Origin of the sequence: Ethanoligenens harbinense YUAN-3 (assembly GCF_000178115.2) — a bacterium.
GTDB classification, from domain to species: domain Bacteria; phylum Bacillota; class Clostridia; order Oscillospirales; family Ethanoligenentaceae; genus Ethanoligenens; species Ethanoligenens harbinense.
On sequence record NC_014828.1, the window covers coordinates 1029051 to 1490423 of the forward strand.

Below are 461373 nucleotides of genomic sequence, written 5' to 3' on the forward strand. Positions count from 1 at the left end.
GACCCTGTAAGGCAATACCTTGCTATCCAGACATGGCGAGAATATTTGAAGTGCTATTTTCAAGATCACAGTGCCGATAAACTGGCCCACCAAACCAATCTGTTATATCGCCCCTTATATTCATATGATGAACGTCAAATCTGGGACGAACCCGTTGACCGGCTGCATAGCAGGATAAGTTTGCGCGCGGAATCCAGCATCCAGCTTTGGTATCCCAACCGAAAAACACGTTTAGAGTGTGCCCTTACAACCTATTCGCTTCAGCCAATTATTCTTTATTACCTTCAGCGCCTGCATGATTGGAAGCTGCATATTCAGGAATGCAAAGTGTGCGGAAAATTCTTTTTGGCCAAAAGCAGGCGGTACGCGCTTTGCAGTCCAAAGTGCCGTACGGCACAGGCTACAGAGAATAAGCGTCAATTTGATCAGCGCGCAAAAGATATGCCATTTGAGCAGGCTTATGAATCTGCATATGCCTATTGGTATAACCGCATCAAACGTCTGCGCAAACAAAATGCCGACCATCCGGAACGGATAGCGGCACTGGAAGAAGCGTTCTCCAATTTTAAAGCAGAAAGCGTCCATAGAAAAGATGCGGTAAAGAAAGATCAAATCACCTCGCAGGGGTTCATTGCCTGGCTTCTGGAACAGCGCAATGTGATTGATCGTCTAATTGAAGAATTGTAGAGCACAGCCGCCCCGGAATGGGGCGCTCGGCAAAACAGCCGAAAGGCCGATTTGTCCCGGGGGTTTGGGGGACGGATTCCACCAACAAGCACGGGTGTGGCCACACACCCATTGCTTGCCGCGATCCCGTATAGGCTATTTGTTTTAACATAGCATAGCCGAATGGAAGGCTTGTCCGCAGCCATTGCAATGACCAAAATGCTGATGGTGGCCGCGTAAGATTTTTCAAAAGTCATTGACAATGATTTGATGTCAAACTATACTGTAAGCATGAAAACAGATAACACCATCTTCCTCATGGGAAGAATTGGGGAAAAAGCGAATAAGTTTTTGGTAAAGGAGTTGGCCAAGATTGGTTTGTCCGGTTTGGCTCCCTCCCATGGTGACGTAATCGCCAATTTGTTCAAATACAAGGAAATCACCATGAGCCAACTTTCCGATGCGATTTACCGCGACCCATCCACCGTTACGGCGCTGGTTAGCAAACTGAAGCGAATGGGCTATGTGCGAACCCGCAAGGACAGCGCCGATACGCGCGTCACTTATGTTTCGTTAACGGATGAAGGAAAAGCGTTGGAACCGCATTTTCAAAGAATCTCTCTGGAACTGTACCAACTTGAATATCAAGGGGTCACACAGGAAGAAAAGGAAACATTGCATACCCTGCTTTCAAAAATCAACACCAACTTTTAAATTTTTTGTCCGTATACTTTGATGTCAAACTATCATATTGCCTTTTGTGTCACAAAGGAGACTCTGATGAAAAAGAAACTGCCAATCATCGCGCTGCTGTTTCTTGTGTTTTTCCTCGTCGGGTGCGATACGTTTATTATCTCCCCCCTCATCCCCGGCATTACGGCCCGATTCCATGTTGCAGTCGGCAGCGGCGGCTACATGGTTTCATTTTACTCGCTTTTTTATGTGCTGTTGACCTTTGCGTTAGGCCCGCTTTCCGACCGCATTGGGCGGAAACGGATGATTTTCACCGGCATGATGATCTTTTCCGCTGCCTCTTTGGCGACGGCTCTCGCCCCCAACTTTCCAATCATCCTGATTGCCCGCAGCGCCACTGGAATCGGCGCCGCGTTTGCCGCCCCGAATATTTGGGCGTTTATCGGTGATTACTTTGGGCCGCGTATCCGTGGAAAAGTGACTGCTGCCGTTGCTTCTGCCCTGTCGCTGGGACTGGTGATCGGCGTCCCCATCGGAACGGCTGTCGAACAAGTCGCAAGCTGGAAAATCTGCTTCTACCTATTGGCGGCTCTGGCTTTCCTGCTTGCATTCCTGATCTTCGCCTTTCTTCCCCAAAGCGGCAATACACAGCAGGCGGCACCCGCCGCAAAGAAAGGATACCGGGATGTTTTGCTTCAACCGCAGGTTCTCTACAGCTTTTTGGCAACCTTTATGGTAAACTTCTCAAATTTTGGGTTGTATACGTTCTTGGGCTATTGGCTGAAATCGCAGATGCATCTCTCTTCGGCTATTTCCGGTTTTATTTTCCTGTTGGCCGGGGTCGGCAATCTGACCGGCGTTTTTCTTAGCGGTATTTTGAGCGGTAAAATCGCGCCGCGAAAACTGGTTGCCTTTTTGAGCCTGATTCTGGCAGCGGCATTTCTGTTGCTGCCTGTCTGGCGCTGGAACGCTGCTTTAACTGCGGCAGCCATTATCCTATGGATGATGGCAGGCGGGGCCGTGTTCTCAGTGATACAGGCTTTCGTGACGCAAATCAGCGCCAAGGCGCGCGGAACGGTTCTCGCTATGAACAACGGATTTATGTGGATGGGCACGGCATTGGGCTCAGCCATGCTGTCTCTTATGATCGACCGTTGGAATTTTTCTGTGGCAGCCGTTGTTTGCGCCTGCCTGACCGGCGTGGTAGCGACCATTTTCTTATTCAGATTGAAAGACAATCAGGAAGAACGATAGATCTGTTGTACTCATTTGGATTTCGGGTAGCGCTGGCGCTCATCGGTTCGCCCGACCAGATAGTCCACACTGGTATCGAACAGATCCGCTATTTTCATTAACACCGGGATCGGAATATTCAGATTGCCAATTTCATAATCCGAATACGTGGTCTGATGAATATTCAAATAAGACGCCATTTGCGTTTGTGTTAAATCCCGATCTTCCCGCATGTTACGAATTCGCTCAAACATCACAAATCCCCTCCATGCTTATTATGCAATAAGGGAATATCCCCTATTGACTTTTAAGGTATATTCCCTTAAAATGATGTAAGACAAGTTACATAGCATGGGGAGAGATGGCCTTGGATTCTGGAATCATCAATATTCAACAAAAACGTATCGAATGCTTGCTATGCCATATCAGCGCAGAAATTGCTGATACCATTGAATCTTTACAGCAAATGAAAGCACAAGAATGCGTCATAAAGAACAAGCTCGTTCAATCGCAAAAAGATTTAGAAGAACTTTATTTGACATTAACGGAGCCTAATCTGTAATATGTGGCTCGCAATGGGGTAATCCATTCTCAATAGGTGTAAGGATATAATTGACCGAATTTCACTACTATGCTATATTTATTTATAGTTTATGGAATAAATGGAGATGTCAGAATGGATAAATATATTGAACCTGACTTTAATTATGCCGCTCTAATTACTATAGATATGCAAAATGATTTCGTTTTGCCCGGTGCAGTTTCCCAAGTGCCAGGCACAGACAAAATTCTGCCCAATATGACAAAATTGCTGAGATTGGCGAGAGACAAAAGTCTCACCATTGTACACGTGATACGCCTTTACAGCGCCGACGGATCGGACGCAGACCTTTGCCGAAGAAATATAATTGAAAGTGGAAGAAAAATTGCCTGCCCTGAGACACATGGAGCAGAAATCGTATCTGTATTAAAGCCTAACAGCACTTTCCTCGATTATGCGAATCTCCAAAAAGGATACATACAGGAAATATCAAAGAATGAATGGGTGATTTATAAATCGCGTTGGGGGGCATTCTATAAAACCAATCTTGAAAAATTCTTATCTAACAGAAGAATTACCACTTTAATTTTTTCTGGTTGCAATTTCCCGAATTGCCCCAGAACAAGTATTTATGAAGCAAGTGAACGAGATTTCAAAATTGTACTCGTTATGGATGCAATTTCGCAAATTTATCCGAAAGGGTTAGAAGAAATGAACGGGATAGGGGTATCTTTACTGACGACAGATCAAATTGAAAAACAACTGATCAATAAAAAATAAAGCTATCAAAATATATCCCCTTGATTTTGTGCAAGCAATGTGTCCGGGTACCCGGACACCGCTTGTTGGTGGCTCTCCGCCCCCAATCCCCCGGGCAAAATGTGCCTGCGGCTCATTGTTGCGAACGCCCCGTTCCGGGGCGAACTGTGCACACTCGTGCAGGAAGAATTGCTCTATTGAATATACGATAAATGTATTATATAATTGTATTGACATATGGGTTTAAGCCGCATATAATGGACTTACCGAGAGGGGGGTTCGTCCATGAAGGAAATCGGCAACCGGCTGCGTGCGCTGCGTGAGGGCGTGAAGCTGTCCCAAGCGAAGATTGCCAATCTGGTAGGCACCACGCAGGCCACCATCAACCGCTATGAGACCGGCGTTTCCTCGCCGCCCTTGAATGTGCTGATCTGGTATGCAGACCATTTTGACGTTTCGATGGATTACATCTTTGCCCGCACGGAGAAACCGCAGGGAAAGCTATACGATTACCGTCCTAAGTTTATTGAGAGCAATGAAGAATTCAAACAGTTCCTTGAAATGTGTTTTGACCCCACTTCGCCTATGAACGACCGGCTGAAACAGGCCCTTTTTGAAATGATGCAGGAGGCGAAAAAGTGAACGGCGTCATCTACGCCCGCTATTCGTCAGATAACCAGCGGGAAGAATCCATCGAGGGGCAGATTCGTGAGTGCAAGGAATATGCGGAGAAAAACGATATTACGATTCTGAACTGCTATATCGACCGCGCGCTCTCCGCCAAAACCGACCACCGGCCTGAATTTCAGCACATGATTAAGGACGGCACCAAGCAGCTTTTTGAGGCTGTGATTGTCTGGAAACTTGACCGTTTTGCCCGTAACCGATACGATTCTGCTCACTATAAGATGGTGCTGCGGAAGAATGGCATTCGGGTGTTATCCGCCAAGGAGAACATCTCCGAAGGTGCGGAGGGCATCATTCTGGAATCCATGCTGGAAGGGTATGCCGAATACTACTCCGCCGAGCTTTCAGAAAAGGTGGTCCGCGGTCTGACGGAGAATGCCCTTAAAGCCCGGTACAACGGCGGCGGGCTGCCCATCGGCTACACCATCGACCAGGAGCAGCACTTCCAGATCGACCCGCTGACCGCCCCGGTGGTGCAGGAAACATTCCGGCGCTATGCCGAGGGCGATACCATCGTGGATATCGTAAAGTGGCTGAATGAAAAGGGCATCCACTCTTACCGCAACCGCCCGATGCGGATCGACTGCGTGGATCGTCTGCTGAAGAATCGCCGCTACATAGGAGAATATCGCTATCGGAATATTGTGCAGCCGGGTGGTATCCCCGCTATCGTTCCCCAAGAGCTGTTTGACCGGGTGCAGGAACGGCTGGCAAAGAACAAAAAAGCCCCGGCCCGCCACAAGGCCGAGGATGCGTATCTTTTGACCACCAAGCTGCATTGCGGGCACTGCGGGGCCTTTATGGTTGGCGAGAGTGGGACAAGCCATACCAGCGAGGTTCACCACTACTACAAGTGCGTAACCGCCAAAAGGCGCAAAGGCTGCCCCAAGAAGACCGTCCGCAAGGAGTGGATCGAAAATCTGGTGGTTGAGCAAACTATGAAAATGCTGTTCGACGATGCAGTGATCGAGCGCATCACGGATATGGTAATGGGTTTGCAGCGCCGGGAGAATACGGCGCTCCCGCTTTTGAAGCAGCAGCTTGCGGAAGCGGAGCGCGGCATCCAAAACATGCTTAACGCTATCCAGCAGGGCATTCTGACGCCCTCCACCAAGAAGCGGTTGGATGAGCTGGAGGAAGCCAAGGGCAAGCTGGAAGTCAGCATCCTACAGGAAGAAATGCAGAAACCGGTTCTGACCCGGGACCAGATCACATTCTGGCTCCATAAATTTCGAGAGATGGACGTAACCAAGCAGGCACAGCGCCAGCGCCTGATCGACAGTTTTATCAACGCCATTTACCTGTACGATGATAAAATCGTCTTGACGTTCAACTACAAGGACGGTGCAAAGACGCTTACCTATGCGGAAGTACAGGGTTCGGATTTGGTCGCACAAGCTGCACCATGCCGAGTGTTCTTATAGCATTTGAAAGTGCTGTAAGAACACTCGCTTTTTATACGGCTTTTTGAGTTGAGGGGTAGCTTACGGCTACCCCTTTTCGCGTGTTGATCAGCACGTCCGGTTCGGGTAAAGGCATAATGTCTGGAATCTCAATGGAGCCGACGCAGTTATAGTGAATCGTAAGTTTTTGAACGTAAACGCCGTCCACCTTTTCCGCCTGATGCACCTCGATATGGTCGATCAGCTCGTTCAGCATACGCGGCGTGAGTTTTCTGGCGCGGGTGTATTTGCGGACGGTGGAGATGAACATATCCGCTGTCACCGTTTTGCCGCTGGCTTTTTCCAACTCGGTTTTCAGCTTTTTGATTTTTTCTTGAACCTCATGCTGTTCCTCGTCGTACTTGACCGACATGCGGCCGAAACGGTCGTCCGAGAGCTTGCCGGAAACATTGTCCTCGTAAATGCTCTCAAACAGGCTATCCAGCTCCGCGTCGCGGGCAAGCAGCTTTTTGAGCTCCTTTTGCTTCATCTGCTGCTCTTGCGCCAGCGCCTGCTGGGAGTGGCCCATGACCGCCTGCGCGAATTCCTTTTCATATCGGCTGGCGAAACGGGTCAGACGATGGATTTCACCCAAAACCACCTGTTCCAGAAAATCCACCCGGATATAATGCGTAGAGGAGCAAGTGCCCCGGTTGCCCTTATAGTTGGAGCAGTTGAAATACTTGATGTCCGGGTTGCCCTGATTGAAATGATAGTGTAGGTTGTGCCCACAATCCGCACAGACCAGTAGGCCGGAAAACATGTTTTTCTCTCCGTCCTGGGTTCTGCGTTTGCGGGTCTTGCCGCGCTTCTCCTGAATGCGCTCCCACGTCGCCCGGTCGATCACCGGCTCGTGCACATCCCGAAACACCAGCCAGTTGTCCCGGTCGTTTTCAAGGCGCTCCTTATGCTTATAGGAAATAGAGTACGTCTTGAAATTGAGCACATCCCCGCAGTATTCCTGAAGGGACAGGATTTTCGTGATGGTGGAGCTGTTCCAGTGGTACGGGTCGGTTTGGGTGCCTCTCCCGCCGCGACGGATGCCCTTGCTTTTCAGATAGAACGTAGGGGTAAGGATGTGCTCGTCCGACAGGGCGGCGGCAACCTGCTCCGTGCCCATGCCCTCCAGCGTCATGCGGTAAATGCGGCGCACCACGGCAGCAGGTTCATCGTCGATAATCCAACGCTTGGAGCTGCTCGGGTCCTTCTGATACCCGTAGGGCGGTTGGCCCAGCGGCTCCCCGTTACTGCCCTTGATCTTATTGCTGATGCGCCGCTTTTTGCTGATGTCGCGTGCATACCACTCGTTCAAGTGGCTCTCATAAAGAATGGTCTTACTTGATCTTGCCCACAAAGTTATAGTGAATGGTGATCTTGCGATATTTCTGGTTGCCCTTGATGAACCGTTCGCCGATTTCAATGTAATTGATCAGCTCCAGCAGCATTTCCCGGTCGAGCTGTTCCACGGCCACGTATTTCTTAATGGCGGCGAGAAAGCTGTCCACTTCCCGTTCATCCTGAGCCGATGCGGCAATCTTTTCTTCCAGCCCATGCGCCTGCGCGGTCTTTTCCTTGCGCTCGGCCTCGTACTTCTGCATCAGGCCAGCGCATACGCTCTCCGGGATGGCCCCGCGCACCTTATCCTCATATAAGCTGGAAATGAGGCGGTCAAGCTCCTTCAGACGCTTGCCGGTCGTTTTGAGGGCCTTGTGATCGGCGGCAAGCTGCTGCTCTGATTGCTTGGATTTCTGCCGGAGCAACTCCTGTCGCACCTTGTTCTCGTCCTGCAAAACGCCGCTGGCCTGCCTGTGAATATCGTCAATCACTAATTCCGTTAATGGCTGAAGATAAATCATGTGCGCCGAGCAGGCGGTCTTGCCACTGCGACCGTAATTGCCGCACATGTAGCTGACGTATTTAACCTTGCGACCACTCTTGCGCACATGGTTCTCTTCAGCGTAACGCATGGCGAAACCGCAATCCGCACAACGCAGCAATCCGCCGAACAAACTGATTTCACCGTTTTTGTGGGTACGGGGCTTATACTGCTTGCGGTCAATTTCCGCACACAATTCCCATGTTTCACGGTCGATGATCGGTTCATGGGTGCCTTTCACGCAAATCCAGTTATCTTTCGGTTTGGAAATCATTTTGTGGTTCTTGTAGGAAACGGTGCCAGTTTTCATTTGTACCATATCCCCAACATACACCTCTCGGGATTTTTCAAGCACCCATAAGGTGGATAAGTTACAATATATTTCCTGGATCTTGCGCAAGCGGTACGAACAGCTTTGATCTTTTTGCTGGTATCTTTGCTTTGAAATTCGTTGAACAAATTTCGAAAGGGCATCATGTCGTTGTCGTTATGAAGCGTATCCACGCCGTCATTTACGGCAATGAACCTGCACCCAATCATCGGAAAAACATAATCCGTAAATTGCCCAACCTGTATGTAGTTGCGTCCAAAGCGGGATAAATCCTTCACCAGAATGAGATTGATTTTGCCATCTTTCGCGTCCTCAATCAGCCGTTCCACCCCGGGCCGCTGGAAACTGGTGCCGCTGTAACCATCGTCGCAATAGATGCTGTAATCGAACCAACCCTGCTGTTCGGCGTAGTGCGTGAGCATCAGCTTTTGATTCTCAATGCTCACGGATTCTCCGATCCGTTCATCGTCTTTACTTAACCGAACGTAGATGCCGACTTTAATGGCGTCCTGGTTTGTCATGTCAGACCTCGCTTTCCCAAATCAAACGCGCCGCCGGCTGTATTACCTGCTGTTATCATACCGCAGGCCAGCACGGACGGCAACCCTTATCCCTGAAAAAGCAGGGCCTACTGATGATAATGGGTCACTTGGGCATGAGAACGGCCCCGCGCCTTCTTGAACGCCAGTCGTTCAAGGGTCTTGTCATGTCCTTGAAGCCCTCATATCGGCTGGTGAGGCAGTAGCAGGTATCGCCGATCCGCACTTCCCGACATGTACTCTGAAACCGATCCCCGGGTGTACCGCCGCCGCTTCGGTCATGAAACAGCTCTTTCAGCCAATGGAGCAGGTACCGAATGAAAAATAAAAATCGTCTAAAAATCATAAGCCCTCCATTTCAAAATGTCCTTTACTATACATGAGATTTTCTCTACAAAAAGCAGCCCCCTTTTTTCTGCGCTCCTAGATAACACGCCTCATGGAAAAGGGCATCCCACGAGGATGAGCCTTGCCGTGAGGCACGCAAGAGGTTTGGAGGGTGCAGCCCTCCATCGCGCCCGACAGGGCGCAACGGCCTCGCAGAGCGCACGGCACCCGTCAGGGTGTATAAGTGCGCCATGGGAGAGGCTTAGTATTGAAACGGGCTATCTGCTTGTACTGATAGGATGATCTTGCCATTCAAAAGCAGCCTGCACCGTTGGTTAAATGATAGAAACATCCCTATATATGCAGTGCTGATTTATTAGGAACGCTGAAAAATAAATGTAAAAAAATCACTCTGCTGTACGACGGATTTTTTCTGTTTCGTCGTATAGCAGAGTAAGTCATTCGATTTTATTTTTTAATTTTTATGAATTTCATTAAAAAAAGTAATGCTTTCTATTGGAAGTCTCACGGTTGGATACCCAGCTTTGGCAGATTCTCCAAGGGCGATAAGCAAAACAGGAGTGTAGCGATCGCCAATATTGAACGCTTTCATTAGCTGTTCCTTGCTAAATCCCCTCATTGGACCGGTATCATATCCTTTAGCGCGGGCAACAAGCATGAACTGCATAGACACCAATCCACATTCGAGGCTAACGTTTTGGAGGACATCTTCCTGTGACATGTTGGAATATAAATCAGTATAGCGTCCGATTGAAAATTTTGCTACATCCTCTGGCATTACCCCCGCTTCAACTGCTTGATTGTAAATTTTTTTGGCCATTTTATAGCATTCCAGATCACCAAGCACAACGATTACAGCAGATGCTTCCACAACTTGTTTTTGATTATATGCAATGGAAAATAACTTTTGTTTTTGCTCCAGTGAATCAAGAACTAAAAAGCGCCAAGATTGCAGATTTCCACCCGACGGTGCCCGTGTGGCTTCCTGCAACATTTCTGCTATCTCATTTTCTGGGATTTTGACATTCGGTTTATAGTTTCGCACGGCGCGGCGTCCATGGATGATCTCGAACAGCGACGAATCAAACATAATATCTCCTTGTTCAGTTCTTGATTTTTATTGATACTTTAATTATACTTAGTCTTGATTATATTTCAAACACGCAGATTATTATTACTATGTACAATCAACAATACCAGGGGGAAAGCAATGGATACAAATGAATATGAGGATTTCTTGTCTAATTTAAAAAGCTATCAAGGAAATCCAAAATGTTTTTTATTACAATCGTTAGAAATTTTGCATGGAAAATGGACGGCAAAAATTATATTCCATTTATTGAAAAGCGAAAGTATGCGCTTTGGTGATTTAAAAAAAGCGATTCCCGCTATCACAAACACAATGCTTACAACTACATTAAGAGCACTGGAACAGCAAGAAATATTGAACCGCAGGCAATACAATGAAATTCCTCCACATGTTGAATATTTCCTCACTGAAAAAGGAAGTGCTCTTTTGCCTATCTTTTATGAATTGTGGCATTGGGGTAAAATATATCCGATTGAGAATGGGATCTCTGAATAAGACTCAAATTTAGTCTGGCATAGGGCAACACAAACTGGACGCGTGCCTTTCCGAAGCTCCAGTCTCGTAGACTTATAATGGTAGGCAGCACTACCCTTGTTCCCCTTGTCGCTCACTTTCTACTTTTCACCTATCCCTTATATTTCCGCTGTTTACCATGGCTTTTCTCGATAGCGGCAGGGTACGGTGCGGAGTAGGTCCGCCGGTCAAATGCCTTTTTCAAAGGCATTTGACCCACTATGACACTTTCATCCCTGCGGGCTGCAAAGATGTCAAGTGGGCTCTCCGAGGGGGATTCCGCCGTCTGCGGGCGGCGGAATGGCTACGGCACTGCCCTACATAAAAAGCCCGGAGTGCCTCTCACAAACGTGATGGGTTCCGGGCTTCCTATGGTAATACAGCCATGCCGTGCGCGTTATTTCGTTTTCCCTTCTTAATGAGACCGTCTCATTCATTATATTTCTGAAAGGGGTGAAATCGTCCTCATTTCGGGCGCTGTCCACGCCGTCGTTGAGAGCAATCAGCCGGACGTTCTTCTGCCGCAGAATTTCCATGATCTGTCAACGCCGATTTGAATTTGCAGGTTTTCGCCAGTTAAAAAATGCATGAAAACAGCGGTAAGGAAATGTTGAAAAATTAGTTTTGGCCCTGCTCGAAAAGGGTGTTGACGATGTGCTGCTTCTGCTTCATGTACTCCTTTCGCTCTTTAAGGCGATAGCTCTCACCCTTGATATTGACAACGGTGCAGTGGTGCAAAACACGGTCTAGGATTGCAGAGGCGATAGTGACGTCGGCGAAGATCTCATTCCATTGGGAAAAGGTCTTATTGGAGGTAAAGATCGTGGAGACTCTCTCATAACGTCTCGCAATCAGTTGAAAAAACAGATTCGCCCCCTGAATATCCATCGGGAGATAGCCAATTTCGTCAATAATGAGCATTTTGTACTTGCCCAGAGTTTTGAGCTTGTCCGGTAGTCTATTCTCAAAATGAGCCTTTTTGAGCTGCTCAATTAGGGTGTGGCAGTTGATGTAATAGGTGGAGAATCGATGCTTGGCGGCAACCAGCCCCAGTGCTGAGGCCAAATGGGTCTTGCCCACACCGGGCAGGCCGAGGAAGACGATATTCTCTCCGTTTTCAAGGAAACGCATGGTAGCCAGTTCTTCAATCTGGCGCTTGTCAATGGAGGGCTGGAAACTGAAATCAAAATCCTCCAACGTTTTTTTGATGGGAAATCCGGACATTTGCACCTGCTTTTCATAGGCGCGTCGCCGTTTTGACAATGCTTCCTCGGCAAAGATATGGTCGAGCACATCTACAACGTTGAGTTCGTCCTTTACAGCTCTTTCAAGATAATTGTCCAATATCTCCAGCGTGTTTTTCATCTTAAGGCTTTCGAGGTTTTCCCTGAGACGTTCCATCGTCAGTTCCGTCATAGCAGCACCTCGTCATACCGGTTCAAATCGTGTTGTTGGATAGGAAAGTCGATGACACTGTCGCCGTCCAGCAGGGTGTTTTCTGTATCAAAGGATTGCTTGACGGTCAGCCTGCGATAATGATGGGCATTGACGACCATGTCTTTTTTCTGGTAGGATATTCGGTGCAGGGCAATTTGCTTTCCTTCATAGTAGACAGCAAGCACGTTGTCCAATGCTACGACTGCCACATCTTCGCCGGCGTATTCCGATGGCACGGAATACTGATTACCGCCGTACGAGATGAGGCAGTCTTTTTGTACCCGGCGCAGATTGATTTTGTCGATGATATATTCACGTTTAAGAGGGTTAAGGCCCTCTTTTTTTAGTCTCTCGAAGGGAATTTCATTTGTTGTGGCGTGGACTTTCCCATTGACCTTATTACACCATGCGAGAGCCTGGCCATTGAGGTCGTCAAGTGAAGAGTACTTGATGCCAATCATGAAATTATCCCGTACGAACTGTACCGTGCGCTCTATTTTACCCTTTGTCTGGCCTCGGTATGGCCGGCACAGCACAGGCTTGAACCCATAGAATCCGGCGAAATCCTCAAACTGCCGGTTGAGGGTACTGTCTTCCTGCTTCAGCAGCCGTTTGATGACGACCTGCTTCATGTTGTCATACAGAATTTCCTCCGGGTAACCGCCTAAATACCGGAACGCGTTGGCATGGCAGCGGATCAGAGTGTTGGTACTCATGTTGGTCACAAACTCTATGTACCGTGTCCGCGAGTACCCCAAAATGAACAGAAAACAGTACAGCTTTTTCAGCTTCCCATCCTCCGGCACGGTGTGATCCTCAAAAAACGCCCAGTCCATCTGCCCTTGAAGTCCCGGCATCGTTTCAAACCGCACCGTTGCTTTCTCGTCCAACTGTTCCTTCTTGTTTCGCACGTATTCCCGCACGATGCTGTGCCCACCCTCGAAGCCCTGCTCCTGAATTTTCTCCAGTATCCGCTCCGCTGAGTACGGCGCTTCCTCCAGCCATACCGTTATCTGCTCCTTGTAGGGGTCCAGCTTCGACGGCTTCGTTGCGCTCAGGCTGTATACCGGTCGCGCCTCGCTCTCGGCGTATTTCTTCGCCGTCCTCGGGTCAATGTTGTACTTGCGCGCTATCTCTGTGTAGCTCAGTCCTTTTTGCCGGTCGCTTCGGATATCCATCCGGTTTGCTCCTTCCATTTTGACACCCTTTCCGCCTGCTGCTTAACAGACAGATTTGAGTGTACCATATTGCATCCCTTTCCGCTGCAAACTTACATTTTTTGACCGGCGTTTTTCTTCATTTTATCACTGGCGCTGACATGCCTGCCGAGGAGATCGCGTTCATTCACGACGCGAACAGCGAGACGCAGAAAGCCGAACTTTTTGCAAAAGTCCGCAAAGGGCAGGTGCGGATTTTGCTCGGCTCCACCTCTAAAATGGGCGCGGGTACGAACGTGCAGGAGCGCCTCGCGGTGATTCATCACGCCGATTGCCCGTGGCGGCCCCGCGACCTGACACAGCGCGACGGGAGCGGGATCAGGCAGGGCAATCTGTTTGAAACCATCAAAATTTTCCGATATGTCACGAAAGGGACATTTGACGCCTACAATTGGAGCCTCGTTGAATCGAAGCAGAAATTTATTTCGCAGGTAGTGACGGGAAAAAGCCCGGCCCGGAGCTGCGAGGATGTGGACGATACCGCGCTTTCCTATGCGGAGGTCAAGGCCCTTGCGACCGGTGACGAGCGCACCAAGGAGAAAATGACGCTGGATATTGAAGTTGCCAAACTGCGCGTGTATCAGACGGACTTCAACAGCCAGCACTATGAAATGGAGGACAATGTTCTGCGGTATTTTCCGGGTCAGATCAAGGAAAAGGAGGCCAAAATCGCCGGTCTGGAGCAGGATATTGCCCTTTACGGGGAACAAAAACCGCAGAACCCGGAGGCGTTTTCCATGACGGTGCGGGACGCTGTATTTCACGAGCGAAAGGCGGCTGGCGAGGCGATCATCGAAGCCTGCAAGACGGTGGACTGCACCGACGAGGCGGCGGAGATCGGAAAGTATTGCGGCTTTTCCATTCTCATCCGCTGGGATGCATTCAGCAAATTGTTTCATCTGTCTTTGAAGAATGTGCTCTCCCACACGGTGGACGTGGGGATGGACGCTGCCGGCAACGTGGCGCGCATCCACAATGAGCTGGAGCGCATGCCGGAGGAACTGCGCGCCGCGCAAGACACGCTGGATACCCTGCACCAGCAGATGGAAACCGCGCGGGAGGAACTGCAAAAGCCGTTCCCGCAGGAGGCGGATCTGGCCGCAAAGGAAAAGCGCCTGAACGCGCTCAACGCCCTGTTGGCGGCTGAAAGCCGGAAGCCGCGTGACGGACAGGCGCACGCCGAAAGCGCGCCGGAACCGGTGCTGCGGCCCGCAGAAAAACCGTGCGTCCACGCGCTGCTTTCCGAGCTGGTGAAGAAGGCGGCGGAGGCTCCGCACTCCACCCACGACAAGCCCATTCGGGAACCGGCGAGGTGATGGGAATGCCAAAGGAGAACCGGCAGCGGGCCGTCCAGATCCATTTCCGCGTGAGCGAAAAAGAGCGCGACCTGATCTATAAAAAGATGGAGCAGGCCGGTATCCATGATACCAACGCCTACCTGCGCAAGATGGCGATTGACGGCTATGTGGTGTACGCGGATATGTCCGATGTAAAAGAGCTGGTGGCGCTCTTGCGGCGCAGCGGCGCGAATGTCAACCAGATCGCCCGGCGCGCCAATGAAACGAACAACCTGTACGCCGAGGATGTGGCCGATCTGGAGCGCCATTACGGCACCCTGCTCGATAGCCTGAACAAGCTGCTGGAAAAATGGAATGAACTATAGAAACAGGGCGCGATTGTGAATTTCGCGCCCTGTTTCTATTGCTGATTCTTGTCGAAGCGCGTATAATTATGAAAAAGATGGAACTGAATCCGCACAATGACCTTACAACCTGGCACACTAGAAACCCGCGATTCAACGGACGCAGTTTAGCAATAATACGCAGTTCGTCAAACAGTGCATATGTACTATGCTGTGAACTAGAAACCGATAAATACATCGAGGAGAGGGATCGTCCTTTATGAACGCTTTACCTGACTATAGAATAATCGAATTTTTAAATTGGATAAAGAAAAACGAAAGTAGCCGCCTGAATATAGGTTATGTTCGAGAATGCGTTATGCGGGATAAGCATACACAGAGTGCATTAGAGAATTTAACCCCCTATGCTGAGACGTTCATTCGTCAAAAGAATCTCAACATTGAGCCGTACAAATTAATAGACAGTATACGGTTCTATTTGATTTATCGCTGTGGTCCTGAAAAAGCAACTGAAAAAATTGAAAAGTCTTTGTGGGGCAAATCAAAAATCAACAAATTTTCTGTTGATGAAAGCCCCTACCTTATGCACAATTTAGTTGGTGTCCCGACTACCTTGCAATTAGAAATTGAGTTCTTAGAATGGTTATTGAAACAAAAATTGAATGCGAATGATATATCGAAAATGCCTATGTCCGTATTTGAAAAATTAGCAAAGGAGTTTTCAATTGAAAAAAGCGGAATAGTGGATAACAGCTTATTGTCTGATCTACTCAACGCATTCAAAGAAAAAAATCCTCATAGCTTTTTTGAAAAAATCAAACGATTTGCTTCTATGAATACGTTTGGACGTGACACCGAACAATATAAGAGTATTACCGAGTTGTTTTGTAGATATTCAGACCCTAAAATAGTAAAATGCTTTTTTCTTCCGCTCACTCAAGATAAAGCATTTGAAACTTTTATCAATGATTCGTGGTGTGACTTAAATGCATTATCGAAAGACTATTTAGATATTTACTATAGCATTCCCGAATTATCTGCTTCAGGATATGACATAAAAGATAAGTTCGATTCATTGGAAATCGCAGAAGATGCATTACCCTGTCTAGTTTTATGGGACAATTCGCTCGATGATGTACAGGTTGTTGAACTACGTGATTTACAATACAACGAAATATTTCAATTAATTCAATCTATCGTTCAGAATGTGAAATGTGGAAACGACTTTAAAAAAGTCTATGCAGAGGCAGTGAAAAAGGCAGACGAAAAGCGCGAAAGTCACCGCCCTATTTCAATTATTGAGCAAAGATTTAATATATCCAATTCGGAAATCCAAAATACCAAACTTGGCACTTTTGAAAGCAAATTGACCGTTAAAGACGGACTTAAAAAGTAAGGGCGATATTCGATGAATAATGATATTAGTTTTGTTGCCAAACAAATTATGAAATGGTTTGAGTTTTGCAATTCATCGGTTGGCGATATAATGTCATCCTCTCACTTGCTTTCATTGTCATGTAAAACGCCGATATGGACAAGTCAACAACGGAAAGCTATCCCTGCGGCGATTGAACATCTAGTTGAACAGGGCTATATTACAGCGACCGAAAATGACTATATTCGGCTTGCGCAGAAAGGATATGACACACTACATATGATGAACTCATCAGAAATTATCAAGTTGCTATTAGAAAAATATCAATCTGGTGATGCTTCAAATATCGACCCGGCAGAGTATGGTGTTGACAGGATTAGACTTCTGGAAATAGTTGATATTATGGAGAAGGGCAACCTGATTAAAGGAGCTTCTATTACGCGAGCTGGGCAGGGGAACAAAATAGTTTACGGGTGGCCGGAGCAAGCTCGGATTACACTACAAGGTATCAATTATCTACAAGGACGGAGTGCAACTATGACAAATCAAACAACTTACAACATTAGTGATTCTTCTCTAATTGGCTCTCAGATTGGAACATTAAATAGCCAACTCAATTTCAATCAAACTTCTTTTTCTGATGAAATTACTCAAGCTATTTCGGGAATAAAAGCTATACCAGAATTATCACAAGAAAACATGGAGACGATAATCGACTTGTTGGGTCAAATAAGTATTGCAGTACAATCTGATAACAAAGAAGAACAAACAGAAGCAAAATTCACGCTAAAAGGGGTGATTAAGGGTATGGGTAATGCTGGAATTAAAGTCATTGGTGTGCTGTCCGGATTGGCAAACTTAGCAAAGTTTTTAGGTTTCCCTGCACCATGATTATTTCATTACGGATAATTCACTCCATTACAATAAGTCCCTCATTATGTTTACTTAGTTCCCTATTGTAAAAATAGAGAATTATACATAAGCGGAATAATGGATTTAAAAATAATATAAAAGAAAAAAATTTAAAATGAGTGGATTTTTTCAAAACACCAACAAGCCGGAGGGCTTGGGCGGGAAAATCATGGTGACAAGTATGAACATTGGCCATACCCCGGTTGCCACATGGGGTCTTACGCACATTACCCCAAGTAAAGCGGACAGCGTGTTGGAAATTGGTTGCGGCGGCGGAGCGAATATTACGCGACTGCTGGCGCTTTGCCCGGAAGGACACGTGACTGGAGTGGATTATTCGCCTGTCAGCGTGAAAGCGTCGCGTAAAAATAACGCGGCGGCGATCAGTAAAGGCAAGTGCACCGTCGTGCAAGCGAATGTATCCGCTCTGCCCTTTGAACCGGAACAATTCGATCTTGTGACTGCCTTTGAGACGGTTTATTTCTGGCCGGATATCGAAAACGCTTTCCGACAGGTACTGAGTGTACTAAAGCCCGGAGGCAACTTTTTTATCTGCAACGAAGCCGACGGTTTGAACCCTGCCAACGAGAAGTGGACGAGTAAGATTGAAGGAATGACCATTTACAACGCAGAGCAGCTTTCCACACTGTTGAAAAGCGCAGGATTTACGGATATTCAAACAGACGGAGACGCAAAACGCCATTGGCTTTGCGTGAAAGCCAAGAAAAGAGAATCAAAAAATGTCTAAGAAGGCTTCAAAATTACAGGAAAAATATATGGCTATGATATATCGAGGTAAGGAAATTTTCAAACCGCTCAATACCGGTGTAATCGATGAACACGTGAAGTGTGTCAGAGAGTTTGTTGCCAACATCTTCTTCTATACGAAAAATGAACAGACAATTATGATTGATGCTGGATATAATTATGAGCGGCTGGAAGAGAAGATGGAATGGCTGGATCTGGATCCGGATAATATTAAAGATATTCTGGTGACTCACCAGGACACCGATCACGTTGGCGCGATCGAAGCTGACAGTAATCAGTTGTTTAAGGATGCAACGATCTATATTGGAGAAATCGAAAATAAATATTTGACCGGTGAAGTGCGCCGCAAAGTGATTTTTCACTTGTATAAGCTTCCGCAGGTAACAATTAATAACAAAAAGATTCTTCTAAAGGACGGACAGGTATTTACCATCGGAGACATTAAGGTAGAAGCTTTTCTGATCCCGGGGCATACATGGGGTCACATGGTCTATCTCATCGATGATACATATCTTTTTACCGGCGATGCCATTTGGTTCGGTGCAGACGGAGGATATAGCTTTATTAATGCTCTTGCTGAGGATATCGAATTGGAAAAGAGATCTCTGGCGATGCTTGAGAAAAAGCTGAGGGAAAGGCATTTGAACCCTATCATCATCACAGGACACACCGGATATTCGGATGATATCAATTTTTCTTTTGCCCATCGTGATGAGGTATGCAATAGCATGAAAAAACAGAAGCCGCATGATCCGGATGCACCATATGATGGGTACGACGAGAGTGATGATACGGAAGAGAAGGCAAGGACGATCCGATTAAAAAAAGCCAACCGCGTAAAAGTAATACAGGGAACCGAGATTTGAAAGGAAGGAACCGGATGAAGAAGATTTAGCCTTTGATTGGAAAAGCTCATTTTGTATTCTGATGAATATAAGGCGGCTGTCCTTAACTAATGAGCACAATGTGTTTGTTTATCCTTCCATTCAAACTGCGCATTAGCGGAAAAATGTGTATTTTAGCGTTATATGTTGAGTAAAAGCGCATCGTCGCCAAGCTGGAAGAAATCCTACCATTGTGCGATGATCTGAAATAAGGTGGATTATTATGGCCCACAAAAAGATTGAAACCATTATAAACGATAAAATAGCGCCATATTCACTTAACGAGAGAGGCAAAGCAGAATTAGCGCAAACCATTAGGAAGTATCCATATGAGCTTTTGATAGAGTGCATTGATATTGGCATAGAACGATATTTTTGCTATGACGAAAAGGGAACCTTAACTCAAGAATCAGTTGGCAAATTTTTAGACAAGCTTGGGGGTATAGCTTATAACAAATCAAAAAACCCTATTGATCAGGAAATATCTCATATTAAAAACAAGTGCAAAAAAATATATGCATATTGGAATGATTTTAAGGCTGAAGATATTCTTGCCAAATACATATTAGCTCTAAGAAAATCCGACTGGACAGATAATCAGATTCTGAACGATTTAAAAACTGAAGTAAACAGGCTTAGCAATTCATCCACCAGTTGGTCGCAATGGTTTGCCACTATGGAAAAATGGATTGAAGATATAAATCACTGGGGTGACGAAGACAGCATCAGTATTGAACAAGATGGTACAGTTCTTCCATCTTCGATTTTTGAAAATCTATCACAAAACATACAGTCTTTATGTAAACAGATTAACGCCAGTTATGAAAACAATCTATTTGACTGTACTGCAGTTATGATGCGGAGGCTATTGGAAGGGCTATTGGTATTATCTTACCAAAATCTTGGTGTTGAAAAAGAAATCACTGAAAAAAATGGACGACACTTAACTCTCGATAAAATAATAAAAAATGCAGAGCAAAATACTGAATTGGCTCTATCCGCAAATACGCGTAAAGATATGGCAATATTTAAGGACCTTGGCAATTATTCTGCCCATAAAATTTGGTATAACTCCACCCAGCAAGATATAAAACCTCATATCCTAAAATATAGAGTTATTATTGAAGAGTTGATGTATAAAGCTGGGCTGAAATAAACAGTTCGGAATTTTCTTTGAACTTCGTATAAGCGGAATAATGAGAAGAAAACAAGTAATAGTTACTCTATCAAACGGCGAAAAAAAGTGCTTTGATAATGTTTGGGTTGGGTGATTTTGCAAGACTGTGACTATTTCTTATTGCCCATTCTCTGTTCACAAGATTAATTATATAGGAAGAAGGATTAATAATGAGAACCTGTCCACGATGCCATGCTATCACAAATGACACTGATAATCTTTGCCCGCAATGCGGCTATATTTACAATCAGGAGATGGCCTTGGAAAAAGACATGGACCAGGAATACCGGAAGGCTGTGAAAAAAAGCAAGTTTTATTATACGCTGATGAAATTTCTGCTAATCCTATTTTTGTTGCTGCTGTTGATTCTCTTTGTCGGTATGTCTTTCGAACCGTGGTTTGATGTTCCGATTGGATTGTTGTTAATCTGCGGCATTTACGAGTTTTGTTTTTATATAAAAAACTCCTCTTTTCTGCATGAAAAGATCAAATCATACACTCCGGAGAAACATTTCAAATATTACCGAAGAACGACAGAGCAGCGCAAACAGCCGTATAAAGGAAAACGTAACTTCTTCTGGATTTTGATTGCATGTACTGCTATCTACTGCATCCTTTCGTTGATTTTAAGGCCCAATCCGTCGGAATTATGGATGGAAGTGATGTTTTCAATCCTGTTGCTCATTATTCTGTTTTATTTTGCCACAATCAATCAAGGCAAATATCTGGGTATCAAATACCATCAGACAATCGATGACGCCTCCTACTTTGAGTTGGAAGAACTGCAGCTAATTAAGGAGACGGATGTTATCATTGCCCTTTATAAGGACTTTCAGTCGTGGAAAGACGTGAAAGCAGGCAGCAAAATTCTGATTCTGACGCAGGATTCACTCGTGTGTTTGGTATTCAACGACCGTACCCATGCACAAAAAATGGCCGTAGCACTAAGCAAAATTGATGAACTTGGAATTTATAAAGCTTTTATTGCCTCATCGTTCACCAAAGGAACTGCAAATGGTATGATTATTACGATCGGATGGCAAAAAAAGTTGCTTCGGATTTTATTAAAAGGTCTCACCATACAGGATTCAGCGGAAGAGTTTGTCTCTCGGTTTCTGAAACAATTGGATAACGCCATCCTCAACCGTCCGCACGATGAAGTCAAGACTTATCAGCACACGGAAACTACCACATCGGAGAATATGGAGCAAATCCGGCAGATCGAAATCGCCGATATACCTGAGACTCCATCACCGAATGAAGCCGTTGCATCCGGGACCTCTAGTCAGCCATCCAGAACGATTGACTTATAAGTGCAGTGAGAATTACGTCATGAATAATCAGTCCTTATGGCTGGCCTGTATCGATAAAGAAAGCGATGTGAATGGCACAGGCAGGCGCTGTGTCATCTGGACACAGGGTTGTTCCTTGCATTGCGCAGGTTGCTTTAATCCCGGGCTACATGTTTTTCACAAGGGTGCTGCTTATAACCCAAAGTCCCTAGCCCAGTGGCTTGCAGGGCTGGAAAACAATGGTGTCACCATTTCCGGCGGGGAACCGCTGGATCAGAACGCAGCGGTGTATCAATTCATTCGTACATACAGAAATTTTTGCAACCACACCGTTTTTTTGTTCACCGGCTACAGCCTGGAGGAAATCAAACGATCGCCCAAACGGCTGCGTACGGTCTTAGCGACCGATGCGGTGCTATGCGGCAGGTACCGACCAGGTCCTAAGTGGAGTAATAAGCAACTGCTGCTAATAACAAACCGCATTTCCGCAGATGATTTGAAACCGGTAAATGATATTGAACTATCCATCTCGGATGGCGTTGTTTTTATGACCGGATATCCGAATCTATAAAAAGGAGCTACTGAAAATGTCCGAATTTTTGACCGAACTGGAGTGCTTGATTCGCGCACGATACACCGCGATCCATATCCCCACCTTTGAAGAGGAAAGATGCATTCAGTTAACGCAGGGCTTAGCGCAGAAGCTGAATAAACGCGTGATTATCTGGACGGCGACCAACGGCTTCATTCTTAACGGAAGCCCGATGGATGCGAAAAGCATCGATTTTAAAGCCGCCTCAATCATGGCACGTGAACTGGGCAAGGAACCGAGCCTGTTCATCTGGTGTGATATCCATAATTTTTTCAAAAACCAACCGACCTTTGTCCGCTGTTTCCGTGAGCTTTGTCAGTTTTTGCGTATGAACTGCCCATCAAACAGTATGTTAATATCCCCGGCATTGGATATCCCCATCGAATTGCAAAAGGAAATTACGATTCTTGATCTGCCGCTGCCTGAACTGGAAGAAACCAGACAGATCATCAAAAATTTTGCTGACAGTTATGTCGGCAAGCAGGGCGTAACCGTACATAACGATGCGGACACGATTGATGGGCTTTCGCAGGCCGGCGTGGGGCTGACGCAGACGGAAATTGAAAACACTCTGGCCAAATCTCTTGTTCAAGATCATTCACTCGACTCTGACGACATCAATCGTATTTTGCAGGAGAAAAAGCAAATCATCCGCAAGACCGGCATTCTGGAATATGTCGATACCAGCCATTTCGATATGACAAAAGTCGGCGGGCTCCAAAACCTGAAAAACTGGCTGGAAAGAAGGAAAACGGCATTTACGCAGGAAGCCAGGGATTTTGGACTGGAGTACCCCAAAGGAGTTCTGCTGGTGGGTATTCCAGGTTGCGGAAAAAGCCTATCCGCTAAATGCGTTGCTTCCGCATGGAAGATGCCACTCCTGAAACTGGATATGGGTAAAATTTTCGCCGGCATTGTCGGGTCATCCGAAGCCAACATGCGTTCCGCTTTGCAGCTCAGCGAAGCGATTGCGCCATCCATCCTATGGATTGACGAAATTGAAAAAGGGTTAGCTGGAAGCTCCAATGGAAGCTCGGACGGTGGTACCTCCACCCGCGTATTCGGCAACCTGCTAACCTGGATGCAAGAGAAGCAAAGCCCTGTCTTTGTGTTTGCCACGGCTAACAATATCCAGAGCCTTCCGCCGGAACTTCTCCGCAAGGGGCGTTTCGATGAAATCTTTTTCATTGATCTCCCGTCGGCCGATGAACGAAAAGAGATATTTTCAATTATGCTTCATGGCTGTCGTCACAATCCTCAGGATTTCGACCTGGAGACGCTGGTGAACCTTTCCGGAGAACAGACATGGGAAGAGGGTGTCCGGCTCACCGGTTCCGAAATTGAAGCGGTGGTCAAAGATGCGCTGCTGGAAGCTTTCTATCGAAAATCGGTCAAGAAAGACAATACTGATCTGAATACGCAAGATATTGCATCCGCCATCCATCATCTGGTTCCATTGGCGAAATCACGTGAAGATGATATTAAATTTATTCGGAACTGGGCACAGGAAAACGCCGTTCGCGCGAGCATGATTGCCGCTGATTCAGCTTCTGCCGCCGAAGTTTCCATGGGTAGAAATATTGAATTTTAGGAGGATATTATGAGCCATTGTTCCACTTTTGACATCAAGTTCCGGGATAAACACATTCTATTCAAGGCTATGCGGAATCTGAACCTTCAACCGGAAAACCGGGTTTGGGAGCAATACCGAACCATTTTAGGAAAACTAGTACTCGGCAGGCTTGGCATTGAAGAAAAAAGCCTTGGAGTGCTTCTGACTGGATATTGCGACAAGATCAATATTTTCTTTCTTCCACAGGAAAACGGAGAGCTGAAACTCAGTATGGAATCCCATGTTTTTTCACCTGATCAGATCCAGCTGAAGGGCCAGAATCTTGCTCATGCGCTGCAGAAGGAATATGTAAAATCCGCGCTATACCAATTGCAAAAGTCCCTCATTGAATCTGGGCAAAGCGTGCGGCTTGAGACCGAAGAAAAATCAGAGGAAATCATTCATACGCTTTTTATTGGAGATCAGGGCAAAAAGTTGGTAGTTAAACTGCATCCTGAGGGAGTCGTTTCCGAACAAGTGGAAGGCTATGTCGGAAAATCCTGCGCCGATCTGACAGCCGTATTGGAAAACAGCATGACCACTGAGGCACAGCGGGAATGGGCGTCTGAACAGACTGAGGTGATGAATAATCAGGAAGTACAGGTTCTGAGGCTTAATAATATAGATTTATAAAAATTGTTGTAATAAATAAACTTATAAGACCTGTGCGTTGAGAGTATACCAGAAGTTAATTCGAGCTATATGAACTTCGTTTAATTGTTTATGATATGCCAAGTTCAATAATTAAGGATGATTAGAATGGCGATACCAGCGTATGATGATCTATATAATCCATTTCTTGAAAGTATAAAAGACAGCCAGCCCCATAGCATGAAGGAAATAAAAGGCTATATTATCAAGTCACGCAAGCTTTCAGAGAGTGACTTGGAAGAAATGACGCCGAGCGGAAAAGTGACTCTGCTTGCAAACAGAGTTGGGTGGTGTTGTACTTATCTGAAAAAAGCCGGATTGATTGCGAGTGGCAAAAGGGGAATTTACAATATAACTGTTTCCGGCCTGAAAGCACTTGCCGAGAAACCTGTTCAGATCGACAACGAATACCTAATGCAATTCGAAAGTTTCCAAAAATTTGTTCATTCAAATTCCAATAACAAATTAGAATCAGATATAGTGCCTACAGCAAAATTAGTACCTCTTCCATTCTCAGATACGCCGCAGGATGCTTTTGAACGTGCTTATGAACAGATTAACAATAAACTTGCGGACGATATTATGGATGAAATTATGCAGCAGTCATCAGAATTCTTTGAAGAAACTGTTGTGCAACTTTTGCAGTCTATGGGTTATGGCGGATCTATTGATAATTCTGGTATGGTCGTAGGAAAAAGCGGTGACGAAGGAATTGACGGCATTGTCAAAGAGGATAAACTTGGATTTAATGTAATTTACATACAGGCTAAACGTTGGAATCCGGATGTTATTGTTGGCCGCCCCGAAGTGCAAAAGTTCGTCGGTGCTCTTTCTGGGCAAGGAGCAAGCAAGGGCCTGTTTATTACTACCGCAAGATTTTCAAAAGATGCCAAAGATTATGTTAGCAAACAGCACACAGCCAAAGTGATTCTGGTCGATGGTGAGATGCTGACTAAGCTGATGATCGACTACAATCTTGGGGTATCTCCCATTGAGACTTATCAGCTGAAGCGGGTTGATACAGATTTCTTCTCTAATGAAGACAATGCATAGATTAAATGAAACCCTTGTTTTTTAAACGTAGAATCAACCAGCGCTGTGCGTGCTAAAAGCGAAAAGAAACTTCGCTTAATGTTTATTTTTCAATCATTTAGCTTAATGCTTAATTCTGTTCATCTGGAGGAACCGCGTGAATGCACGATACCATCTTATCTTGGCAAACGGTCAAAATAAGACAAGCGATATCCAATATTGCAAATACAACCCAAACACAAGAAAATATGAGGTAACCTATCAAGGCGGAAAAACGTATTCTTACAACTATAATTCCATTGAATGGGTAAAGGATCCTGAAACTCTGAATCCGGCTCTTGCGCATGTTTCCCATGAAGGACGGGAGTTTTTCAATGTCCATGGTATTTTCGTTTTCCACGCCCGCAGAGAGGACTATTGGCACATTTGCTTTGGCGACGGCAGCGAACGCACCTATGAAAAGCGTAATTTGAAAATCACCATGTCTTGTCTGCGCGAAGCGGAAGCACAAAACCGCCTGGATTATCTGCGTCAGCTTGCTGGCATCAATGAATTAAAAAGCGATGACGGAGAGGTCCTTCTGCAAAAGCAATATGAAAAGATAAAGTTTGTCGATCAAGAAAGCGCTATGGCCGTTTACTTGAATCCTAGCGTCCATCACACCCAAGCTTATCCTAAAAGCAACCTGATCTTTCCGTTTGGTGGTAACGCAAGCCAGTTCAAAGCGGTAGAGGCCGCACTTGAAAATCAGATCAGTATGATTCAGGGGCCTCCCGGAACAGGAAAAACGCAGACTATTCTGAATATTATTGCAAATTTGCTTGCCGCAAACAAAAGAGTCCTAGTTGTTTCCAATAATAATTCTGCTACTGCAAACGTTTTGGAGAAACTCACCTCGCCAAAGTACGCCATGGATTTTCTGGTAGCGCCACTGGGCAACTCGGCAAACAAAAGGGCTTTTGTAGCAAACCAGACCGGCAACTATCCGGATTTGTCTGGGTGGGCGATGGATGCGCAGCGCCAGACAGAGTCTCGGAATAGAATCCAGACCTTGTCCTCAGAGTTATCCGCGACATTTTCCAAGCAGGAACGGCTTTCAAAAGCGCGGATAGAGCTTGCATCCCTTTTCACAGAAATGCATTATTTTGAGGAATTCTGTAAAGAAACCGGTCGGAGCAATTTGCCAATTAAACCAAGACGTCAATTGAAATCGGATAGACTGATGCAGTTATGGCAGGAATGCTATGCATTTTCAGAGAAGGAGCGCAGCATTTCCCTATGGTTTAAGTTAAAAAGCGTTTTTTTCTATGGGATTTCCGATTGGGACTTTTTCAGCAGTGGCTTACCTTCCATTATTTCACTTTTACAGGGGTTGTTCTATCAGTCCAGAAAAGAAGAACTGAGCAGTGAAATTGCTGCGCTGGAGGCGCATCTTGCTCAGGTCCATGTGCGTGAAAAGATGGATGAACTCACGCGGCTCTCAATGGATTACTTGCGCGCCAAGCTGTTTAAGCGTTATGGAACCCATGCTGCGCGCGAGCAATTCTCGGATAAGGATCTCTGGAAGCGCGCTTCGGACGTTTCGGCGGAATATCCAATTGTGCTGAGTACAACATTTTCCTCCCGCAGCTGTTTAAAAAATGTAGTCTATGATTATTTGATTATGGACGAAGCTTCTCAGGTGGATGTTGCCACTGGGGCGATGGCTCTCTCCTGCGCCAGGAACGCCGTCATCGTCGGGGATCTGAAGCAGTTGCCGAATATCGTAACCAGTGAAATGAAGGCCCGTAGCGATGCGGTTTTTACTTCCTTTCATTTGCCGCGAGGTTATTCTTTTTCAGAAAACAGCTTTTTAAACTCCATCTGTAGCATCTTACAGGATGTCCCGCAAACACTGCTTCGTGAGCATTACCGTTGCCATCCCAAAATCATCGGCTTTTGCAATGAAAAGTTCTACGGCAACGAACTGATCATCATGACACAGGATCACGGCGAGCAGGATACGTTGGCACTAATTGAAACCAACGCCGGAAATCACCGGAGAGATCATATCAATCAACGCCAAATCGACGTGATGGTGGAAGATGCGCTTCCCCTACTGGAGGGCACTCCGGACGAGGAGGTGGGCATTGTCGCACCTTATAAGGATCAGGTCGCGGAAATTGAAAAGCAGCTGGGCAGCAGCAAAATGGAAGTACATACGGTTCATAAATTTCAGGGCCGCGAAAAGGATACCATCGTGCTGACGACTGTTGACGATGTGGCAACTGATTTTTCCGACAATCCGTACCTGCTGAATGTCGCCGTCTCCCGGGCCAGAAAACGGCTATTTCTCGTCGTGTCTGGTAATGAGCAGCCAGCCGACAGCAACATCGGTGACTTGATCTCCTATATTCGCTACAACAACTATCAGGTCATCCAAAGCGAGGTTTATTCCGTATTCGACCTATTATATCAACAATATACTCAGACGCGCATTGCATTCCTCAAGAAGCATACGCATGTTTCGCAATATGATTCGGAAAATCTGATGTACGGGGCTATCTGTGATTTGCTGCAAAAGCGTCCGCATCTTTCCTTGAATGTAATTTTCTATTACTCCCTCAACATGCTCATTCGTGACCCGCACCTGTTGAATGACGAAGAATGCCGTTATGCGATGAACACCGCCACACATGTTGACTTTCTGATTTATAATCGCATCAGTAAAGTACCCGTCCTTGCAATCGAGGTGGATGGGTTTCATTTTCACAAACCCGGCACCGCACAGTATGAGCGTGACCGCATGAAGGACAATATTCTGAAACTCTACGACATTCCACTGTTGCGCTTTGCAACTAATGGGAGCGGTGAAATTGAAAAAATTGCGGCGGCTCTGGACAATTATTGCACTCTGAAAAAAGGGGCGGAGCGCTGAACTTCATGAAAAGGAAGCCCCCCCGATCTTCTAAACCCACAAGATGCTGGGCTGTACGAATAAGGCGACGGGGATCGGCCATTCCGCTAAATCAACGCTTATCTGCGCAAGATGGCGATTGACGGGCTATGTGGTGTATGCGAATATGTCCGATGCAAAGGAACTGGTTGCGCTCCTGCACCAAAACGGCGCGAATGTCAACCGGATTGCCCGACGCGCCAATGAAACGAACAGCCTGTACGCCGAGAATGTAGCCGATCTGGAGCGCCGCTACGGCACCCTACTCGCCGGATTAAACAGGCTGCTCGCCAAATGGAAAAATCTCTAAACCACCGTGGCGGCGGTGTAAAACAAACATTAAGCCGCCAGCGTCCCGGAACAAGGCATTTTCCGATTCTCCGGGGGTTGCAGTTTAATGCCCGCAGCGCGGTTATACGGCGGCTTCAAGCGCCTTTTGCTATACTCGTTCGGTGTTGTAATACCGCCGTTTGCCCTTGGAATGGTTTTTATATTCGATGGCTCCGACCGGACAGGCACCAATACAGGCCATGCAGTGGGTGCAATTTTTTCCCCAGCGCGGGCGGCGATTTTCGAGAATAATATAGTGTCAGCGCCAGTGATAAAATGAAGAAAAACGCCGGTCAAAAAATGTAGGTTTGCAGCGGAAAGGGATGCAATATGGTACACTCAAATCTGTCTGTTAAGCAGCAGGCGGAAAGGGTGTCAAAATGGAAGGAGCAAACCGGATGGATATCCGAAGCGACCGGCAAAAAGGACTGAGCTACACAGAGATAGCGCGCAAGTACAACATTGACCCGAGGACGGCGAAGAAATACGCCGAGAGCGAGGCGCGACCGGTATACAGCCTGAGCGCAACGAAGCCGTCGAAGCTGGACCCCTACAAGGAGCAGATAACGGTATGGCTGGAGGAAGCGCCGTACTCAGCGGAGCGGATACTGGAGAAAATTCAGGAGCAGGGCTTCGAGGGTGGGCACAGCATCGTGCGGGAATACGTGCGAAACAAGAAGGAACAGTTGGACGAGAAAGCAACGGTGCGGTTTGAAACGATGCCGGGACTTCAAGGGCAGATGGACTGGGCGTTTTTTGAGGATCACACCGTGCCGGAGGATGGGAAGCTGAAAAAGCTGTACTGTTTTCTGTTCATTTTGGGGTACTCGCGGACACGGTACATAGAGTTTGTGACCAACATGAGTACCAACACTCTGATCCGCTGCCATGCCAACGCGTTCCGGTATTTAGGCGGTTACCCGGAGGAAATTCTGTATGACAACATGAAGCAGGTCGTCATCAAACGGCTGCTGAAGCAGGAAGACAGTACCCTCAACCGGCAGTTTGAGGATTTCGCCGGATTCTATGGGTTCAAGCCATGTGCTGTGCCGGCCATACCGAGGCCAGACAAAGGGTAAAATAGAGCGCACGGTACAGTTCGTACGGGATAATTTCATGATTGGCATCAAGTACTCTTCACTTGACGACCTCAATGGCCAGGCCCTCGCATGGTGTAATAAGGTCAATGGGAAAGTCCACGCCACAACAAATGAAATTCCCTTCGAGAGACTAAAAAAAGAGGGCCTTAACCCTCTTAAACGTGAATATATCATCGACAAAATCAATCTGCGCCGGGTACAAAAAGACTGCCTCATCTCGTACGGCGGTAATCAGTATTCCGTGCCATCGGAATACGCCGGCGAAGATGTGGCAGTCGTAGCATTGGACAACGTGCTTGCTGTCTACTATGAAGGAAAGCAAATTGCCCTGCACCGAATATCCTACCAGAAAAAAGACATGGTCGTCAATGCCCATCATTATCGCAGGCTGACCGTCAAGCAATCCTTTGATACAGAAAACACCCTGCTGGACGGCGACAGTGTCATCGACTTTCCTATCCAACAACACGATTTGAACCGGTATGACGAGGTGCTGCTATGACGGAACTGACGATGGAACGTCTCAGGGAAAACCTCGAAAGCCTTAAGATGAAAAACACGCTGGAGATATTGGACAATTATCTTGAAAGAGCTGTAAAGGACGAACTCAACGTTGTAGATGTGCTCGACCATATCTTTGCCGAGGAAGCATTGTCAAAACGGCGACGCGCCTATGAAAAGCAGGTGCAAATGTCCGGATTTCCCATCAAAAAAACGTTGGAGGATTTTGATTTCAGTTTCCAGCCCTCCATTGACAAGCGCCAGATTGAAGAACTGGCTACCATGCGTTTCCTTGAAAACGGAGAGAATATCGTCTTCCTCGGCCCGCCCGGTGTGGGCAAGACCCATCTGGCCTCAGCACTGGGGCTGGTTGCCGCCAAGCATCGATTCTCCACCTATTACATCAACTGCCACACCCTAATTGAGCAGCTCAAAAAGGCTCATTTTGAGAATAGACTACCGGACAAGCTCAAAACTCTGGGCAAGTACAAAATGCTCATCATTGACGAAATTGGCTATCTCCCGATGGATATTCAGGGGGCGAATCTGTTTTTTCAACTGATTGCGAGACGTTATGAGAGAGTCTCCACGATCTTTACCTCCAATAAGACCTTTTCCCAATGGAATGAGATCTTCGCCGACGTCACTATCGCCTCTGCAATCCTAGACCGTGTTTTGCACCACTGCACCGTTGTCAATATCAAGGGTGAGAGCTATCGCCTTAAAGAGCGAAAGGAGTACATGAAGCAGAAGCAGCACATCGTCAACACCCTTTTCGAGCAGGGCCAAAACTAATTTTTCAACATTTCCTTACCGCTGTTTTCATGCATTTTTTAACTGGCGAAAACCTGCAAATTCAAATCGGCGTTGACACGCCGATCTGCGACAAAACAGGCATAATAGAGTAAGAATTTGTGGAAGGAACGTCCACTCGCTGTTCTATAATTGGCTTATTTATTAAATAAACATCCAGCTTGTCGAATTGTAGGTTTAACCAGAGATCAACTGGACCATAGGCGGGTAACATGTTCAACAGTTTCTGTGCACCGACTTTTGAGAGAACATAGCCAGAGGCTTGCCAAATTCCGCAATTTGGTTTATGTACTAGTCCATCTTCATGTATCCTAGTTTTTGGCTTTATGCCTACTTCTTGAAATGATAGAAATAGTATGTCAAAGGTAAACGGTTGCGACGATTTATTTATGATATCCGTCCACGCAGCGTCAAGGTTATTGGCGAACCCGCGCTCGAAATATACATCGTCCTCTAGAATGAGGGTATATGGAATATTATCGGAAGCGATTTTCTTCCATAGTTCTATGTGGGAAAGGGCTATCGCAATTTCTTGCGGCGTCATCTTTATTTTGTATGCTTTGGAGCTCTCGTCGATTTGAATGAGTGGATTAGGTTCAACCTGTAATTGATCGGCTAGAGTAAAATACGGACACAGCATCTTACTGTCAATTTTTTCATCAAGATATCGTGCATCAATAGCCGAAAATCTCCTGCTAAGTTCAAACAAAGAAGTGTCAGAACGGCTTTTTATCCTTTTCAGCTTATTACTTACTTGGCTCCATCTTTTTGGCTTTCGGTCAAGGTTTATGGCGTAAATCCTTTGAATTGAGTCTCTTGAGTCTTTGGAAAATGAATTGGATTGTCTGCAAACATCTAATAATCTTCGATGGAATAATAGTCTATATCGTATCCTATTGAGCGCTCCGGTATAATTTCTCATGTTCATAGTCAGTATTCTTTCTCGTATATATTTTATTGAAGTAGCTAAATATTACTGCCATCCCAAATCCTCCAATTCCGCTTATCTTTTCGATAATCTAATGGCCATTGGGGTACAGCGATATCGTCCCAGTTATCAAGAAACCTAAAATCATAATTTTTCTTTATAGCCTTTAATTCAATAATATGCCTCACTAAACTTGCAGTTGAGTTCCCGGGGCCAGTTGTTGATTGGACATCTTTTATGTCTCCATTAGATAATAATATTTGCGTAGAGCGTTCAAGAGCAAGCTGAATTAGTGGGTGATTGGGTGGCGAAATAATAGGGTCGTTATTGATGTAATAGATCTTATCAGAACGATATTCGTTCTTTAATATAAAGTCGACTGCCTTTACCATTGAATCTGTCGGCATATCGTAACATAGTGGCTGAATTTTTAGCCTACTATCGACGAATAATTCTTCAATAAGAATATTCCTATAAACATCATCTGCGTCGACATAGAATCTGCCATTTTTACTAAATAGCAAAGTCTAAAATAGTCTGATCTCATTGCAGGGTGTAGACAACGATGAAACGCGTTTAAATATCGATTTCCAAAATGATTTTTAATGAAGTTGTTTGCGGTTATGTCATCAAACAAGAGACGCTTAAAGCCTTGTTCTTCTAGCGGATGCCAACTTTCAATGCACTCCTGTACGTCCAAAGGTATCGATTCGCTGTCGTTCCAAAACTGGAATAATACATGCGGAATATTTTGGTCAGCACATTGTGGAGAAAAATTATCCTTATCGTTAATTAAGCCCCAAACAAATTTGGATCTCAATTCATGGTCTTCTGAAATATTTGCAGCTGATGGCATTATCATGAAAACACCTCAAAATTTTTATGTCTACTTTCTAAGTTGTAATAGCTGGAAAATAAAAGCATATCATATTTAATCCAAATGTTTAGTCTTAGAAATAAATACATATCTATTTTAACATAATAACAGTTCTATTGCAGTTTAACATTCACCGTATTCCTGTATTTTTTGAAGAGTGTAACGCAATCTGAAGAAAGAGCTTGAAATATAACTATTTAATAGTGTAGCAAATATAATGATCGTGATATAATAATTACACGATATACACGTTTTAAGTAATCGTGTGCAATCGTGTAAAACGTGTAAAAACGTGTTACTTTTGTTGAAATCGTCTCAAAAGCTAGATCTATACACATGTCGAGTGTTCATAACGACACTGAACATTCCGCGAATAGGAGTAACCGAAAGGTTGCTCCTATTTTCGTTGTTGCTGAACAGGTAAGACAAAACCCCCAGTTGAACTGGGGGTGGATAAAAAACCTTATAGGACACAAAGACAACCTCCGATGCTACACTAACGAAGGTCTGGCAGCCAACGGAAGATAGCATAGGAGGTTTCTGTCAAATGGATGACGTAAAAAGTCTATCACAATAAAGAGTTCGTAGACCCGTTCACAGGTGGCAAGAATCGGGAGGCATAAAAAAGCCCCCGAATAGGGGGCAACCCGTAATAAAAGTGTGATCGCCAGGCCGATTCGGTGCGCCTTTTAAGGCGCTACCACAGGAGATATGCCTTTATAGGGCTTGTTCAAACCACCGGTTTAACCGGTGATTTTGATCTCTGTGCAGGAAACTGCCAGTATGCAAATGGGGTTTGGGGTGTCCCCAACAAGCGAAGTTCTTGAATTTTTCTGATACAGGAAAAGTGCAAAAACGGGGAAAAACATATACTTTTCTATCGCTTGCCATTTTTATCAGGAATTCGATCCGCGCCGCGATCAGAAAGCTAAATGCCCGAACGCGGTTTCCAGCCCTTTTTATCGGAAATTTTTTACCCTTAAACCGGCCCGGAGCATTGCTTTTCCGGGCCGGTTCTTGATAGCACGGATTATCAACAATGAGTGATAACCTCTTAACCTTGAAATACAACAAGATGCGATCAATAAACAGATTTTCGCAATAATAAAGTCATTTAGTACTGCCCGACAACTATTTCCGAGGTTTTAGCTAATATGTGGTTTTCAATTTTTTCATATAGCTCGTTTAAATAGAACCCATCTTTTAGATCAATCACCTCGCAGTCTAGAGCATAGACGTCAATGGTGTATTTATGATCTTTATCTGGCGGAGTGGGACCGGCATAGTGGCATGTGATATTGGAGTCAATTTCCGCAATGAGGTGTGATGAAAAACTGTTTTTTCCTTGAGTTATTTTTAGAATATTGTTAACACTTGCGTTTTCAGGCAATTCTGATATGTTTCCTGGAATATTACACACGACCCAATGAATCCATGGGAAACCACAAACAGAAACGGCATCATAATCTATCATTGAAATTGCAAAAGACTTTGTGCCTGCAGGTTTTTCCTTAAAGGTAATGGGAAACGATATAACCGGAATATCCTTTAACTTATATATGTCTTCTGCATGTTTGGAGTACTTCCTGGGTAAATATCCATTTTCCTTATTAATTAAAATTTTCATATCGCCACTCCTTTTAATATAATAGATATATAATAAAATATACAAACCAAACATTAATAATAGCAAAGTCTGAAAAACACGAAATCCATAATATTGGTACAATATCCCTCCCGTTATAAGCAATGTAATATTTATAATGGAATAGATGCTTTCCATTATATTTGACATTCTGGGTATATTTGACCCGGCGTTTCGTAATCCAGTCATGCATACCGGACGTGTTGCACCGGATGATAAGCCGAGTAATATCGTTGCAACAATAATCAACAACAAATCATTTGAAAAATACATTGCAACTGAAGCGAGGAGGCATATATTCATTGAATTCATAGCGTATCCAGGTTTTAGTTTTCCTGCAATGAAATTTGACGATATATTACCTAAAAACGTATAGCTTGTCAATATTGCTATAAATCCATATATTGGAATCTTTAAGTCAATAAACAAGTGATAAGGAAGAAATCCCGTGAAGAATGTCAATATTATACCACGGGTAAGGCAGTATACAGTAATATACTTTTTTTCAGTTGATGTCAATTGGACATTGCTCTTTCGATTACTAATTAAATCGACTTTCCCGGGTTCTTTTGGAAGATTTAAGCATACAATTCCTGTTATTACATCAGCTATTATACTTGCTGCGAAAGGAATCCGTGTATCAATATTAAACAAGAAACTTCCAGTTAGACCTGCTATGAGAAGGGAGGCAAACATAAAACTGTTACTTTTTGCTTGAAATTTTCCTCCATCATCAATATAGTAATTGATCAATCTTGTATCACTGCCAGCAGAAATCCCATATCCCAACCCTAGAAATACTTGAGCACAGCAGATTATAAAGACATCTTGGACTAAAATCATTAATAATAGTCCGATGCATTTTGACCCTTCACTTAATAATAGAATTTTTTTGCAGGAGAGATGAGATGAAAGCCGATATTTAATTGGAAGAACTCTTGTGTACATAAATATTGCCAATCCATAGACAGCCATAATACATTCAATTGTAATCAAATTGAATCCTAATTTGTAAAAATAGATAACCAAAAAAGGAAGGTGAAAATAAGCTCTTGAAAAAATGCGATACAAAGATATTTGAATTTTGATTTGCTTATTCAACAGTAATTTCCTCCACATGTAGCGCATTGTCCAGTGCTTTTTTGTCAATATCTCCTTCTCTGATCAGTTTCACAGTATTATCTATTACTGAAACAATAGTACTAGATTTTGATGTTGAGATAGCATTGCTGGATTCGATAAAAAAATCAACACAGTTTTTCATTTGAGAAATTGCAATTTCTTTTGTGACTAATGTATTATCTACGGTCCCAGATATGTTAGCTGAAGTAATTGCGATAGGTTCACCATTTAAGTGGCTCATAAACTCTCTCCATGTTGGGTTTGAGACACTTCCCAATGCAATTGTACTTTTGTTATTTAACATATAGTCATAATCTGAATTCCTTTTGTTAATAATGATATTCAACGGACCGGGCCAAAAAGTTTCAGCTAATCTCTCGATTATTCTTTCATTATCGCATATCCCATATTTATTCCAATCGCTTGGATCAAGGAAAAACAAGGAAAGTGCTTTGTTTTTAGGACGTTTCTTATATTTAAATATCTTATCGATTGCTTCTGCGGAATTTGCGAGGCAGGCTAGATTATAATTAGTGTCTGTAGGAATAATGATTGGATTGCCTTTTTGCATATGCTCTAATATTTCATCAATGCAAGTGTTAATATTGGTAACAATGTTCATTTTGCACCCTCCCATAGAAATTGTTATTAGAAATAGTGTTGTATTGAAAGTCATATGTGCTGTAATAGGTGGATAAACGTAACCGTCAAGACCGCGCGCACCTTGTAAGCATGGTGTCGGGGAAGGTACAATGAACTTCAAAAGGGTTCAAAACATGTAATGGAGTGTTTTGGACCAAATTGGAGTGAATAAAATGGATACGCAAAAAATCGCGAGGGAGTTCCGGCTATCAGAGTGGGGCGAGGCGGTAAAGGAGCGAATAGCTGGCGGGCAGAGCGTGGACGCATTTTGCGAAGAAAAAAACATCAGCAAGGCCACCTATTACTACAGGCAGAAAAAAGTACGGGAAGCTGCCTGCATGGAGCTTATGGAGAAACAAAAGCGCGGAACCGGGCTTGTGCCGGACGGCTGGACGCAGCTTACGGAAGCAAAATCTGTTACTGCCGGCGAAGGCACCCTAGACATTGAAATCGCCGGCTGCCATATCCTTGCAAATGCCCAAACCGACCTGGAATTGCTGGCGAGAGTCTGCCGCATCCTGAGATCGCTGTGATGCAGTTCGGAGAAAAACCTGTGTATCTTTGCTGTGGGTGCACGGATATGAGGAAATCGATCAACGGGCTAATGACGCTTGTGCAGCACAGTTTTTCTCTCGACCCTTTTGTCGACGCGCTGTTCGTGTTCTGCAACCGAAGCCGTGACCGCCTGAAAATACTGGAGTGGGACGGCGATGGCTTTTGGCTGTATTTCAAACGGCTGGAACGCGGACATTTCCGCTGGCCGTCGTCAGACGAGGAAACCACAATGACGCTGAACAGTGAGGAACTGTCTTGTCTGATCGATGGCGCAAGGCTGGAGAAAAAGCTTCGCCGCAGCGAAGTTCTTGAACACAATATTTCGTAACACATCGGGATACGAAAATGCCGTTTTTCTTGATTCTATGCGGTTTTTCCGGTATAATTAGAGAATGGAAAAACAAGAAAAACAATTGAAATACCGCTTTCTGTTTACGAGAATTTTCTCAAACAGGCGGAGCAGATTGCCGAGCTAAAACAGCAGATTCAGTGGCTGATGGAGCAATTCCGCCTGGCCAAACGTAAGCAATTCGGCGCGTCCAGTGAACAGACGGACAACGAACAATTATGTCTGTTTAACGAAGCAGAGCAAACCGCCGATTTGACCGTGCCAGAGCCGGAAACCACCGAGGTCAAGGCGCATTACCGCAGAAAGACGCGCCTGACCACCGACAAGTTGCCGGAAGATTTACCTGTTGAGACCATTGAACACGAGCTGCCGATCGAGGCGCGTATCTGTCCGGACTGCGGTTGTCCTCTGCACAAAATGGGGGAAGACATCCGTGAGGAACTGAAAATCATCCCGGCAAAAGCCGTGATTGTACGCCATGTACGGCACGTCTATGCCTGCCGCCACTGCGAGGAGTCCTCTGATCGTGTGCCGATTGTCAAGGCGGAGATGCCAAAACCCGTCATCAAGGGAGGGTTCGCATCACCCGAATCCGTCGCCCATATCGCCGTGCAAAAATTTGTGATGGGCAGCCCGCTTTATCGGCAAGAGCAGGAGTGGGCGCAAAGCGGCATTCTGCTCTCACGTCAAACCATGTCCAACTGGCTCATCAGAGCCTGTGAAGATTGGCTGGAGCCAATTTATCAGGAAATGAAGCGACAGCTATGCAATCATCAAGTCCTTCACGCAGACGAAACCACCCTTCAGGTGCTGCATGAGGACGGCAAGCCCGCCCAGAGTAAAAGTTACATGTGGCTTTATCGTACAAGCGGCGAGGCTAAGCGCCAGATTGTGCTGTATGACTACCAGCGGGATCGAAAGCATATCCGTCCGAAAGACTTCTTAGAGGATTTTTCAGGTTTTCTCCATGCAGATGGTTATGACGGATACCACAAGCTGCCTGACCGAATCACCGTGGTGGGCTGTTGGGCGCATCTGCGTCGGAAATTTGACGAAGCGCTGCAAACACTGCCGAAGGATAAACGGAAATCGTCTGACGCCGCAAAGGGGATTGCTTACTGTGACAGGCTGTTTCATTTGGAGAAACAGTTCACTTTGCTGACCCCGGAAGATCGTTTGAAGGAACGCGAACAGCAAAGTAAACCGGTGGTTGAGGCGTTCTACGCCTGGGTCGGATCGCTCCGGGAACTGCCTAAAACCCTGATGGGTAAAGCAATCCATTATGCACAGTCACAGCGCATGTATCTTGTGCGGTATCTGTTGGACGGACGGCTGGAAATCAGTAACAATCGCGCGGAAAACGCCATTCGACCTTTTGTAATGGGACGGAAGAACTGGCTGTTTTCCAACACGCCAAACGGTGCAAAAGCCAGCGCAATCTATTACAGCTTGATCGTCTCTGCCAGGGAGAATGGTCTTGTGCCTTTTGAGTACCTCACAAAGATTTTCACCGAAGCGCCCAATGGCGCGGATGTTGAAAACCTCATGCCTTGGGGGGCGTGCCCGTTGATTTGACGGTTACGGATAAACTTGTATAAATCACAGGCTTCTTCTATTGTAATGTGATTTACAATTTTTGCTGCTTTTCTATAAAAACCAATAACATCTTTCATGTCTTCCAAATTTCCAAATTCCTTTGAAGCTCTGCTTAATATTAACTTCGAGCTTGAAATTCCGCTAATGGTAGCATCCAATGGATCAACTTTGATTCCAAATTCTTCTGGAAATGCGAATTGGTACATATTGCTATCCTTCATCATTCCATCTTGATGTATTCCAGACTCATGAACAAAAACATTATCACCGAGCATAGGCTTTGTTTCGGAAATTGATACTCCCAATACTTCAGCAATTTTTTTAGAAATTGAATAAATTCGGGGTGTATCAATACTTGTTTTTATACCATATTTTTTACTCAATATATAGTTGATTTCCTCAATAGAGGTATTCCCGGCTCTTTCCCCAATTCCAAGAAATGTAGTTTCAACTTGGACCGCACCGTTTAACACGCCCGCGATGGAATTGGCGGTTGCTAATCCCAGATCATTATGGCAATGTACGCTTATGCCATAACGATGGTTTTCCGCTTTTATTTCATGTATTAATGCTCCAAATTCTTCTGGAACCATGCAACCCACGGTATCTGCGATTGTTACCATATGTATGGGAAATTGATCGCACATTTGCAGTATTTCCATAAGATACAACTTGTCTGACCGTGTAGCATCTTCGAAGCATAGATCAATCGTTATTCCAAGGTCGCTAATGTAGCTAAGGCATTTTTTGATTTTGTATCGCATGCCTTCCCTGGTAAGTCCCAACTTTTTTTCAATATGTAGATCAGAAATTGGGATCAATAATTTTATTACAAGGCGAGGTATCTTTTTGATAAGTCTCGCTGTAATATCGATATCCTGTTTAACAAGCCTTGTTAGAACAACTACTTCTTGCTGAGGGTCTAATTTTTTCGCTTCCTCAGAGATCATTGCATAGTCATCAGCAGATGCACACATTCCAATTTCAACAGACTCAATATTAGACACTCCAATTAGTTCAAAAACTTTCAGCTTTGTTCTAAAACTTTTGTTTATATTGCGTTGCTGCATTCCATCTCTAGCTGTGCTGTCTTGAATTCTTATCATATATTTAACCTCCTTGCTATATTATGTAAATATTATATTTCAAAATACGACAATATAAAATTTCAAATTACTAAACAAATCATTTAGTAATGCTTTACAATTCATTGGAAGTGATGCTAAATACACTGCTGTTTTTTGAAACAATAGAATTGCAGATTGATTTGTGTTATACTATTTATAATCATATAAAGGACATATATTTTGGTCTTTGTGCGAATCAAAGGGGGGCCAGACATGAATTTGGAATGGTATTACACATTTTTAGTAGTAGCTAAATATCAGAATTACAGAAAAGCGGCAGACGAACTATTTATAACGCAAACGTCAGTTTACAATCATGTAAAAAATCTTGAAGCACTACTAGGGGTCGATCTAGTAGAACAATCTGGTCGAAATATAATATTAACAAAAGCAGGGCAATATTTTTGCGGCATTGCCAAAGAGACAATTAACACTTATGAAAAAGGTATTTATTCTATAAAGAACATGGAATCAAATTACAAAGCGACATTAAAAATTGTTGTAACCACTTATATTGACAATTATTTGCTCACAAAATTTCTGCCCCTATTTTTCAAGAGAGAACCCAATATCAATGTCTCTACTACTGTGTTAGAAGAATACATTCCACAGGCCATTGCAGAGGGTGATTACGATATTGGCATAGACCGAAAAGAACCAAATATGAAAAGTATACACTATAAAAATATATGTGAGGGTAGGATCCAACTAATTGTACCCAATATAATTGAAAACTCAAATTTGAATTCTGAAAGAGAGTATTTTGAAAAATATAGAGTTTTGTCGGATAATCATCCGACCTATTGGGATGAACTTAAGGATACAATTATAAAAATCTATCCCAAAACAAACTTTGTAAGCATATCATCAGTGCGCTCTACAGAAGACCTGATTATTGCTAATCAAGGTGTTTCATATTTGCCAGTATACATAATAGCAGATGTTGAACAATCAAAGATTAAACTAGTAGAGCCGAAGAATATTTCCGCCCCTATATCCTTTACGTATTTGATTTGGAAGAAAGAAACACCTGAGATAAATTCATTCAATCTGCTGTTTGAGCATTTTGTCGCTGAAGAAAATAAAAAAATAAGTAAAGTTGAGCAATAAAATTCAGACAAGGCTTACACTTTAGTAAATCAATGTGGTACAATGAATACTAAAGAATCCTATAAAGCAAGTCCGACATTCATATGATAAGGATCACTATCAACGCAAATTGAAAATAATCAATATATGATATTTTCATAACTGTAAGTCCGCAATGAAGTGGCTGTAAGCCGTTCTTTTCGTAGGCAAAGGAGCAGTGCAATTAACTGCAGTCAAGCAACGTTGCCAGATGGCAGCATGCTACATGGCATTGATAAAAGCGCTTTCTGTATTTCACCGGAATTATGTTGCAGATGGCGGTGTCGCTGGGATATGATACAATCAATATTGCAACTGAACCACTACCGGCTAAAGCCGGTAGGTTCGACTTGCGGTTAAAGCCACCTGAAGCCCACTGATTTAAAAATTACCACTTTTCATTTTTTTCCATATAATTCCCGAACGCAGCAGGGAGCATTCTGTGAAGAAGATGTGCCGAGTTTTGGAAGTCTCCCAAATATGTAGATGCCCCCAAAACGCAGGTCACCCCACCGTCGAAATATCTGCCGGCGGAACGGTTTGAGCGCCAGCTTTGAGTCGATCTTGGCCGCAAAGGCAGACCTCGGGCCAAGTTGGCCCGGGGCAGCTTTGAAATTCTAAAATTTTGATTGACAAATGCTGTGAGTACGCATATCATATAGACATAAATAAATATCATTTACGATCATCTATATACAGGGAGCAAATATGGAAAATAATTACGCCGATGTCGCGCTGCTTTTTAAGGCGCTATCGGATGAAACCCGGTTGAAAATCATTGACAGGTTATCCTGCGGGGAGCTCTGCGCCTGCGATATTTTGAAGCATCTCAACATCACACAACCGACGCTTTCCTACCACATGAAAATGCTGTCCGAGTGCGGCATTGTCAATGCCAACCGGCAAGGCGCATGGATGCACTATACGCTCAATGTCGAGACAATGAAGCAGATTGCGGATTACTGGAGCCGCATTACGAGCGATAAGTCTGATTACATCTGCTACCAGTGTTGCGATGACTCGGAAGAAACCTGCAAATGTGCGAAATAGTGAGAGGTATCAGGATGGAATCCATAGTGGATGAAACAACCGCCGAGTGCTCTTGTTCCTCCGGTTGCTGCGGCAGTGCCCCAATCCCCAATGCGCCATATATCGCCGGATTGAACGAGACGCTCGTCGGGGCCGTTCCCCGCGTTTCCACCGAGCTTAGCCTTAGGGATATTCTCGGGGCATGGCAGGTACGCTGGGGTTTTGGGCGCATGAGCTACAAAGTTGTTCCCGGCCTTTACAGTGTCGGAAAACCGGCGGAAAATTCACCGGTGCTGGTCACTGCCAACTATAAGCTGACTTTTGACAGCCTGCGCAAAGAGCTGGCGGGCCTGAGCCTTTGGATTTTAGTCCTCGATACAAATGGTGTGAATGTCTGGTGCGCAGCCGGAAAAGGTACATTTGGCACTGACGAACTGGTGCGACGTATTGAAGCCGCAGGGCTTGAAAAAGTTATCAAACATCGGACACTCATTCTCCCGCAGCTCGGTGCAACCGGCGTGGCGGCCTATGAGGTTGCAAAGAAAAGCGGTTTTCATGTCCGATACGGCCCGGTTCGGGCTCACGACATTAAAGCGTTCCTTGATAACGAAATGAAAGTGACGCCGGAAATGCGCGAAGTGCGGTTTACAATGAGAAACAGAGCCGTTCTCACTCCCGTCGACCTGATCCGGTGGGTAAAGCCTCTGGCAATCTTTTTCGGTATCCTGTTCATTTTAAACACCTTTGGCCTTGGAAATTTCGGCTGGACGGAGCTTGTGGCATTTTTCGGGGCCGTGGTGACAGGCTGTGTCCTGACACCTGTTTTGCTCCCGTGGATACCGGGCCGGGCCTTTGCGTTCAAAGGCGCTCTGCTCGGCCTTATCTGGACTGTGGTGGTCCTTCTTTTATGTGGTGGGCTGCCGCAGCTCGGAATTATACGAACACTGTCGTTCATTCTATTGTTGCCGGCTGTTTCCGCATATACAGCTATGAACTTTACCGGAAGCTCAACCTATACGTCTCCATCCGGTGTCAACAAGGAGATGCGCGTTGCCATCCCCGCCATGCTGGTTTCTTCCATTCTGGGTATTATCCTTTTGGTAGTCAGCTTGGTAGTCAGCGGTTTAGTAGAAACGATTTTATGAGGTGACAGATGATGAAACACCGGTATCTTCAAGATGTCGTGACGCTGAAGCTCGATGCCGATAAATGCACGGGCTGCGGAATGTGCGTAAATGTCTGCCCGCACAGCGTGTTTGAGCTTGACGACGGAAAGGCAAAAATCATAGACATCAATAGCTGCATGGAGTGCGGGGCCTGCGCAAAAAACTGTGCGTTTTCGGCCATTACCGTATCACCCGGCGTAGGATGCGCCGCTGCCATTATCAAAGGGATGTTGACCGGTTCCAAGCCGTCCTGTGACTGTTCCAGCGACGGAAACTGCTGCTAAACGAATCGTTCTATGCGCTTGTCCATATTTGAGACATAGAAAAGCGTCTATTATATCGGGCTCTTTCGATTTATTTTAAGGAGGATTAGAGAAATGGAAAAAGCGGGTGGTAGGCTTTCTTTTTTAGACCGCTTTCTGACACTGTGGATATTTTTAGCTATGGCAATCGGTGTGGCGGCGGGCAATTTTTTCCCCGGCGCGGCGGATGCCATCAATCAATTAAGCACCGGTACGACTTCATGGCCCATCGCAGTAGGGCTGATTCTAATGATGTACCCACCGCTGATTCGAGTAAAATACGAGGAAATCGGCAAGGTGGCAAACAACAAAAAGGTGTTCGGCTTTTCTCTTTTGCAGAATTGGATTATCGGGCCAATCCTGATGTTCATTTTGGCTCTGATTTTCTTGCCGGATAAGCCGGAGTATGCCGTTGGCATCATTGTCATTGGACTTGCCCGCTGCATTGCAATGGTGATTATCTGGAACACGCTCGCGAAAGGCGATAATGAGTATGGCGCTGCCCTGGTGGCACTCAACGCCATCTTTCAAATCCTTCTTTACTCGGTCTACATCTGGCTGTTTATCACAGTGCTGCCGGGAATCCTTCATCTTTCATGGGGCGGGAAATCGGTGCATGTTTCGATTCTGGAAGTTGCCCGCAGCGTATTGACTTATCTCGGCATCCCGTTTGTTGCGGGTATTGTCACCCGCTTTGCCGTTATGCGCGCCAAAGGGAAGGAATGGCTGACCAAGACCTTTATTCCGAAAATCTCACCGCTCGCTCTGCTTGCGCTGCTCTATACCATCGTCATCATGTTTATGCTCAAAGGGCGTATGATTGTTGCCCTGCCGCTTGATGTGGTACGGATTGCGATTCCTCTGCTGATCTACTTCGTCCTGATGTTTTCCATCAGCTTCTTTATTTCGTATAAGCGCGGTTTCAAATACGATCAGACAACGACGCTTTCCTTTACCGCTGCAAGCAACAACTTTGAGCTTGCCATCGCCGTATCGGTCGCGGTGTTTGGTATCAGCTCCGGTCAGGCGTTCGCCGCCGTCATCGGCCCACTGATCGAGGTGCCGGTCATGATCCTGCTTGTGCGGCTCGCGCTCTATTTGAAAGGCAAATGCTTTGATGAAAACGGACTGCCGAAAAAAGATGGGGGATCAAAATGAAAATCGTAATCGTCGGTTCCGTCGCGGCGGGAACATCGGCGGCGGCCAAGGCCAGAAGAAATACCGAGGACGCACAAATCACCATCTATGAAAAAGACAGCTACATATCCTATTCGGGGTGCGGGCTGCCGTACTTTGTGGGTGGGGAAACTTCCGACATCGGCAAGCTGACGCCTAGGGATGCGCGATGGTTTAAGGAACGGTACAACGTCGAGATAAAGACGGGCTGCGAGGTATTGACGGTTGACTCCGCTCAGAAAACCCTATGTGTGCGAAACCTTATATCGGGTGAAGAATTTACGGATACGTACGACAGGCTGGTTTGGGCGACGGGTTCAAAGCCCTTCAAGCCGCAGCTTGACGGTATCGGCAGCAGGAACGTCTTTACCGTCAAGAATCCGCAAAACGCGGTGGATGTGGACGCCTGCATTGCCGAGCATCCGGCAAAAAAAGCCCTCATCATCGGTGGCGGATATATCGGCCTTGAAATGGCAGTGGCCTTGAAAGAGCGGCAGATGGGGGTAACCATCCTTGAATTGAGCAGTCATGTCATGCCGCTGATGGACGACGAAATGGCCGCGATTCTGCAAAAATACATGACCGGGAAGGGCATTGACGTTCTGACATCGGCTAAAGTCACCGGTTTTCAGCATAGTAACGGGATGGCCCGGACGGTAATGGTCGAGGGGCATGAGCCTATCCCGGCAGACTTGTTTATATGGTCTGCCGGCATTAAACCCGAAGTAGAACTCGCAAAAACAATGGGCGTGAAGCTGGGCATTACCGGAGCCATTGAGGTTGATAACCGGATGCAGACCAACCTTCCCGATGTTTATGCCGTGGGCGATTGCGCACAGGTCTATTCTCTTGTGACAGGCAGCCCCATGTACCGTCCGATGGGTTCCACGGCCAACAAGATGGGACGTATCGCCGGGGACGTCATCACCGGCGGCAGCCTGAAATTCAGAGGTGTGCTTGGAACGGGCATTTTCAAAGTATTCGGTCTTTCCGTTGCCATGACCGGCCTGACGGAAAAAGAGGCCCGGAAGTTCGGTTATGACATTGAAGTCATCCATAATATCAAGCCAAACGTGCCCGATTATTACCCCGGTTCCGCCGAAATGACCATCAAGGCGGTTGCAGACCGGAAGACCGAGAAACTGCTGGGCGTTCAAATCGTGGGCGGCGAAGGGGTTGACAAGCGGATCGACGTTTTTGTGACGGCGATCACCTACGGCGCAAGGGCTGGCGATCTCTTTCATCTTGACCTTGCCTATGCACCACCGTTTGCGACCACTAAAGACCCTGTGCTTTATACCGGCATGATACTGGATAACGCACTGAATCGCGGGCGCAGGATTATGACGACACATGAGCTGATTGAAAGAGAACAGGCCGGGGAAAAGATCACGATTATCGATGTCAGAAATAAAAAGGACAGAGACAGGGGGTTTATAGAGGGCTCGCTTCATATCCCGCTGCAAAAGATACGTTCCGAACTTGCCGGCTTTCACAAGGATGATCTGATCGTTGTCCACTGCAACAAAGGTGTATCGGGTAATGCAGCGCAGAACATTCTAATCAATAACGGGTTCAGGAACGTGTATAACCTGTCGGGTGGATATAAGCAGTACATCATCGAAAAGAATCGTGAACGTAAATGAAGGAGAATATTTGTTATCCAGCGAACCTTCTGACGCAAAATATGGATGTTCTGAAAGAAAGCTGCCAGAAAATTTTTGACCGGTGAAGGCATGCCTGACCGGCGCAGGATTTTTTATACAAATAGCATGCGCGGAGCGATCCTGTCAAACAATATCTTGCTACCCAAACACGGAAAGAATAGTGGAGTGTTCTTAGCAGGATTACAGTGCGGACAAGCTGATTCGCCGGGTCAATTTGGTGTATCGCCTTTGATATGCATATGCTGAATATAAAATCTGGAATGAGTGCATTGACCGGCTACATAATGGGATAAATCTGCGCGACTGAAAACTGTATATTCAGCAATGCAAAGTATGCGGAAAATGCTTTTTGCTCGCGCGCGTGCGACGCACGCCTAAACATACTTGCAAATCCGGTGAAAGAGTAAAAACAGAACCACCGCCGAAAAAACCGGCGGTGATCCAATTGGCGGATATCTCTTATCAGCGGTGCGTGAGTATATCATCCACGATGCCGTAATCCTTGGCGCCTTCGGCCGTCATATAATGGTCACGTTCCATATCGTGTTCGATTGTTTCCAAGGGCTGCCCTGTGAGATCGCTGAATATCCGATTGAGTTTCTGTTTGGTTTTGTCCATCCAGTCACTGTGAATTTTGATTTCCGTCGCCTGTCCCTGCAGTCCGCCGGAGATAGACGGCTGATGGATCAGGACTTCACTGTTGCACAGGGCAAATCGTTTGCCTTTTGTGCCCGCAACAAGCAGTAAAGATGCCGCGCTCGCCGCCATACCGATGCAGATCGTGGAAACGTCGCATTTGATATAATTCATCGTATCGAGGATCGCAAACGCATCCGTAACGGAACCTCCGGGACTATTGATATAAAACTGGATATCTTTGTCGCAGTCGGCTGATTCCAGAAACAGCATCTGCGCAACGATCAGACTGGCTGACTCACTTGAAACAGGTTCATTCAACATCACGATGCGATCATTCAGTAAACGCGAAAAAATATCGTAAGATCGTTCCCCATGGTTCGTTTGTTCAATCACAACAGGTATCAGATTGCTCATCGTTTCCTCCATCAACATGTTCAGGCAGCCATCCGGGCCGACCTGCGCGTGTGCGTGCACAGGTGGATAACAGTCCGATTTTTGGTTGCGAACAGCCGCCGGTATTTTCCCGGCGGAAGCGCGTAAATCCGTTGAAACGCTCGTGAAAAAGCCTCTTGCGAGGAATACCGGCAGGTTAACGCGATTTCTATGATTGGCTGGTTTGTCTGAATCAGCCGGTCAGCCGCGCATTCCATCCGACGCCTGCGGACGTATTGATAGACCGGTTCACCCACCGTTTGATGAAACAGCCTGTGAAAAGAGGATTTTGACATGCAGACATACCGTGCAAGTTCGTCCAGCCCGATGTTTTCTGACAAATGGTTTTCAATATAATCCAGTGCCTGTTGAATCATAGACTCTGGTTTCATCCGCTGACACCTCCGATGCAATTCGATGATTTCATTATATCCCGATGGGATGGCGCTGTCTTGATCATTTTTGCAAATCTATGAAAAATGGGGACTGTTCAATCAAGCAAGACGACTGATCTTGCAAAATCGGTTTGCGGTCATCTTCAAAGGCGACTATAATACAAAGTAGAATTCGCGGGAAAACGGACATCTCCGCAAATTTCAAGTATATTCGCACACAAGCGGGGGAGAGGCTCTATGAATCGCCAGACCGTTTGCGCTACAACGACTAAAGCATAGAACACCCTATATGCCTGACCGGGGCGGCCGCAATCATTTTTTTGTTTAAACTGAAAGACAATCAGGAAGAACGGTAAACCCGTCGGGTTCATTTGGATTTGGGGTAGAGTTTCCGTTCATCGGTTTTTCCGACCAGATAATCAATGCTGGTATCAAATAGACCTGCTATTTTCATCAACACAGGAGTGGAATGTTCAAATTTCCGATTTCGCAGTCGGAATATGCGGTTTGATGGATATTCAGATAAGAAGACCTCTGTGTTTGTGTCAAATCCCGATCCTCTTGCATGTTACGAATCTGTTCAAACATTGTAAACACCTCTATGCTTATGATGTAATAAGGGAATAGCCTATATTGATTTTAAGGTATATTTCCTTAATGTGGAAATTACAAGGGAGGGAGCATATATCTTAAACCGATATGGAACGGCTTTCCCGACAGTCGGATAAAGTCGCAGACCGGAACAGACGGCAGGAGCCGGAACGGCGAACATGGTGCGAAAGGCCGAAAAAGACGTTTATCCTGTATCTTTCGTTTTTATCTTTTGATGGAGGCGGAATAGTCAATGGTGTACCGTCGTTGTCAATCTACCTTATCCCTTCTTTTGGGCATCCTGGAGCTGGTCAATGGGTGATTGCGACGGCGTTGAAAAGTGCAAAATACATCTGCTTGTAGGCGGGCATAGGATGCATATGGCCGCGCGAAACAAATCGGAAATTTTCATTGTGTGGCAGATCTTGTGCCATACTGTATATATACAGAAACGGGCGCATTCATATGGATGCTGTGATTGCTGTATAGAGCGCACATTTGGGTGGATGGACAACGGTCGTGGGTTTTCCAAGATTATGAAACCTGATCTTATTCTTCTGTTTCTATAAGTTGTTATCGGCTCTATTTCCATTATCTTAAAACGCTTTGCGCACAGATTTTAATCCATAAATCAAAACCACCAGTTTATAAACTGGTGGTTTTGATTTGCGAAGCATTTTCTTTTGCTACAGAGTGTGGCAAAAATCCCAAACCATGCAAGGCACCGGAGACGTATCGTATGAAGATGCGGCTGTGTTTTGACCCGATGTCCGGCAAATGTTTCGTCCAAACAAAATACGAACATCTTTACGAATCCGATGGCAGGCGGCTTGTTCGAAAACCGGTATGTCCGCTTTTTCACGCGACGGACATTACGGAAAATCCTTTGTCTTCAATTGCCACTTTCATTACATCGGGCGTCACCAGAGAGGAGTCATATTCAACAGAAGCCTTACCGTTCGATAGGTCAACCGTGTAGGTATGAACGCCTTTCAGACCTTCCAGTGCTTTTTCCACTTTACCCTTACATCCCATACACATCATGCCATCAATGGTCAGTGTAACTTTATTCATTTTATCCTCCTTTGAACAGCATCGCGCTGATTTTAACACAATTATAGCATGCCAGCATATTCCTGTCACTTTGACTGTAGCTGGGCTGTTGATTTTTTGTAATCGAAAAGGAAAACGGGAAAAAGATTCAAGCTGTTTGCGAAAACCTAAAACGACGTTCTTTCTTTGCTCAGGCGGTGCATCAAACGTTTAGGTGGGCTGTTGCAATGGCTTCCGTTCCACAATCAGACAAAAAGGCCGCAGACCAAAGCAAAACAGTGTCTGTGGCCTTTTGTGCTCTGCTAAAACGAAATTTGCAAAACGTTTCTGAGATCAACCGTGCCGGCGGCGGAAGAATGCCACAGACGCAGTTCCGATTGCGCTCATACCAAGCAGGCCAAGCAGAATGCACAGCGCCGGGTTAGCCTGTGCGTTTGCTGTGTGACAGCCCACGCCACCGTCTGGATCACCAGTTTTCGGATTGCTGACAATGGAAGGAGTAGAGGCGGCGGAGGATGTGCTGGCCGTCGTTGTTCCGGTTGTGCCGGTGCTGCCGGTAGTACCGGAGCCGCCAGTGGAGCCATTATTAGCCGTATCTGCTGTCTGCACGACCGCATAGGAGGAACAGTGGCTGGTCAAGAACGTGACGGTCAGCGAACCGTCCGCGTTTTTTGTAAAGGTCGCGCCCGTGATTGGTTCCCGCGTGCCATCGGGTTTGATATGGTAGAGCGTCGTGACTTTATCCGAATTAAAATTGGAGGCTTCCGAAGCCGGAAAGGTGAATGATACCTGCACATTGCCGCCGAAGTCGTCGTTCGTCAGGGCGTTGCCCGCGCTGTCTGTCATGGATAATTCAAACGAGCCGATAAGCGTTTCGTCGTCCTGGAGAGAAACGGAGGCGTCGGATAGTTTGGCGCCGAGGGTTACGCTGCTGACGCCGTTGTTCCGCATCAGATAGCTCAAAAGCCCGGCCGGCACGTTGAATGTGGCACCGGAGATCCTGAGTGCGATGTTCTGGTTCGCGGTCAACTGCGCGCCGTTGTCGCCCGTAAGCAGCGAGTCGGCGGAGGCGGAAACCGTATTCGTGCTGCCGTCGCCGATCGTTTTGGCAGCCGTGGAGGCGGGGTCGAGCGCTCCCGCCGGGGGAAGGCTCTTTGTGGCGTCGTTGGGGTAATAGTCCAGATTGTTGGGCACGCCGTCGCCATCATAGTCATAGTTTAGAAACATGAGAGCGGCGTCGTCGACACCTTCATTTTTAGTAAAAAGGCCGTCCGCCGAAGAGGTCATCCCCACCGCCATATACTGCGTACCGGTGTCGATCAGGGCATTCGCTCCGTCCGAATTCTTTACTTGTTCATCTACCGAGCCGCCCAGGAGAGCGCTCTTTTCCAGCGCACCGGAAGGCGAAATGGAAAGAAACCAGAAATCCTTGCCGCCGTTCGGGGAGGTATCCGCGCTTGCGATATCCGCGCCGGTGGAAGCGGAGGTGCCTCCATAAACCAGATAACTGCCGTCGTTATTCTGCACGGCGGAATAGAACGCGTTAAACCAGGCGGTGCCGGCATAGTTTTTGAACCACTCCCGGGTGCCGTCCGCGGCGTATTTGGCGATAATGGCATCCTGCCCGGGAAAGCTGCTTTCGCCTATTGATTTTTTCAGGCTGTTGCCCGCGCTGTCGGCCATGTCGTGGTCGTCGGATTGGGAAACCCCCACGGCAAGGCAACCGCCGTCGCTGGTGGGGATGGTGTTGTTGAAGTAGTCGGCAGCGGTTCCGCCCGCGTGCGCGATCCAGTCCAGATTTCCTTTCGCGTCGGCCTTGCAGACGACGGCGTCACCTTTGGTATCGTACATTGTGGTTGCATGCCCGCTCGTGTCCGTCAGGCTGGCCGTGCCATAGCTGGAATCTCCCGAGAGGACGTAGCCGCCGCCCACGGCCGGTCTGGCGCTGTTGATCTCCATCCCGTCATAGCATTTTACCCAGTCTTTGGACAGGTCGGAGCCGAATTTGCCGACAAAAGATTCTTTGGTGGACGCGGTATTGACACCGGTAAAATCGCCGTCCGTGGAGGTGGTGGCGCCCGAAACGACAAAGCCGCCGTCGCTGGTGGCGGAAACGGTCTTGATCTGGTCGTCCCCCGAACCGCCAACCGCCTGAATGTCCAGAATCTTGCCGGAAGCGTCGAGATGGAGGAGAACACCCTCATTCCCATCGACGCTTGCGTCATGGTAGTTGCGAATGGTGTAGCTGTTGCCGGTGTTGTCGGTGGTGGTGTAAGTGGTTTGCCTTTTGAGCGATGTGGTTGTGCTTGTGGAATCGGAAATGGAAGGGGCCATGTCGTCTCCAACGACGATATAACTGCCGTCTGCGAGCCGGCAGATGTCGTTAAAGTTGAAAAGATAGTTGGTGGTGATTGTGCGTACTGCCCCTGTGCTAAATTTGGTTGTGGTAAAAGTTTCGGTAGTAACAAGCGACTTGACCCATGAGACCTTGGCGGAACTGCCACTGCCCGTATAGCCCACGATCACGCCGCCTCCCGCGAGGTTGTACGACGCCCAGTCGCCGTCGCTTGCCGATTCAAATCCCACGGCAATGCAGCCGCCGGGAGCGGGGGCGACGGCGTTGTAGAAGTCTGTGTTCGAGCTGCCCATTGTGGTCGCGCTGGTAAGCAGCGGCCAGTTGCTTCCATAGCCGCCGGAGCTGTCCGCCAGAGCGGTCATGGGCAGCAGGCCGATCATGGACGCGGCCAGTGTGCCCGCCAGCGCTTTTTTTAAGATGCCGCAGTGCGCCTTTTTCATTCTGACAATCCCTCCTGATTTCATTACGCTTTGTAATGTAACGATTCTTTTCGAATATGCTAAAGCAGATCTTGCAAATAGCCGCTGATTTTACAGCATTATAGCATCTTCATCATAAAAATTCAAGGAATGTAAATATACATTTTACAATATAATGTTATATTATTTATAATAATAAAAATTTATAATATTTTTTATCAAGTTATATTGACTTGTGGATATTTTTGGATTAGAATGATGTGGGAATAAAATACATAAAAGACCATATTATTCATCTTTCTCCCATAATCGCGGCTAAGAGGCCTGCCGCCCGGCGGTCGGCCCTTGCCATATTCAAGCAGCTTCCCGATACAACCCAAACGCCGTTGAAAACGCCGTCGATGGGTGAAGGCTCATCAGAGAAAGGAGATTCCCATGGAAATCGCAAAAACCAGAAAACCGCTTTCCGCCGCCCTCTCCGTTTGCATTGTCGCCTTGGTGTTTGCCTCGGGCAGTGCGCTGAAGGCCAGCGCGGCCAGTTACGCCGTGACCACCGGATCGTACACCATCACGCCCGCCTCCACTTACAACAGCAACATGAATACTTACGACAATTCCCAGACCGAGACCATCGCCGTTACGTTCGATCAGGCGGTAACAGTAGACACAACTTATGCCAATTCGGATTTTACAGTTGCGCTCAACGGTGCCACGCTTGCCAATAACACAGCGAGCGACCCGGTGCTCTACAAAGTCGTCGCGGACCCGTCGTCTTCCTCCAAGGCGGACATCGTCCTGTACGCGAATGCGTCGATCGATGTCTATCCCGGCAGCAGCATGAGCGGCAATTTCTTTGCCATCAAGACCGGCAAGGTCAGCATCACACCGGTCAACAGCGATAAGACGCTGGACGGTATCACTACTACCTCGAATGGTGAATCAGCCTATTGGGGCCTTGACCTTTCCAATCTTGTTGTGAAAACCGGCTTTGAACTGAACACGGTCAGCTCATCGTCCGCAACGTCCTCGACTCCGGCCTCCGTCAGTTACAACTGCGGCAGTTACGCCGCCGTGCGCGGCATCAGCTGGCTGCGCCTTGCGGTGGCCAACGGCGGTACGACCACGTATGTTCCCGTTACCTCTACCAACCCGGCTATGAATGCATGGCCGGTGCTTAGCGGGGTGACCGGAAGCTTTGCCCTTCATTGCCACGATTTTGAAAACAGCACCAACGATTACTATATGTCCAAAATCTACAGCGCCATGACGAGCGGATACACCGGCTTTGGCAACTACACCATCAGCTATACAGGCGGTGTGCTGACCGTCACGCAGAACGCAGGCACCTATACATCGGGCGATACTTTGTCGCTTCAGGTCTATTACAGCCCCAACGTGTGATATGCTTTTCCCGCCAAGGACCTGTCCGCAGATGCTGTCTCGGATCGTTTGTGGACAGGCTCTAAATAACAGAGACAACCTTCGCGGTGGATTTTCCGGTGCCCTCTCCGCCGGAGGAAGCGGGCAGCCTGCTTTCAGCCCCGTTCTTGCGGGATGAAAACTTCCTTGTGGGTCTGGTTTCCTTTTTTATGGGAGAACGGTATAAGGTACGGGACTGCCTGTTGGGAAGGGCGTCATGTGCTGGGACTCCCAATTTTGTCTGCATGTGGTTTTCGTGCTTCGCTGAAAAATTATTGTCACAACATTTGCCGCCGGTGTCATACCGGCGGCAAATGTTGTTGCGGAAATTTCATGAAACGTTTCGAAAACGACCATATGTTTAAATGCTAAAATCAACATAATTAATTATAATTTGATAATTGTATTGAAATTTCTAATGATTTGTATTATGATAAATGACAAAATATATGAATATCCGTTTTGTTATGAACAAATCCAAACAAAACCGCTTCGTTTTTACGGCGGCTGTTACGCATCCATGTAAAACAGATCAGCAAGTGGGGGGATTGACATGAAAACAAGCATGAAGAATAAGCGGGCTGCCAAGCTCGTTTCCATGGCTGTTATCGGATTGTTTCTGTGCGCGTTTGCCGGTCTTCCGGCCCTGGCCTATTATAATCAGGGAACCGTGTCGCTTTCGCTGGGAGAGACGAACGTTACCGTTGCACCCGGCGATAACTGTTCGGTCTCTGCGACCATGAGCCCCGCCTCGGCCAATGAAACGCAAGGCTGCGGTATGGCGCAGTGCCCACAGACATGCGGCCCTACCTGCGCGGATGCAAACGGTCAGTGCATCTGTATGGGGGCTGATTACCACAATTATCCCGCCACGGTCACATTGACTTCCGCGAATGCCTCCATTGCGATGGCGAAATATACAAACGGCGTCATTTCCGTCACCGGTGTTTCGCCGGGTACGACCACCATTTACGCACAAGGCAGTCTGCGGGAATACACCAGTTCCGACAGGCAGGCGATTCGGGTAACCGTTACGGCGGCGGGTGATTCGAACGGCGGGTCCGCGGGCGGTTCAACGGGCGCCTCGACCGGAGGATCGTCAGGTGGCTCCGCAGGCGGCTCCACAGTTGGTTCTGCCGGAAGTTCCACAGGGACAAGTGGCAGTCCGGCAAGCACGACTGCGGGCAGCGGCAGTAAAACCGGCGGTTCGACGGGCGCTTCGGCTGGTTCCTCCTCTGCGGGCGTGTCCGGTTCATCCGCGGCAAGCTCCGGTGCGGCTTCTTCTTTGACCGCGAGCTCCGCGGTCTCGTCTTCGTCGGATGTTTCGGGCGCTTGCCAGATCTCTGCGGACGGTGGTTTGGGCTCTTTTGACATTATCCAGCTTCCGGAAAACAACATCACCGGAAAAGCGGAACTGGAAAAGATCATGGGTACCGATAAAAGCGTAACGTTTCAGAAAAAGGATGCCGCGGGTAATGTGCAGTATTCGTGGTCGTTTAAGGGCACCGACATAAAAAATCCGGCCGATCTCAATATGGGCATTTCTTTTTCCAGCAAAGAGAAGACGGCGATTGAAAAGCAAAGCGGCCTGGGTGACCTGTTTGATCTTTCCTTTGCGTATCATGGTGAGCTGCCCGGCAAAGCAGAGTTGAACATCTGTGTCAGCAGCATGTTCCGGGATGGCCAGACGCTGTATTTTTATTACTACGACCCGGCCAAGCATGCGTTTTCGCTTATTTCCAAAGACGTAAAGGTCGTCAACGGCTATGCCACAGTGGATATTACCCATTGCTCGACGTATTTCTTCTCCGCACGGGCGGTTGGCTCGTCATCGGGCTTTCCGGTCTGGCTGACGGTTCTGCTGATCGTTTTAGCGGTGCTGGCAGCCGGCGCTTTGCTTTTGTATGTTCACGTCCGCCGCGGCGGCGTGCTGCCTGAGACGGTAGCGCATCTGCTGCACAGACCGATGGACAGGCCGTCGGCATCCAAGGCCGCGGCAGAGGGTAGCGGACATGAAAAGGACAAGCTTTTTTAATGCGTATCTACAAATGAGACGAGAGGCAAGTTGCGCGTAAATTTGTTGTCAGACAAAGCGGATGAGGAAGGACTGTTTGCTGTATTCCGACCGAAGACAACGCTGTATTGTGGCGAATTTGCCGAAAATGCTGCCTCGAATCATGTACGGTTAAGGCTGGCTTGTAGCAGGTGGTGCGTTGACCTAAAGTCTGTCGAGTTCGATTTTGCGGCGTGTGGTGCCGTCTTTCACGGACGCTGCGCCGGGCGGCCAAACCGCGCCGCGGCAAACGAGCTTCCCGCATCGGAACAGGAGCGGATTGTTTATGACAATGCGGCGCGCAGTGACAAGTTTTTTCATCATTTGTTCCAATTTACATCTGCATTCTGTTAAGGGGGAAGCACATGGTCACGCTTGAGCACCTGACGAAAAAATACGCGGATTTCACTGCGGTCAAAAATTTAGACGGTACCATCGAAGACGGATGCATCTATGGGCTGGTGGGTTTCAACGGGGCGGGTAAGACCACTCTCCTCAAAACCATCGCGGGCGTTTACCGGGCCGATGCCGGTCGCGTATTGGTGAACGGCGAGAATATTTACGAAAATGAACGTCTAAAAAGTGGAGTGTTTCTGCTGTCCGACGATATGTACTTCCTGCCGCAGTCCACGCTGAAAGAGATGGCGAAGTTCTATCGCGGCTATTATCCCGCCTGGAGCGAAAAAACGTTCGAGAAGATCACCGCACTGTTTGAGCTGGACCCTGCCGCGCGCATAAACGGGTATTCGAAGGGCATGCATCGGCAGGCCGGCATGGTGCTGGCGCTGGCCGCGCATCCGCACACTTTGCTGCTCGACGAAGCATTCGACGGGCTCGACCTTGCCAAACGCCGCCTGCTTGCGCGCATTTTAAAGGAATATGCGCGGGAGAAGGGGGCGGTTGTCATCGTCGCATCGCATAATCTGCGCGAACTGGAGAACCTTGTCGACCATCTTGGCATCATCAAAGACCATGTGTTTTATTTCAACGATTCCATCGAGGCCATGAAACGCAGCCGCAGTAAATACCGCGCGCAGTTTGGCCCTGACGTTACACTGGAAGCGCTGGGGGCGCTGCACCTTTCCCTGCTGGCGAAGGAGGACGACGGGTTCTCGTTTTTATGTGAGGGGAACGAGGCCGCTGTTCATAAAACGCTCGACCCGCTGGGACTGACGGTATTGGAACGGATGCCCATGACATTGGAAGAATTTTTTATGGAACAACGGGAGGGGCAGGAAGATGCTTTCACCGACCTCTTTTGACCGCCGGCCCATTCTGCGGCATGCGTGGCGCGAGACCTGGACGCGCAACTTGCTTCTGCCGATCATAGGACTGGTGGTTTTCATCATCCTGTTCCCGGTTTCCACGGCGGGTATGCCGAGCAGCTCCATTTTCAACGTGGACTATACACACGACCAGCTCAAATATCGTTTTTTCGATGCGTCCTTCGGCCCGGTGATTACCGGCGCGGTGCTGGTGTATGGCCTGCTGCTCGGCATAGCGCTGCTGCGCTTTCTGCACGACAGGCGGCAGACGGTTGCCTATTTTTCACTGGGCATCACCCGTATGCGCCTGCTGGCGGCGCGGCTGGGCGCGGGCTGTCTGATGCTGCTCATCGGCGTGGGCGTGCCGTTAGCCGTCTCACTGTTGCTCAACCTGGCGGCGCTGGGATACACGACCTCTATCTTCGGGTCGTTTTTCTATCTGCTGTGCGGTTACCTCGTGCTGGGACTGGTGTCGCTGTTCGTGGCAGGTATCGGGTGCGTGCTGGCGGGCACGCTGCTTGAAGCGGCCGTGTTTTCCGCCTGCCTGCTTGCCATCCCGTCGGCGGCATTGTACGGCGTGGGCGCGCTGATGCGTCACCTGCTGTTTGGCAGCGCGTCGGGCGTGCTGCTGCGCACCGGTACCGGGTTGGCCGCATCCAGCCTGCTGACACAGTTTGCGGCATTCAACCCCGCGCTGTTTTTCTATCACAATTCGATGACCTATTCCGCTTTTTATGCCACCACGACCGGGGAGACGCTGCCGGCCATCCGGCCGCTGGCGGTGGTGCTGTGGTTTATCGGTGCGGTCATACTGGCGGAATTGGCTGCGTTCGCGCTGCAACGGCGTAAAAACGAGATTGCCGGCGTCAGGGGCATGTCGCACGGCATGAACATTGTGCTGACGCTTACGCTGGCTTTCTTCCTGTATACACTGCTGTTCGACGTGCTGGCGGCGCTGAATGTGTTCGTTGCGTTTATCGCGGCCACGGCGGGATTTGTTGCGGTGTGGCTCGCGTTTGCCGTGCTGACCTCGCGCGGAAAGAAGGCGGGCCGACAGAACATCACAGTGCTGGCGGCAGGGCTTGCGGCGACTTATGCCGGCGTTGCGCTGCTCGGCACCGGTTTTCTGGGCTACAGCGCGCGTGTGCCGAACGCAGACGACATCGCCAGCGCGACCATCAGCTATGTCGGATCGCCCAATTACATCACAGGCGACGGCACGCAGGGCAGCAGTGGTGCGAACGGCTACTACATTGCTCAACAGGTAAAACTGACCGATGCGTCCGACCTTTCGCTGCTCGTTTTGTTGCACAAAACGCTCATAGCGGCAGGGAAACCCGCGCTGGAACTGAATCAGAATGACTTTGAAAAAACCGCTGTGCCGTACGATATTATGGTGCAATATACACTGAAAAGCGGCTCTACGCTGGTGCGCTACTACGATCGTTCCACCTTTTCCACACTTGAATCTATGCTGACGCTGGAGAACACGCAGGCTGTGAAGCGTCTGGAGCAGAACATCATCACCGGAAACACCGGGGACGCCTATTGGGCGGCGGGTGCTTACCGCGGCGGTTCCATATATCTCAGCAACAACTGGTACACCAACCCGCAGCTTTTGACGCTCAGTGCGGATAAACGTACAGCGCTGCTGCAAGCGCTCGCGGCCGATGTAGCTGCGCAGCCGCTCAATGACCGGTATTTCCCGTCCAAACCGGCGCTGGGGGTACTGATGTTTTCGCAGACGGGCAACAGCGACACGAAAACCTATGCATATAATCTGGAAAATGCCGAGGTCTATCTTACCAGTGCGTTTACGAATACGCTGAAATTTCTGAACGATAACGGCCTTACTAAGGCGCTTTCTTTTGACGGTGCGGCCGAGAGCATCACGTTGATGAAGTATAACCCTTATGTGAGCAAGGACCGTGCCGCCGCGCCGGAGGGTCAGTATTTTATGGCTTACACGGCGGACAACGCCGGAAGTTTTATTCTGCAAAAAGACTTCGGTAAAAACTATGTCGTGGACGCCCCTGATCAGATTGGAGAACTGATACCGCTGCTACAGAACGATTATTACATGAGCCGCGGCGGCTACCTCGCGGCGGTCAAACTCCAGGGCAGCGACACATATGTATACAAATTTCTGCCTTTGGCGGGTGCACCGAAAAAAATCCGGAGCGTTGTAATAAACTGAATGCGCACGGGTCGGTTACAAAAATGTACAGGCCTCCCGGCAACAGTTTATACGCAGATCGTTGTTTGCCGGTTCCCGCTTTAAGCGCCGCCGCTTCTTTCTCGTTGTTTTCGGATCAATCGTCCATGTGATTGAAGATTTGCAGCGAGAGCGTCTGGCCGTCTGTTTGAGTGTTAGCTCTGATGGTCACGGTGTCTTTACTTGATGAAAAAATAAATCGGCCTGCTGTTGGTGTGCCTTTGCCGAAATAGCTTTCGAGGCTCTCAGCGATTTCTTTGGCATAATCTTCAGCGTCCATTTGGAACAGTTCGTGGTCGTGGACGGGAAACGAGCCGTCGTTGATATAGGAAAAACCGCCCTTTTTGTATCCCTTCTGCATGACCGGCTGCCCGTTTTCCAGAAACTGCACCCAGGTCATGGCGCGTATCACTCCAATGGAGGTAACACGCACAGCCGTCTGCGCGGATGCTGTGGCGCTGCCTTTTACAGCGGCAACCTGCGTGAGCGCTACGCCGGATGGAATCTGCACGTGGATGTTCGGCCATTTTGCGGCGTATTTCCCTTTAAGATCGGTAACGGCTGGAACGGATGCACCGCTTTTTGCCGCGATCACAAGATTCCCCTCGTATACGGCAAAATATGCTCCTTTGGTTGGGTCGGTATCGCCGGAGAGAGCGGACAGGGTAAAGATCAACCGTCTGTTGTCCGACTTGTCCGCCGCCACCGTACATTGCATGGTCTTGGAATCGGGCGCTTTGCCGTTGAGGGTGACGGAAAGCTGACGGTTCACGTCTTGGTTGACGCAAATGGCTCGGTCAAAAGTAAGGGTGATTGTGACTTTTTGCGATGCTTCTCTGCCGTTGCCGCTTGATACGGAAACATGCCGGCTGATGATGTTTGGAGAATCGGAACCTGTTTTCGCCATCGGTCCGCAAGCGGTCAGCGTAAAGGGAAGAAGAAAAACAAAAAGCACCGTAAGGATACGGCGCAGTGTCCGGTGAACGGTATGGGGGGGCATTTTAGAGACACCTGCCTTTTCAATTTTTCATTTTCCGTTTTTTCTGCAGCCGCAGGAAGAAAAACGCCGCGGCTGCCGCGACTACAACGCCGGGAATCAGCCAGAACAGGTAATAGGGCGGCTGCACGGTAACGCGCACGGTCTGCACGGCATCCGCATAATGTTTCAAACGCGCTGTGACGCGCACATCCGTATGCCCTGCGGAAAGGCCTTTCACGATCAGGGTGCCGTTTGCTACCGAAACACGGGCCACAGACGGATTGCTGACCGTAATCAGATAGGAGACCGGTGTCTTTTTGGTGCCGTTGCAGGCACAGTGGCCCCACGCATCCGGGCTGCCGCAGGTGCAGGGGTCGATGCCGCACATATCCGCCATGCCGCAGTCAACGCCAAGCGCGGCAGAGGACGGCGAGGCCCGCAGCGCCTCCGTCTGGGAAAGACCTGCGTCCACGGTGATGCTCTTTTTCACGGGAAGGACAATCGGTGTTTCCGCGCTCGCCCTGCCTGAAAAAAGGAAAAGGAAAGCAGCTGCCAGTATGCAGCAGCCACGCAGCCGGTAATTACGCATTCAAAACCCTCGTCCTGTCTGAAATTTGTCAAAACGGTATATCTTTTTGACATTATACTACATATTGATGTGTTTTGACAGGACATAAATCGAATTTATTTCATGATTTATGTCGGATGATTGCATCTAAACGAATTGTTTGTTAAAATGGTGTTATTTCCTGTATGCGTTATGGCTGAATCTTCCGCGGCCAGATGGAAAGGAGGGGGCAAATTGAAGTGTGGTGAGTCCCGCGGATGGTGTCATGCGGGAAAAAAGTCCCCTCTGTTTTGGATGGTCGGGCTGGGCGTGGCGGTGGCCGTCTTGCTTGCCGTCTCTCTTTGCATGGGTCGGTTTTCCATCTGGCCGGGCGATTTCGTTTGGCTGTTGCGGGAGCGGCTGGCAGGTGCCGCCAGCGACGCGGGGTATGTGTTTTTCGACGTGCGTCTGCCGCGCATTCTGGCCGCGCTGTTTATCGGTGCGGGGCTTTCGATGGCCGGTGGAGCGTATCAGGGCATTTTCAACAACCCTATGGTATCGCCCGATCTGCTCGGCGCGTCTTCCGGCGCCGCGTTCGGAGCGGTTCTTGGCATCCTGTTGTCTTTCAGCGCGCTGGGGATGGAGCTTTCTGCTTTTTTGATGGGCATTGCGGCGGTTGTCATCACCTACGTCATTTCGCTGGCGGCCGGAGGCCGGGGTGATCTGCTTTCCGTCCTGCTGACCGGCAGTGTCGTCGGAAGTCTGTTTGCTGCCTTTACCGCCGGAGCAACCTATCTGTCCGATCCCAACAGCAAAATGCCGGAGATCGCGTTCTGGCTGATGGGCGGGCTGGCAAATGTATCGTTCCGTGAAGTCTGGCTGCTGTTCCTGCCGTTTTGCCTTGGCGGGGGCATCCTGTTTTTGCAGCGGTGGCAGCTCAACCTTTTGACGTTTGGGGATGAGGAAGCAATGGCGCTGGGGGTGAATGCGGCGCGCGTACGGCTGTGCGTGACCGTGGGGGCCACGCTGCTGACGGCTTCGTCGGTCGCCGTGGCGGGGATGGTCGGCTGGGTCGGTCTGATTATCCCCCACATGGGCCGTGCGCTGGTAGGGCCGGATTATAGGGCGCTTCTTCCGGTTTCCGCCCTGATGGGCGCGGGATTTCTGCTGCTGGTGGACGATGTGGCACGCAATGTTAATACCACGGAAATTCCATTGAGCATCCTGACGGCCATCGTCGGAGCGCCGTTTTTTATTTTACTGCTTGCACGCAGGATACGTACGCAGCAGGAACTATGAAGTTCATCTGTTCCTACATATCCATAGGAAGGGGCCTCTGTTTTGCTTACTCTCCAAAAGCGCGTTGCGCTTTGTCTGCTGGCATTTGTTCTGGCACTGTCCATGACCGGATGCTCCCACCATTATACCGCGCAGGACACTGCGACCCACGTGGTCACGGATATGGGCGGACGGCGGGTGCGCATTCCCAAGACCATCAGAAAAGTGTTCTGTTCCAACCCCATCGGCACCGTGGACGTTTACACGCTGGCCCCGAAGAAGCTGGCGGGCTGGAACTTCAGACTGACGTCCGAAGATCTGCAATACATTAGCACAAAATACCGCAATCTGCCCGCGCTGGGTGTCTGGATGGGTACCGGCGCAACGCCGAATATCGAGGAAATCACAAAAGTTCATCCGGATGTGATTCTTTGCTTCTGGTCTATTGACGAGAACGGCAGGCAGATGGCCGACCAGATTCAGAAACAGACGCATCTGCCCGTCCTGCTGATGGATTACAACATCGACTTGGTTGATAAAGTGTACCGCTATCTGGGTGATCTGCTGGGCGTTTCGAAGCGGGCGGAAACGCTGGCTCAGGACAGCCGCAGCCGGCTGGACAAAATCACGGCGGCCATCGGAGACGTGCCGGAGGCGCAGCAGCCGAAAATTTTTGTTTCCGAAGGCGTAGGCGGTTTGCAGACCGACCCGGTCGGCTCCCTGCACATTCAGGATGTAGCCGATCTGCTTCATCTGAACAACGTGGTAAACCTGACGGGCGCAGCCGGGCAGGGCATGGGGATGCCCACTGTTTCCATCGAGCAGCTGATGAACTGGGACCCGCATTTTATTTTTGTGAACGAATACAATCTCAACAGCACGGAGAAATCGGATATTTACAGCCGGATTTTGCAGAATACCCAGTGGAGCGGCATCACCGCCGTGCGCGACAAAAAAGTCTATGATATTCCACAGACACCGTTTTCGTGGTTTGGAAAACCGCCCTCCGTCATGCGTGTGCTTGGCTCGGCCTGGGCGTCCAGTCTGCTTTTTCCCGATAAAGTAAAGCTCGACATCCGGCAGGAAGCCAAGGATTTTTATAAGCTCTATTTGAACTATAACCTGACCGATGCGCAGCTTGACGCCATGCTTGCCCACGCTGAGTAAATGCAGCAAAAAAACCGCCGGAACCTTTTGCGGGCCCGGCGGTTTTTCTGTTGCTCTTATTTCATTTGCATGGAAGTGGCAGACATGGAGGGCATTGCGTTTTTATCCATGCCGGACATGGAGGACACGTTCGACATGCTTTTGGAAGACATGGAGGTTCCGAACGGATTGGTAATGCCGTTGAGCGACAGGCCGCGCCCGACCATGAAAACGCCCAGAAACACGATAACCACTGCGCTCAGTTTCACCATCACGGCCCTGAACCGGCGGTTAGCAAAAGAGCTGAGCGAACCCAGCGCGAACAGCCCTGGCACGGTGCCCACCGCGAAGACCAGCATAACGAGGGCGCCCATCCCGGCGCTGCGCGTGGACAGTGCAAAGGCCTGTGCCATCTGCAGCGGCATACAGGGCATCAGACCGGTCAGCAGGCCCAGCACCAGTGGGCCGCGCGTGCGCACATGCTCGCCGTTCTGCGCATTGTTGCCCACCAGTTTTTTCACAGCCCGGTTTGGCAGGCCGAAATGGATGTGGCGCAGAACCGGGAAAATCCCCAAAGTGTTGAGCGCCAGCAGGATCATGAAAACGCCGCCTACAATGGGGATCAGGCCCTTGAGAAAACCGGAAAGACTGAGTGCTTGCCCGATTCCGCCGACGGCCGCGCCAATGGCGGTATACGAAATGATGCGCCCGACGTTATAGAACAGCGGCGGTGCAATGACGGCGCGTGCCCGTGGTTTGTTTTTACTCGTTTCCGTGCTCACGCATTGGCTCAGCATCAGGCCGCCGCACATGCCCACACAGTGAATAGAGGTAAGCAGCCCGAACACCAGTACAATGCCAAGTCCCACGCCCGTTTCCAGCTTGGGCAGCATGGTTTTGACGGTCATGGTGCTGCGCAGCAGCCACACAATGACCACCGCCGCGGCCAGCAGGCCGATTCCCTCGAACACCTGCACACCCGTCGATCTTTTTTTGATCTGCATTGTTTTCATCCTTCCTGTTGTCAAATCGGTAAATGATCGGCAATCTATCTCAAATCTCCCCGTGCCTGAGACTAAGGGAGTTGAGCAGCACGGAAACAGAGCTGCATGCCATTGCCAGCGCGCTCGCCTCCGGGCTCAGGTGCCCTGTGGCGGCAACGGAAATGGCTACGGTGTTGTAGAGCAGCGCCCAAAGCAGATTCTGTCGGATTTTGCGCATGGTCTTGCGCGCCAGGCGCACCGCAGCCGGCAGCGCAGTCAGATCATTCTGCATCAGCACAACGCCGCCGGCTTCAACCGCAATGTCGGTGCCGCCGCCCATGGCGATGCCTACATCCGCGGTGGCCAGCGCCGGGGCGTCGTTGATGCCGTCGCCCACCATTGCCGTCCAGCCATCCGCTTTCAGACGGCGCAGCGCTTCCAGTTTATCCTCGGGCAGCAGACGCGCCCGGCAGTCGTCGATGCGCAGTTCAGAGGCGACGGCGCGCGCCGCGCCTTCGCCGTCTCCGGTGAGCAGATGGAGCGAAAGCCCCTGCTTGCGCAGTTCCTCCAATGCGAATCCCGCATGTTTACGGATGCGGTCGCGGAACGCCAGCGCAGCGCGGGCCCTGCCTTCCACCGCCAAAAAGACCACGCTTTTTCCATCCGCCTTGAAACGCGCTTCCCATCCGGAGGTGTCCGGCACCGGCGCGCCGTTCTGTTCCAGAAAGCGGGCGGTGCCGAGGCAAATATGCTTGCTTTCCACTGTGGCCGTCACGCCCCCGCCGGGGACGGCGGTGCAGTTTTCCGCCTGTGGAATATCCGAACGGTCTTCCAGAAATACCGTCGCGCCTGCGACTATTGCTATGCCAAGCGGATGCTCGGAACCTTTTTCCGAGGCGACGGCAAGGCGCATCAGCGCGCTTTGCTCCCCCTCTTTCCATGCGCCCGCAAGAGAGAAAAAATCGGTCAATTCGGGCTTGCCTTCCGTCAGAGTGCCGGTCTTGTCAAAAACCATCTGCGTAATCTGCGCGAGGTTTTCCATTGCTTCGCCGCTGCGGATGAGGATGCCTTTGCGCGCGCCGCGCCCCAGCCCCACCACCATGGCGGCGGGCGTTGCCAATCCCAGCGCGCACGGGCAGGAAATAACCAGCACCGCAATGGCGTTGAGAAGGGGCTGGTCGAGCGCGGCCATGTGGTCGATCCCGAAATACCAGACGGCAAAGGTAGCGGTGGCTACCGCGATGACGGTGGGTACGAACCATGCCGACACGCGATCCACCATTTGCTGCACGGGCGCTTTGCTGGCCTGCGCATTTTCCACAAACTGCAGGATGCCGGCAAATTTTGTATCCTTTCCGGCTTGTTCCACCCGGTAGCGGAAGGTGCCGTACTGGTTGAGTGTGGCGGCGCACACGGCGGAACCGGCGGCCTTTTCCACCGGCAGACTTTCTCCCGTCAGGGCGGATTCATCCACAGAAGACGCACCCCAGACCAGCACGCCATCGGCGGGCAGCTGTTCACCCGGGTGCACTTCCACGATTTCGCCGTGCATCAGTTCATCCACCGGCACAAACACGCCTTCGCCGTTCCGCAGGACGCGCGCCGTTTTTGGCCTTAGAGCCAGCAGTGCGCGCACCGAGGCGGTCACGCGGTTTTTCGCCAATGCTTCCAGATAGCGCCCGAGCAGCACCAACGTGATGATGGTGGCCGATGCGTCCAGATAAGCATATTCATCACAGTATGTATAGGAATGAAAGCGGAACGCCACGATATAAACACTGTAAAAATACGCTGCGGACGAACCAAACACAACCAGCACATCCATGGTCGGCACGCCGTTTTTTAAGGAAAAAAACGCGCTCTTATAAAACCGCGCACCGATGATGAACTGTACCGGTGTCGCTACTGCGAACTGAAGCCGCCAATCATGCAGGTAATAGAAGAAATAATCGATCCACGAGGGATGTATCCCCGGCGTGATGGCGACCACACAGGCTTTATTAAAACAGCCGACCATACAGACCAGTGTCGGCGCTGTTAAAACCGCCGAAAGAATCAGCACGGCCAGTTGACGGTGCAGGCGAACCTGTTCCGCATCGGGTGGTTCCTCGTCACCTTCCACCCAGAAACCAAGCCGTTCCACTTCTTTCCCAAGCCGTTCCTCATTGACGAGATTGTCGTCGTACTCCACCTGCGCGGATTCGGAAGCAAAGCTGACGGACGCTTTATCGACACCGTCCAACCGTTCCAACCCCGCCTCAATCGCCGCGCTGCAAAGCGTACAGGTCATACCGCCGATGCGCAAAGTTGTGGTCGCCAAATCTCGCTCTCCGTTTCTTTCGGCCCGTGCTTATCGAACTTTTTTGTGATGGAGCAGAAAAAAGCCAATGACGGCGGCCGCCGCGACGCCAATGGCGGCGGCGAGCCCGACCGCCGCCATGCTATCGTTTTTGGAAGCGGTGTTTGCCGTCGTGCAGGAGACGGTTGCCTCACCGTTACAGCATCCGGCCTGACAGGTACTGCCGTCGCAGGCCCCGTTGCTGTTGACTTCTGCATTGCAGACGGCGGAAGAACTGTCGCCTGTGCCAGCCGCCAGGACGGACGACGATACCGAAAACAAAATGCCCGCCGCCAATCCACACAGCACTGTGAAAAATATGTAGAAAAATTTCCGTTTTTGCCTCACGGTGCAATCTCCCTGTCAACCGCATTTTGTCCTTTTGACACGATCCGTATTGTTTTATAGTATACATGGTCGATTATCAAAATTCAATGGTATATTTACTTTTGCATATGATGTTATGGATTGAATTGTATCATTTTAATTGTTTTTGACCGTGAAAGGACCACCCTTTATGTGCTTTTCTGGTGATCTTTGAAAATAGGAATTGTATCAGGTGGCAATGATGCGGTATAATCAAGATACATTTTGTTTTATAATGGTATATGTTGTTGGAACAGGGCGAAACCGGAGGGTGTTATGACCGGCTTGCTGACGTTTTTGGAAGGGATCGTGACCTTTTTGTCCCCTTGCATCCTGCCGATGCTGCCCGTGTATGTTTTCTATTTTGCAGGCGGCGAGGCAACGGAGGCACGCGCGGGGAAAAAACAGGTGGCTTTTCGTGCGCTGGGATTTGTGCTGGGCTTTACGACGGTTTTTCTGTTGATGGGGCTGGCGGCAGGTGTGTTTGGTCATTTCCTGCGCGGGTATGCCTTTTGGGTGCATATGACCGGAGGCGCCGTTTGGGTTTTATTCGGGCTGGATTACATCGGCGCGTTTGCAAAAATGCGCCGTCCGGCAGGAATACATTCCCAGCAGCGTTTGTGGGAGGGTGGAACAGCGTATCTGTTCGGCCTGATTTTTGCTGTGAGCTGGATGCCGTGCGTGGGGGTGTTTCTTGGCTCCGCACTCGTTCTGGCTGCAAGCGCGGGAGGAGCCGCCAAAGGGACGCTGCTGCTGCTGCTTTATTCAGCCGGGTTGGGCATACCGTTTGTGCTGTGCGCGGTTTTGATAGACAGCCTGCGCGGCGCGTTGACGGCCATCCGCAAACATCTGCGGAAAATTCAACTTGTATGCGGCTTTGCATTGATGATAGTGGGTGTGCTGATGGCGTTCGGTCTGCTTGACCGGGCGCTTGGCTTGCTCAGCGTTTTATAACATGGGAGGGAACCGATGAAGAGCAAAAGAAAAGGAATCGTTAGCGCTTTACTTCTAGCGGGCGTTCTGTTGGGCGCAGTGTTTGCCTATCGCCAACTGGTGAACCGGACAAACCGGGACATGCCCGCGGGTGAGAGCGGAGCGTCTTCGCAGAAACAGACTGCGCCGGATATGACTGTGACGGACGGAGATGGCAAAACGATCAGACTTTCTTCCTTGCGTGGCAAGCCGGTGGTGCTCAATTTTTGGGCGAGCTGGTGCCCGCCCTGCCAGTCTGAAATGCCGGATTACCAGAGCCTGTATCAGCAGTTTGGAGATAAGGTAGCGTTTGTTATGGTGGATATGGTGGGCACGCGCGATGAAACGGTCAACACGGCCAAAGCGTTTCTTGCACAGCATGCATATACCTTTCCCGCTTATTTTGATACGATCGGGTCTGCGGCGAATATCTATGGCGTTCAATCCATTCCACAGTCTTATTACATCGACAAAAGCGGTGTGGTTCGCAGCAAATATGAAGGAATGATGCAGAAGACCCAGATGGAAACGGCTATTCGGAGCATTCTGTGAAAGAGCTGAACAAATCTGCCGGGTCAACAAAAAGCCGACCGTCAGATTCGCGGCCGGTTGAACCAGTCTGCGGGGAGGTTGACATGCAGATCACGCAAATGCAGAAAAAGCGAAATGAAGATACGAAGCAAACGAGGAAAAAGGCCCCGCTGCTTGTGATACTTTTTCTTGTGGGATTGATGGCTGCTGTTTTCCTTCTTTCCTTTACGGTCGGACGGTATGCAACCCTTTTGTCCCAGTTGCTGCAAATCGTTTGCGGTAAGTTGTTTGGATGTCCCCGGACGTGGTCGAAACCGGTGGAAACGGTATTGCTTGACGTGCGGCTGCCGCGCGTTCTCTGCGCGCTATTGGTCGGAGCGGCACTTTCCGCTTCCGGCGCTACCTATCAGGGGGTTTTTAAAAATCCGATGGCGTCTCCTGACTTGCTCGGCGCTTCGGCGGGCGCGGGATTCGGCGCGGCTATTGCGATTCTGACCGGCATGAGCGCGGGCGGCATGACGATGTTCGCCTTCCTTTTCGGTATCGGCGCTGTGCTGGTCACCTTTTTGACCAGCCGCTTTATTGGAAGAGGCCGCTCTGGGGTCATCGTGCTGGTGCTGACCGGCATGGTTGTGCAAAGCCTGTTTCTTGCCTTTACGTCCATGATCAAATATGTTGCCGACCCCAATAACAAGCTGCCTGCCATAACGTTCTGGCTGATGGGCGGCCTGTCGTCCGTCACAAAGGATCAGGTGGGCATGCTGTTGGTTCCTTTTATCATCGGGATTATTCCGATCTATTTGCTGCGATGGCGCATGAATGCGCTTTCCTTTGGGGAAGAGGAAGCACAGGCGATGGGGATAAATGTCCAAGTGCTCCGGTTTGTGTTTCTTTTCTGCGCGACGTTGCTCGCGACTTCTTCGATTGCGGTCGCCGGTCTGGTCGGATGGGTGGGGCTGATTATTCCCCATCTGGCAAGGCTTTTGGTCGGCCCGGATTTCCGCCTGCTTTTACCGGTGTCTTTACTGGCGGGAGGAACGTTCCTGCTGGCGGTGGACGACGTTGCCCGAACCGTTTTTCCCGTTGAAATCCCGCTGGGCATCCTAACGGCGATTGTCGGCGCGCCCTTTTTTCTCTCCTTATTGCTTAGACGAAGGAGGAATCAAAGAAGCTGAAAAAGAGAATCTCCCTGTGCGAAGAGGCCTTGATCGTGAAAGGGGTATAGAACGTCAACGTGTCTGCAAACAAACGGGACCCGCGGGCGGCTTTTCATATTGCCCGCGGGTCCTGTTTGTTGTATTCCTGTTTACGTTATGTGGATAAATGGTCCAAAAACATCAACTACGCCGCTTTTTAGATCCGGCCACAAGCAGCATCAGTGTCACGCCCGTGAAAACCGCGGCAGGCACAAATGCGGTCGTTCCTTCGCCTGTGTTGGGGTTGGAAACAACCAGAGAAGATGCATTGGAGGAAGTAGAGGAAGAGGAAGAAGAAACGGCCGAACTTGCCGACGGGTTTTCGAGCGCTTGTATCTGGGACTGCGCGGTTTGCAGAGCCTGCAGTGTGGCGGAAGGCACCAGCGTCTTTTGCGCATTGGTAAATCCGGCATATGTGGCTGCAAGGCTGGAAACCAATGTGGCATCCTGCAGTGTAATGGTTGCAGGCAGGGCGGACACTGTGGCGATGAAGTCATCCACGGCCTGCTGCTGCGCAATGGTAACCAGATTGTCTGTGGCTGTGTAAAGCGCGGCGGTTTGCGCATCCACTTCAGACTGCAGGTAGTAGATGCTGTTGTTCATTGCGGATGCAATGGAAAGCTGTTTTTCCACCGGTGCATAGGAAGCGGCCGTATAGTTTGCGGCCGTCAACGCGTCGGCTTTGGCAATGGCGGCGTTCAAGGCCGTTTTGTCTGAATTTGTATTGCGGTCGCGCGGGTAGGCATATACCAGCACATCCAGCACGTCTCCGGTGGTGTCCGCAACAGTCCCGTCTGCGTTCTTGTTGGACGTGATGGTGAATGTGTCGCCGTTGGTGGTCATGGTATACTGGCTTCCATATTTTGCATTGAAACTGCTTGGAAATTCAGATGTATAAGTGGGAGCGTCCATTGTCAAATACAGGTGATAGTGCGCCACAAAGCTGCCCATCATGGGGCTGAATGTTCCTACCGGCTGGCCGTTTTTCAGAAAAACGTAAAACACCATGGCGCGTGTGGCGCTTGTGGGAGTGATGACCTTCTTGGTTACACTTGCGGGTGCGTCTGCCGTTGGGTCGGCCGGCGTCTGGCTGACAGTGGAGAGTTGGACGCCGTTGGGCGCGATGCAGGAAATATTTGTCCATTGTACGGGCGTGCCGTCGGTGCCGGTAATTTTGGTGATGCTGCCATCGGTGGCTGCCGGTTTTACCGTTAATTGCCCGTTATACTGTGCAAAGCCGTAGTGGAACACAATGTGCAGCGTGTTGCCGTTCGCGGTGGCGGTTATGTGATTTGAAAACGAGTCGGTTATATCCTGATTTGAATCATCAGGAGCCGCCGGATTGATGTAGCTGCCGGTCGTGCCGCCTGCGAGTGTGACGGCAAGGTCGCTTGCGGCATCCGCAGCGGCTTGAATGGGCTTGCTGAATGTTACATCAATGTCTATGTACTGGTCATCTGTTACGGGCGTGATCTGACCTGTCGTGGGGTCCGTGCTGTGCTGGACAAGGTCGCTGCTGTGGTTGGTGGATACCGTGTAGCCGGTCATCACGGGCGCGCTGGCACTGATTGCGAGAGCCGGCAATTGTGTCGCAAACAATGTTGCTGCAATCGCCAGTGCGGAAAGTGGCTTTCTGAGATGAAATAATCTGATTCTTGAGCATGTTGTTTCTTTTGGCATTGGTATCATCCTCCTCGTTGCTGAAAATTCATTTATTTTGTCACATCTTAATTGATTTAAATATTGTATATCATATTATAATTTGTAATTTCAGAAATAACAATATAAAAAGAAATATTATTATATCGTATTATAAAGTTTTGTAATGTTCTGTTGTAATGCCACATTGACTATCGCAATAAAAAGAAAAATATGGATATATTGTAAATCAGAAACACATGGCAATGCGGTTTTATCGGAGTTTTGGAATAAACTTGGCACGGCAGAGGCGACATGGAGAAAAAATTGCTGCAGTGTGCCAATGCAAAAATGTAATCATAGGTTACAGCGGAAGTTGTCGTGGAAATAAAAAAGTACCGCTTGTAATATTGATGCTTCGTGTAGAATGATGCTTTAAAACGTCATTCACCGGTCATTTTGGCATTTGCTTGGCGCTTGTTTGGTGTTCATTCTCGCTGAAAACCGCCGATAAGCACCATGGTTGGCAGTGCAAAAAGCTGCTCGACCTCGCATTACAACAGCGTTTGTGGAATCATACTGAATTTTACCAAACTTGAATTATTTGGATCAAGTCCCATTTCCCGTACCGCTTTAGAAAAGTCGATTTGTGTAAAAAGAAATCGACTTTTCTCTATTTATGTGCTATTATTTCAATATAATGGTAAGGGGGTTCCAGATGACTCGATATGATTTACCAGATATTCTTTATAAGGCTATAAAAGACATGGGAGGGCAAACAAACATCATTGATGTTTGCAAGTACGTTTGGGAAAAATACAAAACCGACCTTCAACATTCTGGAGATTTGTTTTATAGCTGGCAATATGATATTAGATGGGCTGCAACAGAGTTAAGAAAATCAGGACGGATGAAAGCTGCTGAGATAAGCCCGCGTGGGATTTGGGAAATTGTATGATATTCGAAGATAATGGATTTAATGGCCTTTTAGATTAATTGTTTGTAAATACTGCCTGTGATTGCTCACAAACCATTGATATTACTGGGTTTCTCCAAGTCCTGTAAATTTCACTCCGACCAGCTTGAAATCCCCACGGATTGGCTTTACAAGCCAATCCGTGGGGATTTCGCATACCAACAGGCCATTTCAGCGGCGGCCTGCTGATGTGCGATAGGTAAATTATGTCGATCTGCCTTCAGACGCATGTCGGCAAGATGCCTTTCGGGGTTTGCGCGCCCCTCAAGTTCAGCCGGTGGGTTTAATGGCCTCGGCCGGTTTCGCCCGGGCGGAGAATTCAGCGCGGGAGCCGGGCGGTATCTTTTTTCAGACTGACTTTTTGCCCGGTGGCATAGATCTTTCCAACCTCCCTGCCGGCGGCGACTTCAAATGCAAGGGCTGGGTCCTTGACGATGAAGCCGGCAAGGTCATTCACTCCATACTCGAAAAGTACCGGTGCCATCGGGGTGGACGGTCCCACCACGACGACATAGGCGTTTTGGGCCAGAGCGAGGAATCGGGGCAGCGATTTGTCTGTGACCGCCCCGCAGGAAATGAACACAAAATCGCAGTCGGGCAGCAGATATTCCGCGGCTGTGCAGGGATAATCCCCATCCTCGGTGGGCTCGTCCTCCATCACATAGAGTTCGCAAACCGGGGCAAACAGCTCCTCCAGCAGATGGAAATGCCCGATCACCACGACCTTCTTGTCGCGGATGGCCTGTTGGTAGGCGATGAACGGGTCGTTTTTCCGGTCTTCGGCAAAGCGGGCTTCGGAAAGCTCTACGCCGTTCCGCACGGCAACAGCTGGTGTGTTGTAATAGGAGTTGATTGCCGCAAGCCCCAAGCTGGCTTCGGCATAATTCCATGATTTGACCAGAGCGGCAAGCGCCCGCAGGGGCATGCTCGCCCGCCTGTGCGGAAAAAGCGGCGGGCGTGTGTCCAGTTCGGTCAGATAGCACAGCCCGACGTTCTCGCCGCTGCGCACCAGTGCCTCCGTTGCACCGCAAAAAAGATCGTCTGCGGTATAGGCGGAAGGAATCCCGTCGATCAGTGCGTCATATAAGTCCCACCACATGGTACGTTCTCCTTTTTCGTTCCGTTTGGATACTCGGGCGGCTGTCCGGACGTCTTTTTTCTATTTTTCTAAAATCCGTTCCCCGCGGCGCAGGCGGTTACGCACATCCTGCAGGGCGTTGTCCATCACTTCGATGCGCGCAAGGCTTTCTTTTTCCTCGGGCGTCGTGTACAGCACTTTGTCAATCCCGCCGTTTTTGATGGCGATGCGCAGGTCCGCACTGAGCGCCAGAATGGGGTCGTGTGTCGAGATGAGTACGATTTTTTCACGGCGCGCCAGCAGCCGGATGGCGCGTTTGCGGTCCACGCCCGCGTTTTCGATCTCGTCGATGAGCACGATGGGGGAGGCGCTCATAAATGCCGTGTCCGCGATCATCAGCGCGCGCGACTGGCCGCCCGAGAGCTGCGTGACTTTGGTCGTTTCCAAAAACGGCTCGCCCGCCAGGTCGTTGGCTGTCTCGAAGCATTGGCGGCACACAGCCTGCGGTGCGGCGCAAAACCGGCTTTTGGCGTGCATGGCCAGGAATTCCGCTACCGTCAGGTCCATGATGAAATTCATGTTTTGTGAAAGCTGGGCCACCAGCACGCCGTCCATCTCAAAACGGGTCTCGTCGTCCATCGGGTTCCCGTTCACCAGCACCTGGCGGCCGGTGGGTGTGTCTCGCTGGGCAATGCATTCGATATCGCCCAGCAGGCGGCTCTTGCCGGAGCCGGTGGGTCCGACGATGCTGACCGTCTGGCCTGCCTGGATGGTCAGTTCCACCTGCTCGGGCATGCCGCTTTTGTTTCGGCCGCCCAAAATGGTGAGCGTGTGCACTGTCACGGGTGGCGTGTCGGTGCGGGCCATGCTTTCCAGAAAAGACAGAAACTGTGTCTGCAATGCGGCGGGTGTCATGCCGAATTCGGTCAGACGCTCCGTGGGCAGAGCGGCGACGGCGGCGGCAAACGGCCGGTTCCAGGCCAGGTCGGGCAGATTGTAGTTGACGAAAAAATCCCGCGCCACCGGATACAGCGTGAGGATTTCGGAAAGCTTTTCTTGCGCCACCAGTGTGCTGAATTCCATGTGTTACTCCTCAAATTCCATCTTCTTGAGCATGCCCATCTGATAATTTTCACCGATCTTGATTTCTCCCGTGCAGTAGGAGCAGACGGAAGCCGGTGTGGTAAACCGTAGCTGTTTTTCGCGCAGCGTGCCGATCTGCGGCGCTCCGCTCACATGCTTGGCAAGCATGAACGCCCCCTGCCCCGTGATCCCGTTTACAAAGAGAATGTGTGCCCGGCTGTTTACCTGCCGTACATTGAAGCGGAAAACCTCACGTTCCGCCTGGGAAACGATGTCGCCTTTGGTAATGACCACCACGTCGGCAAATTTCAGCATCGGCCCGATCTTGCGCGGCGTCTGCACCCCGGACAGGCAGTCGATGACGCAAACCGCCAAGACACCGCGAATATGCGGCGAGCAGCGGTTGCACAGGCCCGCGCTTTCGGTCACCAGCAGATCGAGCCCTTTGCGGGTGCCCCAGTCCGCCGCGTCCAGTACGTTGCTGATGAAAAAATGATCCGGGCATACTTTCCCGGAAAGCCCTACCGTCACGGGAATGCCCGCTTCCGCATAGCGGTCGCGGTCAAACGAGAGCAGGCAGTCGAATTTCACCACGCCCATACGTGTTCCGCGAGGGCGCAGGCATTCTGCGAGCTGGAGGATCACGGCCGTTTTCCCCGACGAGGGCGGTCCTGCCACCGTAACCATCTGCATGCAATATCCCTCCTGTTCATACAAAAACGTTTTGATGTAATTCGGTGTATTTCTTATCAATTTATCACAATGACCGACAAAATTCAATCGATTTTGCACATTATCAAAATGTTTCGCAAAAAAACGAGAATATTTGACCGTTTCAAACAATTACCACAGGATTCGCATTTGCGTATTGCAATCTAAGTGAAAAACGTGTATGATATACGCAATATAACGTTACAAATCGTGTATTTTAATTTTAATTCAGCACGGTTTGTGGTCTGGTGGTTCGGGTGTGAACAAGAGTCGCGGCATGATCGGCCGGTTTTCCGGGCTGACAGCGGTATTCATTGGCATCATCGTACTTTCTTTCCTGCTCGGGCGTTATCCCATTTATCCGGATCAGCTGGTCCGGATTCTGTTTTCCAAAGTGCTGCCCATTCCCCAGACATGGGATCCGCAGATGTCCACCATCCTGTTTGAAGTGCGTCTGCCGCGCGTGGTGATGGCCAGTCTCATCGGCGCGGCGCTGTCCTGCGCGGGTGCGGCGTATCAGGGCGTGTTCCAGAACCCCATGGTTTCGCCGGACGTGCTGGGCGCTTCGCAGGGGGCGGGTTTTGGTGCGGCGCTTTCCATTTTTCTCTCGGTGGGCTATTTCGGCATTACGCTCTGTTCGTTTGTGTTTGGCATTCTGGCGGTGGCGCTGGTGTATTTCATCGGGCGGCGTGTCAAAGGTAACCCGACGCTGGGGCTGGTGTTGGCCGGTATCATGATTGGGTCGCTGTTTTCCGCATCCACCTCGTTCATCAAGCTGATGGCCGACCCCAACAATGTGTTGCCAGCCATCACCTACTGGCTGATGGGAAGCCTTGCGTCCATCCGCATCCGTGATGTGGCCTTTGCCGCGCCGCTGATTTTGGCAGGCATGTGCCCGCTTTTTCTCCTGAGATGGAAACTGAACGTTTTAACGATGGGCGAAGAGGAGTCCCGTGCGATGGGTATCCGTACCGGGCATGTGCGCGCAGCGCTGATTTTCGGTGCGACGCTTATCACGGCAGCCTGTGTGTCTGTCAGCGGGATGATCGGCTGGGTGGGGTTGGTGGTTCCGCATTTTGCCCGTATGCTGGTGGGCTGTGACTATCGCCGTCTGCTTCCGGCTTCCGCCTTGATGGGTGGCGGGTTCCTCCTGCTGGTCGATGATGCCGCGCGGATGGTATGCACCTCCGAGATACCCATCGGTATTCTTACGGCATTTATCGGCGCCCCGTTTTTCCTCTATCTCATTCTGCGCAAGGCAGAGTTTTAAAAGAAAGCAGATATTATGGCAAAGGAGCCGGTGTTGTTTCCTTTGCTTTTTTTATGCGGTCAAATTGTATTGGAAGGAAGAAGTTATATGTGGGAATTGTATGATGCATTGCTGGATGCCATGCCGGAGGGCATGACGGTGGACGAGGTCGTCTGCGGGAAGGGATGGACCATGGTGCGCAGCGGCGAAAATGTGGGGTTGGCCATGACCATCCATGAAACGGCCCGCCCCCGTATATTCACACGGCCGTGGGAAGGCGCGGATCTGAAAGAAGTGGCTGCCTGCGTAAAATCGTGGAATTTTGAGGAGGCGGCTGTGGGGATGGCCGCCATCAATGCGTATCACAATGCGCCTGCGCAGGCTGTAAAAAACGGCATCGCACTTGTTACGGACGGCTCGGCACCTGAAAAAGACGCATTTTTTTCCAATATAGATGCGTTTCGGGATAAGCGGGTCTGCGTGGTGGGGCATTTCCCTTATCTGGAGAAGCGCGTCGCTCCGTATGCCCGGCTTTCCATCCTGGAGCGTATGCCGTGTCCGGGAGATTTTCCGGATTCCGCATGCGAATATATCCTGCCGGAGCAGGATTTTGTTTTCATTACCGGCTGCACGCTGGTGAACAAGACCATGCCGCGGCTGCTTGAGCTTTCCCGTCAGGCGCATGTCGTGCTGGTCGGGCCGAGCGTGCCGCTCTCCACTCTCCTGTTTGACTTCGGTGCGGACGAGCTTTCCGGTACGGTGATCACCGATCCGGCTCTTTGTGCGCAGTTGGCGGCAGCAGAAGGAGGACCTTCGATTTTTCAGGCCGGCCAAATGGTCCGGTTTGTAAAATAAGAGTCTGGACAGGCTCTCAATAGAAAGAGTCCGCAACTTGCAGAGAAGCTGCGGACACAAAAGAAAGGGAGAAATGTCTATGCAGTTCAAAAAAGCATTGGCCGTTGTGGTGGCGCTTGCCATTGCGACCGTCATGGCGGGCTGTTCTAAGAACAGCACGTCTGCAACATCTTCCAGCAGTGCGTCGTCATCCGTTTCCGTCACATCCGGCACCCGCACGTTCACTGACTCGGCCGGCCGCGTGGTGGAGATTCCCGCGAATATCACACGCGTTGCGCCGTCCGGTTCCCTCGCACAACTGTTTCTGTATTCGCTCTGCCCGGACAAGCTGGTCGGCCTTTCCGGCAAGTTTGCGGATTCTGCCAAGCCCTACATCGATTCCAAGTATTACAACCTGCCGGTGTTCGGGCAGTTCTACGGCAAAAATGTCAACCTGAACATTGAAGCGCTGGCTGCCGCCAAGCCGCAAATCATCATCGACATCGGCGAAAAGAAAGCAACCGAAAAAGAAGATATGGACGGCGTTCAGAAGCAGACTGGCATCCCGGTCATCTTTGTGGAAGCTACGCTGGATTCCATGGCCAAGGCATATGTGACGCTGGGTAATATCCTCGGGGAGCAGGCGCAGGCCAAAAAACTTTCGGATTATATCAGCTCCACGTTGTCGGATGCAAAAACGAAAAGCGCTACCATTTCCGCAAGCAAAAAGGTGAAGGTCTACTATGGCTTGGGCAGCAATGGCCTGCAGACCAACCCGAAGGGCTCCATCCACGCGGATGAGATCAAGAAGATCGGGGCCGTCAACGTGGCCGATGTGACCGACAGCACCGGTGCGGGCGGCGTGAACGTTTCCATGGAGCAAGTGGTGCAGTGGGCGCCGGATGTCATGATCTTTGATCCGCAGAGCGTCTACTCCACCGTTGCCACCGACCCGCTGTGGAACGGGTTTGCCGCAGTCAAGAACAAAAAGGTCTACGAGGTGCCTATCGGGCCATATAACTGGATGGGCCGCCCGCCGTCTGTCAACCAGATTCTGGGTATCAAGTGGCTGGGCAACTTGATCTATCCGAATGTTTATAAGTACAACATGGTGCAGGAAGCGGAAAAATACTACCAGTTGTTCTACAACTATAAACTGACGGATGACCAGGCAAAAAAACTGATGGCCAACTCCACTTACAAGCAATAATTCCGTATCGGCCCGCCCGGCGGGCGCCGGGCGGAAGATAATACCGAAAAACCGCCGTGATGTCCATGGACATCGCGGCGGTTTTTGGATGCGTTCACGAGCTTTGGTGGAAGGACTGTTTGCACAATCCTTCCATATAGAACGAGGCCCCCGTCAGATTCTGTATCAAGGCATTGCCCAGACTCTGTTTTTGGTGTCGGGCGCGTTTATTCCTTGACGGTGAACAGCAATTCACCGGCTTCCACCGATTTGCCTTCGGTGATGAAGACCTTGTCGATCAGACCGTCGATGTTTGAAACGATGCTGGTCTCCATTTTCATCGCTTCGATGATGGCGAGCACTTGGTTCTTTTTGACTTCCTCGCCCGATTTGACCAGCACCTTGCTGACCGCACCGGGAATGCTGGCGCCGATCTGGGTGTTGTCGTCCATATCGGCCATCAGCACGCTCGACTCGGCCACTTTGGCATCGTTGCGCACCGCCACTTCACGGCGTGCGCCGTTCAGCTCAAAGACCACGTTCTGCGTACCGTCGCTGTTCATTTCGCCCAGCCCGACGTATTTGATGATGAGCGTCTTACCTTCCTCAATGGAGAGTTCGGTCATTTCGCCCTGCTCCATGCCCAGAAAGAAAACGTGGCTGTCCATCCGGCTGATATCGCCGTATTCCTGGCGGCGCTTGCAGTAATCCTCCAGCACTTTCGGATACAGGCACCAGCTCACCAGATCCTGCATGGACGGGTTCTTCTCATATTTGGTGATCTTTGCTTTCACCTGTTCGAAATCAATCGGTTCCAACAGTTCGCCCGGGCGGCAGGTGATCGGCTTTTCGCCTTTCAGCACCACTTCCTGAAGATCTTCGGGGAAGCCCCATGCCGGTTGCCCGATCATGCCTTTAAAATAGGAAACAACTGAATCGGGGAAGGTGAGGCGTTTGCCGCGCTCCACGATGTTTTCGGCCGTCAGGTCGTTCTGCGTCATAAAGATGGCCAGATCGCCCACGACTTTGGAAGACGGCGTGACCTTGACAATGTCGCCGAGGATACTGTTGGCTTCCTTGTATTTCTCCTTGACTTCTTCAAAACGATGCCCCAGCCCGAGGCTTTCGATCTGCCGCTTGAGATTGGTCAACTGTCCGCCGGGAATCTGGTATTTGTAGATCTCCACGTCGGGGTAGTTGCGGTTGGCTTCAAACTGGTAGTAGGTCTTGCGTACGTCCGCCCAGTAATCCGTGAGCGGGGTGAGGCTGTAGGGGTCGATTCCGGTGTCGCGTTCCTGTCCCTGGAGCGCCGCGACGATGGAGTTCAGCGACGGGTGGCTGATGAGGGAGGACATGCTGGCGATGGCCGTGTCCACCACATCCACTCCGGTTTCGGCGGCCAGCAGCAGGGCAGCCATCTGATTGCCGCTGGTGTCGTGCGTGTGCAGGTGCACCGGGATGCCGATCTCCTGTTTCAGAGCGGTGACCAGCTGTTTGGCGGCATAGGGCTTGAGCACACCGGACATATCCTTGATGCAGAGGATGTGCGCGCCGCGCCGTTCCAGTTCTTTGGCCATATCCACATAATATTGGAGTGTGTATTTGGTCTGGTGCGGGTCCAGAATGTCACCGGTATAGCAGATGGTGGCTTCGGCTACCTTGCCGCATTTGATGACCTCGTCAAGCGCGACTTCCATGCCGGGAATCCAGTTGAGCGAGTCGAAGATGCGGAAGATGTCGATACCGCCGGCCGCCGCTTCCCGGATGAACGCACGGATGAGGTTATCCGGGTAGTTGGTATAGCCCACGGCGTTGGCACCGCGCAGCAGCATCTGAAACGGGATGTTCGGGATGAGCGCGCGCAGCTGGCTCAGGCGATCCCAGGGTGACTCATGCAGGAAGCGGTAGGCAACGTCGAACGTGGCGCCGCCCCACATTTCGACGGAATAGAGATCGGGGAGGAGGTGAGCTGTCGGCTCTGCGATGCTGACCAGGTCTTTGGTGCGCACACGAGTGGCCAGCAGCGACTGGTGCGCGTCGCGCATAGTGGTGTCGCAGAGCAGCAGCTTTTTCTGCTCCAGGACATATTTCTGAAAACCTGCCGGGCCCTCACTGTCCAGCAGTTGTTTGAGACCTTTGGGCGGCTCGGCGTTCGGGGCGGACGGGATGCGTGGCTTTTCCAGCGGGATTTTTGGTTTTTCCTTTTCGTTGACGATCAGATCGCCGATGTATTTGAGAATTTTGGTCGCCCGGTTGCGCGGGTCTTCAAATTCAAACAGTTCAGGGGTTTCGTCGATGAACTTGGTGTGGCAGACGCCCGCTTGAAACGCGGGATGGGCCAGAATGTTGCACAGGAAGGCCATGTTGGTCTTCACGCCATGGATATGGATCTCGGTGATGGCGCGCAGCGCCTTGCGGATGGTATTTTCAAAGGTGCGGTCGTAGGTCGTGATCTTGACGAGCAGGCTGTCGTAATAGGGTGAGACCTCCGCGCCCGCGTAAGCGTTGCCGGCGTCCAGGCGCACGCCAAAGCCGCCGCCGCTGCGGTAGGTGGTGATCTTCCCGCAGTCGGGGGCGAAATTGTTGCGCGGGTCCTCGGTCGTCACGCGGCTCTGGATGGCAAAGCCGCTCTTTTTCACCGAATCCTGAGACTGGATGTCGATGCCCGGGGCGGAGAGCGGCAGGCCCTGCGCGATCAGGATCTGCGCGCGCACAAGGTCGATACCCGTGATCATTTCCGTTACCGTGTGCTCGACCTGGATGCGCGGGTTCATTTCAATGAAATAGTGGTTGCCGTTCTGATCGACCAGAAACTCCACGGTGCCCGCGTTGACATAATGGACGCACTTGGCGATCTTGACGGCATCGTCATAGAGTTTTCGGCGGGTGGCTTCCGGAATGGAGAAGGCCGGGGCAAACTCCACAACTTTCTGGTAGCGCCGCTGCAGCGAGCAATCGCGCTCGAACAGATGTACGGTATTGCCCTGCTCGTCGGCGAGGATCTGAACCTCGATGTGCTTGGGATTGACAAGGAATTTTTCCATAAAAATGGAGTCGTCCCCAAATGCTTTTTTCGCTTCGCCACGCACCAAGTCGAGTGCGATCCCCATTTCCTCCGGGCTGTCCACACGGCGCATACCGCGGCCGCCGCCGCCGGCGGCCGCTTTAAGAAGCACCGGGTAGCCATAGCTGTCCGCGCGCTCCAGGGCGTCGTCGAGATCTTTGATCTGGTCGGTGCTGCCGGGGATGACGGGAACGTTGCAGCTGTTGGCGATGGCCTTCGCGTTAAGCTTGCTGCCCATTTTCTCCAGCACGTCGGACGGCGGGCCGATGAAGATGATGCCGTTTTCCTCGCAGGCGCGGGCGAAATCCGCGTTTTCCGACAAAAAGCCGTAACCGGGATGGACGGCGTCCACCCCTTTGCGCTTGGCGAGGTCTATAATGTAGTTGATGTCCAGATAGGCGGCGAGAGGGCTTTTGTTTTCATCCAGCATATAAGCCTCGTCCGCCTTGGTGCGGAACAGATTGAAAACGTCCTCTTTCGAGTAGATGGCCACCGTCCTCAGACTCATGTCATAGCACGCCCGGAAAATGCGGATGGCAATTTCGCCGCGGTTTGCGACCAAAACCTTTTCAATTTTTCTTTGCATCATCGTACGCTCCATTCTGGCTGATACAACCATGTGATTTCGTGTTTGCGCCAATACCGGGAGGCCGCCCGCGTCCCGCTGCGGAAGAAGGGAAGGCGGTTTCCGCAGATCCGGCATCCTCCCTCGAACCATCGGTTTCGCAATCCGTCTTTTTTGAAGTTGTTGCATGATAAATCATGCTGTATTGCATTTTTGCGTTTGCCTGGGCAGGGAAATCCATACGACAGAGCAGAAGCGGTTATCGGATGGTTTCAGTCCGTTCCTGCTTTTAACAGGCAGCCTATTGCCTATTATACCCTTGCGGGCACGTGCTGTCAATGATGTGTGAGATTTTGCAGAAATGCAATAAAATAAAACAGAAAATGCATTTTGCCGGTCGCTTCGGCAGCAAGCGGTTGACCATGCGGCGGTCCGGCCGCAGCCGCAGCCCCCTGATGTTGACGAAAAACGAGAGCATGTCCCGTCCGTTTGAGGGGATTCTGAAAAAATTCGTAAAATTTTCTCGGATTGTGCCGTGTTTTTTAATAAATGAAGCACTTTTTTAGTAAAATCTGTTATAATGAAATTATGCGCGAAGAAAAAGCGTACACTCATAAAAGGCGGCATGCCGCGGTTGCGTTGCGGTCCGCAATGTGGGGGAAACCGTGTGAAAAAGAAGAGATTTTTGAATCGACATGCAGCTTTGTTTGTCATATATGGCTTGCTGACTGTGGAGTCCATTTACCGAATCGCCATTGCAGGCGGTGCGCCCGGTTCTTTGTGGGTGGAGTTCCTGATAGGGGCGGGCATAGCCGGAGTCTATTTCATGGCCGTCCATATCTACGAAAACTGGCTGACCCATTCCCAATTCCGTGTACTGGTTGACCGTATCCACTGCGGCATTGCCATCATCCGGATGGACGAAGGGTTCAGCTTATTGCGCGCCAATCCCGCTTTTTTCCGTATCAGCGGCTATACGCCGGATGAATTTCTCGAAAAATTCGATAATAAGGCCATTTATATGCTCTGTATGGAAGACCACGCCGCCGTATACGAGGAAATCAAAAAGATGGACACCAAGCAGCGGGTGCATGTTCATGTGGATTTCCGAATCCAAAGCAAAGATGGCCGCATCAAATGGATTCACATGGACTCTTTTTTGTTCCACGCGGAAGGGAGAGAGCCGGTTTTTCAATGCATTTTTACCGATATCACGGCGCTCCGGTCCTCCGTGGAACAGGCGGAAATGGAGGCCAAGCGGTATCATATCATCGCACAGCTTTCGGACGATATCCTGTTTGATTACGATATTGCCAGCAAGACCATGACGGCGACGCAGCCAATCAGTGATTTGTATGCAGGGAAAACGTCGATTTCCGATTTTTATAACGATATCGTTGAAAATCTCGTCGTACATAAAGATGATGTGGATGCCCTTGCCGATTTCGCCGGCGAACCCGGCGGTATCCAGGAAAAAATACGCACAGAGCTGCGCATCCGATCGGCCAACAACGGGTTTGCGTGGTATCGCATGGAAGGTGCCGTTTTGCGGGACAAATATGCGAAGCCGCTGAAAATTGTTGGAAAATTTACAAATATCGACCGGCAAAAACGCGAAAAAGAATACCTGACACAGAAATTGCAGCGTGACCCCATGACCGGCGTTTTCAATAAAGTGGTGACCGAAAAGCTGATCGACCGGTATCTGCATAAGGCGGACGAGGATGATGTGAGCGCCCTGTTCGTTATGGATCTGGACAATTTCAAAAACATCAACGATGCACTGGGGCATCTGTCGGGCGACCGGGTGCTCACGCATGTCGCAGAGGGAATCAAGCAGATTCTGCGTTCGTCCGACATATTCGGGCGTATCGGCGGGGATGAATTCGTGGTGTTCATCAAAAATATCCGCTCGTGCACCTTTGCCGCTCAGAAAGCCAGGCAGCTTTGCCAGATCTTCCGCAGCCCTGTTTTGGAACAGGAACTGCGCTATGCCGTTTCCGGCAGCGTTGGGATCGCCATGTCTCCAACCGACGGGAAGTCTTATCACGAATTGTTCGAAAAGGCGGACCGCGCGCTCTATGTTGCCAAAGGGCAAGGAAAAGACGGCTTCGCGTTTTATCAGAACAACCTGCCCGGCGAACACGGGGCCTCGGGATGCGAGCCTTGCAAAGAGGATGCACTGTCCTCCAGAGGCCCGTCGCTGTCGTTTTCCGGACGTGGAGGAATAGTGGAAGGCCTGCTTGCATTTATGAACGAACATTGCCTGGACCATAACGCAACCGAGCAGATGCTCGGACTGGTCTGCCGGTATTATCAGGTAAAACGCGGGCGCATTCTGGAGTTTTCGGAAAGCGGAGAGCGGATCGAACACGTGTACGAATGGCATGCGCCAGGCTTCGCCTCAAATCCCTATCGACTGCTGACGCATCCCCCGGTGTTTTGGAAGGAGTATTTGCAGCAGTTTGACCAGACTGCTGTTTTCCAGTGCGCATCGCTGCAAAAGGCCGGAATCACGCCCGGCGGGGAGCAGGACCTCTTGTCGTTGCAGCACCTGCTGTTTTCCAGCGGGCAGCCCTTCAGCATTTTGATGCTGGACAATGATGTTCCGCAGAACCAATTAACGTTTTATGAGCTGAATGTTCTGGAAATCGTGCATCATTTGTTGCAGTACCATCTGTATCTGCTGCAAAACCTGCGTGTATCGCAGGAGCTGATCAATATCGATTCGTTGACCGGCGTGCATACGTACGAATATTTCCATACGCTGCTGAAAAAGGCGCTCTTGATTTCTGAGGATATGCCGTATGTGCTCATCAGCTGCGATATCAACCGTTTCTCCGAGATCAATGATCTCATCGGGCACGACCAGGCGGATCAGGTTCTGGTCACCTTTGCTTCGGTCATCCGGCGCTGCCTGCAGCCGGATGAGTATATCGGGCGCGTATCGGTGGATATTTTCTGCATTCTGGCGCATGCTGAAAACAAAGAGAACTTAACTGCCCGTATGGACTTGTGGGATCAGGCGTTCCAGCAAGAAGTGGAGGCATTCCATATTCCCAGCAACGTCCAGGTCGCGGTGGGCATCTATGAAATCAATGCCGAGGCTGATACACCCTCGATCATGTTTGACAGAGCCAATGCCGCGCGCAAGCTTGCCAAAACCGCGCATGAGCGGATGGTCTGTTTTTATGATGAGAAGCTGCATGAAAAAATCCTGTTTGAAAAAGATATGGAATCCCATATGGTTTCTTCACTGGAGAAGAACGAATTTGTGATCTATCTGCAGCCGAAATACGGCCTGGTTGACCGCAAGATTGCGGGGGCAGAGGCGCTGGTGCGCTGGAATCATCCCACGCGCGGGTTTCTTGGCCCGAATGATTTTATTCCGCTGTTTGAGAAAAACCATTTTATTTTGGAACTGGATTTCTTCGTGTTTGAGTCCGTTTGCCGGATGCTGCGCCGATGGATGGATGAGGGGCGCCCGGTCGTGCCGGTGGCCGTCAATTTTTCACGCGTGCACCTGCTTACCAATGATTTTGTGGAACAACTGATTGCATTGGTGGACAAGTATCAGATTCCCCCCCATTATCTGGAGATCGAGTTAACGGAAAGCGCATATATTTCCCGTTTCCATAATGCGCTGCAGATTGCGCAGAGGCTGCGGCAGCACGGATTTTTGATGGCGATGGATGACTTCGGCGCGGGTTATTCCTCCCTGAATTCTCTCAAAAGTCTGCCGCTCGATATTTTGAAACTGGACAAAAACTTCTTTCAGGAGAAAGAGCCGACCCCGAAAGAGACCATCATCATTGAGAACATCGTCCGCTTGGCAAAACAACTGAATCTCTGCGTGGTATCCGAAGGGGTCGAGTTGGAATGGCAGGCGGAATTTCTTTGCAGCGTGGACTGTGACCTTGTGCAGGGATATCTGTTCTCGCGCCCCATCCCCGTGACGACATTTGAAAAAATCCTGATGGAGCATGCGCAGCCGCTGCTGCATTGTCCGCCGGAACGTTGACAGCCGCATCACAAGAAGCCCCGCCGCATATTTGCGGCGGGGCTTCTTGTGATGCGGAAACGAAAAGGTTCAGATCGTAACCAGTTCGTATTCTTTGCGGCCGATGCCCAGGGAAACCGCGTGGTCAATGGCGGATTTCCAGTTGGTGTCTGGGCTGACATCCGTGAAATGGTCATGGTGCTGATGACCGTGTTTTTCCAGAAGGCTGCCAGCCACCGCGGGCTGGCGGTTGACCGCGTCTGCGCAGGCCACATCCAGCGCCACAGGGTCGAACGATGCGAACATCCCCACGTCCGGCACGATGGGGATGTCGTTTTCGGCGTGGCAGTCACAGAATGGGGAAACATCCACAACCAGGCTGATGTGGAAATGTGGGCGCCCGTGCAGCACAGCCCATGTGTATTCCGCCATTTTGCAGTTGAGGATGTCGTTGGCCTCGTCAATCGGAGCTTCCACGGCATCGGTGGGGCAGGCCCCGATGCAGCGGCCGCAGCCCACGCACCTGTTGTGGTCGATGGAGGCTTTGCCGCCCGTAAGGGTGATGGCGTCGTGGGCGCACTGCTTGCGGCAGGTGCCGCAGCCTACGCATTTTTCGGTATGGACATGCGGCTTGCCGCTGCTGTGCATCTCCATTTTGCCCGCTCGGGAGCCGCATCCCATCCCGATGTTTTTGATTGCACCGCCAAACCCGGTCATTTCATGTCCTTTGAAGTGGTTCAGGGATATGAAAATATCGGCGTCCATGATGGCATGGCCGATCTTGGCTTCCTTGACATAGGTGCCGTTTTCCACCGGGACAAGCACTTCGTCGGTGCCTTTCAGCCCGTCCCCGATGAGGATCTGGCAGCCGGTGGAGAGATAAGAGAAGCCGTTGAGTGCTGCGGACCCCAGATGGTCGAGTGCGTTTTTCCGACCGCCGACATACAGCGTGTTGCAATCTGTCAGAAAGGGCTTGCCGCCGTGTTCCTTTACAATGTCCGCCACGGTTTTGGCAAAGTTGGGGCGGAGGAAAGCAAGGTTGCCCGGTTCGCCGAAGTGCATTTTGATGGCGGCATATTTTCGCTGAAAGTCGATTTGATCCATGCCGGATTTTTTGATGAGGCGGGTGAGTTTCTGCTGTAAGTTTTCCCGTAGGGTCACATGCATATCTGTAAAATAGACTGTGGATTTTTCCATATGTATTTCCTCCTTTATAAAAGGCGGCGGGCCGGGTGTTTTGCCGCGTCGGTTCCATCATAGCACACACTCTCCAAAAGTCAACAAGCGGGCATGGCAGGCCGTCCGCTCCATTGTGCTCGGCGGGATATTGGAGTATAATGGTCTATATTGCAGAACGGACAGGGGGCCGTTTCGCGGCAGCGCGATGGTTTACTCTGGGTTTTTCTGCGCAGAATAGGAAATGTCGGCCGAAGGGCGCGGCAGGAATGGAGGACAAAATGTCGGAATGCAAAAACTGTCCCTCGGCGGAAGGCTGCGAAAGCAAGGAGAAAGGCGGCTGTTCATTCGAGGCGTTAAATACATTCAGCAGCATCAGGCATGTCGTTGCCGTGATGAGTGGCAAAGGCGGCGTGGGCAAATCCAGTGTGTCGGTACTGCTGGCGCGCGAAATGCTGCGACGGGGTAAAAAAGTGGGTATACTGGACGCGGATATCACCGGTCCGAGCATCCCGCGCCTGGTGGGCATCCCGGCAGGCAGCCATTGCCAGCAGAACGACAAGGGCATCTTACCCATCTTGAGCGGGGATGGTATTGCCGTGGTTTCGCTCAACTTTTTTCTGGCCAATGAGAACGATCCCGTCATCTGGCGCGGGCCGATGCTCTCGGGCGCGGTCAAGCAGTTCTGGACGGATGTCTATTGGGGCGATCTGGATTATCTGTTTATTGATATGCCGCCGGGCACGGGCGATGTGGTTCTGACCGTAATGCAGTCGATGCCGCTTTCGGGCGCGGTGGTGGTGTCCACCCCGCATGACGTGGCTTCGATGGTGGTGGCAAAATCCGTGCATATGGCACATAAAATGGGCATCCATGTGCTGGGTGTGGTAGAGAACATGGCATATATCCGTTGCCCGGATTGCGGCAAGCAGATTCGGCTGTTTGACGAGGCGCCTCTGCATGCCCTGTTGGCTGAGACCCATTTGCCGCTGCTTGGCAGCTTACCCATGCTGCCTGAGGTGGCAGCCCTTTCGCGTGGGGACGGGGAGCCGTTGGACAAAGATACGGCTGCAACGCTCGCGGACATCGGCGGACTTTTGGAGAAGGCGCTGGATGTGCCTGCCTGCCCGTAACAACACAGGCGACGATGGATGTCATGCATAAGGCGCAGGCGCCCAGCAGAAAAGCGGCCGTTTTTACGGCCGCTTTTCTTTATGTGGGAGATGCTTACGCACGCGTGTCCAGCGAACGGCGGGCCTTTGCGCGGGCATCATCATCTTCGAGACGTACGGCCTGCGCCTGCTGTACCTGCCGGGCTTCGGCAGACTGCTGTTTCTCTTTGTTTGAGGCTTCGCGCAGCTTATGCTGCCGCTGCTGTTCCGTTGTGTGGATCTGATCGCCGATGGAGGCGGAGATACGTTCCTTTTCTCCCGCGGGCAGGGCGCTTTGCTGCAAGGTCTGGAGCCGCTGGTTCAGTTCTGCCTTGCGCTCTGTTAGCACCTGCGCCTGCGATTTGTCGGATGCGGGAGCCGGATAATCCGAAATAGGCAGGATTGCCATGCATTCTCCTCCTTTCCGTCACAAATGGGCCGGCCGTTCTAAGCGGCGCTGTTAGTTGTTATATTCTATATCGGCAGAATGGATGGAATCTGAAGCGCCGGACGAAATCATATGCTCCCAAAGATTGCGGCTTCATTCCGTTTTGATCGATATATCGGCCGGTTTACCGGCATGTTCCGGGTGATCGGGATCGCGTCCATGCCGGTAATGTGTCACTTCCCACGGTGGTACGGATGTTTTGCCGTTTCGGAAATGCGGGCTGTGGTTTCATGGCGTGTTACAGTGCGCCGTAGAGAAGGCATGCCGTTCGGTGAATAGAACAGGGGAATGAAACGGATGGATCGGCCCGGAACCTGCCCACACGCATATACTGCGAATAGCTGAATACAGGCAGGGGGGATCAGGTTGCAGCAGAGCAGTCCCGTTGCAAGTGAAGCAAGCATATTAGCCAATGCCATTGCGACCATATTATGCGAGCATTTGAGTGTGCAGGATCAGAATATTTTGGGCAATCTGCTAAGCCTTGTTGCGACCTCCATGCTGTCGATTGCCGCAATCAACCAGTCCATTCTGGAAGCACAATCGTCTTTGGAGAAAACAGACGCCGCCAAAGCAGGATCGGACCCGGCGTGACCCGCTCAGGTTGAAGCGGAGCGGGTCATATTCTGTCGTGTTCAATTTTACCGATCTATTCCTGCCCGCTGCCTGGAAATGTACAGCCCCACAGGATTTTCCCTCTTGTCGTATTGGAAAAAATGTCTGGTAAAAAAGAACACCGCAAAAGCGCGGACGCAAAGAACAGCGTTCTCCACTCAGGCGGAGGGCGTGCTTTGCATGCAGGCGTAGCCTGCTGGCGCGGGGGACCTTGAACCTTTCGCGCTTTTTCGGAGACAAAGAAGTAATGCAAACGGCTGAAATGAAAGGATATCGCAGGGTCGCAGGATATGCCGCCTGTTGTTGATAAAAGCGCCTTCAGGATTCCGTAGGCGGGATGTTGCAACTGTCAGTGGTTTCCGTTTTGGCATGGAAGGGCTTGCTCTCAATGCCTTTGCAAGAATTCTTTCAACACAACCGTGGTATAGATTTGACTTCGTCGAAATCTTGCGATTCACTCCGTTTCTCGACCGCATTTTGTCCATTAAACCGAGAGGGCTTACAGCAAAAAAGTCAATATTATTTCCTTGCTGACTTTTCATAATTAGCAGTATTCGCCAATGTAGAAAGATATGCCGGTTTCTCATTAATATACATGTCTTCCGCCATTTGCTGCACACCCTCAAGTTCCTCTAGCACATCTGTAATTTTATTGAAAAGTGTTAAGTACATTTCTTTATAGTCAGCCATTTTCAGATCTTCTTGCTAAACCAGCAGTAAGTCAATCAAACGACTTAATCAAGTCGTCCAAGGCACAAATATTCGCTCCATAAACCTCTTTCAGATACTTTAATCCATAGTCATAATCTTCTTCTGTAAAGGAATTGGTTGTTTCCTTTGGAACAACAATGTTATATCCCAGATAATAGGCATCTGCACTTGTATGTCGGCAACACATGTGCGTATGCAATCCGGTAATAATGACGCTGTCTACATGGAGCTCGCTTAAAAGCAATTGCATATCTGTCTGATAAAATCCGCTATACCGTCTTTTCGGGATCACATAATCAGTCTCTTGAGGGGTAAGTTCCGGAATTACCTCCGCGCCTTTTGTGCCACGAATTGCATGGTCGCCCCAAAGTTTCAGTTCATGGTCGATTCCTTTTAAGTGACTGTCATTTGAATAAATGACCGGTATACCGTGCTCTCTTGCCGCATTTGTCAGCTTGATCAGATCGGGGACAATTACGCGTCCCCTGTCACAACCTAACGCACCTGTCACAAAATCATTGAGCATATCCACCAAAATCAGCGCATAATTTGCCATTTAAATTTCCTCCGTTACATCATTTTTGTTGACTATGTTGTCTATATAGTAAACCTTCCCCCTAGGGCAAAGTCAATACATTTTTATCATATATTTACTTTTTGTGTAATATGATGTATTATATTGTAAAATGATACTGCACAAATATATAAATTTTTGATATTTTAGGTGGTGTAACCAATGTATACAATTAAAGAACTTGCTGATTTGGCAGGCGTCACCCCCAAAGCACTGCGCGTCTATGAAGAAAAAAAACTGTTATTCCCTGTTAAGCGCTCCGAAGCTGGTTATAGGCTGTATGATGCATCCAGTCTACACACCTTAAGCAAAATATGTATGTTAAAGCAATATCAGTTTAGTCTATCAAAAATAGTGGAATTGCTGCAACTCGCCGATGACGCGTTAAATCAAGAACTAAAGCTGCAAGTTGGCAAAATGCTAAATGACGCAGGCCACTATCAAACAATGGCAGCAAAGTTAAATGCCAATATGCTATCCAGCCAAAATACTGATACTAAATTTGCTTTGCTTGTCGTCAACATGCAGAATGATTTCACTTATGGAAGTCTGGGGTTTGCGGCAGCGAAATCTTTGATAACTCCCATTTCCCAATTTATCGATCATGCACATTCTAAGGATATTCCCGTTATCTTTTTGAATGATTGCCATGATGAGAACGATCAAAGAGAATTTTACATTTGGGGTAAACACGCTGTAAAGGGAAGCGAGGGAGCGAAAATATGCAGCGATTTTAAAATTCGTTCAACGGATTATTTTATAGACAAGCATTATTACAGCGGTTTTGTTGATACGGATTTGCTGATTTTGCTTAATCGTTTACAAGTAAACCACCTTTTTGTATTGGGCTTAGATAGTAATATTTGTATTTATCACACGATTGCAGATGCGTTTAATTATGGATTTGAAACCACTTTGTTGGCCGATTTGACGGCAGCGGAATATACAACAGATTACCAATCTTCCTTGTCTTTTATTCGCGGAAACTTCAAAACCGAATTGAAAGATTCTATGAAAGAGCAATTTGAAACGCAGCAATATTGAAAGGACAAAATTTCATATTTACAAGAAAACACCATGACTTTCGGAGTAGCGTTGAATGATGCGGAAAACGGGATACCGCTTTCACTCGTCACACGGCTGCCGCTGGAATCTTTTACGATCTCCACGGATTATTCTAAACTTACCCTCTTATATGTTCGTTGCAATTTTCCCGCGGCAGGCCCAATATCTACCGCTGATTTCCACAGAATGGACTGCAAGCCCTGAAGTGATGGTGAATGAATTGCTCGGCTTCATTTTGAAAGCTCTGGGGCGTTCACATATCTGACGAACGAAAACGCAAATGGGAGGTTGATTTGTCATGAAGGAAATTCGCACAGAAATACGAATCGAAGCAGGTGCGGAAAAGGTGTGGAAAATCCTCACCGATTTTGATCGTTTCCCCGAGTGGAACCCATTTATGCGCTATTTGAAGGGGGCCCCGACGGAGGGCACACAGATTGAAGTGAAATTGGTTCCTCCCGGTTCGAAAGGGGTCATTTTTAAACCGAAGGTACTGCGCTTTGAAAAAAAGCAGGAATTCCGCTGGCTGGGACATACTGGGTTGCCCGGGCTGTTCGACGGAGAATATATCATGGAATTGGCTGAAAATCCCGATGGCTCCACGCAGTTTGTCCAACGGGAAAAATTCACCGGTGTTTTGGTGCCGTTTCTATCAAGCTCGCTGGATGGCAGCACTAAAACAGGCTTTGAGTTAATGAATCAAAAACTCAAGCAGCTTTGCGAAGGATAGCCCCAAAATGCGGGATTAGTCGGTTCAGTTTTTGGTGGCATCCAACTGAAACAGGATAACACTTCTGCCTAAAAAAGCCGGATACCCAAAAGGGTATCCGGCTTTTAGCGATATTTGTAACAGGTGTCTTTAAGCAATCATCATGGAATCAATGTTTCCGTTTACATGGCTGCCGCCCACATCCTTATAAATTTCCGCCGGTTGTGGTAACCGTGCCTTCATGGCAGGATCATGCGCGATTATAGCCGGCAGAAATCCTCTCTGTTGAGCAAACAGATCCTGCGTGAAAAATTATTCAAGTTGGAGCAAAACGATCGCTCCACGTGGAATACCGTGGAGATCAGCGGCAGATCCATCCGTATAAACATTTCCCGGTCTGATCAGCACCATTTACGAATAATCCCGCCACCGTTGATTCTGAAATTCTGCCATGCAATGATTCCAAAGAATTGGACTGTAAAAATCGCTGTTTTCGGAGTTAAAATCATGGGATTTTAGCAGCAACTATTAGGCCGATTAAGCAAGCGAAAAGCCCACTGTACGGTGGGCTTTAGGGTGGCAGGTGTGGTCAAAAAGGATATAACGTAATCGCAGGCACAAAGCAAAACGCCCTCCACATAAGTGAAGGGCGCATCTTGTCCGCGGGCACTGCCCACTGGTGCGGGAGATGGGACTTGAACCCACACACCGAAGTACCGGCTCCTAAGACCGGCGCGTCTGCCGTTCCGCCACTCCCGCATAAGCACGAAAGCTATGATAGCACATCTTTTCAGGGAATGTCAACAGAATGCGAACAGGCAAAATGGGGCGGGCAGGGTAAATACGCCCTGCCCGCCGGTATGAGAGAGCCATACGGCTCGCGGTTATATAGCTGTAGCGGTGATGCTGTCGTTTTCGGCGGAAAAACTAAACGTTTTGATCTGCCGGTCGCAGAATGTGACCAGCAGTTCGGCCACCTTGTCTTCGATTTCTCGGCGGACATTACGGCGCAGGTCACGTGCGCCGAATTTACCGCCGACCGATTTCTTGACCAGTGCGGCGATCAGCGCATCGTCCCAAAGCAGCTCCATGTTTTTCTGTGCGAGCGAGGTTTTCAGTTCGTTCAACATCAGGCCGGCGATCTTGCCGAAATCCTCCTCGGTGAGCGGGCGGAACACCACGATTTCATCAATACGGCTCAGGAATTCGGGGCGCAGGAAATCAGCCAGCGCTTTCTGTGCGCGTTCTTTCGCGACCACGACCGGTTCGCGGTTAAAGCCAAGTGAATTCGTCCGTTTATCCGAACCGGCGTTGGACGTCATCACGATGACGGTGTTTTCAAAGTTGACCTTGCGTCCGTGCGAGTCGGTCACATGTCCGTCGTCCAGAATCTGCAGCAGAACATTGAGCACATCGGGATGCGCTTTTTCAATTTCGTCCATCAGAATGACCGAATACGGCTTGCGGCGTACTTTTTCGGTAAGCTGGCCGGCTTCGTCATAGCCGACATATCCCGGAGGCGCCCCGATGATACGGGAAACCGAGTGCTTTTCCATGAACTCCGACATATCCAGCCGAATGAGCGAGTCGGGCTGGTCGAACAGCTCGGCCGACAGAACCTTAACCAGTTCTGTTTTGCCCACGCCGGTGGGGCCGACGAAGATGAACGAGGCCGGGCGGCGGCGGGGGCTGATCTGGACACGGCTGCGGCGGATGGCCAGCGAAACGGCCTCCACCGCTTCGTCCTGCCCGATGATCTTTTTCTTGAGCGTTTCCTGCAGAGTCGCCAGACGTTTGAATTCCTGCTCCTGTACACGTGAGGCCGGTATCCCGGTCCAGAGTTCGATGACGTGGGCTAGATCGTCCTCCGTCACGGCGATATCACCGGCGGCATCGCGCAGGCCCTGCGCTTTGGCCAGCAGGCGGCATTCCTCGCTTTTTACGTCGGCCAGTTGTTTGTAGATATCCTGCCCTTCGGTCTGGATGAGCTGTTCTTCCTGCGTTTTCAGGTTGGTGAGCTCGCGTTCCACCCCCGCCAGCTCCGAGGCGGCTTTGTTGCGCAGAGCCGCGCAGGAGCACGATTCATCCAGCAGGTCGATGGCTTTGTCCGGCAGGAAGCGGTCGGTGATATACCGCTCCGAATAAATCACAATGTGCTCCAGGAGTTCTTCCGGAATGCGTACGCCGTGGAAACGTTCATAATAATCCCGGATGCCCTTGAGGACTTCCAGAGTCTCATCCAGCGAAGGCTCCTGTACTTTCACCGGTTGGAAGCGGCGTTCAAGCGCTGCATCCTTTTCGATATACTTCCGGTATTCTTCAAAGGTGGTGGCGCCGATGACCTGGATTTCCCCGCGGGAAAGCGCCGGCTTGAGGATATTGGCGGCATTCATGGAACCTTCGGCATCGCCCGTGCCGACCAGGTTGTGCACTTCGTCAATAAAGAGGATGATGTTGCCGGCTTTTTTCACTTCATCCACCAGGCCCTTGATGCGGCCTTCGAACTGCCCGCGGAACTGTGTACCCGCCACAAGAGCGGTCAGGTCCAGCAGGTAGATTTCCCGGTCGGCCAGCCTGGGTGGGATGTCGCCCGAAGCGATTTTCAGTGCCAGGCCTTCGGCAATGGCGGTTTTGCCCACGCCCGGCTCACCGATGAGGCAGGGGTTGTTTTTGGTGCGTCGGCACAGGATCTGCTCCACGCGGTAGATCTCGCGTTCGCGGCCGACGATGCGGTCGATCTTGCCGTCTTCAGCCTTGCCGGTCAGGTTGATGCAGTAACTGTCCAGATATTTGTGCTTAACGGTTTTGGTGTCGCGGGTTTTGGGCTCGCGTGTTTTTTCATTGCCCGAACCGCCGTTTCCCGTGTTGGCTCCCTGAAACAGGTTTTCCAGGAACGGAAATGGGGAAGCCGCGGAGCCGCCCGCGTTTTCACCCTCGGCGCTGCTGCCTGCGATCAGGTTTTCGAGTTCGTTGCCCATATTTTCGAGGTCTTCATCCGATACACCCATTTTTTCCACCAAATCATTCACGGGTTTAATGCCAAGTTCACGAGCACACTGGATACAAAGGCCATCGTTGATGGTCTTGCCATTTTCCACGCGGGTAATGAACACAACGGCGATACGTTTTTTGCAACGGGAACAATACATAGGCTTACTCCTTTTCATCCCACGGGGAATAATGGCCGGCAACCGGCCGCGCTGTCGGCTCATCCAAAAGTCAGCCTTTGCGGCCGTTTTTTGATGCAAGCCTTATAAATACAGGTATATACATAATAAATGAAAAAAGCATGAACAAAAGGCTGATGCCGATCAAAATATCGGTCATGCTCCGCGCGGGCCGGAAAACGATGATGGAGACCATCACGAAGTAGAAAACGACGGTAGCCGTCTTTCCGAACCATTTGGCGCCGGAGATTGCCCTGCCGGCATGCAGCATCCGTGCTCCGGCCACGATCATCAGCATCTCGGCGATGAAGATCACAAACAGCCACCACGGCGCCACCCGTCCGATCACCAGACAAACGCAGACGGTGCCTTGTGTCAGCTTGTCGGCAAACGGGTCCAGAATCTTTCCCAGTTCCGTCGTCATGTGAAAACGGCGGGCGATGATGCCGTCCAGCACGTCCGTCAGGCCGGAGATGCCGAGGATGATCGCGGCGGCCAGTCCGGCATGCGGGTGCGATGAAAAAAAGACGACGATGAAAACAGGGATGAGCGCAAGGCGGAGAACAGACAGCCAGTTTGGTATGCCAAACGATTTGAACGAAACGTGTTTTGTCATCCTGTGCACTCTGCCCCCTATGTTCCGGTATGGCTTCGCCCGCGCTGTTTCATGGCTGAAAAAGCACGGGCGCCGCATTGTAGCGTTGGATTTAACCTATCATATCACACTCTTGGCGTTTTCACAATATTTTTGCAAATGGATTCATCTGATAGAAAAATTTGAATACGGTCGTATGGTCAATCACGGAAGAGGTGAGCGGAAAACTGGAAAAAGCCAGCGCAGGCAGCAGCGCCGAGATCAGCGTGCAGAGCACGAACAGCACCAGCACGGCTTTGACAAAACCGAGCAGGGCGCCTCCGATGCGGTTGAGCGTGCCGAGGATGGGCACATGAGAGATCGCCAGCGACAGGTTTTCAAAGATATGCACGGCCGCGATGAACAGAAAAAACAGTACGATGAACGCGATGCCGCGCCCGATGGTCATCCCGATCGGCTGCACCACCGCCTGGATGGCGGCGTTGGCCAACTGCCCGGCCCCCTGCTGAAACAGAGTGGAGAGATTCAGCCCCGGTGCGAACTGCCGCACAGACTGCCCGAATGTTTCCGTGAAAGACGACAGCGTCTGCCCCGCAATATAGTTTTTGGCGTTTGCAAGCAGCAGGTTTTGCAGCAGGTGGGTGTAGATCCATGCGCCCAGCGGCACGCTGAGAGCCAGCGCCGCCAGCACGGACAGAACGTATCCCACCAGACCGATGATGGTATAAAGAAAGCCTCGTCTGTAGGATAGCCAGATGGTGGCAAGGATAATCAAAACAGTCAGGGCGTCAAGCAAAACGCTCATAGGTTCTCCTTTCACGTCGGGACGATGCGGCTTATTTTTTCAGCGGGTAGCGGAGGATGCTCTGCGATCCGAATACGAAACAGACATTGCTCTGCATCACGGCGGCGAGCTTATCGCCGTTGGCGCTGATTGTGGCCAGAGGATTGCCGCTCTGATCGCCCCGCCAGATCATGCCGGGGGAAAGGCATGTAATGCCGGACGAACCCGCATAGACCGAGTCTATCCGTCCGTTTATGCTGACGGATTTTGCGGAAAGGAGCTTGTCGCCCGCAACGAGCGGCACCAGCAGCGAAGCGGCCGTTTGGTTTTCATAATGGTCGAACACCAGTACGGTGGAGCCATCCTGGTTGCTGTAGCAGGCAAGCTGCTTGGTGCCGTAGGGATAGGCGCCGGTCTGCTTGCCGCTGCCGTCAAAATACAGGGCCTGGTTGTCGCCCACAGCGGTGATGCGGCCGTTGCTGTTGTATTGTATGGAAAACAGCAGCGTGCCGTCCACCTGTTTTTTGGCGATGGGCTTGGTGCTGTCCAGCCGGAAAACGACCACGGTGGAGGAGATGCTGCCGTTCTGCGCACCGATCTCGATGGCGGCGACCGAGGAGCCGTCCGGGCTGAGGGCCGCGGCAAGGATGCGCCCCGCCGTATCGTACCAGTGAAAGATGGTCTTGCCTTGCGCGTCATACACGATCAGCTCGCCCAGATACGCGTTTGATTCGGTCGCAAGGGCAAAATTGCCGGATGCGCCCATCTCGCCGGAAACAATGGGCGACGCGGCGTTTGCAGATACCGGTTCGTCGAACCGCCGCTCCACCCGGTACTGCTTGCCGCCCCGGTCATAGAGCAGTGCGCGCCCGCCCGCGGCCGAAATCTGCGGGTCGTTCATGCCGTGCTGCCGCCACACCAGTTGGGTGCCCGCGCTGGAATAGAGGAAAAACGAGGTGTCGGTCAGTACGCCGAGATTGCCGCCCATGGCGGCCGCGCCTTTGAAATCCCCGCTCGACAGGCTGATGGGGAAATGATTGGCGGAAGAATTGGTGAAAAAGTTCTGGATGGCCTCGGTGGCTTCCGGCGGGACGAAATTGTCCCAGTTGACAAAGAGCAGCAGCGCCACGATGAAGGCGGCGGCCAATGCGATGATTCGCTGCCGCCTGCGTGAGATCTGGCGCCGTCTGGCCTCGCGCAGGTCTTTATAGAAAATCAGACGGTCTTCCGCCATATGCCCGGTATCGCCGCCTGTTGTCGTTTTCACGTCCTTGTCCTCCCGGTGTATGTTTCGATGCCAAACGGGGTTTCCGCCGCCGCGCAGGCTGATCCCCTATCTGTATTATACCATGGATGCGCCGGATTTGCGCGCCCCGCCTGTCGTTATTCCGCAGGCCAGCCGGTTTCGTCGTAAAACACGCGATTCAAGTAGAGCCCGTGGGCGGGCGCGGTGGGGCCGGCAGCCGTGCGGTCGCGCGAGTCGATTACGGCGAGAATGTCTGCCGGCTGCAGTTTGTCCTGCGCCGTATAGAGCAGCGTGCCGACCATGATGCGCACCATATTATACAAAAAACCGTCCGCCCGCACGCGAAACAGCACCAGGTCGCCATCCCGCTGTACGCCGGAGTGGAAAACGGTGCGCACGGTGTCTTTTACGTCGCTGCCGGCCGCGCGGAACCCGGCAAAGTCGTGCGTGCCCAGGAAGCCGCGCGCGGCCTTGTCCATCACCGCTTCGTCAAGCGGGTAGGGGACGTGCAGTGCCCGCCCGCGCCAAAACGGGTCGCGCGCCGGTGCGTTGAGGATGCGGTAGACGTATTCCTTTTCGTGTGCGGAATAGCGGGCGTGAAAATCGGGTGGTACCTCACGGCAGGCAAACACCGCAATATCGTCCGGCAGGCAGGCGTTGAGTGCGCGAACAAGATTTTGGCATGGAATGGTGTGTTCCGTACGGAAATTGCAGGCATAGGCGAGCGCATGCACGCCCGCGTCGGTGCGGCTGCATCCCGTCACCGGTGGGCGATGACGCAGCACGGTTTCCAGTGCGTTCTGCAAGACTTCCTGTACGGTCACGCCGTTTTTCTGCACCTGCCAGCCGTGATAGGCTGCGCCGTCGAAGCGCAGGAGCAGCAGAATGTTGCGCATCTCAGCGCCCCCCTTCTTACATATGCCGCGCGTCGGCTGTCAGATGACATGCGGCAGCACGAAATTCAGCGCCAGCACAAACGCAAACAGCAGGACGACCGAGGCGGCGGCCAGATAATCCCGCGGCGCAAAGCGCAGCACATGCAGCCGGGTGCGTCCCTGCCCGCCCTGATAGCAGCGGCAGTCCATGGCCAGAGCCAGTTCATCCGCCCGCCGGAATGCCGAGACGAACAGCGGGATGAGAATGGGCAGCAGCGCCTTCACGCGGCGCAGCAGGTTGCCGCTTTCGAAATCTGCGCCGCGCGCCTTCTGTGCTTGCATGATCTTGTCGGTTTCCTCCGTCAGCGTGGGAATGAAGCGCAGGGCGATGGTCATCATCATGGAAAGTTCATGCACCGGCAGTTTCAGTTTGGCGAGCGGGGAGAGTAGCACGTCCAGTCCGTCCGTCAGCATAATGGGGGAGGTGGTGTAGGTGAGCATGGAGGCCCCGATGATGAGGAAGATAACCCGCACCGACATAAACACCGCCGTGGCGATGCCCTCACGCGTGATGGTGAAGATCCAGACATGCGCCAGCGCATGGCCGGGCACGTAGAAGATGTTGACCACCCCGGCCAGCAGGATGACGAACAGTAGCGGCCTGATGCCGGAAAGCAGCATGCGCATCGGGATATGCGCCAGCACCGCTACCAGCAGGATGAACGCCGCGGCGACCGCCAGCCCGGCGGGAGTCGCCGCGGTGAACAGCGCAGCCATATACAGCAGCGCGAGCAGGGTTTTCATGCGCGGGTCCATTCGGTGTACGACGGACTCGCCGGGGAAAAACTGCCCGATGGTGATATCCCGTATCATCGGCCCGCCTCCTTCAACACCCGCAAAATTTCATCTTTGCCCTGCTCGATGGTATAGACCGTGTCGTGTACGGAAAAGCCCATCTCTTTCAAGCGCAGAAACACCCGCGTAATCTGCGGCACGTCCAGCCCCATCTCCAGCAGCTCGCGGGAGCGGGCAAAGGTGGCGGGCACCGTGTCATACAGCAAGGCCTTGCCCTTGTCCATCACCAGCACGCGGGTGGCCAGCCGGGCGATGTCCTCCATGCTGTGGGAGACGAGCAGCACCGTGTTGCCCTGCGTGCGCTGATAGTCGCGGATGCGGGCGAGGATGGATTCGCGGCCGCGCGGGTCCAGCCCGGCGGCAGGCTCGTCCAATATCAGCACCTTCGGGCGCATGGCGAGCACGCCCGCGATGGCCACCCGACGCTTCTGCCCGCCTGAGAGCGCAAACGGGGATTTATCGAGCCAGTCCGGCTCCACGCCTACGAAATCGGCGGCCTCGCGCACCCGCTCGTCGATCTCCGTGTCGCTAAGCCCCATGTTGTGCGGGCCGAACGCGATGTCCTTATAAACCGTTTCCTCAAAGAGCTGGTATTCGGGATACTGGAACACCAGCCCGACGAGAAAACGCAAGGCGCGTTTGTCGGCGTTTTTTGCCCAGATATCGTTGCCGTCGATGAGCACGCGGCCGCTGCCGGGCTTGAGCAGGCCGTTGAAATGCTGGAGCAGCGTGGATTTGCCGGAGCCGGTGTGGCCGATGACCCCGACGAATTCCCCTTCCTCAATGGAGAGATCCACATGATCCAGCGCGATCTGCTCAAACGGGGTGCCCGCGCCGTATTTGTAAGTCAGTTGTTGGGTTTGGATGATGGGCAACGCGATCCCTCCAGCAGGCCGGCGAGCGCGTCGGCCAGTTCGTTGACGGTGAGGATGCCATCGGGCAGACGCAGCCCGCATTTGTCGAGCTCCCAGGCGAGCTCGGCGGCCTGCGGCACGTCCAGCCCGATGGACTTGAGCAGTGTGACGTTGCCGAACACCTCTTTGGGCGTTCCGGAAAGCAAAATGCCGCCGTGTTCCATCACCACCACGCGGTCTGCCTGCACGGCTTCGTCCATGAAATGGGTAATGAGCACCACCGTTACGCCGCGGGCGTGCAGGTCCAGTAACGTGGAGAGCACCTCTTTGCGGCCGCGCGGGTCGAGCATGGCGGTGGGTTCGTCGAGCACGATGCAGTCGGGCCGCATGGCCAGTACGCCCGCGATGGCTACCCGCTGCTTCTGCCCGCCGGAAAGGCGGTGCGGTGCGTGCTTGCGGTAGTCGTACATCCCCACGGTTTTGAGCGCATCATCTACCCGGCGGCGGATCTCCGGCGTGGGTATGCCCATGTTTTCCAGCGCAAAGGCCACGTCTTCTTCCACAATGGTGGCCACGATCTGGTTATCCGGGTTCTGGAACACCATGCCCACATGCCGGCGGATGTCGTACAGGCGGTCTTCGTCCCGCGTGTCGATGCCCATGGCGCGCACGGCGCCGCTCTCGGGCAGCAAAATGGCGTTGAAATGCTTGGCAAGGGTGGATTTTCCAGACCCGTTGTGTCCCAGTATCGCCAGGAATTCGCCCTTAGGCACCCGCAGGCTGACGTCGCGCAGCGCCTGCACGCGGGTGACTTCGTCTATCGGATAGGAATAGGAAATGTGTTCGATATCAAGAATGTGTTCCACGCGGTTTCACCGCCTTTCCGCCGGATCGCAGGTCATTTACGCAAAAGAGAGCAGCGCGGTGGCGCCGCAGGGAAGCGCCAGCCCGGTTTCCTTGACCGGCAGGCCGATCTCATCGGCCTCCAGCCGCCCGCCGCGTCCCTTGGCGGCCGTGACGCCCAACATGTAGGCCATCACCGAGGGGGACAACCCGGTTGTGTAGGAGTTGAGCAGAAAAAAGAGGGGCTTGTCCGAAAGCAGGCCCGCCGCCTGTTCCAGCAGGTCGAACAGCGTTTCTTCCAGCTTCCACACCTCGCCGCCCGGTCCGCGTCCGTAGGAGGGCGGGTCCATCAGGATGGCGTCGTACCGGTTGCCGCGCCGCAACTCGCGCGCCACGAATTTGCCGCAGTCATCCACCAGATAGCGGATGGGTTTGTCCGCCAGGTCGGAGAGCGCGGCGTTTTCCTTGGCCCAGGCCACCATGCCTTTGGCCGCGTCCACATGCGTCACCTGCGCGCCCGCGGCGGCGCAGGCCACCGTGGCCCCGCCGGTGTAGGCAAACAGGTTGAGCACCTTGATGGGCCGCCCTGCGTTTCGGATGGTGTTTTGCATCCAGTCCCAGTTCACCGCCTGCTCCGGGAACAGGCCGGTGTGCTTGAAGCCCATCGGCTTGAGCAGGAAACGCAGGCTGCCATAAGCGATCTGCCACTGGTCGGGCAGCTTGGCCTCCCAGTGCCCGCCTCCCGCCTTGGAGCGGAAATAGTGCCCGTCGGCGTGGCGCCATGCCTCGCCGCGCGGCGTCTGCCAGATCACCTGCGGGTCGGGGCGGATGAGGGTATACTTCCCCCAGCGTTCCAGCTTTTCCCCGTCCGAGGCGTCGAGCACCGTATAGTCTTTCCAGCCGTCGGCCAGCCGCATGCCACTCAGGCCCCCATCCGGGTTTTGACCACGTCGGCGATGCCACCGGCCAGTTTTTCGATGGTGGTGATGTCTTTGCCTTCCACCATCACGCGGATGAGCGGCTCGGTGCCGGAGGCGCGCACCAGCACGCGGCCGTCGCCCGCCAGCATTTCCTCCGCCTGTTTCACCGCCGCGCAGATGGCCGTGTCCCCGGGCAGGCGGGTCTTGCCTTCCGAGCAGACACGCACGTTCACCATCACCTGCGGATAGGTTTGCATGACGGACGCCAGTTCGGACGCCCTGCATCCCGCGCTCTTGAGCGCGCTGATGAGCCGGACGGCGGTCAGCTCGCCGTCGCCGGTGGTGGCGTCGTGCAGGAAAATGATGTGGCCGGACTGTTCGCCGCCCACGGCGTAGCCGTTCTGCCGCATGGCTTCCAGCACATAGCGGTCGCCCACCTTGGTGGTCTGGACATGGATGCCGTTGGTTTCCGCAAACCGGAAAAAGCCGAGATTGGAGAGCACGGTGACTACCGCCGTGTTTTCCGGCAAAATGCCGCGCAGCTTCATGTCGTTGGCAAAGATGGCGATGAGCTTGTCGCCGTCGATGACCGCGCCGGTCTCATCCACCGCCAGGCAGCGGTCGGCGTCGCCGTCGAACGCCACGCCGAGGTCGCAGCGGTTTTCCACCACAAAGCCCCGCAGTTGTTCCAGATGAGTGGAGCCGCAGTGGTCGTTGATATTTGTTCCGTCCGGATTGGCGCTGAGAATATCGCATTCCGCGCCCAGCGCCGCAAACAGCAGCGGGGCGGTCACGCTGGCGGCGCCGTTGGCGCAGTCCACCGCGATGCGCAGGCCGGAAAAATCGGTTTCCGCCAGCCCGAGCAGATGGCGCACGTAATCTCCGACCGCTTCCTTGGAGCGGGAGAGCCGCCCGATGTCGTTGCCGGTCTTCACGGGCGGCTTTGCGGCGCCGTCGAGCAAAATGGCCTCGATTTTTTCTTCCAGCGCGTCCGAAAGTTTATAGCCTTCGCCGTTGAACAGCTTGATGCCGTTATATTCCATGGGATTGTGCGAAGCGGAGATCACAGCGCCCGCGTCGGCGCCGTATTGCTGCACCAGATAGGCCACGGCGGGGGTAGGCACCACGCCGAGCAGCACCACGTCCGCCCCAACGGAGCAGAAGCCAGCCGCCAGCGCGCTTTCAAGCATGTCGGCGGAAACGCGCGTGTCGGTGCCGATGAGGATGCGCGGCCGATGCTGCACGGCCTCGGTGAGCACCATGGCCGCCGCGCGCCCGAGGTTCATGGCAAGCGCGCAGTCCAGTTCCGTGCCCGCAACGCCGCGCACGCCGTCTGTCCCAAAAAGTCTGCCCATGTATTCTGTACCGCCTTTCAAGCAATCAGAAGGATGCGGGAACCAGCGCCCGCATGTCGTGTTTGTTTTTTCTGTTTTGTATGCATCTGTCTGTGTTATGGGAAAATGGATCGAAAAAATCCGGTATATAAGTGCTTTTTTATAAAAAAGACTGCTGTTCGCATTCCGGCGGCGGGGACTGCGGCGGCGTAAGGCCCAGATGGGCATAGGCCGCGGCGGTGGCCATCCGCCCGCGCGGGGTGCGCATGAGGAAACCGACCTGCATCAGGTAGGGCTCGCAGACGTCTTCGAGCGTGACGGCTTCTTCGCCCATGGCGGCCGCCAGCGTTTCGATGCCGGCGGGTCCGCCTCCGTAATGGCGGATGAGCATGCCGAGCATCCGGCGGTCGGTCGCGTCCAGCCCCAGCTTGTCGATCTCCAGCCGGTCGAGCGCGCGCCCGGCCGTTTCCTGTGTGATGACCCCGCTGCCTATCACCTGCGCGAAGTCGCGCACACGGCGCAGCAGGCGGTTGGCCACGCGCGGCGTGCCGCGCGCCCGCCCGGCGATCTCCATTGCGCCGCCCGGCTCGCAGTCGATCTGCAAAATGCCCGCGCTGCGGGTGATGATGCCGCAGAGTTCTTCTTTGGTGTAGAGTTCCAGCCGCATCAGCACGCCGAACCGGTCGCGCAGCGGGGAAGTGAGCTGCCCCGCGCGGGTGGTCGCGCCGATGAGGGTGAAGCGCGGCAGATCGAGCCGGATGGAACGCGCGCTCGGCCCCTTGCCCAGGATGATGTCCAGCGCGTAATCCTCCATGGCGGGGTAGAGAACTTCCTCCACGCTGCGCGAGAGGCGGTGCACTTCGTCGATGAAGAGGATGTCGTGTGGGGCGAGGTTGGTGAGCAGCGCCGCCAGATCGCCCTGCTTTTCAATGGCCGGGCCGGAGGTGACGCGCAGGTTCACGCCCATCTCGTTGGCGATCACGCCCGCAAGGGTGGTCTTGCCCAGACCGGGCGGGCCGTAGAGCAGCACGTGGTCGAGCGCCTCGCCGCGCTTTTTGGCCGCCTCGATGAAGATTTTCAGGTTTTCCTTTACCTTTTCCTGCCCGGTGTATTCCGCCAGCGTGCGGGGGCGCAGACTCTGTTCGGCATCGACGTCCTCGGCGGTGTAGTCCGGTGTGACGATGCGGTTTTCAAAATCCGATTCCATGTTTTATCCTTTATGGTTCTGGGGCCGGGCGGTGGTCATCTGCTTGCGAGCAGGCGCAACGCCTGGCGGATGATGTCCTCGACGGACTGTGCGGGGTCGCAGCGGTTCACCGCGCCCTGCGCTTCGGTACCGGAATAGCCAAGCACCACCAGCGCGCTTACGGCTTCCGCCGCGCTGCCGCCGGAAACGGCGGGCACGGGTGTGCCGCCGGTAAAGTTCGCCGCGGCCTGTTCGCCGTTGATTTTATCTTTCAGTTCCAGCACGATGCGTTGCGCGATTTTGCTGCCGATGCCGGGCGCGCGCGTGAGCGCCTTGGCGTCGCCCGACGCGACGGAAAAGGCGAACTGCGCGGGTGTCGTCCCGGAGAGGATGGAGAGCGCCGCCTTCGGGCCCACGCCGGAGACCCCGATGAGCATGCGGAAGCAGTGCAGTTCTTCCTCGCTGCCAAACCCGTAAAGGTCGAGCGCATCCTCCCGCACGTTCAGGTGGGTGTAGAGGAAAGCTTCCTCGCCCGGCGGCGGCAGCGCACCGAGCGTGTTGGCGGTGGTCAGGCATTTAAAGCCCACCCCGCCGCAGCTGATGACGGCCATGCCCGGTCCGGTATGGGTGAGCGTGCCTTTGAGGCTGTATATCATGTGGTTTTCACCGTCCCTGCCGATAGAGTGCGCCCAGGCGCGAACCGGCGCTGTTGGCGTGGCAGATGGCGATGGCCAGTGCGTCGGCGGTGTCGTCGGGCTTTGGCACCTCGCGCAGCCCGAGCAGCATGCGCGTCAGCTCCATCACCTGCGCTTTTTCCGCACGGCCATAGCCCACCACCGCCTGCTTCACCTGCGAGGGCGTGTATTCCGCCACCCGCACGCCGGCCTGCTCGGCCGCGAGCAGGATCACGCCGCGCGCCTCCGCCACCGCGATGCCCGTGGTGGTGTTGGTGTTGAAAAACAGTTCTTCCACGGCTACCGCGTCCGGTCGGCAAACGCGGAAGAGCTCCCGCATGCCGTCGTAGATCTGCGCCAGCCGCGCGGGAAAGGGGGTGTTCGCTTCGGTGCGGATGGCGCCGTATTCCAACACCGTATAGCGGTTCTGCGCATAGCGCACCGCGCCGTAGCCTATAATGGCATAACCGGGGTCTATCCCCAAAACGACCATATCGACCTCCGCGCCATTTTTGCCCGGAATCCGGGCCGTCTTTTGTGATATTCGCGCTTATTATAGCATATGCCGCGCGGCCGGGCAAGCGCAACCGCGATTTCCGGCAGCATCGTCTTGCAGAACAGCAGTTGAAAGCGCCCGTGTGTTGGGCTATAATACAACAGGCAACAGGAGCACTGTTCTCCGCTAAATGGACGATCCGTTTTCTGTCCTGCTGCGTTTTCGTCGTCGTCGGGCAGCAGCCCGCTCTTCGCATCATCCTTGCAGGGCGCAAAATTTGCTTGCAAATCGTATCGTCTCTTCAATGGGAGAACAGTATAAACGGTTGCCGTAGGATTTGTTCACAGCGAAAGGCGGGAGTCAGAGTATGGAAAAAGCGCAGATCGAAGCGTACTTCGCGGCCCACAAACAGGAGCTGCTTGACGATATCTGCCGCGTGGTGCGGATCAAGAGCGACAAAGGCGAGTCCGAACCCGGCAAACCGTTTGGCGCGGGGCCGGCGGCGGCGCTGGCGGAAGTGCTCCGTATAGCGGAGAACATGGGCTTTCGCACCCAAAACTACGACAACTATGTTGGCACGGTGGATGCAAACGACAAGGAGCCCCAGCTCAACATCCTCGCGCACCTCGACGTGGTGCCTGCCGGGAACGGCTGGACGGTGACGCAGCCGTTCGAGCCGGTGGAGCGGGACGGTCGGCTCTACGGGCGCGGCACGGCGGACGACAAAGGCCCGGCCATCGCGGCGCTCTATGCGCTCAAGGCGGTCAAGGATCTCGGCGTGCCTTTGCAAAAAAACGTGCGGCTCATCGTCGGCACCGATGAAGAGTGCGGCAGCTCGGACATCGCGTATTATTATAGTAAGGAAAAAGAAAGCCCCATGACCTTTTCGCCGGATGCGTCCTTTCCGGTCATCAATGTGGAAAAGGCGCGGCTGGAAGGGGAACTGACCGCGCGGTTCACACCGTCGGAAATGCTGCCGCGCGTAAGGCGGGCGGATGCGGGCGTCAAAGCAAACGTGGTGCATGACGCCGCCTGTGCGCTGGTGGAGGGTCTTACGGCGGAGGCGCTGGCACCCTACCTGCAGCAGGCGGAGGAACGCACCGGTGCGCATTTTGCCGCCGCCCCGGCCGAAAACGGCGCGGAGATCACGGCAAAAGGCAAGGCCGCGCATGCCTCCACGCCGGAGCAGGGCAACAATGCCCTCACCGCGCTGCTCACCCTGCTGGCCGCTCTGCCGCTGGCACAGAGCGACGGCGCGGCCAAATTGCGCGCGCTGGCACGGCTTTTCCCGCACGGTGACACGACGGGCAGCGCGGCGGGCGTGGCCATGCGGGACGATGTTTCCGGTCCGCTCACCATCAGTTTGAACATGCTGCATGTGGATGAAACGGGTATCTCCGGCGTGTTCGACTGCCGGGCGCCTGTCTGCGCCACCGAAGACAATCTGCAAAACGTGCTGGCACGCCGGTTGGAAGAAGCCGGGTTTGCGCTGGAACCGCACTTCAGCCCCGCGCACCATGTGCCGGGGGACACGCCGTTCGTGCGCACGCTGCTCAAATGCTACGAGCAGTATACCGGCCGCAAAGGGGAATGCCTGTATACCGGTGGAGGCACCTATGTGCATTCTTTGAAAAACGGCGTGGCGTTCGGCTGTTCCCTGCCCGAAACAGACAACCGCATGCACGGCGCGGACGAATTCGCCGTGGTGGACGAGCTGCTTCTTGCGGGGCAGATATTCACGCAGGCCATCATCGACCTTTGCGGGGCGTGACGGTTACTCTTTTTCGGGATACCGCCGCTGCACACCGTACTGATAAGGAACCAAACAAACGATGGAGTTTTACGAACAGGTCGAACAAAGCATCCGGAAGAAATACCGCAGGGAGATCTGGCTGCGGTTCATTCAGAGCATCAAGGACTACGAGTTGATCAAAGCAGGGGACCGCATTGCCGTCTGTATTTCGGGCGGTAAGGATTCGATGTGCATGGCCAAATGCTTTCAGCAGCTTGTGCCGCACAGCGAGGTGCCGTTCACCGCGGAGTATCTGGTGATGGACCCCGGCTACAACGCCGCCAACCGCCGGCGTATCCTGGATAACGCCGAGGCGCTGCATGTCCCCATTCATCTTTTTGAAACGAAGATTTTCGATATCGTGGCGGATGTGGAGCATTCGCCCTGTTATCTCTGCGCGCGGATGCGGCGCGGCTATCTGTACAAAAAGGCGCAGGAGCTGGGCTGCAATAAGATTGCACTGGCGCACCATTTTGACGACGCCATTGAAACGGTGCTGCTGAGCATGCTCTACAGCGGCGAGATCAAGACCATGATGCCCAAGCTGCACAGCGCGCATTATCCGGGCATGGAGCTCATCCGGCCGATGTATCTGGTGCGGGAAGCCGACATCATCGCATGGCGGCAGTACAATGGGCTGCAATTCATTCAGTGTGCCTGCCGCTTCACCGAAAACTGCGCGCTGAGCGACGGCGGCGGTTCCAAACGGCTGGAGATGAAGAAACTTATCCGGACATTCCGGCAGGCCAGCCCGCCCATCGACATGAATATTTTCCGCAGTGTGCACAATGTGGATCTGGGCGCGGTGATTGGCTGGCGGAAGCACGGGGAGCGGCACAGCTTTCTGGACGATTACGACGCATGAGCGTTTCCGGGCAAGAACAAGCGGCATCCGAACCAAAACGGATGCCGCTGTTTGTTTTTCGTATATCAAATACAGATAAAATCAAATATCCGCATCGTCGTCGATCGAGATGCATCCTTGCGGGAACTCCGGCGAGCAACAGACCTCGTTGGGGATGATATAGTCCTCGTCGGAACCCTCTGCCGTGTTGATCTCGAACCTAATGCCTTTCGCGTTTTCGCTCATGTCCATGCACCTCCTTTAAACTATCTATACTATACCATATCGGTCAAGTTTCGTCAATGCCTTTCACATAAAAAGTTTGAAAATTCTAAATGTGATGAGCCGCCGAAAGAATCGCGCATGCGGTCAGGCCGGGCGGGCATATAGTAGGGGCGAAGGTTCCGTTTGGCCCGCGTTGCCGTGGGCACATCTGCGTGGGAGGGTTTTATGCCGCGGTTCAAGCGCAAGTACAAGATGTCGCGCCGGCAGCGCTTTATTGTGCGAATGGTCTGCGCGTTGCTGGTGGTCCTGCTTGCCTACACGCTGTTCAACTGGAAGATCATGCCGGCTTTCAGCACTTATGCGACTTATGCCGCCCGCAGTATCGCTGTGCGCAGAATCAACGACGCGGTCGGGCAAGTGCTCAAAGCCGATCCCGTCAGTTATGATACACTGATGATCTATCAGAAAAATAACGACGGCCAGATTGTGGCGGTGCAGGCCAACACCCCTCAGATCAACGCCCTGAAATATGAGATTATCCGGCAGGCGTCGGACGCGCTCAACGCCCTGCCCGAAAGCACGATCAACATTCCTCTGGGAAACGTCATGGGCGGGCCGTTGTTTTCCGGGCGAGGGCCGAACATCCCGCTGCGGTTTTCTCCGACGGAGGATGTGGACTGTGATATCACCAGCAAGTTCTCGGCCGCCGGCATCAACCAGACCAAGCAGGATATTTACCTGACCGTGCGCGCGGATATGACCGCTATGCTTTCGGACAGCGAGGCCACCATCCATGTGCAGAACGTGTTCATGGTCGGCGAGAGTGTGATCGTCGGCACGGTGCCGGGGCAGTATTTCAATGTGACGGGGTCGGGCAGTTCCATAAACGGGGCGGACGCTTTTGCGTTTGGTTCCTATAACAGCAGTACTTCCTCATCGGGCAGCAGTGCCGCCAGGGCGGGAAAATAGCCGCCGTCGGCGAGCGGCACAGGGAGAAAGGCGCCGCGTTCGGCAGGTGGACAATCTGCCTGGCAAAGACCTTGACATGCGGCGGAAATTTCCTTACAATAAATTTGAACGTTGTTCAAATTCAAAGGAGCCCATATGGAGCATTCTCCCGACATCAAGGAAAAAATCATTCAAACGTCCACCGCGCTCCTGCTGGAAAGCGGCGGCAAACCCGAACACATTACCATCCGTGCCATCGCCGCGCGGGCCGGAATCGGCGTCGGTCTGGTCCACTACCATTTCGGGTCGAAAGAAAAGTTGATCGAAACGTGCGTGCAGCGCATCATTCAGGACGTCATCCTGCGCTTCCGCCCGCCGGACATTCCCGGTGCGGGCAGGCTGTCTCGGCTTCAGGCAGTGGCGAAACAGGTGGCGGATTTTCTGGTGGAAAACCCGCAGATCTCCCGCATCTCCATTCTGGGCGACATGGGCGACCCCGCGGTGCCGGACAATACCATGAAGACAGTGGAGGGATTCCAGGGTGTGCTGGGCGTGCGGACGGAAGAAGCAAAGCGGGCGCTGTACGTTTTCACACTGGCCTTACAGGGTCTGTTTTTGCGTAAAGACGTGCCGCCCGATGCCGCAGGACTTGATCTGAACGTCAAATCCGATCGGGACAAGCTTATCGAATGGCTGCTTGAAAAGCTGCTGAAAGGAATCGTGTATGAAGATCCTGCTGCTGAACGCGACGCCCCATAAAGGGAATACCTGGCGGGTCATGTGCGCGCTTCGGGACGAGATCGCACAGGCCGACCCGGCGGTAGAGTTTGAAGAAATTCATCTTGCCGGGTTGGGGCTGCCTTTTTGCACCGGGTGCAGCCTGTGTTTTCGCCAGGGACACCGTTTTTGCCCGCATGCGGACATCCTGTTGCCGCTGCTTGCGAAAATGGAAGCAGGCGACGGGTTGATTTTCGGGACTACCACCTTCAATATGGCCCCCAACGCGCTGGCCAAAAACCTGATGGACCATTGGTGTTTTTTGCTGCACCGGCCGCATTTTTTCCGAAACAAAGCCATGGTGGTTTCCACCACCGGTGGTGTCGGCGCGGGGAAAACGGTGGATTATACGGCCGGTACGCTGCGGGCCATCGGATACAACCGGTGCTATAAGCTTCCGCTCGCCTCGGCCAGTTGGAACGATTACCGCCCCTCTCCGGCGGCACAGCGGAAAATTCGTCACATGGCGTTGTGCTTTTATAAAGACTGCGTGTCCGGTTGCCTGGCTCCGGCGTCCGTTTTGCAGATGATTCCGTACAATCTGTTCCGTGGGATGAGTCTTGCCTACGCCAAGGGCAGCCCGTATGAAACGGAAGACGGCAATCACTGGAGCGACCCGGTGCGCGCACACATGGCCTACGATCCTTCCGTGCCCATGCCGTTTTACAAAAAGCCGCTTGGACACTTGTTTTACCTCATTGGCCGCGCGGCAGGCAACGCTGTGACCGTTACGTACAAAAAGTAAAGCATCCGCTGCAAGGCCCGCCGTTTTCCGGCGGGCCTTGCCTTTTTTACGGCATTGGTGATACCATAGAAGCGCGATGCGGAGGAAAGGTGGAAAAGGGCATGCAGAGGCTTTTGGTAGTGGAAGACGATCCCGCGCTGGTGACGGGGCTGCGGTACAGTATGGAAAAGGACGGGTTTCAGGTGCGGACGGCCGGCAGTGTGCGGGAAGGGTGGCAGGCGTTTTCGCAGGACAGGCCCGATCTGGTGGTGCTGGATGTCGGCCTGCCGGACGGCACGGGGTTTGACCTCTGCCGGCAAATTCGGGTGGAGAACGGCACGCCCATTTTGTTCCTGACCGCGTGCGATGAGGAAACGCAGGTCGTGATGGGCCTCGATATGGGCGGCGACGATTATATAACCAAGCCGTTCCGCCTGCGGGAGCTGCTCTCGCGTGTCCGGGCCCTGCTCCGCCGCAGTGCGGACAAGCCTGTCAAAACACTGGTTTCCGGCGCCGTCACGCTCGATACGGAGGAAGCCCATGTCTGCCGCAATGGGGAAGAGATCTCGCTCACACCGGCGGAATACCGGCTGCTGCGCCTGCTGATGCAGAACGAGGGGCGAACCCTGACCCGTGAGCAGTTATTGGATACGCTGTGGGACAGCGGCGGGGATTTTGTGGATGAAAACACGCTGTCGGTCTATATTCGCCGTCTGCGGGCTAAAATAGAGGACAACCCCTCGTCCCCCGTGCACATCCATACGGTGCGGGGCGTGGGATACCGTTGGAAAGCGGAGGAGGGCGGGGAAGCATGTCGATGAAAGCGGTGCTGCGCGAAGATGTGTGGCGGGGGATTATCCGTCTGTTTCTGTTGCTGGCCGTGGGAATGGCGGTCGCATTTATGATCGGCGGGGCCGTGTCCGCAAGGCAGATGGAAGCCGGGCTGGTCGCGCGGGAGAGCGCGGTGGCGGGGCGGCTGATCGCCTCGCGCGCCGCAGATGCAGACACCGTGGCCGATGCCTTCACGGCGAAACGTATTTCGGCACAAGAGCAGGCGCTTGGCACGCAGGTGTTTGTCGCGCGCGGCTACCGTGCGGAGACAGCCGGGCTGCTCGCACCGTTTTTCAGCATGACTTACCGGCAGTTTATCGGCGCGTACGGCATCCTGTTTCTGCTGGCGCTTTTCCTGTTTGCCGGCTATGTGCTGATAAAGCTGGCGCATGTATATGCCTGTATCGACCGGCTGGCGGGGCAGGCGGCGGAAATCGGCCGGGGCAATTTCGCCCTTCGCCCGGAACGGATTCTCGAGGGCGCGCTCGGACGCATGCAGGACGCCCTGCGCGAAGTGGCGCTCGGGGTGCAGAACCGGCTGGAAAAGCTGGAGAAAAACCGCAAGTTTCTAAAAGACCTGACTTCGGACATCTCGCACCAGTTGAAAACGCCGCTGGCGGCGCTCAAAATGTATCAGGAAATTCTGACGCAGGAGCCGATGGGGGCCGACGCGCGCTCTTTTGTAACGGGCAGCGGGGAGCAGATCGAGCGTATGGAATGGCTGGTGCTCGGCCTGTTAAAGATGGCGCGGGTGGAAGCCGGGCAGCTTACGCTGCATCTGTGCCCGGAGGACCCGGATGTGCTGTGCCGGCAGGTGGCGGCGGATTTTACGCGCATGGCGTCCGAAAAAGGCGTGGATGTGGTCTGTGTCTCCGACTGTAAAGCGACGCTTCTCTGTGATGCGGCATGGCTGCGCGAAGCGGTTGGCAACGTGGTTAAAAACTGCATCGAGTGCACCCCGCCCGGCGGGCGGATCACACTGGAGACGGAGGAAACGCCGGTCGCCTGCATTCTCACGGTGCGGGATACCGGGCCCGGCATCCATCCGGCCGATCTGCCGTTTTTATTTCGGCGCTTCTATCGCGGCCATGGGCGTTCCGAGAAAGGCAGCGGCATCGGTCTGCCGCTGGCGCGCTCCATCACCGAACAGATGGGCGGCACGCTCAGCGCGGGCGGTATCTACGGGCAGGGCGCGGTGTTCACGTTCACCTTTCTGCACCAGTCTATCTGAAAGCGGACGCTTTCCTTACAAAACTGTAAGAAAGGCGGCCGCTTTATTCACCGGATTGTAAGGCTGTGGCGGTATACTGTTCTCAACATCAAAAAGGAGGACGGATTTATGCGGATATTGGAAACGCAGGGTCTATACAAAACGTATGGCAAAGGGGAAACACAGGTGCAGGCGCTTCGGTCGACCAACGTCGCGGTGCAGAAGGGGGAATTCATTGCGATCATCGGGCCGTCGGGTTCCGGCAAATCCACCATGCTGCACATGCTTGGGGGACTGGATTATCCGAGCGGCGGGAAAGTGCTCATCGACGGCACCGACCTTTTTTCACTGAAAGAAAAGGAGCTTTCCATTTTCCGCCGCCGTAAGATCGGCTTCGTTTTTCAGGCGTTCAATCTGGTGCCGGTGCTCTCGGTGGTAGAGAATATCGAGTTGCCGCTTCTGCTCGACCGTGCCGTGCCGGATCGGGCCTACATCGACGAAATCATCCACGCGCTGGGGCTTTCGGACCGGAAAAACCATCTGCCCACGCAGCTTTCCGGCGGGCAGCAGCAGCGTGTGGCCATCGGCCGGGCGTTGGCGTCCAAACCGGCCATCATTCTTGCGGATGAGCCGACCGGCAATCTGGACACGCAAAACAGCAAAGAAGTACTGGCGCTGCTGCACATGAGCGTGCAGAAATATCACCAGACCCTCATTGTCATTACACACAACCCCGAGATTGCCGCGCACGCCGACCGCGTGCTGCGCATCGAGGACGGCGTGGTTACCGAACTGGAAGCGGGTGGCGGCCATGCTGAATGAAAGCGGAATCGCCCGACGTTATCTTTCCACACAGAAAAAGCGCACGGTGCTGCTTACCATGGGCGTGGCGCTGGCCATGGCGCTTATCAGCACCGTGTTTTCCATGCTCAACCTGATGCAGGCGTTTGAAGTGCGCATGACCATTGAAGACAGCGGTGTCTGGGAGGTCATGGCGGGCGCCTGTACCCCCGCACAGGCCGCCGCACTGCAAAAACGGGTCGATGTGTCGGCCTCCGGCAAGGTCGCCGTGGTCACGCAGGATGCACAGATCGGCGGAACCGATTTGCAGTCGCTGACCGGCGCGGATGCCGGCGGCTTTACACAGCGCCATTGGCTTCTCAAATCCGGCAAACTGCCGCGGGGAACGGGGGAGATCGCGCTGGAGGGCTGGGCGCTGCAAAAACTGAGCCCCGGCGCCAAGATCGGCGACACCCTGATCCTGACCATAGCCGGAAAAAAGCAGAGCTATACCGTCAGCGGCATTTTACGGGACAACGCCGTGCACCGGGACAGCAAACTGTATAAGGCGTGGATTTCGCTTGGGGAGGCGCAGCAACTCAACGGCTCGGATGACGCGGATGTCCTGATGCAGGTGGCGGGAAATGCGGATATCGGGAAGTTTGTCAAAAGCGTCGAGAGCGAACAGCACTTGAGCAAAGACCAGATGCAGACACATGGAACGCTGTTGGCCGCCACCGGCCGCTCGGACAGCCGGGAAGTGATTGCGATTTATGCGGTGGGCGCCGTGCTCGGTCTGGTGGTACTCTTTGCGGCCATCGTGATGATCTACAATGCATTCAATATGTCGGTCACCCAGCGGATGCGGCAGTTTGGGCTGTTGCGCGCCATCGGCGCGACACCGAAGCAGGTGCGTCGCATGGTGCGCGCCGAAGCCGCGCAGGTCTCGCTTCTCGGTGTTCTGCCGGGCGTGGCGCTGGGTGCGGTGGTCAGCATGCTGCTCAACCTGCTGTTGCGGAGTACGTTTCCAGCCTATTTCGGTGGGCCGGACGCTCCGGTCGTCTTTATCTCCTGGCCCTCGCTGGCAATCGGCGCGATAGTCGGCATTTTGGGAACGCTGCTTTCCGCCTTGCGCCCGGCCCGCCGTGCGGGCAAGGTCTCGCCGGTGGAAGCCATTGCGGCTATGCCCGGCGCCAATTTTAAAAAGCGCAAGACCATGGGGGTAGCGACACATCTTCTGCCGGTAGAGGCCGCTATCGCCCTGCGGCAGGTGCTCATGCGCAAGCGTGCGTTTCTGCTCACGGCGGTGTCGCTGGCATTCGGCATTCTGCTGCTGCTTGCGTTTTCCCCCGTGACCGATTTCTTCGCGCAGGGCACCCGCCACACTTACGACCTCGGCGATGTGTATGCGCTGACGACGACTCCGGGGCAGGGTTTTTCGGATGAGACCGTGCGGGACATGTCCAAGATCGACGGGGTGCAGTCCATCTCGCCCAAACGCATCGGATCGGTAGACGCAACCTTTGCCTATTCGCTTCTGGGCGAAAACTATCAGGACGGCGTGAAAAACGGTGGAGCCAAGGCATCCAAAGGTGCAGACGGCATGGTGAAAACCGACGCGAAATCCAAAATACTCGGTCTTTCCGATACGGACATCCGCGCGCTGCAAAGCGACCTTATTCTTGGAAAGATCGACCCGGCACAGCTTGATAAAGAAAACGGCGTGCTCCTCATGATTAACGAGGGGTTACCGGGGCAGCCCAATCTTGGTGACCTGCAGCCGGGGGACATCATCCGCGTGAACGGGAAGTCGTTAAAGATCTGCGGTATCGTGCAGACAAACGAAGTGATATATGAGGTCAATAACGATGAAACCGCCCATCAGGCCCCGCTGTTCGGCATGTATACGACCAACAAGGTCATGCGGCAGTTCATGGATATTCAGCCCAATCTGGTGACGATGATGCTGCGTCCTGGAACAAACGGGGATGCCGTGGCCGCCCGTGTGAAACAACTGACGGCGAATGTTCCCGGCGCGACCAGCGCAAATCAACAGGCACAGAAACAGGAGGCACAGAACGCGAACATGATCGGAAACGTGTTCGTATATGGATTTATCGGTGTGATCGCGCTGATCGGCGTGCTCAATATCATCAATACCATCGGCACCAACGTGCTGGTGCGCACGCGGGAAATCGGCCTGCTGCGCGCGGGCGGCATGACGATGGGGCAGGTGACATCAATGCTTATAAACGAGTCTGTTTTGTATGGCGTCTTTGCGCTGGCCATCGGGCTGGCGGCCGGTATTCCGCTCAATCACTGGTTCTCGCAGCAAATGGTGCAGCGCCTTTACGGTTTGCCGTGGCATTTGCCGTGGCTGTTTATCATCATCGCGTGCGCGGTTACGGTGGCGGCGATTTTCCTTTCGCTTGTTTCACCGCTGCGGCAGATCAAAAAACTGGAAATTACACGCGCCGTTACGGTCGAGTGACATTTTCCACTCATCAATAGGAATAAAACGAAACCCGCCGAGGAAAGTCAAACGGTTCCTCGGCGGGTTTTGTTTTAGGCGTGAAAAGACTGTCTTTTAAGTGGAATATGGCTTTCGGTCGGTGCGATGCGCGGGGCACCCGGGTGTCGTACCTTCATTATGCTATGCCGCCTTACCGCAGTTTGCTTTCGTCGAACCCGTCGATGAACGCTTTGGCGGAGGCCGCCACGTTTTTCAGACAGGCGGGATCAAACGGCGTTTCCAGCCCCACCTGCTTGAGCAGGCCGGTGAACGTGCCTTTGCCGCCCAGTTTGCAGAGCGCCAGATATTTCTGCCACGCGGCCCCGCGGTCTTTCTGCATCAGCGCCCAGAATTCCAGCGCGCAGGTCTGCGCCAGGCAGTAGTCGATATAGTAAAACGGCCGCTCGTAAATGTGGGCCTGCCGCTGCCAGCGCCCGCCGATGCCGAAGAACCGGTCGCCGTCATATTCGATGCCCGGCAGGTATTTCTGCTCCAGATTCAGCCAGGCATTCCGGCGCTCGTCGGGGGTCAGGCCGGGGTTGTCGTAGACGATGTGCTGGAATTCGTCCACCGCGCACCCATAGGGCAGGAACAGCAGCGCGCTGCCCAGGTGCATGTAGCGGTAGCGGTCGGCGTCCTTGCCGAAAAACAGCTCCATCCACGGCCAGGTGAAAAATTCCATCGACATGGAGTGTATTTCGCAGGCGTCGTAAGTGGGCGAGCGATATTCGGGTGGGAAGATATCGCGTGAGAGGTAGGCTTGAAATGCGTGCCCGGCCTCGTGTGTCAGAGTAGAGATATCCTCCGAAGTGCCGTTAAAGTTGGCAAAAATGAACGGCGAGCGGTAATCCGGCAGTTCGGTGCAGTAGCCGCCCGCCGCCTTGCCTTTGCGCCCGAGCGCGTCGAACAGCTCGTTTTGCAGCAGAAAATCGAAAAATTCGCCGGTTTCGGCCGAGAGCTCGCTGTACATCTTCCGTCCGTTTTCAAAAATTTCTTCCGGCGTGCCCTGCGGTGTGGGGTTGCCGCCCTTGAACTGCAGCGCTTCGTCGTAAAAATACAGCGTGTCGAGTCCGAGACGATCCTGCTGTTTGCGGTGCAGCTCCGTGGCGATGGGGACGATCTCGGTCTGTACCAGCTTGCGGAAGGCTTCCACCTGCTCACGGGTGTAGCTGTTGCGTGTCATGCGCAGGTAGCCCAGCGGCGTATGGTTGGGGAAACCAAGCGCTTTGGCCTGCTTGTCGCGTACCTTTACCAATTTGTCATAGATTTCATCCAGCTCGGTGATGTGCGCGAGGAAAAAGGCCGAGCGCTTTTCCGCGGCGGCTTTGCGCACCGCGCGGTCGGGCGAAACGAGGTACGCGCCCAACTGAGAAAGGTTGAGCGTTTTGCCATCGAACGCGATCTGCGCCGACGCGATGAGTTTCTGGTACTGCGAGCTCAGGCGGTTTTCCTCCGCCATGTCCCCGATAATCTTTTCATCAAAGCTGCGCAGTGCGATGGCGATGTTTGTAAACAGCAGCGGCCCCAGCGCCTTTTCCAGCTCGGCGCGGAACGATGAGCTGTTCAGCGCCTTGTAAAAACGGTTGTTCAGTTCCTCAAATCTGGGGTTGGTTTCGTCGTAATAATCGTTTTCAGCCGTGTAGAACGCATCCTCGGTGTTGACCGTGTGGCGGATATAGCACAGACTGGCCATGGTGATCAGCGTGTCCCGCAGCTTGAACAGAGCCTTGGCCGCGTCCAGCTGCGCTTCGGCCGAGCCGGCTTTGGAAAATGTGTTCAGTGCCTGCTCGAAATCAGCGCGGTAGGTGTCGTAATCCACTCGCTTGTATGGCATGTCTTGAAATTTCATCTGTTGTACCTCCGTGCGGGCGTATCGCCCTTTTGCCCATATTTTACCGGATATGATTGACTTTTGCAAATGCAAACCCGCCGGTGCGTATATTTGGAACTTTTCTGCCCGGCCTCTACACGTTTGGGGCAAAAAATGGTATACTATATCATCAGGGACTGATGACGAAATGCGGCCCGGACGGGGGAATGGTATGGACGCCGCCGCGCGTGCAAAGGAATTGAGAAAAGCGCTGTCCCGCCATAACTATCTCTATTATGTGCTGGACGCGCCCGAAATAGAAGATTTTGAATACGACCGCATGCTGCGGGAACTGGAAGAACTGGAAGCCGCACATCCGGAGATCGTCACGCCCGATTCGCCCACGCAGCGGGTGGGCGGCGAGGCTGTGGGGCAGTTTGAGCCCGTGCGGCACGAGGTGCCCATGGAAAGCCTGCAGGATGTGTTCTCCGTGGAAGAGGTGCGCGCGTTTGATGAGCGGATGCACGCCGCCCTGTCCACTGTGCGCTATGCGGTAGAACCGAAAATCGACGGGCTTTCGGTCGCGCTTGAATACCGAAACGGCCTGTTCGTGCGCGGCTCCACCCGCGGCGACGGCGTGACCGGTGAGGATGTGACCGCTAATCTGCGCACGGTGCGCTCCATCCCGCTGCGGCTTTCGCGTCCGCTGCCCTTTCTGGAAGTGCGCGGCGAGGTGTTCATGCCCGTGGCGAAGTTTGAGGCGTTGGTGCGTGCGCAGGAGCTGCGCGAGGAAAAGCTGTTTAAAAACCCGCGCAACGCCGCCGCCGGCTCGCTGCGGCAGAAGAACCCGAAGATCACCTCTGCCCGCGGGCTGGATATTTTCGTGTTCAATATCCAGCGCATCGAGGGCGCGACGGTGGAGAGCCACCTGGCCGGGCATGCGCTGCTCAAAGAGCTGGGCTTTAAGGTGGTGGCGCACACCGCCTGCGATACTCTCGAAAAGACGGAGACGGAGATCACCCGCATCGGGGAGAGCCGCGGCAGCCTGCCGTACGGCATTGACGGCGCGGTGGTGAAGGTAGACGATTTCACCGCACGGCGTATGCTTGGCAGCACGGCCAAATTCCCGCGCTGGGCGGTGGCGTTCAAGTTTCCGCCGGAGGAAAAGCGCACCGGATTGCTCAGCATCGACATCAACGTCGGGCGCACCGGCGCGCTCACGCCCACCGCCGTTCTGGAGCCGGTCTTGCTGGCAGGAAGCACCGTGGCTCGCGCTTCCCTGCACAACGAGGATTTCATCCGGGAGAAAGACATCCGTATCGGGGACACGGTGGTGGTGCGCAAGGCGGGGGACATTATTCCAGAGATTGTGTCCGTGGCCGAACACGGCGGGGGAAAACCCTACCGTATGCCCACGGCCTGCCCGTCCTGCGGGGCCCCGGTGGCGCGGGAGAAAGACGAGGCCGTGCTGCGCTGCCAGAACCCCGACTGCCCGGCGCAGCTGCTGCGCCACCTCATCCACTTTGCCTCGCGCGACGCGATGGATATCGAGGGGATGGGCCCGGCGCTGGTGGAATCGCTTGTGGGGGAGGGGCTGGTGCGCTCCATCGCCGATGTGTACGACCTGAATGCGGAAGCTGTTGCCAAGCTGGAACGGATGGGCAAAAAATCGGCCGAGAACCTCATTGCCGCTATTGAAACATCCAAACGGGCCGGGCTGGCGCGCCTGCTCTACGCGCTGGGCGTAAGGCAGGTGGGGCAGAAGGCCGCGGGTCTCATCGCCGCGCGCTTCGGCAGCATGGAGCGGTTGTTTTCCGCCACGGAGGACGAACTCTGCGCCATCGACGAGATCGGCGGCATCATCGCGGAAAACGTGGTGCGTTTCTTTGCGCTGGAAGATACCGCCAGACTGGTGGAACGCCTGCGCGCCGCAGGGGTGGACCTCACCGCGCGTGAGCAGGAAGTGGCGGACACCCGGCTTTCCGGGCAGATTTTTGTGCTCACCGGCACGCTGTCGAAGTATTCCCGCGAGGAAGCCAAAAAGCGCATTGAAGCGCTGGGTGGCAAGGTGACCGGCAGCGTGTCCAAAAAGACGAGCTATGTCGTCGCGGGGGAGGAAGCCGGTTCCAAGCTGGACAAGGCCCTGGCGCTGGGTGTGCCGGTGCTGGATGAAGCGGCATTTGAGCAATTATTGGGAATATCGGAAACGGAGGAATAAACGAATGGAAGAAATCGACGTGCGTCACCTGGCCAAACTCTCGCGCTTGCGCTTTGACGAGGCGGCGGCTGATAAAATGGCGCATGACATGCGGAAAATCGTGGACATGGTGGCAGAGCTGCCGGATTTTGAAGAGACAGAGACGGCGACGGCGCTGGATGTGAATGACCGCATGGAACTGCGCAAAGACGAAGTCGGTCCATCGCTCACGCGCGGGCAGGTGCTGCAAAACGCGCCCAAGACCGAGGCGGGCTGCGTGGTCGTGCCCAAGACTGTGGAATAATCGAAAGGGAGACAGCAACCGATGGAACTGTATGAAAACACGGCGTCCGGCCTGCACACGCTGTTTGTGGAAAAGAAAGCCAGCGCCGTCGAGATCGCAGAAGCGCATCTGGCACGCATCGAAGCGGTGGATGAGCGCGTGGGCGCATTCCTTACCGTTACCAAAGAGGAAGCGCTGGCCCGCGCTGCCGAGCAGGACCGGAAGCTGGCGGCGGGCGAACCGCTCGGCGCGCTCTCGGGCGTACCCGTAGCCGTGAAAGACAATATCTGCACCAAAGGCGTGCGCACGACCTGCGCGTCCAAAATGCTTCATAACTTCACACCGCCTTATGACGCGACCGTGGCGGACAAGCTGCGGGAAGCGGGCGCGGTGATGGTCGGCAAGACCAATATGGACGAGTTTGCCATGGGTTCCTCCTGTGAAACGTCCCATTTCAAGAAGACACATAACCCGCGTGATCTGGAATGCGTGCCGGGGGGGTCCTCCGGCGGCAGCGCGGCGGCGGTGGCGGCGGGCGAAGTGCCGCTTGCCCTCGGTTCGGATACCGGCGGTTCCATCCGCCAGCCCGCCGCGCTTTGCGGCGTGGTGGGGCTCAAGCCCACCTACGGCGCGGTTTCACGCTATGGGCTGGTGGCGTTTGCTTCTTCGCTTGACCAGATCGGGCCGTTCGCGCGCACGGCGGACGATACCGCGCTGCTGCTTGACGCCATCAAGGGCCGCGACACGCATGACGCGACCAGCGCGCACCGGGAGCAGGCACCTGTGGCCGGCACGCTGGACGGCAATGTGAAAGGCCTGCGCATCGGCATCCCGCAGGCGTATTACGGCGACGGCGTGGACGACGCGGTGAAGACCCAGGTGCTCGACACCGCCAGAGCGCTGGAACAGGCGGGCGCCGCGCTGGTGGATGTCTCGTTGTCCTCCACCAGATATGCGTTGCCCACTTATTACATCCTGGCCTGCGCGGAAGCGTCTTCCAACCTTGCGCGGTTCGACGGCGTGAAATACGGCTACCGCACCGAGCACTACGACGACCTGCTTTCCCTCTATGAAAATTCGCGCTCCGAGGGGTTCGGCGACGAGGTTAAGCGCCGCATCATGCTCGGTACCTTCGTGCTTAGCTCCGGCTATTACGACGCGTATTACCACAAGGCCAAGCTGACGCAGAACCTCATCCGCGGCGAGTACGACGCGGCGTTTGGCGCGTGCGACGTCATCCTCACGCCCACCTCACCGGTCACGGCGTTCAAAATCGGCGAGCGCACCGCCGACCCGCTCCAGATGTACGCGGCCGATATCTGCACCGTGCCGGTCAACATCGCGGGGCTGCCGGCCGTGTCGCTGCCCTGCGGGGAAGTGGACGGGCTGCCGGTCGGCCTGCAGTTCATCGGGCGCAAATTCGAGGAACGGACGATTCTGAACGCGGCAAAAGCCGTGGAGCAGATCTGCGGCACAGCCGTGCCGGCCGCGCTGTGAGGGGGAGAGCAAAGATGGAATATGAAATCGTCGTGGGGTTGGAAGTCCATGCGGAGCTTTCGACCAAATCCAAAATCTATTGTTCCTGCAAGAATGCGTTCGGCGCGGAAGTGAACACCGAGTGCTGCCCGGTCTGCACCGGTCTGCCGGGCGCGCTGCCCGTGCTGAACGAAAAAGTGGTGGAATCCGCCGTGCGGATGGGCTATGCATTGGGCTGCACCATCAACCCCGTGTCCAAGCAGGACCGCAAGAATTATTTCTACCCCGACCTGCCGAAAGCCTACCAGATCTCGCAGTTCGACATCCCGCTCTGCGAGCACGGGTATGTGGACGTGCTGGTAGACGGCGAGGAAAAACGCATCGGCGTCACGCGCATCCACATCGAGGAAGACGCGGGCAAGCTGCTGCACGGCGATAGTTTCTCCGGCACGCTGGTGGACTTCAACCGCTGCGGCGTGCCGCTTATTGAGATCGTCTCCGAGCCGGACATGCGCAGCGCCGCCGAAGCCAAAGCCTATATGGAAACGCTGCGCGACATCCTGCTCGCGCTGGATGTCTCCGACTGCAAGATGCAGGAAGGCTCCATGCGCGCGGACGTGAACGTGTCGGTGCGCCCGAAAGACAGCACCACGTTCGGCACGCGCGTGGAAATGAAAAACGTCAACTCGTTCAGCGCAGCGGCGCATGCCATCGAGTATGAGTCCAAACGGCAGATCGAGGTGCTGGAAAACGGCGGCGTCATTGAGCAGGAGACCCGCCGCTGGGACGATACACAGGGCAAAAACTTCGTTATGCGTTCTAAAGAGGACGCGCAGGATTACCGTTATTTTCCCGAGCCGGACCTGGGCGTCATCGTGCTGGACGAGGACTACCTCGCGTCACTCAAAGAGAGCATCCCCGAGCTGCCCAACAAGCGCCGCGTGCGGTATATGAACGACTACGGCCTGCCGGAGTTCGACGCCGGCCTGCTGGCACTCGACCCGGAACGCACGGCGTTTTTCGAGGCCGCTCTTGCCGTCGGCGGCGCAGCGCCCAAAGCGCTGGCCAACTGGCTCATCGGCGACGTGGCGCGCCTGCTCGCGGACAAGAACCAAGTCCTCTCTCAGACTTCGCTCACGCCGGAAGCGCTGGTGAAGCTTACCGCACTCATCGAAAAGGGCACCATCTCCAACACGGCGGGCAAGGCTGTGCTGGAAGAACTCTTTGCCAATGGCGGCGACCCGGAAGCCGTCGTGCGGGAAAAAGGGCTGGCGCAGGTGAGCGACACCGCCGCGCTCGAGGCCATCGTGAAAGATGTGCTGGCGCAGAACGAAAAATCGGTTGTCGACTACAAAAAAGGCAAGACCAACGCCGCGGGCTATCTGGTGGGGCAGTGCATGCGCGCCTCCAAGGGCAAAGCCAACCCGCAGATCGTGCGCGAACTGGTGCAAAACGCGCTGGACGAAGCATAATGCAGTTTTGCAGAAAAGGATTGCCGGAGACGGCGGTCCTTTTTTCGTTTATAATAAGGGTGTGTTGAAAAAGTCGCCATTTTGAAATCTTTTGATCTTTTATAGCGTTGTTTTTCAACTGCCGAATGAGACAAGCAAGGGGGCTGTGCGGATGAGCCGCTATGTGGACGCGAATCTGACCATGCTGACGGATTTTTACGAACTCACCATGGCCAATGGGTATTTTTTGGAAAGGTTTGCCGACCGTGTCGCCTATTTCGATATGTTTTTCCGGCATATTCCGGAGGACGGCGGCTTTGCCATCATGGCAGGGGTGGAGCAGGTGATCGACTACCTGCAAAACCTCTCGTTCGACGAGGACGACATCGCCTATCTGCGCGGCAAAGGCATTTTCGACGATCGGTTTCTCGACTATCTGCGGTCGTTCCGCTTCTGCTGCGACGTGTGGGCGGTGCCGGAGGGCACGCCCATCTTTCCCGGTGAGCCGATCCTCACGGTGCGCGGGCCGGTGGCGCAGGCGCAGTTCGTGGAAACGATGATTCTGCTCACCGTCAACCACCAGTCGCTTATCGCCACCAAAGCCAACCGCATCGTGCGTGCGGCGCAGGGCCGCCCGGTGATGGAATTCGGTTCCCGTCGGGCGCAGGGCGGAGACGGCGCCATCTTCGGCGCGCGCGCGGCGGTCATCGGCGGCTGCGCGGGCACGGCCTGCACCATCGCCGATCGGCAGTTCGGTATCCCGGCCATGGGCACCATGGCGCATAGCTGGGTGCAGATGTTTGATACCGAACTGGACGCATTCCGCGCCTACGCGCGTATTTATCCGCAAAACTGCGTGCTGCTGGTGGATACATACAACGTGCTGAAGTCCGGCGTGCCCAATGCCATCCGGGTCTTCCGGGAGGAATTGCTGCCGCGCGGGTTCCGCCCGGCGGGCATCCGCATCGACAGCGGCGACATTACCTACCTTTCCCGCAAAGCGCGAAAGCTGTTGGATGACGCGGGCTTTGCCGACTGCGGCATCGTGGCCTCCAACTCGCTGGATGAATACATCATCCGGGATATCCTCGTGCAGGGTGCAAACGTGGATTCCTTTGGTGTAGGCGAGCGGCTCATCACCTCACGCAGCGAGCCGGTGTTCGGCGGGGTGTATAAGCTGGCCGCTGTGGAACAGGACGGCAGGATCGTCCCAAAGATCAAGATCAGCGAAAATGTCGAAAAAATCACCACTCCCGGCTTCAAACAGGTATGGCGGCTGTATGAACGCGAAAGCGGAAAAGCCATTGCCGATGTCATCACACTCGCAGACGAAACCATCGGCGGCGGGCAGCCGTATGAACTGTTCGATCCCGAGCACACATGGAAGCGCAAGACGATAACGGATTTCACCGCACGGCCGCTGCTCACGCCGGTTTTCCGGGCGGGGGAATGTGTGTACCAAAGCCCTTCTGTCAAAGAGATCGCCGCCTATTGCCGTGCGCAGATCGACACGCTGTGGGAAGAAGTCCTGCGGTTCGAGAACCCGCACCGTTATTATGTGGATCTCTCCCGGCCGCTCTGGACGCTCAAGCAGCACATGATGGAACAGATGCAGTGACTCACACTTGCCCAAGGTGGCAGCGCGCCACCTCATGGAGCGTGAGCATGCCGTTCCGGCTATATTTGTCGAACAAGTTGTTAAGTTTTTCCACAAACGCGCCGTATGCCGCATCGCCCTTTTGCGGGAAATAGGATTTGGACAGATTGAACCCAATGAACACTTCCAGTGTGAGCGCGCGGTCGTTGGGAAATTCGCGGGTTTCAAACTTGCCGTTTTCAAAAAAGGTTTCCAGTACCGACGGCGGCGTGTGATCCGCTCCCATGCGGGCCGTTTCGGCGGATTCCGGGTGCAGTTCCCGGAAAAGCGCGCGCATTTCGTGGTTCAGTTCGTTTTCTTTGTCGCGGGTGTTCCAAATGAGCGCTACGTTTGCATCCGGTTTAAGAATGCGGCGGCATTCGGTTTTGAACGTGGCCGGGTCGAACCAGTGGAACGCCTGCGCGGCGGTGACCAGGTCGGCGGCTCCGTCCGGCAGACCGGTGTGCTCGGCCGTGCCGTTGAGAATACGGAAGCCGGGGCGGCCGTCCAGCCGCGCCCGCGCTTCACCGCGCATGTCGTCGTTTGGTTCCACGGCGGTGACGTGCAGCTTTCTGGCCAGCAGTTGTTCCGACAGTTTGCCGGTGCCGGCTCCGATGTCCGTAACCAGGGCATGTTCGGGCAGGTTTCCGGCCGCGATGAGATAGTCGAGCAGCGCGTCGGGATAACTGGGGCGGTATTTGGCGTAAACCCCCGCTTTCCCGGTGAATTTGGCGGTGTTGTCCATGGTATCCTCCGTTCTGTTGCGTGTGTCCTGATGGTTATTATAGCACGGCGAGTGGAAACGAGTAATGCAACACAACAAAAAAGCGCCGCATAAAACGGCGCGAGAAGATGTATTCAGTTGACGGCGGGGTGCTTGAACACCAGCAGCCGCTGCGCAAGATAGCTGACGAAGAACAGGATCAGCTCGGTCACGATCTTGGCCCAGAGCAGCCAGATATGCAGCGGTCCCGTCAGCACTTTTAAAATCAGATAATTGAGGAAGAGCAGCCCCGTCACCAGCAGGTAGTACTGCACCGCGCGGTGGGGCGGCTTTTTGTTTGTCAGGCGGGAATGGAAAACCAGCGAGCGGTTGAGGATATATTGTACGGCGGAGCTGGATGCACGGGCAAGGACGACGCCCAGGAACAGGCTGTGTGTGAGCCACTGAAACACGAACAGCAGCACATAGTCCGCCACAGCCGCCGCGATGCTGGACATGCAGAAACGCAGCGTGGGCAGCAGCACACGAACGGAATCGATCAGCGGGCGGAAATGCGAAGAGGTGTTGCCCGGCGTATAGACCGTGTCGATAAATACCTGCCGGATGCCGTAGCCCGCGTTGGCGAGGTCGAGCAACATGTTGATCTCGTATTCAAACCGTGCGCCGCGCACCCGCAGCAACAGCGGCAGCAGATCCATAGGGATGCCGCGCAGGCCGGTCTGCGTGTCCCACACCGAGCGCCCGCTCGCAAAGGCGAACAGGGCCCGCATCACCAGGTTGCCCACCGCGCTGCGAAACGGCACATGCCCCGAAAACCGTCTTGCGCCCAACACCACCGCGGCGTGTGTCTGCCGCAGCTTTGCGGCCACCCGCAGGATATCGGCGGGCAGATGCTGGCCGTCCGCGTCCGCAGTGATAACGCCTTCGGACTCTCCGGCGTTCTCAAGGATATAAGAAAACCCCGTCTTGAGCGCGCAGCCCTTGCCGAGGTTTGTTGGATGCGTAATGACCGTGCAGCCGATGGACCGTGCCTGCTGAAAAACGGAAGCGTATCCCGGGCCGCTGCCGTCGTCCACCACCACAACACGCAGGTTTTGTCGTACCAGCGCGTGCAACAGCGCAATCAGGCGCATATCCGGCTCGAACGCCGGAATCAGGACTGTCATCCGAACCCTCCCTGTTATGCGCGGTTTGGCATTTGGCTGCGCATGACGAGGTTAGTGTTCACAGCGGCTGGAAAATTATGCGCCGCCGGGTGAGGGAAGCATTCGGGACGACCTGGGAAAACGCCTGTTGCTGTTAATAACGCTGCTGCCGTTTCTGCGCCACCTGCACGTTGGCGGGGCGGCCGCAGAGGGTCAGGCCCGCGCAGCTGGCGATGATGGCGTCTGCCGCGCTGCTGGACACATTGGCAAACGAGAATTTATCGAAGATGTCGATATGGCCGATCTCGTTGCGGGTGAAGCCGGAATTGTCACACAAAAAGCGCAGGATGTCGCGCGGGGTAACCTTGTCCATCCGGCCGGCGTTGAGGAACAGGCGGGTCTCGCCGGCGCTCTGCCTGACTTCCCGCGCTTTTTCGCTGGAGGCGTAGTCGAAATTCAGCTCGTTCTCAAACGAGATCTTGAGCAGCGCCGCCGCGACGTCCACCAGATTGTATTCGTCGTCCAGCTCCGAGGCAAGGGGCTTGAACTTTTCAAAATCGTTTTTCTCCAGTTCTTCCTTGACCTTTGTGAGGACGTTTTTATATTTGACCTCGTAGATATCCTCGACGGTGGGGATCTCCTTGCGCTTGATGTGGCCGTGGGTGACGCGCTCAATCTGCTTGAGGATGATATATTCGCGCGGTGTCACCAGGCTGTAGGCGATGCCGGTGCGGTTGGCGCGGCCGGTGCGCCCGATGCGGTGGACGTAGGATTCGGCGTCCTCCGGCAGCTCGTAGTTGATGACGTGGCTGATGTTCTCAATGTCGATGCCGCGCGCAGCCACGTCGGTGGCCACCAGGAAATCGAGGTTGCCGTCGCGGAATTTTTTCAGGGTGTTCTGCCGCTGGTTCTGGCCCATATCGCCGTGCATGCCTTCCACGATATATCCGCGCGACTGCATGTTTTCCACCAGCTCGTCCACGCCGCGCTTGGTGCGGCAGAAGATGATGGCGCTTTCCGGTTCGTCCACATCCAGGATGCGGCAGAGGGTCTCAAACCGGTCGCGGTGCTTGACTTCAAAATAAAACTGCTCGGTGAGCGTGGCAGTCAGCGTACTCTTGGCGATGACGATGTTTTTGACGTCGGGCTTCATGTGTTGCTGCGCCAGTTTGCGAATCTGCATCGGCATGGTGGCGGAGAACAGCAGCGACTGTCGCTCGGCCGGCAGCGTGTCCAGCACGGCCTGAATGTCGTCGATGAAGCCCATGTTGAGCATTTCGTCCGATTCGTCCAGCACGAAGAAGCGCACATGGCTGAAATCCACCGTGCCGCGCCGGATATGGTCGAGGATGCGTCCCGGCGTGGCCACCACGATGTCCACGCCCTTTTGCAGCGCGCGGATCTGCCGGTCGATGGGCTGCCCGCCGTAGACCGGGATGGAGGTGAAATGAGTGAACCGGTTGATGCGCACCAGTTCGTCGTTGACCTGGATGGCCAGCTCGCGCGTGGGCACCAGAATGAGCGCCTGCACCTGGTGCGGGCCGTGCTCCATCAGGCTGATGACGGGGGCGGAATAGGCCAGCGTTTTACCGGTGCCGGTCTGGGCCTGCCCGATGACGTCGTTGCCCTCCAGAATCACGGGGATGGCCTGTGTCTGGATTTGGGACGGCTCTTCAAATCCCATGAGATCAATGGCTTTCAGAACATCTTCCGAAAGGCCGAGTTTTGCAAACAGATTTTCTTCCATAGATGCTAGACCGCCGGGTTGCAAACCGTGCAACGGGCAGCCTGTGACCTCCTTTAATCCTGCACAAAGATGTGCCTGCGGTGATAACGTACAATGCGCGGACAGAGAAAAAGAACCGTGTCGGCGCCGCGCGTGCGCCGCAACGTATGCTGTTCATAGTATGGCCGGTTTTGCGCAGTAAACCGTGCCCGGCCGGAGCAAGGCCATGAGCGCTTTTTGTAAAAATGAGCCAAAAGCGGCGCCCGTATGGCTTTCCGACCGCCCTGCTCATAACAGATCCCATGGTTGTATGATGCGGAATACCCGCGAACCGTTAAAAATGCATTTTTTCCCTGTACATCTTGTATTATGATAGCATTTTAACAGGGCGTTTGTAAAGTGCTCTGCCAAAACTGCAAAAATAATATGGAAAAAATGCAAATACATTCAGCGTTTGCTGCCCAGAAAAAACAGCGCGACGGTGCCCGGGCCGGAATGTGCGCCGATGAGCGGCCCGATGAAGTTCGTGTGGATGTCGGTTACGCCGAGGCGGGCGCGCACCTGTTCTTCCACGAACCGCGCATCTTCCGGGCAGTCGGCGTGGTTGAGAAACACGGTCTGGTGCGCGGGGTCGATGGCCGTCTCCGTCATGTGGTCCACCAGCCGTTCGAGCGCTTTGCGCCGCCCGCGCACTTTTTCCATCGGCACCAAGTGGCCTTCATCGTCCACATGTAGCACGGGTTTGATGCCCAGCATGCCGCCCACCAGCGCCGCCGCGCCCGAAATGCGGCCGCCGCGGTGGAGATGGTCGAGATCGTCCACCGTGAACCAGTGCACCAGCCGGAGCCTGTTCCCATCCAGCCAGGCAAGCACATCGTCCAGTGTTTTGCCCGCCTGCGCCAGCCTGGCCGCGTGGTAGACGAGCAGCCCTTCTCCGCCGGACGCGCAGAGCGAGTCGTAAACGATCAGGCGGCGGTCGGGATACTCCGCTTGCAGTTCTTTGGCAACCATGGAGGCGGTGCTGCAGGTGCCGCTGATGCCGCTCGAAAAGGCGATGTAGAGCACGTCTTTTCCCGTGCGCAGGCGCGACTCAAACGCCTTGCGGAACTCCTGCGGGCTGATCTGGGCGGTCTGTGGGAACAAGCCTGCCCGCAGTTTGTTGTAATACGTGTGAATATCCAGTTCATGGTTATCCACATAGTGGTAATATTCCTGTCCGTCGATCGAGTAGATCAGCGGGATGACCGTGAGGGCGAGTTCCTGCACCATCTCGGGCGCCAGATCGCAGGTCGAGTCGGTCATCAAAACAAAATCCATTCCAATTCCTCCAACGCGGGAACGGGCAAAGGGCCCGCAGATTTCCTATTGTTCTATCCGGGCTGTAACCGTGCGCGCGGCGTGTCACAGGGCGGTATAATTGCGGTCAATCTGCACGACGGCATGATAATCTGGATGCTTCTGCTGGATCAGGGCGTTGATCTCGTGCACCAGACGCGCGGTCGCCCCGTCGTCGGCGGGGAAGCCGCTGTCCACCACCGCGTCGAACACCAGGTTCAGATGCTCACCCTTGCCCACGATGCGGAAATCGTGAATGGAGTGGATGACTTCCAGCGGCGCGATGGCTTCAAGCAGTTCGTGCTGCACGCGGATGGACGTTTCGTCGTTTAGATTCAGTGGATCCATGTGGATGACGAGTTCAATGCCGTGCTTTTCCGAAAGTTCCCGTTCTGCGCGGTCAATGCTCTCATGCAGTTCCATCACCGGCACGTCCGCGGGCACTTCGGCGTGAATGCTGGCCATGAACCGGCCGGGGCCGTAATTGTGGATGACGAGGTCGTGGACGCCGGTGATGTAGGGGTAGCTCTTGACGCCCTGCACGATCTCCCGTACTACCGTCGGGTCGGGCGCCTCGCCGAGCAGGGGATTGAGCGCTTCTTTACCGATCGTAAATCCGGAATAGAGGATGAAACCGGAAACCAGCAGGCCGAGCCAGCCGTCCACCGGCAGCGTGGTGAACCGCGCGCAGAGCAGGGAAACCGACGCCACCGCCAGCACGAACACATCGCTGAGCGCGTCAAACGAGGTGGCGGCCAGTGCCTGCGACCCGATGCGGCGGCTCAGGCGGCGGTAAAACAGGCTGAGCAGCAGTTTGAGCGGGATGAACAGCAGAATCAGCACGAAAGAGAGCAATTGGAAGTGCACCGCGGCCGGGTGCAGCACCTTTTCGATGGAAGACTGCACGAATTCAAAGCCGATGACGATGATGATGACCGAGACGAGCAACCCGGAGATATACTCCATCCTTCCGTGCCCGAACGGGTGTTCCCGGTCGGCGGGCCGCCATGCCACCTTGAAGCTGATGACTGTGACAAGGGCAGAGGCCACATCGGTGAGGTTGTGGAACGCGTCCGCCGTAACGGTCACGCTGTGGGTGAGCAGCCCGATGATGATCTCCGTGATGAAGATGAACAGGTTGACGCAGATACCGGCCGCGCCGCCGATCATGCCGTACCGGACGCGGTCGGCCTCGCTGACGGGCTTTTCATTTGGTTGGGGTTGCAGCAAAACATTCACCTGCCATGATCGGTTTTGCGCCTCTTGCGTCCGGCGGTAAACGATGCCGGCGCGCCTGGCGGCCATTACCAAACAGTATAACACAAAATCCCGCCCGATGCGGTTGAATCGAACAGATCAGCGGCTTTTTGGTGCATTTTTATGAAAAAAGCTGTTCTCTCCGCGGGGTTTGTATTAAAATAAAGACAGGCGTCGGGGCAGCGGTTCCATGCGATATTTGCAGTCCTGTCACGCCTTGTTCAAATTTTATTCAACAACAGTGGACGGTTTCCGTTATAATAAAAGGAAAGACGCAGGCTGTGCCGCGCGCGGGCCTGCCGTCCAAAACAGGGGGGACTGGGTTTGGAACCGACCAAAATACTGGTTGTGGACGACGACCGGAACATCAACGAGCTTCTGAGGCTGTATCTTGAAAAAGAAGGGTATTCGGTCGCTTCGACCTATGACGGCGTGGATGCGATCAAAAAATTTGAGGATCACAAGCCCGACCTGGTGCTGCTGGATATCATGCTGCCGGGGATGGACGGCTGGCAGGTCTGCCGGGAGATCCGCAAAAAATCCGAAAAGCCCGTCATCATGATCACGGCCAAGGGCGAGACGTTCGACAAGGTGCTGGGGCTGGAGCTCGGAGCGGACGATTACATCGTCAAACCGTTTGACGCCAAGGAGGTGGTGGCACGCATCAAGGCCGTGCTGCGGCGGTATTCCGGCGCGGAGAACGACACGGTCAAGGAGGTGCGGTACGACAATCTGGTGGTCAACCTCACCAATTATGAGCTGCGCGTGGCGGGCCAGTTGGTGGACGCGCCGCCCAAAGAACTGGAACTGCTTTACCATCTGGCCAGCAACCCCAACCGCGTGTATACGCGCGACCAGCTTCTGGACGAAGTGTGGGGGTTTGAATATTACGGCGATTCGCGCACGGTGGACGTGCATATCAAGCGCCTGCGCGAAAAACTGGAAGGCAAGTCGGATCAATGGTCGCTCAAGACCGTTTGGGGCGTGGGCTATAAATTTGAAACAAAAAACTAAAAAACCGCATAAAGAGCCGGCGCGGGGTTTTCTGCGGGTGGTTTTGAACCAGTTGCGCAGCAGTCTGTTCGCCAAATTTTTTGCCGCCTGCACCATCGTGATGCTCATCAGCTTCACCATTCTGTCGGGGGCGCTGATCGTGTTCTCCATCCGCTACTCCGGCAGCCAGAAGCATCAGTTGTACAGCCAGAATGCCCATTTTATCGCCCAGCTTGCGCAGGGATACAATGCGGCGGGCCCGGCGGGCAACCGGCAGCTCGGCAATCTCATCGCACTTTCTTCCCAGATGATCGACGCGGATATCTATTTGGTGGATACAAACGGTGGCATGGTTGTCGGGCATATGAACAGCAGCGACCACAGCGATATTGCCGCCCCGGATCTGACGATTCCCTCGTCCGTGGTTCGGCAGGTCGTTTCGGGCGGCTCGGATTTCTACGAACAGAGTGGAAACCTCGGGGGCTTTTATAACCGCTCATACCTTACGGTGGGCACCCCTGTCGTAGACAGCAACGGTCAGACCATCGGCGCGGTGTTCGTTTCCTCCCGCACGGACAGCATATTGGGATATATGCGCGACATCTTCCGCGTTTTCCTGTTCTGTGTGCTGGCCGTGCTGCTGTTTGCGTTTGCCGCCATCTATTATGTAACGCGGCGGCTGGTGCGCCCGTTGCGGCAGATGGCAGGCGCTGCGCGCAGCTTTGCCCGGGGGGATTTCAATACCCGCGTGCCGGTGGGCGAGCCGGACGAGATCGGCCAGCTGGCAGTGGCGTTCAACAATATGGCGGCTTCGCTGGTATCGCTCGAGGAGATGCGCCGCAGCTTCGTGGCCAATGTGTCGCATGAGCTGCGCACGCCCATGACCAGCATCGCGGGCTTCATTGACGGCATCCTGGACGGCACCATCCCGCATGAAAAGCAGGAATATTATCTCCAGATCGTTTCGGATGAGGTCAAGCGGCTTTCCCGGTTGGTCTATTCGCTGTTGAACATTGCGCGCATCGAGGCGGGCGAGGTGCACATCCAGCAGAGCCGGTTCGATGTGGCGGAGACCATCCGCCGGGTGATCGTCGGCTTTGAATACGCCATCGACGAGAAGCACCTCACGGTGGAGGGCATGGATGATCTGGCCGATCGCCAGCTCATGGTGATGGCCGACCCGGACGTGACGCACCAGATCCTGTTCAATCTGGTGGAAAACGCCGTCAAGTTTTCCAACGAGGGCGGTACGGTTTCCATCACCACCGCTTCCCGCGGGCACCGGGTGTACGTAAGCGTGAAAAATACCGGCATGGGTATTCCCGCGCAGGATCTGCCGCATGTGTTCGAGCGGTTCTATAAAACGGACAAGTCCCGCAGCACCGATAAAAAGGGCGTGGGGCTGGGACTGTACATCGTGCGGAGTATGCTGCTGCTTCAGGGGCAGGATATTACCGTCAAAAGCTTGGAAGGGCAGTACTGCGAGTTCGTATTCACATTGGCCGGTGTGTGAGTTGACAGGCTTTCCCGCTTTCTGATACGATGGAGCGGGGCGCTTTATGAAGAAACGCAGATTCCGACCGGGAAGAAGACTCGCCGTATTTTTGGCGGCGGTTGCCGTTGTGCTCTCCGGTTATGGCGCTTATCAGGGGATTGGCGCGATACGCAACCGGCAGTATGCCGAGCAGACCCGGCATATGTCGGCGGAGCAGGTGGTGCAGTTTTATTTCACGGCCTGGCAGCATCGCAACGGGCGCGCTATGCGGGCCGTGACGCTGGACGGTACGCCCGGCATGGAAAATGAGTTTGTCATGTGGCTTTCCTCTCTGACTTTCAGCGTCAGCGAGGAAGTGCCGGCCACAGAGACGTATCTCCGGGGAAGACGGGATTATAAGGAATACGCGGATCTGAAAGTCTATGGCGTGATCTTTACGGCCAACTATCCGGGCTTTATTGAATCCGGCTTTTCGCCGGGGCAATACTGGGATTATGTCGTTGTGAAAGAAAAGCCGGATTCCCCGTGGAAAATCAGCGGAGCGGGCTTTATTTAATGAGGCGTGCATAGTCGGTGCAAAAAACACTTGCATCTCATGTGTCCTTGTGTTATAATAAACACTGCTATTTTGTCCTGTTGAAAGAGGTGACCAAGATGAAGCAAGGTATTCATCCGAAATACGAAACGACCATCATCAAATGCGCGTGCGGCAACGAGATCGAAACACGGTCCACCAAGAAGGATCTTCATATCGATATTTGCTCGAAATGCCATCCGTTCTTTACGGGCAAGCAGAAGCTGGTGGATACGGGCGGGCGCATCGACCGTTTCAAAAAAAGATACAACATGGATTGAGCGTTTTTTCCATGTGCTTTTCTGTGCAGCGCGTCGCCCTTTCCAGGGTTCGCGTGGGTTCGTGCAAGGGCGGCGTCTGAGATGGGCGGCGTCCGTTTTTTTCGTCTGCGTCCGGCAGCGGGCCCCGGCGTCGGAAACGGTGAGGTGAATGGACTACACCACGATACGGGCCGGCGTGCAGGCCGAATATGTCGAAAAAAAGTCGCGGTTTCTGGCGCTTTTGCGGCCGGTTGAAAACGAGGAAGCGGCCGAAGCTTTTTTAAAGGAAATGCGGCGCGCGCATCCGGACGCCAGACATCATGTGTCCGCTTGGGTCCTGCCGGATACCGAGCGCTGCTCGGACGACGGCGAGCCCTCCGGCACGGCGGGGCAGCCGGTGCTTTCGGTACTGCGTCGTCGCGGTTTTTCCCGTGTGGCCGCCGTGGTGGTGCGCTACTTCGGCGGCGTGCTGCTTGGAGCTCCGGGCCTGGTGCGGGCTTACGGGCATGCTGTTTCCCTCGCGGCGGACGCTGCAGAGCCCGTCCGCCTGCGGGCCTGTACGGTCTATTCGTTTTCCTGTGAGTACACGGCGCTCTCCGCTCTGGAACGGCTGGCCAGACAACGGGGGCATGTGCGGGATATCGCCTATGCCGAGGTGGTTACCTTCGAGCTTGCGGTGCCGGTGGAGGAGGCCGCGGCGTTTGAACGGGCGGTCACGGAATGTTCCTGCGGCAGGGTCATCTTGTACGAACAGGGTGAGGTTTACGAGGAAGCCTCGTTTTTTGCAGCGTGACCGGAATTTTGTGCCGCGCGAAGCGGGCGGGCCGGTTGAGTGAATAGGAGTGTGACGTATGGGGATCGTGACGTCTGTAGACGGATTGGTGGGAGGAACGCCGGTATTTTCATTTGCCGAGCGAGGCGCCGAGGTGCTGGTCAAGCTGGAAAGTTATAATCCCGGCGGCAGTGTCAAGGACCGTGCGGCGCTTGCCATCATCGAGCAGGCGGAGGCTTCGGGCGTACTCAAGCCCGGCGGCGTGATCGTGGAGCCAACGAGCGGCAACATGGGCGTGGCGCTCGCCATGCTCGGCGTTTCGCGCGGTTACCGCGTCATCATCGTCATGCCGGACACCATGACGCTGGAACGCCGCAAGCTCATCACTGCATTTGGCGGGGAACTGGTGCTCACCGAGGGTGCGCTGCGCATGACCGGCGCCATGCGGAAAGCGGAAGAGCTTGCCCGGTCCATTCCCGGCGCCTTTATGCCCGGCCAGTTTGAAAATCCAGCCAACCCTGACGCCAATGAGGCGGCCGGCCGTGAGATTTTGAAAGATACGGAAGGCCGTCTGGATGCGTTCGTCGCGGGGATCGGCACCGGAGGCAGCTTCACCGGCACGGCGCGGGTACTCAAACAAGCGCTTCCCTCCATCCTCTGCGCGGCGTTGGAGCCGGCGGAATCCGCTGTAATTTCGGGTGGACATCCCGGACCGCACGGCATCCAGGGCATCGGGTCGGGGTTCATTCCGAAAAACTTTGACCGTTCCCTTGCCGACCGCATCATTCCCGTACCCACTTCCGCGGCGATGGCCACCGCCTGCTGGTTTACCAAAACATTCGGTATCCTGGCAGGCATCTCGTCGGGCGCGGCTGTTTACGCCGCGCGCCGTCTTGCCCGGGAACTCGGGCCCGGCAAGCGGGTGCTTTGCCTGGCGCCGGACACCGGCGAACGCTATCTGAGCATACTTTACACAAAATAAGCTTTGTTTGGCTGCATATGGGCGAATTTTTTTGATTTTTTGCGTTTTTCATAGGAATACTCGCGCCGATTGCGTATACTTATTGTAGGAAGCCGATCCTGTGGGTCGGGGTGGGGAGGCGGTTCTTATGACGATCCGGGAGCAAACGGAAGCGCTGGAGGAACGCACTCTGTCGCCTTATGCCACTTTGGCGGCGCGTTCGCGCGGACGGGAACGGGAGGAAGAACTCTGCCCGCTGCGCACGGTGTTTGCCCGTGACCGCGACCGCATCATTCACTGTAAGGCGTTCCGGCGGCTGAAGTACAAAACGCAGGTGTTCCTCGCGCCGGTGGGCGACCATTACCACACGCGGATGACCCACACGCTGGAAGTGGCGCAGATCGCCCGCACCATCTCCCGCGCGCTGCGGCTCAATGAGGATCTGACCGAGGCCATTGCGCTGGGGCACGACCTGGGCCACACGCCGTTTGGACATGCGGGCGAACGCGCGCTGGACGAGATCCATCCCGACGGATTTGCACATCATGCACAGAGCCTGCGGGTGGTGAAAAAGCTCGAAAACGACGGCAAGGGGCTCAACCTCACCTGGGAGGTGCGGGACGGCATCCTCAACCATACGTCCGGCTCCATGCCGTCCACCCCGGAAGGGCGCATCGTGCGGCTGGCCGACCGCATTGCCTATCTCAACCACGACATCGACGATGCGCTGCGCGGCGGTGTGCTTACCGATGAGGAGATCCCGTGGGAAACACGGTATGTGCTGGGGCGTACGCATTCACAGCGCATCAATGCCTTGGTGGTGGACACGGTGGAGAACAGCACAGGGGAACTCATCACGATGTCACCCAGAGTGGAGCAGGCGTTTTTGGCCTTGCGGCGCTTCATGTTCGAGCAGGTTTACACCAATCCCATCGCCAAAAGCGAGGAGGGTAAAGCGGAATATATTCTCAAACGGCTCTACGATCACTTCCTGCACCACACCGATGAACTGCATGCCGAGTTTCGCCGCATCTGTGAGGAAGACGGCGCGCAGACCGCGGTCTGCGACTACATTGCGGGTATGACCGACCGCTTTGCCATTCAGGTTTATGAGGATATTTTCATCCCGCAGGCGTGGAACAAATGAGTTTCAGCCGCTTTTGCATATTTTTGGCGGTTTTTGCAAAAAATAATTCCGAATAAAGGAAGGGATGGGCGTTGATTTCGGAGGCTTTTCTGCAGGAGATGAAAGACCGCTGCGACATCGAGAGCGTGGTGTCGCGTTATGTCAACCTGCGCAAAAGCGGAAAAAGCATGGTCGGGCTGTGCCCGTTCCACAGCGAGAAAACGCCCTCCTTCCATGTTTACCCGGACGACCAGCATTTCTATTGCTTTGGCTGCGAGACCGGCGGGGATGTCATCACCTTCATACGCAAGATCGAGAATTTGGAGTACCGCGAGGCGGTGGAGTTTCTGGCCGCGCAGGCGGGCCTGACAGTGCCGGACGACGCGCCCGGCGCGCAGGCCGCTTCCAGGGAGCGGGCGCGCATTCTCGAAATGAACCGCGCCGCCGCCCGTTTTTTCCATGAATGCCTGATTTCTCCACAGGGCAAAGAGGGGCTGGCGTATTTTGAGCAGCGCGGGCTTTCCATGCACACCATCCGCTCGTTTGGGCTGGGCTATGCGCCGGATGGCTGGAATCATCTGCTCGGCTACCTGCAACAGCAGGGCTTTCGGCCGGAGGAACTGGCGGCGGGCGCGTTGGCGCTGCGGGGCCGAAACGGTGGGTATTATGACGCGTTCCGCCATCGTGTGATGTTTCCCATCATCGACCTGCGCGGCAATGTAGTGGCGTTCGGCGGCCGCGTGCTGGACGACAGCAAGCCCAAATACCTCAACAGCAACGACACGCCGGCCTTCCATAAAAGCAAATGTCTGTTTGCTCTCAATTTCGCTAAAAACAGCGGCGGCCGGTCGCTCATCCTCTGCGAGGGCTATATGGATGCCATCGCGCTGCATCAGGCGGGGTTCCGCAATGCGGTGGCGACGCTCGGCACCGCGCTCACGCCGGAGCAGGTCCGGCTGATGGCCCGCTACGCAAAGGAAGTCGTAATCTCTTACGATGCCGATAAGGCGGGACAGAACGCTTCCCAGCGCGCCATCGGTCTGCTCACGCAGGCGGGCCTTGCCGTGCGGGTGCTGCGCATTGAAGGGGGAAAAGACCCCGATGAATTCATCCGAACGCACGGCGCCGACCGGTTCCGGATGCTGCTGGAGCACAGCGGCAACCATATCGAATACCGGCTGGCGTCCGCGCTTCAAAAATACAATGTGGACATCACGGAACAGAAAGCAGCTTATTTAAAGGAGGCGGTGGAGATCCTCGCCACAGTCGAAAGCATGGTGGAACGCGATGTTTACGCCGGTAAGCTGGCGGAAACGCTGGGCGTTTCCAAGGAAAATGTACTGGCTGACGCGGCAGCCCTGCGCGCAAAACGGCAAGGCCGGGAGAAAAAAGCGCGCGTGCGTGAGGAGATCGCCGCGGCGCATGGCATGAAAGACCGCGTGAACCCTGAAAAACGGGCCAACCTGCTGGCGGCCCGCGCGGAAGAAAATCTGATCGTTCTGCTCTACCGCAATCCGGATTTTCTGAAACGGATGGACAATCTGATCCGCCCTGAGGATTTTGTTACAGCATTCAACCGCCGGGTGTATACGGCGCTGCGTGAGCAGGCGATTGCTGGCGGTGAACCCGATCTCTCGGCGCTGGGCGCGCAGTTTTCCGCCGACGAGATGGGGAAAATCACAGGGCTTTTGCATAAAACGCTGGTTTCCGACACCCTGCAGGAAGCGCATGACTGTGCCGCTGTGCTTCTGAAGGAACAGGTGAACAGGCGCGCTGCGGAACAGCAGGACGCACAGGCCGCTTATGACGCGATCCGCGTCAAAAAGCTGGAAGAACAAAGGTGAGGGATGTACTATGGGAAATGAAGGTACGAAAAAGAAGGATCGCATTGCCGAACTGATCGAAACGGGCAAGACAAAAGGGAACCTCACAATGACAGAAATTACGGATGCACTGGAAGAGATCGATTTCGACGCCGAGCAGACAGAAAAACTCTATGAGGCGCTGGAACACCATAATATCGATGTGCTGGACGACCAGGAAGAACCCACGCCCGAGGAACTGGAGGGCGATCTGGAGGAGGACGCGGAGGAAGCGTCCAAGCCCAACGTGGATCTGGAGAGCTCGCTGAGCGCCGAGGGTATCGCCATCGACGACCCCGTGAAGGTTTACCTCAAGGAGATCGGGCGCGTGCCGCTGCTCTCCGGCGAGGAAGAGATTGAGCTGGCCAAGCGTATGGGCGAGGGCGACGTTGCCGCGCGCAAGCGCCTGTCCGAAGCCAACCTGCGCCTGGTGGTGAGTATCGCCAAGCGGTATGTGGGCCGCGGCATGCAGTTTCTCGACCTCATCCAGGAAGGCAACCTGGGCCTCATCAAGGCGGTCGAAAAGTTCGATTATACCAAAGGCTACAAATTCTCGACCTATGCTACGTGGTGGATCCGGCAGGCCATCACCCGCGCCATCGCCGACCAGGCGCGCACCATCCGTATCCCGGTGCACATGGTGGAAACCATCAACAAGGTCGTGCGGGTGGAACGCCAGCTCCTGCAGGAACTGGGCCGCCAGCCACAGGCCGAGGAAATCGCCGAACTGATGGGAATGTCGGTGGACAAGGTGCGCGAGATTATGAAAGTGGCCCAGGAGCCCGTTTCGCTTGAAACGCCCATCGGCGAGGAGGAAGACAGCCATCTGGGCGACTTCATTCCCGACGACGATGCGCCCGCCCCGGCCGAAGCCGCTTCTCACACGCTGCTTAAAGAGCAGCTTGGTGACGTGCTCAAAACCCTCACCCAGCGTGAGGCCAAGGTGCTGCGCCTGCGTTTCGGATTGGACGACGGACGCCCTCGCACGCTCGAAGAGGTAGGGCGGGAGTTCAACGTCACGCGCGAGCGCATCCGCCAGATCGAGGCAAAGGCGCTGCGCAAGCTGCGCCACCCCAGCCGCAGCAAAAAGCTCAAGGATTTTCTGGATTGACAGCGGCTTCCCGGAAAAGCTCTTTGTCTTTTGCGGGCGAGATTTGACAGTGCGGCCCATGCTTACAGAGGAGTATCACCATGCGCATCACACAGGAAGCCGATTATGCCGTGCGGATCATTGATTGCCTTGCCACCGCCGGCACGCGGATGGATGCCCGCACGGTTTCCGAAAAGACCGGCGTCACGCTGCGGTTTACACTGAAAATTTTCCGCAAGCTGGGGCAGGCCGGCATTGTGCGCTCGTTCAAGGGCGTGCAGGGCGGTTATGAACTGGCGCGGGACCCTGATGAGATCAACCTGCGTCAGGTGATCGAGGCCGTGGACGGTCCCATCAACATCAACCGCTGCATGACCGGCTCGCTGCCCTGCGCGCTGCTGGAGGATACCCGATTGTGTTATTACCATACGGTATTCAACGAGCTTTCCAAAACGATTCAGGAAAAACTGGAGAGCGTCACGTTCCGCAGCCCGAACCGAGTTACATAAATCTACGTCTGGATTCCGGGGGCAACTGCGGGCATATGGTTTGCGGTTTTCTTTTTCCGCGGCGGCTGAATTTACATTTGAACTGTTTACAAACCTGTTTTACGACGGTATAATAAACTGGCAGGGATATCCTGAATATCGACTGTGAAGATTTGCGAAGGAGTTGTTTGACTTGAAGAAATATGTGTGCAGCGTTTGCGGTTTTGTGTATGATGAAGCGGAAGGCTATCCGGACGGTGGGATCAATCCCGGCACCAAATGGGAAGATGTTCCCGAAGATTTCGTCTGCCCGATGTGCGGTGTGGGCAAAGAACTGTTCGAAGAGCAATAAGCATGTTTTTTCAGCCCGTATGGCGGAAGGCGCAGGTGCCGTCCGCCATACGGGCTTTTCAGAAGAAAGTGTTCCTTATCGGGACATTTGCGCCAATGTTTGCTGAAATTCCGCTCTGCGCTTGCGCGCATGCGGCGGGTGGTATAAAATAGGAAATACAGAGGTGATTGAATTGGGTGTTGTCAAACTTACAGACGACGTATATTCCGTCGGCGTGCTCAATCCGAACATGCGCATTTTTGATGTGATCATGCGCACGGAATTCGGCACGAGTTATAACGCATATCTGATCAAGGGCGAGAAAAACGTGCTGATCGAAACCACGCATCCCCGGTATTTTGAAGAATATCTGGAAAACATATCAAGCGTGGTTGACCCGAAAACCATCGATTACGTCATTATGAACCACAACGAGCCGGATCATTCCGGTTCGCTGGCCAAACTGCTGGAAGTAGCGCCGCAGATCCAGGTGCTCACCTCGCAGGCGGGTGCCATTTATCTGCGCAACATCACCAATGAGCCCAATGCTCACATCCGTGCCGTCAAGGACGGCGAGACGCTTGATATCGGCGGCGGGAAAGAGCTGCGCTTTGTCATCGCGCCGTTTTTGCACTGGCCGGATTCCATGTTCACCTATTATGCGGCGGAAAAGATCGCGTTTACCTGTGATTTTCTCGGCGCGCATTACTGCGAGCCGCGCATGATCGACAGCCATGTGACCTACCCCCAACGCTATGAGAGTGCGTTTGAAAATTACTACACCGCCATTTTTGGGCCGTTCAAGCCCTATGTGCTCAAAGGCCTTGCCAAATTGGATGAGCTGGATGTGGATACCGTCTGCACCAGCCATGGGCCGGTTCTCACCAAAGGCGTGTATCTGGAGAAAAACAAGGAACTCTATCGCAAATGGAGTCAGCCGGCGGTACGCGAAAAGAAATATATTCCGATCTTCTATTGCAGCGCCTACGGTTATACCGGTGAGCTTGGCAAGAAGATTGCCGAGGGCATCCGGAACGTGCTGCCCGATGCGGTCGTCGAGGTGATGGATGTAAATGAGCATCCTTTTGACGAGCTGGCGCACAAAATCAATGAGAACGATGCGTTCCTGCTCGGTTCGCCGACCATCAATAAAGACGCCGTCCGCCCGATTTGGCTGCTTGCCGCCGCGATTGACCTCATCAACGCCAAAGGCCGCCCGGCCGCCGCGTTCGGTTCGTTCGGCTGGAGCGGGGAGGCCGTGCCCATGCTGGTGGAACGGCTCAAGAGCATGAAGCTCAACGTGTTCGAAAACGGGTTTACCGCCCGGTTTGTGCCTTCGGATGCGGAATTTGCCGATGCGGTGGCATTTGGCAAACGTTTCGCGGAACAGCTCAAGGCATAATCTGCACGTGTGCTTTTCTCGTTGCCGCCCGGGCTTTTTGCCCGGACGGCAACGTTTTTACAGTTTATTCATTGCATTTGCAAGGGGCATCTTGTAGAATATAAGCAGTGCAGGTCCGGTTTGTTTTGGGCAAAGCGGCCTTTTGTCTGGCGTTTATGGTGAAAGGGGCTTTTGGTTGTTCGGCTATGTAAGACCCTATAAGCCGGAATTGAAGATCCGGGAATTTGAGGCGTACCGCGCGGTCTACTGCGGCATCTGCCACACATTGGGCAAACGGTATGCCTTTGCCATGCGCTTTATTTTGAGTTATGATCTGACATTGATGGCCATCCTGCTGCTCTCTCTGCGGGACAACCCACCGGCGGTCTGCCGCTGCCGGTGCCCCGCCAAGCTTCGCAAGATGCCTGCCTGTGAGCAGAGCGCGGAACTGCGTTTCGTGGCGGATTGCGGCGTGCTGCTGCTATACCACAAGTTGCGCGACAATCTGCGTGACGGCTCCTTTTTCAAAAAACTGGCGGCGGCGTTCCTGCTGCCGTTTGCGGCGCTTATGAAACGGCGTGCCACAGCCCGCCAGCCGCAGGCGGCGGCTCATATCGCGGACGCCATGCGCGCGCAGTGCGATGCGGAACGCCGGAAAGCGGGCGTGGATGCTGCCGCGGACCCAACTGGCGGGATGATCGCCGATTTACTTTTGCTGGGGGCCGGCCAGGGTGCAGACGAACGGGTTCTGCACCGTTTCGGCTATTTCCTGGGCCGCTGGGTCTACCTGATAGATGCGGTGGACGATATGCAGGCGGACGTAAAAAGCGGCGATTACAACCCGTTCGTACTGGCGTGGCGTCTTTCGCCCGCCTCCGATTTTGCGGCGTGCAGGGCGCGTGCGGTCGGGCTGCTCAATTCCTGTGTATATGAGATGCAGGCGGCGCTTGCGCTGCTGCCGGTGCGGCAATATGCCGGTGTGCTCGAAAACACGTTTGTGCTCGGCTTGCCCCACATACAGTGTGCGGTGGTGGAAGGCCAGCCCTTGAAAGGGCGATGAGCCGGTTTCGATTTTCAACCATTGAAGAAAGCTGGAAAGAACATGACCGATCCGTATCAGGTCCTGGGCGTGTCGCCCAACGCCTCCGACGACGAAGTGAAAGCGGCTTATCGCAAACTTGTCAAAAAATATCATCCGGACAATTATGTCAACAACCCGCTGGCCGATCTCGCAACCGAAAAAATGAAAGAGATCAACGAAGCGTATAATACCGTCATGCAGCAGCGAGGCCGCGGAGGCAGCAACGGCGGCGGATACAACGCGTCTTCCGGAGGAAATCAGTCTTCCTACAGCGGCGGCTCCGCGCGGTTCATGCATGTGCGTTCCATGATCAATGCCGGCCAGATTGGGCAGGCACAAAATGTGCTCGATGCCGTACCGTTGAGCGAGCGTGATGCCGAGTGGCATTTTCTCATGGGCAGCGTCATGTACCGCAAAGGCTGGGTGAACGAGGCGTATGTCAATTTCCAGAACGCCTGCCGGCAGGACCCGGGCAACCGGGAATATCAGGAGGCGCTCAACCGTCTTTCCGGCCAGATGAACGGGATGGGATTCGGTGGTTTCGGCGGCTACAACATGGGCAATCAGGAGGGCTGTACCGGGTGCGACATCTGCACGGGGCTGATTTGCGCCGATTGCCTTTGTGGCGGATTGGGCGGCGGTTGCTGAAGGAGCGTGCACATATGGCAAACAAGCAGGCGCGCGGTGTGGCGTTGGGCGGTATGCTGACGGCACTTTCGCTGGTTCTTCTGGTGCTGGCCGGTGTATTGCCGATGATGCAGTTGGTTTTCCCCGCTGTGGCCGGCCTTCTGCTGGTTGTGGTGGTGCTGGAACTGCACATCAAATGGGCATGGGGCATTTTTGCTGCCGTCACGCTCTTGGGGTTGTTGCTGTGTCCGGACAAAAGTGTGGTCGTCTATTATGTCTTTTTCTTTGGGCACTACCCGTTGCTCAAAAATTATATCGAACGCCTGCGCAGTCGGGCCGTACAGTGGCTCGTTAAGATCCCGCTGTTCAATGCCTGCATCATTCTGGCCTATCTGGCAATCGCGAAGCTGTTCGGTGTGCCGGAGGATCTGCTGCGGTATGGGTATCCGTTCGCCCTGGCGCTGGCCAATGCGGCGTTCATTCTCTATGACATCGCGCTTTCCCGGCTGATCGTGACGTATATCTATCGTGTGCGTAAACTTCTGCATCGGAAATAGAACCGCAATGTTATCAAGTCATGCAAAAAGCCCGCCCGGCAAAGCCGGACGGGCTTTTTGGCGTGTGGTTTTACAGCACAAGCGTGGGCGGCGCATAAACGCGCGTGGCCAGTTCGGCATCGAGGTTGTATAACCCTTTGGAATCGCCGGCAAAGAGTTCAAACCTCTTGATGATGTCCTCAAAGTTCTTCTCTTCCTCGCCCTGCTCCTTGACGAACCAGTCGAAGAACTGCGTGGTGCGGAAATCCTTGGCGTCCAGCGCGGCGCCGTAAATGTTATGGATGCGCTCGGTCACGACCAATTCGTGCGCATAGGCCGCTTTCAGCGGCGCGAGGAACGACTCGTAGTCGGATTTGACTTCCGCGACGGCCGGGAAATGAACCGCTTCGCCGTTGTTGAGCAGATATTGGATCTGCAGCATGGCGTGGTCGCGCTCCTCTTGTGTCTGGATCTGGAACCAGTTGGCAAACCCGTTGAGGTTCTTGTCGGCGTAATAGGCATAAATGCCAAGATAGATATAAGCGGAGTAAAATTCATAATTGATCTGATCTTCGATCAGAGCCTTGATTTCAGGTTTCAGCATAATTGTCCGCTCCTTTTCCTTGTATGATATCCAGTATACCACATTTTCCTGGGAAATTTCAGTTATATCCTGTGTGCAAGGACGGTTTTTATTCGGTGGTGTAGCCCGCTTCTTCGATAGCGGCTTTGATGGCGTCAAGCCCGACGGTCTGGTCGTCGTATTCGACCGTTGCGCGCTTTTCGTCCAGGCTCACTTTGACTTTTTTGACACCGTCCAGCGCTTTGACCGCCTCCGTTACCGCTTTGACGCAGTGCTTGCAGCTCATGCCATTGACCGTGATGTCTTCTGCGATCTTCATAATAGAAAGCCTCCTTCTTGTCTGCCTGGATGAGCAGGCGGGTATATGTTCATTTGGCAGCGGGTTTATAGCGCCGCAGGCTGAGGGAATTGGTGACGACCGAAACGGAACTGAAGGCCATCGCCGCGCCCGCAATCATCGGGTTGAGGAACCCGGCTGCCGCAAACGGGATGCCCACCGCATTGTAAAACAGCGCCCAGAAGAGATTTTGCCGGATCTTGCGCATGGTGCGGCGGGAAAGCTCAATGGCCTGCGGGATGGATTCCAAATTGCCGCGCATCAGGGTGATGTCGGCGGCTTCGATGGCCACGTCGGCGCCGGTGCCCATGGCGATGCCGATGTCGGCGGTGGCAAGGGCGGGCGCGTCGTTGATGCCGTCGCCCGCCATGGCTACTATTTTACCCTGTTTGCGCAGTTTTTCAACCTCTGCCGCTTTGTTTTCCGGCAACACCTCGGCCACCACATGGGCGATACCGGCCTGCCGGGCGATGGCCGCGGCGGTGTGGGCGTTGTCGCCGGTGAGCATGTAGACTTCCACGCCCATTTGCCCCAATTGCTCCACCGCCCGCCGGGAGCCTTCCTTGATGGTATCCGCCACCGCAATGACGGCGAGCACACGGTCGCTGTCCGCGAGCAGCATGGCGGTCTTGCCGTCTTTTTCAAAACGTTCCATCATCGGTTCCGCCGCCGCAATGTCCAGTTCCGCTTCCCGCAGCAGCGCGCGGGTGCCTACGAGCAGTTTTTTTCCTTCCACCGTGGCGGATACGCCTTTGCCCGGTACGGCTTCGAACGCGTCGGGGTGGGGGAGCTCTTCTTTTTTGGAAGCCGCCTGGGCAATGGCCTGTCCCAGCGGGTGCTCCGAATTTTTCTCCGCGATGCCGGCCAGCCGCAGGGCCTCGGCTTCGGGGATGCCGAACGCGGCGATGTCGGTCACTTCGGGGCGGCCGTTGGTGATGGTGCCGGTTTTGTCCAACACCACGGCGCCTATTTTACCCGCAGTTTCGAGGTATTCGCCGCCTTTAAACAGGATGCCCGCGGATGCGCCGATGCCGGTGCCCACCATGATGGCGGTGGGGGTGGCAAGGCCCAGCGAGCACGGGCAGGCAATGACCAGCACGGCCACCGCGCTGATAAGGGAAGATGTGAGGTCGCGTGTGATGAGGAAATGCAGCAAAAACGAGGCCAGCGCGATGCAGAGTACCACCGGCACGAAGATGCCGGAAATCTTGTCGGCAATTTTCTGGATGGGTGCCTTAGAGCCCTGTGCATCCTCCACCAGTTTGATGATCTGCGCGAGCGCCGCGTCCTTGCCCACGCGGGTGGCTTCATATCGGAACGTGCCGAATCTGTTGATGGTCGCGCCGATGACGGTATCGCCGGGGGCCTTGTCCACCGGCAGGCTTTCGCCGGTAATCATCGATTCGTCCACTGCCGAGTCGCCTTCGAGTATCCTGCCGTCGGTCGGAATTTTTTCGCCCGGCCGGACGAGCACCGTGTCGCCTGCGGCGACCTCTTCAATAGGGATATCGGTTTCCTTGCCGCCGCGCAGCACGCGGGCGGTCTTGGCCTGCAGGCCGATCAATTTCTTGATGGCGTCGCCGGTGCGGCTCTTGGCGGAAGCCTCAAAGAATTTGCCCAGCAGCACAAGCGTGATAATGACCGCTGAGGTTTCAAAATATAGGTGGGGCATTGCCATGCCGGACATGTGGGCGGCAGGCATCGCCCAGAAGATGTTGTAAATGCTGAACAGGTAAGCCGCCGTGGTGCCCAGCGCCACCAGCACGTCCATATTTGCGCTGCCCGAACGGACGGACAGGAACGCGCCCTTATAGAACCGCCAGCCGATTCCGAACTGCACGGCCGTGCCCAGAAGGAACTGAAGCGTGGGGTCGGCCAAAACGCTTGTCCGGCCCGACAGGTCGAAGATCATGTTGATGACGAACGGAACAGTGAGCGCGATGGAGACCGCCAGCATGACCTGTAGGCTGCGCAGTTGGCGGCCGCGCGCGCGCCGTTCCTTTTCGGCCGAATCGGCGTCCTCTTTGATGGCGCCGTATCCAAGATTTTTGACGGTTTTGATGATGAGGGCGGTGTTGGCCTTTCCCGGGTCAAATTCCACCGTGGCCTTTTCGGTAGCAAGATTGACGTTGGCGGTCACACCGTCGAGCGTGTTCAGTTTTTTTTCGATGCGCGCGGAACACGCGGCGCAGCTCATGCCGGTGATGGCGTAGGTTTCCTTGACATCCGACTTCTCATCCATGATTCTTCCACCTTGCCTTTGCGATGCACCGCAAACAGGTCTTAAAAAAGTTATACCAAAACGGTGCAGATTTTGTTCTTATCATAGAGCATCTGTGCACATGCGTCAAGTATAATTGTTACAGACGGAATGGGGGCGCCGCGGTTTCTCGGGGAAAGGGGCGGCTTCCGGCAGATGCAAAAACGCCCGCGGGAAAAACGAATTCTCCCGCGGGCACACCAGTTTGATAAAATTTATACCGTTTTTACGCAGATAAGGGATTGACAGCCACCAAAAGTGGTTGTATAATATAGTACTGTATCTTAATGGCTTTTCCAACATTGCTTGTTCCAGCATCACTGCTGTTTTGATTATAGCATATGCATTTTCATTGTTCAATAGTCCTGCATACATTTGCGGGCTTTCTTTTCCGCACGGCGCCTGTTTCGGGCGATCCGATCCGGGGTGCCGCGGCGGTTTTTTGCGCGGTTTCCGCCGACTAAATGAATGGAGTGGTAGAATAAATGGTGAATGTGAAGCCTGTGCAGCTTGGCAAAAATGTGCGCATGAGCTTTGCGCATATCGACGAGGTTCTGGATATGCCCAACCTCATCGAAGTGCAAAAGAATTCCTACCAGTGGTTTCTTGACGAAGGCTTGAAGGAGGTCTTTAAAGACGTATCCGCCATCACCGATTTTACCGGCAATCTTGTGCTCGATTTTGTAGATTATACCATAGAAAATCAGCCGAAATACGGCATTGAGGAATGTAAGGAGCGCGACGCCACCTATGCCGCGCCCATGCGTGTGCTGGCCCGCCTTATCAACCGCGAAACCGGCGAGGTTAAGGAGCAGGAGATCTTCATGGGCGATTTTCCGCTCATGACCGACAGCGGCACCTTTGTCATCAACGGCGCGGAGCGCGTCATCGTGTCGCAGCTCGTGCGTTCGCCGGGCGTCTACTACGGCATGCAGCACGACAAAACCGGCAAAAAGCTCTTCACCGCCACCGTCATCCCCAACCGCGGTGCATGGCTCGAATATGAGACCGATTCCAATGATGTATTCTATGTGCGCATCGACAAAAACCGCAAAATTCCCGTCACGGTGTTCATCCGCGCGCTGGGCCTTGGTTCCGACGCCGAGATCCTCGACTTTTTCGGCGACGACGATCGCATCAAGAGCTCCATTGAGAAAGACAACACCAAATCCATCGAAGAAGGTCTGATGGAGGTCTACCGCAAACTGCGCCCCGGCGAGCCGCCGACGGTGGAGAGCGCCCAGACCCACATCAACGCGTTGTTCTTCGATCCGCGCCGCTATGATCTTTCCCGCGTGGGGCGTTACAAATACAACAAAAAACTGGCCATCGGCAACCGGCTGACGGGCTGTACCCTTTCGCGCCCGGTGGCCAACCCGCTCACCGGCGAGATCCTTGCCGACGCCGGTGAAACGCTCAGCCGCGCCCGGGCGCATGAGATCGAGCGCGCGGGCGTGGACACCGCGTTTGTGCAGGTGTTCGACCGCGAAGTTAAAGTGATTTCCAACGGCATGGTGGACGCCGACGCGTTTCTGCCGTTCGACCCGGAAGAAGTAGGCATTCGTGAAAAAGTGCGATTCTCCGTGCTGCGTGAGATTTTGGAGGCCCACGAGGGCGAGGACGATCTGAAAGCCGCCGTTGAGGAGCGCATGGATGATCTCATCCCCAAGCACATCATCATCGACGACATTTTCTCTTCCATCAATTATCTCAACAATCTCGCCAACGACATCGGGGTGATCGACGACATCGACCATCTGGGCAACCGCCGCATCCGCAGCGTGGGCGAGCTGTTGCAGAACCAGTTCCGCATCGGTTTTTCCCGCATGGAGCGCGTCATCCGTGAGCGCATGAACCTCCAGTCGCAGGATCTCGACACCATCACACCGCAGTCCATCATCAACTCCCGTCCGGTCATGGCGTCCATCAAGGAGTTCTTCGGCTCCTCGCCGCTCTCGCAGTTTATGGACCAGACCAATCCGCTGGCGGAACTCACCCATAAGCGCCGTCTCTCCGCCCTCGGTCCCGGCGGTCTCTCCCGTGACCGCGCCGGTTTCGAGGTCCGCGACGTGCACTATACGCATTACGGCCGCATGTGCCCGATCGAGACGCCGGAAGGTCCGAACATCGGCTTGATTTCCTATCTGGCTTCGTTCGCGCGCATCAACGACTACGGCTTTATCGAGGCGCCTTACCGCAAAGTGGATAAGGTCACCGGTATCGTCAGCAGCGAGGTGGTCTATATGACCGCCGATGTGGAGGACGAATACACCGTCGCGCAGGCCAACGAACCGCTCGACGAAGAAGGGCGGTTCGCGCGGCCGAAAGTCGCCGCCCGCCACCGCGACGAGATTCTGGAAATCGAGCGCGAGAAGATCGATTACATGGACGTTTCACCGAAGATGGTGGTCTCGGTCGCCACGGCCATGATCCCGTTCCTCGAAAACGACGACGCCAACCGCGCCCTCATGGGTTCGAACATGCAGCGGCAGGCCGTGCCGTTGCTGCGCACCGATTCGCCCATCGTCGGCACCGGCATGGAATACAAGGCTGCGGTGGACTCCGGCGTGTGCGTGCTCGCCAAAGAAGAAGGCGTAGTTGAGCGCGTGGCGGCCGATGAAGTCATCATCCGCACCGATTCCGGCCGGCTGGACAACTACCACCTCATCAAATTTTTACGCTCCAACCAGGGCACCTGCTTCAATCAGCACCCCATCGTGCACCACGGCGAGCGCGTGGTCAAAGGGCAGGTGCTGGCGGACGGCCCGTCCACCAGTCAGGGCGAGATCGCGCTTGGCCGCAACGTGCTCATCGGTTTCATGACGTGGGAAGGCTACAACTACGAGGACGCCGTCCTGCTCAACGAGCATCTGGTGATGGATGACGTCTATACGTCCATCCACATTGAAGAATACGAACTTGAGGCCCGCGACACCAAGCTCGGGCCGGAGGAGATTACCCGCGACATCCCCAACGTGGGCGAAGACGCGCTGCGTGATCTGGATGAGCGCGGCATCATCCGCGTGGGTGCCGAAGTGCACGCGGGCGACATTCTGGTGGGCAAGGTCACGCCGAAGGGCGAAACCGAGCTGACCGCCGAGGAACGCCTGCTGCGCGCCATCTTCGGTGAAAAGGCGCGCGAGGTGCGCGATACCTCGCTGCGCGTGCCGCACGGCGAATATGGCATCGTGGTGGACGTCAAGGTGTTCACCCGCGAGAACAGCGAGGAACTCAACCCCGGTGTCAACATGGTGGTGCGCTGCTATATCGCGCAGAAGCGCAAGATCAGCGTGGGCGACAAGATGGCCGGCCGCCACGGCAACAAGGGCGTCGTCTCCCGCGTGCTGCCGGCGGAGGATATGCCGTTCCTGCCGGACGGCACTCCGCTGGACATCGTGCTCAACCCGCTGGGCGTGCCGTCGCGCATGAACATCGGACAGGTGCTGGAAGTGCACCTCGGCTACGCGGCCAAAGCGCTGGGCTGGAAAATCATGACGCCGGTCTTCGACGGTGCGCATGAGGGCGACATCGCCGAGTGCCTGAAAGAAGCCGGGCTGCGCGAGGACGGCAAATGCTGCCTCTACGACGGCCGCACCGGCGAGCAGTTCGACAACCCCGTCACCGTGGGCTATATGTACTTCCTCAAACTGGCCCATCTGGTCGATGATAAGATTCATGCCCGCTCCACCGGCCCGTACTCGCTGGTGACGCAGCAGCCCCTCGGCGGTAAAGCGCAGTTCGGCGGCCAGCGCTTTGGTGAGATGGAGGTCTGGGCGCTGGAGGCTTATGGCGCAGCCTACACCCTTCAGGAGATCCAGACCGTCAAGTCGGATGACGTGGTCGGCCGCGTAAAGACCTACGAAGCCATCGTGAAAGGGCAGAACGTGCCGCGTCCGGGTGTGCCGGAAGCGTTCAAGGTGCTCATCAAGGAGCTCCAGTCGCTGGGCCTCGATATGAAGGTGCTTGATAAAGCGGGCGAGGAAATCGACCTCAAGGATAATTTTGACGATGACGACATCGGGCTCGGGCGCGTGGACGATCAGGCGTTCTCCGACGTTGCCGTGGACAGCGAGTTTGAGGAGAGCTTCAAGATCGGCGAGCCGGAGGCGGATGAAGCGTCCTCCGACGAAGAGACCATTGATTTCTCTTCGCTGGGCATGGATAACGACGAAGGCAACGAATAAACAGTCTTTTTACACCCGCTGCCTGACAGAAGCGGCAGGGTGAAGCATACAGGGCAGCGGTGTGCGCGGGTTTTACCCGGCGCCGCCGCGCCGGACACAGCAATCGCGTGCATGCACGGATCGGTTCAATGAGCCGGCATGAATTGGGAAGGGGACGGCGCAATTTGGAATTCAATGTTTTCGATACCATCAAGATCGGGCTTGCCTCGCCTGATAAGATTCTGGAATGGTCCCACGGGGAAGTCAAAAAGCCGGAAACCATCAACTACCGCACCCTCAAACCGGAGCGGGACGGCCTGTTCTGCGAGCGTATCTTCGGGCCGACCAAAGACTGGGAGTGCCATTGCGGTAAATACAAGCGTATCCGCTATAAAGGCAAGATCTGCGAGCGCTGCGGCGTGGAGGTCACCCGCGCCAAGGTGCGCCGCGAGCGCATGGGCCACATCGCGCTGGCAGCTCCCGTCTCCCACATCTGGTATTTTAAGGGCATCCCGTCCCGCATGGGCCTGATCCTGGATCTTTCTCCCCGTCTGCTGGAAAAAGTACTGTATTTTGCGTCTTACATCGTGGTGGACCCCGGCAATACGCCGCTTGAGAAAAAACAGCTGCTTTCCGAAAAAGAATACCGCGATATGCGGGAAAAATATGAGGACGATTTTAAGGCCGGCATGGGTGCCGAATGCATCAAGGAACTGCTGGCGGAGATCGACCTCGACCAACTGGGCGACAGCCTGAAGGCTGAGCTGAAAACCTCCTCCGGCCAGAAAAAGGTGCGCATCCTCAAGCGGCTGGAAGTGGTCGAAGCATTCCGCAGTTCCGGCAACCGTCCGGAATGGATGATCCTCGACGTGGTGCCGGTTATCCCGCCCGATCTGCGCCCCATGGTGCAGCTCGACGGCGGCCGTTTCGCTACCTCCGACCTTAACGACCTCTACCGCCGCGTCATCAACCGGAATAACCGCCTCAAACGCCTGCTGGAGCTCGGCGCACCGGACATCATCGTGCGCAACGAGAAACGCATGCTGCAGGAAGCGGTGGACGCGCTCATCGACAACGGCCGCCGCGGCCGTCCGGTCACCGGCCCGAACAACCGCCCGCTCAAGTCGCTCTCCGACATGCTCAAGGGCAAACAGGGCCGGTTCCGCCAGAACCTGCTCGGCAAGCGCGTCGATTACTCCGGCCGTTCGGTCATCGTGGTCGGGCCGGAACTGAAGCTCTACCAGTGCGGTCTGCCGAAAGAAATGGCGCTGGAACTGTTCAAACCGTTTGTGATGAAGCGCCTGGTAGAGACCGGCGCGGCCAGCAACATCAAGAGTGCCCGCAAGATGGTGGAGCGCGCTAAGAATGAAGTGTTCGACGCGCTTGAAGAGGTCATCGAAGGGCATCCCGTGCTGCTCAACCGCGCGCCGACGCTGCACCGTCTGGGTATTCAGGCATTCGAGCCGGTGCTGGTGGAAGGCCGCGCGCTTAAACTGCATCCGCTGGCCTGCACGGCCTACAATGCGGACTTCGACGGCGACCAGATGGCCGTGCACGTCCCGCTGTCCACCGAGGCGCAGGCCGAGGCACGCTTCCTCATGCTGGCGGCGAATAACCTGCTCAAACCGTCCGACGGCCGCCCGGTCACGGTGCCGACGCAGGACATGGTGCTCGGTTCCTATTACCTTACGCTTATCAAGCCGGGCGAACCGGGAGAGGGCAAGGTTTTCCGCGATAAAAATGAAGCGCTGATGGCCTACGCCGAAGGCGTGGTCGGCCTGCACGCGCCCATCAAGGTGCGGGTGAGCGGCAAGGTGAACGGCAAGTCCATGACCCGCATCATCGACGCCACGGTGGGTCGCGTCATCTTCAACACGCCCATCCCGCAGGACCTCGGCTATGTGGACCGCACGGTGGAAGGCCATGAGCTGGATCTGGAGATCACCTTCTTGGTCGGCAAAAAGGAACTGGGCAAGATCATCGAAAAGCTCATTAAGATCCACGGTACGTCCCAGACCGCTGCGGTGCTCGACCGCATCAAGGCGCAGGGATATAAATATTCCACCCGCAGCGCGCTGACCATCGCAGTCTGCGACGCCACCATTCCGCCGCAGAAAAAGGCGCTGATCGACGAGGCGGAAGCCAAGATCGAAGGCGTGCTCAAGAAATTCCGCCGCGGCTTGTATTCCGACGAGGAACGGTTCGACAACGTCATTCGTATCTGGGACGAAACCACCAAAAAAGTGGCCAACGCCCTCAACGACAACCTCGACCGCTTCAACCCGATTTATATGTTTGCCAATTCCGGCGCCCGCGGTTCGTTTAACCAGATCCGCCAGCTCGCCGGCATGCGCGGCCTGATCGCCAACACCTCCGGCCGCACCATCGAGGTGCCGATCCGCGCCAATTACCGCGAAGGTCTGAACATCCTCGAATACTTCGTTTCTTCCCGCGGCGCGCGGAAAGGTCTGGCCGATACGGCGCTGCGTACCGCCGACTCGGGTTACCTCACCCGCCGTCTGGTGGATGTTTCGCAGGAGGTCATCATCCGTGAGGAAGACTGCGGCACGCACGAGGGCATCGAGGTCTACGCCATCAAAGACGGCAACGAAATGATCGAGCCGCTCACCGACCGTCTGGTGGGCCGCTATCCCTCCGAGGACATCCTCGACCCCATCACGGGCGAGGTGCTGGCCGACCGCGACACCATGATCAACGACGCAACAGCGGCCAAGATCGTCAAATCCGGCTTGACGGAAATCAAGATTCGCTCGGTGCTCACCTGCGCCGCCAAGCACGGCGTCTGCGCCCGCTGCTACGGCGCCAACCTTGCCAATGGTCAGGCGGTCAGCGTAGGTGAAGCCGCGGGCATCATCGCCGCGCAGTCCATCGGCGAGCCGGGCACCCAGCTCACCATGCGTACGTTCCATACGGGCGGCATCGCCAGCGCCGAGGACATCACACAGGGTCTGCCCCGCGTCGAAGAACTGTTCGAGGCGCGCAAACCGAAGCATCTGGCCATCATTTCCGAAATCGACGGCGAGATCAGCCTGCATGAGGACAAACGCGGCCGTTCCGTCACCGTCACCAATGCGGAGCAGGGAGACAGCCGGTCCTACTCCGTGCCGTACGGCTCGCGCATCCATGTGGCCGAGGGCCAGCGTGTGAAAGCCGGCGATCTGCTCACCGAAGGTTCGGTCAACCCGCACGACATCCTTGCCATCAAGGGCACCAAGGGCGTGCAGGATTACCTCATCCAGGAAGTGCAGCGCGTCTACCGGATGCAGGGCGTGGATATCAACGACAAGCATATCGAGGTCATCGTGCGCCAGATGATGCGCAAGCTGAAAGTGGAGGACGAGGGCGATACCGACCTGCTGCCGGGCGTGCTGATTGACCGCGCGGAGCTGGAGACCGAAAACGCCAAGGTGCGCGCCCGTATCGAGGCCGGCGAGAAAGACCTGCGCGAAGCCACCGCGAGTGCGACACTGCTGGGCATCACCAAGGCCTCGCTGGCCACCGAGTCCTGGCTCTCCGCCGCGTCCTTCCAGGAAACGACCCGCGTGCTGACCGACGCTGCCATCAAAGGCAAGGTCGATCCGCTGCTCGGTCTGAAGGAAAACGTCATCATCGGCAAGCTGGTGCCGGCCGGCACCGGAATGAAGTGCTACCGTGATGTGGATATCGAGCCGTCCGAAGAAGCCTGATGCATGTTGGCCGGTCCGGATATTCATTAAAAGCGGTGGTTTCCTTTCGGGCAATACTTGACAGTTTCACAAAAAACATGATATAATGACTACTTGTGTGGGCAGCCATGTTGCAAAGCACGGCTGCCCCTGCACGTGTGGGGAAATCGTTTGGGTTTCCGCCACGAGCAACTATTTTTATGAGGAGGTGCAGTATGCCAACCTTTAATCAGTTGGTGCGCAAAGGCAGAGAGGTTTCCGTCAAAAAGGCGAAGGCGCCGGCGCTTTTGAAAGGTATGAACACCAAAAAGCACGTCGCCATCGATCAGGAATCGCCTCAAAAGCGTGGTGTGTGCACGGCAGTGAAGACCATGACCCCGAAAAAACCGAACTCGGCGCTCCGCAAAATCGCGAGGGTGCGTCTGACCAACGGCATCGAGGTTACGTCGTATATTCCGGGCATCGGCCATAACCTGCAGGAGCATAGTGTTGTGCTCATTCGCGGCGGTCGTGTCAAGGATCTGCCTGGTGTGCGTTACCACATCATCCGCGGCACGCTTGATGCACAGGGCGTCGCCAAACGGATGCAGGCCCGTTCCAAATACGGCGCCAAACGCCCGAAACCGGGTGCGGCGGCCGGCGCGGCCAAGAAGTAATCTTTGAACTTTACAAGTGCCAAGCAGGGCAGTTTTCATATACAGGGCGGTCTGTTCATCCCTTGTATCGAGACGCCTTTGCCGCACCGCGAAAGGGCGGTTCGTCCGTCGTTTTCGAGTACCTGTGAATTCATTATGTGAAGGAGGGAAGCGAAGTGCCAAGAAGAGGCTCCGTTTCTATGAGGGATGTCCTGCCCGACCCGCTTTATCATTCCAAGCTGGTCACCAGGCTCATCAACAACATCATGATCGATGGAAAAAAGGGCGTCGCGCAGAAAATTGTGTATGACGCTTTTGAAATCATCAAAGAAAAATCCGGGAAAGACCCGCTTGAGGTCTTTGAAGCCGCCATGGAAAACATCATGCCGGTGCTGGAAGTCAAAGCCCGCCGCGTGGGTGGCGCCACCTATCAGGTGCCGATGGAAGTGCGGCCGGAACGCCGCCAGACCTTGGGCCTGCGGTGGCTGACGACCTATTCCCGCGCCCGCAGCGAGAAAACCATGCGTGAACGTCTTGCCAACGAGATCATGGACGCCATCAACAATGTCGGCAGCTCCGTGAAGAAGAAGGAAGACACCCACAAGATGGCTGAAGCCAATAAGGCTTTCTCTCATTACAGGTGGTAAGCGCCTGTTTACAGCCTTGCATCATGGAAGGAAGAACGAAAGGAGGACGCTATGCCAAGACAAGTTTCTCTTGAAATGACCCGTAATATTGGCATAATGGCCCACATCGACGCCGGTAAAACCACCACGACCGAGCGTATCCTGTTCTACACAGGCATCACGCACAAAATCGGCGAGGTTCACGAAGGTGAGGCGACGATGGACTGGATGGAGCAGGAGCAGGAACGCGGCATCACCATTACGTCTGCCGCCACCACCTGTTTCTGGAAAGACCATCGTATCAACATCATCGACACGCCCGGCCACGTGGATTTCACTGTTGAGGTGGAACGTTCGCTGCGCGTGCTGGATGGTTCGGTGACGGTTCTGGCGGCCAAAGGCGGCGTGGAACCGCAGTCCGAAACGGTGTGGCACCAGGCAAACAAGTACAATGTTCCCCGCATGGTCTATATCAACAAGATGGATACCCTGGGCGCCGATTTCTACGGCTGTATCGATCAGATGCTCGACCGGCTCAAATGCAACGCCGTGCCCATCCAGCTTCCTATCGGTTCGGAAGATACTTTCCGGGGCATCATCGACCTGATGGAGATGAATGCCGACGTCTATTATGACGATTTGGGCAAGGACATGCGCGTGGAGGAGATCCCGGAGGATCTGAAAGAGAAAGCCGAGGAATATCACCACGCGATGGTCGAAGCCATTGTGGAGACCGACGAAGCACTCATGGAGAAATATCTGGAAAACCAGGAAATCTCCAAAGAAGAACTGAAAAAGGCACTGCGCAAAGCAACCATCAGCAATGAGATCGTTCCGGTCACCTGTGGAACTTCCTACAAAAACAAAGGCGTACAGAAATTGCTGGACGCCGTCATCGACTATATGCCCGCGCCGACCGATATCCCCGCCATCAAGGGCGTCGTGCCCGGCACGGATGAAGAGACCGATCGCCACGCTTCAGACGACGAGCCGTTCTCCGCGCTTGCGTTCAAGATCGCGACCGACCCGTTCGTGGGCAAGCTCTGCTTCTTCCGCGTCTATTCCGGTATGGTGAATGCCGGCGCTACCGTCTATAACTCCACTAAGGACAACGACGAGCGCATGGGCCGTATCCTGCAGATGCACGCGAACCATCGGCAGGATCTGGATACCGTTTACGCGGGCGACATCGCCGCTGCGGTGGGCCTGAAAAATACCACCACTGGCGACACGCTCTGCGACGAGAAGCACCCGGTCATTCTGGAGTCCATGGAGTTCCCGGAACCGGTTATCCGTGTGGCCATCGAGCCGAAAACGAAAGCCGGCCAGGAAAAAATGGGCATCGCGCTGGCCAAACTGGCGGAAGAAGACCCGACCTTTAAGACCTATACGGACGAGGAGACCGGGCAGACCATCATCGCCGGTATGGGCGAGCTCCATCTGGAAATCATCGTCGACCGTATGTTGCGTGAGTTCAAAGTTGAAGCGAATGTCGGTGCGCCGCAGGTGGCCTATAAAGAGACCATCCGTAAATCCGCCGATATTGATAACAAATACGCGCGTCAGTCGGGCGGCCGCGGCCAGTACGGTCATGTCAAGATCAAAATGGAGCCTAACGAATCCGGCAAAGGCTATGAGTTCATCAACGCCATCGTCGGCGGTGCCATTCCGAAAGAGTATATCCCGGCGGTTGATGCCGGTATTCAGGGCGCTATGCAGAGCGGTATTCTCGCCGGTTACAGCGTGGTGGACGTGAAAGTCACGCTGTATGACGGTTCCTATCATGAGGTTGACTCCTCGGAAATGGCGTTTAAAATCGCCGGTTCCATGGCGTTCAAAGAAGGCATGAAGAAAGCCGATCCCGTCCTGCTTGAACCGCTGATGAAAGTTGTAGTCGTGGTGCCGGAAGAGTATATGGGCGACGTTATCGGCGACATCAACTCCCGCCGCGGCCAGATTCAGGGTATGGAAGCCCGAAGCGGCATGCAGCAGATCACGGCGTTTGTGCCTCTGGCGGAAATGTTCGGTTACGCGACCGACCTGCGCTCCAAAACGCAGGGTCGCGGCCAGTATTCCATGGAACCCGATCATTATCAGGAAGTGCCCAAGAGCGTGCAGGAGAAGATCATCACCGCGCGCAGCAAAAAAGGCGAATGATTTTGCTTTCCGCTTGCATTTCCATGCCCGAATTGCTAGAATATTGCTATATGGATTTGGGCTGAAACGTATATAACTTGATTCGTAAGAATAAAAGGAGGACAATCCCACATGGCAAAGGCTAAATATGAGAGAACAAAACCGCATGTTAACATTGGTACCATCGGTCACGTCGACCATGGCAAAACCACGCTGACTGCTGCCATCACCAAAGTGCTGGGCTTGAAAGGCAAGGCTCAGTTCCAGGCATACGATCAGATCGATAAAGCTCCGGAAGAGCGTGAACGCGGCATCACCATCAACACCGCGCACATTGAATACGAAACCGAAAAACGTCACTATGCTCACGTTGACTGCCCCGGCCACGCCGACTATGTGAAAAACATGATTACCGGCGCCGCGCAGATGGACGGCGCCATCCTGGTTGTGTCCGCTGCCGACGGCCCTATGCCGCAGACCCGCGAGCACATTCTGCTGGCTCGTAACGTCGGCGTGCCGTATATCGTTGTGTTCCTGAACAAAGTCGACCAGGTTGATGATCCGGAACTGCTCGATCTGGTCGAGATGGAAGTGCGCGAACTGCTTTCCAACTATGACTTCCCGGGTGACGATGTGCCAATCATCAAAGGCTCCGCTCTGCAGGTTCTGGAGAGCACTTCTACCGATCCGAACGCGCCGGAATACAAATGCATTTCGGATCTCATGGATGCGGTCGACGAATATATCCCGACCCCGGAGCGCAAGAGCGATCTGCCGTTCCTGATGCCGGTTGAAGATGTCTTCACCATCACCGGTCGCGGCACCGTGGCCACCGGTCGTGTGGAACGCGGCCAGGTCAAAGTCGGCGAAGAAGTCGAGATCATCGGCTTGACCACCGAGCGTAAAAAGACCACCGTTACCGGTTTGGAAATGTTCCGCAAAACGCTTGATTTTGCTGAAGCCGGCGATAACGTGGGTGCCCTGCTCCGCGGCGTGCAGCGTGCAGACATCGAACGTGGCCAGGTTCTCTGCAAACCCGGTACGATCCATCCGTATACCAAATTCTCTGGCCAGGTCTATGTTCTGACCAAAGAAGAGGGTGGCCGTCACACCGCGTTCTTCAATAACTATCGTCCGCAGTTCTACTTCCGGACCACGGATGTGACGGGTGTTGTCACGCTGCCGGAAGGCACTGAAATGTGCATGCCTGGCGATAATGTCACCATGGACGTGGAACTGATCACGCCGATCGCCATTGAAGTGGGCCTGCGTTTCTCCATCCGTGAAGGCGGCCGTACGGTCGGTTCCGGCATGGTTACCGCAGTTAAAGACTGATTTTTGAGTTAAAGCTTAGACATAGCAACAAAATCCGCCCCTGTGTGTATCATTCGCACAGGGGCGGATTTTATTGTCTGCGGATACTTCTGAAACTTGTCCCCATCAGATCACGGTTTGTCCCAACGCTTGTTGGGTGAAAAAACAGGCACGCAGGCCAGCCAGAGTCCCAGAAACGCACCTTCCACGGCTCGTTCCACCGACTCGGCGTGTGCGGCTGGATCAATTGCGCCGAACAAACGTACCAGCAACAGGCCGATGCAGGCGAACAGAATCACCAAAGCGCCGGGAGTCCACCACTGCATTTTGGGTGCCAGGCGCTTACGCAGATGCATTTTGCTGAATAGGAGATGGAGGAAGATGCCCACGCCGGCCGTTGTGCCGAATAGATAAATTAAATTCTCCATATTGGAACAGCCTTTCTTTTGAATCACCGGCAGAACACAGCACCAGGTTCATCATCTGTCTGTGTCATCCGGCAGCTTATCTATCCTGCCTATGGTAGCATACCCTTTCCGGATTTGCAATGCCGCGATATATGTAAGCCGCCCTTAGGCGGCTTGGATGTGTAGAAAAGTGCGCTGCGGCATGCGCATTATCTGCGGTGGCAGCAATACAGGATCTTGCAGCACAGCCATCTGGGATGGGTAAACACTGGCCAGAAGCAATCGCGCCGCACCTGTGGGAAATAACGAACGCCCTTGCAGCCAGCATCCGTGCAGGCACGGCATTCCGGCACGAACGGCGGTGTAGAGAAGCAGCAGTCCAGATTGGGCATAAAATCAGCTCCCGTTGAATGTGAAATGGGAAAAATCGTTTGAGCAGGTGCGTGGGCACCTGCCATATTTTATGCCCGCTTCGGTATTTGTGCCACCGGGTGTTGTCCCACTTTGCGCACCTGCGGAATAAAATGAATGTAAAGGGCATGTGTAGATGCCCGCTTTCGTGCGCAGTGCCGTGGGTGTGCGGAAAAGCGAAGCGGCAGGATGATTAAAACGCGGGATAACGGGCAAAATAGAAGCAGATGTAAAAAAGAATGAAATCGGAGCGTGGCTACTGTGACGGTACACAGAGGTGACATTTATTATGCGGATCTCAGCCCTGTTGTTGGTTCCGAGCAAGGCGGTATCCGCCCGGTTTTGATCGTGCAGAACGATGTGGGGAACAAATACAGCCCAACGGTGATTGCCGCAGCGATCACCAGTCAGACAGGCAAGGCCAGGCTTCCCACGCACATCAACCTTCATGCGGAAACGTGCGGGTTATCCAAAGACTCGGTTGTTTTGTTGGAACAGATTCGCACACTGGACAAACGGAGGCTGAAAGAGCACATGGGAACGCTGGACTCGCCTGCTATGCAACGCATCAATCAGGCCCTTTCCATCAGTTTCGGCCTTGGCGGTTCACGCGGGAACGCGAAGACTACATAAAAGCGTCCCGCGAAAGGAAAAAATGCCCCGCCCACCAATCGGTGGGCGGGCGAATATTGAAATGATTTGATTTTCCGCTGATCCAGCGGATTTTTTTGTGTTTGGGTTACCGTATGCCATGTATATTATATCCTTGCCGCGAAAAAATAAAAAAGAGACAGCTGCCGGAAGGCCGAAAGGAGCAAAGCTATGGCGTCACTGACCGTACAGGAATTGCAGGCAATGGATCGGCATTTGGCCTCGGAGCAGATGCTGGTCAAAAAATATGTGTCCCTTTCCGTATCTTGTACAGATCCGCAGCTCAAAGCCAAATTTGAACAAATATCGGCGAGGCATCAGGACCATTTCAACCGTTTGATCAAGCATCTCGAATGAGGGAGGGTATCTGCCATGCCGTTTGGAAACAATACGAAAAACCAGTGGGGGGATAAGGAAATCCTGTATGATGCGGTGATAACGCAGAAAGCGATGGCGGATGCCTATGATACTTCCGCTGCCGAGAGCATTACACCCAACCTGCGCAATGAGTTTCTGGGCCTTATGAAAGACGAGCAGGAAATCCTGTTTGAGTTGTATACCGAGATGCAAAAGCGTAGCTGGCTCCCCGTGCAGATGGCCGATCAGGCACAGGTGACCAGTGCCCGCCAGAAATACCAGCCTGCCAATCCGTAGGCGGAGCCCCTGTGGCGCGCGCCGGCAGGGGAGTGTGCCGGTTCAGTTTTGGATGATGTCCCCAACGGTATCGAGGATATATTTGGGGCGGTAGGGAAACAGTGAGGGCGTATGGACATCGCTCACGCCGCTGAGGACCAGAACGGTGTCGATCTCGGATTCAATGCCCGCAATAATATCGGTATCCATGCGGTCGCCGATGATGGCGGTGTCTTCACTTTTGCAGTTCAGCAGTTTCAGTCCCGTGCGCATCATCAGCGGGTTGGGCTTGCCTACAAAATAGGCTTTCTTACCTGTGGTGATCTCGATGGGGGAGACAAGCGCCCCGGTCGCGGGTGCCATGCCGGTTTCCAGCGGATTAGTGCAGTCCGGATTGGTGCCAACAAGCTTGGCCCCTTTGAAAATGAAGCGAACCGCACGCTGGATATTTTCAAAATTATAATTGCGCGTATCGCCCACCACCACGTAATCGGGGTTGACGTCGTTCATGGTGATGCCGGCGTCATACAGCGCGTTGACCAGGCCCGGCTCGCCAATGACATAGGCGCTGCAGCCGGGGGATTGCAGCGAAAGAAAGGATGCAGTGGCAAGTGCGCTGGTATAAAAGTGGCTTTCTTCTACATCGATGCCCAGGCGTTGGAGTTTCTGCCGCAATTCGCGTGGAGAGCGTTCGCTGGAGTTGGTGAGAAAAAGGAATTGCTTGTCTTCTTTTTTCAGCCAGTCCACGAATGCGGCCGCTCCGTCCAGCAACTGGTTGCCGTGGTAGATGACGCCGTCCATATCGCAGATGTAGCCTTTTTTTCTGGTGATCTCTTCCATGCTTTGTTCCCTCAATTTTTTTATGATGTGAATGCCGCGGCCGGATGTCAAAATCGCCGGGGCTTCATCCGGCAGCTCTGTCAGGCCGGATATGCAAACAGTTCCAAAAGGTCTTCAGGTCGGGATAATAATTTTTTTGCACCGTTTTCCAGCAGTTCCGCGCGGTCTCGGAACCCCCAAAGAACGCCCACGCCTATCATGCCTGCCGCTGCCGCGGTCTGCATGTCCACGCCGGAATCCCCTAGGAACAGGCACTGCTCCGGGCAGACCGCCATGATTTCGGCGGCTTCCAGCGCGGCGGCCGGGTCGGGCTTGCGCGGAACATCCGGCCGGTTTCCGAAAACGGGATGGAACCGATTTCCGAACAGTGCCGTTACGATCTCTTTAGCGAACGCGTCCGGTTTATTGGAAAGCACGGCCAATTTGACGCCCCGTTTCCCCAGAATGTCAAGCAAGGGAAGGATACCGGTATATGGTCTGGTATGGTCCAGCCCGTGCGCCCGGTAATAGGCGTCAAATAAGGTGCGGGTATGCGCCAGGGTCTCCGGTGTGCGGGCATGTTCCGGCAGCACCCGTTCGAGGAGTTTCGGCACGCCGTTTCCGACAAAAAAGCGGTAACGCGGTGTTTCATGCGTGGGATAATCCTGCGCACGCAGCGCGTGGTTGGCGGCATCCGCGAGATCCTGCAGAGAATCTGCCAGCGTGCCGTCCAAATCAAATATACAGGCAAGATGCATAAAAAGGACCTCCTATCCTATCAAAACCATCCAGTGGCCGGATGGGGAAAAACGAAACAGGAAAGAAAATATGCTGCCGAAGATCATCGCCCAAACAACAGGAGAATCACGGGCAGATGAAAGGTCCATTGCAAAATCAGCAGGGCACCTGCATGCAGCAGCATGAAAACGGGCAGACCCAGCATGAATTTGACATGACGTGTCTTGTGCCGAATGATTAGCATGGTCAGAAACATGGCGGCGGCGCCGCCCGCAAAAGCGACCCAAAGCAAAGTGGCTTCCGGAATGCGGTAGCGGTGGCGAACAGCCCGGTGCTTGTCGCAAACCGTGAGCACTACCGCCAAGAGAGAAATACCGGCAAAAAAGAGCCAAAAACCTTCCGGCGCGGACATACCATCACCTCGCATTTCAGGGTCCGGATGCTATCGGTTGTCTTGCGCGCGTCATGTTGCTATTATACCGCTTTTTTGTACAAAAGAAAATGCAGCCTGCCGGGTTCTTTGCAAAAAAACAAGGAAACAGACGGGGCGGCCTGGTTCAAGGAAACGCGCTAAAATTTTGGAGGAATTCACAAAAATACGTGGTATTTTCCCGGTTATCCTTTATCAGCATGAGATGTTTTACTTGACATTTCCTGAAAAATACCGTATGATAAGAAAGGTATTGACAGGTATTGGCGCTTGCAGCGGGGGAGCCATGAAATCGAAAAATGTGCTTCCGCCTCCGGATGCCGAATTGGCGGCGCGGGCGTGCGCGGGCGACCGGGACGCAATGGCCGATCTGGTTTCGTCCTTTGTTCCGTTCATCCGCGCGCACAGTGTTCCCGTTGCAGCGGCCGGGCTTGAAGCAGATGATATGATGCAGGAGGGTATGCTGGGTCTTCTGGGTGCCGTTCGGCACTTCTGCCCACAAAACGGCGTGCCGTTCCGTGCATATGCGCATATCTGCATCAAGCGGCGTATGGCTTCCGCTGTCCGCCGTGCGACCTGCGGCAAGGCAGTTCCACTCAACTATGCACTTTCACTGGATGATCAAACCAATGCTCTATTTGCCGTTTCCCGAACAAACACTGATCCCGAAGAGGTTGTGATTTTCAAAGAGACCGTTGGCGCGCTTTCGGCGGTTGCGCGGGCTCAGCTATCATCAAAAGAACGTACGGTTTTGTGTCTGTATCTCTCGGGCGTTTCGTATGTCGGCATGGCCGACAGGCTCTGTGTGCGCGTGAAAACCATCGACAACGTGTTGCAGAAAATCAGGAAACGGCTTCGTCGATCCGTCTTGTATATAAGCGGTTAAGTGCCCCAGTAGCTCAACGGAAGAGCGTTGGTTTCTTCAAAGGTGTCGGTTCAAATCCGTCCTTGGGCAAATTCTATATTTTCCAAAGCGAGGTAAAATGCATGTACCAGGACAAAAAACTTATCTGCAAAGAGTGTGGCGAGGAATTCATTTTCACTGCCGGCGAACAGGAATTTTATGCAGAAAAAGGGTTCGTGAATGAGCCCCAGAGATGCAAATCCTGCCGCGATGCTCGGAAAAACGCGGGTAAGCCCCAGCGCGAGATGTTTACTGCTGTTTGCGCTTCGTGCGGCAAAGAATGCAAAGTTCCGTTCCAGCCCAAGGAAGATCGCCCCGTCTATTGCAGTGAGTGCTTCGCTAAAATCAAGGAGGAGCGCTAATCTCCGACACGTTTGTTTGAACTGGCTTCCTTTTGTGCCTCGGAATCTTCCGAGGTATTTTTCTGTTTTACGGCAGTTTAAAAAAATTTGCGTAACCGATTGCAAACTGGACGTTTTTTAGGTATAATAAGCGATAATAGGATAGGGTATTGTCTTTGCAGAGCTCTGCAAAGTGTTCAAGGAGGATTCTTATATGGCACAGGTCACAAAAGAGACGCTGATTGGAGAAGTGCTCGATCTCGATATGGGAACGGCGGAATTCTTCATCACCATGGGGATGCACTGCCTGGGTTGCCCGGCGTCCCGCGGCGAGAGCATTGAGGAAGCCTGTATGGTGCATGGCACCGACAGTGACGAACTGGTGAGCAAAATCAACGAATATCTTGCTTCCAGCACCAGCGACTGATGCTGCATGGGCACACAAAATGCCATCCGGTGTGCCGGATGGCATTTGTTTTTTGGAAAACAAACCGGAATGGCCGGTCTGGCGGCACGGAGGTGTGCCGGGCTGTGCCGTCACGGAGGGTTTTATGAGCGCATTGCCGCCGCTTAGCGCCCGCCTGCGTCTGGCGGCGTCGTTTGTCCGTTCGGGTGTGACGGTGGCGGATATCGGCACCGATCACGCCTATCTGCCGGTCTGGCTGGTCTGCTCCGGGCACAATCCTTCCGCGCTGGCGTGTGATGTGCGTTCCGGCCCACTTGCCCGCGCCGCGCAGACTGTGGCGCAGTACGGTGTGCAGGAGCAAGTGGTCTTGCGGCAGACCGACGGGTTGGCGGGCGTGCAGGCACAGGATATCGTGATTGCAGGAATGGGCGGGGAGTTGATTGCTGCGATCCTTTCCCGTAGCGAGTGGGTGCGCCGGCCGGATGTGCGCCTGATTCTCCAGCCGATGACCGCGCAGGAAACGCTGCGCGCCTGGCTGTGTCGGGAAGGGTTCGTGATTGATCGAGAAGATGCCGCCATGGAAGGCGACAAGCACTACCTGGTGATGTGTGTCCGGTATGGCGGGGTGCCATTTGAACCGGATGCATTTTTCTGCTTTGCGGGTCGCCTGCCTGAAACCGGAAGCCGGGCCGGGCGGGATTATCTGTGCTGGCAGGCGCGGCGTTTGCGAAAAAAGGCGGACGGTCTGGCGCGCTCCGCCGCCCGTGCCGCGCAGGCGGAAACATGGAGCGCATTGGCCGCCCGCCTGGAGCGGGCGGCGGAACAGATATGAAATGGGGGCATGGATATGACGACCGTAGGCGCTATTTTTTCCTGCTTGCAGGAATGGGCACCTCTGCGCCTGGCCGAAAGCTGGGACAATGTGGGCCTGCTGGCGGGGGATGCCGGCGCCCCGGTGCGCAAAGCGCTCGTTACGCTGGATATCACCTGTGCGGTCTGTGAGGAAGCAGCGTCAACCGGCGCAGAGCTGATCGTCAGCCATCATCCTGTCATTTTCCGGCCGCTCCCCAGCCTGCGGGCGGAGGGCGTTTCCGCACCCGTCTGGCGGCTGGCGCGGCATGGTCTGTCCGCCATTTGCATGCATACCAATCTGGATATTGCCGAGGGCGGTGTGAACGATGCCCTTTTGGCGGTGCTCGGTTTGGAGCGCACGGCCATTTTGCAGCCGCTCGGCGCGTTTTCGTATCAGAAGATCAGCGTGTTTGTGCCGAAAACCCATGCCGCGCAGGTGCGCGAGGCCATGGCGGGTGCCGGCGCGGGACGGTATGCCGGTTATGACAGTTGTGCGTTTGAAACGCCCGGTACAGGCTATTTCCGTCCGCTTGCTGGATCGAGACCGTTTATCGGTGAGCAGGGGCATTTGCAGGCGGCGGAGGAAGTGCGTATCGAGGCAATCTGCGACATGCGCGATACCGCTCGGGTGTTGGCCGCGATGAAAGCGGCGCATCCCTATGAAGTGCCCGCTTACGATCTTTTCGAGGATCAGGCGCTGCAAAAACCGTATGGACTGGGGCGCGTGGCGCGACTGCCCGTGCCGGTCGATCCGGTGGTGTTTGCGCGACAGGTCCGGGAGCGTTTGCATGCGGCGGGTGCCGCGTTTTATGACGCGGGCCGCCCGGTGCAGACTGTTGCCGTATGCAGCGGCGCATGGAGCGGAGAACTGACGGACGCGGCAGTGCGTGCGGGAGCGGACACCGTCCTGACCGGTGAGATCAAACATTCGGACATTCTGGCTGTCGCGGCTGCGGGGCTGAACCTGGTGGCGGCCGGGCATTTTGCTACCGAGCAGCCGGTCTGCCCGGTGCTTGCAAGGAGGCTGACGGAACGGTTTGCGGATGTTTCGTTCACGGTGGCGCAATCCGGTACGGAGCTGCTCACATACGCGGACTGAACGGCGGGCTTGTCCTGTGGTATCGGAATCCATATAGAGAAGGGGAAAACATCCATGGCGCTTGACGGTGCGTTTTTGTCTTTTGTCGCCGCAGAGCTTTCGGTGCTGATCGGCGCACGGGTTGACAAGGTGCAGCAACCGGAAAAAGATGAGCTGGACATTACATTCAGGCAGCGGGGCGGTGGGGCAAAGCTGTTGCTTTCCGCCAGCGCCGCGCATCCGCGTGTGCATCTGACGGCACAGAGCAAGGAAAACCCGATGACTGCCCCTATGTTCTGCATGCTGCTGCGCAAGCATTTGGGTGGCGCCAAGTTGCGTGCGGTGCGCCAGCCGGGCCTGGAGCGCCAACTGTATCTGGATTTCGACTGCCGGGACGATTTCGGCGATGAGGTGCAAAAGACGCTGTCGGTGGAGATTATGGGCCGGCACAGCAATCTGATCTTCATCGGCCCGGACGGAACCATCATCGACGCTGTCAAGCACATCGACTATACCATGTCCGCCAGGCGGCAGGTGTTGCCGGGTCTTCCCTATACGCCGCCGCCGGCACAGGACAAAGTGGATCTGTTGTTGGGTTCTCCGGTGGATGCCCTGCGGCGGGTGTTGGCGCAGCGCAGTTCGCTTGAAAAAGCCCTGCTCAAATCGGTGCAGGGCCTGTCACCGCTGGTGTGCCGGGAGCTTTGTGAAGAAGTGGCGCACGATGTTTCCGCAGACGTGGAAGCGCTGGGCGAGGCGGGACAGGGCAGGCTGCTGGCGGTTTTCACAGCGCTGACTGAACGTCTGCGCAGCCACCGCGGCGAGCCGACTCTGCTGACCGATGTGCAGACCGGCCGCCCGCTGGAATTCTCTTTTCTGCCCATCATGCAGTATGGCGACCGTGCGGCGGCGCGGCGGCTGGATTCGTTTTCTGCATTGCTCGACACGTTTTACACCGAGCGTGACCGGGTGCTGCGGGTTAGCCAGCGCGCGCACGATATGCTTCAGGTGGTGGAGCACGCCGTGCAGCGTATCAACCGCAAATTGGAGCGCCAGCGTGCGGAATTGGCGGCCAGCGAGGATCGCGAAACGCTGAAACAGCGCGGAGATTTGATCTCCGCCAATCTGTACCGGCTGCAAAAAGGAATGCCGTCCTGCACGTTGGAGGATTTTTATCACGACAACGCGCCCGTCGAGATCGCGCTGGATGTGCGCCTGACACCGGCGCAAAACGCGCAGAAATATTATAAGGAATATCATAAAGCCGCTGCCGCGGAGCGTTTTCTGACCGAACAGATCGCCGCGGGCGAGGAAGAATTGCGCTACCTGGAAACGGTACTGGACGAAATCGCCCGTGCAGGCGGGGAAAGCGAACTGGCCGAGATCCGGGACGAACTGGTCGGAAGCGGATACCTGCGCCGGCGCGGACAAAAGCGGGAAAAGCTGCGTGAAAATGCCCCCCGGCGCTTTGTTTCGGACGACGGGTTTGAGATATTGGTCGGCCGCAACAACAAACAGAACGACCGCTTGACACTCAAGACCGCCGCCAAGACCGATATGTGGTTCCATACCAAGAACATCCCGGGCGCGCATGTGATCGTGCTGGCCGGCGGGCGGGAGGTGCCGGAGCGAACCCTTACGCAGGCGGCGGTGCTGGCGGCCACGCACAGCAAAGCGAAGGATTCCGCACAGGTGCCGGTGGATTACGCGCCGGTGCGGCACGTGAAAAAACCGGCGGGTGCCAAGCCCGGCATGGTGATCTATGAGGGATACAACACCGCGTATGTAAAACCGGACGAAGCGCTTGCCGTCAGGCTGGAACAGACGGCTGCGGGACGGGGATAGGAGAGCGGGGAAAATAGGATGCTCGATGACCTTGCAAGGGAACTGCCCGCTTACAGGCTCGTAAGGATAACGGAAAACGAGTATGATGCTTTATTTTCCTTGCAGCAAAGCAACCCGCATTACTTTTCAAAAATGCAGAACCATCCCGTCACCTATCGGGAGAGTATTGCAGGAACCACGGAATTGCCACCCAATACTGCACGCGGGCAAAAAAACGATATCGGGTTTTATCGCCACAATGCAATGGTGGCAATACTCGACTATGTCGTAGATTATCCGGAAAAGCATACGATTTTTATTGGTTTCTTTATGGTCGATGGAACGAAAAGCAGAAGAGGAATCGGAAAAACCATTTTATCGAAATTCATAGAAGTGATGCAAAGGAACGGCTTTACCAAACTTCGGCTGGCCTGTATAGAAGGAAACGAGGAAAGTTATTCGTTCTGGAAAGCGATGGGTTTGCATGAGGTTTCCAAAACCATTTCCAGAGCAGCCGGCCGAAAGGATTGGCATTTGATCGTGATGGAACGTGACGTTCTATAAAACTAAAAAAGAGTCAGATTCTTAGGGCCCTCTTACAGGGCATATTCGGTATACGCGGGTTTGGAGGTTCAAATGCGGATACGACCGGTTTTGCAGAACGATTTTGAAGACCTTCATAAATTGGTTTGTCAGGTGCATTCTCTGCATGTGGAAAACAGACCGGATGTATATGCTGATATAGACCTCATGATTGGCTATGATTTTGATTCCTTATTGTGCGACGACAACGCAAAAGCGTTTGTTGCCGAGGACAATGGCCGATGTGTGGGGGTATGTAGCATAACGATTCTCCCGCCCCCAAAAAGTCCTTTGCTTAAATCGAGAACGGTGGCGCATATTGAGAAATTGTGCGTGGATGCCAACTATAGAAAACAAGGAATTGGCAACAAGCTGCTTCAAGAAGCCGAGATATGGGCAAAAGAAAAAGGTGCCGATTCTTTGGAACTGATTGTGTGGGCATTCAATCGAGACGCTCTCACGTTTTATAAAAATGCAGGCATGAAAGAACGCAGTTTTGTCATGGAACAAAAGCTGTAGATGCGTTTTGATCGTTCACAACGTCAGGAATGTCATTCATAATAGAGCAAATAACGCAAATCGAGGAAATCGGTCGCACGGTCGTAATCGCTGCCGTTTTTTACGACGTGTGAGCGGTTTTGGGCAAGAAAATTCACGATATTGTAGACGTCGATCCAGATCTCATTGTTGCTTTCCCGTTGTGAATCATTGAAGATCAGTTGCATGCCGAAATGCAGATGCGGTTTGTTCATGCCATTAACATCCTCTTTGGCGCTGTACCCCGTCATGCCCAGATAGCCGATTACTTCACCCGCCTGCACGGCTTCTCCTACGGCCAGGCCGGTGCGGTAAGGGTGCCCCTGCCGCAGATGCGCATAATAGTAATACCGCTTTTTGTCAAAGCTGCGAATGCCGATGCGCCAGCCGCCATATTTGTTCCATCCGAGTTCTTCCACATAGCCGCTTTCCACGGCGCAGATCGGCGTGCCCACTGTCCCCATCAGATCGTTACCCAAGTGCCGGCGGCTGAACCCGAAGGAACGGGACGTGCCGAAATCGTCATAGTGCCCGTAGCCGTATCCGGCCGCGATGGGGGAAAACAGCTTCAGGCCGTATTGCACGGTATAATTGCCGCCCGCGCCGGTGGCATAGTTGCCCACCGCGTTGCCCAGCACGGCGGCATATACCTGGTCGAAGTAGCTGTAATTCTTCATGCCGGCCGTGATGCTTTGCATGGTTTCGCCATTTTTGAGGCGTGCAAGCAATGCGTCGAGATCAGCGGAGCGGTAACGGTTCCAGTTTCCGCCGTATTTTGTTGCTAGAAAAGCCAGAGCATCCACAAAATGCAACGGTGTTGCCGTTGCGTGGGTCTGTATATCCAGCTTGAGCGCCCGCTGCATGGCAGCCAGCGGAACATTGAATTCCGCCCATTTGATGGTGCTGCTGCTTTCAGCGCTGGCGGTAATGACTTTCTGACCGGCCGAAACAGAGAACAGGAGCACCAGCGCGGCCAGCACGATGATGGCCACGCGTTCGGTCCAGATTTTTCGCTTCACGCTGCTTCTTCACCCGCCGCCGGTGCCAGTTTCCATAATCGGTGAGCAGGGGACGGCAGTAATATGTATATGTGCCACAGCTGGTCCACTGTACCGTATTTTGGAAGAATCTCAAGTGCGGTTGTCATGCCGCCGGTCTTGCAGCATCCAACCGCTGAAGAAATGCGTTTGCTTTCAAAAAAACAGGGGATGGCCCGCCGAAGGGCCGGAGGTCGTTAAAATGGAAAACAAATGGGATGCGTTCCGCACAGTTTTGCAGGAAGCCGCTATCATCACCGTAACGGCGCTGATGGTGCTTTTGGGCATCGCCAATCTTCTGCCTATTCATGGGATTCCTCTTTTGGAAGGCGGGTTCCTGTCACCGCACGCGGAGGCGCTGCACCGCACGCTGTCGGTCGTGGTGGGGTGCGCCATGCTGTTTTTAAGCTATCGTTTGTATAAGCGCGTGCGCATGGCGTATTACCTCACGGTCTGTTTGTTGCCGCTTTCCATCTTGCTGCATCTGTATGCTTCAATGCCCCAACGGCCGGTTCTGCCGGTGGTAGTGGTGGAACTGCTGATGGAAGTGATCCTGTTGTTTCTGCGCCGCAGGTTTACCCGCAGCGCAGACCCGATCACGCTGCGGCGCGGGCTTCTGCTGGCGCTGCTCTGTGTGGCGATTGTGCTGCTCAACACCGGTATCGGTATGTTTGTTATGCGCAGGCATTTCCAGGGCGTCACCACCATTCGCGACGCGTTTTTTCAGTCGGTCCGCCTGTTTGTGATGATGGATGTTTCCGGCGCGGCCCCTCAAAATCTGCGCGCCGTCGTGTTCATGCACTCGGCGGTGGTGCTGTATTGGGGAAGCCTGGTGGCTGCTCTGGTGTTTATCCTCAAACCGCTGGTGTATCAGCCGATTGTTTCCGGACGCGACCGCGCCCGTGTGCGGGAATTGCTGCGGCTGTATGGCTACAACAGCATTTCCTATGTGGATGTGGAGCCGGATAAAAAATATTTTTTTAGCGAGGCGGCGGACGGTTTCATTGCCTATGTCATTGAGAATGAAACGGCTGTTTGTGTGGGAGACCCGGTCTGCAGACAGGAAGACTGTGCCGTGGTGCTGATGGATTTCCGTCGGTTTTGCAGGCAGAATAATCTGGACATCTGTTTGTGTCAAGCATCGGAGAAACTGGTGAATATCTATAAAGGGCTGGGGTTCGGTGTTGCGAAATGCGGAGAGGAAGCGGCATTCGATCTGTCCGTCTACTCCATAGACGGCCCTCAAACGTCCAAGCTCCGCCGGGATGTCCGTTCTGCTGCGCGTAAGGGCATCGCCGTGAAGGAATACAAACCGCTGACGGAGCGGGACCCCGCGCTCGAGCAGCAAATACAGGAGGTGTCCCGGGAATGGCTGGCCGGTAAAAAGAGCGGCGAACTTTCGTTCCTCCTTGGCTCAGTGGGGCTGGAAAATCCGTTGGACCGCCGGTATTTCATCGCGTGCGACCGCACGGGGAATGTCTGCGCGTTTATCGTGTTTCTCCCGTTTGTGGGCGGGTATTATGCCGACGTTACCCGCCGCCGGAGGGATGCGCCGGCCGGCGTGATGGAGGGTATCACCCTCGCGGCGTTTGAGACCTTCCGTAAAGAAGGGGTGCGCTGGGGATCGATGGGCGTGGCGCCTCTGTCGAATACCAGGACCGACACGCAGTCCACGCGCGTGGCGGCCCTGCTGGCCTATGTTTTTGAGCATGCCAATGCGTTTTATGCGTTCAAATCGCTTTATCAATACAAAAGGAAATATAACCCCACCGTTTGGAAATCGCACTATTTTGTGTATTATCCGGCCAAATTCACGCCCCAGATCGCTTACGCGCTGGTGAAAGCTCACAACCGCGGCGGTGTACAGGACTTTCTGCTCAACCGTATTCGGCATCTGGCGGCCCGGATGCTGCATATGCACAGCCAATCGGCTTGAAAAAGGCGGGCGGATAGGTTTCGTTTGCCTTTTGCGTCGGCATGACCCGCCAAGCGGGGAAATGAGGAATGGTCAGACGACGGGCTTTCTTCGCACGGTGTTGCGCAGTACGCCGATGTGATCCACTTCGCATTCCACCACGTCGCCGTCTTGCAGAAAGCGCGGCGGGTCGAAGCCCGCGCCGACGCCGGCGCCGACGCCGGCGGGTGTGCCGGTGCTGATGATATCACCGGGCAGCAGGGTAAACCCTTTGGAAAGGTCGCTCAAAATGGTGGGGATGTCGAATATCAGCGAATCGGTGTTGGCGTTCTGCCGTACTTCTCCGTTCACGCGGCAGGTCACCTGCACCCGCGCCGGGAACGGGATCTCGCTCTGGTCCGCCAGCACGGGGCCCATCGGGCAAAAGGTATCCAGGTTTTTCCCGCGAAACCATTGTTCATGTCGGGCCTGCAGGTCGCGGGCGGAAATATCGTTGAGGACGGTGTAGCCGAAGATGTAGGATGCCGCGTCTTCCGCGGGGATGTTTTTGCCTGCCCGCCCGATGACAAGCGCAAGCTCCGCTTCATAATCCAGCGATTCCGTAAGTTTTTCCGGGCAGTCGATCACGCCGCCGGGAGCGAGGGCCGGCGCGGCTGTCTTGGTGAAATAAACCGGATGCTGCGGGATGCCGGTGCCGGATAGCCGCGTGCCTTGCACCTCGGTGGCGTGTGCGGCGTAATTTTTCCCCAGACAGAAAACATTGCGTCTGGGGCGCGGGATGGGGGCGCAGAGCACCGCGTTGGTGACCGGGGTGCATGCCGAAAGGTCTGTGGCGGCCAGTGCGGAAAGGATGGCGGGCGTTTCCGCCGCCGCTTCGATCAGTGCGAGCAGAGATGAAACTGGGGGCCGCCCGGCACAGGCGAGTGCATCGTTCAGGTCGTAAATGGTTTGTCCATGCAGCAAGCCGGCATGTTCCGCGCCGTTCTGCCTGTAAGTGAGATATCGCAAGGGCCGCACTTCCTTTGTTTTGAATTGTTTTCATCATAGGGAAGTTTGTTTGCTTTGTCAAGCAGACAACGCATGCGGGCGGCGCTGTTTACAGCGCAGGGCAGTTGTGCTATAATAAAACGTAAATGCTTGCGGGAGAGCAGGCGAACAGATTCCATCAGGTGCGAAAGGAGATCAAAGCATGGCTACCAAAAAAAGCGGTAAGGGCGAGCAGTTCCTGACATATAAAGGAAAACCGCTTGTGCGCAGCGGCGATACACTGTATTACGGAAACGTATATGATAAATATGTCGTGATGATGCAGATCAAGGGCAGCACGAAGATCAAGGACGCGGATGTGGCGGGAACGGTGCAGGTGCAGCTGCTGTCCACTGACAACGATATGCGTGTGCGCGATCGCGTCATTAAAAAGACTGAAAAAGAAGGTCTTTACAACGCGATTGATATCGGCAGCATCTGGCTGGAGCGTGCGCTGGGCGAGCAGTGAGCCGTTTGGCCGGACAAAATCATAAAAACCGGGGGCAGGCCGCATACAAGCGGCCTGCCCCCGGTTTTTGCCGCGGGACTCAGCGTGCGGGGTCTCCTTCAAAATTGATGCCCTGCGTGATGGCGGAAAAATCGCCGCCATCCCGACAGAGCCGCTCGGCCAGCGGGAAGAACGTTTTGTATGCTTGGCGGGCGATACCGAACAGTTCGTAGGCAGTGTGTTCCAGCGCATCGTTGCCAGGCTCATGTACCGCCCGCTTTATATTCGCGTAATCAATCTCAGTGCCCGGCTCCACCGGGTGAATCAGCGCCATCACGGCGGGATAGCTGTTTTCCGTCAGGTGTTTGGCAAATGTGACGGCGCGCCGTTTGAATCCCCGCGGGCTGTAAAAAAAGCTGTACAGCAGCTTCATGCTTAAAAAGGAATGGGAGATGGCCCGGATGGAAAAGGTCTGCTCAAACCGGCTGCGAAACAGCTCGCGGTACATCTCGCACACCGTGTTCAGTTCCGGGATGCGCCGGAGATGGCTGATAACGGAAAAATCCTGAATCGTCATGCTGCGCAGCCGCTTGAGAAACAGCACATCCAGATTGGTTTCGATTTGCCGGTGCAGGTAATTGTCGCTTGCCTTGGGCAGGATGGTTTTGAAATAGCGCTGCATACCGTAAACATACGGGTGGAACGTGCGGTCCAGGATATAATGGGAGAGGAACCCATAAAAATAAGAAAGGAGAATCTTTTTTTCCATTCCTTCGGCTTTTTTGCAACAATCGGCCATAAACGCAAAATTCTGATCCATATCCTGCTCATGCATCAAGCCGCCGATCCGGCTGAGCATACGCCAATGCGGATGCACGGGCGGTGAGAAAAAGAGGAAATCCGGCCCTTGCGACCCCCATACATACATATTGCCGCTGAGCATGTCGTCAATACATGGCGGCGCGACCATTTCGCTGAACAGATAATGTGTGAGGATGGCAGGCATCGGGTCATCTCCATTCTTTTTGGTCTGATGCGGAAATTGATGTGCGACGGCGCGGTCAAAGGCAGTCAAAACAAGCACACCTTGTCTATTTTACTCCGAAAAAGGAAAATGTGCAAGAAGCCGCGCCCGGTTTCCGGCGGACAGCACAACAGGTCGGGGGCCGTATACGGCCCCCGACCTGTTGTGAGATCCCACCTACGAAAGGAGATTATGGTTTACGGCGGCGTGACAGAAGCAGCACAGCCGCGGCAGCCAGTGAAACAGCGACCACAGCGCCTGCCGGGGCGCCGCCGCCTGTATAGGGGTTGCTTACGCCAAACCCGGTGCTGGGGGTTACCCGCTGCACGGAGGCTGACGTGTTCCGCAGGTCGAACAGCCGTTTGCCGCCATGCTCCAGCATCTGGTATGCGGTGAGGGCTTCCAGTGCCTGTTGGGTTGCAATGGTGTTCGCGCCTCCGCCGGAGACATGGGCAAAAGCGCCGCCCGAAACGGCAAACGAAAGCAGGTTGGAAAGCGGAGAGTTGCCGTTTTGCAGGAACTGCGCATCAGACGCGGGGTTGATGCCGAGCGAAGAAAGCGCGATGATGACCTGTGCGGTGGACTCGGACGCATTGGTGGAGAACCCGCCGTTTGCCCGCTGTTGCCCGGCCAGATAGGCCAGCCCTTTGGTAACGGCGGCCTGCACGCCGGTTTCGCTGATATGCGGGGCCAGAGCGGTCAGTGTCATGGCGGTGATGTCCACATCACTGTATCCGGTGACCAGGCCGAACCCGCCGTCTTTGTCTTGTGCGGCAAGAAGGGTGCTCAACAATGACGCTTTGCTGACGGTCGCGTTGGCCGGCGGCGTGTAATCCGCGCTGTCCAGCGCAAGCAGGGCGAAGATGTATCCATTCAGCCCGGTGCGGCCGACATTGGTCTGCGTATACAGCTGATTCACCAGATTGGCGCCGTTGAAATTAGTGGGGTCGGCACCCGCTGCCCGAAGCACCAGCACATATTTGGCCAACGTGATGGCATTCAGGTTGCCTTCGGCGATCGCAGCCGCAGCATCCGGCAGGTAGGCGCCCGGCACGGGGTATCCCGCCCGCGCAAGTGCGAACGCCGTCCAGTCGGAGGTATCGCTTCCCAGCGCAGCCGCCGCGCCTTTTACCGCACTGGCAACCGAGGTGTCCAGCGCGGAAGATGTAGTAGGCGTAGAGGTGGTGGAAGAGGAAACGGAAGAAGAACCGGACGGAGAACTGGAAGAAGAACCGGAACTGCTGGATGCGTCGGCGGATACCGTGAGGGGCGCGTTGTCAATCCGCACGAGCAGGGGGGCGGGGCCGCTTCCGTTTTTCTCTACCCGATAGGTGTAATTGCCGGCGGCGGGTGCAGTAAAGGTAACGTCTCCGTTCGTGTCCGTCGTCTTGCTCTGCCCGTTGAACGTGACCGTCGCACCGTCCACATTGGAGGAAGTGCCGCCATCGGAACCTGTTACATGGAATGTAAACGGTTTTCCGGCCACAGGCGTGGCGGGGGATAGGCTGACAGAAGGGTAAAGCGTGCCCGGCCAGGCAATGAACGCCATCACGATATCGTCTCCCGCGGCAGGCTTGAGGGAACTGACGCCTACCGATGCGCTGGCGCCGTTTTGATAAATACTCCAGAAATAATAGGTGCCGTTTGAGGAGCTTCCCGATTCGCCGCCAATTGAGTTAATGTAGTACCCCATGCTGTCGGAATAGGACTGATCGTATGGGATATGCTCGGCGTCCAGGGCGGCTGTATATGCCTGCTCCAGTGTTTCGTCCGATGTCAGGGGCACATCTTCGTTCAGATACGTTTGAGTGGCACCTTCGATGCGCAGGTGGAAGGTGCTTTGGGCGGCGGCTGCCGCCGACAGGGGGATGCCCGCAAGCAGCAGCGCAAACGCGCAGCAGATGCAGACCCAGTTTCGAAATGCTTTTTTCATCAAACCACTCCTTTGTTTTTTCTGGTGGTCGGGGGGCAAACGAAAACGGCCTCTTTTCCCCAAAAGGAAAAAAGACCGCAACAAGAAAACGGGTGAATACCCTGCAAGGCCGTTTCCATGTTTGTCCTCTCCCTCCGAAAGGATTACACCGCACTTTACAGGCAGGTCTTCTGGCTTGGCATCTTCCTGTTTTTCATCCTTCCCGGTTTTGCAACCAGTGGATGGGCCCGATTGGCCCCAAGGAAAAACAGTCCGCCTCACAGCAGCGGGGGCTGCACCGGTTTTGCACCGGTTTCCCTATTATCACGGCGAATAGCCGCGCACCTGCAAAGAGTTTAATTCTATTGTAACGGAAACCCGCCGCGTCGTCAAGGGAAGGGAGCGGGAACGGGTTTAGAAAGAGCGGTTTGTACGGCGTCGATCCGCGCAGAGAGTGATGAGCCAAATCTGCGGTGCCGCCCAGATGCGCACCGGTGGGCCCACCGTACCAATGCCATTTGAAACGATGACGGTGGTGCCGGCGTTTTTGATGACGCCGGTCAGATATTTCAGTTTGAACCGCGAGGGCATAAAACCGGTGGGCGCCCATTTGCCCAGCAGGCTCACCTGACCGCCGTGCGTATGCCCGCAGAGCATCAGATCAATGAGGCTGAACGGCAGTTGTTCGGCGTAATCCGGGTGATGCGAAACCAGTATCATGAAGTCGTTCGGGCGCGTTTCCGCCAGCATGGGGGAAAGGTCCTGCGTGGCGGTGGTGAGGTCGGCCACACCGCCGACCCGGATGCGCGCGCCCCCCTTTTCCAGCCAGTATCCTTGGTTGTCCAGCGAACGGATGCCCGCCTGCCGCATGCATTGTTCGGAGAGTTCCGCATCCGTATTGCGGTCGTGATTGCCCAGCACGCCGTAAACGCCAAACGGCGCGGTGAGCGCGGCGGCCTCACGGAAAAAACTGGGGATATGTGCCCGGCTGTGGCTCACATAATCGCCGCCCAGCAGGACCAGATCGGCGTGCAGGCCGTTGGTGAGCGCTACCAGTTCTTTCACACGCCCCAGAGGGAAACTCCTGCTATGGTGGATGTCGGAAAGAAAAGCAACGGTCGTGCCGTCGAATGCGGCAGGCAGATCCTGCGATACCATGCGGTATTTCCGCAGGGTTATTTTCTCCACTCTGGTCACGTTCCGGCCTCCAGATGCAAAATCATGCCGCGCATGCACGGCATGGGCTTTTTTGTGCCTTCTATTATACCATATTACGCGCGGCAGGGTATGTCTTTGCAAGGAAAAATGGATGAAATCTTTTGGCGGCATGAAAACGGCCGGCTGCACGCCTGCATTGTGTTGCAAAACAAAAAGAGGGACGATAAACGTCCCTCTTTTTTTGCAAACGTGCAGTAGAAAAATTCGCTGAAACAGATTACACTCTGAAGAGCAGGTCGGTATAGACCGGAACCGGCCAGATGTCGGCAGGAACGATGGGTTCCAGCGTGTCGATATCCGAACGCAGGTCGTTCATCGCCGAAAGGACATTTTCGCGATAGGCAAGCGCGGAATCAAAGTTGGTTTCCAGCGCGCCGGCAGCTTCGGCAGCCGCTTTGAGAGCTTCCGCCTTGGCAACGATGGATTTGGACAGGCCCAGCACTTTTTCCAGATACGCGGTGTTGCCGCTTACATCCACACCGGCTGCCTTGAAGGAAGCGATGGAATCCGAAAGGGTCTTGGCATATTTGAATGCCGCGGGTACCAGCTGACGGAACGTGATGTCCACCAGTGTGAGCGCTTCGATGTTGATGATCTTCGCATAGTTTTCGAGCAGGATCTCATAACGGGCGTCGATCTCTTTGCCGACCAGCACACCGTGTTTCTCAAGCACATTGCGGTTTTTCTCATCAAGCAGCGCCTTGATGGCCAGCACGGTGTTCTTGATGTTGGGCAGGCCGCGTTTTTCCGCTTCCGCAACCCACTCGTCGGAGTAGCCGTTGCCGTTGAAGATGACGCGTTTGTGGGCTTTGAAGATTTCGCCGGCAAGCGTGAGCGAGGCTTTTTCGATATCGCTGGTGCTTTCCAGGCGGTCGGCGATCTGGCTCAGGGCCTCGGCCACGATGGTGTTGAGGACGAAGGCCGGGCCGGCGACATTGGCGTAAGAACCGCACATGCGGAATTCGAACTTGTTGCCGGTGAATGCAAACGGCGAGGTGCGGTTGCGGTCGGTTTTATCTTCCGTGATGACAGGCAGGGAAGAAACATCCAGATTAGTCTTTTTGGCTTCCGGAGAGGTGAACTTTTTGCCTTCTTCCACCGCGTCGATCAGGCTTTCGAGTTCCTCACCGACGAACACGGAGATGATGGCGGGAGGCGCTTCGTTGGCTCCCAGACGATGGTCGTTTCCGGCGCTCGCCACAGACGAGCGGAGCAGCTCGGCGTATTCATCCACCGCTTTGATGACCGCCGCGAGGAAGATGACGAACTGCGGGTTTTTGCCCGGATCGTCCGTCGGGTCGAGGAGGTTTTCGCCTTCGTCGGTGGAGAGGGACCAGTTGATATGCTTGCCGTTGCCGTTGACGCCCGCGAACGGTTTTTCGTGGACCAGGGCGGCAAGACCATGCTGTTCAGCGGTCTTCTGGAGCAGTTCAAGCACCAGTTGGTTGTGGTCGACGGCGACATTGGCCGGGTCAAAGATCAGCGCAATCTCATGCTGGGCCGGAGCCACTTCATTGTGCTTGGTTTTGGCGGTGATGCCCAGTTCCCACAGCCGCTCGTCGAGATCGTGCATGAAATCGACGATCTTGGTGCGCAGGGTGCCGAAATACTGGTCGGCGAGCTCCTGGCCTTTCGGCGGCTGCGCGCCGAACAGGGTGCGGCCGGTGAGAACCAGGTCAAGGCGCTGGTTGTACAGGTCGCGGTTGACGATGAAATATTCCTGTTCCGGGCCGACGGTGGCGGTCACTTTTTTCACGCCGGATTTGCCGAAAGCGGCCAGCACGCGGCGGGCCTGCTTGTCAAGCGCTTCGTTTGCGCGGAGGAGCGGGGCTTTTTTATCAAGGATCTCGCCGGTGTAAGAGAAGAACGCGGTGGGTATGTAGAGCGAACCCTCTTTTACAAAAACCGGAGAGGTGGTGTCCCATGAGGTGTAGCCACGGGCGGCGGAGGTTTCACGCAGGCCGCCGGACGGGAAAGAAGACGCATCCGGCTCGCCTTTGATCAGCTCTTTGCCGGAGAACGAAAGGATGACTTTGCCGTCGCCGGTGGGAGAGATGAAGGAGTCGTGCTTTTCGGCGGTCAGGCCGGTCATCGGCAGGAACCAGTGGGTGAAGTGGGTGGCGCCCAGGTCGATGGCCCACTCTTTGATGGCGGCGGCCACTTCATCGGCAATGGATGTATCCAGCGGTTCACCGAGCTCGATGGTCTTTTTCAGACTCTTATAAGTCGCCTTAGACAAGCGTGTTTTTGCCACAGCGTCACTGAAGACGTATTTACCGAAAATTTCGGCTGGGTTTGTTTTTGCGTTTCCCATAAAAAGTAATCCTCCTTAATATTGGAACATGCAGATAAAAATAAAAAGGCGCACGGCAATAAAGCCGCGAAACGCCTTTGTTCCGCATTGGACTTTTCAAATTTTATCATACAAAGGGGGGCAATGCAAGAGGGTGGGCGCGGGCATCTTTCTCAAAACATAAAAAAAGCTGCTGAAAATCCTGGTATCCGGCGCGTCATGGCTGCAAGCGACCGGTATCACGCGGGAACAGGGAAGCCTCGCGCACGTTTTTCAGCCCCATCAGTTTCATGACCAGGCGCTCCAACCCGATGCCGAGACCGCCGTGCGGCGGCAGGCCGTATTTGTGGGCCATGAGGTATGACGCGAAATCGGCCGGATCGAGGCCCATGCGGCGCATCTTGTCAACCTGCTCGTTGTAGTCGTGGATACGCTGGCCGCCGGTGGTGATCTCCAGCCCGCGGAACAGCAGGTCGAAGCTGAGTGCAAATCGTTCGTCCGTGGGGTCGTCCATCGCATAAAAAGGCCGTTTGGCCGCTGGAAAATGCGTGATAAAAACCAGATCGCTGTCGCATTCCCGCTTGACATGGTCGCAGAGCGCCACTTCGTCATCCGGCTCCAGATCCCATTTGCCGGGTTTGCGGCCGAGCTTTTCGATGATCTCGCGCGCCTGCATGAAGGTAAAGGCCGGAATCTTGTCAACGACAGGCACATCGACCTTCCACATCGCCAATTCTTCCAGACAATGCGCCTGAACATAGGCGAACAGGTGCCGGAGCATGGCGGTTTCCATCGCCATCACGTCTTCCATGCCGCTGATGAAGCCCATTTCAAAATCCAGCCCCACATACTCGTTGAGGTGGCGGGAGGTGTGGTGCTTTTCGGCGCGAAAGACCGGCGCAATCTCAAATACGCGCTCAAACACGCCCACCATCATCTGCTTGTAGAACTGGGGACTTTGGTTCAGAAACGCCTTGGTGTCGAAATAATCCAGATGGAAGATGTTGGCGCCGCCCTCCGCGCCCGCGCTTACGATCTTGGGCGTGTGCATCTGGGTAAAGCCGTTCTGACGCATGAAATCGGCAAACCCATCGGCCACCGCTTCCTGAATTTTGAAGATGGCGCGCTGGCGCGGGTTGCGCAGCGTGAGCGGGCGATGGTCGAGGTTGGTATCGATGTTGAGGTTGAGGTATTTTTTATTGATGGCGAAGGGGTATTCCTCAGCGGGGGAGGAGATGACGGTGAAATCAACGATGTGAAGCTCGAAGCCGTTCTGCGCGCGCGGCTCGTCCACTGCCTCGCCACACACCTCGATGCAGGTGCCCTCGCGCAGCCCGTCCAGCGGAGTTTTGGAATAGGTGGGGTTATATACGCATTGCAGCGTGTAGGCGCCGGTGCGCAGGATGAGGAACGAAAATTCGCCCATATCCCGGATGTTGTGTACAAACCCCTTGATGCGCGCGTTTTTCCCTGCCTGCCGGAGGGTTTGCAGATCTACCGGCTGTTCGACACTGCCGTCAATAAAGGTCATCGTTCCCATTCTCCTTCACCAAAACGCCGTCCGGCGTTTCCGTATATGATCTTGCATTTGCAGATTTATCTGTTGTTCAAACTTTCGGTCAGCTTGGCGCGCAACGCGGCGGGGTCGGCCTTGCCGCCCAGAATGCGCATGCACTGCCCCATGAGAAAGCCGAAAGCTTTTTCCTTGCCGTTCTTGAAATCAGTGATGGATTTCGGGTTGGCGTCCAGCGCCTGCTCCACCGCCTTGCCGATGGCATCCGCGTCGCCCACCACGCGCAGGCCGTATTTTTTCACCAGAGCGGCGGGCGCAGCCTGCTCGTCAAACAGCAGGCCGAACACCTTTTTGCCGGATGCCGCCGTAATCTCGCCCTTCTGGCACAGCACGATTAGATCGGCCAGATAAGCGGGCGGGAAGGGGATGGCTTCCGGCTCGAGGCCGCGGTCCTTGAGCTGGCGCATCATCTCGCCCACGATCCATTTGGCGGCTTCTCTACCGTCACTCTGCGCGGCGGCCTGTTCATAAAAATCGGCCAGCGCACGCGACGCGGTGATGATGACGGCGTCGTCTTTGGCAACGCCGGTCCGCACGTAGTCTTCCACACGGGCGGCGGGCAGCTTGGGCAGGGTGGCACGGATGTTCTCAATGCGCGCGTCGTTCAGCTTGACGGGTACCACGTCCGGCTCGGGGAAGTAGCGGTAATCGTCCGCTTCCTCTTTGCTGCGCATCACGCGGCTGGCACCCTTGTTGTCATCCCACCGGCGGGTCTGCTGAACGATATGCCCGCCCGCTTCCAGTTCCTCGATCTGCCGTTTGCTTTCGCCGAGCACGGCGCGGTAGATGGCGCGCAGCGAGTTGATGTTTTTCATCTCGGTGCGGGTGCCGAACGCTTCCGCGCCTTTGCGCCGCACGGAGAGGTTCACGTCCGCACGCAGGGAGCCTTCTTCCATGCGGCAGTCGGACACGTCGGCATACAGCAAAATCGCGCGCACCTTTTCGACATATTCATGCACCTCTTCCGCCGAACGCATGTCCGGTTCGGAGACGATCTCGATGAGCGGTACGCCGCAGCGGTTGTAGTCTACAAACGTGCGGCGGGAGACTTTGTCGTGCACCAGCTTGCCCGCGTCCTCCTCAATGTGGATGCGGGTGATGCCGATCTTTTTGCCGCTGTCCAGCGTGACGTAGCCGCCTTTGCAGAGCGGCAGGTCAAACTGAGAGATCTGATAGGCTTTGGGCAGATCGGGATAAAAATAGTTTTTACGGTCGAGCTTGGAGAAATGCGCGATCTCGCAGTCCATGGCAAGCCCTGCGCGCACGGCGTATTCCACCACTCGCTCGTTGAGCACGGGCAATGTGCCGGGCATACCGGTGCAGACCGGGCAGCAATGGGTGTTCGGTTCGCCGCCGAACGTAGTCTCGCAGCCGCAGAAAATCTTGGTTTTGGTGGAGAGTTCGGCGTGGATCTCAAGACCCACCACGATTTCATATTCAGCCATAGTTGCCCCCCTTACGCGATGACCGGCTGTTTGTGCGCATCCGGCGTGGCTTGCTCGTACGCGTATGCCGCCTGAAGCAGCGCCGGCTCGCCGAACGCGGGCCCGATGAGCTGCATCCCGATGGGCAGGCCGTCCTCGTCGTAGCCGCAGTTGATGGAGAGCGCGGGCAGGCCGGCGATGTTCACCGGCACCGTGTAGATGTCACCGAGGTACATGCTCAGCGGGTCGCCGCTCTTTTCGCCCAGTTTGTAGGCGGTGGTGGGCGCCGTGGGGCCGAGGATCAGATCATAGTCCGCAAAGACCGAGTCGAATCCGTTTTTGATGATGCGGCGCACCTGCAGCGCTTTTTTGTAATAGGCGTCGTAGTAGCCCGCGCTCAACGCATAGGTGCCCAGAATGATGCGGCGCTTGACCTCGCGCCCGAAGCCTTCGTCCCGGGTGCGGGTGACGAGCTGCGCGAGTGTTTTGCAGCCGTCCGCCGCAAAGCCGTATTTCACACCGTCATACCGAGCCAGGTTGGAACTGGCTTCCGCGGAGGAGATGAGGTAGTAGGCGGGCACGGCGTATTCGGTGGCGGGGAGGGATACCTCCTCGCAGACCGCGCCGAGCTTTTCCAGCTCCTTCGCGGCGGCAAGAATCGCGTGTTTCACAGAAGGGGCAAGCCCGTCGCCGAGGTATTCTTTCGGCAGGGCGATCTTCATGCCTTTGATGCCCTTGCCCAGCGTGGCCGTATAGGACGGATGAGCGTAATCGGCGCTGGTGGAGTCATGCGCATCCCGTCCGCAGATGGCGTCGAGCACCACGGCGGTGTCTTCCACATTGCGCGTGATGGGGCCGATCTGGTCAAGCGAGGAAGCGAATGCGACCAGTCCGTAGCGGGAGACCGCGCCATAGGTGGGTTTGAGCCCGACGACGCCGCAGAACGCGGCGGGCTGGCGGATGGACCCGCCGGTATCCGAACCGAGTGCAAACGGGGCTTCGCCCGCCGCCACGGCTACCGCCGCGCCGCCGGAGGAGCCGCCGGGCACGCGCGTAAGGTCCCAAGGGTTAGCCGTTTTTTTGAAATAGGAAGTCTCGGTCGAACCGCCCATGGCGAACTCGTCCATATTCAGCTTGCCAAGGGTGACTGCGCCGGCCGCGCCCAGCTTCTCGACCACGGTGGCATCGTAGGGCGGGGTGAAATGCTCGAGCATTTTGGAAGAGCAGGTGGTGGTGGCTCCGCTGGTGCAGATGTTGTCCTTGATGCCGCCCGGCACGCCCAGGAGCGCGCCGCTCTCCCCGTCGTCGAGCCGTTCCTGCGCGGCGGCGGCCTGCTTTTCGGCCAGTTCCGGGCAGACGGTCACATAAGCGCCGGTTTTGCCGTCCACCCCCTCGATGCGTGTGAGCAGGGCGTCGGTCAGTTCGGGCGCGGAGATTTCACGTGCGGCCAGCAGCCTGCCGGCTTCGCGCGCGCCCAGTTTCCATAATTCCATCCGGTTCACTCCTGTTCCACCGCGAGCGGCACGTCGTAATAGCCGTCCTCGGTCTTGGGTGCGCAGCCCAGCAGCCGGGCGCGGTCATACGACGGCACGGGCTTGTCCGTGCGCAGCACGTTGGAAAGCCCCAGCACATGCTCCATGGGCTCCACGCCGGTGGTATCGATTTTGGAAAGCACGTCCATATAGCCGATGACCGCCGTCAGATCGTGTTCCAACACGGCCTTCTCTTCATCGCTGAGTTCAATCTGCGCAAGCCGCGCGATGCGCTCGATATCGGGTTTCTGATCCATTGCGTCCTCCCGTTCAGAAAATGCCGGCCGGCCTGGCGGCCGATCCAACGATTCTGCATGCAATACATACCCAATAGTATAACATATTTGTGCAGCAATTCAATAGTGCGAAAAAGCGTGGGGCTGTTTTAGACGATATGCACATCTTTTTGAGGAAATACCGGCGGATATTTGCAAAAAATGATAAAATTCTGGGATTTGACAAAAGATTGTTTGGCAAAAGACAAACGCGGATTGACAAGCTGCTCCCGGAGAGGTATGCTGAAACCATCACCATAACGGTAGAGATACGGTTTTATAACGACGAGGGGGAGACGGCATGCAGGAAACAGCGCTTGAAACGGACAGAGAAGAAGGAGAAAACCTGTTTTTGACCTTTTTGCTGGGGCGGGATGCGTTTGCCATCGCCATCGATTATGTCAGCGAGATCGTGCAGCTGCAGCCCATCGTTCCCGTGCCGCAGCAGCAGGTGTTCATGAAGGGCGTGATGAATCTGCGCGGCGACATCATCCCCGTGATCGACCTCAAGCAGCGCCTGCGCGGCGAGGAAACGCAGCCGTCCGACCGTACCTGCATCATTGTTACCAACATTGGCGGAGAGCGTGCGGGCATGATGGTGGACAATGTCTCCGAGGTGGCCAATGTCCCCCCGGCGGATATTCTGCCTGTGACGGACAGCGGCACAAATGGGGACGGCTGCATCTGCGCCATGGCCAAAAGCGGCGAAAGCGTGAAAATGGTGCTGGACTGCGGTGCGGTGCTGGGGCAGGGCGCTTTCGGAACGGGCGGCGCTTCGCCTTTGTTGACGGAATGATGTATTCTGACAGATGAAAACAGCGGCGCCCCGCATGCATCCTGCGCATGCGGGGCGCTTTTTCTCGCCGTTTGGCGGCGCATAATCTTCCAGAGCGTGCCATATGGTATAACGTTGATGCCGCGGGATGCAGCATTGTGGAAAGGGGGCGATGCGTTGACCGGACCGGAACTGTTTGTGAAAGGGATGCAGATTGTTTTCCTCAACCTGGTGCTTTCCGGCGATAACGTCGGTATGATCGCGCTGGCCATCCGCGATCTGCCGCCGCGCAGGGCAAAATGGGCCAATCTGCTTGGCGGATGTGCCGCAGTGGTGCTTCGCATCCTGTTCATCTCCATGCTGGGGGCCATCCTGTCGTTCCGCTTTCTGCATCTGCATTTTGCCGGCGGCGTGCTGCTGTTGTTTATTACATACCACATGCTGGATGGAAAGAAACCCGCGCACGGCGGTAAAGCGCCGTCGGGCAGCCTGCCCAAAGCGGTGGCGTCCATTGTGGCGGCGGATCTGAGCATGAGTTTTGACAACGCGCTCGCGGTGGCATCCGTTGCGATGGCGGGCGGAGGCAGGCTGGACGCACAGAAAATGGGCCTGATCATCATCGGCCTGATCGTCTGCCTGCCGGTGATTTTCTGGGGAGGAAAAGCGGTGGCGCAGCTGATGGATCGCCGTCCGGTCTTTATTCACCTGTGTGCCGCGGTCCTGATCTATACAGCGGTGGGCATGATCTTTGAAGACGATTTTTTTGCCGCTTCGCCCTACAGCGGCTGGAGCGGCATTGTCTGTGGGCTGGTCTGCGCGGCGCTGACGTTTTTCTACGGAGTGGTTTCCGAACGGGAAAAACGTGCCGCCGTTCCCCGTCCGCGCAGAAAACATGCCGTTTTGCGGCATTCACACACAGCAAAAGATACAGGCGGTGTGGTGCGATGACGGATGACTTTTTTGTCTTTGGGGTGTGATGAAAAAGCCGCTATTTTGAAATCTGCGAACTTTGTTTTACAAAAATCCTTGTGAATTTACCGGGGATTAGCCCCGGTCTTTGTTTGATCTGATGAGAAAATCGCGTTTGATTCCTGTATGACTTTGCTTTCCCTTTTCATACTGTGGAGATAAACAAGAGGCCGAACGCGGAAAGCGTTCGGCCTCTTTTGTTTTGGGAAGATGTTCAGCGCTTGCTCACAGCGGGCTTTACCGCAGAGGATGCGGAGCATCCGTGGCAGGAGGCGCAGCTGCCGCCGCAACTTCCCTGCATTTTGGCGGCCCTGCAGCGTTTGCTGCCGGGGCAGCCTCCGCAGGAGCCGTTTTTCACGACATAGCGGATGGCGAAAGCAAGCGCGACCACTATAGGGATCAAAACCAGCAAGGTCGATAGATTCATTGCAGACCCTCCTCAGATGGAACGGGAACAGTCTTATACGCCGGCGGCCGCATGTTTCAGGTTGGATCTCTTGTTGTGCGCCGGGCGTACCAGCAGATAGATGCCGACGATGACAACGCCGATGGCCAGCACAGTGGGGATTCCGAAGCTGCCGCCAAAGAACAGGAAGGAGCCTAATTGGTAGCAGACGAACGCCATGCTGTACCCCAGCAGCAACTGGTATCCGATTGCGGCAGCTGTCCATTTGGCACTGCCCATTTCGCGCGCGGTGGTGCTCATGGCCACGATGCAGGGTGGATTGAACAGGTTGAAGATCATATAGGAGAAAGCGGCGATGGGGGTGAACATATGCTGGATGCCGGACATCACGGCATAGGTGTTGTTGCTGTCGGCTACGCCGTTGAGCACAGCCAGTGTGCTCACAGCCGTTTCCTTGGCGGTCAGGGCGTTGATGGAAGCGACCGCCCCCTGCCAGTTGCCGAACCCGAGCGGTATGAAGAACCAGGCGACCGCGTGGCCGATGTCGGCCAGAATGCTCTGGGAGATGTTACCCACGGGCTGGAGCAGAATGCTGAAAGAGGACAGGAACCAGACGATGGCGGAAATGATGAAGATGATGGTGCCGGCCTTGACCATGAACGCGCGGGAACGCTCCCACATATGGGTGAGCACACCTTTGATGGAAGGCATATGGTAGGGCGGCAGTTCCATGACAAAGGGCGCGGGATCGCCGCTGAATGCGCGTGTCTTTTTGAGCACGATGCCGGAAAACACGATGACGCCGATGCCGAGGAAATACATGGCGGGTGCCATGATGAACGAATTTGGAAAGAACGACGCCACCATCATGCTGATGATCGTCAGTTTGGCGCTGCACGGCATGAACGTGGTGACCATGATGGTCAGGCGGCGGTCCTGCTCACTTTCGATCGTGCGGGTGCCCATGATGCCCGGCACACCGCAGCCGCTGCTGATGAGGATGGGGATGAACGATTTGCCCGAAAGCCCGAAGCGGCGGAAGATGCGGTCCATGATGAACGCAATGCGCGCCATGTAGCCGCAGTCCTCCAGAAACGAAAGAAAGAAGAACACGATGAGCATCTGCGGCACGAAGCCGAGCACGGTACCCACGCCGCCGATGATGCCGTCCACGACCAGGCTCCGGAGCCAGTCTGCGGCGCCGATGGCCTGTAGGCCTGCAGTGGCGCCGTTTGTGACCCAGTTGCCGAACACGGTGTCGTTGATGAACTTTGTTGCGATTGAACCGACGGAACTGACGGCAATATAATAGATGAGGAAGATGATGCCGGCAAAGATCGGCAGTGCCCAAATGCGGTTGGTCACCACCCGGTCGATTTTGTCCGAAACGTTGTCGCCCCGACCGCTCTTATGCAGGCATTTGGAGATGAGTTCGGCAATATAGTCATACCGCTCATTGGTGATGATGGTCTCGCTGTCGTCTTCCAGTTTTTCCTCTACAGGTTTGATAATGCGTTCAAGGTGTTCCATCTCGTCTGCTGAAAACTGCAGCGCCGCCAGGACTTTTTCGTCCCGCTCAAACAGCTTTACGGCATACCAGCGCATGCGCTGGGGTTCCACGGCTTCCTTCACGAAACCCGCAATTTCGGCAAGCGCCTGTTCCACATCCGGACTGTAGGCGTGGCGGGGGACGGCATGGGAATCGGATTTTGCGAGATGAATCGCTTTTTCGGTTGCTTCGAAGGAACCGGTGCCTTTGAGCGCGGTGGTTTCCACTACCTCGCAGCCGAGAGCGGCACCGAGTTGCTCTTTGTCGATTCGGTCGCCGGAGCGTTTGACGATGTCCATCATATTCAGCGCGAGAACGACCGGGATGCCGAGCTCCAGAAGCTGGGTGGTGAGGTAAAGGTTGCGCTCCAGATTGGTGGCGTCTACCACATCAATGATCGCGGCGGGATGGTCGTGTATCAGATAGTTGCGGGTTACCACTTCTTCCAGTGTGTAAGGAGAGAGGGAATAGATGCCCGGCAGATCGGTGATGATGATGCTTTTATGACCCTTGAGCTTCCCCTCCTTTTTTTCCACTGTAACGCCCGGCCAGTTGCCCACATACTGGGTGCTGCCGGTCAGGTCGTTGAACATGGTGGTTTTCCCGCAGTTGGGGTTGCCGGCCAGCGCGATCTTGATTTCCATTCCCACAGATCCTCTCAAAAAATTAGAGTATTATAACTTTTGTGACAAAAAATTTTTGCTTTTATCCAATGCATGGAATCAGGCAACGTCAATGTTTTGCGCTTCGTCTTTGCGGATGGACAGTTCATAGCCTCTGACGGTGATCTCAATAGGGTCGCCCAAAGGCGCTACCTTGCGGACAAACACCGTTGTGCCGCGGGTGATGCCCATATCCATGATGCGGCGCCGGAGTGCGCCGGTGCCGTTCAGTTTGGTGACGGAAACCGTTTCGCCGGGCTTGACATCTTTCAGTGTTTTCATATTGAACCCTCCCGCTCTTCTATTCTGCGGACCGCGCGGTTCAGGCGGTCAGCACACGGCTCGCCATGGCTTTGCTGATGGCGAGCCGTGTGCCTTTGATGTTGACGATCACATTGCCGCCCATTTCGGAAACGACGGACACGGTCGCGTCTTCCACGAGCCCCAGGTTGCACAGGAACCGGCGGGTATCGTCCTTGCCGGAGATGGAATGGATGGTGACGTGCTCTCCGGCGCGCACCATGCTCAGCGGGACGACGTTTTTGGCGTGGTCTCTGCGCGGACTGCATACACAAAGATTTTCATCCAACGAGACGACGGTGTTCAGTTTTTTCATAAAACAGTCACTCCTTCATGAATGCTGTGGCCGCGGCACCGTCTTTTGGGGCGGATGCGGGCGCAACGTTGGTTTATGGCAACATGCGGGGCATGTTTCACGCAGAAAAAACGGCATAATGAGAATCACTATTTCGTTCGTTCTGTCTAACATTTTATGCTTCCCACAGCCTTTTGTCAATGCCTTCTAACAAATTCATACAGAACACCAAAAAGTGCTGGAAAAACGTGCTTCTGTGTGTATAAAAAATCGGAAAGAGCAAGCGCTCTTTCCGATTTGGTGAGGTATGGCTTTGTGCGGCGGGAAGGCATTCAACTTCCGTAGATGAAATTCTGCAGCTTGGAGACCTCTGCGGGCCAGTTGAGATCCCAAAACCAGATGGGGGACGTTTCGGTGGTGTAAAGGCCGTCGTCCTCAGTGGGAATGGAAATCTGCTGAATGTTGTTCAAACTGCTTTCGAATGCGAGCAGCGTGCCGGTCAACTCCGTGGTGGGAATATTGGTTTTGAAATACCCCGTGCACTGGTTCAAAACGGATGCCTTCGTGACCAGATCGGCCGTTTTGAATTTGTTGTAAATTGCCATCATGACATTGCGCTGGCGCTGCGTGCGCATGAAATCGGTATCGATCTTGCGCGTGCGGGCGTAACCCAAAGCGTGCGCACCGTCCAATATATACGTGCCGGCTGTTTTACCCACATTGATGGAGGAATAACTGGCTTCTTCGGCCGTAAGGGTAATGGGCACGCCGCCGACCGTGTCGATGATGTGCGAAAACCCGTCAAAATCGAACAGCATGTATTTTTGAATATCCAACTTGTAGGCATAATTTACAATATCAATCTGCAGCCCGATGCCTCCATAGGAGAACGCTGCGTTCAATTTATGGTTGCTTTGCGTGTTGGGAAAATAGGTCTTTGTGTCGCGCAGGAGGGAGGCAATCTTCAGCGTATTGGTCTTTCTGTTGATGCTCAGGACCATGATGCTGTCCGCCCGGTTGGCGCCGTAACTGCCTTCGCCGCCGTTGCCCTGTGTCGCGTCGATACCCACGAGCAGGATGTTCTCAATGTTTGGATCTTTTTGTTTTACCTGAATAATGGGATAGTCTTTGGAGTTGCCGCTTGGAAAATTGCCGGCATCAATCTGGTCCAGTCCCTGTTGAGCGCTGGAGGTGTTGTCCTGCGCGGTGCTGGTGACCTGACTCCAGTTGCTCACATATTTGACGGTTTTATGTATCCGGGAGGACGTGTAGGCATAGATAGACGCTGCGGCAACTGCGAGCACCACAACGATAAGAATCGGAATAAACCACCAGTGGAACCTTCGTTTGGTCTTGACAGATGACAAATTAGCTTTCCTCCTCATTCGAACGCCGGGAACTTTTTTGAGCAATGCGTTTCTACAATACGCAATGATTATATCATTCCCTCCCTCTTTTTTCAAGTTTGGAGACGATGCCCAAGAGAATTCAACCAAAATCGACAGGGACATCATAGTAAAATAGTGGAAATCAATGCGGATGTGGATAAAACTGCATCTTGCGGCCGCCTGCGCAGTGTGGTAAAATTGTCTTTGTGTCCACACGCGGCGGCGCGTGAAGAAAAAAGTTTACAAATGACGTATTGCATTTATATACCCTCCATACTATAATAAAGCGCGTGAATGGACATAGTTGTGCATGCTGCGGCAATCGGCTCCAGCTTTTAATGAAATTGAACAGATACGGGAAGTGTTGATGTGATCGATCATTTTAACCGGACGAGCAGCGATTTTTCCGTGCTGGCCTATGATGTCCGTGAAGAAAACGAAAATGCCGGCTGGTATGCCCGATATGGCAAACGCCTGTTTGACGTATTGGTGGCTCTGGCCGGCTGTGTGCTGTTGAGCCCGCTGATGCTGATCGCGGCGGTGGGCATCCGTCTGGAATCCAAGGGCCCTGTTATTTTCAAGCAGGAGCGCCTTGGCCTCGGCGGCAAAACGTTTGTAATCTACAAGTTCCGCTCCATGCGCATTGACGCGGAAGCGAGCGGCCCCGCTTGGGCGAAAAAGAACGATATACGCATCACGCGGTTCGGCCGCTTTTTGCGCAAATACCATGTGGATGAGCTGCCGCAGCTGGTCAACATTCTGCGGGGGGATATGTCCATGGTGGGGCCCCGCCCGGAGAGAGCTTATTTTTATGCACAGTTTGAGCGGGATATCCCGGAATTCCGGGATCGTTTGGCTGTGAAGCCCGGGTTGACGGGCTGGGCGCAGGTCAACGGCGGCTACGATATCGGGCCGAAGGAAAAATGTCGGTATGACAAGACCTATATCCGCCGCCTGTCGTGGCGGATGGATCTGTTGGTCCTGTTCAAAACCGTGACGGTGGTTTTCCAGGGACTTGGGGCGCGCTGAAGATCGGCAAAAGAAAAGATGTCAAAGAGACCGGGTGACCGCGTTTGCGGGCGCCCGGTCTCTTTTGCAAACGGGACCGACCGGGCGGCCGGCAGATTACGAGCCGACGATGACGCCGCCGTTGACATGCAGAACCTGTCCGGACATAAATCCGGAATCGTCGCTGGCCAGATAGATATAGGCCGGTGCCAATTCAAACGGCTGTGCCGCACGCTTCATGGGCGCGCCGGTGCCAAACGCTTTGATCTTGGCGGGTGCGAAGCTGGCCGGAATGAGCGGCGTCCAGGTGGCTCCCGGCGCCACGGCGTTGACACGGATGCCCAGCGATGCCAGAGACAACGAGAGCGAGCGCGTGAACGAAACCACCGCGCCTTTGGTCGCGGAATAATCCAGCAGTTCCTGGTGACCCTCATACGCTGTGATGGATGCGGTGTTGATGATGGATGCTCCGTTTTTCAAAACCGGAAGCACCGCCTTGGTCAGATAAAACATGGAAAACACATTGGTTTCAAATGTGCGGTGCAGTTGGTCGGATGTGATGTCGAGGATGCTATCCTGCGGATACTGTACCCCGGCGTTGTTGATGAGGACGTCGATCTTGGAAAACTGACGGACGGTTTCCTCCGCGACAAAAACGGAAAAAGCCTCCTGCTGGACATCTCCGCGCAGCGGCAGGCATCTGCGGCCGTAATGTTCCACAAGCGATTTGGTTTCACCCGCATCTTCCTCCTCGGAGTAATAGAGGATGACGACATCCGCGCCTTCTTTGGCACAGGCGATGGCAACTGCGCGCCCGATGCCGCTGTCGCCTCCGGAGATGAGCACCACGCGGTTTTCCAGTTTTCCAGAACCCTTGTAGTCGGGGTTGTCGCTGATTGGTCTGGGGTTCATAAGGTTCTCGAGCCCGGGCTGGGTGTCCTGATGCTGCGGTTCAAATGTGACCGGCTTGTTGACGCTGATGGTTTCATGACCGACATATTGATATCCGGGATACATCCCGCACACTTCCTTCCCTTGTTCGCATGGAAAAAGGCCGCCCGCAGACCCGCTGCGGATTGGGCATATAGGACTAGTGTGCGCCGTTTTGGCCGTTTCATGCGGCAGCGTACCTTTCGCGTTCATAAAAATGTATCCGCTGTGTGGGCAAGGAAAAAACAGACGTTGACTATTTGCATCACTTGGGCTACAATAGGTGCAAATCGGATCGCAAATGGTGGTCCGACGAATAATGGAGATGGCGGTTCCGCCGTCCGCATGCCGTCCACCACGGCAAGGAGGGGTTTCTTATGCCGGAAGAACCCGAAGGAAAGCTGATCTCGCTTTTGGATGAAGAAGGCAATGCCCATGAGTTTGAGCATCTCGCCACCGTGGAGTATGCCGGTGCGTCCTATGTGGCGCTGACGCCGGTGTATGAACGGCCGGAAGACCTGCTGGAAGGCGATGCTGAGCTGGTGATCCTGAAAATCATCGAAGATGAGGAAAGCGGTGAGGAAATGCTGGCCGCCCTGGAGGATGATTCCGAGTTTGAGGCGGTTTCTCAGGAGTTTGAAAAAATTCTTGGGGAAGACTACGATTTCATCGAGGAAGAAGACCCGGGAAACCCTTAATGAACAGCCTCCGGCGATATACCATAAAATCCACTTGAAATTTGCGGCTGGTTTGTGTATAATAGTCACAGAAGCCCTGCTGCGTGCGTGATTCTCTGGCTATTATAACCCTACAAGCATATGAAAAGGGAATCTTTACTCCCGTGGAGGATTGCAGACCTCCCGGCTTTGCCGGAGGAAGGGAGCGTGAACCCACGGGGAGATGCCCACCTGCAATTACGGCAGGTTATCATGTGCCCGGAACACGGCTTGGCGGGGATTCTATTGCACATTCGTCGTATTTTTCGGTTGCGCCGTCTGCTTTTGCAGGCGGCGTTTTTTATGTGCTCTTTTTGCATATCCGTCGCCCCGGCATGGAAAGATGGACAAAGGATGCAAATCATCGGACGATGAACAGGGGGCGCAGAAATGGGAAAGAAACAGTTGACGGGCGGCGCGGCCGGTTTTATCGCCGGCGTACTCAACGGCTTGTTGGGCGCCGGGGGCGGCACGGTTATCGTGCCCATGCTGGAAAAGTGCGGGCTGCCGCCTCAACGCGCGCATGCGACATCCATTGCCGTCATTGTGCCGCTGTGCGCGCTCAGCGCTGTTTTTTACCTCAAGAACGGTAGCTTTTCCCTGCGCGATTTGTTGTATTATGTTCCGGCTGGGTTTGGCGGGGCATATGCGGCTTCTCTGGTGCTGCCGCGAATCCCGGCCAAACTTCTGCGCCGAATTTTCGGAGTGTTCCTGCTCTATGCGGCCTATCGGCTGCTCACGCGATGAGCGGGGCGCTGGTCGGCTGCCTGGCGGGATTCCTGGCCGGGTTTATCGGTGGGCTTGGCTTGGGCGGCGGTGGAGTGCTTGTGCTGTTTCTGACACTGTTTGCCGGGGTAGGGCAGCTGCGTGCTCAGGGGATTAACCTCGCGTTTTTTATCCCGGTCGGGCTGTTTGCGCTTGTTTTCCATATCCGCAACCATCTGGTGGATTTTAAGGCCGCGTGGCCCGCAATCTTGCTGGGGCTTGGCGGCGCGGCGTTGGGCAGCCTGATTGCCGGTCATATCGGTGCGCAGGCGGTGGGAAAATTATTCGGTGCGCTGCTGTTGGCGTTGGGCGGCTGGGAAGTGTTTGCGCCCCACAAGGAGAAAAAAGCCGCATCTCCGGCAGATCGGCCCGGCGCTGATGATTCCAAACGGAGAAAAAGTGTGTGAACGTGCAAATAAAGCTTGACAGCATGCTTGATTCTGCGTATACTATAAAGGTCGCTTTCAAGAAGATGTGCGATTTTGAAGCGCGCCGTATCCATGCAGACAGCAAAATTTTGTGTTCGGCATCTGTTTTTATTGACATTGCGTCGATATGGTAGTATAATGATCCAGCATGATTTCGAGATGTGGCTCAGTTTGGTAGAGCGCTGCGTTCGGGACGCAGAGGCCGCAGGTTCGACTCCTGTCATCTCGACCAGCGGGTAGTGCCCGCGGACAAGACACGCCCTTCACTTATGTGGAGGGCGCTTTGCTTTGTACCCGCGATTATGTTATATCTTTTATGACTACACCTGCCATATAAAAACCGCCGACATTTGGCTTAACAAGGTCATTTGTCGGCGGTTTCGCTTTGTTCTGAAATATTCGTTTACCCTTTACAAAGGGTAAACGAATGCTCGCGCCGCGAAGCGTGGTTTTTTTACTGCCCAGACAAAGACGGCAGGCCCTCGATGTACGCCTGTATCCGCTGGGCGCTGTCCTTCGCATCTGCTCTGTGACGTGGGCATACACGTCCATCGTGAAGGCCACGGGGGCATGCCCGAGGTTTTCCGAAATGGTCTTGATGTCGTCCCCGGCCCGGATGGACGCCACCGCATAGGTGTGCCGGAGATCGTGGAAGTGCATGTTCAGAAAGCCGACGGATTTCACAGTGCTTTTAAGAACCGGTAAAGTGTGCGCGAATACATATGGTGTTCCAGTTCATTTGTGAACGCAAAGCCGCTTTCCAGACATACCGGTCCGGCCAGTAGCTTCCATTCGTTTTGTTGCTTGCGCTGCTCTCGCAGCAGGTTCATCACGAATGAGGGCCGTTCAGTAACGGGGATGCCTCTGACGCAGATCGGCATTTTTACCAATTTCCATGTCGGAAGTACACATCTAAAAGTCAGAGAAAGTCACAATCGGTGAGCTCCTTGAAAACGTAAATCCCATGAAAATAATATGCCTTATGCGCAAGTATCCCGAATATAATCGGTAAAAGTTTGGGCGGCCAGAGATGACCGTATATTCTTCAAATGGACGATTCCGATATTTCGTTTTGGAATATCGGGATCTACTTTGATTTCAAGCAACCGTCCATCCGTTAATTGAACACTGACAAATTCTTTGATTACACAGGCAATTCCCATGCCTATTTCGGCCAGAGAAATCAAAACATCCATATCTCCGCTTTGAATGTCGGGTGTCACCTGAATATGGTGCTGGCCAAAATACTGCTCGATATACTGCCGTGAAATATTGTCGGATTCCAAAAGCATAAAGCTTCCGCTCGGAAAAACTCCATTTCCGGGGGAATATTGTATTTGGTTTAGATAGATTTGATTTGCTACAAATACATCGTGGATACTCGTTATCTTGATAAAATCGTAAGTTTCGTCCTTTGGCGGCTCACTGACCAGGCAGATATCGACAAACCCTTTTTGCAGTAACTGTAAGGTCTCCAGCGTCGTTTTATTGATAATCTGGATTTTATAATTTGGGTACGTTTTTTTAAACAGATCCAGCTTTGGGAGAAGGTAGTGCTTGCAAAGTGTGGTACTGACGCCGATCCGGATGCTTCCTTCGTCATGGTGCTTTAATTTCTCCAGCATCCCTTCGCCGGTATCAATCCAGTCAAGGGCTTTTTCAACATATGTGAATAATACGTTTCCTTCATGGGTTAAAGACATTCCATGCGGGGTTCGGTCAAACAGGACGATATCCAGCCGTTTTTCCAATTTCGCAATGGATTTGCTGAGTGCCGGTTGGCTTATATACAGCGCCTCAGCGGCTTTGGACAAACTGCCGGTGCGTGCCACATCATAGAAAACACGATATAGATTCAAATCGGTCATGCCATAACCTCTGATTATAGTATATATGAAATATAGATAATATGATTATATCACATGGTTGGGTATAATGATAGCAAACAACGTGCATGGAGGAATCGTGATGGAGCATTTTGATTTTGACGGCAGCTTATATCGACAGGCTTCGGCCCATCAGAGAAAGTGGGGGCACAAAATCATTGAGGAACTGAAAATCAAGGAAAGCGACTGGATCCTCGATCTTGGCTGCGGCGATGGGTCATTAACAAAAGAGTTTACGCGTTATCTAAAGACCGGAAAAGTAATCGGACTGGATGCGTCGCCTGGTATGCTTGAAAAAGCGAATGAATTTTCCAGTCCCAAACTTCAGTTTATTCTGAAAGACGTCGATTCCCTGCGCTATGAAAACCAATTTGACTTAATTTTTTCCAATGCAGCTCTGCATTGGGTTTTCGACCATAAACGTCTTCTGGAAAATTGCTATAAAGCGTTAAAACCTGGTGGGAAAATCCGATTCAATTTTGCATCGGAAGGAAACTGCAAAACCTTATACGCCGTGATCCGGCAGACTATACGAGAAGATGTCTTTTCCCCCTGTTTTAGTGGTTTCCGATGGCCGTGGTATATGCCATCGCTGGAAGAATACCGGCTTTTGCTGTCCCAAACGCCTTTTTTAAATATTTCCGTTTGGACAGAAGATACCAGTCGCTTTTTTCAAAGCCAGGATGAGATCACAAAATGGATTGACCAACCCTGCCTTGTTCCGTTTCTTCAGGCAATTACAAATGAAACGGAAAAGAAGAATTTCCGGGACGTAGTAGTAAAGCGCATGCTTAAGCAGTCCTTGCAACCGGACCATACTTATTTTGAGACATTTATTCGCTTGAATGTAAAAGCGGAGAAACCATCATGAAAGAAGGAAATGATATGGTGACATCCATTTCGGAGCAAGCGCGGTATAAAACCCGTGTGGAAGGAAACCACGCTCTGCAAGTATATGCGGATGTATCGGAGCAAAAAGGAGGAAAGAGTAATGGATTCCGCCCGCACGACTTGTTATGCGCCAGTTTGGCGGCTTGTTTGAATATTACGGTGCGCATGCTTTTGGAAGAGTTGGCGCTTTCATATGACTCGGTAAAAGTCGTTGTGGATTTAAAGCGCGAAAATCCCCTCAAAACTACTTTCCTTTATCATGTAGATATTGAGGGAAAAATGAGTGAAGATATGAAAGAAACCGTTATTAAAAAAGCCGCCGACTGCTCGATCCATCAGACACTGTCTGGTCCAATCTCTTTTGAGCAAGTGAGTTCTTTATAAAATTTTGTGAGGGATATTCCGATGAATACTGACAACGCAACGGCCCATGCGTCTAAAAATTACGATGTGCAGATCCGGCAAACAATTCCGTATTACAATGCATTCCATCAGCAAAGCATCGAATTGGTATCTGTTTACAATCCACATCCACATATCTGGATTGATACCGGATGCGGAACGGGCACTCTGGTTTTAAAATTTCTGCCCGTTTTTCCACATACACAGTTTGTTCTTGCTGATCCGTCCGCCCAAATGCTTGAAATCGCCAAAGAAAAATTGTCTTCGTATGCGCCGCAGGTTTCTTTATTGAGCCCGGTTAAAACGCAGAACCTTTCATTAAACCAGAAAGCGGATGTTATCACGGCAGTTCAGTCTCACCATTATCTTTCCCATGTGGAGCGCAAACAGGCCGTGGAAAATTGCTATGATTTGTTGGCAAATTCCGGAATCTTCATTGTTTTTGAAAATATTTCACCCGAATCACAAACCGGTATTCATCTTGGCAAACAGATGTGGGGGAATCATCAAATCGCCGGCGGAAAAAGCATGGAGGAAGTTCAATCCCATCTGGAACGGTTTGGCCGCAGCTATTATCCCATTTCTGTTGCAGAGCATTTAGCTTTATACAAAGAGTGCGGATTTAGGAGCGTGGAAATATTATGGTACTCCTATATGCAGGCCGGATTCTATTGCATTAAATAGGTAGGTCCGTAATAGAGACTGATGGATGGTATCGACGGCTGCTTACAAAATACGTTCCGGGCGACTCGCGTTTCTCTCAAACACGAGTGGGTTGGCAATAGAATCAATTAGATTGGATGTGGAAATGGTAGTAGCCCTCATATTCTACATATGAATGCTTTTTTGATTCTGGCTAAAAGGAAACCGCTATCATACGTTTTCAGGCACTGATTTTCCATAATCGTGGCGATTTCGGGTATGGGATAACTCAGCATATTTAGCTCTCGATGAAATTCTTTTGTGTTCCGATGAGCGCGGACCATATTTTCCATCCGTCCGGGTAACCATAGCCGCACGTCCTGTTTACACGACTCCGCATCTCGGCAGATTTTGTCTATCAGTTGCAGGAAAGAATCATTTTATGCGGCATTTCATTAACCATTGGAATGCTGCTTGTTTTCCGCGGCTTAGAGGCATTGTATGGCGCGATAATGATTTCAGCCAACAGTGCGATCATGGTCAATCCTGCCAATAAAAATCAAGGGTTTATTCAGTAGATCCGCCCTGTTTTCGTTGTGATGAACTTAACAAATGATTACTTTTTGTGTGAGTTCGCAACATCATGACCATGGTTTGCATTGCTGGTTGCTCCCGCATGATTGCCGTTTGACGCGTTGCTGGATTCTTCAGTATTTGTATCGGTATCGGTATCGCTTCCGGACCGGTTGCTTGCAATGCTTGAAGATGAGGTGCCTGCATCCGGTTTTGTCTTTGCGTTCTGATCGGATTTGCTGTTGTCCGATTGAGCATGTGACTGTGCTTCAGATGCTTTTTCGCTTTCATTTGAAGACGTCTGGGAAGCGGCTTTGGAATGTTCGCTGACAGGGGACGAAGATGAATTGTCGCCGTCATTTCCTTGATTCGATAGGGTTTCTTTTTTGAGTTCTACGAATTTCTTCGTAATATCCGTTACTTTCGCATCTTTATACGCGTCAACTGTAATGGAAGGATCAAGCACCTGAAGTTTCTGGATCAGATTGAGCTTGCCGGGTGTAATCCCCAGCTTGCGGGCTTCATCCCGCCGTTCAAGGGCAACATTTTCTTTTTGAATCGTCGCAGTATCGTCCCCCGATTCCACGGCGGAATCGGCACCCTGCTCGGCGGCGTCTTGGAGTGCATCAGCCGTTGTGTGGTTGTCGGTTTCAGAGGTGACGGCGATAACGGTTGACCCATCTTTTGCAACAAAGCCTTTTTGCATGGCCGATTTGACCAATGTGTTGACAGCGTTTTTTACATCTGAGCCCATTACATTTTGTCCATCAAGAATTGTTTTACCGTCGTTGTTATAGGCCGTTATGGAGATAACCTTACCGAAAGTATTCACGCCAAGCTCTACACTGGGGTTAATATCCAGGCTTAAGTAGGATGTGGGAGTCTTATTATAATATGCATATGCACCGATCGAAGTTGCGCACACCAAAACTGCTGCGCAGGCCACCGCGACCACTTGTTTTATCAGACGCGTCTTTATCCTGGCCGAGCCTGAAGCGGATGAGACGGTCAGTAAATGTTCCATCAGGTATTCCTCCGTTTTTCTTTTTGTGTTTTCTTTAGCTCGAATGTGACTTACAGCCGACTTAAAAATAGTTTCCATCTTCAAAACCTCTCAGTCTGTTCTTCAAAATTGCTTTCGCTCTGCGCAAATGAGCATGAACGGTGTTTTCCTTCTTGCCAAGGATTTTTGCGATTTCAGAAATCTGATAATTCTCATAATAATAGAGATAAATTGCGTTCCGATATTTCTGCGGCAGCAGCAATACCTCCCATAACACACCTTCTTCAGTTTTATCTTCTGTAGGAATTTCGAGGTCGTCAATGGAACAGACGTGTTTGCGAAAAAAAATTTTGTGGAAGTCTTTGCATTGATTAATGGTTACTCTGCAAAGCCAGGCCTTTTCATGTGCTGCATTTTCAAATGGCTCTTTATGCTGTAAAAGTTTCAGAAAAACATTCTGAAATATATCTTCGATATCCGCCTCGTTTTTCAGATACATCAAGCAGATTCTGCGGACCATATCGGAATATGTGTTGAGCGCTTTTACTACGATATCGTTGGTGCCGGACGATGTGTTTTCCATTTCGTCTGCTCCCTCCTTTTATAATACGATTATAATGGGAAAAAACTTTCAACAAATTTTAAATAGGAATCCGCAAAAACTCCGACTGATTTTACATCTGCCGGAGTTTTATCATTCAAGAACCATCACCGGCTGAAAACCGACAGTGCCTCAGCGGTATGAAGTCACATCCACGTTTGGCAGTCAAAGGAATCAAGGGCATTCGGACAGCCATGCACCAGGGGGACTTTGTGTGTCTGGAGGACATAGGGCAGGGACTTTCCCAAACGCTCGTTCATCAGATTTTAATCCGGAGATGATATGATACAATCGAAATCGTCGCATTGGTCTGCAAAAGGAAGTGTATGTATGCCGTCCTCTATCAATCGGGACATCAAGCGGGACATGCTGTGCAAAGTCCCGGAAGTTACGCTGTTTTTCTGGATCACCAAGATCCTGACCACCGGCATGGGAGAAGTCTTTTCGGATTATCTTGCCCACACGCTGGCACCGGTGAAAGCGGTTTGCCTGGGCGCACTGGGCCTGTTTGTCGCTTTGGTACTCCAGCTCGCTGTGAAAAAGTATATCGCCTGGGTGTACTGGCTGGCGGTCGTGATGGTCAGCGTGTTCGGCACCATGGCCGCCGACGTGCTGCACGTTGGATTCGGCGTGCCCTACGTGGTTTCTACGGCCGGTTTCCTGACCGCGTTGGCGATTGTTTTTATCCTTTGGTACCGATTTGAAAAGACGCTTTCCGTTCACAGCATCTTCACCCATCGGCGGGAATTTTTCTATTGGGCCGCCGTACTTGTGACGTTTGCGTTGGGCACGGCGGCCGGCGACCTGACCGCCACCACGCTGCATCTTGGCTATTTCATGTCTGGCGTGCTGTTTGCGGCAGTATTCGCTATTCCAGCCATTTGTGTGCGTTTCTTCGGCATGAACCGTATTTTTGCTTTCTGGTTCGCCTATATCTTTACCCGACCGCTCGGCGCGTCATTCGCCGACTGGATGGGTGTCTCCCGTGTGCGCGGAGGGCTGGAATGGGGTACCGGGCCGGTCAGCCTCGTGCTCACGATCCTGATCGTTACGCTGGTCGGTTACCTTTCTATTTCCAAACGGGATGTGGCCGTGGAACAGGCGACAGAATGAGCCTCTGGCGGCTCCGGTTCATTGCGGAAATACGATATGCACCGATGTGCCGTGCCCCGGCACACTCGCCATTTTGATCGTGCCATGATGCGCTTCCACAATGCCATGCACGATGGCAAGCCCCAGTCCGCTTCCCCCTTGTGCACGGGAGCGGGCTTTGTCAACTCGGTAAAAACGGTCGAACACATGCGGCAGGTCTTCCGGAGGAATACCGATGCCGGTGTCTCGTACCGTTAGAGAGACGCCGTCCGGTGATTGACACGCCTCGATGGAGACGCTGCCTTCTTCCGGCGTGTATTTAACGGCGTTGTCCGTCAGCGCGCGCAGCATTTGTTTGACAAGAGCACGATCCGCCGTCAGCATGATCGTACCCGGTATCCGGATATCCACAGAGCGCCCGAAAACAAACCGTGTTTCGTCCGCTACTTCCCGGAGGACAATTCGCAGATTGAAGCACTCCAACCGGAGCTGCATGTTTCCATCGCTGCTGCGCGCCAGAAAAAGCAAGCGTTCCACCAGCGCTTGCATGCCTTCGGTTTCGCTTTTGACGGACTCTACGGCTTCACGCAAAACGGCCGGGTCGTTTTTCCCCCAGCGTCCAATCAGATCCGTGTAGCCCTGGATGACGGCAATCGGTGTGCGCAATTCATGCGAGGCGTCCGAAACAAAGCGTTTCTGCCGTTCAAACGCACGTTGCAGCCGTTCGATCATGTGGTTGAACGTTTGCGCAAGGCGCGAAAGTTCATCGTCCGTTTCCTCAACCGTTACCCGTCTGGTCAAGTCGCTGCCGCTGATGGCCTGTGCCGCCGACGTAACGGCGTCGATAGGCCGCAGCGCACGCCGGCTGATAAACGCGCCCGCCGCCATGGAAAACAGGATACCCGCCGCATCCGCCCCCGCCATCATGAGCGAAAGCAATTTCAGAAAATGGTATTCCGCCCGCATGTTGTAGGTTACCTGCAAATAGCCGATCAACTGCCCATTCTGGATGACGCGTGCGTTTTCCAACAGAATGTGCTGGTCTTTGAGCTCCAGCACCTGTGTTTCACCAAAATGTCCATTCAGCGCCGGCAGGCCGGCAGGCGGCGTGCCTACGGAATGGACCGTTTGCCCCGTTGTGGATATGAACCGGATACCCGTCTCGAGGTAGTTCTCCGGTTCGGCGGTCAAGTCGTTATAGGCCTCATCCCATCCGCTTTTTTCCAAGTGTTCCAGCACGGCCTGTGTTGTGCCCTGCACCTGCACCCGGATCTGTCGAATGAGATAATAGCGCAAGCCGAAGAGAATGCCCGCGTTCAGCGCAATCAGTACGGCAGAAAACAGTACGGCGTAGATAAGCGTCAGCTTCCAGGACAAACGGCGCGGCCACAGTCTTCTAAGAATCGGTATTTTTTTTATCCAGTACATATCCCACTCCTCGAACTGTGTGAAGCAATTTGGGCTCGAACGCGTCGTCCATTTTACCGCGCAGATAGCGGATGTATACATCCACAATGTTTGCTTCGCCCTCATAGGTCTCGCCCCAGACATGATCCAGAATCTGCCCGCGCGTCAGGACGATACTGCGGTTGCGCATCATATATTCAAGCAGATCGAACTCACGTTTGGTAAGCTCGATTTCCGTATCATCGCGGCAGACGGTATGCTTGAACGGATCAAGGGTAAGATTCTGTACAACAAGCAGCGGCGTTTGCCCAGGCGAATCATTGCCGCGAAGAGCCGCGCGCATGCGCGCCAGAAGCTCTTCCATCTGGAATGGTTTTGTGATGTAGTCGTCGGCGCCGCTGTCCAGCCCTTCAACTTTATCGACCGTCTCTCCCTTGGCCGTCAGCATCAGGATCGGCACGGAAGAAAACAGACGTACGTTCCGGCATACTTCCACTCCGTCCATCCCCGGCAGCATACGGTCGAGCAGGATGAGATCGGGTTCCCAGAAACGAACGGAGCGTAACCCCTGCGTTCCGTCGCACTCGCAACGTGATTCATAGCCCGCGTGTTTCAGTTCCAACTCAAGCAGCCGTGCGAGACGTTTGTCATCCTCAACGACCAGCACTTTTGTTTGTCTCAAGCAGAGATCGCCTTCTTTCTATATCAAAATATAAAAACAGGATAATACCGGCAGATGAAAAATGGATGAGAGCCGTTCTTTTCTACAGCATAACGATAATCGGCGTAAAACGCAACTACCGGCTGTTGCACGCGTTTCATGTGATTTTAATCCGCCTCTGTTATGCTGGTCTGGCAAATGAATGGAGGAGGACTTGTTTTTGAATATCTTGCAGACCATCGTTCTGGCTATCATCCAGGGCATCTCGGAGCTGTTCCCGGTCAGCAGCGTTGCACATTCGGTCATCGCACCGTATGTGTTTGGCTGGAAACTGGACCCGACTTTTCTGAAGCAAAACTTTCTGGAGTTTGTCGTGATGATGCACCTTGGCACCACTGCCGCGCTGCTTGTTTATTTTCGGAAGGACTGGGCAGAGATCATACGGTCGATGTTTGTGCGAGGACAATCAAAAAAGACGCTGTTGCTGCTCGCCGCCGGCTCGGTGCCGGCTGCCGTACTGGGGTTGATTTTTGAAAAGAAGATCACCAGCGTGTTCAGCAATGTGACGGTTGCCGCCGCCTTTCTCATCGCCAACGGCGTGCTGCTGTTTCTCGGCGAGCGGCTGCGCCGGAAGGGGACCAAAACGATCGAAGACCTGACATGGAAGCAGGCGGGCGTGATCGGCCTGTTCCAGTCGCTTGCGCTTATTCCGGGGTTTTCACGCTCCGGTTCGAGCATGACGGCAGGATTTTGGGTGGGACTTTCGAATGAGGAATCCGCCAAGTTTTCCATGTTGCTGGCAGCACCGGCCATTCTGGGCGCGGGTTTGTTCGAAGTCCCCAAAATGGTGCGGGTGCATACGCCCGGCCTGTTGCAGTTATCGCTGGTCGGCGGCATCGTTGCGGGAGCTTTCGCGTTTCTCAGTGTGTTTTTGTTGATGAAGTGGTTTCACCGCAAAGAGATCAACACCATGGCACCGTTCTCCGTCTATTGTGCCGTTGTCGGCCTGCTGGTGCTCGGGTCGCGTTTCCTGTTTTGATCGGTTGCCCTTTTCGATCTTGCACGGTTCATGCGCACAAAAACAGCCTGCCCAAAGAAAGAGGGGCGGGCTGTTTTGCGGTTTGCTTCTGCCTGTTTTCATAGGTTGGATTGATATACACAGGGAATCAACTACTACGGAATAGAATAATTCCGATGTTTTTCAGTGCCGGTGACGTTGTGCCACACGGACACTGGAAAAATCTGCTCGGCTGAATTTGTAGACACAGAGCGCCAGAAACACCAGACCGATTGCAATAATGATGAAAAAGCCGAGAACCGGCGTGATGATGAACCCATGCACATTGAAGGCGACACCGAGCTTTACCAGCTTAGCGGTCGCTGTGCCGTCCAGCTTCAGGGTGATGTAACGGAAAATCGATGTGATGTAGGTCAGCGGGTTGAGGTAGATGACCGGTTTGAGGAAGGAGGGCATGACGGTTGTGGGAATATAGGCGCCGGAAAGGAAAGTGAACGGCATAACCACAATGGTAATCACGATTTGGAACGCCGAGGAATTGCGTGCGATGGTCGCCAGAAACAGCCCGATGGAGCCGAACGTGACGCCGGCCACCGCCATGACGCCGATCATGATAAGAAAATGCGCGGCGTCCAGATGCAGACCCATAAAAAGCCCCAGCACCGAGACCAGCAGCCCCTGCAATATGGCGATAACTGAGGAGGAAAGAATCTGCCCAATGGCAATCTCGACCCGGGAGATAGGCGCAACCATGATTTCTTTCATAAAGCCGCTTGCGATATCCGACAGAATGTCGTTGGAATTGTTCAGGCTTGCCTGAAACACGGTCATGATGATGACGCCGGAAATCAGATAATTCATCGGTTGTGTCAGCCCGTTTACGGCGGACTTCATCACGAATGAAAACACGAACAGAAAAAACAGGGACATCAGCAGCGTGCCGAACAGCCGCGCTTTATCCCGTGAGAAATTCAACAGGTTCCTGCTCAAAATTGCACCGATTGCACTCATACCCGGATCTCCTTCCCTGTGACCTTCAAAAAGACGTCGTTGAGCGTCCCTTTGGTCATTTCAAAATCCGTGACCTGTTCCCGGTTGTGTTCCAGCAGTTCCAGCGCCGCGCGGCTGTCCGGTACGGTCACCGTCCATTTTCCTTTTGCCGGTTCACAGGGGAACCCTTTCGCCTTGCATTCCGTCTCCAGGGCGGCAAGCCGCGTCCCATAAACGATCAGCATCGAATGGGTATACTGCTTTTTCAGGTTCTCCGGCGTATCGAATGCGATGATTTTGCCATGGTCCATGATGGCGACGTGCGCGCAGATTTCCGCCTCGTCCATATAGTGGGTGGTGAGGAATATGGTGATGTTCTTCTGTTTCTGCAGTTTTTGGATGTATTCCCAGACGTTTGCGCGTGTCTGCGGATCCAGACCCGCGGTGGGTTCGTCCAGAAACAGGACCTTTGGATAATGGATGAGCGCGCGCGCGATCTCCACGCGCCGTTTCATACCGCCGGACAGGCCGCCTACCGGCGTTTTTCGCCATTCCTGCAGGTCCACCAGGTCCAGCACGAAATCCACGCGCTCGGCTACTTCCTGCTTGGGTACCTGATAGAACCGGCAATGGAAGCGCAGGTTTTCCTCCACGGTCAGTTTGGCATCCAGTGTGGATTCCTGAAAAACAATGCCGATGTCTTTGCGTACCGCGCTTTGTTCCGCGGAAACGTCATGCCCGCCTATCCGCATGTCTCCTGCCGTTTTATCCAGAATGGTGCATAATGTGTTGATGGTGGTACTCTTGCCCGCGCCGTTTGGACCGAGGAACGCAAAGATCTCGCCTTCCTCGACACAGAACGAAATGTCATCCACCGCTTTGAAATCGCCATACGATTTGCTGAAATGGCTGACCCGGATGATTGGCTCCATGTGGATTCCCCCTTTTGTAAGTTCAGTGTCAGTATACAGGGGGTTTCTAAAAACGGAGGAAAACAATCGTAAACAGTTTATAAACGGCGGATAAAAGAAGCGGAAACCCCTATGTTTATAAAACGTTTATCTTTTTGTTAACGGTACTTGAATGTCCGGCCGTATCCTTATAGAATAAGAAAATAAAAGCCTGTGAGATTGGAGACGGCGATGGATTGGATGCGGCAATGGCGGAAACTGTGCGCGCAGCGGAAGCGTCACCTTCGGCAGGAAAGGGAAGAACGCCGGGAGGCACTGAAAACTCACCGGGAAATGACGCTGCGGCGAGAGCGCCTGCATCGGCAGCAGCAGGATCTGTCCATGCGGCTTCGCCTGCTGCGGAAAACCGAAAACGGCAACTTGTCTCCGGAGCAAAAAGAGCTGCTGGACCAGCTCGCCTCCGTCCGTTCCGAACTGCACGATATTCATATCCGACGGCACCTGCACGCCTACGGCGACGAAGACGCCATGTTCGACCGGTACTACCGTCATATCCGGCTGTCAAGGCCGTTTGTGCTTGCAATCAATGCGGCGCTCTGGATCTTACTGTTTTGGTTCGGGGGCGCTTCCGTTGGCCTGAAAATTCTGATTTCTTTTTTGGCAATTCTCGCCACCGTCGGTACGCTGTACGAGATACTTTTTCTCATGCGCATCAAAGACCGCATTCTGCTTCCGGTCGACCGCCTGCGCAAGGGCGTCCGCTCTATCACGGCGGGGCAGTATGACGTTTCGGTCGAAAACGAGAGCGCCAGTGAGGTAAGCAGCCTCATCACGGCCTTCAACCAGATGGCGCAGAAATTGCAGGAGAACGAACGGCTCAAGATCGAATACGAGAATAACCGCAAGGCACTCATCAGCAATATCTCGCATGACCTCAAAACGCCGATGACCTCCATCCAGGGGTATCTGGAGGCGATCACAGCCGATGCGGGAATGCCCGCCGACAGGCAGGCCCGTTATTTGAAGATCATCCAGAGCAACAGCGCATATATGAACCGTTTGATCGATGATCTGTTCCTGTTTTCCACGCTGGACCTGCAAAAGCTGGAATTCCATTTTGCCCCGGTCTCCATTCGGCCGTTTCTCCGCGATATGATGGAGGAATTCCGGTTGGACCTGGAAGAGCGAGGTGCCTTGTTTCGGTATGAAGACGCGCTGGACAGGGAGTACACTGTCGATCTGGACCCGAAACGGTTCCACCAGATCCTGCGGAACCTTATCGGAAATGCTGTGAAATATGGGCCGAAACAGGGGCTTGCGGTGCGTGTCAAAGCGTATGTGATCGAAGAGAATCTCCGTCTCGCGGTAAAGGACAACGGCCAGGGCATACCGGCCAAAGACCTGCCCCACCTGTTTGAACGTTTTTACCGGGCCGATCCCGAGCGCACCAAGGATTTTTCCAGTACCGGGCTCGGCCTTGCCATTGCGCAGGAGCTGGCGCAGGCGCACGGCGGAAAAATTACCGTCGCCAGCGAAATCAATGCGGGAAGCTGCTTTACCGTTTCCATCCCCTGCCGGGCACAGGCGTGACTTCGAAAGGACAGACCGGATGAAAAAGATTTTGATTGTTGAGGACGATGAAAACATAGCGGAACTCGAGCGCGATTATCTGAAGCTGAACGGATATCGAGCCGATATCGAACCCGACGGGCAGAAAGCCTGCCAGAAAGCGCTGGGCGGTGGCTATGCCGCCCTGATCATCGACCTGATGCTGCCGGGGAAAAACGGCTTCGACATCATCCGCGACGTGCGAAGCACACAGGAGGTGCCGATCATCGTAGTCTCAGCCAAGGCCGAAGATATCGACAAGATTCGCGGCCTGGATGTCGGCGCCGACGATTACCTGACGAAACCGTTCAGCCCTGCGGAATTGATTGCCCGTGTCCAGTCACATATCCGCCGTTATGAGCGCCTGAAAGGAAACAAAACACAGGAAGAAATTCTGTCTTTTCGCGGGTTGGAAATCCACCACGCCGCGCGCAGGGTCACTGTGAGCGGCCGGGAAGTGCAACTGACAGCGAAAGAATATGACCTGTTGTATTTTCTTGCGTCCAATCCCAACATCGTGTTTACCAAAGAGCACCTGTTTGATACCATCTGGGGTGTGGACGATTACGGTGATCTGGCGACGGTCCCGGTGCACATCCAGCGGATCCGGAAAAAGATCGAGAAAGACCCGTCCAACCCGGACTATATTGAAACGCTCTGGGGCACCGGCTATCGGTTCCACGGGTAAGCCGGCTGTCGGCCTGTGTACCGCCTGGCTGGCGGGGGCCTAGCCGTGCAGTGAAGAATGGGGGAGTGTCCCCCTTCCGCACGATTCTTGACTTTTCTATTTATCCGTTGTAGATTCCTTTATATTTTAATGGTATAATACTAGAAGATAACAAACGTAAATGAAAATCATGGCAATAGGGGCATATCAGATTGGAAATACGAAAACATAAGCGGCGGGATCAAGATAGAAACAGAAATGCCGAACCGAACGTCGTGCGCTATTTCTCTGATTACAAAATAGGGTTGACGGCGGAACAGGTGGCGGAACGAATGCATTCCCGCCTCCATAACAGCGCGCCCAAAACCCTGACACGATCGGTTTCTCAAATCATTCTGGGAAATATTTTCACTCTTTTTAATATTCTGAATATCGTGTTGGCTGTCTTCATCGTGGCGGTGGGGCACTGGGCCAATACCATTTTTCTGCTGGTGGTCGTCTGCAACACGGTCATTGGAATTGTTCAGGAACTGCGCGCCAAACGGACCATCGACAACCTGTCCATCATCGCCCGCACCAGAGTAACGGTGATACGGGACGGAAACGCCGTTGAGGTCGATCAAGAGGAATTGGTTCTGGACGATATCCTGCGGCTCAAAGCCGGCGATCAGGTCTGTGTGGACGGCGAAATCGTTTATTCGGAAGGATTGGAAGCGGACGAATCGCTGCTGACCGGGGAGTCCGACACCATCCAGAAGGCTGCCGGGTCGAAGGTTATGTCCGGTAGTTTTATCACAGCGGGAAACGGCTGTATGCGCGTCCTCGCAGTTGGCAGCAACGGCTATGCAGCCAAACTTGCGCTGGAGGCCAAACAGGAAAAGAAACAGAAATCCGAGCTGATCAATACCCTCAATAATATCATTCGCATCCTCACCGTCGTCATCATTCCGGTCGGCGGCATCCTGTTCTATGCTCAATTTGAAAAACACGTCGGGTTGAGCGCGGCTGTGCTGGGTACTTCCGCAGCCATGCTGGGCATGATTCCGGAGGGCCTGATCTTTTTGACCAGTATCACGCTTGCGGTGGGCGCGATGAATTTGGCGCGGCGGAAAACACTGGTGCAATCTCTGCCCTGCATCGAAACACTGGCGAGGGCCGATGTTCTTTGCCTGGACAAAACCGGTACGATCACCGATGGCAGTTTGAAAGTGGTCGATCTGCTTCCGGTCAACGGTTATCCGGGGGAGCAAGCTCCCCAGGCGATTGCGGAGCTGATGAATGCTTTGCGGGATGAGAACCCTACCGCCGAAGCACTGCGCACCGCATTTCCTGAAAAACCGACTTGGCCGTGCACGCATGCCGTCCATTTTTCTTCGCGCCGGAAATGGAGCGGCGCTTCGTTTGGGGAAAAGGGCAGCTATCTTCTTGGAGCGCCCGAGTTTCTTTCTCCGCATCTGGACCCTTCGCTTGCGAAGCGGATCGCCTTCCATACGAAACAGGGGTTTCGCGTGATTTGCCTCGCATATGCCAAAACGCCGATGGAAACGGACACGGTTCCCGCCGACACACGCCTTTGCGCGCTTATCATCCTGTCGGATACCATTCGAAAAGATGCATCCCAAACGTTTCGTTATTTTGCGGAACAGGGTGTCACAATCAAAGTGATATCCGGCGATAACGCTGCGACGGTTTCAAACATTGCTGCTCGGGCCGGCTTGAAGCACGCGGAACGCTATATCGATATGAGTCGGATCGCGGATGAAACGGACTTGTGCGGGATCGTGGAAGAGAACACCGTTTTCGGCCGTGTTTCGCCCTATCAGAAACGGAAGCTGATCCAGGCCCTCCAAAAAAACGGGCACACCGCCTGTATGACCGGTGACGGCGTAAACGACGTGCTGGCACTGAAAGAAGCGGATTGCGGCGTCGCCATGTCCGGCGGCGCGGATGCCGCGCGGAGCGCCGCCGATTTTGTTCTGCTCCAGTCCAATTTTTCCGCGATGGTCGAAGTGTTGAAAGAGGGGCGCCGTGTCATCAACAATATTGAGCAGGTGGCCTCCCTGTATTTAGTCAAAACCATCTACTCCACCATCCTGTCGATATTGTTTACCTTTTTGCCCTTTGTTTTTCCGTTTGCTCCGCTTCAGTTGACCCCGGTCAATCTGCTGGCCGTCGGCATCCCTTCGCTCGTTCTGGCGTTGCTTCCCAACTACAAACGGCCGCATGGAAAATTTGCCGCCAACATTCTGGAAAATTCCTTTCCCGCGGCCATCATTGTCGTGTGCAATATTTTAATCTCTGAGGGTTTAATTCCCCGCCGCTTGCGGCGTTAAATAAAAGGGTATAAAATTGGTATAACAAAAAACGAGAAGAGGGAAGAGATGAGTGAGTATATTCATAAATCTCACAATGTCTCAGTGCTGATGTACCATTTTGTATGCCCCGCTAAATATCGCAGAGCGATATTTAGCGAAGAAGTTACCAAAACACTCGTAGAAGTGTGCGGAGGAATAAGCGAACGATTTGAGATGTACTTTGTTGAAATAGGTACAGATAAAAATCATGTGCATTTTCTAATACAATCAGTACCCAAGTACAGCCCGACGAAAATAATCACAACAGTGAAAAGTATAACAGCACGAGAAATATTTTCTAAACATCCGGAAGTAAAAAAACAATTATGGGGTGGAGAATTATGGACGGATGGATATTTTGTGAATACGGTAAGCAAATTTGGCAGTGAAGAAGTAATAAAAAGATACTTGCAGAATCAGGGTAAGACAGAGGAGTATAAACAACTTTACAAAGTTGAAACAATAGAACAACTCACGTTGTTTTAGCAAGGGTAGGGTTAGCATTGGATACCCCGCCGCTTGCGGCGGGGTGATTCATTTATCCAGTTGGCCGGCATTTGGTTCGGGCTGCGCCATGCTGAGATCTCAACCATGAACGTATTTTTGATCGGAGTGGTGGGATTTGTACTGCTGTTCGAGATCGTGAAGCCGCTGACCTATAAAAAGGTTTTGATGCTGATCGGGCTGGCCGTTGCGTTTCTGGCGTTTTTCCTGATGCTTGGGCAGTATTTTATGCTGAGTTCTCTTTTGACCCGCAATGTTTTCTTTTATCTGCCGCTGGCACTGGCAAGCCGGCCGGTGTTCCGTATTTTGAAAACCGGCGTATTAAACGCGCAGAGGCTTTATCAAAGAATCGCCGTCAAATTTTTAAGCAGGGCGCATTCCCATTGACCGCCGTGTCGATCAGATCGGTCGATCATACCCATGATCCGTTAGGAGGGCAACCTGTGCCGTCAAATGTGCGTATTCTTATGCATACCGTCAGTTATATTGCCTTTTGCATTGCGCTGTTTGCCGCGTCGCTCCTGAACCCGCAGGCGCGTTTTCTTCTCCTCCTGCTTTCCTTTGGGTTTTTGAGCAATTACACCATCCACACCTTTTTGCTGTATGAAAAGTATACGGCTTGTTGGCTTTCTTCGTTGGTCGATTTGATTTTTATTTGTATGATCATGGGATTGGATCATTCGGGTGCGAGTTTGTTGTTGGGCCCATTTCTGATTGGAGATGCCATCCTGGATCTGCGTTCCAAGGCTGCCGCTCTGGTAATCTGTGCGGATTTTGGTCTTTGTGTCGTGATGCTGTTCCGTCTCCAGCATGGCCGGATGGCGTTGTTTCTGCCCGGCCTGCTGCTTTGTATCGCGGCTTTTTTGCTTTTTTCCGTGATCTTTATGCTCATCAAACGTCTCCGAACACAAAACACACGGCTGGAACATGCCTTACGGGAAAGCATGGTGGAAAAAGTACAGGCGCAGGCACGCAGGCGCGAACTGGAGGCGGTCTATGAACAGGCTGTCCAGGCTTCGGCGGTCAATGAACGTAACCGCATCGCCCGTGAGATACACGATACGGTGGGGCACACGCTCACCACGGTACTGGTGGAACTGGAAGCGTCCCGCCGGCTGACCGGGCGGGATCCCGCCCGCGCGGTGGAAAAACTGAAGCTGGCGCAAGAACAGGTGCGCGAGGGGCTGCAGGCTATCCGTTCCTCTGTGCGCGTGCTGGAGGACGACAAGCGGCTGCTTGATCCGTTTGACGCGATGGAAACCTTGCTGCGGGACTGCGCCGCCCATACCGGTATCGCTGTCGCCTGCCACATCGACCGCAGTGTTGCTCTTTCCCCGCAGGCAGGGGATATTCTCTATACCTGCTTGCGGGAAGGGCTGACCAACAGCCTGCGTCATGGGCACTGCACGGCGGTGGACTGCGCGCTTGCACGGAAAGACGGCAGCATCCATTTTTCCCTGCGGGACAACGGCACAGGAGCCACTGTCGTAGCGCCCGGCTTCGGTTTGCGCGCCATGCGGTCCCGGCTGGAACAGGCAAACGGCTCGTTGCACATCCAGACCGAGAAGGGAAGAGGATTTTCCATCCGGATCCGGTTGCCGGCCTGATTGGTCTATTTATGCTGTCCACATGGGAGGTTCTATGATACAGGTGCTAATCGCAGATGACCAGACGTTGATGCGAGATGGGTTGAAAACCATTCTCGAACTTGAGCCGGACATTGCCGTGACCGGACTGGCGGCAGACGGAGAGGAAGCCTGTGCCATTTGTGACACGCGAAAACCCGATGTCGTACTGATGGATATCCGCATGCCTGTCATGGATGGCGTGGCAGCCACAGCGGCTATCAAAAAACGGCATCCGTCCATCGCCGTGCTGGTTCTCACCACATTTGACGACGACGAGAGTATTGTGCAGGCACTCAAAAACGGAGCCATCGGTTATCTGCTGAAGGACATTGAGGCCGACCGGCTCATCCAAACCGTTCGTGACGCCGCACAAGGGCAGTTTACATGGCCCGCCATGCTGGCCGCCAAGCTTACGAAGCATCTGTGCGCCAACGTGCCTGCTTTGTCCGGTAGATTGGCGGCATTGACCGGGCGTGAACGCGACGTGGCAAATCTGTTGGCCGGCGGCTATACCAATCGCCGGATTGCCCAGATGCTTTACCTGTCCGAGGGCACGGTGAAAAACCATGTGAGCAGTATTTATTCCAAACTGGGTATTTACGACCGCACTGCCGCCGCGCTGGCTCTGCGGCGGGCGCTTGATAAGTAAAAGCCCCGGTTATACGGAGTGCCGTTATCCGTTTTATCCGGATACTTTGGCGCACAGGGGAACGGCTATGACCGCAGTCATGGGTAAATCATGACTGCGGTTACTGTTTTATAGGCATGTTTTCCGATAAACTGGAAGCATATCGAACGCAAGACAGACCATAACCCACGAAAGGTGTGAAACGATGCAGCCGCTCTCTCCCATCCTGTATTTTCGCCGCAACAAACGGCGATTCTTCGCTTCCGTCACGTCTATCGTCACCGCTATCTGTTTTCTGTACATCATGGAAAGCTTCGTGCACTCCATCATGCAGTCGGTATTGGCCACCGACGGCGCGTATCTGCAAGTTGCCATGGATGTTTTTCCAAGCAGCACCGTTCCGCAGGTGCCTGCCAAGACCATACGGGATCTGGAGAACAACCCACATATCGACCGGCTGATTCCGGTTTCGGAGCAGACCATCAGCTTCAACATTCCCGGTACCTCCAACGGCATCTCGGTCTACGGCGTGAGCAACAGCGATCGCGCCTATTTTCTCTCAAAGTTCGGTATCCATGTTCTGCAAGGCCGCCTACCGCAAAACGGCCGAAACGAAATCGCCGTGGATGAACGCATTGCTCTGAACAACCATCTGCATGTCGGCAGTCATGTGGGATCCGATCTGGACAAGACACAGGATCTGCAAGGCAATTACACGGTGGTTGGCATCCTGCGCGGCAACAGCAGCCTGAGCCTGATGGGTTCCCCATATCCTGAGCAACAGCAAGCCGACCGAGCCGCCCAACTGGCAAACGGTTTTCTGGTCTTTCCCAAAAGCGGACAGATGGCTAAAGCAGAAAAAGCGGTGCAGCCGCTTATCCGCCAGAACCTGATCGCCTGGACACCGTCGCGCGCGGCTGCGGAGTTCGAGGCCACAACGCAGTCGGTCAATATTCTGGACGGGTTCGCGGTGTTGTCCATTTTTGTAATGGTGGTCTGTCTGGTTTGCTCAAAATACGCACAGTATTTTGAGCGGCGCGGCGAATTCGGCGTGCTCAATGCCATGGGCTATACGCGCGGCGATTTGCTGCGCCGCGTGTTTTGGGAAATTACAATCACCAACCTGTTCAGTTTCGCGCTGGGCATGGTGTTTGCGGTCGTGCTCTGCCGCATCGTTACCTACAACGCGTTTGAGCGCATCGGTGGTGTCGGAATTTATCTGTATGGCAAAGCCGCCGTGGTGGCGCTGCTTGCGCCGCTGTTTACCACGCTGTTTACACTGATCCCGGTTTTTCGGCTTATCGGGCGTGTGGACGCAATATCCATCATCGAAAAAAATTAAGGAGGGGCAATATGACCTTTACACTGGAAAACGTCAACCTGATCTACGATATTGAAAAAGAGGTACAGACACTGGCGCTGCGCGATGTGAACCTTACACTCAGCGGCAACAAACTCATCGGCATTTTGGGCCCCTCCGGCAGCGGCAAAAGTTCGCTGCTGTATGCCATGGCCGGCTTGCGCCGCCCAACCAGCGGCAATGTGGCGTATAATGACAGAACCTATGGGTCGCTCAGTGCGCCCGCGCTGGCTACGCTGCGGCGCAAAGAATTTGGTTTTGTATTCCAGCGCCATTTTCTCATCAACTATATGACCGTGCTTGAAAACCTGCTCACACCACTGAATAAAAACACCGGGCCGGTGAGGGAAAAAGCGCTTTCGCTGCTGGAACGGCTGGGCATTGTCCACGCGGCAGGCAAACGCCCCTACCAGCTCTCGGGCGGGCAGCGTCAGCGTGCCGCCATCGCCCGCGCCCTAATGAACGACCCGCAAGTGATTTTCGGCGACGAACCCACCGCTGCCCTTGACCATCAGAGCGCTCGCGAGGTCATGTCTTTGCTGGAGGAGTACACCGCCCATGCCATGGTCATTATCGTCACGCACGACGAAAGCATCCTCGAAAACGCGGACACCATTATCCGCATCTGGGATGGTTCGATCGCCGAAATCGCTTCCCCGAAAGCGGAGGGACAGCCATGAAGCCGCTTTCCCCGCTGCTTTATCTGAAAAATAACGTCAAATCCGCACTCACCGTCTTCTTTGCGATGGTGATCGGTGTGTTTCTGTTCAGTTTCTACGGACTGTTCAGCGCCACCACCACGGAAGCATCGTTAGACGGCACGCTGAACCTGATGAAAACCGGCACGGAAGTCTATTCCACAGACAATACGGTGCTGCCAGCCGCCTTTTTGCAGAAACTGGATGAACAAAAAGACGCGGACCCTCTGCCGGTGCGCAACAACCTCAGCGGCGGCCTGCTTTACAAACGCGGCATGTCCAGCAATAGCATCACCATTTTCAATATGTACGCCGCCGATGCCGCAACGCTTCTGAACACCTATCATATGCGCATGGTTCAGGGCCGGATGCCGCGCGATAACGCACATGAGATTCTCGTTACGCGTGACTTCGCGCTGCAAAACGGCTTGAAAGTGGGCGACGCCGTGGGTACCGAGGTGGCGGACAAATACCAGTTGCCCGGGCGCTACACCATCACCGGCCTGCTGGAAGGCCCGCTCGTATTTGCGGTAGCCTGCCAGCCGGGCAATATTACGCGCGACCAGATGCGGCAGTATTCGCTCATCTACCGCATCGACCATATGTCCGTCCAGACGCAGAAAGCACTGAAAGCGCTGCTGCCCAAAAAGGTCATGGTGTTGGATTATGATACGTTTTCCAATCAGCTTTATGGGCAGTTGCAGATGATGCAGACGCTCGCCGTTATCATCACTGTGATAATGGTGGTGATCCTGTGCATCGCGCTGGGCAATCTCAATGTCATCACGTTCGCCACCCGCCAGGAGGAATTCGCCATCCTGCATGCGATAGGCTATTCCAAGCAGCGGTTGGTGCGCAAACTGTGGGAAGAGACCGTGCTGACCTGCTTCCTTGGTTACACGGCGGGGTCGTTGCTCACACCGTTGGTGGCGTGGCTGCTCAACCAGACGGTCTATGACCCGCAAGGAGCGCCATTGTTGCTTTTTAATGCGCAGGGAACCCTGGCGGCGTTGGCCATCCCTCTGTTTGTTTCGGCCTTCAGTATTTTGCCAGGCGTTTTACACAATTTTTCCAGGCACGCGGATTTCAGTGTGTGATTGCAGAACCGATTCATGTGAAACAGACGGCCGCGTGCAAATGCATGCCTTTTACCGGTTCGGCTGCTCGCTTGTCACCGTTTAGGGGCTTCTTGTCCGATACAGTATTAACAAAAAAAGAGCAGGGTACGGCTTGATACCCTGCTCTTTTGCTTTTGCTTTTGATTTTGGTTTGCTGCCGTATGGATGCGGATGCGCCAGACTCAGAGTTTTTTGAGCCTGGCAAAGTTGGCCATCAGTTTTTTTGTGCCGCAGGTGTCGAATGCAATCTCGAGCAGCGTGTCGCCGCCCATTGTTTTGGCGGAAAGCACCATCCCGCGGCCGAACGTGCCGTGTCCCACGGTATCGCCCGGAGCAAACACGGCCTTGGACTGCACCGGGCGGGATACGCCGGGGCGTTCGAGCCGGATCGGTGCGGCCGGCGCGGCGCGGCGCGGCTGGGGGCGCTCGAAATGCGGGCGCATGTCCTGCGCGTCCTTGAGATTGTTCGGGATCTCATCCAGGAAACGGGATGGGCGGTTGCGCACGGTGGCGCCAAAGAGCATGCGCGAGCCCGCGCAGGTAAGGTTCAGTTTGCGCTTGGCGCGCGTGATGCCCACATAAGCGAGGCGACGCTCCTCCTCAAGCTGCTCGGGATAGATCATAACGCTCTGGCCGGGAAAAACGCCTTCCTCCATCCCCGCAATGAATACGGCGGGGAATTCCAGCCCTTTGGCGGCATGGATGGTCATCATCACCACGGTATCCGCCTGCCCGTCGTAATTGTCGATGTCCGTCATCAGGGCCGCTTCTTCCAAAAAGCCTTCCAGGGTCGGCTCGTCGGCGTTTTTCTCATAGTCGGCGGCGTTGGAGATGAGGGTACTCAGGTTTTCCTTGCGGCTTTTGGCTTCCTCGTCGTCTCCCAATGAGGCGAGGTAGCCGCTTTCTTCCATCACGGTGCGAATGAGCTCATGCGGCAGTATCTCGGTGCGCAGCTCCCGCATGTGTTCCATGAAATGCATAAACGATTCGATGCGCGCGGTTTTTTTGGAGAAATATTCGTATTCCTGACAGTGCAGAAACACCTCGTAGAGTGTCTGCCCCGTCTGCTCGGCGATCTGCTGCACGGCGGCCATGGTTGCGCTGCCGATGCTGCGCTTGGGCGCGTTGACGATCCTCGTGAAATGCAGATTGTCTCCCGGGTTGTTGATGACACAGAGATAGGCCATCAGGTCCCGGATCTCCATGCGGTCGTAGAAACGGTGTCCGCCAATGATGCGGTAGGGGATACCCATCCGTACGAATGCCTTTTCGATGGGGCCGGACTGCGCGTTCATCCGGTAGATTACGGCCTGGTCGGCAAACTTCATGCCGTCTTTCACGTTTTCCAGAATGGTGTTGGCGATGAAGAGCGCCTCGGTGGCCTCGTCTTCAAAGCGGCGGACTTTCACCGGGTCTCCGTCGGGGTTTTCCGTCCAGAGTTTTTTGCTCTTGCGGCCGGTGTTGTTGGCGATGACGGCGTTGGCCACGCCCAGGATGGCGGAGGTGGAGCGGTAGTTCTGTTCCAGCTTGATTACCCGTGCATGCTTAAACTGCTTTTCAAAGCTGAGGATGTTTTCAATGGTGGCGCCGCGGAATTTATAGATGCTCTGGTCATCGTCGCCCACCACGCAGAGGTTCTGGTGCCCGCCGGCGAGCAGACTGATAAGCTGGTACTGCACGGGATTGGTATCCTGATATTCGTCCACCAGCACATAACGGAAGCGTCTTGCGTAATGATCGAGCACATCGGGATTTTTCTCAAAGAGCATGACGGTCAGGCGCAGCATATCGTCGAAATCGAGCGCGTTGGCCTGCCGCAGCGCCTGCTGGTATTTATAGTAGACGCTGGCGATTTTCTGAAGACGGTAATCCCCGCTCGCGGCCGCTTCGAATGCGGCGGGGCTCATGTTCTGCTCCTTGGCGCGGCTGATGGCGGGCAGCGCCGTTTTATTGGCGAAATTGCGGTCGTCCCCGGCGACGTCACGGCAGCATTCGCGCAGTACGCGCAGGCTGTCGTCGGTGTCGTAGATGGTGAACGAGCGCGAATAGCCGAGCTCCAGCTTGTCAATTTCCCGCCGCAGAATGCGGGAGCAGGCGGAGTGGAACGTGCACGCCCAGATGTCGAGCGCCTGCTCGCCCAGCATCTGCTCCAGGCGGCTTTTCATTTCGCCTGCGGCCTTGTTGGTAAACGTGATGGCCAACAGCGCCCAGGAAGGCGGCGCATCTACCGCCAGCAGTTCACGCAAACGCTCGTCGCCAAACGACCTTTGCGCCAGGCAGTTTTGCAGATAGGACAGGTCCTCTGCGGTCAAACCGGATGGGACGGCATCGCTTTCATACGCCGCGCCATATTTCAGAATGCAGGCAACGCGGTTTACCAGCACCGTGGTCTTTCCGCTGCCGGCCCCGGCCAGAACCAGAAGCGGCCCTTGTGTTGCAAGGACCGCCTGCCGCTGCCGGTCGTTCATGCGGGAAAATTCCGCCTCTATGATCTTTTTGCGTAACGCAAGGAATTCGCTGTGCATATCCATGTTTCGATTACTCCTGCCAAGCACGATCTTTTCTGCAGGCTGCGCACAGAGCCGCAACATACAATACTCTCTATTTTATGCTTTTTTCCGGTAAAAATCAAACCCGCACAGGCTCAAAAGCAAAAGATTTTCGTCTGGGTGTCCGCGCCCAAATACCGCTGCAGGATGTCCCCCACAAGATTGGCGGCGATGAGCGGCCTGCTATAAGGCGTATTTACGGCGTTTCCGCGCGCGTCGGGTTCTAATCGTCGTTTCTTGCCCCGGGGCAGGACGGAGCAAACGGGCAGTCCGCGCAGTCCGGCCGTTTCCGGCAGACGGTAGCTGCGTGGCGCACGATGAGTGCATGGTATTCGTTATAGAGTGCCGGGTCCCGGGGAAGATTTTCTTCAAAGAAGCGGCGGAACACCTCGTATTCGGACGGTACGGCGAATCCCAGACGCGCAAACACGCGCCGCGTATAGGCGTCGATGACGAAAACCGGTTTTTGGAGGGCATACAGCAGGATGGAATCGGCGGTTTCCCGTCCCACGCCTTTGAGGGCGAGCAATTCCATGCGCAAGGTATCCGTTCCCTGCGCTCTGGCGGTTTCGATGTCGTACCGGTAGCGTGCGTACCACCCGGTCAGCGTTTTCAGACGCGCGGCTTTTTGCCGGAAAAAGCCGCTGGGGCGAATGATCTCCTCCAGTTCGCCGTCGGAGATTTCCGTTACGAATGCGGGCGTGAGTTTTTCACCAAAATTTGCGATGGCTTTTTTCACATTTGCCCAGGCGGTGTTTTGGGTCAGGATAGCGCCAACCATCATTTCATAAGGCGATTCCGCGGGCCACCAGTGCTGCGGGCCATAGTGCCGGAAAAGCAGACGGTACAGTGTGTGTAATTCCATGTGATCCCCTCCCTGCCTGTCCAGTATAGCGGGGGGGCGGGGTTTCTGGCAAGCTTTTAAAAAGCGGCATGGTTGCAGATTCAACGTTTCAAGAAGCTTCACGCGCTTTTCACAGATTCTTCACAATTCTTCCATATACTAAGAATTGGTTTTGCAAGTATTTGCGCGGATTCCAGCGTAAAAAACGGGGGAGTATTACATGAAAAAACCTTGGGGCACCAAAAAAGCGCCCGGCGGCGCCGTGCCGCAGCCTGTTGTGCAGGCGGGCAGGACCAAATGGTATCGGAAGACCTGGTTCCGGATCACGGCTGTGGTGGTGGTGGTGGCCGTTGTGGGCGGCGGTTTCGCCATTTACCATGTTATGGCTTCGAACAACATGCCCACCTCCACGACGACGTTTCGACTCATGCAGGCGCGGACCGGATCGGTGGAAAAGACCGTTTCCGGTACCGGCACGGTTTCCAATTCCGCGGAGGAAACGCTCACGGCGCCGGATGCTGGCACGGTGGACAGCGTTTCCGTTAAAGACGGCGATACGGTGAAGCAGGGGCAGGTACTTGCGCACATCAACAGCCCCACGGCGCAGCAGACGCTTGAATCCAAACAGACAGCGCTGACACAGGCGCAGAACACGCTGGCGAGCGCGCAGGCTTCGTTGAGCAATCTGTACATCACCGCTCCGCTGGCAGGCCGCATCAAAGCGGTGCAGGTATCCGCCGGGGACACATCTTCGACCGTCAATGCGCTGGGTTTCCTGTGCTATCTTTCCACCAGCCGCTCCATGACGCTGACGATTTCCGGCGCGCAGACATCGGTGACCAATAACGAAGGGGTCAACGTAACGCTGAGTGACGGCAGCACGGTCGCCGGCACGGTGACCGGCGTGAGCGGCGGGCAGAGCAGTTCCAGCGTGACGGTTACCATCGGCACCGACACCCCCGCCGTGGGTTCCACTGCCACGGTAACAACGACGGACGGCAAAACGGTGGGCAGCGGCACGCTGGCGCTCGTCAACTATTATAAGATCACATCGTCCGGCGCTTCCTCCGTTTCCACGGGGTCGAGCAGCGGGTCCAGCGGCAGCTACGGCAGTGGTTCCGGCAGCACCGGGTCCAGCAGTTCGGGGACGATCACCAATGTGTATGTAGCGGAAAACCAGATGGTGAGTAAGACGCAGAACCTCTTTAAGTTGGACGGCACGTCGCTGAACAGCACAATCACTGCCGACCAGCAGGCGGTGACGAACGCGCAGAACGACCTCGCTTCGGCACAGGCCGCAGTGGATGCCAACAACATCACCAGTCCGGTCAACGGCACGGTGACGGCGGTGGATGTAAAAGTGGGCGACAGTGTGGCCAGCGGCGGCAATGTCGTGGGTGTGATCGACCCCACCCAGATGCAGACGCAGGTGACGGTGAATGAGTCCGATATCGACAGCGTGAAGACGGGGCAGACCGTGCATGTCACGCTCAGCGCCCTTTCGGGCACGGCGTATACCGGCACCGTGACGGATGTCAACACCATCGGGACCAATTCCAACGGTGTGGCCACGTTCAACGTTACGATCGGCATCAGCAACCCGACCAACATTCTGGTGGGCATGTCCACCAATGTGGAGATCGTGACCCAGAGCGTACAGAACGTCGTGACCGTGCCCGCGGCTGCCATTCTGGAAAAACGGGGCAGCACGGGCTATGTCATCCCGGCTTCGAGCGTGACGGACTCAAGCGGCAAATCCAAGACCCTGAACAACATCAACACGATGCAGTTGGTGCAGAAATACGGGAAGGAAGTTACCATTGGACTTTCTACCACCAGCACGGTGGAGATCAAGAGCGGCCTGAGTGACGGTGACCGCGTTGCGGAACCCGTTACCATCAATCTGGCGGCAATCAAGAGCCTGACCAGCGGTTCTACCTCCAGCCTGAGCACCCTGCTCGGCGGTGGCATGGGCGGATATGGCGGCGGCATGGGTGGCGGCATGGGCGGCGGCACGGGCGGCTATACACGCCGTAGCACGGGTGGCACCGGAAACACCGTCGGCGGCGGCACCACGTCCGGAGGGACAACGACCGGCGGCACCACTTCCGGCAGCACTGCCAGGACAACAACCGGCGGGGGGAACAACGGATGACAGCCTGCACGAATCATCGCGGCGTGACCGCGGATAGGGAGGGATCGCAGTGGCGGCTATCATAGAGATTGAACACCTTGTAAAATCCTATGTGATCGGCGACAATGTGGTGCATGCCCTGAACGATGTTTCCCTGTCGGTGTCGGAGCGGGAGTTTGTCGCCATCGTCGGCCCGTCCGGCTCGGGCAAATCCACGCTGATGAACATCATTGGCTGCCTGGATATTGCAACGTCTGGCAGTTATAAACTCAGGGGACAGGAGATCAGCCTGTATACGGAGGACGAACTGTCCGAATTCCGCAACCGGATGATCGGGTTCATTTTTCAGCGCTTCAATCTGCTCAACAAACTCAATGCGGTGGAAAACGTAGAACTGCCGCTGGTCTATCAGGGTATTTCGTCCAAAGAGCGGCGTGAGCGCGCGGTGGCCGCGCTGGAGAAGGTGCGCCTGGCCAACCGCATGCTGCACACCCCGATGGAACTTTCCGGCGGCCAGCAGCAGCGTGTTGCCATTGCGCGGGCACTCATCACCGATCCTCCGGTCATTCTCGCGGACGAACCCACCGGCAATCTGGACAGCACCACCGGTAAGGAAGTCATGCAGATTCTGCAGGGGCTTGGCAGCGCCGGGCACACCATCGTCCTCATCACTCATGATATGAACATTGCCAAACAGGCGCGCCGCATCGTCCGCATTTCGGATGGCCGGCTGGTTTCAGATGAGGAGGTGAGCCGGTCATGAGATTTTCACAGGCGCTGCGTATGGCGTTCAAGGCCATCGCTTCCAACAAAATGCGTTCCTTTCTCACGATGCTGGGTATTGTCATCGGTATTTCATCGGTCATCATCATGCTGGCAGTAGGCAACGGTTCCAAACAGGCGATCACCAGTTCCATCGAGGGGATGGGCACCAACTTGTTGACATTGTCGCTGACAGGGACCAAAACGACAACGCTCACAAGCAGTGATATCTCAACCCTTACCAAAAGCAAGAACATTGCCAATGTCGCATCGGACCTAACAGGGACCGCCACGGTCAAATCCGGCGATGAAAATGAGACCGCCAGCGTGGAGGGTACGGTTCCCAGTTATTCCGATGTGCGTGATGTCACGGTGGCCTACGGCCGGTTCATCACACAGGATGACGTGGATAACCACTATCAGGTTCTGGACATCGGGCCGGAAGTGATCCAAAACGTTTATCCGAATCTGAGCGTCAAACAGTATCAGTCACTGGTTGGGCAGACGATTCAGGTGAACGGCGCGAATTTCCTGATCGTCGGCATTCTGGAGAGCAAGGGAACGTCCACCACGGGGTCAAGCGACAATCGGGTCATCATGCCTGTGACGACCGCCGAGCGCCTGGAAGGCACGACGAGCGTGCGGACCTATTATGTGGAGGCCGCGTCCGCAGGCAAGATCGACGACGCGACCACCGACCTCAATAACTTGATGTATGATAAATTCTCGGGCGACACCACCCAATATCGGGTGCTGAGTGAGAGCGAACTGCTGCAGACCTCCACCCAGACCACCTCTACCATGACGAATATGCTGACGGCGGTAGCGGCCATCTCGCTGGTTGTCGGCGGTATCGGCATTATGAACATCATGCTGGTATCCGTGGTGGAGCGCACAAGGGAGATCGGCATCCGCAAAGCCATCGGCGCCAAGCGGCGGGATATCATGCTTCAGTTCCTCATTGAGGCAGTGGTGCTCAGTTGTCTCAGCGGCGCCATCGGTGTTATCATCGGCGTGGTTGCCTGCCTGATTATGCCGCAGTTTACCAAACAGGCAATGGTCATGTCCGGTGGAGTAATGCTGATTGCGTTCCTGTTTTCGGTGGCGGTGGGCATTGCCTTCGGTCTGTATCCTGCCGCAAAAGCTTCCAAGCTGCGCCCCATCGATGCGTTGCGGTATGAATGATCCGGTTTTTGCTCACCCTTCCGCGCGGTGCGCGGTGCAGATATGCTTTTTGCAAAGGAGTTATCTATGAAATCATTCCGTTTGGCTGCTGTTGTCGCTGTTACGGTCTCGACCGCCGTGCTGTTGGTCACGCTTTCCGGGTGCAGTAAAAAAGCATCGGCTTCCACAGCTTCGGGTACCGGCGCAACGTCCGGGCAAAACGCTCGCGGCAACTTTGGAAACATGGAACAGCGCGTAAAGGATGGTTTGTCCGAGTTGGTTTCCGCGGGCACCATCACGCAGGCGCAGGCTGACAAGATCCAGACCGCGCTGACCCAGAACCTTGGCCAGCGCATGCAGAATGCCAGCGGTGCAGGCGCCCCTTCGGGGAGTGGCAGCCGCCCGCAGTGGAATGGCAGCGGGCCCAGTGGTTCGGGTGAACCCAACGGCAGCGGCAGGGGCGAACGTCAGTCGCAGTTGCTGGATTCGCTGGTGTCGGATGGTACCATTACCCAAGAGCAGGCCGACGCCGTGATCCAGAAGCTGTTCAGCTTCAATCGGGGCAGCCAGTCAGGCGATCAGAGTGTCTCCTCGCAGTCCTGACAAATAGAAACGCTCTCCAATCCACCGGTATATCCGGTGGATTTTTTGTATGTACGAGATTCACCGGTTGTGCCGGTGGTACGAAAAAAGGGTTGGCGGGAAAAAGACAGAAAACTCTTTTTTATAATTGGAGCTGCGGTCTGCCAACTGCAACAGCCGATATCAAAAGTTTGACGCGTCTTCATACGTTTGTCCGCAATATGCCTTTTAGGGTTCGGGCCACCGGTTCGACCGGCGGGTTTGATTTGGAGACAAATGCCGCCAAAACGGGCTTGTTTTCCTCTTTTTCACACAATTCTTTACTGGGCATACGCTGAACAGGAAGGTGATGGATATGTGCGGTATCGCTGGATGGGTGAATTTTACCGAAGATATTGAAGAAAACAAACAGATCATCAAACAAATGACCGATACGCTCAAAGAGCGCGGGCCGGACAGTGAAGGGTATTATGAGAGCCGTCATGTCCTGTTCGGACACCGGCGGCTGATTGTTGTGGACGCCGAGGGCGGCAAGCAACCCATGCGCAAAACGATAGACGGCCGAACCTATGTGCTGATTTACAACGGCGAGCTGTATAACACCGAAGACCTGCGGCGCGAATTACTGGCAGACGGATTCACATTCGACGCATATTCCGACACCGAAGTCCTGCTGACGGCCTATATCCGTTGGGGCGCGGGCTGCCTGCAAAAATGCAATGGGATTTTCGCTTTTGCCATTTGGGACGAAGCAGCGCAGACGGTGTTCCTCGCGCGTGACCCGCTGGGTGTGAAGCCGCTGTTTTATGCATGGCGTGGCAATTCGCTGATTTTCGGGTCGGAGATCAAGACCCTGCTCGCGCATCCCGATGTCCAACCGGTAATCGACCGTGACGGGCTGACCGAACTGTTTGCCCTTGGCCCCGCTACCGCGCCGGGCAGCGGCGTATTGAAAGGCGTGCATGAAGTGCCTCCGGCGTATTTTCTGAAAGTGACGCCGGACACCTCGCTCCTGCATGAATACTGGAAACCCAAGGCCAAAGAAAATTATGAAACGGAAGCTGAAGCTGCGGAACACCTGCGCAGTCTGTTTGTCGATGCGGTGGAGCGCCAGTTGGTGGGCGATGTGCCGCTCTGCACATTTCTTTCAGGCGGACTGGATTCCTCCGGCATCACCGCCGTGGCGGCCCGCGCCTTTGAAAAGCGTGGTAAAACGCTGGAAACTTATTCGATCGATTATGCCGAGAACGATAAATATTTCAAGGCCAGCCTGTTCCAGCCCACGCCCGATCAGGTCTGGGCGGAAAAAATGGCAGCGTATGCCCGGACACGCCACCATACTTACATCACGGAACACGCCGCACTGGCCGACGCATTGGAAAACGCGGTCATTGCGCGTGATTTGCCCGGCATGGCGGATGTCGATTCATCCTTATACCTGTTCTGCAAAGAGATCCGGAAAAACTATGTCATCGCGCTTTCGGGCGAATGTGCCGATGAACTGTTTGGTGGTTACCCGTGGTATACGCATGACGAGATGATCTACGCAGACACATTCCCCTGGTCGCGTTTTGTAGGCGACCGGTGCGCGATCCTTTCTCCCGCCCTGCAAACGCTGGACATCGAAGGCTGTGTGCGCCATCAGTATCTCGACACGCTCCGGCAGGTTCCGCATCTGGACGGAGAGAGCAAACGCGACTATCGGATGCGGGAACTGTTCTATCTGAACATCAAATGGTTTATGGTCAACCTGCTCAACCGCAAGGACCGTATGAGCATGTCCAATTCTCTGGAAGTGCGGGTGCCGTTTGCCGATTACCGGCTTGTGGAATATGCGTTCAACCTGCCATCCGCTCTTAAGTTTGCTGGCGGGCGGGAAAAGGGGCTTCTGCGCCTTGCGCTGTCCGGTATCCTGCCTCAAGACATCGTTGAGCGGAAGAAAAGTCCCTATCCCAAAACGCATAATCCGGTCTATACCGATATCGTATGCAGCCGCATGGACGCCGTTTTGAAAAACACCGAATCCCCCTTGCTGGAACTCATTGACCGTAAGAAAGTGCGCGAGATCGTGGATACCCGCGGCGCGGCCTATAAGAACCCGTGGTTTGGTCAACTGATGACCGGCCCGCAGTTGCTGGCATATTTGCTCCAGGTGGATTTCTGGCTCAGGCACTATGACATCCGGCTGGAAAGGTGAAGAATTCCCGCACACACAAAGCCCGAACGTTCGTGTGAACTGCCCCGGGTCGAGCGGATGGCACAATGGCCCTCCCGGCTTCGCCGGGGGGGCCATTGTGTGGAATCTTTTACAGTGCGAAATAATCCACGCCGGCCCGGAAAATGGGCTGGTCCTTGAGGCCGTCGATGTTCTTGCTGATGTATTTGCCGCAGCGTTCGCTATGCGCCATCTTGCCGAAGACCCGTCCGTCCGGGGAAAAGATGCCTTCGACCGCATCTACCGATGCGTTGGGGTTGAACGCGATATCGCCCGACGGATGGCCGTTGAGATCGACATACTGTGTGGCTACCTGCCCGCTTTCCTCCAGTTCGGCCATCACCTCGGGCGTGGCAACAAACCGACCCTCGCCGTGGGAAACCGGGATGGTGTAGACATCGCCGATGTTGCAGTAGGTCATCCACGGAGATTTGACCGAGGAAACCCGTGTGCGCACCATGGTAGCCTGATGGCGGCCAATGGCGTTGAAGGTGAGAGTGGGGCAGTCCGCGTCCATGTCGCGGATCTCACCGTAAGGTACCAGCCCCAGTTTGATGAGCGCTTGGAACCCGTTGCAGATGCCGAGCATCAGGCCGTCACGTTGCTTCAGCAATTCTGTTACCGCTTCTTTAACGCGCGGATTGCGGAAAAACGCCGTGATGAATTTTCCGGAGCCATCCGGCTCGTCACCACCCGAAAAGCCGCCCGGAATCATGATGATCTGGCTGTTCTTGATGCTTTTTTCAAAGGCAAGCACCGATTCGGCAATGTCGTTCGCGGTTTGGTTGCGAATTACGAACGTCTCGCAGACAGCGCCGGCTTCCGTAAATTTGCGCGCCGTATCATACTCGCAGTTGGTGCCCGGAAACACCGGGATGAGCACGCGCGGCGCGGAGAGGCGCGCGGCGGGTTTTTGTTTGATGCGTGCGGGGCAGGTATAGGTCTTGGCGGTGGATTGCGTGGCTTTGACATGGGTGGGGAAGATGTTCTCCAGCGGCTCCGTCCATGCTTTTTCCAGTTTCTCCAGCGGCAGCGTGAGCCCGCCGATCTCGATGGACGGCCGATCGGTCAGATATCCGAGCAGTTTGCCGCCGATGAACGCGCGGGGCTCCGCTTCCAGCAGAAAACCGCCGTAGCACTGGTCGAACAGGGTGGAATCGTCCAGCCCATGTTCCGCGGTGAACCCGATACCGTTGCCAAGCGCCATTTTGGTGATGCCCTCTGCGATGCCGCCCGTGGAGAGCGCCCAGACGGCGCGCACCTTGCGGGCGGAGATCAGCCGTTCTACTTTGGTGAACAGGCGGCGCAGGTCGCCGAAGACGGGCAGGCCGTTGCGGTCGTATTTGGGCTTGAGCAGCACAAGTTTGTTGCCTGCCGTCTTGAATTCCGGTGAAATGACCCGCTGCGCGTTGGTCACGCCGCAGGCGAACGAGAGAATGGTGGGCGGCACATCCAGCTTTTCAAACGAGCCGGACATGGAGTCTTTGCCGCCGATGGCGGCCAGTTTCAGGCCCAGCTGTGCATCAAACGCGCCGAGCAGTGCCGCCAGCGGTTTGCCCCAGCGTGCGGGTTCGTCGCGCAGGCGCTCGAAGAATTCCTGGAAAGAGAGCCATGTCTTTTTCAGGCTGCCGCCGCTTGCAATCAGCCGCGCGACGGATTCTACCACTGCGACCACGCCGCCGTGGTAGGGGCTTTTTTCCGCGATATACGGGTTGCCGCCCCAAGCCATCAGGGAGCAGGTAGTGGTGTCTCCGTCCGGCACCGGCAGTTTCGCGGCCATGGCCTGCGCGGGGGTGAGCTGCCTCCGGCCGCCGTAGGGCAGCAGAACGGTCGCACCGCCGATGGTGGAATCGAAGCGGTCGCCCAGCCCTTTTTGCGAGCAGATGTTCAGGTCGCCCAGCATCTCATTCCACTGTCGGCCCAGGTCACGCACCGAATCGGCCAGATACAGGCCGGAAAGATCCGGTGCCTCCACCGATGCCCGCGCGTGTTTGGGCGCGCCGTTGGAGTTCAGAAATTCCCGGGAAATATCCACAATGCAGGCGTCGTTCCAGTGCATCCGCAGGCGCGGTTCTTCCGTTACGCGTGCCACAACGGAAGCCTCCAGATTTTCCGCCCGCGCCTTTTGGATGAATGCATCCACGTCTTTTTCGGCAACCACCACGGCCATGCGCTCCTGTGATTCCGAAATGGCCAGCTCGGTGCCGTCCAATCCTTCGTATTTGCGGGGCACGGCGTTGAGGTCAATGTCCAGTCCGTCGGCCAGTTCTCCGATGGCGACCGACACGCCGCCGGCGCCGAAATCGTTGCAGCGCTTGATGAGACGGGTGGCGTTCGGGTTGCGGAACAACCGCTGGATCTTACGTTCTTCGGGCGGGTTGCCCTTCTGCACTTCCGCGCCGCAGTTGGTCAGCGAACTGAGGGTATGCGATTTGGAAGAGCCGGTGGCGCCGCCCATGCCGTCTCGCCCGGTGCGCCCGCCCAGAAGGATGACCACATCGCCCGGCTGTGGGCGCTCACGCACTACATTGGCGGCGGGCGCAGCGCCCACCACCGCGCCGGTCTCCAGCCGCTTGGCCACATAGCCGGGGTGGTAGATCTCGCTCACCTGCCCGGTGGCAAGGCCGATCTGGTTGCCGTAGGAGCTGTACCCCACCGCAGCGCCCAGCGTGATCTTGCGCTGGGGGAGCTTGCCGGGCAGTGTTTTGTCCACCGGCAGACGCGGGTCCGCCGCGCCGGTCACCCGCATGGCCTGATAGACATAGGAGCGCCCCGAAAGCGGGTCGCGGATGGCGCCGCCCAGACAGGTGGCCGCGCCGCCGAACGGTTCGATCTCGGTGGGATGGTTGTGGGTCTCGTTTTTGAACATGAGCAGCCAGTCTTCTTCTTTGCCGCCCACATCCGCCTGAATCTTCACCGAGCAGGCGTTGATCTCCTCGGACTCGTCCAGGTCGGGCAGCGCGCCTTCGGCTTTGAGCTTCCGCGCTCCCATGGTGGCCACGTCCATCAGTGTGATCGGTTTGGTGCGGTTTTTATAAAGCTGCTCCCGGCAGGCCATGTACTTCTTATAGGTTTTGCGGATATAGTCCGGCTCGATCTCCACATCGTCCAGTTCGGTGAGGAAGGTGGTGTGGCGGCAGTGGTCGCTCCAATAGGTGTCGATCATCCGCAGCTCGGTAACGGTCGGGTCGCGCTTTTCCACTTCGCTGAAATAGCGGCGGCAGAACTCGATATCGTCCACATCCATGGCCAATCCAAAGTGTTTGGCAAATTCCTCCTGCTGCTCACGGTTGAGCGCACAGAAATTTTTTAAAATTTTTACCTTGCCGGGCAGCTCAAACTCGTCTTTAAGGGTCTCCGGCTTTTCCAGCGACGCTTCTCTGGATTCCACCGGGTTGATGAGATAGGCTTTGATCTTTTCGAATGCTTTGTCGGTGCACGTGCCGCCCAGAATGAAAACGTGTGCGGTCCGCACGGCGGGTTTGTCTCCCTGTGTCAGCAGCGCGATGCACTGCGCGCAGGAGTCGGCGCGCTGGTCGAACTGCCCCGGCAGATATTCCATGGCGAACATGCGCTCGTTTTCAGCGGGCTGCGCTGGTTCCAGCGAGGTTACATCCACCTGCGGTTCGGAAAATACGGTGGGGATAGCCGCCTGAAACGTTTCTTCGGAGATTCCCTCCACATCATAGCGGTTGAGGATGCGCAGGCTATCCAGGCCTTCCAGCCGCAGCGAGGTCTTCAGGTCGGCGAGCACACCGGTCGCTTCTACGGCAAACGGGGGGCGTTTTTCGACAAAGATTCTGTAAACGGGCATTTTCAACAACTCCTATATGACGCGTTCCAGCCGGCGTTTGCAGAGAAACGCCGGCCGAACGTCTAAGCTTTCTTTTTCTATCTTCAACAGCATGCGGGTGTGGGGCGGTCACAGCCGGCCCAGGCAGCCCGCCGCCTGGATTTCTTCCATGTATACGTTGCGGATAGCGCCGTGCAGGTCTTCGTCCGCCTGTACAAAAACAGGCACATACTGGGGCGTCAGCCCTTCCCACAGACCGTTTTCCGCGCGCTGCTCAAACAGCACCGGCACCCGCCGTCCCACAAACCGCTGCCGGAACGCCTGTTGTGTTCGGGTGCAAAGGGAGATGAGCGCATGCGCGCGGCGTTCCCTGATGTTTTTCGGTACCTGCCCGTCCATGGCGGCGGCGCGGGTTCCGTCCCGGCGGGAATAGGGGAAGACGTGTGCCTGCGAAAAACCGATCTGTTTCACAAAGTCCAGCGTCTGCGCAAATTCTTCCTCGGTTTCTCCGGGGAACCCGGCGATAATGTCGGTGGTGATACTGCAGTCCGGAAACGCGCTGCGCAGGCGATGAACGGTGTCGGCGAACGCATCGGGAGTGTAGCGTCGGTTCATCCGCGCCAGTGTGTCGACGCAGCCGCTTTGCAGCGACAGATGAAAATGTGGGCAGAGCGACGGACAGCGGGCGGCGCGCGTAATGAATTCGTCCGTGACGGCGAGCGGCGAGAGGGAGCCGAGACGGATGCGGGCAAGGCCGACACGTCCGGCGGCGTCCACCGCGTCGGCCAGTGTGCGACCCAGATCGCTGCCGTAGGCCGAAAGGTTGATGCCCACCAGCACGGCTTCGGCATAGCCCTGTTCGCGCAGCGTCGCCAGCTCCGCGGTGATTTCCTCCGGCGGTTTCGAGCGCACCGGCCCGCGCGAAAACGGGATGATGCAATAGGTGCAGAAATTCCGGCAGCCGTCCTCGATCTTGACGAATGCGCGCGTGTGCCCTTCCAGCCCGCGGGCCTGCATCGGCTCAAACAGTTCCCCCTGCTCAAATGAGGGAACATGCGTCAGCCGTTCTTTTTCCCGCATGGACTGCAGAATCAGTTTGGCAATGTCTCCCCGGTCGCGCACGCCAGCGATGATGTCCGCCTCCGCGATGGCGGCAGCCTTTTCGGGTGCGGCCTGCACGTAGCAGCCGCAAAGCACGGCGATGGCGGCGGGGTTGCGCTTTTTCATCCGCCGCAGCATCTGTCTGGTCTTGCGGTCGCTTTCAGCGGTCACCGTGCAGGAATTGACAATGAAGACATCCGCCGGGTCTTCTGGCGGCACAATCTCGAAGCCGGCGTCGCGCAGCGACTGCTCCATGATCTGGGTCTCGTATTGGTTGACTTTGCAGCCGAGTGTATAAAAAGCAGCCTTCATGGTCCCTCTGCGATGCCTGCGCGGACGGTATATCCGTCCGCCAATGTGGATTTTCTCAAAAACGGAATGGGTCTCTTTTGTATATTATAATAAAATTGCACACGAAATACAATTGTCTGTTGACTATCCTTTGGCGGACTGCTATATTAAACTCAGATCAAGTTTTTCTGAAATGCAGGGAGGTTTTTGCTATGGCAACTGTTAATATTTCCTTGACCACGATCGATGATGTCAAAAAATTTGTCAATGCGGTGTCCAAATACGATTTTGAGATCGATCTGACATCCGGCCGGTATGTGATCGACGCAAAATCCATCATGGGGATTTTCAGCCTGGATCTCTCCAAACCGATTAAGCTCACGGCCGGCACGGACGAAAAATCGCCGTTTTTTGAAGACATCAAACCATTTATCGTGGAATGATGCGACGGAATATCCGTTTTCAGAAGCCTGCGGCATATGCCGCAGGCTTTATCTTTGTGCATGACCGCCCCCCGTTTGTGCATATATTACACCAGCTATAGGCTGTTGTAATATATGCACGTGTGCGGTGCAGGGCTGCCTGACTGCCGCGCAGGGGCTTGCGGGGGGCTTTGTATCATGAAAAAATGGAAACACGGGGCGGTGGCTTTGCTGGCGGCGGCCGTTCTGTTTGCCTGTACGTCCGGCGCCGGTGCCGCTGCGTCTGCCGCGGTTTCTTCCGGCGGCAGTGCGTCCGGTGCCGCTTCCGGGACGGCCGGCGCAGGAAGCGGTTCCTCCGGCGGCGCACAGAGCGGCGCGTCAGGCTCCGCCGCCACGCCGCCCGCGGTGACCACTACCGCAAAATCGGCTGTACTGGCGGAGCAGTCCACCGGACGCATTTTGTATGAAAACAATCCGCACGAAAAAATGTATCCGGCAAGCATCTCCAAGATCATGACCGAGCTGCTGGTACTGGAGGCCATCGAGAACGGCAAGTTGCATTTTACCGATAAAGTGAGCGTCAGCGCGCATGCGTCGTCCATGGGCGGATCGGATATCTGGCTGGAGCCGGGTGAGGTGATGACCGTGCTGGATCTGTTTAAGGCCATGGTGGTCAACTCCGCCAACGACGCCGCCGTGGCGCTCGCGGAAAAAGTGGCGGGCTCCGAGCCGGCATTTGTCAACCTGATGAACCGTAAAGCAAAAGAACTGGGCATGAACGACACCAATTTCACCAACGCCACCGGTCTGGATGCGGACGGCAATCTCACCTCAGCGTACGATGTGATGCTGATGTCCAGAGAGCTGCTCCGTCATAAGGAAATCTTCAATTACACCACGATCTGGATGGATTCATTGCGCGGCGGCAAAACGGCGCTGTTCAACACCAACCGGCTCATCCGCTTTTATCAGGGCGCCAACGGCCTGAAGACCGGATCGACCGGCAAAGCGGGATATTGCCTGTCGGGCACCGCCCTGCGGGACGGTATGCAGCTCATTGCCGTGGTGATGAACTGCCCCACCCTGCAGGAGCGTTTCACCGCCGCCGGCACTTTGCTGGATTACGGCTTTGCCAACTGGTCGTGTGTCACGCCCAAAAAGCTTTCCAAGCCGCTGTATGTGGATGTGCTGCACGGGGCGCAGGACAAAGTGGAAGCGGTGGCGGACGGCAACCCCTCGGTTGTGATCGAAAAAGGAAAAGAGGATGGTATCCAGCAGAAAGTGAGCCTGGCGCAGAACGTGATGGCGCCGGTGGAGAAAGGGCAGGTGCTTGGGCAGATTACGTTCTGGATAGACGGGCAGAATGCCGGTAATGTTCCGCTGCGTGCCGGACAGGGCGTGGGCAGGCTGACGTTCGGCGGTGCGTTCGGACGTATTTTCTCGGCAATTTCCCACTAATTTCATGGTTGTCAGGACAAAAAAATAGCGTTTTTTCCCATTGCAGGTTGCAATACCCGGCGCTTTCCAGTACAATAAAAAAGGTGAGAAGTCCAGACCTGGGTGGCCGCAGGGAGTGCATGCCGGTCTCCTTGTGTTTTTGGTGAAAACGGCAGTTATTTGGATTCCTTGCGATCCTTTTCGCAGAACCGGTACGGCCGGTTCGCAGCCTGGCTTTTAACCGTATTTTGCTCCCGGTGTCCGGGAGTGTTAGAGCAGGGAGGACGTATTGATGTCTGTTACATTCAATGGAAAATATCTGGAACCTTTTATTGGCGCGCACGAATACGATGCTTTGCAGCCGCAGGTCACGGCCCTGCACAAAGTGTTGCATGAAGGCACCGGCCTCGGAAACAAATTTCTGGGTTGGATCAATCAGCCCGAAACATACGACCGCGAGGAGTTTGCCCGCATCAAGGCCGCGGCCGAAAAAATCAAAAAAGATACCGAAGTGTTCATTGTGATCGGCATCGGCGGCTCCTACCTCGGTTCGCGCGCGGTGGTGGAGCTTTTGCAGTCACCGTTTTACAACAATCTGAAAAAAAATACGCCCGACATTTATTTTGTGGGCAACAACATCAATTCCGGTTACCTAAACGAAGTGCTGTCCCTCTGTGAGGGAAAAGAGGTGTCGGTCAACATCATCTCCAAATCCGGCACGACCACCGAGCCGTCCATCGCGTTTCGTGTTTTCCGCGAACTGCTTGAAAAGAAATATGGCAAGGAAGGCGCCAGAGGCCGTATCTATGCGACGACCGACCGCGCCAAGGGCACACTGAAAAAACTGGCGACCGAAGAAGGCTACGAAGCCTTTGTGGTGCCGGACGATATCGGCGGGCGATATTCGGTGCTCAGCGCCGTGGGTCTGCTGCCCATCGCCGTTTCGGGTGTGGACATCGACGAGCTGATGGCCGGTGCCAAAGCCGCAAAGGATGCGTTGGCAACCGACGACCTTTCTCAAAACGACAGTTACAAATACGCCGTGGCGCGCAACATCCTGGCGCGCAAGGGGAAAGACATCGAGATCCTCGTCAGCTATGATCCAGCGTTTGCGATGATGAACGAATGGTGGAAGCAGCTCTTCGGTGAAAGCGAAGGCAAAGACGGCAAAGGACTTTATCCGGCGTCCGCCGTTTTCTCCACCGATCTGCATTCGCTGGGGCAGTTCATCCAGCAGGGAAGCCGCACGATGTTTGAGACGGTCGTGCACTTCGGCGAAGCCAAAACCCCGCTCACCATCGGGAAGCTGGACGAGGATATCGACGGGCTGAACTTCCTTGCGGGCAAAACGCTCGATTTTGTGAATGACCGTGCATTCGAGGGCACCGTGCTGGCGCATACCGACGGCAATGTGCCCAACATCGTGCTGGAAGTGCCAAAGATCAGCGCGCATGAAGTCGGTTATCTCATCTATTTCTTCTGGAAAGCCTGCGCGCTTTCCGGTTATCTGGTCGGTATCAACCCGTTCGACCAGCCCGGCGTGGAAAGCTACAAGAAGAATATGTTCGCTTTGCTTGGCAAGCCGGGCTATGAAGAGCAAAAAGCGGCGCTGGAGGCCCGTTTGGGTCGCTGAGCCGTTCAAAACATTTAGAATTTGAAAACTTTGGAGGAAAGACAATGTTGCAGTTGATTGCAGGGAGCAAAGGGACCGGGAAAACCAAAAAGATCGTGGGACAGGCCAAAGCGGCGGTTTCCCAGACCGACGGGAAAGTGGCTTTTATTGAAAAAGGCGCCGAGCTTACCTACGATCTTCCGCATGACGTGCGCCTGTTCAACACCGATGATTATGACATCGGCGGGGCTGAGGCGTTTTACGGGTTTCTGGCCGGCATTGCTGCTTCCGATTATGATGTGAAACATATTTTTGTCGATTCCGTCGTCAAGATCGTGGGAGACAATACCGCGCTGGTTACGGAATTTGTTGAAAAAGTTGATCGACTGGCCAGAAAACAGGAGATCGAGATCGTGATGACGCTTTCGCGCGATGCGAGCGAATTTTCCGAGAATATCAACCGGTTCATTGTCACCAACCTGGCCTGATTGCACGGCTCTTGCATCCCAAGCAGCAGAACGCCGCCTGAACCGGCGGATTCTGCTGCTTTTTTGTAAGATGCCGCCTTTGCATACGGTGCGCCTGCGTCAGGGCGCGTATGGGTGGAAAAACGGGCGAAATCCGGACCAATGCGCACACATTTTGGTTTCTTGCGGATTTTTTATCAGAAATGCTTGACATCCATCAGGCGATTGCCTATACTATATAGGCGGCTTATCCGCGGTGCGCCGTTTGCCTGTGGGCTTCCCCAACTCTCCCGGAATCCGAAACGCGGGAAACACAGCAACGGTCATGGATTCGCATTTGTTTTTTTGGATTCCGCCAATGAGGAAATACCATGCTGGTCAATCTGAAAGACATTTTTGTGGGCGGTGCGCCGATTACGATCGGGTATGCGATGGACCTTTCAAAGGAAGAGGTGCCGGGCGGCGGTTTTCCGTTTTCCGAGCCGGTGCGGGTGTCCGGGCGCATCGAAAACCGCGCAGGCGTCGTGCAGCTGCACGCGGCCGTGCATGCCGTTCGGCATACGGTGTGCGACCGCTGCCTGTCTCCTATCAGCCAGCCGATGCATGTGGAGTTTGAAAACGTGCTGGTGACCGAATCGCAGGGGGATGACAGCGACGAGCTGCTGGTCTGCTCTGAGCAAACGCTGGATATGGACGCGCTGGCAAAGACCAATCTGTTCCTGTCGCTGCCCATGAAAGAGTTGTGCCGGCCGAACTGCAAGGGAATCTGCCCGCAGTGCGGGAAGAATCTCAACGACGGCCCCTGCGGCTGCAAACCGCAAGGGCATCCGGCTTTTTTGAAATTGCGGGAGTTCCTGCAATAAAGGATCGGCATCTGTATGCAGGCCGCGTGTTCGCTGGGCAGACGCGGCTTCATTTTAGTTTTGACGCGGGCGACGCCCGTTAGGGAGGAAATGGATTATGGCAGTACCCAAACGCAAAGTATCGCGGGCGCGGCGTGACAAACGCCGCTCGAATGTCTGGAAGCTGGTAGCGCCGGAGCTGGTGAAATGCCCGCAGTGCGGCGAGCTGAAAATGCCCCACCGGGTTTGCGGAAATTGCGGTTATTACAACGGCAAAGAGATCGTAAAAAAAGAGGCATGAGACCGGGAGTGGGGAAGGATGTGTCCTGATGATGCATCCCTCCCCATTTTCCGCTCAGGCTTTGCGGGAGGGTGCCATGGGCGCGCAGATTACCGGTGTGGAGCCGGGCAGCCCGGCGCATCGGGCGGGTCTCCAATGCGGGGAAACGCTTTTGCGCATCGGGGCACATCCCATTACGGATGTGCTGGATTACCAGTTTTATATGACCGACAAGCGCCTCTTGCTTGAGGTGGCCGACTCAAACGGGCGGGTCAGAAAAATCCGTATCCGCAAGGAGCCGTATGAAGATCTCGGCCTGTCTTTTGAGACATATTTGATGGACAAAAAGCGCAGGTGTCAAAACCACTGCGTTTTTTGTTTTATAGATCAGCTCCCGAAAGGCCTGCGCAAAACGCTGTATTTCAAGGATGATGACGCGAGGCTCTCCTTTCTGATGGGCAACTACATCACGCTGACCAACCTGACGGAACAGGATGTAGACCGCATCATCGACATGCACATCAGCCCGATCAATGTATCGGTGCACACCACCAATCCGGCCCTGCGCGTCCGTATGATGGGCAATTCCCACGCGGGCGAGGCGCTTGTCCATTTCTATCGCCTGGCTGAGGCGGGCACCAAGCTCAATTGTCAACTGGTGCTTTGCCCCGGACTGAACGACGGTGCGGAGCTGGCGCGCTCGCTCGCCGACTTGGGGGCGCTTTTTCCGGCGGTGCAGAGCATTTCGGCAGTGCCGGTGGGTATCTCGCGCTATCGGGAAGGGCTGTATCCCCTGCGCTCGTTTACCAAAGAGGAAGCAGGGGAAGTTGTCCGGCAGATCGAGATGTTTGGAAAGGCTTTTTTCAAAAAAAACGGAACAAGGCTTGCATTTGCCGCGGATGAGTTTTATATTAAATCTGAGAACCCTTTCCCGGATGTTTCGTTTTATGAGGATTTTCCGCAGTTGGAGAACGGCGTGGGGATGGTCGCCTTGCTCACCTCACAGTTCCGGCAGGCGCTGGATGCCTATGACGGCCATCCGCTTGCCGCGCCGCGCCGCGTGGTAATTGCCACTGGCGAAGCGGCGCGGCCCTATCTGGAAGATATGGCGCACGCCGCCGAGGTGCGTATCTCCGGGCTTTCCTGTGAGGTGCGGGCGATTCGCAACGACTTTTTCGGCGCGGAGATCACCGTGGCAGGGCTGGTCACCGGTGGCGATCTGTTGGCGCAGTTGGGCTGCAATCTGGACTGTGACGAATTGCTTTTGCCGACGGCGATGCTTCGCGCCGAAGGCGATCTGTTTTTGGATGATGTGTCGCTCGCGGAGGTCCGGCGGGCACTGGGCGTAAATGTGCGTCCCGTAGAGAACGACGGATACGCCGTTCTGGATGCGTTGACGGGGGAATGAGATGGGCAGACCAATCGTAGCGATTGTAGGCAGGCCGAATGTGGGCAAGTCCACACTCTTCAATAAGCTGGTGGGCCGGCGTATCTCCATTGTGGAGGATACGCCCGGCGTGACGCGCGACCGCATTTATGCGCCCTGCGAATGGTGCGGCCATACGTTTTTGCTGGCCGACACCGGCGGTATTGAAATGAAATCGGACGATGTGTTTCTGTCCGGCATCCGCGAACAGGCAAAGGCGGCTATCGACACCGCCGATGTCATCATTTTTATGACCGACCTGCGCAGCGGCGTGACCGCGCAGGACAATGAGATTGCCGACATGCTGCGCCGCAGCCACCGGCCGGTGGTGCTCTGTGTGAACAAAGCCGACACGCTCGGCAACACGCCCTCCGAAGTTTATGAATTCTATAACCTCGGCCTGGGTGATCCGTTCCCGGTCTCTTCCGTTCACGGGCATGGCACGGGCGATTTGCTGGATCATGTGGTGGAGCTGCTGCCCGGCGAGGGTGACGGAGAAGAAGACGAAGCCGTGCGCGTGGCGGTGATCGGCAAGCCCAACGCGGGCAAATCGTCGCTGGTCAACCGGATCGCCGGAGAAGAGCGCATGCTGGTCTCGGATATTCCCGGCACCACCCGCGATGCGGTCGATACCCGCATAGAAAATGAATACGGCACATTTGTTTTTGTAGACACCGCCGGTATTCGCCGCCACAGCAAAGTGCAGGAAGCCGTGGAGCGCTACAGCGTGATGCGTGCGTTTTCCGCGGTGGAGCGCGCTGATGTCTGCGTGATGATGATCGACGCCACCACCGGCTTTACGGAGCAGGATTCTAAAATTGCAGGATATGCTCACGAACAGGGCAAGGCCTCCATCATCGCGGTGAACAAATGGGATCTGGTCGAAAAAACCGAAAAGACCATGGATGCGTTCCGCAAAAAGTTGGAGCAGGATTTCAGCTTCATGTCGTATGCGCCGATCCTGTTCCTTTCCGCCAAGACGGGAAGAAATATTGACAAACTGTTCCAAATGGTGCAGCGTGTCCGCGTGGCATACGAGCGGCGTATTCCCACAGGGCAGCTCAACGATGTGCTGGCAGATGCGGTGGCCCGCGTGCAGCCGCCGACCGACAAGGGCAAACGGCTGAAGATCCTCTATATGACCCAGCCGACGGCCTGTCCGCCGACGTTTGTGGTATTTGTCAACCGCGCGGCGCTCTTTCATTTTTCGTATCAGCGTTATCTGGAAAACCGTATCCGTGAGACGTTTGGACTGGAGGGCACACCCATCCGGTTTATCATACGTGAACGAGACAGAGAAAAAACATAAACGGGAGGACGTCCGCCGTCACCTGTGCGCCGGACGGTTTCTCCGATTTTGGGGAGGAATTTGCTTGACAACACCGGAAATACTGCTTCCGCTTTTTCTGGTCGCCATTGCTGCCTATCTGATCGGCAGCGTTAGTTTCTCCATTATTTTTACAAAGCTGTTTACCGGAAAGGACGTGCGCGACCAGGGTAGCGGCAACGCGGGCACGACCAACACGCTGCGTGCGGCCGGAAAATTGCCTGCCCTTTTGACGTTTGCCGGCGATTTTCTCAAATGTGTGGCTGCGATCTTGTTGGCACGATTCATTTTGGTCCTGTTTGGCGGTGCAGTGCTGGATACGATGTTCATCGCGTTCGTAGCCGGAATTTTCTGCATATTGGGACATATCTATCCGATCTTTTTTGGTTTCCGGGGCGGTAAGGCGGTCGCCTCCACCGGCGCGTTGGTGCTCATGGTGGACTGGCGGCTGTTCCTGGTCGCTTTTGTGGTGTTTGCCGTGGTGTTCGCCGTTACACACATCGTATCGATTTCGAGCATCATTGGCGTTTTATCGGTGCCGTTTACAACTTACGCGGTCGCCACTGCGCGGCACCAGTATTTTGTGTGGCTGGATACGCTTTTTGCCGTGATCGTGGCAGGTATCCTGATTTATAAGCACCGCGCCAACATCCAGCGGCTGCGCAACGGCACCGAGCCCAAAATCGGAGGAAAAAAATAACGGTGCGAAGGGCGGGAAAAACATTATGGCCAAAATAGCGGTTTACGGCGCGGGTGGCTGGGGTACGGCGCTGGCGATCATGCTCTGCAAAGCCGGCCATGCGGTCACGCTCTGGTCCGCGCATGCTTCCACACTTGAACGCCTGCAGCGTGACGGCCAGAACAGCCGATTGCTGCCGGGCGTTTCCCTTCCACCTGAACTTGCCTATTCTGATGCGAATGATATCGTATCCGGTGCGGATTTTGCCATCCTCGCGGTTCCGTCTGGGGCTGTGCGCGAAACGGCGCGCCGCCTTTCCGGTTTGGTACGGGAAAACACCATCGTCGTCAATGTCGCCAAAGGGTTTGAAGAACACACGCTCAAACGTCCGTCCGAAGTGATCGGCGAGGAACTGCCGGGAATCAAGGTGGCTACTCTGTCCGGTCCTTCTCATGCCGAGGAGGTGTCCCGCGGCGTCCCCACAACGGTGGTAGCGGCCTCCCAATGGCAGGATGCAGCGCTTGCGGTGCAGGATGCCTTTATGAATCCCATGTTCCGCATCTATGTCAATCCTGATATCGTTGGGGTGGAGATCGGCGGCGCGACCAAAAACGTGATCGCGCTGGCGGCGGGCATCTGTGACGGACTGCGCTTGGGCGATAATCCCAAGGCGGCGCTGATGACACGCGGCATCACGGAGATGGCGCGGCTTGGCATGCGTCTGGGAGGCAGGGCCCCCACATTTGCCGGCTTGGCGGGTATCGGTGACTTGATCGTGACCTGTTCGAGCGAACACAGCCGGAATCGCCGCGCCGGTATCTATATCGGGCAGGGAATGGCGGCGACCGAGGCGGTTGCAAAAGTGGGCATGACGGTGGAGGGGTATACAGCGGCGCATACGGTCCACTTGCTGGCCGAACGCCATGGAGTGGATATGCCGATCGTGACGGAATGCTATCGGGTGCTCTATGAGCAGAAAGACCCCTATACAGCTATCTGCGACCTGATGCAGCGGCAAAAGAAACATGAATTTGAAGACGTATGGCTGCGAGGTTCCAACTGGTGACCGCGCGAGCTTGTGAAAAAGTCCATGCCGGGGATTGAACCCGGTATGGACTTTTTTGATGCGGGCTAAGAAGAGGCATTCCCTTTGCCGGAGGAAACGCTGGATATAGAAACGGCCAACGGGTCTTTCTGTTTGTATAGGCTATATAATTCGGAGAAATCCACCAATTTAGCGTTGTATGCTTCCTCCAGCGTGTAGACCTGATTGTCCTTCACCAGATACAGCCCGGTGGGGGAAGGGCGGTAGAGACGGTCGCTTTCAAACAGGTAGCCGCCTAGGATCACATGTTGGCGAGCGGGGCCGGTCTCAATCAGGTTGGCCTGCATGCGGTAGAAATGGTATCCGTCCACGGCGCCCTCATATACGAAAGAATCCGAATCCACCGACAGCGGCAGTTTACTGCCAAAGATGGTGGTGCAATAATCCAGAAACGCCTGCTTGTCGTCATTTAGAAAATTCAGGTTTTGCGGGATGTTGATGGGCGTGTCCGCATGGTTGGAGGGCGATAGCGCGTTTTTTTTCAGCGCGGGGAAGATGTGGCTGAAATTCAACAACACCACCACAAGGATCAGCGCGGAAAGGACAGCCGACCACATCAGTTTGTAAATGGGGGCGGATTTCATCGTGTTAAAACCTGCTTTCCAACGGTTGGGAAAAATAGGGGCACAAAAGGCCGTGCAGGCAATGCGGTGCCTCAGGCGGCGCTTTGCGCAATCAGACCCGTAACCAGGATCACCAGCGTGCCGCCGGTGATGACGGTGGAGAGAATACAAAGCAAACGTGCAATATGCAGATCCTGCGTTTTGTGGGGAGCGGCGTGGGCACGCGCGGCAAAAAGCGATGCCACGATGGCCAACGGTGCACCAAGCGGATTCAGAAAGAAAAACAGCAGCAGGCTCCAGACAAAATAAGGAATGGCACGCTCCGTTGGGTCCGGCACGGGCGGATATGGCAAAGCGCCGCCGGGCATGGGGGCAGGCGGATGCGCCGCATTTTCCGTCTGCAGGCCCAGTCCGCAGGTCGTGCAGAAGTTCTGATAAGGTAATATGGGTGCGCCGCAGTGAGGACAACGGTTCATGGACATTCTCCCAACGCAAAAGGGCCTGGTCGTTTTGAAACAATCGTGCAACAAAATCTTTATACAGTTTACAGCAACCGGCCCGTTCCGTCAAGAAATACGGGTTGCCATTTGTGTGAATCAAAAAAGCCTGTCGAAATCGAACGGAATCAGTGAAAGCGGATATTGCCGGAAAGCCCCCTGCCGCAGGATACCGGACTGCGATTGGAGGCTTTGGTATGAAACCATACGGGCAGATGCGGAGCCATGGAGGAGAAAATGCCAAAAACGCGGCAACCGCAGGCACATTCGAACTGAAAAAAGTATCAATCAAGCAGGGATCAGCCGATATAACCATGAACAGGCACAGGAGCTCCGGTACACAACAGGCGGTTACTTGGACGGCCCTGTTCGGGGAGAAATATAAAAACCATGGACCGGATTGATACAAGCATAGAGAACATCCTTTTCGGAACGGATGTTCTGGCTTTTCAACTGGGCGGTGATCCATTCAATGTCATGCCCAGACTGCACCAGATTTTCGTAGATGATCTTCCCATCAATGATCAGATCAAGAGGGAGATTGATCGGGCTTATCGGGACATTCATATCCGCCGCTTTCAAGGCTTGCCTGTCCGGTTTCAAAAGAACGGAAAGCTCTCCGTCATTTTCAATGATTGCATAATAGACATCGTCCATATTGAACACATCTTTTTCTCTCAATAGCATGAGAAGTTTGTTCAGGCTGATCCGTACTTTTTTTAAATTTTTTTCATGGATGATTCCGTTTTCTACCAGAATGATGGGTTTTCCTTCTTCCAGTTTCCGAAACAGATAACTTTTCAGATTACAGACATCGATCAGCAGAACCATCAGGATGATGGTGATGCCTGCGACGATATTTCCCAAAAGGGAGTCATCCGCTCCCAAAGCGAGCCGCACCCCCAAAGAACCGAGGGTGACCCCGATGATAAAATCAAAAAATGTGATTCTGGAGATCATCTTTCTGCCAACGATTCTTCCCAGGGCAAGAAGAATAATAAAAGCAAAAATGCTTCGGAACACGATGATTGCAACTTTGGTATACAGCATGGTCTTTACTCCCGGTTCTTTTGGTATCCGTTGCATGCAAACAGGGGGAATCAAGGGGATTCATTTTGGAAAGGCGGATGCACGGCAAGCGCCATCAACAGAAAAAAAACGGCGGCGGATTGAAATCCTATGATGGGGACGTCGATCAGTCCATGAACGAATGTTGCCGCGCAAACGCCCAGACACATGGCGGAGGACGGATTTGTCCGTCTGTTTTGAATCAGCGCCCGGATCCAAAAGAACACAAAAACCGCGAGTAATGCCGTTCCGATGATTCCGTAGTTCAACAGCGTGTCCAGAATCAGGTTGTGCGCATGCGCGCGGAAAGAGCGATCCATTCCCTTACTGATAAAGAAAAAAGTGAGCATGCCGTTCCCAAAAAGAATGTGCCGGAGGAAATAATGCAGCGAGGTTTTCCATATATAGATACGGGCGGAGATATTGCGGGCCATGTCGTGAGTGGTGGGAACTGTTTTTGGAAAAAACCAGGCGATTCCCCCATATATACCGGCCGCAGACAGACAGAAAAAGGCCGAACGCTTTCTGCCCAGGCAGAAAAACAGCACAACGATGCCGACAAAGGCGGCCAGCCATGCGAAATAGCAGCCCGCCAAAAAAATGCCGGCCGCATTGACGGCAACGCCTGCGGCATGCAGTCGGCGCCATGGGCGGTCCTGCAGCCATGCATAGACCCCGGCTACGATGAGCAGTTCGCAGATATATCCATAATAGTTGGCGTTGAAAACGGTAGCGGATACCCGGCCGTGCAAGACGATTTTTTCCAAAACAGCAATGCCGGCCGCCATGATGCCGAGAAAGCTGAGCAGGCGCAAAACCGTTTTACAAAGTGCGTCCGTCATGATGAGGTGGTAATATGCGGCGAACAGGATCAGTGAGCAGAAGAACAAAGAAAACAGCAGCCCCATGAAATTCTGCGAAACGGCCGCGGCTGCCACGGCAACCGTTCCCCAGAGGATCAGCCACGCGCCGTGCGGAAATGTGGCGAGCCGTCTGCTCATGTCCCGGTGAAGCAAAATCGCGCATGCGGTTGTCCCGATTGTTGCAACACAAACAAAAAAAGGCAAAAACATGGCGCAGACATTGATAAACAGCCACTTCTCGGCTTTGCCCGCAAAGCGGAACCATTTTGTCCATCGTATGGTTTTTCTCAATTTCTGTACCTTTACAGGAGCTTTTTCGATCCGGAATTGATGAAACGGAGAACTCCGTTTGGTTTCTTGGATGTTTGACGGAGCGGACGGTGCGCTGTCCGATATGCAGTCGGGGGGTTCTCTTTATGTTTTATCCCGCGGGATGGTTTTTATGCGAATTGCCGGGGAGTGCAGAATGGTGTAAAATGAAAATCATCCGCGAACGCGCTTTCGGACGAAAAGCATAGCAGCGCAGCCCGGTGTCGTGGCGGATGCTTGCGCCGTTCACACCTTGTCCATGTTATGGGCATATACTGAAACGATACAAAAAAAGTGAGGGCGATGTTATGGATGGTACGTTTCACGTTACGCTGGGAACACCCATCGGTCCCCAGCGCGGGACGATCACGTTTGTTGACAACAACGGTTCGTTGAGCGGCACAATCCGCGCGATGGGCGAAACGAACGATTTCACCGGAAGCTCAAACGGGAATACGTTCCGGATCTCCGGCGTTCTCAACGCGGGTTTTCTCCGGATTCGGTATACCGCACAGGGCACGGTAAGCGGCAATACACTCAGGGGAACGGCCACGACAAGCGCGGGTGTTTTTCAGATGAGCGGCACGAAAACAGGATGACGTTTTACCCGCATGTGTGGCGTGGGCGGGCTGATTGGACATGAATTGACCCGACAGGGGGAAGAAAAATCAATGGATCAGAATCAAAACAACGGAAACCAGGCGTTTTTCGATCTTGGTAACAATGTGTTTATAGAGGCCGGGTTTGAAGTTTCGTACCCCAAAGCCGTTTCTATCGGGGAACTGACCTATATCCAAAAGGACTGCTTTTTCAATATCCCCAATGAACAGGATGCCGGCTTTCCCAAAATAGAGATTCAGGAAAATTGCAGCATCGGAAAACGCTGCGTTATTTCTGCCGTAAACAGGGTCATTCTTGAAGACCGGGTGATTCTAGGGGCAAATGTCCATGTTTCGGATCATGACCACGAATACCGTGAGGTCGGCGTGCCGATCATGTTTCAGGGCGCTACGGTGCTGGATGCCACCGTCACAATCGGGCGGGGAAGCTGGATCGCAAACAATGGTGTGATTATCGGGGATGTGCATATAGGCCGGGGGTGTGTGGTCGGCGCCAACAGCGTGGTCACAGGTGACATCCCCGATTACTGCGTGGCGGTGGGCAGCCCGGCGCGCGTGATAAAATGCTTCGACCCTGTGACCGGGACCTGGCTGCGCGTTCGGGATCAGGGGCATCTCACACAGGTTTTGAGGCAAAGGCAGCAGCAGAAGCCGGTCCTGTCCGTATGCGTTTTGACCGACGGAGATTTGGCCGCGTTTGAAACCTGCATGTCCGTGCTCTGCAAGGATGCCGGGAATGACCGTATGCTCGATATCGTGGTATGTGACAACGGAGCGGATAAAGCCGTGACCGGGACGGCGCAGGCATTCTGTTCTGCTTTTGATAACGTCCGGCTGGTGCAGGACACCACGGCGGAGGAGTTTGACCGTCGGTATCTGCGCGCGCTGGCGCAGGCCAAGGGAGAATTTGTCACCGTGATCGAGGACAAAGACGGTTTTGCGCACAACGGTGTGTACCATATCCTGCACGCACTGTTCGGCAATCGCACGTGCTCGGTTCTGCTTTCTCAAAACGTGAACCAGATGTTTTCTTATCAGACAGGGTCCGGCTGGGGGAATTATGCAAACCATCTGTTCCCCCATACATACGAGCCGTTCCGGGTCACCTTCCAGACCCAACTGGTGAACGGGATAGCGGATAAAGCGCGAAAAGCCGGTACAGGATGCAGCCATCTTTTCCTGCAATACCGATGTTTGTCTGCCGGGCAAGCCTATTGCATCGCAACCGGGATCATCTTTATGGATCATGGGGCAGAGACTGCCGGAACAGACCGTGGGCGCAGTATGGAGCAGTGTCGTGCTTTTGTGGAGAGCCTATCTGCCGGAGAAACGGAAAAAGCGGAATGAGATTCCGGCAGCCGGCAAGCCGGGATGCATGAATCATACGTGCAGATGCCAGACAAACAGAAATCCGGACCATTTTGAAATGGTCCGGATTTCTGTTTAGGAGGTAATGGGTGCTGATCTACAGAAAAGTGTAGGTTATGAAAAACTTTCCACGTACATCTGGTACAGGTCTTCCTCTGTGGGGACCGTCAGACATCCGGGAATGTTTTTGGCTTTGATCGCGATTCCGGAGAATTTCCGGAATTCTTCATTGGTAATGGTTTCTTTTTCACCGAGCAGTCGGTTTATCACATCGCGGAATGCGGCCGTGCTCTTCAGTCCCATGATATCCACGATGTGGTGGACGGGCTCGGGATTCTGTTTTTCCAGAAATGCCAAAAAGGAGGGGAGGAGCAGACCGTTGGCCCGGCCGTGGTCAATATGGTGGAAATAGGTGAGGGAATAGCCCATCGCATGGACTGCGGTGGTGCCGGTTTGTGCAATGACCATGCCGCCCAGCATGGAAGCGTAAATCAGGTCGGCTCGGGTGCGGGCGTCTAGGCGGTCGTGGATGAGGTCCTCAAAATAGGTGGCGATGAGGCGAATGCTTTCTTCCGCAAGCAGATCGACCAGCGCGTTGCTCCGCTTGGAAAGAGAACCCTCGATGGAATGGGAGAGCGCATCGATTGCTGTATGGATGGTGGTGCGCAGGGGGAGGTTCGGTGTGTATTTTGCGTCGATCATGGCGATCTTGGGGAAGATCAGCGGGTTGGCGATGCTGGTTTTGGATTGTGCTCTGTCATTGGTCAAAATGGAGTATTGCGTCACTTCCGATCCGGTTCCGGCGGTGGTGGGCAGCAGTAAGAGCGGAAGGATATCCTGTGTATACGGCCCGGTGAAGAGCACCTCATCCGCGAGGTCCTGGCAGGCCAGCAGCGCAATGGCTTTGGACGCATCCATCGGCGAACCGCCGCCGATGCCGATCACGAAATCCACGTGATGTTCTTTGGCAAATGCGGCGCCCTCGCGTACATTTGCAATGGAAGGATTGGTTTCGACCCGGTCGAAGACGGTATAGTCGATGCCCTGCGCAGTGAGTGTGTCCGCCACGTCCTGCAGAGAACCGTTTGCTTTCGCGGAATGCTTACCGGTTACGATCAGGGCTTTTTTCCCTAATTCTTTGAATACGGCGGCATGTTTGCGGACACAACCGTCGTCCATCAAAATGCGTGTGGGGAGAAAGAAATTTATAGGCATTCTATTACACTCCAGTTTCATTGTTTATTGTTTGTTGATAGAAATGTTCGAAAAATCACATGATTCTAAAGTATACAAGGCCGTACGCTTTGTCAAGGATTTTTCGAAATTGTTGTGAGATTGCATAACATCCGGCATCAGCGCTTGTGCGGCCGAAACATACGCTCGGGGAAATGTCCATTCGTATCGGATCTCGATAACTTTCGGCAGGTTCCGAGCTGTGTCGTTAGCCCCCGCCAAACAAAGGCTATGGTTTTCTTTTTGTGTAAACAGCACATAGACAAAGGAACGATAAATCCATATAATGAAGCTATCATATGGATAACGTTCTGGAACGTATCATAGTGGTGTACAATCGAATAGAAATCAAGCAGGAGCCTTAGGACGGCACAGGTTGTGTCAGAATTCAAGAAACCTGTTTTCATGAGCAAAGACGCTGATGGTATTTCAGCGTCTTTTTGCATTTTTTGGATGTCTTAAGGCTGCTTGTACCGGCAAAATAGAGACAGAGGGAAAGCCGGGCGCGTGATTGCAATGATGAAGTCGGGGGGTAACTGCATGAGTACAACAGATATTCAAATCCGTGATGTCAGTATGACATATACCGGAAAAAACGGAGAACCGATCTCCGCGCTGCAAAACATCAATCTGGATATTCGCGAAGGGGAATTCATTTCCTTATTAGGACCGTCCGGATGCGGGAAAACGACACTGCTTCGCCTGGTGGCGGATCTTCTCCAGCCCACCACAGGCAACATTTCCATCCGGGGGCAGTCGCCCCGGGAGATCCGCTTGCAGCAGAAATTCGGCATCGTGTTTCAGAACCCGGTTCTGTATGATTGGAGGACGGTGCGGCGGAACATTTGCCTGCCTATGGAGATTATGAAAATTCCGCGCAAGGAGCGGACGGCCCGTATCAACGATGTTCTGGAACTGGTGGGCCTGCAGAATTTCGGCTATAAATACCCGTTCGAACTCAGCGGCGGCATGCAGCAGCGGGTGGGCATCGCCCGTGCGCTGGCGCTTAAACCCGAAATTTTGCTGATGGACGAGCCGTTTTCCGCATTGGACGAGTTCACTCGGGAAAAACTGAATGAGGACCTGCTGAACATTTGGAGCAAGAACAAAAAGACCATCATCTTTGTCACCCATAACATCGCGGAGTCGGTATTCCTTTCCGACCGCGTGGTCGTTCTTTCACCCCATCCGGGCCGTCTTTCCGCCATCGTAGATATCGACTTGCCGCGGCCCCGCACAAGTGAACTGCGCGAGAAACCGGTGTTCTATGAATATGTGGCGAAGATTAGAAAATGCTTTGAGGGAGTGTAAGCGTTGGGCATCACAAAAAAAGACCGGAGGATCGTGGCTGTTGTTTGGCTGATTGGCGTTATCCTGGTCTGGGAACTGGCCGCGTTTTTCCTGCAAAATGTTATACACGACCCCATGGCGGCCAAAAAGTTGCCGTATTTTCATACCGTGATTGCCGTGCTGGCTCAAAACGGACAGGATATGGCGGGAGATGCGGCGGTCACGTTTTCCAGAGCGGCAATCGGGTTTGCGCTGGGGGCCTTGGTCGGGATTATTCTAGCCATTTTGATGAGCCTGTCCAAAATCGTGGAAAAAATCGCGTTTCCGTATCTGATTATTTCGCAGATGATCCCGGTATTGGGTCTGGCCCCCATCATTTTCAATATCGTACGCGACATGGATGTGTCCCGCATTTTTATCGCGGCATATATCACCTTCTTTCCGGTCTCGGTCAATATGCTCAGCGGACTGCGGAGCGTGGAGCAGGATAAACGGGAGCTGCTGTATTCCATCGCGACCAACAAGTTTGAAGTGTACCGCAAGCTCATGATTCCCGCATCGCTGCCGCAACTGTTCACCGGTTTGAAGATCACGGCGCCGATGGCGGTCACGGCATCCATTCTGGTGGACATGCTGGGCTCGAGCAGCGGGATCGGCGTGCGGATCTTGTACGCGCTCTATTCCAGCATGATGGATACATTCTGGGCGGCTGTGGCAATCAGCGCGCTCATGGGAATCATCAGTTATTATGTCATCGTCGTTCTGGAGCGGTTCCTGATCCCCTGGAAGCAGGAATCAGTTGGAGAGAAAGCCGGTGATGCAGCATGAAGAAGAAACAAGCAACCTGGGCTAGTTATGTGCTCCCGATCGCGTTTGGGGTTCTGTTTATTGCCTTGTGGCAGCTTAAAGTATTCCATGCCCTTTTGAATCTTGAGACCTACCAGCTTCCGCTGCCCACCGATATTATGGCTGCATTGGTGCGGAATTTTGGAAAAACGATGACGGACTGCGCAGACACCATAACCGGCGCGCTGATCGGGATGGCGCTCGGTTCGCTGATTGGGTTTATCGTTGCGGTCATCTCCGTCTGGTTCCCCAAATGGGGCTACGGCGGGATCCTGCTGGTTTCGGCCATCAACGCCATTCCCATCGTGGCGCTTTCACCTATTATGAACCTCTGGTTTAAAACCGGTATGGCACAGAAGATCGGCGTGGTCACAGTGGTGTGCATGGCGGCCATGGCGTTTAATGCCTACAGCGGACTGCGCACGGTAAAGCCGTTTTCACTCGACCTTATGCAGATGGTGGCGGCCGATAAATGGACGGTTTTCCGGAAGCTGCGTCTGCCGAACTGCCTGCCTTATGTGTTCACTGCCTTTAAGATCAATGTGGCGGCGTCCATCATCGCGGCAATCATCAGTGAATATTTCGCCACGTCCACTTCCGGGCTGGGCTTTGGCATTAAAGACAATCTGCGCAAGGCGGAAATGGCCACCGGCTGGTCTTATATTGTGGTGGCGTCCATCGCGGGAGTCGTTTTGTACAGCATCATCGTTTTGGTGGAAAAGAACGCCATTAAATGGCATTCTTCACAAAGATAAATGGTACTCATATTAAACAACAGGAGTGATCAGAATGTTGAAAAAGAAGAGAAAAAGTCTCGCAATTCTGGCGGCAGCTCTGGCGGCTGTCATGGTGGCCGGCCTGTTTTCAGGCTGTTCCTCGAGCGGTTCCGGTAAGCTGACGAAAGTTACGCTGCAGTTGAAATGGCTGCCGCAGTCCCAGTTCATGGGGTATTATGTGGCGCAGGAAAAAGGATATTATAAAGATCAGGGCCTGGATGTTACCATTCTTCCCGGCGGCAGCGACATCATCCCGGAGCAGCAGGTCAACAACGGTGTGGCCAACATCGGCGTAACCTGGACCTCCAGCCTGCTGAAATATCAGGAAAAAGGCTGGGCGCTGACCGAGATCGCGCAGGTCTTCCAGAAGAGCGCCATGCTGCTCGTTTCCAAAAAATCGAGCAATATCAACAGCGTTGCCGATCTGAAGGGCAAAAAGGTCGCATCCTGGTTTGGCGGCAACGAGTATGAACTGTATGCTCTGCTCGGCAAAAATGGCTTGAACAAAGACAAGGACGTCAGTCTGGTGCAGCAGGATTTCACCATGAACCAGCTGATCAGCGGCCAAGTGGACGCGGCTCAGGCTATGACCTACAACGAATACGGCCTGCTGTTGGAAAATGGTCTGAAAGCCTCCGACCTGAATGTGATCGATATGAACGATGCGGGCGTGGCCATGCTGGAAGACAACCTGTTTGTCAATAAAACATGGGCATCCCAAAATAAAGATGCCATCGTCAAATTCCTGAAAGCCTCCATCAAAGGCTGGCAGACCGCCTGCGCCGATCCGGATGCCGCCGGCACCTATGTCTACCAGAAGAACAAGAGCGTTTCCCTGGAGCACCAGAAATTTATGGCCGAGCAGGTTGCCAAGCTGGTTATTCCGAGCGGTTTTGACAAATCCAATGTCGGTTCTATCGACATGACATCTCTCCAGCAGACGGCCGATCTGGGCTTGAAGTATGGCCTGCTGACCAAAGCGGCGGATGTTTCCAAAGCAATCGATACGTCTTACTGGAAAGAAGCGACCGGTAAATAAATCCTCATATAATCACAGTTCATCACAGTGCGAAAGGGGGTGCATCCATGCGGAAAATTTTGGTGAGCGGTTGCCTGTATGGCTGGCTCTGCCGCTATGACGGCGAGATGCTCAACTGTGACGATCCACGGTTTTTAAAATGGAAAGAGGAGGGGCGTCTGGTTCCGGTCTGCCCGGAAGTTTTCGGCGGTCTGCCGACACCCCGGCCCGATTCCCAGCGTGTTGGCGAGAAAGTGCTCACCGGCGCAGGGAAAGACGTAACCGAACCTTACGAAACCGGCGCGCGTGAAGCCTTGCGTCTTGCCAAGGAGCACGATGTGCTGTTCGCCATCATGAAGGAAGACAGCCCTTCTTGTGGTATCCGTTTCATTTACGACGGCACGTTTACCGGCACAAAGATCGCGGGCGCGGGCCGGGCCTCGCAGCTGCTGATGGAGGCGGGTTTCCGCGTGCTGAATGAAACCATGCTCGATGAGGCGGCGGCATTGCTGGAACAGGCGGAGGATTCGCGTACCGTTTTGCATGCACAGACAGAGACTTTTTGAACAGTCCATTTTTTGCTTTTAAAAAGCTGCCGCAGTTTTTCACTGCTGCGGCGCTTTTTTGTAAGGTGGAAGGCCAAGAACCGAAAGGATCGTTTGTGCGGTGACAGAAAGGAAGTGTTGAAATGTCCATCACATGCGGATCCGTGCTGAATATGCCGGAACTCAAAAAAGATATCATTTTGCTGGCCGGATCCAGGGGATTGTCTAATGCGATCCGGTGGACACATGTGCTGGAAAGCATGGAGGCAATCCAGTTTTTGGTGGGCAACGAATTGGCGTTTCTGACGGGCATTATGTTCGGAGACGATACGGATCAGCTGGTTCCGGTGATCGAACAGCTGGCAGGCAAGCACGTGGCGGGGTTGGTTGTCAATACGGGCAAATTTATAGATAAAGTGCCGCAAAAGGCGATTGAGCGAGCCAACCAGCTGGGATTCCCTTTGTTGGAATTGCCGTGGGCCGTGCGCCTTGTGGATGTGACCAAATGGATCTGCACGGCCATTGTGGAAAGCGGGATGGAGGAATCCTCGATCTCCTACCTGTTGGAAAAGATTCTGCTTTCGGATGAAAACCATTATGCAGACTATCTGTATTCGGCCGAGTTTTACGGCTATGATCTGAGCGGCCCGATGGGCATTGTCAACATCGAATTCCCTGATCTGCAGTCTTATGCGGACAAGACTGAGCGGGTGGGTTATATCAACTGCCAGCATAAGATCCGGTATCTGATCGGCAACATCTTGGCCCAGCGTTCCCAAAAAGCCCTCACCATGTGGAAAGGAAACCATTTTGTGCTGGCTGTGCCGATGGGTGCGGCGCACGAACTGGAACAGGCTGAGGCGATTGCCGTGGCTGTCTGTAAAGAGGTCCGGCAAAAAATGGAGGGCATGGATTTTTGTATCGGCCTGGGCAGTTGCTATGGGCAGATTGAGCAGCTAAAAAAAAGCTACAGCGAGGCCCAGCTCGCGCTCAAACTGGCAAAAGACAACCCCGAAAAGCCATATATGATCTACCGTAATGCAGGGATCTTCAAGTTTTTGAACAAGGTCACCGACAAATCGGCTATGGCGGATTTTTATATGGAGACATTGGGGCCGCTTTTGCGCTATGACGAGGAGAACAACACAAAGTTTACCGAGACCCTGCAGGTGTTCCTGGAAGACGGTGAGAATACCGCAAGAACTATCCAGCGCCTGTTTATCCACCGAAACACGCTGCAATATCGGCTTCACCGCATAGAAGAGATCTTGCAGCAGAGCCTCAAGGACGCGGAAGTGAAAATCAGCCTCCAGATCGCTTTCAAAATCCAGCGGTTTTTCTCTTATGAAGGCATGCCCCTGGAGAAGAAGGACATATGACACAAAATAAACCGTGAGGAATTGGCTTCTTGGCACATATACAGATGAGAAGAAAGGCTTATAATATAAGTATGATGTTTATGCATTTAGAACAATCGCATAAATCTATATGGCCAGGAAGCAAAGACGCTTGCAAATTCCGCAGGGAATCTGTAACGGCGTCTTTTTGTTTTTTATCTCTCAGTTCCATGAATAATCACCCTCAACGTCAGAGCATGAACAACAGATAAGGAGTGAACGTTGTATGAAGATGCTGATTCAAAATGGGCTCATCGTGAATTCCGACAGTACCATCCGCGCGGATGTGCTGGTTGAGAACGGAAAGATCACGGCGGTCGGGAGCGGCCTGGATGCCGCGGGCGCGGAAATCGTGGATGCATCCGGCAAGTATGTTCTGCCGGGCGCCATCGACTCCCACACCCATCTGGAAATGCCGTTTAACGGCACGGTTTCCGCCGACAGCTATTTTGCCGGCACACGGGCGGCCGCCTGCGGGGGCGTGACCACAGTGTTCGATTTTGCCATCCAGCGCAAAGGCATGGGCATCCGGGAGATCGCGCAAGAGCGGGACGCGCTCTGCCGCCCACAGGCCTGCGTGGATTATGCTTTCCATGTGGCGCTGACCGATCTGACGGACGACGTGCTTACCGAATTCCAGGACGCGGTCGAATACGGGCTGATGAGCTACAAGCTCTTCATGGTCTACAAAAAAGACGGCCTGATGATGAGTGACGCGGATATCTACAAAGCTCTGCTGCGCTCCAGGGAGACCGGCGCGCTTATCAGCGTGCATGCGGAAAACCCCGATATCATTGACCTGAACATCGAGAATTTTCTGAAAAACGGACAGACCTCCGCATGGTACCATTATCTGAGCCGGCCGGAATTCGTGGAGGCGGAGGCAGACAAACGTGCCATCCATTGGGCCAAGTCCACGGGCGCTCCGCTCTATATCGTCCACCTGGCCAACGCCGACGGGATGAAAGCGGTGGAAGAAGCCGTGACGGAAGGGTATACCATCTATGCGGAAACCTGCCCGCAGTATCTGCACTTTACCTGCGATGTTTACAAACGCGAAGATGGGCGGAATTTTGTCTGCTCGCCGCCCATGAAGGGGCAGGCCAGTCAGGATGCTCTGTGGGAAGGCATCAAAAAAGGCTTCATTACCACCGTCGCGACCGACCACTGCCCGTTCACTACCAAGCAGAAAGACTGGGGCAAGGACGATTTCACCAAGATCCCGAACGGCTGCATGGGTATTGAGAATCTCTATCCTTACATGCTCAGCGAGGCAAACAAAGGCCGTTTGACATTCAATCGGGCGGTGCAGCTCTGCTCCAAAAATCCGGCGGATATCTTCGGCTGCACGGAAAAAGGTGCGGTCTTGCCCGGCAAGGATGCGGACATCGTCCTGTATGACCCGGCAATCGACTTTACCATTACCAATGAAAACATGCATTCCGACTGCGACTATACCATCTGGGAAGGCGTCCGGCTCAAAGGCTATGTGACCCGCACCTATTCCCGCGGGCGGCTGGTCTTCCAAGACGGCACATTCTGCGGGGAAGCAGGCTGGGGGAAATTTCTCAAACGCGCAGGCCGCAGCGCGGAAAGCAAGGCATGATATTCGCAACCCACACGGTACGATGAGAGGCAACGACGATTATGAAACCGTATGAGATCACCATCCTGCAGGAGGCGGAGCGCTGTCTGCTCTGCTATGACGCGCCGTGTACCAAAATCTGCCCGGCAAAATCCGACCCCGCCGCGTTCATCCAGGCAATTCGTCTGGATAATCGCCGGGCCGGCGCCAGACAGGCGCTGGAAAACAATCCGCTCGGCAGTGTGTGCGCCATGCTCTGCACGGCTGACCGCTATTGTGAAAAGGTCTGCATACGCGGCAAAATCGACCGCCCGGTCAATATCTCCATGCTGCACACCTATATCGCGCATCAGGCCTGCGTGGAGGGAGCCTTTCCAAAGCCACGGCGGGAACCGACCGGTGTGAAGATTGCGGTGCTTGGAGCCAATATCGCGGCACTTTCCGCCGCCGCCGCGCTTGCGCTGGATGGCGTGCAGGTCACGATTTTTGCCAGCGGCTTTCTGTGGAGCGCGGACATTCTCCGGCAGTTGATGGAAAAGGGCGGCGACCGCGATGTGCTGGGCGACGGCATGAATATGCTGGTGGAACTGGGTATCCATCTGTTGTCTGTGGAAGATGCCAGAGCACAGATCAAAGCCGGCGCATTGTCTAAATTCGGCGCCGTGGTCGTCGCCTCCAAAGAGGCGGCGCAGGAGTTTGGGGTGGCGCCGGATGCGCCCGGTGTGTTTCCGAGCGGTGATCTGGCGGACGGTCCGGACGACGCAGCGTTCAGCGTGCGGAAAGGGCGGATTGCCGCAGAACGAGCGCGGGCCTTTGCGGAGGGAAAAACATGAGACACGATTTATCCATTACCTTTTGCGGCGTGCCGTGTGAAAACCCGTTTTTCCTTTCGTCTTCCTGCGTGGCGGGCAACTATGAAATGTGCGCCCGTGCGCTGGAAGCGGGCTGGGGCGGCATCGTGTTCAAGACCATCGGCTTCTATCAGGCCAATGAAGTCTCCCCGCGCTTTGACACTTTGTCGCATGGGGGCGTTGCATTCGGCGGGTTTCGCAATCTGGAGCAGATTTCCGACCACCCGCTGGAAGAAAACATGGATGTCCTGCGGCGGCTGAAACAGGCGTATCCTCAAAAAGTGCTGGTGGCCTCCATCATGGGTGAAACGGAGGAGGAGTGGACCAAGCTGGCGCGGCTGGCCGAGCAGGTCGGCGTGGACATGCTGGAGTGCAATTTTTCCTGCCCGCAGATGACCAAAAGCACCATGGGCAGCGACGTGGGCCAGAGTAAAGAATTGGTGGAAACCTATTGCCGCGCGGTGCGCAAGGGAACCAAACTGCCGGTGCTGGCAAAGATGACGCCCAACATCGGCAACATGGAGCCGGTGGCCATCGCCGCCATGCGCGGCGGCGCCGACGGCATTGCCGCCATCAACACCATCAAGAGCATCACCCGGCTGGATGTAGAGCATTTCAGCGCTTATCCCGATGTTGACGGACAGTCGTCCGTTTCGGGATATTCCGGCGAAGCGGTTCGGCCGATTGCGCTGCGCTTCATCCACGATCTTGCCAAACACCCGCAGTTGCAGAACGTGCCGATCAGCGGCATCGGCGGCATCGAGACCTGGCGCGACGCGTTGGAATTTTTTCTGCTGGGCGCGCGCAATGTGCAGGTCACCACGGCGGTGATGGAATATGGCTATCGCATCGTCGATGACATGCGGGACGGTTTGGCGGCCTATATGGAGAACAAGGGCATTCGTCATCTGGATGAACTGGTGGGACGCGCATTGCCGCATCTTGTACCAAGTAGCGCGCTCCGGCGTGACTACCGCGTGCTGCCCGTGATTGACCGGGACGCTTGCGTGGGCTGCGGAAGGTGCTTTATTTCCTGCCGGGATGGCGCGCATCAGGCAATTTCCTGGGAAAAAACCACACGCAGGCCGGATGTTCTGACGGAAAAATGCGTGGGCTGTCATCTGTGTACGCTGGTTTGCCCCACACAGGCCATCCACCCGGGAGAACGGGTCGCAAAAGCCTGATTTGCCGGTTTTGGTCCGGCAGGCGGCTCCGGCCGTCTGTTGTGGCGATATAGAATAGAGGAGTATGGAAATTATGGCGACAACAGCACAGAGCAAAGCGGAAATCATCAAACAGAAATCGGTCAAATACAACCTGCAGTCCTGGTCGAAGCAAGGGGGGCTCAACCCCATTGCGGTGGAAAAGGCGGAAGGCATCTACTATTGGGATTATGACGGCAACCGGTATTCGGATATGTCTGCCCAACTGGTCAACCTGAATCTTGGGCACGGCAATAAGGAAATTGTCGAGGCTATCAAAGAGCAGGCGGATCAGTATTGTTACATGGGTCCGAGTTTTGCGGTGGAGAGCCGCGCAGATCTGGCGGAGATGGTCATAGGCCTGATGCCCGACAATTTCGGTAAGGTCTTCTTCACCAATGCCGGCGCGGATGCCAACGAAAACGCCATCAAAATGGCGCGGATGTTTACCGGGCGCAAAAAGGTGTTCAGCCGCTACCGAAGCTACCACGGCTCCACGTTCGGCGCCGGTAACCTGACAGGTGAGCCCCGGCGCTATCCGCTGGAACCCGGTATTCCCGGTTTTGTCAAATTCTTCGACCCGTATTTGTACCGCGAACAGATCCAGTTTGAGAGCGAGCAGGCAGCCGCGGCATACTATGTAGCCAAACTGCGCGAGCAGATTTGCTACGAAGGACCGGACAGCATCGCCGCTATCGTGCTGGAAACCATCACCGGCTCCAACGGCGTTATCATTCCGCCGGACGGCTATCTGCAGGGCGTGCGGAAGATCTGTGATGAATTCGGTATTATGATGATCTGCGACGAGGTCATGGCCGGCTTCGGCCGCACCGGCAAGATGTTTGCCTTTGAACATTGGGACATCAAACCTGATATCGTCACCTTCGCCAAAGGTGTCACCTGCGGCTATGTCCAATTGGGCGGTGTGGCCGTCAGCAAAGAGATCGCCGCCTATTTCGACGATCACTTCCTTTCCTGCGGCCTGACCTACAGCGGCCACCCGCTGGCCTGCGCCGCCGGCGTGGCCTGCGTGCGCTATTACGGAGAGCACAACATCCTCGAAAACGTCAACAAAGTCGGCAAAGTGCTGGGCGAGGAACTGGAAGCCATGAAAGCCAAACACGCCTGCGTGGGCGATGTGCGTTACATTGGGCTGTTCGCCGCGATAGAGCTGGTCAAAGACAAAGCGAGCAGGGAACCGCTCGTTTCTTATGGCGGCGATCCCAAAGGCGTGATGGGCAAGATCGTGGGCATGCTCAAAGAAAAGCGGTTTATGACCTACTCGCATGAAAACATGGTGCTGGTCTGTCCGCCGCTTATTATCACAGAGGAGCAGATCAGAGAAGAACTGGCCAAGATGGACGAGGTGCTTGGCACCGTTGACAAGGAAATGCTGTAAACCATACTTTATGGAAAGAGGGTTATGTCAATGGAATATTGTAGCAAAGAGCGTCTGCAGGATAAAATTACCACGTTCAGCAAGTTTGGCGCCACTGCGGGCGGTGGGATTACCCGCCTGTCCCTGAGTGCAGCGGCGCTGCAAGCCCGCGCGGAGTTTTGCAGCCGGTGCAAAAAGCTGGGTATGGACGTCAAGACCGACGACATGGGCAACATCTATGCCACACTGTCGGGAACCGAAGACCTGCCGGCCATCTCCATGGGTTCCCATCTGGATTCGGTTGTCAAAGGCGGCAACTACGACGGCGTGCTGGGCGTTCTGACCGCCTTGGAAGCCGCCGAGACTATTGCCACCAACAAGCTCAAGACCCGCCACCCCATCACCGTGATCGTCTGGACAAACGAGGAAGGTGCGCGTTTTGACCCGGCCATGATGTCTTCCGGTGTCATCACCGGCAAATTCGATCGTGATGCCATGCTGGCCGTCAAGGACAAAGAGGGCGTCACGTTCGGTGAGGCGCTTGAAGCAAGCGGTTATCTGGGTGACGTGAAAAACCGTCTGAGTCCGGAAAAACAGATGGCCTATTTGGAACTGCACATTGAGCAGGGCCCGGTGATGGAAGCCGAGCACCTGAAAATCGGCGTGCTGGAAGGTGTCGTGGGGATGGTCAACTATGAAATCCACACCACCGGCCAGGCTGACCATGCAGGCACTACGCCGATGAAAATGCGCCGGGACGCGCTGCATGCGGCAGCGGAACTGATCTGCATGCTGTATGACAGACTGTCCAAGATTGACGATGAACTGGTCTTTACCATGGGACGTATCGTGGCACAGCCGAATGTGCATACCGTCATTCCCGACGATGTGCGTTTTACGCTTGATGCGCGGCATAAAGACCCTGCGATCGTGCAGCAGGTGGTAGAGGTCATCAAAGGCCTGCCTAAAGAACTGGAAAAATGTGCGGTTTCCTATAAGGAACTTTGGTCGCGCAAAACGGTTCACTTCCATAAACCGTTCGTGGACCTGGTGGAAAAGAACATGCAAGAGTTGGGCTATCCGGGCAAACGGATGTACAGCGGCCCCGGCCATGACGCGCAGTATGTGGCGGACGTGCTGCCCACCACGATGATCTTTGTGCCGAGCATCGACGGCCACAGCCACTGCGAAGAAGAGTATACCCCGATCGACGATTGCGTGAAAGGCACCAATGTGCTGTTAAACACGGTTTTGGATATCGATAAGATCTAAGCAGGCACACAGCAAAAAACAGGATGCTCTAAAACAGATGCAAATGAACGCCCGCGGTTTTCATTACGGAACCGCGGGCGTTTTGTCTAGACACAGTGAAGTCCCTGGCAGTTAACAGCCAGGGACTTCGTTCATCCATTTTTTCGGGTTTTGTTCATCGCTCTATTGTCGCGCAGGTGTTTTCGTTATGGCAGACATTCCGCAGGTTTCAATCACGCTTGTCATTCGAATGGTCGCGGTGTTTTTTGCGGAGAGCGGCGGTCACCAGACCGGCCAAACCCAACATAGCGAATACAGATGCGAGCGGCGGATACGCGGTGTTTCCGGTATATGGATTTTCGATGATCGTGGAGGATTCTCCGGCGACTGCTGTTGGAGTAGGCGTTTCCGGGGTGACGGGGACAGCCATATAGTTGTTGGTAAAGCTGGGCAGGTCGTTTATGGCTGCACCGCCGCTTGTCTGATAGCTGACGCTGCCGTCTGCGCCTATGATGACGTTGTAGGTGGCGTTGCTGTATGTCCAGCCGGTGGGAACGGTGCCGGGCTGCACCTCGCTCATGACGAGGGTGGTGGTCCCGCTGGCAGGCAACTGGAAATTGCTGTTCATCGAGAACGTGACGGTTCCGGCTTTGTCGGTTTGCGCGGTGCCGACCGTGGTCGAGCCGTCTTTCAGTACGAAGCTGAAACCGCCGTCCGGAATCGTCGTTGGGTTACCGGTAATGATTTTGGTAGCCTGGATCGCACTGAGGACAGGGGCGGTGTAGCTGTTGGTAAAGGTGGGCAGACCGTCCAAGGGTATGCCGTCGTTTGTCTGATAGCTGATGCTACCGTCTGTGCCTACGATGACGTTATAGGTGGCACCGCTGTATGTCCAGCCGGCGGGAAGGGTGTCGGGCTGTACTTCACGCATGACGAGGGTGGTGGTCCCGCTGGCGGGCAACTGGAAATTGCTGTCCATCGAGAACGAGACGGTGCCGGCTTTGTCGGTCTGCGCGGTGCCGACCGTGGTCGAGCCATCTTTCAGTACGAAGCTGAAACCGCCGTCCGGGATCGTCGTCGGGCTGCCGGTAATGATTTTGGTGGCCTGGATATCACCCAGATTGGGGGTGGCGAAATAGCTGTTAATGAATATGGGCAGCACCGGAAGCGCTATACTGTCGCTTGTCTGATAGCTGACGCTGCCGTCTGCGCCTACAATGACATTATAGGTGGCGTTGCTGTATGTCCAGCCGGTGGGAACGGTGCCGGGTTGTACCTCGCTCATGACGAGGGTGGTGGTCCCGCTGGCAGGCAGTTGGAAATTGCTGTCCATGGAGAATGTGACGGTACCGGATTTGTCGGTCTGCGCGGTGCCGACCGTGGTCGAGCCGTCTTTCAGTACGAAGCTGAAACCGCCGTCCGGGATCGTCGTCGGATTGCCGGCGATGATTTTAGTAGCCTGGATCGCACTGAGGACAGGGGCAGTGTAGCTGTTGGTAAAGGTGGGCAGACCGTCCAGAGGGATGCCGTCGCTTGTCTGATAGCTGACGCTGCCGTCTGCTCCTACGATGACATTGTAGGTGGCGCCGCTGTACGTCCAGCCGGTGGGAATGGTGCCGGGCTGTACTTCACTCATGACGAGGGTGGTGGTCCCGCTGGCGGGCAACTGGAAATTGCTGCCCATGGAGAATGTAACGGTGCCGGCTTTGTCTGTCTGCGCGGTGCCGACTGTGTTTGCACCGTCTTTCAGCACGAAGCTGAAACCGCCGTCCGGAATCGTCGTTGGGCTGCCGGTAATGATTTTGGTAGCCTGGATATCACTCAAAGTGGGGGTGGCGAGATAGCTGTTAATGAATACGGGCAGGCCGTCCAGCGGGATGCCGTCGTTTGTCTGATAGCTGACGCTGCCGTCTGCACCCACGATGACATTATAGGTGGCACCGCTGTATGTCCAGCCGGTGGGGATGGTGCCGGGCTGCACCTCGCTCATGACGAGGGTGGTGGTCCCGTTGGCGGGCAGCTGAAAATTGCTGCTCATGGAGAACGTAACGGTGCCGGCTTTGTCTGTCTGCGCGGTGCCGACCGTGGTCGTGCCGTCTTTCAACACGAAGCTGAAACCGCCGTCCGGGATCGCCGTCGGGCTGCCGGCGATGATTTTGGTAGCATGGATCGTACTGAGGACAGGGGTGGTGTAGCTGTTGGTAAAGGTGGGCAGACCGTCCAGAGGAATGCCGGCGCTTGTCTGATAGCTGACGCTGCCGTCTGCGCCTACGATGACATTATAGGTGGCACCGCTGTATGTCCAGCCGGTGGGGATGGTGCCGGGCTGCACCTCGCTCATGGTGAGAGTTTTGGAGCCGCTTGCCGGAACCGGAATGTTTGCGAATGTGAAGTTGCCGGCTCCACTGACCTGTGCGGTGCCGACCGTAGTGGTACCGTCTTTCAGTACGAAGCTGAAACCGCCGTTCGGGATCGTCGTTGGGTTGCCGGTGACTGCTTTGGTGCCGTGGATATCAACGGTGGCAGGAGGAGGGGTGATGTAACTGTTGGTGAACGTGGGCTGCCGACCGTCGCTGGTATTATATACGACGCTGCCGTTGGACTGGATGGTGACCGTGTAGGAGGCGGTGCTGTATGTCCAGCCGGTGGGAACGGGGGTGGGCGTCTGTTCGCTCATGGTGAGGGTTTTGGAGCCGCTTGCCGGAACCGGGATATTTGTGAATGTGAAGTCGCCGGCCCCTGTGACTTGTGCAGTGCCGACCGTCGTGGTGCCGTCTTTCAGTACAAAACTGAAAGTCGGGGTGGTCGTCGGGGTGCCGGTGACTGCTTTGGTGCCGTGGATATCAACGGTGGCAGGTGGGGGGGTGGTGTAATTGTTGGTAAAAGTGAAAATGGTAGGAGTTGTGGTGGAAGGCGGGCATTGTAGCAAAGATGAGTCGTTCTCTACATAGGTAAGGTTGAGATTTTGATCAATGGTTACTGTATAGGAGATGGCGCTGTATGTCCAGCCGGTAGGAACGGGGCTGGGCTGCACCTCGTTCATGGTGAAGGTGATCGGCATATGGAAATTGGAGTTCAGATTAAACGAAAATGGGGTGTCGGCCTTGTCGGCGTGTGCGGTGCCGACCGTAGTGGAACCCTCTTTCAGCACAAAATCGAAACCACTATCCGGAAACGTGGAGGTGCCGGTAATTTCTTTTTTAACCTTGAAAGAGGGAAACACATTATTTCCCACAACATAATGGCTGATTTTGGTTGCATGGAGATAGAGATGACCGTCTGTACCGTATTGCACGTAATATTGGCCGAAATTGCTGTCGGCCCAAGCCGGTGCGGGGCAGGTAATGGTTTGCCCGGGGGCGGGCACCCCGCTGAAATAGACCGCGTTTGTTGTGGACTGTGAACCGGGAACGTTTTGCAGGCTTTGCGTGATGAGGCTCTGGATGTCTTGGGATACGGGATACCTTGTCCAAACGACAAGGAAGGTAGCCTGTTTGACGGCTGCCACATCATAGCCGTCAATGTTTAATGGACTGGTTTGGTCAATTGAGGAATAAGTTCCTGGCGCAGTCGCGGGTGTAACCGCGTTTGCAGTCGTAGGAAGAAAGGAGGAAAAGCCAAGCAGCAATGACACGAGCACGCTTAAAAACTTCCTCATGGTATAGCCCTCCTTTAACGTAGTTTTTGGGTCGCAATTCCATTTTTGAGATAGAGTCGTTCGTATATACATATATACATATGGAAAGAGAAGGATATTCTCCACATCTACATTTTACCGCTCGCCGGTCACGTTCCGGTCATAACTGATGGGGAAATCATCCAATTGTAAAGAATTTATGTACTTTTTTTAAATTTTTATACCATATGCTCATCCTTGCTCTTACAGTGCCTGTGAACATGAAAGGGTATTTCCAGGAAATAAAAAATTACAGAATTTACCAAAACAGAAAGACCTGAAAACCAACGTCTGTCGATTTTCAGGTCTTCCTGTTTTGCAACTGTTTGCAGAGTGCGGGTGAACGGCCATGTTCTGCAAGCGGCTATGTAGTGGGGGCGAGGGGATTAAGCGTCATGTTCAGGGAGATGTCTCTATGCCGGTAGATTTTTTTGAATTTCTCCATGAGCCGTTTTAGCACCACCGGTCCGTTTTCAAAAGTCAACGCCGGTAGCATCACCAGATATTGTGAATTGCTGAACCGGGAAACCACGTCACCTTTGCGCAGACTGTGCAGGATGACGTCCTTGAGCACTGACATGGCCTCGGTGATTCGCTTTGGATCCGATTGTGCGGCGGAAGAACGAAGCGTGAACAGCGCAATTAGAATCGAATGGTTTTGCCGCTCGGCAAATCTTGCTTCAATACGGTAGAGATTTCGGAAAATCTCATAATCGCAGTAATATGCGCTGGGAGGTGTTTGGCTTTCTTTTAAATCTTTGCTGATCATGGAGAGATCGTTTTCAGTGCTGTCCATTGTTTCAAAAACTTCCTGCATGTGGCTGCGGAACCGATCGGACAGACGTACGCCAAGTTTCTCGTTGAAAAGGTTGGAGATGTATTCATAATGATCCATCGCCTTTTGCCGGTAGCCTGCCGCCAGATACGCGTGGATTAGTATTTCGTGCACCGGTTCTTCAAAAGGATCGAAACCGATTGCGTGTTCACACAGCGCCACCGTTTCTTCATGCTGCCCATTTTTGAGAAGCAGGGCCGACAGGTTCTGTACGCACTCCATGTAAATGCGGGCATAGTGCGTGTTCCGAAAAACCACCCACTCTTCCGATGCGGATTTCGGAAGAAACTCGCCCTTGTAGCATACGGTTGCCAGACGATAGGCGCGCATGCGCTCTTCTTCCGGAATATCGGGCACGCGGGCCTCCAGAAAATGCTTTTCAAATTCTTCTGTATCGACAACGCATGGAATCTCGTTGTTCCAGGCATAATTGTTGCGCGTAAAGATGATGAAATCGCACGCACCGGCATCACGGATGCCTTCAAGCAGGCCGCGTATGCGATAGATCAGGTTTTTTAAGGCATTGGCAGGTTTTTCACAATTTCCTTCCGGCCACAGCAATTCAAACAGTTTCTCCTGCGAAATCGTCGTATGCCTGTTGGCAATCAGATATTCCAGCAGGAGCCAAGGCTGCTTGGTACGCCGCAGGTCATCGGTCAGAACCATATCCCCCCGTTGAATAGAAAAGCCGCCGAACATGGTGATCTCCACAGTTTTTTCTGCCGCGCGTTTTGTCATCATGATTCTCCTTACAGGTTTTCCTTGTATGGATGGTGGGTATATGTATTATAGCATAGGCTGTGTGAAAACAAAAATCACATGTTCAGAATCATCACGTTGATACAGATTCTACTGTACATGCAATATCTCATTATCAATACTAGGTTTGATGTTTTTGATTTTGCGTTTTCCTGAATGATTAATTTAAGAAACAGCAATCTTCCGTGCGAGCTTTTTGCAGAACAGATTGCCGTTTTTGAGCGGCGAAAAGTTTGTGCCAAGAATAAAAATAAATAAAACCCGCTTTCAATCACTGGCTTAAATAAGCCAAAAATCGAAAGCGGGTTTGAGCTGGTTGCGGGAGAAGGATTCGAACCCTCACAAACAGAGTCAGAGTCTGTCGTGCTACCCTTACACAATCCCGCAGCAAAAAGCGCAAGTTCTATTATACCAATATTTTTATCGATGTCAACCCTTAATATGCAATTTTTATTGATTTCCGATTTTGTTTTTAAATAGAGGCACCCGAAACAAAAAATGCGCAGCGAAAAACAGCCGCGTTTTTTGTTTCGGGTGCCTCTAAGGTTGTCAGGACTTGGTCAGATCGATGTTCCCGGATGTGGTCTGGGCGGAAAGCGTATAGGAAGGTGCGCTGCCGATGGCGCCGGACGCGTTGTGCGCGTCGTTGAATGACAGCGGATAGTCTGAGTGGATGTTCCCGGAAACGCAACCGAAGCGCACATTGGCGGACTGGCCGGCCGGCAGGGAAAAACGGGTGTTTCCGGAAATGCTGGAAGACGAGATGTTGCCGCTCATGGAAACGATATCGGCTTCCAGGTCGCCGGAAACGCGGTTGAACGTTCCAGCCCCGGATAGACGGTTCACGGTTGTGTTGCCGGATGTCTGGTGAATGGTAAAACGGGGACTGTCCAGTGCCTGTAAGTGGATCTCACCGGAAGTGCTTTGGATGTCGGCGGAAGCGGCCGTAATCGCGCCGCCCTCCAGATCGCCGCTTGTGTGGCGGATGGACAGAGCGCCGAGGTGCAGACTGTCCGGCAGAGAAATGTCGCCCGAAGTGGTCTGAATTGAAAAATCGCCTTCATAGGCCGCAGGCAGTGCGAGCGTCACGCTGGATGGGTACCAGTTCCACGGGAACCAGAAAAAGTGGTTTTCCGTGTCGGCCGAGATGGAGAGGGTGCCGTCAGAGATGGTGACAGCGTTCGCGGCGGAAGTTTTGTCGTCGGTGGGGAGTTTGAGGTCCACATGGATCTGATCGTCGTTGGAAGAGGTGACGCGCACATCAGCCGCACTGCCGGAAATCGAGACGGCGTGGACACCATCCAGCGCCACATCTTTTTTGATTTCCTGCGAGGTATAGCTGCCTTTCCAGAAAACGACGGGCCGGATGGGATTGATGGCCGTATGCGTGAGCCCGGCAACCAGGAAGCATAAGAGCAGGGCGGCAATGATGATCCAGATGACAAGCGCCGGCAGTGATGCGCCGTGCCGTTTGTATGGATTACTCATGTCGATCCCTCCGCAGTTGCAGCGCCAGCCGGATGATATTTTGCAGCGCGACACCAAGCAGGAAGATGATCCACGAATAGGCCCACGCGCTGAAGAAGAAACTGATGAAGAAATAGAGTACGACGATCAACGGCCAAAGTGCGGCGGTAATGGAACGGTAAAGGCTGCGGGTATCATCATGGCCGCTTTTCCATTCCTTGAATTCTTCCACAACCGTGTCGTCTGCTCGATAATAACGCGGTTTCGACGCGTGATTGTAGACCAGAATGACGGTGGCGGCCGCGATGAAAAGGAACATTAGAATCGCGCCGAACGTGTTCCGAAAGAGCATCACCGGCACCAGAGAAAGGATGTACAGACCCACCGCGGCGGAAATGATACCGGCGGATTTTTTGCGGCGGGCTTCCTCGTCGGCGTCATAAGGGTCATACCGCAGGCTGCGCAGCAGTTCGTCCACATCGCCGATGCTGGCGATAACGATTTGGTATGCATCTTCTTCGCTTTTTCCCTGTGTGACGAGGTCGGCATATTTGGCGCTCAGGTCGGCATACAGTTCTTCTTTCAGTTCCTGGGCTTTTCGGGTGTGCGGCGCGTTGGCAAACAGCGCTTCGATATGCGCGCGCAGCTTTTGATACATGATGCAGCCTCTCCTTTTGAATGTTGATCGGTTTTAACGGGTGGATGCGGTGAGCAGCCGGTCGATCAGGTCTTTGGCTTCCGCCCAGTCGGCCAGATGCTGTTCCAGAACTTGCCGGCCCAGCGCGGTGATGCTGTAATACCGCCGCCTGGCGCCGGTGTCTTTATCGCCCCAGTAGGAGCGGATCAACCCGGCGCCTTCCATGCGGCGGAACGCGCTGTAGAGCGTTGCCTCTTTCAGCTCGTACCGGCCGCCGGTTTTTTCCTGGATGGATTTGTTGATTTCGTATCCGTAGCTGTCACCCCGGTGCAGATGCGATAAAATGATGCCCTCGGTGTGGCCGCGGATCAGATCGGAAGTAATAGACACACCTTTTGCCTCGCAATCTTGTTTCGATAGATATAACATACCACAATATACATCGCCTGTCAATGTATATTTTTTAAAAAGGTATAATGAATTGTGCAATATTGTGCCTGTGCATACAAAGGTGAAAAAAAAGGACAAATCGTTTTCTTTTTTAATCGGAAACTGCTATAATAGATACGTGTTGGCTCATGGCGGGGAGAATGAGCGACACGGATTTGCGGCGCGGCAGGAGGTTGCCCGGCTTTCTGCCGTAAGAGATCGGGTATATCTGCACAATCATCGGAGGTTGATCATGCGCAAGACCATCATGACCGTCGTGCTGTTTTTGGCTGTAGCTGTGGGGATTTCCAGCCTGCCTGTGCTCGCGTGGGATCCGCCCGCTTCTGTTTCATCCAGTACGGTCTATCTGGTGAACGCCGACACGGGCGCCGTCATATACGAAAAAAATGCCGATGCAAAGGTGTATCCCGCATCCATCACCAAACTGATGACGGCGTTGCTGACGATGCAGAAATACAGTAATGCCATGGATACCGTCCTGACGGTCACCAAAGACGACATTGCGCCGCTCTCCGGCACCGACAGTTCCGTGCTGGGGCTTAAACCGGGAGAGCAGATCACGGTGCGGCAGCTGCTTTATGGATTGCTGGTGAAGTCGGGCAACGACTGCGCAATGGTGCTGGCACGTAATGTGGGCGGTTCGGTTTCCGCGTTTGTGGATATGATGAACGCGGAAGCTAAAAAGATCGGGGCCGACCACACCCACTACGCCAATCCGGAAGGTCTGCAGGACCCCAATCACTATACGACGGCAAAGGATGTGTATCTGATCGCCCGTCAGGTGATGGCAAACGATTTTCTGGCCGGCGTAGTAGACACCCAGTCATACACCATCCCCGCCACGAACATGACCACGGCGGTAAAGATCACGAATACCAATCTGCTGCTTTCCAGCGGCTCGAAATACTATCTGAGCAGTGTCAAAGGCATCAAGACCGGAACCACCACCGATGCGGGCGCCTGCCTGGTTTCCATGGCGCAGAGCAAGGGGATGACCTATTACGCGGTCGTGATGGGCGGGAAAGAAACCACCACCAACGGGGTGGTGGACAACACTGCGTTTGCAGATACCAAAGCGCTGTATCAATGGGTGCTGGGCAGTTTCCAGATGCGGGAATTGCTGGACACCGGAACACCGCAGGCACAGGTGCCCTTGCTGTTTGCATGGAAACAGCAAAATCTCCGTCTTGTGCCCAAAGAACAGTTCAATGCGCTGATTCCGACCGCGCAAAGCAAGGCAACCGTGACCGTCGTGCCGCATAACCTGCCGAAATCGGTGCCGGCGCCGGTGGCGAAGGGGCAGCTTATCTGCACGGCCGATGTGCTGCTTGGCGGGCAGAAAATAGGCACCGTGCAGCTGGTGGCTTCACAAAAAGTGGAGCGTTCCATGCCGCTGTATGTCTTTTATCTGATCAGCCAGTTTTTCCACTCGCCGTGGTTCAAATTCATCTGCGCGGGGCTTGTGATCTTGCTGGCGCTCTATTTCATCTTGGCCTACCGGCACAACCGCCGCAAAAAAGCGGGTGTCAAGCGGCGCAGGCCCCGCAATCGCTATCGCCTTTGATGTATGCTGTTCGGTAAATGAAAACCACCGGTTCGACCGGTGGTTTTCATTTACCGAAATATGCCTGTTGTTGTAAAAATTGATGTGCGCGCTGATTCCGTCGCTCAGACGGGCCGTGAAGCATTGCGGATATTCAGTCTGGCATACAGAGTGTGGCCAACGGCCTGTGATCCCGCAGCGCCTCGTGTTTACGGCGCCCGCATAGCAGGCGATGATTGACCAAGACAAAAAAGAGAAAGGAAACAGCCTTTGAGATGACGATACGACATTTGCGGATATTCATTGCGGTGCACGACAGCCGGAGCATGACCGCAGCGGCAAATCAATTATTCATGACGCAGCCATCCGTAAGCCAGGCGATAAAAGAGATGGAAACCTATTACAGCGTTGTCCTTTTTGAACGGCTTTCGCATAAACTTTTCATCACCGAAGCAGGCAAAAGGCTGTATCAATACGCCATACACATCACCAAACTTTTTAATGAAATGGAGGAGAGCCTGAAAGAAAGTGTCGCGCACAAAAAGCTGGCCATAGGGGCAAATTATACGGTGGGATCCGCCCTGATCGACCGGTATATACAACGATTCAACGAATTATATCCCGATGCGGAAATCCGGGTGTACATAAACAAAGCTTCCGTTCTCACAGAGATGCTCCGAAGCAACGAATTGGATCTCGCACTCATGGAAGAAAACAATCAACCCGATCTAAAAAAAGAAGTTTTTTGTGATGACCGGATCGTCATCGTCGCAGACCCGCAGCACCCGCTGTCCGCCAAAGTACCGATCACTGCGGCCGATCTCGCGAACGAACGCCTGCTCCTGCGGGAAAAGGGAGCCGGTGTGCGAAACCTGTTTGATTCCAGGATGCATCATATCGGCCTGTCTGTCCAGCCGTATTGGGAAGGCACGAGCACGACAGCGCTTATCAATGCGGCCAAAAACCGGTTGGGTATTGCGGTGCTGCCTTTTCAGCTTGTCCGGGATCAGATCGCATCGGGTTTCTTAAAAGAGCTGAGAATCGAAGACATGGATCTCAGCAGAAAACTGGCAATTTTTTATCATAAAAACAAATTCCTGACAGATGCCATCAAGGAGTTCATCGCTATCTGCCGTGCATTTTCGGGACCATCGTAATTCCCCGGCCCGGGTTCTTCATAAAAAAGCATCGCTCTGTGATGCCCGCTACGTGCGACATCGCGTTGCAACGATTCGCCGGTGGGCATGAACAGAAAGGGCCTCCTGTTGCAGGGGATAACAAGCGCATTGTTTTTTATTCGCCCGGTTTTTTTTCGAGCCGGTTGAGCCGTTCTGCAATGCGCTGCTGGTTTGCCAGCAGGGTGTCCAGTTTTTCATGCAGGTCGGCGATGATGATCTCAGATTTCAAATTGATGAGATAGTCGTTTTCAGAGCGCTCCCGGTCTTTGCTTTCCTGCCGGTTCTGGCTCATCATAATGATCGGCGCCTGGATGGCCGCAATGCAGGAAAGCACCAGATTGAGCAGGATGAACGGGTATGCGTCGAATGGGTGGGCAAGCGCAAGTGCATTGAGAATGATCCAGACGATCATGCAGGCTACGAATGTACCAATGAATCTCCAACTGCCCGCAAATTGGGCGATGTTGTCCGCCATATGGTCGCCAAGGGAGAGCTTTCCGTTTTTGGATTTGTAGATATCTTTGGCCAGACGTTTTTCGATGAGCAGGTGCAGGGCTTCTTCTTCCTCTTTATCGGTGGAATGATCGTTCAGAATCAGATCAGCCAGTTCTTTTACGCTTTTCTCCTTCATAGTCCGCTCCTTTGCAGCACAGATCATAGTTTGAAGTCTTCGGGCGAAAAGGCGGGCAGGACCGGGCGACGGCCCGGTACCCGTTTGAGCGGGTCGTAGCAATATTTTCGGCAGCAAAAATCCGGTTCTACGATGCCTTTGCGCGTGCACAGGACTTTTTCTCCGCCGCTGGTTTTTCGCCCATACCGGCAATGTTTGCAGGCGGGATATGCTTTTTTCGGAAACAGACGCATGTCCGTTATCTCCCTTATTATATGGAATACATGCGGAGGTGCCGGCGCAAGCCGCCCCCATCTCTTAGCATAGCAGATTTTGATGAAAATGAAAAGCCGGATGCACGGCTAAACGGTTGCCCGTGCCAGCAGAAGCAGCGCGCATGCAAACAGCAGCGCCGCGCTGGCAGGCGCGTTATGCATGGACAACGCGACCCGTGAGGTTGCGGCCAGAGTGGGGATGGCCACCGGAAAGAGGGAGAACAGTATCACGGTGAACAAAATGGAAAAGAGCATATGCAGCGGGCGGCTGGCCACATAGCCGCGTGCGGAAAGGCCGGTGCCCCGTACGGCAAAAAGCACCTGAAAGACAACCGACAGTCCCGACCAGCTCAAAAACGCGGAAAGGGCCTCCAGTACAAATTGCCCGTTGTGCACCGCAGCGTCGCATCCGCCGGACACTTCCAGAAATCCCTTGAGCAGAGTTTGCGCCGTGCCCGCGTCGAACCAGTGCAGGCCCGGCAGAAAGGCGGCCAGTCGTGCCATCCATCCGACCAGACCGGTGGAGAACAGCAGGGAAGACAGCGACGAGAAAAAGACGACAAAACCGCTGATGCCCAGCATGCTGGTTGCCGCGCCGGTTACAGAGGTGACCAGCGCGCCGGATGCGGGCATGCGCGTGACCGGTCGGCGCGCCAGCGCGCCGGCGGACGGTTTGGGGCTGTGCATGCCGAGCAGAGTCCCCACCAGCAGGGAAGACAGGATATGCGCCGCGTAGAGCAACGCGCCGGCCTGGGCGCTGTGCAGCAAACCCGCGCCTGCCGCGCCGATGATATAGGCCGGGCTTGAATTGATGCAGAAGGTGAGCAGGCGGTTTCCCTCCGCGCGTGTGAGCGCGCCGGTGTCTACCAGTTCGGCGCACGCCCTCGCTCCCACCGGATAACCGCCGAGTATCCCCAGCACCAGCACGGGGGCCGATGCGCCGGGCAGCTTGAAAAGCGCCGCCGTTAACCGGGTGAACAGCCGTCCGAAGCGTTCGGCCAGCCCAAGATGGATCACAAAAGAGGAAAGCACAAGAAATGGAAATAGTGTGGGGATGACGACTTCGGCACAGAGCAGCAGCCCGGTGCGTGCGCCGTCCAGCCCCGCCTGGGGGGAAAAAAGGAGCAGCAGAAGCAAAAAGCTGGCGCCGGAGGTGAGCAGAAAGGCATGCAGCCGCTCTTTGATGCGTGGCGGTTGGTTTCGGGGTGTTTTGATCATAGCTGTCCTCTTGCTTTCGGAAATATTTGTGTGAAAAGTAAAAATGATTGACAGGCGCGCCGGTGATACGCCGTTTTTCATGCAGAACGGTTTGCGGCGAAATTCTGCCGCGTTGCTTTCGCGGCTATGTACAAAGCGCCGGAACCGGCGGACCGACATCCCATATATATGCACGGATGTATTTTTATAGCCGGGTGCTCATAGAATTTTCAGAGACCGGGGACCGCCGACCGGATCGATATGGTGGAACCGCCGGCGGTTGCACGCATACTTTGCCGCCGGGCGGCGGGCAGGAGGAACGGCCATGGCCCGAAAACATCCCAAAACACGCCATGCGAAACTGCGCAGACTGCCGGCCGCCGTGCTGGAAAAGACCGCGCAGGCGCTGGAGATACCGCCTGACTTTACGGGCGGCATGCTGCATGTGGAGCTTTCCGGAAACCGCGAAGCGGTGGTGGAAGGCAACTGCTCCATCTTGGAATATGACGATACCATCATCCGGCTGCACGCCGGAAAATACACGCTACGCTTCACCGGCCGCGGGCTTTCCATGCGCAACCTGCGCAAAAACTACGCGATTATAGAGGGCTACATCCTGTCGGTGGAATATCTGTGAACAGTCTGGCCGGACAGAGTGGGCGGCGGGAGGACAGCTATGTTTCTGCTGCGTATCATTCAATATATGCTGGGATATGTCCGTTTCCGGGCGGAAGGAGGCTCGCCCGAACGGTTCCTGAACCTTGTGGCTCGCAACGGCATCATGCTCTGGCACATCCGCAGCAAAGACGGAGTGCTGTATGCCGCCACGCTGGCCCGTCATTTTCCCCGGCTGCATCCGCTCGCACTCGAAGCGGGCGTGACGCTTACGCGGGAGGCACAGAAGGGCGCACCGTTCCAGGCCAGACGGTTCTCCAGACATCTGGGAATCCTGGTTGGTCTGGCGGTATTTCTGGCGCTGGTGTGGTTCTTTTCCAGCTTTGTCTGGGAAGTGGATGTGGCGGGCAACCAGAGCGTTTCCAGCGCGCAGGTGGAGCATGTGTTGGCCGATCTGGGCCTTCGTCCGGGCGCGTTTTCCATGTTTCTGCAGGTGCGCTATATCCAGAACGGCCTGCTGCTGCGCATCCCGGAGCTTTCGGGGGTGACCATCAACCTGCACGGCAGCACGGCCTATGTGCGGGTGCGGGAACGGCGTTACCCGCCGGATATCGTGCCCCAGGCAGTGCCCTGCAATGTGAAGGCCGCCTGGGACGGGCAGATCGTGCGGATGGAAGTCCAGGCGGGCAAGCCCATGGTGCAGGCCGGCGAGGCTGTGACGGCGGGGCAGATGCTCATCAGCGGCATGATCCAGGATAAGGACGGCGCTCTGCGCATCGTCCACGCGCAGGGCACGGTGGTCGCACGCACCATGCGCGACATTTCGGTCACGGTCCCGTTTCATACCACCGTGCGCAGTGAGACCGGTCAGGAGGTGCGGCGGTATACGCTGAATGTGTTTGATTACGGTATCCCGCTGTATTTCGGCGCGCTTCAGGGCGACTTCAACCGGTATGCTTATACCGACAATGCGGAGTTTTTCGGCATTCGCCTGCCGGTATCCATCACCACGCGCGTTTACCGGGTGTGCAGGCCGCTTGCGGTGACATATTCCCAAGAGCAGGTTGCCGCAGCGGCTGCGCGGGCGCTGGCTCAAAAAGAACAGACGGAGCTGTCCGGTGTCAAAATTCTTTCCCGCGCAACGGAGAGTAAAACCGATGCAAACGGGTATACGCTCATTGCGCACGATGTCTGCGAGGAGGACATTGCGTTGGGGGAACCTATCCAGATTTCCTGAAATTTAGTAATAATGATGCTAGGATTGTGATAGTAAATATGATATGATATGAAACAATAGGGTTAATAGACAAAATTTTTATACAGAATACGCCGGATGATCATCCGTTTCCTTGTTTGCGGAATCCCTGCGTGGAGCACCGCGCATCCTGCCAAACGGATATCCATATATTTCAGGGCCTGCCGCGGTCTTTTATGCGTGCGGTTGGGCCTTTATAAAGGTGAGAGAATGGCGGAACAATCGATCACGATAGACACGCCGGATAAGATCGCGGGGCTTTTTGGAAATTTTGATGAAAACATTCTGACGGTAGAACGCGAATTCAACGTGCAGATTTCCAACCGAGGCGGCGACCTGCGTGTGACGGGGGAGCCGGAAAATGTGGGCAAAGCCGTGCATGCCGTGGAAGGCCTGATGAAATTGCTGGAGCGCGGTGAACAGCTCAATGAGCAGAGCGTGCGCTATGTGCTCACGCTGGTCAACGACGGCGACGAGAGCAAGGTTGACGAGTTGGGGCGCGACTGCATCTGCATCACCGCGCGCGGCAGGCCGGTGAAACCCAAAACACTGGGCCAGAAGCAGTATGTCAAGGCAATCGAGAGCAACACCATCGTTATCGGGGTCGGCCCGGCCGGTACGGGCAAAACGTATCTGGCCGTCGCCATGGCGGTCGCCGCCTATAAGGCCAAGTCGATCAGCCGCATCATCCTCACGCGCCCGGCCGTGGAGGCGGGGGAGAAACTGGGCTTCCTGCCCGGCGATCTCCAGAACAAGGTGGACCCGTATCTGCGCCCGCTTTATGACGCGCTGTTCGATATGCTGGGTGCGGAGAATTACCAGCGCCTGATGGAACGCCAGCTCATTGAGGTGGCGCCGCTGGCCTATATGCGCGGGCGCACGCTGGACGATGCGTTCATCATCCTTGACGAAGCGCAGAACACCACGCCCGAACAGATGAAAATGTTCTTGACTCGTCTGGGGTTCAATTCTCAGGCTGTCATCACCGGGGATGTGACGCAGGTCGACCTGCCGGACGGCAAGCGCAGCGGCCTGGTGGACGCAGTGCATGTCCTGAAAAATGTGGAGGACATTTCCATCCAGTACTTCGATGAGCGGGATGTGGTGCGGCATCGGCTGGTGCAGAAGATCATCAAAGCGTATGAGAAGTATGAGAAGGAAGGCAGGCGTGCAAAATAGCCATGGATAAGTTGAAAGTATATATAGATAACCGGCAGAAATCGGTAAAAATCCCGTCCGGGCTACGGCTTTTGGTGCGCCGTTGCTGCAACGCGACGCTTGCAAACGAGGGATTTGAGGGCAGCGCGGAAGTGAACGTGACCTTTGTAGACGATGCGCAGATTAAGGAACTGAATGCGCAGTATCGGCATAAGGATACGGCGACCGACGTTTTGTCTTTCCCGATGGGGGAAAACGGAAAATTCGATCTCAACCCGGATACGGGTGCTTATGTGCTGGGGGATGTGGTGATCTCACTGGAGACCGCCACGGCGCAGGCGGAAAAATACGGTCATTCCCTCCAGCATGAGGTGGCGTTCCTCACGGTGCATTCCATGCTGCACATTTTGGGGTACGACCATGAGCAGGGCGGTATTGAAGCGGTGCGCATGCATGAACACGAGGATGTCATCATGAACGCGCTCGGCTTCCCCCGTGATGTGTACGAAGAAGGATGAGGGCGCAAATGCCGCAACGGATCCGTTCTTTGCACAAAAGTTTTCGGGATGCGTTTCGAGGGGTGGCGTTTTGCGTCAAAAATGAGCGCAACATGCGCATCCACATGGTTGTGGGGGCATACATGCTGTGCTTTTCGCCGTTTTTCCATCTTTCCGCGGCGGAATATGCCGTGCTGCTGCTCACCATTGCGCTGGTGCTCTTTGCGGAAACAGTGAATACCGCTATTGAAGCGGTGATTAACCTCCAGGCGCAGTGGTATGACAACCTGGCCCGCATTGGCAAGGATGTCGCCGCCGGCGCGGTGCTCATTTGTGCTTTTTTGGCGGCAGTGGTGGGGTTCGTCTTGTTTTTCCACCCGGCCACGCTGCTGTTCATCATCGAATATCTGTTCAGCCATTTATTTTTCGGATTTTTGTTTCTGGTTTCCCTGCCGCTGTCGGGGGTTTTTATTTTCTTTTTTCCGTTCAATGTCCGCAAACACTGAGGGAAATATTGCTTTCCATCGTTTCATACGGTGGGCGGGAGGTTTTTTGTGACCATTCAGCATTCCGGATTCGTCGCCATCATCGGGCGGCCCAATGTGGGAAAATCCACACTGCTCAACGCGATTTTGGGGGAAAAAATCGCCATCGTTTCCCCAAAACCGCAGACGACGCGCAATAAGATCACCGGTGTGTATACCAAAGACGATACCCAGTTGATTTTTTTAGACACGCCCGGCTGGCACCAGCCCAAAACCAAGCTCGGCAATTACATGGCCAAATCGGTTGACAATACCCTGACGGATGTGGATGCCGTGCTGTTTGTGATTGAGCCGCGGGAAGCGCCTCGCCCGGCCGAAACCGAACTGCTTGGCAAGTTGGGTAAACAGGTGCCGGTTCTGCTGGTCATCAACAAGATCGACATATTGGCGGATAAAAGCGCGTTGATGGGTGTGATCGCCCACTGGAGCAAACTGCGCGATTTCACCGCTGTTGTGCCCATTTCGGCTGAAAAAAACGACGGCGTGGACGCGTTGCTGGCGGAACTCATTTCATTGATGCCGGAGGGCCCGCAGTATTATCCGGATGATATGGTGACGGCCGAACCGGAGCGGCTGGTGGTGGCGGAAATCATCCGCGAAAAGCTGCTTACATTGCTCAGCGCGGAGATCCCGCACGGGATTGCCGTATCCATCGAGCGCATGCATGAACGGGAAACGGGCAGTCTCATCGACATTGACGCGGTGATCTACTGCGAGCGGGAAAGTCACACCGGCATCATCGTGGGCAAGGGCGGTGCCATGCTCAAAAAAGTGGGCATCAAAGCACGGGCGGATATCGAAAGCCTGCTCGGCTGCCATGTGAGCCTGCACCTTTGGGTGAAAGTCAAGGAAAACTGGCGCAACCGCGAGGGTATCCTCCGCACGCTGGGGTATGATTAACAAAACGGCAAACAATAATTACCGCGCATAGCACCCTCCTCTTTGTGATAGGCTAAAAACGGGCCGCGTACCGATCGCATGGGAAAAAAACGGCCATCGACATTGGCCGGGAGGGACAGTTATGGATGAAAAAACCGCTTGGTATCTATTTGAAACAACGGGAAACATCGAGGCTTACATGCTGTATCAGGATCTTGCGACAGGATGGCAGGCGGGGCGGAGTGGCCCACGGTCGCCTTCAAAGGTACGCCGTAACACCGATCGAAAACCAGCGGGGACCGGAGGCGCGGGTGAAGCGCCGCCTCCGTTTTCCGTGCGGATGTGATTTTTTCCGGCGGGGTACCGTCGGTTTTACATAGCGGGCAGGGATTGGACATGCCGTTTCTGTTTTCGTTGCCGGGATAAAAGAATCGTGCAGTGCGGAGCACCGCGCTTTTGAGCTGCGTGGAAAGGGTAGCGGACAAAATGGGAACACAGGCGGTAACGGACGGGCTGGTGATACGTGATTACAATGTGGGCGAGGCCGACCGTTTTCTCACATTGCTCACGCGGAAATATGGTGCCATTCGCGCAAGTGCGCGGGGCGCCAGGCGTATAAAAAGCGGTGTTTCCACAGGCACGCAGTTGCTGTGTCATGCAGATTTTACGCTGTTCAAAGGGCGTGAAAAATACATCATCGACGAGGCCACGCCGCTGACGTTGTTTATGGGCATTCGGGCTGAGCTGGAAAAACTGGCGCTGGCGCAGTATTTCTGCGAACTGGAAGATTTTCTGGCACCAAAAGAGGAAGAAGCGGAGTTGTTCCTGCGCCTGATCCTCAACGCGCTGGCCCTGTTGGAAGCAGGAAAGCACCCCTCCATGCAGATCAAGGCGGCGTTTGAGATGCGGCTGCTTGCCATTTCGGGGTATATGCCGGATCTGGTCGCCTGCGCGGGCTGCGGTACATATGAAGCGGACGGGATGGTGTTGCTGCCGCGGTCGGGCGTTTTTCTGTGTGCATCCTGCGCCGCGCGGGAGCAGGTTTCTCCTGGGGAATGCACCGCGCTTTCGCGCGGTGCATTGGCCGCTTTGCGGCACACGGCCTATGCGGACTTTGCCCGTCTGTTTTCGTTTTCGCTGCCGGAGCAGACACTGAAAAGTTTTGCCGCTGCTTCTGAACAATATCTGCTCGCTACGCTGGAACGCAGTTTTCAAACCCTGGAGTTTTACCATTCTCTCTTTGTGGATCGTTGACGGCAGTTGCACATAAAATATCCGCCTGCTCCTTTAGGTCTGCAGGCGGATGATTTATATACGGTGCTTTTGTGCGCCACGTTGCAGCCCGGTAAAAAAGTCTTCGTTATATCGCACGGCTGCGTCGCCGGGCTTGTATTCGCCGGCTATGTGGTTGCATGCGGATGCCTTGGCGGTGTCGCCCAGCGCGTAGTAGCAGCGGCACAGTTCCAAAGCGGGGATATAGCCCCAATAATCGCTGTAGATCGTCCGGCGGGTGACCGGCAGCTTTTGCGAAAGTGCCAGTTCATACCAGAAAATCGCGCCATAAAATGCGTGGTTCTCCCACAGATATGTACCGATCAAACAACAGATGTCTGCCTGTGGAGGGCCGAAACGAAAACTGTGAAGCAGGATATCCAGCCTTTTTTCGGCATCTGTCTGACAGACAGCCAGTTCCAGGCAAGCGGCGATTCGCAGTTGATTGGGCGCGTCCTGTTGAATCAGCGTTTCATATTGACCGATCGTCTGTGTACTGCCAGTGTCCCGCAGGGCGCGGGCATAATACAGACGTTCCCGCGGTGTCAGGGTTCCGTTTTGTTCCAGTCTGGCCCGGTAATACGACAAAACGTGCGCATGGTTTTCCGGTTTTTCCTGCCGGTGCGTAATGGTAAGTTCGTATGTGACGACATTCCCGTTTATCAGAAGCGTGGGATTCGCATCATCCACCATGGCATAGGATGCCTGCCGGGCCAACAGACGGGTTTCATACCGATAATGCTCCACGGTGTCTGGCGAATCGGCGGTGAACGCACACTTTACACGCGCCGCATCCACATCCGGATGGAGCGCTTGCCGGAGGGTGCGTAGCTTGGACAAATCGGCGGGCGTAAAGAAATCGCCCTCGTCCAGCCAAAGCAGAAAGTCGCTCCCTGCGCAGGAGAATGTATTCTGCAGTGTGGCGCAGCGGCTTTTTCCAAGTGTGTATGGGACGATCTGTGCGGAAAAGGTTTGGGCGGTTTCTATGGCGGACGGATTGTTTTCCGGCACGGCGACGATGATTTCCTGCACATGGCGGGCAATCGACTGTAATGTTTCTTTGAGCGGCAGGCCGCCTTTGCGCGCGTAAATGCAAGCGCTGAATGTGGGCAATGTCAACCTCTCCTTGTTTCATAGTTTCATATTATGTAGACCGGACGGGTGCATTCCATCCGTCCGGTCCGGGCGCGGTTTTGTCTGAAAAAACATGGTAAATTTCATGATGATCGGCGGATCGCGTTTTTGCGATTGCCCGTTAGGCGATTTGCGTAATGGTCAAATAAGCGCCCACCTGGCTGCTCAGTGCGAGAGCCGCCCCGGTCACGCGAATCTGGAGCGTGTCGTTGGCTTCCAAACGAAGGATGACAGCGTTGGAGACATGCCCGATGGCGGCGGAGAAGATCAGTTGGGTGCCGTCTACGGCCATGTCATTGCGGTACAGTTGAATGACGGCGTTCAAAGATGCGGTGGTGTTTGCGCCGAAATCAATCAGGTAAACGCCCGCTTTTTCCAGTATGACCGTGTTGGAGTCCACTAATGTGATGTTGCTTGAAGCTGCCGAACCTGCCGTGAATGGGACCAGTTCGTTCAGATACACCGTGTCGGCAGTGGTGGTATAGAACGTCGCAAATGCCTGAGAAAGCGCGGTTCCCGTGGGTCCGGTGGGACCAGTTGGGCCAGTGGCACCTGTGGGGCCGGTAGGGCCCTGCACGCCTTGGATACCCTGCACGCCCTGGATGCCCTGTGGCCCTTGTATGCCCTGCACACCCTGTGGACCTATTGCGCCCGTGGCACCGGTGGAACCTGTGGCGCCCGTTGCGCCCGTTGCGCCTGTGGTACCGGTGGGACCCGTGGCTCCCGTTGCGCCGGTCGGCCCGATAGGACCGGTGGCACCCTGGATGCCTTGGATGCCTTGGATGCCTTGGATGCCTTGGATACCCTGAATACCCTGAATGCCCTGCACGCCTTGTACACCTTGCGGTCCCTGCGGGCCTATCGGTCCGGTAGGACCGGTGGCACCCGTAGCGCCTGTCGCACCAGTTGGTCCGGTAGGCCCGGTGGCGCCCGTAGCGCCTGTCGCACCGGTCGATCCGGTAGGACCGGTGGCACCCGTAGCGCCTGTCGCACCAGTCGGCCCGGTAGGACCGGTGGCACCCGTAGCGCCTGTCGCACCAGTCGGTCCGGTCGGCCCGGTGGCACCCGTAGCGCCTGTTGCGCCGGTCGGCCCGGTAGGACCGGTGGCACCCGTGGCGCCAGTCGCGCCTGTCACACCAGTTGGTCCGGTCGGCCCGGTGGCACCCGTAGCGCCTGTCACACCAGTCGGTCCGGTAGAACCGGTGGCACCCGTAGCGCCTGTCGCACCAGTCGGCCCGGTAGGACCGGTGGCACCCGTAGCGCCTGTCGCACCAGTCGGTCCGGTCGGCCCGGTGGCACCCGTAGAGCCTGTCGCACCAGTCGGCCCGGTAGGACCGGTGGCACCCGTAGCGCCTGTCGCACCGGTAGGGCCGGTGACACCCGTAGCGCCAGTCGCGCCGGTAGGGCCGGTGACACCCGTAGCACCTGTCGCGCCGGTAGGCCCAGTGGCACCCGTTGCGCCTGTTGCGCCTGTCGCACCGGTAGGGCCGGTGACACCCGTAGCGCCAGTCGCACCGGTAGGGCCTGTGGGTCCGGTAGGACCAGTGGCACCCGTTGTGCCTGTCGCGCCGGTCGGCCCTGTGGATCCGGTAGGACCTCTGGCACCAGTCGGTCCGGTAGGTCCGGTCGGTCCGGTAGGACCAATATGACCGGGATGGCACTTATGCCATGGCTCGCATGGGTCATCCCAATTGTCTTTATAATAGTTGCTCATGCTATTCATACCATCCGTTTTATCAGTAAAAATTACACAGGAGAACATGGGGCATATGTCAAAAGGGGACGGGGATATTGCCCTCCTGTACACTCTCAATTTATGAACACGCAGGCAGAAACGTGAAAAATTGCACGGACAAGAGCGTGGGAGATTGAAAAGAGAAGATTTTTCGGGTATCATGTTAAGGAGTGTGCAGATGCGCACATAGACGCCGATTGCCTGTGCATGGAGGGCCGACTTGGATAAAAAACTGGAAAAAACGCTGCGCAGTGTACAGAAACCCGCCCGATATACCGGCGGTGAGTTGGGCAGCGTTTGTAAAAATAAAGAGGAGATCGACATCCGCTTTGCATTCTGTTTCCCCGATTTGTATGAAGTGGGCATGTCCCATCTGGGCATGAAGATATTGTATGGTGTTCTAAATGCAATGGAGGGCGTATGGTGCGAACGCGTCTTCGCTCCTTGGACAGATTTTGAAGCGCAGATGCGCGCGGAGCAGATTTCCCTGTACGCGCTTGAAAGCGGAGATGCGCTGCGCGATTTCGATTTTATCGGCTTTACCCTGATGTATGAAATGAGCTACACGACCGTGCTGGATATGCTGGAACTGGCCGGACTGCCGTTGCGTGCAGAAAACCGCACCGAAACCGACCCGGTGGTGATCTGCGGCGGACCTTGTACCTGCAACCCCGAACCGATGGCGGCGTTTGCCGACCTGTTCGTACTGGGCGAAGGAGAAAAGGTTATCTGTGAAGTGGTTGAACTTTATAGAAAATGCAAACGGGAAAAGCGTGGGAAATCTGCCTTTTTACGCGCTGCGGCGCAGATCGGAGGCGTATATGTGCCCCGGTTTTACGAATCGGTGTATCATGACGACGGAACATTGGCGGAGACGCGCCCGCTAGCGCCCGAAATTCCCGCACGGGTGCGCAAACGGGTGATGCCTGATCTGGACGGCAGCTTTTTCCCAAAACAATTTGTACTTCCGTATGTGGACATTGTGCACGACCGCGCGGTGCTGGAAGTGTTTCGCGGCTGTATCCGCGGCTGCCGGTTCTGCCAGGCGGGATTTATCTATCGCCCCGTGCGGGAAAAGTCGCCGCAGACGCTTTCCACACAGGCGCATGACCTGTGCAGCACCACGGGGTACGATGAGATTTCGGTTGCGTCTTTGTCCACCAGCGATTACACGGGATTGGAACCGCTGCTCGAAGACTTGACGTCCTGGACGGAGCGGGAAAAAATCAACCTTTCTCTACCTTCGTTGCGGGTTGATAATTTTTCGCGGGAGCTGATGGAAAAAGTAAGCGGCGTGCGAAAAAGCGGACTAACGTTTGCGCCCGAGGCCGGCACACAGCGCCTGCGTGACGCCATCAACAAGAACGTGACGGAAGAGGAAATCCTGCGCACCTGTCGGTTGGCGTTTGAGGGCGGGTGGACCAGTGTCAAGCTGTATTTCATGCTGGGCTTGCCCACCGAAACCATGGAGGATGTGGAGGGCATCGCCTGCCTGGCGCAAAAGGTGGTGGATACGTTTTACCACATGCCGGAAAAACCCAAGGGCAAGGCTGTGCACGTCAGCGTGAGCGTGTCCACTTTTGTGCCGAAACCGTTCACACCGTTCCAATGGGAGCCGCAGGATACGCGCGAGACTATCACGGAAAAGCAGCGGCATCTGCGGGCCTGCATCAAGAGCAGGAAAATTTCACTCAGCTGCCATGAACCGCGCATCAGTTTTCTGGAAGCCGTGCTGGCGCGAGGTGACCGCAGGCTGGCCGATGTGCTTGAGCAGGCGTATCGTCTGGGTTGCCGGCTCGACAGTTGGAACGAATGCTTTGATTTTGATAAATGGATGGAAGCGTTTGCACGTACGGGCGTTGACCCCGCGTTTTATGCCAACAGGAAACGAGCTGAAGCAGAAACCATGCCGTGGGACCATCTGGACTACGGGGTGGATAAAGCGTTTTTATGGCGGGAGCATGAAAAGGCTTTCCGCAGCGTGACTTCCCCCAACTGCCGGGAAGCCTGCAGCGCCTGCGGTTCCACACGTCTGGAAGGAGGGTGCCCACTGTGCAGCCGTTGAGGATCCGGTTTGAAAAAAGGGGGCGCGCCCGCTTTATCTCCCATCTGGACATGATTCGCTGTATGTCCCGCGCGTTGCGTCGGGCGGGTATCCCGGTGTGGTATACCCAGGGATTTAATCCGCACCCCTACATTACGTTTGCACTGCCGCTTTCTCTGTTCTATGAGAGTGACTGCGAGGTGATGGACATGCGGCTGGATGGCGAGATGCCGTTTGACGAGGTGCGTGCTCGCATGGATGCGGAGATGCCGGAAGGCATCCGCATCACCGGCGCCGCTCCGCCGCAGATGAAAACGACTGAAATTGAGCAGGCTTCCTATACGATGCAACTGGAGTATCCGGGACGTACCGCCGGCCAGCTCGAGAAGAAATGGCAGGACTTGCTGGCCCTGCCCACCGTACCCGTCGAGAAGAAATCCAAACGCGGTCTGCACGAGATCAATATGCGGCCGTATCTGGCACAGGCGGAAATAACAGCGCAGGATGGAATGCTTTCCATCCGGTCGTTGCTTCCCGCGGGGCAGCAGGAAACGATCAATCCGGGCTGCATTGCCGCTGCGCTTGTGCGGCATACAGGGCTGGAGCCCTATCTTGACCACATCTGCCGCACCGGCATTTTCGATGCGCAGATGCGCTCTTTCCACTGAAACATACCTGCCGGAGAGCGGTTCTCGGGCAGTGGAATATACTGGAAGACCGCGCGCGGACGGCAGGGGAGACCCTGCCGTTTTTCTGCGCCTGCTCGTGACGTTCGTTCTCTTTTCCACATACCATAAGAATGGTTTGATACAAATCGCTGATGAACCCAGCGTGCCAAAGCGGTGCTTTCTTCGTCCTGCGGCGTCATAATGCCCGAGATGCATCCAGTATTTCTGTGCGTTGTTTCTTGCAGGCCCCAAAACGCTCGCTCTGTTATCATCGCCTTTATCGAATATTCGTATGATTTTTGGTTTGTGCAAAGGAGAAAAAGAATGCGTCGCAAGCTGTTTTGGATACAGGCGGCCATGCTTGCATTGTGGCTGTCTGTCTGTACCCAAGTCTATGCGGCCACGCCTCCCGCTGGGAACGCCAATTTTTCCGTCGTGGACCTGTACCACGGTGATACGGTCAACGACTGGACGGCGCTGCGCGGGCAGGTGCAGGCGTTATATATCAAAGCAACGGAAGGGACAAGTTTCACCGATCCCAAAGCGGGTGCTTTTGCTCAAAGCGCCCAAACGACAGGACTGCCGTTTGGGCTTTATCACTACCTGTGGCCGCGCGCCGATGTATCTTACGGCACCGCACAGGCGGATTATTTCTATAGCAGGATCAAGAATTATCCCTATGCCTGTGTGCCGGCGGTGGATGTGGAGGAAAGTGCGGGACTGTCCGGCACCGTAATCAGCGCCAATGTGCGTGCCTTCGCGGAAGAATTCCTCCGCCTTTCCGGGCAGGCGGTCATGATCTATGCCGGCCGGAATTTTATCAACAACTATCTGAACAGTCCTTTGGGCGCCTACCGTCTGTGGATCGCGCAATACGGCGTGTCGGCGCCGGGCAGCAACAATGTTTTTTCGTCCTACACCATGTGGCAATATACGAATTCCATGCGGGTGGCGGGGATATCCCAACCGGTTGACGGCAATCTGGCCACCAGCGGGATTTTTTTATCCAATTCCTCCGGGAGCGGCGTCGGCTCCGCAAGCGGGTGGGACCGGGATGTCTACCGTGTAAACGCGATGCCATATGCTTGGAACGCAGTCGCGGGAGCGGATATGGATGTTTTGGACCGCTACGGCAACCGGGTATCCGGGCATCTGGTGGACACCGGAGATCACGTCTGCATTCTTAGCGTGGACTATGCAAGGCAGCTTGCCGAGGTCGTCTATCCGCTGAACAGCGGCGGTTATGCACACGGCTACGTTTCCAACCGGCAGAATCTGTTCCACAACCGCTATTACATGCGCTGGCGGAACGGTAGCACCAACGAGCCTGTCTATGAGGCATCGGGCGCGCGTATTGGAACGATCTTTCCCTATGAACATGCTACGCCGCTCTATGCGGTAAAAGGCGGCATGATGGTAGTATATAACACTGCAAAGGGCAGCGAAACCAAATCCGGTATCGTGCATTACAAAGATGGATTCTCATTCTGAATCACCGGGCCTTGTTTTATCTGACGAAAAAACGCATTGGATCCCTTTACGGAGCTGTTTTTCAACAGCTCCGTTTTTTCAAACAAAGCAAAACAACTGGAAAACGGGGGCGGGGAAAAGAGAAAGCCTGTCCCCTTTTTGGTTCTAAAGTGGGACAACACTCCATATGTTGGTGGGGAGAGGGGATGGTTGCATGATGGAGCGCGAAATGGCCATACGATTCGACGAAGCTACCGCAAGCCTCGGGGCAATCGGCACGGCGCTGCGCAAGCTGCCTGAGCGGGTACGCGCACGGGTGCAGGAGGTACGCCTGCGTGCCGGGCGACCGGTGGTGCTCGCACTGGCCGGGCAGGATCTTTACCTCACATGCGCGGGCACGGTGTCGGAGCGTCCGGGTGAGCATGTGCTCACAGCCATGCGCCCGCAGCTGGAAGAAGCTTTCCGCTTGATTTGCGATAGCTCGGTCTATGCGCACCAGCATGAGATCCGCTGCGGATTCGTCACGCTGAGGGGCGGGCATCGGGCGGGTCTGTGTGGCACCGCCGTTTTACAGGGCGGCACGGTGTCCAACCTGCGCGATATATCCGGCATTAACCTGCGCATCGCCAGGGAGTTCCGTGGTGCGGCGGACGGACTGCTCGCTGCCATTGGGACGAGCGGGCGCGTTCGTGGGACCATTCTGGCCGGCCCGCCTGGCTGCGGAAAAACCACAGTGCTGCGAGACCTGGCGCGCCAGCTTTCCAACGGTGTATCGGGGCGGTGCCGGGTTTCCGTTGTGGATGAGCGCGGGGAGATCGCCGCCACCTTCAAAGGCGTGCCGCAGAATGACATTGGCCAGTGCGATGTGCTCGATGGATATCCAAAGGGTGAGGGCATTTTGCAGGCGGTGCGCTGCCTCTCTCCGGACGTGGTGATCTGCGATGAAATAGGAGGCGAGACCGACGCCCGCGCGGTGGCGGCCAGCCTGAACGCGGGCGTGGCGGTCATCGCCAGCGCGCACGCTGCCAAAATGGAGGAACTGTTCGCGCGCCCGCCGATGCGCGCGGTGCTGGAGACCGGGGCGTTTGTGCAGGCGGCGCTGCTTTGCGGGCGTGACCGGCCGGGACAGGTCAAAGCGTTTTATCGGGAAGGTGAACTGCATGATTTTCAAATTTCTGGGTCTGGTAGTGCTCTTTGGCGTCTGCACGACGGCCGGGCTTCTTAAATCGGCGTCGTTTTCCAAACGGGTGCGGCAACTGGAGGGCTTTACCGGCGCGCTTGATTCCATTGCCACCGAGATTCGTTATTTTGCCGCGCCGCTCGAGGATATCATGGCCAAATGCGACGCCCTGCCGGAATACGGTGAACTACGCGTATTCGGTCTGTGCCGGAAGATATTCATGGAAGAGCGGGACTTTCCCGCCGCGTGGGAAAAGGCGCTCGGGCAGGCAAAGCCGTCCCTCGCGCTGGATGCGGGCGATCACGAGGCGCTGTCGTGGTTCGGGCGGGTGCTCGGCACCACCGATGTGGACGGGCAGACCGCCAACTGCGCGCGATACGGTGAGCTGCTTCGGCAGCGTCTGGAGCGCGCGAGGGAAGACCGGGCCAGGCGCGGCAAAATGTATACCTCTTTGGGCGTGCTGGCGGGAATCTTTTTGGTGGTTATTTTATTTTGACGGCAGGCCCGCCCGTGTTTGGCGCGGCTGAACCTTTTGCGGAACCGTAAATTTCCATAATGCCCGCGGCCGGAGGCGGCGGGGATGGAGGATTGTCAATGGACATCAATCTTGTTTTTCGGATCGCCGCCATCGGCATCATTGTTTCGGTGCTCAACCAGGTGCTCATCCGCTCGGGCAGGGAAGAGCAGGCCACCATGACCACGCTTGCCGGGCTGATCGTTGTGCTGTTCATGATTATCCAGCAGATCAGCCACCTGTTCGACACGGTGAAATCCCTGTTCGGGCTGTGACGCATGCGGCGGAGGTCAAAGATGGACATGTTACATATCGCCGGCATTGCCGTGACGGTGGCCGCCTTCGCGGTACTGCTGCGGCAATATCGTAAGGAATACGCGCTTATGCTGGGGCTGACAGCCGGTGTGCTGCTCTTTGGATTCATCCTTTCCAAAGCGACGCCGGTGTTTGCGGAACTGAACCACCTGACTGAGCAGGCGCGCATCAACAAGACGTATGTTTCGGTACTTATCAAATCGCTGGGCATCTGTTTTGTCACCCAACTGGCGGCAGACACCTGCAGGGACGCCGGGGAGACGGCGGTGGCGGGCAAGGTGGAGATGGCGGGTAAATTCGCCGTGCTGCTGGTGGCGCTGCCGTTGTTCGGGCAGATTGCGGAATTGGCGATCGGCTTGCTGGCCGGCTGACGTCTTTTTTGAAAGGGGCATGCACATTTCCGGTGCTGCCGCATACTAAAGGCTGCGGTCGCGTCATATATATGGGATGCACGGATCCTTTCCGTGTAAGGCGGCCATGTCGAAACGCCGCGGAGGTTGAAATGAAACGGTTGTTGATTTTGCTGCTGCTGCTTCCTCTGCTTTCCATGCCGGTCTCGGCGGATACCGGGCAGATTCTGAGCGAGCAGGTGCAGAAAAGCGGTGCGTCCGACCTGAACGGAAACGTGCCGTCGTCCGTACGGGGGGCTTTGGGCAAGATGGGGGTGAACGGCGCCGACCCGCAAAATGTGCGCGGATTTTCACTCGGGAATGTGTTCGGCTTTCTCTGGCAGAAGCTGGGGGACGCCGCTTCCGCACCATTCAAGGCCATTGCGGCGGTGTTCGGCATCCTGCTGCTGTGTGCGCTGGCGGAAGCAATGAAGAACACGTTTGCCGAAAAGTCGATGAAGACAGTCTTCGAGATCGTCTGCACCTTGTCCATCGCCGGAGTGTTGGCGGTGCCGATCACCCAGTGCATCTCCGCGGCGGCAGCTACCGTGCGTGATTCTTCCACATTCATGACGGCGTTCCTGCCGGTTTACGGCGGTCTGGCGGTTGCGTCGGGGCATCCCACATCCGGCGTGATATCGCAGGGCATCGTGCTGGTGATGGCGCAGGTCATCACGCAGATTGCATCCACCACGTTTGTGCCGATGGTCAGCATATTTCTGGCGTTCTGCATCATCGGTTCCATTGCGCCGGGGGTCAATATCGGCGGGCTGGCAGGCTTCGCGCGCAAGATCGTCAATGTGGGACTTGTCCTCTCACTCACCATTTTCACCGCCGTACTCACCATCCAGGGGTTTATCGCGCAGGCGGCCGATACTGTGACCATGAAAACGGCCAAATTTGTGGTGAGCAGCGCGGTGCCTGTGGTCGGCGGTGCCATCAGCGACGCACTCAACACGGTGGTCAGTTGCGCGGGGCTTTTGAAAAACGCCGTGGGAGCCTATGCGATCATCGTTTTTTTGGCCGCCTACCTGCCGGTGCTGCTTGAATGCGTCCTCTGGATGCTGGCGGTGGAATTTTCGGTGGCGCTGGCCGAAATCGTTAATGTGGGCAATGTGTCCACCCTCCTCAAAGGGGTACTGGACGCGCTGAAGATGCTGGTGGCGCTGGTGGTGGCCTGTGCGCTGGCTATGATCGTCTCTGTCTGCATCCTGTTGCTGGTGAGCGGGCAGACGACATAAGCATGCGGATGTTTCGGTGCGCGTGACGCGCGGAGGTCAAAAGATGGATGCGATCCGGTCGTGGGCTATGTCGGTCTGCCTGGCGGCGCTGGCCGCAGGCATCGCCGGGATGCTGGCCCCAAAAGGGGATCTAGAAAAAATTTACAGATTTGCCATCACACTGTTTTTCCTGTGCAGCGTACTGGTGCCGCTGATTAGCCTGCGGCATGTCCGTCTGCCCACGTTTGCGGTCTCGTCCGCAGACCCGCAGGCGGCGGAGCTTTCCCAGACGGTGGCCGACCAGACCCTGCAGCAGGTACGGGAAAATGTGGCGGATGTGGCGCGTTCCGTCTGCCAGAAGCAGGGTGTTACCCCCATTTCCGTGGATGTGGTGGTGCAGAAAGACGCCAATGGAGCCTACGACCCGCAGAGCGTTTCCATTTCCATCCATGCGGCGGATGCGGGCAGGCAGTCGGCGGTTGTTTCCGCAGTGCAAAGCACGCTGGGGATTCCTGCGAAGACAAGCGTGCAATGAATCCGGCGGCCGCCCGGCCGCGCGTAAAAACGGAGGAGGTCAAAATGTTTGATTTCAAGAAAACCAAAGGTGCGCTTTTGGGCTCCAAAGGCAGTTCCATCCTCCTGATCGCGGGGATGGCGGGCGTGCTGCTCATTTTTCTCTCCCAATTCTGGCCCAGCTCGTCATCCAAACCGGCGTCAAGCGCCGCATCCGCCAAAACGTCCACGTCCGATTATGCGAAACAACTGGAAAGCAGCCTTGGCGGCATCATCAGCAACATCCAGGGCGTGGGGCGCGTGCAGGTGATGGTTACGCTGGAAAGTGGCGTGCAGTATGTGTATGAGCAGAACCAGAAAACCACCAGCAACCGGACGACAACCTCCGGCGACGCGGGCCAGACACAGGAAAACACCGACAACGAGCAGGATACCGTGCTGGCCGATAACGGCAGTGGCGCCCAGCAGCCGCTCATCAAAACCGAAATGCAGCCGCCGGTGAGGGGCGTGGTGGTCGTCTGCGACGGCGGAAATGATCCTACGGTGCAGGACGAGGTGCTTCAGACCGTAATGACCGCGCTCAACCTGCCGGCTACCAGTATCAGCATCAGCCCGATGGCCCCCAGGGCACAAACGGCTTCCAGATAGATGGACTACATCCCGTCCCCTTTTGCAAAACAATGTAAAAACACCAACAGGAGGAGAAATCGATGAGTATGATTATTGGCAAACGACAGATCATCCTTGCGGCGCTGGTCGTGGCGCTGGGCACCGCCATTTTTCTGAACTGGAAATTCACCGGTGCAAGCGGCGGTTCCAATGTGACGGGTGTGTTCAACACCTCCAGCGCGCTGGGAACGTCCACTTATGTGTCCGCTTCCGGCTCGACGTCCGGTGCCGGTTCCGCTGTGTCCGGCAAAAGCTCCGCGGCCTCCGGGCAGAACTCCGCCGCCACTGCGTCCGGCAGCAGTCTCTTCGCCCAGGAGCGCCTGACCCGTACCAAGACCCGCGCGGAAGCGGAGCAGGCGCTCCAGATCACGCTGAACAGTTCCACCGCCACCGACGCCCAGAAACAGGCCGCCCAAACGCAGATCAGCAGCATTGCGAACAATATCACCGCCGAGGGGAATGTGGAAAGTCTCATCGTTTCCAAAGGCTTCAAAGACTGTGTCTGTTTTATCAACAACGACACCGTCAGTGTGGTGGTCGCGCCCAAAAGCAATCAGCCGCTTTCTGCCAGCGACAGCGCCCAGATCGCCGATATCGTCATCCAGCAAACCAAAGTTTCCGCGGATAATATCCATATTATCCAGTCAAAGTAGTTGTGCATCCGGCGGTTTATGGTATAATACATACAAGGCGGCTTAAACTGTGGGCAGCTCCGCCAATTTTGTGAACCGCGAAAACACAGGATAATTTCATGGATGCACATCCGTGGAAATGACGATAGAAAAAGGAGGGCGTATTTCATGGGGTATAATACCTATGCGGAAGACGGCAGCCTGAAAATTTCCGAGGACGTCATCGCCACCATTGCCGGCACCGCCGCGGCAGATGTCAAAGGGATCGCGGGGCTGTCCCTGCGCCCCTTTTCCGATATCAAAGGTATCATGCGGCACAAGCCGGCAGGCCACGCCATCCGGATGGAAATGCACGATGGGGAAGCTGTGCTCGACATTTCGGTCAATCTGTATCTGGGAGCGCATATCCCGGAGGTGGCCACCGAACTGCAGACGCGGGTGAAAGATGCCGTGCAGACCATGACCGGCATTTCCGTATCCAAAGTCCATGTGCATGTGGCCGGTGTCGTGCTGACTGATGAAGCACCCGCAGTCGAATGACAAAACTTGACCCCTTCTTGACGGAGGGGTCAAGTTTTGCTGTGTAGTAATAAAAAAGGAACCGAGGGAAACATGACCAGACGTGAGGCGCGCGAACAGGCGCTCTGCCTTGTTTTTGAAGGCCTGTTCAAAGAAGAAAACGTATCCGAGATCCTCGATCTGGCGGTGCAGGCCAGGGAGGAATTCCTGGTGGACACGTTTGCGGAAATGCTGGCCACCGGGGTGTACGACCACCGGGATGACATCGACCGGAAGATCGAGCAATATGCCATCGGATGGACCAAAAGCCGTTTGTCCCGTGTGGTGCTCACGGTGCTGCGCATCGCGTTCTTTGAACTGCTGTATGAGCAGGATACGCCGGACAGCGTTGCCATCAACGAGGCGGTGGAACTGGCCAAAAAGTATGGCGGGGATGGGGACAGCGCTTTTGTCAACGGGGTGCTGGGTGCGTTTGTGCGCGCGGAGAAGGCCGACGCCACATGAGCCTGTTCCTTGGTATCGACACCAGCAACTATACCACGTCCACCGCGCTGTACGATACCGCGACCGGTGTGATGACCCAGCAGAAACGTTTGCTGCCCGTGAAATCCGGGCAGAAGGGACTGCGCCAGAGCGACGCCGTCTATCTGCATCTCAAGCAGCTGCCCGAATTACTGGAAGCGCTGCTTGCGGACATTTCCGAACCGGTGGCGGCTGTGGGCGTGTCGGTGCGCCCGCGCGACGCGGAGGGTTCGTATATGCCGTGCTTCGAGGCGGGGCATGCCGTCGCCCGCGCTGTCGCCGCGGCGCTGCGTGTGCCGGTGTATTTCTTTTCCCATCAGGCGGGGCATATTGCCGCCGCGCTGTTCTCGGCGGACAGGCTGGATTTACTGGAGCGGCCGTTCGTGGCGTTCCACCTTTCGGGCGGCACGACCGAGGCGGTGCTCTGCCGGCCGGGTGCGGGCTCGCCGGAGATTGAATTGCTCCACACCTCTCTTGACCTCAAAGCGGGACAGGCTGTGGATCGCGTGGGCCTGCTGCTGGGGCTGCCGTTTCCGGCCGGCCCCGCGCTCGAAGCACTTTCGCACCAAAGCAAACGTACTTTTACCGTGCGCCCGAGCATGAAAGACGGCGATTGCAGTCTTTCGGGTATTGAGAACCAGTGCGCAGCCATGCGTGCGCGCGGCGAACCGGACGCGGATACCGCGCGATATTGCATCTGCGCCATTGCCGCTGCGCTTCATGGCATGACACGTGCGGTGCGGGAACGGTTTCCGGACCTGCCGCTTTTGTATGCGGGCGGCGTAATGTCCAACAGCGACATCCGCGCGGAGTTCACGGAACAGTATGGCGCGTTGTTTGCCCGCCCCGGCTTTTCTTCCGACAACGCGGCGGGCATCGCCGTACTGGCCATGCGGAAGGTGGAACAGGCATGAAAACGGGTTTTTCCGTGCTGACGGTTTCTCAACTGAATTTTTATGTACACACACTGCTTGAATCCGACGAACGGTTGAGCGGTGTGTTTCTGCGCGGGGAGATTTCCAATTTCAAGAACCATTACCGGTCCGGGCATTACTACCTGTCATTGAAGGATGAAGATGCGGTTATCCACGCGGTGATGTTCAAGGGAAACGCGCAGCGCCTGCGCTTTTTGCCGCAGGACGGCATGAAGGTGATCGTTTCGGGGCGCGCATCGCTCTATGAGCGGGATGGGCAATACCAGTTCTATATCGACGATATGCAGCCGGACGGCATAGGTGCGCTGCATGTGGCGTTTGAGCAGCTCAAAGAAAAACTGCGGAAGGAAGGCTTGTTTGATGCGTCGCGCAAGCGCCCGCTTCCGCTGTACCCGGAGCGGATCGGCGTGGTGACCTCCGCAACCGGCGCGGCGCTGCAGGACATCCTGCATGTGCTTGGCCGGCGCTGGCCCGTGGCGGAAGTGGTGCTGGCGCCCGTGCTGGTGCAGGGGGTGGAGGCCCCGGGGCAGATCTGCGCAGCTATCCGCGCCATGAACGCGGCCCGTGCGGCGGATGTGCTCATCGTGGGGCGGGGCGGCGGCTCCATCGAGGACTTATGGGCGTTTAACGAGGAGGGCGTGGCGCGGTGCATCGCGGCATCGGATATCCCGGTGGTATCCGCTGTGGGGCACGAAACGGATTTCACCATTGCGGATTTCGTGGCGGATGCCCGTGCGCCCACGCCGTCCGCGGCGGCGGAACTGGTATCGCCCGAGCGGGCGGCCGTGACAGCCGGTCTGTATGCCATGCAGGCGCGGATGCGCAGTTTGCTCGCGCAGAAGCTGGCTGACCAGCGCGCACGGATGCAGGCGGCCGCGCAGAGACTGTATGTGCCTGCCCGGCTGTTGAATATGCACCGCATGAAAACGGATATGCTGGACGCGCGCCTGACGACTGCCGCCAAAGCCCGGACGGAGCAAGCGCGCGCAGCACTTTCCGCGCTTGCAGGCGAACTGGATGCGCTCAACCCGCTCAAGGTGCTGTCGCGCGGCTATACCGTGGTGGAAAATGCGCAGGGGTGCGCTGTCACCCGCGCGGCGGCGCTTGCGCCGGGAGAGTCGGTCACGCTGCGTTTTTTGGATGGGCGTGCGTATTGCGTGGTGCAAAGCGTGGGAACGATAGATAGGGACGGTGAGCAAGATGAAAAAAGAGATGGAGAAAGAACCGACGTTTGAGGAAGCCATGGCGCAGCTCGAGCAGATCGTAGACAGGCTGGAAAGCGGTGAAGAAACGCTGGATGGATCGATCAGGCTGTTTGAAACGGGTGCGCGCCTGTCGGCTCTGCTCGACCGCAAGCTGTCGAAGGCGGAACAGAAGATCGCCAGCCTGAGCGTGCCGGGCGGGCAGCCGACGATGCAGGAATCGCCCAAAGACGAATAAACACAGACGCGCGCCGGCGCAATGGAGCCAAAATGAAATACAGCGAACGGATTGAGGATATTGCAAAACGGGTGAACGAAGCGTTGAACCGTTTCCTCCCCACGGCGGAAGGACCGCAGAAACGCCTGTTTGAGGCGATGCGTTATAGTGCCATGGCCGGGGGAAAACGTGTTCGCCCGATGCTTGTGCTGGAATTCTGCCGTATGTGCGGAGGAAAGGAAGAACAGGCGCTGCCGTTTGCCTGTGCGGTGGAGATGATCCACACCTATTCGCTGATCCACGATGATCTGCCCTGCATGGACGACGATGATTTCCGTCGGGGGCGGCCGTCCTGCCATGTGCAGTATGATGAAGCAACGGCTCTCCTGGCGGGAGATGCGCTGCTTAGTCTTGCTTTTGAAACGGGTTTGTGTAATAATATGCAGAGTGGCGTTTTGGCGCAAAACGCGCTTCGCGCCATGGGTCTGTTGGCAAAAGCGTCCGGCGGGCAAGGTATGGTCGGCGGACAGATGATCGATCTGCTTTCGGAAGGGCAGCACATCCCGTTGGAATTGCTGGAAACCATGCACCGTGGCAAAACCGGCGCCATGATCCGCGCCGCGGCTGCGGGAGGCTGCATTCTGGCGGGCGCGGACGAGACGCGTGTGCAGGCGGCGGATGCCTATGCGGCAAAACTTGGTCTGGCGTTTCAGATTGTGGACGATATCCTGGATGTGACCGGAAATTCCCAGACACTGGGTAAGCCGGCGGGCAGCGATGTGGGCAATCGCAAGTCCACTTATGTGACCCATCTTGGGCTTGAGGAAGCCCGACGGCTTGCCGGCAGACTGTCGCAGGAAGCGGTGGACTGCCTGCGTGTCTTCGGTGAGGAGCGGGCGTTTTTGTCCGATTTTACCCTGCGTTTGCTGAACCGGGACCACTGATTCAAACTTCAATAAGAATATATTCGGTTTTCCGGCGTGCGTTGTAAGCTGCGCGCATTTTGGATAACCAGTGCTTCTATGCACTGGGAGACCTTGCCGGCGGATGGGGACCGGTGATCTCATATTGCGCGGCAAGCGCGTGGAGGGTTGGGTGCATGTTGGTGCTATCGCATTTTTTTCATAATTATATCTTGATGGCGGCGGTTTTGAGCTGGATCTTTGCGCAGATCATCAAAACGGTGATTACCCTGATCATTACCAAGCGGTTTGACCCCGAGCGCATTTTGGGCGCGGGCGGAATGCCCAGCGCTCACTCTGCAATGGTGTGCGCGCTGTTTGTGGGCGTGTTGCGCAGGTGCGGCGCCGCGTCGCCGGAATTTGCATTGGCGTTTGTGCTTGCCGGCGTGGTCATATACGATGCAATGGGTGTGCGTCGAGCGGCGGGCGAACAGGCGAGAGTGCTCAATAAACTGGTGGAAATCACCGAGAAAAACGGCTCCGAAGTCACGCGGAAGGGTCTCAAAGAATCTTTGGGCCACACGCCGATGGAAGTGCTGGCCGGCATCATGCTCGGTATTCTGGTGGCGCTGGCCATGGGCTGACAGCCGCTCGATGGATAGATTTTGAATGTGCAGGCCGGTGCGCGTTTCGGACCCGATGGAGGGAATCGTTCTTGGAATATCCGTTGCTTGATCAGATAAAAGGGCCGGAAGATGTGAAAAATCTTGAGCAAGGGCAGCTTCCCGCCCTTTGTGCGGAACTGCGGCAAAAACTGATTGAAACGGTTTCCGCAAATGGCGGACATCTGGCGTCCAATCTGGGCGTGGTGGAGTTGACGGTGGCTCTCCACCGCGCCTTTGCATCACCCAAAGACCAGATCGTCTGGGATGTGGGCCATCAGAGTTATGTGCACAAACTGCTCACCGGCCGGGCGGACCGGTTCGATACCATCCGGCAGTTCGGAGGGCTTTCCGGTTTTCCGCGCGCCGATGAGAGCGTGCATGATCCGTTTGGGGCGGGGCACAGCAGCACTGCCATTTCGGCGGCGGGAGGACTGGCCGCAGCCAAGCGCGTAAAGGGTGAAGACGGGTACGCTGTGGCGGTTGTGGGCGACGGCGCGCTGACCGGCGGCCTTGCGTTTGAAGGCATGAACAACGCCGGGCGCACACAAGATAAGCTGATAATCGTACTCAACGACAACAAGATGTCCATTTCTCACAATGTGGGCGCCATCGCCCGGCACCTCATGGTCATCCGCGCCAGGCCGTTTTATTTTAAGATCAAGGATATCGCCGAGGCGGTGCTTGCTCATCTGCCCTATATCGGGCCTAAGATCCGCAAGGCGCTCGTTCTGTCCAAAAACGCGATCAAGAACTATCTCTACCACAGCACCATTTTTGAGGAAATGGGCCTGATTTATCTGGGCCCGGTGGATGGGCACGATATCGAAGCGGTGGAACGGTTGCTCCGCCGGGCCAAGACGGCCGGTCGCCCGGCGCTGGTGCATGTGCTTACTGTTAAGGGCAAAGGATATTCGTTTGCCGAACAGGATCCGCGCGCATTCCACGGTGTGTCGCGCTTTGACGTGGAAACGGGGGACGCCATCGCCCCGGCCAGCCGCGAAACGTTTTCCGCCGTGTTCGGGCGCACGCTCTGCATGGCGGCGTCCAGCAATCCACGTCTTTGCGCGCTGACAGCCGCCATGGCTGCGGGCACAGGGCTGACGGAGTTTGCCGCGCAGTACCGCGATCGCTTTTTCGACGTTGGCATCGCCGAGGAACATGCCGTGGTGTTTGCGGCGGGGCTGGCCGCCAACGGTATGCTGCCGGTGTTTGCCGTATATTCCACGTTTCTGCAGCGCGCCTATGACCAGATCATTCATGACGTTGCCCTGCAAAAGCACAAGGTCGTTTTTGCCGTTGACCGGGCCGGACTGGTGGGGCAGGACGGTGAGACCCATCAGGGCGTTTTCGATGTGGCGTTTTTCAACACCGTTCCCCACATGACCGTGTTTAGCCCCACCACGTCGGACGAACTGCGCAATCTGCTTTTTGCCGCTTTCTATGAATGTGACGGACCGGTTGCCGTGCGCTATCCGCGGGGATGTTCTCCCGTGCTGCCTGCGGATTTCCATCCGGCCTACGGCACCTATGATCTGTATGGCGCAGGGCAGGCGGATATTCTGATCGTAACCTACGGCAGGTTGTTTGCCGAAGCGGCCAGTGCCGCGCAGATGCTGCGCAGGGAAGGGCGGTCCGTGTCGGTCCTCAAACTCAACCGCATCAAGCCGGTGGACAAGGTTTGCTATGAAACCGCCATGTTTTTTTCCCGGCTCTATTTTGTGGAAGAAGGCATCCGTTCCGGCGGCGTGGGCGAACTATTCTGTGCACAGATGATGGAGCGGGGATATCAGGGTGCCTGCCATATCAGTGCGATCGACGATACGTTCGTTCAGCAGGGGCCCGTGGATGTGCTGTTGCATCTGCTCGGACTGGATGCGGAGGGCATTGCCGACAGAATCCGCCGGGATACGGTCACGCCGCCCGGCCTGAAACACTTTGACGGAAGGCTGGTTCTATGAGCGCAAAGAAACGGATCGACCTGCTGCTGGTGGAAAAAGGGCTGGAAAAAAGCAGGGAGCGTGCCAAAGCGCTGGTGATGGCAGGTATTGTCTATGCTGATGGTGTAAAAGTGGACAAACCGGGGGACGAGATCAAAATCGAAGCGCGGCTGGAAGTACGCGGCCATACGCTGCCATATGTCAGCCGCGGTGGGTTGAAGCTGGAAAAGGCCATGCAGGTCTTCCCGGTTCGGCTGGATGGAGCCATCTGTATGGATGTTGGGGCATCCACCGGAGGATTCACGGATTGTATGCTGCAAAACGGCGCAAAGAGAGTGTATGCCATTGACGTGGGTTATGGGCAGTTGGCATGGAACCTGCGCAACGACCCGCGCGTGGTCAATCTGGAGCGCACCAATATCCGGCATCTCACGGCGGAGCAGGTGCCCGAACCGGTCGATTTTTTCTCGATTGATATCTCATTCATTTCGCTCACGCTCGCGCTGCCGGTGGTGCGCCGGCATCTGCGCGAAGAAGCGGAAGGTGTCTGTCTTATCAAACCGCAATTTGAGGCCGGACGTGAAAAAGTGGGCAAGCATGGCGTGGTACGGGATGCGGCTGTCCACAAGGAGGTCATCCGTAAGATCACGGCATTTGCCCCGACGGCTGGTTTCGTACCGGCAGGGCTGGATTTTTCACCCGTTAAAGGACCGGAAGGAAACATTGAATACCTGTTGTATTTGAAAACAGCTTGCAATGCCGGGCCGGAATTGTTTACAATAGAAACGGTTGTGCAGAATGCGCACCGGACATTGAACGGCACTGTCTAAAAAAGCGCGCATGGCGGCAAAGGGGGAAGACGATGAAGTTTGGCGTGGTTCCAAGTGCCGAGAAAGACAAAGGCTTTGTCTACACCACCGAAGTTTGCCGCCGACTGTTGCAGCTCCGGGTGACGGTGCTGATGCCGACGTTCACCGCAGCGCAGATGCGGCTGGACGGCCTGGTGTTTCTCGAAATAGACGAGATCTACAACAGCGCCGATCTGATTATTGTCCTTGGGGGAGACGGAACCATCCTGCACGCCGCAAAGCTGGCAGCTGTTCGGCAGCTGCCGGTTTTGGGCATCAACGTCGGGCGGCTTGGTTTTATGGCGGGGCTGGAGTTGAACGAACTGGACAGGTTGTCCAGACTGGTGCAGGGCGATTATGAACTGGACAGCCGCATGATGCTCGCGGTGCATGTGAGCGGCGTGCCCGTTTCCTATGCGCTCAATGATGTCGTTATCACCAAGGGAGCGGTTTCCCGTCTGATTGATATTCGTCTCAACTGTAATCGGCGGCTGGTGGGAAATTACCGCGCGGACGGGCTGATCGTGTTTACCCCAACGGGTTCCACGGCGTATTCGCTCTCGGCGGGCGGCCCGGTAATCGATCCGGAGTTTGAGAGCATTGGTGTTACCCCCATTTGCCCGCATTCGCTGATTTCGCGTACCATCCTCTTTTCGCCGGACGCGGAGATCTGTATGTTCCCGGAGCAACTGGAGGAACGCGAGGCCTATCTGCTGCTCGACGGCAAGCAGGTCATGCGGCTGGAGAGCGGCATGCAGGTGCGGGTGGTGCGATCCAGCCGCAAAACCCATCTGGTGCGTCTGAAAGATATCTCGTTTTACGAGGTGCTGAACAACAAAATGAACGAAAGGAGCATTTGAGCCATGAAACAGGGGCGGCACGAAAAGATCCTGGAGTTCATTGCGGCACACGAGATATCCACACAAGAAGAATTGCTCAGTTTGCTGCGGGAAAATGGCTACCCTGTCACACAGGCGACCGTTTCGAGGGACATCAAGCAGCTCCGGCTGCTGAAAACCCTTTCCGGCAGCGGAAAATATATCTATAAAGCGCCCAAATCGGAAACGGAGGGACTTTCCTCGAAGTTTGATGTTTTGCTTGAAGAATCCGTCGTGAAGATGGAGGCAGTATTCAATCAGATCGTCATCAAATGCTATTCCGGGCTAGCCAATGCGGTCTGCGCCGCGATGGACACTATGCATTTTCAGGGCCTGGTGGGCACGCTCGCGGGAGATGACACCATTCTCGTCATCATGCGTACAGAAGAAGATGCTCAAAACCTCTGCGCGCTTCTGGAAAAAAAGATCCGCGCGTAAAGATTGCCCGCGCACGGATCGGTTTTTATGACATAAAGGCAGGTGGACGCTATGCTGGCACAACTGCATATCGAAAACGTCGCGGTCATCGAAAATGCCGATCTGGTGCTGGCGGACGGTCTGAATGTGCTCACAGGGGAAACCGGCGCGGGTAAATCGATCCTTATTGGTTCCATCAATCTGGCGCTTGGCGAGCGTGTTTCCAGAGAGATTGTGCGCGCAGGCGCCCATGCGGCGCATGTGACAGCGCTGTTTGCGCAGGTGCCGGAACGTATTCGCACACGCGTGGAGGGATTGGGATTCCCTTGCGAGGAGGACGGCAGCCTGCTTCTTTCCCGCGAAATCACGGCGGACGGGCGCGGCAGCTGCCGTATCTCCGGTCGGCCTGCCACCGTTTCTGTTCTGCGGGAAGTCGGGCGGCTGCTGGTGAATATTCACGGGCAGCACGACAATCAGGCACTGCTTGCGCCCGAGAACCATATCCGGTATCTGGACCTTTACGCGGGCAATACAGAGAGTTTGCAGGCCTATCATGAGGTCTATCAGCAACTGCGTCGGTTGCGCGCGCAGTTGAAAAAGCTAGCGATGGACGATGCGGAAAAGGCCCGGCGTGTCGATCTGCTCCGATACCAGATCGACGAGATCCGTACGGCCGGTCTGCGGCCAGGCGAGGAAGAAGAACTGGAAGAACGTCGCTCGAATATCCTCCACGCTGAAAAAATCACGGGTTCCTTGCAGGAAGCGTTGGGTGCTTTGCAGGGTGCGGAAACTGCAGCGGGTGCCGACACATTGGCAGGTGCGGCGGCAAGCGCCGTGCAGGCGGCATCCGATCTGCTGCCGCAGCTCGTGCCGCTGGCCGAGCGCCTGCAGAACCTGCGCTATGAACTGGAAGACTGCGCGGCCGAGCTGCAGAACCGGCTGGACGGTGTGGATGCCGACCCACGCGGGCTGGAAGCCGTGGAGGAACGCCTGGACACGATCTTCCGTCTGCGGGGAAAATACGGCGAAACAATCGGGGATATCCTGACGTTTGCCGAGCGGTCCGAACAGGAACTGGAAAGCATCACGTCGTCGGGGGAGCGGGCGGACGCATTGCGCCAGAAAGGAAAGGCGTTGGCTGCGCAGGCCAAACAGATGGCGGGCCGCCTAACGGAAAACAGGCGGCGGGCCGCACGCACGATGGAAGAAAAGATACGGACGGAGCTGGCGTTTCTGGAAATGCCCAATGTCCGTTTTCACGTGAAGCTGACGCCGCTGTCCCGGTTGGAAGCGGACGGCGCGGACGGCGTGGAATTCCTGTTTGCGGCCAACCCCGGCGCGCCGCTGCGGCCGTTGGTCAGAATCGCGTCCGGCGGCGAAATCTCCCGCGTTATGCTGGCCATCAAAAACGCGCTGGCGGATGTGGATGACATTGACACACTCATTTTCGATGAGATCGACACCGGCGTCAGCGGCCGTGCTGCCTATAAGATCGGTGTCAAGCTCAAACAAGTGGCCGGGGCGCGGCAAATCGTCTGCATCACGCATCTGGCGCAGATCGCGGCACAAGCCGACCGGCACGTTTTGATTGAAAAGACCGTGGAGGATGGCAGAACGTTCACCCGCCTGCATGTGTTGGATTTTGAAGGGCGCAAACGCGAGCTGGCGCGCATTATTGGCGGCGCCGCCATCACGCCGCTCACGTTGCAAAACGCGGCGGAGATGCTGGGCGCGGCCGGGACGTTCCCGTCGTCGGACGGATGAATATTGGAGGGTTAAACACATGGGCGTATATGAGGAATTGACGGCACGCGGGCTGATCGCACAGACGACCGACGAGGAAAAAGTCAGGGAATTGGTTAACGGCGGGCCCGTTACCTTTTATATCGGCTTCGACCCCACGGCGGACAGCCTGCATGTCGGCCATTTTCTGCAGATGGTCATCATGGCGCATATGCAGCGTGCGGGACACCGTCCTGTCGCGGTGCTCGGTGGGGGAACGGGCATGGTGGGAGACCCCACCGGACGCACCGACATGCGGCAGATGCTCACACCGGAGGCCATCCGGCACAACATTGCACAGTTCAAAAAGCAGATGGAGCGGTTCATTGATTTTTCGGATGGCAAAGCCTTGATGGTCAACAACGCTGACTGGCTGCTCAGTTTGAACTATGTGGATTTTCTGCGGGAAGTGGGCGTACATTTTTCCATCAACCGTATGCTGACGTTCGAATGCTTTAAGACGCGGATGGAACGTGGTCTCTCGTTCCTTGAATTCAATTATATGCTCATGCAGAGCTATGATTTCTACCGGCTTTTCACCGATTATGGCTGCAAGATCGAATTCGGTGGGGACGACCAGTGGGCTAATATCATCGGCGGCGTCGAACTCATCCGAAAGAAAACGGGGAATGACGCCTACGGTATGACGTTCCAACTGCTCACCACCAGCGACGGCAAAAAAATGGGAAAAACACAGGGCGGGGCAGTCTGGCTCGACCCCGAAAAGACATCGCCCTATGATTTTTATCAATATTGGCGCAATGTAGAGGATAGCAATGTCATCCGGCTTTTGAAAATGATCACGTTCGTGCCTTTGGATGAGATCGAAACGTTTTCCGATTTGGAGGGCAGTGAACTCAACCGCGCTAAAGAACGACTGGCCTATGAAGTGACCAAACAGGTGCACGGTAAGGAAGAAGCCGATAAGGCGCAGGAAGCTACCCATGCGCTGTTTGGCACGGGCGGCAGCAACGCGAACATGCCTGCCACCGCTTTGTCGGAGTCCGATTTCCACGACGGGCAGATTACTATCCTGGAGTTGCTGGTGCGCTGTGGCCTTGCACCTTCGCGCGGGGAAGCGCGCCGTCTGATCGAACAGGGCGGTGTCAGCGTCAACGACCGGAAAATCACCTCGTTTTCCCAGACGTTTGCCCCGGCCGATTTTCAGACGGACTATATCGTTCGCAAAGGGAAAAAGGTATTTCATAAAGTAACCTTGGAAAACTGACAGGAAAAAGGGAGCCTTTTTCGATTTTTCGGAAGCGAAGAAGTAGTTCAAATGTCTGAAATCAAAGAATTGCGAAGGATATCGGGCCATGCTGCCGGTTTCTCAAAAATCCGGAGCGGATGTTTCGCACTCTGTTGGAGGAACAGGAGGGGTCGAAATGACAGCAAACGAAGCGGGTGCCAAGCCTGCCGAAACGATGACCCGCTGTGCGTTGGTCGATTATTGCCTGACCTACCCCGACGCATACGAAGATTACCCGTTTGACGAGAGTGCGGATGCGGCGGGTGCATGGACGGTGATTCGCCACCGGTTGAATCAAAAGAGCTTCGCCTTTATCTATGAACGTGACGGGCTGTGCGTCAATCTCAAATGCGAGCCGGAAGATGAACTGCGCGGCATGATCGAGCACAGCTACCGTCTGACGATGCCAAAGCGCGGCAGATAGAGATGATGACGCTTTTTTGCAATTCAGGAGATGACCGTATGGGCAGCTACACAAAGACCGATTTTGAACACCCCGCTTTCATTATCATCGATATGCAGAACGACTTTGTTTTGCCGGGCGCGGCTGCGTAGATATCCGGAACATTTGCGATTTTGCCAAACATGGTAAAGTTGCTGCGGTTCGCCTGGGTACGCGTGGAGCCGACATCGTATCCCCGTTAAAGCCGAACGGTACTCCGCTCGACGACGAGAATCTGCTCAATGGGGCCTTGCAGAACATATTTCCAAATGAATGGATTGTCTATAAACCGCGGTGGGGCGCATTTTATCAGACACCGCTTGAAGATTTTTGCGGAGCCGCCATGTGAACGATCGTCAGGGTATGAGTAGGCGGAAATTTACGATTGGGGAGGAAACACAGCATGGCGGAAGCGTTTGATTTCAAAAAGATGTACAAAGAGCTTTACGGGTCCAAAACGGAGCCGTCCCTTGTAGAGGTGTCCGCGATGCCGTTCCTGATGCTGGACGGACAATACCTCGGCGGAATATCAAACAGCGCTGGAACTGCTGTACGGCCTGTCGTTCACCCTCAAGATGAGTCCGAAGGCCGGCGTGGTTCTGCCGGGCTATTTTGCCTATGTGGTGCCGCCGCTGGAGGGACTGTGGATGACGGAGTCCGGCGGGTTTGACGGCACGAACATTACGGACAAGTCCGGGCTTCTATGGACTTCGATGATCCGCCAGCCGGATTTCGTCACCCCAAAGGTGTTCGACTGGGCGCGCGAAACGTTGCATAAGAAAAAACCAGCCCTTCCCATCGAACAGGCGCGGCTGGAAATTTTTACGGAGGGTACTTGTGCGCAGATTTTGCATATTGGACCCGATGACGCCGAATCTGTTTCCATTGAGAAAATGAAGCGGTTTGCAGAGGGAAACGGCTTGATCAGCGCCATCGGTGACCCGCTGCCCGGCGGTGGTATGCGCCGACACCATGAGATTTATCTAGGCGACCCGCGCCGCACGGCGCCGGAAAAGCTGCGCACAATTATCCGTCACCCGATGAAACGAGCATGATGCGTCAGGCTTTTCACTGGTTACCCTGTTCTTCTTTTTTTCGCCTGCGGAATGTGTTGACGTTGTAGTGGTTGCGGCAGGCGGCCGAGCAGAATTTGTCGCGCGGTTCGGATTTTAGCAGGCGTTACCGCATATAAAGGAGACGCGCCGGCGGTTTCCACCGGTCGGATGTCCCGTACGCCGCTTACTTCGGCAATCTCATATTCCGACCACTGCACCCATTGGGCATTCAGATTCGGAAAAGGCTCGTTTAATTCCATGGGTGCCCCCGCCCAGACAGACCGGCTTAGCGCCGGCCTGTTTTTTCTTAATCGTCCCGATGCCCGCTATGCTTGTGGGTATTGTCGCGTATCTCGCAGAGGAAAAGTTTGCCCGGGTGGCGCACGGTGAACCGCCCGCACAGATGTTCATGGATGGAATTCGTGCCGTGACGGCGGAACTGGTGAGGGTTGGCCACGCCATTGGCGTCGGACTGGAAGCTTCGGACGTGTTCCAAAGCCGCCTTGCTGCGGCAATCGAGAGCGCATCAGGACAGTATGATCTGGGGATACAGCGATTTGGAGATTGTGGAAACATACGAGCGCGAGATGTCGTTCCCCATTAGCTGGAAAGAATCAAGGCCATAGGAAACGCGGTCCACCGCTTTAGGCACTTCCTATCCTTGGAGCGATTGCGGCCATCGAACGCTCTACTTGAGTTGCACCGGGAGACAATTATTCGCATCCCCCTTGTGCATTTGTGTGGGAGCGGATGATACCGCTAAAATTCCGCACGGCAGGATTGATCGTGTTATTAGAAGCGGCCAGCCGGATAAACGTCGCGCCGATTTCGTCTGCGCAAAACAGTCGGAGAGGTTCGTTTTCCGGCACGACCGCCCTCGGCAAGAGAGAAATGCCCCACCCCAAAGCGACCGCTTTTATGATTCCGGCCAACGTGTCAAATGTAATGACCTCCGCAGGGATGCCTGTATTCCTTAAAACCCAGCTTTCAAGCAGGCCGCGATACGGACAGCCCGGAATATCGGATGCCACAAGCGGCAATCGCATGGATTCTTCATAGCAACGGTTCTCCGGCGTAATCAATGCCAAATTTTCCTGCATGGAAAAGAGCGCGATTACTTTGGAATTTTCAATCTGTGTGTTGACAAAGGCGCAATCCAATCCACCGTCGGCAACGGCTTGAAGCAGTTGGCTCTGGATGCCAGTTGACACCGAAAAACGTGTCTGCGGATATACTCGCGCAAATGCGTCAAGCCAGATGGGAAGCGCGTGAGCGGCAATCGTTTGGGTCGCGCCGATTTTCAAAATGGGTTTATTATCGGTTAGGTGCTGTTTCGCTTCATCCAGCAGGTGAACCACCTGATCCGCATACCGGAGCAGTTGTTTTCCCTTTTCGGTCAGTGTAACGCCCTTGCTATGGCGGACAAACAGCGTTACTTCAATCTCTTGTTCAAGATGCCGGATATGGGCCGTCACGTTGGATTGGGCATAGCACATGTTTTCCGATGCTTTCGTGATGGACCCGGCATATGCCACTTCCCAAAAAATCCGAAGCTCCAAACTTTCCATGTTTTCCTCCATCGTCCAAACAGATGGATGCGTTCGTTTTTCCCTATTATACTTCCTCCGGCATAAAAAGTATAATGGATTTGTCAAGAAGCATATCAAGAAACGGAGGATTGGAATATGGATTTTCATAACAAAACAGCAGTTGTCACAGGGGGGGCAACAGGAATCGGCAAGGCAGTCTGTCTGATGTTAGCTGGGCTTGGCTCCAATATCGTGCTGAATTATGCGCACTCGAAAGTGGACGCACAGGAAACGGAGCGGGAAATTCAGAAACTGGGCGGTCGTGTGTTGGCAGTGCGAACGGATGTTTCTGATGACGGCCAAGTGCGGGGGATGATGGATCAGGCGGCGGAACGGTTCGGCGGTATTGATTTTCTGGTCAACAACGCCAGCATCACCGAACAAATCGAATTGCCGGATCTGGAGGCGGTTACGGATGCGGTCTGGGATAGCCTGATAGCGGTCAATGTCAAGGGCATGTTTTACTGTGCCCGCGCCGCCGCGTTGGTCATGAAAGCGCATGGCGGCTCCATTCTCAATATGGGAAGTATCGCCGGTATCACCGGCCGCGGTTCCTCCATGCCCTATGCAGTCTCCAAAGCCGCCGTGCATTGCCTGACAAAATCCCTCGCTCATGCGTTGGCTCCGGAAATCCGGGTAAACTGCATCGCGCCCGCCGCCGTATCTACTCGGTGGTGGAAGGGTGAGGAAGAAAAGATGATACGATTGAGTGGGCATTTGCCCTTGCAACGTATCTCCACCCCGGAGGACATCGCGGAACTGATTTGCGCGATCTTATCGCAAAAGTCCATAACCGGGCAAGTTATCAGCCCGAATAACGGGATGGTCATTTAACAGAATAAAAACAAAATCGCTATTTTGATTCAGGGAGCGCCGTTGGGTGCTCTTTTTTGTATGCCCAAAACCACTCGCCTGGCGAGTGGTTCAAAAGAGGCTTCTGCCGATGAACAGGGCACAAAAACTCCCCTTGCTACAACGGAAATACGGTTCGCCAACTGCATACAAGTAGCAAAAGGAAATTATTCGAAATGAACGACATAAACAGTTTATCGCACATAAGTTGGAATTGCAAATATCACATTGTGTTTGCACCAGATTTTTGGAGAGAAGCGCCGTGAGATAGAGGAAGTCCGTGAGCTTTTTTAATTCTCCGTAATCACGTTGGAAGTACTGGTGGCTGCCATCGGCGCGGGCCTTGCCGTGTGGGGCGTCATCAACCGTCTAGAAGGGTACGGGTCAGACAGTCCAGGCGCGAATGAGCGGGGCCCAGAAGGAAGCAAATATAGGATATAAATACAATATGATAGGTAGCCGGCGGACGTAGGGTATGATACAGATTTATTTATATGCACATCACATTTAAAGACCATCAGCTAAAAAATGGGCAAATGGTCTTTTTGCCCTGTATAAGCAAAAATTTCTTAGTCCAGTCACGGCGATGCCCGAGATATAAGCAGCGAAAATATTGTTGAATTTTAGAAAATCCTTTATTATTTAGTAATATTAGAAATAATATATAAAATATCTTAAAAAAGATTGTTCATAAAATAGACATAAATTATGTATTGAATATTACACAAATATGGTAAAATTATTTCATCCCCTCGTTACATAGTATAAATGCGACACAGGAGAAACAAATGAAAAAGAAGGTAATAGCAGGATTTCGATCAGCAATAGCGGCTACATTAGCAACCATTATGATTTTTTCCAGTACGGTTCAAACTTCTGCCGAGCCCTTGAAATTGGAACATGCCCGCCAAAATCAAGGAGCTTCCACTATTTTACAGAAGGTGCCTGATAACCAAACACCCGGTACCAATAGCACCGTAAGTGAAGCTGGCGTATCACCATCCGGCGAGCCAGGCGCGGCTTCTGGTATTACAAATACGAGTGATCAAAATCGCCGCACTTCAGGCACGGTGCCTTCCATACCCCAAAAGAGCAATGTTGTTCTTCCAACATCATCCACCAGTTTTAACACTGCTCTCGCGGGGCTCTTGATTTCTGACGATGCAACTTTGGATCAAGAGATGGTTGCGAAGAGCATGGAGCAGGTGCCAACAAACAGCGGCATTTGGGTTCCCGCATCAGCGAGAAACGATATTTTAAATCTGCTAAATGCCGCCTCCGCCTATCCATTTACGATAGACGGAGATGGTTACATACATAAAATAAGGGATTCCATACTGACTTCTCAAAAATCTCTTACATTTTATAATAAAATAGATGCGCTAATCTCTGGACAGGACCGTATAATCCTGTCTATATCCCCATATTATTGGAGTTATAACGAATCTTCGCACACCATCACAAAACAAGAGATATCGGACAGCGTATCCGTGGTTTTCCATGACAGTCGGATCATGATTTTAGATCGTGCGCACTTTGCACCAAAATCGCAAAATGAGTATCCTGCCCTTGCGATCTTCATGCTGAATACACTGTATAAAGATGGAACCGATTATACGTCGGCAGTGTCAAAGGAATTAAGCAGCATATTGGAAAAGGCTGCTTCTTCTTCGTCGAATTCAACTGTACTGCCATCTTCAAACAGTACTTCCAGCCAAGATTTTTCCAATGTGTCCGGCAATTCCAGCCAAACACAATCAGATGCATCTTCTGGAAATTCCTCCAGCCCCAAGAAAGATGCGGGCGATGATGGGAGCAATCGCGAACCAAGCGGCAGTCCCAAGACATCTGGTTCTTCGGTGGATAGTTCTTCTCAAATATCCACATCTGCAAGCAGTGCATCTCAGGTGTCTGGAAAAACGGAGAATGTGTTTTCTTCCGGCTCCGTGAGTTCTTCTGAAAGAGACAGCTTGCAGGACGAACAGAAAGATAAGACTTTCTCAAATACGGTTTCATCTTCCAGATCTGTTGATGTCAAAACGAATCCCCCAGCGAAAACAGATGCAGCGTCCGCTGTCTCCTCCGGCTCAAGTCAATTGTCGCCGCCTTCAAAATCGGGTTCAGATAGCAGTATACCCTCTGCTGCTTCTGATAATAGCAGTTCTAATTCTACGGGCAGCCGTTCATATCCCAGTGTTTCCTCACAGTCAAGCGGCAGTCAGGCGCCTTCTCAAGCAAGCAGTGCATCCAACAATTCGTCTGATAAAACAGACGATTCCTCAAGCACTAAGCACTGCCAGCACTTCAGCCGGTAATGCAACTTCGAATACGGATTCTAACCATTCGGGTGTTTCCGAAGCCAACAGTGATAACCAAGTACAGCCTCATACATTTGATGTTGCTTTAGCAGGTCTTTTGGAAGGGAAAAAACATTCCCTATCCAGAACGGACGTAGATGGCATCATAAAAAATGTTCCGGTTTCCAATGGTGTTTGGATTCCAACAGCGGCTCGCGAGACGATGCTGACTTTGATCAATTCGCTTTCGTCAAAACCGTTTGAAATTGACGTACAAGGATATTTGAAACTGAAAGCAGACGCACCAGAAGATCAAACAAAGTCCGCTTTATTCGCGGACAAGTTGCTGTCGTTGATAAACGGGCAGGAACGCATCATTCTTTCCCCGGCGACGGAAATATGGTATGATAACAGCGGAGAGCCTGCCCCCTCTCCAACCGGATTCGGGGATGCTTACAGCATACAGATTCAAGGGGAAAAAAGTCGTTTGGTATTGCTGGATGGATCCTTGTTTAAAGCGTACGGTACGGATGCATCCAATGTAACCGTTTCTTCTTTGCTCTTGGATCAGCTTCTGGAAGACGGCATCCATTATTCGAATCTAATCAGCAAGGAACTTGCCGAGAAATCATCCAGATTATTAATCTCCGCTTTCTCCATCAATATTGCAGCGGCAGGAACAATGACATCGGCACAAACCTCCTATGCTGGGCCGGGCGGTTCCATCTATGCTCAGGTGGGCAGTGTGGATAATGGAGAGTATATCAGCATTATTGATTTCGAACAAGGATGGCTCTATATTGAATATGGAACTGCCAATGGGAATAAACGGGGGTACGTTCCATCCGGAAGCGTCAGTTACAGCGGTTCGGTTCCTACCGCAGATTATCATGGCGGTTACTACAATGCGCCAAATGCCAATTTGAATGTGTACTATTTACCCACAGTAAGTGGACTGAGTGTTGGAAGCATTTATGCGTATGAAGGTGCAACTGTTCTTGAAACCAGCGGGAATATCGCGTATATTGAATATAGTTCACCCTCCGGCACAAAACGCGGATATGTGTGGACTTCCCAGCTCTGCAGCCGTCACGATGGGGTAATCGGTATCGTGACGGCATCCAGCACGCCGGTTTATGCGGGTACCGATACGCATTTTGCATCGGTCGGCAGTATTGACCGAACGGAATACACGGTTATTTTGAAATCCAGCGGATTGTGGGCATTTGTAGAGTATAACACGCCATCCGGCAGGAAACGGGGATACACATGGGTTGAAAATATAGGAGATCATTATAGCCTGAGTAATCTTCCTTCTATTGAAATCACCCGGAATCTAGGGGTCTCTACCGCTAATTTACCTGCCTATACCGGACCCAATCCTAATTACGCGCAGATGGGCAGCGTGTTTGCGGGGGATCAGGTCAATATTATTACGGAAAACGAATACGGCTGGTGCTACGTGGAGTATTACACCGGCGGCAGCGCTTCCAAGCGCGGATATGTAGATATCAATGCAATACAGCACATATCACTCGACAGTTTACCAACCCCAAGCGGAGTCAGCGCGATACCATATGGCACGAGTTCATCCCAGCGTCTCTTGAATGCTTATAAACTCGGAACTGGGCCGAATGTTTTGTTCGGCGTATTTGAACAGCATGGTTTTGAAGACGGCTGGGCGGCAGATGGTGTAGAACTGGTAAAAATCGCAAACAGCCTGATTGCAAACCTGAATGGAAACGGAAATCTGTCAAAATGGACGGTTTATGTAATTCCATCCGCCAATCCAGACGGTTTGTTAAGTGGTTACACCAATAATGGATTTGGCCGCTGCACAGCGGCATGGGTCGATATGAACCGTTCCCACAATACCAATCCATTGGCGTATTACACGGATGACCGCAACCGTACCAACAACAACGCGCCGGAAGTCGTCAGCCTTGAAAATTTTGTAAGCCAGCACAAGAGCGGGGCAGGTCAAAATGTGCTGCTGGATGTTCACGGCTGGGAAAACAGCACGCTGGGCGATCCGACAGTCAGCAGTTATTTTGATAATGCTTTAGGTCTGAACCATGTTTCGAATGGAGGCAGCGACGGTTACCTAATCAAGTGGGGCATGCAGAATGGGATCAACTCTACCCTGGTAGAATTGCCGCTGCCCGCGAATCCACAGGATGTAATCAATCGGAACCTGTCCGGGGAATTCATTTCTGCGGTCAATAACCTGCTCGCGAATACCGGTGTTCCCGCAAGCAGTACCAGCGCGCCGGAAGGCTGGCTGGATGTTGTGGACGGTGATCGGATTGCCGGTTGGGCGCGTGACCGGGACAATCTTGCGGATTCGATTTGGGTACATATCTATATTCGTAACCGCAACACCCAGGAGATCGCACGATTCGCCGCCGTTTTGGCAAATTGCTACCGGGGCGATGTGGCGCCTGGCTCGCACGGATTCAACTATGCTGTGGATTGGCGTACAATTCCTCCCGGCGAATACCAAATTGAAACCTATGCCATTGGACAAAACGGAAATAACCCCCCGTTATCCGGAACCCCTAAATACTATACTGTGAATGCGTCCAATGGCTGTGTGGATTATGTGGACAGCTCTGGTGTTGGTGGATGGGTATGGAAGTCTTCCGCACCGAATCTGCCCATTGAGGCACATGTGTATGTTTATGATTCAAATGGAACGCAAGTTTATGGTGTGCCGGTAACTGCGAACCAATATAGAAGCGATTTGGCAAATTTGCGGTATGGTAATGGACATCATGGGTTTTCGACTTCAATCCCGTGGAGCAGCTTACCCTTAGGCCCATTAAAAATAGTCGTATATGCTGTTGATGGCTCGGGAACCAATTCAACGATATATAATTCAACAGTAAAAAATCCATCAAGTCCGGATTATTCGTACACCAAAATGGCGTCGTATTTAAGTCACCTGACAGACGCTGTGAACCATTATAAATCAAGCACTGGTGCCACAACATCTAGCATTGAGTTAGCGTTACAGTATATAAGGCGGGGAGAATACGACAGTTCACGGTGGACACAGGCTGCTGGTGCAATTAACCACAATATGATTAACTATATAAATGGAAGCAGTAACTACCAGGATTTACAATATTATTTTACAAACGGGACAGAGGATTACATCGAATTTGTGGATCCAATTACAAATGCCAAAATTGATGCCATCCATATGTTTTCCACTTTAAATGTTTTAGTACATGACACCTCTCCGAATGAAGCCGGATGGTTGCCAGCGACAGCAGGAGAATCGTTGATAGATGATTTGGGAGGATGGGCTGGAGATTTGGAAACGTTTCAAAATGACATAGTTAAAGCCAACCATCCCAATGACTATCAAATCAATTACAATCTTGCTATTTCGCTTTTGAGAGAAAACAGCGGTTCAACTTTTCCAATCTCAGATTTCAACGCTGATGCCGATGCTCTTAATATGTATTGGAATTTAATAGGATCAAGCAGCACATTGCCCCAGTTGTTTTCAAATTATTATCAAAATCAAACTAAAAAGCGATATACTTCATTTGCTGGCCATATTGTATCAGAACATGGAAGCCTGCTTGAGGGTGCAATGGACTACATATCACCACTCTCTGCTATTGAAAAAATTTCCCCCCTGATGAAAAATTGCAATCCGACGATTATTCAAGCAACTGCTGTGGCCAGCGCGTTTCGCGATCGTTGTGAGGAATTGATGTCTAATGAATAAAAAAACAAAAACCAAGAAATTGGAATTAATCATTTTTTTAATTTTGTTTGGATTGGCTTTGCTTTTCGGAGTATGGTATTATAACACTTGGAAACATTCTGCATATTATATTGATGGCTCTAATCGTAGTGGTCAAACCACCGTTGATCAATTTGGACAAAAGTTATCTTTGCATTACACTACTACTTATTCAAACGGGCCTACTCAAACTATGGTTTATTTGTTTTTATCAGGACAAAACAGTGGAGCAGTTGAGTTATATAGTATTCGCGGAGAATTTACAATGCCATCAATTAGCTTAATTTACAATTTAAATTCATTAAAATGCTATGAATGGCTAAGTGCATCTACTTGCTTTATTACTTATAAAACTGGAGATTCGAACGTTAAAGCTTATCCCAACATTTTTTTTGACCAATCCGATTATCGGTTATTATATCCTGTAGCGAAACAGGAATTTATGACGAAAGATTGGAGACGAGTTCACTCTTTTGCTGAAATACTTTTAAAAAACAATGATGCAGAAGCACGGGAAATATTACAACGTTATGCCAGCGGGTCGTTTACAACAGAGGAAATTGACCAAAACGAAAAAAGCAATAGTGTGACCCCAAATCAAATCCAAACTTTTTCATACAGTTTACTTCTGAAATACAAATAAAAGCGCTTTCCATCATTTGTCGATTATATATGGGAGTTAAAAAATGAATAAGCCTATTAAAGAGACCGAACACTTACACACCATATTTAAACTTATAATTGCTGGCATAGTTTCTGTTTTGGTAATTGTTGTTTCGTGCTGCCTTGCTTTTGGGGGATCATTTGCTTATGTTTGGCTATTTACTCCAAAAAACATCCATAAAGAGGTCTCAATTCAACAAGCTGGAGAAATGCTTACTATCCGTTATACGACAACATATGCAAGAGAACACTCTACAGACGTATATATATTTTCTGAAAAGCAATCAGGTGAGCTGACCCATTACCTAATTGACGGCGACTTTGTTTCACCAAAAATCAAGCAAATCTATAATACTCAAAGCCTTGTGGCATATGAGTGGAGTGCTGGAAAGGTATATTTTATTACCTATAAAGAAAAAGGATCAGTCATCCAACCCTTTTCAAGTATACAGATTGATGCTGGAAATTTCCAGGATGCAAATTTATTGTATCCTGTTGCAAAGCAGCAATTTAATACAAGAAAATGGGGATGCATCAATTTGTTTGCTGAATTACTCCTGAAATGCAATGACACGGAGGCTAAAGCAACGCTGCAGCGTTATGCACGTGGCCTTTTCACAGATGAAGAGATGATGCAAAACCGAGGTAGCCCCATAACTTCATCTGATGTGCAGGAGTATGCTGCAAAGCTCATTTCTAAATATCCTTAAATTAACCGGCTGTGGAGCGAGACGATAAAGGGGCGATGTGGCACCGGGATCGCATGGATTTAACTACGCGGTGGATTGACGAACGATACCACTTGGAGATTATCAAATCGAAGCATATGCCATTGGACAAAATGGAAATAACCCCCCATTATCCGGAACCCCTAAATACTATACTGTGAATGCGTCCAATGGCTGTGTGGATTATGTGGACAGCTCTGGTGTTGGCGGATGGGTATGGAAGTCTTCCGCACCGAATCTGCCCATTGAGGCACATGTGTATGTTTATGATTCAAATGGAACGCAAGTTTATGGTGTGCCGGTAACTGCTAATCAGTATCGCTCTGATTTGGTGAATGCAGGGATGGGAAATGGGTATCACGGGTTTTCAACCTCGATACCGTGGGATTATTTGCCCCAGGGGGAACTAAAGGTTGTTGCCTATGCTGTCGATGGATCAGGTTCTAATGTGCAAATTTATAATATGCAAAGGGAAAATCCGTATCGCCCAGATTATTCATATACCACAATGGGTCATTATCTAAGTAAACTTACAGATGCTGTAAATCACTATAAGTCTATTACAGGTAAAGAAACTTCAGCTCTTGAATTTGCACTGCAATATATAAGAAGGGGGGTCTATAATGATTCACGCTGGGTACAAGCAGCTGATCCTGTCAGTAATGAAATGATTAGTTACATCAACAGCACCAGCACTTACAAGGATTTGCAGTATTATTTTACCAATGATCCGATTGTTCTCACGGATTCATTTACGGGAGCGCAAATAGATGCTACACACATGTTTGCCACTTTGCATGTTTTAGTGCATGATACTGTTCCGGGGGAAGCAAGCTGGTTACCAGCAACATTTGGAGAACCAATTATAGATGATTTGGGCGGTTGGGCCGGCGATTTGGAAACATTTCAACAGGATGTGATTGATAGATCAAGCAACCCAAACGATTTTCAGGCTAATTATAATATTGCAATTGCATTTTTGCGCCAGGATACGGGATCCCGTTTTTCTATGCCGGATTTATATGCAGATGCAGATGCGCTAAACATTAACACTGATTTAAATCAATTCAACAACAGCTTATCTGATGCTTTTTTAAATTATTATGGTGCTAAAGCAAAGAAAAGGTATACCTCATTTACTGAAAAGAGGTTCGGCTCTAATCGTGAAGATATCGTTATTGGCGCTATGGACTATGTTATGCCTACCTCTCTGATTGCCCAATATTCACCATTAATGAAGGATTGCCATCCTACATCCAATCAAGCGAACGCAGTTATCCAAGCATTTGCTGATCGTTGCTGGGAGTTGAAATCTTATGAATAAGAAATATTTGATAGCTTTCGTTTTCTCTGCGCTGTTAATTGGATTGTCAGTAATGTATTTTGGGGTAAAATATAATACTTTTCAGCATTATTCCAATTCTTCTGACGATCAGAATAAAACAGGGCAAATTACCGTTCGACAATTTGAACAAAATTTATTTCTGCGTTATAGAACTTATCATAACGGACCTACAGAAACGTCAGTCGCTTTATTTTTATCAGAAAAAGAAGATGCAGCAGCGTCTTACGTGTTTCGCGGTGAATTTGAAAAGCCCGAAATCAATCTTATCTATAATGCGAATGGATTAAAATGTTATGAGTGGCTCAGTAAAAGCACTTGTATTATTACATATAAATATGAAAATTCTAGGGTCAAGGCATATCCCCCCATTATACCTAATGATTCTGACTACATTCTACTATACCCTGCATTGAAACAGGAATTTATGACCAAAGACTGGAGACGAGTTCACTCTTTTGCTGAAATACTTTTAAAAAACAATGATGCAGAAGCACGGGAAATATTACAACGTTATGCCAGCGGGTCGTTTACAACAGAGGAAATTGACCAAAACGAAAAAAGCAATAGTGTGACCCCAAATCAAATCCAAACTTTTTCATACAGCTTACTTCTGAAATACAAATAAAAGCGCCTTCCATGCACAAATTGCAACTTTTGTCGGAGGGACAGTAGCAACTGCCAATCAATCTGATGCAGCGACTGATGCTTTTACAGATTACATCTGGAGGTTAAAATCCAATGGATAATAGAAAAAAGGAACGTAGCAAAAGAATTTGGAGTATCAGTGGGATACTTGTAGTCGTCATCGTTATTGTTTCAGCGATAATTTATTCTATTAATATAAATATGCGTCAAACGACGCCTATAACTTCAAGATCACAAGTGACATTTCAAAACGGAGGTGATGATTTTATTCTTAGATATGTTACTGATACTTTTCCTGAACATCGAACTTCGATTTACATATTTACTAAAGACAATAAAATGGCATTATACTCATACATAATTACAGGAGATTTTGAAAAACCTGATATTAGTTTGGGTTATAATACAAATGGCCTAAAGTGTTACGAATTTAGCAGCAATTCTGTTTACTTCATTGCATATCAAGCAACTGCTAATGGATCTAAGTTTAAAATATATTCTGAACAAACCGTATCAAATAATGATTTTTCTGATACAAATATGTTATATCCTGTCGCAAAGGAACTATTTATGACCAAAAACTGGAATCGGGTAAAACTGTTTGGTGAATTACTCCTGAAATGCAATGACACGGAGGCTAAAGCAACGCTACAGCGTTATGCACGCGGTCTTTTCACAGATGAAGAGATGATGCAAAACCGAGGTAGCCCCATAACTTCATCTGATGTGCAGGAGTATGCTGCAAAGCTCATTTCTAAATATCCTTAAAAGCTTTTTTACACCCATATTAATGCTTGAAAATTGACCACCAACCCAGTAGGCGTTTCAAAATGATTGCCTTGTGAAGCTATATGTCAATTTGCTGTTTTCCATGGGGCTATCAGAAAAGAAGGACCAAAAGCGGTTCAGTTATACTCGGAACTGGGCCGAATGTTTTGTTCGGCGTATTTGAACAGCATGGTTTTGAAGACGGCTGGGCGGCAGATGGTGTAGAACTGGTAAAAATCGCAAACAGCCTGATTGCAAACCTGAATGGAAACGGAAATCTGTCAAAATGGACGGTTTATGTAATTCCATCCGCCAATCCAGACGGTTTGTTAAGTGGTTACACCAATAATGGATTTGGCCGCTGCACAGCGGCATGGGTCGATATGAACCGTTCCCACAATACCAATCCATTGGCGTATTACACGGATGACCGCAACCGTACCAACAACAACGCGCCGGAAGTTGTCAGTCTTGAAAATTTTGTAAGCCAGCACAAGAGCGGGGCAGGTCAAAATGTGCTGCTGGATGTTCACGGCTGGGAAAACAGCACGCTGGGCGATCCGACAGTCAGCAGTTATTTTGATAATGCTTTAGGTCTGAACCATGTTTCGAATGGAGGCAGCGACGGTTACCTAATCAAGTGGGGCATGCAGAATGGGATCAACTCTACCCTGGTAGAATTGCCGCTGCCCGCGAATCCACAGGATGTAATCAATCGGAACCTGTCCGGGGAATTCATTTCTGCGGTCAATAACCTGCTCGCGAATACCGGTGTTCCCGCAAGCAGTACCAGCGCGCTGGAAGGCTGGCTGGATGTTGTGGACGGTGATCGGATTGCCGGTTGGGCGCGTGACCGGGACAATCTTGCGGATTCGATTTGGGTACATATCTATATTCGTAACCGCAACACCCAGGAGATCGCACGATTCGCCGCCGTTTTGGCAAATTGCTACCGGGGCGATGTGGCGCCTGGCTCGCACGGATTCAACTATGCTGTGGATTGGCGTACAATTCCTCCCGGCGAATACCAAATTGAAACCTATGCCATTGGACAAAACGGAAATAACCCCCCGTTATCCGGAACCCCTAAATACTATACTGTGAATGCGTCCAATGGCTGTGTGGATTATGTGGACAGCTCTGGTGTTGGTGGATGGGTATGGAAGTCTTCCGCACCGAATCTGCCCATTGAGGCACATGTGTATGTTTATGATTCAAATGGAACGCAAGTTTATGGTGTGCCGGTAACTGCGAACCAATATAGAAGCGATTTGGCAAGTTTGAAGTACGGAAATGGGTATCACGGGTTTTCAACCTCGATACCGTGGGATTATTTGCCCCAGGGGGAACTAAAGGTTGTTGCCTATGCTGTCGATGGATCAGGTTCTAATGTGCAAATATATAATATGCAAAAGGGCAATCCGTATCGTCCAGATTATTCATATACCACAATGGGTCATTATCTAAGTAAACTTACAGATGCTGTAAATCACTATAAGTCTATTACAGGTAAAGAAACTTCAGCTCTTGAATTTGCACTGCAATATATAAGAAGGGGGGTCTATAATGATTCACGCTGGGTACAAGCAGCTGGTCCTGTCAGTAATGAAATGATTAGTTACATCAACAGCAACAGCACTTACAAGGATTTGCAGTATTATTTTACCAATGATCCGATTGTTCTCACGGATTCATTTACAGGAGCGCAAATAGATGCTACACACATGTTTGCCACTTTGCATGTTTTAGTGCATGATACTGTTCCAGGGGAAGCAAGCTGGTTACCAGCAACATTTGGAGAACCAATTATAGATGATTTGGGCGGTTGGGCCGGCGATTTGGAAACATTTCAACAGGATGTCATTCGACGATCAGGTAATTCTGATGATTATCAGTATAACTATAATATTGCTATTTTGCTATTGAGACAAGACGAAGGCTCAAGTTTTTCTATGCCGGATTTATATGCAGATGCAGATGCGCTAAACATTAACACTGATTTAAATCAATTCAACAACAGCTTATCTGATGCTTTTTTAAATTATTATGGTGCTAAAGCAAAGAAAAGGTATACCTCATTTACTGAAAAGAGGTTCGGCTCTAATCGTGAAGATATCCTTATTGGCGCTATGGACTATGTTATGCCTACCTCTCTGATTGCCCAATATTCACCATTAATGAAGGATTGCCATCCTACATCCAATCAAGCGAACGCAGTTATTCAAGCATTTGCTGATCGTTGCTGGGAGTTGAAATCTTATGAATAAGCGGTTTGCTTTTGGAAAGCTAATGTTAATTGTTTCTTTACTGGTGGTAGGATTTGTTATGGCATTTTCAATTCTATACCATAACATCTTGCTGCGCCCTAATAATTCTGGTTCCTCCATGTTCCAAGAAACAACGAGTAAAGTTATTCTTCATCAATTTAACCAAGATGTATATTTAAAGTATTTCACATCTAATATCAATGGCCCTACTAAAACAATGATTTATATATTTTTGTCAGAGAAAAAGGGGGAAGCAGCAATTGCATCTTATGAAATAAATGGAAATTTTTCAATGCCAGAAATTAAAATGGTCTATAGCAAAAATGACTTGACGTGCTATGAGTGGGCGAGTCAAGATAATTGCTTGATAACGTATCAATATGGGGATTCAAAAATCAAAGCATATCCCGATGTTTTTTTTGACCAATCTGATGATACTTTGCTGTATCCTGTAGCGAAACAGGAATTTATGACGAAAGATTGGAGACGAGTTCACTCTTTTGCTGAAATACTTTTAAAAAACAATGATGCAGAAGCACGGGAAATATTACAACGTTATGCCAGCGGGTCGTTTACAACAGAGGAAATCGACCAAAACGAAAAAAGCAATAGTGTGACCCCAAATCAAATCCAAACTTTTTCATACAGTTTACTTCTGAAATACAAATAAAAGCGCTTTCCATCATTTGTCGATTATATATGGGAGTTGAAAAATGAATAAGCCTATTAAAGAAACCGAACACTTACACATCATATTTAAACTTATAATTGCTGGCATGGTTTCTGTTTTGGTAATTGTTGTTTTGTGCCGCCTTGCTTTTTTGGGGCCATTTGCTTATGTTTGGCTATTTACCCCTAAAAACATTCATAAAGAGGTCTCAATTCAACAAGCTGGAGAAATGCTTACTGTTCGTTATACGACAACTTATGCAAGAGGTAACCGTCAAATCAACGGGCACGCCCCCCAAGGCATGAGGTTTTCAACATCCGCGCCATTGGGCGCTTCGGTGAAAATCTTTGTGAGGTACTCAAAAGGCACAAGACCATTCTCCCTGGCAGAGACGATCAAGCTGTAATAGATTGCGCTGGCTTTTGCACCGTTTGGCGTGTTGGAAAACAGCCAGTTCTTCCGTCCCATTACAAAAGGTCGAATGGCGTTTTCCGCGCGATTGTTACTGATTTCCAGCCGTCCGTCCAACAGATACCGCACAAGATACATGCGCTGTGACTGTGCATAATGGATTGCTTTACCCATCAGGGTTTTAGGCAGTTCCCGGAGCGATCCGACCCAGGCGTAGAACGCCTCAACCACCGGTTTACTTTGCTGTTCGCGTTCCTTCAAACGATCTTCCGGGGTCAGCAAAGTGAACTGTTTCTCCAAATGAAACAGCCTGTCACAGTAAGCAATCCCCTTTGCGGCGTCAGACGATTTCCGTTTATCCTTCGGCAGTGTTTGCAGCGCTTCGTCAAATTTCCGACGCAGATGCGCCCAACAGCCCACCACGGTGATTCGGTCAGGCAGCTTGTGGTATCCGTCATAACCATCTGCATGGAGAAAACCTGAAAAATCCTCTAAGAAGTCTTTCGGACGGATATGCTTTCGATCCCGCTGGTAGTCATACAGCACAATCTGGCGCTTAGCCTCGCCGCTTGTACGATAAAGCCACATGTAACTTTTACTCTGGGCGGGCTTGCCGTCCTCATGCAGCACCTGAAGGGTGGTTTCGTCTGCGTGAAGGACTTGATGATTGCATAGCTGTCGCTTCATTTCCTGATAAATTGGCTCCAGCCAATCTTCACAGGCTCTGATGAGCCAGTTGGACATGGTTTGACGTGAGAGCAGAATGCCGCTTTGCGCCCACTCCTGCTCTTGCCGATAAAGCGGGCTGCCCATCACAAATTTTTGCACGGCGATATGGGCGACGGATTCGGGTGATGCGAACCCTCCCTTGATGACGGGTTTTGGCATCTCCGCCTTGACAATCGGCACACGATCAGAGGACTCCTCGCAGTGGCGGCAGGCATAGACGTGCCGTACATGGCGTACAATCACGGCTTTTGCCGGGATGATTTTCAGTTCCTCACGGATGTCTTCCCCCATTTTGTGCAGAGGACAACCGCAGTCCGGACAGATACGCGCCTCGATCGGCAGCTCGTGTTCAATGGTCTCAACAGGTAAATCTTCCGGCAACTTGTCGGTGGTCAGGCGCGTCTTTCTGCGGTAATGCGCCTTGACCTCGGTGGTTTCCGGCTCTGGCACGGTCAAATCGGCGGTTTGCTCTGCTTCGTTAAACAGACATAATTGTTCGTTGTCCGTCTGTTCACTGGACGCGCCGAATTGCTTACGTTTGGCCAGGCGGAATTGCTCCATCAGCCACTGAATCTGCTGTTTTAGCTCGGCAATCTGCTCCGCCTGTTTGAGAAAATTCTCGTAAACAGAAAGCGGTATTTCAATTGTTTTTTCTTGTTTTTCCATTCTCTAATTATACCGGAAAAACCGCATAGAATCAAGAAAAAACGGCATTTTCGTATCCCGATGTGTTACGAAATATTGTGTTCAAGAACTTCGCTGCGGCGAAGCTTTTTCTCCAGCCTTGCGCCATCGATCAGACAAGACAGTTCCTCACTGTTCAGCGTCATTGTGGTTTCCTCGTCTGACGACGGCCAGCGGAAATGTCCGCGTTCCAGCCGTTTGAAATACAGCCAAAAGCCATCGCCGTCCCACTCCAGTATTTTCAGGCGGTCACGGCTTCGGTTGCAGAACACGAACAGCGCGTCGACAAAAGGGTCGAGAGAAAAACTGTGCTGCACAAGCGTCATTAGCCCGTTGATCGATTTCCTCATATCCGTGCACCCACAGCAAAGATACACAGGTTTTTCTCCGAACTGCATCACAGCGATCTCAGGATGCGGCAGACTCTCGCCAGCAATTCCAGGTCGGTTTGGGCATTTGCAAGGATATGGCAGCCGGCGATTTCAATGTCTAGGGTGCCTTCGCCGGCAGTAACAGATTTTGCTTCCGTAAGCTGCGTCCAGCCGTCCGGCACAAGCCCGGTTCCGCGCTTTTGTTTCTCCATAAGCTCCATGCAGGCAGCTTCCCGTACTTTTTTCTGCCTGTAGTAATAGGTGGCCTTGCTGATGTTTTTTTCTTCGCAAAATGCGTCCACGCTCTGCCCGCCAGCTATTCGCTCCTTTACCGCCTCGCCCCACTCTGATAGCCGGAACTCCCTCGCGATTTTTTGCGTATCCATTTTATTCACTCCAATTTGGTCCAAAACACTCCATTACATGTTTTGAACCCTTTTGAAGTTCATTGTACCTTCCCCGACACCATGCTTACAAGGTGCGCGCGGTCTTGACGGTTACTGCAAGAGAACACTCTACAGATGTATATATATTTTCTGAAAAGCAATCCGATGAGCTGACCCATTACTTAGTTGACGGTGACTATATTTCACCAAAAATCAAACAAATCTATAATACTCAAAAACTTGTCAACGCCGATTTGAATTTGCAGGTTTTCGCCAGTTAAAAAATGCATGAAAACAGCGGTAAGGAAATGTTGAAAAATTAGTTTTGGCCCTGCTCGAAAAGGGTGTTGACGATGTGCTGCTTCTGCTTCATGTACTCCTTTCGCTCTTTAAGGCGATAGCTCTCACCCTTGATATTGACAACGGTGCAGTGGTGCAAAACACGGTCTAGGATTGCAGAGGCGATAGTGACGTCGGCGAAGATCTCATTCCATTGGGAAAAGGTCTTATTGGAGGTAAAGATCGTGGAGACTCTCTCATAACGTCTCGCAATCAGTTGAAAAAACAGATTCGCCCCCTGAATATCCATCGGGAGATAGCCAATTTCGTCAATAATGAGCATTTTGTACTTGCCCAGAGTTTTGAGCTTGTCCGGTAGTCTATTCTCAAAATGAGCCTTTTTGAGCTGCTCAATTAGGGTGTGGCAGTTGATGTAATAGGTGGAGAATCGATGCTTGGCGGCAACCAGCCCCAGTGCTGAGGCCAGATGGGTCTTGCCCACACCGGGCAGGCCGAGGAAGACGATATTCTCTCCGTTTTCAAGGAAACGCATGGTAGCCAGTTCTTCAATCTGGCGCTTGTCAATGGAGGGCTGGAAACTGAAATCAAAATCCTCCAACGTTTTTTTGATGGGAAATCCGGACATTTGCACCTGCTTTTCATAGGCGCGTCGCCGTTTTGACAATGCTTCCTCGGCAAAGATATGGTCGAGCACATCTACAACGTTGAGTTCGTCCTTTACAGCTCTTTCAAGATAATTGTCCAATATCTCCAGCGTGTTTTTCATCTTAAGGCTTTCGAGGTTTTCCCTGAGACGTTCCATCGTCAGTTCCGTCATAGCAGCACCTCGTCATACCGGTTCAAATCGTGTTGTTGGATAGGAAAGTCGATGACACTGTCGCCGTCCAGCAGGGTGTTTTCTGTATCAAAGGATTGCTTGACGGTCAGCCTGCGATAATGATGGGCATTGACGACCATGTCTTTTTTCTGGTAGGATATTCGGTGCAGGGCAATTTGCTTTCCTTCATAGTAGACAGCAAGCACGTTGTCCAATGCTACGACTGCCACATCTTCGCCGGCGTATTCCGATGGCACGGAATACTGATTACCGCCGTACGAGATGAGGCAGTCTTTTTGTACCCGGCGCAGATTGATTTTGTCGATGATATATTCACGTTTAAGAGGGTTAAGGCCCTCTTTTTTTAGTCTCTCGAAGGGAATTTCATTTGTTGTGGCGTGGACTTTCCCATTGACCTTATTACACCATGCGAGGGCCTGGCCATTGAGGTCGTCAAGTGAAGAGTACTTGATGCCAATCATGAAATTATCCCGTACGAACTGTACCGTGCGCTCTATTTTACCCTTTGTCTGGCCTCGGTATGGCCGGCACAGCACAGGCTTGAACCCATAGAATCCGGCGAAATCCTCAAACTGCCGGTTGAGGGTACTGTCTTCCTGCTTCAGCAGCCGTTTGATGACGACCTGCTTCATGTTGTCATACAGAATTTCCTCCGGGTAACCGCCTAAATACCGGAACGCGTTGGCATGGCAGCGGATCAGAGTGTTGGTACTCATGTCGGTCACAAACTCTATGTACCGTGTCCGCAAGTACCCCAAAATGAACAGAAAACAGTACAGCTTTTTCAGCTTCCCATCCTCCGGCACGGTGTGATCCTCAAAAAACGCCCAGTCCATCTGCCCTTGAAGTCCCGGCATCGTTTCAAACCGCACCGTTGCTTTCTCGTCCAACTGTTCCTTCTTGTTTCGCACGTATTCCCGCACGATGCTGTGCCCACCCTCGAAGCCCTGCTCCTGAATTTTCTCCAGTATCCGCTCCGCTGAGTACGGCGCTTCCTCCAGCCATACCGTTATCTGCTCCTTGTAGGGGTCCAGCTTCGACGGCTTCGTTGCGCTCAGGCTGTATACCGGTCGCGCCTCGCTCTCGGCGTATTTCTTCGCCGTCCTCGGGTCAATGTTGTACTTGCGCGCTATCTCTGTGTAGCTCAGTCCTTTTTGCCGGTCGCTTCGGATATCCATCCGGTTTGCTCCTTCCATTTTGACACCCTTTCCGCCTGCTGCTTAACAGACAGATTTGAGTGTACCATATTGCATCCCTTTCCGCTGCAAACCTACATTTTTTGACCGGCGTTTTTCTTCATTTTATCACTGGCGCTGACACCCGTTTCAGCGAGGAAAACTTCTCCGAAAACATTAAAGCTGCTTTGCTGAAAATAGCGAGGATTATTGTTGCGGAAGAAATCAATCACAACATCGGCGGTATCCACCCAAGATATGATGGCGGCAGACTGACTGCTTCATGGCAGGTTGGCAATCTGCTCCAGGCGTTGTATTTCTCAATTTTCTACATGAGAGCAGGAGTCGAAATTTACAAGGAGTGCGAAAATCCGAACTGCAAACGTGATAAATTCTTCCTCGTGGAAGCTACCCGGACCAACAAGAAATACTGTTGCAAACAATGTTCTAACGCTGCTGCAGCACAACGCCACCGCAACAGACAGCTTGAAAAATAGGCAAAAAATAAGGCCCCACCTCATTCAAAAGGTAGAACCTTTTCGCTTATAACAGATTATTTAGAAGTTCCGCTTTCATTCGTTCCATTGTTTCCAGAAAATGCTTGTTATCAAGTTCGCATTCCCAGACTACAACCACATTCCATCCGAGGGCTTGCAGTTTTTCTTTATTTTTTCTGTCATTGGCAACATTCCGCGCGAACTTCTTATTCCAGAAATCAGTTCTGGTTTTCGGCGTGGTTGCGTTTTTGCAGCCTGGATGCCTGTGCCAAAAGCACCCGTGCACAAATATCACCGTTTTATACTTCGGCAGGACGATGTCCGGTGTTCCGGGAAGTTTTCGGACATTCTTTCTGAAACGGAAACCTTCATGAAACAGCCACTGCCTTACCTTGATTTCGATTTCCGTATCTTTACCCCGTATTCTGGACATATTCCAGCTTCTTTTTTCTTTTGAAATTCTGTCCGCCATTATGTTACCGGCTCCGGGACCGGATCTCGGGAGTTGACTTTCTCAATGCATTCAGCAAGTTCCTGTTTCTGCTGTTCGGAAGTACCGATATAGTTGTACATGAGATATCTCGTATCGACAACGATTCCCTGGATACGCTCATAGTTTTCCCTATTGCCGCGCCAGTCTCCGACCGCTTCTCCGATGTTACCCATATTTCCGTTGATCATGAACAGATTGTTGGCCTTGTTGTATGGCATTATGAAAGCATTATACAATCTTTCGTTCGGAAGTTCTTTTGTCCGCTTTATATATTCTCCGTATGTAATCTGTTTGTTAATATCAGAGCCGTTCGGCAGATGTTCCGGATTCGCACTCCATCCATACTTGTAGAGTTTGGCATCAAGCACATAATATTTGTCACTGTAGACCATGATCGTATCTGGCTGCAGAGGCCTTTTTTCGTGGACCCTGCCATAATCGAGCAGCCATCTGGTTCGCGGGAAATACTGCTCTTTATCCTCAACACCGAACGCCTTATCGATCATTCGCTCCCACACTGTATCAAAGAAGTCCGTACCGAAGAAATACTGCTTGTCTGAACTCCTTTTATCGATATATACAAGCATATCTCTCATAGCTGTGAACAATCCCTGTTCCACGTCATTATGTGTGGCCGCAAGTTTTTTATTAAGGATATAGATCGATTCTTTCGTGCTCGGATGTGGTCCGGGATTATCCGGCATAAAGGGGACATAAAGCCATCCCATCTTATCAAAGGCTTCGTAAACACAATACCTGTGTATCTGGGTAATTTGCTTGTTGGAATTCGGTGTAACAGAGCGGATTGTCATATTAGTGAATACCAGAGAACCGTTTTTCTGTATCAGAGCTCTCTGCTCCCTTACGGTACGTGGCCAGTTTGCACTGCCCTTTGTATCTGTTCTGTACTGAGGGTCGGTTTCAACATAGTAACGCCCGGTCCGCAGAAAATCTCTGATAATTTTTAAATATGAATGCATTGGGAAATCGACAGTCCTCGGTGCCTCAAACTTGGAAGCCTCGATTACCCGGTCCTCTTTCATAAAAGCAGCCAGAACACTAAGCAGATTGTTGATATCGATACGGAGATCATCGTCATCGTCCGGCAGCTGATAGCCGATAGGGAAATAGATGATGGCATCTTCAGTATCCGCCTTGACGCCAACAAAACTGTCACCATCCTCATTGGTATTCACATGACAGCGTTCCCGGATATTTTTTCCCAAATCCATCATTTATCACCTCCTAGTGCTATACAGCCACATTACTGCTGTTGTGCAGAATATAGCGTATCGCGCACTGTCTGCTTGAAAATTTTGAACCGGTCCTTCCCTTTATTATAAACAAACATCCGGATAACCTGTTCCAGACTCTTGACAATGTCGGTATCGAACAGTGCTTCAGGATTAAACTTGAATGCATCATCCCACAGGTACTTTATGACTTTTTCCGGGAACATTCTGTTATGCATCAATGCTTCACGGATTTCAGCAAGTCGAATCTTTTCATCATCATTTATTGTTTCAAGAAGCTCTTTTCCAAGAAGTGCATTATATTCAGTGAGCAGAGTGGCGTTGCCTTCTGCAGGAATCGCTCTCTCATCAAAAGTAAGGTCACCTTCATGGACAAAATAAACCCCGAGGCGTTTGTCTTCAGCAGATGCCATTTTAGACTTGTTTCCGATAATGATTGTATTAACTGTTTCACAGAACCTCTTCCAGGTCACTCCGGTATCAAGTATCAAAGCATTGGCAAGAGAAGATCTGACATTATCAAAATTGTTTTCGATTAGTCTCATACGCCATCTGCGCTGGAACGCCGTATCAAGTGTAAACACATTCTGGTCAGAGGTGTTCATCGTACCTATGATGGAAAGATTTGATGGAATGCGAACCTTATGAGTAGGGCCTTTGTATATGTAGTCAGCCATATGCTTATGTGTTATACCATACTCACTCGTTCCGACCGGATAGCCATCATCTCCGTCATGCATTTCAACTTTTCTGTCAAGGAGCTGGAATATTTCTCCGAAGATAGCCGGTGCGTTGCCGCGGTTGACTTCTTCTATGATGAGAATATATTCTTTCGTCGGATTTATATACGCATCTCGAAGAATCGTTGTAAAAGGCCCGGGTGTAAATTCGTAAGTAACCTGTTTGTCTTTATCTACAACAGGCAATATCTGTCCAACAAAATCTGCATTAGTATAATCAGGATGGAAAACCAAGCGTTCCACTAAACACCCAGGTTTGCAGTACTCATGTTCAATAGTCCAGCTCTTGCCGGAACCAGGAACACCATAGAGAAGAATATTGGTTCCACCTGCTTTTCTCTCGACAGTATCATAGTTCACCGTCAGCCTGCCAAACATAAAAACCGTACTGTCATTGGAAGCATTTGCAGAAAGATACATATTCTTTCCGCTGCCAAGGTTCACATCTTTTTTTACTCCGAAAGCTTCGTACGACGATTCAGATTTCCGCTTTACAATTACAAGATAATCATCTACATTCAACTGCTCACGCAAAGGCATCAGGTCATCACCGTAGCAGATTTGCAGTGTAGGATTCCCATTCCCTTGACCATCATCGTTAAGGATTCTCCTTCGAATCTGAATAGAGTCCGGTCTCCAAGAATCCGTTGTGCCTCGTGCAGCACCGCTCAACTGCTCGACATTCCTAATATTGATACGGGCTGGAATCGAAATCCTCCAGCTTTTGAAAGAAGAGTTCAATGTCAAAGTCGGAAAAAAGTCTTCCGTTTTTTTGGAGCCCTCTACTGACTCTCGTTCACTTGTCAATTGTATCTGTGTGGCGTGGCTTGCTCTCCGTGCTTTATTCAAGCTGTCTGTATTTTTTAGCTGGATGATGAGCAACCCGACGGCGTCATCCCAAGAAAACGAACCGTCCTCGACATAAGAAAGTGCACTTTTCAAGTCAGAGCGATAACGCTCAAACTCATCCGCCATATTCGCTGTGACATCGTTCGGCATAATACAATCCTCCCCGTTTGTAATCACAAATAACTGTTCAAAAAATGTTCTATAACTGCCTGAGCAAGATTAACCGGAAGCGCATTACCTATAAGTTTATACTGCGTAGAATAGGCAAGCTTGAGGTTCTTTGCTATCTCTGCATATTTGTCAGGGAATCCTTGCAATCGGAATCCCTCTAATGGAGTAATCCTGCGTATAGGTTCCGTGTCCAAATTCACGCTTGGACGCACATACGGATCAGTACCGGCAATGTATGCTTCGCTAAAGTAATTATCCTGGTTTGCTCTATGCCATTTCGCCATTGTTGCAGTCAACGGTCTCGCTATTGCATTATCAATATTCACATCACCTTCCCAGTTTGAAGGCTTAGTGAGAATCGTTCTTCGTGACCCCTGCGGTATGTAGTGTTTTGGATCGACTGCTCCTTTTTCAAGAAGATGCCACGTTGTAGGATATTTCGCGGTTTTTAAATCTACCACAGGCGGTTCTGAGATTCCTTTTGGCTCTGTCAGGTCCTTTCTGATTCCGCAGAAGAAGATACGGTTTCTCTTCTGTGGCAATCCGTAATCAGATGCCAACAAATTCCACGTGTGCAGAATATACCCGTTTCCGATCTCACAGAGAGCCTTTTTCATTTCATCAAGAAGGCTCCCGTTCTGTATGGTGTGAATTTTCTGAACATTCTCCAGGACAAAATATTTCGGCTTATAGTAATCAAGCATATCAAGGATATAAAAGAACAATTGTCCCCTTGGATCGTCAAAGCCCTTGCGATAGCCCACATTAGAAAACGACTGGCATGGAAATCCTGCAAACAGAATATCAAAGTCTGACACCATTATTCCGTTCGGATTTTTTTTAGTCTTGATATCTTTTACATCCTGTATCTTTTGAGTCCCCTCCGAAGAGCAGGCTACGTCGTAGAACTTCTGTGCGCTCTTATCAATCTCACAGTAGGCTACATGGCGAAATTCATATTTATTACTTTTTATTTGTTGTACGCCATAATAAAAACCTCCTATGCCCGCAAAACAGTCGAAAAATCTAATTACTTCCTTCATGCTCTGTATATCCTCTCCAGCACTTGTTTAAGTCCGCTGGCCAACACTCTCGCCATAAGCGGACTGACTGCATTTCCGATTTGTCTGTACCATTCATTTGGGGAACCAAGGAAAAGGTAATCATCTGGAAAACCCTGAACTCTTGCTGCTTCTCGTGGTGACAGACCTCTTGCTTGGTACGGATGAATGTACATATTGCAGTCATAATACATATGTGCCGTTATCGCTTTACATGGTTCCTCTGCAAGCAACTTGTCAAATTTGTCACGAAAAATATCTGCACGACTTTTATATGGGTTAATCTCTTGAATACTTTCTGCATCTGATTTTTCTCCCGGTCTTAAAAGCTGAAATATCTGTATATCGCGGTCATTATTGTATTTGCTCCTATGATTCAACAAGGGGACTCTGATAGGTAGTCCCTGATTAACCAGCCGTGCATATTCAGAGTCAGCGTCATGAAATCCTGCAACCGTATATCCCCACACCGCATTTTCACTATATGTGCTATTTTTCATTGTTTTCGCTTCCAAGGCGGGCAAATCACATATTGCATCCCACAACGAGAGTGTTGTCCCCCTCATATGTCTCTGCAACTCATCCTTGAATAATTGATACAGTTCTCCAGAGATTCTCTGGTGTTCTTTTTTGATGCCCAGGATGAATGCCCTCTTCCTGTTTTGAGGGAAACCGAAATCTTTCGTGTTAAACACGAGCGGTTCACAGGCAATATAGCCCACTTTGCTAAAGTCCCGCTTGATTTTGCTGTACAACTGTAGTATACCTTCGACATTCTCCAAGAGAAATATGTCCGGTTTTGCTTGGCCTACTGAATGAACATAAAATCTGTAAAGCTCGTTTCGTTCATCATTTTCCTTTTTATGTTTATTGACCACGCTAAATCCTTGACATGGAGGGCCCCCCACAACTACTGGAACATGAGGAAATATATCCTGGTTCACTATTTCACGGATGTCTTCGTGAATAATACTTCCATCCGTAAGCCATGGCCTGTTAAATCTATATGTCAAAACAGCCGACTGATCCTTATCAACAGCAGCCACAGGCCTAAATCCTTCTTGCTCCAAGCCTACGGATAGTCCGCCTGCACCGCAGAACAAGTCAATGAAATCGTACTGAAAGTCTGCGAGATCAGGATTGCCGAACTTCACTCTATAGTAATCAAGCAGCTGACGCTGAATCTCATCCTTGTCAACTGATCTGTCAATTATTTTGATTTTTGAAAAAACGCTGTTTAGCTGATCAACGATGAATGTATCGTTATTTATTGCTGTAATATTTTGCTTCAGCATATTCTTACTTCGTTCCTCTCAGTCATATTGCACTCTTGCCGCTATTCACCCAATCATCCAGTTCGGAACGCTTGAACTTCCAGAGCCGCCCTATCTGATGCGCAGGAAGATCTTCCTTCTGTTTTATCCATTTCCGCAGAGTTACTGGTTTGATGTTCAAGTATTCTGCAGCGTCCTCAAGGCTGATATAGTTATCATCTGTTCTTTCGCTCATGTACGTTCACCTCTTCAAGTCGCTAAAGGCATAAACCCACAAAATAAATTATAGCTCTTTGCTACATGTAAGTCAATGTTTTTTGATATACATCGATACGAAATGGTATTAAATAGCACTTTGAAAACATGGTTGCAGAGTATTCTTGTTATCTCTTTGCGGAGTGCCGCCGAAGCATACTTTTTCATGACAAGTGGGTTGATAACACTGACAAACAGCCCTGCTTGTTTGAGACTGGTCAACAGTGGTGGTCTCGGAGAGAGCAAAAGTCCTCAACCAAATCTTTTAACGTTTCCTCACACTATTTAATCTCTGAGGGTTTAATTCCCCGCCGCTTGCGGCGTTAAATAAAAGGGTATAAAATTGGTATAACAAAAAACGAGAAGAGGGAAGAGATGAGTGAGTATATTCATAAATCTCACAATGTCTCAGTGCTGATGTACCATTTTGTATGCCCCGCTAAATATCGCAGAGCGATATTTAGCGAAGAAGTTACCAAAACACTCGTAGAAGTGTGCGGAGGAATAAGCGAACGATTTGAGATGTACTTTGTTGAAATAGGTACAGATAAAAATCATGTGCATTTTCTAATACAATCAGTACCCAAGTACAGCCCGACGAAAATAATCACAACAGTGAAAAGTATAACAGCACGAGAAATATTTTCTAAACATCCGGAAGTAAAAAAACAATTATGGGGTGGAGAATTATGGACGGATGGATATTTTGTGAATACGGTAAGCAAATTTGGCAGTGAAGAAGTAATAAAAAGATACTTGCAGAATCAGGGTAAGACAGAGGAGTATAAACAACTTTACAAAGTTGAAACAATAGAACAACTCACGTTGTTTTAGCAAGGGTAGGGTTAGCATTGGATACCCCGCCGCTTGCGGCGGGGTGATTCATTTATTCCTCATAGCTGCTTTCCTTGCAGGGTAAGTCGGCAAACGGGCCTCCCGTCCCAACTGACCGGCAAGCGACAACTGATTATATAGAAAAAGAGCTTCCGGAGATTGATGAAATCCTCGGAAGCCCTTTATTTCAAGCCTTTTTCGGCACATCGCTGCCGGGTAAGGCTTTTTCTGTTTGTATCAAAGACGGTAAGAACATAGACCCTGCGTGTGGAAGCGTAACATTTTTCGAAGCCTTTTCTGATTATAATGGAAATAGCGACCATTTTAGCCTATAATAAATTTCAAGAAGGTAAAAAAGAGGTGGATTATCGTGGCGATCATAGCTTGTCCCGAATGCGGTAACCGAAGATGATGTTACGCCGAACGATGACTTTAACATTGGCGGTAACAGAATCAGCTTGAAAACGCTCGACTTGAATCGAGACTGGAGTACCATAACGGAACAGTTGGATAATCTGTGCGAATAGCTGGCAAAAAGCATTTTGGCTCCATAGGAGGGTATTCTATGCCAACAACGATGTTAAAAATAGATGAGGCAATTCAGGAAAGCAATAAAATTATTTGCCGCCAGATTAGTCGTCTGGGTGAATCTACTAGGGGCGAGGTTTCACAGGAAGTCTTAGAATCGCTAAGGCATTTTGTGGAGCATATCCTTCTTAAAGTTTATGCCAATGGCGATGATATAGAGGATACGCAGGAAAATGTTAAGGCGGCGGTCAAACACGCAAAGAGTAACTCTAATTTGAAACATTTGTCGCGGTTTCACCATTTTCTGCAGGTGTCTGTCTCTCATCGTGCTTTAAAAGAGCAGAATGCCGAACGGCTAATGCTGAAATATTATGAGTATCTGTTGCGGATTAGGAATTTCTTGCACGATCGTTATTCCCTTGACGTGCTTGCTAACCTTGAGCAGTTCCCATTGGAAACAGACGAGAGTCTAACAGAGTATTATAAGAAAATCGCTGAAAAGGTTAGTGAATACAATACTCCGATACACGGCGAGTTCCGTTATGACCGCTTTTACGTGCAGAAAATCAAGCCGTTTTTTGTTGACGGTAAAATATATTATGAGGTAGCTTTTGTTCCAGCAAATGACAATGCGAGCAAAACTGATCGTATTATCGCTTTTACCGATATAGAGGTAACGAGCTTTTATGCCGTAAAGTTTGCCATTGCCAACAACAACATAGAAATCCTCGGCAAACATATGCCCATCCGCATTATTGTGGACTGGGAAGTAAACATTCGGCCTTGCGAACTAAAAAACTTCACGGCAATTATTGAAAGGATGCCCAGAGAGTATGGTAAAGCTGAACAACGCGAACTTAGCCGATATCTAACTGAAACCGGGCTTAGCCTATCGGAAATTGTTATGTTTTCTGATGAGGCATTTGCGGCAGTTCGTGACCGTATTGTGCCTAAAACAGAAGCCACGCACTTCTTTGATTGCCTAGAAACTTGCAGAAATCTTATAAAGCGGGAAGCAGCCGGTAGCAATATACTGCGATATTTACTTCACCATATGACAAACCGTGTTCTCAAAGCCCAGTTCCATATAACATATACACAAATGCAAGAAATTCGTGGCTGCCATCTTTTGAGCGGACTTTATCTTGATTATAAATGCATTCCGTTCGATGAAATGCCGTTTTGCTCGGGTTTGAAAAGCCATGTTCCGAGCCTTTCGGATTTGTTTGAATGCCTTGATGCAAACGGTCGTGAGCACGAGATTTTAGCGTGGCTTATAAAAAACAATACTGAACAGCAAGATATGCTTTTTACTCCGCTTGAAAAAAATGAAGACGGGAAATATAAACTCGGCAATTTTGACGATGTTGCTGCTCTCGTAAAAACGTATAATGAAAAACTTTACGATTCGCCAAAGCAGCAACTTCGTAAAATGATAATTAAGTACGACCATGTTTTTATTAACAGCTACAAGGAGGATACGGTATCAATCATTAAGACGATTAAAGGGCTTACCAAAAGCGGTATTGACAACTACGCTAATTTGGTAAGCTACTGGATGCAAACTACCAGTCAAGTGAACAGCGAAGAGAAAAAGCAAGCCTTGCTCGGAATGTTTACCGACTCAAAAGCGGCTCTTGTTTATGGTTCGGCTGGAACAGGCAAGTCGTACTTGATTAACCATATCTCGCATTTATTTGCTGATAAATCAAGACTGTACTTAGCACAAACAAACCCCGCCGTAAATAATATGAGGCGAAAAGTTACAGCTTCAGCGGATAGCACTTTTATGACAATATCGAAATTTACGAACCCATATTACAAAGGAAAAACCGAGTTTGACATTCTTATAATTGACGAGTGTAGTACGGTAAACAACCATGATATGAGAACTATTCTCAGTCAAGCGAATTTCGAGTTGCTTGTTTTAGTCGGCGATACATATCAGATAGAGGCTATTGAGTTTGGCAACTGGTTTGATGCTGTGCGTAGTTTCTTGCCGGAAGCCTCTGTATGCGAGCTAACGAAGCCTTACAGAAGTGATAGCCCCGCTTTATTAAAACTTTGGAGCGATGTCCGAAAAATGGAAGATGATATTTTTGAACTCTTGCAAACATATAGCTACTCGGCAAATTTAGATGCGACAATTTTCACTCCCGCTGCTGAAAATGAGATAATCCTATGCCTTAACTACGGTGGTCTGTATGGCATAAACAACATCAATCATTTTCTGCAAGAAAGCAATAATGGTAAGGAAATATGGTGGGGCGTTCAGCGTTATAAGGTGGGCGACCCGATTCTATTCAATGACTCGGCGGATAAGTTTTTTACACGAATTGATGACCAAGTTCCTGTTATTCATAACAATATGAAAGGTCGCATTATTGATTTTGAAGTGCTAAACGAGGGAAAATCAAACGAAAGTAGCCAATTCGATATTGAGATTGACAGACCTCTTATTGAAATGGATGCAAAAATATGGACTTCACGATTGTAAGGAATGCAGCCAACGGGAATTCTGTCATACGCTTTGCCGTAAACAAAAACAAAAGCACCGATGAAGACGATGACGGCGTTTCAAAAACACTCGTACCGTTCCAAATTGCTTACGCCGTATCTATTCACAAGGCACAGGGCTTGGAGTACGACTCTGTCAAAGTTATCATAACCGATGAGATTGACGAATTGATAACTCACAGCATTTTTTACACCGCAATAACCCGTGCAAGAAAATCGCTGAAAATATACTGGACGCAATCTGTCGAAAAGAAAGTGCTTGAACGGATAGAACCGAAGGATAATGAAAAAGATGTGGCACTGCTAAAGCTAGAAATAATATGACCGCACGTCAAAAAATTCTCGCTTTCTGCCTTACTTTTTCCGCCGCCTACGACGACTTCCCGCAAACTGAAAAACGATAAAACACTTACCTGATATTAATCTGATGCTATCGTTCTAATCAGTGAGTGGAGACAGGTCGGGCATATACCCCACGATTACCTCCATAAATGCCACGAATACCCTATAAATTACACGATTACTTGAAGCACACAGGCTTAAAACCCAAAAAAGGCAAACAGTCGCTGCGGAAATTACTCCACGGCGGCTGTGCTTTATGTGCTGATAACGGCTGAAAAGCCTTTATTTCAAGGGATTTTTAGCAAAAAAGAAGCACCACTATTCTATCAAAATAGTGGTGCTTCTATGGCGGAGGCGGAGAGATTCGAACTCTCGGACCCGATAAAGGGCTTACCGCATTTCGAGTCGTTGGAAGCGAGTGCTCACGGGTGCCTTTGGGGTGCTTTTTGGTGCGCTGAAAACTGCCACAAACGTTGTATTTATGCGGGTTCACGGGCAACATCCCTGATGCGGACAGGGTTTGGAGAAAAGGGTGCCGAAAGCACGTTTCCGGGATAATTGTTAGCAAACTGTGAGCGGTTACCCTGTTTACTCAGTGTAGTCTTCATCGTAGCAACACGCATCAACAGCTAAATGAGCCAAGATCGCAATATGTCGAAAAGTAATTACGGATTGTCCGTAATTTTATTACGGAATTTGTTGACTTAATGCTTTGCCGTGGGTATAATAACGGTAAAGGATGGTGGCACCATGTTAAAACTGTTTGAGGTCACAGGGTTTAAAAATTTTGAGAATACCATTCGGTTGAATTTTTCCGACGTCCGTGATTATAAATTCAACAATTCCTGCATCACTAACAGCCTGCTCAGTAAGACCATTGTTTACGGCAAAAACTCTGTCGGCAAGTCTAATTTGGGCTTGGCTCTTTTTGATATCGTCTCACACCTGACGACAAACAATGTGACGCCGGGCTTGTATGATTATTATCTGAATGTCAACAACAAGGCCGGATATGCAGAATTTCATTATGTGTTTACGTTCGATAGCGGTGAGGTTGATTACCGCTATCGTAAAAATGATAAGCAGACTCTTGTTTATGAATCCGTTGCCATTGACGGCAGGCGCCTTTTTACTTACGATTACGGAGACAAACGCGGCGATCTGACCGGTCTCGAGGCATTGACCACAACATTGAATCTTTCCTTCCGCGGCACTGATTCCATTCTGAAATATGCTATCGCTAATTCTGCACTCTCGAACGATCATCCGCTTTATCAAATGCAGCATTTTGTGTCTCATATGCTATGGTTCCGCAGCCTGGATGAAAACCGTTATATCGGTTACAAGGCAGACAGTAAGGATTATTATGACTTCATTTTTCAGGGTGATATGCTCAAAGAGCTGGAGGCTTTTCTGCACAACGCGGGGATTAAAGAAAATTTAGTTGCGAAGAAAGACGCCGACGGGAGTAAACGCCTGTATTTCGATACCAGAAAACCACTGCCGTTTTTTAAGGTGGCATCCAGCGGCACCAAAGCGCTTTATACATTTTTCTATTGGTACAAGACTTCTGTCGATGTTTCTCTGATGTTCATTGATGAGTTTGACGCGTTCTATCATTATGAATTGGCCGAAACGCTTGTTGAGCTTTTGGAGCATATGCCCGGTTTCCAGACCATCCTCACTTCCCATAATACGAACCTGCTTTCCAATCGTATCATGCGTCCGGACTGCTACTTCATTCTGACCGGAGAAAATCTTACTTCATTTGCCAATGCCACCGATCGGGAGCTTCGGGAGGGTCACAATCTGGAGAAGCTCTATATGAGCGGTGAATTCAATGGCTGAGGAGAAACGGAAGATTCTCGTGCTGGTCGAGGGCGCGAAAACAGATGTCGCTTTGATGGAGCGGCTGCTATCTGTTTATCAGATTGATATCAAATATGAGATCGTTTCCTATTGTACGAATATCTACACACTTTATCATGAAATGTTTGAGGACAACGATCCCGCTGATATTGACTTGCTCCAACTGCTGAAGTCGCGTGAACCTGATCCGACAAAAAAGGCGCTGTTTGACGAATTCTACTCTGATATCCTTCTGATCTTTGATCTTGATCCGCACGATCCCGGCTTCACATCGGAAAAGATCCGTGACATGGCAAAATACTTTGTGGAATCGTCCGATATGGGAAAGCTATACATCAATTATCCGATGGTGGAGGCATTCTATCACATGGCGTCCATACCCGACCCGGATTTTGATTCTTACTATGCTTCTCTTGACGAGCTGCTCGCCGGAGAATATAAGGCCCGTGTCAATCGGGAGAACCGGAATCACGATTATCGTAAGTTTGCCGCAACAAAGGAAGAATGCAATATTGTAATCGAGCAGAATATTAGCAAGTCGTGGCGGCTTGTCGCCAGCAATCCGGGAGAAGATCTGCTTCCGGCACAAGTCGAGATGCTCACCGCACAGCTAAATTCTATCCAGAGCGACAGGCGCGTTGCCGTGCTCAGCACCTGCGCATTTTTCATTCCGGAGTACAATCCTAAATTGATACGCTGAATTTATGCCGTTGAATTAAGAAAAAACCTTGTCGATTTATATATTTATTTCTGAACAGAGAAAAAACTTTTACTTTTGTGAAGTTTTGAAGCATATCTCAAATTTTCATATCAATAGAGAACATATAAAATTCGGACGGCTGGTTGCTGAATTTATGATTCTAACACATTCGATGACGAGAATGGTTAGAATGTGTTAGAATCTGTGTTAGAATGTCTGAAGTTCGAGAAACCCGAATTACTGTCGGCACAAAAGTATGGGAATAGGTTCCTTTCTGTGATTCTGCCTTCGTCCAGCGCCTTGTGAGAAGGATCGTATCCGGTTGCGGCAGCGTATTCTCGATCTTGTTGTACACGCTCTCAATGAAATAGACGAGAAAAGGCATCAACGTTCATCAGCCCGCTTATCTTTACATTTTCCTCAGCCAGCGTCAGTATAATGGAAAATAGGCAGCCTGACGAGGGTAAAATATAAAATCATGTGATCATTTGGAACCATCTGGGAGGAAGGTTCCTTTTTTATTTGCGGAGGTGCAGAATGAAGATATCCAGCCGGAGCAGCAAGGCACCGTTCGTGATGGTGGATAAGGCCGTACTGATGGACGAAACGCTTTCCGTTTACGACAAAGCGGTCTACTGCATTCTTTGCGCCTATGCCGACAAAGACAGCCGGAGCTGTTTCCCATCTTATCAGACCATCGCACGCAAAGCTGGATGCTCGCGTCGCAAGGCAATTTCCGTCGTAGCCCATCTGGAAGAACTCAGCCTAATCGAGAAAAAAGAACAGCGCAATTCAATCGGAGACAGTACCAGTAATCTGTACACGGTTAAGCCGATGAATGTGCCGGCGGAACAGAGCGATGAAGACAATGCACTAACTGATGAACAACAGGATTTGCCAAGTGAATATGAGATACCCGCACAATGCTTGTTCAAACAAAAACAGTTAGATGGCTCACAAGGTTAACTACCAAAATAAACAAATATAAGCTATAAATTACCTAAGCACGGTTCCAAACTGTTGAGAAACTTGTCCGATTATCCCTCAAAAATGAATCCGGTTGCACGATAAAACGAGACCTCTTGAAACCGAAAATTTGAAACCGCTAAAAACGACGAGATTCGATAACTTGCAGTGCAGAAGCCTGTCTATATCATTCAATCAGTTGCATGTACACATTTTTCACTTTTTTTTCGAGGCAGTTTGATTCTTTACTTGACTGGCGGCAGACACAGAGCGTTAATAGGTAAAATCCTATGAAGGAGGTCTGCCCCTTGACCGATGACCAAAAACGTATGATCGCACAGATGATTAAATCAGGTTTAAATCATAGAGAAATCGCGGAGTCCTTGAATCTAAAGAGAAACACGATAAATACCTATTGTTGGCGGCAAGGATTACATCCAATTAAAAAGCCAAAACCACCGGTTGAGCTCAATCAACCTAAGAAAAAACCGGGAAGGCCTCCCAAACCAAAGCCTGCACCCAAGCCTAGGCCATTTTATGAATTTTGTCTGACATGCAACAAACCTCTGGTTCAAGGTAAACTCGGGCCGGGTAAAAAGTTCTGCGGCAAAAAATGCAGAAACGATTGGTGGAACAGTCATCCTAAAATGATAACCGGCACCTGTTCGTACTGCGGAAAATCGTTTACAACGAAAAACCGCAAACAGCGATATTGCTCAAAAACGTGTTTTATGCAGCGTTTTTCCGAGGATCAAGCCCGAAAGGCTGAAAGAAGGAGCGAGGAATTGCAGGAAAAGCAAATGCACGAAGTCTGCGGAACACAGAATCATTTCTATTTCATGCTCAATGCCGCCATGCGATACGCGCTGGGCAGAAAATCTTATGATGTCGGCCTGGTTGCTGGTTTTATAAAAGATAATCTCTCGGTGTTCAATGAAAAATGGCTGGTCAACAGCATCAACGACATACAGTTGTATCTCGATGACAGGGAAAACGGTAATGTGGATGATGATGACTGCGATCATCAGATATGGCTGAATCTACTCGAGACCGTGCGCGAAGAATATAAGAGTCGGGATTTTCCGAAACCCTCGCGTTACAATATGGTGGACAAGGCTTGGCTGGAGGAGTGAGATGGTAGCAAATTACTGCAACACCTGAAGAATTAACGCCTATGCCGACCGCTCTCCGCCGCCTTGAAGTTATAGACCGGCTTGATTTTTGCTATAATTTCTGCCGTGGGTTCAATTTGCGCGATTATCTCATCCATAGGCTTATAGGCCATAGGAGATTCGTCCAGCGTGTCAGGCACGACACAAGTTGAATAAACACCGTTCATTTCTGTCTGGTACTGCTCCATCGTCAGTTCATGGAAAGCTTTACTGCGACTCATTAAGCGTCCTGCTCCATGCGGTGCGGAAAAGTTCCAATCCGGGTTGCCTTTGCCAAGGCAGATTAAGCTTCCATCACGCATATTGATTGGGATCAAAAGTTTTTCATCCGCTCTTGCCGAAACGGAGCCTTTGCGAAGAATCATGGAGTCGGTGTCAATATAGTTGTGAATCGTAGTAAATTCCTCCGCAGCAGAAAGGCGAAGCCCAACAAGAATCGTGTCTACCATCGCTTTGCGGTTCAATACAGCAAAACGTTGGATGATTTTCATATCGTGTATGTAATCATCAAATAGGGAGCCCTCCACATAAGCGAGATCTTTCGGAACCGGAATTGCGGTTTGCTCTTTCAAAGACCTTATGGTACTTTGGATTTCTTTTTCTCTGCCTTGAGCTTTCAACCCGGCGATCACTTCTTCTAATTGAAACTGAGCGTTGCCGCATAAAGCGTTATAACCTTCCTGCTGATAATATTCTGCAACTTCACAACCCAAATGACGGCTACCGGAGTGTACCACAAGGTATAATTCTCCGTTATCGCCTTTATCCACCTCGATGAAATGGTTGCCTCCTCCGAGAGTACCAATGCTTTTGTACGCACGGTCAATATTGACATGACGGGCACACCGAAGCTCACGCAGGTCAATTTCATCCGCCAGTTTGTGAGTGCGCATACGCACCTCGACTCCAGCGGGAATGTGTTTATGAATGCATTTATCCAAACGCTCGAAGTCAATTTCGTTCGTGTCTAACAGCACGGTTTCCATGCCGCACCCGATATCAACCCCCACCATGCCGGGGACAATTTTGTCGGTGATGGTCATCGTGGTGCCGATTGTACAGCCTTTACCGGCGTGAACGTCCGGCATAATACGAATTTTGCAGTCAGCAAACGCTTCTTGATCGCAGACAGATTTTATTTGATCAGCCGCCTTATCTTCCAACCGGGCAGTGTAGCAAACGGCGGTGTTGTGCAAGCCTTGTACGTTAATCATGGGATTCACCTTTGTTGATCGAATTTTGGGTTAGCTGATTAAGAAATTGCGATAATTCCGCCACCTCTGCTTTGGTCATAACAAGCTCGGTCAGATAGTATTCCTTGCCGCGCAGTGCTTTCCAGAGCCGTTTGAAATACGGCCTGATGCGTCCGGTCTGTTTGGCGTACCAACTGCTTTCAGTAAGCGACACAAAATATTGTTCGCCCTCATCATCACAATTCATTGCTTTCCAAAGCAGCCCCGAACCGCACCCGCAGTCGCAGGTTATAATAAGCTCGTTGTTTTCTTTGGTTGTGTATATCATAGTATTATCCTCATCGCAGCAAAAATAATAGTTCCTGCTGTGTCCGTCCTGGTATTCTGCCGGTTAAATTCCGAATGCTCGCTTTGATTTGCTCTATCTGCACTTCGTTTGGCAATATGTAGGAACGGTTATAGCCGCCGACCCATCTTACAAGAGCCGTCAAAGCGGATTCACTCATCATTTCTCCATCGGATTCCAAGACGTTGAGTATAAAGATAAGCCGTTGCCATTTACCCGCTGTCAGTAGTACGGAGAAACACTTTTGCCTGGTGTTTTCGCACAGCGTATTTTTGAATATTTCCATTACTCTTGCATAATCCGGAGCATTTGATTTACAAATAAGGTTACGCGCTGTCTTTACAATGCCGACCCGATTGTCGCCCAGAAGTTCCGTTATAAGCGGGGCATACATTTCACCGCCAAGACGCATCATTGCTATCATAGCGGCTCGAACGACCGATACCTGCTCTGAGTGCAAGTGCTTTTCAAGCATAACGGCATCTTCGTGTGTACCTGTTTCGCCTAACCCTAAGATTGCGGGAGCCATCTGATCGGACATATGGCTCCTATAAAACTCACGATAATCGAATGAACCGTTGCAACTGTTCAGGTAAAAGCGGGCATGCTCCCGGATTGCCGCATTTTTATCAAGCAGCAGACGTTTAGCAATTACTGGAGCATCGTTTCCTCTATGTTTGCAAATATACTGGAATGCTAATAGCCGATTTATCGGATATTTATCCTTCAAAAATTGTTCTGCTACTGTATCCAAAGTTTGATCGGCATCGATAAGACGCTGAAAGATACTTCCGCGTAGAAAAGGGTCGTGTTCCCGTTTCAAGCGCGCAAATGCCAAATCATATCTTAAGAATTCAGCATGGAAAAGTGTGTTTGTACAAATTCGGCGCGTTCTAAGATTTGCATCATTAAGACCGGTAATCAATTCGCTTTCATTTTCTTTTTCCGCAAGAGCAGAAAATATACGTTTTGAGCATTCTTCAGATTCCCGCGTTCTCATGCTGCGACTTAATTTATCCGCAAAGGGCAAGGCAGAAATCAGCTCACCGCTCACCAGATGGGATAGGCGATAGTTGACAGCCTGTTTGGCGGCTGATCTTACCTGCGGTACCCAGTCATTTTGACGCAGGATGGCGAAGGAAAGCGTATTGTCATAGTATTGCATCGCTTGCAATGCACGTTCCCGAATAAAACCATTCGGATTAAAAGAAGCAAAAACCGCAACAGCACGTCGTTCTTGCTCATTCATTTCGGGGGTAAAGAAACTGTCCATCGTGTATTTGCGCCAATCAATGCTCCATTCCATCGATGAGGTCTGACGCATTTGCTCATCCACGCGCACTAGTTCGTCAAAGTTCATTGTGTCAAGCGCTCCGCAAAGCGCCTTTGAAGCAACTGCTTTGGCCCTTTCACTGTTTTCGGTAAAAACGCAGAAAATCCAAGGAATAGCGCTGAAATCTCCGGATTTCAGCGCCGATAGGTACTCCGGCAGTCGTGCGGAAAACCAACCGGTGTTTTTATTCCAAAACAACAGTCATCACCTCGTAAAAAACGGTTACGCCTTTATCCCTGTGTATCGCTCGTTGTTAAGCGCATCCAGCATGAACGACATCGGCGACATATTGCCGGATTCGATCATCGAAAAGACGCGGGGGGAGGCGCCGGAAACCAGTAGCACGCCCTGCTCATTGCTCGTTACCGGCTGCTGCTCGTTTCGGCTTTGCACATTCCAAAAGACCACGGTAGGCAGTCGGTAACCGTGCGCAGCATAAGCTTTTTTTGCGTATGTAAAATTCGATATCTCCGCATTCGTTGTGCAGAAGTCAAATTCCATATCGGAAATGATGTAAAGCGTCGCGGGCAGTTCGCTTTGCGGGAGCCTGTTTTTTACCGCCGTTCGCAGAATCAGGTCAAATACCTTTTGGATGTTGGTATTCGCGATCTCGTTAAACGACATGCAGTATTTCACTTTCTCAAAAATGTCCCTGCCCTTGATCTCCACAAGACGGGGATTTTCGGAAAAGGTGATAAAATGCCCCGCAAAGCCGCCACGGCCATGCTCGGCAAAATAAATGCCCAGCGACAGAGCAACCTCGGCGGGCTTGGGGTCACCACAGCTGTACATGGAACCGGAGCCATCGATGACAGCCAGCGCATTTTCGCCGTTTGTGAAATCCTCAAGGGCATTCCATGTCGCATCCATGCTTTTACGCTCACCGTCGGTCATGCTGCCCGAGAGAATCGGGCGGATGATATCATACGGATAGAGCGTGCCAGTGTGAAGTGTTGCTTTACCGTTCGCCACACGGCTTAAAAATTCTTTGTAGCGTTCACCATCATTACGCAGAAATGCCTTGCGGTATTTCATCATCGCTTTGGACGGCTGCCTTTCATAATCAAAGGTGTAGTCTTTTTTGCGCAGATTATTCTCAATCAGCTTGATTTTTGCGCGAAGCTTTGTCAGCGTGCGGCGGTAATCCGCCTCTGTCATTCCAAGAGCTTTTGCCAGCAGCTTGCCGCAGCGCACCGCTTCCGCGCTGTGTGCATTGACAGAAGGGAGCCACTTGCCGAGCAGAGAAACGGTGCCGTCGCCGTCAAACGCCCGGATGTCAGAATCAAGCTGTGTCTTTATGTAAGAAATTACGTCCTGCCGCAGGGGAGAATCAAGCAAAACGAGCAGATCGTCATACCGGCCATATTCCGGCACCGCCCACAGATTTTTCAGTACCGACGCGGGCATATCATTTGCCATGTGGCGAAGAATCAAACGGAATACCTTCCGCTCACCCAATCCCCCGCGAATATCGCGCGCAAAGAACAGGGTTTTAACCGCGAGGTCGGCGTTCTCGGCATAGGCGCGGGCAAAGCGTTTAATAACCTCTTCGTCCGGTTCATTGCGAAGCGCACCGATGGTAGCAAACAGGTCAAGGCAGTCGGAACTGGTGGTCGCGTAGGTAGCTGCGCCGTTTTCGGTCAAGGCCGTGTTTGCCTGTTTCTTTAAAAAGTTCAGCATGATTTTCATCCCTTCTGGAAGCAAGGCGCGGGAGGCCTTGCGGTCTCCATAACGTGACAGGTTATTCTTGAACTGCTGTACGCGCCTTTATGATTTGCTAACAAGATGCCGTCTTTTGCCGAGGCCTTGCGGCCGGGGGCCGGATTTGAACCGGCATTAACCATTTTCATTCTTGCTGTTGGCATCTTTAAATACAAAGCGCATTCGAATGTCGAAATCCGATAAACCAGATTGTCTGCTGTCTGCGCTTTACGAGTATTATATTAGCAAATAAAGGAGTAAAAATCATGGAAAAAAAGTTGCGAACTTAATCCATCATAAATTCTTTCTGGCGAAAGAGACGTTCTTGTATCAGATTGATAAAGCTTTCCGGCGCGGTCACGCGAATCATCGGCCCAAAGGACAAAATGCGGATCAGCAGCTCGGTTTCATCCTGCGGTTCGTACCAAAGGGTAACAGTATAGTGCCGCTCATCCAGCCGTCGGGTTTCTTTTCGGCAATCGGAAAAGTGCAGCATCACCCTTTCCAGCGCGTTGCGTTCATCCGTCAGATCAAAGATGACGGAGGCATCCTTTTGTCTCGGAGGAATACACTCGCCATCAGCGTACTCCCCCAGCAGCTCACATTGGGTGATGCGTGCAAGGTTGATGGTACGGCTGTGCCAAGCGCCGGATGTGATCAATCGGAATTTATCGTCCTTGCCGGAGTATTCCAGTCTGAAAGGAACAAACACGCCGGAAACACGCCTGTCTATTCGGCTGCTGTGGCTGATTTTCAGCTTGCGTTTTTCCCGCAAAGCCTGCAGAACGGTATGAAAGTTCTGAATATAGTTCGCATCTGTATAAGGGTCGCCGTCCGCGTAGCGGTCAAAGTAGACGACATCGTTATAAGAAAACAACGGTTCCACATCATCAAGTCCGGTTTCGTCCGGCTGAAAAAGCGCAATACGAGGATCGGAAAGCAGCGTTTTCAGCCACCGCTTTTCAAGCGTTGTCAGCGGCATTTGCGGCGGTTGCTTCATGGGTGTTTGTCCCTTTCTATTCATCAGGAGCCATTCTTCATTTTTAAGCGCCGGAAGAACGGTGAGAACACTCTCGGAAAACGCTTTTTCCCGGATAAGCTCCGACATGCGCTGATCTGTTATATCGCACTGTATCGCCTCGCGCAAAATGGCTGCAACAGCGTTAAAATAAGTGCTGTAGACCTCGCTAAACAGCATTACCTTCTCCTCCGTTTCCTTTATACAAATCGGTCATCGCCGCAAGGTCGCGGTGGAATCGCTCTTCAACGGCACGATTGGAGCAGGTCAGAGACTGGATTCTGCCAATAAAAGTCCGCACCCAAGGCAGCATTTCCTGCGCATCGTATACATCAGCAGCATACCGCCAGCATGTGGCGTTGATTTGCGTGACGGAGCCGCAGCGTTTTTCACGTTCCACTCGCTTTGCGATATAATCCTCATCCGCGCCGATTTTGAGCGTCATTTCAATGTGTTCTGTCTGTTCATTCTGCCCGGTTGACACGCCCCAAAGATGTTTTTGAAATTCGGTGAACCGCGCCGAGTCTACGCTATAATCCTCTGTGATCGTAAGAGGCTTTACGGTTTTGATGGAATCCAGCCGAAGGAAGAAAAAACGTTTACCGTGAATTCCGCAGCAAGCCGCATACTGACGCCCGCTCTGTGTGCTGATATAAATTTTAAGCGGTAGCACGGTTCGCCGCTTATTGGGGTAGAGCTCAAGCTCAATACAGCGATGATTGTGGATGGCGGTAAGCAAATCCAACATGACACCGCTGTCTGGCGCAAAAAGCAGATAGTTATGCTTGAATGTATAATATTCTGGTAGCGCATCGAATTTATCCCGCAAATAGGAACCGATCACGCCAAGCGGATCTGTCTCGGCAAAAAAGCAAACTGCATCGCGCCATATCCCATAGTCGACAGCATCGTAGGGTAACCGATAGGCAAGTTGCTTGCCTTGCTTTTCGGCGGCGATCAGCCCCAGATCCACATATTCTTTCAGTTTTTTGCGAATGGTAGACTCATCGATTGGATCGGCGTGCTCGAAAAGCGGCAGATAATCGCGATCGATCATATCCATAATTCCTGTAAGCGATATTAATTTATCCGGCGACAGAATATCCATCAGCCAAAAATGCAGCGTGATATCATTTTTGGTGAAGCTTTTGGCTTTCCACGCCTGATAGAGTGGGTTATGCGGAACACGGCGGCTGTCAACGGAGATAAACATATTCTTTCCGTTTGCATCCTGATGAAAGGACATATATTCACAGAGCCAGCTCTCTATCCGGCGACGCTCGTTGTCATAGCTCCGCGCACTCTTAATGCCGACTTCTTCGCGGCTTTTAAATCCGTAAACAAAAAACTCCCGCATGTAATCACGAATGCGGGAGAAATTTTTGACAAGTTCGTTATACGGCATGCGGGGTTCACCTCGGTATTCCTAAATTTGTTTTCCTGTCCTAAAACAGCATCTTCAGCGGGCGGCTGCGCATTGTTAAATACCCCTTTTTACCGAACTTCGGCATTTAGGTCGTTCAGGAGCTGTTCCAACAACAGTTCCTGATAGCCCGCGCGCCGAGTTTTCTGTATCTCCGAGGAAACTGCCTGCAAATCGGGCAAACGTAGCTGGGCTAACGCTGTAAGCCGCGATGAAGGAATTGATTCTTCCGACAAAGAACGGTAATAATCATCTTTCTCCAAATGCCAGAAAAAGAATTGTTTGGGGTAACGTAATGCCAGTCGGTCGGCTATGCGCAGGCCTTCTGGGTCAAAATCACCGGAGTAATACATCATGCAGCTTGAAGCAGCCAACAAATCAAGCAGGATCAGTGATGCGGTTTTAACCTGTCCGGATGTACATAAAATAGGGGAATGTGACGGTAGAGATTGCTCACACAGATGGGAAAAAACCATTTGATTTTCAACAATATAAATCTTCCCAGTCGGACTTGCCGCACGAACAATTGTTGACAGATTGGAAAGTGTCACTACAGCGCTTTCATTGCGGGTACGGAATGCTTGGAATGCGGGATGTTCCCCTTCTTCCGTGTAAAGCAGAAGACCGAACTGCGTGGTAAAGCTGGAAATATCGTCCGCGAAAAGATTGACTAAAAAAAGGGTTTCCGCACGCTGCTCGGCAGTGTGGGGATATTTCCTTTGCTGCCAATCGCAAATTCCGTATAGAAGTAACTTACCGGCAAGGCGGTCCATATCGAAACTGTGCGGATTTGCGGTTATTCCCGCGCTGAAAACTGCCAGACGGCGCTCTGAAAGCGATTGGGTCGCCAAAATATCAAGTGCAGCACACGCCTGTTTTAAAGAGGTACAGGCCATTGCCTCGTCTTTGTTGGCAGCTTTCAAAAAAAGTTTGTACCCACTGTCCTTCGATTCCAACATTCTCTGTACCCAGTTTTGGGTTACTTTGGATGTAGCCTGCGTGTATGCTTCTGCAAATAGGTTTTTAACCCATTCTTGGTGGGTTTTACTCACTTCTTTATTCATACACACAGGGTAACCGAAATAACCCTCCAACAGCTCTTGCAAAGAAGTGTCCTGAAAACGACTGGCCTTTAGTGCTTGCTCGAAGTCCGAAAGCTGATACCGCAACGGCGGATAAAATGTTTTACCCATGAAAAGACCCGCTACACGGCACTCCTCCTCTGTTGCGTCCGGAAGAGAAACAGTTCCGGAATTATTCCCATAAGACTTGTACTTTTTTAAAATTTGATTCATCTGGCGGGTCCAGCCCGATTTTTCGAGGAAATAGGTAACACAGTCAGTTTGACTCATAGAAGCATCGCACCTTCGTCGAGTGTTTTTTGGTAACCGTCCCACTGATAAAGAAGGATCGTGACTACCTGAGAATTAGCCGGGCGGTACATATCCGCAATTTCGAGTTGTGGGACAGATGCATAACAGCCCCACAATGCCTGTGAATTCATGATATAGCCAAAGCCAAGTGTCTCCACAAGGGCAAACATGCTCTCAATATTTTTGTCGTCCACACCCGCAAAGGCCTCATCTAATGCGATGACATATGGGCATTCCACGGTGGCTCTTTTATATTGCGCGGAGATTGCGGCAAAGAGAGGAACATACATAGCCATTGCTTTCTCACCTCCGCTGAACTTATTGAACTCGGAATTGGTAAGATTTTTTTCCTTTTCACCCCGTCTTTGAAAAGAAAGAGTGAATTCAAACCAATTGCGAAAATCCAGAGCGTCTCGGATAAGGTCGGCGTAGCTGACAGACTGGTCATTTTCCGTTGCATATCTGCGTGCAGAGTTCACCTTAGTCCGAAAATGCGCTGTAATTTTGCGGCGGTCTTCATCGCTTAAAATTTCGATATCTCTATTTAAAAGCTCTACAAGCTTTTTCGTATCCAATTCCCCATCTGCTTGCTGGGATTTCCCTTTCCATGAAAGATTAAAAACAAGCCCCATTGAGGTGTTCACACCGCTCATAATTTCGCCCATGGTGTGCACCCATCTGTGGCTAACCGCAATGCGGTTACGGAGTTTGCCACTGATTGTTTCTGTCAGGATGGATTCGAAAAGTTCCCGATCCTTTTCGTTCAGCAATTCCTGCATCAAGGAAATCTTCTGGCCAATTTCCTGTATGAAAAAGGGAAGAGAAACCTGTTTCCCATCCAGTGTCAGAAGAATCAACCGCCGCCTTCGCAGAACCCCCTCGGTCTCTTCAAACTGCGGAATAATTTTGGGCTGATAGTCCGTAAGCGCGGCGCTGTTTTTGAGAAAATTTTCGTGAAGCGCCTGATACATATTATCAGGCAATTGCTCCACATCCTGTGCGCGCAACTTAAGCTCGGCTTTGCGCGCAGCTGCTAAAACGCTTTCATCCGCTGTATCGGGGAAAAATCCTAGCGCCTGCTCTTCCAGAAAATACGTCCTCAGATTATTTTCATGTTCAATCATAGTCACGAGTTCTTGCGCTTTTTGCAGCTTTTTTTCACATAGCTGTTCAAGTTTGGTCCCGTCTACTCTGACGTCTGCTTTCCAATCTGGCAGATTTTTTTCTAAATCAGAGATTTCCCCATTAATTTTTTGCAATTTTTCCGCGAGCGCACGATTCTCGGGTTGATTTAAAAATTCCTGAAGCGCTTTGATTTCCCGGGTCAGCGTCTGTGATTTATTTTTCCTCGTTCGCGCCGCTAGTTCAAGTGACAGCAAATAATCCTCGACCTGTTCCAGCTTGTCACTTTGTGCCCCAAAAAGTTCTTCGGCGTGGTGATAGCCGTTCCAGCCTTCCTCCAGATCATGCAGCAGCGCCATGTAATCGTCCAAAGAATTCTGCTCTTCCAGAAATGCGCTTGCGGTTCTTGAAACCGGTATTTCTTTGCACAGAGTAATCGCTCGCTGCTTTGCATTGCCCAAAGCGGCACGGGCATCCTTTTCCGCCTTATCAAGCTGCTCTACTGCACCCTTGGCGACCGCAAGGCTGTTTTCACAGGTCTGTACCAAACTCAGCGCCATCGCGAGATCAGCGGTAGAAGGTCTACCCTCATATTCTGCATTTAGGTTATTGATGCGCTGCTGCAATTTTTCGAGTTTCATATACTGCAGTCCCAGCGCGCCTTGGCATTCCGCAATTTGCTGCTTAAGCGCGTCTATTTGCCGTTGGCGATTCTCGCGGCGGGCAGCCGCTCCAATGAAGCCTGCCGTTTTTAAAGGATGGCTTTTTCCGCTTAAAACACCGAGACGGTAACGACCGTCCGGAAGAACGGCAGTATCCCCGTCATCGTCCGTACAGGAGATTCCACTAAGCGCTGTCTCTGCGGCTTCCTTCAATGGGCCTTCTACAGCGTAAAGATCATGCAGCGGCTGACGGATATGGGCATCGGATATTTTGACAAAATGGTCAGGATGTCGCTGTAAAATGTCAGACACAACCGCCTGTTCAGACTGTGGCACCACAAGAGCGTCAAGCAGACCCATATCGGTAAGCTGTGCTTCCAGCAAATCCTTTTTCCTTTGTTCCATACCTGGGGCATAATCAATCAGGTCGTAAAAAGGTGCACAGGAAACGCCACGGCGGCACAGCTCTTCACGGGTTTCCTGAACTGCCGCTGTCCGGAGTGGAATAGGTTCCGGCGCATCCTCCAGCACTTTGAGCTGTGCGCACAACGCATTATAAGTATCCTGCAATTCCTTCCGCTGTGCTTGACATTCGGCTAATTGCGTCTGCAAAAGGCTGTAAAGTGCATTTTTTTCATTGGAGAGAAGCGCGTTCAATTCACTGTCGTCCACCGTGCTTTTGTAATGGGAGACGATTTGTTTAATCTGTCCTAAAAGCGTATCGGAAAATACAAATTCCCGATTTCCGGCTTGTATGCGCAAAAAGGCTTCAATCAGTTCGTCGCGGGCTTTCTGCTCTACCAAATATGCGGTATCTAACTCATTTTGGGCGGTACGACACTTGACATCCGCGTCGTTCAACCGCTTTTGGACATCGTCCAGTTCTCTGCTTTTTTCTTCCTGCTGTTCCAGCGCGGTCTGAGCGTCCTTCAACCGGCGGCTATAAACCGTGCCGGCAGTGTAGGCCTCTTTGAAAGCGGTGTATGACTTTTTGGCGAGCTGCTTTTTTAGTTCCGAAGGCCCGTTCCATTGCAACTGCTCCTGCACCTCGTCCAGCTCATCCAATCGTTGTTGGTAAAGCGCCTGTTGGTCGTCTTTCTGCCGTTTCAGATTATCTAGCGTGCGTTGCGACTGGTTTCGTTTTTCCCTCTGTCCTTCAACATTACGCGCATCCTGTTCAAATTCGCGATCATTTTCTTGCAGTGCATCTTGTAGCTCTGTCAAGCGATCCGCCTTTTCCTGCAGTGTGTCGCTGCCGCCAAGCGCATTTTTCTCTGCTTTAAGCTGAGAAAGGGTTTCGCTATCCTTCTGTATCTTTACATTCAGCTTCTCAATTTCAAGCTCTAGGTTTGCAATATCGTTTTGTGTGGTGGAAACATGACTTTGCAGATTTTCCGTTTCCTCGTGATGCTTCAAAAACGCACGCGCTTTTTGTGCCAGCATGTATTGGTTATATCGGGTATATTCAGTTCGGATAATTCCCGCACTGATCTGCGCGCGTTCCAGCTGTTCCAGATTCCCCTGAATGCTGTCCATCTTTTCCATCGCGTCAACCATCGCCTGCAAGTCATTATCACTGAGCGGCTGTAGGGATGAATTCAAGATATCCTGTACCAAGGATGGTTTGAAATCCTTGCTTAGCTTTGGGGCACGAATTTGAATCAATAGTGTGATAAACTGCTCATATTGGTCAATGTCCGGGAACTGGAAAATACGGTCATTGACCAGCTTTTTATATTCGGTCGTGCTGTCGGCCCAATTGCCGGAGTCGTTTAGTGCGTTTTTAGCCTCTTGTTTGCTGAGAGGAAGCCGCTGTGACCCGGCTTCGCGGTACAGGCACAAGTCGGAACCGATTCTGCGCCCGTCACAAAGGCAGAATCCCCAAAACGATGAAATTCCCTTGCCTTTCTGGGCACGCATTCCGATTACCAGTGTGCAATAATGTTCCACGTCCGGCTTCTTAAATTCCAAATACAAATATCCGGTGGATTCGTCCCGGTCGCCGTCTCCCAAGAGATAAAAATCCATTTTCCGATCCTTAGTTCCAAAGGAATCCAAGCGTTCCGGACGATGGTTACCATCCAAAATAAAGGGGATAAAGCTTTGCGTCGTAATGGATTTACCTGCACCATTCGCGCCGCGCAGCAGTAATCTGCCGCCTCGAAAGGGAAACTCTTCAACATCATATAACCAAAAATTAACGAAGCCTAAACGGTTCATTAGCCAGCGCAACATCATACCTCCTCTGTTTCATTTCTTTCCCGGTAATTTCCAGTCATTTTTCCCGCTGCGGGTAGAAGTGTAAGGCCCTCTTCTCGCCGGGACAAAAGCATCCAGCTTTCCATATAGGAGAGTACCTCTTCGGTCAATTTTTCAAGGGGCATCTCACGATACTGCTTCCCCCATAAAGCAGAATACTGTGTTCGGCATTTCTCCAGTTCCCGGGTGAAATCATGGAAGGACAACTCCACGAAATCATTCATGGCACGTGGGTACTCATTCTCAAGAACAACTGAGCGCAATCTTGCAGAAAGGTTTAACGCAATATCGCTCAACATACGGTCTTCCGGATAGCTCATACCAAATGACTCATCTTCATCCAAAACAAAATACGCACCGTTTTTGTAGATCTGCAAATTGCCGCCAATGGTCTTTTCCAGGTAATGTTGTACCGAACCGCGTTGATTCTTGATATATGCATAAACCGGATCATCAGGCTGCTCCCAATACACTGCGGGTGACAGCGCAAGCTGGCGATACACTCTGTGGGTACGAAGGACACCACGGTCCTGATTCAGGTTTTCCGCGCCCTCCTTTTCAAAGTCCGTGGCGCAGGAAAAGCCTGAAATGTCATAACTGAAGCTGACGGAAAACCATCTTGACAATCCGGTATTTTCATAAAGAACCTCCTGACTCTGATCGGATGAGAAATTCTCGCTGATTCCGTCTCGGGTCTTAATCAGCGAAAGAGACTCCGCATAGCATAGTACCCGAACCAAACTCTTACGGCTAGAAAAGGTTTCCCAATTCCAATCAGAAAGAACAGGCTGCAGATAAGCAAGCAATGAGGGAGTGAGTTCTGAAAGGAGAAACCGTTCTCCCTCATCTCTGTCCTCCAAAAAAATCAATAATGCACATAGCAGACAGTAATCGGAAGGTGCATCAAAAGCTTCGATTCCCATAGAAGGTTCCGCATGTGCCGGAATCTTTTCCAATTTAATCAGTTTTTCGTTGATGAACAGCTTCCAGCCAAACTGTTCCCCAAGAATCTTTTGAAAAGTGGGTAAGGCTCGTTTAACACGGTGGTATAGGGCAGCATCCTGTTCTCTAAGAATCCAAAATTGTCCTAAAAGAGCACGAAATTCATCCATTCGCATCACGTCCTTCAAACACCAGTACATAGGCGGGCATGGTCAGATTACCATCTGTGCAGTGCAGCACACAGGAGCCTGGCTGGCGGAGCAAATGAAACTTCTGTCCATACTCAGTGATGGCATGACGGTCAGAGGCGTTGTTGGCCAGCACAACCCAGTTTAGAAAGATTTGCCGTGTCGAAGGTTCAAGTGTATCTGTGATGGTAGAAAAATCCAACTTTCCATTCCGGATATATTGCAGCGCCAGTCTTTTTGTTCGCTCCTGTTCTTCAAGAAGTTTTTGGCGAAGCGCCGCTTTCTCCAGACTTTTGCTTGAAAACCCGCTTTTGTCGATGCGTGGCTTATATTGACGGCTGCGGGTGTCGAGTAGATACACGCAAGGGGCTTCCTCATAAATGCTGCTGTTTATGTTATCCGTATCTCGGGCGCTATTGATCGTAAAATGACGGACGGAGGCAACACCAAAAACATGGGCGAAAAGCTTATGTGCTTCTTTTAGGTTCTCGCATTCCGCAAATAGCCGGAGAAACTTTTTGTAATCTTCTTTGCGGCTTACACCATTGTTTTGCATCTGAATGATAAAATTGGCATTTTGAATGATCTTTCTAATCACTTCATTGGTCGTTTCCAAAACATATTGACTTTCGCTCAGGCGACCTGCTTCAGAAACAAACCACTCATAAAGTGAACGCCACTTTCCACGGATGTTTTCTTTGATCTGTACCTTGAAATTTGGCGGGCGTTCCGATGAGGGACGCGGCTTGTCCAGCTCACTTTTAACGATTTTATCTAAAATAGTATTTATTAACGTATCGGGAATTTCAAAGAGTACTTTCTCAATTTTTCCGCCCCTTGATTGCAGTTCCTGTACAAAATCTCTTAAATATTTAACGACGTGCTCTTTATGCGCAATAAATTCTGCAGAACGCATCATGTGTTCTGCCTTTGAAGAATAAAAGTCTCTCAAATAATCCTGGTAATTCTGATTGAGCCGTTTGAAATCCTCTTGCAGGTTCTGCCACCATTCATCCACGTCCTTAAGTGGGGCGGCCTGCAGAGATTCCATCTCCATCAGTGCGTTTTGAATACGGGGGAACAGGTAAATCGAAAGCGAGGCGCTTTCTAATACGAGCGCTTCCAGCCGGATCGTCATACGCTCTACTTCCACGGCCGCCCCTGACATAAGATAGCGGAACTGATTGTTTTTATATTCCGCAATTGTGTTTGCCCGGCTCGGATCTTGGATGGGTGTGAGATTTTTCCAAATAACCAATTGGTTCAGGTGCGGAAGAAGCTGTTCCATCGTGTAGTCCGCAAAGGCAGGAATTTGATGTAGCTTTTCCAGAACAGTTTCCTTATCTAACTGGTAATGAGTCTTCTCGGATTCGTCATAAAACACACGCATGATGGCACGATAATGCGCTGTATTATCCGTGTTTAAATAAGATGTTTCAGGTATATTATCCATAGAAACTGCATTGACCGGCATAGCTCCGCCTTCTTTACATTATCGCGAAATATTTCTATTTGATAAGAAATCATTTTAGCTTATTGATTTTTAAATGAAAAATCCACGGGATCTACTAACTCAGCAGTATTGTGTTTAGAATACTGCTTAAGCGATATTCCGTCCGGTGTTTTCCATTCCTCAATACCATTAACGTGTATACCGGTGACAAATCTTGCTGCCTGACCAGGGTTATCAAAACTGATTTCTTTCGTGAGTATATTGTCTGAGTTTATGAATACGGAATTTTGAGCACGCAGACGTTTTACTATTTCATACATATCTAAGGACATGGTTGAAGCTATAAAACTTCCGGATAAGACCTTAAAGCGTGTCCCATCCAGCACACCATAGGCTTTTCCACTCATATCACTGCGAGCAATCACAAAATAAGTGTAAGAAGGCAGTTTCGGATGCACAATTGTCACGCTTTTTTCAATAGTTAAACCCTCAACTTTTATTTCTTGCAGTTGACTAATCAACTTTTTTATTTGATGGTGCTGCTTATGCCACTCTTCTGACACAGGCGCATCTGGCTGAGAATAAAACTGCGCTTTAATTTCGTTATCAGTTTTGAGCAGTTCATTTATGGCTTGCTCGATATAATTGGCTATGCTCACTGCTGGTCGCCTCCAAGCAATTCAAGTGCAATATTGCCCATAAGCCCTAAGTCTGGATTATCTGCTGTACCTATTACTGAGATACGATCAAGAAGAACATTCCGAAATTCACATGAGGTTTCAGGGAGCAAAACACAATCATGGCAAGCAGCATAATTTAGAGAGTTGAATCCCTGCTGCATTGAACTTGCGCAAAGCGGATCGCCGCTACACCACAAAGCTTTTTGTAGCATATTTTTAAGGACTGCCTGTAAGCGTTTCGGATCTTTACCGATACTTATCAGCCCGCCGAGGCTTCCTTCTGCATCAGACGTTGAAAGGTATATAAGTACCCCATGCATTTCAGTCTGGCTTGTCCCCTCATGAAATGTTGAGTATATCTTTTCTTTTAAAGACGAGGCACTATATCCGCAATCATCCGCAAGTTGTCGAATAAACAGGTGCGCGAATGTGTGCATTGCAACATATTCAGAGGAAAATCGCTCATTTGTAAAGAACGAATTTTCAAGCTCATGTGCCATTTGCGAGTAACGATCATTTACAACGGTACTCCAACCGTCTAACGCCTTTGCATCAAATTTAATAAAAATGCCCTCACCCAAAAGTTTTACTGCCGGTAACCATTTCTTTTTTTCTATGGAAAGAGGCGCGAGACAGGGATTATCTTTAATTGTTCCATTCCACGGTTGTATACGCGTAAACCCGATTAAAGCACTAATGACTGTAAGTTTTTCAACAATAGTTACTGATTCAAAAATGCTTTTGAACGCAGGTGGAACAATAGCTTTAGAAGCCACATATTCATCCGCGGTAACATTTCCTCTGCACAGAACATCGTATTCAGCCGCAAAAACATCACCTTCAGAATGCATTGCTGAGGATGCTTTTTTATCTTTAACTAATGTATATGCTGAAATTAAATCTTCAAATGTTATTGGATCTCTAACTTTAGTTAGCACTTGCCTCCTAATGAATTTTCTAACAGCAGCGTCGCCGAACTCCTCCATCTCCTGAATATTCTCATACGCGGCTTCTATTGCTTGCACCGCTCTTTGACTCCAAGGCGGAATAGACAAGGCACTCATATTTGCTGGAAAATACACGCTTGAGGAAGAACGCAACCGAGCCGAAACAATCTCTGCACATTCAGAATGATGATTTATTCCTAAATGAGGATGATGTCCACTACAAGGATATCCATTTTCACCGCTGAAAGCATTTTTGGCAAAAGCATTAGCCATCCCACGTCTTGCTTGACATTCTTCACATTCAACCATAAGGCTATCAACATCACTCCTGTTGTCTATGTTGAACATCTTGATCCGTGGATTAGCTTTGCCGCTACTGCACTTATTTCCATGATGCACCCACCATGAGTACGGAAAATCCTCCATATGACCATTCGGGCATACCAAAATAAAACGGGATGCCACAAGATGCCCACCGCATGGCTTACCGCCTTTTTTAGGATTAGGCATGAAGCAGTTATGCTTTTTTTGCTGGTTCCCAAGTTCTTCAGCATCGATTATGTGTTTACAAATAGGGCAATAGAGCTTTCTTGGGAAAATATAGGACTCAACATCGTTGCTTTTTCTGAACCGTATATTACTTGCTGATTTAGGCGCAAGGAAAAATTCTGCTCCTGTTAAAGTCTGAAGGTTATTATTGAATAGTTTTCTATCCTCCCAGTCTTCATATATGTCATCCCTGTCCCACTTATCAACTCCTCCGATAATAACAGTATCGCGTACAAAATCCACTATTGAACCAATTCCAAATGTGGTAATGAGCTGGCTTTGACGAACTTCACCGGTATTTTCAGGTTTTTGTTTACTTCCAAACTGACGAGCCATCTCAATTACCTCCTGTTAAAATAGATATTGACTGTGGGATCGACATTGCGCAGTGAGTTTAAAATTTTGGGCAAGCCCAGTTCCGAATCCTCTTCAGCTGAAGATAACAAACTCGGATTCCCATTGTAGCTCTTGTAGTACAAGGTGTTTTCGTTTTCTTCCGCGACATCTTGCCACTTCTGTGCAAACTCACCTAAGGAAGTCTGAGCAAATGCTACGCTGTCTGGCATTATCTCACGTACTCGCTGAACGAGGTATTCTTTAATCTGAATCACCGCAAAGTTATCTGCCCTAAAATATCTTGCAGCGTCATTCGCTGCCAAATTAGGAACAGTTGCACGAACAAGTGCAACAAAAACACAATGCAAAGCCTTTTCTATTGCTCTCACCGAAAACGGCGTCACACTCGTTGCTTCAACATATCGGTAAAATGATTTATGATAATAGCCGAATTGTTCGTAATGAGATTTATCCCGTGATCTCATATTATTGTACATTGTCAAAACAAGACCGGGATTCCTTCTTCCGACACGGCTGGTCGCCTGAATGTACTCTGCATTACTTTTGGGCTGATTATAAACAGTCATGACGCCAAGCCTGTCGATATCGATTCCAACTGAAAGCATATTTGAAGCGAGAATATACGAGAAGCAAGCTGAATCCGTGTAGGGTATCGTCAACTGATCCAGTGTATCTTTAATTTCTTTTGAACTCTTGCGGCTTGTGAGTTCTGAATGTTCAAACATTTTAACGTCATTGGCAGAAATACCATATTGTTCTGATTCAGTTTTGAATGTTCTTGCAATTAAATTTCTTATGTGCGTAAAGATACGGTCTTGGATAATCGTTGAGGATGCACCTAAATCTTTTAGAGCATTAAAGTACCCTACAGTAGTAAAATACTGATCAATAATATCCGTATTTTTGCCTTGTTTAATGAACAAGGCTTTTGTAAAAAATAAGGTTGCATAAAGACGAATCAGCAAATCGGATATACTGCCGCCCATTTCGCAGAAACCTAAATAAGTTCTCGCCGGACGCTTGCTTGCATCCGCTTGTACAGCAAAAAAAGAATCATCAAAATTAATTCCCGCAGGTGGAAATTGAATTGCGTTTCGATTGTACAGATTTTTTATCTGTTCCTTAGCATTCCTTACCGTTGCAGTTGAGGCTATTATTTTCGGTTGCTTCCCTGATTTTTCGCAAAGATACTCAATGGCGATTTCATAAATTCCGGAAAGTGATCCAAGCGGACCGGAAATAAGATGCAATTCGTCCTGGATAATCAGTTCAGGTGCTGGACAGTTCATTCCAAAAAGATTACGGGCTCTTTCCTCCCATGTTATTCTTGCAAATTTATCAATGGTGCTTAATAGAAGTGTTGAACGGTTACTGTATATATCATCGTCAACAACATATATGGGTAATCCTTTATGAAAATCGCAGGTCTCATTGTCAGCACAGCTAATGCGCATTTCTCCATCAACAATCTCATAACCATTTAAATCAATTTTCTGACCGCACCAAGGACATCGTGTTATTTGAACAGGGTTTCCCTCATATATTTTTTCATTAGGATTCTCCTTGAGTTTTTGCAGGACACTTTCCGCCTCAGTAATGTGGTTAGGCGTCATGCTGCTTCCAATCCAAAGCCCAATGCTGATTTCACCGCCGGAGATATTGTCTCTTCTGCGAATATATTCACAGGCACAAATTAATGCTGACGCCCTTTCAAATTGCTGGATAGTAAGAAGTCTGAGTGTGTAACGCATAATAACGGTAACACCATCGATTGAACTTGAAACGGTTAGGCGACGATAAAGAATTGTAAATGCAGCTACGCCCAAATACGCTTCAGTTTTACCACCACCGGTAGGAAACCACAGCAGGTCAACGGATTGTCTATAGTCGCTATCTTTATTAACGATGTCAGGTAATATTTGAAGAATATAAGCAAGCTGAAAGGGATACCAATTAACATCTTCTGGTTTGATTTCTTTTGTTTTGATTCTCTGAAGAAGCATAGCTTCATTCATTAAGCCAAATGCTCTCCATGCTTTGTCATTGGCAAGGAGCGTACTGACCCCCGCGTTTAGTCTTTTAATGCATTCATCAACTCTGTTCAACACCGTTTGACTGTCAGCTTTATTATTTAAAGTTAAAGGAACAGATATAGATTCCTGTTTCTTTTTCCATGAGGCATATTCATTAATGAATTCCTGCAATTCTTTACAAGCAATATTCTTATCAGCGGTCGTCCAATAGTCAAGATTTAATATCTTGGCATTGTTTATTGTGCCTGGCATCATTTGGTAGACCATCTGGGTAGGCATAAATTCACTTCTTACAGAAAATACTCCTATTTCAGTTTCGTCATATTCAACTGAGCACCCATGTCCATAGGCGTAATTTTTCACATTTCTGTATTGCAATCCGCTGATTTTTTCTTCTTCGTCCGCAATAATTGCACTGTTTTGATAAACAGGAATAAATTTTTCATCAGACGAAATAGTTAACTCACATTGGAATATTGCATTGATATTTTGCTCAATTCCAACTTGAGCGGCAGAAACAATATTAGTAGCAGTGATTGTAACAAGTTTGCAACCGTCATCCATAATATGGCGCACGGACAACGTAATCTCAAAACCAAGTTTTTTATCTTGAAATACTTGTTTCATACCAAGCCGTTTTTGAACCGTTACCTGAGGATTCACCTCAAATGGTACCCTTGTATATCGGTGTACAACCCTCTCGCGTTCAATTACTTCCTTTTCGCCCGTTTCAGGATTCTTTCTCTCTATTGGTACCATTTTACGCTCTTCATCATGGGTATATTTTGCACCTTTAAAACGAAGAGTAAGTGTGTGAACTTGCTGCGGCAGAGTGATTGATATACCCATAGATATAGGCTTGCGTTTATTTGCGTTACTTATTGAGTCGTCGTTGCTTTCCGTTATATCTTCGGGCTCCACTTCCTCTGACAAAAGCTCAACATCGTCAAATGTTAGTTGGCTGCTGTCGACAGCGGGTTGGTCTAATCTCCTTGCCCAGAGTATTCCGCAAGCATATGTATTGAGTGGTTCAACATTAACGAGAACCTCGTTTTCTTCAACTGCGCCAATCAAATCTCGTTTCAAACAAGAGCGAATCTCGCTGATAGCGTCGTAATACTCTTTATAACCACCCATCGATTACTCTCCCTTACTTAATTGTATCCCAGTCAGAATATGTGTTAGGTATCCAGTCGCTACACCTAACTGGTTGTGGTTTCTCATAATGCCAGTCGATTTTTGGGAAACCGGACAGTTCCACGCCGAGCCAGAATTTAGTTGTTCGGTAATATGTAGACACATTATCAGGAAATCTGTCTGGGGTTACTGTTATTATGTTTGTAACGAAAACGGGTGATAAAAATGGTGGCGGGTTAGAAGTCCCAACATTTTCCTTTGCTATGCTCCAGAACTCGTTATATAGACTGGAATCAAGAGAACCGATTTTTCTACCTTTATGGTGAACGTGATAAACATTGCCTGTGAGTATGAGCTGTAATTCATCTCCAACAGAAACTGCTTCCGATATATACTCTTGTGTTTCAATTGCTCTTTCAAGATCACCAGAAACAAAACCAGCTGCAAGAATATCTTTTGGTAATCCCACAACAAGATTACTGCAATGGTTGTTACCCCATCGTGCTTTATGGAAGCCTAATCCTGCCCATCGAGACGGATTTGAACCACATTTTCTTAAATACTGGTTTTTCTTACTTAGCTTATTCAGCTGATTCTTCGCTCTCGTACAACCTACATACCATACGCGAGCTTCTTCGGTATCTGTGGCATTGGGCGTGAATCCGCTATTCAATAAATAAACGCAATCAAACTCTCTGCCTTTAGCTTTATGAATAGTGGAAACTGTGAGTAATGATTCTCTTGTGTTCAAAAGCAATTCTGGTATTTTTACTGTTGGTTTACTGAGTTCAGCAGATAGTTTTTCAATCTCAATAAAAGGCTTTTTGTCATCATAAACCAATTCACAAAGAGCTTTATAGCAGAGCTCAGCCGTGACCTCATCATCGGCAACTCGGCCGCAATATCTTGTAATAAAATCATCTTCAGTTATCCGTGAATCGGCTTGATAATCCCAAAAGCAATCTGCTATCCATCGATTTAAAGAAGCAACTTTTCCAACTCCTCGCAACAAAGTATGGCTAATTCCATTCTTGAAGAGGAAGTGGCTTATGTATTCGGCTTCGCCGTTATTCCGGCAAAGTATTGCAGTTCTTTTTGCAATATTGGAAAAGTCAAATGTTTCAATCGTTCCGGCGGCCTGAATACTACCAAGTTCGTCTTTGATAAACGAATTTACAACTGATGGATCGGCAAATTCAAGCAAAGCGCAACGCATATTATCTGATACACGTGCAAGGTTGGCGGTTTGCCTCTGATTCCCGGTCAATTCATATTTGAAAACATCTATCGGAAGAATTTTATCGAGCCGTTTATAGAATTCAACAGAGTTTACACTCGTTCCGTCGTGGCAATCATAATCATATATTGCTTGGCATTTATCGCCGAGCAGTAAATAACCGCCTGTTAGCGCGCTGAGAATATTTAATCTCTGAGGGTTTAATTCCCCGCCGCTTGCGGCGTTAAATAAAAGGGTATAAAATTGGTATAACAAAAAACGAGAAGAGGGAAGAGATGAGTGAGTATATTCATAAATCTCACAATGTCTCAGTGCTGATGTACCATTTTGTATGCCCCGCTAAATATCGCAGAGCGATATTTAGCGAAGAAGTTACCAAAACACTCGTAGAAGTGTGCGGAGGAATAAGCGAACGATTTGAGATGTACTTTGTTGAAATAGGTACAGATAAAAATCATGTGCATTTTCTAATACAATCAGTACCCAAGTACAGCCCGACGAAAATAATCACAACAGTGAAAAGTATAACAGCACGAGAAATATTTTCTAAACATCCGGAAGTAAAAAAACAATTATGGGGTGGAGAATTATGGACGGATGGATATTTTGTGAATACGGTAAGCAAATTTGGCAGTGAAGAAGTAATAAAAAGATACTTGCAGAATCAGGGTAAGACAGAGGAGTATAAACAACTTTACAAAGTTGAAACAATAGAACAACTCACGTTGTTTTAGCAAGGGTAGGGTTAGCATTGGATACCCCGCCGCTTGCGGCGGGGTGATTCATTGTCATTAAGGCGCGTTCGTTAACAAGATCTTGTAGTTCATCTACAATTACATATTCGAAGTTTGAAAAATCTTCTTTTACGAACTTTTCATTGAACATATTAATTCTTCCATTATAATCCAATTGGACAAATTGCGCCTCAATAGTTGATAGGTAACTCGTTGCAAGGGAGTCAAATGTGCAAACATCCACATTTATTGCCGAATATGGAAGCAATCTCTGCGATACACCGGATTCCAAACGACTTGAAATCTCGTTCTTTGCAGCATTTGTATATACAAGAACTAAGACGCTTGATAAATCCTCAACGAGTTCCTTGTTAATAATGTGTTCGAGCCTTTTTATAACAGTATAAGTTTTACCGCTTCCCGGTGCGGCATTAACGAGTATCTTGCTGTTAATTGGGGCTTCGATAATTGCGGACGGTTCCGCAATCTTTATAAATTCTTCAGGTTTAACAAATTCTTTGAAATCTTCAATTATGGATTCTTCAGGAACTGTTTCTATTGATTCTTCATCTATTTCATTTTCTGCGAAGACTTCCTCAATATTTTCAATTCCAAGCCATTCATATCTTAAGGCGGGACTTTTCTCTTCAGTAATATCAGCATGCTCAATTACTGCTTGTCGCGTAAATTTTGCAGCGCCTCCGCAGGACGAAAATGACTTACAATTTGAGTATTCACAACGACCTTCCCAATTAATTAGCTTATCTTTACGCACAAGCCCATGAGTTGCCTCTCTATTTGAAGCATTACAACATGTTACATCATTCTGCAAAATTGATTCTTGCCATTCGGTTAGGCGAAAAGAGGAAAGTGTTCCAGAACAGTATTGGCTCTTAAGTGTCTTAAGCCTTTGTTTTCCGGTGATTTGATGAGCATATTTAATATCTCGCTGAATATCATCATTTGCACGAATATAAATATTACTGGATATTGTAATATTAGATTTCACTTCAGCGCATCTCCTTCATTATTTTAAACCGGATATATCGTAATAGAAAGTAAGCTTATTCACTTCAACATTGGTAGGTTTGCTGTGTTGTAAGTCACCCATTGAATTATTATACAACTGAATTCTTGCAATTTGGTCATCATCTATCCGCGCCGAAAGTCGAATGATTTCATTCAAATAGCCTTTCGTTGGTATTGTGGCCCGCTCAAACATGACACCATCTTCATTTGCAAAGTTAAAATGGGCATCTTGCGTGTCTTCGGTTAGAGAAAAACTCAGCGTTTCAATTACGGATCCAACGCCATGTTCTCCTTCTTTCAAAATCGGAAAAATTGAACCATCGCTCAAATATAGCCCAAGCGAGTTGTTTAACTTAAAATTGCCGCCGATGATTTGCATAAGAGCAGCACCCTCAGCAGTTGACCACTGAGGCTTGTCCGGCAAGATTACCTGGCTGTCTTTAAAAATGTTGGTTATCGCTTCTTCATACGAAGCGAGGTTGCTGCTGCCTCCGACAATCACTATGGCATCAATACTTGCCGGTTTTAGATTTGCTCGCCCTAGTGCGGCATCAACAGCCTTGCGAATTCTGCTTTTTATTATAGGTTCAACAACACCATTGAAAAGATTAACACTTACAGTGATAGACTTTGTCCCGTACATTCCGTAATTATAGATTGCAGATTCATAGTCATCTTCGGTATTTGAAATTTCGATTTTTGCTTTTTCGCACCAAGAAATAAGATAATCTTTGCTTGCCAAATTCATATCTTCAAACGCTACAGGATTGTAAACTTCTGATTTTTTTATTATTTCTGCATGAACACGCTTTGCCAGAGCAAAATCGATGTCATCGCCTCCTACACGCTCGCCGAACACAGCGGTCTCTGTAATCGAGTTCTTTTTCAATTCCAGAATGCTTATGTCAAAAGTGCCACCACCCCAGTCAAGAACCATAACTTTTGAAAAAGCTTGTCCCGCTTTGCGGTTAGCAAAATAAGCTGCCGTGGATTCAGATAAAAAGGAGTTGACTTTTATACCAGCATTCTCTGCCGCAGTCCGGAGCTCTCTGCGAGCCTCCGGGGAAAAATCCACAGGGAATGAAAGCCCCGCTTTCGACAAATCAACGTCTGGATGAGTTCTTGATATGTAATCCTTTATGTATTTCAAAAACAATGTTGTAATTTCAGTGGCTGAATATCTATGATCACCAACTTTGAATTCTTTGTTGGTACCTAAAAATGATTTCATTGACGTGAATATCTCGTAATCAGAGGACAGTTCCTCGCGGTGGTTCTTAATGTCACGTCCGAATTTTAATGAACCACCATTCTGACGAGGAATAGCAACAATCGATGAGAATGGATAATCACCGCCCTCCCCAAGGTTGACGGTTTTATATCCATGCTCGTCATTAAACACCCGAACAACAGACGTGTTCGTTGTTCCAAAATCTATCCCGATAAAACTGCCCTTCTGCATAATTCTTATCCGCCTTTATTCGTAAGTTATTCCAAATCTCTTTAGTAGTTTAAAGATTCGGGTAAGTGTAGACCGATATGCCTCAAACAAATCGGAACTATACTCGCTTCCCTTTGATGCCATAAAATCGGAATAGTCCAGTTTTAGTGCTTCCGAAATATCGTTCTTCAGGGTTGCCAGTTCCTGATTCTTTGATATTTCATCCATGTTCAACGAAGTGCGGAGACGTTCGGTCAAATCGGAAACCTGCGCTTCAGATGAAGATAGGGTAGTTTTTATTTTCTTTAGTTCCAATGTTGAAAAACTTAGCTGTTGTTCCCTCTCACGAATGGTAGCTTGAGCAGTGGCAATCTCTCCATTTTTTTTCTGAATCTGCATCGAAAGGGTATCTATTGCTGCCCGGTTTTCTGTCAGCCTTCGTAATAGCAAGAGAATTTCCGTCTGAGTAGATTCAATTTTTACAAGAGCATCTTTTGAAATCTGCGAGTCATAGTTCTTTGTCTTCTCCGCTTTTATAGAAGAAGTTTGGACTGGTTCTTCTTCTTTTGCAGTCTCTGCTTGCGCAACCTTTACAGCTGGTGGCTGAGAAACATCAATAGTTGTTGAAACAGTTCTGTCAACTACTGCATCTAGGAAACGTTCGAATCTCTGTTTTTCAAATGGGTTCGCTTTAAACGCATCCGCGTTAACTACTTCATAGAGCTTTTGAACGAAAGATAGTCCATTTACATCAACAATAGTTTTTTTGAAGTTATTCTTACAGCCATCAGCAAACTGGCTCCCACTTTCTGAACGTATTAGAATGTAGTTAAGAATTGAAAATGCAAGCTCATATTTTGAAGCTTTTGTCAACGACAGTACACTTCCGAACCCTTTCGGATAAAGAAAATTCTGCGGTTTGTCCTTTTGAAACTGCTCATTTGTGCGAAACTCCTCGACAATTGTGGCTAATTGCTCATTGCTGAGTTCCGTCGCTGCTCGATTAAAATAAGCAGGGCAAACAGAGTAATGAAGCTTCATTAGATAATCAGCTACCTGCTTCGCATTATTTATCTCTTCCGACATTGTCAAAAGGATGGCAACCGCTTTCTTTCGGTTATCTTTGCTCAAGTCCTTCTTGGCACAGATTTCATCTAATACTTGTAAAGCTTCCAATGTGTTTCCTCCATTAACTGATCTTTAGTTCGCTGCGGTCATATCCGCACAAGTTAAGTATACGCTCGCAGCAGGATTTTATTTCCCCGCTTGCCTTGTTTTTTGCCACAGACAGCCCGTTTGATAATATATATGATTCAGCCGAGTTGTCACGCTCGTCAAGCCAAAGGACAGGAGACCCGCCCGATTGAACTAATTGTTTAACACCTATGACAAGAGCTTTATAGGGCTTTTTGAGAATCATTGCTTCGCATAGCTTTACGAGAACATCATCCCAACTTTTTGTAGCATATGTTTTGCCAAGTAGTGTGAACCCCGAAGGTACCGGATTTCTTGTTTCGGCAGATTCATTAGTATCGGGAATGCTACTTGTTTCTTCTGGCGACAGAGTGATTGGGATAAGATGAGAATTTTCAATCTGTGTTTTTAAGCTGACATACCATCTATCGAAATATTCTCTGTCTGGACGATACCACTGGCTGCAAAACAGAATTGTTGTAGTACCCAGTTTAAAAGCCTCTGCCCAGTAACGATTTTTGCTGCTTTCAGATCCAGTTTGTTCTCCTAAAAAGTCTTTTTCACAGAGCAACTTAGCAAACGGATAATTAAGGTTAAGAACCCGCTTGCTCCAATTTTTATCTTGCCATAAATGTAATTCATTCTCAGTTGGCTGAAAACCAGTATCGCACAAATCTCTCAATTTCGTGCGAACATAAAAGCCAACTTTAACTTGTTCAGATGCAGTTTCTTCTAATTGCTGAGATTCGACAATAGAATTGGGAAATAGTTCTTGAATTTGTCGTTCGTCGGATGTCTTATCGAAATGCTTGTTTAGCGAATCATACCAATCGTCAAAATACGGCAAATATATCGAAGCCCATCCACTGTAAATAAGCAGTATAACGTCACCAAATTTAAACCTGTCTTTTACCCAGTAACGACGCGGTGTTCCGGCGATAGAAGTTTGCCTGAGAATTTCCTTTGTTTCATCATATATTCTTGCAAATTGGTGAGGCAGACCAAGAATTCTTCTGCTCCAGGCTGAGTCCTGCATATTTCGCAATTGTTCCTCAGAAAAAACAAAACCGCTTTTGCTCAATTGATATAATTTCTGCCTTACATAATCACCGGCACTGCTATATGAAGCATCTTCCGAATTCTGTTCTAGTTCCATTGGCACGGCTTCAGCGTTTGGTGGTTCTAATTCTTTTTCTATAGCTGGCTGCGAAACAACCGTCGGTGTTATAATGATGCGATTGGATGCAAGATATGAACCCGCAATTTCTTTTTGAACCGAAGTGAGACTCTCTGACCATTTTCTCAGTTGTTGAATCTTTGTTCGGGCATCTAACATGACTTCTTTGGCTTCAGCCATATCTTCAATGTCTATAGCTGCATCGTAACGCCGTTTTTCTTCCTGCTCTTTTGTGCGTAACGCATCAATAAGAGTATTTATTTGAAGCTCTATTTCACTTGACACGCCAGCACCTCCTATTGATTTGGTTATTATTTCGTCAAAGACGTTTCTTTTTGAGATTTTACAAAAACGAGAATGTCTGATGTTTTGCAATCGAATAATTCACATAGCTTATTAAGCGTATTATAATCCACGCGTGTTATACGATCATGGTACAAATCGGAAATTGTGCTCCTGCTTATTCCGGTTTTCTCAAAAACATCCTGAATGTTATATCGTCTTTCACCCATGAGCGTTGAAAGCTTACAGTGAATGGCCATATACTATCTCCTTATTTAACCCTTATGAAATGGCATTGCAGTGCTCTTGCCAATTCGCCGTTCCGAGGATATCGAATCTGGATGGCATCTTTTCTGACAAAACGTTCAGAAAAGTTAACATTCCGAATCTGCGCTACATATTTTTTCCCATTAAGATAGATGCTTATGGGCTTTACTTCTCCTCGTTGCAGAAATTTTCCCATATTTCGTGTAAAGATCACCTGATTTTCAACAGGTAAAGTAAGGCCTTCGTTTAGCAAAGACCAATGGACCTCAGTTTTATATACATAATTTTCGAAGTCTTCCAAACCGCCATCTTCTCAAAATAATTTTATAAAAAAGTGGTTTACTGATTTGTTACTGGAGTATTGTGTTACCGGTTTTCTATGAAAATCCAATTATATTGTACTTCTTTCAATCCTATAGTGCAATACAGTCTGCCCGTGAATTTCATCTTAAATCTGATAACTGACTGGTCAGGATAGTTAGTAACACCGCTATACCAAATGGCATCCATAACTTAGCAAAGTAATCATATAAAATGGGTACAACCCCTCTCGCAACACCATGGTAGATGACGTAGCGGTGCGGATTTACGGCGCTTTATTTTTCCTCCGACCCCGAAGCCGACCCCAAAGGCCAAAATCCGACCCCGAAGCGAAACGTTACCCGACCCGCATTGCGGGGCGATGTGAGCCGCAGCAGGGACGCACCGCGACCCCGCTGCTTTAACCAGCATCGGAATCGACCCGGTTTTCGACCGTTTTTCAAGGGCTACCCGGCAGCCAGTCTGAGCGCATATTTCCGCCTTTGAATGATTGAACCGTCGTGGACTTTGTCTGCCAAGAGCAGGCTTTTCACTTTTTTCTGCGGGTAAATCACTTCGGAGCTCTTTCCGCACAAGGCTCCCGACACGGGCCGCAAGCCCGGTGAGGGACACGGATGCCACCTCGCCGTGAAAACGGCACACGAGGCCACACGGCCGGTGACAGGGGCGAACGTGCCTCGAATGGGGCGATGCCTGCGCGCTTGCTTTGGGGCGTGCCAGTCGAGAGGGGATGACAAATAGCCCAACTGACGAGCGGAACTACTTTTCCGGACGAGTCGTCTTTTACCCATTTTATCACAAAAACGGACGTTTTCGTTCACGTCTTAAGATTCTACATTGGTAATCACCTCCAGAGGCAAAGGGCAAAACACCCAATAAGGTGCATGCGGTGCGACCGTCATCTCAAAAGTGCAGAAGCGGACACCCTATAAGGTGCCTTACGAGAAGGAATTTGCCTCGCGTGCATCGAACGAGGCACCCTATTGGGTGCATAGATGAGCGTCGCTGATGATGCCCAAACCGCAGCCACATGGGTGCCGGTCTGAAAACAGGTGCTTGATTAAGAATGCAAGGTTGCAATACCGTAAGAACATTACACCCTTACATCCTTGCGCCCGGCGCCGTCCAATACCACTGATTCCCGGATTTGACGGACCCGACGCCCAGGTTTTTTTTGGCGATGTTGACCGTCCGCTCCGAAATGCCCAGTTCTTTGGCGCGGCGGAAGACCTCTTCCACAGAAACCGGCTTGGTGAGCATGGTTTTGAGCGCCTCTTCCATTCGCATGGTTTTGGTCTGCACGGTTCCTTCGCCCGCGAGCAGTTCGTTCACCGTGGTGTCGCAGAAGCCTTTCCATTGGAATCCGTTTTCCGCGTCCAAAGCGAATGCGATGGAGCGCCCTTCCGGTGCCAGGCTGCTTTTGTCGTGCGCCACCACCCGGATGTCGGGAGAATCTTTCATCCGCCCGACGAGCAGCACGCTTCTCGCCGCGGCCCGGAAATCGATGGAGCCGAGGCCGCGGTAGGAGGCTTTCAGCCCCTGCGCCTTGTTCATGTGTCCGATGAGAATAACGGCGCATCCGGTGCGCTCCGCCATGCGGCACAGTCGCTTGAACATGGGGCGGATTTCGTTTGCCCGGTGCATATCCACCTGGTCGCCGAGATACGCCTGCATCGGGTCGAGCACGATCAGGCGTGCGCCGGTTTCGAGGATGGCCTGCTCCAGCCTGGCGTCGCAGAGCGTCAGGTCTTTCTGCGATTCATCAATCACCAGAACTTTGGAGCAATCCGCGCCCGACCGTTCCAACCGGGGCTTGATAGTATCGGCCAGCCCGTCCTCCGCCGATTGGTAGATGACATTGACCGGTTCACCGCCGGCCGCTTCCTCCGGCAGCGGCTCTCCGCGCGTCAGCAGCGCGATCATCGCCAAAACGAAAGAGGTTTTTCCTTCGCCCGGGTCGCCCTGGATGATGGTCACCTTGCCGTAGGGGATGTACGGATACCACAGCCACCGGACTTCCTCGGCGGCGATGTCGCTCATCGCGATAATTTTGCACTCGTTTCTCATATTGGTTTCCTCCTGATTTCGTATGCGCGCCCCCGGCCGGCCTCTGCTTTTAGGGGCTGACAGAGCCGTTTTGTAATTGAATTACCGCACCACAACAATTACGCTCTCTTTGTAGACGGCAGAGGAACCCAAAACGGTACGTGGAAAACAGAAAAAGCAAAATTGAGAGAAAGAGCGGCTCTTGCAAAATTGGAGAGGATTTTGCAGAAGCTCGAGCAGGAGGAGCGCAACAGTGCCTACGGCACACGCTGGACGGCATAACAAAACAGGCGGGCCGGTGCTTTCCTGCCGCCGGTCTGCCTGCTCTTACAGCATTTTTTCAGATAGTGTCGAACTCGACGCACAGCGGGTGCGGACAAGACGAAAACCCTGCAAATGTGTCGAACTCGACGCATAACACAGCACATGGGAAACCAAATTTTCAGAAAGGTGTCGAACTCGACGCACAACGCAGTGCTACGTCTTTACGTTCATTCGCCAAAGGAAAACATCTGAATTTCCTGAAACAGAAACGTCAGTTTGTCAATTCGCTTGCCGGTGTGGAAATGTCCGCAATACCACTCATCGTATTGTAGGCGGCTCTCGATTGCCCCCAGCCATTCCTCGGTGCTTTTGTCGACGGTCGACTGGTCAATGCCGGGCAGGAAAACTTCCGTGGGCTCATATTGCAGCGGGCAGGTGTGAGACAGAACCACATCGACCCGCCAGTTTTCACTTTCCAGCCGCTGTTCCACCCGCGCCTTGACGGTGTCGGACGGCTGCTCATCCGCCCACCAGTGTTTGCCAAGCGCCAGCCTATAATGTTTATCCACACTGTACGCGCCGCCGATGACAAGACAGTGCCGCCCGTCGAATTCATAAATCTCGCCGTCTTTGGCAAACAGCAGGTTTGGATACTCCGCTTCCATAAAAACGGCGCCGCCATGCCAAACGGTTTCGGCATAGCCGGAAACATTTTGCGGGCGCTCTTCGTGGTTGCCATGGATGCAGAACAGCGTGATGGGCAGACGGCTCAGCATTTGTTTGACCTGCCGGTCTTCCTTCGTTCCGAAACCATTGATTCCCGCGTCGCCGAGGATGATGAGCACGTCCTCTTTCGACGTATGAAACGTCCTGCACATCAAAACAACGCGGGAAAAATTGCGGTGTGTGTCGCCGGTGATGTAGACCATGGAGCACCTCCTGTCAGCGGGGCAAATCCGGCCGGTCGTATCTATCCAGTTCTTTTGCCAGTTTCCACGCCAGTTCAAATCCACTGATGAAGCTGTCAAAGGAAATATCGTTGATCAGCTGGTCTTTATCGTCGATGATGCGCAGCACCAGCTTGCGGTCGCCCTTGTTCAGATGCGTAATCAGCGCCCGATGGTTGGCCTCAATGCGCTGGGCCTGCGGTGTGGCGATCGGTTTGCTGTAGAACCGATGATACAGTGCCTGCAGGATGTATTTCATCTGTGCCGCCCCCTTCGCGACACACAATACCACAAAGCGTGCGGGATAGCTACTGGATTCTGATTGCCACCGCCAGCCATTCTTTGACGGTTGCACGCGCTCCGTGGTATCATAGCGGTGGGTGATTGGAATGGACAGCAACTACATCAGCAGCGTGAAGCTCACCAAACCTCTGCCGGAGGGTTCGTATCTGAACAACCTGCAGGCAGTGCGGCATCTCATCCATCAGGGCGGGCTTGCGTTTGAAAAGCCCGTTACCTTTTTGGTCGGTGAAAACGGCACGGGAAAATCCACATTGCTTGAAGGCATCGCGGCGGCGTATGGCTTTAATCCCGAAGGCGGCACGCGGAATTTCACCTTTTCCACCCGCGCCACCCATTCGGAATTGTACCAATATCTGACCATCGCGCGGCGCGCGCATGCGAAGGATGGCTTTTTTCTGCGCGCCGAGTGCTTTTACAATCTGGCCAGCAACATCGACGATCTGGGGGTAGAGGACAGCTACGGCGGCCGGTCGCTGCACGCGCAGTCGCACGGCGAGAGTTTTCTGGCGCTCATTGAAAACCGCTTCGGCGGAAATGGCGTCTATCTGCTCGACGAGCCGGAGGCGGCGCTCTCGCCCAACCGTCTGATGACGCTGCTGGCGCGCATCCATGACTTAGTGCAAAGGCATTCGCAGTTTCTCATTGCCACCCATTCGCCCATCCTGATGGCGTATCCGGGCGCGGAGGTGCTGGAGCTGACAGCGGACGGCATCCGCGCGGTGAACTATCAAGAAACCGAGCATTACCAGCTCACCCGCCGCTTTCTCGAAAACCCGGAGCGGATGTTTCACTATCTGCTGGAGGAAAATAATGACTGAAAGTAAAACGGCGGGCTCCATGACCCGCCGCGAGCTGATTGAATACTGCCTGACTTATCCAGACGCCTACGAGGACTATCCCTTTGACGAGCGCGCGGACGTTCCGGGCGCGTGGACGGTGATGCGCCATGGGCTGAACCAAAAGAGCTTCGCCTTTGTCTACGAGCGGGATGGGCTGTGTGTCAACCTCAAATGCGAGCCGGAGCAGGCCGACTTTTTCCGAAAAGTCTACGCGGGCGTGACCCCGGCCTACCATATGAATAAGCAGCACTGGAACACCGTCCACTTGAATAGCGATGTGCCGTGGGACGAGCTGCGCGATATGATTGAGCACAGCTACCGCCTGACGATGCCAAAGCGCGGCCAATAGGCGTGCTGCTCACTGCCCCAGTAGCCACGCTTCCCATTCCGGCTCTTTAAAACCGACCAAAACAAACGCTTCCGTCACCAGCAGCGGGCGCTTTACAAGCATACCGTCGGTGGATAACAGGGCAAGCTGTTCGTCCTCACTCATGGAGGGCAGCTTGTCCTTCAGCGTCAGCGCTTTGTAGGCAAGGCCGCTGGTGTTGAAGAAGCGTTTGAGCGGCAGGCCGCTGCGTGTGAAATAATCCCGCAGCTCGGCCTCGGTCGGGTTTTCGACCTTGATATCCCGGACAGTGTAGGCGACACCGTGCTCGTCCAGCCACTTTTGGGCCTTCCGGCAGGTGCTGCAGTTTGGGTAACAAATGAACAGCATGGATTGGCCCTCCCATTATTGCCGCATCAGCCCGATGATCTTCTCAATGGTGTTCCAGTTGCGGGAGGTCAACCGGGCTTTGTACTGCTTTGCGCCCAGCACCTTGCCGCCAAATGCGGAGGATAGCGTTTCTCCTTTAGGCACGATCCAGAACGCGTTGCCCTCCGCCGGGTAAAACTGCTCCTGTTTGCCGTGCGGCGTGGCGGCAAACAACGCGCCCAATTCCACAGGGAGCATGGCATCATCGCAAAGCAGCAGATAAAGGTGGCAGCCCTCCGGCACCGCGAGCGCGCGGGTGGCGTTTTGCAGCTCTTCCAACTCCAAAACGCCGCGCAGGTAAATGGGCGCGTCGTAGCCGAGGGCGGATTTTAGCCCGTTTTCGATCAGCAGCTTCAACTCCTGCGCGGGCTGGTCGGATGCAAACACCACGTTTCCCGTGTTTAGCACCGTACGCGCACCGGAAAAGCCCAACCCGGTGAACGCCGTTTTCAGGGCGTCCATAGGGATTTTGTTGCCGTTTACATTGACGCCGCGCAGAAACGCGGCAAAATATGCGGGCATGGCGCGCTCCCTTTCAATCCTTCCAGTTCCACCACTTGCATTTTGGGGGTTCCGGGTCTGGTGTGGAGGCGAAATAGACCGCGCAGCGGTAAACATAAAGCTGACAGCGGTCGATATGCACGCCCCGTTCCGCGCATTCGCGCGCGTACAGTTCCTCGGGGTCCGCGCCCCGCAGGGAGGCGATGGTGGTGTCGCCCAACCGAATGAGATCCTGCTCGGTCTGTTTCCCCACGCCGGGGATTTTACGCAGCTCGCCCATGTGTTACCCCTTGTTCGCGTGATAAAAGGCGCTCAGCTCCGCTTTTGCACCCGTGCCGAGGTTGTGCCAGCGGATGCCGCGGATAGCCCCCTCCAGCGCCGAAAGGCGCATGATGCAGGCGGAGGGGTCAATAGCCTTGATGCGCAGCCATGCCTCGTGGCTGCCCACGGTTTCCAGTTCCTGCGGCGTGGTGATGCCGACCTGCTCGAGCTGCTTTTCCAGCGTCGGGCCGATATTGACGAGTTTTGCAAGTGTGCCCATGCGCTAAACCTCCCATCCTGTCGATATTTCTATTGTACCATGTCCGCGTGCGTACTGAAAGGCACGCTGCCGATGTGAGACATGATGTCACATTTTTTAGCCGCCAGCCCTGTTTTGAGACATCATGGTATACTTTGTCCGGCAAACCACGGCGTACAACCCCGGCGGGCCCTATTGTGTGACATCATGGTATACGTTATCGGGGAAAGCATCCCGTCAAGCTGAAAAGGCCTTTGAACATCTATTGATGAAAGCGATTGGGAAGGCATCGGTGGGCATGCATTCGTTGCCGCGACAACGCAAGCATTATTGCCGGGGCCTTTGCGTTGCTTTTGCAATAAAAACCAAAATCGGTTACGGTGGGGACAATGCTGCATCAAAAACACAGACATAGAACCCTTGCCGTTTTCCGCGAAATCCGGTAAGCTGAAGGGAAGAACCACAAGGGGGGCTGCCTGTGAATCGAAAAGCGATCCCCAATCTTTTGACCGCCACGCACATGGTTTTGACAGTGGCGCTGCTGCTCCCGACGGTGCCGAGTGCTGCGTTCGCCGTGCTTTATCTCGCCGCCGGGCTGACGGACATGCTCGACGGCTGGCTGGCCCGCCGCCTGCTCGCCGAAAGCGTCTTTGGCGCGAGGTTGGATTCCGCCGCGGACTTCTTCTTTGTCGTTGTGGCGTTGTTCCGCCTGTGGCCAGTGGCGGCACCGGGGACGGCCGTGCTGCTGTGGGTGGGCGCCATCGCGGTTCTGCGTCTGGGCGCGGCGTTGGCCGCAAAAGTCCGGTTTGGCAGGTTCAACTTTTTGCATACCTGCGCCAACAAATACACGGGCCTGCTGCTGTTCTGCTATCCGTTTTCGCTGTTTTTTACGCGGTCGCAGATCGTCTTATACATCCTCTGCGCGGCGGCGACACTTTCCGCAGCGGAGGAACTGCTCGTGGAACTCACCGTCAAACATTGGGACCCGAACCGCGCGGGACTTTTGATAAAAGCGAAGTGAGATTGGTTCGATAAACGGTCAACGGCCACTGTCCAGGCTCTCCGCATCCTTTTTCCGCCTGCGAAACGCGTTGACATTGTAATGGTTGCGGCAGGTGACCGAGCAGAACTCACTGCGGGCGTTTGGATTGTGGTAAACGCTGCCGCAGAATTTGCATGCTTTCAGCGGCGCGGCGGGGTCGGTGACCGCGCGGGCATAGGCGGGGCGCAGCACCACCAGCAGGTTTTGTGGTTTCCAGAGAAGCTGAGGGTTTTCACCAAACGTCAGCTGAAAAGCAAGGCCGTCCGATTCTTCCGTGGTTCCGCGCGCCTAGGCCGCCCGTAGTTTCTCCTGCTTTCCGGCGGGAACGGCATTGCCCCGTGTCGCCAGAAAATGTGCGTAACCTGCCGCCAGCTTCGCCGCAAAGTGGTCGAGCGGCTCGCCGTAGTCGTGGGAGAAAACATCGTGATAAAGCGGGGATGCGCCGCTGTTTTCCGCGCGCCCGTCACTGTAGAACAGCTTTTGCGCTGGCGTGGCTGGCGTGCCAAGCCCCAGCAGGCCGTGCCGTCTTGCAAAATCCAGGCAGGCCCGCTTCGGGCTATCCTCGTTCCAGACACTTCTCCCGGCGTTGAGCGCGTCCACCGCCAGTTCCTCGGGGCGTTCCGCGCAGTTATAGGAAATTGCCCCCGCCGTTTTTGCCGGGCGGAGATATCTCAAGCCGTTCACTTCGACAATCTCATAGTCCGACCAGCGCACCCACGGCGTGTTCAGACTCCGAAACCAATCACTATCTGTCATATCGTAGACCTCCATTTAAAGAACGCAGGCAGCCCGGTGGTTCCTTCGCCGGGCTGCCTGCGTTGTTATGCCGCCCGACGCTTTTCCTGCCTGCTTTTCAGAATTTGCGCTTTGAGCTTTGGATAAATCTAACCTGCTGCGAGCCAGCTGACCATGAACGGCCAGAGTGGCCAGCAGATAACGCCGCACGCTGCCGCAATCTTAGACGTTTTGAAGTGATGTACTACGTTTAAGAAGAGAACTTCCTTTTGCGGGAGGGTTAGGTCCCGGATGACGTTGCTGACCGCTTCGTCGGTCACCAGTTCATGCAGGTCTTTCGCCCGGTGCGAAAAAATCAAGTCGGCCCAGTCCTCGCATTGGCTGAGCCTCAGCATTTTTACGCCGGGGATGCTTTCCTCGTCCACCGCCTGCCGGTCGGCGAGGGTTGTGTCCGCATCATCCCGATGAGCCTGGTGCCGTCGGTCATTGTTGCGTTCACCTTTGTCCAATGTAACGCGAGTAAGTCGTTTGGCTGATGTTTAACAAATCGGCCAATGCCTGCTGGTTCAAATCCCGGTCTTCCCGCAAAGCTCGTATTCTTAGGCCCATCATTGTGTGTTCAGCTCAATTTTTCCATGTGCTTTTTCATAGCTCTCAATGCAATCCCGAATTAAAACCAGAATTTGGCTGTTGGCAGAACGGCCTTCGTAGTCGGCCACCACATGCAGCTTGTTTAAAATTTCCTCATCAATGCGAATAGAAAGGCTTTTCACAGACATAAATACACCCCATAATAAATATATAATGTATTTATTTTAGATGTATTTTATGCTATACTGCTATTTATAAACGCATAATATGTTTACTTTATATTCATAGAGGTCGTAGTATGGCAGATTATCAGCAGATGTATCTTAAATTGTTCAATAAAATCACAGACATCATCGAGGAATTACAGCAAATTCAAGAAGAAGTGGAGGAGCTTTACATAAAGGGCTCAGAGCCGGATTTAACCGTGTTGAAATCGCAGAAGACAGATCGCGTCGAAAAATGAACAGGTCTGCTTTTCCAGAGCGGAGAAGCGGATTTGCCGGACGGGATGATTCACTAAAGCTTTATTGCCGCATAGCTTTCATCCCTTTGTAGGATGCGCCTTGATTCTTATTGGTATTCTCCTTTGATTACAAAAAAGGAGCCTCGGATCATTCCGGCCAACTTGGATTTCTGACGGGCAAATTTGAATTTGCCTTCCAATTCTTTGGGTATCTCCATTCCCTCAGAAAGCTTGAATCCGACAGCCCGCTTTTTGGGGTCATCGACTGCATACATGACATTGACCGCAAGGCCGCTTTCATAAAAGATATAGGCAAATTGGATGTTTTCCACTTGAAAACATGATGTTTCCAAAGGCCTGTCCGCAAACACAATGCCGCGTTCTTCTTTCAGGATCCGGTTCACATACTCCAGGCTTTCATGGCTTTCGTCAGCCGGGGTAACCGTAAATTCATGCTTGTATTTGTTCATAAAATAGCGGGACTCGTTCGCGCGTAAACCGGCAAGGGGCTCTGCCACAGGGGAAGACTCCAAACCGACCGTCGATACGTTTTTAAAATCAACAAGATACGACATTTTCATTTCTCGCTATCCTCTAAAAGTTGCGGAAGAAAAGGCAACGCGCTCACAAAACTATGAGCGCGTCCTGACCGCGGGCACTGCCCGCTGGCGGAGAGGGAGGGATTCGAACCCTCGTGTGATTACTCACAAACTGATTTCGAGTCAGCCCCGTTATGACCGCTTCGATACCTCTCCATATATAGTTTTACCGCAAAAGCGGGAAAACGCGAGTTTGAAAAAGTGTTAGCAAACTGTTAGCGTGCGCCTGATTTTTGGGAAGCATCGACCGCCGACAAGCCCTGATTTCATGCGGGTTCGCGGCTTTTTGGGTGAAACGAAGCCCACTTGATTTCGAGTCAGCCCCGTTATGACCACTTCGATACCTTTCCGTATATTATCCCTTTATCCACTTCCGAAATTGGAAGAAAAAATAGGGAAACTGTTGATATGCAGTGCATCAAACACAACACATCGGCAAACAGCGCCTTAATAGTATAGCAAACCGCATGCTAAAAGTCAAATGTTTTTGTATGTCTGATCCCTTCTTTCGTTTTTTGGTTGCGGTTTTTCAGAACAAAAACCCTACTTTGCTTCTACACAACCAATGCAAAATATGATACTATAATGCATGAGCCTTATTTATTTTACCGCAGGGCGGCATGTGCAACCGAGGGGCACTATGATTGTAAAATGCATTAAGAATCCTGATGTTTTTAAAATACAGGACGAACTGACAAACGCCGTCTATTACGGTTGCAATCAGGAATGGTATCAAACAAAATGGCAGCGGCGCTCCGGTTGCGGGCCAACTACTTCCACCACTATTCTGCAGTATCTGTATGCCACACGGAAAAACAGCGCGCCGCTGTTGCTGACCAAAGGCGCCTGCCTGCAATGTATGGAAGAGGTATGGAAGTATGTTACACCCGGCCCGCAGGGCATTTCCTCTACCCAGAAATTCTGCAAAGGGCTGGATGCGTATGCTCGGGCCAAATCTTTGCGCCTCCAGACCGATGTGCTGGATATCCCACGTTATCGCAGCAAACGCCCGCCGTTTTCAGAAACACTGGCTTTTCTTGACAACGCGCTGAAGAATGATCTGCCGATTGCTTTTTTGAACCTCCACAACGGACAGGAACCAATACTGGACTCTTGGCATTGGGTGACCATTATTTCTGTGGAGTATGCATCGGACGCCAGTAAAGCGTTTGTCGGCATATTGGACGAGGGGATGCGCAAAAACATTGATTTCTCCATGTGGTTTCACACGACCCTTTGGGGCGGCGGTCTGGTCGCGTTCGATATGCTGTGAACACGGTTCAAACAGAAATTCCCCGTTGCCTGGATGAACCCCTAAAAGTTAGACAATAGTTTTAATTAAGTTACCCAAAGGCTTGCTGCCTGCGTAGAGCAGGTGGCAAGCCCTTCCGTTTTGCCTTGATGTGGCGATTGTTGTAATAACCCGGGTGGTCTACAAGCTCGGCTTTGAACTTGAGCCGTTCTCAATTTTTCGGAGACAAAGAAGCCGTGCAAATGTGTGTTTGTTTCAAAAGCTCCTAATAACCCTTTGCCGGCGTACTGGATACCCTGATCCGAATGATGGAGCAGGCCTGCTCTGAGTTTGTATCGCCAAATTGCCGTGTTCAGCACTCTTTTGCAGAAATCGGTGTCGATTCGGCTGCTGGTGGCAAATCCAATGATCGCCGATCAAACAAATCGTATACGGTGCCCAGATAAAGCCCCTTCTCGTCTGTTTCTGCACAGCTGATCTTGTTGGGGCATCCATATTTGGTAGTTTTTATAAGAAGTCATATCGCAATCAGCAAGTTTCGAAATTGTACCACGCATCATCATTTTTCCGTTATTATGGCATACTTGTTTTATATTGGTTTCTCCAACAGTATTATACTTTACCAAGGAGAACGTATTCAAGCCTGCATTTACTCAAGGTAAATATTTTTAAAGAAAATAAGATGAAATTCTCCAATCTGTTCTAATTATGTCTGAAATTTTCAATAAGCATATATTTTTATAGTTCAATCTTCTTGGAAATCCCATGGGTGTGTGTGATAATGCTCATCGACAAGATTTACCTGCTTTAAAAGTTTAGGGTCTTTGAGTAAAGTTTTTACCGGCAAATCGGCAGCAATGGTATGGTCTTCGTCAAACAGAATTGCGCGGTCGGAAACATGCGGAACCAAATCCAGATCATGTGTCGCAAAAATCAAAGTTTTGCCCGCTTTTCCCAACGATTGAAGCAGGTGCAGTAGCCATGTCTGCGATCGTGGGTCCAGGCTGCTGGCAGGTTCATCCAGAACGAGAACATCTGGATTCAAAATGAGAACACTGCCGATAGCCACTTTCTTTTTCTCTCCGCCGCTGAGATGGAACGGCGGTTTTTCCAGCAGCTTTTCAATGTCAAGTATAGAGGAAAGTTCATCAATGCGCTTTCTTATCGTGTCTTTTGGCAGACCAAACTGGAGGGGGCCAAAGGCCAGTTCTTCGTAAACCGTACTGCAAAACAACTGAGCTTCCGAGTCCTGAAAAACAAATCCGATTCGGCGATGGTAAACAGTGGACAGGTTTCCTTTGAAATGCTCACGCTCCACTTTCTTTCCGAATGCGGTAAATGTCCCGCTCTGTGGAAAAAGGAGCCCGGCCAGTATTTTCAATAGAGTGGATTTGCCGCAGCCGTTTGCTCCAAGGATGCTCAGCCGTTCTCCCGCGACGATTTCAAGGCTTATATTTGAAAGCACCGGTTCGCTCTGCGGGTAAGCATATGAAACTTCGTCCAGTTTGAAAACGGTCTGATTCAAAACAGATGTTCACCCACAATCAATAGCATTAAGATGACGACGCTGTTTATCAAAAAAAGGACATCAGCAGCACTTATTTTATAGCTGCGGATGCTTACGGGTTTTCCGGAAAACCCCCGGCAGACCATAGCGTCGTAAATCTCTTCGCTTAATCCTTGTGATTTTATAAAAAGATATGCAACACTGTGGCTCATGAAGCGGCGGTTGTCGGCGGTTTCCAGCTTGCCGACCGTCCGGAGAAACCGGGCCTCCATCATGTTTTTGGCCATTTCCACTGTGACAAATAGGTAGCGGTAGGCCATATTCAAAACGGAGACGACCACTAAAGGCACATGCATCCCGGCAAGCGCATGGGTGATTTGAGACCATCTTGTTGTCAACAACAGAAGAAACGCAAACGACAAGGAAATTCCGGGATGCAGCGCGAGCCGAAATGCCATGGCGATGCCGGAGGAAGTAAAATACAGACCGTTTTGCATACCGAAGGTTCCGGGTGGCAGCACGTAAAAGAGGGGCGCTCCCTTTGTAAACAGGCTGGAGGCGCCCGGTATGGAACAAACAAACACGGCCGGAGGAAGATACGCCCATACCCGGCGGAAATAGTCTGTCATGTTAAGCCCGGAAAGTTTTGCATAAGCAAATGCGATCACAGCCAGTGCGAGAAGGATTACGATACTTGAAGAAAACGAAGAAAAAACCATAAACGCCAGCAATACAATGACTTTGACCCTGGGGTCAAGGCATTGCAGCAGCATGGTTTTTGACGCATACCGTTCACAATAGAATTCGTTTTCAAATACTTCTGAAAAATGATGGAGTGTTTTAATTAGAAAATTTGTCCCGGAAGATGCCACACGGGCTTTTTCATCTCGACTCGTTTCAAGCAGCCAGGCAGGAATATCGGGCGGTATTTCCGGATGACGGGTCGTGCTATTTGGCATTTCCACTCTTTATTTTACCTTTCTGAGCTTTCATAACCAGTGCGGAACTGAGAAGGATCAAGCCGACAATCAATGCAATGCCGATGATTGCCGATAAAATGTAGCCTGTAATGGAGCCTGCGGCACCGTTCCCTAAAACGGGGAGGGAATAATCCGGGAGCAAAGCTTTCCACTTATCGGCCATTGCGGCAAAGCCTGCCGGTATATACCCAATGGCTTTTTTGATTTCTCCTCCGCTCCATTCACCCCAGGCAGTACCCGTTGCGAGCAGTCCGAGCGGAGCCAATAGAATAAGAACGCCGAGCGGGATCAGCAAAGCCTTGTATCTTTTCCAAAACGAAATCTCTGGTTCTTTTATGGATTCCAACGATTCCCGGGCAAAAAGCTGGGGAGCGAATTTGGCAACATAAGCAACGGCCGCCGCCGTAATAACGGCTTCTACAGGCCCTGCCACCAGACCGTGTGCGAACATCATGGCAGGTATCGAGACGGATAGGGGATAGGGGCAATAGAGCGCGGAACCATTGGCCGCCTTGAAAAGGAGAGGCTGGATGCCAAACTCTACAGATGCGCAAAAAGCGGCAAGGTTTAATCCCGCATAGCTTCCGATGAGAGAACCGACAAGATTGCGGCGGCTGCCGGGCTTTGATCTGCCGGTGATCCATTTATATATAGCGTATCCGGTAAACGGCATAACTACAGCCATATTCAGACAATTGATTCCAAACGCCATGATACCGCCGTCGCCAAACACAAAAGCCTGTATCAGCAGAGTGGTGGAAACCGAAATGGTTGCCGCCCAGGGCCCCAGCAGGATCGCAATGAAGACCGCGCCCACCGCATGAGCCGAGCTCCCTCCCGCCACCGGAACATTGAACGCCATGATTACAAAGGAAAATGCAGCACAAAGCGCAAGGGTGGGAACCCGTCTCTCACCCAGTTTCTTTTTGACTTGATTGAAAGCGACGATCCAGACAGGCACCATGCCTGCTATGGCCGGAATCGTGGTCTGAGGTGAGAGGTAACCGTCCGGAATATGCATAAATGCAACCCTCACTTTACAATTTATTGATCATACTTGCCAGATATCCGGCTCCAAAGCCGTTGTCGATATTTACAACGCCGATACCGCTGGCGCAGCTGTTAAGCATGGCCAGAAGTGCGGAAAGCCCTCCAAAATTGGCTCCGTATCCCACACTGGTGGGCACGGCAATGACGGGTTTGTCCACCATTCCGCCAACGACACTCGCCAGTGCGCCTTCCATTCCGGCCACGACAATGAGCACATTTGCGCGCATGAGGTGATCGGAATTGGCAAACAGGCGATGTATGCCCGCAACGCCAACATCATAAACTCTATCCACCCCGTTGCCAAGAGTTTCGGCCGTGACAGCGGCTTCTTCTGCCACCGGAATATCGGATGTGCCGGCTGTTATGACAGCAATCATTTTATCTGTGACAATGAGGTCTCTTCTTTTTACCACAACGATTCTGGCAGTTTCATAATACACTGCATCCCGGGTCAGTTCAAGTATGCCTTTATAGACGTCCTCTCCTGCTCGGGTGGCAAGGATGTTGTTGTTGTTTTCCATAAGCTTTTGCACGATTGATTTTATCTGACCGACTGTTTTGCCCTGACAAAATATGACTTCAGGATAACCGTTACGGATACTTCTGTGATGGTCAACCTTTGCGAAGCCGAGATCTTCAAAAGGAAGATTTTTTAAATCACCAACCGCTTCTTCAACACTTACATGCCCCTCTTTTACTTGTTCCAGAAGCCTTTTCAGGCCATCTTCATTCATAATAGTGCCCATTCCTTCCGCCTCGCTCAGAGCAAAAAACGTGACAATGTCCGTCGGATCTCCCTGCCGCATTGTACCACGTAACCCCAGGTGCATTCAACCGGCATACAGATGGCATATTCGGGGATGTGCGGGCGTTTCCTACAAATCCGTACCCAATCGGTAGGCTTTTTGCTCTTTCTGGTTGTCCGATGTGGTCAATTTGGCTTTGGTTACCGTTCCGCCATGCAGTGCAGCCATCGCGTCGTCCAGCTCCGGCGAGGTGTCGGCCGCGCCGGTGTCGAAGACCAGCACATGCTGCGAAGGCGTCAGGGTCACGTTCTTCATATAATCCAGCAGCACCGGCGAAAGCTTCCCGCCGTATACGGGGGAGCCGAACACAACCACCGCGTAGCCGGAGAGGTCGGTGGAAAGATACCTGCCCGGATGGTTGACCGTGACCTGATAGCCGTTCTTGTTCAGGCCTTTTGCAATCTGGAAAACGGTTTGTTCGGTTACATCGGACAAGGCCGACGGCTGATAGATGACCAATGCCTTTTGGCCGGACGGCGTGCCGTTGAGTACCTGGGGGTGGTTGCCGGCGGAGTGGTTGACTACCGATGTCAGCCGGTTCAGGAGCACAAAACCGGTAATCATGAACGCAGCAAAGACACCCGGTATGATCAATAGAATGTTTCGGACGATATGCTTTTTCATTCAATTTTCCTCACAGTCGGTTCATGTCGGGGTGGATGTGTGAACGAAGCAGCAGGATAAGGCAGGCACGAACACGGGCCGTCATGGAAACGATAGCCAGAAACGCCGCCAGGTACAGCACGGCATACAAAACACCAGTAAAAGCGGCATGGCCGACCGTCTCGCAGGCAAGCATGGGCGCAGTATAAAAAAACATGGCGGCCAACCGCCCGAGTGTGTCGAATACAAACAGGCGTTTTGGTTCATGCGGTGTTTTTTGCAGATATCTGGATGTGAGCAGAAAGCCGGTAAAATCCAGAGCGGCGACTGCAGTGAACCAGACGGGCACGATTCCGGACAGATTGAAGAGCATCAGAGCAGGGAAGATGAACGAGCAGTCCGCCAGGATGTCCAGCCGGGCGCCCACGGCGGACTCTGTCCGCAGCGCCCGTGCCAGCCGGCCGTCGATGAAGTCGGACAGCCAGATGAAAGCCTCCAGACCATACAATACGGCGGGCATATGTAACGCGTGGCCATACAGGCTTTTGCACAGGACATACACGAAAACGGCGCTGCAAGCGATGCGCGCAAGGGTGACGGCATTCGGGAGCAGGCGCTTGAAGCGTTTCATATCCGGGTTTTCCCCGCGGGCATGGGGTGTGGCGCTGTTTGCAGCTTGTGTATAAACTGGAGGATGTTCTGCTCAAAAAACACCGATTCGTTCTTGCGGTTTCCGCGCATGGCGCCTACCATAAGCCTTTCTATCCAGTTCATTTTCTGAAAATCGAAACCATACCCGAGGATGTCTTTGGCAACGGCATGTTCCAGCAGTTCGGGTGCAAAGGCGTTTTGAAGCTCCTGCTTTTGCACCTCCGGGTCGGTGACACCCGCGCAGAGGAACAGACCGGTCTTTTTGTCAAGCAACTCCGGCAAATGCCGGTCTATAAATGTGGTCAACGCTTTCTGAACATGCCCGATGTAGACGGAACCGCCCAAAATCACGGCATCGTACGGTTCCAGAGAGGGGACTGTACCGTTTGCGTCGGCAAGCTGTGTTTCGCCGCCCAGCATGGCCTGCAAACGTTTCGCCACACTGCGTGTACAGCCGTATTTCGTGGTATAGATGATGATGGTTTTCATGCGGCTTTGCCTCCTTTGTTGGCCGGTTCTTTGATCGTGCGCAGCAAAACGAACAGAAATACAAACGCGATCGCGTTGGCGGCGGGAAACAGGACGCATACCGCCGCCGGCACCGCTACGCCCGCCAGCACCTGCCCGATGACCATGGCGGTCAGAGCCGTGAGCATGGTCGCGGCCTTCATACAGACCACGGTGCCCAGCAGTAGGCCGAACGGATTTTTTCGCAGCAGCAAGATGGCTGTCAGCCAGGATACCGGTACGATGAATCCAAGGTCCATCGCCTGGATGACTAGTGTGGTATATTGCTCCAAACCGGACGGTACCGTATCGTTCAAAAGCGAAGGCTCGATTTTGCCCAACCACATCAGCCCGACCGACGTACCCAGAAACAGCAGAAAGACCGCGATCGGTTTGGCGGGGAACCGGTCTCCGATGTTTTCGGACAGCGCCCGCGTATCGAATGACATCATGGTGAGCACGAACGCAAAGAAGCTCATCGACATCAGGGCCACGTCGGCCAGGAACAGGCTGTTGTACATGGAAGTGAACGAGTACGACATATAGGTATACAGGAAATAGGCCAGAGTCCCCGCCAGCAGGAGCCGCCCTCTCAGGCTGCCCCTGCGCGCGAATACGATGGAAACGATCAGCAGCGGGACGCCCAGGCAGAGCGTCACGACATCCTGTGCGATGGCCTGCGCCGCCATGGAGACGGAATCGAACCGGTACAGCCCTTTGCCGAAAAGTATCACCTGTTCGCCGTGTATGGTCGTAAACGCATGCTTGCCGGGGCCTCCGGCGGAAAAGATGCCGATGGCGGCCGCGGCTGCCGCCAACACGGAGATGCAGATTGCCAGGATCGTAATGGATTTTTGTTGTTTCATGCAATTTTTCTCGGTCTTTCCGGTCGTCCTGTTTGCTCCGTTCAGAAAGGCGTTTTCCCGAAACAGGTCGAAAATATCCGGCGGTTTCCCTGATGGGTTCAGAGCGTGCCGACCGCGGCGGCAATAAATTCGAGAAAATGCCGGATCAGCCGTTCCTGCTGTTCTTTGTCTATTTGTTCGGTGTTGATCCGCATGACCAGCCCGAACATGGATGCCCAGATGATTTGAGCGGTCAGTTCCAGTTGGCTGTCGTCATAGCCGGCGCGGTCTTTCAGAATCACACGCAGGATGTCGCGCATCATGCCGATCGCACGGCGGTCGGACGCTGCTCCCCGCTGCAGAACGGACGTGCGCGCGAGGACTGCGGGAGACTCGCCTAGCATCAGCGTTTTATAGTCTTCTTCCATGGTCAGGGCCAGCGTAATGAACCGGCGCAGGTTGTTCAACAGATACTCGACGGGATCGTTTCCGTGGCAATCGGGTGCCGAAAGCGCGTCTATAAATTGCTGGTATCTGTCGGAAATGATATGGTCGAGGATATCCTCTTTATCGCGGAAATAGTGGTAAACGTTAGCAGGAGAATACTCGATTTTTTCGGCCAGTTTGCGGATGGAAAGTTTTTCAATGCCTTCGTTTCTCATGATCTCAATGGCGGCTTGCAGGATCTTTTCGCGCATTTCCGCTTTTTCCCGTTCTTTTCGTTCCTGTATCCCGATGATGCCATCCTCCTTTGAACATAATAAATTTTTCAAACAGTGTTCAATAAATATATACTATAAATTTTCAGGGCTGTCAAGAGGAATAAAGCAAAAAGATGAGGTTCGGTCGTGCCGGCGCCCGCATGGCGGGTGCAGCGTACCGCAGGCAACAGGATGTAAACCATCTATTGACCACACCGGTCAACGGTGCTATACTGAAATTGACCGGTATGGTCAATGAAGCGTGCCGGGGAGGTGGGACATTTGAATGAAAAATTTATGAGCCTGAACGCCGAAAAGCAAGCACGTATCCTCAATGCTGCATTGGAGGAGTTTGCAAAAAAAGGATATAAAAACGCCTCGACAAATGAGATCGTGCGAAAAGCGGGCATTTCCAAGGGGCTGCTGTTCCATTACTTTGGCAATAAAAAACGGTTGTATCTGTTTCTCTACGATTACGCCAACGACGTTTTTACAAACGAATTTTTCAACAGGCTGGATTATGGCAGGGCCGACCTGTTTAAACGTCTGAAACAAATGATCGAGCTGAAAATAGAGCTTAGCCGGAAACACCCCGACCTGTATGAGTTTATGGTCTGCGCGACTTTGGAGGATGTCGGCGGCATCAAGTCCGAGATTGAGACGAAGAGCCGGATCAGCATACAGGACAGCATGGCACGGGCTTTTGGAGGCCTGGACACATCCGGATTGAAGGAAGGACTGGACCTCCGCCGCGTTTTGGAGATCATCACATGGGTAGGGCAGGGGTTTGCCAATCGGCGTCTGTTGGAATATAAACGGGACCCGGCCAAGCGTGCCCGATTCGATATGCGCGCGGAAGCCGCAGAGTTCGATACCTACATCGCCATTCTGAAAGACGCCTTTTACAAATGAACATACGGGAGGGTACGGTCATGAACGTGATCGAAATCAAAAACCTGACTAAATATTACGGCAGGTCCCGCGGCATCACCGATGTGAACCTGCGCGTGGAACAGGGGGAGATCTTTGGATTTATCGGGCCCAACGGCGCGGGCAAATCGACAACCATCCGCACGCTGCTGGGGCTGATCTATCCCACGAGCGGCAGCGCAACCGTTTTTGGAAAAAGCTGCGCAGCCTGTCCGGAAATCAAAAAGGAGATTGGCTACCTGCCTTCCGAGGTGTTCTATTACGACAACATGCGGGTGATCGACCTGCTGCGGTATTCCGCCAGCTTTTATAAGAAAGACTGCACCAAACGCATCCACGAACTGGCCGATGCCATGAATCTGGATGTACATAAAAAGATCGACGACCTTTCGTTCGGCAACAAGAAGAAGGTGGGCATCGTCCAGGGGCTGCTGCACGAACCAGAGCTCATCATCCTCGACGAGCCCACCAGCGGGCTCGACCCGCTGATGCAGCAGAAGTTCTTCGCCCTCATAGCGGCGGAAAACCAAAAGGGCGCGACGGTGTTCTTTTCGTCTCATATCCTCAGCGAGGTGCAGAAAATGTGCAACCGCGTGGCGTTTATCAAGGACGGTCGTATCATCCGCACGGAAAAGATGAGCGACCTGCAGGAAAACAGCTATAAACGCATCCATCTGGAGGCAAACGGGCCGGTTACGTCATCGTATTTCGCTATGGACGGCGTGCGCGACCTGAAAATGGAGGGCAATACGGCCGGCTTCCTGTTCAAGGGCAACGTCAACCCGTTGATGCAAAAGCTCGCCGCGCTCGATCTGCGCAACGTCTCCATCGAGGAACCGGATCTGGAGGAGATTTTCCTGCATGATTACGGGAGGGAGGACCGGACGGTATGAATATATACCTGCACGAGTTGAAGACCCTGCGCCGCTCCACCATCGTCTGGACATGCGCCATCATCGCGCTGGCTGCACTGTATTTCTCGTTTTATCCCGGTGTCGTGCATGACGCGGGCGATTTTAAAAAGCTGATGAGCGGCTATCCGGCGCCTATTCGGGCGGCACTGGGCATCTCGCTCGATAATGTGACGTCCGTCCTGGGCTATTACACCATGGTGTTTGCATTCGTTCCACTCTGCGGTGCAATCCAGTCCATGATTTTCGGCATGTCCGTCCTTTCGCGGGAAACAAGGGAGCGGACGGCGGATTTTCTAATGGTCAAGCCTGTTTCGCGTACGGCTATCGTGAGTGCCAAGCTGCTGGCAGCCGTAACCATGCTGATTGGCACCAACACGCTCTATGATGCCGCAGCCTTTTTCCTTGCATTCATCGTCAAGACGTCAGACTTCAGTGGGCGGGTGCTTTTCCTCATCAACCTCACGCTTTTGTTCATCCAGCTTGTTTTTTTGGCCTTGGGGCTGTTCATTTCGGTGTTTTTCAAAAAACTCCGGTCCGTGCTTCCGGTTTCCCTCGGCGTCGTCTTGGGGCTTTATATGCTGGGAGCGCTCGCAGTCACCGGTAAAGACGCGGATGTCGTCCGGTTTTTCTTTCCGTTCAAATATTTTGACATCGCCTACGTCACCAAACACGCAGGATATGAAATGCCTTATCTCATCACCGGAGCGGTCGTCGTGCTGGCGGCGGTTGCAGCCGCATATCTCATTTATGCCAAAAAAGATATTCACGCCGTGTGAACCGCCGGAAGAAAGGGGGGTCAGTCTGTTATGAACCTGTTTATGCGGGAGCTCAGGGCCAATCGAAACGCCTTGATTATCTGGAGCGTCTGCATGGTGCTGCTGGTCATCAGCGGCATGTCGAAATACACGGCCTATTCTGCGGGTGGGGCGAACGGCCAGATTTTCAGCAATCTGCCTTATTCCATCAAAGCGCTGCTGGGGTTCGGTTCGTTTGATGTGACCACTATGAGCGGCTATTTTGGCATGCTGTTTCTCTATATAGAGCTTGCCGCCGCCATACACGCTGTTTTGCTGGGTTCCGGCATCCTCTCAAAAGAGGAGCGCGATAAAACGACCGAATTTCTGATCGTCAAGCCGGTTTCACGTACGTCCATCCTTACGTCCAAGCTGCTGGCCGCTCTGGTGAATATTCTGGTGCTGAACCTTGTCTCGCTTGTTTTTTCCCTGACGGCGGTGTCCGCTTATAACAAGGGCAAAGGCATCTCCGGCGAAATCGTGGCATTTATGGCGAGCATGCTGTTGGTACAGTTGATTTTCCTTTCGCTCGGCTTTGCGTTGGCTGCCGTTCTCCGGCATCCGAAAACCGCGGGGTCCGTCAGTACCGGCGTGCTGCTTGGCTCGTTCGTGCTGTCCAAAGTTACGGATCTGACCGATAAGCTCGATGCGCTGAACCTGCTTTCTCCGTTCAAATATTTCAGTTATCAGGACATCGTGTTCGGACGCGGGCTCCATGCCGGCGCCGTGTTCCTTTCGCTCCTGCTTTCCGCCGCTCTCATCGCCTGCACCTATGTTTTCTATAAAAAGCGGGATCTGAGTATCTGAAGCGCGGCATGCGCGGATAATTGCGCGATCTCTGCGAATGTGATATTCTGGTACGGATAATAGAGACGGAATGAGACGGCAGGCTCTGTTGCAGCCTGCCGCATAGATAGGAAACTGTTTTGTACAGGCGGGAGGAACTATGCAGAAAATGGGCAGGGTCGTTTCAGTCAATCGTAGCGAGGTAAAAGGCGTGGTGAAAGTGCCGGTTGCAAGCGGGGAACTGCGTGTAGACGTGGGTTTGATGGGGGATGCCCACGCGGGCACCGGGAAGCGGCAGATCAGCCTTCTGGCGGCGGAAAGCATTGAAAAAATGCAAAAACAAGGGGCACAAGGCCTTGTGCCCGGCAGTTTCGCCGAAAACATCACTACGCAAGGGGTGGAGCTTTACACCCTTCCGGTGGGCACGCGGCTGCAAATCGGTGAAACGCTCCATGTTGTAACCCAAATCGGGAAGGAATGCCACAAAGGCTGCGCCATACGGGAACTGGTGGGCGATTGCGTCATGCCCCGTGAAGGGATTTTTACCAATGTGCTCAAAGGCGGCACCGTCCGTTCCGGCGACGCCGTGACGATTCTGCCGTATGCCGGCGACAAACAGGGCGACGGTGTGCCGGTGGATGATACGCCCGCTTTTTCACATCTGGATCAAGATGGGAATATCCGAATGGTGGATGTGTCGCAGAAGGATGACACGCAAAGGCGGGCGGTGGCGGTCGGACGGATCGCCATGTCTCCCGAAACGCTGTCGGCTGTTTATGACGGCAGCCTCCCCAAAGGAGATGTGCTGGCTGCCGCGCGCATTGCCGGTGCGATGGCGGCAAAGAAAACGTCCGCCCTCATTCCCATGTGCCATCTGCTGGCGCTGCACGCGGTATCGGTGGTGCTGTCGCGGAATGAGCAGGAACACTGCATCGACATCACGGCCTCCGTTTCCTGCACCGGTAAGACCGGTGTGGAGATGGAGGCGTTGACGGCCGTTTCGGTTGCCGCGCTGACGATTTACGATATGTGTAAGGCCGTTGACAAAAACATGGAGATCGGCGGGATCATGCTGATGGAAAAATCCGGCGGCAAAAGCGGACAGTATTTCCGTTCGTCTGCCTCGGGGCCGGCGGATGAACAGAAGCGGGGCATTCCGGCTGTTTGAGTTCCGTATCTCCATAAGATCGCGCCTGTCCGGCCTGCTGCGCCGGATTTACAAGTAGTCGGGGGGTTCCCAGACCTTGCGGGTATTTTACCGTTTTGAGAGATGCAGGTACTGTCAAAATGCATGAAAAAGGAGTATAATAGTTCTATGCAGCAATGGAAGAATCCGGAAGTGTGACAGAAAAAGCGACATATGAAGGGAAGGAAAAGACAATGTGGGCTTATAACAGTGTCTTTTATCAGATCTATCCGTTCGGCTTTTGCGGCGCGCCCAAGGAAAATGACGGCATAACGCTCAACCGCATCCGGAAAGTAACCGAGTGGATTCCGCATATTCGGAAGACAGGGGCAAACGCCATCTATTTCTGCCCGATCTTTTCTGCGGACAGGCATGGTTATGATACCAGAGATTACCGTACGGTGGATGGCCGCTTGGGCTCGAACGCTGATTTTGCGGCCGTCTGCGATTCGTTGCATATGGCGGGTTTCCACGTTGTGCTGGACGGTGTCTTCAATCATGTGGGCCGCGGGTTCTGGGCTTTTCAGGACGTGCTGAAAAACCGCGAACGCTCCCTTTATAAGGACTGGTTTGTCAATCTGCGTTTCGATGGGGACAATGGCTATCACGACGGGCTCTGGTATGAAGGCTGGGAAGGGCATTATGAACTGGTCAAGCTGAATTTGCAGAACCCGGCGGTTGTCCAGCATCTGTTCGACGCCATCGCCGGCTGGGTGCGGGAATTCGACATCGACGGCCTGCGGCTGGATGTGGCATACAGCCTGCCGCACGATTTCCTGCGCAGTCTGCGCACGTTCTGCAATGGGCTCAAACCCGATTTCTATCTGCTGGGCGAAGTGATGCACGGGGATTACAGAACGGTGCTGAACGACGAGATGCTCAACAGCGTGACCAACTATCAGGCATATAAAGGACTGTGGTCGAGCTTCAACAGCATGAACCTGTTTGAAATCAACAGCACCATGGAAAACCAGTATGGGCTTTATCAAGGAAAAAACATGCTCAATTTTGTGGATAATCACGATGTGACCCGTGTGGCCAGTATCCTGACCAATCCCGAGCATCTCAAGCTGATTTATGCGCTGCTGTTTGCCATGCCGGGTACTCCCTGCCTGTATTACGGCAGTGAATGGGGGGCCTTGGGCAAAAAAGAATCCGGAAGCGACGACGAACTGCGTCCCTGCTTTGAGGAACCCGTCGAAAACGACCTCACGGATTTCATCGCTGTGTGCAGCAAGGCATATATACAGGAAAAGGCGTTGCACGCCGGGCATTTCCGCAAAGTGCTGCTCACCAATCGGCAGTATATTTTTGAGCGGGAGTGTGAAGGCGAGCGCATCCTCGTCGCCATCAACGCGGATGCGGAACGCTATGTGGCGCACTTTAACGCCAATGCAGGCTGTGCCGTCGATCTGCTGACAGGGAAAAAGCACGATTTCGGCGGAGGCAGCGAACTGATGCCGTACAGCGCGGCATATTGGAAGATCTAAGCGCCGGTTCGGCGAAAACAGCACAGCGCCGCCCGTTTGTTCGGGCGGCGCTGTGCTGTATGCGGGGGAGCAATCGGCGGATACCGAGAGCCGCGCTCAGTTTGACCGGAGAATGCCGATCAGCAGAAAAATGCCGAGCACCGCGGCACAGCCATACCCTGCCATGCCGAGCCACGAAAAACCGTTCCATCGCCCCGTGGCGCCGGTGTGCAGAAGGATCGAGGCGCCGATAAGCAGGGCAGAAATGAGCACACAGAGGATCGCGCGGTTGACCATCCGGTCGACCCGGTGCAGGAACCGGTCGCGCTCGGGGTCCCGGACTTTGATGGTGAATCCGCCCGCCTGCATCTTGTCCACCAGCCGGAAGAGTTTTGCGGGAATCTTAACGCCCAGGGAACCGGACTGGTATGCGTTGCGGAGAATCTCCGCAACCTGCTGCCGGACGTTTTCGCCGTGCAGGAACTGCCGTACCCCATAATTGGCGGAGATGGTCATCATGTTGATTTCCGGGGAAATGCTTGCCAGCACGCTTTCCATGGTCAGCAGGCCTTTGCCCAGCATTGTCACCTCTTTGGGGATGACGATGCCGTTCTTCCGGCAGATGCGGAACATTTCTTTGGAAAGCTCCGCGATGTTCAGCGCATCGAACGAGGCCGCGATGTATTTTTCATAAAACAGCGCGATCTCATCGTGGAGTCGTTCAATGTCCACCGCGCTTTTTTGGATACCCAGGCGCATGATGGCCTCGGTCATCATGTCCACATCGTTTGCGGCAATGCCCCGAAAGAGATCATTGAGCCGTTTACGGGTCCATTTATCCAACGTGCCCATCAGCCCGAAATCCACATACACGATTTGGCCGCCGGAAACGAGAATATTGCCGGGATGCGGATCAGCGTGGAAAAAACCATCCTCGAAAATCTGCTTCATGTAGTTGTTGGCCAGCTTGACACCAATGTCCTGCCGGTCGTACCCCTGTGCGTCCAGCGTGGCAATGTCCTTGATCTTGATGCCCTCGATGTACTGCATGACCAAAATGGTTTCGGTGGTGCAGGCATCGTACACGCCTGGTGCGGAAATGCAGCGGACATCACGGTTGTTTCTGGAAAACTGCCGGATGTTCTGTGCTTCTTTTAAAAAATCCAGCTCCAGCTGAATGTTTTTTTCCAGTTCGTTCAATACATCCTGCACGTTCACAACGTCAAACAGCGGGCCGATCTTGAAAAAACGCGACAGCAGGCGCAGAATCGCAATGTCGTTCAGGATGGTTTTTTTGGCGTTGGGCCGCTGAATCTTGACAGCGACATCTTCCCCGCCTGTGAGAGTGGCACGGTGCACCTCCGCCAGAGATGCGGCGGCGATGGCCTTGGGGTCAAAAACGGGGAACACCGATTCAAGAGGTCTGTGCAGGCTGCTTTCTATGGCCGCACGAATCTTCTCGAACGACTCGGGCTCCACCGTGTCCTGCAGTTTCTGGAATTCCTTTTGGTAGGCGGGGGGAATAATATCCGGGCGCGTCGACAAAACCTGCCCGATTTTGACGAAAGTCGGTCCCAGTTCTTCAAAGGCACGGCGCAGGTTCGCGGGGTCTTTCAGCCCTTTCGTGACACCGTGCTTGATAAATACGGCGATGATCTGCCTGACCCGGTCCCGTTTACGTTCTCTTTTCATATCTCTTTACGGTCCGCGTCAGCGGTTTTCCAGTTTTTCAACCCGGTCCTTCAAATCCTCGATGTCCTGTTTGGTGGCGAGGTTCAGGTCGGCCAATGCGTCTTTCAGCGACTGGACATTGAATTTTCCATCTTCGGTGCGGTATTTGTCGGTCTGCCGTTTGAGTTCCTCGTTGAGTTCTTTGCCTTCGTTGACGGCGATTTCGCCTTTTTTAACCAGTTCGCCGACGATCTCTTCGGCTTTTTCATACGTGGAGGCGACACTGCCGATGCCCGCAAGCAGCAATTTGCGCAATGTGAGTTCCATGATACATTCTCCTTTACAATCGGCTTTTGTTTGTCCAGACTCCGCTTCTATATTATACCACGTTGCGGGAAAGGATGGTAGATGGGGATTTCGGTGCGGGCTGCAGGCCCGGCGTTGGCAGAACTTGACGTCCCGATGGGGGCGTGATAGAATTTACCCGTTGACAGGCGCGGAACACGGCCGGGTTCTGCCAATACTGGCAAAACCCATGCAGGGTCCGCTCAGAGGGTGCCCGCCATGGGGGGCGGGTCGTTTCTTGCATAGCCGGGTCGGTTATCTTAAGGGGAGGGCATATCCGCTTTTCTTCTTTGGGTACTTATCTGCAAGAAGAAGCGGCGGGCGGCATTGTAATCTTTTTCCTCTTGCGCTATAATCACATAATATACGGATTTTGATTTGACGGATCGCGTTGACCGGGTGGGGCAAACCGGGTCCGACAGGAAGAGGGGAGAAATCCGGCGGCGCAGAATTTAAAAACAGAGGTTGGAAGACATGCAGAAAGAGAAAGCCGCCCGCAATGTGCTGCAAGGAGAAAATCTTCGGCGGTATCCGGCAGACAGTTCCATAAAAAACACGGAGGCGCTGTTTGCAGACGGAGACTGGACCGATCGAGCCGACTGCTGGCGGAACATCATCCCCCTGCTTGAGGGACTGAACCGTAACGTTTCGTTTAAAGAAACACTCGATTATATCTTCAATACATTCCGGGCCTATATTCCGTATACGCATATCGGAGTGGCGTTGCTGGACGGAAAAGTGATCCGCGGTACCTATGTTGCAACCAGTCCGGAGCATGCCGGTCTGGCACAGAAACTGCGGGGATATGCGACGGATATCCGCACAACCTCTTTGTACCAGGTCATCCAGAGCGGGCAGGTGCGCGTCATCAACGATCTTGAGGCGTATCTGGAAGGCAAGCCGTTGCGTCCGTACAACCGCTTTTTGCTGGAAGCCGGCGTAAGGTCTTCCATTACGTTCCCGCTCATGCAAAACGAAGTTCCGATCGGGCTCGTATTCTTTTCCAGCATACAAAAAAACGTTTACACCGCTCCGCATGTGCAGTTTCTCCAGATCCTGGCGGGCAGCCTGATGTTTGCGCTGGAACGGGGTATCCTGCTGGAAAATATGGTGCTTACATCCACGCTTTCGCTGGCCGCTTTAACAGAGGAGCGCGACGTAGAGACCGGAGAGCATCTGCTGCGGATCAAGCGCTATTCTCGCCTGCTGGCGGAATTGCTGTATCAAAACAAACGGTTCCAAACGATTCTGGACTTCAAGTTCATCGGCGATATTGAGCGCTTCAGCCCGCTGCACGACATCGGAAAAGTAGCCATCCGGGACGAGATCCTGCTCAAACCGGGAAAACTCACCCCCGAGGAATATCGCATCATGCAGACACATACGGTTTATGGTGCAAAAGTGCTTCGGATGGCAGACGCAAAACTGAAAAACTGGGGGCGCAGCATGTACCGAATGGGTATCGAGATTGCCGAAAGCCACCATGAAAAATGGGACGGCAGTGGATATCCATATGGCCTGAATGGGGAAAAGATCCCGCTTTCCGCACGCATCGTGGCGGTGTGCGATGTGTTTGACGCGCTCATGTCCCCGCGGGTGTATAAACGGGCGTATTCGTTTGACGAAACATTTGAGATCATGCGAAAAGAAAGCGCACAACATTTTGACCCGGTTATTTTCGAACTGTTTGACAAGAATAAAGAAGCTTTCCGTAACCTATCCAATGAACTGCCCGGCAACGCATGACCGGCGGTTCATACCTCTAGGGGTGTGTGCATGTTTTTTTATCAGGCGATCATTATATTGGGGGTCGTTCTGCTTCTGGGGCTGCTGGTATTTGTGATCCGGATTAAGAACCGCGGCCTGCTTGCGGCATCGGTGCTTCTGCTCTCCGTTGCGGGGGCGGGCGCGGTGTTGGGCGTGCAGAACTATTTCGGCTCGCACATTTATGTGCAGAACGTCGATGTGTCGCAGTTGCGGCGGCTGACGTTTTCCTCCAAAGTCAGGCAATCTCTGGACACGGTTTTTGCCGATTATACCCGGACCGATGCGGACGGACTGCCGACCTACCGGAAAACATACGACGAAAAAGCGGGCGGCGTCGCTTCAACCGTGACGGTCACGATCAGCGTATATCCGACCAAAGAGGAAGCCGACCGCTATTTCTCCATGAGCCAGAAATTTTACGATAACCGGAACTTCGTGCCCATTGATTCCTCCCGTTCTTTGAAGACGGACGGGGTGACGCACCGGTATCTGACGACGTTTATCAAAACGCAATACGGCAATTATACCGATCTGATCTACCTGCCCTCACGGATGTCCAGCTATTCCTATGTCATCGTGCAGGACGATAATATCATGGTGACCCTGAGCGAACGCGCCCATAAGCCCGTGTGCACCAAAAATGCGGTGATCAAGGACCTGCTGGGCCGCCTGGGAATGTGACGCCTTACATGGCGAGCATACCGCCCGGCGTGGGTTTGAGGATGAGAACCTGCTGTTCGGAACCGGTCTGGGTATTGAAATAGTCGATGACCTGCTGATTGTCTCGGCTGATGGTGCGGAACTCATAGCAATAGGCTTCGTTGGCTCCGCCTGTTGGAATAATGGCGAGGGCGACTTTCTGCACCGTGAGTGCCGGATTGAGTTTGGCCTGTATCTGTGCGCGGGTGAATTTGACGGCGGGCAGGTTCCTGGTATGGTGGTTCATGAGATAGCCGGTGCTGTCAAACGAAACGATGCCGCCGTCGTCCAGTGCTACCCCCACTTTGATCAGATCGGGATAGACGACGACGCCGTTCTGCTGGTAGGCGAAATTGATGGTGCAAATATTGTTGTTGGTGAGATAATAGGTTTCCGCCACGGAGGTGATCCCCCGTGCTTGCAGGAAAGCCTGCGCTTTCTGCAGAGCGGCGTTTGTATCCAGCTTGGCCTGCGCGGGTGCACGGTTGGCGAGCATCCGCACGGTGTAACCGCCCGCCTTGCTGATAAAGATGCTGGTGTTGCCGACGTTGAAATTCCAGGTGGGGAGGTTGCCGCCGGTCTCACCGGCCTCATGGAGCGCGGAGGCGTTCTGGCTGAGGAACCTGGCGGCGATTGAGCGCGCTTCATCCCGGTTTACGGCAGCCTTTCCCTGTGTAAACACCGGGTCTTTTTTGAGCACGTTATCGGAAAACGGCCCGTCATAGATCAGTGACGGCAGGTTGGCAAACGTATTTTCGATGTTGAGAAAGCCGCCCTGCAGGGAAGTGGGCGTGGCCTGATTGGGGTTGTTCCGTTTCGTCACGTTTTCCGCTTTGAACAGCGTGATGCGCCCGGTCTGCAGATCGCTGTTGAGATCGGAAAGCTGGGTGGACAGTTTATCCGCATAGCCGTGCAGGCTGGCAATGGTGTTGCGCTGTTCGTCGGTGATAGCCTGGTCGGTATTCAACTGCTTGGTCAGGCTGTTGGCATAGTCGCCTGACTGGGAAAGAAACTTGTTGGTGTTGCTTAAGTTGACGGTGGAAAGCGGCATCTGCGCGATATCGGTTTGCGCGGCGCCTGCGTTGGCCCAAATCTCGGCGCTTAGTCCGCTCAGTTGGGCGCTGGTGCTGGCATATTGTGCTTTTTGCAGAGCGATGTCGATGTTGTCCACATGTTCCGAAAGCTCGGTGAGTGCGCGCTGGTACCCATATTCGATGCTCATCCGGTATTTATACGCCATGACATAACCGCTTATGCCCGCGATAACGGCAAGGCAAAAGGCCGATACTGTGTAACTGAGCACACGAATGAGCGTGCGCCTGCGTTTGATTCCAAACATGAGATTTCCTCCCGCTCCAAATTGCGGCCGCTTTATGCGGCCTTTGCCATTTATGGTTTCCAAAGTGTGCGGGAATATGAAAATTCTGCGCCGCTTTGGCGGATTTTTTTGTGGGAGGACTTCCTTGTTTGGCGGCGTATGGTATAATGATACAGACACAGTAAAAAAGCCGAGGACCGTAGTCAGCAGGGGAGAGCGATCAGGATGCCCAGAGGAGTAGCCCGCTCGTTTGACGAGCGCATTGCGGACAAGCAGCAGAAAAAGAGCGCATATCAGATGAAGATCGATCGATGTAGGCTTGCTGTTTCCAAACTGGAAAAAGCGGAACAACGTCTTCGCGCCGGCCGGCGCACGGATTAAGAACGTGCATATGAAAAAACCGCCTCTGTTTGCAACAGAGGCGGTTTTTAAAAATCGAAATGTTACACAGATTGTCCTTCAAACAGACGGAACTCATCCAACCGGCGGTTGACCAACCCTTGTACCTGGTGGCCGTTGCAATAGCTGATGCGCTCAAAATCAGCTTTCAGCACATCGGCCGACGCGCCGTTCTTCACATCGCTGGTGAATTGCGGCGCTTTGCTCCAGATATTGGCACCGAGATTGTACGAAAAACTCACCAGCGCATCGAATTGGTTCTGTGTCAGTTTTGTGCCGGAAAATTCACGGTTGACCGCGTCCTCATAAGTGGAAAGGTCGCTTTTAAGCAGCCCCATTGCCTGCGGTTGTGTCAGGTCGGAATAGGTTTCTTCCGGCTGCAGGACATGTCCATATCCGATGGTTAGGTTCTGTGTGTCCACGCCGCGGTAAGCGGTGGCCGAATAGCCTTCGTGTTCGGCGACGAACTGCAGGCCCGTATCCGAGATGCGCATTTCTCCGCAGGACGATGCGGGGCTGCCTGCGGCAGATACCTGCCCGGCATCTGAGACGGCCGCAGCCGGTGCGGATGATGCGGATGCTGCCGGAAGCGAGCTCGTGCCGCCGGAAGCCATGCAGGCATTCAGCAGGTCGTCAAAACTGACGGAACCGTCCGGATCGTCAAAGCCGGCGGTCCGTTCCTGGAGGGCCGCTCCGTTATCCATCGCTTCAAGCAGTCTGGCCTGCATTTGAAGCGTATAGAGGTTTACATTGGTCACGATCTCACCGTCCTTTTTCATTCACACACGGTTTATTATATCGGACGGCGCCGTTCGCTGTCAACTCTGGCAGCGGGGCGAAGCGGCTTTTTCGGCGGCGGTCTTCGTTTGGCCGGGCATCCATTTTTCAAAGAAATAGTGCAGGATGTCGCTACGTTTGATGATCCCGATGAAGCGATCGTCGTCGTCCAGCACAGGGACGAAATTTTGGGCGGTCACCGTCTGCACCAAGTCCTCTATGTCACAACTGATGTGAACCGGCTTGTTCTGCACCCGCATGGGGATATCCGTCACGGGAATCCGGCTGGTTTCGCGAATATCCAGCCCCGGCGTGGTTTTCAGTTTACGCAGCAAATCACCCTCGGTCAGTGTGCCGACATAACCGCCCTCCTCATCCAGAATAGGGATGGCGGTATACCGGTGGTAGTCCATCCGTTCAATGACCTGCCGCATGGTTGCATCTGTGGTTTCAAAAACCACATCTTTTTTGGGGGTGATGAAAAATGCGATGTTCATGACTGCCCACCTGTTTCTTAGAGCTTATCCATAGATCGGGAAAAGGAAGGTGTTCCGGCTTTTGACGCAAGTAGCGCCCGGCACCGGTTCGTGTTATAATAGGACACCAATAGATATCGTACAGGCCGTGAGGTGAAACATACGATGGCATTTGAAGGATTCTGCGCACAAGCGATGGATTTTCTCATCGAAAACCGCCTGCAGAACAGCAAAGAATGGTTTGAAGAGCATCGGGAGCGCTATGAAGCATGGGTACTTCGTCCGATGCGGGCGATGGTGGAAGAACTGACGCCCACGATGCTGGATATTGACCCGGAATTCACGGTGGAACCGAAAGTCGGGCGGACGATTTCCCGTATTTTCCGTGATGTGCGGCGTGTAAAAGACGGCTTTTTGTTTCGGGATGAAATGTGGATCACATTCATGCGCCGCAAGCGGTGCTGGGAAGGGCAGCCTGGGTTCTATTTCGGTTTTGGGCCGGACGGCCTCGCTTACGGCTATGGATATTATCAGGCGACGCCCGCCGCAATGGAAGCCATGCGCGGCATGATCTTGCGCAAAGAGCCGCTGTTTGTGCAGGCAATGGACGCATTTTCACGGCAGACATGCTTTTGCATGAACGGGGAGCGCTACAAGCGCAGCCGTTTTCCCGACCAGCCGCCGGACTTGAGGGATTGGCTTGACCGCAAAACGCTCAGTTTTGACTGTCGCTCAACGGATATGGACACCTTTTGTTCCCCGCGGCTGGTGCCCCTGCTGGCCGATGGATTCCGACAGCTGGCGCCCCTGCATGCGTTTTTCAGCGCGGTGGAGGAGCGCCGCCCGCACCGGCAGCCGGCCGTGTCGCAGGGATGACCCAATATATGGAGAGGATGATTTCAATATGGAACTGATTTCGGATGGCGCCATCGCCGTGATCGATACCGAACACGCCGCTGTGACGGCGCTGCGCGATTTATTTGAGGGCGACTATTTGCGGGAAGGGGGGCTTTCCGTTTGCTTTCCGTTTGAAGACAGGGAAAAGAGCGCCCGTTTCCTGACGGAACAGGCGACCGCCCGTACGCTGGTGCAACGAAAAGAGAGCCTGCACCTTGCATTCTCCTCCAACGCGGATACCAAAGCCGTGTTTGCCCCGTCGTTCCAACTGCTGATGGTCTACACGGTGGAAGGCGCGGGGCTGTATGTGGAGTGCACGCTGAACAATATTGGGGCGGATGAACCGCTGCCGTTTTATCTGGGGGTGGATGTACATCTGCGTCACCCGCTGTTCGACTGGGAGAATGCCAACGACTACGCTTTGCAGGCGGCGCCCGGCACACCGCGGGCCGCGTCCGCGCAGTTGGCCAGCCGCAAGACCGGCCGTGGCGTCGAATTCGACTGGGAAGAACTCACGTTCCGGTGCCCGGAAGATCTCGCGCGGGGTGATGGCGCGCATCTGGTGTTCGACGCGCAGGCGGTACAGCCGGCAGGCTCTTCCGCTTTTGTCCCCATCGCGCCGATGGAGTCGTGGCGCGCCGGGCTGCGTATCGCTTTCCTCTAATAACGCGCCCGAGGCGTTATTGCCCGAGGATGTGGGTGACATACATATCCGCGATGTTGAGCGCGGCCGCCACGGGATAATCGTGGAAGGCGCTGCTTTGCGCTTTCCCGCCTGCATAGGCGCGGGCCGCATCGTCAAAGCCGCCCATATGCCAACGAATGGCAAGCGCTTCCTCATTGGTCAGCGGTATGTATTTCATGGCGAGATAGACGGATTTTTCTCCATGCCCCATGGGAAGCTGGTCGTTGATGGCGTAGGACTCCTGCTCTTCCCAGCGCCGTTCGCCCGGAATCTTGACATTGCGGACCGTTTTGATGAAGAAATTGGCTTTGCATAGATCGTGCAGGAGCCCCATGATGACCAGAGAGTCCTCCTTGACATCCGAAAGCGCTTTGGTGAAGTTTTTCAGATATCTGTAAACGGCCAGGCTGTGGTTGAGCAGACCGCCTTCAAATGCGCCGTGAAACTGGGTACTGGCGGGCGCGGTGTAAAAATCCGTATCGTTTTCCAACCATGCCAGCAGGTCTTCCATACCGGGCCGATCGGTGCCGCGCAGCAGGTCGATGAATTCCGCCTTGCGCTGTGTGTGCTGTTCGGGGTCCATTGCCTGAATGGCTTTCATGGCGGTTTCTCCTTTATCGATCTGCCCTTATTGTAACGTTTTGCTGTCCAAATTGCAAGTTGCGCCGCGCACATGCGGCACGTGGAAACGGAGGAAATCGGATGATGATCTGGCAGGATGTGACGACGCTGGCCGGCAATCTGGCGCGGTTGGGCGTGGTGCGCTATCTGGTGCCGCCGATCGTTTTTCTGGCGGTGCTGGCAGGGGGATGGATCGTAAGCCGGGTGTGGAAAGCACTCGGCCGAAAACTCGACGGCGCCGGCATCGCGTGGGGGAGGACGGTCGTGCCCGCCTGTCTGCGCCCGCTGCATGTCTTTTTTCTCATCACGGGTCTGTATGCGGCGCTGTCGCTTTTTCCGGGTTTTGCACAGCATGCCGCTTTTGTCACGTTCTTTACAAAAATATACCGTTCCCTGATGATCGTGCTGGTGGCGTGGGTGTTTTGGAACCTTGAGTCCGCGCCCAACCTGGAGCAGTCGGCGCTGGCCAAACAGATGGACATTCAGAGCAACCAGGCGGTGCTGCCCATCCTATCGAAAGCGCTGCGCTTCATCACGGTGGCACTGGCTGTGCTCATCATCGCGCAGGAGTGGAATTTCAGTATCAGCGGGCTGCTGGCGGGCCTGGGTCTGGGCGGCCTTGCCCTTTCGCTCGCCGCCAAAGACATGCTCGCCAGCATTTTCGGCGGGCTCATCATCCTGCTGGATAAACCGTTCAAGATCGGCGACTGGATCGAGGCGGCATCCATCGAAGGAACGGTGGAAGATATCACGTTTCGGAGTGTAAAGATCAGAACCTTTACACAGGCGCTTGTTACGGTTCCCAACGCAAACGTGGTGGATAGCGCCGTTACCAACTGGAGCCGCATGGGGAAGCGACGTGTGGTGCTCAAGCTGGAGCTGAGCGTGCAGACACCGCCTGCCGTCCTGCGCACGGCAAAGAGTGCGGTGCTCCATTTTGTGAAGGGGCACAAGGGCGTCCATCCCGAAACAGCAACCGCTTCGTTCGATGATTTGTCCGGTGCAAGATTGCTCTTTACGGTCATTTATTACACCAGAACAACCAAGTGGGAAACGTTTCTGAACATTCGCGAGGACATTTTGCTGAATACCATGCAACTGCTGGAAAAACACCGCGTGGCCCTTGCGGTGCCGGCGCAGGAGGTGCGGCTGGTATGCGGGCAGGAGCCTTTGGCTCAAGAGCCGGAAACGGGCGTCGTGAAAAAATCCCTTGACAAACCGGCGCAGCCATGATAAGGTAAAAATAGTGAAACCGAAGACGGGGAAGTCAAACTGTGTACGGCATTCCAGAGAGCCGGGGGAGCTGCGAGCCCGGTATGTGACGGCATGGCAAATGGGCCCCGGAGGGCGGTGCGAAAGGCATTTTGCCGAGTAGCTTCCGACGCAGCGCCAGCGTTATCAAAGGCGGGGAATGTGTTGGCATTCCGTATGAGAGCGTACTGCTTTTGCAGTGCGAATCAAGGTGGCATCGCGAGCGTACCGCTCGTCCTTGTGAAGAACAGGGACGGGCGTTTTTGTTTGTCCAAAAACGGTTTGAATGGGCCTTATCCGTGCGGCGGGAGCCAACACTCTCCCACCGGAAGAAAGGCGAGAGGAGTGAATACAAAACATGGTTACACCTTCTTATGAGGAGGCCGCAAAACTGGCCGGAGGGTATGGGCGCATCCCGCTTTCCATGGAGATCTATGCGGACATGGAGACGCCCGTGCGCCTGCTTGCAAGACTGGCGGCGCGGGGCAGCCACTACTTTCTGCTTGAAAGCGCAGACGGCGGCGAAAAATGGGGGCGGTATTCGTTTTTGGGGTTCGACCCAATTCTGACCGTCACGGTGGAAAAAGGCAAAACGACGTTCGTTTCGGCGGACGGTTTGTCCGAAACGCTGGACGGTGATCCTTACGCACGCATCCGGGAAAAACTGGCGCCGTTCAAAGCGCCGGTGCTGCCGGGCCTGCCGCGTTTCACCGGCGGAGCCGTGGGCTATTTCGCCTACGACATGGTACGCTATGCCGAAGATCTGCCTGATGAAAATCCGGACGATATGCATTGCCCAGACTGCAGCCTGATGGTAGCGGAAAAACTTATTGCCTACGACAACGTGAAGCAGAAGATCATCCTCATCGTCAACGTGGATACGCGGGGAGATTTCAAAGCCAATTATGAGAAAGCGGCGGCGGAGATCGAAGCAATCCATCAGCGCATTCGTACCCAGTCCGCGCCGGAGCCTGCCTACGGTCACACAAAGCCGCAGTGGGAAAGCAACATGACCAAAGAAGCCTTTATGGATATGGTGGAAAAGGCCAAAGTGCATATCCGCGACGGCGACATCTTCCAGGTGGTGCTTTCCCAGCGTTTTTCCGCCAGAATCGACGGCGGCCTGTTCGACCTCTATCGTGTGCTGCGGGTGAGCAACCCCTCGCCCTATCTCTACTATTTAAAGCTGGGGGATGTGGAGGTGGCCGGCGCGTCGCCCGAAACGCTGGTGCGGCTGGAAAACGGCCTGCTGGAAACCTGCCCCATCGCCGGTTCCCGCCCACGAGGCAAAACGCTTGAAGAAGACGCGGCGCTGGAAAAAGAACTGCTTGCGGACGCCAAGGAGCTCTCCGAGCACAACATGCTGGTGGACCTCGGTCGCAATGACATCGGCCGGGTAAGCAGTTTCGGCAGCGTGAACGTGGCGGAGCACGCCAAAGTGATGCGCTATTCGCAGATCATGCACATCACCTCGTTGGTGACGGGCAGGCTGCGCGCAGACCTCGATGCGTTTGAAGCGCTGCGCTCCATTCTGCCGGCGGGCACCCTTTCAGGTGCGCCTAAGGTCAAGGCGATGGAACTGATCGACAAATATGAAAACCGACGGCGCGGGCTGTACGGCGGCGCCGTCGGCTATGTGGGGTTCGACGGCAATATGGATGCCTGCATCGCCATCCGCACCGCCATTGCCAAGGGCGGCATGGCCTATGTGCAGTCCGGCGCGGGCATCGTGGCCGACAGCGTACCCGAAACCGAATATCAAGAGAGCCTGAATAAAGCCAGAGCCGTACTGCTCGCGGCGGAAAGGGCGGGTGAAATCCAATGATCCTGATTCTTGATAATTATGATAGTTTCTCCTATAATTTATATCAGGTGTTCGGCACCATCACGCCCGATGTGCGCGTGGTGCGCAGCGACAAGATCACGGTGGACGGGGTGCGCTCGCTGCACCCCTCTCATCTGGTACTTTCGCCCGGCCCCGGTTTTCCTAAAGACGCGGGCATCTGCATAGACACCGTCCACGCCTTGAAGGGAGAGCTGCCGATCTTGGGCGTCTGCCTGGGGCACCAGGCCATTGGGGAAGCGTTCGGCGGCAAAGTGGTGCATGCGCCGCAGTTGATGCACGGCAAGACCAGCACCGTCACGCTCGATAGGGACTGCCCGCTGTTCAAAGGGCTGCCTGAAACGGTGAACGTCATGCGTTACCATTCTCTGGTGGTGGAAAAGGCTACGCTGCCGTCCTGCCTGCGGGTGACGGCCGCCGAGCCGCAGGGCGAGGTCATGGCGTTTATGCACAAAGAGTATCCCGTTTTTGGGTTGCAGTTTCATCCAGAGTCGTTCATGACCGAGCATGGGGTCGACATGCTGCGGAATTTTTATTCGATACAGGTGTGAGGTGTGCAGAATGATAAAAGAAGCCATTGGGCAGGTGGTGGAAGGGAAGGACCTTTCACCCGAACAGGCCAGAGGCGCGATGGATGAGATCATGAGCGGAGGCGCCACCCCCGCGCAGATCGGTGCCTATATCACGGCGCTGCGAATGAAGGGCGAGAGCATCGATGAGATCACCGCCAGCGCGCAGGTGATGCGCGAGAAAGCGCCGCTGGTGCGGGCCGAGGGTGATGTGCTGGATATTGTGGGCACCGGTGGGGACCGCTCCTTCACGTTTAATGTGTCCACCGTCAGTTCGCTGGTGGTAGCTGCGGCGGGCGTACAGGTGGCCAAGCACGGCAATCGCTCCGCTTCCAGCAAATGCGGCAGTGCCGATGTGCTGGAAGCATTGGGCGTTAAACTCAACCTTACGGCGGAGCAGGCCGCCGGCCTGCTCCGGACCGCAGGCATCTGCTTCATGTTCGCGCAGGCGTTTCACGGTTCCATGAAATACGCCGCCGGGCCGCGCCGTGAACTTGGCATCCGCACCATCTTCAATATCCTCGGGCCGCTTGCCAACCCAGCCCGCGCCAATCTGCAGTTGCTGGGCGTCTACGACGCGGCGCTCTGCCAGCCTCTGGCGCAGGTGCTTGCCAATCTGGGGGTGCGGCGAGCCATGGTGGTCTATGGGCTGGACGGTCTGGATGAAGTCTCGCTCTGCGGGCAGACCCAAGTGAGCGAACTGATCGACCAGCGGGTGAGCAACTATTTGCTTTCGCCGGAAGATTTCGGCCTCACGCCCTGCGCGCTGGAAGACTTACGCGGCGGGGACGCACAGGAAAACGCGCAGATTGCCCGGAATATCCTTTCGGGAGAAACCGGCCCCAAGCGGGACATGGTGCTGCTCAACAGTGCCGCCGCGCTTTACATGGCCGGCAAGGCCGACGGTCTGAAAGCCGGTGTGGAGATGGCACGGGAACTGATCGATTCCGGTAAAGCGGCGGAAAAGCTCGAAGAACTGGTGCGCGTGTCCAACAGCATCGCCTGAACCGCCGCGCCCCCTCTTTGCTCCCGGAAGGGAGCGGCAGGCTGATTTCCCACACATAAAGGAGCCAAACCGCATGAGCAGTGAAACGATTTTGGATACCATCATGGCCAACCGCAGGCAGCAAATCGCCGCGCTGAAAGAGAAACGGCCGCTGCATGCCCTGGCTGAGCAGGCGTTTTCCGCGCGTGAAAAACGCACGGCGGTGGATTTTGCCGCAACGCTGAAAAAGCCCGGCCTGTCGGTGATCGCGGAGGTCAAAAAGGCGTCGCCGTCGAAAGGGGTCATTCAGCCGGACTTCCACCCGGTAGAAATTGCCCGTGCATACGAGGCGGCCGGAGCAGATGCGGTTTCCGTGCTCACCGAGGAGACATATTTCCAAGGCGGCGCGGATACCTTAACACAGGTACGCGGAGCCGTTTCGCTCCCGGTCCTGCGGAAAGATTTCATTTTTGACGAGTGGCAAATCGCCGAGGCGTGCGTGCTGGGAGCGGATGCGATTTTGCTCATTGCCTCCGTGCTGGATGTGTTCGCACTGAAAAAACTGATGGCGGTGGCGGAGATGTTCGGGTTGCAATGCCTGGTGGAGGTACGCAGCGAGTCGCAGGTGCGCGATGCATTGCGCGCGGGCGCGCGCGTGGTGGGGGTAAACAACCGCAACCTCGCCACGTTCGATGTCGATCTGTCCACGTCCGCGCGCTTCCGGCACCTTTTCCCAGAGGATGTGGTTTTCGTTTCCGAAAGCGGCATTGCCACGGCGGAAGATATGAAACAGGCCGCAGATCTGGGGGCGGATGCGGTACTCATCGGCGAAACGCTGATGCGTGCCCCCGACATTCACGCGAAACTGAAGGAATTACGGTCATTAACGCATGGTTAAAGTGAAGCTTTGCGGCTTGCGCCGCGTGGAAGATATCATTTCCGTCAACCGGCTGGCAGCGGATTACGCAGGGTTTGTGTTTGCGCCCTGCAAGCGGAAAGTCACACCGGAACTGGCGCGGGCACTGCGGAAATCCCTCAAAAGCCCTACCAAGGCGGTAGGGGTGTTTGTTGATACGCCGGCCCCGGAAGTTGCCGCTATTGCGGAATGGTGCGGAATGGATGTGGTGCAGATGCACGGGAATGAGGATGCCGAGACCGTGCAGACGCTGCGCATGCTGCTGCCGTCGGGCTGTGAAATCTGGAAAGCGGCCCATGTGCGCACGGCGGATGATATCCGCAAGGCAGCGGAAACCGGCGCGGACCGTTTGCTGCTGGATGCCTATTCACCCGATGCGGCCGGTGGGACCGGAGCCACGTTTAATTGGGAGATTATCCCGCAATGCGATATCCCTGTGCCGTATTTCGTGGCCGGGGGGCTGTCGGCGGAGAACGTGGCGGATGCGGTACGTGTCGCGCAGCCGTATGGTGTGGACGTCAGCAGCGGGGTGGAGACCGACGGCTTCAAGGACGCCGGGAAAATGGCACAGTTTGTCTGGGCCGCGCGCGGGGAGGCTTCCCAAGCGGGGCAGGGCATCGAATAAGAAAGCGAAGGTGAGCGCAATGGCGCAAAAAGGGCGGTATGGCGTCCATGGCGGGCAGTATGTGCCCGAAACATTGATGAACGCGCTGGAAGAACTGGAACAGGCGTATGCCCGGTTCCAAAACGACGCGACGTTCCAAGCGGAGTTGCAGGATTTATATCAGAACTATGCGGGCCGTCCGTCTTTGTTATATGAAGCAAAGCGGATGACGGAAGACCTCGGAGGCGCGCGGATTTTTCTCAAGCGCGAAGACCTCAACCACACCGGCTCGCACAAGATCAACAACGTGCTGGGTCAGGTGCTTATGGCCAAAAAGATGGGTAAAAAGCGTGTGATCGCCGAGACCGGTGCGGGCCAACACGGCGTGGCTACAGCAACGGTCGCCACACTGATGGGTCTGGAATGCGAGATCTTCATGGGGCGGGAGGATACCGACCGCCAGGCGCTGAACGTGTTTCGCATGGAAATGCTCGGCGCGAAGGTGCACCCGGTAGACTCCGGAACGAAAACGCTTAAAGATGCCGTCAACGAGGCTCTGCGCAACTGGACCTCCCGCGTGGACGATACGTTCTATGTGATGGGTTCGGTAATGGGGCCGCATCCCTACCCAATGATCGTGCGTGATTTCCAGAGCATCATCGGCAAAGAGATCAAAGCGCAGTGCATGGAACAGATCGGCCGCCTGCCCGATGTGGTGATGGCCTGTGTGGGCGGCGGCAGCAACGCCATGGGCGCGTTTTATGATTTCATCGGGGATAAAACGGTGCATCTCATCGGCGTGGAGGCTGCGGGCGAAGGCGTGGACACGCCCCGCACCGCCGCCACCATCGAGCGCGGTACGCTTGGCGTGTTCCACGGGATGAAATCGTATTTTTTGCAGGACGAAGAAGGGCAGATTGCGCCCGTCTACTCCATTTCGGCAGGTTTGGACTATCCGGGCATCGGGCCGGAGCATGCCTGGCTGCATGACAACGGCCGTGCGGAATATGTCGGCGCGACCGACAAGGAAGCCGTGGACGCGTTTCTTTATCTCTCCAAGCTGGAGGGTATCATCCCGGCCATCGAGAGCGCCCATGCGGTCGCCTATGCCCGCAAGCTGGCGCCCACGCTGCAGAAAGACGCTGTGATCGTTATCAATATTTCCGGGCGCGGTGACAAGGACGTTGCCGCCATCGCTCGTTATCTGGGGGTGCAGCTCCATGACTGACCGTATCGGCGAAATGTTCGCCAAACAGAAGCAGGCAGGCAAAAAAGCGCTGATCACATTCGTGACAGCCGGGGACCCCGATATCGCCGCCACTGAAAAGCTGGTGCTGGCAATGGAACAGGCGGGAGCCGATCTGGTGGAATTGGGCGTGCCGTTTTCCGACCCGGTGGCGGAGGGGCCGGTCATTCAGGCTGCCAACATCCGCGCGCTCTCCAACGGATTGAAGATCGACGGCGTGTTCGACGCGGTGGCGCGCCTGCGTGAAAAAACGCAGGTCCCGCTTGTATTTTTGATGTACATCAACAGCATCTTCAATTATGGAAAAGAAAATTTCTTCAAACGGTGCCGCGAGACCGGCGTGGACGGCGTCATCATCCCCGATCTGCCCTATGAGGAGAAGGATGAAGTGGCTGATCCGGCCGCGAAGAACGGGATCAAGCTGATCTCGCTGGTGGCGCCTACCTCACACGAGCGCATCCAGAAGATCGCGGAGCAGGCGGAGGGGTTCCTCTATTGCGTGTCCTCTCTTGGTGTGACGGGCACTCGCAGTTCGTTTCACACCGATTTTGAATCGTTCTTCTCACTCATCAACCGTTACACCGCCGCGCCCACCGCACTGGGCTTCGGCATCTCGTCGCCGGAGCAGGCGCGCGAACTCAAACGCTATGCGGACGGTATCATCGTAGGCAGCGCCATCGTGCGACTGGTGGGTGCCGCGGCCACACCGGAAGATGCCGTGAAAAGCGTCGCAGACTTTACCGCATCGCTGCGTGCGGGACTGGACAGCTGAGTATTCTTATATATGGGCATGAAGAGGCGCGCCGACAGACGCGCCCCTTTTTGTTTTGTCTGCCCGCACTTTTCGTTCATGCCCTCTTGTCCGTTCACATACCATGTAGCAATACCGCGTGCTGTTGCGCGGAGGTGGAAACATGAGGGTGATGACATGGGGCTGCAAAAACCAAAATGGGTCGGTGGGCTTTTCGGGCGCAGAGAAAAGGGGAATCCGCAAGATGGGACAAAAGGGCGCCGTTCGCTGCAGGTGCTTAATATCGCGGTGTTTGGGCTATGTGCGGTGTTGGTCGTTTCTCTCTTTCTCACCCATACGCAGGCGGGAGGGATGCTGCTGGTCAAGTTTTATAAGGCAGACACCTCTTCGTCTCGCACGCTGGTTCTGGAAAGCCGGCCGGGCGGTGGACAGCTCTCTGCCGAGCAGGTGGCATCCCGTATCCTGCCTGCCGTGGTGGGCGTCGTGCAGTACCAGAAAGGTTCGCTGAGCGAGACAGGGGAAGGGTCCGGCATTCTGATGAGCGCCGACGGCCGTATCGTTACCAACAACCATGTGGTGGAGGGTGCCAACCGTCTGGATGTGGTGCTGCACAACGGCAAACATTATGCGGCTGCGCTGGTGGGAACCGATGCGCGCACCGATCTTGCCGTCCTCAAAATCAACGCGCAGAAGCTGCCGTATGCCCAGTTTGGCGATTCAGACCAATGCCATGTGGGCGAGCAGGTGCTTGCGGTGGGCAATCCGTCCGGGCTGGAACTGGCCGGCTCGGTCACACAGGGCATCATTTCCGCGCTCAACCGCAATGTGGATGTCGGCAACGGCCCCATGAACCTCATTCAGACCGACGCCGCCATCAATCCCGGCAATTCGGGTGGCGCGCTGGTCAATATGTACGGGCAAGTGGTGGGCATCAACTCGGCGAAAATCGCGCAGACGGGCTATGAGGGTCTTGGGTTTTCCATCCCCATTCGCACCGCGCAGCCGATTGTAGACTCCATTCTCAAATACGGATATGTGAAGGGTCGTGTCAAATTCGGCCTGAACTGCCGTGAAATCGACACCGTCACCGCGCAGATCAATCATATTCCACAGGGCATCTACATTGGCTATGTGGAACCGGGCAGCAGCGCCGCGCAAAACGGAGTGAAAGCCGATGACATCATCACGGCGGTGGACGGCCAGTCCGTCAAGAATACCAACGATCTTATCACGCTGCGCGACAAGCACAAGCCGGGCGATACGCTTGAGCTGACGCTCTTCCGCCGTGGGGACGGCAAAACCTATGAGATTCCCGTCGCCCTGATGGAAGACAAGGGGGCCGCGGGTGCAACCGACGGAGATTGGTAAAGGGAATACCTGTTGGTTTTTTCAATAAATTAGAAAATCGTTTGCATTTACCGATCAAAAAGCTGTATACTATAAAAAGCCGATTCGGCAATATTTGCATCGCTGATTGTGATAAAAGTCACATTCAAACAGGCATGATAGTGGTATACTATGGGCAGATGAAATAAAGTGTCTCCAAGGCCGGTATGGATTCCGGCTGTGGGGATGCAGTTTCAAAAAAGGGAGTGTTCAAAATGGCGGCAATCACCGTTACAAAGGATAATTTCAATACGATCGTTCTGCAAGCCGACAAACCGGTTCTGATCGATTTCTGGGCAACATGGTGCGGCCCGTGCCGGATGGTTTCACCTATTGTGGATGAGCTTTCCGAAGAATTGAGCGGTACCATCGAGGTAGCCAAAGTCAATGTAGATGAGGAACCGGAACTTGCTTCCAAGTTTGGTGTGATGAGTATCCCCACATTGGTGCTGGTCAAGGGCGGAACAGTGGCCGCCACTTCGGTGGGCGCCAGGCCTAAGGAAGATATCCGCCAGCAGCTGGGTATTTGACAGCACCACGTTTTCAGGGCCGCGCGCTTCGCAGGACGAGGCACGCGGCTTTTGCTGTGCGCAGCGTGGAAGAAGAAAGAGGGGATGGTATGACGCAACAAGAATGGACAATCCACTTCCCGTTTCTCAGGCAGATGCCGGAGGATGAACGCAGGCATTTTTTGCAGTCTGCCGTTCTGTACCATCTGCGCGCGGGCGAGGTCGTGGTGCGGGAGCACTCCAACTGCATCGGGGTTATCTTTGTTCTTTCGGGCGAACTGAAAGTGTACAAGGTTTCCGAAAGCGGCCGGGAACTTGCACTTTACAGCGTTTTTCCGGGTGAGGCCGCTCTGCTGACAATCAGCAGCCTGACCGCACAGGTGTCCGCTTCTGAAGTTTCGCTGGCCGCCTTGCAGGACAGTGTGGTTGCCATCGTGCCGTTCAGCACGTTCTGTTATCTAATCAGTACATCCCCACAGCTTCAGCAGTTTGTTTTTTCCTGTATGTATAACAAATATACGGCCATCATCACGCTCATTGAGAAACTGACGTTCAAAAGTGTCAACGACCGGCTGTATGATTACATCTGCGAAAACACCGACGGCGGACGCATGCCGCTTTACACCACCCACGCGCAGGTGGCCGCAAGGCTGGGGACGTCCCGCGAGGTGGTCACCCGCTGCCTTCGGAAAATGAAACGGGACGGTATCATCCAAACCGAGCGCGGGAAAATTTCTCTGATAAAGAAAAAAGATACATAGCAAAGCGGGGTAGTTGCCGGCGTTGCCGTTTGGTCAAAAAGAAAAGGAAGGACATGAACATGAGTACACAAGCGGAGCCGTCTGTGACGGCCGTCATTGTGGCCGCGGGGAACGGACGGCGGATGGGAGGCGCAGCCAAACCGTTTTTGCCGCTTTGCGGCCGGCCGGTGCTGGCGTATGTTCTGGATGCGTTTGCACACTGTCCGCTGGTGACGGAGATCGTCGTGGTCACGCGCCCGAATGAGATGGCCGAAGCCGGGAAAATCGGCCGGGCATACAAGAAATTTGCGGGTGTGGTACCCGGCGGCTCAACCAGACAGCTTTCCGTGCGGGCTGGGCTGGAACGGGCGTCCGGAGATTATCTGGCCATCCACGACGGCGCCCGGCCGCTGGTATCGCTTGCCTGCATTGAACGGGCAATCCGCGCCGCTTTCGTTTGCGGGGCGGCTGCGGCGGCTGTGAAAGTCAAAGATACCATCAAAGTGACCGACGACTGGGGGTATGTGATGCAGACGCCCGAGCGGGCGCGCCTTTGGGCTGTGCAAACGCCTCAGGTTTTTAAGAAAGCACTGCTGCTGCGCGCATTTGCGGCGGCCGAGGCCGTGGATGCGGATTATACGGACGACTGCCAACTGGTGGAGGCAATCGGTGGGAGAGTGCGGCTGGTGGAAGGAGACTACGCCAACCTGAAGATCACCACGCCGGAGGACATGGATGCGGCAGCGGCGCTGCTCCGGAAAAAGGGGACACAGGCATGAGGATCGGACATGGATATGATGCACACCGTTTTGCAGACGGACGTAGGTTGGTGCTGGGCGGTGTGGAAATTCCCTGCCCCCGCGGGCTGGACGGGCATTCGGATGCCGATGTGCTGCTGCACGCCGTGATGGATGCCTTGCTTGGAGCCGCTGCGCTGGGGGATATCGGCAAGCTGTTTCCAGACACGGATATGCGATTCAAGGGCGCGGACAGCCTGGTTATGCTGCGCGAGGTGCATGCACGGATCGCGGCCGCGGGTTTCCGCGTGGGGAACATCGATGCCACCGTTATCGCGCAGGCTCCCAGGCTCGCGGCTTATATTCCCCGAATGCGGGAACGGATCGCCCAAACATGCGGGGTGGATACGGCAGATGTGAATGTCAAAGCCACCACGGAAGAACACATGGGGTTCACCGGGCGGCTTGAGGGCATCAGCGCACACGCGGTCTGCCTGTTGGAGTCCCTTTGAAAAGAATGGCATTGTAGACCGGCGTGTGCGGCAAGGCATGCGCCGCCTTTTTGATGCATAATATGAAGGGTCTATCCATGACTGGATTCTGAACCCTCATTGGGCGCGGTTTCGCGTTACGTCGGCCGGAATGCATTCGCTCGTTCGTTTTGATCCGCCTTTATGCGCATGAAATTTTCCAAATTTCTCCCGTTTTCCAAGTTTGCGGATAGGCACTTTATACGGTTCTGCCCTTTAATGGGGATACGCTATCCGGTAAAGGGGAAACGGGCGGGCGCAATGCGCGTAAAGTTTCCCTGCGGCATACACTGGTAGTACCGGACAATCACGCGCTCCAAAAGGAGGTACAGCCTGTTCGGCAACTATTTTTGACGGCAGCTTTCTGTTGCCGGCAAAACCGTGAGGTGAAACACATGGGCGGCTATATTGTCGTCAGTTCAATCACATATGCCTATAAAGCCCGGGATCTGCTTGAACGGAAAGGCTGCAGGGTACAGGTGGAACGTGCTCCGAAAGATCTATCCCGGTGCGGTTGTCATTTTCTTTTATTAATCCGAAATTGTCCGCTGCAACAGGCGATTGCGGTTTTGGATGCGGCGCATATCCGTATTATCAAATCAGGCGGTGATCATTATGGTCTATCTGGATAATGCCGCCACCAGTTTTCCCAAGCCACAGCAGGTGGGTGCGGCCGTTGCACGCTTTATCCATGAGATCGGCGCGAACCCCGGCCGCAGTGGGCATAAACTATCCATGGAAGCGGCGGAATCAGTCTATGCCTGCCGCAAAGCCGTGGCATCCTATTTCCATGCGCCGGGTGCGGAATGCGTTTCATTCACGCTCAACGCCACCTATGCGATCAATTTTGCGCTGAAAGGCGTGCTGGCCGAACGGAGTGGCAGTGCGCATGTCGTCACGTCTAATCTGGAACACAATGCCGTGATGCGCCCGCTTTATACGCTGAAGCGGCCATATACGGCGGCGGTGGTGGATTTGGCGGACGATGCATGCACACTGCGGAATTTTGAAGCCTCTTTGCGGCCGGATACGTCGTTGGTGGCCTGCACCCACGCCTCCAATCTGTGTGGACGCGTGCTGCCGATTGCGGAAATCGGCGCGCTCTGCCATAAAAGGGGCATCCCGTTCCTGGTGGACGCTTCGCAGTCGGCGGGCATGCTGCCCATCGACATGCAGGCTGCCCATATCGATTTTCTCTGTATGCCCGGGCATAAAAGCCTGTACGGTCCGATGGGCACGGGAATTTTGATCGCGGCACATGGTGAAACGCTGGCCACGCTCATCGAGGGCGGCACCGGAAGCAATTCCGTCGATTTTGCGCAGCCCGATCTGATGCCGGACCGTTTTGAGAGCGGAACGTTGAACGCACCGGGAATCGTGGGGCTGCATGCGGGCATCCGGTTTGTGCGCGCCAGAGGGCAGGAATCCTACGTGAAAGAGATGCGGCTGGCCCGCATGCTTTACGATGGATTGCATCGCATTCCCGGCATTCGGCTTTATACACCCCGCCCGTGGGGCAACGGCTATGTGCCGGTGGTCTCTTTCAATATTGCAAGCCGTTCCAGTGTGGAAGTGACATCCCGGCTGGACAAGATGGGGTTTGCACTGCGCGGCGGGCTGCATTGTGCTCCTGCCGCGCACATCGCGTTTGGCACCATCGACCAGGGCATGGTGCGCGCAAGCATCGGCGCGTTCAACACACCGGAGCACATCACCGCCCTGCTGGCGGCAGTCAAAAAGCTCGCGGAGGAAAAAGACACATGATTATTTGCCGGACCAAACAGGTCGTGTCTCCGCTTTTCCGTCTAAACTGCGTTGACAAATTGGACGTGTTTTGCTAAAATAAGACTGTTTTGATAAGGGCGCGCGGTGCGTTTGACGTCTCTTCTGTTCCAGAATATAGGGCAATCGTTATGTTCGCTTTGGTTGACCGTACGGATGTACGCATACTTTAAGAGCCGTTCCGTATAACTGACGGTGCGGTTCTTTTTTTGCGCGCCGCGTTCTGTAAGCAGGGCAAATTCCCCGAACGCCATGTGTTTGGGAAGAGTAAGAGGAATGAACATGCAGAATATTCATCAGGACTATGTAGAGGAAACATACGGCGAGGACGGATTGCTGAAGACGTTTCAGGTTCATGTCCCGGAGACATTTCATTTCGCTTATGACATTGTGGACAGGCTGGCCAGGCTGGAGCCCGACAAGCGTGCGCTGGTCTGGTGCGACGATTCCGGCAGTGAAAAGATCTTCACATTCGGGCAGCTCCACGTGCTGAGCGAGAAAGCAGCCAATTTTCTTTCCGGCGCAGGCATCCGGAAAGGTGATATGGTTATGCTGATCCTCAAACGCCATTACGAGTATTGGATCGCCATGCTGGCACTGCACAAAATCGGGGCAGTCGCCATCCCCGCTACGGCACAGCTGACTAAAAAAGACCTCGTCTACCGGTTCCGGGCCGCTAAGGTCAAAGCCATCCTTTGCACGGCGGACGGAGAAACCGCCGATTTTGTGGATAAGGCACAAAAAGAAGTGCCCGCAATGGATATCAAGATCATTGCGCGCGGCACCCGTCCGGACTGGCTCTCGTTTGCCGATGGCGTAGAGCGGGCGGAGAGCCATTTTCCCCGCCCGACGGACCACTCCGTACATGATCCGCTGCTGATGTATTTCACCTCCGGCACCACGGCCATGCCCAAAATGGTGCTGCATGACCATTCTTATCCGCTTGGCCATATCATCACCGCAAAACACTGGCAGTGCGTCAATCCGGATGGCCTGCATCTGACCGTTGCAGAGACCGGCTGGGCCAAGGCATCCTGGGGCAAACTCTATGGACAGTGGATTATGGAGGCTCCCATTTTTGTTTACGATTTTGATAAGTTCGATCCGGACAAGCTGCTCGGCAAGATCGAGCAGTACCACATCACCACGTTCTGCGCACCGCCCACTGTTTATCGTTTCTTCATCAAAGAAGGCATGGCCGGGCACGACCTCTCGTCCATTGAACATGCCACCATTGCGGGTGAAGCGCTCAACGCCGAGGTTTACAACCGTTTTGTGGAAGCCACCGGTGTGCCGCTGATGGAGGGGTTCGGCCAGAGTGAAAGCACGGTCATGCTGGCCAATCTCAAAGGTATGACGCCGAAACCGGGTTCTATGGGCCGGCCCACGCCGCTCTACCACATCGAGCTGATCCACGAAAGCGGCGAACCCGTACAAACCGGGGAAGTAGGGGAGATTGTGGTCGATATCCGCAACGGCCGCCCGGCCGGTCTGTTCTGCGAATATTATCAGGCGCCCGAACGCAACGCCCAAGCCTGTCACGACGGGTATTATCACACCGGCGACACCGCCTGGCGCGATGAAGACGGATATTACTGGTATGTCGGGCGTACTGACGACCTTATCAAGTCCTCCGGTTACCGTATTGGGCCGTTTGAAATCGAGAGCGTACTGATGGAGCATCCCGCCGTGCTGGAGTGTGCCGTGACCGGCGTGCCCGATCCGGTGCGCGGGCAGGTGGTGAAGGCCAGCATTGTGCTCACCAGCAGTTTTGAACCTTCAGAGAAGCTGGAAAAAGAACTGAAAGACTATGTCAAACGGCAGACCGCGCCGTATAAATACCCACGCGTCATCGAATTTATCAAAGAACTGCCGAAAACCACCAGCGGCAAGATCCGCCGCGTGGAGATCCGGGAAAAAGACAGCCAGTAAACCGTCCGCCCGCACATGCAAAACAGCTTCCCTCAATATAGAGGGAAGCTGTTTTTATGTTAAAATGGCCTGTGTTCCGCCGGTTTTTTACAGAGTATTCAGTGCATCAGCGGCAGCACAACGAACAGGATGAACGTGAGGATAACAATGAATCCTACAGTTCCAATGGACAGGATGTTTTGCAGTTTCGTGTTCACATATTTTCCCATGATGCGCTTGTTATTGACCAGGCAGACCATGAAGATCAGGATGACCGGGGAAAGAATACCGGCAATCTGCTGGGAGAGTATGGAGATTCCCACCAATGAAAGACCGGGAATGAGGATAATGGCGGCGCCTGCCGCGATGATGACGGTGTAGATACCATAAAAAACAGGGGCATCCTTCGGTTTGTTGTCCACGCCGCTTTCAAACCCGAACGCCTCGCAGATGGCATAGGAGGTGGAGAGCGGGATGACGGAGCAGGCGAGGATGGAAGCCCCCAGCAGTCCGATGCCAAACAGGACGGAGGCATACTGCCCCGCAAGCGGCGCGAGCGCTCCTGCGGCCTGCGCCGCGGAACTGATGGAAATGCCCTTTTTGAACAGGGTGCCCGCCGTGCAGACAATGATGAAAAATGCAATGGCCATTCCCCAGATGGAGCCGAACCATACATCGACCTTTTCATATTTCAGTTCGGAGAGCTTCATGCGCTTGTCTACAATGGAAGACTGCAGGTAAAACTGCATGTATGGCGTGATGGTCGTACCGATCATGCCGATAAAGGTCAGAAGGAAGCTGTTGTTTATTTTCAGGGTAGGGGTGACAAATGCATGCATGACCTGCAGCCAATCCGGTTTGATGAGAAAGCAGGTGACGATATATCCGAAAAAGACAAAGGTGAGCGCCAGAAAAATCTTTTCCACGTTTTTATAAGAGCCTTTGGATACCAGCGCCCAGATGAGCACGGCGGCTATGGGCACCGAGATGTACCGGCTTACATGAAAGAGCTCCAAACTGGCCGCGATACCGGCGAAATCGGCTATTACCACGCCGAAGTTGGCGATTAGCAAAATCGTCATGGCAAATAGAGTCAGCTTTACCCCGAAATTTTCGCGGATGAGGTCGGAAAGCCCTTTGCCCGTCACGACGGCCATGCGGGCATTCATTTCCTGCACCACGCCAAGGCTGATCGTGATGATTGCCAGCCCCCAGATCATGGAATAGCCGTAAGAAGCGCCGATGGACGCATAGGTGAAAATGCCGCCGGCGTCGTTTCCGGCATTTGCCGTGATAAGCCCCGGCCCGATGATGCCGAGCAGAAGCAAAAAATTGAATTTTCCAGGGGACTTTGTCCTGGATTTGAGCGTATCGCGCATGGTGTTCGCCGCCTTTCCTCAATATCTGTCTGTTCAGCGGCGGTGCAGCATGTGGTACAGCACGTCGCTGACGATGACGGTTCCAAGCAGCACGCGGTCGTCATCCACGACCGCCACAGCCGGCAGGTTGTATTTAGAGATCACATCGGTGAGGTCGCTCAGTATGTCATCGTCATGCACGGTCTGGTAGTCTTCGTCCATGATGTCTTCAAGTTTGTCGGCCGGGTCAGCCACTGCCAGGTCACGCAGCGAGACCGTGCCGGTGAGCCGGCCGCTTTCGCTGACCACATACAGGTAGAACACCGTATCCATCTCGGGTTTTTCTTTTTGCAGCAGCTTGAACGCATCGCTGACGGTCATGTCTTCGTTCACGGTGATAAAGTCGGTGGACATCAGGCTGCCGACCGTGTTTTCCGGATATTCCATCAGTTCGCGCACTTCTTCGGAGGTTTCTTTGTCCATGGCGGTGAGAAGCTCTTCCACCACATGCTCGTCCAGCACGTCGAGGATATCCGCCACTTCGTCGGAGGGCATTTTTTCCAGCACATCGGCGGCTTTGGCAATGGACAGGCTGTCGATCATATTGGCCTGGGCTTCCGGCTCCATTTCTTCGAGGACGTCGGCTGCCTTTTCTTCGTCCAGTGCAGCGAAAACGGATGCCTGCGTGTCTTTGTCCAGATCCTCGATAATATCCGCCACGTCGGACGGGTGCAGCATTGAGATTTTTTCCGCCTGGGCGGCCAGTTTCAGCCCATTATCTCCGGCTTCCACGGTTTGCACGTCGTCCCACAGAATCAGGCGGCTTGGGATGCTTTTGTGCAGCGGCTTGAGCAGTGCCTTGAGCTGCTTGGCCACGCCAAGCCGGCGAAGCAGCCCTTCCAGCCCCACGTCCACTGCGATGAGGAAGATGCCGGTGGACACGACGGCCAGCCGCAGATCGTTCACCCGCACGACTTTGTGGCCGTCGAGGTCGACGATCTGTTTGTCCAGCATGGTTTCAGCCAGCGAAAGGACCTTGTCCGCTCCGGTCACGTCCTTGTCACGCAGGCTGTTGCAGAAAAACGCATACTGCGGGCCGTCCTTGACGATATCTATGGAAGAGATGTCCAGCGTGACACCGCCGCGCAGCTTCAGCGCCACCACTTTCGGGCGGTCAAAACCGGTGTCCACATACAGATCGGAAATGCGGCCCACGACGCGGTTTTCCCTTGCCATGTAGACCGGCCTGCCGAGGATGCGGCTGAGATAAAATTTGGAAGCCAGATACATGCATATCCCTCCCTATCAATGATCTTGTTTTATGTTCCTGCAAACAGGCATGGGTACCCGGCACAAACCGAAACGGGGCGGGGAAAACACATTTCCGGGCAGGCGCCCCTGTTGGATGGAACAGCCGTTAGGAGAGAAACGGCTCACCGATTGCCCGTTCGTCCGGGTTTATGAAAAGGCTGCAGGTATAGGCCTGCTTTTTATATAAAAACACAAGAAAACGTGTGAAAACACCAGCGCGACCACAAAACAAAGACATGAACCGCAAAAAAAAAGCGTAAAACGCCTCTCATGCCTTTATCATAAAATTTTAGGGCCCGTTTGTCAAGACAACTTTGCCCCTCTTGTCTTAATCTGTCAAAAAAGGCGGTCGGCCGGCGGATGCCTGCGCGGGCCCGTGTTTCCGCTGCGGGCCTGCGTATATTGCATCCGCCGTCTGAATAGAATGCATTGTTCCAAGAATTGTGCGGGGAGGCATTCGGCTGATGGTTTCAAGTTTAAAGGCGGATACCGCGGCGCGTGTGCGCGGCCTGAGCGGGCGGGAAGCGAAAAAGCGGCTGGCGCGATATGGGCCGAATGTGTTTGCACTGGGCAAAAAAGTGCGGCCGCTCGGCATTTTTTTGGCGCAGTTTCAGGATATCCTCATCATCATCCTGCTTGTATCCACTGCCCTTTCGGTGTTTATGGGCGAGATGACCGAAGCCATCGCCATTCTGCTCATCGTGATCCTCAACGCAGTTATGGGATTCGTGCAGGAATACCGCACGGAAAAAACGCTGGATGCCCTGAAAAACATGGCGGCTCCTATGGCACGCGTGGTGCGGGACGGGGAAAGCGTGCAGGTGCCGGCGGCGGAGGTGGTGCCGGGCGATCTGCTGGAACTGGAAGCGGGCGACCGTGTGGCGGCGGACGCGGCTTTGCTGAACGGCTCCGGTGTGCAGGTGGATGAATCCCTGTTGACCGGGGAATCGGTTCCGGTGGAAAAGCGGCCGGAAAAGGCCGAAAAGGTATTCATGGGCACCATGATGACCAAAGGGCGGGCGTTTGCCAGCGTGACTGCTACTGGGATGCAGACGGAGATGGGCCGGATTGCGGGCATGATCTCCGATATCAAGGACGAGCAGACTCCGCTGCAGAAGCGGCTGGCGGAGCTGGGCAAGTTTATTGCCATCGCCTGCCTGGTTATTTGTGCGGTGGTCACAGTTACCGGTATCCTGCGCGGCGAACAGGTTATCAATATGATCATCATCGGCATCTCGCTGGCGGTGGCGGCCGTGCCGGAGGGTCTGCCCGCCATCGTGACCATCGCGCTTGCGCTGGGTGTGGGGCGAATGCTCAAACGCAACGCACTCATCCGCAAACTCACCGCCGTGGAAACACTGGGCTGCGCCAGCGTGATCTGCTCGGATAAGACCGGCACGCTGACGGAAAACAAGATGACGGTGCGGCGCGTGTATACTCCTGTGCATGACCTGATGGTGACCGGCAGCGGATTCGGCACCGCCGGGGATTTTCTGCTGGAGGGCCGGAAGGCGCGCGCACAGGAACTGGAGGATGTCGCCCGCACACTGAAGATCGCCGCCTGCTGCAACAACGCTGAACTGCATTTCTCACACGGTCTGTTCCACAAAGGAAAGGTGGAAGTCGTGGGCGACCCGACCGAGGCCGCTCTGCTGGTGGCGGCGGCCAAAGCGGGTATTACCCGGGAAAGTATGGGCAGGGAATATGAGACCCTGCTGGAATTGCCGTTCGATTCAGAGCGCAAATGCATGTCGGTGGTGGTGCGCGCGCACGGGCGCCGGTTCCTGTTCGTCAAAGGCGCGCCGGATGTGATTTTGAACAAATGCCGCTGCGTGCACACGGATAAAGTCGACGAGCCGCTGACCAACGCGATGCGGGCGCGCATCCAACGGGCAAACGATGATATGGCGGACAGCGCTTTGCGCGTGTTGGCCATGGCGTGGCGCGAGCTGACCGGGCAGACTGGAAATGCGCCGGAAACACTGGAAACCGGTCTGACGTTTGCGGGCCTGATGGGTATGATCGACCCGCCGCGCAAAGAAGCGTTCACCGCGGTGCGCAAATGCATCCGGGCTGGCATCCGCCCGGTGATGATCACCGGCGACCACAAAAAAACCGCCGCCGCCATTGCACGGGAACTGGGCATCCTGCACGGCTCGGACGGAGTGCTCACCGGCACGGAGCTAGATGCCATGAGCGATGCGGAGCTGCTGCGCGCGGTCAAGCATACGGTGGTGTTCGCGCGGGTGTCGCCGGGACACAAGCTGCGCATCGTGCGCAGTTTCAAACGCGGCGGCAATGTTGTGGCCATGACGGGTGACGGCGTGAACGACGCGCCTGCAGTCAAGGAGGCAGACATAGGCGTGAGCATGGGCAAGACCGGCACCGATGTGACCAAGGAGGCCTCGTCCATCATCCTGCTGGACGACAATTTTGCTTCCATGGTCGCCGCTGTGGAAGAGGGCCGGGTGATCTACAGCAACATCCGCAAATTCATCCGCTACCTGCTTTCCTGCAACATCGGTGAGATTCTCACCATGTTTGTCGGCATGCTGATGGGCCTGCCGATCGTGCTGCAGCCCATCCAGATCCTCTGGGTGAACCTGGTGACCGACGGGCTGCCCGCCATCGCGCTCGGGCTGGAACCTCCGGAGGACGATGTGATGGAGCAAAAGCCCCGCGGTATCGACGAAAGCGTGTTTTCTGGCGGTCTGCTCGGCATGATGATTTTCCGCGGCTGCCTCATCGGTCTGAGCACGCTCGGTGCGTTTATCAGCGTGATGCGCCTGAGCGGCGACCTGACGGCGGCGCGTACAGCGGCGTTCCTCACGCTGGTGGCCGTGCAGCTTATCCATGTGTTCGAGTGCAAGTCCGAGCGGCTCACGCTGCCGCACATCCCGCTGTTCAACAATGTCTGGCTGGTGCTGGCCGCGCTCGTTTCCGGGGCGCTGATGCTGGCGGTGGTCTGCGTGCCGCTGCTGCGTCCGGTGTTCGGCACCGTGCCGCTGAATCTGGCCGCGTCTTTGCGGGTGGCGGGGTATACGCTCATCGGCCCGGTGCTCTCCAGCATCCTGTTCGGCGGAAAAAACCGCAGACACGCCCGCGCGCACGGCAGCGTATCTTGACATTTGCTGACACGCATTTTATAATAAAAACGGTTTTGACCGGGTCGTGTCACATCCGGCCAAAAAATGATCTATAAAGGAGAATGCTTTTTGTCATCCGGGCCTTGGTTTACTGCGAACAAGCGGCATTAAAGGGGAGAAGTGCGCCCTTTTGGCCTGTTTGACCGCAAAACCACCCGATGGCAGGAGGCTTTTTGCACCGCAAGAGGTTGTCCGGCCTGTGCGGTGTTTTTTGTTGTTTCCTGACGGAAAAACATGGCCGGGGCGCAGTTTTCCGGCGCGGCCGTTATGCAAACAACAGAGGAGCGGCGTAAAGCCGCATCGCAAAGGAGAGACGGACTGTGAGTTTATTGGAAGTGACCAACCTGTCCCATACGTTTGGGGACAAGGTTGTTTTTAAAGATACGGGGCTTTCTCTGTTTCGAGGAGACAAAATGGGCCTGACCGGCTATAACGGCGCGGGTAAGAGCACGCTGCTGACGATGCTGGCGGGCACCACCATACCGGACGGCGGGCGCATCGCCTGGAACCCCAAAATACGGGTGGGCTATCTCGACCAGCAGGCACAGATCAAAGGCGCCGATTCGGTGGGCGCCTATCTAAAGACGGCATTTCAATATTTGTATGATGCCGCCGACGCGATTTCCAAACTGAATGATGAAATCGCCGGCTGCAAGGACGAGATGCGTTTGCAGGAACTGCTCACCCGGATGGGCGAGGCGCAGGATGTGCTGGACAGCGGCAATTTTTACGCCATCGACAGCGAGGTGGAGAAGGTGGCGGCGGGTCTGGGTATCAAGGCATTTGGGCTGGACACGCCGGTGGGGCGGCTCAGCGGTGGGCAGCGCGCCAAAGTCATGCTGGCCAAGCTGCTGCTGCAAACGCCGGACGTGCTGTTGCTGGACGAGCCGACCAACTTTCTAGACCATGCGCATATCGAGTGGCTGGCAAAATATCTGGCGGCGTTCAAAGGCTCCTTTATTTTGGTTTCGCACGATTTCACGTTTCTCAACCGGGTGGTCAACTGCATCTGCGATATCCAGAACTATGCCGTCACGCGGTACAACGGCACCTATGAGAGCTTTGTGCGGCAGAAAGAGCAGCGCGCGGAGGAATATGCGCGCACTTATCACCGCCAGCAAAAAGAGATCGCCAAGCTGGAAGATTATATCAGCCGCAACCTGGCGCGGGCGTCCACTACAGCCATGGCGCAGAGCCGCCGCAAGCAGTTGAACAAAATGGACAAGCTGGAAAAGCCGCAGAACGACCCGGAGCCGACCTTCCAGTTCCAGTACCGTAGCGTATCGCCCAAAGTGCTGGTCAAGATCCGCGGGCTGGAGGTCGGCTATCACGAGCAGTTGCTGCCGAAGATCGACCTGCAGGTCCGTGCGGGTGAGAAAGTCTGTGTCAGCGGGTTCAACGGCATCGGCAAATCCACCTTTTTGAAAACGATCTGTGGGATCATTCCGAAACTGGGTGGCGTGCTGCGTACAGACGAGGACACCGTTATGGGTTACTACGAGCAGGAACACCACTGGGAGAATCCGGAACGCACCGCGCTGGAAGAGGTGAAGGATGCGTTTCCCACGCTGCGCGACCGGGAGATACGCGCCAAGCTGGCCCAGTGTGGCCTGCGCGCGGAGCATGTGCTGCAAAAGCTTTCCAGCCTGAGCGGCGGTGAGCAGGCCAAAGTGAAGCTCTGCAAACTGGTACTGCGCCCCTGCAATCTGCTGGTTTTGGATGAGCCGACCAATCATCTGGATGTCAAGGCCATTGCGCAACTGGAACGAGCCATCGCTGCGTTCGAGGGCGCGGTAATCTTCGTTTCGCACAGCCCGGACTTTTGCAGAGACGTCGTGCAGAAGCGTCTGGATATGGAAGCGCTTTTTGATTAAGAGCCTACACAATATACGCCTCGTCTGCCGACGTCTTGCCGGCGGATGAGGCGCATATATCACGGCGTGGGTTTGACCGGTTGGTTCCATGGCATATTCTGCGATGCGGCATTCGACCATCCTACTGCGATCTCACCGGAATAAATCAGCGCGACCATCAGGACTGCAAAGACATGCAACATAAAAAATCACCCGCTTTCTTATTGGTTATGATAAGGTTTCTCAATGAGAGGAAAATGAAAATTCGTTGAACGTGTTGTGAACGATACCGGTTTCTATTCTTTGCGGACCTCTGCCGTATGATTCGGAAGTAATCGCGTCCGGTCCGGGGAGAAAGCCTCATTCATGAAAGGGCTTGTTCCGCCGGATTCGATGCCTGTTCATCGTCTGTTTACAAAACGTTTTTCCGTAATGTAAGAATTTATGCGCGCGCGGAGGTAAACTGTAGGGCAGATGTCCCGGTGCGGCGCAGGTTTGATTCGGTGCGTTTCCTTTTGCCCGAAAAAGCGGGGAAATTGCCAAAACAGGGAGGTTGTCCTGTTACGAAGAAAAAATGCAAGCGGGTGTTGGCGTGGGCGGCCGTTCTTGCCGTGGTCGAGGTGGCTGTCTGCAATATCCATTGGATCGAATACCGTTTTTTGGGGGGCGAACGCGCCGCTTTTACGGTTCCGCCCGTCATGATTGCTGCGGCCGGTGTTATTCTGGGGATAGCGGCTTTTCAAGAGGAATTGGAGCAACAGATTTACCGGCTGGACGGGCGTTTTTTTGGGAAACGGGAGCAATATGTTTCACCACAGGCGTCCGTCCGGTATGAACGATTGTTTGCCTGGCTGGCGCTGGTGTTCGGCCTGTTGTTTGTATTTCTCATTCCGCCTATGTCCGCACCCGATGAGACCAACCATTTCACACGGGCGTTTTTGCTTGCGCACGGGCAGCTTTTTCCGATGGTGGATGCATCCCAAAAGGCCGTGGGAACTGTTACCCCCGATCTGCCGCTGTTTCTGCGCACCTGGAACGCGTCCACTTCGGCACCGGGTAGCCACGTGTCGTTCCAGACGGTTGCCGGGCTTTTCACGGCGGCCGCCTCGCCGCAGATGCCTTCCGCTGTGGTGGATTATCCCTACCCATATCTTTCATTTTTCCTGTATATTCCACAGGCACTGGGGATTGTTCTGGGCGAGGCTTTGTTTGGTTTGTTTCGCATGAGCGCGCATTACAACATCTATTTGCAGCTGCTTTTCGCCAGAATGGCAAATCTCGGGTTTTATATCGGCGCCATTTCGCTTGTCATCCGCATCACGCCTTTTTTCAAGCGGACACTAACCATCCTCATGCTGATGCCAATGGCGGTTTTTATCGCCTCCAGTTGCAGCTATGATGTGTTCCTCTATTCGTTTTGTCTGCTGTACTTAGCCTATGTGCTTAAATGCGCCTATGATCCCACCGTGACGGAGATCAAGGGGCGGCAGCTCTTTGTTCTGATCCTACTGCAGTTTTGCATTCTGCTTGGGAAATATGTCTATTTTCCGCTGCTACTGTTGATTTTTCTGATTCCCCGGGAAAAATTCCATAGCCAGCCCAAGCGCAAGATCCTGTTGGCGACTGCACTTCCCAGCGCTGTTTGCCTGACCGTCTGGCTGCTTGCCTATAAGATCAGCACCCTTGGCATGGCGGCGGACCCTTATGCCAATGTATACCGGGAGCAGGCGCAGTTCGTGCTGTTCCACCCGGTCCAATATGCGGCCATGCTGCTTGACAACCTGTATCGTTACCGTCAGGACTGGGTGACCGGGTTTGTCGGTCTGTTCGGCTGGCTCAATGCGCCTCTTCCACTGCCGTTCGTCCTGTTCTATGTCGTGCTTTTGATTGTTTCCGCCATGCTGGAAGTGGTGATCAACCGCACGTTTCTTTCCCGCCGTATGCTGGCGTTCGTTTCGGTGATGTGCTATATTTTGGTTGCAACGGCGGAATACATTGTGTGGACGCCCAGTCTCGGAAACGGAACGGTGGGACAGCTCAATATCATCGGGGTGCAGGGGCGGTATTTTATCCCGTTCGCATTTCCGATCCTTCTGCTGCTGGCCAACAAATGGGCCTACCGCACCTATACTTTTGGCAGGATGGACATGGCATTGCACAGGGTCGCCGTATTTATCATTTCCGGCAGCCTTGCCTTTTCGATTTATTATGTGCTGCACTGCTACTGGCTGCCGTCATAAAAGCGGACAGGAAGAAGCCGCCTGATGCAGAGGCGGAGAAGACCCGGATGTAAAAACGATTTTCCGGGTATCTGCGGCTCAATCTTAGCGGTTTCAGATGCAGGGCATCGGCTGTGTTCCATCAGGTCGCCAACAGAAGTTCTGTTTCCGAATTCTGCGCTTCGTATATAAATGAAAAATCCCCGCATTTGGCTTTTCTGAGCCATTTGCGAGGATTTTTATTGGTCCGAGTGGCGAGACTTGAACTCACGGCCTCTTGACCCCCAGTCAAGCGCGCTACCAACTGCGCCACACCCGGATTTGAAATAATAAATTTTTGCTGTGGAGAGTCAGCGCATACTATCATAACACAAACAAAGAAGCTTGGCAAGAGGAAAATGGATTTTTTCACAAACAGGTCTTCCGGCTAAAAAACCTTTGAAACAAGGCTCCATTCGTATTATAATAGAGAATATGATATCAGCAGGCATTCGCTTTGCGTTTTCTGGACGTGTTGCACAAAAAACAAATCGGTTTGTGCAAAGAAAAGTCGTTAAATACGCGGGCATGCCGAGAGAGGATGTGTGTTTATGGACAAGGAATTTACAGTCCCCCTTTCCAGAATCATCAATGAATTGTCATTGGAAGTCCTGTATATGCCCGAAGACCCTGAAAACGTTCTGATATCGCGGACAGACGTCAACCGTCCGGGACTGCAGCTGAGTGGGTTCTTTGATTATTTTGATAAAGACCGCATCCAGATCTTTGGTTTGACCGAAATCACGTTCCTGCAGCATTTCGTTCCGGAAAAACGCCGTGTTGCCATCAGCCGGCTGTTTGAATATCGCCCGCCTGCCGTCGTGATTTCCCGCAATAAGGATGTTTTTCCGGAAATGCTCGAGAGCGCAAGGCAATACCACGTTCCGGTCCTGCGCACGGCGGAGCCGACATCCGGATTTTTGTCCGGCCTGATTTCGTTTCTGAACGTTCAGCTCGCGCCGCGCATCACGCGCCACGGTGTACTTGTTGAGGTCTACGGCGAGGGGATCCTGTTGCTGGGTGAAAGCGGCGTGGGCAAAAGCGAAACAGCCATTGAACTGGTGAAACGCGGGCACCGGCTGATCGCCGATGACGCGGTGGAGATCCGCCGGGTGAGCAGTAAAACGCTCGTGGGCACGTCTCCGGAGAATATCCGTCATTTTGTGGAACTGCGCGGGATCGGGATCGTGAACGCACGCCGTATTTTTGGTATGGGCTCGGTGAAAATCACCGAAAAGGTGGATATGGTCATCCATCTGGAGGTCTGGAACAGCAATAAAATCTATGACCGCATGGGCATGGACAATGAAAAAACCGAGATTTTGGGTGTGAAAGTCCCTTCTCTCACCATTCCGGTGAAACCGGGCCGCAACCTTGCCATCATCATTGAGGTGGCCGCCATGAACAACCGACAGAAAAAAATGGGTTACAACGCCGCCCAGGAGCTTCTGGAGCGGCTCAGCATGACGGAGCACGGCACAGACGAGAATACAAAAAAGGAAGTCGATTGGGATGCATTCTGATACCCCTTCTCAGGTTTTGCTGGAAACAGACACGCACACACATACGATCGCAAGCACGCATGCGTTCAGCACGCTTCTGGAACTGGCCCAGTATGCGGCCAAACGTGGCCTCAAAGGCATTGCGGTCACCGACCATGGCCCCGCTCTGCCGGACGGCCCGCACGAGTGGCATTTTGGCAGCATGCGCACCCTCCCGCCTTATATTGAAGGTGTGCGGGTTCTGCATGGAGTGGAAGCCAATATTATGGATTACGAGGGGACGCTTGATATCTGCGAACGGTATCAGAAAGAGCTGGACTGGGTCATTGCGTCCTACCATGATCCCTGCTGCCCGCCGGGTACGGTTGAGCAGCATACGACGTCTTACCTCAAAGTGGCCGAAAACCCGTATGTGGATGTGATCGGTCACAGCGGTACGGAAAGCTATCGGTACGATTACGAAAAAGTCATCCCGGTGTTCAAGGCCAGAGGTAAGCTGGTGGAGATTAACAGTCACTCGTTTTCCAGTCGTAAGGGCGCCAAAGAAAATTGCAGAGAGATTGCGCTGCTCTGCAAAAAATATGAGGCGCCGATTGTGGTGAATTCAGACGCGCACAGCTGTTTTGTTTTGGGCGACTTGCAGGAAGCTCTGTCCATGCTGGAAGAAATTCAGTTTCCTAAAGAACTGATTGTCAACCGCACGCTGGAAAGCCTTGCAGGCTGGATCTATCAGAAACGGGGAAGAGAGATCCTTTAAAGGAGTGTGAATGCTGATGTATCAGATCGGTGTGGATCTTGGGGGCACCAACATTGCGATTGGCCTTGTGGATGATGAGAAAAAACTCATTTTGAAGGACAGTGTCCCGACCGCGTTGCCGCGCTCCGCGCAGGCGATTGCGGATGATATTGCCGCCCTGACGCGCAGCCTGGTGGAACGCGCGGGTTTGGCGCTTTCAGAAGCACGCTGGTTGGGGCTTGGTACACCCGGCACGGCCAATGCGGAGACCGGCATTATTGAATATGCCAATAACCTTGGGTTTGAGAATGTGCCGATCCGCGACATGCTCGGTCAGGCGCTTGGTCTGCCTGTTTACATCGAAAACGACGCCAATGCCGCCGCATACGGCGAATATGTCGCGGGCGCGGCACACGGCGGTGCTTCCGCAGTGGTCATCACGCTCGGCACCGGCGTGGGCAGCGGCGTGATCATAGACGGACAGATTTACCACGGCATCAACTATGCGGGCGGGGAATTCGGGCATGTAGTCATCCGTGTCGATGGCAGGCCCTGCACCTGCGGCAGGCACGGCTGCTGGGAGGCTTATTCTTCCGCCACCGGTCTGATCAAGAGTACGGTGGAAGCCATGGAAGCAGACAAAAGCAGCGTGATGTGGGCATTGGTGGGAAACGACCTCTCCAAAGTGAACGGCAAGACTGCATTTGACGGCAAACGTGCGGGAGACGACACCGCTACCCGTGTGGTGGATGCCTATCTGCGGGATCTCGGCCAGGGCCTGGTCAATGTCATCAACATCTTCCAGCCGGATGTGCTCTGCATCGGCGGCGGCATCTGCAAGGAAGGCGATGGCATTATTAAGCCGCTGGAGGAGATCATCCGCGCTGAACGGTACAGCAAGTTTGCAAACAAGCAGACAGCCCTGCGCACGGCTAAGCTGGGCAACGACGCGGGCATCATTGGTGCGGCGATGATCGGCAGCCTCTACACGGAGTGAGGCATTCACATACATACCGGCTATTGGGGGGTGCCTGATACGGATTTTTCGATACTGGCGGCTTTTGCATCCGAACAGGGTGCGGATGTATTGGAAAACGAGCCGATGAGCCGGCATACGACGTTTCAGATCGGCGGTCCGGCGAGGCTGTTTATCCGCCCACATGAAGAGCAGGTGTTGGGAGCGATCGTCGGCCTGTGTGCGAAACTGGGTATCCCGGTGCTTCCGCTTGGAAACGGCAGCAACCTGCTGATCGCAGACGATGGCTTTGACGGAACGGTTGTTTCGCTGGAAAGGCTTTCTGCTTTACAGGTGGATGGAAACGGTATACGCTGCGGAGCGGGCGTCAAACTGGAAGATGTTTGCCTTTTCGCACGCGATCATGGCCTGGCCGGGCTGGAATTCGCCTATGGCATTCCCGGAACAGCCGGCGGGGCGGTCTACATGAACGCAGGCGCCTACGGCGGCGAGATGCGTGATGTGGTGGATCGCTCCTGGTATTTGGACGGTGCGGTACAGGGCGTGTATATGCGCGGAGAGCATGCGTTCTCCTACCGGCACAGCATTTATACCAATTCCCGGAAAGTCGTTACCGGCGTGCGGTTTGCGCTCGTGCCGGGGGACAAGGCGCAGATCGGCCGGAAAATGCAGGAACTGATGGACCGCCGGGTTTCCAAACAGCCGCTGGAATACCCGAGCGCCGGAAGCGTGTTCAAACGGCCGCCGGGGCATTTCGCGGGCACACTGATCGACCAGTGCGGCCTAAAAGGAACCAGTGTCGGTGGCGCGGCGGTCAGCGACAAGCATGCGGGGTTTATCGTCAACATGGGGGGGGCGACCTGCGCGGATGTGGTCGCGCTCATCCGGCAGATACAGGCGGCTGTTTTGCAGAAAACAGGCGTGAAACTGGAAAGCGAGATCCGCATTATCGGCGGCGGGCACTGAATCCACTGGCGGAGACGTAAGCGGTAAAACGGAGGAGGGGAAAATCGAATGGCCATTGTGATCGTAACGGGGGTTTCGGGGGCAGGCAAATCGCGGGCCGTCAATGCGCTGGAGGATATCGGGTTTTACTGCGTGGATAACATGCCGCCCGCGCTCATCCCGAAATTTGCGGAGCTTTGTCTGCAGACGAACGGGAAAATTCAGAACATGGCAATCGTGACCGATGTGCGCGGCGGCACGTTGTTCAACAGCCTGTTCAGCGACCTGGAGGAACTGCGCAAGCAAGGAGGGGATTATAAGATCCTGTTCTTAGACGCGGACGACGCGGTGCTGATGCGACGGTTCAAGGAGACCCGCCGTCTGCACCCGCTCTCCAAACCGGGCAGCACCATCCAGGAGGCACTTTCAGCCGAGCGGGAGATCCTGCGCCCCGCGAGGGAACGGGCGGATTATATCATCGACACCAGCAACCTTTCACCTGCTCAGTTGAAGCAGCGGCTCACCGTCCTTTTCCTGGGCGACAAGAAGACGGGGCTGGTAGTCAACTGCATGTCGTTCGGCTTCAAATACGGCCCGGCGACCGAGGGCGATCTGGTGTTCGACGTGCGCTGTTTCCCTAATCCGTTTTATGTGGATACGCTCAAGAACCTGACCGGTCTGGACGCAGCCGTTAAGGATTTTGTTTTTTCATCGGATGCGACCTGCCAGTTTCTGGTCAAGCTGTTCGATATGATTGACTTTTTGCTGCCCCATTATATCGAGGAGGGCAAAAGCCAACTTGTCGTCGCCATCGGATGCACGGGCGGCAAGCATCGCTCGGTGGCCATCGCGGAAGCGCTCTACCGGCATCTATTGGAAAAGGGTGTACGCGCTGCTGTCAACCACCGCGATATCCAGAAAAACTAAACGGATCGTGCATGGAAATATGGCAGATACAGGGTGGAAAAAGGTTGTCCTACGCGCATGATGTGAAAATGGAACTTTGCGATCAGGTTCCGCAGGATGAGAACGGGCGGCGCGCGCAGGCCTATGGTCTGCTGCTGTTCGGGCGGCATTTCGGGCCAAAAGGGATCTCGCTGCGTACCGAGCACGCATGTGTGGCGAAATGCTGCGCTTCGTTGCTAGGTGCGCTGTTTTCCGTGCATCCGGTTCAGCAGATGCGTGCGCGGGCAGACGGTAGGGCGTATATGGAACTTTCCGTGCAGCCTCCGGCCAAAGCCGTGGAGATGTTTGTTTCCTTCGGATACGACGTGCATACGGTTAGTTTGCGCATCAACCGCGCCAACATCGAAACCGAGGAGAATGTGCGCGATTTTCTGCGCGGTGCGTTTCTCTCCTGTGGCTCGGTGGTGGACCCTGAAAAAGATTACCATCTCGAATTTGTGACGTCCCACCTCAATCTGGGCAAGGACCTCACCTGCCTGCTCGAGGAACAGGGGTTTGAACCCAAAAATATCTGGCGCGGCGGAAAATTCATCGTGTATTTCAAGGATAGCGGGCAGATCGAGGATATCCTCACCTATATGGGCGCTGTCCGACAGTCGTTGGAACTGATGAACATCAAGGTCTATAAGGATCTGCGCAACAAGGCCAACCGCGTGACCAACTGCGAGACCGCCAATATCGACAAGACGGTGAACGCCGCGGCCGCACAGGTGGCGGCCATCAAAAAACTGATGGAGACGCACGGCTATGAGCAGTTGCCGGAGGAACTGCGCGAAATGGCGCGCCTGCGGCTGGCACACCCGGATATGTCACTGCGGGAACTGGGTACGCTGCTTGAACAGCCGCTCAGCCGGTCGGGAGTCAACCATCGGCTGCGGAAGATCGTGGAATTCGCAAACAATCGGTAGGAAACAGCCGCCGGTGATGTGGAGCCTTCAGGCACCGCATTGCGCGGCGGTTATGGATATCATGGCGGAAGGAACGGTCAATGTCCGGTTTTGTTCATCTGCATCTGCACAGCGAATACAGTCTGCTGGACGGCGCCTGCCGCATCGGCGACATTCCCGCACGCGCCAAAGAGCTGGGGCAGGCGGCTGCGGCCATCACCGACCACGGCGTGATGTACGGCGTCATGGATTTCTACAAGGCCGCCCGCAAAGCGGGCGTTAAGCCGATCATCGGCTGCGAGGTCTATACGGCGGCGCGCACCCGGCACGACAAGCAGTATCACCCGGATGCATCGCATGGGCACCTGGTGCTGCTTTGCGAAAACATGCAGGGTTACCGCAACCTCATCCGGCTGGTCTCGCAGGCGTTCATTGACGGCTTTTACGGCAAACCGCGGGTGGATTGGGATCTGCTCACCCAATACCATGAGGGGCTCATCGCCCTTTCGGCCTGCCTCTCGGGCGAGGTGCCGAAACTCTTGCTGGCGGGCAACGAGGCGGGCGCGCGCGCAAAGGTGGAAGCCTATGCCGCGTTGTTTGGCGAGGATCACTTTTATCTGGAATTGCAGGATCACGGCATGCCCGAGCAGCAGCGGGTGAACGCGGGCCTGCTGGAAATCGCGCGCGTGTCCGGCCTGCCGCTGGTGGCAACCAACGACGCGCATTATCTGCGCAAAGAGGATGCTTATCTTCAGAAAATGTTGCTCTGCATCCAGACCAACCGCACGGTGGACGAACCGGGTGTGGGATTTCCGACGGATGAATTCTATATGAAGTCTGAGGAGGAAATGCGCGCGCTGTTCCCGCAGGTGCCGGAAGCGTGCGACAATACCGTCGCCATTGCCAAGCGGTGCAATGTGGAGTTCACGTTCGGCAAGACCATCCTGCCGCATTTCGAGGTGCCGGGCGGGCAGGAGCACGGTGCCTATCTGCGCGGCATGGCCGAGCGTGGACTGGCCGATAGATACGGCCCGCAGCCGGATGACACCGTGAAGGAACGGCTGGATTACGAACTGGATGTCATCACGCGCATGGGATATGTGGACTATTACCTCATTGTCCACGATTTCATCCGTCATGCCAAAGAGGCCGGCATTCCGGTGGGGCCGGGGCGCGGTTCGGGGGCAGGCAGTCTGGTGGCGTATTGCGTCGGCATCACGGGCATCGACCCCATGCGCTACCACCTGCTGTTTGAGCGCTTCCTGAATCCCGAGCGCATCAGCATGCCGGATTTTGACATTGATTTTTGCTATGAGCGGCGGCAGGAGGTCATTGATTACGTTGTGCGGAAATACGGCTCCGACCATGTGGCGCAGATCATCACGTTCGGCACAATGGCGGCCCGCGCTGCTATCCGCGATGTGGGCCGCGCGATGGGGGTACCCTATGCCGAGGTAGACCGCACGGCCAAAATGGTGCCGGCCGAGCTGGGTATGACCATCGCAAAAGCGCTGGAACATTCCGAGGATCTGCGTACCCGGTATGATGCCGATGAAACCGTGCGTCGGCTGCTCGACACCGCCAAAGGCTTGGAGGGCATGCCCCGCCACGCCTCCACCCATGCGGCGGGCGTGGTCATCACGCGCGACCCGGTAGACAGCTATGTGCCGCTGCAAAAAAACGACGAGTCTATCGTTACCCAGTTCACCATGACCACGCTGGAAGAACTGGGCCTACTTAAGATGGATTTCCTGGGCCTGCGCACGCTCACCGTCATCCGCTATGCGGAAAACCGCATCCGCGAACAGTATGTGCCGGATTTCTCCATCGAGCAGATTGCGCTGAACGACCATGCTGTCTACGACATGCTCGGGTCAGGGAACACCGAGGGGGTGTTCCAGTTTGAATCGCCGGGCATGCGGCACACCATTATGGAACTGGGCCCGGAGCACATGGAAGACCTCATCGCGGTCATCTCCCTGTTCCGTCCCGGCCCGATGGAATCCATTCCACGCTATATCGAGAACCGCCACCATCCTGAAAAGGTCGCCTACCGGCATCCGCTTCTGAAGGATATCCTCGATGTCACCTACGGATGCATTGTCTACCAGGAGCAGGTGATGGAGATTGTGCGCAAACTGGGCGGCTATTCCTACGGGCGGGCCGACTTGGTGCGGCGCGCCATGGCCAAGAAAAAAGCGGCTGTCATGCAGCAGGAGCGAGATCACTTTATTCACGGCCTGCGGCGGGAAGACGGTACGTTCGAGTGTGTGGGTGCGGTGCGCAACGGCGTGGACGAATCGACTGCCAACGCAATCTTTGACGAGATGAGCAGTTTTGCATCCTATGCGTTCAACAAGTCTCACGCCGCGGCCTACGCGCTCGTGTCCTACCAGACAGCGTATCTCAAATGCCATTATCCAAAGGAATATTTCGCGGCGCTGCTCACCAGCGTGCTGGAAAACTCGGCGAAAGTGTCGGAATACATCAACGAATGCGTGCGGCTGCACATCGGCATTCTGCCGCCGGATGTGAATGAAAGCATGAACGGTTTCACCGTCAGCGGAAATAACATCCGATTTGGACTGGACGCGGTCAAGAACCTCGGGCGGGGGTTTATCCGGTCGCTGGTGCGGGAGCGGGCGGAAAACGGCCCGTTCGCATCTTTCCGTGACTTTGTCCGCCGGGCGCTACCGTATGATCTCAACCGCCGGATGCTCGAAAGTCTCATCAAATGCGGCGCGTTCGACAGCCTGCATTATAAACGCCGCCAACTGATGCTTGGCTACGAAGCCCTGCTGGCACAGGAAGAGACCACGCGCAAAAACAACCTTTCCGGGCAGGTGAGCCTGTTCGGCACGCCCGCCGCTCCCACGGACAAACAGGAAAACTTGAAAGATGCAGAGGAATTTGCGCCCCGTGAGCGTTTGGCATATGAAAAAGAAGTGCTCGGGTTTTATCTCACCGGACACCCTGTGGAACGGTATCGCGCGGCCATCCGCAGGCTGAAGCTTCCGTCGGTCGGTACAATTCTGGAACATGAGGAGCACATATCGAACGATGCGGATGGCACGTCCGTTTCGCTGGCGGGCATTGTGCAGTCTAAACAAACCAAGATTACCAAAAACAATGAGACAATGGCTTTTTGCACGCTTGACGACGGCAGCGGGACCATCGAACTCATCGTGTTCCCCCGGGTGCTGGAACAGTTCCGGCCGCTGTTTGAGCCGGACAGCGCCGTTATTGTGTCCGGGCGGGTCAGCATCCGCGAGGACGAGCCGCCGAAGCTGCTGTGCAATCGGGCCGAGCCGCTTGTACGGAACCAAACGGGGGAGGACACAGGTGTGGGAGCAACGAAAAACGAACGGCATGGCCTGTTTCTGCGTGTGCCTTCGCAGACCAGCAAGCTGTTCCGACGCGCGGAGAACGTGATGGCCGTGTTTGACGGCACATTCCCGCTGTACGTTTATTTTGAAGACAAACACAAGCTTACGCTTGCGCCCCAAAAGCTTTGGGTAAGCGTCAACGATGTGCTTCTTGACGAACTCAGGGAGATTTTGGGGGAAGAAAATGTGCGCCTGTGCCCTGAAAATGGTTGCGAAACGGCCGCCAATGGTTTATCATAAACCTATATTGGGTATTCATGCGCTTACAAGCGGTATTTTTCCAATGGTTTCTGAGAGGCAGATCGGGCAAAATACCAGTGCTGTTGCATGGTGTCGCCTGAATCGGAGGGTATTTGGATGTGGACTGTGATATACATGGCTCAAACGAAGGAGTCTGTATTAAAAGTTCAAGAGCTGCTGTCTGCGGCAAATTTGGCCGTTCGTGTCCGGCCGGTGGGCGGCGGCGCGGAAGACGGGTATTTTGAAATCCTGGTTCCGGAAACCGAGGCGCAGCTTGCACATACGATTTTAATCAAAAACGGGTATTGACACGGGTTCGAATGCCTGTATAATAAATGTGGCATGTCCAATACCAGAACAGTTGTTTATCACTTGCGGCGGTGCCGTATATGAATAGGGGGTTTCTGTAGAATGGCAGACTTGAATAAGACGATTGGCGTATTGACGAGCGGCGGGGATTCGCCTGGCATGAATGCGGCCATCCGCGCCGTTGTGCGTACGGGCATAGCGAAAGGCCTGCATGTGGTCGGCATCAAGCGCGGGTATAACGGCCTGATCACCGGCGACCTGCTCGATATGGATTTGCGTAGCGTATCCGATATCATCCATCGCGGCGGCACGGTATTGTATACCGCCCGCAGCCCGGAATTCAAGACCGAAGAAGGCATGCAGAAAGCCATCAAGGTCTGCAAAGAGCACAACATCGCCGGTATCGCCGTGATCGGCGGAGACGGTTCGTTCCGCGGCGCGTCCGACCTTTCCGAACGCGGCATCCCGTGCGTTGGTATCCCCGGCACCATTGATAACGACATTTCTTCCAGCGATTACACCATCGGGTTCGATACATCCGTTAACACCGCAATGGAAATGGTCGACCGCCTGCGTGACACCACCGAATCACACGACCGCTGTAGTGTGGTGGAAGTGATGGGGCGTCGGGCGGGTTGGATCGCGCTGGATACGGCAATCGCCGTGGGTGCCACCGCCGTTCTGGTACCGGAGATCGCGTATGATGTGGAAAAAGAGCTGGTTCCCCGTATCCGTGAGATTCAGAAGACGGGCAAGAAGCATTACATAATTATTGTGGCCGAAGGCGTCGGCCATACGGCCGAGATTGCAAAATTGGTCGAAGAAAAAACGGGCATCGAAACGCGTGCCACGGTTCTTGGCCATGTGCAGCGCGGCGGTTCTCCGACGGTGCGTGACCGTGTGGTCGCTTCACAGATGGGTTATCACGCGGTGGAACTGCTTGCGGCGGGTATCGGCAACCGGGTCGTTGTCATGAAAGACAGTAAGATCGTGGATTATGATATTTATGAAGCCCTGAAGATGGTCAAGCCGTTCGACAAGAATCTGTATGACATTTCCAACACCATCAACATCTGATTTTGGTTTTTGACATCACTCCGCGGGGTGATGTTTTTTATACCCGAAAACCCATCCATGTGGAAAAGGTCTGCCATGTCATGTTTTGCGCCCAATTCCAGCATGATCGGGCTTGTAACTTTGCAAAAAAAGTATTATCATAATATAGGTCTGCAACCCGCAGATGCGGCCCTGTATTGTGTAAGAAATTGCATTTGTGCGGTCGGGAAGAGTACGGAGCTCAACGCCGCAGGGCAATATCGGTTTAGCGCTGCCCTTCGAGGGTGGCGCTAAACCCGTGTATGCCGGCCGCAAAAGGCTTCGTTTAGCACGCTTACAGATTGGACCAGGATATTTAGTTCCACGGGTTTCCATCCTGTATAAAAAGATTCAGTAGGAGAGTGCCATGTTTAAAATTGTTTCGAAAAGGGTTTTAAATCCCACCGTTACCTTGATGGAGATTGAAGCGCCTTTTGTCGCCAAAAAAATCCAGGCCGGTCAGTTTATCATTCTCCGCATCGATGAATATGGCGAGCGCGTGCCGTTCACGGTGGCGGATACGGATGTGGAAAAAGGCACTGTCACGATCATTTTCCAGATCGTCGGAAAAACCACAAAAGAACTCAGCCGGCTGAACGCCGGAGATTCTTTAAGGGATTTCGTTGGTCCGCTTGGCAGGCCTACTGAGCTTGAAGGCGTCAAAAAAGCGGCCGTCATCGGCGGCGGTCTTGGCTGCGCCATCGCCTACCCGCAGGCGAAGCATTTGTTCCAGTCCGGTGCGCATGTCGATATCATTGCCGGTTTCCGCAGCAAGGATATCGTGATCCTGGAAGACGAAATGAAAGCGGTTTCCAACAGGCTGATCATCTGCACCGACGATGGTTCCTACGGCAAAAAAGGCTTTGTGACCAACGCGCTGGAAGACGAGATCAAAGCCGGCGCGGATTACGACTGCGTGATTGCCATCGGGCCGCTGCCGATGATGAAATTTGTTTCGCTGCTCACGAAGAAATACAACATCCGTACGATCGTCAGCCTCAACCCCATCATGATCGATGGGACGGGTATGTGTGGCGGCTGCCGTGTAACGGTGGGCGGAAAAACCAAATTTGCGTGCGTGGACGGTCCGGACTTCGACGGCCATGAAGTGGATTTTGACGAAGCGATGAAACGTCTTGGCACCTATAAGGCAGAAGAGCACGCGGCGCTGGATCACTACTGCAAGCTGAACAATCTGGTGTGATTGCCGGTTGTTGGCTGTCGTTTCCGTTTCAGAGAGAATACTGCGCGCGGCGCATGGAGGTTATTATGCCGAATATGAATAAAAGCAAGCTGCCCGCTCCCGAGCAGGCGCCTGATGTACGTATAACGAATTTCGAGGAAGTGACCGGCACCTATACTGCGGAAATGGCGCGGGAAGAAGCTCAGCGCTGCCTGAACTGCAAAAACCGTCCCTGTGTGGAAGGCTGCCCGGTGAATGTCCAGATCCCGGAATTCATCAAACTGATTGCCGAGGGTGACGACGAAGGCGCCTATGCCAAGATCAGCGAAACCAACGCATTGCCGGCCGTGTGCGGCCGTGTCTGCCCGCAGGAAACTCAGTGCGAAGGTAAATGTGTGCGCGGCATCAAGGGCGAGCCGGTCGCCATCGGCCGTCTGGAACGTTACGCGGCGGATACGCACCGCGCCAAGGGCGGTGCGGCGCCGGCGGTGCCAGCATCCAATGGTCACCGCGTGGCAATCGTCGGTTCCGGCCCTGCGGGCTTGGCCTGTGCCGGTGCGCTGGCACAGCTCGGCTATGAAGTCACCGTTTACGAGGCGTTCCATACCCCCGGCGGCGTGCTGATGTATGGTATTCCGGAATTCCGTCTTCCTAAGAGCATTGTGGCGCAGGAAGTGGAAAACCTGACGAAGATGGGCGTGACCATCAACACCAACTCCATCATCGGTCGGCTGTTTACCATTGAGGAGCTCATCAACGAGATGGGTTATGAAGCAGTGTTCATCGGTTCCGGCGCGGGCCTGCCCCGTTTTATGGGCATCCCGGGCGAGGGCCTGGTTGGTGTGTATTCCGCCAACGAGTTTTTGACCCGTGTTAATCTGATGAAGGCATACAAAGAAAACTACGATACGCCGATCAAAAAGTCGCATCGTGTGGCCATCATCGGCGGCGGTAATGTGGCAATGGATGCGGCGCGCAGTGCCAAACGCTTGGGTGCTAAAGAAGTGTATATTGTTTATCGCCGCTCCGAACACGAGCTGCCAGCTCGTGCCGAGGAAGTCCACCACGCCAAAGAAGAAGGCATCATTTTCAAATTCCTGACTTCTCCGGTGGAAATCCACGGTGATGAGAACGGTATCGTTCGTTCTATCGAATGCGTGGAGATGGAACTGGGTGAGCCGGATGCTTCCGGCCGCCGCCGCCCAAAAGCTAAGGAAGGTTCCAATTTCGAAATCCCGCTGGACAGTGTTATTATGGCGATCGGCACCACGCCCAATCCGCTGATTACCGCCACCACACCGGGCCTTGACGCCAATTCTCACGGCTGCATTGTGGCGGATGAAGACGGCAAAACGACTCATAAAGCCGTGTATGCGGGCGGCGATGCCGTAACCGGCGCGGCTACGGTCATTCTGGCCATGGGTGCCGGCCGTCAGGCTGCCCATGCGATTGACAAATATATCAAGAGCAAGGTTGCGGTGGCCAAATAACGGCAAACGCAGCGGCATGTCAACAGCAGTGGAGCTTTCGAGCTGCACTGCTGTTTTTTGTGACCATCCGAATTTCTTGACAGAGCATACATGCAGCGGTATAATTTTTCATAGATTTCTTGCAAATCAAAAGCAAAGGCGCTGGGCGTTTTTGCTTTTTTCATTGAAAAATCTGTATGCCGGTGCAATCGTATATAACAGGATATCCGATAAAGGAGAGCGATATGCGGTCTATCAACAATAAAGTGGTTGTCATCGGGGCCGGTATGGTGGGCGCTGCGGTGGTGGACGCCATGTTGTCTCTGTGTTTGGTGTCCGAGATCGCGGTTATTGATCGCAATGTGCAGCGCGCCGAGGGAGTCGCATTGGATGCAAGCCACACCACTTCGTTTGCCTATAGTCCGAATGTGCACGTGCACGCCGGCACCTTTGCCGATTGTGCGGATGCGCAGATCGTGGTGATTGCTGCCGGCACGAGTGTACAACCTGGAAAGGTCGTGCACGACCGCTTGTCTTTGGCTGCCTCCAACGCTGCCGTCATACGCGACACGATGGCGGAGATTTGTCCATATACGACCGATGCGGTTCTGATCGTTGTCAGCAATCCGGTCGATATTGTTACATATGTGGCGCAGAACGAATTCAATTATCCACGCGATCATATCATCGGCACGGGCACTCTGCTGGATACGGCTCGCCTGCGCAGGCTGATTGCCGAGGAATACGCGGTTGATACCAAGAATGTGCATGGCTATATCCTTGGGGAACACGGCGACACGGCATTTGCTGTATGGAGCATGGTTTCCATTGCGGGCGTGTCGCTGCCGGATGCCGCACGTATCTTCCGTCGGCCGGTGCATTTGGACAGGGAAGCGCTTGTGCGTGAAGTGAGGCAGGCTGGCTATCACATCGTGCAGCTAAAAGGTTACACAAATGCAGGCGTAGCCAACAGCGTGGGCCGCATTGCCAAAGCGGTCATGCTGCACGAGCGTAGCGTGCTGCCCGTGTCCACTACTCTGACCGGAGAATACGGTATCCATGATGTGGCTTTGAGTCTGCCGTGTGTCATCACGGATCAGGGGATTGGCCAGGTCTTGGAGATCCCGCTTTCTCCGGAGGAACAGGAGCAGATGCATCAATGCGCGGAACGCCTGCACACCGTTCTGCAGCAGCTGGATATTCTACCAAGCGGGCACTAGAAAGGAAGTGAGCAATTTGGACAGGATCGCCGTTATTTCGGATATTCATGGGAACCTGACGGCTCTGGAGGCCGTTCTGGACGATATCAGGCAGCGCGGTATCCGACGTATCATCTGTTTGGGTGATCTGGTTGGAAAGGGCCCCAGAAGCGTGGAAGTGCTGTATCGGTGTATGGAAGTGTGTGAGACCGTCGTGCAGGGAAACTGGGACGATTTTGTCAGCCGGGACAACTTTGAGCCTTCTGTGTTGTGGTATCGGAATCAATTGGGGCGTGAAGGTTTGCTGTTGCTTCAAGGGCTTCCCGGTCAAACCACTTTTTTCCTGAGCGGGCAACTTGTGCGCCTGTTTCATGCGCACCCCACCAGCTTGTTCAAACGGGTGTATTTCAATGGGGCCATCGGGCAAAAAGAATCTATGTTTGAACCGCCTACATTGCCGGGTACGCTGGCAATCCCACAGGTTTCCGACCTTGTGGGGTATGGGGATATCCATCATGCCTACATAGAAAGTTTCTCTATGAAGACGTTGTTCAACTGCGGCAGTGTGGGTAACCCGCTTGACCTGACACAGGCTTCCTATGCCATTCTGGAAGGAAAACTGGGCAGCTGCAACGATGCACCCTACAGCATTTCTTTTTGCCGGGTGCAGTATGATATCGAACGGGAGATACGCATCGCGTCGGAAAGTGGCATGCCTTTTTTGGAGCCATATGTCCGGGAACTGCGTACGGCCAGATACAGCCGTTATTGATGCGTGTGCCCTGTCTGCCTTGACAGCCGCGGGCTTCGGATATATAATAACATGGTTGTGCATCGTCCCCCGAATCGTGCTTTAACACCTGTCTTCGCAGTTTGGCCGGATAAAGCGCGGACATATCAAGCGGGCGGGACTGCCTAACAAAATCCAATCATAACAGAATATATTTTTTGCATGTCTCCGTAGCTCAGCTGGATAGAGCACGCGCCTCCTAAGCGGAAGGTTGTTCGAATCCATTAACCCACAAAATTTCATACGTCTTCGTAGCTCAGTTGGATAGAGCGCTCGCCTCCTAAGCGGAAGGTTGTTCGAATCCATTAACCCACAAAATTTCATACGTCTTCGTAGCTCAGTTGGATAGAGCGCTCGCCTCCTAAGCGAGAGGTCGGCGGTCCGAATCCGCCCGAGGACACCAGTTGTGCCGTAGAATCAAAGGGTTCACGGCACTTTTCTTTTGTCTGCATGTTTCCTGCAAGGCTGGAAACGATGGTGTCTCTGTGCGTCCCGGTAACCGATTTTTGCTAATTGGATTCGAACGGTTTTTGCACCCGTGCTAAGAATTTCAGCTTTTTTGCTAAGCGTGTTCGCAAACACGCTTGGAGCAGACTTAGCAGGGCTGATGAGGCGCTTGCTGTGCGGCGACCATGCGCGACAGGGATGTGAGCAAATCCGGCGACCGGGAAAGTTGTTCCGCGAGAGCTTGAACGTCCACGGACGGCTGTGCGGGTTCTGACGGTGCTTTGACTTCCCGCAGATCAGGATTTGCGTAAAAAGCATTTTCAAACTTCTGCGCATTGATTTTCCGATCCTCGTCCAAGATATGCGCGTAGATTTTTGTGATCATGTCGATCTCGGCATGGCCGGTGTCCCCTTGCGTCGCTTTCAGGTCGCCATGATTCAGCTTGAGCTTGTACGTCGTGCTGGAATGTCGCAGACTGTGAAATACGACGTTGGGCAACCCGGCGGTTTCCTTAAGCTTGGAGAATTCCTTCAGAATGATTCGGTCGTCGCAGGGGCGGCCGTTGGACTGCGCCACGACAAGGTTGAAGTCCTGATACTCGTCTCCCAGAAAACCTTTCATTTCTTCCTGCGATTGCCGCCATTTCCGTAAAATATAGGCCAGCGTTTTTGGAAGCCAGATTTTACGGATGCTCGTCTCCGTCTTGGGCTTTTTCAAAATCAGCCGCGTTTTCGTGTCGCAGAGCAGCGGCTTGAAAATATAGTAGATATCCCGCTCGCCCAGCATTTCGATGGCATGCTTGGATGCCCGCGTCAGTTCCTTGTCGATGTAGACGGAGGCATCGTCTTTGGCAATATCCGCATCTGTGATGTGGACGTTGTTCCAGGTCAGCCCCAAAATCTCGCCCATACGCAGCGAGCAGGCAAACGCCAAATTGATGGCCACATAAAGCCTGCTGTCCGTGCATGCATCGAGTGCCGTGCGGATCATCTCGGCCGTCCAGATTTCCCGCCGCTTATATACGGTTTTGGGCAAAACGGCATTCTTGAATGGATTTTTGCCGATGAGTTCCCAGCGGACGGCCTGGCCAAACGCGCAACTCAACAGCTTGATGATTTTCTCGATGGTTTTATCGGTCACATATTTCGTAGAGGGTTTCCGGGTCGGTGTGCTGACGCATGGCGTCTTTCGTAAGGTCTGGATGTATTTGTCCACCGCCCTTGTGTTGATCGACTGAATGTGCATGTCCCCGATGATGGGATCAATGTAGTTGCCGATTAAGGCGGTGCAGCCGTCATACATCGAAATGCCCCAACGTTTTTCACCGTAGGTTGAAACAAAGTCTTTCAAGAATTCGGTTACGGATTGTTGAACTGGCGGAATGTAGGTGCCGCTCAACAGTTGATTCTCCACTTCAGCTTTGCGCCGAATGGCTTCTTTATAGGTCGGTACGCTTTCCCACTTCTGCTTGGATTCACCGTTCTCATTGGTGTAATTGTAAACGATGGCATAGTTTTTCTTACGTTTGATGATGGAAGCCATACTGCATTCCTCCTGATTTGAGCAGTCATAAATTTTGGCTGTCCAACCACTCGTCAAAGGATTTTTTAGATACCCGTATGGACGTACCGATGCGTACAGTTTTGAAACAGCGCTGCTTTACCAGATGATACGCGGAGGATCGGCCAATGCCTAAAATAGAGGCGATGTCCTCAACCCTGTACGTTCTCCGGTTTGGGGCAGGCACGTTTCGAACACTATCGTTGACACCTTGATTCATAAACCCCTTCCTCCTTGTATTTCCCGATAGCGCGCTGCTTTGGTATCTTGCCCCTTTATTGTAAGTCGGCGCGCCATATGATGCAATGTTGCGACTGCGGGTGCGGTTTTCATCGGCATTACAGGAATGGGTTGGCTCCACAGATGCAGAGCCAGCCCATGATCTCTAATGCCGATGTTCTGCCGTATTTGCCACGCACCCCCGGCAGGGGCGTATTTCAGGCTGCGGCTGGCCCGCCGCATCATAGCTCCGCAGCACCGCGCCTTTGCCAAAGGCGGCGCATACCGCAGGGTTCCCCCTCAAGTCCGTGGGAGGCCGTGTGGAAGTATCATTGTGTCCGCGTGTATCGTCGCGCCCCGGCCTGCCACAGCCGGGTTGGAGAGCGCGTAGATTGCTTCGGCTTTCGCCATCTTCGCGCCGCCTCTCCTTCGCTTGCCGCTTTTGCAGCCACGCGGGAGTATGTACCTAAAATATGGGGTATTCAGTTGTCGAGGTACAACAGAAGGTTCTTGAAAAACTCCTTCTATTTATCGTGAGATGGAAAGACCCATTGTCACCCCCGTTTTACAGGTATTTTTTCATAAAGTTTCGAATGCTTTCCAAACTGTCAACGCCGATTTGAATTTGCAGGTTTTCGCCAGTTAAAAAATGCATGAAAACAGCGGTAAGGAAATGTTGAAAAATTAGTTTTGGCCCTGCTCGAAAAGGGTGTTGACGATGTGCTGCTTCTGCTTCATGTACTCCTTTCGCTCTTTAAGGCGATAGCTCTCACCCTTGATATTGACAACGGTGCAGTGGTGCAAAACACGGTCTAGGATTGCAAAGGCGATAGTGACGTCGGCGAAGATCTCATTCCATTGGGAAAAGGTCTTATTGGAGGTAAAGATCGTGGAGACTCTCTCATAACGTCTCGCAATCAGTTGAAAAAACAGATTCGCCCCCTGAATATCCATCGGGAGATAGCCAATTTCGTCAATGATGAGCATTTTGTACTTGCCCAGAGTTTTGAGCTTGTCCGGTAGTCTATTCTCAAAATGAGCCTTTTTGAGCTGCTCAATTAGGGTGTGGCAGTTGATGTAATAGGTGGAGAATCGATGCTTGGCGGCAACCAGCCCCAGTGCTGAGGCCAGATGGGTCTTGCCCACACCGGGCAGGCCGAGGAAGACGATATTCTCTCCGTTTTCAAGGAAACGCATGGTAGCCAGTTCTTCAATCTGGCGCTTGTCAATGGAGGGCTGGAAACTGAAATCAAAATCCTCCAACGTTTTTTTGATGGGAAATCCGGACATTTGCACCTGCTTTTCATAGGCGCGTCGCCGTTTTGACAATGCTTCCTCGGCAAAGATATGGTCGAGCACATCTACAACGTTGAGTTCGTCCTTTACAGCTCTTTCAAGATAATTGTCCAATATCTCCAGCGTGTTTTTCATCTTAAGGCTTTCGAGGTTTTCCCTGAGACGTTCCATCGTCAGTTCCGTCATAGCAGCACCTCGTCATACCGGTTCAAATCGTGTTGTTGGATAGGAAAGTCGATGACACTGTCGCCGTCCAGCAGGGTGTTTTCTGTATCAAGGGATTGCTTGACGGTCAGCCTGCGATAATGATGGGCATTGACGACCATGTCTTTTTTCTGGTAGGATATTCGGTGCAGGGCAATTTGCTTTCCTTCATAGTAGACAGCAAGCACGTTGTCCAATGCTACGACTGCCACATCTTCGCCGGCGTATTCCGATGGCACGGAATACTGATTACCGCCGTACGAGATGAGGCAGTCTTTTTGTACCCGGCGCAGATTGATTTTGTCGATGATATATTCACGTTTAAGAGGGTTAAGGCCCTCTTTTTTTAGTCTCTCGAAGGGAATTTCATTTGTTGTGGCGTGGACTTTCCCATTGACCTTATTACACCATGCGAGAGCCTGGCCATTGAGGTCGTCAAGTGAAGAGTACTTGATGCCAATCATGAAATTATCCCGTACGAACTGTACCGTGCGCTCTATTTTACCCTTTGTCTGGCCTCGGTATGGCCGGCACAGCATAGGCTTGAACCCATAGAATCCGGCGAAATCCTCAAACTGCCGGTTGAGGGTACTGTCTTCCTGCTTCAGCAGCCGTTTGATGACGACCTGCTTCATGTTGTCATACAGAATTTCCTCCGGGTAACCGCCTAAATACCGGAACGCGTTGGCATGGCAGCGGATCAGAGTGTTGGTACTCATGTCGGTCACAAACTCTATGTACCATGTCCGCGAGTACCCCAAAATGAACAGAAAACAGTACAGCTTTTTCAGCTTCCCATCCTCCGGCACGGTGTGATCCTCAAAAAACGCCCAGTCCATCTGCCCTTGAAGTCCCGGCATCGTTTCAAACCGCACCGTTGCTTTCTCGTCCAACTGTTCCTTCTTGTTTCGCACGTATTCCCGCACGATGCTGTGCCCACCCTCGAAGCCCTGCTCCTGAATTTTCTCCAGTATCCGCTCCGCTGAGTACGGCGCTTCCTCCAGCCATACCGTTATCTGCTCCTTGTAGGGGTCCAGCTTCGACGCTTCGTTGCGCTCAGGCTGTATACCGGTCGCGCCTCGCTCTCGGCGTATTTCTTCGCCGTCCTCGGGTCAATGTTGTACTTGCGCGCTATCTCTGTGTAGCTCAGTCCTTTTTGCCGGTCGCTTCGGATATCCATCCGGTTTGCTCCTTCCATTTTTGACACCCTTTCCGCCTGCTGCTTAACAGACAGATTTGAGTGTACCATATTGCATCCCTTTCCGCTGCAAACCTACATTTTTTGACCGGCGTTTTTCTTCATTTTATCACTGGCGCTGACAGTACTCATGGGGGCCGGTGCGCACCAACTCGTCCGGCTCATACCGCCTAAGATACGAGAGCAAGTCCCACTCCTTGGCGCGGGCAATCTGCTCCTTGCTGACGCCGGGCAAATTTTTCACCTTCTCAAAAAAGGTTGTAATTCTATCAATATTTGCGTATAATATTGATATGTTGAATTGCAGAAAGGGGTGAAGTTTTATGCCGCGTATTCAACCGAGTTCTGACTTGCGGAACAAATACAACGAAATCTCTGCGTTTTGCCACGAATACGACGAGCCCGTCTACATCACCAAGAATGGGCAGGGCGATCTGGCCGTCATGAGCATTGAAACCTATGAAAAACTGGTCGGAAAATTTGAACTGTATCACCTGCTGGACGAAGGGATGGACGCCGCCAAGCAGGGGCGAACGATTCCCGCGTCGGAAGCGTTCGACCGGGTCTTTCAAAAGCTGGATGAGCGCCCATGAGCACCTACGCCGTCCGCTTTACGCAGCCCGCCGCCGACGATTTATATGAGATCGCCCGATATATCGCGGACGAACTGCGCGAACCGCAAACCGCCCGCGCGCTGGTAAAAAGAATACAGGATTCCGTTTATGAGCTTGCCGAGCTGCCGATGCGTTATGCGGTCGTAGCGGACGAACGGCTTGCGGCGCTGGGCATTCGGAAAATGCCGGTCGAATCGTATCTGGTTTTCTACACAGTGGCGGAGGAGGCGCAATCGGTAACGGTTTTGCGTATCCTGCATAGTCGCCGCGAATGGGTCAACTGGCTGTGACAACGTTTCTTATCCGATACCGGCCACATGGTCGTCCATGATCTCGTAGAAATCCCGGAGAAAGCAATCCAAAAAATACGCGCGGGCGGTGGGGACGTTTCGCAGCGCCAGCAGCTCCGGGGCGAAACGGACGCGGAACGCGCTGTGCAGAATCCGCAGGACTTCAAACATCTGGTCATACCGCTTTTCCTCCTGCAAACGCGAAAGAAGGTTGAGCAGCAGGACGGCGATCTCGCTGTCGCCTTGCACTGTTTCCCAAAACACCTCGGCAAACGGCTGGGCGGATGCGCTGGCGAGCAGGATAAGCCGAACCTTCTCGGGCGGCAGGGGAACCTGCACATGAAAGTCTTCTTGATTCATTTTCTTTTCACCTTCTTTCCGGTATAAAAAAGCACCCGCTTTCACGGATGCTTCAAACGAAGTGCGCAGCGCGTCGGGGGTTTGGCAACTGCCTCCAGAGACGGCAAAAGGGCGTTCCGCACTTACGAAACGCCCTTAAAATACCGCTTTGCAGACGAGTGGTTGGACAGATTTAATGGGGGTTCTTGCTAAGAGCTTGCTAATTGGACTCGAAAATCTCAGCAAATATCCGGTAATATGCGACAGCACCGGATAACAGGCGAATCGACACAAATCCTTGTACCATGCGGGTTCACGGGCATTGCAAGATACCAGAACACACGATAGATTGTACGACACGGCGCACTCCTAAGCGCGGGGTCGGGCGTTCAAATCGCCCCGGGGACGCCAAAAGCCGTAAAGCAATATTTACGGCTTTTTTCTTGTGTTCTGAACCCCCTGTACGGAATTGTCCCCTCTTAAACGGCATTGCGCATCAAAACCACCGGTTGAACCGGCGGTTTGAACAATCCCTTGGCCTATCTCCTGCGATGTTGCCTTAAAAGGCGCATCGAATCGGTCTGGAAATCACACTTTTACCATGGGTTACCTCTTATTTTGTGGTGCCATGTTACAGGAAAAGCCTCCGATCGCCGTGCCCTTGGGGCGGCCGGAGGCTTCTTATGACCCAAACAAAGAAAGCAGGCGCTGCGCCTTTCTTGTGTTAGCTGCGTGTGCCGTTTTTTTGCAACAGAAGCACGCCGCATCCCAGACAGGCCGCGGTGCAAACGGCTGTAACCCACACTGCCGTCCAAAGGTTCTGCAGCGAGGCGGTTTTGGTGAGCAGAGCGGCGCTTTGCGAAGCAAGGGAGACCGGGTTTCCTGCCTGCAGTTTTGGAAACGCGTCCAGCGCCAGCAGGACGCCCACGATTGCCACGGCGAACAGCAGCCCGCCGTAACTGCCCGGGGCTGCGGCTCCGGTAAACAGCAAAAGTGCAAGCAGAAATGCACCGAACAGCCACAGGCAGAACAGAGCAAAAAACAGGTGCGGCGGCCCAAAATGGCTGAACAGGTACTGCGTATAGCCCACACAGGTAAGGGCGGAAAGCGCGTATCCGGCTGTCCAGATGAGCAGGGAAGACGCATATTTCGCCAGCACGACCGCGCCGCGGGACAGTCCTTTGGAAAGCGGGATGAGCAATGTGCCGCGTGCGATATCCTGGGAGAGAGCCGTACCGAAGATGAGCAGCAACACCACCAAACCCATTTGCCCGGTGTTTTTAAAAAACTGGCCCCATGCGTCCGCCGCTGTCGGTGTCGGAATGGTAATGGTCATGCCGGAAATGGACAGGTTTTTAAAAAGATCCGGCATCAGTTTAGCCAACAGCGGGCTGGTCATGCCAAACAGGAACAGAACCGCAAGCAAAATCGGCGCTTTGTAACTGCGAATCTGTTCCAGTAGTTCTTTACGGGCAAAAGCGGCAAATCCTCTCATTGCACGGCCTCCATAAAGACGTCTTCCAGCGTTGGCTCCAGCACCTCATATTTCAGGATGGGAAGCTGTTCACGCAGAAGAAAATTCAGCACGTTCGCGCCGTCCTGTTTTGCGTCAGCCAGACGGAGGGTAACGGTATCCTCCTCCGCCGACACGGCCGATACGAACGGCATCTGCCGGAAGAGGTCAAAAAAGCCGTCGGGAGGCGCGTCGAAAAGCTGGATGCGCACGGCATCCTGCCGGTGGCAGCCGCGAATCTCTTCCAGCGGGCCTTGCAGAGCGATCTTCCCGTCATCCAACACGGCGATGCGGTCACAGATGCGCTCCACGTCCGAGAGGACGTGTGTGGAAAAGAGCACGGCGGTTTGTTTGCCCGCAAGCGACAGGATATCCAGAATCTCTTTGCGGCCCACGGGGTCGAGCGCCGAGGTTGGTTCGTCGCAGATGAGCAGGTGCGGTTCGCCGAGTAAGGCCTGTGCGATGCCCAGCCGCTGTTTCATACCGCGGGAGAATCCCCGTATCTTCCGGTTTACACTGCCCAGCCCCACCAGTTCCAGCAGCTCTTTGGAATGCTCCCGTATCCTTGCGGGCGGCATCCCGGCAATCTGTCCGCAGAACCGCAGGTATTCGACAGGGGTCATATAGCCGTAAAACGCCGGCACATCCGGCAGGTAACCGATCAGTCGGTTGGTACGGGCATTGCCGTACCGCACCGGTTCGCCGCAGACGCGGATCTCACCTGCATCCGCCCGCAAAAAGCCGAGAACCAGCTTCATGAGGGTGGTTTTGCCGGCACCGTTTTTGCCGATGAGGCCGAAAATCGAACCCTCCGGTACGGAAAAAGTAACTTCCCGCAGCACCTGCAGGCTGCCAAAATGTTTGGATACACCTTCCAATTGCAGGATGTCCATCATTCGTCACCTCGTCCTATGGTAAAATACAGGATGGGTCCGATGATCTCCAGCACCAGCACCACAATGACCCAGAATATGCGGTTGCCAAAGCGATAGGTATTGTGGCGCAGCACGTGCACAAGCGCCATGACGGCCAGCGCCAGTTCGATAACCGCCACCGGGATCAAAAATGGAAGATACGACATCAGATGGTTCATCTCTTGTCACCCTCCCAATGCTCCAGCCGCCGTATGATCCGGCGGAAGCGGCTTTCGTCTTTCAGTGTTTGGAATGCCGGATTGCCGGTCACGGTCGTTTTCAGATCCCGGCAGATGAGTGCATTGCTGCGCGGCACATTTGTGCCGAGGTTCAGCGTTTGGAAATACGGCTCCAGGCGATCGAAAAAGGCGCTGCCTTTGAGCTTCAGTGGGAATACGTCTTTGCGCGACAACAGGTCCACATATGCTTCCAGCAGGTCAAGCGCGCGGTCGTTTTGGTGCAGCGCGGCATAAAGTGCGGCCGCCGTCAGGTAAAGGGTGAAGTACAGTCCGGGGTGCATATCTTGAAAATCGAACGTATCCCCGAGCGCGAGTGCCTTTTGCAGGCAGATGTCGATCTTTTCAGGCTCGTCCGCATAGCAAGTCATCAGATCCGGAAAAGCGCCAAACAGGCCCGCGGCGTTCTGATATAGATATTTTTGCAGCACGTCCTTTGCTTTGCCGGTTTCTCCCTGCATGGCGTAAGCTTTCGCGAGCAGTTGGTCTCCCGAGAGCGAAAGTTCTTCAATACCTTCCAGCAGTTTGATCGCCTCGTCCGGCTGCTGCAGGACCAATGCGCAGAACGCCCGCATTGAAAGCGCCTGTCTCGCAAGCCCCGTTTCGCCGCTTTCCCGCTCGACACGCAAAAACAGGCCGGATGCTTCGCGGTAGACGGCGGCCACCCGGTCTGGCGCACCTGCCAGCGGCGCGTGGTTGACGAGTAGCTGTGCCATGGCAAACAGCAGCCGGAAGCAGGCATAATGGGACTTTACCGCTTCTTCGCACCGTGCGTATACGGTGTCGAACGGCTCGTCGGCAAAAGCGTCGGCAAGCCGGATATACAGGCTTTTGACTTCTTCCACCGTCATCTGCGCCGCATACCCCAGCAGTTCGTCGACAGTCCGATTGAAATAGGCCGCGAGACGCGGGAGCAGCAGAATATCAGGGTAGCTCTGCCCGGATTCCCATTTGGAGACCGCGGGTTTTGATATTCCCAGATAGTCGGCCAGTTCTTCCTGCGTGACGCCTTTTTCTTTACGTAGACTGGCAATATTGGCGCCGATCTGGATCGTTTGCATGGTATCACCCTCTTTTCAAGGCTTATTATAGGGCGTGCCGATGCCGGATACAATTGAACCGTTGTTAACTTTCATGAAAAAAGTTAACCGCCGGTTTACGGCGGCTTTTTCTGCAGTTATGCAATAGTCTGGGGCCGGGGCTCTGTGCTATATTCATACGTGTCCATCCTGCGCAGGCGCGGGAACAGCTTCATCCAGATCAGCACCACACAGATGGTACCGATGCCGCCGATGAGCGCGGCGGACACCGTGCCGAAGATGGAAGCCGTCAGTCCCGATTCAAATTCTCCCAGTTGATTGGATGTGCCGATGAACAACTGGTTGACCGAGCTGACGCGGCCGCGCATAGCATCCGGTGTTTGCAGCTGCACCAACGAGGAACGGATAACCACGCTGATAACATCCGCCGTGCCCAGAACCAGCAGCGCGGCAAGGGACAAGGCGAACGACCGTGAAACCGCAAAGCAGATGGTGGCCAGACCGAAAACAATGACCGCCATGAACATCGTCACGCCCACCCTGCGGCCGATTGGGCGGCGCGCCAGGAAAAAAGAGACGAGGAACGCGCCAATGGCGGGTGCCGAGCGCAAAATGCCAAGCCCCACTGCGCCGATTTTCAGAATCGTGGAGGCATAGACCGGCAGAAGCGCGGTGGCGCCGCCGAACAGCACGGCGAACAGATCCAGCGAGATGGCACCGAGGATAACGGGGCGGCTTTTGATAAACGTAACGCCCGCAAGTAACGTTTGCGCGCCGATGGGCTCATGTTTGATTTCACGCGTCTTTACCCGTACAAACAGGATCGAGATGCAGCCCACCGCGATGGAAATGGCCGATGCGAAATACACAATATCCGCTCCGAACGCATAGAGCAGACCGCCGAGCGCCGGTCCGACAATGGTGGCAGCCTGGAAACAGGCTGCATTTCGCGCGGTTGCTTTGGTGAATGCAGCCTGTTCCACGATGCCCGGCAGCAGCGACTGCATGGACGGGCCATAGAGCGAAAGAACCGCCCCGATGATGAACGCGGACACCAGCAGGGAGGACGTCCTGATTACGCCGAGATAACTGGAAATGCCTAAGAACAGAAAACACAGGCAAAGCCCCGCATTGCAGAAAAACACGATGAGCTTCCGGTTAAAGTGGTCAGCGATATAGCCGGAAAACAACGTCATCAGGATCATGGGCAAAAACTGCATTAGCCCGACAAGTCCAAGATAAAAGGTTGACTTCGTCAGCGCATACATTTGCCAGCCAATGGAAACGGCGATCATTTGTCCGGCAAACCCGGAGGTGACTACGGTAAGGAGAAACAGCGCCAAAGAATGGTTGTACGGCGGTGGGACGTGATGGGTCGATTTGTCCTGCATGAAGGCGTTCCCTTTCATAATGCGTTTGGCATGGATGCGATCTGGGGCAGGGTGGGGAAGTGGAAACCCGCCTTTTTTGTCAGAATCCCCGGCTTGAGCCGCCACCGCCGAAACTGCCGCCGCCCCCGGAACTGCCGCCAAATCCTCCGCCTCCGCCAAATCCTCCGCCACCGAACCCTCCGCCGCCGAATCCACCCGGCGGAAAAAAGAAAAATCCGCCGCCTCGCCCGCCTCGCCCGCCGCGTCCACCTCGTCCTCCGCGGAAAAAGCGGGTGATGAGATATAAAATCACCAGGATACCGGGTAGGATGACTGAAACCGGGAAGTTGCCGGTATTGGACTTTGTGTTTTCCGGTACGCTGCTCGCGCCCAGATCGGCGGGCGGCGTAATGTTGTATTCCGTATAAATTTTGGAAACGACGGCCTTGTATCCTTCCAGCATGGCGTTCGAATAATCGCCCTTTTTGAGATAGGGCGCCATGATATCGTCCTGTATGTGGCCGGCCGTGATGTCCGGTATCGCGCCGCCCAGCCCGTCTCCGACCTCAATGCGGTATTGCCGCTCTTTCATCGTCAGCAGCAGGATGACGCCGTTGTCCTTGCCTTTTTGACCCACGCCCCATTTATCACCCAGGCGGAATCCGAACGTTTCGATGGTGTTCCCGCCCAGATTGTTCACCGTGACCACGACGGCCTGTGCGCCGGTGGCATCCTCCAGCGCTTTGCCGATCCGGTCGATCTGTTGTTTGGTGTTTGTGTTCAGCACGTTGGCAAAGTCGTTGGTGTAGAATGCCGGCGTGGGGTTCAGTGACTGGTAGTTTTCGGCAAAAACGGGTAGCGTGAAAAACAGGGCCAGACAGATCCCTGCCAATAATTTTTTCATAGTTTATCCGACCCTCAGCTGAACGAGACCGTGGGAGCCTGCTGGGCTTCGCTGCCCGCCTGGAAATACGGTTCCGCCTTGAATCCGTACATTCCCGCGATGATCGAGCCCGGAAATGACCGGATGCTTTGGTTATAAGACTGCACGGCGTCGTTGTATTTTGTTCGGGCGACGGCGATGCGGTTTTCCGTTCCCTCCAACTGCGTTTGCAGGTCGATGAAGTTCTGGTTTGCTTTTAGGTCGGGATACGCTTCGGCAATCACCAGCAGGCGGGACAGGGCGGAAGACAACTGGTCGTTCGCGGTGGCGGCCTGCTGGGCGTTGCCCGCACTCACCAGTGCCGCGCGCGCGTTGGCAATATCCGCATAAACGGT

At 53.1% G+C, this 461373-nt stretch carries 432 protein-coding genes, 7 tRNA genes, 1 other RNA gene, 5 pseudogenes and 1 riboswitch (2 of these 446 running past the window's edge); of the genes and pseudogenes, 260 read left to right on the forward strand and 185 right to left on the reverse strand.

Going from position 1 to position 461373, the window contains the following annotated elements; genetic code table 11:
* From ETHHA_RS15455 to ETHHA_RS04775, 3 genes are all read left to right on the forward strand, one after another.
* Positions 1 to 687, forward strand: partial view of a hypothetical protein gene (locus ETHHA_RS15455; RefSeq protein WP_013484856.1) — the 3' portion only. It extends 318 nt beyond the left edge of the window; 687 of the gene's 1005 nt are visible here — the last part of the coding sequence; the start codon falls outside the window, past its left edge; it ends in the stop codon at positions 685 to 687.
* 249 nt (positions 688 to 936) lie between these two features.
* On the forward strand, positions 937 to 1380 hold the full coding sequence (locus ETHHA_RS04770) for a MarR family winged helix-turn-helix transcriptional regulator (protein ID WP_242822097.1): 444 nt from the start codon (positions 937 to 939) through the stop codon (positions 1378 to 1380).
* 66 nt (positions 1381 to 1446) lie between these two features.
* Positions 1447 to 2613 (forward strand): MFS transporter, encoded by a 1167-nt coding sequence (locus ETHHA_RS04775; RefSeq protein ID WP_013484858.1) that lies wholly within the window; start codon positions 1447 to 1449, stop codon positions 2611 to 2613.
* Between the two features lie 11 nt (positions 2614 to 2624).
* On the opposite strand, the gene ETHHA_RS04780 is transcribed toward ETHHA_RS04775, so the two are convergent.
* Entirely contained in the window at positions 2625 to 2846 is a 222-nt protein-coding gene (locus ETHHA_RS04780) for a helix-turn-helix domain-containing protein (protein ID WP_013484859.1), read from the reverse strand.
* A gap of 113 nt (positions 2847 to 2959) precedes the next feature.
* Between ETHHA_RS04780 and ETHHA_RS15460 the strand changes: the two genes are divergently transcribed.
* The 4 genes from ETHHA_RS15460 to ETHHA_RS04795 all read left to right on the forward strand — a co-directional run bounded on the left by ETHHA_RS15460 (position 2960) and on the right by ETHHA_RS04795 (position 6003).
* Positions 2960 to 3154: a hypothetical protein gene (locus ETHHA_RS15460; RefSeq protein WP_137143850.1), complete on the forward strand. Its 195-nt coding sequence runs from the start codon at positions 2960 to 2962 to the stop codon at positions 3152 to 3154.
* Positions 3155 to 3268: 114 nt separating this feature from the next.
* Entirely contained in the window at positions 3269 to 3913 is a 645-nt protein-coding gene (locus ETHHA_RS04785; RefSeq protein WP_013484860.1) for a cysteine hydrolase family protein, read from the forward strand.
* A 264-nt stretch (positions 3914 to 4177) separates the two neighbouring features.
* Positions 4178 to 4534, forward strand: a complete 357-nt coding sequence (locus ETHHA_RS04790) for a helix-turn-helix domain-containing protein (protein ID WP_013484861.1) — start codon at positions 4178 to 4180, stop codon at positions 4532 to 4534.
* Positions 4531 to 6003: a recombinase family protein gene (locus ETHHA_RS04795; protein WP_013484862.1), complete on the forward strand. Its 1473-nt coding sequence runs from the start codon at positions 4531 to 4533 to the stop codon at positions 6001 to 6003. The genes ETHHA_RS04790 and ETHHA_RS04795 overlap by 4 nt, the downstream gene beginning before the upstream one ends.
* Positions 6004 to 6034: 31 nt before the next feature.
* Here ETHHA_RS04795 and ETHHA_RS04800 read toward each other — a convergent pair whose 3' ends face one another.
* From ETHHA_RS04800 to ETHHA_RS04810, 4 genes are all read right to left on the reverse strand, one after another.
* Positions 6035 to 7333: a recombinase family protein gene (locus ETHHA_RS04800; protein WP_242822098.1), complete on the reverse strand. Its 1299-nt coding sequence runs from the start codon at positions 7331 to 7333 to the stop codon at positions 6035 to 6037.
* A 22-nt stretch (positions 7334 to 7355) separates the two neighbouring features.
* Positions 7356 to 8207 carry a DUF4368 domain-containing protein gene (locus ETHHA_RS16230; protein WP_341349197.1) on the reverse strand — a complete coding sequence of 284 codons (852 nt, stop codon included), beginning with the start codon at positions 8205 to 8207 and terminating at the stop codon, positions 7356 to 7358.
* Positions 8204 to 8749, reverse strand: a complete 546-nt coding sequence (locus ETHHA_RS16235) for a recombinase family protein (protein ID WP_341349198.1) — start codon at positions 8747 to 8749, stop codon at positions 8204 to 8206. The genes ETHHA_RS16230 and ETHHA_RS16235 overlap by 4 nt, the downstream gene beginning before the upstream one ends.
* A gap of 820 nt (positions 8750 to 9569) precedes the next feature.
* Complete coding sequence (locus ETHHA_RS04810) at positions 9570 to 10205, reverse strand: nitroreductase family protein (protein ID WP_013484864.1); 636 nt, start codon at positions 10203 to 10205, stop codon at positions 9570 to 9572.
* A 120-nt stretch (positions 10206 to 10325) separates the two neighbouring features.
* Here ETHHA_RS04810 and ETHHA_RS15005 point away from each other — a divergent pair, with 120 nt between their 5' ends.
* On the forward strand, positions 10326 to 10700 hold the full coding sequence (locus ETHHA_RS15005) for a winged helix-turn-helix transcriptional regulator (protein ID WP_013484865.1): 375 nt from the start codon (positions 10326 to 10328) through the stop codon (positions 10698 to 10700).
* 636 nt (positions 10701 to 11336) lie between these two features.
* On the opposite strand, the gene istB (ETHHA_RS04815) is transcribed toward ETHHA_RS15005, so the two are convergent.
* Both istB (ETHHA_RS04815) and istA (ETHHA_RS04820) read right to left on the reverse strand, forming a co-directional pair.
* Positions 11337 to 12134, reverse strand: coding sequence for an IS21-like element helper ATPase IstB (istB, locus tag ETHHA_RS04815; RefSeq protein ID WP_013484866.1), 798 nt, complete (start codon positions 12132 to 12134; stop codon positions 11337 to 11339).
* Positions 12131 to 13351: an IS21 family transposase gene (istA, locus tag ETHHA_RS04820; RefSeq protein WP_049776551.1), complete on the reverse strand. Its 1221-nt coding sequence runs from the start codon at positions 13349 to 13351 to the stop codon at positions 12131 to 12133. Before istA (ETHHA_RS04820) ends, istB (ETHHA_RS04815) begins: the two co-directional genes overlap by 4 nt.
* 122 nt (positions 13352 to 13473) lie before the next feature.
* On the opposite strand from istA (ETHHA_RS04820), the gene ETHHA_RS04825 reads away from it, so the two are divergent.
* The 14 genes from ETHHA_RS04825 to mobC all read left to right on the forward strand — a co-directional run bounded on the left by ETHHA_RS04825 (position 13474) and on the right by mobC (position 28554).
* Positions 13474 to 14688, forward strand: a complete 1215-nt coding sequence (locus ETHHA_RS04825) for a helicase C-terminal domain-containing protein (protein WP_013484868.1) — start codon at positions 13474 to 13476, stop codon at positions 14686 to 14688.
* A 5-nt stretch (positions 14689 to 14693) separates the two neighbouring features.
* Positions 14694 to 15035, forward strand: a complete 342-nt coding sequence (locus ETHHA_RS04830; RefSeq protein WP_013484869.1) for a plasmid mobilization protein — start codon at positions 14694 to 14696, stop codon at positions 15033 to 15035.
* Between the two features lie 238 nt (positions 15036 to 15273).
* Complete coding sequence (locus tag ETHHA_RS04835) at positions 15274 to 16410, forward strand: hypothetical protein (protein ID WP_013484870.1); 1137 nt, start codon at positions 15274 to 15276, stop codon at positions 16408 to 16410.
* A 12-nt stretch (positions 16411 to 16422) separates the two neighbouring features.
* Positions 16423 to 17280, forward strand: coding sequence for a YjcQ family protein (locus ETHHA_RS04840; RefSeq protein ID WP_013484871.1), 858 nt, complete (start codon positions 16423 to 16425; stop codon positions 17278 to 17280).
* 136 nt (positions 17281 to 17416) lie between these two features.
* Positions 17417 to 18049, forward strand: coding sequence for a class I SAM-dependent methyltransferase (locus ETHHA_RS04845; protein WP_013484872.1), 633 nt, complete (start codon positions 17417 to 17419; stop codon positions 18047 to 18049).
* On the forward strand, positions 18042 to 18935 hold the full coding sequence (locus tag ETHHA_RS04850) for an MBL fold metallo-hydrolase (protein WP_041686668.1): 894 nt from the start codon (positions 18042 to 18044) through the stop codon (positions 18933 to 18935). The genes ETHHA_RS04845 and ETHHA_RS04850 overlap by 8 nt, the downstream gene beginning before the upstream one ends.
* A gap of 241 nt (positions 18936 to 19176) precedes the next feature.
* Positions 19177 to 20109, forward strand: coding sequence for a hypothetical protein (locus tag ETHHA_RS14435; RefSeq protein ID WP_013484874.1), 933 nt, complete (start codon positions 19177 to 19179; stop codon positions 20107 to 20109).
* Between the two features lie 281 nt (positions 20110 to 20390).
* Positions 20391 to 21443, forward strand: a complete 1053-nt coding sequence (locus ETHHA_RS15810; protein WP_159033357.1) for a hypothetical protein — start codon at positions 20391 to 20393, stop codon at positions 21441 to 21443.
* A 19-nt stretch (positions 21444 to 21462) separates the two neighbouring features.
* Positions 21463 to 21993 (forward strand): 4Fe-4S single cluster domain-containing protein, encoded by a 531-nt coding sequence (locus tag ETHHA_RS15015; RefSeq protein WP_013484876.1) that lies wholly within the window; start codon positions 21463 to 21465, stop codon positions 21991 to 21993.
* Positions 21994 to 22009: 16 nt separating this feature from the next.
* Entirely contained in the window at positions 22010 to 23605 is a 1596-nt protein-coding gene (locus tag ETHHA_RS04870) for an AAA family ATPase (protein WP_013484877.1), read from the forward strand.
* A 9-nt stretch (positions 23606 to 23614) separates the two neighbouring features.
* Complete coding sequence (locus ETHHA_RS04875) at positions 23615 to 24259, forward strand: DUF2997 domain-containing protein (protein WP_013484878.1); 645 nt, start codon at positions 23615 to 23617, stop codon at positions 24257 to 24259.
* Positions 24260 to 24385: 126 nt separating this feature from the next.
* Positions 24386 to 25330 carry a restriction endonuclease gene (locus ETHHA_RS04880; protein ID WP_013484879.1) on the forward strand — a complete coding sequence of 315 codons (945 nt, stop codon included), beginning with the start codon at positions 24386 to 24388 and terminating at the stop codon, positions 25328 to 25330.
* Between the two features lie 136 nt (positions 25331 to 25466).
* A complete protein-coding gene (locus tag ETHHA_RS04885; RefSeq protein WP_013484880.1) occupies positions 25467 to 28226 on the forward strand; it encodes an AAA domain-containing protein in 2760 nt (919 codons plus the stop codon).
* 145 nt (positions 28227 to 28371) lie between these two features.
* Positions 28372 to 28554, forward strand: coding sequence for a plasmid mobilization relaxosome protein MobC (gene mobC, locus ETHHA_RS15465; RefSeq protein WP_137143851.1), 183 nt, complete (start codon positions 28372 to 28374; stop codon positions 28552 to 28554).
* A 129-nt stretch (positions 28555 to 28683) separates the two neighbouring features.
* Here the strand turns inward: mobC and ETHHA_RS15470 are convergent, their stop codons facing one another.
* Positions 28684 to 28827, reverse strand: coding sequence for a 4Fe-4S dicluster domain-containing protein (locus tag ETHHA_RS15470; RefSeq protein WP_106919196.1), 144 nt, complete (start codon positions 28825 to 28827; stop codon positions 28684 to 28686).
* Between the two features lie 127 nt (positions 28828 to 28954).
* On the opposite strand from ETHHA_RS15470, the gene istA (ETHHA_RS16040) reads away from it, so the two are divergent.
* From istA (ETHHA_RS16040) to istB (ETHHA_RS04900), 3 genes are read left to right on the forward strand one after another with little or no spacing between them, the layout of a single operon-like run.
* A complete protein-coding gene (gene istA, locus ETHHA_RS16040; protein WP_106919181.1) occupies positions 28955 to 29653 on the forward strand; it encodes an IS21 family transposase in 699 nt (232 codons plus the stop codon).
* A 37-nt stretch (positions 29654 to 29690) separates the two neighbouring features.
* Positions 29691 to 30176 (forward strand): Mu transposase domain-containing protein, encoded by a 486-nt coding sequence (locus ETHHA_RS16045; RefSeq protein ID WP_242822084.1) that lies wholly within the window; start codon positions 29691 to 29693, stop codon positions 30174 to 30176.
* Positions 30173 to 30970, forward strand: a complete 798-nt coding sequence (gene istB / locus ETHHA_RS04900; protein ID WP_013484882.1) for an IS21-like element helper ATPase IstB — start codon at positions 30173 to 30175, stop codon at positions 30968 to 30970. The genes ETHHA_RS16045 and istB (ETHHA_RS04900) overlap by 4 nt, the downstream gene beginning before the upstream one ends.
* Positions 30971 to 31031: 61 nt before the next feature.
* Here istB (ETHHA_RS04900) and ETHHA_RS04905 read toward each other — a convergent pair whose 3' ends face one another.
* The 4 genes from ETHHA_RS04905 to ETHHA_RS04925 form a co-directional block, all read right to left on the reverse strand.
* Positions 31032 to 31916, reverse strand: a complete 885-nt coding sequence (locus tag ETHHA_RS04905) for a glycosyltransferase family 25 protein (RefSeq protein ID WP_013484883.1) — start codon at positions 31914 to 31916, stop codon at positions 31032 to 31034.
* 430 nt (positions 31917 to 32346) lie between these two features.
* Positions 32347 to 32772, reverse strand: coding sequence for a glycosyltransferase family 32 protein (locus ETHHA_RS14445; protein ID WP_137143852.1), 426 nt, complete (start codon positions 32770 to 32772; stop codon positions 32347 to 32349).
* Positions 32773 to 33907: 1135 nt separating this feature from the next.
* The gene (locus tag ETHHA_RS15820; protein WP_199850101.1) at positions 33908 to 35434 is read right to left on the reverse strand and encodes a YbhB/YbcL family Raf kinase inhibitor-like protein; all 1527 of its coding nucleotides are present in this window, start codon (positions 35432 to 35434) and stop codon (positions 33908 to 33910) included.
* Positions 35435 to 35531: 97 nt separating this feature from the next.
* Positions 35532 to 36182, reverse strand: coding sequence for an L-threonylcarbamoyladenylate synthase (locus tag ETHHA_RS04925; RefSeq protein WP_013484885.1), 651 nt, complete (start codon positions 36180 to 36182; stop codon positions 35532 to 35534).
* Between the two features lie 193 nt (positions 36183 to 36375).
* On the opposite strand from ETHHA_RS04925, the gene tnpA (ETHHA_RS04930) reads away from it, so the two are divergent.
* From tnpA (ETHHA_RS04930) to tnpC (ETHHA_RS04940), 3 genes are all read left to right on the forward strand, one after another.
* Complete coding sequence (gene tnpA, locus ETHHA_RS04930; RefSeq protein WP_013484562.1) at positions 36376 to 36735, forward strand: IS66 family insertion sequence element accessory protein TnpA; 360 nt, start codon at positions 36376 to 36378, stop codon at positions 36733 to 36735.
* Positions 36735 to 37085, forward strand: a complete 351-nt coding sequence (gene tnpB, locus ETHHA_RS04935; RefSeq protein WP_013484563.1) for an IS66 family insertion sequence element accessory protein TnpB — start codon at positions 36735 to 36737, stop codon at positions 37083 to 37085. Before tnpA (ETHHA_RS04930) ends, tnpB (ETHHA_RS04935) begins: the two co-directional genes overlap by 1 nt.
* A 168-nt stretch (positions 37086 to 37253) precedes the next feature.
* Positions 37254 to 38681 (forward strand): IS66 family transposase, encoded by a 1428-nt coding sequence (gene tnpC / locus ETHHA_RS04940; RefSeq protein WP_242822087.1) that lies wholly within the window; start codon positions 37254 to 37256, stop codon positions 38679 to 38681.
* 197 nt (positions 38682 to 38878) lie between these two features.
* Here tnpC (ETHHA_RS04940) and ETHHA_RS16310 read toward each other — a convergent pair.
* Positions 38879 to 39808: pseudogene (locus tag ETHHA_RS16310) on the reverse strand (LeuA family protein); the annotation flags it as partial.
* Between the two features lie 234 nt (positions 39809 to 40042).
* On the opposite strand from ETHHA_RS16310, the gene ETHHA_RS04945 reads away from it, so the two are divergent.
* The 6 genes from ETHHA_RS04945 (at position 40043) to ETHHA_RS04970 (ending at position 46276) form a co-directional block, all read left to right on the forward strand.
* Entirely contained in the window at positions 40043 to 40939 is an 897-nt protein-coding gene (locus ETHHA_RS04945; RefSeq protein ID WP_013484887.1) for a LysR family transcriptional regulator, read from the forward strand.
* Positions 40940 to 41665: 726 nt separating this feature from the next.
* Positions 41666 to 42007: an ArsR/SmtB family transcription factor gene (locus ETHHA_RS04950; protein ID WP_013484888.1), complete on the forward strand. Its 342-nt coding sequence runs from the start codon at positions 41666 to 41668 to the stop codon at positions 42005 to 42007.
* 14 nt (positions 42008 to 42021) lie between these two features.
* Positions 42022 to 43131 carry a mercury methylation corrinoid protein HgcA gene (gene hgcA, locus ETHHA_RS04955; protein ID WP_013484889.1) on the forward strand — a complete coding sequence of 370 codons (1110 nt, stop codon included), beginning with the start codon at positions 42022 to 42024 and terminating at the stop codon, positions 43129 to 43131.
* Between the two features lie 11 nt (positions 43132 to 43142).
* Complete coding sequence (hgcB, locus tag ETHHA_RS04960; RefSeq protein ID WP_041686673.1) at positions 43143 to 43436, forward strand: mercury methylation ferredoxin HgcB; 294 nt, start codon at positions 43143 to 43145, stop codon at positions 43434 to 43436.
* A 93-nt stretch (positions 43437 to 43529) separates the two neighbouring features.
* Positions 43530 to 44612 (forward strand): ACR3 family arsenite efflux transporter, encoded by a 1083-nt coding sequence (arsB, locus tag ETHHA_RS04965; RefSeq protein ID WP_013484891.1) that lies wholly within the window; start codon positions 43530 to 43532, stop codon positions 44610 to 44612.
* On the forward strand, positions 44609 to 46276 hold the full coding sequence (locus ETHHA_RS04970) for an FAD-dependent oxidoreductase (protein ID WP_013484892.1): 1668 nt from the start codon (positions 44609 to 44611) through the stop codon (positions 46274 to 46276). The genes arsB and ETHHA_RS04970 overlap by 4 nt, the downstream gene beginning before the upstream one ends.
* 483 nt (positions 46277 to 46759) lie before the next feature.
* Here ETHHA_RS04970 and ETHHA_RS04975 read toward each other — a convergent pair whose 3' ends face one another.
* From ETHHA_RS04975 to ETHHA_RS04990, 4 genes are all read right to left on the reverse strand, one after another.
* Positions 46760 to 47350, reverse strand: a complete 591-nt coding sequence (locus tag ETHHA_RS04975) for an ATP-dependent Clp protease proteolytic subunit (RefSeq protein ID WP_013484893.1) — start codon at positions 47348 to 47350, stop codon at positions 46760 to 46762.
* Between the two features lie 20 nt (positions 47351 to 47370).
* A complete protein-coding gene (locus tag ETHHA_RS04980; RefSeq protein ID WP_013484894.1) occupies positions 47371 to 47760 on the reverse strand; it encodes a helix-turn-helix domain-containing protein in 390 nt (129 codons plus the stop codon).
* 1452 nt (positions 47761 to 49212) lie between these two features.
* A complete protein-coding gene (locus ETHHA_RS04985; RefSeq protein ID WP_013484896.1) occupies positions 49213 to 49428 on the reverse strand; it encodes a heavy-metal-associated domain-containing protein in 216 nt (71 codons plus the stop codon).
* Between the two features lie 312 nt (positions 49429 to 49740).
* Entirely contained in the window at positions 49741 to 52203 is a 2463-nt protein-coding gene (locus ETHHA_RS04990) for a hypothetical protein (RefSeq protein WP_013484897.1), read from the reverse strand.
* A 414-nt stretch (positions 52204 to 52617) separates the two neighbouring features.
* Here ETHHA_RS04990 and ETHHA_RS04995 point away from each other — a divergent pair, with 414 nt between their 5' ends.
* The 4 genes from ETHHA_RS04995 to ETHHA_RS05015 all read left to right on the forward strand — a co-directional run bounded on the left by ETHHA_RS04995 (position 52618) and on the right by ETHHA_RS05015 (position 59116).
* The gene (locus ETHHA_RS04995; protein WP_013484898.1) at positions 52618 to 53583 is read left to right on the forward strand and encodes a hypothetical protein; all 966 of its coding nucleotides are present in this window, start codon (positions 52618 to 52620) and stop codon (positions 53581 to 53583) included.
* A gap of 571 nt (positions 53584 to 54154) precedes the next feature.
* Positions 54155 to 55636 carry a hypothetical protein gene (locus ETHHA_RS14450; protein WP_013484899.1) on the forward strand — a complete coding sequence of 494 codons (1482 nt, stop codon included), beginning with the start codon at positions 54155 to 54157 and terminating at the stop codon, positions 55634 to 55636.
* A 383-nt stretch (positions 55637 to 56019) separates the two neighbouring features.
* A complete protein-coding gene (locus tag ETHHA_RS05010) occupies positions 56020 to 56916 on the forward strand; it encodes an ABC transporter ATP-binding protein (RefSeq protein WP_013484900.1) in 897 nt (298 codons plus the stop codon).
* Entirely contained in the window at positions 56894 to 59116 is a 2223-nt protein-coding gene (locus ETHHA_RS05015; protein WP_013484901.1) for a hypothetical protein, read from the forward strand. Before ETHHA_RS05010 ends, ETHHA_RS05015 begins: the two co-directional genes overlap by 23 nt.
* A 115-nt stretch (positions 59117 to 59231) precedes the next feature.
* Here the strand turns inward: ETHHA_RS05015 and ETHHA_RS05020 are convergent, their stop codons facing one another.
* A complete protein-coding gene (locus ETHHA_RS05020; protein WP_013484902.1) occupies positions 59232 to 60134 on the reverse strand; it encodes a hypothetical protein in 903 nt (300 codons plus the stop codon).
* Between the two features lie 19 nt (positions 60135 to 60153).
* Positions 60154 to 60702 (reverse strand): Ig-like domain-containing protein, encoded by a 549-nt coding sequence (locus ETHHA_RS05025; protein ID WP_013484903.1) that lies wholly within the window; start codon positions 60700 to 60702, stop codon positions 60154 to 60156.
* A 213-nt stretch (positions 60703 to 60915) separates the two neighbouring features.
* Here ETHHA_RS05025 and ETHHA_RS05030 point away from each other — a divergent pair, with 213 nt between their 5' ends.
* The gene (locus ETHHA_RS05030; RefSeq protein ID WP_013484904.1) at positions 60916 to 61959 is read left to right on the forward strand and encodes a FecCD family ABC transporter permease; all 1044 of its coding nucleotides are present in this window, start codon (positions 60916 to 60918) and stop codon (positions 61957 to 61959) included.
* 42 nt (positions 61960 to 62001) lie between these two features.
* The gene (locus ETHHA_RS05035; protein ID WP_013484905.1) at positions 62002 to 63105 is read left to right on the forward strand and encodes an ABC transporter substrate-binding protein; all 1104 of its coding nucleotides are present in this window, start codon (positions 62002 to 62004) and stop codon (positions 63103 to 63105) included.
* Between the two features lie 56 nt (positions 63106 to 63161).
* Here the strand turns inward: ETHHA_RS05035 and ETHHA_RS05040 are convergent, their stop codons facing one another.
* The 3 genes from ETHHA_RS05040 to ETHHA_RS05050 are packed head-to-tail and all read right to left on the reverse strand — an operon-like array spanning position 63162 to position 66753.
* Positions 63162 to 64088 (reverse strand): sulfite exporter TauE/SafE family protein, encoded by a 927-nt coding sequence (locus ETHHA_RS05040; protein WP_013484906.1) that lies wholly within the window; start codon positions 64086 to 64088, stop codon positions 63162 to 63164.
* 49 nt (positions 64089 to 64137) lie between these two features.
* Positions 64138 to 66387 carry a heavy metal translocating P-type ATPase gene (locus ETHHA_RS05045; RefSeq protein ID WP_013484907.1) on the reverse strand — a complete coding sequence of 750 codons (2250 nt, stop codon included), beginning with the start codon at positions 66385 to 66387 and terminating at the stop codon, positions 64138 to 64140.
* Between the two features lie 30 nt (positions 66388 to 66417).
* Positions 66418 to 66753, reverse strand: a complete 336-nt coding sequence (locus ETHHA_RS05050) for a hypothetical protein (RefSeq protein ID WP_013484908.1) — start codon at positions 66751 to 66753, stop codon at positions 66418 to 66420.
* Between the two features lie 294 nt (positions 66754 to 67047).
* On the opposite strand from ETHHA_RS05050, the gene ETHHA_RS05055 reads away from it, so the two are divergent.
* From ETHHA_RS05055 to ETHHA_RS05065, 3 genes are all read left to right on the forward strand, one after another.
* Positions 67048 to 67725: a cytochrome c biogenesis CcdA family protein gene (locus ETHHA_RS05055; protein ID WP_013484909.1), complete on the forward strand. Its 678-nt coding sequence runs from the start codon at positions 67048 to 67050 to the stop codon at positions 67723 to 67725.
* 15 nt (positions 67726 to 67740) lie between these two features.
* Complete coding sequence (locus ETHHA_RS05060) at positions 67741 to 68295, forward strand: TlpA family protein disulfide reductase (protein ID WP_013484910.1); 555 nt, start codon at positions 67741 to 67743, stop codon at positions 68293 to 68295.
* A gap of 83 nt (positions 68296 to 68378) precedes the next feature.
* Positions 68379 to 69449, forward strand: a complete 1071-nt coding sequence (locus tag ETHHA_RS05065) for a FecCD family ABC transporter permease (RefSeq protein ID WP_013484911.1) — start codon at positions 68379 to 68381, stop codon at positions 69447 to 69449.
* Positions 69450 to 69611: 162 nt separating this feature from the next.
* On the opposite strand, the gene ETHHA_RS05070 is transcribed toward ETHHA_RS05065, so the two are convergent.
* A complete protein-coding gene (locus tag ETHHA_RS05070) occupies positions 69612 to 71069 on the reverse strand; it encodes a hypothetical protein (protein WP_137143853.1) in 1458 nt (485 codons plus the stop codon).
* Between the two features lie 757 nt (positions 71070 to 71826).
* Here ETHHA_RS05070 and ETHHA_RS05075 point away from each other — a divergent pair.
* Positions 71827 to 72066 (forward strand): hypothetical protein, encoded by a 240-nt coding sequence (locus tag ETHHA_RS05075; RefSeq protein ID WP_013484913.1) that lies wholly within the window; start codon positions 71827 to 71829, stop codon positions 72064 to 72066.
* Between the two features lie 337 nt (positions 72067 to 72403).
* On the opposite strand, the gene ETHHA_RS05080 is transcribed toward ETHHA_RS05075, so the two are convergent.
* The 3 genes from ETHHA_RS05080 to ETHHA_RS05090 are packed head-to-tail and all read right to left on the reverse strand — an operon-like array spanning position 72404 to position 74938.
* Positions 72404 to 73183 carry a DUF364 domain-containing protein gene (locus ETHHA_RS05080; protein WP_013484914.1) on the reverse strand — a complete coding sequence of 260 codons (780 nt, stop codon included), beginning with the start codon at positions 73181 to 73183 and terminating at the stop codon, positions 72404 to 72406.
* 60 nt (positions 73184 to 73243) lie between these two features.
* Complete coding sequence (locus ETHHA_RS05085; RefSeq protein ID WP_013484915.1) at positions 73244 to 74245, reverse strand: ATP-binding cassette domain-containing protein; 1002 nt, start codon at positions 74243 to 74245, stop codon at positions 73244 to 73246.
* A gap of 3 nt (positions 74246 to 74248) precedes the next feature.
* Positions 74249 to 74938, reverse strand: a complete 690-nt coding sequence (locus ETHHA_RS05090; RefSeq protein WP_013484916.1) for a GTP-binding protein — start codon at positions 74936 to 74938, stop codon at positions 74249 to 74251.
* Positions 74939 to 75215: 277 nt separating this feature from the next.
* Between ETHHA_RS05090 and ETHHA_RS05095 the strand changes: the two genes are divergently transcribed.
* The 3 genes from ETHHA_RS05095 (at position 75216) to ETHHA_RS05105 (ending at position 78249) form a co-directional block, all read left to right on the forward strand.
* Positions 75216 to 76226, forward strand: coding sequence for a FecCD family ABC transporter permease (locus ETHHA_RS05095; RefSeq protein WP_013484917.1), 1011 nt, complete (start codon positions 75216 to 75218; stop codon positions 76224 to 76226).
* A gap of 87 nt (positions 76227 to 76313) precedes the next feature.
* Complete coding sequence (locus tag ETHHA_RS05100; protein ID WP_013484918.1) at positions 76314 to 77060, forward strand: DUF364 domain-containing protein; 747 nt, start codon at positions 76314 to 76316, stop codon at positions 77058 to 77060.
* A 79-nt stretch (positions 77061 to 77139) separates the two neighbouring features.
* Positions 77140 to 78249, forward strand: coding sequence for an ABC transporter substrate-binding protein (locus ETHHA_RS05105; RefSeq protein ID WP_013484919.1), 1110 nt, complete (start codon positions 77140 to 77142; stop codon positions 78247 to 78249).
* 206 nt (positions 78250 to 78455) lie between these two features.
* Here the strand turns inward: ETHHA_RS05105 and ETHHA_RS05110 are convergent, their stop codons facing one another.
* Entirely contained in the window at positions 78456 to 81878 is a 3423-nt protein-coding gene (locus tag ETHHA_RS05110) for a pyruvate carboxylase (RefSeq protein WP_013484920.1), read from the reverse strand.
* 664 nt (positions 81879 to 82542) lie between these two features.
* On the opposite strand from ETHHA_RS05110, the gene ETHHA_RS14455 reads away from it, so the two are divergent.
* Positions 82543 to 85878 (forward strand): EAL domain-containing protein, encoded by a 3336-nt coding sequence (locus tag ETHHA_RS14455; RefSeq protein ID WP_159033358.1) that lies wholly within the window; start codon positions 82543 to 82545, stop codon positions 85876 to 85878.
* 69 nt (positions 85879 to 85947) lie between these two features.
* Here the strand turns inward: ETHHA_RS14455 and ETHHA_RS05125 are convergent, their stop codons facing one another.
* Entirely contained in the window at positions 85948 to 87054 is a 1107-nt protein-coding gene (locus ETHHA_RS05125; RefSeq protein WP_013484922.1) for a DUF362 domain-containing protein, read from the reverse strand.
* Between the two features lie 260 nt (positions 87055 to 87314).
* On the opposite strand from ETHHA_RS05125, the gene ETHHA_RS05130 reads away from it, so the two are divergent.
* Positions 87315 to 88166: an Mrp/NBP35 family ATP-binding protein gene (locus ETHHA_RS05130; protein ID WP_013484923.1), complete on the forward strand. Its 852-nt coding sequence runs from the start codon at positions 87315 to 87317 to the stop codon at positions 88164 to 88166.
* Positions 88167 to 88260: 94 nt separating this feature from the next.
* On the opposite strand, the gene ETHHA_RS05135 is transcribed toward ETHHA_RS05130, so the two are convergent.
* The gene (locus tag ETHHA_RS05135) at positions 88261 to 88593 is read right to left on the reverse strand and encodes a hypothetical protein (protein ID WP_013484924.1); all 333 of its coding nucleotides are present in this window, start codon (positions 88591 to 88593) and stop codon (positions 88261 to 88263) included.
* Between the two features lie 405 nt (positions 88594 to 88998).
* Between ETHHA_RS05135 and ETHHA_RS05140 the strand changes: the two genes are divergently transcribed.
* Positions 88999 to 89226, forward strand: a complete 228-nt coding sequence (locus ETHHA_RS05140) for a hypothetical protein (RefSeq protein WP_013484925.1) — start codon at positions 88999 to 89001, stop codon at positions 89224 to 89226.
* Positions 89227 to 89766: 540 nt separating this feature from the next.
* On the opposite strand, the gene ETHHA_RS15825 is transcribed toward ETHHA_RS05140, so the two are convergent.
* On the reverse strand, positions 89767 to 89937 hold the full coding sequence (locus tag ETHHA_RS15825; protein WP_013484926.1) for a hypothetical protein: 171 nt from the start codon (positions 89935 to 89937) through the stop codon (positions 89767 to 89769).
* A gap of 31 nt (positions 89938 to 89968) precedes the next feature.
* Positions 89969 to 90514: a cysteine hydrolase family protein gene (locus ETHHA_RS05145; RefSeq protein WP_013484927.1), complete on the reverse strand. Its 546-nt coding sequence runs from the start codon at positions 90512 to 90514 to the stop codon at positions 89969 to 89971.
* A gap of 180 nt (positions 90515 to 90694) precedes the next feature.
* Between ETHHA_RS05145 and ETHHA_RS14460 the strand changes: the two genes are divergently transcribed.
* Together ETHHA_RS14460 and ETHHA_RS05155 are read left to right on the forward strand one after the other, a co-directional pair.
* Positions 90695 to 91576 (forward strand): isochorismatase family protein, encoded by an 882-nt coding sequence (locus ETHHA_RS14460; protein ID WP_013484928.1) that lies wholly within the window; start codon positions 90695 to 90697, stop codon positions 91574 to 91576.
* 319 nt (positions 91577 to 91895) lie between these two features.
* The gene (locus ETHHA_RS05155) at positions 91896 to 92327 is read left to right on the forward strand and encodes an SRPBCC domain-containing protein (RefSeq protein ID WP_013484929.1); all 432 of its coding nucleotides are present in this window, start codon (positions 91896 to 91898) and stop codon (positions 92325 to 92327) included.
* A gap of 656 nt (positions 92328 to 92983) precedes the next feature.
* Here the strand turns inward: ETHHA_RS05155 and ETHHA_RS05165 are convergent.
* The 14 genes from ETHHA_RS05165 to ruvC form a co-directional block, all read right to left on the reverse strand.
* Positions 92984 to 93065: transfer RNA gene (locus ETHHA_RS05165), tRNA-Leu, on the reverse strand.
* Positions 93066 to 93190: 125 nt separating this feature from the next.
* The gene (locus ETHHA_RS05170; protein ID WP_013484930.1) at positions 93191 to 95455 is read right to left on the reverse strand and encodes an ATP-dependent Clp protease ATP-binding subunit; all 2265 of its coding nucleotides are present in this window, start codon (positions 95453 to 95455) and stop codon (positions 93191 to 93193) included.
* Between the two features lie 70 nt (positions 95456 to 95525).
* Positions 95526 to 96089, reverse strand: a complete 564-nt coding sequence (locus tag ETHHA_RS05175) for a CDP-alcohol phosphatidyltransferase family protein (RefSeq protein WP_013484931.1) — start codon at positions 96087 to 96089, stop codon at positions 95526 to 95528.
* 121 nt (positions 96090 to 96210) lie between these two features.
* Positions 96211 to 96873 carry a CvpA family protein gene (locus tag ETHHA_RS05180; protein WP_013484932.1) on the reverse strand — a complete coding sequence of 221 codons (663 nt, stop codon included), beginning with the start codon at positions 96871 to 96873 and terminating at the stop codon, positions 96211 to 96213.
* A gap of 31 nt (positions 96874 to 96904) precedes the next feature.
* Positions 96905 to 98119: a DUF5711 family protein gene (locus ETHHA_RS05185; RefSeq protein ID WP_013484933.1), complete on the reverse strand. Its 1215-nt coding sequence runs from the start codon at positions 98117 to 98119 to the stop codon at positions 96905 to 96907.
* A 116-nt stretch (positions 98120 to 98235) separates the two neighbouring features.
* Entirely contained in the window at positions 98236 to 98994 is a 759-nt protein-coding gene (gene truA / locus ETHHA_RS05190; RefSeq protein ID WP_013484934.1) for a tRNA pseudouridine(38-40) synthase TruA, read from the reverse strand.
* Between the two features lie 39 nt (positions 98995 to 99033).
* Positions 99034 to 99846 (reverse strand): energy-coupling factor transporter transmembrane component T family protein, encoded by an 813-nt coding sequence (locus tag ETHHA_RS05195; RefSeq protein WP_013484935.1) that lies wholly within the window; start codon positions 99844 to 99846, stop codon positions 99034 to 99036.
* A complete protein-coding gene (locus ETHHA_RS05200) occupies positions 99843 to 100703 on the reverse strand; it encodes an energy-coupling factor transporter ATPase (protein WP_013484936.1) in 861 nt (286 codons plus the stop codon). Before ETHHA_RS05200 ends, ETHHA_RS05195 begins: the two co-directional genes overlap by 4 nt.
* Entirely contained in the window at positions 100676 to 101548 is an 873-nt protein-coding gene (locus ETHHA_RS05205) for an energy-coupling factor transporter ATPase (RefSeq protein ID WP_013484937.1), read from the reverse strand. The genes ETHHA_RS05200 and ETHHA_RS05205 overlap by 28 nt, the downstream gene beginning before the upstream one ends.
* Before the next feature lie 36 nt (positions 101549 to 101584).
* Positions 101585 to 102442, reverse strand: a complete 858-nt coding sequence (locus tag ETHHA_RS05210) for a class I SAM-dependent methyltransferase (protein WP_013484938.1) — start codon at positions 102440 to 102442, stop codon at positions 101585 to 101587.
* A 5-nt stretch (positions 102443 to 102447) separates the two neighbouring features.
* Positions 102448 to 103800, reverse strand: coding sequence for a phosphoglucosamine mutase (glmM, locus tag ETHHA_RS05215; protein ID WP_013484939.1), 1353 nt, complete (start codon positions 103798 to 103800; stop codon positions 102448 to 102450).
* A 139-nt stretch (positions 103801 to 103939) separates the two neighbouring features.
* On the reverse strand, positions 103940 to 104986 hold the full coding sequence (gene ruvB, locus ETHHA_RS05220) for a Holliday junction branch migration DNA helicase RuvB (RefSeq protein WP_013484940.1): 1047 nt from the start codon (positions 104984 to 104986) through the stop codon (positions 103940 to 103942).
* A 35-nt stretch (positions 104987 to 105021) separates the two neighbouring features.
* Positions 105022 to 105621, reverse strand: a complete 600-nt coding sequence (gene ruvA / locus ETHHA_RS05225) for a Holliday junction branch migration protein RuvA (protein ID WP_013484941.1) — start codon at positions 105619 to 105621, stop codon at positions 105022 to 105024.
* 7 nt (positions 105622 to 105628) lie between these two features.
* Positions 105629 to 106132, reverse strand: a complete 504-nt coding sequence (gene ruvC, locus ETHHA_RS05230) for a crossover junction endodeoxyribonuclease RuvC (RefSeq protein WP_013484942.1) — start codon at positions 106130 to 106132, stop codon at positions 105629 to 105631.
* A gap of 370 nt (positions 106133 to 106502) precedes the next feature.
* Between ruvC and ETHHA_RS05235 the strand changes: the two genes are divergently transcribed.
* Both ETHHA_RS05235 and ETHHA_RS05240 read left to right on the forward strand, forming a co-directional pair.
* Positions 106503 to 107906, forward strand: coding sequence for a Sapep family Mn(2+)-dependent dipeptidase (locus ETHHA_RS05235; RefSeq protein WP_013484943.1), 1404 nt, complete (start codon positions 106503 to 106505; stop codon positions 107904 to 107906).
* Between the two features lie 61 nt (positions 107907 to 107967).
* Positions 107968 to 108792: a tRNA 2-thiocytidine(32) synthetase TtcA gene (locus ETHHA_RS05240; RefSeq protein ID WP_013484944.1), complete on the forward strand. Its 825-nt coding sequence runs from the start codon at positions 107968 to 107970 to the stop codon at positions 108790 to 108792.
* Between the two features lie 81 nt (positions 108793 to 108873).
* Here the strand turns inward: ETHHA_RS05240 and ETHHA_RS15475 are convergent, their stop codons facing one another.
* On the reverse strand, positions 108874 to 109017 hold the full coding sequence (locus tag ETHHA_RS15475; protein WP_013484945.1) for a hypothetical protein: 144 nt from the start codon (positions 109015 to 109017) through the stop codon (positions 108874 to 108876).
* Between the two features lie 204 nt (positions 109018 to 109221).
* Here ETHHA_RS15475 and yunB point away from each other — a divergent pair, with 204 nt between their 5' ends.
* The 7 genes from yunB (at position 109222) to ETHHA_RS05275 (ending at position 116757) form a co-directional block, all read left to right on the forward strand.
* Positions 109222 to 109965: a sporulation protein YunB gene (yunB, locus tag ETHHA_RS05245; RefSeq protein ID WP_013484946.1), complete on the forward strand. Its 744-nt coding sequence runs from the start codon at positions 109222 to 109224 to the stop codon at positions 109963 to 109965.
* 135 nt (positions 109966 to 110100) lie between these two features.
* Positions 110101 to 110703: a TetR/AcrR family transcriptional regulator gene (locus tag ETHHA_RS05250; protein ID WP_013484947.1), complete on the forward strand. Its 603-nt coding sequence runs from the start codon at positions 110101 to 110103 to the stop codon at positions 110701 to 110703.
* Complete coding sequence (locus ETHHA_RS05255; protein ID WP_013484948.1) at positions 110669 to 111466, forward strand: flavodoxin family protein; 798 nt, start codon at positions 110669 to 110671, stop codon at positions 111464 to 111466. Before ETHHA_RS05250 ends, ETHHA_RS05255 begins: the two co-directional genes overlap by 35 nt.
* Positions 111467 to 111567: 101 nt before the next feature.
* On the forward strand, positions 111568 to 112266 hold the full coding sequence (locus ETHHA_RS05260; RefSeq protein ID WP_013484949.1) for a response regulator transcription factor: 699 nt from the start codon (positions 111568 to 111570) through the stop codon (positions 112264 to 112266).
* Positions 112257 to 113507: a sensor histidine kinase gene (locus ETHHA_RS14465; RefSeq protein ID WP_013484950.1), complete on the forward strand. Its 1251-nt coding sequence runs from the start codon at positions 112257 to 112259 to the stop codon at positions 113505 to 113507. The genes ETHHA_RS05260 and ETHHA_RS14465 overlap by 10 nt, the downstream gene beginning before the upstream one ends.
* 108 nt (positions 113508 to 113615) lie before the next feature.
* Positions 113616 to 114308 carry an ABC transporter ATP-binding protein gene (locus tag ETHHA_RS05270; RefSeq protein WP_013484951.1) on the forward strand — a complete coding sequence of 231 codons (693 nt, stop codon included), beginning with the start codon at positions 113616 to 113618 and terminating at the stop codon, positions 114306 to 114308.
* Complete coding sequence (locus ETHHA_RS05275; RefSeq protein ID WP_013484952.1) at positions 114298 to 116757, forward strand: FtsX-like permease family protein; 2460 nt, start codon at positions 114298 to 114300, stop codon at positions 116755 to 116757. The genes ETHHA_RS05270 and ETHHA_RS05275 overlap by 11 nt, the downstream gene beginning before the upstream one ends.
* 172 nt (positions 116758 to 116929) lie before the next feature.
* On the opposite strand, the gene ETHHA_RS05280 is transcribed toward ETHHA_RS05275, so the two are convergent.
* Positions 116930 to 118627 (reverse strand): M3 family oligoendopeptidase, encoded by a 1698-nt coding sequence (locus ETHHA_RS05280; RefSeq protein WP_013484953.1) that lies wholly within the window; start codon positions 118625 to 118627, stop codon positions 116930 to 116932.
* A 193-nt stretch (positions 118628 to 118820) separates the two neighbouring features.
* Here ETHHA_RS05280 and ligA point away from each other — a divergent pair, with 193 nt between their 5' ends.
* The 5 genes from ligA to ETHHA_RS05305 all read left to right on the forward strand — a co-directional run bounded on the left by ligA (position 118821) and on the right by ETHHA_RS05305 (position 125613).
* Positions 118821 to 120806: an NAD-dependent DNA ligase LigA gene (ligA, locus tag ETHHA_RS05285; protein WP_013484954.1), complete on the forward strand. Its 1986-nt coding sequence runs from the start codon at positions 118821 to 118823 to the stop codon at positions 120804 to 120806.
* A 4-nt stretch (positions 120807 to 120810) separates the two neighbouring features.
* Positions 120811 to 121089: an Asp-tRNA(Asn)/Glu-tRNA(Gln) amidotransferase subunit GatC gene (gatC, locus tag ETHHA_RS05290; protein ID WP_013484955.1), complete on the forward strand. Its 279-nt coding sequence runs from the start codon at positions 120811 to 120813 to the stop codon at positions 121087 to 121089.
* A 21-nt stretch (positions 121090 to 121110) separates the two neighbouring features.
* Complete coding sequence (gene gatA / locus ETHHA_RS05295) at positions 121111 to 122565, forward strand: Asp-tRNA(Asn)/Glu-tRNA(Gln) amidotransferase subunit GatA (protein WP_013484956.1); 1455 nt, start codon at positions 121111 to 121113, stop codon at positions 122563 to 122565.
* A gap of 14 nt (positions 122566 to 122579) precedes the next feature.
* The gene (gene gatB / locus ETHHA_RS05300) at positions 122580 to 124016 is read left to right on the forward strand and encodes an Asp-tRNA(Asn)/Glu-tRNA(Gln) amidotransferase subunit GatB (protein WP_013484957.1); all 1437 of its coding nucleotides are present in this window, start codon (positions 122580 to 122582) and stop codon (positions 124014 to 124016) included.
* A 151-nt stretch (positions 124017 to 124167) separates the two neighbouring features.
* Positions 124168 to 125613 (forward strand): nicotinate phosphoribosyltransferase, encoded by a 1446-nt coding sequence (locus ETHHA_RS05305; RefSeq protein WP_013484958.1) that lies wholly within the window; start codon positions 124168 to 124170, stop codon positions 125611 to 125613.
* A 1-nt stretch (position 125614) separates the two neighbouring features.
* Here ETHHA_RS05305 and ETHHA_RS05310 read toward each other — a convergent pair whose 3' ends face one another.
* From ETHHA_RS05310 to ETHHA_RS05335, 5 genes are all read right to left on the reverse strand, one after another.
* Complete coding sequence (locus ETHHA_RS05310; protein WP_013484959.1) at positions 125615 to 126376, reverse strand: class I SAM-dependent methyltransferase; 762 nt, start codon at positions 126374 to 126376, stop codon at positions 125615 to 125617.
* A 113-nt stretch (positions 126377 to 126489) separates the two neighbouring features.
* Entirely contained in the window at positions 126490 to 127521 is a 1032-nt protein-coding gene (locus tag ETHHA_RS05315) for a bifunctional glycosyltransferase family 2/GtrA family protein (protein WP_013484960.1), read from the reverse strand.
* 133 nt (positions 127522 to 127654) lie between these two features.
* On the reverse strand, positions 127655 to 129247 hold the full coding sequence (locus tag ETHHA_RS05320) for a DEAD/DEAH box helicase (RefSeq protein ID WP_013484961.1): 1593 nt from the start codon (positions 129245 to 129247) through the stop codon (positions 127655 to 127657).
* A gap of 426 nt (positions 129248 to 129673) precedes the next feature.
* Positions 129674 to 130543, reverse strand: a complete 870-nt coding sequence (locus tag ETHHA_RS05330) for a DegV family protein (RefSeq protein ID WP_013484962.1) — start codon at positions 130541 to 130543, stop codon at positions 129674 to 129676.
* 84 nt (positions 130544 to 130627) lie between these two features.
* Entirely contained in the window at positions 130628 to 131791 is a 1164-nt protein-coding gene (locus ETHHA_RS05335; RefSeq protein WP_159033359.1) for a cation diffusion facilitator family transporter, read from the reverse strand.
* A gap of 351 nt (positions 131792 to 132142) precedes the next feature.
* Here ETHHA_RS05335 and ETHHA_RS05340 point away from each other — a divergent pair, with 351 nt between their 5' ends.
* The 15 genes from ETHHA_RS05340 (at position 132143) to ETHHA_RS05410 (ending at position 145416) form a co-directional block, all read left to right on the forward strand.
* On the forward strand, positions 132143 to 132832 hold the full coding sequence (locus ETHHA_RS05340; RefSeq protein ID WP_013484964.1) for a response regulator transcription factor: 690 nt from the start codon (positions 132143 to 132145) through the stop codon (positions 132830 to 132832).
* Positions 132816 to 134324, forward strand: a complete 1509-nt coding sequence (locus ETHHA_RS05345) for a sensor histidine kinase (RefSeq protein ID WP_013484965.1) — start codon at positions 132816 to 132818, stop codon at positions 134322 to 134324. The genes ETHHA_RS05340 and ETHHA_RS05345 overlap by 17 nt, the downstream gene beginning before the upstream one ends.
* A 46-nt stretch (positions 134325 to 134370) precedes the next feature.
* A complete protein-coding gene (locus ETHHA_RS05350) occupies positions 134371 to 134862 on the forward strand; it encodes a DUF4829 domain-containing protein (protein WP_013484966.1) in 492 nt (163 codons plus the stop codon).
* Between the two features lie 98 nt (positions 134863 to 134960).
* Positions 134961 to 135161, forward strand: coding sequence for a 50S ribosomal protein L31 (rpmE, locus tag ETHHA_RS05355; protein ID WP_013484967.1), 201 nt, complete (start codon positions 134961 to 134963; stop codon positions 135159 to 135161).
* A gap of 148 nt (positions 135162 to 135309) precedes the next feature.
* Positions 135310 to 135933, forward strand: a complete 624-nt coding sequence (locus ETHHA_RS05360) for an IMPACT family protein (RefSeq protein ID WP_013484968.1) — start codon at positions 135310 to 135312, stop codon at positions 135931 to 135933.
* Positions 135934 to 135991: 58 nt separating this feature from the next.
* Entirely contained in the window at positions 135992 to 136894 is a 903-nt protein-coding gene (gene cysK / locus ETHHA_RS05365) for a cysteine synthase A (protein ID WP_013484969.1), read from the forward strand.
* A gap of 127 nt (positions 136895 to 137021) precedes the next feature.
* On the forward strand, positions 137022 to 138020 hold the full coding sequence (locus tag ETHHA_RS05370) for a deoxyguanosinetriphosphate triphosphohydrolase (RefSeq protein WP_013484970.1): 999 nt from the start codon (positions 137022 to 137024) through the stop codon (positions 138018 to 138020).
* A 71-nt stretch (positions 138021 to 138091) separates the two neighbouring features.
* Positions 138092 to 139843 carry a DNA primase gene (dnaG, locus tag ETHHA_RS05375; protein ID WP_013484971.1) on the forward strand — a complete coding sequence of 584 codons (1752 nt, stop codon included), beginning with the start codon at positions 138092 to 138094 and terminating at the stop codon, positions 139841 to 139843.
* Between the two features lie 10 nt (positions 139844 to 139853).
* Positions 139854 to 140972, forward strand: a complete 1119-nt coding sequence (gene rpoD, locus ETHHA_RS05380) for an RNA polymerase sigma factor RpoD (protein WP_013484972.1) — start codon at positions 139854 to 139856, stop codon at positions 140970 to 140972.
* An 80-nt stretch (positions 140973 to 141052) separates the two neighbouring features.
* The gene (locus ETHHA_RS05385) at positions 141053 to 141460 is read left to right on the forward strand and encodes an RrF2 family transcriptional regulator (RefSeq protein WP_013484973.1); all 408 of its coding nucleotides are present in this window, start codon (positions 141053 to 141055) and stop codon (positions 141458 to 141460) included.
* 172 nt (positions 141461 to 141632) lie between these two features.
* Positions 141633 to 141791 (forward strand): rubredoxin, encoded by a 159-nt coding sequence (gene rd / locus ETHHA_RS05390; RefSeq protein ID WP_013484974.1) that lies wholly within the window; start codon positions 141633 to 141635, stop codon positions 141789 to 141791.
* A gap of 172 nt (positions 141792 to 141963) precedes the next feature.
* Complete coding sequence (locus ETHHA_RS05395; RefSeq protein WP_013484975.1) at positions 141964 to 143172, forward strand: FprA family A-type flavoprotein; 1209 nt, start codon at positions 141964 to 141966, stop codon at positions 143170 to 143172.
* A gap of 175 nt (positions 143173 to 143347) precedes the next feature.
* Positions 143348 to 144211, forward strand: coding sequence for a DUF5685 family protein (locus ETHHA_RS05400; protein ID WP_013484976.1), 864 nt, complete (start codon positions 143348 to 143350; stop codon positions 144209 to 144211).
* A gap of 42 nt (positions 144212 to 144253) precedes the next feature.
* Positions 144254 to 144880, forward strand: coding sequence for a J domain-containing protein (locus ETHHA_RS05405; RefSeq protein WP_013484977.1), 627 nt, complete (start codon positions 144254 to 144256; stop codon positions 144878 to 144880).
* A gap of 14 nt (positions 144881 to 144894) precedes the next feature.
* Positions 144895 to 145416, forward strand: a complete 522-nt coding sequence (locus ETHHA_RS05410; RefSeq protein ID WP_013484978.1) for a hypothetical protein — start codon at positions 144895 to 144897, stop codon at positions 145414 to 145416.
* A gap of 70 nt (positions 145417 to 145486) precedes the next feature.
* Here the strand turns inward: ETHHA_RS05410 and ETHHA_RS05415 are convergent, their stop codons facing one another.
* The 3 genes from ETHHA_RS05415 to ETHHA_RS05425 all read right to left on the reverse strand — a co-directional run bounded on the left by ETHHA_RS05415 (position 145487) and on the right by ETHHA_RS05425 (position 148557).
* Positions 145487 to 145999, reverse strand: coding sequence for a ferritin (locus ETHHA_RS05415; protein ID WP_013484979.1), 513 nt, complete (start codon positions 145997 to 145999; stop codon positions 145487 to 145489).
* 88 nt (positions 146000 to 146087) lie between these two features.
* Positions 146088 to 146297, reverse strand: coding sequence for a copper ion binding protein (locus ETHHA_RS05420; RefSeq protein WP_013484980.1), 210 nt, complete (start codon positions 146295 to 146297; stop codon positions 146088 to 146090).
* Positions 146298 to 146346: 49 nt separating this feature from the next.
* Positions 146347 to 148557: a heavy metal translocating P-type ATPase gene (locus tag ETHHA_RS05425; protein ID WP_013484981.1), complete on the reverse strand. Its 2211-nt coding sequence runs from the start codon at positions 148555 to 148557 to the stop codon at positions 146347 to 146349.
* 503 nt (positions 148558 to 149060) lie between these two features.
* Between ETHHA_RS05425 and rpoB the strand changes: the two genes are divergently transcribed.
* The 6 genes from rpoB to tuf all read left to right on the forward strand — a co-directional run bounded on the left by rpoB (position 149061) and on the right by tuf (position 161156).
* On the forward strand, positions 149061 to 152759 hold the full coding sequence (rpoB, locus tag ETHHA_RS05430; protein WP_013484983.1) for a DNA-directed RNA polymerase subunit beta: 3699 nt from the start codon (positions 149061 to 149063) through the stop codon (positions 152757 to 152759).
* A gap of 128 nt (positions 152760 to 152887) precedes the next feature.
* Positions 152888 to 156445 carry a DNA-directed RNA polymerase subunit beta' gene (gene rpoC / locus ETHHA_RS05435; RefSeq protein WP_013484984.1) on the forward strand — a complete coding sequence of 1186 codons (3558 nt, stop codon included), beginning with the start codon at positions 152888 to 152890 and terminating at the stop codon, positions 156443 to 156445.
* 194 nt (positions 156446 to 156639) lie between these two features.
* The gene (rpsL, locus tag ETHHA_RS05440; RefSeq protein WP_013484985.1) at positions 156640 to 157080 is read left to right on the forward strand and encodes a 30S ribosomal protein S12; all 441 of its coding nucleotides are present in this window, start codon (positions 156640 to 156642) and stop codon (positions 157078 to 157080) included.
* Between the two features lie 155 nt (positions 157081 to 157235).
* Entirely contained in the window at positions 157236 to 157706 is a 471-nt protein-coding gene (gene rpsG, locus ETHHA_RS05445) for a 30S ribosomal protein S7 (RefSeq protein ID WP_013484986.1), read from the forward strand.
* A gap of 51 nt (positions 157707 to 157757) precedes the next feature.
* On the forward strand, positions 157758 to 159842 hold the full coding sequence (gene fusA / locus ETHHA_RS05450; protein ID WP_013484987.1) for an elongation factor G: 2085 nt from the start codon (positions 157758 to 157760) through the stop codon (positions 159840 to 159842).
* 111 nt (positions 159843 to 159953) lie between these two features.
* Positions 159954 to 161156, forward strand: a complete 1203-nt coding sequence (gene tuf / locus ETHHA_RS05455) for an elongation factor Tu (protein ID WP_013484988.1) — start codon at positions 159954 to 159956, stop codon at positions 161154 to 161156.
* 110 nt (positions 161157 to 161266) lie between these two features.
* Here tuf and ETHHA_RS05460 read toward each other — a convergent pair whose 3' ends face one another.
* Positions 161267 to 161563, reverse strand: coding sequence for a hypothetical protein (locus ETHHA_RS05460; protein WP_013484989.1), 297 nt, complete (start codon positions 161561 to 161563; stop codon positions 161267 to 161269).
* A gap of 651 nt (positions 161564 to 162214) precedes the next feature.
* Between ETHHA_RS05460 and ETHHA_RS05465 the strand changes: the two genes are divergently transcribed.
* From ETHHA_RS05465 to ETHHA_RS05475, 3 genes are all read left to right on the forward strand, one after another.
* Positions 162215 to 162586 carry a type II toxin-antitoxin system PemK/MazF family toxin gene (locus tag ETHHA_RS05465; protein WP_013484990.1) on the forward strand — a complete coding sequence of 124 codons (372 nt, stop codon included), beginning with the start codon at positions 162215 to 162217 and terminating at the stop codon, positions 162584 to 162586.
* A gap of 189 nt (positions 162587 to 162775) precedes the next feature.
* On the forward strand, positions 162776 to 162961 hold the full coding sequence (locus tag ETHHA_RS05470) for a hypothetical protein (RefSeq protein ID WP_013484991.1): 186 nt from the start codon (positions 162776 to 162778) through the stop codon (positions 162959 to 162961).
* A gap of 15 nt (positions 162962 to 162976) precedes the next feature.
* Positions 162977 to 163258 carry a spore coat protein gene (locus ETHHA_RS05475; protein ID WP_013484992.1) on the forward strand — a complete coding sequence of 94 codons (282 nt, stop codon included), beginning with the start codon at positions 162977 to 162979 and terminating at the stop codon, positions 163256 to 163258.
* 42 nt (positions 163259 to 163300) lie between these two features.
* Here ETHHA_RS05475 and ETHHA_RS05480 read toward each other — a convergent pair whose 3' ends face one another.
* The 3 genes from ETHHA_RS05480 to ETHHA_RS05490 all read right to left on the reverse strand — a co-directional run bounded on the left by ETHHA_RS05480 (position 163301) and on the right by ETHHA_RS05490 (position 165206).
* Positions 163301 to 164077 (reverse strand): HAD-IIA family hydrolase, encoded by a 777-nt coding sequence (locus ETHHA_RS05480; RefSeq protein ID WP_013484993.1) that lies wholly within the window; start codon positions 164075 to 164077, stop codon positions 163301 to 163303.
* Positions 164078 to 164157: 80 nt separating this feature from the next.
* Entirely contained in the window at positions 164158 to 164814 is a 657-nt protein-coding gene (locus ETHHA_RS05485) for an HAD family hydrolase (RefSeq protein WP_013484994.1), read from the reverse strand.
* Between the two features lie 83 nt (positions 164815 to 164897).
* Positions 164898 to 165206: a DUF1294 domain-containing protein gene (locus ETHHA_RS05490; RefSeq protein ID WP_013484995.1), complete on the reverse strand. Its 309-nt coding sequence runs from the start codon at positions 165204 to 165206 to the stop codon at positions 164898 to 164900.
* Between the two features lie 304 nt (positions 165207 to 165510).
* Between ETHHA_RS05490 and ETHHA_RS05495 the strand changes: the two genes are divergently transcribed.
* The 9 genes from ETHHA_RS05495 to ETHHA_RS05535 all read left to right on the forward strand — a co-directional run bounded on the left by ETHHA_RS05495 (position 165511) and on the right by ETHHA_RS05535 (position 171727).
* Complete coding sequence (locus tag ETHHA_RS05495; RefSeq protein WP_041686689.1) at positions 165511 to 166110, forward strand: sigma-70 family RNA polymerase sigma factor; 600 nt, start codon at positions 165511 to 165513, stop codon at positions 166108 to 166110.
* 2 nt (positions 166111 to 166112) lie between these two features.
* Positions 166113 to 166179, forward strand: a tRNA-Glu gene (locus tag ETHHA_RS05500).
* A 32-nt stretch (positions 166180 to 166211) separates the two neighbouring features.
* Positions 166212 to 166490, forward strand: coding sequence for a zinc-ribbon domain containing protein (locus ETHHA_RS05505; RefSeq protein WP_013484997.1), 279 nt, complete (start codon positions 166212 to 166214; stop codon positions 166488 to 166490).
* Between the two features lie 193 nt (positions 166491 to 166683).
* On the forward strand, positions 166684 to 166896 hold the full coding sequence (locus tag ETHHA_RS05510) for a DUF1858 domain-containing protein (RefSeq protein WP_013484998.1): 213 nt from the start codon (positions 166684 to 166686) through the stop codon (positions 166894 to 166896).
* A 124-nt stretch (positions 166897 to 167020) separates the two neighbouring features.
* Positions 167021 to 167707 carry a class I SAM-dependent methyltransferase gene (locus ETHHA_RS05515; RefSeq protein ID WP_013484999.1) on the forward strand — a complete coding sequence of 229 codons (687 nt, stop codon included), beginning with the start codon at positions 167021 to 167023 and terminating at the stop codon, positions 167705 to 167707.
* Positions 167708 to 167722: 15 nt separating this feature from the next.
* Positions 167723 to 168826, forward strand: a complete 1104-nt coding sequence (locus tag ETHHA_RS05520; RefSeq protein ID WP_013485000.1) for a Nif3-like dinuclear metal center hexameric protein — start codon at positions 167723 to 167725, stop codon at positions 168824 to 168826.
* Positions 168827 to 168880: 54 nt separating this feature from the next.
* Positions 168881 to 170647, forward strand: a complete 1767-nt coding sequence (locus ETHHA_RS05525; RefSeq protein ID WP_013485001.1) for an Rqc2 family fibronectin-binding protein — start codon at positions 168881 to 168883, stop codon at positions 170645 to 170647.
* An 18-nt stretch (positions 170648 to 170665) separates the two neighbouring features.
* Positions 170666 to 171190 carry a GNAT family N-acetyltransferase gene (locus ETHHA_RS05530; protein ID WP_013485002.1) on the forward strand — a complete coding sequence of 175 codons (525 nt, stop codon included), beginning with the start codon at positions 170666 to 170668 and terminating at the stop codon, positions 171188 to 171190.
* Positions 171191 to 171262: 72 nt separating this feature from the next.
* Complete coding sequence (locus tag ETHHA_RS05535; protein WP_013485003.1) at positions 171263 to 171727, forward strand: GNAT family N-acetyltransferase; 465 nt, start codon at positions 171263 to 171265, stop codon at positions 171725 to 171727.
* 32 nt (positions 171728 to 171759) lie between these two features.
* Here the strand turns inward: ETHHA_RS05535 and ETHHA_RS05540 are convergent, their stop codons facing one another.
* Entirely contained in the window at positions 171760 to 172764 is a 1005-nt protein-coding gene (locus ETHHA_RS05540) for a M23 family metallopeptidase (protein ID WP_041686691.1), read from the reverse strand.
* Positions 172765 to 172984: 220 nt separating this feature from the next.
* Between ETHHA_RS05540 and ETHHA_RS14470 the strand changes: the two genes are divergently transcribed.
* A complete protein-coding gene (locus ETHHA_RS14470) occupies positions 172985 to 174718 on the forward strand; it encodes a bifunctional lysylphosphatidylglycerol flippase/synthetase MprF (protein ID WP_013485005.1) in 1734 nt (577 codons plus the stop codon).
* A gap of 72 nt (positions 174719 to 174790) precedes the next feature.
* Here the strand turns inward: ETHHA_RS14470 and ETHHA_RS05550 are convergent, their stop codons facing one another.
* Positions 174791 to 175705: a fumarylacetoacetate hydrolase family protein gene (locus ETHHA_RS05550; protein ID WP_013485006.1), complete on the reverse strand. Its 915-nt coding sequence runs from the start codon at positions 175703 to 175705 to the stop codon at positions 174791 to 174793.
* A 181-nt stretch (positions 175706 to 175886) separates the two neighbouring features.
* On the opposite strand from ETHHA_RS05550, the gene ETHHA_RS05555 reads away from it, so the two are divergent.
* Positions 175887 to 176192, forward strand: a complete 306-nt coding sequence (locus ETHHA_RS05555) for a hypothetical protein (RefSeq protein WP_013485007.1) — start codon at positions 175887 to 175889, stop codon at positions 176190 to 176192.
* 79 nt (positions 176193 to 176271) lie between these two features.
* On the opposite strand, the gene ETHHA_RS05560 is transcribed toward ETHHA_RS05555, so the two are convergent.
* The 8 genes from ETHHA_RS05560 to gatC (ETHHA_RS05600) all read right to left on the reverse strand — a co-directional run bounded on the left by ETHHA_RS05560 (position 176272) and on the right by gatC (ETHHA_RS05600) (position 187404).
* Positions 176272 to 177177: a zinc dependent phospholipase C family protein gene (locus tag ETHHA_RS05560; protein ID WP_013485008.1), complete on the reverse strand. Its 906-nt coding sequence runs from the start codon at positions 177175 to 177177 to the stop codon at positions 176272 to 176274.
* A gap of 208 nt (positions 177178 to 177385) precedes the next feature.
* Entirely contained in the window at positions 177386 to 179128 is a 1743-nt protein-coding gene (locus tag ETHHA_RS14475; protein WP_013485009.1) for a DUF4430 domain-containing protein, read from the reverse strand.
* A gap of 143 nt (positions 179129 to 179271) precedes the next feature.
* A riboswitch (cobalamin riboswitch) is annotated at positions 179272 to 179471 on the reverse strand.
* A gap of 50 nt (positions 179472 to 179521) precedes the next feature.
* Positions 179522 to 180304 carry a metallophosphoesterase gene (locus tag ETHHA_RS05570; RefSeq protein ID WP_041686693.1) on the reverse strand — a complete coding sequence of 261 codons (783 nt, stop codon included), beginning with the start codon at positions 180302 to 180304 and terminating at the stop codon, positions 179522 to 179524.
* A 238-nt stretch (positions 180305 to 180542) separates the two neighbouring features.
* A complete protein-coding gene (locus tag ETHHA_RS05580; RefSeq protein WP_013485011.1) occupies positions 180543 to 182639 on the reverse strand; it encodes a glutamine synthetase III family protein in 2097 nt (698 codons plus the stop codon).
* Between the two features lie 196 nt (positions 182640 to 182835).
* On the reverse strand, positions 182836 to 184149 hold the full coding sequence (aspS, locus tag ETHHA_RS05585; RefSeq protein WP_013485012.1) for an aspartate--tRNA(Asn) ligase: 1314 nt from the start codon (positions 184147 to 184149) through the stop codon (positions 182836 to 182838).
* Positions 184150 to 184214: 65 nt separating this feature from the next.
* On the reverse strand, positions 184215 to 185636 hold the full coding sequence (gene gatB / locus ETHHA_RS05590; protein WP_013485013.1) for an Asp-tRNA(Asn)/Glu-tRNA(Gln) amidotransferase subunit GatB: 1422 nt from the start codon (positions 185634 to 185636) through the stop codon (positions 184215 to 184217).
* Between the two features lie 11 nt (positions 185637 to 185647).
* Entirely contained in the window at positions 185648 to 187108 is a 1461-nt protein-coding gene (gene gatA / locus ETHHA_RS05595; protein WP_013485014.1) for an Asp-tRNA(Asn)/Glu-tRNA(Gln) amidotransferase subunit GatA, read from the reverse strand.
* Between the two features lie 5 nt (positions 187109 to 187113).
* A complete protein-coding gene (gene gatC, locus ETHHA_RS05600; protein ID WP_013485015.1) occupies positions 187114 to 187404 on the reverse strand; it encodes an Asp-tRNA(Asn)/Glu-tRNA(Gln) amidotransferase subunit GatC in 291 nt (96 codons plus the stop codon).
* A 319-nt stretch (positions 187405 to 187723) separates the two neighbouring features.
* On the opposite strand from gatC (ETHHA_RS05600), the gene ETHHA_RS05605 reads away from it, so the two are divergent.
* A complete protein-coding gene (locus ETHHA_RS05605; RefSeq protein ID WP_013485016.1) occupies positions 187724 to 188218 on the forward strand; it encodes a chemotaxis protein CheW in 495 nt (164 codons plus the stop codon).
* Positions 188219 to 188374: 156 nt separating this feature from the next.
* Positions 188375 to 189145 carry a YjbE family putative metal transport protein gene (locus tag ETHHA_RS05610; RefSeq protein ID WP_013485017.1) on the forward strand — a complete coding sequence of 257 codons (771 nt, stop codon included), beginning with the start codon at positions 188375 to 188377 and terminating at the stop codon, positions 189143 to 189145.
* Between the two features lie 235 nt (positions 189146 to 189380).
* Here ETHHA_RS05610 and ETHHA_RS15480 read toward each other — a convergent pair whose 3' ends face one another.
* From ETHHA_RS15480 to ETHHA_RS05630, 5 genes are all read right to left on the reverse strand, one after another.
* Positions 189381 to 189593, reverse strand: coding sequence for a FeoB-associated Cys-rich membrane protein (locus ETHHA_RS15480; RefSeq protein WP_013485018.1), 213 nt, complete (start codon positions 189591 to 189593; stop codon positions 189381 to 189383).
* A 33-nt stretch (positions 189594 to 189626) separates the two neighbouring features.
* Positions 189627 to 191765, reverse strand: a complete 2139-nt coding sequence (gene feoB, locus ETHHA_RS05615) for a ferrous iron transport protein B (RefSeq protein ID WP_013485019.1) — start codon at positions 191763 to 191765, stop codon at positions 189627 to 189629.
* Positions 191766 to 191843: 78 nt separating this feature from the next.
* Positions 191844 to 192065 carry a FeoA family protein gene (locus ETHHA_RS05620; RefSeq protein WP_013485020.1) on the reverse strand — a complete coding sequence of 74 codons (222 nt, stop codon included), beginning with the start codon at positions 192063 to 192065 and terminating at the stop codon, positions 191844 to 191846.
* Positions 192066 to 192105: 40 nt separating this feature from the next.
* Positions 192106 to 192399 (reverse strand): FeoA family protein, encoded by a 294-nt coding sequence (locus tag ETHHA_RS05625; RefSeq protein WP_013485021.1) that lies wholly within the window; start codon positions 192397 to 192399, stop codon positions 192106 to 192108.
* Positions 192400 to 192710: 311 nt separating this feature from the next.
* Positions 192711 to 193745, reverse strand: a complete 1035-nt coding sequence (locus ETHHA_RS05630) for an LCP family protein (RefSeq protein WP_013485022.1) — start codon at positions 193743 to 193745, stop codon at positions 192711 to 192713.
* Positions 193746 to 194135: 390 nt separating this feature from the next.
* On the opposite strand from ETHHA_RS05630, the gene ETHHA_RS05635 reads away from it, so the two are divergent.
* Entirely contained in the window at positions 194136 to 194795 is a 660-nt protein-coding gene (locus tag ETHHA_RS05635) for a sugar transferase (protein WP_013485023.1), read from the forward strand.
* A 96-nt stretch (positions 194796 to 194891) separates the two neighbouring features.
* Here the strand turns inward: ETHHA_RS05635 and ETHHA_RS05640 are convergent, their stop codons facing one another.
* The gene (locus tag ETHHA_RS05640) at positions 194892 to 195791 is read right to left on the reverse strand and encodes an SDR family oxidoreductase (protein ID WP_013485024.1); all 900 of its coding nucleotides are present in this window, start codon (positions 195789 to 195791) and stop codon (positions 194892 to 194894) included.
* A gap of 290 nt (positions 195792 to 196081) precedes the next feature.
* Here ETHHA_RS05640 and ETHHA_RS05645 point away from each other — a divergent pair, with 290 nt between their 5' ends.
* The 5 genes from ETHHA_RS05645 (at position 196082) to ETHHA_RS05660 (ending at position 197845) form a co-directional block, all read left to right on the forward strand.
* Complete coding sequence (locus tag ETHHA_RS05645) at positions 196082 to 196402, forward strand: DUF1292 domain-containing protein (RefSeq protein WP_013485025.1); 321 nt, start codon at positions 196082 to 196084, stop codon at positions 196400 to 196402.
* 70 nt (positions 196403 to 196472) lie between these two features.
* Positions 196473 to 196665: non-coding RNA, 6S RNA (gene ssrS, locus ETHHA_RS15045), on the forward strand.
* 145 nt (positions 196666 to 196810) lie between these two features.
* Complete coding sequence (locus tag ETHHA_RS05650; RefSeq protein ID WP_013485026.1) at positions 196811 to 197167, forward strand: sulfite exporter TauE/SafE family protein; 357 nt, start codon at positions 196811 to 196813, stop codon at positions 197165 to 197167.
* The gene (locus ETHHA_RS05655) at positions 197164 to 197592 is read left to right on the forward strand and encodes a TSUP family transporter (RefSeq protein WP_013485027.1); all 429 of its coding nucleotides are present in this window, start codon (positions 197164 to 197166) and stop codon (positions 197590 to 197592) included. Before ETHHA_RS05650 ends, ETHHA_RS05655 begins: the two co-directional genes overlap by 4 nt.
* A gap of 176 nt (positions 197593 to 197768) precedes the next feature.
* Positions 197769 to 197845 (forward strand) — tRNA-Pro (locus tag ETHHA_RS05660).
* Positions 197846 to 197913: 68 nt separating this feature from the next.
* Here ETHHA_RS05660 and ETHHA_RS16315 read toward each other — a convergent pair.
* From ETHHA_RS16315 to ETHHA_RS05670, 3 genes are all read right to left on the reverse strand, one after another.
* Positions 197914 to 198273, reverse strand: coding sequence for a tyrosine-type recombinase/integrase (locus ETHHA_RS16315; RefSeq protein WP_137143856.1), 360 nt, complete (start codon positions 198271 to 198273; stop codon positions 197914 to 197916).
* Between the two features lie 20 nt (positions 198274 to 198293).
* Positions 198294 to 198494, reverse strand: a complete 201-nt coding sequence (locus tag ETHHA_RS15485; protein WP_137143857.1) for a hypothetical protein — start codon at positions 198492 to 198494, stop codon at positions 198294 to 198296.
* A 99-nt stretch (positions 198495 to 198593) separates the two neighbouring features.
* Complete coding sequence (locus tag ETHHA_RS05670; RefSeq protein ID WP_013485028.1) at positions 198594 to 199481, reverse strand: LysR family transcriptional regulator; 888 nt, start codon at positions 199479 to 199481, stop codon at positions 198594 to 198596.
* Between the two features lie 100 nt (positions 199482 to 199581).
* Here ETHHA_RS05670 and ETHHA_RS05675 point away from each other — a divergent pair, with 100 nt between their 5' ends.
* The 3 genes from ETHHA_RS05675 to ETHHA_RS05685 are packed head-to-tail and all read left to right on the forward strand — an operon-like array spanning position 199582 to position 201476.
* Complete coding sequence (locus ETHHA_RS05675; RefSeq protein WP_013485029.1) at positions 199582 to 200370, forward strand: class I SAM-dependent methyltransferase; 789 nt, start codon at positions 199582 to 199584, stop codon at positions 200368 to 200370.
* The gene (locus ETHHA_RS05680) at positions 200367 to 200774 is read left to right on the forward strand and encodes an OsmC family protein (RefSeq protein ID WP_013485030.1); all 408 of its coding nucleotides are present in this window, start codon (positions 200367 to 200369) and stop codon (positions 200772 to 200774) included. Before ETHHA_RS05675 ends, ETHHA_RS05680 begins: the two co-directional genes overlap by 4 nt.
* 21 nt (positions 200775 to 200795) lie before the next feature.
* Complete coding sequence (locus ETHHA_RS05685; RefSeq protein WP_013485031.1) at positions 200796 to 201476, forward strand: class I SAM-dependent methyltransferase; 681 nt, start codon at positions 200796 to 200798, stop codon at positions 201474 to 201476.
* Positions 201477 to 202050: 574 nt separating this feature from the next.
* Here ETHHA_RS05685 and ETHHA_RS14490 read toward each other — a convergent pair.
* Entirely contained in the window at positions 202051 to 203109 is a 1059-nt protein-coding gene (locus ETHHA_RS14490) for an anti-sigma-I factor RsgI family protein (protein ID WP_137143858.1), read from the reverse strand.
* Positions 203093 to 203593 (reverse strand): RNA polymerase sigma factor, encoded by a 501-nt coding sequence (locus tag ETHHA_RS05695; RefSeq protein WP_013485033.1) that lies wholly within the window; start codon positions 203591 to 203593, stop codon positions 203093 to 203095. Before ETHHA_RS05695 ends, ETHHA_RS14490 begins: the two co-directional genes overlap by 17 nt.
* A gap of 348 nt (positions 203594 to 203941) precedes the next feature.
* Between ETHHA_RS05695 and ETHHA_RS05700 the strand changes: the two genes are divergently transcribed.
* A complete protein-coding gene (locus ETHHA_RS05700) occupies positions 203942 to 204724 on the forward strand; it encodes a COG4705 family protein (protein WP_013485034.1) in 783 nt (260 codons plus the stop codon).
* An 18-nt stretch (positions 204725 to 204742) separates the two neighbouring features.
* Here ETHHA_RS05700 and ETHHA_RS05705 read toward each other — a convergent pair whose 3' ends face one another.
* Both ETHHA_RS05705 and ETHHA_RS05710 read right to left on the reverse strand, forming a co-directional pair.
* Positions 204743 to 206131, reverse strand: coding sequence for a sensor histidine kinase (locus ETHHA_RS05705; protein WP_013485035.1), 1389 nt, complete (start codon positions 206129 to 206131; stop codon positions 204743 to 204745).
* Positions 206100 to 206792, reverse strand: coding sequence for a response regulator transcription factor (locus ETHHA_RS05710; protein WP_013485036.1), 693 nt, complete (start codon positions 206790 to 206792; stop codon positions 206100 to 206102). Before ETHHA_RS05710 ends, ETHHA_RS05705 begins: the two co-directional genes overlap by 32 nt.
* 199 nt (positions 206793 to 206991) lie before the next feature.
* Here ETHHA_RS05710 and ETHHA_RS05715 point away from each other — a divergent pair, with 199 nt between their 5' ends.
* Positions 206992 to 207810 carry an undecaprenyl-diphosphate phosphatase gene (locus ETHHA_RS05715; RefSeq protein WP_013485037.1) on the forward strand — a complete coding sequence of 273 codons (819 nt, stop codon included), beginning with the start codon at positions 206992 to 206994 and terminating at the stop codon, positions 207808 to 207810.
* Between the two features lie 162 nt (positions 207811 to 207972).
* Here the strand turns inward: ETHHA_RS05715 and ETHHA_RS05720 are convergent, their stop codons facing one another.
* Together ETHHA_RS05720 and ETHHA_RS05725 are read right to left on the reverse strand one after the other, a co-directional pair.
* Positions 207973 to 208800 carry an ABC transporter permease gene (locus ETHHA_RS05720; protein ID WP_013485038.1) on the reverse strand — a complete coding sequence of 276 codons (828 nt, stop codon included), beginning with the start codon at positions 208798 to 208800 and terminating at the stop codon, positions 207973 to 207975.
* Entirely contained in the window at positions 208797 to 209711 is a 915-nt protein-coding gene (locus ETHHA_RS05725) for a daunorubicin resistance protein DrrA family ABC transporter ATP-binding protein (RefSeq protein ID WP_013485039.1), read from the reverse strand. Before ETHHA_RS05725 ends, ETHHA_RS05720 begins: the two co-directional genes overlap by 4 nt.
* A gap of 210 nt (positions 209712 to 209921) precedes the next feature.
* Here ETHHA_RS05725 and ETHHA_RS05730 point away from each other — a divergent pair, with 210 nt between their 5' ends.
* The 5 genes from ETHHA_RS05730 to ETHHA_RS05750 all read left to right on the forward strand — a co-directional run bounded on the left by ETHHA_RS05730 (position 209922) and on the right by ETHHA_RS05750 (position 215210).
* Entirely contained in the window at positions 209922 to 211280 is a 1359-nt protein-coding gene (locus ETHHA_RS05730; RefSeq protein WP_013485040.1) for a sensor histidine kinase, read from the forward strand.
* A gap of 19 nt (positions 211281 to 211299) precedes the next feature.
* Positions 211300 to 211986, forward strand: a complete 687-nt coding sequence (locus tag ETHHA_RS05735) for a response regulator transcription factor (protein ID WP_013485041.1) — start codon at positions 211300 to 211302, stop codon at positions 211984 to 211986.
* Between the two features lie 311 nt (positions 211987 to 212297).
* On the forward strand, positions 212298 to 214298 hold the full coding sequence (locus tag ETHHA_RS05740; RefSeq protein ID WP_106919206.1) for an HAD-IC family P-type ATPase: 2001 nt from the start codon (positions 212298 to 212300) through the stop codon (positions 214296 to 214298).
* Positions 214299 to 214346: 48 nt separating this feature from the next.
* The gene (gene tnpA / locus ETHHA_RS05745; RefSeq protein WP_013485043.1) at positions 214347 to 214805 is read left to right on the forward strand and encodes an IS200/IS605-like element ISEha1 family transposase; all 459 of its coding nucleotides are present in this window, start codon (positions 214347 to 214349) and stop codon (positions 214803 to 214805) included.
* Positions 214806 to 214910: 105 nt separating this feature from the next.
* Positions 214911 to 215210, forward strand: coding sequence for a hypothetical protein (locus ETHHA_RS05750; RefSeq protein WP_013485044.1), 300 nt, complete (start codon positions 214911 to 214913; stop codon positions 215208 to 215210).
* Between the two features lie 62 nt (positions 215211 to 215272).
* Here the strand turns inward: ETHHA_RS05750 and ETHHA_RS15830 are convergent, their stop codons facing one another.
* Positions 215273 to 215734: a hypothetical protein gene (locus tag ETHHA_RS15830; protein WP_175405612.1), complete on the reverse strand. Its 462-nt coding sequence runs from the start codon at positions 215732 to 215734 to the stop codon at positions 215273 to 215275.
* 33 nt (positions 215735 to 215767) lie between these two features.
* Between ETHHA_RS15830 and ETHHA_RS15835 the strand changes: the two genes are divergently transcribed.
* The 5 genes from ETHHA_RS15835 (at position 215768) to ETHHA_RS05775 (ending at position 220234) form a co-directional block, all read left to right on the forward strand.
* Positions 215768 to 216430 carry a sensor histidine kinase gene (locus ETHHA_RS15835; protein WP_159033361.1) on the forward strand — a complete coding sequence of 221 codons (663 nt, stop codon included), beginning with the start codon at positions 215768 to 215770 and terminating at the stop codon, positions 216428 to 216430.
* A 34-nt stretch (positions 216431 to 216464) separates the two neighbouring features.
* Positions 216465 to 217100, forward strand: coding sequence for a response regulator (locus ETHHA_RS05760; RefSeq protein ID WP_013485046.1), 636 nt, complete (start codon positions 216465 to 216467; stop codon positions 217098 to 217100).
* 184 nt (positions 217101 to 217284) lie between these two features.
* A complete protein-coding gene (locus ETHHA_RS05765) occupies positions 217285 to 218421 on the forward strand; it encodes an ABC transporter permease (protein WP_013485047.1) in 1137 nt (378 codons plus the stop codon).
* An 11-nt stretch (positions 218422 to 218432) separates the two neighbouring features.
* Positions 218433 to 219119, forward strand: coding sequence for an ABC transporter ATP-binding protein (locus ETHHA_RS05770; RefSeq protein WP_013485048.1), 687 nt, complete (start codon positions 218433 to 218435; stop codon positions 219117 to 219119).
* Positions 219116 to 220234, forward strand: coding sequence for an ABC transporter permease (locus tag ETHHA_RS05775; RefSeq protein ID WP_013485049.1), 1119 nt, complete (start codon positions 219116 to 219118; stop codon positions 220232 to 220234). Before ETHHA_RS05770 ends, ETHHA_RS05775 begins: the two co-directional genes overlap by 4 nt.
* A 203-nt stretch (positions 220235 to 220437) precedes the next feature.
* Here ETHHA_RS05775 and ETHHA_RS05780 read toward each other — a convergent pair whose 3' ends face one another.
* Together ETHHA_RS05780 and ETHHA_RS05785 are read right to left on the reverse strand one after the other, a co-directional pair.
* Positions 220438 to 222786, reverse strand: coding sequence for an ATP-dependent helicase (locus tag ETHHA_RS05780; protein ID WP_013485050.1), 2349 nt, complete (start codon positions 222784 to 222786; stop codon positions 220438 to 220440).
* 241 nt (positions 222787 to 223027) lie between these two features.
* Positions 223028 to 223669, reverse strand: coding sequence for an endonuclease III domain-containing protein (locus ETHHA_RS05785; RefSeq protein ID WP_013485051.1), 642 nt, complete (start codon positions 223667 to 223669; stop codon positions 223028 to 223030).
* A 199-nt stretch (positions 223670 to 223868) separates the two neighbouring features.
* Here ETHHA_RS05785 and ETHHA_RS05790 point away from each other — a divergent pair, with 199 nt between their 5' ends.
* From ETHHA_RS05790 to asnB, 5 genes are all read left to right on the forward strand, one after another.
* Positions 223869 to 225803 (forward strand): efflux RND transporter periplasmic adaptor subunit, encoded by a 1935-nt coding sequence (locus ETHHA_RS05790; RefSeq protein ID WP_013485052.1) that lies wholly within the window; start codon positions 223869 to 223871, stop codon positions 225801 to 225803.
* 58 nt (positions 225804 to 225861) lie between these two features.
* Positions 225862 to 226545, forward strand: a complete 684-nt coding sequence (locus tag ETHHA_RS05795; protein WP_041687237.1) for an ABC transporter ATP-binding protein — start codon at positions 225862 to 225864, stop codon at positions 226543 to 226545.
* Positions 226542 to 227729 carry an ABC transporter permease gene (locus ETHHA_RS05800; RefSeq protein ID WP_013485054.1) on the forward strand — a complete coding sequence of 396 codons (1188 nt, stop codon included), beginning with the start codon at positions 226542 to 226544 and terminating at the stop codon, positions 227727 to 227729. Before ETHHA_RS05795 ends, ETHHA_RS05800 begins: the two co-directional genes overlap by 4 nt.
* Positions 227730 to 227795: 66 nt before the next feature.
* Entirely contained in the window at positions 227796 to 228311 is a 516-nt protein-coding gene (locus tag ETHHA_RS05805; RefSeq protein WP_013485055.1) for a hypothetical protein, read from the forward strand.
* Positions 228312 to 228645: 334 nt separating this feature from the next.
* The gene (gene asnB, locus ETHHA_RS05810) at positions 228646 to 230487 is read left to right on the forward strand and encodes an asparagine synthase (glutamine-hydrolyzing) (protein ID WP_041687239.1); all 1842 of its coding nucleotides are present in this window, start codon (positions 228646 to 228648) and stop codon (positions 230485 to 230487) included.
* A gap of 109 nt (positions 230488 to 230596) precedes the next feature.
* Here the strand turns inward: asnB and ETHHA_RS05815 are convergent, their stop codons facing one another.
* Together ETHHA_RS05815 and mtaB are read right to left on the reverse strand one after the other, a co-directional pair.
* Positions 230597 to 234319 carry a phosphoribosylformylglycinamidine synthase gene (locus ETHHA_RS05815; RefSeq protein ID WP_013485057.1) on the reverse strand — a complete coding sequence of 1241 codons (3723 nt, stop codon included), beginning with the start codon at positions 234317 to 234319 and terminating at the stop codon, positions 230597 to 230599.
* A gap of 108 nt (positions 234320 to 234427) precedes the next feature.
* Positions 234428 to 235711: a tRNA (N(6)-L-threonylcarbamoyladenosine(37)-C(2))-methylthiotransferase MtaB gene (mtaB, locus tag ETHHA_RS05820; protein ID WP_013485058.1), complete on the reverse strand. Its 1284-nt coding sequence runs from the start codon at positions 235709 to 235711 to the stop codon at positions 234428 to 234430.
* Between the two features lie 191 nt (positions 235712 to 235902).
* Between mtaB and ETHHA_RS05825 the strand changes: the two genes are divergently transcribed.
* From ETHHA_RS05825 to ETHHA_RS05870, 10 genes are all read left to right on the forward strand, one after another.
* Entirely contained in the window at positions 235903 to 236133 is a 231-nt protein-coding gene (locus ETHHA_RS05825; RefSeq protein ID WP_013485059.1) for an HPr family phosphocarrier protein, read from the forward strand.
* Between the two features lie 177 nt (positions 236134 to 236310).
* Positions 236311 to 237570, forward strand: coding sequence for a D-alanyl-D-alanine carboxypeptidase family protein (locus tag ETHHA_RS05830; protein ID WP_013485060.1), 1260 nt, complete (start codon positions 236311 to 236313; stop codon positions 237568 to 237570).
* 271 nt (positions 237571 to 237841) lie between these two features.
* The gene (locus ETHHA_RS05835) at positions 237842 to 239182 is read left to right on the forward strand and encodes a glucose-6-phosphate isomerase (protein ID WP_013485061.1); all 1341 of its coding nucleotides are present in this window, start codon (positions 237842 to 237844) and stop codon (positions 239180 to 239182) included.
* A gap of 44 nt (positions 239183 to 239226) precedes the next feature.
* Positions 239227 to 239649, forward strand: a complete 423-nt coding sequence (locus ETHHA_RS05840; protein WP_013485062.1) for a hypothetical protein — start codon at positions 239227 to 239229, stop codon at positions 239647 to 239649.
* Between the two features lie 350 nt (positions 239650 to 239999).
* Entirely contained in the window at positions 240000 to 240491 is a 492-nt protein-coding gene (locus ETHHA_RS05845) for a YceD family protein (protein WP_013485063.1), read from the forward strand.
* Positions 240492 to 240588: 97 nt separating this feature from the next.
* Complete coding sequence (gene rpmF / locus ETHHA_RS05850) at positions 240589 to 240771, forward strand: 50S ribosomal protein L32 (RefSeq protein ID WP_013485064.1); 183 nt, start codon at positions 240589 to 240591, stop codon at positions 240769 to 240771.
* Positions 240772 to 240847: 76 nt separating this feature from the next.
* Positions 240848 to 242158 carry a radical SAM protein gene (locus ETHHA_RS05855; protein WP_013485065.1) on the forward strand — a complete coding sequence of 437 codons (1311 nt, stop codon included), beginning with the start codon at positions 240848 to 240850 and terminating at the stop codon, positions 242156 to 242158.
* A gap of 1 nt (position 242159) precedes the next feature.
* Complete coding sequence (der, locus tag ETHHA_RS05860) at positions 242160 to 243485, forward strand: ribosome biogenesis GTPase Der (RefSeq protein WP_013485066.1); 1326 nt, start codon at positions 242160 to 242162, stop codon at positions 243483 to 243485.
* A 64-nt stretch (positions 243486 to 243549) separates the two neighbouring features.
* Positions 243550 to 244203, forward strand: coding sequence for a glycerol-3-phosphate 1-O-acyltransferase PlsY (gene plsY / locus ETHHA_RS05865; protein WP_013485067.1), 654 nt, complete (start codon positions 243550 to 243552; stop codon positions 244201 to 244203).
* Positions 244204 to 244228: 25 nt separating this feature from the next.
* Complete coding sequence (locus tag ETHHA_RS05870) at positions 244229 to 245248, forward strand: NAD(P)H-dependent glycerol-3-phosphate dehydrogenase (RefSeq protein WP_013485068.1); 1020 nt, start codon at positions 244229 to 244231, stop codon at positions 245246 to 245248.
* A gap of 65 nt (positions 245249 to 245313) precedes the next feature.
* Here ETHHA_RS05870 and ETHHA_RS05875 read toward each other — a convergent pair whose 3' ends face one another.
* The 4 genes from ETHHA_RS05875 to ETHHA_RS05890 form a co-directional block, all read right to left on the reverse strand.
* Positions 245314 to 245871, reverse strand: coding sequence for a hypothetical protein (locus ETHHA_RS05875; protein ID WP_013485069.1), 558 nt, complete (start codon positions 245869 to 245871; stop codon positions 245314 to 245316).
* A 71-nt stretch (positions 245872 to 245942) separates the two neighbouring features.
* Complete coding sequence (locus ETHHA_RS05880; RefSeq protein WP_013485070.1) at positions 245943 to 246326, reverse strand: zinc ribbon domain-containing protein; 384 nt, start codon at positions 246324 to 246326, stop codon at positions 245943 to 245945.
* Positions 246327 to 246698: 372 nt separating this feature from the next.
* Positions 246699 to 247397 (reverse strand): DUF421 domain-containing protein, encoded by a 699-nt coding sequence (locus tag ETHHA_RS05885; RefSeq protein ID WP_013485072.1) that lies wholly within the window; start codon positions 247395 to 247397, stop codon positions 246699 to 246701.
* 50 nt (positions 247398 to 247447) lie between these two features.
* Entirely contained in the window at positions 247448 to 248416 is a 969-nt protein-coding gene (locus ETHHA_RS05890; RefSeq protein ID WP_159033362.1) for an O-antigen ligase family protein, read from the reverse strand.
* 479 nt (positions 248417 to 248895) lie between these two features.
* On the opposite strand from ETHHA_RS05890, the gene ETHHA_RS05895 reads away from it, so the two are divergent.
* Positions 248896 to 249186, forward strand: a complete 291-nt coding sequence (locus tag ETHHA_RS05895) for a hypothetical protein (protein ID WP_013485074.1) — start codon at positions 248896 to 248898, stop codon at positions 249184 to 249186.
* A gap of 72 nt (positions 249187 to 249258) precedes the next feature.
* Entirely contained in the window at positions 249259 to 250554 is a 1296-nt protein-coding gene (locus ETHHA_RS14495) for an acyltransferase (RefSeq protein ID WP_159033363.1), read from the forward strand.
* A gap of 135 nt (positions 250555 to 250689) precedes the next feature.
* Here ETHHA_RS14495 and ETHHA_RS05905 read toward each other — a convergent pair whose 3' ends face one another.
* Positions 250690 to 251790 (reverse strand): iron-containing alcohol dehydrogenase family protein, encoded by a 1101-nt coding sequence (locus ETHHA_RS05905; protein WP_013485076.1) that lies wholly within the window; start codon positions 251788 to 251790, stop codon positions 250690 to 250692.
* Positions 251791 to 252348: 558 nt separating this feature from the next.
* On the opposite strand from ETHHA_RS05905, the gene ETHHA_RS05910 reads away from it, so the two are divergent.
* The 11 genes from ETHHA_RS05910 (at position 252349) to ETHHA_RS05960 (ending at position 263968) form a co-directional block, all read left to right on the forward strand.
* Entirely contained in the window at positions 252349 to 253119 is a 771-nt protein-coding gene (locus ETHHA_RS05910; protein ID WP_013485077.1) for an ABC transporter ATP-binding protein, read from the forward strand.
* Between the two features lie 3 nt (positions 253120 to 253122).
* Complete coding sequence (locus tag ETHHA_RS05915) at positions 253123 to 253926, forward strand: ABC transporter permease (RefSeq protein ID WP_013485078.1); 804 nt, start codon at positions 253123 to 253125, stop codon at positions 253924 to 253926.
* Positions 253923 to 254699 carry an ABC transporter permease gene (locus ETHHA_RS05920; protein ID WP_013485079.1) on the forward strand — a complete coding sequence of 259 codons (777 nt, stop codon included), beginning with the start codon at positions 253923 to 253925 and terminating at the stop codon, positions 254697 to 254699. Before ETHHA_RS05915 ends, ETHHA_RS05920 begins: the two co-directional genes overlap by 4 nt.
* Before the next feature lie 34 nt (positions 254700 to 254733).
* Positions 254734 to 255759: an ABC transporter substrate-binding protein gene (locus ETHHA_RS05925; RefSeq protein WP_013485080.1), complete on the forward strand. Its 1026-nt coding sequence runs from the start codon at positions 254734 to 254736 to the stop codon at positions 255757 to 255759.
* A 47-nt stretch (positions 255760 to 255806) separates the two neighbouring features.
* A complete protein-coding gene (locus ETHHA_RS05930; RefSeq protein WP_013485081.1) occupies positions 255807 to 256304 on the forward strand; it encodes a 2-thiouracil desulfurase family protein in 498 nt (165 codons plus the stop codon).
* Positions 256305 to 256426: 122 nt separating this feature from the next.
* A complete protein-coding gene (locus ETHHA_RS05935; RefSeq protein WP_013485082.1) occupies positions 256427 to 257662 on the forward strand; it encodes a PucR family transcriptional regulator in 1236 nt (411 codons plus the stop codon).
* Positions 257663 to 257906: 244 nt separating this feature from the next.
* Positions 257907 to 259286, forward strand: a complete 1380-nt coding sequence (gene hydA / locus ETHHA_RS05940) for a dihydropyrimidinase (RefSeq protein ID WP_013485083.1) — start codon at positions 257907 to 257909, stop codon at positions 259284 to 259286.
* 41 nt (positions 259287 to 259327) lie between these two features.
* Positions 259328 to 260098 carry a hypothetical protein gene (locus tag ETHHA_RS14500; RefSeq protein ID WP_013485084.1) on the forward strand — a complete coding sequence of 257 codons (771 nt, stop codon included), beginning with the start codon at positions 259328 to 259330 and terminating at the stop codon, positions 260096 to 260098.
* A complete protein-coding gene (gene preA, locus ETHHA_RS05950) occupies positions 260095 to 261300 on the forward strand; it encodes an NAD-dependent dihydropyrimidine dehydrogenase subunit PreA (protein WP_013485085.1) in 1206 nt (401 codons plus the stop codon). Before ETHHA_RS14500 ends, preA begins: the two co-directional genes overlap by 4 nt.
* 73 nt (positions 261301 to 261373) lie before the next feature.
* Entirely contained in the window at positions 261374 to 262717 is a 1344-nt protein-coding gene (locus ETHHA_RS05955) for an aminotransferase class III-fold pyridoxal phosphate-dependent enzyme (RefSeq protein ID WP_013485086.1), read from the forward strand.
* Positions 262718 to 262747: 30 nt separating this feature from the next.
* On the forward strand, positions 262748 to 263968 hold the full coding sequence (locus tag ETHHA_RS05960; protein WP_013485087.1) for a Zn-dependent hydrolase: 1221 nt from the start codon (positions 262748 to 262750) through the stop codon (positions 263966 to 263968).
* Between the two features lie 208 nt (positions 263969 to 264176).
* On the opposite strand, the gene ETHHA_RS05965 is transcribed toward ETHHA_RS05960, so the two are convergent.
* The 6 genes from ETHHA_RS05965 to ETHHA_RS05990 all read right to left on the reverse strand — a co-directional run bounded on the left by ETHHA_RS05965 (position 264177) and on the right by ETHHA_RS05990 (position 271711).
* Entirely contained in the window at positions 264177 to 267605 is a 3429-nt protein-coding gene (locus ETHHA_RS05965; protein ID WP_013485088.1) for a Spy0128 family protein, read from the reverse strand.
* 382 nt (positions 267606 to 267987) lie between these two features.
* Positions 267988 to 269199, reverse strand: a complete 1212-nt coding sequence (locus ETHHA_RS05970) for an AfsR/SARP family transcriptional regulator (RefSeq protein WP_083803635.1) — start codon at positions 269197 to 269199, stop codon at positions 267988 to 267990.
* A 331-nt stretch (positions 269200 to 269530) separates the two neighbouring features.
* A tRNA-Gln gene (locus ETHHA_RS05975) sits at positions 269531 to 269604 on the reverse strand.
* A gap of 162 nt (positions 269605 to 269766) precedes the next feature.
* The gene (locus ETHHA_RS05980; RefSeq protein ID WP_013485090.1) at positions 269767 to 270705 is read right to left on the reverse strand and encodes a DUF4097 family beta strand repeat-containing protein; all 939 of its coding nucleotides are present in this window, start codon (positions 270703 to 270705) and stop codon (positions 269767 to 269769) included.
* A complete protein-coding gene (locus ETHHA_RS05985) occupies positions 270698 to 271342 on the reverse strand; it encodes a permease prefix domain 1-containing protein (RefSeq protein ID WP_013485091.1) in 645 nt (214 codons plus the stop codon). Before ETHHA_RS05985 ends, ETHHA_RS05980 begins: the two co-directional genes overlap by 8 nt.
* A gap of 33 nt (positions 271343 to 271375) precedes the next feature.
* A complete protein-coding gene (locus ETHHA_RS05990) occupies positions 271376 to 271711 on the reverse strand; it encodes a PadR family transcriptional regulator (protein ID WP_013485092.1) in 336 nt (111 codons plus the stop codon).
* Between the two features lie 292 nt (positions 271712 to 272003).
* On the opposite strand from ETHHA_RS05990, the gene ETHHA_RS05995 reads away from it, so the two are divergent.
* Positions 272004 to 273335, forward strand: a complete 1332-nt coding sequence (locus ETHHA_RS05995; protein ID WP_013485093.1) for a D-alanyl-D-alanine carboxypeptidase family protein — start codon at positions 272004 to 272006, stop codon at positions 273333 to 273335.
* A 254-nt stretch (positions 273336 to 273589) separates the two neighbouring features.
* Positions 273590 to 274471: a LysR family transcriptional regulator gene (locus ETHHA_RS06000; protein WP_041686713.1), complete on the forward strand. Its 882-nt coding sequence runs from the start codon at positions 273590 to 273592 to the stop codon at positions 274469 to 274471.
* 136 nt (positions 274472 to 274607) lie between these two features.
* On the opposite strand, the gene ETHHA_RS06005 is transcribed toward ETHHA_RS06000, so the two are convergent.
* On the reverse strand, positions 274608 to 275123 hold the full coding sequence (locus ETHHA_RS06005) for a DUF1003 domain-containing protein (RefSeq protein WP_013485095.1): 516 nt from the start codon (positions 275121 to 275123) through the stop codon (positions 274608 to 274610).
* Between the two features lie 341 nt (positions 275124 to 275464).
* Positions 275465 to 276595, reverse strand: coding sequence for a nucleoside recognition domain-containing protein (locus ETHHA_RS06015; protein ID WP_013485097.1), 1131 nt, complete (start codon positions 276593 to 276595; stop codon positions 275465 to 275467).
* A gap of 304 nt (positions 276596 to 276899) precedes the next feature.
* Here ETHHA_RS06015 and ETHHA_RS06020 point away from each other — a divergent pair, with 304 nt between their 5' ends.
* The 8 genes from ETHHA_RS06020 (at position 276900) to recO (ending at position 282777) form a co-directional block, all read left to right on the forward strand.
* The gene (locus ETHHA_RS06020; protein WP_013485098.1) at positions 276900 to 277211 is read left to right on the forward strand and encodes a YabP/YqfC family sporulation protein; all 312 of its coding nucleotides are present in this window, start codon (positions 276900 to 276902) and stop codon (positions 277209 to 277211) included.
* Positions 277212 to 277250: 39 nt separating this feature from the next.
* Positions 277251 to 278426 (forward strand): sporulation protein YqfD, encoded by a 1176-nt coding sequence (locus ETHHA_RS06025; RefSeq protein WP_013485099.1) that lies wholly within the window; start codon positions 277251 to 277253, stop codon positions 278424 to 278426.
* Between the two features lie 228 nt (positions 278427 to 278654).
* A complete protein-coding gene (locus ETHHA_RS06030) occupies positions 278655 to 279623 on the forward strand; it encodes a PhoH family protein (RefSeq protein WP_013485100.1) in 969 nt (322 codons plus the stop codon).
* A gap of 2 nt (positions 279624 to 279625) precedes the next feature.
* The gene (gene ybeY, locus ETHHA_RS06035) at positions 279626 to 280120 is read left to right on the forward strand and encodes an rRNA maturation RNase YbeY (protein ID WP_013485101.1); all 495 of its coding nucleotides are present in this window, start codon (positions 279626 to 279628) and stop codon (positions 280118 to 280120) included.
* Positions 280121 to 280128: 8 nt separating this feature from the next.
* Complete coding sequence (locus ETHHA_RS06040; protein ID WP_013485102.1) at positions 280129 to 280605, forward strand: diacylglycerol kinase family protein; 477 nt, start codon at positions 280129 to 280131, stop codon at positions 280603 to 280605.
* A 48-nt stretch (positions 280606 to 280653) separates the two neighbouring features.
* Positions 280654 to 281544: a GTPase Era gene (gene era, locus ETHHA_RS06045; RefSeq protein ID WP_013485103.1), complete on the forward strand. Its 891-nt coding sequence runs from the start codon at positions 280654 to 280656 to the stop codon at positions 281542 to 281544.
* Between the two features lie 121 nt (positions 281545 to 281665).
* Complete coding sequence (locus ETHHA_RS15490; protein WP_013485104.1) at positions 281666 to 281869, forward strand: YqzL family protein; 204 nt, start codon at positions 281666 to 281668, stop codon at positions 281867 to 281869.
* Between the two features lie 140 nt (positions 281870 to 282009).
* Complete coding sequence (gene recO / locus ETHHA_RS06050) at positions 282010 to 282777, forward strand: DNA repair protein RecO (protein ID WP_041686715.1); 768 nt, start codon at positions 282010 to 282012, stop codon at positions 282775 to 282777.
* Between the two features lie 54 nt (positions 282778 to 282831).
* Here recO and ETHHA_RS06055 read toward each other — a convergent pair whose 3' ends face one another.
* The 3 genes and pseudogenes from ETHHA_RS06055 to ETHHA_RS16440 form a co-directional block, all read right to left on the reverse strand.
* Positions 282832 to 283908, reverse strand: coding sequence for a hypothetical protein (locus ETHHA_RS06055; RefSeq protein WP_013485106.1), 1077 nt, complete (start codon positions 283906 to 283908; stop codon positions 282832 to 282834).
* Between the two features lie 142 nt (positions 283909 to 284050).
* Positions 284051 to 284404: pseudogene (locus ETHHA_RS16435) on the reverse strand (BclA C-terminal domain-containing protein); the annotation flags it as partial.
* Between the two features lie 39 nt (positions 284405 to 284443).
* Positions 284444 to 285562: pseudogene (locus ETHHA_RS16440) on the reverse strand (collagen-like protein); the annotation flags it as partial.
* 322 nt (positions 285563 to 285884) lie between these two features.
* Here ETHHA_RS16440 and ETHHA_RS06065 point away from each other — a divergent pair.
* From ETHHA_RS06065 to ETHHA_RS06190, 26 genes are all read left to right on the forward strand, one after another.
* A complete protein-coding gene (locus ETHHA_RS06065) occupies positions 285885 to 287729 on the forward strand; it encodes a TIGR03960 family B12-binding radical SAM protein (protein WP_013485108.1) in 1845 nt (614 codons plus the stop codon).
* Positions 287717 to 288376 (forward strand): TIGR03936 family radical SAM-associated protein, encoded by a 660-nt coding sequence (locus tag ETHHA_RS06070; RefSeq protein WP_013485109.1) that lies wholly within the window; start codon positions 287717 to 287719, stop codon positions 288374 to 288376. Before ETHHA_RS06065 ends, ETHHA_RS06070 begins: the two co-directional genes overlap by 13 nt.
* 324 nt (positions 288377 to 288700) lie before the next feature.
* Positions 288701 to 289867, forward strand: a complete 1167-nt coding sequence (locus tag ETHHA_RS14510; protein WP_013485110.1) for a glycoside hydrolase family 25 protein — start codon at positions 288701 to 288703, stop codon at positions 289865 to 289867.
* Between the two features lie 193 nt (positions 289868 to 290060).
* The gene (gene spoIIIAA, locus ETHHA_RS06080; RefSeq protein WP_013485111.1) at positions 290061 to 291071 is read left to right on the forward strand and encodes a stage III sporulation protein AA; all 1011 of its coding nucleotides are present in this window, start codon (positions 290061 to 290063) and stop codon (positions 291069 to 291071) included.
* Entirely contained in the window at positions 291007 to 291522 is a 516-nt protein-coding gene (locus tag ETHHA_RS14515; protein ID WP_049776570.1) for a stage III sporulation protein AB, read from the forward strand. Before spoIIIAA ends, ETHHA_RS14515 begins: the two co-directional genes overlap by 65 nt.
* A gap of 98 nt (positions 291523 to 291620) precedes the next feature.
* Positions 291621 to 291815: a stage III sporulation protein AC gene (gene spoIIIAC, locus ETHHA_RS06090; protein ID WP_013485113.1), complete on the forward strand. Its 195-nt coding sequence runs from the start codon at positions 291621 to 291623 to the stop codon at positions 291813 to 291815.
* 21 nt (positions 291816 to 291836) lie between these two features.
* Complete coding sequence (locus tag ETHHA_RS06095; protein ID WP_013485114.1) at positions 291837 to 292226, forward strand: SpoIIIAC/SpoIIIAD family protein; 390 nt, start codon at positions 291837 to 291839, stop codon at positions 292224 to 292226.
* Between the two features lie 131 nt (positions 292227 to 292357).
* Complete coding sequence (locus tag ETHHA_RS14520) at positions 292358 to 293485, forward strand: stage III sporulation protein AE (RefSeq protein WP_013485115.1); 1128 nt, start codon at positions 292358 to 292360, stop codon at positions 293483 to 293485.
* Between the two features lie 43 nt (positions 293486 to 293528).
* The gene (locus ETHHA_RS06105; RefSeq protein ID WP_013485116.1) at positions 293529 to 293999 is read left to right on the forward strand and encodes a stage III sporulation protein AF; all 471 of its coding nucleotides are present in this window, start codon (positions 293529 to 293531) and stop codon (positions 293997 to 293999) included.
* A 44-nt stretch (positions 294000 to 294043) separates the two neighbouring features.
* Positions 294044 to 294625 (forward strand): hypothetical protein, encoded by a 582-nt coding sequence (locus tag ETHHA_RS06110; protein WP_013485117.1) that lies wholly within the window; start codon positions 294044 to 294046, stop codon positions 294623 to 294625.
* A 62-nt stretch (positions 294626 to 294687) separates the two neighbouring features.
* Positions 294688 to 295299 (forward strand): SpoIIIAH-like family protein, encoded by a 612-nt coding sequence (locus ETHHA_RS06115; protein WP_013485118.1) that lies wholly within the window; start codon positions 294688 to 294690, stop codon positions 295297 to 295299.
* A gap of 147 nt (positions 295300 to 295446) precedes the next feature.
* Positions 295447 to 295818: an Asp23/Gls24 family envelope stress response protein gene (locus ETHHA_RS06120; RefSeq protein ID WP_013485119.1), complete on the forward strand. Its 372-nt coding sequence runs from the start codon at positions 295447 to 295449 to the stop codon at positions 295816 to 295818.
* 72 nt (positions 295819 to 295890) lie between these two features.
* Positions 295891 to 296301: a transcription antitermination factor NusB gene (gene nusB / locus ETHHA_RS06125; protein ID WP_013485120.1), complete on the forward strand. Its 411-nt coding sequence runs from the start codon at positions 295891 to 295893 to the stop codon at positions 296299 to 296301.
* Positions 296298 to 297233 carry a tRNA (adenosine(37)-N6)-threonylcarbamoyltransferase complex transferase subunit TsaD gene (locus ETHHA_RS06130; protein WP_013485121.1) on the forward strand — a complete coding sequence of 312 codons (936 nt, stop codon included), beginning with the start codon at positions 296298 to 296300 and terminating at the stop codon, positions 297231 to 297233. Before nusB ends, ETHHA_RS06130 begins: the two co-directional genes overlap by 4 nt.
* Complete coding sequence (xseA, locus tag ETHHA_RS06135) at positions 297230 to 298489, forward strand: exodeoxyribonuclease VII large subunit (RefSeq protein WP_013485122.1); 1260 nt, start codon at positions 297230 to 297232, stop codon at positions 298487 to 298489. The genes ETHHA_RS06130 and xseA overlap by 4 nt, the downstream gene beginning before the upstream one ends.
* Positions 298467 to 298694 carry an exodeoxyribonuclease VII small subunit gene (gene xseB / locus ETHHA_RS06140; protein ID WP_041687269.1) on the forward strand — a complete coding sequence of 76 codons (228 nt, stop codon included), beginning with the start codon at positions 298467 to 298469 and terminating at the stop codon, positions 298692 to 298694. Before xseA ends, xseB begins: the two co-directional genes overlap by 23 nt.
* Positions 298695 to 298726: 32 nt before the next feature.
* Complete coding sequence (locus ETHHA_RS06145) at positions 298727 to 299617, forward strand: polyprenyl synthetase family protein (protein WP_013485124.1); 891 nt, start codon at positions 298727 to 298729, stop codon at positions 299615 to 299617.
* 155 nt (positions 299618 to 299772) lie between these two features.
* Entirely contained in the window at positions 299773 to 300219 is a 447-nt protein-coding gene (locus tag ETHHA_RS06150) for a divergent PAP2 family protein (RefSeq protein WP_013485125.1), read from the forward strand.
* A gap of 71 nt (positions 300220 to 300290) precedes the next feature.
* On the forward strand, positions 300291 to 302198 hold the full coding sequence (gene dxs, locus ETHHA_RS06155) for a 1-deoxy-D-xylulose-5-phosphate synthase (RefSeq protein WP_013485126.1): 1908 nt from the start codon (positions 300291 to 300293) through the stop codon (positions 302196 to 302198).
* A complete protein-coding gene (locus ETHHA_RS06160) occupies positions 302195 to 303007 on the forward strand; it encodes a TlyA family RNA methyltransferase (RefSeq protein ID WP_013485127.1) in 813 nt (270 codons plus the stop codon). Before dxs ends, ETHHA_RS06160 begins: the two co-directional genes overlap by 4 nt.
* 32 nt (positions 303008 to 303039) lie before the next feature.
* Positions 303040 to 303885, forward strand: a complete 846-nt coding sequence (locus tag ETHHA_RS06165; RefSeq protein WP_013485128.1) for an NAD(+)/NADH kinase — start codon at positions 303040 to 303042, stop codon at positions 303883 to 303885.
* Positions 303886 to 303888: 3 nt separating this feature from the next.
* Positions 303889 to 304341, forward strand: a complete 453-nt coding sequence (locus tag ETHHA_RS06170; protein WP_013485129.1) for an arginine repressor — start codon at positions 303889 to 303891, stop codon at positions 304339 to 304341.
* Between the two features lie 51 nt (positions 304342 to 304392).
* Positions 304393 to 306084 (forward strand): DNA repair protein RecN, encoded by a 1692-nt coding sequence (gene recN / locus ETHHA_RS06175; protein WP_013485130.1) that lies wholly within the window; start codon positions 304393 to 304395, stop codon positions 306082 to 306084.
* Between the two features lie 19 nt (positions 306085 to 306103).
* Positions 306104 to 307330: a tyrosine--tRNA ligase gene (tyrS, locus tag ETHHA_RS06180; RefSeq protein WP_013485131.1), complete on the forward strand. Its 1227-nt coding sequence runs from the start codon at positions 306104 to 306106 to the stop codon at positions 307328 to 307330.
* A 157-nt stretch (positions 307331 to 307487) separates the two neighbouring features.
* Positions 307488 to 307775, forward strand: coding sequence for an MmcQ/YjbR family DNA-binding protein (locus ETHHA_RS06185; protein WP_242822099.1), 288 nt, complete (start codon positions 307488 to 307490; stop codon positions 307773 to 307775).
* A 593-nt stretch (positions 307776 to 308368) separates the two neighbouring features.
* A complete protein-coding gene (locus ETHHA_RS06190) occupies positions 308369 to 308848 on the forward strand; it encodes a GyrI-like domain-containing protein (RefSeq protein WP_341349199.1) in 480 nt (159 codons plus the stop codon).
* Between the two features lie 20 nt (positions 308849 to 308868).
* Here the strand turns inward: ETHHA_RS06190 and ETHHA_RS06195 are convergent, their stop codons facing one another.
* The 3 genes from ETHHA_RS06195 to ETHHA_RS06205 all read right to left on the reverse strand — a co-directional run bounded on the left by ETHHA_RS06195 (position 308869) and on the right by ETHHA_RS06205 (position 310416).
* Complete coding sequence (locus ETHHA_RS06195) at positions 308869 to 309108, reverse strand: hypothetical protein (protein WP_041686721.1); 240 nt, start codon at positions 309106 to 309108, stop codon at positions 308869 to 308871.
* Between the two features lie 47 nt (positions 309109 to 309155).
* Complete coding sequence (locus ETHHA_RS15495) at positions 309156 to 309344, reverse strand: hypothetical protein (protein WP_137143861.1); 189 nt, start codon at positions 309342 to 309344, stop codon at positions 309156 to 309158.
* Between the two features lie 217 nt (positions 309345 to 309561).
* Positions 309562 to 310416, reverse strand: a complete 855-nt coding sequence (locus ETHHA_RS06205) for a LysR family transcriptional regulator (protein ID WP_013485133.1) — start codon at positions 310414 to 310416, stop codon at positions 309562 to 309564.
* A 117-nt stretch (positions 310417 to 310533) separates the two neighbouring features.
* Between ETHHA_RS06205 and ETHHA_RS06210 the strand changes: the two genes are divergently transcribed.
* From ETHHA_RS06210 to ETHHA_RS06250, 11 genes are all read left to right on the forward strand, one after another.
* On the forward strand, positions 310534 to 311271 hold the full coding sequence (locus ETHHA_RS06210; RefSeq protein WP_013485134.1) for an SDR family NAD(P)-dependent oxidoreductase: 738 nt from the start codon (positions 310534 to 310536) through the stop codon (positions 311269 to 311271).
* A 366-nt stretch (positions 311272 to 311637) separates the two neighbouring features.
* Positions 311638 to 311730: a Maff2 family mobile element protein gene (locus tag ETHHA_RS16325; RefSeq protein ID WP_423219404.1), complete on the forward strand. Its 93-nt coding sequence runs from the start codon at positions 311638 to 311640 to the stop codon at positions 311728 to 311730.
* 347 nt (positions 311731 to 312077) lie between these two features.
* Positions 312078 to 313604, forward strand: a complete 1527-nt coding sequence (locus ETHHA_RS15500) for a hypothetical protein (protein WP_013485135.1) — start codon at positions 312078 to 312080, stop codon at positions 313602 to 313604.
* Positions 313605 to 313704: 100 nt separating this feature from the next.
* Entirely contained in the window at positions 313705 to 317328 is a 3624-nt protein-coding gene (locus tag ETHHA_RS14525; RefSeq protein ID WP_013485136.1) for an SH3 domain-containing protein, read from the forward strand.
* A complete protein-coding gene (locus ETHHA_RS15060) occupies positions 317321 to 317989 on the forward strand; it encodes a hypothetical protein (RefSeq protein WP_013485137.1) in 669 nt (222 codons plus the stop codon). Before ETHHA_RS14525 ends, ETHHA_RS15060 begins: the two co-directional genes overlap by 8 nt.
* Before the next feature lie 43 nt (positions 317990 to 318032).
* On the forward strand, positions 318033 to 318719 hold the full coding sequence (locus tag ETHHA_RS06225) for a hypothetical protein (RefSeq protein ID WP_013485138.1): 687 nt from the start codon (positions 318033 to 318035) through the stop codon (positions 318717 to 318719).
* A gap of 196 nt (positions 318720 to 318915) precedes the next feature.
* Positions 318916 to 320061, forward strand: a complete 1146-nt coding sequence (locus ETHHA_RS15505) for a hypothetical protein (RefSeq protein WP_137143862.1) — start codon at positions 318916 to 318918, stop codon at positions 320059 to 320061.
* Complete coding sequence (locus tag ETHHA_RS06235) at positions 320054 to 320707, forward strand: hypothetical protein (protein WP_013485140.1); 654 nt, start codon at positions 320054 to 320056, stop codon at positions 320705 to 320707. The genes ETHHA_RS15505 and ETHHA_RS06235 overlap by 8 nt, the downstream gene beginning before the upstream one ends.
* 113 nt (positions 320708 to 320820) lie before the next feature.
* Positions 320821 to 321495, forward strand: coding sequence for a hypothetical protein (locus ETHHA_RS15510; protein ID WP_013485141.1), 675 nt, complete (start codon positions 320821 to 320823; stop codon positions 321493 to 321495).
* A 167-nt stretch (positions 321496 to 321662) separates the two neighbouring features.
* Positions 321663 to 323762, forward strand: coding sequence for a M14 family metallopeptidase (locus ETHHA_RS14530; RefSeq protein WP_013485142.1), 2100 nt, complete (start codon positions 321663 to 321665; stop codon positions 323760 to 323762).
* Complete coding sequence (locus ETHHA_RS06250) at positions 323755 to 324432, forward strand: hypothetical protein (RefSeq protein ID WP_013485143.1); 678 nt, start codon at positions 323755 to 323757, stop codon at positions 324430 to 324432. Before ETHHA_RS14530 ends, ETHHA_RS06250 begins: the two co-directional genes overlap by 8 nt.
* A 273-nt stretch (positions 324433 to 324705) precedes the next feature.
* Here ETHHA_RS06250 and tnpC (ETHHA_RS06255) read toward each other — a convergent pair whose 3' ends face one another.
* The 5 genes from tnpC (ETHHA_RS06255) to istA (ETHHA_RS06275) form a co-directional block, all read right to left on the reverse strand.
* A complete protein-coding gene (tnpC, locus tag ETHHA_RS06255; protein ID WP_013484564.1) occupies positions 324706 to 326238 on the reverse strand; it encodes an IS66 family transposase in 1533 nt (510 codons plus the stop codon).
* A gap of 65 nt (positions 326239 to 326303) precedes the next feature.
* Positions 326304 to 326654, reverse strand: a complete 351-nt coding sequence (tnpB, locus tag ETHHA_RS06260; protein WP_013484563.1) for an IS66 family insertion sequence element accessory protein TnpB — start codon at positions 326652 to 326654, stop codon at positions 326304 to 326306.
* Complete coding sequence (tnpA, locus tag ETHHA_RS06265; RefSeq protein ID WP_013484562.1) at positions 326654 to 327013, reverse strand: IS66 family insertion sequence element accessory protein TnpA; 360 nt, start codon at positions 327011 to 327013, stop codon at positions 326654 to 326656. The genes tnpB (ETHHA_RS06260) and tnpA (ETHHA_RS06265) overlap by 1 nt, the downstream gene beginning before the upstream one ends.
* Positions 327014 to 327332: 319 nt before the next feature.
* Positions 327333 to 328130 (reverse strand): IS21-like element helper ATPase IstB, encoded by a 798-nt coding sequence (istB, locus tag ETHHA_RS06270; protein ID WP_013484866.1) that lies wholly within the window; start codon positions 328128 to 328130, stop codon positions 327333 to 327335.
* Positions 328127 to 329347, reverse strand: a complete 1221-nt coding sequence (gene istA / locus ETHHA_RS06275; RefSeq protein WP_049776574.1) for an IS21 family transposase — start codon at positions 329345 to 329347, stop codon at positions 328127 to 328129. The genes istB (ETHHA_RS06270) and istA (ETHHA_RS06275) overlap by 4 nt, the downstream gene beginning before the upstream one ends.
* Before the next feature lie 41 nt (positions 329348 to 329388).
* Here istA (ETHHA_RS06275) and ETHHA_RS06280 point away from each other — a divergent pair, with 41 nt between their 5' ends.
* The gene (locus ETHHA_RS06280) at positions 329389 to 329823 is read left to right on the forward strand and encodes a hypothetical protein (protein WP_041686729.1); all 435 of its coding nucleotides are present in this window, start codon (positions 329389 to 329391) and stop codon (positions 329821 to 329823) included.
* Between the two features lie 46 nt (positions 329824 to 329869).
* Here ETHHA_RS06280 and ETHHA_RS06285 read toward each other — a convergent pair whose 3' ends face one another.
* The 6 genes from ETHHA_RS06285 to ETHHA_RS06310 are packed head-to-tail and all read right to left on the reverse strand — an operon-like array spanning position 329870 to position 335899.
* Positions 329870 to 330295 carry a very short patch repair endonuclease gene (locus ETHHA_RS06285; protein ID WP_013485145.1) on the reverse strand — a complete coding sequence of 142 codons (426 nt, stop codon included), beginning with the start codon at positions 330293 to 330295 and terminating at the stop codon, positions 329870 to 329872.
* Positions 330295 to 331551 (reverse strand): LlaJI family restriction endonuclease, encoded by a 1257-nt coding sequence (locus ETHHA_RS06290; RefSeq protein ID WP_013485146.1) that lies wholly within the window; start codon positions 331549 to 331551, stop codon positions 330295 to 330297. Before ETHHA_RS06290 ends, ETHHA_RS06285 begins: the two co-directional genes overlap by 1 nt.
* Positions 331552 to 331580: 29 nt before the next feature.
* Positions 331581 to 333308, reverse strand: coding sequence for an AAA family ATPase (locus ETHHA_RS06295; protein ID WP_013485147.1), 1728 nt, complete (start codon positions 333306 to 333308; stop codon positions 331581 to 331583).
* Positions 333309 to 333331: 23 nt separating this feature from the next.
* Positions 333332 to 334372, reverse strand: coding sequence for a DNA cytosine methyltransferase (locus ETHHA_RS06300; protein ID WP_013485148.1), 1041 nt, complete (start codon positions 334370 to 334372; stop codon positions 333332 to 333334).
* Complete coding sequence (locus ETHHA_RS06305; RefSeq protein WP_013485149.1) at positions 334369 to 335685, reverse strand: DNA cytosine methyltransferase; 1317 nt, start codon at positions 335683 to 335685, stop codon at positions 334369 to 334371. The genes ETHHA_RS06300 and ETHHA_RS06305 overlap by 4 nt, the downstream gene beginning before the upstream one ends.
* A 22-nt stretch (positions 335686 to 335707) precedes the next feature.
* A complete protein-coding gene (locus ETHHA_RS06310) occupies positions 335708 to 335899 on the reverse strand; it encodes a helix-turn-helix domain-containing protein (RefSeq protein ID WP_013485150.1) in 192 nt (63 codons plus the stop codon).
* 395 nt (positions 335900 to 336294) lie between these two features.
* Between ETHHA_RS06310 and tnpA (ETHHA_RS06315) the strand changes: the two genes are divergently transcribed.
* From tnpA (ETHHA_RS06315) to ETHHA_RS15515, 7 genes are all read left to right on the forward strand, one after another.
* Complete coding sequence (gene tnpA / locus ETHHA_RS06315) at positions 336295 to 336753, forward strand: IS200/IS605-like element ISEha1 family transposase (RefSeq protein WP_013485043.1); 459 nt, start codon at positions 336295 to 336297, stop codon at positions 336751 to 336753.
* A 565-nt stretch (positions 336754 to 337318) separates the two neighbouring features.
* Positions 337319 to 339778, forward strand: a complete 2460-nt coding sequence (locus ETHHA_RS06320) for an AAA family ATPase (protein WP_198009337.1) — start codon at positions 337319 to 337321, stop codon at positions 339776 to 339778.
* Entirely contained in the window at positions 339760 to 340122 is a 363-nt protein-coding gene (locus ETHHA_RS15840) for an ATP-binding domain-containing protein (RefSeq protein WP_198009338.1), read from the forward strand. Before ETHHA_RS06320 ends, ETHHA_RS15840 begins: the two co-directional genes overlap by 19 nt.
* 768 nt (positions 340123 to 340890) lie before the next feature.
* The gene (locus ETHHA_RS06325; RefSeq protein WP_013485151.1) at positions 340891 to 341988 is read left to right on the forward strand and encodes an ATP-binding protein; all 1098 of its coding nucleotides are present in this window, start codon (positions 340891 to 340893) and stop codon (positions 341986 to 341988) included.
* Entirely contained in the window at positions 341981 to 342709 is a 729-nt protein-coding gene (locus ETHHA_RS06330) for a hypothetical protein (RefSeq protein WP_013485152.1), read from the forward strand. The genes ETHHA_RS06325 and ETHHA_RS06330 overlap by 8 nt, the downstream gene beginning before the upstream one ends.
* Positions 342710 to 343246: 537 nt before the next feature.
* On the forward strand, positions 343247 to 343675 hold the full coding sequence (locus tag ETHHA_RS06335; RefSeq protein WP_013485153.1) for a helix-turn-helix domain-containing protein: 429 nt from the start codon (positions 343247 to 343249) through the stop codon (positions 343673 to 343675).
* Between the two features lie 308 nt (positions 343676 to 343983).
* Positions 343984 to 344808: a helix-turn-helix domain-containing protein gene (locus tag ETHHA_RS15515; RefSeq protein WP_137143863.1), complete on the forward strand. Its 825-nt coding sequence runs from the start codon at positions 343984 to 343986 to the stop codon at positions 344806 to 344808.
* 32 nt (positions 344809 to 344840) lie between these two features.
* Here ETHHA_RS15515 and ETHHA_RS06345 read toward each other — a convergent pair whose 3' ends face one another.
* The 14 genes from ETHHA_RS06345 to ETHHA_RS15070 all read right to left on the reverse strand — a co-directional run bounded on the left by ETHHA_RS06345 (position 344841) and on the right by ETHHA_RS15070 (position 367055).
* A complete protein-coding gene (locus ETHHA_RS06345) occupies positions 344841 to 346061 on the reverse strand; it encodes an RtcB family protein (RefSeq protein ID WP_013485155.1) in 1221 nt (406 codons plus the stop codon).
* On the reverse strand, positions 346054 to 346368 hold the full coding sequence (locus ETHHA_RS06350; RefSeq protein WP_013485156.1) for a hypothetical protein: 315 nt from the start codon (positions 346366 to 346368) through the stop codon (positions 346054 to 346056). Before ETHHA_RS06350 ends, ETHHA_RS06345 begins: the two co-directional genes overlap by 8 nt.
* 10 nt (positions 346369 to 346378) lie before the next feature.
* Positions 346379 to 347917, reverse strand: a complete 1539-nt coding sequence (locus ETHHA_RS14535) for a HEAT repeat domain-containing protein (RefSeq protein WP_013485157.1) — start codon at positions 347915 to 347917, stop codon at positions 346379 to 346381.
* Positions 347918 to 347941: 24 nt separating this feature from the next.
* The gene (locus ETHHA_RS06360; RefSeq protein WP_013485158.1) at positions 347942 to 349399 is read right to left on the reverse strand and encodes a DUF2828 family protein; all 1458 of its coding nucleotides are present in this window, start codon (positions 349397 to 349399) and stop codon (positions 347942 to 347944) included.
* A gap of 307 nt (positions 349400 to 349706) precedes the next feature.
* Positions 349707 to 350618, reverse strand: coding sequence for a WYL domain-containing protein (locus ETHHA_RS06365; protein ID WP_013485159.1), 912 nt, complete (start codon positions 350616 to 350618; stop codon positions 349707 to 349709).
* Entirely contained in the window at positions 350608 to 351843 is a 1236-nt protein-coding gene (locus tag ETHHA_RS06370; RefSeq protein ID WP_013485160.1) for a WYL domain-containing protein, read from the reverse strand. The genes ETHHA_RS06365 and ETHHA_RS06370 overlap by 11 nt, the downstream gene beginning before the upstream one ends.
* 89 nt (positions 351844 to 351932) lie before the next feature.
* A complete protein-coding gene (locus ETHHA_RS06375; protein WP_013485161.1) occupies positions 351933 to 353213 on the reverse strand; it encodes a TIGR02679 domain-containing protein in 1281 nt (426 codons plus the stop codon).
* Positions 353210 to 357256: a TIGR02680 family protein gene (locus ETHHA_RS06380; protein WP_083803644.1), complete on the reverse strand. Its 4047-nt coding sequence runs from the start codon at positions 357254 to 357256 to the stop codon at positions 353210 to 353212. The genes ETHHA_RS06375 and ETHHA_RS06380 overlap by 4 nt, the downstream gene beginning before the upstream one ends.
* Entirely contained in the window at positions 357253 to 358389 is a 1137-nt protein-coding gene (locus ETHHA_RS06385; protein WP_013485163.1) for a TIGR02678 family protein, read from the reverse strand. The genes ETHHA_RS06380 and ETHHA_RS06385 overlap by 4 nt, the downstream gene beginning before the upstream one ends.
* A complete protein-coding gene (locus ETHHA_RS06390; RefSeq protein WP_013485164.1) occupies positions 358382 to 359881 on the reverse strand; it encodes a TIGR02677 family protein in 1500 nt (499 codons plus the stop codon). Before ETHHA_RS06390 ends, ETHHA_RS06385 begins: the two co-directional genes overlap by 8 nt.
* Positions 359882 to 359940: 59 nt before the next feature.
* On the reverse strand, positions 359941 to 360519 hold the full coding sequence (locus tag ETHHA_RS06395; protein WP_013485165.1) for a DUF4357 domain-containing protein: 579 nt from the start codon (positions 360517 to 360519) through the stop codon (positions 359941 to 359943).
* Complete coding sequence (gene drmB / locus ETHHA_RS15520; RefSeq protein ID WP_013485166.1) at positions 360516 to 362372, reverse strand: DUF1998 domain-containing protein; 1857 nt, start codon at positions 362370 to 362372, stop codon at positions 360516 to 360518. The genes ETHHA_RS06395 and drmB overlap by 4 nt, the downstream gene beginning before the upstream one ends.
* A gap of 5 nt (positions 362373 to 362377) precedes the next feature.
* Positions 362378 to 365563, reverse strand: a complete 3186-nt coding sequence (locus tag ETHHA_RS06410; RefSeq protein WP_013485167.1) for a helicase-related protein — start codon at positions 365561 to 365563, stop codon at positions 362378 to 362380.
* A 13-nt stretch (positions 365564 to 365576) separates the two neighbouring features.
* A complete protein-coding gene (locus tag ETHHA_RS15070; RefSeq protein WP_137143864.1) occupies positions 365577 to 367055 on the reverse strand; it encodes a 3'-5' exonuclease in 1479 nt (492 codons plus the stop codon).
* A 20-nt stretch (positions 367056 to 367075) separates the two neighbouring features.
* Between ETHHA_RS15070 and tnpA (ETHHA_RS06420) the strand changes: the two genes are divergently transcribed.
* Entirely contained in the window at positions 367076 to 367534 is a 459-nt protein-coding gene (gene tnpA, locus ETHHA_RS06420; RefSeq protein WP_013485043.1) for an IS200/IS605-like element ISEha1 family transposase, read from the forward strand.
* On the opposite strand, the gene ETHHA_RS06425 is transcribed toward tnpA (ETHHA_RS06420), so the two are convergent.
* From ETHHA_RS06425 to ETHHA_RS06460, 8 genes are all read right to left on the reverse strand, one after another.
* The gene (locus ETHHA_RS06425; RefSeq protein WP_083803647.1) at positions 367521 to 368543 is read right to left on the reverse strand and encodes a UvrD-helicase domain-containing protein; all 1023 of its coding nucleotides are present in this window, start codon (positions 368541 to 368543) and stop codon (positions 367521 to 367523) included. The two genes, tnpA (ETHHA_RS06420) and ETHHA_RS06425, sit on opposite strands and share 14 nt — an antisense overlap.
* Before the next feature lie 18 nt (positions 368544 to 368561).
* The gene (locus ETHHA_RS06430) at positions 368562 to 370025 is read right to left on the reverse strand and encodes an Hsp70 family protein (protein WP_013485168.1); all 1464 of its coding nucleotides are present in this window, start codon (positions 370023 to 370025) and stop codon (positions 368562 to 368564) included.
* Between the two features lie 15 nt (positions 370026 to 370040).
* On the reverse strand, positions 370041 to 371180 hold the full coding sequence (locus tag ETHHA_RS06435) for a coiled-coil domain-containing protein (protein WP_013485169.1): 1140 nt from the start codon (positions 371178 to 371180) through the stop codon (positions 370041 to 370043).
* Between the two features lie 13 nt (positions 371181 to 371193).
* On the reverse strand, positions 371194 to 372660 hold the full coding sequence (locus ETHHA_RS06440; protein ID WP_013485170.1) for a hypothetical protein: 1467 nt from the start codon (positions 372658 to 372660) through the stop codon (positions 371194 to 371196).
* 26 nt (positions 372661 to 372686) lie between these two features.
* Complete coding sequence (locus tag ETHHA_RS16330; protein WP_013485171.1) at positions 372687 to 372917, reverse strand: helix-turn-helix domain-containing protein; 231 nt, start codon at positions 372915 to 372917, stop codon at positions 372687 to 372689.
* Between the two features lie 1429 nt (positions 372918 to 374346).
* Positions 374347 to 375312: an AAA family ATPase gene (locus ETHHA_RS06450; RefSeq protein WP_013485173.1), complete on the reverse strand. Its 966-nt coding sequence runs from the start codon at positions 375310 to 375312 to the stop codon at positions 374347 to 374349.
* Between the two features lie 470 nt (positions 375313 to 375782).
* On the reverse strand, positions 375783 to 376484 hold the full coding sequence (locus ETHHA_RS06455; protein ID WP_013485174.1) for a metallophosphoesterase: 702 nt from the start codon (positions 376482 to 376484) through the stop codon (positions 375783 to 375785).
* 13 nt (positions 376485 to 376497) lie between these two features.
* Positions 376498 to 376761 (reverse strand): hypothetical protein, encoded by a 264-nt coding sequence (locus ETHHA_RS06460; protein ID WP_013485175.1) that lies wholly within the window; start codon positions 376759 to 376761, stop codon positions 376498 to 376500.
* Between the two features lie 130 nt (positions 376762 to 376891).
* Between ETHHA_RS06460 and ETHHA_RS06465 the strand changes: the two genes are divergently transcribed.
* Both ETHHA_RS06465 and ETHHA_RS06470 read left to right on the forward strand, forming a co-directional pair.
* Positions 376892 to 377623, forward strand: a complete 732-nt coding sequence (locus ETHHA_RS06465; protein WP_013485176.1) for an AAA family ATPase — start codon at positions 376892 to 376894, stop codon at positions 377621 to 377623.
* Positions 377616 to 377993: an MmcQ/YjbR family DNA-binding protein gene (locus ETHHA_RS06470; protein WP_013485177.1), complete on the forward strand. Its 378-nt coding sequence runs from the start codon at positions 377616 to 377618 to the stop codon at positions 377991 to 377993. Before ETHHA_RS06465 ends, ETHHA_RS06470 begins: the two co-directional genes overlap by 8 nt.
* A 9-nt stretch (positions 377994 to 378002) precedes the next feature.
* Here the strand turns inward: ETHHA_RS06470 and ETHHA_RS06475 are convergent, their stop codons facing one another.
* Genes ETHHA_RS06475 through ETHHA_RS06490 form a run of 4 tightly spaced genes read right to left on the reverse strand, consistent with a single transcriptional unit; the run spans position 378003 to position 379440 of the window.
* Positions 378003 to 378359, reverse strand: a complete 357-nt coding sequence (locus ETHHA_RS06475) for an arsenate reductase family protein (RefSeq protein ID WP_013485178.1) — start codon at positions 378357 to 378359, stop codon at positions 378003 to 378005.
* A gap of 15 nt (positions 378360 to 378374) precedes the next feature.
* Complete coding sequence (locus ETHHA_RS06480) at positions 378375 to 378920, reverse strand: DUF1697 domain-containing protein (protein WP_013485179.1); 546 nt, start codon at positions 378918 to 378920, stop codon at positions 378375 to 378377.
* Positions 378921 to 378933: 13 nt separating this feature from the next.
* Positions 378934 to 379179, reverse strand: coding sequence for a helix-hairpin-helix domain-containing protein (locus tag ETHHA_RS06485; RefSeq protein ID WP_013485180.1), 246 nt, complete (start codon positions 379177 to 379179; stop codon positions 378934 to 378936).
* 3 nt (positions 379180 to 379182) lie between these two features.
* Positions 379183 to 379440: a TfoX/Sxy family protein gene (locus ETHHA_RS06490; RefSeq protein WP_013485181.1), complete on the reverse strand. Its 258-nt coding sequence runs from the start codon at positions 379438 to 379440 to the stop codon at positions 379183 to 379185.
* 457 nt (positions 379441 to 379897) lie between these two features.
* On the opposite strand from ETHHA_RS06490, the gene ETHHA_RS06495 reads away from it, so the two are divergent.
* Positions 379898 to 380440, forward strand: coding sequence for a CDP-alcohol phosphatidyltransferase family protein (locus tag ETHHA_RS06495; protein ID WP_013485182.1), 543 nt, complete (start codon positions 379898 to 379900; stop codon positions 380438 to 380440).
* Between the two features lie 18 nt (positions 380441 to 380458).
* Here ETHHA_RS06495 and ETHHA_RS06500 read toward each other — a convergent pair whose 3' ends face one another.
* The 5 genes from ETHHA_RS06500 to ETHHA_RS15085 all read right to left on the reverse strand — a co-directional run bounded on the left by ETHHA_RS06500 (position 380459) and on the right by ETHHA_RS15085 (position 381975).
* A complete protein-coding gene (locus ETHHA_RS06500; protein ID WP_041686745.1) occupies positions 380459 to 380656 on the reverse strand; it encodes a hypothetical protein in 198 nt (65 codons plus the stop codon).
* Positions 380657 to 380749: 93 nt separating this feature from the next.
* Complete coding sequence (locus ETHHA_RS06505) at positions 380750 to 381217, reverse strand: hypothetical protein (protein ID WP_137143865.1); 468 nt, start codon at positions 381215 to 381217, stop codon at positions 380750 to 380752.
* Positions 381218 to 381345: 128 nt separating this feature from the next.
* On the reverse strand, positions 381346 to 381705 hold the full coding sequence (locus ETHHA_RS06510) for a hypothetical protein (protein WP_013485183.1): 360 nt from the start codon (positions 381703 to 381705) through the stop codon (positions 381346 to 381348).
* On the reverse strand, positions 381692 to 381808 hold the full coding sequence (locus tag ETHHA_RS15080) for a helix-turn-helix transcriptional regulator (RefSeq protein ID WP_083803649.1): 117 nt from the start codon (positions 381806 to 381808) through the stop codon (positions 381692 to 381694). Before ETHHA_RS15080 ends, ETHHA_RS06510 begins: the two co-directional genes overlap by 14 nt.
* A complete protein-coding gene (locus ETHHA_RS15085) occupies positions 381805 to 381975 on the reverse strand; it encodes a type II toxin-antitoxin system antitoxin (protein ID WP_013485184.1) in 171 nt (56 codons plus the stop codon). Before ETHHA_RS15085 ends, ETHHA_RS15080 begins: the two co-directional genes overlap by 4 nt.
* 110 nt (positions 381976 to 382085) lie before the next feature.
* Here ETHHA_RS15085 and ETHHA_RS15845 point away from each other — a divergent pair, with 110 nt between their 5' ends.
* Complete coding sequence (locus ETHHA_RS15845; protein WP_013485185.1) at positions 382086 to 382250, forward strand: hypothetical protein; 165 nt, start codon at positions 382086 to 382088, stop codon at positions 382248 to 382250.
* Between the two features lie 107 nt (positions 382251 to 382357).
* On the opposite strand, the gene ETHHA_RS06520 is transcribed toward ETHHA_RS15845, so the two are convergent.
* Positions 382358 to 382825, reverse strand: coding sequence for a phage tail protein (locus ETHHA_RS06520; RefSeq protein ID WP_041687283.1), 468 nt, complete (start codon positions 382823 to 382825; stop codon positions 382358 to 382360).
* Positions 382826 to 382916: 91 nt separating this feature from the next.
* A tRNA-Ser gene (locus ETHHA_RS06525) sits at positions 382917 to 383005 on the reverse strand.
* 484 nt (positions 383006 to 383489) lie between these two features.
* On the opposite strand from ETHHA_RS06525, the gene ETHHA_RS06530 reads away from it, so the two are divergent.
* Entirely contained in the window at positions 383490 to 384122 is a 633-nt protein-coding gene (locus tag ETHHA_RS06530; protein WP_013485187.1) for a hypothetical protein, read from the forward strand.
* Positions 384123 to 384846: 724 nt separating this feature from the next.
* Here ETHHA_RS06530 and ETHHA_RS06535 read toward each other — a convergent pair.
* From ETHHA_RS06535 to ETHHA_RS06575, 9 genes are all read right to left on the reverse strand, one after another.
* Positions 384847 to 385626: an energy-coupling factor ABC transporter ATP-binding protein gene (locus ETHHA_RS06535; protein WP_013485188.1), complete on the reverse strand. Its 780-nt coding sequence runs from the start codon at positions 385624 to 385626 to the stop codon at positions 384847 to 384849.
* Complete coding sequence (gene cbiQ, locus ETHHA_RS06540) at positions 385623 to 386567, reverse strand: cobalt ECF transporter T component CbiQ (protein WP_013485189.1); 945 nt, start codon at positions 386565 to 386567, stop codon at positions 385623 to 385625. The genes ETHHA_RS06535 and cbiQ overlap by 4 nt, the downstream gene beginning before the upstream one ends.
* A complete protein-coding gene (gene cbiM / locus ETHHA_RS06545; protein ID WP_013485190.1) occupies positions 386557 to 387609 on the reverse strand; it encodes a cobalt transporter CbiM in 1053 nt (350 codons plus the stop codon). The genes cbiQ and cbiM overlap by 11 nt, the downstream gene beginning before the upstream one ends.
* Positions 387610 to 387625: 16 nt before the next feature.
* Positions 387626 to 388372, reverse strand: a complete 747-nt coding sequence (larB, locus tag ETHHA_RS06550) for a nickel pincer cofactor biosynthesis protein LarB (protein WP_041687286.1) — start codon at positions 388370 to 388372, stop codon at positions 387626 to 387628.
* A 141-nt stretch (positions 388373 to 388513) separates the two neighbouring features.
* The gene (locus ETHHA_RS06555) at positions 388514 to 389068 is read right to left on the reverse strand and encodes a flavodoxin family protein (protein WP_013485192.1); all 555 of its coding nucleotides are present in this window, start codon (positions 389066 to 389068) and stop codon (positions 388514 to 388516) included.
* A 10-nt stretch (positions 389069 to 389078) separates the two neighbouring features.
* Complete coding sequence (locus ETHHA_RS06560) at positions 389079 to 389678, reverse strand: CDP-alcohol phosphatidyltransferase family protein (protein ID WP_013485193.1); 600 nt, start codon at positions 389676 to 389678, stop codon at positions 389079 to 389081.
* Positions 389675 to 390187, reverse strand: coding sequence for a flavodoxin domain-containing protein (locus ETHHA_RS06565; RefSeq protein WP_013485194.1), 513 nt, complete (start codon positions 390185 to 390187; stop codon positions 389675 to 389677). The genes ETHHA_RS06560 and ETHHA_RS06565 overlap by 4 nt, the downstream gene beginning before the upstream one ends.
* Positions 390184 to 391071, reverse strand: a complete 888-nt coding sequence (locus ETHHA_RS06570; protein WP_013485195.1) for a hypothetical protein — start codon at positions 391069 to 391071, stop codon at positions 390184 to 390186. Before ETHHA_RS06570 ends, ETHHA_RS06565 begins: the two co-directional genes overlap by 4 nt.
* 98 nt (positions 391072 to 391169) lie before the next feature.
* On the reverse strand, positions 391170 to 391748 hold the full coding sequence (locus tag ETHHA_RS06575) for a TetR/AcrR family transcriptional regulator (RefSeq protein WP_049776575.1): 579 nt from the start codon (positions 391746 to 391748) through the stop codon (positions 391170 to 391172).
* Positions 391749 to 392024: 276 nt separating this feature from the next.
* Here ETHHA_RS06575 and ETHHA_RS06580 point away from each other — a divergent pair, with 276 nt between their 5' ends.
* From ETHHA_RS06580 to ETHHA_RS06610, 7 genes and pseudogenes are all read left to right on the forward strand, one after another.
* A complete protein-coding gene (locus ETHHA_RS06580) occupies positions 392025 to 392663 on the forward strand; it encodes a TetR/AcrR family transcriptional regulator (RefSeq protein ID WP_242822113.1) in 639 nt (212 codons plus the stop codon).
* A 20-nt stretch (positions 392664 to 392683) separates the two neighbouring features.
* Positions 392684 to 393574: an ABC transporter ATP-binding protein gene (locus tag ETHHA_RS06585; RefSeq protein WP_013485198.1), complete on the forward strand. Its 891-nt coding sequence runs from the start codon at positions 392684 to 392686 to the stop codon at positions 393572 to 393574.
* A complete protein-coding gene (locus tag ETHHA_RS06590; protein ID WP_013485199.1) occupies positions 393571 to 394371 on the forward strand; it encodes an ABC transporter permease subunit in 801 nt (266 codons plus the stop codon). The genes ETHHA_RS06585 and ETHHA_RS06590 overlap by 4 nt, the downstream gene beginning before the upstream one ends.
* Positions 394372 to 394401: 30 nt before the next feature.
* Entirely contained in the window at positions 394402 to 395196 is a 795-nt protein-coding gene (locus ETHHA_RS06595; protein WP_013485200.1) for an ABC transporter permease subunit, read from the forward strand.
* 148 nt (positions 395197 to 395344) lie between these two features.
* A pseudogene (locus ETHHA_RS16055) lies at positions 395345 to 395773 on the forward strand (MOSC domain-containing protein); the annotation flags it as partial.
* Between the two features lie 60 nt (positions 395774 to 395833).
* Positions 395834 to 396343: pseudogene (gene moaC / locus ETHHA_RS06605) on the forward strand (cyclic pyranopterin monophosphate synthase MoaC); the annotation flags it as partial.
* A 212-nt stretch (positions 396344 to 396555) separates the two neighbouring features.
* Positions 396556 to 397851: an alpha-amylase family glycosyl hydrolase gene (locus ETHHA_RS06610; RefSeq protein ID WP_013485202.1), complete on the forward strand. Its 1296-nt coding sequence runs from the start codon at positions 396556 to 396558 to the stop codon at positions 397849 to 397851.
* Between the two features lie 96 nt (positions 397852 to 397947).
* Here the strand turns inward: ETHHA_RS06610 and ETHHA_RS06615 are convergent, their stop codons facing one another.
* Together ETHHA_RS06615 and ETHHA_RS06620 are read right to left on the reverse strand one after the other, a co-directional pair.
* The gene (locus tag ETHHA_RS06615) at positions 397948 to 399522 is read right to left on the reverse strand and encodes an ABC1 kinase family protein (protein ID WP_013485203.1); all 1575 of its coding nucleotides are present in this window, start codon (positions 399520 to 399522) and stop codon (positions 397948 to 397950) included.
* Positions 399523 to 399540: 18 nt separating this feature from the next.
* A complete protein-coding gene (locus ETHHA_RS06620; protein WP_013485204.1) occupies positions 399541 to 399828 on the reverse strand; it encodes a phasin family protein in 288 nt (95 codons plus the stop codon).
* A gap of 492 nt (positions 399829 to 400320) precedes the next feature.
* Between ETHHA_RS06620 and ETHHA_RS06625 the strand changes: the two genes are divergently transcribed.
* Positions 400321 to 401592 carry an HD-GYP domain-containing protein gene (locus tag ETHHA_RS06625; RefSeq protein ID WP_013485205.1) on the forward strand — a complete coding sequence of 424 codons (1272 nt, stop codon included), beginning with the start codon at positions 400321 to 400323 and terminating at the stop codon, positions 401590 to 401592.
* A 30-nt stretch (positions 401593 to 401622) separates the two neighbouring features.
* Positions 401623 to 402294, forward strand: a complete 672-nt coding sequence (locus ETHHA_RS06630; protein ID WP_013485206.1) for a hypothetical protein — start codon at positions 401623 to 401625, stop codon at positions 402292 to 402294.
* Positions 402295 to 402298: 4 nt separating this feature from the next.
* On the opposite strand, the gene ypeB is transcribed toward ETHHA_RS06630, so the two are convergent.
* Positions 402299 to 403651, reverse strand: coding sequence for a germination protein YpeB (gene ypeB, locus ETHHA_RS06635; protein ID WP_013485207.1), 1353 nt, complete (start codon positions 403649 to 403651; stop codon positions 402299 to 402301).
* Between the two features lie 204 nt (positions 403652 to 403855).
* Between ypeB and ETHHA_RS15525 the strand changes: the two genes are divergently transcribed.
* Complete coding sequence (locus ETHHA_RS15525) at positions 403856 to 404011, forward strand: hypothetical protein (RefSeq protein ID WP_013485208.1); 156 nt, start codon at positions 403856 to 403858, stop codon at positions 404009 to 404011.
* A gap of 62 nt (positions 404012 to 404073) precedes the next feature.
* Here ETHHA_RS15525 and ETHHA_RS14540 read toward each other — a convergent pair whose 3' ends face one another.
* Both ETHHA_RS14540 and ETHHA_RS06645 read right to left on the reverse strand, forming a co-directional pair.
* Positions 404074 to 404808 carry a lysozyme gene (locus tag ETHHA_RS14540; protein ID WP_013485209.1) on the reverse strand — a complete coding sequence of 245 codons (735 nt, stop codon included), beginning with the start codon at positions 404806 to 404808 and terminating at the stop codon, positions 404074 to 404076.
* A gap of 39 nt (positions 404809 to 404847) precedes the next feature.
* Positions 404848 to 405303: a CBS domain-containing protein gene (locus tag ETHHA_RS06645; RefSeq protein ID WP_013485210.1), complete on the reverse strand. Its 456-nt coding sequence runs from the start codon at positions 405301 to 405303 to the stop codon at positions 404848 to 404850.
* 144 nt (positions 405304 to 405447) lie between these two features.
* On the opposite strand from ETHHA_RS06645, the gene ETHHA_RS06650 reads away from it, so the two are divergent.
* Both ETHHA_RS06650 and ETHHA_RS06655 read left to right on the forward strand, forming a co-directional pair.
* Positions 405448 to 406158 carry a DUF2461 domain-containing protein gene (locus ETHHA_RS06650; RefSeq protein WP_013485211.1) on the forward strand — a complete coding sequence of 237 codons (711 nt, stop codon included), beginning with the start codon at positions 405448 to 405450 and terminating at the stop codon, positions 406156 to 406158.
* Between the two features lie 28 nt (positions 406159 to 406186).
* Positions 406187 to 406843 (forward strand): aldose epimerase family protein, encoded by a 657-nt coding sequence (locus tag ETHHA_RS06655; RefSeq protein WP_013485212.1) that lies wholly within the window; start codon positions 406187 to 406189, stop codon positions 406841 to 406843.
* Positions 406844 to 406859: 16 nt separating this feature from the next.
* Here the strand turns inward: ETHHA_RS06655 and ETHHA_RS06660 are convergent, their stop codons facing one another.
* Entirely contained in the window at positions 406860 to 407465 is a 606-nt protein-coding gene (locus tag ETHHA_RS06660; protein ID WP_013485213.1) for an HD domain-containing protein, read from the reverse strand.
* Positions 407466 to 407566: 101 nt separating this feature from the next.
* Here ETHHA_RS06660 and ETHHA_RS06665 point away from each other — a divergent pair, with 101 nt between their 5' ends.
* The 16 genes from ETHHA_RS06665 (at position 407567) to ETHHA_RS06735 (ending at position 423266) form a co-directional block, all read left to right on the forward strand.
* Positions 407567 to 408718 (forward strand): mechanosensitive ion channel family protein, encoded by a 1152-nt coding sequence (locus tag ETHHA_RS06665; protein WP_013485214.1) that lies wholly within the window; start codon positions 407567 to 407569, stop codon positions 408716 to 408718.
* 376 nt (positions 408719 to 409094) lie between these two features.
* Complete coding sequence (gene trpE, locus ETHHA_RS06670) at positions 409095 to 410561, forward strand: anthranilate synthase component I (protein WP_013485215.1); 1467 nt, start codon at positions 409095 to 409097, stop codon at positions 410559 to 410561.
* Positions 410558 to 411130, forward strand: coding sequence for an anthranilate synthase component II (locus ETHHA_RS06675; protein WP_013485216.1), 573 nt, complete (start codon positions 410558 to 410560; stop codon positions 411128 to 411130). The genes trpE and ETHHA_RS06675 overlap by 4 nt, the downstream gene beginning before the upstream one ends.
* A gap of 10 nt (positions 411131 to 411140) precedes the next feature.
* Entirely contained in the window at positions 411141 to 412154 is a 1014-nt protein-coding gene (trpD, locus tag ETHHA_RS06680) for an anthranilate phosphoribosyltransferase (RefSeq protein ID WP_013485217.1), read from the forward strand.
* A gap of 73 nt (positions 412155 to 412227) precedes the next feature.
* Positions 412228 to 413031 (forward strand): indole-3-glycerol phosphate synthase TrpC, encoded by an 804-nt coding sequence (trpC, locus tag ETHHA_RS06685; protein ID WP_013485218.1) that lies wholly within the window; start codon positions 412228 to 412230, stop codon positions 413029 to 413031.
* A complete protein-coding gene (locus ETHHA_RS06690; RefSeq protein WP_013485219.1) occupies positions 413024 to 413674 on the forward strand; it encodes a phosphoribosylanthranilate isomerase in 651 nt (216 codons plus the stop codon). Before trpC ends, ETHHA_RS06690 begins: the two co-directional genes overlap by 8 nt.
* A 19-nt stretch (positions 413675 to 413693) precedes the next feature.
* Entirely contained in the window at positions 413694 to 414881 is a 1188-nt protein-coding gene (gene trpB / locus ETHHA_RS06695) for a tryptophan synthase subunit beta (RefSeq protein ID WP_013485220.1), read from the forward strand.
* Entirely contained in the window at positions 414874 to 415671 is a 798-nt protein-coding gene (gene trpA, locus ETHHA_RS06700; RefSeq protein WP_013485221.1) for a tryptophan synthase subunit alpha, read from the forward strand. The genes trpB and trpA overlap by 8 nt, the downstream gene beginning before the upstream one ends.
* Before the next feature lie 156 nt (positions 415672 to 415827).
* The gene (locus ETHHA_RS06705) at positions 415828 to 417018 is read left to right on the forward strand and encodes a S1C family serine protease (RefSeq protein ID WP_013485222.1); all 1191 of its coding nucleotides are present in this window, start codon (positions 415828 to 415830) and stop codon (positions 417016 to 417018) included.
* Between the two features lie 233 nt (positions 417019 to 417251).
* The gene (trxA, locus tag ETHHA_RS06710; RefSeq protein WP_013485223.1) at positions 417252 to 417566 is read left to right on the forward strand and encodes a thioredoxin; all 315 of its coding nucleotides are present in this window, start codon (positions 417252 to 417254) and stop codon (positions 417564 to 417566) included.
* 89 nt (positions 417567 to 417655) lie between these two features.
* Positions 417656 to 418306, forward strand: coding sequence for a Crp/Fnr family transcriptional regulator (locus ETHHA_RS06715; protein ID WP_013485224.1), 651 nt, complete (start codon positions 417656 to 417658; stop codon positions 418304 to 418306).
* Between the two features lie 59 nt (positions 418307 to 418365).
* Entirely contained in the window at positions 418366 to 419064 is a 699-nt protein-coding gene (gene ispD, locus ETHHA_RS06720) for a 2-C-methyl-D-erythritol 4-phosphate cytidylyltransferase (RefSeq protein ID WP_041687308.1), read from the forward strand.
* Complete coding sequence (gene ispF / locus ETHHA_RS06725) at positions 419061 to 419534, forward strand: 2-C-methyl-D-erythritol 2,4-cyclodiphosphate synthase (protein WP_013485226.1); 474 nt, start codon at positions 419061 to 419063, stop codon at positions 419532 to 419534. Before ispD ends, ispF begins: the two co-directional genes overlap by 4 nt.
* A 413-nt stretch (positions 419535 to 419947) precedes the next feature.
* Positions 419948 to 420184: a putative Se/S carrier-like protein gene (locus ETHHA_RS15530; protein ID WP_137143867.1), complete on the forward strand. Its 237-nt coding sequence runs from the start codon at positions 419948 to 419950 to the stop codon at positions 420182 to 420184.
* Positions 420168 to 421316, forward strand: a complete 1149-nt coding sequence (locus tag ETHHA_RS06730) for an aminotransferase class V-fold PLP-dependent enzyme (protein ID WP_013485227.1) — start codon at positions 420168 to 420170, stop codon at positions 421314 to 421316. The genes ETHHA_RS15530 and ETHHA_RS06730 overlap by 17 nt, the downstream gene beginning before the upstream one ends.
* A 300-nt stretch (positions 421317 to 421616) precedes the next feature.
* Positions 421617 to 423266: an AMP-binding protein gene (locus tag ETHHA_RS06735; RefSeq protein ID WP_013485228.1), complete on the forward strand. Its 1650-nt coding sequence runs from the start codon at positions 421617 to 421619 to the stop codon at positions 423264 to 423266.
* A 98-nt stretch (positions 423267 to 423364) separates the two neighbouring features.
* Here ETHHA_RS06735 and ETHHA_RS06740 read toward each other — a convergent pair whose 3' ends face one another.
* A complete protein-coding gene (locus ETHHA_RS06740) occupies positions 423365 to 424624 on the reverse strand; it encodes an Nramp family divalent metal transporter (RefSeq protein WP_013485229.1) in 1260 nt (419 codons plus the stop codon).
* Between the two features lie 33 nt (positions 424625 to 424657).
* Complete coding sequence (locus tag ETHHA_RS06745) at positions 424658 to 425893, reverse strand: magnesium transporter (RefSeq protein ID WP_013485230.1); 1236 nt, start codon at positions 425891 to 425893, stop codon at positions 424658 to 424660.
* A gap of 485 nt (positions 425894 to 426378) precedes the next feature.
* Here ETHHA_RS06745 and ETHHA_RS06750 point away from each other — a divergent pair, with 485 nt between their 5' ends.
* Entirely contained in the window at positions 426379 to 429039 is a 2661-nt protein-coding gene (locus tag ETHHA_RS06750) for a cation-translocating P-type ATPase (RefSeq protein ID WP_013485231.1), read from the forward strand.
* A 341-nt stretch (positions 429040 to 429380) separates the two neighbouring features.
* Positions 429381 to 430934, forward strand: a complete 1554-nt coding sequence (locus tag ETHHA_RS06755; RefSeq protein WP_013485232.1) for an ABC-F family ATP-binding cassette domain-containing protein — start codon at positions 429381 to 429383, stop codon at positions 430932 to 430934.
* 59 nt (positions 430935 to 430993) lie between these two features.
* Here ETHHA_RS06755 and ETHHA_RS16210 read toward each other — a convergent pair whose 3' ends face one another.
* Complete coding sequence (locus tag ETHHA_RS16210) at positions 430994 to 431116, reverse strand: hypothetical protein (RefSeq protein WP_278244196.1); 123 nt, start codon at positions 431114 to 431116, stop codon at positions 430994 to 430996.
* A 333-nt stretch (positions 431117 to 431449) separates the two neighbouring features.
* Here ETHHA_RS16210 and ETHHA_RS06760 point away from each other — a divergent pair, with 333 nt between their 5' ends.
* Complete coding sequence (locus tag ETHHA_RS06760; RefSeq protein ID WP_137143868.1) at positions 431450 to 433153, forward strand: DUF2142 domain-containing protein; 1704 nt, start codon at positions 431450 to 431452, stop codon at positions 433151 to 433153.
* A 222-nt stretch (positions 433154 to 433375) separates the two neighbouring features.
* Here ETHHA_RS06760 and ETHHA_RS06765 read toward each other — a convergent pair.
* Positions 433376 to 433451 (reverse strand) — tRNA-Pro (locus ETHHA_RS06765).
* Between the two features lie 271 nt (positions 433452 to 433722).
* Between ETHHA_RS06765 and hprK the strand changes: the two genes are divergently transcribed.
* The 14 genes from hprK to ETHHA_RS06835 all read left to right on the forward strand — a co-directional run bounded on the left by hprK (position 433723) and on the right by ETHHA_RS06835 (position 449257).
* Entirely contained in the window at positions 433723 to 434694 is a 972-nt protein-coding gene (gene hprK, locus ETHHA_RS06770; protein WP_013485234.1) for an HPr(Ser) kinase/phosphatase, read from the forward strand.
* Positions 434684 to 435430: a phosphatase gene (locus ETHHA_RS06775; RefSeq protein WP_013485235.1), complete on the forward strand. Its 747-nt coding sequence runs from the start codon at positions 434684 to 434686 to the stop codon at positions 435428 to 435430. The genes hprK and ETHHA_RS06775 overlap by 11 nt, the downstream gene beginning before the upstream one ends.
* Positions 435431 to 435440: 10 nt before the next feature.
* Entirely contained in the window at positions 435441 to 436406 is a 966-nt protein-coding gene (locus tag ETHHA_RS06780) for an ROK family protein (protein WP_013485236.1), read from the forward strand.
* 30 nt (positions 436407 to 436436) lie between these two features.
* On the forward strand, positions 436437 to 437351 hold the full coding sequence (murB, locus tag ETHHA_RS06785) for a UDP-N-acetylmuramate dehydrogenase (protein ID WP_013485237.1): 915 nt from the start codon (positions 436437 to 436439) through the stop codon (positions 437349 to 437351).
* Between the two features lie 48 nt (positions 437352 to 437399).
* A complete protein-coding gene (gene rapZ, locus ETHHA_RS06790) occupies positions 437400 to 438257 on the forward strand; it encodes an RNase adapter RapZ (RefSeq protein ID WP_013485238.1) in 858 nt (285 codons plus the stop codon).
* Between the two features lie 44 nt (positions 438258 to 438301).
* A complete protein-coding gene (gene whiA, locus ETHHA_RS06795; protein ID WP_041687315.1) occupies positions 438302 to 439204 on the forward strand; it encodes a DNA-binding protein WhiA in 903 nt (300 codons plus the stop codon).
* Positions 439205 to 439284: 80 nt separating this feature from the next.
* Positions 439285 to 442809: a DNA polymerase III subunit alpha gene (locus tag ETHHA_RS06800; protein WP_013485240.1), complete on the forward strand. Its 3525-nt coding sequence runs from the start codon at positions 439285 to 439287 to the stop codon at positions 442807 to 442809.
* A gap of 117 nt (positions 442810 to 442926) precedes the next feature.
* Positions 442927 to 443118, forward strand: a complete 192-nt coding sequence (locus ETHHA_RS06805) for a hypothetical protein (RefSeq protein WP_013485241.1) — start codon at positions 442927 to 442929, stop codon at positions 443116 to 443118.
* Between the two features lie 102 nt (positions 443119 to 443220).
* Entirely contained in the window at positions 443221 to 444195 is a 975-nt protein-coding gene (gene pfkA / locus ETHHA_RS06810; protein ID WP_013485242.1) for a 6-phosphofructokinase, read from the forward strand.
* 385 nt (positions 444196 to 444580) lie between these two features.
* Positions 444581 to 445417 (forward strand): sulfide/dihydroorotate dehydrogenase-like FAD/NAD-binding protein, encoded by an 837-nt coding sequence (locus tag ETHHA_RS06815; protein WP_013485243.1) that lies wholly within the window; start codon positions 444581 to 444583, stop codon positions 445415 to 445417.
* 65 nt (positions 445418 to 445482) lie between these two features.
* Positions 445483 to 446886, forward strand: a complete 1404-nt coding sequence (gltA, locus tag ETHHA_RS06820; RefSeq protein ID WP_013485244.1) for an NADPH-dependent glutamate synthase — start codon at positions 445483 to 445485, stop codon at positions 446884 to 446886.
* 224 nt (positions 446887 to 447110) lie between these two features.
* Complete coding sequence (locus ETHHA_RS06825) at positions 447111 to 448085, forward strand: L-lactate dehydrogenase (protein ID WP_013485245.1); 975 nt, start codon at positions 447111 to 447113, stop codon at positions 448083 to 448085.
* 7 nt (positions 448086 to 448092) lie between these two features.
* The gene (locus ETHHA_RS06830) at positions 448093 to 448836 is read left to right on the forward strand and encodes a metallophosphoesterase family protein (protein WP_423219399.1); all 744 of its coding nucleotides are present in this window, start codon (positions 448093 to 448095) and stop codon (positions 448834 to 448836) included.
* Positions 448837 to 449180: 344 nt separating this feature from the next.
* Positions 449181 to 449257 (forward strand) — tRNA-Arg (locus ETHHA_RS06835).
* Between the two features lie 192 nt (positions 449258 to 449449).
* On the opposite strand, the gene ETHHA_RS06840 is transcribed toward ETHHA_RS06835, so the two are convergent.
* The 6 genes from ETHHA_RS06840 to ETHHA_RS16215 all read right to left on the reverse strand — a co-directional run bounded on the left by ETHHA_RS06840 (position 449450) and on the right by ETHHA_RS16215 (position 454014).
* On the reverse strand, positions 449450 to 450844 hold the full coding sequence (locus tag ETHHA_RS06840; RefSeq protein ID WP_013485247.1) for a site-specific integrase: 1395 nt from the start codon (positions 450842 to 450844) through the stop codon (positions 449450 to 449452).
* A gap of 25 nt (positions 450845 to 450869) precedes the next feature.
* Positions 450870 to 451082 (reverse strand): helix-turn-helix domain-containing protein, encoded by a 213-nt coding sequence (locus ETHHA_RS15090; protein ID WP_013485248.1) that lies wholly within the window; start codon positions 451080 to 451082, stop codon positions 450870 to 450872.
* Positions 451083 to 451765: 683 nt separating this feature from the next.
* Positions 451766 to 452563, reverse strand: a complete 798-nt coding sequence (gene istB, locus ETHHA_RS06845; RefSeq protein ID WP_013485249.1) for an IS21-like element helper ATPase IstB — start codon at positions 452561 to 452563, stop codon at positions 451766 to 451768.
* On the reverse strand, positions 452560 to 453675 hold the full coding sequence (gene istA / locus ETHHA_RS06850) for an IS21 family transposase (RefSeq protein WP_156793972.1): 1116 nt from the start codon (positions 453673 to 453675) through the stop codon (positions 452560 to 452562). The genes istB (ETHHA_RS06845) and istA (ETHHA_RS06850) overlap by 4 nt, the downstream gene beginning before the upstream one ends.
* Entirely contained in the window at positions 453594 to 453779 is a 186-nt protein-coding gene (locus ETHHA_RS16060; RefSeq protein ID WP_120366429.1) for a hypothetical protein, read from the reverse strand. Before ETHHA_RS16060 ends, istA (ETHHA_RS06850) begins: the two co-directional genes overlap by 82 nt.
* 109 nt (positions 453780 to 453888) lie before the next feature.
* Positions 453889 to 454014 carry a hypothetical protein gene (locus tag ETHHA_RS16215; protein WP_278244197.1) on the reverse strand — a complete coding sequence of 42 codons (126 nt, stop codon included), beginning with the start codon at positions 454012 to 454014 and terminating at the stop codon, positions 453889 to 453891.
* Positions 454015 to 454102: 88 nt separating this feature from the next.
* On the opposite strand from ETHHA_RS16215, the gene ETHHA_RS06855 reads away from it, so the two are divergent.
* On the forward strand, positions 454103 to 454372 hold the full coding sequence (locus tag ETHHA_RS06855; RefSeq protein ID WP_013485250.1) for a type II toxin-antitoxin system prevent-host-death family antitoxin: 270 nt from the start codon (positions 454103 to 454105) through the stop codon (positions 454370 to 454372).
* Positions 454369 to 454683 (forward strand): type II toxin-antitoxin system RelE/ParE family toxin, encoded by a 315-nt coding sequence (locus ETHHA_RS06860; protein WP_013485251.1) that lies wholly within the window; start codon positions 454369 to 454371, stop codon positions 454681 to 454683. Before ETHHA_RS06855 ends, ETHHA_RS06860 begins: the two co-directional genes overlap by 4 nt.
* 9 nt (positions 454684 to 454692) lie before the next feature.
* Here ETHHA_RS06860 and ETHHA_RS06865 read toward each other — a convergent pair whose 3' ends face one another.
* From ETHHA_RS06865 to ETHHA_RS06900, 8 genes are all read right to left on the reverse strand, one after another.
* The gene (locus tag ETHHA_RS06865) at positions 454693 to 455043 is read right to left on the reverse strand and encodes a hypothetical protein (protein WP_013485252.1); all 351 of its coding nucleotides are present in this window, start codon (positions 455041 to 455043) and stop codon (positions 454693 to 454695) included.
* Between the two features lie 703 nt (positions 455044 to 455746).
* Positions 455747 to 456517 carry an ABC transporter permease subunit gene (locus tag ETHHA_RS06870; RefSeq protein ID WP_013485253.1) on the reverse strand — a complete coding sequence of 257 codons (771 nt, stop codon included), beginning with the start codon at positions 456515 to 456517 and terminating at the stop codon, positions 455747 to 455749.
* The gene (locus ETHHA_RS06875; protein ID WP_041687320.1) at positions 456514 to 457428 is read right to left on the reverse strand and encodes an ABC transporter ATP-binding protein; all 915 of its coding nucleotides are present in this window, start codon (positions 457426 to 457428) and stop codon (positions 456514 to 456516) included. Before ETHHA_RS06875 ends, ETHHA_RS06870 begins: the two co-directional genes overlap by 4 nt.
* Positions 457428 to 457628, reverse strand: coding sequence for a PLDc N-terminal domain-containing protein (locus tag ETHHA_RS06880; protein ID WP_013485255.1), 201 nt, complete (start codon positions 457626 to 457628; stop codon positions 457428 to 457430). Before ETHHA_RS06880 ends, ETHHA_RS06875 begins: the two co-directional genes overlap by 1 nt.
* Entirely contained in the window at positions 457625 to 458746 is a 1122-nt protein-coding gene (locus ETHHA_RS06885) for a helix-turn-helix domain-containing protein (RefSeq protein ID WP_013485256.1), read from the reverse strand. Before ETHHA_RS06885 ends, ETHHA_RS06880 begins: the two co-directional genes overlap by 4 nt.
* Before the next feature lie 116 nt (positions 458747 to 458862).
* Entirely contained in the window at positions 458863 to 460116 is a 1254-nt protein-coding gene (locus ETHHA_RS06890; protein WP_013485257.1) for an MFS transporter, read from the reverse strand.
* A gap of 79 nt (positions 460117 to 460195) precedes the next feature.
* Positions 460196 to 460999 carry a TPM domain-containing protein gene (locus ETHHA_RS06895; protein ID WP_013485258.1) on the reverse strand — a complete coding sequence of 268 codons (804 nt, stop codon included), beginning with the start codon at positions 460997 to 460999 and terminating at the stop codon, positions 460196 to 460198.
* 14 nt (positions 461000 to 461013) lie between these two features.
* Positions 461014 to 461373, reverse strand: partial view of a LemA family protein gene (locus ETHHA_RS06900; RefSeq protein ID WP_041687322.1) — the 3' portion only. It continues 216 nt past the right edge of the window; 360 of the gene's 576 nt are visible here — the last part of the coding sequence; its start codon lies off the right edge, out of view — the gene reads right to left on this strand; it ends in the stop codon at positions 461014 to 461016.

Excerpts from the sequence above, each read along its gene's own strand:
- ETHHA_RS04770 (WP_242822097.1), top strand. The coding sequence starts at position 937 with ATGTCAAACTATACTGTAAGCATGAAAACAGATAACACCATCTTCCTC.
- ETHHA_RS04775 (WP_013484858.1), top strand. The coding sequence starts at position 1,447 with ATGAAAAAGAAACTGCCAATCATCGCGCTGCTGTTTCTTGTGTTTTTC.
- ETHHA_RS04780 (WP_013484859.1), bottom strand. The coding sequence starts at position 2,846 with ATGTTTGAGCGAATTCGTAACATGCGGGAAGATCGGGATTTAACACAA.
- ETHHA_RS04785 (WP_013484860.1), top strand. The coding sequence starts at position 3,269 with ATGGATAAATATATTGAACCTGACTTTAATTATGCCGCTCTAATTACT.
- ETHHA_RS04790 (WP_013484861.1), top strand. The coding sequence starts at position 4,178 with ATGAAGGAAATCGGCAACCGGCTGCGTGCGCTGCGTGAGGGCGTGAAG.
- ETHHA_RS16230 (WP_341349197.1), bottom strand. The coding sequence starts at position 8,207 with ATGAAAACTGGCACCGTTTCCTACAAGAACCACAAAATGATTTCCAAA.
- ETHHA_RS16235 (WP_341349198.1), bottom strand. The coding sequence starts at position 8,749 with ATGACAAACCAGGACGCCATTAAAGTCGGCATCTACGTTCGGTTAAGT.
- ETHHA_RS04810 (WP_013484864.1), bottom strand. The coding sequence starts at position 10,205 with ATGTTTGATTCGTCGCTGTTCGAGATCATCCATGGACGCCGCGCCGTG.
- ETHHA_RS15005 (WP_013484865.1), top strand. The coding sequence starts at position 10,326 with ATGGATACAAATGAATATGAGGATTTCTTGTCTAATTTAAAAAGCTAT.
- istB (WP_013484866.1), bottom strand. The coding sequence starts at position 12,134 with ATGACGGAACTGACGATGGAACGTCTCAGGGAAAACCTCGAAAGCCTT.
- istA (WP_049776551.1), bottom strand. The coding sequence starts at position 13,351 with ATGGAAGGAGCAAACCGGATGGATATCCGAAGCGACCGGCAAAAAGGA.
- ETHHA_RS04825 (WP_013484868.1), top strand. The coding sequence starts at position 13,474 with ATGCCTGCCGAGGAGATCGCGTTCATTCACGACGCGAACAGCGAGACG.
- ETHHA_RS04830 (WP_013484869.1), top strand. The coding sequence starts at position 14,694 with ATGCCAAAGGAGAACCGGCAGCGGGCCGTCCAGATCCATTTCCGCGTG.
- ETHHA_RS04835 (WP_013484870.1), top strand. The coding sequence starts at position 15,274 with ATGAACGCTTTACCTGACTATAGAATAATCGAATTTTTAAATTGGATA.
- ETHHA_RS04840 (WP_013484871.1), top strand. The coding sequence starts at position 16,423 with ATGAATAATGATATTAGTTTTGTTGCCAAACAAATTATGAAATGGTTT.
- ETHHA_RS04845 (WP_013484872.1), top strand. The coding sequence starts at position 17,417 with ATGAGTGGATTTTTTCAAAACACCAACAAGCCGGAGGGCTTGGGCGGG.
- ETHHA_RS04850 (WP_041686668.1), top strand. The coding sequence starts at position 18,042 with ATGTCTAAGAAGGCTTCAAAATTACAGGAAAAATATATGGCTATGATA.
- ETHHA_RS14435 (WP_013484874.1), top strand. The coding sequence starts at position 19,177 with ATGGCCCACAAAAAGATTGAAACCATTATAAACGATAAAATAGCGCCA.
- ETHHA_RS15015 (WP_013484876.1), top strand. The coding sequence starts at position 21,463 with ATGAATAATCAGTCCTTATGGCTGGCCTGTATCGATAAAGAAAGCGAT.
- ETHHA_RS04870 (WP_013484877.1), top strand. The coding sequence starts at position 22,010 with ATGTCCGAATTTTTGACCGAACTGGAGTGCTTGATTCGCGCACGATAC.
- ETHHA_RS04875 (WP_013484878.1), top strand. The coding sequence starts at position 23,615 with ATGAGCCATTGTTCCACTTTTGACATCAAGTTCCGGGATAAACACATT.
- ETHHA_RS04880 (WP_013484879.1), top strand. The coding sequence starts at position 24,386 with ATGGCGATACCAGCGTATGATGATCTATATAATCCATTTCTTGAAAGT.
- mobC (WP_137143851.1), top strand. The coding sequence starts at position 28,372 with ATGTCCGATGCAAAGGAACTGGTTGCGCTCCTGCACCAAAACGGCGCG.
- istA (WP_106919181.1), top strand. The coding sequence starts at position 28,955 with ATGGAAGGAGCAAACCGGATGGATATCCGAAGCGACCGGCAAAAAGGA.
- ETHHA_RS16045 (WP_242822084.1), top strand. The coding sequence starts at position 29,691 with ATGATTGGCATCAAGTACTCTTCACTTGACGACCTCAATGGCCAGGCC.
- istB (WP_013484882.1), top strand. The coding sequence starts at position 30,173 with ATGACGGAACTGACGATGGAACGTCTCAGGGAAAACCTCGAAAGCCTT.
- ETHHA_RS04905 (WP_013484883.1), bottom strand. The coding sequence starts at position 31,916 with ATGAACATGAGAAATTATACCGGAGCGCTCAATAGGATACGATATAGA.
- ETHHA_RS14445 (WP_137143852.1), bottom strand. The coding sequence starts at position 32,772 with ATGCCATCAGCTGCAAATATTTCAGAAGACCATGAATTGAGATCCAAA.
- ETHHA_RS04925 (WP_013484885.1), bottom strand. The coding sequence starts at position 36,182 with ATGAACATTGTTACCAATATTAACACTTGCATTGATGAAATATTAGAG.
- tnpA (WP_013484562.1), top strand. The coding sequence starts at position 36,376 with ATGGATACGCAAAAAATCGCGAGGGAGTTCCGGCTATCAGAGTGGGGC.
- tnpB (WP_013484563.1), top strand. The coding sequence starts at position 36,735 with ATGCAGTTCGGAGAAAAACCTGTGTATCTTTGCTGTGGGTGCACGGAT.
- tnpC (WP_242822087.1), top strand. The coding sequence starts at position 37,254 with ATGGAGCAATTCCGCCTGGCCAAACGTAAGCAATTCGGCGCGTCCAGT.
- ETHHA_RS04945 (WP_013484887.1), top strand. The coding sequence starts at position 40,043 with ATGAATTTGGAATGGTATTACACATTTTTAGTAGTAGCTAAATATCAG.
- ETHHA_RS04950 (WP_013484888.1), top strand. The coding sequence starts at position 41,666 with ATGGAAAATAATTACGCCGATGTCGCGCTGCTTTTTAAGGCGCTATCG.
- hgcA (WP_013484889.1), top strand. The coding sequence starts at position 42,022 with ATGGAATCCATAGTGGATGAAACAACCGCCGAGTGCTCTTGTTCCTCC.
- hgcB (WP_041686673.1), top strand. The coding sequence starts at position 43,143 with ATGAAACACCGGTATCTTCAAGATGTCGTGACGCTGAAGCTCGATGCC.
- arsB (WP_013484891.1), top strand. The coding sequence starts at position 43,530 with ATGGAAAAAGCGGGTGGTAGGCTTTCTTTTTTAGACCGCTTTCTGACA.
- ETHHA_RS04970 (WP_013484892.1), top strand. The coding sequence starts at position 44,609 with ATGAAAATCGTAATCGTCGGTTCCGTCGCGGCGGGAACATCGGCGGCG.
- ETHHA_RS04975 (WP_013484893.1), bottom strand. The coding sequence starts at position 47,350 with ATGAGCAATCTGATACCTGTTGTGATTGAACAAACGAACCATGGGGAA.
- ETHHA_RS04980 (WP_013484894.1), bottom strand. The coding sequence starts at position 47,760 with ATGAAACCAGAGTCTATGATTCAACAGGCACTGGATTATATTGAAAAC.
- ETHHA_RS04985 (WP_013484896.1), bottom strand. The coding sequence starts at position 49,428 with ATGAATAAAGTTACACTGACCATTGATGGCATGATGTGTATGGGATGT.
- ETHHA_RS04990 (WP_013484897.1), bottom strand. The coding sequence starts at position 52,203 with ATGAAAAAGGCGCACTGCGGCATCTTAAAAAAAGCGCTGGCGGGCACA.
- ETHHA_RS04995 (WP_013484898.1), top strand. The coding sequence starts at position 52,618 with ATGGAAATCGCAAAAACCAGAAAACCGCTTTCCGCCGCCCTCTCCGTT.
- ETHHA_RS14450 (WP_013484899.1), top strand. The coding sequence starts at position 54,155 with ATGAAAACAAGCATGAAGAATAAGCGGGCTGCCAAGCTCGTTTCCATG.
- ETHHA_RS05010 (WP_013484900.1), top strand. The coding sequence starts at position 56,020 with ATGGTCACGCTTGAGCACCTGACGAAAAAATACGCGGATTTCACTGCG.
- ETHHA_RS05015 (WP_013484901.1), top strand. The coding sequence starts at position 56,894 with ATGCTTTCACCGACCTCTTTTGACCGCCGGCCCATTCTGCGGCATGCG.
- ETHHA_RS05020 (WP_013484902.1), bottom strand. The coding sequence starts at position 60,134 with ATGCCCCCCCATACCGTTCACCGGACACTGCGCCGTATCCTTACGGTG.
- ETHHA_RS05025 (WP_013484903.1), bottom strand. The coding sequence starts at position 60,702 with ATGCGTAATTACCGGCTGCGTGGCTGCTGCATACTGGCAGCTGCTTTC.
- ETHHA_RS05040 (WP_013484906.1), bottom strand. The coding sequence starts at position 64,088 with ATGCAGATCAAAAAAAGATCGACGGGTGTGCAGGTGTTCGAGGGAATC.
- ETHHA_RS05055 (WP_013484909.1), top strand. The coding sequence starts at position 67,048 with ATGACCGGCTTGCTGACGTTTTTGGAAGGGATCGTGACCTTTTTGTCC.
- ETHHA_RS05060 (WP_013484910.1), top strand. The coding sequence starts at position 67,741 with ATGAAGAGCAAAAGAAAAGGAATCGTTAGCGCTTTACTTCTAGCGGGC.
- ETHHA_RS05065 (WP_013484911.1), top strand. The coding sequence starts at position 68,379 with ATGCAGATCACGCAAATGCAGAAAAAGCGAAATGAAGATACGAAGCAA.
- ETHHA_RS05075 (WP_013484913.1), top strand. The coding sequence starts at position 71,827 with ATGACTCGATATGATTTACCAGATATTCTTTATAAGGCTATAAAAGAC.
- ETHHA_RS05080 (WP_013484914.1), bottom strand. The coding sequence starts at position 73,183 with ATGTGGTGGGACTTATATGACGCACTGATCGACGGGATTCCTTCCGCC.
- ETHHA_RS05085 (WP_013484915.1), bottom strand. The coding sequence starts at position 74,245 with ATGGAATTCAGCACACTGGTGGCGCAAGAAAAGCTTTCCGAAATCCTC.
- ETHHA_RS05090 (WP_013484916.1), bottom strand. The coding sequence starts at position 74,938 with ATGCAGATGGTTACGGTGGCAGGACCGCCCTCGTCGGGGAAAACGGCC.
- ETHHA_RS05100 (WP_013484918.1), top strand. The coding sequence starts at position 76,314 with ATGTGGGAATTGTATGATGCATTGCTGGATGCCATGCCGGAGGGCATG.
- ETHHA_RS05105 (WP_013484919.1), top strand. The coding sequence starts at position 77,140 with ATGCAGTTCAAAAAAGCATTGGCCGTTGTGGTGGCGCTTGCCATTGCG.
- ETHHA_RS05110 (WP_013484920.1), bottom strand. The coding sequence starts at position 81,878 with ATGCAAAGAAAAATTGAAAAGGTTTTGGTCGCAAACCGCGGCGAAATT.
- ETHHA_RS05125 (WP_013484922.1), bottom strand. The coding sequence starts at position 87,054 with ATGGAAAAATCCACAGTCTATTTTACAGATATGCATGTGACCCTACGG.
- ETHHA_RS05130 (WP_013484923.1), top strand. The coding sequence starts at position 87,315 with ATGTCGGAATGCAAAAACTGTCCCTCGGCGGAAGGCTGCGAAAGCAAG.
- ETHHA_RS05135 (WP_013484924.1), bottom strand. The coding sequence starts at position 88,593 with ATGGCAATCCTGCCTATTTCGGATTATCCGGCTCCCGCATCCGACAAA.
- ETHHA_RS15825 (WP_013484926.1), bottom strand. The coding sequence starts at position 89,937 with ATGGCTGACTATAAAGAAATGTACTTAACACTTTTCAATAAAATTACA.
- ETHHA_RS05145 (WP_013484927.1), bottom strand. The coding sequence starts at position 90,514 with ATGGCAAATTATGCGCTGATTTTGGTGGATATGCTCAATGATTTTGTG.
- ETHHA_RS14460 (WP_013484928.1), top strand. The coding sequence starts at position 90,695 with ATGTATACAATTAAAGAACTTGCTGATTTGGCAGGCGTCACCCCCAAA.
- ETHHA_RS05155 (WP_013484929.1), top strand. The coding sequence starts at position 91,896 with ATGAAGGAAATTCGCACAGAAATACGAATCGAAGCAGGTGCGGAAAAG.
- ETHHA_RS05170 (WP_013484930.1), bottom strand. The coding sequence starts at position 95,455 with ATGTATTGTTCCCGTTGCAAAAAACGTATCGCCGTTGTGTTCATTACC.
- ETHHA_RS05175 (WP_013484931.1), bottom strand. The coding sequence starts at position 96,089 with ATGACAAAACACGTTTCGTTCAAATCGTTTGGCATACCAAACTGGCTG.
- ETHHA_RS05180 (WP_013484932.1), bottom strand. The coding sequence starts at position 96,873 with ATGAGCGTTTTGCTTGACGCCCTGACTGTTTTGATTATCCTTGCCACC.
- truA (WP_013484934.1), bottom strand. The coding sequence starts at position 98,994 with ATGCGCAACATTCTGCTGCTCCTGCGCTTCGACGGCGCAGCCTATCAC.
- ETHHA_RS05195 (WP_013484935.1), bottom strand. The coding sequence starts at position 99,846 with ATGATACGGGATATCACCATCGGGCAGTTTTTCCCCGGCGAGTCCGTC.
- ETHHA_RS05210 (WP_013484938.1), bottom strand. The coding sequence starts at position 102,442 with ATGCGGCTGGCCGACGGCTGGAAAGACTATACGGTGCTCGACGCCTCG.
- glmM (WP_013484939.1), bottom strand. The coding sequence starts at position 103,800 with ATGGGCAGACTTTTTGGGACAGACGGCGTGCGCGGCGTTGCGGGCACG.
- ruvB (WP_013484940.1), bottom strand. The coding sequence starts at position 104,986 with ATGGAATCGGATTTTGAAAACCGCATCGTCACACCGGACTACACCGCC.
- ruvA (WP_013484941.1), bottom strand. The coding sequence starts at position 105,621 with ATGATATACAGCCTCAAAGGCACGCTCACCCATACCGGACCGGGCATG.
- ruvC (WP_013484942.1), bottom strand. The coding sequence starts at position 106,132 with ATGGTCGTTTTGGGGATAGACCCCGGTTATGCCATTATAGGCTACGGC.
- ETHHA_RS05235 (WP_013484943.1), top strand. The coding sequence starts at position 106,503 with ATGGAAAAAGCGCAGATCGAAGCGTACTTCGCGGCCCACAAACAGGAG.
- ETHHA_RS05240 (WP_013484944.1), top strand. The coding sequence starts at position 107,968 with ATGGAGTTTTACGAACAGGTCGAACAAAGCATCCGGAAGAAATACCGC.
- ETHHA_RS15475 (WP_013484945.1), bottom strand. The coding sequence starts at position 109,017 with ATGAGCGAAAACGCGAAAGGCATTAGGTTCGAGATCAACACGGCAGAG.
- yunB (WP_013484946.1), top strand. The coding sequence starts at position 109,222 with ATGCCGCGGTTCAAGCGCAAGTACAAGATGTCGCGCCGGCAGCGCTTT.
- ETHHA_RS05250 (WP_013484947.1), top strand. The coding sequence starts at position 110,101 with ATGGAGCATTCTCCCGACATCAAGGAAAAAATCATTCAAACGTCCACC.
- ETHHA_RS05255 (WP_013484948.1), top strand. The coding sequence starts at position 110,669 with ATGAAGATCCTGCTGCTGAACGCGACGCCCCATAAAGGGAATACCTGG.
- ETHHA_RS05260 (WP_013484949.1), top strand. The coding sequence starts at position 111,568 with ATGCAGAGGCTTTTGGTAGTGGAAGACGATCCCGCGCTGGTGACGGGG.
- ETHHA_RS14465 (WP_013484950.1), top strand. The coding sequence starts at position 112,257 with ATGTCGATGAAAGCGGTGCTGCGCGAAGATGTGTGGCGGGGGATTATC.
- ETHHA_RS05270 (WP_013484951.1), top strand. The coding sequence starts at position 113,616 with ATGCGGATATTGGAAACGCAGGGTCTATACAAAACGTATGGCAAAGGG.
- ETHHA_RS05275 (WP_013484952.1), top strand. The coding sequence starts at position 114,298 with ATGCTGAATGAAAGCGGAATCGCCCGACGTTATCTTTCCACACAGAAA.
- ETHHA_RS05280 (WP_013484953.1), bottom strand. The coding sequence starts at position 118,627 with ATGAAATTTCAAGACATGCCATACAAGCGAGTGGATTACGACACCTAC.
- ligA (WP_013484954.1), top strand. The coding sequence starts at position 118,821 with ATGGACGCCGCCGCGCGTGCAAAGGAATTGAGAAAAGCGCTGTCCCGC.
- gatC (WP_013484955.1), top strand. The coding sequence starts at position 120,811 with ATGGAAGAAATCGACGTGCGTCACCTGGCCAAACTCTCGCGCTTGCGC.
- gatA (WP_013484956.1), top strand. The coding sequence starts at position 121,111 with ATGGAACTGTATGAAAACACGGCGTCCGGCCTGCACACGCTGTTTGTG.
- gatB (WP_013484957.1), top strand. The coding sequence starts at position 122,580 with ATGGAATATGAAATCGTCGTGGGGTTGGAAGTCCATGCGGAGCTTTCG.
- ETHHA_RS05305 (WP_013484958.1), top strand. The coding sequence starts at position 124,168 with ATGAGCCGCTATGTGGACGCGAATCTGACCATGCTGACGGATTTTTAC.
- ETHHA_RS05310 (WP_013484959.1), bottom strand. The coding sequence starts at position 126,376 with ATGGACAACACCGCCAAATTCACCGGGAAAGCGGGGGTTTACGCCAAA.
- ETHHA_RS05315 (WP_013484960.1), bottom strand. The coding sequence starts at position 127,521 with ATGACAGTCCTGATTCCGGCGTTCGAGCCGGATATGCGCCTGATTGCG.
- ETHHA_RS05320 (WP_013484961.1), bottom strand. The coding sequence starts at position 129,247 with ATGGAAGAAAATCTGTTTGCAAAACTCGGCCTTTCGGAAGATGTTCTG.
- ETHHA_RS05330 (WP_013484962.1), bottom strand. The coding sequence starts at position 130,543 with ATGGATTTTGTTTTGATGACCGACTCGACCTGCGATCTGGCGCCCGAG.
- ETHHA_RS05350 (WP_013484966.1), top strand. The coding sequence starts at position 134,371 with ATGAAGAAACGCAGATTCCGACCGGGAAGAAGACTCGCCGTATTTTTG.
- rpmE (WP_013484967.1), top strand. The coding sequence starts at position 134,961 with ATGAAGCAAGGTATTCATCCGAAATACGAAACGACCATCATCAAATGC.
- ETHHA_RS05360 (WP_013484968.1), top strand. The coding sequence starts at position 135,310 with ATGGACTACACCACGATACGGGCCGGCGTGCAGGCCGAATATGTCGAA.
- cysK (WP_013484969.1), top strand. The coding sequence starts at position 135,992 with ATGGGGATCGTGACGTCTGTAGACGGATTGGTGGGAGGAACGCCGGTA.
- ETHHA_RS05370 (WP_013484970.1), top strand. The coding sequence starts at position 137,022 with ATGACGATCCGGGAGCAAACGGAAGCGCTGGAGGAACGCACTCTGTCG.
- rpoD (WP_013484972.1), top strand. The coding sequence starts at position 139,854 with ATGGGAAATGAAGGTACGAAAAAGAAGGATCGCATTGCCGAACTGATC.
- ETHHA_RS05385 (WP_013484973.1), top strand. The coding sequence starts at position 141,053 with ATGCGCATCACACAGGAAGCCGATTATGCCGTGCGGATCATTGATTGC.
- ETHHA_RS05405 (WP_013484977.1), top strand. The coding sequence starts at position 144,254 with ATGACCGATCCGTATCAGGTCCTGGGCGTGTCGCCCAACGCCTCCGAC.
- ETHHA_RS05410 (WP_013484978.1), top strand. The coding sequence starts at position 144,895 with ATGGCAAACAAGCAGGCGCGCGGTGTGGCGTTGGGCGGTATGCTGACG.
- ETHHA_RS05415 (WP_013484979.1), bottom strand. The coding sequence starts at position 145,999 with ATGCTGAAACCTGAAATCAAGGCTCTGATCGAAGATCAGATCAATTAT.
- ETHHA_RS05420 (WP_013484980.1), bottom strand. The coding sequence starts at position 146,297 with ATGAAGATCGCAGAAGACATCACGGTCAATGGCATGAGCTGCAAGCAC.
- ETHHA_RS05425 (WP_013484981.1), bottom strand. The coding sequence starts at position 148,557 with ATGGATGAGAAGTCGGATGTCAAGGAAACCTACGCCATCACCGGCATG.
- rpoB (WP_013484983.1), top strand. The coding sequence starts at position 149,061 with ATGGTGAATGTGAAGCCTGTGCAGCTTGGCAAAAATGTGCGCATGAGC.
- rpoC (WP_013484984.1), top strand. The coding sequence starts at position 152,888 with ATGAGCCGGCATGAATTGGGAAGGGGACGGCGCAATTTGGAATTCAAT.
- rpsL (WP_013484985.1), top strand. The coding sequence starts at position 156,640 with ATGCCAACCTTTAATCAGTTGGTGCGCAAAGGCAGAGAGGTTTCCGTC.
- fusA (WP_013484987.1), top strand. The coding sequence starts at position 157,758 with ATGCCAAGACAAGTTTCTCTTGAAATGACCCGTAATATTGGCATAATG.
- tuf (WP_013484988.1), top strand. The coding sequence starts at position 159,954 with ATGGCAAAGGCTAAATATGAGAGAACAAAACCGCATGTTAACATTGGT.
- ETHHA_RS05460 (WP_013484989.1), bottom strand. The coding sequence starts at position 161,563 with ATGGAGAATTTAATTTATCTATTCGGCACAACGGCCGGCGTGGGCATC.
- ETHHA_RS05470 (WP_013484991.1), top strand. The coding sequence starts at position 162,776 with ATGGCGTCACTGACCGTACAGGAATTGCAGGCAATGGATCGGCATTTG.
- ETHHA_RS05475 (WP_013484992.1), top strand. The coding sequence starts at position 162,977 with ATGCCGTTTGGAAACAATACGAAAAACCAGTGGGGGGATAAGGAAATC.
- ETHHA_RS05480 (WP_013484993.1), bottom strand. The coding sequence starts at position 164,077 with ATGGAAGAGATCACCAGAAAAAAAGGCTACATCTGCGATATGGACGGC.
- ETHHA_RS05485 (WP_013484994.1), bottom strand. The coding sequence starts at position 164,814 with ATGCATCTTGCCTGTATATTTGATTTGGACGGCACGCTGGCAGATTCT.
- ETHHA_RS05490 (WP_013484995.1), bottom strand. The coding sequence starts at position 165,206 with ATGTCCGCGCCGGAAGGTTTTTGGCTCTTTTTTGCCGGTATTTCTCTC.
- ETHHA_RS05495 (WP_041686689.1), top strand. The coding sequence starts at position 165,511 with ATGAAATCGAAAAATGTGCTTCCGCCTCCGGATGCCGAATTGGCGGCG.
- ETHHA_RS05505 (WP_013484997.1), top strand. The coding sequence starts at position 166,212 with ATGTACCAGGACAAAAAACTTATCTGCAAAGAGTGTGGCGAGGAATTC.
- ETHHA_RS05510 (WP_013484998.1), top strand. The coding sequence starts at position 166,684 with ATGGCACAGGTCACAAAAGAGACGCTGATTGGAGAAGTGCTCGATCTC.
- ETHHA_RS05515 (WP_013484999.1), top strand. The coding sequence starts at position 167,021 with ATGAGCGCATTGCCGCCGCTTAGCGCCCGCCTGCGTCTGGCGGCGTCG.
- ETHHA_RS05520 (WP_013485000.1), top strand. The coding sequence starts at position 167,723 with ATGACGACCGTAGGCGCTATTTTTTCCTGCTTGCAGGAATGGGCACCT.
- ETHHA_RS05525 (WP_013485001.1), top strand. The coding sequence starts at position 168,881 with ATGGCGCTTGACGGTGCGTTTTTGTCTTTTGTCGCCGCAGAGCTTTCG.
- ETHHA_RS05530 (WP_013485002.1), top strand. The coding sequence starts at position 170,666 with ATGCTCGATGACCTTGCAAGGGAACTGCCCGCTTACAGGCTCGTAAGG.
- ETHHA_RS05535 (WP_013485003.1), top strand. The coding sequence starts at position 171,263 with ATGCGGATACGACCGGTTTTGCAGAACGATTTTGAAGACCTTCATAAA.
- ETHHA_RS14470 (WP_013485005.1), top strand. The coding sequence starts at position 172,985 with ATGGAAAACAAATGGGATGCGTTCCGCACAGTTTTGCAGGAAGCCGCT.
- ETHHA_RS05555 (WP_013485007.1), top strand. The coding sequence starts at position 175,887 with ATGGCTACCAAAAAAAGCGGTAAGGGCGAGCAGTTCCTGACATATAAA.
- ETHHA_RS05560 (WP_013485008.1), bottom strand. The coding sequence starts at position 177,177 with ATGCCTGCCATCCTCACACATTATCTGTTCAGCGAAATGGTCGCGCCG.
- ETHHA_RS14475 (WP_013485009.1), bottom strand. The coding sequence starts at position 179,128 with ATGAAAAAAGCATTTCGAAACTGGGTCTGCATCTGCTGCGCGTTTGCG.
- ETHHA_RS05580 (WP_013485011.1), bottom strand. The coding sequence starts at position 182,639 with ATGGGAAACGCAAAAACAAACCCAGCCGAAATTTTCGGTAAATACGTC.
- aspS (WP_013485012.1), bottom strand. The coding sequence starts at position 184,149 with ATGACCTTTATTGACGGCAGTGTCGAACAGCCGGTAGATCTGCAAACC.
- gatB (WP_013485013.1), bottom strand. The coding sequence starts at position 185,636 with ATGGCTGAATATGAAATCGTGGTGGGTCTTGAGATCCACGCCGAACTC.
- gatA (WP_013485014.1), bottom strand. The coding sequence starts at position 187,108 with ATGGAATTATGGAAACTGGGCGCGCGCGAAGCCGGCAGGCTGCTGGCC.
- gatC (WP_013485015.1), bottom strand. The coding sequence starts at position 187,404 with ATGGATCAGAAACCCGATATCGAGCGCATCGCGCGGCTTGCGCAGATT.
- ETHHA_RS05605 (WP_013485016.1), top strand. The coding sequence starts at position 187,724 with ATGCAGGAAACAGCGCTTGAAACGGACAGAGAAGAAGGAGAAAACCTG.
- ETHHA_RS15480 (WP_013485018.1), bottom strand. The coding sequence starts at position 189,593 with ATGAATCTATCGACCTTGCTGGTTTTGATCCCTATAGTGGTCGCGCTT.
- feoB (WP_013485019.1), bottom strand. The coding sequence starts at position 191,765 with ATGGAAATCAAGATCGCGCTGGCCGGCAACCCCAACTGCGGGAAAACC.
- ETHHA_RS05620 (WP_013485020.1), bottom strand. The coding sequence starts at position 192,065 with ATGAAAACACTGAAAGATGTCAAGCCCGGCGAAACGGTTTCCGTCACC.
- ETHHA_RS05625 (WP_013485021.1), bottom strand. The coding sequence starts at position 192,399 with ATGAAAAAACTGAACACCGTCGTCTCGTTGGATGAAAATCTTTGTGTA.
- ETHHA_RS05640 (WP_013485024.1), bottom strand. The coding sequence starts at position 195,791 with ATGTATCCCGGATATCAATATGTCGGTCATGAAACCATCAGCGTCAAC.
- ETHHA_RS05645 (WP_013485025.1), top strand. The coding sequence starts at position 196,082 with ATGCCGGAAGAACCCGAAGGAAAGCTGATCTCGCTTTTGGATGAAGAA.
- ETHHA_RS05650 (WP_013485026.1), top strand. The coding sequence starts at position 196,811 with ATGGGAAAGAAACAGTTGACGGGCGGCGCGGCCGGTTTTATCGCCGGC.
- ETHHA_RS05655 (WP_013485027.1), top strand. The coding sequence starts at position 197,164 with ATGAGCGGGGCGCTGGTCGGCTGCCTGGCGGGATTCCTGGCCGGGTTT.
- ETHHA_RS16315 (WP_137143856.1), bottom strand. The coding sequence starts at position 198,273 with ATGCACTTCCACGATCTCCGGCACACCTATGCGGTGGCGTCCATCCGG.
- ETHHA_RS15485 (WP_137143857.1), bottom strand. The coding sequence starts at position 198,494 with ATGCCGATCTGCGTCAGAGGCATCCCCGTTACTGAACGGCCCTCATTC.
- ETHHA_RS05670 (WP_013485028.1), bottom strand. The coding sequence starts at position 199,481 with ATGACCGATTTGAATCTATATCGTGTTTTCTATGATGTGGCACGCACC.
- ETHHA_RS05675 (WP_013485029.1), top strand. The coding sequence starts at position 199,582 with ATGGAGCATTTTGATTTTGACGGCAGCTTATATCGACAGGCTTCGGCC.
- ETHHA_RS05680 (WP_013485030.1), top strand. The coding sequence starts at position 200,367 with ATGAAAGAAGGAAATGATATGGTGACATCCATTTCGGAGCAAGCGCGG.
- ETHHA_RS05685 (WP_013485031.1), top strand. The coding sequence starts at position 200,796 with ATGAATACTGACAACGCAACGGCCCATGCGTCTAAAAATTACGATGTG.
- ETHHA_RS14490 (WP_137143858.1), bottom strand. The coding sequence starts at position 203,109 with ATGGAAACTATTTTTAAGTCGGCTGTAAGTCACATTCGAGCTAAAGAA.
- ETHHA_RS05695 (WP_013485033.1), bottom strand. The coding sequence starts at position 203,593 with ATGGAAAACACATCGTCCGGCACCAACGATATCGTAGTAAAAGCGCTC.
- ETHHA_RS05700 (WP_013485034.1), top strand. The coding sequence starts at position 203,942 with ATGCCGTCCTCTATCAATCGGGACATCAAGCGGGACATGCTGTGCAAA.
- ETHHA_RS05705 (WP_013485035.1), bottom strand. The coding sequence starts at position 206,131 with ATGTACTGGATAAAAAAAATACCGATTCTTAGAAGACTGTGGCCGCGC.
- ETHHA_RS05720 (WP_013485038.1), bottom strand. The coding sequence starts at position 208,800 with ATGAGTGCAATCGGTGCAATTTTGAGCAGGAACCTGTTGAATTTCTCA.
- ETHHA_RS05725 (WP_013485039.1), bottom strand. The coding sequence starts at position 209,711 with ATGGAGCCAATCATCCGGGTCAGCCATTTCAGCAAATCGTATGGCGAT.
- ETHHA_RS05730 (WP_013485040.1), top strand. The coding sequence starts at position 209,922 with ATGGATTGGATGCGGCAATGGCGGAAACTGTGCGCGCAGCGGAAGCGT.
- ETHHA_RS05735 (WP_013485041.1), top strand. The coding sequence starts at position 211,300 with ATGAAAAAGATTTTGATTGTTGAGGACGATGAAAACATAGCGGAACTC.
- ETHHA_RS05740 (WP_106919206.1), top strand. The coding sequence starts at position 212,298 with ATGCATTCCCGCCTCCATAACAGCGCGCCCAAAACCCTGACACGATCG.
- tnpA (WP_013485043.1), top strand. The coding sequence starts at position 214,347 with ATGAGTGAGTATATTCATAAATCTCACAATGTCTCAGTGCTGATGTAC.
- ETHHA_RS05750 (WP_013485044.1), top strand. The coding sequence starts at position 214,911 with ATGAACGTATTTTTGATCGGAGTGGTGGGATTTGTACTGCTGTTCGAG.
- ETHHA_RS15835 (WP_159033361.1), top strand. The coding sequence starts at position 215,768 with ATGGTGGAAAAAGTACAGGCGCAGGCACGCAGGCGCGAACTGGAGGCG.
- ETHHA_RS05760 (WP_013485046.1), top strand. The coding sequence starts at position 216,465 with ATGATACAGGTGCTAATCGCAGATGACCAGACGTTGATGCGAGATGGG.
- ETHHA_RS05765 (WP_013485047.1), top strand. The coding sequence starts at position 217,285 with ATGCAGCCGCTCTCTCCCATCCTGTATTTTCGCCGCAACAAACGGCGA.
- ETHHA_RS05770 (WP_013485048.1), top strand. The coding sequence starts at position 218,433 with ATGACCTTTACACTGGAAAACGTCAACCTGATCTACGATATTGAAAAA.
- ETHHA_RS05775 (WP_013485049.1), top strand. The coding sequence starts at position 219,116 with ATGAAGCCGCTTTCCCCGCTGCTTTATCTGAAAAATAACGTCAAATCC.
- ETHHA_RS05780 (WP_013485050.1), bottom strand. The coding sequence starts at position 222,786 with ATGGATATGCACAGCGAATTCCTTGCGTTACGCAAAAAGATCATAGAG.
- ETHHA_RS05785 (WP_013485051.1), bottom strand. The coding sequence starts at position 223,669 with ATGGAATTACACACACTGTACCGTCTGCTTTTCCGGCACTATGGCCCG.
- ETHHA_RS05790 (WP_013485052.1), top strand. The coding sequence starts at position 223,869 with ATGAAAAAACCTTGGGGCACCAAAAAAGCGCCCGGCGGCGCCGTGCCG.
- ETHHA_RS05800 (WP_013485054.1), top strand. The coding sequence starts at position 226,542 with ATGAGATTTTCACAGGCGCTGCGTATGGCGTTCAAGGCCATCGCTTCC.
- ETHHA_RS05805 (WP_013485055.1), top strand. The coding sequence starts at position 227,796 with ATGAAATCATTCCGTTTGGCTGCTGTTGTCGCTGTTACGGTCTCGACC.
- asnB (WP_041687239.1), top strand. The coding sequence starts at position 228,646 with ATGTGCGGTATCGCTGGATGGGTGAATTTTACCGAAGATATTGAAGAA.
- ETHHA_RS05815 (WP_013485057.1), bottom strand. The coding sequence starts at position 234,319 with ATGCCCGTTTACAGAATCTTTGTCGAAAAACGCCCCCCGTTTGCCGTA.
- mtaB (WP_013485058.1), bottom strand. The coding sequence starts at position 235,711 with ATGAAGGCTGCTTTTTATACACTCGGCTGCAAAGTCAACCAATACGAG.
- ETHHA_RS05825 (WP_013485059.1), top strand. The coding sequence starts at position 235,903 with ATGGCAACTGTTAATATTTCCTTGACCACGATCGATGATGTCAAAAAA.
- ETHHA_RS05830 (WP_013485060.1), top strand. The coding sequence starts at position 236,311 with ATGAAAAAATGGAAACACGGGGCGGTGGCTTTGCTGGCGGCGGCCGTT.
- ETHHA_RS05835 (WP_013485061.1), top strand. The coding sequence starts at position 237,842 with ATGTCTGTTACATTCAATGGAAAATATCTGGAACCTTTTATTGGCGCG.
- ETHHA_RS05840 (WP_013485062.1), top strand. The coding sequence starts at position 239,227 with ATGTTGCAGTTGATTGCAGGGAGCAAAGGGACCGGGAAAACCAAAAAG.
- ETHHA_RS05845 (WP_013485063.1), top strand. The coding sequence starts at position 240,000 with ATGCTGGTCAATCTGAAAGACATTTTTGTGGGCGGTGCGCCGATTACG.
- rpmF (WP_013485064.1), top strand. The coding sequence starts at position 240,589 with ATGGCAGTACCCAAACGCAAAGTATCGCGGGCGCGGCGTGACAAACGC.
- ETHHA_RS05855 (WP_013485065.1), top strand. The coding sequence starts at position 240,848 with ATGGGCGCGCAGATTACCGGTGTGGAGCCGGGCAGCCCGGCGCATCGG.
- der (WP_013485066.1), top strand. The coding sequence starts at position 242,160 with ATGGGCAGACCAATCGTAGCGATTGTAGGCAGGCCGAATGTGGGCAAG.
- ETHHA_RS05870 (WP_013485068.1), top strand. The coding sequence starts at position 244,229 with ATGGCCAAAATAGCGGTTTACGGCGCGGGTGGCTGGGGTACGGCGCTG.
- ETHHA_RS05875 (WP_013485069.1), bottom strand. The coding sequence starts at position 245,871 with ATGAAATCCGCCCCCATTTACAAACTGATGTGGTCGGCTGTCCTTTCC.
- ETHHA_RS05880 (WP_013485070.1), bottom strand. The coding sequence starts at position 246,326 with ATGAACCGTTGTCCTCACTGCGGCGCACCCATATTACCTTATCAGAAC.
- ETHHA_RS05885 (WP_013485072.1), bottom strand. The coding sequence starts at position 247,397 with ATGCTGTATACCAAAGTTGCAATCATCGTGTTCCGAAGCATTTTTGCT.
- ETHHA_RS05890 (WP_159033362.1), bottom strand. The coding sequence starts at position 248,416 with ATGAGCAGACGGCTCGCCACATTTCCGCACGGCGCGTGGCTGATCCTC.
- ETHHA_RS05895 (WP_013485074.1), top strand. The coding sequence starts at position 248,896 with ATGGATGGTACGTTTCACGTTACGCTGGGAACACCCATCGGTCCCCAG.
- ETHHA_RS14495 (WP_159033363.1), top strand. The coding sequence starts at position 249,259 with ATGGATCAGAATCAAAACAACGGAAACCAGGCGTTTTTCGATCTTGGT.
- ETHHA_RS05905 (WP_013485076.1), bottom strand. The coding sequence starts at position 251,790 with ATGCCTATAAATTTCTTTCTCCCCACACGCATTTTGATGGACGACGGT.
- ETHHA_RS05910 (WP_013485077.1), top strand. The coding sequence starts at position 252,349 with ATGAGTACAACAGATATTCAAATCCGTGATGTCAGTATGACATATACC.
- ETHHA_RS05920 (WP_013485079.1), top strand. The coding sequence starts at position 253,923 with ATGAAGAAGAAACAAGCAACCTGGGCTAGTTATGTGCTCCCGATCGCG.
- ETHHA_RS05925 (WP_013485080.1), top strand. The coding sequence starts at position 254,734 with ATGTTGAAAAAGAAGAGAAAAAGTCTCGCAATTCTGGCGGCAGCTCTG.
- ETHHA_RS05930 (WP_013485081.1), top strand. The coding sequence starts at position 255,807 with ATGCGGAAAATTTTGGTGAGCGGTTGCCTGTATGGCTGGCTCTGCCGC.
- ETHHA_RS05935 (WP_013485082.1), top strand. The coding sequence starts at position 256,427 with ATGTCCATCACATGCGGATCCGTGCTGAATATGCCGGAACTCAAAAAA.
- hydA (WP_013485083.1), top strand. The coding sequence starts at position 257,907 with ATGAAGATGCTGATTCAAAATGGGCTCATCGTGAATTCCGACAGTACC.
- ETHHA_RS14500 (WP_013485084.1), top strand. The coding sequence starts at position 259,328 with ATGAAACCGTATGAGATCACCATCCTGCAGGAGGCGGAGCGCTGTCTG.
- preA (WP_013485085.1), top strand. The coding sequence starts at position 260,095 with ATGAGACACGATTTATCCATTACCTTTTGCGGCGTGCCGTGTGAAAAC.
- ETHHA_RS05955 (WP_013485086.1), top strand. The coding sequence starts at position 261,374 with ATGGCGACAACAGCACAGAGCAAAGCGGAAATCATCAAACAGAAATCG.
- ETHHA_RS05960 (WP_013485087.1), top strand. The coding sequence starts at position 262,748 with ATGGAATATTGTAGCAAAGAGCGTCTGCAGGATAAAATTACCACGTTC.
- ETHHA_RS05965 (WP_013485088.1), bottom strand. The coding sequence starts at position 267,605 with ATGAGGAAGTTTTTAAGCGTGCTCGTGTCATTGCTGCTTGGCTTTTCC.
- ETHHA_RS05970 (WP_083803635.1), bottom strand. The coding sequence starts at position 269,199 with ATGATGACAAAACGCGCGGCAGAAAAAACTGTGGAGATCACCATGTTC.
- ETHHA_RS05980 (WP_013485090.1), bottom strand. The coding sequence starts at position 270,705 with ATGAGTAATCCATACAAACGGCACGGCGCATCACTGCCGGCGCTTGTC.
- ETHHA_RS05985 (WP_013485091.1), bottom strand. The coding sequence starts at position 271,342 with ATGTATCAAAAGCTGCGCGCGCATATCGAAGCGCTGTTTGCCAACGCG.
- ETHHA_RS05995 (WP_013485093.1), top strand. The coding sequence starts at position 272,004 with ATGCGCAAGACCATCATGACCGTCGTGCTGTTTTTGGCTGTAGCTGTG.
- ETHHA_RS06000 (WP_041686713.1), top strand. The coding sequence starts at position 273,590 with ATGACGATACGACATTTGCGGATATTCATTGCGGTGCACGACAGCCGG.
- ETHHA_RS06005 (WP_013485095.1), bottom strand. The coding sequence starts at position 275,123 with ATGAAGGAGAAAAGCGTAAAAGAACTGGCTGATCTGATTCTGAACGAT.
- ETHHA_RS06015 (WP_013485097.1), bottom strand. The coding sequence starts at position 276,595 with ATGATCAAAACACCCCGAAACCAACCGCCACGCATCAAAGAGCGGCTG.
- ETHHA_RS06020 (WP_013485098.1), top strand. The coding sequence starts at position 276,900 with ATGGCCCGAAAACATCCCAAAACACGCCATGCGAAACTGCGCAGACTG.
- ETHHA_RS06025 (WP_013485099.1), top strand. The coding sequence starts at position 277,251 with ATGTTTCTGCTGCGTATCATTCAATATATGCTGGGATATGTCCGTTTC.
- ETHHA_RS06030 (WP_013485100.1), top strand. The coding sequence starts at position 278,655 with ATGGCGGAACAATCGATCACGATAGACACGCCGGATAAGATCGCGGGG.
- ybeY (WP_013485101.1), top strand. The coding sequence starts at position 279,626 with ATGGATAAGTTGAAAGTATATATAGATAACCGGCAGAAATCGGTAAAA.
- ETHHA_RS06040 (WP_013485102.1), top strand. The coding sequence starts at position 280,129 with ATGCCGCAACGGATCCGTTCTTTGCACAAAAGTTTTCGGGATGCGTTT.
- ETHHA_RS15490 (WP_013485104.1), top strand. The coding sequence starts at position 281,666 with ATGGATGAAAAAACCGCTTGGTATCTATTTGAAACAACGGGAAACATC.
- recO (WP_041686715.1), top strand. The coding sequence starts at position 282,010 with ATGGGAACACAGGCGGTAACGGACGGGCTGGTGATACGTGATTACAAT.
- ETHHA_RS14510 (WP_013485110.1), top strand. The coding sequence starts at position 288,701 with ATGCGTCGCAAGCTGTTTTGGATACAGGCGGCCATGCTTGCATTGTGG.
- spoIIIAA (WP_013485111.1), top strand. The coding sequence starts at position 290,061 with ATGATGGAGCGCGAAATGGCCATACGATTCGACGAAGCTACCGCAAGC.
- ETHHA_RS14515 (WP_049776570.1), top strand. The coding sequence starts at position 291,007 with ATGATTTTCAAATTTCTGGGTCTGGTAGTGCTCTTTGGCGTCTGCACG.
- spoIIIAC (WP_013485113.1), top strand. The coding sequence starts at position 291,621 with ATGGACATCAATCTTGTTTTTCGGATCGCCGCCATCGGCATCATTGTT.
- ETHHA_RS06095 (WP_013485114.1), top strand. The coding sequence starts at position 291,837 with ATGGACATGTTACATATCGCCGGCATTGCCGTGACGGTGGCCGCCTTC.
- ETHHA_RS14520 (WP_013485115.1), top strand. The coding sequence starts at position 292,358 with ATGAAACGGTTGTTGATTTTGCTGCTGCTGCTTCCTCTGCTTTCCATG.
- ETHHA_RS06105 (WP_013485116.1), top strand. The coding sequence starts at position 293,529 with ATGGATGCGATCCGGTCGTGGGCTATGTCGGTCTGCCTGGCGGCGCTG.
- ETHHA_RS06110 (WP_013485117.1), top strand. The coding sequence starts at position 294,044 with ATGTTTGATTTCAAGAAAACCAAAGGTGCGCTTTTGGGCTCCAAAGGC.
- ETHHA_RS06115 (WP_013485118.1), top strand. The coding sequence starts at position 294,688 with ATGAGTATGATTATTGGCAAACGACAGATCATCCTTGCGGCGCTGGTC.
- ETHHA_RS06120 (WP_013485119.1), top strand. The coding sequence starts at position 295,447 with ATGGGGTATAATACCTATGCGGAAGACGGCAGCCTGAAAATTTCCGAG.
- nusB (WP_013485120.1), top strand. The coding sequence starts at position 295,891 with ATGACCAGACGTGAGGCGCGCGAACAGGCGCTCTGCCTTGTTTTTGAA.
- ETHHA_RS06130 (WP_013485121.1), top strand. The coding sequence starts at position 296,298 with ATGAGCCTGTTCCTTGGTATCGACACCAGCAACTATACCACGTCCACC.
- xseA (WP_013485122.1), top strand. The coding sequence starts at position 297,230 with ATGAAAACGGGTTTTTCCGTGCTGACGGTTTCTCAACTGAATTTTTAT.
- xseB (WP_041687269.1), top strand. The coding sequence starts at position 298,467 with ATGGAGAAAGAACCGACGTTTGAGGAAGCCATGGCGCAGCTCGAGCAG.
- ETHHA_RS06145 (WP_013485124.1), top strand. The coding sequence starts at position 298,727 with ATGAAATACAGCGAACGGATTGAGGATATTGCAAAACGGGTGAACGAA.
- ETHHA_RS06150 (WP_013485125.1), top strand. The coding sequence starts at position 299,773 with ATGTTGGTGCTATCGCATTTTTTTCATAATTATATCTTGATGGCGGCG.
- ETHHA_RS06160 (WP_013485127.1), top strand. The coding sequence starts at position 302,195 with ATGAGCGCAAAGAAACGGATCGACCTGCTGCTGGTGGAAAAAGGGCTG.
- ETHHA_RS06165 (WP_013485128.1), top strand. The coding sequence starts at position 303,040 with ATGAAGTTTGGCGTGGTTCCAAGTGCCGAGAAAGACAAAGGCTTTGTC.
- ETHHA_RS06170 (WP_013485129.1), top strand. The coding sequence starts at position 303,889 with ATGAAACAGGGGCGGCACGAAAAGATCCTGGAGTTCATTGCGGCACAC.
- recN (WP_013485130.1), top strand. The coding sequence starts at position 304,393 with ATGCTGGCACAACTGCATATCGAAAACGTCGCGGTCATCGAAAATGCC.
- tyrS (WP_013485131.1), top strand. The coding sequence starts at position 306,104 with ATGGGCGTATATGAGGAATTGACGGCACGCGGGCTGATCGCACAGACG.
- ETHHA_RS06185 (WP_242822099.1), top strand. The coding sequence starts at position 307,488 with ATGACAGCAAACGAAGCGGGTGCCAAGCCTGCCGAAACGATGACCCGC.
- ETHHA_RS06190 (WP_341349199.1), top strand. The coding sequence starts at position 308,369 with ATGAGTCCGAAGGCCGGCGTGGTTCTGCCGGGCTATTTTGCCTATGTG.
- ETHHA_RS06195 (WP_041686721.1), bottom strand. The coding sequence starts at position 309,108 with ATGGAATTAAACGAGCCTTTTCCGAATCTGAATGCCCAATGGGTGCAG.
- ETHHA_RS06205 (WP_013485133.1), bottom strand. The coding sequence starts at position 310,416 with ATGGAAAGTTTGGAGCTTCGGATTTTTTGGGAAGTGGCATATGCCGGG.
- ETHHA_RS06210 (WP_013485134.1), top strand. The coding sequence starts at position 310,534 with ATGGATTTTCATAACAAAACAGCAGTTGTCACAGGGGGGGCAACAGGA.
- ETHHA_RS15500 (WP_013485135.1), top strand. The coding sequence starts at position 312,078 with ATGAAAAAGAAGGTAATAGCAGGATTTCGATCAGCAATAGCGGCTACA.
- ETHHA_RS15060 (WP_013485137.1), top strand. The coding sequence starts at position 317,321 with ATGAATAAAAAAACAAAAACCAAGAAATTGGAATTAATCATTTTTTTA.
- ETHHA_RS06225 (WP_013485138.1), top strand. The coding sequence starts at position 318,033 with ATGAATAAGCCTATTAAAGAGACCGAACACTTACACACCATATTTAAA.
- ETHHA_RS06235 (WP_013485140.1), top strand. The coding sequence starts at position 320,054 with ATGAATAAGAAATATTTGATAGCTTTCGTTTTCTCTGCGCTGTTAATT.
- ETHHA_RS15510 (WP_013485141.1), top strand. The coding sequence starts at position 320,821 with ATGGATAATAGAAAAAAGGAACGTAGCAAAAGAATTTGGAGTATCAGT.
- ETHHA_RS06250 (WP_013485143.1), top strand. The coding sequence starts at position 323,755 with ATGAATAAGCGGTTTGCTTTTGGAAAGCTAATGTTAATTGTTTCTTTA.
- tnpC (WP_013484564.1), bottom strand. The coding sequence starts at position 326,238 with ATGGAAAAACAAGAAAAAACAATTGAAATACCGCTTTCTGTTTACGAG.
- tnpB (WP_013484563.1), bottom strand. The coding sequence starts at position 326,654 with ATGCAGTTCGGAGAAAAACCTGTGTATCTTTGCTGTGGGTGCACGGAT.
- tnpA (WP_013484562.1), bottom strand. The coding sequence starts at position 327,013 with ATGGATACGCAAAAAATCGCGAGGGAGTTCCGGCTATCAGAGTGGGGC.
- istB (WP_013484866.1), bottom strand. The coding sequence starts at position 328,130 with ATGACGGAACTGACGATGGAACGTCTCAGGGAAAACCTCGAAAGCCTT.
- istA (WP_049776574.1), bottom strand. The coding sequence starts at position 329,347 with ATGGAAGGAGCAAACCGGATGGATATCCGAAGCGACCGGCAAAAAGGA.
- ETHHA_RS06285 (WP_013485145.1), bottom strand. The coding sequence starts at position 330,295 with ATGGCGGACAGAATTTCAAAAGAAAAAAGAAGCTGGAATATGTCCAGA.
- ETHHA_RS06290 (WP_013485146.1), bottom strand. The coding sequence starts at position 331,551 with ATGATGGATTTGGGAAAAAATATCCGGGAACGCTGTCATGTGAATACC.
- ETHHA_RS06295 (WP_013485147.1), bottom strand. The coding sequence starts at position 333,308 with ATGCCGAACGATGTCACAGCGAATATGGCGGATGAGTTTGAGCGTTAT.
- ETHHA_RS06300 (WP_013485148.1), bottom strand. The coding sequence starts at position 334,372 with ATGAAGGAAGTAATTAGATTTTTCGACTGTTTTGCGGGCATAGGAGGT.
- ETHHA_RS06305 (WP_013485149.1), bottom strand. The coding sequence starts at position 335,685 with ATGCTGAAGCAAAATATTACAGCAATAAATAACGATACATTCATCGTT.
- ETHHA_RS06310 (WP_013485150.1), bottom strand. The coding sequence starts at position 335,899 with ATGAGCGAAAGAACAGATGATAACTATATCAGCCTTGAGGACGCTGCA.
- tnpA (WP_013485043.1), top strand. The coding sequence starts at position 336,295 with ATGAGTGAGTATATTCATAAATCTCACAATGTCTCAGTGCTGATGTAC.
- ETHHA_RS06320 (WP_198009337.1), top strand. The coding sequence starts at position 337,319 with ATGCCAACAACGATGTTAAAAATAGATGAGGCAATTCAGGAAAGCAAT.
- ETHHA_RS15840 (WP_198009338.1), top strand. The coding sequence starts at position 339,760 with ATGGACTTCACGATTGTAAGGAATGCAGCCAACGGGAATTCTGTCATA.
- ETHHA_RS06325 (WP_013485151.1), top strand. The coding sequence starts at position 340,891 with ATGTTAAAACTGTTTGAGGTCACAGGGTTTAAAAATTTTGAGAATACC.
- ETHHA_RS06330 (WP_013485152.1), top strand. The coding sequence starts at position 341,981 with ATGGCTGAGGAGAAACGGAAGATTCTCGTGCTGGTCGAGGGCGCGAAA.
- ETHHA_RS06335 (WP_013485153.1), top strand. The coding sequence starts at position 343,247 with ATGAAGATATCCAGCCGGAGCAGCAAGGCACCGTTCGTGATGGTGGAT.
- ETHHA_RS06345 (WP_013485155.1), bottom strand. The coding sequence starts at position 346,061 with ATGATTAACGTACAAGGCTTGCACAACACCGCCGTTTGCTACACTGCC.
- ETHHA_RS06350 (WP_013485156.1), bottom strand. The coding sequence starts at position 346,368 with ATGATATACACAACCAAAGAAAACAACGAGCTTATTATAACCTGCGAC.
- ETHHA_RS06360 (WP_013485158.1), bottom strand. The coding sequence starts at position 349,399 with ATGCTGAACTTTTTAAAGAAACAGGCAAACACGGCCTTGACCGAAAAC.
- ETHHA_RS06365 (WP_013485159.1), bottom strand. The coding sequence starts at position 350,618 with ATGCTGTTTAGCGAGGTCTACAGCACTTATTTTAACGCTGTTGCAGCC.
- ETHHA_RS06370 (WP_013485160.1), bottom strand. The coding sequence starts at position 351,843 with ATGCCGTATAACGAACTTGTCAAAAATTTCTCCCGCATTCGTGATTAC.
- ETHHA_RS06375 (WP_013485161.1), bottom strand. The coding sequence starts at position 353,213 with ATGAGTCAAACTGACTGTGTTACCTATTTCCTCGAAAAATCGGGCTGG.
- ETHHA_RS06380 (WP_083803644.1), bottom strand. The coding sequence starts at position 357,256 with ATGATGTTGCGCTGGCTAATGAACCGTTTAGGCTTCGTTAATTTTTGG.
- ETHHA_RS06385 (WP_013485163.1), bottom strand. The coding sequence starts at position 358,389 with ATGGATGAATTTCGTGCTCTTTTAGGACAATTTTGGATTCTTAGAGAA.
- ETHHA_RS06390 (WP_013485164.1), bottom strand. The coding sequence starts at position 359,881 with ATGCCGGTCAATGCAGTTTCTATGGATAATATACCTGAAACATCTTAT.
- drmB (WP_013485166.1), bottom strand. The coding sequence starts at position 362,372 with ATGGCTCGTCAGTTTGGAAGTAAACAAAAACCTGAAAATACCGGTGAA.
- ETHHA_RS06410 (WP_013485167.1), bottom strand. The coding sequence starts at position 365,563 with ATGGGTGGTTATAAAGAGTATTACGACGCTATCAGCGAGATTCGCTCT.
- tnpA (WP_013485043.1), top strand. The coding sequence starts at position 367,076 with ATGAGTGAGTATATTCATAAATCTCACAATGTCTCAGTGCTGATGTAC.
- ETHHA_RS06430 (WP_013485168.1), bottom strand. The coding sequence starts at position 370,025 with ATGCAGAAGGGCAGTTTTATCGGGATAGATTTTGGAACAACGAACACG.
- ETHHA_RS16330 (WP_013485171.1), bottom strand. The coding sequence starts at position 372,917 with ATGGCCATTCACTGTAAGCTTTCAACGCTCATGGGTGAAAGACGATAT.
- ETHHA_RS06450 (WP_013485173.1), bottom strand. The coding sequence starts at position 375,312 with ATGAGAAACGAGTGCAAAATTATCGCGATGAGCGACATCGCCGCCGAG.
- ETHHA_RS06455 (WP_013485174.1), bottom strand. The coding sequence starts at position 376,484 with ATGGTCTACATCACCGGCGACACACACCGCAATTTTTCCCGCGTTGTT.
- ETHHA_RS06460 (WP_013485175.1), bottom strand. The coding sequence starts at position 376,761 with ATGAAATACATCCTGCAGGCACTGTATCATCGGTTCTACAGCAAACCG.
- ETHHA_RS06465 (WP_013485176.1), top strand. The coding sequence starts at position 376,892 with ATGGACAGCAACTACATCAGCAGCGTGAAGCTCACCAAACCTCTGCCG.
- ETHHA_RS06470 (WP_013485177.1), top strand. The coding sequence starts at position 377,616 with ATGACTGAAAGTAAAACGGCGGGCTCCATGACCCGCCGCGAGCTGATT.
- ETHHA_RS06475 (WP_013485178.1), bottom strand. The coding sequence starts at position 378,359 with ATGCTGTTCATTTGTTACCCAAACTGCAGCACCTGCCGGAAGGCCCAA.
- ETHHA_RS06480 (WP_013485179.1), bottom strand. The coding sequence starts at position 378,920 with ATGCCCGCATATTTTGCCGCGTTTCTGCGCGGCGTCAATGTAAACGGC.
- ETHHA_RS06485 (WP_013485180.1), bottom strand. The coding sequence starts at position 379,179 with ATGGGCGAGCTGCGTAAAATCCCCGGCGTGGGGAAACAGACCGAGCAG.
- ETHHA_RS06490 (WP_013485181.1), bottom strand. The coding sequence starts at position 379,440 with ATGGGCACACTTGCAAAACTCGTCAATATCGGCCCGACGCTGGAAAAG.
- ETHHA_RS06505 (WP_137143865.1), bottom strand. The coding sequence starts at position 381,217 with ATGACAGATAGTGATTGGTTTCGGAGTCTGAACACGCCGTGGGTGCGC.
- ETHHA_RS15080 (WP_083803649.1), bottom strand. The coding sequence starts at position 381,808 with ATGATGGGCCTAAGAATACGAGCTTTGCGGGAAGACCGGGATTTGAAC.
- ETHHA_RS15085 (WP_013485184.1), bottom strand. The coding sequence starts at position 381,975 with ATGTCTGTGAAAAGCCTTTCTATTCGCATTGATGAGGAAATTTTAAAC.
- ETHHA_RS15845 (WP_013485185.1), top strand. The coding sequence starts at position 382,086 with ATGGCAGATTATCAGCAGATGTATCTTAAATTGTTCAATAAAATCACA.
- ETHHA_RS06520 (WP_041687283.1), bottom strand. The coding sequence starts at position 382,825 with ATGTCGTATCTTGTTGATTTTAAAAACGTATCGACGGTCGGTTTGGAG.
- ETHHA_RS06530 (WP_013485187.1), top strand. The coding sequence starts at position 383,490 with ATGATTGTAAAATGCATTAAGAATCCTGATGTTTTTAAAATACAGGAC.
- cbiQ (WP_013485189.1), bottom strand. The coding sequence starts at position 386,567 with ATGCCAAATAGCACGACCCGTCATCCGGAAATACCGCCCGATATTCCT.
- cbiM (WP_013485190.1), bottom strand. The coding sequence starts at position 387,609 with ATGCATATTCCGGACGGTTACCTCTCACCTCAGACCACGATTCCGGCC.
- larB (WP_041687286.1), bottom strand. The coding sequence starts at position 388,372 with ATGAATGAAGATGGCCTGAAAAGGCTTCTGGAACAAGTAAAAGAGGGG.
- ETHHA_RS06555 (WP_013485192.1), bottom strand. The coding sequence starts at position 389,068 with ATGAAAAAGCATATCGTCCGAAACATTCTATTGATCATACCGGGTGTC.
- ETHHA_RS06560 (WP_013485193.1), bottom strand. The coding sequence starts at position 389,678 with ATGAAACGCTTCAAGCGCCTGCTCCCGAATGCCGTCACCCTTGCGCGC.
- ETHHA_RS06565 (WP_013485194.1), bottom strand. The coding sequence starts at position 390,187 with ATGAAAACCATCATCATCTATACCACGAAATACGGCTGTACACGCAGT.
- ETHHA_RS06570 (WP_013485195.1), bottom strand. The coding sequence starts at position 391,071 with ATGAAACAACAAAAATCCATTACGATCCTGGCAATCTGCATCTCCGTG.
- ETHHA_RS06575 (WP_049776575.1), bottom strand. The coding sequence starts at position 391,748 with ATGCGCGAAAAGATCCTGCAAGCCGCCATTGAGATCATGAGAAACGAA.
- ETHHA_RS06585 (WP_013485198.1), top strand. The coding sequence starts at position 392,684 with ATGAACGTGATCGAAATCAAAAACCTGACTAAATATTACGGCAGGTCC.
- ETHHA_RS06590 (WP_013485199.1), top strand. The coding sequence starts at position 393,571 with ATGAATATATACCTGCACGAGTTGAAGACCCTGCGCCGCTCCACCATC.
- ETHHA_RS06595 (WP_013485200.1), top strand. The coding sequence starts at position 394,402 with ATGAACCTGTTTATGCGGGAGCTCAGGGCCAATCGAAACGCCTTGATT.
- ETHHA_RS06610 (WP_013485202.1), top strand. The coding sequence starts at position 396,556 with ATGTGGGCTTATAACAGTGTCTTTTATCAGATCTATCCGTTCGGCTTT.
- ETHHA_RS06615 (WP_013485203.1), bottom strand. The coding sequence starts at position 399,522 with ATGAAAAGAGAACGTAAACGGGACCGGGTCAGGCAGATCATCGCCGTA.
- ETHHA_RS06620 (WP_013485204.1), bottom strand. The coding sequence starts at position 399,828 with ATGGAACTCACATTGCGCAAATTGCTGCTTGCGGGCATCGGCAGTGTC.
- ETHHA_RS06625 (WP_013485205.1), top strand. The coding sequence starts at position 400,321 with ATGCAGAAAGAGAAAGCCGCCCGCAATGTGCTGCAAGGAGAAAATCTT.
- ETHHA_RS06630 (WP_013485206.1), top strand. The coding sequence starts at position 401,623 with ATGTTTTTTTATCAGGCGATCATTATATTGGGGGTCGTTCTGCTTCTG.
- ypeB (WP_013485207.1), bottom strand. The coding sequence starts at position 403,651 with ATGTTTGGAATCAAACGCAGGCGCACGCTCATTCGTGTGCTCAGTTAC.
- ETHHA_RS15525 (WP_013485208.1), top strand. The coding sequence starts at position 403,856 with ATGCCCAGAGGAGTAGCCCGCTCGTTTGACGAGCGCATTGCGGACAAG.
- ETHHA_RS14540 (WP_013485209.1), bottom strand. The coding sequence starts at position 404,808 with ATGAAAAAGGACGGTGAGATCGTGACCAATGTAAACCTCTATACGCTT.
- ETHHA_RS06645 (WP_013485210.1), bottom strand. The coding sequence starts at position 405,303 with ATGAACATCGCATTTTTCATCACCCCCAAAAAAGATGTGGTTTTTGAA.
- ETHHA_RS06650 (WP_013485211.1), top strand. The coding sequence starts at position 405,448 with ATGGCATTTGAAGGATTCTGCGCACAAGCGATGGATTTTCTCATCGAA.
- ETHHA_RS06655 (WP_013485212.1), top strand. The coding sequence starts at position 406,187 with ATGGAACTGATTTCGGATGGCGCCATCGCCGTGATCGATACCGAACAC.
- ETHHA_RS06660 (WP_013485213.1), bottom strand. The coding sequence starts at position 407,465 with ATGAAAGCCATTCAGGCAATGGACCCCGAACAGCACACACAGCGCAAG.
- ETHHA_RS06665 (WP_013485214.1), top strand. The coding sequence starts at position 407,567 with ATGATGATCTGGCAGGATGTGACGACGCTGGCCGGCAATCTGGCGCGG.
- trpE (WP_013485215.1), top strand. The coding sequence starts at position 409,095 with ATGGTTACACCTTCTTATGAGGAGGCCGCAAAACTGGCCGGAGGGTAT.
- ETHHA_RS06675 (WP_013485216.1), top strand. The coding sequence starts at position 410,558 with ATGATCCTGATTCTTGATAATTATGATAGTTTCTCCTATAATTTATAT.
- trpD (WP_013485217.1), top strand. The coding sequence starts at position 411,141 with ATGATAAAAGAAGCCATTGGGCAGGTGGTGGAAGGGAAGGACCTTTCA.
- trpC (WP_013485218.1), top strand. The coding sequence starts at position 412,228 with ATGAGCAGTGAAACGATTTTGGATACCATCATGGCCAACCGCAGGCAG.
- ETHHA_RS06690 (WP_013485219.1), top strand. The coding sequence starts at position 413,024 with ATGGTTAAAGTGAAGCTTTGCGGCTTGCGCCGCGTGGAAGATATCATT.
- trpB (WP_013485220.1), top strand. The coding sequence starts at position 413,694 with ATGGCGCAAAAAGGGCGGTATGGCGTCCATGGCGGGCAGTATGTGCCC.
- trpA (WP_013485221.1), top strand. The coding sequence starts at position 414,874 with ATGACTGACCGTATCGGCGAAATGTTCGCCAAACAGAAGCAGGCAGGC.
- ETHHA_RS06705 (WP_013485222.1), top strand. The coding sequence starts at position 415,828 with ATGGGGCTGCAAAAACCAAAATGGGTCGGTGGGCTTTTCGGGCGCAGA.
- trxA (WP_013485223.1), top strand. The coding sequence starts at position 417,252 with ATGGCGGCAATCACCGTTACAAAGGATAATTTCAATACGATCGTTCTG.
- ETHHA_RS06715 (WP_013485224.1), top strand. The coding sequence starts at position 417,656 with ATGACGCAACAAGAATGGACAATCCACTTCCCGTTTCTCAGGCAGATG.
- ispD (WP_041687308.1), top strand. The coding sequence starts at position 418,366 with ATGAGTACACAAGCGGAGCCGTCTGTGACGGCCGTCATTGTGGCCGCG.
- ispF (WP_013485226.1), top strand. The coding sequence starts at position 419,061 with ATGAGGATCGGACATGGATATGATGCACACCGTTTTGCAGACGGACGT.
- ETHHA_RS15530 (WP_137143867.1), top strand. The coding sequence starts at position 419,948 with ATGGGCGGCTATATTGTCGTCAGTTCAATCACATATGCCTATAAAGCC.
- ETHHA_RS06730 (WP_013485227.1), top strand. The coding sequence starts at position 420,168 with ATGGTCTATCTGGATAATGCCGCCACCAGTTTTCCCAAGCCACAGCAG.
- ETHHA_RS06735 (WP_013485228.1), top strand. The coding sequence starts at position 421,617 with ATGCAGAATATTCATCAGGACTATGTAGAGGAAACATACGGCGAGGAC.
- ETHHA_RS06740 (WP_013485229.1), bottom strand. The coding sequence starts at position 424,624 with ATGCGCGATACGCTCAAATCCAGGACAAAGTCCCCTGGAAAATTCAAT.
- ETHHA_RS06745 (WP_013485230.1), bottom strand. The coding sequence starts at position 425,893 with ATGTATCTGGCTTCCAAATTTTATCTCAGCCGCATCCTCGGCAGGCCG.
- ETHHA_RS06750 (WP_013485231.1), top strand. The coding sequence starts at position 426,379 with ATGGTTTCAAGTTTAAAGGCGGATACCGCGGCGCGTGTGCGCGGCCTG.
- ETHHA_RS16210 (WP_278244196.1), bottom strand. The coding sequence starts at position 431,116 with ATGTTGCATGTCTTTGCAGTCCTGATGGTCGCGCTGATTTATTCCGGT.
- hprK (WP_013485234.1), top strand. The coding sequence starts at position 433,723 with ATGGACAAGGAATTTACAGTCCCCCTTTCCAGAATCATCAATGAATTG.
- ETHHA_RS06775 (WP_013485235.1), top strand. The coding sequence starts at position 434,684 with ATGCATTCTGATACCCCTTCTCAGGTTTTGCTGGAAACAGACACGCAC.
- ETHHA_RS06780 (WP_013485236.1), top strand. The coding sequence starts at position 435,441 with ATGCTGATGTATCAGATCGGTGTGGATCTTGGGGGCACCAACATTGCG.
- rapZ (WP_013485238.1), top strand. The coding sequence starts at position 437,400 with ATGGCCATTGTGATCGTAACGGGGGTTTCGGGGGCAGGCAAATCGCGG.
- ETHHA_RS06800 (WP_013485240.1), top strand. The coding sequence starts at position 439,285 with ATGTCCGGTTTTGTTCATCTGCATCTGCACAGCGAATACAGTCTGCTG.
- ETHHA_RS06805 (WP_013485241.1), top strand. The coding sequence starts at position 442,927 with ATGTGGACTGTGATATACATGGCTCAAACGAAGGAGTCTGTATTAAAA.
- pfkA (WP_013485242.1), top strand. The coding sequence starts at position 443,221 with ATGGCAGACTTGAATAAGACGATTGGCGTATTGACGAGCGGCGGGGAT.
- ETHHA_RS06815 (WP_013485243.1), top strand. The coding sequence starts at position 444,581 with ATGTTTAAAATTGTTTCGAAAAGGGTTTTAAATCCCACCGTTACCTTG.
- gltA (WP_013485244.1), top strand. The coding sequence starts at position 445,483 with ATGCCGAATATGAATAAAAGCAAGCTGCCCGCTCCCGAGCAGGCGCCT.
- ETHHA_RS06825 (WP_013485245.1), top strand. The coding sequence starts at position 447,111 with ATGCGGTCTATCAACAATAAAGTGGTTGTCATCGGGGCCGGTATGGTG.
- ETHHA_RS06840 (WP_013485247.1), bottom strand. The coding sequence starts at position 450,844 with ATGGCTTCCATCATCAAACGTAAGAAAAACTATGCCATCGTTTACAAT.
- ETHHA_RS15090 (WP_013485248.1), bottom strand. The coding sequence starts at position 451,082 with ATGAATCAAGGTGTCAACGATAGTGTTCGAAACGTGCCTGCCCCAAAC.
- istB (WP_013485249.1), bottom strand. The coding sequence starts at position 452,563 with ATGACGGAACTGACGATGGAACGTCTCAGGGAAAACCTCGAAAGCCTT.
- ETHHA_RS16060 (WP_120366429.1), bottom strand. The coding sequence starts at position 453,779 with ATGGAAGGAGCAAACCGGATGGATATCCGAAGCGACCGGCAAAAAGGA.
- ETHHA_RS06855 (WP_013485250.1), top strand. The coding sequence starts at position 454,103 with ATGCCGCGTATTCAACCGAGTTCTGACTTGCGGAACAAATACAACGAA.
- ETHHA_RS06860 (WP_013485251.1), top strand. The coding sequence starts at position 454,369 with ATGAGCACCTACGCCGTCCGCTTTACGCAGCCCGCCGCCGACGATTTA.
- ETHHA_RS06865 (WP_013485252.1), bottom strand. The coding sequence starts at position 455,043 with ATGAATCAAGAAGACTTTCATGTGCAGGTTCCCCTGCCGCCCGAGAAG.
- ETHHA_RS06870 (WP_013485253.1), bottom strand. The coding sequence starts at position 456,517 with ATGAGAGGATTTGCCGCTTTTGCCCGTAAAGAACTACTGGAACAGATT.
- ETHHA_RS06875 (WP_041687320.1), bottom strand. The coding sequence starts at position 457,428 with ATGGACATCCTGCAATTGGAAGGTGTATCCAAACATTTTGGCAGCCTG.
- ETHHA_RS06880 (WP_013485255.1), bottom strand. The coding sequence starts at position 457,628 with ATGAACCATCTGATGTCGTATCTTCCATTTTTGATCCCGGTGGCGGTT.
- ETHHA_RS06885 (WP_013485256.1), bottom strand. The coding sequence starts at position 458,746 with ATGCAAACGATCCAGATCGGCGCCAATATTGCCAGTCTACGTAAAGAA.
- ETHHA_RS06890 (WP_013485257.1), bottom strand. The coding sequence starts at position 460,116 with ATGCAGGACAAATCGACCCATCACGTCCCACCGCCGTACAACCATTCT.
- ETHHA_RS06895 (WP_013485258.1), bottom strand. The coding sequence starts at position 460,999 with ATGAAAAAATTATTGGCAGGGATCTGTCTGGCCCTGTTTTTCACGCTA.